The 461373-nt window shown below is 61.6% G+C and carries 409 protein-coding genes, 1 other RNA gene, 11 pseudogenes and 1 riboswitch (2 of these 422 only partly in view); of the genes and pseudogenes, 220 read left to right on the forward strand and 201 right to left on the reverse strand.

The window, feature by feature from the left end:
* The 6 genes from KI235_RS28040 to KI235_RS28065 form a co-directional block, all read left to right on the forward strand.
* A protein-coding gene (locus KI235_RS28040) for a choline ABC transporter substrate-binding protein (protein WP_212795389.1) crosses the window boundary here: on the forward strand, window positions 1–411 show its final stretch. Its footprint begins 534 nt before the window's first position; 411 of the gene's 945 nt are visible here — the last part of the coding sequence; its start codon lies off the left edge, out of view; its stop codon occupies window positions 409–411.
* Between the two features lie 71 nt (window positions 412–482).
* Window positions 483–1370 carry a 3-keto-5-aminohexanoate cleavage protein gene (locus KI235_RS28045; RefSeq protein WP_003206342.1) on the forward strand — a complete coding sequence of 296 codons (888 nt, stop codon included), beginning with the start codon at window positions 483–485 and terminating at the stop codon, window positions 1368–1370.
* 159 nt (window positions 1371–1529) lie between these two features.
* Complete coding sequence (locus tag KI235_RS28050) at window positions 1530–2495, forward strand: L-carnitine dehydrogenase (RefSeq protein ID WP_003206344.1); 966 nt, start codon at window positions 1530–1532, stop codon at window positions 2493–2495.
* 129 nt (window positions 2496–2624) lie between these two features.
* Window positions 2625–3101 (forward strand): thioesterase family protein, encoded by a 477-nt coding sequence (locus KI235_RS28055; protein ID WP_027912933.1) that lies wholly within the window; start codon window positions 2625–2627, stop codon window positions 3099–3101.
* A 20-nt stretch (window positions 3102–3121) separates the two neighbouring features.
* Window positions 3122–4285: a gamma-butyrobetaine dioxygenase gene (locus KI235_RS28060; RefSeq protein ID WP_212795390.1), complete on the forward strand. Its 1164-nt coding sequence runs from the start codon at window positions 3122–3124 to the stop codon at window positions 4283–4285.
* A 381-nt stretch (window positions 4286–4666) separates the two neighbouring features.
* Window positions 4667–4930, forward strand: coding sequence for a hypothetical protein (locus KI235_RS28065; RefSeq protein ID WP_003206350.1), 264 nt, complete (start codon window positions 4667–4669; stop codon window positions 4928–4930).
* A 420-nt stretch (window positions 4931–5350) separates the two neighbouring features.
* On the opposite strand, the gene KI235_RS28070 is transcribed toward KI235_RS28065, so the two are convergent.
* Both KI235_RS28070 and KI235_RS28075 read right to left on the reverse strand, forming a co-directional pair.
* Window positions 5351–6454, reverse strand: a complete 1104-nt coding sequence (locus KI235_RS28070; RefSeq protein WP_013694424.1) for a GlxA family transcriptional regulator — start codon at window positions 6452–6454, stop codon at window positions 5351–5353.
* Window positions 6455–7035: 581 nt separating this feature from the next.
* Entirely contained in the window at window positions 7036–8412 is a 1377-nt protein-coding gene (locus tag KI235_RS28075) for an L-serine ammonia-lyase (RefSeq protein WP_028237464.1), read from the reverse strand.
* 424 nt (window positions 8413–8836) lie between these two features.
* Between KI235_RS28075 and KI235_RS28080 the strand changes: the two genes are divergently transcribed.
* From KI235_RS28080 to yccS, 12 genes and pseudogenes are all read left to right on the forward strand, one after another.
* Window positions 8837–9784: a choline ABC transporter substrate-binding protein gene (locus tag KI235_RS28080; RefSeq protein ID WP_003206353.1), complete on the forward strand. Its 948-nt coding sequence runs from the start codon at window positions 8837–8839 to the stop codon at window positions 9782–9784.
* 71 nt (window positions 9785–9855) lie between these two features.
* On the forward strand, window positions 9856–10701 hold the full coding sequence (choW, locus tag KI235_RS28085; RefSeq protein ID WP_003206355.1) for a choline ABC transporter permease subunit: 846 nt from the start codon (window positions 9856–9858) through the stop codon (window positions 10699–10701).
* On the forward strand, window positions 10698–11876 hold the full coding sequence (gene choV, locus KI235_RS28090) for a choline ABC transporter ATP-binding protein (protein WP_003206357.1): 1179 nt from the start codon (window positions 10698–10700) through the stop codon (window positions 11874–11876). The genes choW and choV overlap by 4 nt, the downstream gene beginning before the upstream one ends.
* 312 nt (window positions 11877–12188) lie before the next feature.
* Window positions 12189–12808 (forward strand): annotated as a pseudogene (gene betI, locus KI235_RS28095) (transcriptional regulator BetI).
* A gap of 79 nt (window positions 12809–12887) precedes the next feature.
* Window positions 12888–14360, forward strand: a complete 1473-nt coding sequence (gene betB / locus KI235_RS28100) for a betaine-aldehyde dehydrogenase (RefSeq protein ID WP_003206360.1) — start codon at window positions 12888–12890, stop codon at window positions 14358–14360.
* A 147-nt stretch (window positions 14361–14507) separates the two neighbouring features.
* Window positions 14508–16211, forward strand: a complete 1704-nt coding sequence (gene betA / locus KI235_RS28105; protein WP_027912932.1) for a choline dehydrogenase — start codon at window positions 14508–14510, stop codon at window positions 16209–16211.
* Between the two features lie 231 nt (window positions 16212–16442).
* On the forward strand, window positions 16443–17885 hold the full coding sequence (locus tag KI235_RS28110) for a TldD/PmbA family protein (protein WP_003206365.1): 1443 nt from the start codon (window positions 16443–16445) through the stop codon (window positions 17883–17885).
* A 1-nt stretch (window position 17886) separates the two neighbouring features.
* Window positions 17887–19224 carry a TldD/PmbA family protein gene (locus KI235_RS28115; RefSeq protein WP_003206366.1) on the forward strand — a complete coding sequence of 446 codons (1338 nt, stop codon included), beginning with the start codon at window positions 17887–17889 and terminating at the stop codon, window positions 19222–19224.
* Window positions 19225–19333: 109 nt separating this feature from the next.
* On the forward strand, window positions 19334–20761 hold the full coding sequence (gene mdtD, locus KI235_RS28120) for a multidrug transporter subunit MdtD (RefSeq protein WP_003206367.1): 1428 nt from the start codon (window positions 19334–19336) through the stop codon (window positions 20759–20761).
* Between the two features lie 305 nt (window positions 20762–21066).
* On the forward strand, window positions 21067–22404 hold the full coding sequence (gene dbpA / locus KI235_RS28125; protein WP_230494465.1) for an ATP-dependent RNA helicase DbpA: 1338 nt from the start codon (window positions 21067–21069) through the stop codon (window positions 22402–22404).
* A 179-nt stretch (window positions 22405–22583) separates the two neighbouring features.
* Window positions 22584–23762, forward strand: a complete 1179-nt coding sequence (locus KI235_RS28130) for an NAD(P)/FAD-dependent oxidoreductase (RefSeq protein WP_027912930.1) — start codon at window positions 22584–22586, stop codon at window positions 23760–23762.
* Between the two features lie 173 nt (window positions 23763–23935).
* Complete coding sequence (gene yccS / locus KI235_RS28135; RefSeq protein ID WP_003206370.1) at window positions 23936–26119, forward strand: YccS family putative transporter; 2184 nt, start codon at window positions 23936–23938, stop codon at window positions 26117–26119.
* 63 nt (window positions 26120–26182) lie between these two features.
* On the opposite strand, the gene KI235_RS28140 is transcribed toward yccS, so the two are convergent.
* On the reverse strand, window positions 26183–26920 hold the full coding sequence (locus tag KI235_RS28140; RefSeq protein ID WP_003206372.1) for a transporter substrate-binding domain-containing protein: 738 nt from the start codon (window positions 26918–26920) through the stop codon (window positions 26183–26185).
* Between the two features lie 261 nt (window positions 26921–27181).
* Here KI235_RS28140 and KI235_RS28145 point away from each other — a divergent pair, with 261 nt between their 5' ends.
* On the forward strand, window positions 27182–27634 hold the full coding sequence (locus KI235_RS28145; RefSeq protein ID WP_027912929.1) for a GNAT family N-acetyltransferase: 453 nt from the start codon (window positions 27182–27184) through the stop codon (window positions 27632–27634).
* Between the two features lie 107 nt (window positions 27635–27741).
* Here the strand turns inward: KI235_RS28145 and KI235_RS28150 are convergent, their stop codons facing one another.
* Genes KI235_RS28150 through KI235_RS28160 form a run of 3 tightly spaced genes read right to left on the reverse strand, consistent with a single transcriptional unit; the run spans window position 27742 to window position 30712 of the window.
* Complete coding sequence (locus KI235_RS28150) at window positions 27742–28038, reverse strand: winged helix-turn-helix domain-containing protein (protein ID WP_003206375.1); 297 nt, start codon at window positions 28036–28038, stop codon at window positions 27742–27744.
* A 4-nt stretch (window positions 28039–28042) separates the two neighbouring features.
* The gene (locus KI235_RS28155; RefSeq protein ID WP_003206376.1) at window positions 28043–28546 is read right to left on the reverse strand and encodes a M48 family metallopeptidase; all 504 of its coding nucleotides are present in this window, start codon (window positions 28544–28546) and stop codon (window positions 28043–28045) included.
* A 42-nt stretch (window positions 28547–28588) separates the two neighbouring features.
* Complete coding sequence (locus KI235_RS28160) at window positions 28589–30712, reverse strand: EAL domain-containing protein (RefSeq protein WP_039013134.1); 2124 nt, start codon at window positions 30710–30712, stop codon at window positions 28589–28591.
* Window positions 30713–31036: 324 nt separating this feature from the next.
* Here KI235_RS28160 and KI235_RS28165 point away from each other — a divergent pair, with 324 nt between their 5' ends.
* The 4 genes from KI235_RS28165 to KI235_RS28180 all read left to right on the forward strand — a co-directional run bounded on the left by KI235_RS28165 (window position 31037) and on the right by KI235_RS28180 (window position 34399).
* Window positions 31037–31702, forward strand: coding sequence for a polysaccharide lyase family 7 protein (locus KI235_RS28165; protein WP_003206381.1), 666 nt, complete (start codon window positions 31037–31039; stop codon window positions 31700–31702).
* 282 nt (window positions 31703–31984) lie between these two features.
* Window positions 31985–32656 carry a polysaccharide lyase family 7 protein gene (locus KI235_RS28170; RefSeq protein ID WP_013694433.1) on the forward strand — a complete coding sequence of 224 codons (672 nt, stop codon included), beginning with the start codon at window positions 31985–31987 and terminating at the stop codon, window positions 32654–32656.
* A 329-nt stretch (window positions 32657–32985) separates the two neighbouring features.
* Entirely contained in the window at window positions 32986–33654 is a 669-nt protein-coding gene (locus tag KI235_RS28175; RefSeq protein ID WP_003206385.1) for a polysaccharide lyase family 7 protein, read from the forward strand.
* Window positions 33655–34114: 460 nt separating this feature from the next.
* Complete coding sequence (locus KI235_RS28180; RefSeq protein WP_013694435.1) at window positions 34115–34399, forward strand: hypothetical protein; 285 nt, start codon at window positions 34115–34117, stop codon at window positions 34397–34399.
* A 965-nt stretch (window positions 34400–35364) separates the two neighbouring features.
* Here the strand turns inward: KI235_RS28180 and fba are convergent.
* The 6 genes from fba to tkt all read right to left on the reverse strand — a co-directional run bounded on the left by fba (window position 35365) and on the right by tkt (window position 41756).
* Window positions 35365–36429 carry a class II fructose-bisphosphate aldolase gene (gene fba / locus KI235_RS28185; protein ID WP_003177554.1) on the reverse strand — a complete coding sequence of 355 codons (1065 nt, stop codon included), beginning with the start codon at window positions 36427–36429 and terminating at the stop codon, window positions 35365–35367.
* A 269-nt stretch (window positions 36430–36698) separates the two neighbouring features.
* Window positions 36699–37031: an MliC family protein gene (locus KI235_RS28190; RefSeq protein ID WP_003206388.1), complete on the reverse strand. Its 333-nt coding sequence runs from the start codon at window positions 37029–37031 to the stop codon at window positions 36699–36701.
* A 56-nt stretch (window positions 37032–37087) separates the two neighbouring features.
* Window positions 37088–37312, reverse strand: coding sequence for a hypothetical protein (locus KI235_RS28195; RefSeq protein ID WP_003206389.1), 225 nt, complete (start codon window positions 37310–37312; stop codon window positions 37088–37090).
* Window positions 37313–37343: 31 nt separating this feature from the next.
* Complete coding sequence (locus KI235_RS28200; RefSeq protein ID WP_003206391.1) at window positions 37344–38507, reverse strand: phosphoglycerate kinase; 1164 nt, start codon at window positions 38505–38507, stop codon at window positions 37344–37346.
* A 24-nt stretch (window positions 38508–38531) separates the two neighbouring features.
* Entirely contained in the window at window positions 38532–39587 is a 1056-nt protein-coding gene (gene epd / locus KI235_RS28205; protein ID WP_013694439.1) for an erythrose-4-phosphate dehydrogenase, read from the reverse strand.
* Window positions 39588–39758: 171 nt separating this feature from the next.
* Window positions 39759–41756: a transketolase gene (gene tkt / locus KI235_RS28210; protein WP_013694441.1), complete on the reverse strand. Its 1998-nt coding sequence runs from the start codon at window positions 41754–41756 to the stop codon at window positions 39759–39761.
* Between the two features lie 40 nt (window positions 41757–41796).
* Here tkt and KI235_RS28215 point away from each other — a divergent pair, with 40 nt between their 5' ends.
* The 3 genes from KI235_RS28215 to metK are packed head-to-tail and all read left to right on the forward strand — an operon-like array spanning window position 41797 to window position 44235.
* On the forward strand, window positions 41797–42018 hold the full coding sequence (locus KI235_RS28215; protein WP_013694442.1) for a hypothetical protein: 222 nt from the start codon (window positions 41797–41799) through the stop codon (window positions 42016–42018).
* 11 nt (window positions 42019–42029) lie between these two features.
* Window positions 42030–43025: a metalloregulator ArsR/SmtB family transcription factor gene (locus KI235_RS28220; protein ID WP_003206398.1), complete on the forward strand. Its 996-nt coding sequence runs from the start codon at window positions 42030–42032 to the stop codon at window positions 43023–43025.
* Window positions 43026–43044: 19 nt separating this feature from the next.
* Window positions 43045–44235 carry a methionine adenosyltransferase gene (metK, locus tag KI235_RS28225; RefSeq protein WP_013694443.1) on the forward strand — a complete coding sequence of 397 codons (1191 nt, stop codon included), beginning with the start codon at window positions 43045–43047 and terminating at the stop codon, window positions 44233–44235.
* Window positions 44236–44425: 190 nt separating this feature from the next.
* Here the strand turns inward: metK and KI235_RS28230 are convergent, their stop codons facing one another.
* Window positions 44426–45046, reverse strand: coding sequence for a LysE family translocator (locus tag KI235_RS28230; RefSeq protein ID WP_003206403.1), 621 nt, complete (start codon window positions 45044–45046; stop codon window positions 44426–44428).
* 206 nt (window positions 45047–45252) lie between these two features.
* Between KI235_RS28230 and ligB the strand changes: the two genes are divergently transcribed.
* Together ligB and KI235_RS28240 are read left to right on the forward strand one after the other, a co-directional pair.
* Window positions 45253–46926, forward strand: coding sequence for an NAD-dependent DNA ligase LigB (gene ligB, locus KI235_RS28235; protein WP_212795391.1), 1674 nt, complete (start codon window positions 45253–45255; stop codon window positions 46924–46926).
* 90 nt (window positions 46927–47016) lie between these two features.
* Entirely contained in the window at window positions 47017–47412 is a 396-nt protein-coding gene (locus KI235_RS28240; protein WP_003206407.1) for a DUF1090 domain-containing protein, read from the forward strand.
* 73 nt (window positions 47413–47485) lie between these two features.
* Here the strand turns inward: KI235_RS28240 and KI235_RS28245 are convergent, their stop codons facing one another.
* Window positions 47486–47935 (reverse strand): cytochrome c, encoded by a 450-nt coding sequence (locus KI235_RS28245; RefSeq protein ID WP_212795392.1) that lies wholly within the window; start codon window positions 47933–47935, stop codon window positions 47486–47488.
* Between the two features lie 125 nt (window positions 47936–48060).
* On the opposite strand from KI235_RS28245, the gene KI235_RS28250 reads away from it, so the two are divergent.
* The gene (locus tag KI235_RS28250) at window positions 48061–49248 is read left to right on the forward strand and encodes a murein transglycosylase A (protein WP_003206411.1); all 1188 of its coding nucleotides are present in this window, start codon (window positions 48061–48063) and stop codon (window positions 49246–49248) included.
* A 135-nt stretch (window positions 49249–49383) separates the two neighbouring features.
* On the opposite strand, the gene KI235_RS28255 is transcribed toward KI235_RS28250, so the two are convergent.
* Together KI235_RS28255 and KI235_RS28260 are read right to left on the reverse strand one after the other, a co-directional pair.
* Window positions 49384–49767, reverse strand: coding sequence for an MAPEG family protein (locus KI235_RS28255; protein WP_013694446.1), 384 nt, complete (start codon window positions 49765–49767; stop codon window positions 49384–49386).
* Window positions 49768–49818: 51 nt separating this feature from the next.
* Entirely contained in the window at window positions 49819–50652 is an 834-nt protein-coding gene (locus tag KI235_RS28260) for an EamA family transporter (RefSeq protein ID WP_039013145.1), read from the reverse strand.
* 300 nt (window positions 50653–50952) lie between these two features.
* On the opposite strand from KI235_RS28260, the gene KI235_RS28265 reads away from it, so the two are divergent.
* A complete protein-coding gene (locus KI235_RS28265) occupies window positions 50953–52122 on the forward strand; it encodes an MFS transporter (RefSeq protein ID WP_003206416.1) in 1170 nt (389 codons plus the stop codon).
* Here the strand turns inward: KI235_RS28265 and KI235_RS28270 are convergent.
* Window positions 52073–52957 carry a formate/nitrite transporter family protein gene (locus KI235_RS28270; RefSeq protein WP_013694448.1) on the reverse strand — a complete coding sequence of 295 codons (885 nt, stop codon included), beginning with the start codon at window positions 52955–52957 and terminating at the stop codon, window positions 52073–52075. The two genes, KI235_RS28265 and KI235_RS28270, sit on opposite strands and share 50 nt — an antisense overlap.
* Window positions 52958–53146: 189 nt before the next feature.
* The gene (locus tag KI235_RS28275; protein WP_013694449.1) at window positions 53147–53548 is read right to left on the reverse strand and encodes a hotdog domain-containing protein; all 402 of its coding nucleotides are present in this window, start codon (window positions 53546–53548) and stop codon (window positions 53147–53149) included.
* Between the two features lie 192 nt (window positions 53549–53740).
* Window positions 53741–53848: riboswitch (S-adenosyl-L-homocysteine riboswitch) on the forward strand.
* Between the two features lie 23 nt (window positions 53849–53871).
* Here KI235_RS28275 and ahcY point away from each other — a divergent pair.
* The 4 genes and pseudogenes from ahcY (at window position 53872) to KI235_RS28295 (ending at window position 59417) form a co-directional block, all read left to right on the forward strand.
* Window positions 53872–55281 (forward strand): adenosylhomocysteinase, encoded by a 1410-nt coding sequence (ahcY, locus tag KI235_RS28280; RefSeq protein ID WP_003206421.1) that lies wholly within the window; start codon window positions 53872–53874, stop codon window positions 55279–55281.
* A 180-nt stretch (window positions 55282–55461) separates the two neighbouring features.
* The gene (gene metF, locus KI235_RS28285; protein ID WP_003206422.1) at window positions 55462–56307 is read left to right on the forward strand and encodes a methylenetetrahydrofolate reductase [NAD(P)H]; all 846 of its coding nucleotides are present in this window, start codon (window positions 55462–55464) and stop codon (window positions 56305–56307) included.
* A 198-nt stretch (window positions 56308–56505) separates the two neighbouring features.
* Window positions 56506–57287: pseudogene (locus KI235_RS28290) on the forward strand (transporter substrate-binding domain-containing protein).
* A gap of 261 nt (window positions 57288–57548) precedes the next feature.
* Window positions 57549–59417, forward strand: a complete 1869-nt coding sequence (locus tag KI235_RS28295; RefSeq protein WP_003206426.1) for a DEAD/DEAH box helicase — start codon at window positions 57549–57551, stop codon at window positions 59415–59417.
* 245 nt (window positions 59418–59662) lie between these two features.
* Here the strand turns inward: KI235_RS28295 and KI235_RS28300 are convergent, their stop codons facing one another.
* From KI235_RS28300 to KI235_RS28310, 3 genes are all read right to left on the reverse strand, one after another.
* On the reverse strand, window positions 59663–60259 hold the full coding sequence (locus KI235_RS28300; RefSeq protein WP_003206427.1) for a YceI family protein: 597 nt from the start codon (window positions 60257–60259) through the stop codon (window positions 59663–59665).
* A gap of 32 nt (window positions 60260–60291) precedes the next feature.
* Window positions 60292–60843: a cytochrome b gene (locus KI235_RS28305; protein ID WP_003206429.1), complete on the reverse strand. Its 552-nt coding sequence runs from the start codon at window positions 60841–60843 to the stop codon at window positions 60292–60294.
* Between the two features lie 291 nt (window positions 60844–61134).
* Window positions 61135–62892 (reverse strand): flavin monoamine oxidase family protein, encoded by a 1758-nt coding sequence (locus KI235_RS28310; RefSeq protein WP_003206432.1) that lies wholly within the window; start codon window positions 62890–62892, stop codon window positions 61135–61137.
* A 247-nt stretch (window positions 62893–63139) separates the two neighbouring features.
* Between KI235_RS28310 and KI235_RS28315 the strand changes: the two genes are divergently transcribed.
* Both KI235_RS28315 and KI235_RS28320 read left to right on the forward strand, forming a co-directional pair.
* Complete coding sequence (locus KI235_RS28315; protein ID WP_003206433.1) at window positions 63140–64546, forward strand: adenosylmethionine--8-amino-7-oxononanoate transaminase; 1407 nt, start codon at window positions 63140–63142, stop codon at window positions 64544–64546.
* A gap of 133 nt (window positions 64547–64679) precedes the next feature.
* A complete protein-coding gene (locus tag KI235_RS28320) occupies window positions 64680–65399 on the forward strand; it encodes a 16S rRNA (uracil(1498)-N(3))-methyltransferase (RefSeq protein WP_003206435.1) in 720 nt (239 codons plus the stop codon).
* A 111-nt stretch (window positions 65400–65510) separates the two neighbouring features.
* Here KI235_RS28320 and KI235_RS28325 read toward each other — a convergent pair whose 3' ends face one another.
* Together KI235_RS28325 and KI235_RS28330 are read right to left on the reverse strand one after the other, a co-directional pair.
* The gene (locus tag KI235_RS28325; protein ID WP_003206437.1) at window positions 65511–66413 is read right to left on the reverse strand and encodes a transporter substrate-binding domain-containing protein; all 903 of its coding nucleotides are present in this window, start codon (window positions 66411–66413) and stop codon (window positions 65511–65513) included.
* Between the two features lie 21 nt (window positions 66414–66434).
* The gene (locus tag KI235_RS28330) at window positions 66435–67676 is read right to left on the reverse strand and encodes a D-amino acid dehydrogenase (RefSeq protein WP_028237458.1); all 1242 of its coding nucleotides are present in this window, start codon (window positions 67674–67676) and stop codon (window positions 66435–66437) included.
* A gap of 105 nt (window positions 67677–67781) precedes the next feature.
* Here KI235_RS28330 and KI235_RS28335 point away from each other — a divergent pair, with 105 nt between their 5' ends.
* Window positions 67782–68705 (forward strand): LysR substrate-binding domain-containing protein, encoded by a 924-nt coding sequence (locus KI235_RS28335; protein ID WP_038856106.1) that lies wholly within the window; start codon window positions 67782–67784, stop codon window positions 68703–68705.
* Here KI235_RS28335 and KI235_RS28340 read toward each other — a convergent pair.
* The gene (locus tag KI235_RS28340; RefSeq protein ID WP_003206441.1) at window positions 68702–69319 is read right to left on the reverse strand and encodes a hemolysin III family protein; all 618 of its coding nucleotides are present in this window, start codon (window positions 69317–69319) and stop codon (window positions 68702–68704) included. The two genes, KI235_RS28335 and KI235_RS28340, sit on opposite strands and share 4 nt — an antisense overlap.
* Before the next feature lie 254 nt (window positions 69320–69573).
* Between KI235_RS28340 and KI235_RS28345 the strand changes: the two genes are divergently transcribed.
* Window positions 69574–70488 carry a LysR substrate-binding domain-containing protein gene (locus KI235_RS28345; RefSeq protein ID WP_003206443.1) on the forward strand — a complete coding sequence of 305 codons (915 nt, stop codon included), beginning with the start codon at window positions 69574–69576 and terminating at the stop codon, window positions 70486–70488.
* A 119-nt stretch (window positions 70489–70607) separates the two neighbouring features.
* Here the strand turns inward: KI235_RS28345 and madM are convergent, their stop codons facing one another.
* The 15 genes from madM to KI235_RS28420 form a co-directional block, all read right to left on the reverse strand.
* A complete protein-coding gene (madM, locus tag KI235_RS28350) occupies window positions 70608–71372 on the reverse strand; it encodes a malonate transporter subunit MadM (RefSeq protein ID WP_003206444.1) in 765 nt (254 codons plus the stop codon).
* A gap of 5 nt (window positions 71373–71377) precedes the next feature.
* Entirely contained in the window at window positions 71378–71770 is a 393-nt protein-coding gene (gene madL / locus KI235_RS28355; protein ID WP_013694456.1) for a malonate transporter subunit MadL, read from the reverse strand.
* Between the two features lie 67 nt (window positions 71771–71837).
* The gene (gene mdcH, locus KI235_RS28360) at window positions 71838–72758 is read right to left on the reverse strand and encodes a malonate decarboxylase subunit epsilon (protein ID WP_003206448.1); all 921 of its coding nucleotides are present in this window, start codon (window positions 72756–72758) and stop codon (window positions 71838–71840) included.
* Window positions 72755–73378: a malonate decarboxylase holo-ACP synthase gene (locus tag KI235_RS28365; RefSeq protein ID WP_027912922.1), complete on the reverse strand. Its 624-nt coding sequence runs from the start codon at window positions 73376–73378 to the stop codon at window positions 72755–72757. The genes mdcH and KI235_RS28365 overlap by 4 nt, the downstream gene beginning before the upstream one ends.
* Window positions 73372–74175: a biotin-independent malonate decarboxylase subunit gamma gene (mdcE, locus tag KI235_RS28370; protein ID WP_013694458.1), complete on the reverse strand. Its 804-nt coding sequence runs from the start codon at window positions 74173–74175 to the stop codon at window positions 73372–73374. Before mdcE ends, KI235_RS28365 begins: the two co-directional genes overlap by 7 nt.
* Entirely contained in the window at window positions 74172–75023 is an 852-nt protein-coding gene (locus tag KI235_RS28375) for a biotin-independent malonate decarboxylase subunit beta (protein ID WP_003206452.1), read from the reverse strand. Before KI235_RS28375 ends, mdcE begins: the two co-directional genes overlap by 4 nt.
* A complete protein-coding gene (locus KI235_RS28380) occupies window positions 75016–75315 on the reverse strand; it encodes a malonate decarboxylase subunit delta (RefSeq protein WP_003206454.1) in 300 nt (99 codons plus the stop codon). The genes KI235_RS28375 and KI235_RS28380 overlap by 8 nt, the downstream gene beginning before the upstream one ends.
* Entirely contained in the window at window positions 75315–76190 is an 876-nt protein-coding gene (locus tag KI235_RS28385; protein ID WP_003206455.1) for a triphosphoribosyl-dephospho-CoA synthase, read from the reverse strand. The genes KI235_RS28380 and KI235_RS28385 overlap by 1 nt, the downstream gene beginning before the upstream one ends.
* A complete protein-coding gene (gene mdcA, locus KI235_RS28390) occupies window positions 76191–77861 on the reverse strand; it encodes a malonate decarboxylase subunit alpha (RefSeq protein WP_027912921.1) in 1671 nt (556 codons plus the stop codon).
* Window positions 77862–78504: 643 nt separating this feature from the next.
* Window positions 78505–78987 (reverse strand): chemotaxis protein CheW, encoded by a 483-nt coding sequence (locus KI235_RS28395; RefSeq protein ID WP_003206459.1) that lies wholly within the window; start codon window positions 78985–78987, stop codon window positions 78505–78507.
* Window positions 78980–84913 carry an Hpt domain-containing protein gene (locus KI235_RS28400; protein ID WP_212795393.1) on the reverse strand — a complete coding sequence of 1978 codons (5934 nt, stop codon included), beginning with the start codon at window positions 84911–84913 and terminating at the stop codon, window positions 78980–78982. The genes KI235_RS28395 and KI235_RS28400 overlap by 8 nt, the downstream gene beginning before the upstream one ends.
* A 186-nt stretch (window positions 84914–85099) precedes the next feature.
* Window positions 85100–87160 carry a methyl-accepting chemotaxis protein gene (locus KI235_RS28405; RefSeq protein ID WP_003206462.1) on the reverse strand — a complete coding sequence of 687 codons (2061 nt, stop codon included), beginning with the start codon at window positions 87158–87160 and terminating at the stop codon, window positions 85100–85102.
* Window positions 87161–87371: 211 nt separating this feature from the next.
* Entirely contained in the window at window positions 87372–87911 is a 540-nt protein-coding gene (locus tag KI235_RS28410; protein WP_003206464.1) for a chemotaxis protein CheW, read from the reverse strand.
* Between the two features lie 10 nt (window positions 87912–87921).
* Window positions 87922–88287, reverse strand: coding sequence for a twitching motility response regulator PilH (gene pilH, locus KI235_RS28415; protein ID WP_003206465.1), 366 nt, complete (start codon window positions 88285–88287; stop codon window positions 87922–87924).
* Between the two features lie 48 nt (window positions 88288–88335).
* Window positions 88336–88764: a response regulator gene (locus KI235_RS28420; protein WP_003206467.1), complete on the reverse strand. Its 429-nt coding sequence runs from the start codon at window positions 88762–88764 to the stop codon at window positions 88336–88338.
* A gap of 224 nt (window positions 88765–88988) precedes the next feature.
* Between KI235_RS28420 and gshB the strand changes: the two genes are divergently transcribed.
* The 7 genes from gshB (at window position 88989) to KI235_RS28455 (ending at window position 95033) form a co-directional block, all read left to right on the forward strand.
* On the forward strand, window positions 88989–89942 hold the full coding sequence (gene gshB / locus KI235_RS28425) for a glutathione synthase (protein ID WP_003206468.1): 954 nt from the start codon (window positions 88989–88991) through the stop codon (window positions 89940–89942).
* A gap of 76 nt (window positions 89943–90018) precedes the next feature.
* Entirely contained in the window at window positions 90019–90915 is an 897-nt protein-coding gene (locus KI235_RS28430) for an energy transducer TonB (protein WP_003206470.1), read from the forward strand.
* A gap of 223 nt (window positions 90916–91138) precedes the next feature.
* Entirely contained in the window at window positions 91139–91708 is a 570-nt protein-coding gene (locus KI235_RS28435) for a YqgE/AlgH family protein (RefSeq protein WP_003206472.1), read from the forward strand.
* Window positions 91708–92145 (forward strand): Holliday junction resolvase RuvX, encoded by a 438-nt coding sequence (gene ruvX / locus KI235_RS28440; protein WP_003177497.1) that lies wholly within the window; start codon window positions 91708–91710, stop codon window positions 92143–92145. Before KI235_RS28435 ends, ruvX begins: the two co-directional genes overlap by 1 nt.
* Window positions 92146–92229: 84 nt before the next feature.
* Window positions 92230–92736, forward strand: coding sequence for a bifunctional pyr operon transcriptional regulator/uracil phosphoribosyltransferase PyrR (gene pyrR, locus KI235_RS28445; RefSeq protein ID WP_003206474.1), 507 nt, complete (start codon window positions 92230–92232; stop codon window positions 92734–92736).
* A gap of 24 nt (window positions 92737–92760) precedes the next feature.
* Window positions 92761–93765: an aspartate carbamoyltransferase catalytic subunit gene (locus KI235_RS28450; RefSeq protein ID WP_003177495.1), complete on the forward strand. Its 1005-nt coding sequence runs from the start codon at window positions 92761–92763 to the stop codon at window positions 93763–93765.
* A complete protein-coding gene (locus tag KI235_RS28455) occupies window positions 93762–95033 on the forward strand; it encodes a dihydroorotase (protein ID WP_013694464.1) in 1272 nt (423 codons plus the stop codon). The genes KI235_RS28450 and KI235_RS28455 overlap by 4 nt, the downstream gene beginning before the upstream one ends.
* A 123-nt stretch (window positions 95034–95156) precedes the next feature.
* Here KI235_RS28455 and KI235_RS28460 read toward each other — a convergent pair whose 3' ends face one another.
* Complete coding sequence (locus KI235_RS28460; protein ID WP_003206477.1) at window positions 95157–95585, reverse strand: TM2 domain-containing protein; 429 nt, start codon at window positions 95583–95585, stop codon at window positions 95157–95159.
* Between the two features lie 249 nt (window positions 95586–95834).
* Between KI235_RS28460 and KI235_RS28465 the strand changes: the two genes are divergently transcribed.
* Complete coding sequence (locus tag KI235_RS28465) at window positions 95835–96446, forward strand: C40 family peptidase (protein WP_003206478.1); 612 nt, start codon at window positions 95835–95837, stop codon at window positions 96444–96446.
* 128 nt (window positions 96447–96574) lie between these two features.
* Here the strand turns inward: KI235_RS28465 and KI235_RS28470 are convergent, their stop codons facing one another.
* On the reverse strand, window positions 96575–97609 hold the full coding sequence (locus tag KI235_RS28470) for a type IV pilus twitching motility protein PilT (protein ID WP_003206482.1): 1035 nt from the start codon (window positions 97607–97609) through the stop codon (window positions 96575–96577).
* A gap of 53 nt (window positions 97610–97662) precedes the next feature.
* Between KI235_RS28470 and KI235_RS28475 the strand changes: the two genes are divergently transcribed.
* The 10 genes from KI235_RS28475 (at window position 97663) to KI235_RS28520 (ending at window position 104766) form a co-directional block, all read left to right on the forward strand.
* Window positions 97663–98349: a YggS family pyridoxal phosphate-dependent enzyme gene (locus KI235_RS28475; RefSeq protein WP_003206483.1), complete on the forward strand. Its 687-nt coding sequence runs from the start codon at window positions 97663–97665 to the stop codon at window positions 98347–98349.
* Between the two features lie 35 nt (window positions 98350–98384).
* Window positions 98385–99203 carry a pyrroline-5-carboxylate reductase gene (gene proC, locus KI235_RS28480; RefSeq protein ID WP_013694466.1) on the forward strand — a complete coding sequence of 273 codons (819 nt, stop codon included), beginning with the start codon at window positions 98385–98387 and terminating at the stop codon, window positions 99201–99203.
* 10 nt (window positions 99204–99213) lie between these two features.
* On the forward strand, window positions 99214–99804 hold the full coding sequence (locus tag KI235_RS28485; RefSeq protein ID WP_003206487.1) for a YggT family protein: 591 nt from the start codon (window positions 99214–99216) through the stop codon (window positions 99802–99804).
* Window positions 99805–99809: 5 nt separating this feature from the next.
* The gene (locus KI235_RS28490) at window positions 99810–100103 is read left to right on the forward strand and encodes a DUF167 domain-containing protein (protein ID WP_003206488.1); all 294 of its coding nucleotides are present in this window, start codon (window positions 99810–99812) and stop codon (window positions 100101–100103) included.
* Window positions 100104–100406: 303 nt separating this feature from the next.
* Window positions 100407–101546, forward strand: a complete 1140-nt coding sequence (locus KI235_RS28495; RefSeq protein WP_003206490.1) for a homoserine O-acetyltransferase — start codon at window positions 100407–100409, stop codon at window positions 101544–101546.
* Between the two features lie 7 nt (window positions 101547–101553).
* Window positions 101554–102174, forward strand: a complete 621-nt coding sequence (metW, locus tag KI235_RS28500) for a methionine biosynthesis protein MetW (RefSeq protein WP_003206492.1) — start codon at window positions 101554–101556, stop codon at window positions 102172–102174.
* 26 nt (window positions 102175–102200) lie between these two features.
* The gene (locus KI235_RS28505; RefSeq protein WP_053163545.1) at window positions 102201–102635 is read left to right on the forward strand and encodes a DUF4426 domain-containing protein; all 435 of its coding nucleotides are present in this window, start codon (window positions 102201–102203) and stop codon (window positions 102633–102635) included.
* Entirely contained in the window at window positions 102632–103228 is a 597-nt protein-coding gene (rdgB, locus tag KI235_RS28510) for an RdgB/HAM1 family non-canonical purine NTP pyrophosphatase (protein ID WP_013694468.1), read from the forward strand. Before KI235_RS28505 ends, rdgB begins: the two co-directional genes overlap by 4 nt.
* Window positions 103225–104424 carry a radical SAM family heme chaperone HemW gene (gene hemW, locus KI235_RS28515; protein WP_003206497.1) on the forward strand — a complete coding sequence of 400 codons (1200 nt, stop codon included), beginning with the start codon at window positions 103225–103227 and terminating at the stop codon, window positions 104422–104424. The genes rdgB and hemW overlap by 4 nt, the downstream gene beginning before the upstream one ends.
* An 18-nt stretch (window positions 104425–104442) precedes the next feature.
* Window positions 104443–104766 (forward strand): DUF3392 domain-containing protein, encoded by a 324-nt coding sequence (locus KI235_RS28520; RefSeq protein WP_003177482.1) that lies wholly within the window; start codon window positions 104443–104445, stop codon window positions 104764–104766.
* A gap of 179 nt (window positions 104767–104945) precedes the next feature.
* On the opposite strand, the gene trmB is transcribed toward KI235_RS28520, so the two are convergent.
* From trmB to KI235_RS28540, 4 genes are all read right to left on the reverse strand, one after another.
* Window positions 104946–105671, reverse strand: coding sequence for a tRNA (guanosine(46)-N7)-methyltransferase TrmB (gene trmB, locus KI235_RS28525; RefSeq protein WP_003206499.1), 726 nt, complete (start codon window positions 105669–105671; stop codon window positions 104946–104948).
* A 9-nt stretch (window positions 105672–105680) separates the two neighbouring features.
* Entirely contained in the window at window positions 105681–106475 is a 795-nt protein-coding gene (locus KI235_RS28530; RefSeq protein WP_003177480.1) for a thiazole synthase, read from the reverse strand.
* Between the two features lie 54 nt (window positions 106476–106529).
* Window positions 106530–106730, reverse strand: a complete 201-nt coding sequence (thiS, locus tag KI235_RS28535) for a sulfur carrier protein ThiS (RefSeq protein WP_018609493.1) — start codon at window positions 106728–106730, stop codon at window positions 106530–106532.
* 90 nt (window positions 106731–106820) lie between these two features.
* Window positions 106821–107192 (reverse strand): DUF423 domain-containing protein, encoded by a 372-nt coding sequence (locus KI235_RS28540; protein WP_003206503.1) that lies wholly within the window; start codon window positions 107190–107192, stop codon window positions 106821–106823.
* 73 nt (window positions 107193–107265) lie between these two features.
* Here KI235_RS28540 and mtgA point away from each other — a divergent pair, with 73 nt between their 5' ends.
* On the forward strand, window positions 107266–107988 hold the full coding sequence (gene mtgA / locus KI235_RS28545) for a monofunctional biosynthetic peptidoglycan transglycosylase (protein WP_003206505.1): 723 nt from the start codon (window positions 107266–107268) through the stop codon (window positions 107986–107988).
* A gap of 183 nt (window positions 107989–108171) precedes the next feature.
* On the opposite strand, the gene rpoH is transcribed toward mtgA, so the two are convergent.
* The 4 genes from rpoH to ftsY form a co-directional block, all read right to left on the reverse strand.
* Complete coding sequence (rpoH, locus tag KI235_RS28550) at window positions 108172–109026, reverse strand: RNA polymerase sigma factor RpoH (protein WP_003177476.1); 855 nt, start codon at window positions 109024–109026, stop codon at window positions 108172–108174.
* 114 nt (window positions 109027–109140) lie between these two features.
* Window positions 109141–110163 carry a permease-like cell division protein FtsX gene (gene ftsX, locus KI235_RS28555; RefSeq protein ID WP_003206508.1) on the reverse strand — a complete coding sequence of 341 codons (1023 nt, stop codon included), beginning with the start codon at window positions 110161–110163 and terminating at the stop codon, window positions 109141–109143.
* Window positions 110160–110831 (reverse strand): cell division ATP-binding protein FtsE, encoded by a 672-nt coding sequence (gene ftsE / locus KI235_RS28560; protein WP_003177474.1) that lies wholly within the window; start codon window positions 110829–110831, stop codon window positions 110160–110162. The genes ftsX and ftsE overlap by 4 nt, the downstream gene beginning before the upstream one ends.
* Window positions 110828–112261 (reverse strand): signal recognition particle-docking protein FtsY, encoded by a 1434-nt coding sequence (gene ftsY / locus KI235_RS28565; RefSeq protein ID WP_028237456.1) that lies wholly within the window; start codon window positions 112259–112261, stop codon window positions 110828–110830. The genes ftsE and ftsY overlap by 4 nt, the downstream gene beginning before the upstream one ends.
* A gap of 344 nt (window positions 112262–112605) precedes the next feature.
* Here ftsY and KI235_RS28570 point away from each other — a divergent pair, with 344 nt between their 5' ends.
* The 4 genes from KI235_RS28570 to KI235_RS28585 are packed head-to-tail and all read left to right on the forward strand — an operon-like array spanning window position 112606 to window position 117085.
* Window positions 112606–113961, forward strand: a complete 1356-nt coding sequence (locus KI235_RS28570; protein ID WP_003206513.1) for a pitrilysin family protein — start codon at window positions 112606–112608, stop codon at window positions 113959–113961.
* Window positions 113954–115444: a pitrilysin family protein gene (locus KI235_RS28575; RefSeq protein WP_003206515.1), complete on the forward strand. Its 1491-nt coding sequence runs from the start codon at window positions 113954–113956 to the stop codon at window positions 115442–115444. Before KI235_RS28570 ends, KI235_RS28575 begins: the two co-directional genes overlap by 8 nt.
* Window positions 115444–116055 (forward strand): 16S rRNA (guanine(966)-N(2))-methyltransferase RsmD, encoded by a 612-nt coding sequence (gene rsmD, locus KI235_RS28580; protein ID WP_003206517.1) that lies wholly within the window; start codon window positions 115444–115446, stop codon window positions 116053–116055. The genes KI235_RS28575 and rsmD overlap by 1 nt, the downstream gene beginning before the upstream one ends.
* A 31-nt stretch (window positions 116056–116086) precedes the next feature.
* Window positions 116087–117085, forward strand: coding sequence for a hydrolase (locus tag KI235_RS28585; protein WP_069971627.1), 999 nt, complete (start codon window positions 116087–116089; stop codon window positions 117083–117085).
* Between the two features lie 137 nt (window positions 117086–117222).
* Here KI235_RS28585 and KI235_RS28590 read toward each other — a convergent pair whose 3' ends face one another.
* Window positions 117223–118077, reverse strand: coding sequence for a sulfurtransferase (locus KI235_RS28590; protein ID WP_003206522.1), 855 nt, complete (start codon window positions 118075–118077; stop codon window positions 117223–117225).
* Window positions 118078–118110: 33 nt separating this feature from the next.
* Window positions 118111–118782 carry a TetR/AcrR family transcriptional regulator gene (locus KI235_RS28595; protein ID WP_003206524.1) on the reverse strand — a complete coding sequence of 224 codons (672 nt, stop codon included), beginning with the start codon at window positions 118780–118782 and terminating at the stop codon, window positions 118111–118113.
* 148 nt (window positions 118783–118930) lie between these two features.
* Between KI235_RS28595 and KI235_RS28600 the strand changes: the two genes are divergently transcribed.
* The 5 genes from KI235_RS28600 to KI235_RS28620 all read left to right on the forward strand — a co-directional run bounded on the left by KI235_RS28600 (window position 118931) and on the right by KI235_RS28620 (window position 123657).
* On the forward strand, window positions 118931–120361 hold the full coding sequence (locus KI235_RS28600) for a coniferyl aldehyde dehydrogenase (protein WP_003206528.1): 1431 nt from the start codon (window positions 118931–118933) through the stop codon (window positions 120359–120361).
* Window positions 120362–120388: 27 nt separating this feature from the next.
* Window positions 120389–120934, forward strand: coding sequence for a twin-arginine translocation pathway signal protein (locus KI235_RS28605; protein ID WP_212795394.1), 546 nt, complete (start codon window positions 120389–120391; stop codon window positions 120932–120934).
* Window positions 120935–121077: 143 nt separating this feature from the next.
* Window positions 121078–122673, forward strand: coding sequence for a GMC family oxidoreductase (locus tag KI235_RS28610; protein WP_027912911.1), 1596 nt, complete (start codon window positions 121078–121080; stop codon window positions 122671–122673).
* A gap of 115 nt (window positions 122674–122788) precedes the next feature.
* Window positions 122789–123268: a pantetheine-phosphate adenylyltransferase gene (gene coaD / locus KI235_RS28615; RefSeq protein ID WP_003177462.1), complete on the forward strand. Its 480-nt coding sequence runs from the start codon at window positions 122789–122791 to the stop codon at window positions 123266–123268.
* Between the two features lie 137 nt (window positions 123269–123405).
* On the forward strand, window positions 123406–123657 hold the full coding sequence (locus tag KI235_RS28620; RefSeq protein ID WP_003206534.1) for a YfhL family 4Fe-4S dicluster ferredoxin: 252 nt from the start codon (window positions 123406–123408) through the stop codon (window positions 123655–123657).
* Between the two features lie 164 nt (window positions 123658–123821).
* Here the strand turns inward: KI235_RS28620 and KI235_RS28625 are convergent, their stop codons facing one another.
* The 3 genes from KI235_RS28625 to KI235_RS28635 form a co-directional block, all read right to left on the reverse strand.
* Window positions 123822–124142 carry a hypothetical protein gene (locus KI235_RS28625; RefSeq protein ID WP_003206536.1) on the reverse strand — a complete coding sequence of 107 codons (321 nt, stop codon included), beginning with the start codon at window positions 124140–124142 and terminating at the stop codon, window positions 123822–123824.
* Between the two features lie 212 nt (window positions 124143–124354).
* Window positions 124355–125167: a bifunctional DNA-formamidopyrimidine glycosylase/DNA-(apurinic or apyrimidinic site) lyase gene (mutM, locus tag KI235_RS28630; RefSeq protein ID WP_003206537.1), complete on the reverse strand. Its 813-nt coding sequence runs from the start codon at window positions 125165–125167 to the stop codon at window positions 124355–124357.
* 30 nt (window positions 125168–125197) lie between these two features.
* Window positions 125198–126013 carry an HDOD domain-containing protein gene (locus tag KI235_RS28635; RefSeq protein ID WP_172681424.1) on the reverse strand — a complete coding sequence of 272 codons (816 nt, stop codon included), beginning with the start codon at window positions 126011–126013 and terminating at the stop codon, window positions 125198–125200.
* Between the two features lie 233 nt (window positions 126014–126246).
* Between KI235_RS28635 and KI235_RS28640 the strand changes: the two genes are divergently transcribed.
* The 4 genes from KI235_RS28640 to ilvD all read left to right on the forward strand — a co-directional run bounded on the left by KI235_RS28640 (window position 126247) and on the right by ilvD (window position 130657).
* Entirely contained in the window at window positions 126247–126786 is a 540-nt protein-coding gene (locus KI235_RS28640) for a type 1 glutamine amidotransferase domain-containing protein (protein WP_003206541.1), read from the forward strand.
* 111 nt (window positions 126787–126897) lie between these two features.
* On the forward strand, window positions 126898–128094 hold the full coding sequence (locus tag KI235_RS28645; protein WP_003206543.1) for a class I SAM-dependent rRNA methyltransferase: 1197 nt from the start codon (window positions 126898–126900) through the stop codon (window positions 128092–128094).
* Window positions 128095–128421: 327 nt separating this feature from the next.
* Window positions 128422–128547 carry a hypothetical protein gene (locus tag KI235_RS30660; protein WP_256365286.1) on the forward strand — a complete coding sequence of 42 codons (126 nt, stop codon included), beginning with the start codon at window positions 128422–128424 and terminating at the stop codon, window positions 128545–128547.
* A gap of 268 nt (window positions 128548–128815) precedes the next feature.
* A complete protein-coding gene (ilvD, locus tag KI235_RS28655) occupies window positions 128816–130657 on the forward strand; it encodes a dihydroxy-acid dehydratase (RefSeq protein ID WP_003206549.1) in 1842 nt (613 codons plus the stop codon).
* A 186-nt stretch (window positions 130658–130843) separates the two neighbouring features.
* On the opposite strand, the gene KI235_RS28660 is transcribed toward ilvD, so the two are convergent.
* Window positions 130844–131899 (reverse strand): phosphorylcholine phosphatase, encoded by a 1056-nt coding sequence (locus KI235_RS28660; protein WP_013694476.1) that lies wholly within the window; start codon window positions 131897–131899, stop codon window positions 130844–130846.
* Window positions 131900–132142: 243 nt separating this feature from the next.
* Between KI235_RS28660 and KI235_RS28665 the strand changes: the two genes are divergently transcribed.
* On the forward strand, window positions 132143–133534 hold the full coding sequence (locus KI235_RS28665) for an L-cystine transporter (protein WP_003206553.1): 1392 nt from the start codon (window positions 132143–132145) through the stop codon (window positions 133532–133534).
* A gap of 119 nt (window positions 133535–133653) precedes the next feature.
* Here KI235_RS28665 and KI235_RS28670 read toward each other — a convergent pair whose 3' ends face one another.
* Window positions 133654–134166: a dihydrofolate reductase gene (locus KI235_RS28670; protein WP_003206554.1), complete on the reverse strand. Its 513-nt coding sequence runs from the start codon at window positions 134164–134166 to the stop codon at window positions 133654–133656.
* An 86-nt stretch (window positions 134167–134252) separates the two neighbouring features.
* On the opposite strand from KI235_RS28670, the gene KI235_RS28675 reads away from it, so the two are divergent.
* Together KI235_RS28675 and KI235_RS28680 are read left to right on the forward strand one after the other, a co-directional pair.
* Complete coding sequence (locus tag KI235_RS28675; RefSeq protein WP_027912909.1) at window positions 134253–135620, forward strand: DUF2868 domain-containing protein; 1368 nt, start codon at window positions 134253–134255, stop codon at window positions 135618–135620.
* On the forward strand, window positions 135613–136986 hold the full coding sequence (locus KI235_RS28680) for a GTPase/DUF3482 domain-containing protein (RefSeq protein WP_003206558.1): 1374 nt from the start codon (window positions 135613–135615) through the stop codon (window positions 136984–136986). Before KI235_RS28675 ends, KI235_RS28680 begins: the two co-directional genes overlap by 8 nt.
* 142 nt (window positions 136987–137128) lie before the next feature.
* Here KI235_RS28680 and KI235_RS28685 read toward each other — a convergent pair whose 3' ends face one another.
* A complete protein-coding gene (locus KI235_RS28685) occupies window positions 137129–137620 on the reverse strand; it encodes a DUF523 domain-containing protein (RefSeq protein WP_003206561.1) in 492 nt (163 codons plus the stop codon).
* A gap of 1 nt (window position 137621) precedes the next feature.
* Window positions 137622–138254 (reverse strand): 2OG-Fe(II) oxygenase, encoded by a 633-nt coding sequence (locus tag KI235_RS28690; protein WP_003206563.1) that lies wholly within the window; start codon window positions 138252–138254, stop codon window positions 137622–137624.
* A 140-nt stretch (window positions 138255–138394) separates the two neighbouring features.
* Between KI235_RS28690 and KI235_RS28695 the strand changes: the two genes are divergently transcribed.
* Window positions 138395–139138, forward strand: coding sequence for a DUF2059 domain-containing protein (locus tag KI235_RS28695; protein ID WP_003206565.1), 744 nt, complete (start codon window positions 138395–138397; stop codon window positions 139136–139138).
* 96 nt (window positions 139139–139234) lie between these two features.
* Here the strand turns inward: KI235_RS28695 and KI235_RS28700 are convergent, their stop codons facing one another.
* Window positions 139235–140182: an alpha/beta hydrolase gene (locus KI235_RS28700; protein ID WP_027912908.1), complete on the reverse strand. Its 948-nt coding sequence runs from the start codon at window positions 140180–140182 to the stop codon at window positions 139235–139237.
* Between the two features lie 108 nt (window positions 140183–140290).
* Here KI235_RS28700 and KI235_RS28705 point away from each other — a divergent pair, with 108 nt between their 5' ends.
* The 14 genes from KI235_RS28705 to KI235_RS28770 all read left to right on the forward strand — a co-directional run bounded on the left by KI235_RS28705 (window position 140291) and on the right by KI235_RS28770 (window position 150428).
* Window positions 140291–140866 carry a DUF6436 domain-containing protein gene (locus KI235_RS28705; RefSeq protein WP_003206570.1) on the forward strand — a complete coding sequence of 192 codons (576 nt, stop codon included), beginning with the start codon at window positions 140291–140293 and terminating at the stop codon, window positions 140864–140866.
* A 404-nt stretch (window positions 140867–141270) separates the two neighbouring features.
* Complete coding sequence (locus tag KI235_RS28710; RefSeq protein WP_003206571.1) at window positions 141271–142194, forward strand: sigma 54-interacting transcriptional regulator; 924 nt, start codon at window positions 141271–141273, stop codon at window positions 142192–142194.
* Between the two features lie 93 nt (window positions 142195–142287).
* Complete coding sequence (locus tag KI235_RS28715; protein WP_003206573.1) at window positions 142288–142497, forward strand: hypothetical protein; 210 nt, start codon at window positions 142288–142290, stop codon at window positions 142495–142497.
* Between the two features lie 60 nt (window positions 142498–142557).
* On the forward strand, window positions 142558–143487 hold the full coding sequence (locus KI235_RS28720) for a type III secretion protein (RefSeq protein ID WP_013694481.1): 930 nt from the start codon (window positions 142558–142560) through the stop codon (window positions 143485–143487).
* A gap of 59 nt (window positions 143488–143546) precedes the next feature.
* Entirely contained in the window at window positions 143547–143921 is a 375-nt protein-coding gene (sctI, locus tag KI235_RS28725; RefSeq protein ID WP_003206577.1) for a type III secretion system inner rod subunit SctI, read from the forward strand.
* A 14-nt stretch (window positions 143922–143935) separates the two neighbouring features.
* Window positions 143936–144823, forward strand: coding sequence for a type III secretion inner membrane ring lipoprotein SctJ (gene sctJ, locus KI235_RS28730; RefSeq protein ID WP_013694482.1), 888 nt, complete (start codon window positions 143936–143938; stop codon window positions 144821–144823).
* Window positions 144820–145410 (forward strand): hypothetical protein, encoded by a 591-nt coding sequence (locus KI235_RS28735; protein WP_003206581.1) that lies wholly within the window; start codon window positions 144820–144822, stop codon window positions 145408–145410. The genes sctJ and KI235_RS28735 overlap by 4 nt, the downstream gene beginning before the upstream one ends.
* Window positions 145388–145981: a type III secretion system stator protein SctL gene (gene sctL, locus KI235_RS28740; RefSeq protein ID WP_003206583.1), complete on the forward strand. Its 594-nt coding sequence runs from the start codon at window positions 145388–145390 to the stop codon at window positions 145979–145981. Before KI235_RS28735 ends, sctL begins: the two co-directional genes overlap by 23 nt.
* 570 nt (window positions 145982–146551) lie before the next feature.
* Window positions 146552–146776: a type III secretion protein gene (locus tag KI235_RS28745; RefSeq protein WP_003206585.1), complete on the forward strand. Its 225-nt coding sequence runs from the start codon at window positions 146552–146554 to the stop codon at window positions 146774–146776.
* Window positions 146763–147200, forward strand: a complete 438-nt coding sequence (locus KI235_RS28750) for a type III secretion system chaperone (RefSeq protein WP_003206587.1) — start codon at window positions 146763–146765, stop codon at window positions 147198–147200. Before KI235_RS28745 ends, KI235_RS28750 begins: the two co-directional genes overlap by 14 nt.
* Entirely contained in the window at window positions 147193–149343 is a 2151-nt protein-coding gene (gene sctC / locus KI235_RS28755; RefSeq protein WP_003206589.1) for a type III secretion system outer membrane ring subunit SctC, read from the forward strand. The genes KI235_RS28750 and sctC overlap by 8 nt, the downstream gene beginning before the upstream one ends.
* A complete protein-coding gene (gene hrpT / locus KI235_RS28760) occupies window positions 149340–149549 on the forward strand; it encodes an HrpT family type III secretion system protein (protein ID WP_003206591.1) in 210 nt (69 codons plus the stop codon). Before sctC ends, hrpT begins: the two co-directional genes overlap by 4 nt.
* A gap of 6 nt (window positions 149550–149555) precedes the next feature.
* Window positions 149556–149933 (forward strand): hypothetical protein, encoded by a 378-nt coding sequence (locus KI235_RS28765; RefSeq protein WP_003206593.1) that lies wholly within the window; start codon window positions 149556–149558, stop codon window positions 149931–149933.
* A gap of 45 nt (window positions 149934–149978) precedes the next feature.
* Window positions 149979–150428 carry a type III secretion system chaperone gene (locus KI235_RS28770; RefSeq protein WP_003206595.1) on the forward strand — a complete coding sequence of 150 codons (450 nt, stop codon included), beginning with the start codon at window positions 149979–149981 and terminating at the stop codon, window positions 150426–150428.
* Window positions 150429–150583: 155 nt separating this feature from the next.
* Here the strand turns inward: KI235_RS28770 and KI235_RS28775 are convergent, their stop codons facing one another.
* The 12 genes from KI235_RS28775 to KI235_RS28830 form a co-directional block, all read right to left on the reverse strand.
* Window positions 150584–151087: a hypothetical protein gene (locus KI235_RS28775; protein ID WP_003206597.1), complete on the reverse strand. Its 504-nt coding sequence runs from the start codon at window positions 151085–151087 to the stop codon at window positions 150584–150586.
* Window positions 151088–151204: 117 nt separating this feature from the next.
* Window positions 151205–152305, reverse strand: coding sequence for a type III secretion system export apparatus subunit SctU (gene sctU / locus KI235_RS28780; RefSeq protein ID WP_003206599.1), 1101 nt, complete (start codon window positions 152303–152305; stop codon window positions 151205–151207).
* Window positions 152306–152320: 15 nt separating this feature from the next.
* Window positions 152321–153118 (reverse strand): type III secretion system export apparatus subunit SctT, encoded by a 798-nt coding sequence (sctT, locus tag KI235_RS28785; protein ID WP_003206600.1) that lies wholly within the window; start codon window positions 153116–153118, stop codon window positions 152321–152323.
* Window positions 153118–153372 carry a type III secretion system export apparatus subunit SctS gene (sctS, locus tag KI235_RS28790; protein ID WP_003206603.1) on the reverse strand — a complete coding sequence of 85 codons (255 nt, stop codon included), beginning with the start codon at window positions 153370–153372 and terminating at the stop codon, window positions 153118–153120. Before sctS ends, sctT begins: the two co-directional genes overlap by 1 nt.
* Before the next feature lie 9 nt (window positions 153373–153381).
* A complete protein-coding gene (sctR, locus tag KI235_RS28795) occupies window positions 153382–154035 on the reverse strand; it encodes a type III secretion system export apparatus subunit SctR (RefSeq protein ID WP_003206605.1) in 654 nt (217 codons plus the stop codon).
* Window positions 154032–155135, reverse strand: a complete 1104-nt coding sequence (gene sctQ, locus KI235_RS28800; protein ID WP_013694486.1) for a type III secretion system cytoplasmic ring protein SctQ — start codon at window positions 155133–155135, stop codon at window positions 154032–154034. Before sctQ ends, sctR begins: the two co-directional genes overlap by 4 nt.
* On the reverse strand, window positions 155132–155701 hold the full coding sequence (locus tag KI235_RS28805; RefSeq protein WP_148262355.1) for a type III secretion protein: 570 nt from the start codon (window positions 155699–155701) through the stop codon (window positions 155132–155134). Before KI235_RS28805 ends, sctQ begins: the two co-directional genes overlap by 4 nt.
* A complete protein-coding gene (locus KI235_RS28810; protein ID WP_013694488.1) occupies window positions 155694–156113 on the reverse strand; it encodes a YscO family type III secretion system apparatus protein in 420 nt (139 codons plus the stop codon). Before KI235_RS28810 ends, KI235_RS28805 begins: the two co-directional genes overlap by 8 nt.
* Entirely contained in the window at window positions 156100–157458 is a 1359-nt protein-coding gene (locus KI235_RS28815) for a FliI/YscN family ATPase (protein ID WP_013694489.1), read from the reverse strand. Before KI235_RS28815 ends, KI235_RS28810 begins: the two co-directional genes overlap by 14 nt.
* Complete coding sequence (locus tag KI235_RS28820) at window positions 157458–158351, reverse strand: FHA domain-containing protein (RefSeq protein WP_003206613.1); 894 nt, start codon at window positions 158349–158351, stop codon at window positions 157458–157460. Before KI235_RS28820 ends, KI235_RS28815 begins: the two co-directional genes overlap by 1 nt.
* Before the next feature lie 157 nt (window positions 158352–158508).
* A complete protein-coding gene (gene sctV / locus KI235_RS28825) occupies window positions 158509–160596 on the reverse strand; it encodes a type III secretion system export apparatus subunit SctV (protein ID WP_003206615.1) in 2088 nt (695 codons plus the stop codon).
* Window positions 160593–161720 (reverse strand): TyeA family type III secretion system gatekeeper subunit, encoded by a 1128-nt coding sequence (locus KI235_RS28830; protein ID WP_003206617.1) that lies wholly within the window; start codon window positions 161718–161720, stop codon window positions 160593–160595. Before KI235_RS28830 ends, sctV begins: the two co-directional genes overlap by 4 nt.
* 319 nt (window positions 161721–162039) lie before the next feature.
* Here KI235_RS28830 and KI235_RS28835 point away from each other — a divergent pair, with 319 nt between their 5' ends.
* Window positions 162040–162591: an RNA polymerase sigma factor gene (locus KI235_RS28835; RefSeq protein WP_003206618.1), complete on the forward strand. Its 552-nt coding sequence runs from the start codon at window positions 162040–162042 to the stop codon at window positions 162589–162591.
* On the forward strand, window positions 162588–163184 hold the full coding sequence (locus tag KI235_RS28840; RefSeq protein WP_003206619.1) for a GNAT family N-acetyltransferase: 597 nt from the start codon (window positions 162588–162590) through the stop codon (window positions 163182–163184). The genes KI235_RS28835 and KI235_RS28840 overlap by 4 nt, the downstream gene beginning before the upstream one ends.
* 184 nt (window positions 163185–163368) lie before the next feature.
* On the opposite strand, the gene KI235_RS28845 is transcribed toward KI235_RS28840, so the two are convergent.
* Window positions 163369–164583 carry a cytochrome P450 gene (locus KI235_RS28845; RefSeq protein ID WP_003206620.1) on the reverse strand — a complete coding sequence of 405 codons (1215 nt, stop codon included), beginning with the start codon at window positions 164581–164583 and terminating at the stop codon, window positions 163369–163371.
* Between the two features lie 228 nt (window positions 164584–164811).
* Here KI235_RS28845 and KI235_RS28850 point away from each other — a divergent pair, with 228 nt between their 5' ends.
* A complete protein-coding gene (locus KI235_RS28850) occupies window positions 164812–165969 on the forward strand; it encodes a serine hydrolase domain-containing protein (RefSeq protein ID WP_212795395.1) in 1158 nt (385 codons plus the stop codon).
* A 136-nt stretch (window positions 165970–166105) separates the two neighbouring features.
* On the opposite strand, the gene KI235_RS28855 is transcribed toward KI235_RS28850, so the two are convergent.
* Window positions 166106–166771 (reverse strand): transglycosylase SLT domain-containing protein, encoded by a 666-nt coding sequence (locus tag KI235_RS28855; protein ID WP_212795889.1) that lies wholly within the window; start codon window positions 166769–166771, stop codon window positions 166106–166108.
* Between KI235_RS28855 and KI235_RS28860 the strand changes: the two genes are divergently transcribed.
* The 6 genes from KI235_RS28860 (at window position 166741) to KI235_RS28880 (ending at window position 173247) form a co-directional block, all read left to right on the forward strand.
* The gene (locus KI235_RS28860) at window positions 166741–167028 is read left to right on the forward strand and encodes a hypothetical protein (RefSeq protein WP_212795396.1); all 288 of its coding nucleotides are present in this window, start codon (window positions 166741–166743) and stop codon (window positions 167026–167028) included. The genes KI235_RS28855 and KI235_RS28860 overlap by 31 nt on opposite strands.
* Before the next feature lie 391 nt (window positions 167029–167419).
* Entirely contained in the window at window positions 167420–167908 is a 489-nt protein-coding gene (locus KI235_RS28865; RefSeq protein WP_003206625.1) for a CesT family type III secretion system chaperone, read from the forward strand.
* A gap of 11 nt (window positions 167909–167919) precedes the next feature.
* The gene (locus KI235_RS30560; RefSeq protein ID WP_244864270.1) at window positions 167920–168540 is read left to right on the forward strand and encodes a hypothetical protein; all 621 of its coding nucleotides are present in this window, start codon (window positions 167920–167922) and stop codon (window positions 168538–168540) included.
* Window positions 168537–170042 carry a type III effector gene (locus tag KI235_RS28870; protein ID WP_244864271.1) on the forward strand — a complete coding sequence of 502 codons (1506 nt, stop codon included), beginning with the start codon at window positions 168537–168539 and terminating at the stop codon, window positions 170040–170042. Before KI235_RS30560 ends, KI235_RS28870 begins: the two co-directional genes overlap by 4 nt.
* A gap of 355 nt (window positions 170043–170397) precedes the next feature.
* On the forward strand, window positions 170398–172803 hold the full coding sequence (locus KI235_RS28875) for a penicillin acylase family protein (RefSeq protein WP_053163583.1): 2406 nt from the start codon (window positions 170398–170400) through the stop codon (window positions 172801–172803).
* Window positions 172804–172905: 102 nt separating this feature from the next.
* Window positions 172906–173247, forward strand: coding sequence for a carboxymuconolactone decarboxylase family protein (locus KI235_RS28880; protein ID WP_003206631.1), 342 nt, complete (start codon window positions 172906–172908; stop codon window positions 173245–173247).
* A gap of 1268 nt (window positions 173248–174515) precedes the next feature.
* On the opposite strand, the pseudogene KI235_RS28885 reads toward KI235_RS28880, so the two are convergent.
* From KI235_RS28885 to KI235_RS28920, 8 genes and pseudogenes are all read right to left on the reverse strand, one after another.
* A pseudogene (locus KI235_RS28885) lies at window positions 174516–175402 on the reverse strand (ABC transporter permease subunit).
* Window positions 175399–176319, reverse strand: a complete 921-nt coding sequence (locus tag KI235_RS28890; RefSeq protein WP_003206634.1) for an ABC transporter permease subunit — start codon at window positions 176317–176319, stop codon at window positions 175399–175401. Before KI235_RS28890 ends, KI235_RS28885 begins: the two are co-directional and overlap by 4 nt.
* Entirely contained in the window at window positions 176316–177458 is a 1143-nt protein-coding gene (gene potA / locus KI235_RS28895) for a polyamine ABC transporter ATP-binding protein (RefSeq protein ID WP_003206635.1), read from the reverse strand. Before potA ends, KI235_RS28890 begins: the two co-directional genes overlap by 4 nt.
* Before the next feature lie 61 nt (window positions 177459–177519).
* Window positions 177520–178617, reverse strand: a complete 1098-nt coding sequence (locus KI235_RS28900; RefSeq protein WP_003206636.1) for a polyamine ABC transporter substrate-binding protein — start codon at window positions 178615–178617, stop codon at window positions 177520–177522.
* 184 nt (window positions 178618–178801) lie between these two features.
* Window positions 178802–179899 carry a polyamine ABC transporter substrate-binding protein gene (locus KI235_RS28905; RefSeq protein WP_013694498.1) on the reverse strand — a complete coding sequence of 366 codons (1098 nt, stop codon included), beginning with the start codon at window positions 179897–179899 and terminating at the stop codon, window positions 178802–178804.
* A 182-nt stretch (window positions 179900–180081) separates the two neighbouring features.
* A complete protein-coding gene (locus KI235_RS28910) occupies window positions 180082–181446 on the reverse strand; it encodes an aspartate aminotransferase family protein (protein ID WP_013694499.1) in 1365 nt (454 codons plus the stop codon).
* Between the two features lie 58 nt (window positions 181447–181504).
* Window positions 181505–182863: a glutamine synthetase family protein gene (locus tag KI235_RS28915; RefSeq protein ID WP_003206640.1), complete on the reverse strand. Its 1359-nt coding sequence runs from the start codon at window positions 182861–182863 to the stop codon at window positions 181505–181507.
* A gap of 40 nt (window positions 182864–182903) precedes the next feature.
* Entirely contained in the window at window positions 182904–183680 is a 777-nt protein-coding gene (locus tag KI235_RS28920) for a gamma-glutamyl-gamma-aminobutyrate hydrolase family protein (protein WP_003206641.1), read from the reverse strand.
* A gap of 278 nt (window positions 183681–183958) precedes the next feature.
* Between KI235_RS28920 and KI235_RS28925 the strand changes: the two genes are divergently transcribed.
* A complete protein-coding gene (locus KI235_RS28925) occupies window positions 183959–185335 on the forward strand; it encodes a glutamine synthetase family protein (RefSeq protein WP_003177396.1) in 1377 nt (458 codons plus the stop codon).
* Between the two features lie 478 nt (window positions 185336–185813).
* The gene (locus tag KI235_RS28930) at window positions 185814–186446 is read left to right on the forward strand and encodes a TetR/AcrR family transcriptional regulator (protein ID WP_212795397.1); all 633 of its coding nucleotides are present in this window, start codon (window positions 185814–185816) and stop codon (window positions 186444–186446) included.
* A gap of 174 nt (window positions 186447–186620) precedes the next feature.
* On the opposite strand, the gene KI235_RS28935 is transcribed toward KI235_RS28930, so the two are convergent.
* The 7 genes from KI235_RS28935 to KI235_RS28965 form a co-directional block, all read right to left on the reverse strand.
* The gene (locus tag KI235_RS28935) at window positions 186621–186836 is read right to left on the reverse strand and encodes a TOBE domain-containing protein (protein WP_003177394.1); all 216 of its coding nucleotides are present in this window, start codon (window positions 186834–186836) and stop codon (window positions 186621–186623) included.
* Window positions 186837–186861: 25 nt separating this feature from the next.
* Window positions 186862–187668 carry an aliphatic sulfonates ABC transporter ATP-binding protein gene (ssuB, locus tag KI235_RS28940; RefSeq protein ID WP_212795398.1) on the reverse strand — a complete coding sequence of 269 codons (807 nt, stop codon included), beginning with the start codon at window positions 187666–187668 and terminating at the stop codon, window positions 186862–186864.
* A complete protein-coding gene (gene ssuC, locus KI235_RS28945; RefSeq protein WP_003206646.1) occupies window positions 187665–188447 on the reverse strand; it encodes an aliphatic sulfonate ABC transporter permease SsuC in 783 nt (260 codons plus the stop codon). The genes ssuB and ssuC overlap by 4 nt, the downstream gene beginning before the upstream one ends.
* Before the next feature lie 7 nt (window positions 188448–188454).
* Window positions 188455–189603, reverse strand: a complete 1149-nt coding sequence (ssuD, locus tag KI235_RS28950; RefSeq protein ID WP_003206647.1) for an FMNH2-dependent alkanesulfonate monooxygenase — start codon at window positions 189601–189603, stop codon at window positions 188455–188457.
* Between the two features lie 24 nt (window positions 189604–189627).
* On the reverse strand, window positions 189628–190593 hold the full coding sequence (locus tag KI235_RS28955; RefSeq protein ID WP_003206649.1) for a sulfonate ABC transporter substrate-binding protein: 966 nt from the start codon (window positions 190591–190593) through the stop codon (window positions 189628–189630).
* A 90-nt stretch (window positions 190594–190683) separates the two neighbouring features.
* Window positions 190684–191277, reverse strand: coding sequence for an NADPH-dependent FMN reductase (gene ssuE / locus KI235_RS28960; RefSeq protein ID WP_003206651.1), 594 nt, complete (start codon window positions 191275–191277; stop codon window positions 190684–190686).
* A 309-nt stretch (window positions 191278–191586) separates the two neighbouring features.
* A complete protein-coding gene (locus tag KI235_RS28965; RefSeq protein ID WP_003206652.1) occupies window positions 191587–192225 on the reverse strand; it encodes a peroxiredoxin in 639 nt (212 codons plus the stop codon).
* A 335-nt stretch (window positions 192226–192560) separates the two neighbouring features.
* Between KI235_RS28965 and KI235_RS28970 the strand changes: the two genes are divergently transcribed.
* Window positions 192561–192956, forward strand: a complete 396-nt coding sequence (locus KI235_RS28970; RefSeq protein ID WP_013694506.1) for a nucleotidyltransferase domain-containing protein — start codon at window positions 192561–192563, stop codon at window positions 192954–192956.
* 146 nt (window positions 192957–193102) lie between these two features.
* Here the strand turns inward: KI235_RS28970 and KI235_RS28975 are convergent.
* The 3 genes and pseudogenes from KI235_RS28975 to argE form a co-directional block, all read right to left on the reverse strand.
* Window positions 193103–194424 (reverse strand): annotated as a pseudogene (locus tag KI235_RS28975) (OprD family porin).
* Between the two features lie 473 nt (window positions 194425–194897).
* Window positions 194898–196196: an amino-acid N-acetyltransferase gene (gene argA / locus KI235_RS28980; protein WP_028237445.1), complete on the reverse strand. Its 1299-nt coding sequence runs from the start codon at window positions 196194–196196 to the stop codon at window positions 194898–194900.
* 137 nt (window positions 196197–196333) lie between these two features.
* The gene (gene argE, locus KI235_RS28985; RefSeq protein WP_003206658.1) at window positions 196334–197491 is read right to left on the reverse strand and encodes an acetylornithine deacetylase; all 1158 of its coding nucleotides are present in this window, start codon (window positions 197489–197491) and stop codon (window positions 196334–196336) included.
* Window positions 197492–197637: 146 nt separating this feature from the next.
* On the opposite strand from argE, the gene KI235_RS28990 reads away from it, so the two are divergent.
* Window positions 197638–199005, forward strand: coding sequence for a CYTH domain-containing protein (locus tag KI235_RS28990; protein ID WP_013694509.1), 1368 nt, complete (start codon window positions 197638–197640; stop codon window positions 199003–199005).
* Window positions 199006–199135: 130 nt separating this feature from the next.
* On the opposite strand, the gene KI235_RS28995 is transcribed toward KI235_RS28990, so the two are convergent.
* A complete protein-coding gene (locus KI235_RS28995; protein ID WP_003206662.1) occupies window positions 199136–199606 on the reverse strand; it encodes an Lrp/AsnC family transcriptional regulator in 471 nt (156 codons plus the stop codon).
* Window positions 199607–199732: 126 nt separating this feature from the next.
* Here KI235_RS28995 and KI235_RS29000 point away from each other — a divergent pair, with 126 nt between their 5' ends.
* The 5 genes from KI235_RS29000 (at window position 199733) to KI235_RS29020 (ending at window position 203952) form a co-directional block, all read left to right on the forward strand.
* Window positions 199733–200071, forward strand: a complete 339-nt coding sequence (locus KI235_RS29000) for a hypothetical protein (protein WP_028237444.1) — start codon at window positions 199733–199735, stop codon at window positions 200069–200071.
* A gap of 144 nt (window positions 200072–200215) precedes the next feature.
* On the forward strand, window positions 200216–202000 hold the full coding sequence (locus KI235_RS29005; RefSeq protein WP_003206666.1) for a GspE/PulE family protein: 1785 nt from the start codon (window positions 200216–200218) through the stop codon (window positions 201998–202000).
* A gap of 186 nt (window positions 202001–202186) precedes the next feature.
* Window positions 202187–203107: an SPFH domain-containing protein gene (locus KI235_RS29010; RefSeq protein ID WP_003206668.1), complete on the forward strand. Its 921-nt coding sequence runs from the start codon at window positions 202187–202189 to the stop codon at window positions 203105–203107.
* A 9-nt stretch (window positions 203108–203116) separates the two neighbouring features.
* Complete coding sequence (locus tag KI235_RS29015; RefSeq protein WP_003206671.1) at window positions 203117–203566, forward strand: NfeD family protein; 450 nt, start codon at window positions 203117–203119, stop codon at window positions 203564–203566.
* Between the two features lie 65 nt (window positions 203567–203631).
* Window positions 203632–203952: a DUF2388 domain-containing protein gene (locus KI235_RS29020; RefSeq protein ID WP_170846005.1), complete on the forward strand. Its 321-nt coding sequence runs from the start codon at window positions 203632–203634 to the stop codon at window positions 203950–203952.
* A gap of 120 nt (window positions 203953–204072) precedes the next feature.
* Here KI235_RS29020 and gcvH read toward each other — a convergent pair whose 3' ends face one another.
* The 8 genes from gcvH to KI235_RS29060 all read right to left on the reverse strand — a co-directional run bounded on the left by gcvH (window position 204073) and on the right by KI235_RS29060 (window position 213084).
* Window positions 204073–204456: a glycine cleavage system protein GcvH gene (gcvH, locus tag KI235_RS29025; RefSeq protein WP_003206674.1), complete on the reverse strand. Its 384-nt coding sequence runs from the start codon at window positions 204454–204456 to the stop codon at window positions 204073–204075.
* A 51-nt stretch (window positions 204457–204507) separates the two neighbouring features.
* A complete protein-coding gene (gene gcvT / locus KI235_RS29030; protein ID WP_003206676.1) occupies window positions 204508–205590 on the reverse strand; it encodes a glycine cleavage system aminomethyltransferase GcvT in 1083 nt (360 codons plus the stop codon).
* A 155-nt stretch (window positions 205591–205745) separates the two neighbouring features.
* Entirely contained in the window at window positions 205746–207362 is a 1617-nt protein-coding gene (locus KI235_RS29035) for an iron ABC transporter permease (RefSeq protein ID WP_028237443.1), read from the reverse strand.
* An 87-nt stretch (window positions 207363–207449) separates the two neighbouring features.
* Complete coding sequence (locus tag KI235_RS29040; RefSeq protein ID WP_028237442.1) at window positions 207450–208454, reverse strand: extracellular solute-binding protein; 1005 nt, start codon at window positions 208452–208454, stop codon at window positions 207450–207452.
* Window positions 208455–208700: 246 nt separating this feature from the next.
* Complete coding sequence (locus tag KI235_RS29045) at window positions 208701–209918, reverse strand: 2-octaprenyl-3-methyl-6-methoxy-1,4-benzoquinol hydroxylase (RefSeq protein WP_180988347.1); 1218 nt, start codon at window positions 209916–209918, stop codon at window positions 208701–208703.
* Between the two features lie 67 nt (window positions 209919–209985).
* Entirely contained in the window at window positions 209986–211173 is a 1188-nt protein-coding gene (gene ubiH, locus KI235_RS29050) for a 2-octaprenyl-6-methoxyphenyl hydroxylase (protein WP_003206682.1), read from the reverse strand.
* On the reverse strand, window positions 211170–212504 hold the full coding sequence (gene pepP / locus KI235_RS29055; RefSeq protein WP_013694516.1) for a Xaa-Pro aminopeptidase: 1335 nt from the start codon (window positions 212502–212504) through the stop codon (window positions 211170–211172). Before pepP ends, ubiH begins: the two co-directional genes overlap by 4 nt.
* Window positions 212505–212529: 25 nt before the next feature.
* The gene (locus tag KI235_RS29060) at window positions 212530–213084 is read right to left on the reverse strand and encodes a YecA family protein (RefSeq protein ID WP_003206685.1); all 555 of its coding nucleotides are present in this window, start codon (window positions 213082–213084) and stop codon (window positions 212530–212532) included.
* 129 nt (window positions 213085–213213) lie between these two features.
* On the opposite strand from KI235_RS29060, the gene KI235_RS29065 reads away from it, so the two are divergent.
* From KI235_RS29065 to KI235_RS29080, 4 genes are all read left to right on the forward strand, one after another.
* Complete coding sequence (locus KI235_RS29065; RefSeq protein ID WP_003177365.1) at window positions 213214–213423, forward strand: TIGR02449 family protein; 210 nt, start codon at window positions 213214–213216, stop codon at window positions 213421–213423.
* A complete protein-coding gene (locus tag KI235_RS29070; protein WP_003177364.1) occupies window positions 213420–213737 on the forward strand; it encodes a cell division protein ZapA in 318 nt (105 codons plus the stop codon). Before KI235_RS29065 ends, KI235_RS29070 begins: the two co-directional genes overlap by 4 nt.
* Window positions 213738–213767: 30 nt before the next feature.
* Window positions 213768–213947, forward strand: a non-coding RNA gene (gene ssrS / locus KI235_RS29075) — 6S RNA.
* A 114-nt stretch (window positions 213948–214061) separates the two neighbouring features.
* On the forward strand, window positions 214062–214667 hold the full coding sequence (locus tag KI235_RS29080; protein WP_013694517.1) for a 5-formyltetrahydrofolate cyclo-ligase: 606 nt from the start codon (window positions 214062–214064) through the stop codon (window positions 214665–214667).
* 35 nt (window positions 214668–214702) lie between these two features.
* Here the strand turns inward: KI235_RS29080 and KI235_RS29085 are convergent, their stop codons facing one another.
* A complete protein-coding gene (locus KI235_RS29085; RefSeq protein ID WP_003206689.1) occupies window positions 214703–214849 on the reverse strand; it encodes a hypothetical protein in 147 nt (48 codons plus the stop codon).
* A gap of 195 nt (window positions 214850–215044) precedes the next feature.
* Here KI235_RS29085 and KI235_RS29090 point away from each other — a divergent pair, with 195 nt between their 5' ends.
* From KI235_RS29090 to KI235_RS29105, 4 genes are all read left to right on the forward strand, one after another.
* The gene (locus KI235_RS29090; RefSeq protein ID WP_003206690.1) at window positions 215045–215494 is read left to right on the forward strand and encodes an EVE domain-containing protein; all 450 of its coding nucleotides are present in this window, start codon (window positions 215045–215047) and stop codon (window positions 215492–215494) included.
* Window positions 215495–215575: 81 nt separating this feature from the next.
* Window positions 215576–216541, forward strand: a complete 966-nt coding sequence (locus KI235_RS29095) for an efflux RND transporter periplasmic adaptor subunit (RefSeq protein WP_003206693.1) — start codon at window positions 215576–215578, stop codon at window positions 216539–216541.
* On the forward strand, window positions 216538–219261 hold the full coding sequence (gene rbbA / locus KI235_RS29100; protein ID WP_003206695.1) for a ribosome-associated ATPase/putative transporter RbbA: 2724 nt from the start codon (window positions 216538–216540) through the stop codon (window positions 219259–219261). The genes KI235_RS29095 and rbbA overlap by 4 nt, the downstream gene beginning before the upstream one ends.
* Entirely contained in the window at window positions 219261–220379 is a 1119-nt protein-coding gene (locus KI235_RS29105) for an ABC transporter permease (protein ID WP_013694520.1), read from the forward strand. Before rbbA ends, KI235_RS29105 begins: the two co-directional genes overlap by 1 nt.
* Before the next feature lie 67 nt (window positions 220380–220446).
* On the opposite strand, the gene KI235_RS29110 is transcribed toward KI235_RS29105, so the two are convergent.
* Entirely contained in the window at window positions 220447–220863 is a 417-nt protein-coding gene (locus tag KI235_RS29110) for a flagellar basal body-associated protein FliL (protein ID WP_003206698.1), read from the reverse strand.
* A 150-nt stretch (window positions 220864–221013) separates the two neighbouring features.
* On the opposite strand from KI235_RS29110, the gene KI235_RS29115 reads away from it, so the two are divergent.
* Both KI235_RS29115 and glpT read left to right on the forward strand, forming a co-directional pair.
* Window positions 221014–221991: an NADPH:quinone oxidoreductase family protein gene (locus tag KI235_RS29115; RefSeq protein WP_013694521.1), complete on the forward strand. Its 978-nt coding sequence runs from the start codon at window positions 221014–221016 to the stop codon at window positions 221989–221991.
* Between the two features lie 216 nt (window positions 221992–222207).
* Window positions 222208–223557: a glycerol-3-phosphate transporter gene (glpT, locus tag KI235_RS29120; RefSeq protein ID WP_003206703.1), complete on the forward strand. Its 1350-nt coding sequence runs from the start codon at window positions 222208–222210 to the stop codon at window positions 223555–223557.
* On the opposite strand, the gene KI235_RS29125 is transcribed toward glpT, so the two are convergent.
* The 7 genes from KI235_RS29125 to KI235_RS29155 all read right to left on the reverse strand — a co-directional run bounded on the left by KI235_RS29125 (window position 223533) and on the right by KI235_RS29155 (window position 231792).
* On the reverse strand, window positions 223533–224201 hold the full coding sequence (locus KI235_RS29125) for a gamma-glutamylcyclotransferase (RefSeq protein WP_003206704.1): 669 nt from the start codon (window positions 224199–224201) through the stop codon (window positions 223533–223535). The two genes, glpT and KI235_RS29125, sit on opposite strands and share 25 nt — an antisense overlap.
* 322 nt (window positions 224202–224523) lie before the next feature.
* Complete coding sequence (locus tag KI235_RS29130; protein WP_003206708.1) at window positions 224524–225492, reverse strand: CDP-6-deoxy-delta-3,4-glucoseen reductase; 969 nt, start codon at window positions 225490–225492, stop codon at window positions 224524–224526.
* Window positions 225492–226958, reverse strand: a complete 1467-nt coding sequence (gene ubiD / locus KI235_RS29135) for a 4-hydroxy-3-polyprenylbenzoate decarboxylase (protein ID WP_028237440.1) — start codon at window positions 226956–226958, stop codon at window positions 225492–225494. Before ubiD ends, KI235_RS29130 begins: the two co-directional genes overlap by 1 nt.
* Before the next feature lie 79 nt (window positions 226959–227037).
* Window positions 227038–228993 (reverse strand): acyltransferase family protein, encoded by a 1956-nt coding sequence (locus KI235_RS29140; protein WP_212795399.1) that lies wholly within the window; start codon window positions 228991–228993, stop codon window positions 227038–227040.
* A 139-nt stretch (window positions 228994–229132) separates the two neighbouring features.
* Window positions 229133–230392 (reverse strand): transcription termination factor Rho, encoded by a 1260-nt coding sequence (gene rho, locus KI235_RS29145; RefSeq protein ID WP_003206716.1) that lies wholly within the window; start codon window positions 230390–230392, stop codon window positions 229133–229135.
* 241 nt (window positions 230393–230633) lie between these two features.
* On the reverse strand, window positions 230634–230963 hold the full coding sequence (trxA, locus tag KI235_RS29150) for a thioredoxin TrxA (RefSeq protein ID WP_003206727.1): 330 nt from the start codon (window positions 230961–230963) through the stop codon (window positions 230634–230636).
* A 121-nt stretch (window positions 230964–231084) separates the two neighbouring features.
* A complete protein-coding gene (locus tag KI235_RS29155) occupies window positions 231085–231792 on the reverse strand; it encodes a FadR/GntR family transcriptional regulator (protein ID WP_003206729.1) in 708 nt (235 codons plus the stop codon).
* A gap of 254 nt (window positions 231793–232046) precedes the next feature.
* Between KI235_RS29155 and KI235_RS29160 the strand changes: the two genes are divergently transcribed.
* The 5 genes from KI235_RS29160 to ppx all read left to right on the forward strand — a co-directional run bounded on the left by KI235_RS29160 (window position 232047) and on the right by ppx (window position 236609).
* Complete coding sequence (locus KI235_RS29160) at window positions 232047–232832, forward strand: transporter substrate-binding domain-containing protein (protein ID WP_014340791.1); 786 nt, start codon at window positions 232047–232049, stop codon at window positions 232830–232832.
* 21 nt (window positions 232833–232853) lie between these two features.
* A complete protein-coding gene (locus KI235_RS29165) occupies window positions 232854–233534 on the forward strand; it encodes an amino acid ABC transporter permease (protein ID WP_027912770.1) in 681 nt (226 codons plus the stop codon).
* A complete protein-coding gene (locus KI235_RS29170) occupies window positions 233531–234181 on the forward strand; it encodes an amino acid ABC transporter permease (RefSeq protein ID WP_003206735.1) in 651 nt (216 codons plus the stop codon). The genes KI235_RS29165 and KI235_RS29170 overlap by 4 nt, the downstream gene beginning before the upstream one ends.
* Window positions 234168–234905, forward strand: a complete 738-nt coding sequence (locus KI235_RS29175; protein WP_003206736.1) for an amino acid ABC transporter ATP-binding protein — start codon at window positions 234168–234170, stop codon at window positions 234903–234905. The genes KI235_RS29170 and KI235_RS29175 overlap by 14 nt, the downstream gene beginning before the upstream one ends.
* A gap of 201 nt (window positions 234906–235106) precedes the next feature.
* Window positions 235107–236609, forward strand: coding sequence for an exopolyphosphatase (gene ppx, locus KI235_RS29180; RefSeq protein WP_003206738.1), 1503 nt, complete (start codon window positions 235107–235109; stop codon window positions 236607–236609).
* A 159-nt stretch (window positions 236610–236768) separates the two neighbouring features.
* Here the strand turns inward: ppx and ppk1 are convergent, their stop codons facing one another.
* Complete coding sequence (ppk1, locus tag KI235_RS29185) at window positions 236769–238985, reverse strand: polyphosphate kinase 1 (RefSeq protein ID WP_003206739.1); 2217 nt, start codon at window positions 238983–238985, stop codon at window positions 236769–236771.
* 17 nt (window positions 238986–239002) lie between these two features.
* Window positions 239003–240016 (reverse strand): porphobilinogen synthase, encoded by a 1014-nt coding sequence (gene hemB / locus KI235_RS29190; RefSeq protein ID WP_003206741.1) that lies wholly within the window; start codon window positions 240014–240016, stop codon window positions 239003–239005.
* Window positions 240017–240221: 205 nt separating this feature from the next.
* Between hemB and KI235_RS29195 the strand changes: the two genes are divergently transcribed.
* Entirely contained in the window at window positions 240222–240845 is a 624-nt protein-coding gene (locus KI235_RS29195; protein WP_003206742.1) for a DedA family protein, read from the forward strand.
* On the opposite strand, the gene KI235_RS29200 is transcribed toward KI235_RS29195, so the two are convergent.
* The gene (locus KI235_RS29200; protein ID WP_027912772.1) at window positions 240826–242073 is read right to left on the reverse strand and encodes a sterol desaturase family protein; all 1248 of its coding nucleotides are present in this window, start codon (window positions 242071–242073) and stop codon (window positions 240826–240828) included. The genes KI235_RS29195 and KI235_RS29200 overlap by 20 nt on opposite strands.
* A 123-nt stretch (window positions 242074–242196) precedes the next feature.
* On the opposite strand from KI235_RS29200, the gene elbB reads away from it, so the two are divergent.
* On the forward strand, window positions 242197–242865 hold the full coding sequence (gene elbB, locus KI235_RS29205) for an isoprenoid biosynthesis glyoxalase ElbB (protein WP_003206746.1): 669 nt from the start codon (window positions 242197–242199) through the stop codon (window positions 242863–242865).
* 122 nt (window positions 242866–242987) lie between these two features.
* On the opposite strand, the gene KI235_RS29210 is transcribed toward elbB, so the two are convergent.
* Both KI235_RS29210 and KI235_RS29215 read right to left on the reverse strand, forming a co-directional pair.
* The gene (locus KI235_RS29210; RefSeq protein WP_003206748.1) at window positions 242988–243443 is read right to left on the reverse strand and encodes a YaiI/YqxD family protein; all 456 of its coding nucleotides are present in this window, start codon (window positions 243441–243443) and stop codon (window positions 242988–242990) included.
* A gap of 111 nt (window positions 243444–243554) precedes the next feature.
* Window positions 243555–245453, reverse strand: coding sequence for an FTR1 family protein (locus KI235_RS29215; RefSeq protein WP_003206750.1), 1899 nt, complete (start codon window positions 245451–245453; stop codon window positions 243555–243557).
* A gap of 313 nt (window positions 245454–245766) precedes the next feature.
* On the opposite strand from KI235_RS29215, the gene KI235_RS29220 reads away from it, so the two are divergent.
* From KI235_RS29220 to KI235_RS29235, 4 genes are all read left to right on the forward strand, one after another.
* Window positions 245767–247161 carry a hypothetical protein gene (locus KI235_RS29220; RefSeq protein WP_027912773.1) on the forward strand — a complete coding sequence of 465 codons (1395 nt, stop codon included), beginning with the start codon at window positions 245767–245769 and terminating at the stop codon, window positions 247159–247161.
* A gap of 18 nt (window positions 247162–247179) precedes the next feature.
* Window positions 247180–247551, forward strand: coding sequence for a YcfL family protein (locus KI235_RS29225; protein ID WP_003206754.1), 372 nt, complete (start codon window positions 247180–247182; stop codon window positions 247549–247551).
* Window positions 247552–247747: 196 nt separating this feature from the next.
* A complete protein-coding gene (gene lpoB / locus KI235_RS29230; protein WP_003177333.1) occupies window positions 247748–248335 on the forward strand; it encodes a penicillin-binding protein activator LpoB in 588 nt (195 codons plus the stop codon).
* A 3-nt stretch (window positions 248336–248338) separates the two neighbouring features.
* Window positions 248339–249082: a hypothetical protein gene (locus KI235_RS29235; RefSeq protein ID WP_003206756.1), complete on the forward strand. Its 744-nt coding sequence runs from the start codon at window positions 248339–248341 to the stop codon at window positions 249080–249082.
* 100 nt (window positions 249083–249182) lie between these two features.
* On the opposite strand, the gene rhtB is transcribed toward KI235_RS29235, so the two are convergent.
* From rhtB to KI235_RS29250, 3 genes are all read right to left on the reverse strand, one after another.
* Complete coding sequence (rhtB, locus tag KI235_RS29240; protein ID WP_003206758.1) at window positions 249183–249815, reverse strand: homoserine/homoserine lactone efflux protein; 633 nt, start codon at window positions 249813–249815, stop codon at window positions 249183–249185.
* Window positions 249816–249957: 142 nt separating this feature from the next.
* Window positions 249958–250539, reverse strand: coding sequence for a mechanosensitive ion channel family protein (locus tag KI235_RS29245; protein WP_003206760.1), 582 nt, complete (start codon window positions 250537–250539; stop codon window positions 249958–249960).
* A complete protein-coding gene (locus KI235_RS29250) occupies window positions 250539–252449 on the reverse strand; it encodes an ATP-binding cassette domain-containing protein (protein ID WP_212795400.1) in 1911 nt (636 codons plus the stop codon). The genes KI235_RS29245 and KI235_RS29250 overlap by 1 nt, the downstream gene beginning before the upstream one ends.
* 50 nt (window positions 252450–252499) lie before the next feature.
* Between KI235_RS29250 and KI235_RS29255 the strand changes: the two genes are divergently transcribed.
* On the forward strand, window positions 252500–252964 hold the full coding sequence (locus tag KI235_RS29255) for a TIGR02444 family protein (protein WP_212795401.1): 465 nt from the start codon (window positions 252500–252502) through the stop codon (window positions 252962–252964).
* Here the strand turns inward: KI235_RS29255 and KI235_RS29260 are convergent.
* Window positions 252961–254139, reverse strand: coding sequence for an AlgP family protein (locus KI235_RS29260; protein ID WP_013694533.1), 1179 nt, complete (start codon window positions 254137–254139; stop codon window positions 252961–252963). The genes KI235_RS29255 and KI235_RS29260 overlap by 4 nt on opposite strands.
* Before the next feature lie 191 nt (window positions 254140–254330).
* Here KI235_RS29260 and KI235_RS29265 point away from each other — a divergent pair, with 191 nt between their 5' ends.
* A complete protein-coding gene (locus tag KI235_RS29265; protein ID WP_003206768.1) occupies window positions 254331–254996 on the forward strand; it encodes an FKBP-type peptidyl-prolyl cis-trans isomerase in 666 nt (221 codons plus the stop codon).
* Between the two features lie 59 nt (window positions 254997–255055).
* On the opposite strand, the gene KI235_RS29270 is transcribed toward KI235_RS29265, so the two are convergent.
* The 8 genes and pseudogenes from KI235_RS29270 to KI235_RS30575 all read right to left on the reverse strand — a co-directional run.
* Complete coding sequence (locus KI235_RS29270) at window positions 255056–255514, reverse strand: Rsd/AlgQ family anti-sigma factor (RefSeq protein ID WP_003206770.1); 459 nt, start codon at window positions 255512–255514, stop codon at window positions 255056–255058.
* Window positions 255515–255688: 174 nt separating this feature from the next.
* Window positions 255689–256231, reverse strand: a complete 543-nt coding sequence (locus tag KI235_RS29275; RefSeq protein ID WP_003206773.1) for a disulfide bond formation protein B — start codon at window positions 256229–256231, stop codon at window positions 255689–255691.
* 304 nt (window positions 256232–256535) lie between these two features.
* Entirely contained in the window at window positions 256536–257783 is a 1248-nt protein-coding gene (locus tag KI235_RS29280) for a heme biosynthesis protein HemY (protein ID WP_027912774.1), read from the reverse strand.
* Window positions 257780–258913, reverse strand: coding sequence for a uroporphyrinogen-III C-methyltransferase (locus KI235_RS30565; RefSeq protein WP_027912775.1), 1134 nt, complete (start codon window positions 258911–258913; stop codon window positions 257780–257782). Before KI235_RS30565 ends, KI235_RS29280 begins: the two co-directional genes overlap by 4 nt.
* A 36-nt stretch (window positions 258914–258949) precedes the next feature.
* Window positions 258950–259696, reverse strand: a pseudogene (locus KI235_RS30570) (uroporphyrinogen-III synthase); the annotation flags it as partial.
* The gene (gene hemC, locus KI235_RS29290) at window positions 259693–260634 is read right to left on the reverse strand and encodes a hydroxymethylbilane synthase (protein WP_003206778.1); all 942 of its coding nucleotides are present in this window, start codon (window positions 260632–260634) and stop codon (window positions 259693–259695) included. The pseudogene KI235_RS30570 and the gene hemC, both read right to left, overlap by 4 nt.
* Before the next feature lie 137 nt (window positions 260635–260771).
* Window positions 260772–261518: a LytTR family DNA-binding domain-containing protein gene (locus KI235_RS29295; RefSeq protein WP_003206780.1), complete on the reverse strand. Its 747-nt coding sequence runs from the start codon at window positions 261516–261518 to the stop codon at window positions 260772–260774.
* Window positions 261515–261715, reverse strand: a pseudogene (locus KI235_RS30575) (sensor histidine kinase); the annotation flags it as partial. The pseudogene KI235_RS30575 and the gene KI235_RS29295, both read right to left, overlap by 4 nt.
* A gap of 265 nt (window positions 261716–261980) precedes the next feature.
* Between KI235_RS30575 and argH the strand changes: the two are divergent.
* On the forward strand, window positions 261981–263375 hold the full coding sequence (gene argH / locus KI235_RS29300; protein WP_028237437.1) for an argininosuccinate lyase: 1395 nt from the start codon (window positions 261981–261983) through the stop codon (window positions 263373–263375).
* 123 nt (window positions 263376–263498) lie between these two features.
* Here argH and KI235_RS29305 read toward each other — a convergent pair whose 3' ends face one another.
* Window positions 263499–264158 (reverse strand): glutathione S-transferase, encoded by a 660-nt coding sequence (locus KI235_RS29305; RefSeq protein WP_003206785.1) that lies wholly within the window; start codon window positions 264156–264158, stop codon window positions 263499–263501.
* A 124-nt stretch (window positions 264159–264282) separates the two neighbouring features.
* Between KI235_RS29305 and KI235_RS29310 the strand changes: the two genes are divergently transcribed.
* From KI235_RS29310 to KI235_RS29320, 3 genes are all read left to right on the forward strand, one after another.
* Entirely contained in the window at window positions 264283–264567 is a 285-nt protein-coding gene (locus KI235_RS29310) for a hypothetical protein (RefSeq protein ID WP_003206787.1), read from the forward strand.
* Window positions 264568–264713: 146 nt separating this feature from the next.
* Entirely contained in the window at window positions 264714–264959 is a 246-nt protein-coding gene (locus KI235_RS29315) for a TIGR02647 family protein (RefSeq protein WP_003206789.1), read from the forward strand.
* A gap of 170 nt (window positions 264960–265129) precedes the next feature.
* Window positions 265130–267973, forward strand: coding sequence for a class I adenylate cyclase (locus KI235_RS29320; RefSeq protein ID WP_003206791.1), 2844 nt, complete (start codon window positions 265130–265132; stop codon window positions 267971–267973).
* 7 nt (window positions 267974–267980) lie between these two features.
* On the opposite strand, the gene rnk is transcribed toward KI235_RS29320, so the two are convergent.
* The 3 genes from rnk to cyaY all read right to left on the reverse strand — a co-directional run bounded on the left by rnk (window position 267981) and on the right by cyaY (window position 269251).
* Window positions 267981–268391, reverse strand: coding sequence for a nucleoside diphosphate kinase regulator (rnk, locus tag KI235_RS29325; protein ID WP_003206792.1), 411 nt, complete (start codon window positions 268389–268391; stop codon window positions 267981–267983).
* 304 nt (window positions 268392–268695) lie between these two features.
* Entirely contained in the window at window positions 268696–268914 is a 219-nt protein-coding gene (locus tag KI235_RS29330) for a DUF1289 domain-containing protein (RefSeq protein WP_013694541.1), read from the reverse strand.
* 4 nt (window positions 268915–268918) lie between these two features.
* Window positions 268919–269251, reverse strand: coding sequence for an iron donor protein CyaY (gene cyaY / locus KI235_RS29335; RefSeq protein ID WP_003206795.1), 333 nt, complete (start codon window positions 269249–269251; stop codon window positions 268919–268921).
* Window positions 269252–269436: 185 nt separating this feature from the next.
* On the opposite strand from cyaY, the gene KI235_RS29340 reads away from it, so the two are divergent.
* From KI235_RS29340 to KI235_RS29365, 6 genes are read left to right on the forward strand one after another with little or no spacing between them, the layout of a single operon-like run.
* Entirely contained in the window at window positions 269437–269610 is a 174-nt protein-coding gene (locus tag KI235_RS29340; RefSeq protein ID WP_013694543.1) for a lipoprotein, read from the forward strand.
* 9 nt (window positions 269611–269619) lie between these two features.
* Window positions 269620–270867 carry a diaminopimelate decarboxylase gene (lysA, locus tag KI235_RS29345; RefSeq protein ID WP_003206799.1) on the forward strand — a complete coding sequence of 416 codons (1248 nt, stop codon included), beginning with the start codon at window positions 269620–269622 and terminating at the stop codon, window positions 270865–270867.
* 4 nt (window positions 270868–270871) lie between these two features.
* The gene (dapF, locus tag KI235_RS29350) at window positions 270872–271702 is read left to right on the forward strand and encodes a diaminopimelate epimerase (protein WP_003206804.1); all 831 of its coding nucleotides are present in this window, start codon (window positions 270872–270874) and stop codon (window positions 271700–271702) included.
* A 13-nt stretch (window positions 271703–271715) separates the two neighbouring features.
* Entirely contained in the window at window positions 271716–272438 is a 723-nt protein-coding gene (locus KI235_RS29355) for a DUF484 family protein (RefSeq protein ID WP_003206807.1), read from the forward strand.
* Between the two features lie 2 nt (window positions 272439–272440).
* Entirely contained in the window at window positions 272441–273340 is a 900-nt protein-coding gene (gene xerC, locus KI235_RS29360; RefSeq protein WP_003206809.1) for a tyrosine recombinase XerC, read from the forward strand.
* Window positions 273337–274041, forward strand: a complete 705-nt coding sequence (locus KI235_RS29365; RefSeq protein ID WP_003206811.1) for an HAD family hydrolase — start codon at window positions 273337–273339, stop codon at window positions 274039–274041. Before xerC ends, KI235_RS29365 begins: the two co-directional genes overlap by 4 nt.
* 207 nt (window positions 274042–274248) lie before the next feature.
* Here the strand turns inward: KI235_RS29365 and sutA are convergent, their stop codons facing one another.
* The 4 genes from sutA to glnK all read right to left on the reverse strand — a co-directional run bounded on the left by sutA (window position 274249) and on the right by glnK (window position 277020).
* Window positions 274249–274572: a transcriptional regulator SutA gene (gene sutA, locus KI235_RS29370; RefSeq protein ID WP_003206813.1), complete on the reverse strand. Its 324-nt coding sequence runs from the start codon at window positions 274570–274572 to the stop codon at window positions 274249–274251.
* A 102-nt stretch (window positions 274573–274674) separates the two neighbouring features.
* A complete protein-coding gene (locus tag KI235_RS29375; protein WP_003206814.1) occupies window positions 274675–275100 on the reverse strand; it encodes a secondary thiamine-phosphate synthase enzyme YjbQ in 426 nt (141 codons plus the stop codon).
* Window positions 275101–275313: 213 nt separating this feature from the next.
* Window positions 275314–276648: an ammonium transporter gene (locus tag KI235_RS29380; protein ID WP_003206817.1), complete on the reverse strand. Its 1335-nt coding sequence runs from the start codon at window positions 276646–276648 to the stop codon at window positions 275314–275316.
* A 33-nt stretch (window positions 276649–276681) separates the two neighbouring features.
* Complete coding sequence (gene glnK / locus KI235_RS29385; protein ID WP_002555808.1) at window positions 276682–277020, reverse strand: P-II family nitrogen regulator; 339 nt, start codon at window positions 277018–277020, stop codon at window positions 276682–276684.
* A 413-nt stretch (window positions 277021–277433) separates the two neighbouring features.
* On the opposite strand from glnK, the gene KI235_RS29390 reads away from it, so the two are divergent.
* Together KI235_RS29390 and KI235_RS30580 are read left to right on the forward strand one after the other, a co-directional pair.
* Window positions 277434–277694, forward strand: coding sequence for an accessory factor UbiK family protein (locus KI235_RS29390; RefSeq protein ID WP_003206819.1), 261 nt, complete (start codon window positions 277434–277436; stop codon window positions 277692–277694).
* A 42-nt stretch (window positions 277695–277736) separates the two neighbouring features.
* Window positions 277737–277853 (forward strand): annotated as a pseudogene (locus KI235_RS30580) (EamA/RhaT family transporter); the annotation flags it as partial.
* 38 nt (window positions 277854–277891) lie between these two features.
* Here KI235_RS30580 and KI235_RS29395 read toward each other — a convergent pair.
* Together KI235_RS29395 and KI235_RS29400 are read right to left on the reverse strand one after the other, a co-directional pair.
* Window positions 277892–278473 (reverse strand): hypothetical protein, encoded by a 582-nt coding sequence (locus KI235_RS29395; protein WP_003206821.1) that lies wholly within the window; start codon window positions 278471–278473, stop codon window positions 277892–277894.
* Window positions 278474–278797: 324 nt separating this feature from the next.
* Complete coding sequence (locus KI235_RS29400) at window positions 278798–280072, reverse strand: HAMP domain-containing sensor histidine kinase (protein ID WP_003206822.1); 1275 nt, start codon at window positions 280070–280072, stop codon at window positions 278798–278800.
* Window positions 280073–280338: 266 nt separating this feature from the next.
* On the opposite strand from KI235_RS29400, the gene KI235_RS29405 reads away from it, so the two are divergent.
* Window positions 280339–281832: a YifB family Mg chelatase-like AAA ATPase gene (locus tag KI235_RS29405; RefSeq protein ID WP_003206823.1), complete on the forward strand. Its 1494-nt coding sequence runs from the start codon at window positions 280339–280341 to the stop codon at window positions 281830–281832.
* A 6-nt stretch (window positions 281833–281838) separates the two neighbouring features.
* Here the strand turns inward: KI235_RS29405 and KI235_RS29410 are convergent, their stop codons facing one another.
* The 3 genes and pseudogenes from KI235_RS29410 to KI235_RS29420 form a co-directional block, all read right to left on the reverse strand.
* A complete protein-coding gene (locus KI235_RS29410; RefSeq protein ID WP_003206824.1) occupies window positions 281839–283053 on the reverse strand; it encodes an aldose 1-epimerase family protein in 1215 nt (404 codons plus the stop codon).
* A 236-nt stretch (window positions 283054–283289) separates the two neighbouring features.
* Window positions 283290–285266 (reverse strand): methyl-accepting chemotaxis protein, encoded by a 1977-nt coding sequence (locus tag KI235_RS29415; RefSeq protein ID WP_027912805.1) that lies wholly within the window; start codon window positions 285264–285266, stop codon window positions 283290–283292.
* A gap of 186 nt (window positions 285267–285452) precedes the next feature.
* Window positions 285453–286372: pseudogene (locus tag KI235_RS29420) on the reverse strand (LysR substrate-binding domain-containing protein).
* A 158-nt stretch (window positions 286373–286530) separates the two neighbouring features.
* Here KI235_RS29420 and KI235_RS29425 point away from each other — a divergent pair.
* Window positions 286531–287925: a NorM family multidrug efflux MATE transporter gene (locus tag KI235_RS29425; RefSeq protein WP_038858199.1), complete on the forward strand. Its 1395-nt coding sequence runs from the start codon at window positions 286531–286533 to the stop codon at window positions 287923–287925.
* 111 nt (window positions 287926–288036) lie between these two features.
* Here the strand turns inward: KI235_RS29425 and KI235_RS29430 are convergent, their stop codons facing one another.
* Window positions 288037–289707 (reverse strand): bifunctional diguanylate cyclase/phosphodiesterase, encoded by a 1671-nt coding sequence (locus tag KI235_RS29430; RefSeq protein ID WP_003206833.1) that lies wholly within the window; start codon window positions 289705–289707, stop codon window positions 288037–288039.
* A gap of 272 nt (window positions 289708–289979) precedes the next feature.
* On the opposite strand from KI235_RS29430, the gene rep reads away from it, so the two are divergent.
* Together rep and KI235_RS29440 are read left to right on the forward strand one after the other, a co-directional pair.
* On the forward strand, window positions 289980–291989 hold the full coding sequence (rep, locus tag KI235_RS29435) for a DNA helicase Rep (RefSeq protein ID WP_013694550.1): 2010 nt from the start codon (window positions 289980–289982) through the stop codon (window positions 291987–291989).
* 70 nt (window positions 291990–292059) lie between these two features.
* The gene (locus KI235_RS29440; protein ID WP_003206836.1) at window positions 292060–292632 is read left to right on the forward strand and encodes a xanthine phosphoribosyltransferase; all 573 of its coding nucleotides are present in this window, start codon (window positions 292060–292062) and stop codon (window positions 292630–292632) included.
* 107 nt (window positions 292633–292739) lie between these two features.
* On the opposite strand, the gene KI235_RS29445 is transcribed toward KI235_RS29440, so the two are convergent.
* The 6 genes from KI235_RS29445 to dadA all read right to left on the reverse strand — a co-directional run bounded on the left by KI235_RS29445 (window position 292740) and on the right by dadA (window position 298885).
* Window positions 292740–294674, reverse strand: a complete 1935-nt coding sequence (locus KI235_RS29445; RefSeq protein ID WP_003206838.1) for an acetyl-CoA hydrolase/transferase C-terminal domain-containing protein — start codon at window positions 294672–294674, stop codon at window positions 292740–292742.
* Window positions 294675–294810: 136 nt separating this feature from the next.
* Window positions 294811–295224 carry a c-type cytochrome gene (locus KI235_RS29450; RefSeq protein WP_003206840.1) on the reverse strand — a complete coding sequence of 138 codons (414 nt, stop codon included), beginning with the start codon at window positions 295222–295224 and terminating at the stop codon, window positions 294811–294813.
* A 183-nt stretch (window positions 295225–295407) separates the two neighbouring features.
* Window positions 295408–295956, reverse strand: a complete 549-nt coding sequence (locus KI235_RS29455) for a cupin domain-containing protein (RefSeq protein ID WP_003206841.1) — start codon at window positions 295954–295956, stop codon at window positions 295408–295410.
* 128 nt (window positions 295957–296084) lie between these two features.
* Window positions 296085–297158 (reverse strand): alanine racemase, encoded by a 1074-nt coding sequence (alr, locus tag KI235_RS29460; RefSeq protein WP_003206843.1) that lies wholly within the window; start codon window positions 297156–297158, stop codon window positions 296085–296087.
* Window positions 297159–297255: 97 nt separating this feature from the next.
* Complete coding sequence (locus KI235_RS29465; protein ID WP_003206844.1) at window positions 297256–297609, reverse strand: RidA family protein; 354 nt, start codon at window positions 297607–297609, stop codon at window positions 297256–297258.
* Complete coding sequence (dadA, locus tag KI235_RS29470; protein ID WP_014340848.1) at window positions 297581–298885, reverse strand: D-amino acid dehydrogenase; 1305 nt, start codon at window positions 298883–298885, stop codon at window positions 297581–297583. Before dadA ends, KI235_RS29465 begins: the two co-directional genes overlap by 29 nt.
* Before the next feature lie 155 nt (window positions 298886–299040).
* Between dadA and KI235_RS29475 the strand changes: the two genes are divergently transcribed.
* Window positions 299041–299529, forward strand: a complete 489-nt coding sequence (locus tag KI235_RS29475; RefSeq protein WP_003206849.1) for an Lrp/AsnC ligand binding domain-containing protein — start codon at window positions 299041–299043, stop codon at window positions 299527–299529.
* Between the two features lie 83 nt (window positions 299530–299612).
* Here the strand turns inward: KI235_RS29475 and KI235_RS29480 are convergent, their stop codons facing one another.
* Entirely contained in the window at window positions 299613–299966 is a 354-nt protein-coding gene (locus KI235_RS29480) for a YkgJ family cysteine cluster protein (protein WP_003206850.1), read from the reverse strand.
* Window positions 299967–300111: 145 nt separating this feature from the next.
* On the opposite strand from KI235_RS29480, the gene KI235_RS29485 reads away from it, so the two are divergent.
* Entirely contained in the window at window positions 300112–301425 is a 1314-nt protein-coding gene (locus KI235_RS29485; protein WP_003206851.1) for an FAD-binding oxidoreductase, read from the forward strand.
* A 113-nt stretch (window positions 301426–301538) separates the two neighbouring features.
* Here KI235_RS29485 and KI235_RS29490 read toward each other — a convergent pair whose 3' ends face one another.
* The gene (locus KI235_RS29490; protein WP_003206853.1) at window positions 301539–301784 is read right to left on the reverse strand and encodes a DUF1127 domain-containing protein; all 246 of its coding nucleotides are present in this window, start codon (window positions 301782–301784) and stop codon (window positions 301539–301541) included.
* Window positions 301785–301963: 179 nt separating this feature from the next.
* Here KI235_RS29490 and KI235_RS29495 point away from each other — a divergent pair, with 179 nt between their 5' ends.
* Together KI235_RS29495 and KI235_RS29500 are read left to right on the forward strand one after the other, a co-directional pair.
* Window positions 301964–303397, forward strand: a complete 1434-nt coding sequence (locus KI235_RS29495; RefSeq protein WP_003206854.1) for a PLP-dependent aminotransferase family protein — start codon at window positions 301964–301966, stop codon at window positions 303395–303397.
* Window positions 303398–303458: 61 nt separating this feature from the next.
* Complete coding sequence (locus tag KI235_RS29500; protein WP_003206855.1) at window positions 303459–305024, forward strand: phospholipase D family protein; 1566 nt, start codon at window positions 303459–303461, stop codon at window positions 305022–305024.
* A 30-nt stretch (window positions 305025–305054) separates the two neighbouring features.
* Here KI235_RS29500 and KI235_RS29505 read toward each other — a convergent pair whose 3' ends face one another.
* Complete coding sequence (locus KI235_RS29505) at window positions 305055–306197, reverse strand: MFS transporter (RefSeq protein ID WP_003206857.1); 1143 nt, start codon at window positions 306195–306197, stop codon at window positions 305055–305057.
* Window positions 306198–306387: 190 nt separating this feature from the next.
* Window positions 306388–307881: an aldehyde dehydrogenase gene (locus KI235_RS29510; protein WP_003206859.1), complete on the reverse strand. Its 1494-nt coding sequence runs from the start codon at window positions 307879–307881 to the stop codon at window positions 306388–306390.
* A 234-nt stretch (window positions 307882–308115) separates the two neighbouring features.
* On the opposite strand from KI235_RS29510, the gene KI235_RS29515 reads away from it, so the two are divergent.
* Window positions 308116–308478: a cupin domain-containing protein gene (locus tag KI235_RS29515; RefSeq protein WP_013694552.1), complete on the forward strand. Its 363-nt coding sequence runs from the start codon at window positions 308116–308118 to the stop codon at window positions 308476–308478.
* A 90-nt stretch (window positions 308479–308568) separates the two neighbouring features.
* On the opposite strand, the gene rpmG is transcribed toward KI235_RS29515, so the two are convergent.
* A complete protein-coding gene (rpmG, locus tag KI235_RS29520; protein WP_003177274.1) occupies window positions 308569–308724 on the reverse strand; it encodes a 50S ribosomal protein L33 in 156 nt (51 codons plus the stop codon).
* An 11-nt stretch (window positions 308725–308735) separates the two neighbouring features.
* Window positions 308736–308969, reverse strand: coding sequence for a 50S ribosomal protein L28 (rpmB, locus tag KI235_RS29525; protein ID WP_003177273.1), 234 nt, complete (start codon window positions 308967–308969; stop codon window positions 308736–308738).
* Window positions 308970–309406: 437 nt separating this feature from the next.
* On the opposite strand from rpmB, the gene KI235_RS29530 reads away from it, so the two are divergent.
* Window positions 309407–310993 (forward strand): ABC transporter substrate-binding protein, encoded by a 1587-nt coding sequence (locus KI235_RS29530; protein WP_003206863.1) that lies wholly within the window; start codon window positions 309407–309409, stop codon window positions 310991–310993.
* Between the two features lie 68 nt (window positions 310994–311061).
* On the opposite strand, the gene radC is transcribed toward KI235_RS29530, so the two are convergent.
* Window positions 311062–311736 (reverse strand): DNA repair protein RadC, encoded by a 675-nt coding sequence (radC, locus tag KI235_RS29535; protein WP_013694555.1) that lies wholly within the window; start codon window positions 311734–311736, stop codon window positions 311062–311064.
* A 144-nt stretch (window positions 311737–311880) separates the two neighbouring features.
* Between radC and coaBC the strand changes: the two genes are divergently transcribed.
* The 4 genes and pseudogenes from coaBC (at window position 311881) to argB (ending at window position 316137) form a co-directional block, all read left to right on the forward strand.
* The gene (gene coaBC / locus KI235_RS29540) at window positions 311881–313089 is read left to right on the forward strand and encodes a bifunctional phosphopantothenoylcysteine decarboxylase/phosphopantothenate--cysteine ligase CoaBC (RefSeq protein ID WP_003206865.1); all 1209 of its coding nucleotides are present in this window, start codon (window positions 311881–311883) and stop codon (window positions 313087–313089) included.
* Between the two features lie 4 nt (window positions 313090–313093).
* On the forward strand, window positions 313094–313549 hold the full coding sequence (gene dut, locus KI235_RS29545; RefSeq protein WP_003206867.1) for a dUTP diphosphatase: 456 nt from the start codon (window positions 313094–313096) through the stop codon (window positions 313547–313549).
* Between the two features lie 251 nt (window positions 313550–313800).
* A pseudogene (locus KI235_RS29550) lies at window positions 313801–315204 on the forward strand (phosphomannomutase/phosphoglucomutase); the annotation flags it as partial.
* A 27-nt stretch (window positions 315205–315231) separates the two neighbouring features.
* Window positions 315232–316137: an acetylglutamate kinase gene (gene argB, locus KI235_RS29555; protein ID WP_003206871.1), complete on the forward strand. Its 906-nt coding sequence runs from the start codon at window positions 315232–315234 to the stop codon at window positions 316135–316137.
* 173 nt (window positions 316138–316310) lie between these two features.
* Here the strand turns inward: argB and pyrE are convergent, their stop codons facing one another.
* On the reverse strand, window positions 316311–316955 hold the full coding sequence (gene pyrE, locus KI235_RS29560; protein ID WP_003206873.1) for an orotate phosphoribosyltransferase: 645 nt from the start codon (window positions 316953–316955) through the stop codon (window positions 316311–316313).
* 83 nt (window positions 316956–317038) lie between these two features.
* Between pyrE and KI235_RS29565 the strand changes: the two genes are divergently transcribed.
* Window positions 317039–317818 (forward strand): exodeoxyribonuclease III, encoded by a 780-nt coding sequence (locus KI235_RS29565; protein WP_013694557.1) that lies wholly within the window; start codon window positions 317039–317041, stop codon window positions 317816–317818.
* A 176-nt stretch (window positions 317819–317994) separates the two neighbouring features.
* On the opposite strand, the gene KI235_RS29570 is transcribed toward KI235_RS29565, so the two are convergent.
* Window positions 317995–318363: a DUF4870 domain-containing protein gene (locus KI235_RS29570; RefSeq protein ID WP_013694558.1), complete on the reverse strand. Its 369-nt coding sequence runs from the start codon at window positions 318361–318363 to the stop codon at window positions 317995–317997.
* Window positions 318364–318394: 31 nt separating this feature from the next.
* Window positions 318395–319117 carry a ribonuclease PH gene (rph, locus tag KI235_RS29575; protein WP_003177262.1) on the reverse strand — a complete coding sequence of 241 codons (723 nt, stop codon included), beginning with the start codon at window positions 319115–319117 and terminating at the stop codon, window positions 318395–318397.
* A 273-nt stretch (window positions 319118–319390) separates the two neighbouring features.
* Between rph and KI235_RS29580 the strand changes: the two genes are divergently transcribed.
* The 6 genes from KI235_RS29580 (at window position 319391) to KI235_RS29605 (ending at window position 324684) form a co-directional block, all read left to right on the forward strand.
* Window positions 319391–320254: a YicC/YloC family endoribonuclease gene (locus KI235_RS29580; RefSeq protein WP_003206875.1), complete on the forward strand. Its 864-nt coding sequence runs from the start codon at window positions 319391–319393 to the stop codon at window positions 320252–320254.
* A gap of 10 nt (window positions 320255–320264) precedes the next feature.
* The gene (gmk, locus tag KI235_RS29585; RefSeq protein WP_003206877.1) at window positions 320265–320885 is read left to right on the forward strand and encodes a guanylate kinase; all 621 of its coding nucleotides are present in this window, start codon (window positions 320265–320267) and stop codon (window positions 320883–320885) included.
* Between the two features lie 167 nt (window positions 320886–321052).
* Window positions 321053–321316: a DNA-directed RNA polymerase subunit omega gene (rpoZ, locus tag KI235_RS29590; protein ID WP_003177259.1), complete on the forward strand. Its 264-nt coding sequence runs from the start codon at window positions 321053–321055 to the stop codon at window positions 321314–321316.
* A 60-nt stretch (window positions 321317–321376) separates the two neighbouring features.
* Window positions 321377–323482, forward strand: a complete 2106-nt coding sequence (gene spoT, locus KI235_RS29595) for a bifunctional GTP diphosphokinase/guanosine-3',5'-bis pyrophosphate 3'-pyrophosphohydrolase (protein WP_003206879.1) — start codon at window positions 321377–321379, stop codon at window positions 323480–323482.
* 24 nt (window positions 323483–323506) lie between these two features.
* On the forward strand, window positions 323507–323887 hold the full coding sequence (locus KI235_RS29600; RefSeq protein ID WP_003206880.1) for a RidA family protein: 381 nt from the start codon (window positions 323507–323509) through the stop codon (window positions 323885–323887).
* A gap of 56 nt (window positions 323888–323943) precedes the next feature.
* Window positions 323944–324684, forward strand: coding sequence for a hypothetical protein (locus KI235_RS29605; protein WP_013694559.1), 741 nt, complete (start codon window positions 323944–323946; stop codon window positions 324682–324684).
* Between the two features lie 51 nt (window positions 324685–324735).
* Here KI235_RS29605 and KI235_RS29610 read toward each other — a convergent pair whose 3' ends face one another.
* Together KI235_RS29610 and KI235_RS29615 are read right to left on the reverse strand one after the other, a co-directional pair.
* Window positions 324736–325635, reverse strand: a complete 900-nt coding sequence (locus KI235_RS29610; protein ID WP_003206882.1) for a DMT family transporter — start codon at window positions 325633–325635, stop codon at window positions 324736–324738.
* A 233-nt stretch (window positions 325636–325868) separates the two neighbouring features.
* Entirely contained in the window at window positions 325869–326726 is an 858-nt protein-coding gene (locus tag KI235_RS29615; protein ID WP_003206884.1) for an SDR family oxidoreductase, read from the reverse strand.
* 188 nt (window positions 326727–326914) lie between these two features.
* On the opposite strand from KI235_RS29615, the gene exbB reads away from it, so the two are divergent.
* The 6 genes from exbB to KI235_RS29645 all read left to right on the forward strand — a co-directional run bounded on the left by exbB (window position 326915) and on the right by KI235_RS29645 (window position 333880).
* On the forward strand, window positions 326915–327886 hold the full coding sequence (gene exbB / locus KI235_RS29620) for a tonB-system energizer ExbB (RefSeq protein WP_003206886.1): 972 nt from the start codon (window positions 326915–326917) through the stop codon (window positions 327884–327886).
* 6 nt (window positions 327887–327892) lie between these two features.
* Complete coding sequence (gene exbD / locus KI235_RS29625; RefSeq protein WP_003206888.1) at window positions 327893–328321, forward strand: TonB system transport protein ExbD; 429 nt, start codon at window positions 327893–327895, stop codon at window positions 328319–328321.
* Window positions 328318–329073, forward strand: coding sequence for an energy transducer TonB (locus tag KI235_RS29630; protein ID WP_003206889.1), 756 nt, complete (start codon window positions 328318–328320; stop codon window positions 329071–329073). Before exbD ends, KI235_RS29630 begins: the two co-directional genes overlap by 4 nt.
* Window positions 329074–329394: 321 nt before the next feature.
* Window positions 329395–330315: a hydrogen peroxide-inducible genes activator gene (locus KI235_RS29635; protein WP_003206891.1), complete on the forward strand. Its 921-nt coding sequence runs from the start codon at window positions 329395–329397 to the stop codon at window positions 330313–330315.
* Window positions 330316–330324: 9 nt separating this feature from the next.
* A complete protein-coding gene (recG, locus tag KI235_RS29640) occupies window positions 330325–332400 on the forward strand; it encodes an ATP-dependent DNA helicase RecG (protein WP_013694564.1) in 2076 nt (691 codons plus the stop codon).
* A 79-nt stretch (window positions 332401–332479) separates the two neighbouring features.
* Window positions 332480–333880 carry an aminoacyl-tRNA deacylase and HDOD domain-containing protein gene (locus tag KI235_RS29645; protein WP_003206896.1) on the forward strand — a complete coding sequence of 467 codons (1401 nt, stop codon included), beginning with the start codon at window positions 332480–332482 and terminating at the stop codon, window positions 333878–333880.
* 152 nt (window positions 333881–334032) lie between these two features.
* Here the strand turns inward: KI235_RS29645 and KI235_RS29650 are convergent, their stop codons facing one another.
* Complete coding sequence (locus KI235_RS29650; protein ID WP_003206897.1) at window positions 334033–334413, reverse strand: hypothetical protein; 381 nt, start codon at window positions 334411–334413, stop codon at window positions 334033–334035.
* A gap of 535 nt (window positions 334414–334948) precedes the next feature.
* Between KI235_RS29650 and KI235_RS29655 the strand changes: the two genes are divergently transcribed.
* On the forward strand, window positions 334949–335332 hold the full coding sequence (locus KI235_RS29655) for a DUF6124 family protein (RefSeq protein ID WP_003206899.1): 384 nt from the start codon (window positions 334949–334951) through the stop codon (window positions 335330–335332).
* Between the two features lie 97 nt (window positions 335333–335429).
* On the opposite strand, the pseudogene KI235_RS30585 reads toward KI235_RS29655, so the two are convergent.
* The 13 genes and pseudogenes from KI235_RS30585 to tagH all read right to left on the reverse strand — a co-directional run.
* Window positions 335430–335522, reverse strand: a pseudogene (locus tag KI235_RS30585) (DUF4381 domain-containing protein); the annotation flags it as partial.
* Window positions 335523–336097: 575 nt separating this feature from the next.
* Window positions 336098–337036 (reverse strand): type VI secretion system-associated lipoprotein TagQ, encoded by a 939-nt coding sequence (tagQ, locus tag KI235_RS29660; RefSeq protein ID WP_003206902.1) that lies wholly within the window; start codon window positions 337034–337036, stop codon window positions 336098–336100.
* A gap of 85 nt (window positions 337037–337121) precedes the next feature.
* Window positions 337122–338849, reverse strand: a complete 1728-nt coding sequence (locus KI235_RS29665; protein ID WP_003206903.1) for an SUMF1/EgtB/PvdO family nonheme iron enzyme — start codon at window positions 338847–338849, stop codon at window positions 337122–337124.
* The gene (locus tag KI235_RS29670; protein ID WP_027912812.1) at window positions 338842–340038 is read right to left on the reverse strand and encodes an ABC transporter permease; all 1197 of its coding nucleotides are present in this window, start codon (window positions 340036–340038) and stop codon (window positions 338842–338844) included. Before KI235_RS29670 ends, KI235_RS29665 begins: the two co-directional genes overlap by 8 nt.
* On the reverse strand, window positions 340038–340754 hold the full coding sequence (locus KI235_RS29675; protein ID WP_003206906.1) for an ABC transporter ATP-binding protein: 717 nt from the start codon (window positions 340752–340754) through the stop codon (window positions 340038–340040). Before KI235_RS29675 ends, KI235_RS29670 begins: the two co-directional genes overlap by 1 nt.
* The gene (locus KI235_RS29680; protein WP_013694568.1) at window positions 340754–343852 is read right to left on the reverse strand and encodes a serine/threonine-protein kinase; all 3099 of its coding nucleotides are present in this window, start codon (window positions 343850–343852) and stop codon (window positions 340754–340756) included. The genes KI235_RS29675 and KI235_RS29680 overlap by 1 nt, the downstream gene beginning before the upstream one ends.
* A complete protein-coding gene (locus KI235_RS29685) occupies window positions 343849–344580 on the reverse strand; it encodes a protein phosphatase 2C domain-containing protein (protein WP_003206909.1) in 732 nt (243 codons plus the stop codon). Before KI235_RS29685 ends, KI235_RS29680 begins: the two co-directional genes overlap by 4 nt.
* On the reverse strand, window positions 344581–345234 hold the full coding sequence (gene tagF, locus KI235_RS29690; protein ID WP_003206910.1) for a type VI secretion system-associated protein TagF: 654 nt from the start codon (window positions 345232–345234) through the stop codon (window positions 344581–344583).
* A complete protein-coding gene (gene tssM, locus KI235_RS29695; protein WP_013694570.1) occupies window positions 345231–348731 on the reverse strand; it encodes a type VI secretion system membrane subunit TssM in 3501 nt (1166 codons plus the stop codon). Before tssM ends, tagF begins: the two co-directional genes overlap by 4 nt.
* Window positions 348728–350038, reverse strand: coding sequence for a DotU family type VI secretion system protein (locus KI235_RS29700; protein WP_013694571.1), 1311 nt, complete (start codon window positions 350036–350038; stop codon window positions 348728–348730). Before KI235_RS29700 ends, tssM begins: the two co-directional genes overlap by 4 nt.
* 6 nt (window positions 350039–350044) lie before the next feature.
* Window positions 350045–351379, reverse strand: coding sequence for a type VI secretion system baseplate subunit TssK (gene tssK / locus KI235_RS29705; RefSeq protein ID WP_003206916.1), 1335 nt, complete (start codon window positions 351377–351379; stop codon window positions 350045–350047).
* A gap of 15 nt (window positions 351380–351394) precedes the next feature.
* Window positions 351395–351901: a type VI secretion system lipoprotein TssJ gene (tssJ, locus tag KI235_RS29710; RefSeq protein ID WP_003206918.1), complete on the reverse strand. Its 507-nt coding sequence runs from the start codon at window positions 351899–351901 to the stop codon at window positions 351395–351397.
* A 68-nt stretch (window positions 351902–351969) separates the two neighbouring features.
* Entirely contained in the window at window positions 351970–353502 is a 1533-nt protein-coding gene (tagH, locus tag KI235_RS29715; RefSeq protein WP_212795402.1) for a type VI secretion system-associated FHA domain protein TagH, read from the reverse strand.
* A gap of 414 nt (window positions 353503–353916) precedes the next feature.
* Between tagH and tssA the strand changes: the two genes are divergently transcribed.
* The 19 genes from tssA to KI235_RS29810 all read left to right on the forward strand — a co-directional run bounded on the left by tssA (window position 353917) and on the right by KI235_RS29810 (window position 381094).
* Window positions 353917–354954: a type VI secretion system protein TssA gene (gene tssA / locus KI235_RS29720; protein ID WP_003206922.1), complete on the forward strand. Its 1038-nt coding sequence runs from the start codon at window positions 353917–353919 to the stop codon at window positions 354952–354954.
* A gap of 81 nt (window positions 354955–355035) precedes the next feature.
* On the forward strand, window positions 355036–355542 hold the full coding sequence (gene tssB, locus KI235_RS29725) for a type VI secretion system contractile sheath small subunit (protein WP_003206923.1): 507 nt from the start codon (window positions 355036–355038) through the stop codon (window positions 355540–355542).
* A gap of 2 nt (window positions 355543–355544) precedes the next feature.
* Window positions 355545–357041, forward strand: a complete 1497-nt coding sequence (gene tssC, locus KI235_RS29730) for a type VI secretion system contractile sheath large subunit (protein WP_003206925.1) — start codon at window positions 355545–355547, stop codon at window positions 357039–357041.
* A 220-nt stretch (window positions 357042–357261) separates the two neighbouring features.
* The gene (locus KI235_RS29735) at window positions 357262–357750 is read left to right on the forward strand and encodes a type VI secretion system tube protein Hcp (RefSeq protein ID WP_003206927.1); all 489 of its coding nucleotides are present in this window, start codon (window positions 357262–357264) and stop codon (window positions 357748–357750) included.
* Window positions 357751–357831: 81 nt separating this feature from the next.
* Entirely contained in the window at window positions 357832–358287 is a 456-nt protein-coding gene (locus KI235_RS29740) for a type VI secretion system amidase effector protein Tae4 (protein ID WP_013694574.1), read from the forward strand.
* Entirely contained in the window at window positions 358284–358733 is a 450-nt protein-coding gene (locus KI235_RS29745; RefSeq protein ID WP_003206930.1) for a hypothetical protein, read from the forward strand. Before KI235_RS29740 ends, KI235_RS29745 begins: the two co-directional genes overlap by 4 nt.
* Window positions 358727–359239 carry a type VI secretion system baseplate subunit TssE gene (tssE, locus tag KI235_RS29750; protein ID WP_003206934.1) on the forward strand — a complete coding sequence of 171 codons (513 nt, stop codon included), beginning with the start codon at window positions 358727–358729 and terminating at the stop codon, window positions 359237–359239. Before KI235_RS29745 ends, tssE begins: the two co-directional genes overlap by 7 nt.
* On the forward strand, window positions 359236–361095 hold the full coding sequence (gene tssF, locus KI235_RS29755; protein ID WP_003206936.1) for a type VI secretion system baseplate subunit TssF: 1860 nt from the start codon (window positions 359236–359238) through the stop codon (window positions 361093–361095). The genes tssE and tssF overlap by 4 nt, the downstream gene beginning before the upstream one ends.
* The gene (gene tssG, locus KI235_RS29760; RefSeq protein ID WP_003206938.1) at window positions 361059–362111 is read left to right on the forward strand and encodes a type VI secretion system baseplate subunit TssG; all 1053 of its coding nucleotides are present in this window, start codon (window positions 361059–361061) and stop codon (window positions 362109–362111) included. Before tssF ends, tssG begins: the two co-directional genes overlap by 37 nt.
* Entirely contained in the window at window positions 362104–364794 is a 2691-nt protein-coding gene (gene tssH / locus KI235_RS29765; RefSeq protein WP_003206940.1) for a type VI secretion system ATPase TssH, read from the forward strand. Before tssG ends, tssH begins: the two co-directional genes overlap by 8 nt.
* Before the next feature lie 170 nt (window positions 364795–364964).
* The gene (locus KI235_RS29770) at window positions 364965–366902 is read left to right on the forward strand and encodes a type VI secretion system Vgr family protein (protein WP_003206941.1); all 1938 of its coding nucleotides are present in this window, start codon (window positions 364965–364967) and stop codon (window positions 366900–366902) included.
* 18 nt (window positions 366903–366920) lie between these two features.
* Window positions 366921–367355 (forward strand): DcrB-related protein, encoded by a 435-nt coding sequence (locus KI235_RS29775; RefSeq protein WP_003206943.1) that lies wholly within the window; start codon window positions 366921–366923, stop codon window positions 367353–367355.
* A 12-nt stretch (window positions 367356–367367) separates the two neighbouring features.
* Entirely contained in the window at window positions 367368–371807 is a 4440-nt protein-coding gene (locus tag KI235_RS29780; protein ID WP_014340893.1) for an RHS repeat-associated core domain-containing protein, read from the forward strand.
* A 1-nt stretch (window position 371808) separates the two neighbouring features.
* A complete protein-coding gene (locus tag KI235_RS29785) occupies window positions 371809–372087 on the forward strand; it encodes a hypothetical protein (protein ID WP_003206947.1) in 279 nt (92 codons plus the stop codon).
* Window positions 372088–372171: 84 nt separating this feature from the next.
* Window positions 372172–376590 carry an RHS repeat-associated core domain-containing protein gene (locus KI235_RS29790; protein ID WP_043042224.1) on the forward strand — a complete coding sequence of 1473 codons (4419 nt, stop codon included), beginning with the start codon at window positions 372172–372174 and terminating at the stop codon, window positions 376588–376590.
* Window positions 376581–376991 (forward strand): SMI1/KNR4 family protein, encoded by a 411-nt coding sequence (locus KI235_RS29795; protein WP_013694578.1) that lies wholly within the window; start codon window positions 376581–376583, stop codon window positions 376989–376991. Before KI235_RS29790 ends, KI235_RS29795 begins: the two co-directional genes overlap by 10 nt.
* A gap of 253 nt (window positions 376992–377244) precedes the next feature.
* Window positions 377245–377910: a hypothetical protein gene (locus KI235_RS29800; protein ID WP_060613128.1), complete on the forward strand. Its 666-nt coding sequence runs from the start codon at window positions 377245–377247 to the stop codon at window positions 377908–377910.
* Window positions 377911–378141: 231 nt separating this feature from the next.
* Window positions 378142–379050: a hypothetical protein gene (locus KI235_RS29805; protein WP_145902402.1), complete on the forward strand. Its 909-nt coding sequence runs from the start codon at window positions 378142–378144 to the stop codon at window positions 379048–379050.
* A 1684-nt stretch (window positions 379051–380734) separates the two neighbouring features.
* Window positions 380735–381094 carry a DUF6124 family protein gene (locus KI235_RS29810; RefSeq protein ID WP_060613130.1) on the forward strand — a complete coding sequence of 120 codons (360 nt, stop codon included), beginning with the start codon at window positions 380735–380737 and terminating at the stop codon, window positions 381092–381094.
* A gap of 413 nt (window positions 381095–381507) precedes the next feature.
* On the opposite strand, the gene KI235_RS29815 is transcribed toward KI235_RS29810, so the two are convergent.
* Both KI235_RS29815 and KI235_RS29820 read right to left on the reverse strand, forming a co-directional pair.
* A complete protein-coding gene (locus KI235_RS29815; protein WP_060613131.1) occupies window positions 381508–382371 on the reverse strand; it encodes a response regulator in 864 nt (287 codons plus the stop codon).
* 23 nt (window positions 382372–382394) lie between these two features.
* Window positions 382395–385430 (reverse strand): putative dsRNA-binding protein, encoded by a 3036-nt coding sequence (locus KI235_RS29820; RefSeq protein WP_081042374.1) that lies wholly within the window; start codon window positions 385428–385430, stop codon window positions 382395–382397.
* 551 nt (window positions 385431–385981) lie between these two features.
* On the opposite strand from KI235_RS29820, the gene KI235_RS29825 reads away from it, so the two are divergent.
* From KI235_RS29825 to KI235_RS29855, 7 genes are all read left to right on the forward strand, one after another.
* A complete protein-coding gene (locus tag KI235_RS29825; protein ID WP_060613132.1) occupies window positions 385982–386503 on the forward strand; it encodes a hypothetical protein in 522 nt (173 codons plus the stop codon).
* 353 nt (window positions 386504–386856) lie between these two features.
* Window positions 386857–387423, forward strand: a complete 567-nt coding sequence (locus KI235_RS29830; protein WP_013694586.1) for a hypothetical protein — start codon at window positions 386857–386859, stop codon at window positions 387421–387423.
* 121 nt (window positions 387424–387544) lie between these two features.
* Window positions 387545–388573, forward strand: coding sequence for a hypothetical protein (locus tag KI235_RS29835; protein WP_013694587.1), 1029 nt, complete (start codon window positions 387545–387547; stop codon window positions 388571–388573).
* A 63-nt stretch (window positions 388574–388636) separates the two neighbouring features.
* Window positions 388637–389233, forward strand: coding sequence for a hypothetical protein (locus KI235_RS29840; RefSeq protein ID WP_080587866.1), 597 nt, complete (start codon window positions 388637–388639; stop codon window positions 389231–389233).
* 165 nt (window positions 389234–389398) lie between these two features.
* Window positions 389399–390430: a histone deacetylase family protein gene (locus KI235_RS29845; protein ID WP_212795403.1), complete on the forward strand. Its 1032-nt coding sequence runs from the start codon at window positions 389399–389401 to the stop codon at window positions 390428–390430.
* Window positions 390431–390441: 11 nt separating this feature from the next.
* A complete protein-coding gene (locus KI235_RS29850; protein WP_013694590.1) occupies window positions 390442–391542 on the forward strand; it encodes a polyamine ABC transporter substrate-binding protein in 1101 nt (366 codons plus the stop codon).
* Between the two features lie 245 nt (window positions 391543–391787).
* Window positions 391788–396389: a DUF6543 domain-containing protein gene (locus KI235_RS29855; protein ID WP_212795404.1), complete on the forward strand. Its 4602-nt coding sequence runs from the start codon at window positions 391788–391790 to the stop codon at window positions 396387–396389.
* 36 nt (window positions 396390–396425) lie between these two features.
* Here KI235_RS29855 and KI235_RS29860 read toward each other — a convergent pair whose 3' ends face one another.
* Window positions 396426–397970, reverse strand: coding sequence for a PLP-dependent aminotransferase family protein (locus tag KI235_RS29860; RefSeq protein ID WP_003206962.1), 1545 nt, complete (start codon window positions 397968–397970; stop codon window positions 396426–396428).
* 100 nt (window positions 397971–398070) lie between these two features.
* Between KI235_RS29860 and KI235_RS29865 the strand changes: the two genes are divergently transcribed.
* Genes KI235_RS29865 through KI235_RS29875 form a run of 3 tightly spaced genes read left to right on the forward strand, consistent with a single transcriptional unit; the run spans window position 398071 to window position 399843 of the window.
* Window positions 398071–398712, forward strand: a complete 642-nt coding sequence (locus KI235_RS29865; protein WP_027912845.1) for an FMN-binding negative transcriptional regulator — start codon at window positions 398071–398073, stop codon at window positions 398710–398712.
* Between the two features lie 2 nt (window positions 398713–398714).
* Window positions 398715–399161 (forward strand): GNAT family N-acetyltransferase, encoded by a 447-nt coding sequence (locus tag KI235_RS29870; protein WP_038855965.1) that lies wholly within the window; start codon window positions 398715–398717, stop codon window positions 399159–399161.
* A gap of 10 nt (window positions 399162–399171) precedes the next feature.
* Window positions 399172–399843, forward strand: coding sequence for a GNAT family protein (locus KI235_RS29875; protein ID WP_003206968.1), 672 nt, complete (start codon window positions 399172–399174; stop codon window positions 399841–399843).
* Window positions 399844–399946: 103 nt separating this feature from the next.
* Here the strand turns inward: KI235_RS29875 and KI235_RS29880 are convergent, their stop codons facing one another.
* From KI235_RS29880 to KI235_RS29890, 3 genes are all read right to left on the reverse strand, one after another.
* The gene (locus tag KI235_RS29880; protein ID WP_003199432.1) at window positions 399947–400909 is read right to left on the reverse strand and encodes an IS110 family transposase; all 963 of its coding nucleotides are present in this window, start codon (window positions 400907–400909) and stop codon (window positions 399947–399949) included.
* Window positions 400910–401170: 261 nt separating this feature from the next.
* Window positions 401171–406486, reverse strand: coding sequence for an OTU domain-containing protein (locus KI235_RS29885; protein ID WP_212795405.1), 5316 nt, complete (start codon window positions 406484–406486; stop codon window positions 401171–401173).
* A 273-nt stretch (window positions 406487–406759) separates the two neighbouring features.
* Entirely contained in the window at window positions 406760–407659 is a 900-nt protein-coding gene (locus tag KI235_RS29890; RefSeq protein WP_003206973.1) for a homocysteine S-methyltransferase family protein, read from the reverse strand.
* A gap of 113 nt (window positions 407660–407772) precedes the next feature.
* Between KI235_RS29890 and KI235_RS29895 the strand changes: the two genes are divergently transcribed.
* From KI235_RS29895 to KI235_RS29905, 3 genes are all read left to right on the forward strand, one after another.
* Complete coding sequence (locus KI235_RS29895) at window positions 407773–408594, forward strand: ABC transporter substrate-binding protein (RefSeq protein ID WP_003206974.1); 822 nt, start codon at window positions 407773–407775, stop codon at window positions 408592–408594.
* Window positions 408591–409424, forward strand: a complete 834-nt coding sequence (locus tag KI235_RS29900) for an amino acid ABC transporter permease (RefSeq protein ID WP_003206976.1) — start codon at window positions 408591–408593, stop codon at window positions 409422–409424. The genes KI235_RS29895 and KI235_RS29900 overlap by 4 nt, the downstream gene beginning before the upstream one ends.
* A 282-nt stretch (window positions 409425–409706) precedes the next feature.
* A complete protein-coding gene (locus KI235_RS29905; protein ID WP_027912847.1) occupies window positions 409707–411731 on the forward strand; it encodes an autotransporter outer membrane beta-barrel domain-containing protein in 2025 nt (674 codons plus the stop codon).
* 63 nt (window positions 411732–411794) lie between these two features.
* On the opposite strand, the gene oadA is transcribed toward KI235_RS29905, so the two are convergent.
* Complete coding sequence (oadA, locus tag KI235_RS29910) at window positions 411795–413603, reverse strand: sodium-extruding oxaloacetate decarboxylase subunit alpha (RefSeq protein ID WP_003206980.1); 1809 nt, start codon at window positions 413601–413603, stop codon at window positions 411795–411797.
* 12 nt (window positions 413604–413615) lie between these two features.
* Window positions 413616–415031 carry an acetyl-CoA carboxylase biotin carboxylase subunit gene (locus KI235_RS29915; protein WP_003206982.1) on the reverse strand — a complete coding sequence of 472 codons (1416 nt, stop codon included), beginning with the start codon at window positions 415029–415031 and terminating at the stop codon, window positions 413616–413618.
* Window positions 415032–415218: 187 nt separating this feature from the next.
* Here KI235_RS29915 and KI235_RS29920 point away from each other — a divergent pair, with 187 nt between their 5' ends.
* On the forward strand, window positions 415219–416181 hold the full coding sequence (locus KI235_RS29920) for a LysR family transcriptional regulator (RefSeq protein WP_013694598.1): 963 nt from the start codon (window positions 415219–415221) through the stop codon (window positions 416179–416181).
* On the opposite strand, the gene KI235_RS29925 is transcribed toward KI235_RS29920, so the two are convergent.
* The 3 genes from KI235_RS29925 to KI235_RS29935 all read right to left on the reverse strand — a co-directional run bounded on the left by KI235_RS29925 (window position 416123) and on the right by KI235_RS29935 (window position 420558).
* Window positions 416123–416332 (reverse strand): hypothetical protein, encoded by a 210-nt coding sequence (locus KI235_RS29925; RefSeq protein ID WP_013694599.1) that lies wholly within the window; start codon window positions 416330–416332, stop codon window positions 416123–416125. The two genes, KI235_RS29920 and KI235_RS29925, sit on opposite strands and share 59 nt — an antisense overlap.
* A 162-nt stretch (window positions 416333–416494) precedes the next feature.
* Window positions 416495–417361, reverse strand: a complete 867-nt coding sequence (gene hexR, locus KI235_RS29930; protein WP_003187110.1) for a transcriptional regulator HexR — start codon at window positions 417359–417361, stop codon at window positions 416495–416497.
* Window positions 417362–417684: 323 nt separating this feature from the next.
* Complete coding sequence (locus tag KI235_RS29935) at window positions 417685–420558, reverse strand: EAL domain-containing protein (RefSeq protein ID WP_027912848.1); 2874 nt, start codon at window positions 420556–420558, stop codon at window positions 417685–417687.
* A 261-nt stretch (window positions 420559–420819) separates the two neighbouring features.
* On the opposite strand from KI235_RS29935, the gene uvrD reads away from it, so the two are divergent.
* From uvrD to KI235_RS29950, 3 genes are all read left to right on the forward strand, one after another.
* On the forward strand, window positions 420820–423003 hold the full coding sequence (uvrD, locus tag KI235_RS29940) for a DNA helicase II (protein ID WP_212795406.1): 2184 nt from the start codon (window positions 420820–420822) through the stop codon (window positions 423001–423003).
* 312 nt (window positions 423004–423315) lie between these two features.
* Window positions 423316–424191, forward strand: a complete 876-nt coding sequence (locus KI235_RS29945; protein WP_013694601.1) for a Tim44 domain-containing protein — start codon at window positions 423316–423318, stop codon at window positions 424189–424191.
* A gap of 140 nt (window positions 424192–424331) precedes the next feature.
* Window positions 424332–424739 (forward strand): SMI1/KNR4 family protein, encoded by a 408-nt coding sequence (locus tag KI235_RS29950; RefSeq protein WP_003187120.1) that lies wholly within the window; start codon window positions 424332–424334, stop codon window positions 424737–424739.
* Window positions 424740–424752: 13 nt separating this feature from the next.
* On the opposite strand, the gene KI235_RS29955 is transcribed toward KI235_RS29950, so the two are convergent.
* Entirely contained in the window at window positions 424753–426516 is a 1764-nt protein-coding gene (locus KI235_RS29955; RefSeq protein WP_003206991.1) for a cation:proton antiporter, read from the reverse strand.
* Between the two features lie 278 nt (window positions 426517–426794).
* Between KI235_RS29955 and KI235_RS29960 the strand changes: the two genes are divergently transcribed.
* Window positions 426795–427280, forward strand: a complete 486-nt coding sequence (locus KI235_RS29960; protein WP_003206993.1) for an acyl-CoA thioesterase — start codon at window positions 426795–426797, stop codon at window positions 427278–427280.
* 138 nt (window positions 427281–427418) lie between these two features.
* Here the strand turns inward: KI235_RS29960 and pdxY are convergent, their stop codons facing one another.
* A complete protein-coding gene (pdxY, locus tag KI235_RS29965; protein ID WP_027912849.1) occupies window positions 427419–428291 on the reverse strand; it encodes a pyridoxal kinase PdxY in 873 nt (290 codons plus the stop codon).
* A 119-nt stretch (window positions 428292–428410) separates the two neighbouring features.
* On the opposite strand from pdxY, the gene KI235_RS29970 reads away from it, so the two are divergent.
* Window positions 428411–428833 (forward strand): DUF3301 domain-containing protein, encoded by a 423-nt coding sequence (locus tag KI235_RS29970; RefSeq protein WP_013694603.1) that lies wholly within the window; start codon window positions 428411–428413, stop codon window positions 428831–428833.
* A gap of 12 nt (window positions 428834–428845) precedes the next feature.
* Here the strand turns inward: KI235_RS29970 and KI235_RS29975 are convergent, their stop codons facing one another.
* Window positions 428846–429811 (reverse strand): CobW-like GTP-binding protein, encoded by a 966-nt coding sequence (locus tag KI235_RS29975; RefSeq protein ID WP_013694604.1) that lies wholly within the window; start codon window positions 429809–429811, stop codon window positions 428846–428848.
* A 27-nt stretch (window positions 429812–429838) separates the two neighbouring features.
* Between KI235_RS29975 and KI235_RS29980 the strand changes: the two genes are divergently transcribed.
* Window positions 429839–430192 (forward strand): hypothetical protein, encoded by a 354-nt coding sequence (locus KI235_RS29980; RefSeq protein ID WP_003207001.1) that lies wholly within the window; start codon window positions 429839–429841, stop codon window positions 430190–430192.
* Here the strand turns inward: KI235_RS29980 and KI235_RS29985 are convergent.
* Together KI235_RS29985 and zigA are read right to left on the reverse strand one after the other, a co-directional pair.
* On the reverse strand, window positions 430189–430839 hold the full coding sequence (locus KI235_RS29985) for a DUF1826 domain-containing protein (protein WP_212795407.1): 651 nt from the start codon (window positions 430837–430839) through the stop codon (window positions 430189–430191). The genes KI235_RS29980 and KI235_RS29985 overlap by 4 nt on opposite strands.
* Window positions 430839–432047: a zinc metallochaperone GTPase ZigA gene (zigA, locus tag KI235_RS29990; protein WP_003207005.1), complete on the reverse strand. Its 1209-nt coding sequence runs from the start codon at window positions 432045–432047 to the stop codon at window positions 430839–430841. The genes KI235_RS29985 and zigA overlap by 1 nt, the downstream gene beginning before the upstream one ends.
* A 143-nt stretch (window positions 432048–432190) precedes the next feature.
* Here zigA and KI235_RS29995 point away from each other — a divergent pair, with 143 nt between their 5' ends.
* The 5 genes from KI235_RS29995 to KI235_RS30015 all read left to right on the forward strand — a co-directional run bounded on the left by KI235_RS29995 (window position 432191) and on the right by KI235_RS30015 (window position 436013).
* On the forward strand, window positions 432191–432583 hold the full coding sequence (locus tag KI235_RS29995) for a glutamine synthetase (protein WP_080684748.1): 393 nt from the start codon (window positions 432191–432193) through the stop codon (window positions 432581–432583).
* Between the two features lie 116 nt (window positions 432584–432699).
* Complete coding sequence (gene folE2, locus KI235_RS30000; protein WP_003207007.1) at window positions 432700–433596, forward strand: GTP cyclohydrolase FolE2; 897 nt, start codon at window positions 432700–432702, stop codon at window positions 433594–433596.
* Window positions 433593–434261, forward strand: coding sequence for an ATP-binding cassette domain-containing protein (locus KI235_RS30005; protein WP_003207009.1), 669 nt, complete (start codon window positions 433593–433595; stop codon window positions 434259–434261). The genes folE2 and KI235_RS30005 overlap by 4 nt, the downstream gene beginning before the upstream one ends.
* On the forward strand, window positions 434261–435127 hold the full coding sequence (locus KI235_RS30010) for a metal ABC transporter permease (RefSeq protein WP_003207012.1): 867 nt from the start codon (window positions 434261–434263) through the stop codon (window positions 435125–435127). The genes KI235_RS30005 and KI235_RS30010 overlap by 1 nt, the downstream gene beginning before the upstream one ends.
* Before the next feature lie 10 nt (window positions 435128–435137).
* On the forward strand, window positions 435138–436013 hold the full coding sequence (locus KI235_RS30015; RefSeq protein ID WP_003207014.1) for a metal ABC transporter substrate-binding protein: 876 nt from the start codon (window positions 435138–435140) through the stop codon (window positions 436011–436013).
* A 124-nt stretch (window positions 436014–436137) separates the two neighbouring features.
* On the opposite strand, the gene KI235_RS30020 is transcribed toward KI235_RS30015, so the two are convergent.
* Window positions 436138–436659, reverse strand: coding sequence for a DUF3617 domain-containing protein (locus KI235_RS30020; RefSeq protein ID WP_003207015.1), 522 nt, complete (start codon window positions 436657–436659; stop codon window positions 436138–436140).
* A 142-nt stretch (window positions 436660–436801) separates the two neighbouring features.
* On the opposite strand from KI235_RS30020, the gene cls reads away from it, so the two are divergent.
* Entirely contained in the window at window positions 436802–438241 is a 1440-nt protein-coding gene (cls, locus tag KI235_RS30025) for a cardiolipin synthase (protein ID WP_028237758.1), read from the forward strand.
* On the opposite strand, the gene cfaB is transcribed toward cls, so the two are convergent.
* From cfaB to KI235_RS30050, 5 genes are all read right to left on the reverse strand, one after another.
* Window positions 438238–439425 carry a C17 cyclopropane fatty acid synthase CfaB gene (gene cfaB, locus KI235_RS30030; RefSeq protein WP_212795408.1) on the reverse strand — a complete coding sequence of 396 codons (1188 nt, stop codon included), beginning with the start codon at window positions 439423–439425 and terminating at the stop codon, window positions 438238–438240. The two genes, cls and cfaB, sit on opposite strands and share 4 nt — an antisense overlap.
* A gap of 185 nt (window positions 439426–439610) precedes the next feature.
* Window positions 439611–441530, reverse strand: a complete 1920-nt coding sequence (locus KI235_RS30035) for a heavy metal translocating P-type ATPase (RefSeq protein ID WP_027912853.1) — start codon at window positions 441528–441530, stop codon at window positions 439611–439613.
* On the reverse strand, window positions 441527–442579 hold the full coding sequence (locus KI235_RS30040) for a protease modulator HflK (RefSeq protein WP_027912854.1): 1053 nt from the start codon (window positions 442577–442579) through the stop codon (window positions 441527–441529). Before KI235_RS30040 ends, KI235_RS30035 begins: the two co-directional genes overlap by 4 nt.
* Window positions 442576–443616: a protease modulator HflC gene (locus tag KI235_RS30045; protein ID WP_003207028.1), complete on the reverse strand. Its 1041-nt coding sequence runs from the start codon at window positions 443614–443616 to the stop codon at window positions 442576–442578. The genes KI235_RS30040 and KI235_RS30045 overlap by 4 nt, the downstream gene beginning before the upstream one ends.
* Entirely contained in the window at window positions 443613–445574 is a 1962-nt protein-coding gene (locus tag KI235_RS30050; protein ID WP_212795409.1) for a protease modulator HflK, read from the reverse strand. The genes KI235_RS30045 and KI235_RS30050 overlap by 4 nt, the downstream gene beginning before the upstream one ends.
* A gap of 221 nt (window positions 445575–445795) precedes the next feature.
* On the opposite strand from KI235_RS30050, the gene lpdA reads away from it, so the two are divergent.
* Entirely contained in the window at window positions 445796–447196 is a 1401-nt protein-coding gene (lpdA, locus tag KI235_RS30055; RefSeq protein WP_212795410.1) for a dihydrolipoyl dehydrogenase, read from the forward strand.
* A gap of 130 nt (window positions 447197–447326) precedes the next feature.
* On the opposite strand, the gene KI235_RS30060 is transcribed toward lpdA, so the two are convergent.
* From KI235_RS30060 to KI235_RS30090, 7 genes and pseudogenes are all read right to left on the reverse strand, one after another.
* Window positions 447327–449477, reverse strand: coding sequence for a hypothetical protein (locus KI235_RS30060; protein WP_028237755.1), 2151 nt, complete (start codon window positions 449475–449477; stop codon window positions 447327–447329).
* Window positions 449464–450656, reverse strand: a pseudogene (locus tag KI235_RS30065) (DUF3142 domain-containing protein). The gene KI235_RS30060 and the pseudogene KI235_RS30065 overlap by 14 nt, the downstream one beginning before the upstream one ends.
* Window positions 450657–450834: 178 nt before the next feature.
* Window positions 450835–451650, reverse strand: a complete 816-nt coding sequence (locus KI235_RS30070; RefSeq protein WP_003207038.1) for a class I SAM-dependent methyltransferase — start codon at window positions 451648–451650, stop codon at window positions 450835–450837.
* A complete protein-coding gene (locus tag KI235_RS30075; protein WP_003207041.1) occupies window positions 451644–452798 on the reverse strand; it encodes an acyltransferase in 1155 nt (384 codons plus the stop codon). Before KI235_RS30075 ends, KI235_RS30070 begins: the two co-directional genes overlap by 7 nt.
* Window positions 452795–453652 carry a class I SAM-dependent methyltransferase gene (locus KI235_RS30080; protein WP_162276487.1) on the reverse strand — a complete coding sequence of 286 codons (858 nt, stop codon included), beginning with the start codon at window positions 453650–453652 and terminating at the stop codon, window positions 452795–452797. Before KI235_RS30080 ends, KI235_RS30075 begins: the two co-directional genes overlap by 4 nt.
* 11 nt (window positions 453653–453663) lie before the next feature.
* The gene (locus KI235_RS30085; protein WP_013694620.1) at window positions 453664–454956 is read right to left on the reverse strand and encodes a glycosyltransferase; all 1293 of its coding nucleotides are present in this window, start codon (window positions 454954–454956) and stop codon (window positions 453664–453666) included.
* On the reverse strand, window positions 454950–456605 hold the full coding sequence (locus KI235_RS30090) for a glycosyltransferase (protein WP_114731283.1): 1656 nt from the start codon (window positions 456603–456605) through the stop codon (window positions 454950–454952). The genes KI235_RS30085 and KI235_RS30090 overlap by 7 nt, the downstream gene beginning before the upstream one ends.
* A 426-nt stretch (window positions 456606–457031) precedes the next feature.
* Between KI235_RS30090 and KI235_RS30095 the strand changes: the two genes are divergently transcribed.
* The 5 genes in view from KI235_RS30095 to KI235_RS30115 are tightly spaced (at most 3 nt apart) and all read left to right on the forward strand, a layout consistent with a single transcriptional unit that may run on beyond the window.
* Window positions 457032–457946: a GDP-mannose 4,6-dehydratase gene (locus KI235_RS30095; RefSeq protein ID WP_003207046.1), complete on the forward strand. Its 915-nt coding sequence runs from the start codon at window positions 457032–457034 to the stop codon at window positions 457944–457946.
* Window positions 457943–458911 (forward strand): GDP-mannose 4,6-dehydratase, encoded by a 969-nt coding sequence (gene gmd, locus KI235_RS30100; protein ID WP_027912861.1) that lies wholly within the window; start codon window positions 457943–457945, stop codon window positions 458909–458911. The genes KI235_RS30095 and gmd overlap by 4 nt, the downstream gene beginning before the upstream one ends.
* A gap of 3 nt (window positions 458912–458914) precedes the next feature.
* On the forward strand, window positions 458915–460357 hold the full coding sequence (locus tag KI235_RS30105) for a mannose-1-phosphate guanylyltransferase/mannose-6-phosphate isomerase (RefSeq protein WP_027912862.1): 1443 nt from the start codon (window positions 458915–458917) through the stop codon (window positions 460355–460357).
* Complete coding sequence (locus tag KI235_RS30110) at window positions 460357–461154, forward strand: ABC transporter permease (protein ID WP_003207049.1); 798 nt, start codon at window positions 460357–460359, stop codon at window positions 461152–461154. Before KI235_RS30105 ends, KI235_RS30110 begins: the two co-directional genes overlap by 1 nt.
* Window positions 461154–461373: the 5' portion of an ABC transporter ATP-binding protein gene (locus KI235_RS30115; RefSeq protein WP_003207050.1), read on the forward strand. 1046 nt of this gene lie beyond the right edge of the window; only the first 220 of its 1266 coding nucleotides appear in the window; its start codon is at window positions 461154–461156; the stop codon falls past the right edge of the window. Before KI235_RS30110 ends, KI235_RS30115 begins: the two co-directional genes overlap by 1 nt.

Consider the following 461373-nt stretch of genomic DNA (forward strand, 5'->3'; position numbering starts at 1 on the left):
TCCAGCGAAGCCGGCATGCTCGCCGCCGTGGACCGCGCCGTGCGCCGCAAGGAAGCCGTGGTGTTCTTCGGCTGGGCACCGCACCCGATGAACGTCAACGTGCAAATGACCTACCTCACCGGCAGCGACGACGCCCTCGGTCCGAACGAAGGCATGGCCACCGTGTGGACCGTCACCGCGCCGGACTACGCCCAACAATGCCCGAACGTCGGTCGCTTGCTGAGCAACCTGACGTTCAGCGCCGAAGATGAGAGCCGGATGATGCAGCCGTTGCTCGATCACAAGGACCCGCTCGAATCGGCCCGGCAATGGCTCAAGGATCATCCGCAAGACAAGCAGCGTTGGCTCGAAGGCGTCACCACCTTCGACGGCAAGCCCGCCGCCGACAACCTGAAACTGACCAGTAACTGAGCAACCGCTATCCATCTGCGCAGCACCAAAGGGCTGTGCAGTGACTCACCACGCCTGAAGGAATCCGCACCATGAACCACGACGTCATCATCACCTGCGCACTCACCGGTGCTGGCGACACGACCGCCAAGAGCCCTCACGTACCGGTCACCCCGAAACAGATCGCCGCCGCTGCCGTCGAGGCGGCGAAGGCCGGGGCCACGGTGGTCCATTGCCACGTCCGCGATCCGCAGACCGGCAAGTTCAGCCGCGACGTGGCGCTGTACCGCGAGGTGATGGAGCGCATCCGTGAAGCGGACGTGGACATCATCGTCAACCTCACCGCCGGCATGGGCGGCGACCTGGAGATCGGTGCGGGCGAACGGCCGATGGAGTTCGGTCCCAACACCGACCTGGTCGGTCCGCTGACCCGCCTGGCCCACGTCGAAGAGCTGTTGCCGGAAATCTGCACGCTGGATTGCGGCACCCTGAACTTCGGCGACGGCGACACCATTTACGTCTCCACCCCGGCGCAACTGCGGGCCGGCGCCAAGCGCATCACTGAGCTGGGGGTCAAGGCCGAGCTGGAGATCTTCGACACCGGTCATCTGTGGTTCGCCAAGCAACTGATCAAGGAAGGCCTGCTGGAAAACCCGCTGTTCCAACTCTGCCTGGGCATCCCGTGGGGCGCGCCGGCCGACACCACCACCATGAAAGCCATGGTCGACAACCTGCCGGCGGACGCGGTGTGGGCCGGCTTCGGCATCGGCCGCATGCAAATGCCGATGGCCGCCCAGGCGGTGCTGTTGGGCGGCAACGTGCGGGTTGGGCTGGAAGACAACCTCTGGCTGGACAAAGGCGTACTCGCTACCAACGGCCAACTGGTGGAGCGCGCTGGCGAGATCCTCAGCCGCCTCGGCGCCCGCGTGCTGACCCCGGCTGAAGGTCGCAAGAAAATGGGGCTGACCCAGCGCGGCTGAGCCGACACCAACTTCCCCTATTGGGGGCACAACCTGTGGGAGCAAGGCTTGCCCGCGATAACGGTATGTCAGTCGACATCCCCGTTGAACCTACTGCCGCCATCGCGGGCAAGCCCTGCTCCCACAGGAGATCACCGAACTATTTTTCAGGAAATCACCATGAGCTTTATCACCGACATCAAGACTTTCGCCGCCCTGGGCAGCGGTGTGATCGGCAGCGGCTGGGTCAGCCGGGCCCTGGCCCATGGCCTGGACGTTGTCGCCTGGGATCCGGCACCAGGTGCCGAAGCGGCGTTGCGCAAGCGCGTCGCCAACGCCTGGGGCGCCCTGGAAAAACAAGGCCTGGCACCCGGAGCTTCGCAAGATCGGCTGCGCTTTGTCGCAACCATCGAAGAATGCGTGCGCGACGCCGACTTCATTCAGGAAAGCGCCCCCGAGCGCCTGGAGTTGAAACTCGAATTGCACGGCCAGATCAGTGCCGCCGCCAAGCCGAACGCGTTGATCGGTTCCAGTACCTCGGGGCTGCTGCCGAGCGAATTCTACGAAGGCGCCACCCATCCGGAGCGCTGCGTGGTCGGGCACCCGTTCAACCCGGTCTACCTGTTGCCGCTGGTGGAAGTGGTCGGCGGCAAAAACACCGCGCCCGAAGCCGTGCAGGCGGCGATGCAGGTATACGAATCCCTCGGCATGCGGCCACTGCATGTGCGCAAGGAAGTGCCCGGTTTCATTGCCGACCGCCTGCTCGAAGCGCTGTGGCGCGAAGCCCTGCACCTGGTCAACGACGGGGTAGCGACCACCGGAGAAATCGACGATGCGATCCGTTTCGGTGCCGGCTTGCGCTGGTCGTTCATGGGCACGTTCCTGACCTACACCCTGGCCGGCGGCGATGCCGGCATGCGGCACTTCATGGCCCAGTTCGGCCCGGCGCTGCAACTGCCGTGGACTTACCTGCCAGCGCCTGAGTTGACCGAGAAGCTGATCGACGACGTGGTGGACGGCACGAGCGCGCAATTGGGCAGCCACAGCATCTCGGCCCTGGAGCGCTATCGTGATGATTGCCTGCTGGCGGTGCTGGAGGCGGTGAAGACCACCAAAGAAAAGCATGGGATGACCTTTGCCGAGTAACTGATCGTTCCCATGCTCTGCGTGGGAATGCAGCCCGGGACGCTCCGCGTTCCGAATGAAGCGTGACGCAGAGCGTCACAAGAGGCGTTCCCACGCAGAGCGTGGGAACGATCATGCTCGGAGACAGCCATGCCCACCCTCACCACCTACCAAACCCGCATCCTCCCCGAATGGGTCGATTACAACGGCCACCTGCGCGATGCCTTCTACCTGCTGATCTTCAGCTACGCCACCGACGCGCTGATGGACCGGCTCGGCCTGGACAGCCAGAACCGCGAAGCCAGCGGCCACTCGTTGTTCACCCTCGAACTGCACCTGAACTACCTGCACGAAGTGAAGCTCGACGCTCATGTCGAGGTGCATACGCACATCATCGGCCACGACGCCAAACGCCTGCACCTCTACCACAGCCTGCATCTGGTCGGCGGTGATAAAGAGCTGGCCGGCAATGAACAGATGCTGCTGCACGTCGACCTGGCCGGCCCGCGCTCGGCGCCTTTCACCGAACAGGCCCTGGGCCGGCTCAGCGCCCTGCTCGACGAACAATCCGACCTGCCGCCGCCGCTGTACATCGGCCGGATCATCGCCCTGCCTCTCCCCCGATAGGCCGCGAACAGGAGATCGCCATGAACACCGCCGCCGCCTTTGCCGACTTCCGCCGTTACCCCCTGATCTCCCCATTGACCGCCGCCACACCGTTGACCGACCGGGTGCAAGTGACGTGGGCCGATGGCCGGGCCAGCCCCTTTCATCACCAGTGGCTGCGGGACAACTGCCCTTGCCCTCAATGCGTCTACAGCGTCACCCGCGAGCAGGTGCTGGAAATCGTCGACGTCCCTGAAGACATCACCCCCCGCGCAACCTACCTCGATGACGAAGGCTGCCTGTGCGTGGACTGGCAGGACGGCCACCAGAGCCGTTTCGATCCGGGCTGGTTGCGCGCCCACGCCTACGATGATCAGTCCCGAGCCGAGCGCCTGGCGAACAAGCCCCGACGCCAACTGTGGCGGCACGACCTGCAATTGCCAGTGTTCGACTACCCGGCGCTGATGGACGACACCGATGCGTTGTTGCAATGGTTGCTGGCGGTGCGCGACATCGGCCTGACCCAGGTGCGCGGCGTACCCACCGAACCCGGCTCGCTGAAACGGATTGCCCAGCGCATTTCCTTTATTCGCGAGAGCAACTTCGGTGTGCTGTTCAATGTGCAGTCCAAGGCCGATGCCGACAGCAACGCCTACACCGCTTTCAACCTGCCGCTGCACAGTGATTTGCCGACCCGGGAATTGCAGCCGGGGCTGCAATTCCTGCATTGCCTGGTGAATGACGCCGACGGCGGCGAGAGCATTTTTGTCGACGGGTTTTCCATTGCTGAAGCGCTGCGCCAGGAAGACCCCGAGGCCTTCGACGCGCTGTGCCGGATCCCGGTGGAGTTTCGCAACAAGGACCGTCGCAGCGACTACCGCTGCCTGGCGCCCATCATCGCCCTGGACGCCCTCGGCCAGGTTTCGGAAATCCGCATGGCGAACTTCCTGCGTGGGCCGTTCGACACCACGGTCGAGCAGATGCCCAAGCTTTACCGCGCCTACCGCCGCCTCATTGCCCTGACCCGCGAGCCACAATTTCGCCTGATACAGCGTCTCGAGCCCGGCCAGCTCTGGTACTTCGACAACCGCCGCACGCTCCACGCCCGCAATGCCTTCGACCCGGCTTCCGGGGCCCGGCATTTCCAGGGGTGCTATGTGGATCGGGATGAGTTGTTGTCGCGGATTCTGGTGTTGCAGCGCTAGACCGCGTCATCGTTCATCGCGAGCAAGCTCGCTCCCACAGGGGTTCTGCGTCGTTCACAAAATCTAATGTGGGAGCGAGCTTGCTCGCGATGACAATCCACCAGACATCCAAGCTTTCCCTGATTCACAGGCAAAAAAATCCCCGATCAAGCCGTGACAGGATCGGGGCAGGTTGCGTTACTGGAGGAGCTGTCGCGCGAGGGTGACCAAACCATCGTGATTCAGCTTGAGGTCAGTGTGCCCAGTCCAGCCCCGTGCAAGTTAGCCGAAAACGACGCCTCCATAGTCATTCATGACATTGCGACCATTTGCCCTTGCCGCCGCTTCGGGTCGCTACCAGAATCGAGACACGACCCCAATCCCTGAACAAGGAAAAGCGTCATGATGTACGCCGATTTGATCGACCAGGAAGACCTGCTGGGCCATCTCAAGGCCCTGGGCCTGCAAATACCCAGTGGCTCCACCGCCGAGCAGGCATGCGAGTGCGCCGTGCGGGGGCTGGACACTGTCCGTGCCAATGAATTGCGGCGGATGGTCAAGGAGATGTACACCAGCAGCGCCACTATCCTGCCGGCGGTGCGCCAGGCGATCGATAAGCAGCTGTTGCCGGCTCTGACGGACTACCAGCAAAACCATAGCGCCTGACAAAACCTGTGGATTTTGTTGACCGGGTACATATCCATTGCTGCGGTAACGGCCACTTAGGGTTCCGCCCTGACGGCGGGTCACTTTCGAAAAGCCGGAATGCCGGCCCAGGCGAAAGTAACCAAAGCGCTTATGCCCCACCACTCGGTGCCTCGCCTAGGCTCGGCATGCCCGAACGCAAGCATTGCTCCGTGGGCCGCCGCAAGGCGGCCTAGTAGCCGACCTGGCTCTCCCCGTCGTACACCCATCAGATCTGTGGGAGCAAAGCTTGCTCGCGAGACGGCCTTACAGCCGGCCTGGCTCCCCGGTCGTACACCCATCAGATCTGTGGGAGCAAAGCTTGCTCGCGAGACGGCCTTACAGCCGGCCTATCTCTCCAGCCATACCCCCCAGCTTGCTCGCGATAAAGGCGCTGCGGTCTTAGAGCCTCACGCTGGCAAACGTCGATTCATTACGCGCCTGGCTCAGCGCCGACAGCGGGCCGGACAATGGCGACAGTACCAGCGCCTGCGGCAGCGGCATCATCGCCACCTGTTGCGTGGTGTTGGAACCGACACGCTCGTCCCGTGGCGGAATGCCGAAGTATTCGCGGTAGCACTTGGAGAAGTGCGGAGTGGAGACGAAGCCGCACACCGAGGCCACTTCGATGATCGACATCGGCGTCTGCTTGAGCAGTTGCCGTGCACGGATCAGCCGCAGCTTGAGGTAATAGCGCGATGGCGAGCAGTGCAGGTATTTCTGGAATAACCGCTCCAGCTGACGCCGGGACACGGCGACGTACACCGCCAGCTCGTCCAGGTCGATCGGCTCTTCGAGGTTGGCCTCCATCAGCGCGACGATTTCCTGCAACTTCGGCTGGTTGGTGCCGAGCATGTGCTTGAGCGGCACACGCTGGTGATCCTGTTCGTTGCGGATACGCTCGTAGACAAACATTTCCGAGATCGCTGCCGACAGTTCACGACCGTGATCGCGGCTGATCAGGTGCAGCATCATGTCCAGCGGCGCGGTGCCACCGGAGCTGGTGAAGCGGTTGCGATCAAGGGTGAACAAACGGGTGCTCATCGACACCCGTGGGAAAGCTTCCTGCATTGCCGCCAGGCATTCCCAGTGCACGCTGCAATCGAAGCCGTCCAGCAGGCCGGCGCAGGCCAGGGCCCAACTGCCGGTACAAACCGCGCCGAGGCGACGGGATTGGCGGGCCTGGCCCTGCAGCCACGACACGTGTTCGCGGGTCACGGTGCGCTGGATGCCGATGCCGCCACAGACGATGACAGTATCCAGGGCCGGCGCCTTGTGCATCGAGGCGTCGGGGGTGATCTGCAAGCCGTCGCTGGCCCAGACCTGGCCGCCATCGACCGTAAGGGTGGTCCAGCGATACAGCTCGCGACCGGACAGTTGGTTGGCCATGCGTAGCGGTTCTACCGCGGACGCCAGGGAAATCAGCGTGAAATTGTCCAGCAGCAAAAAGCCGATGGATTGAGGCGCACGGTTCTGGGGTTGGGCCCCGGAGTTGGACGTCGTCATCGCGGTATCTCCTCACACAAAGCGGGTGATGGCCTCAGGCGGAGGCTCTTTTTATTGGTTATTGCCCTCGTTCTCACAAAGGAGCTGGGCTTTACAGCAATAGAGCAATTGCCATGCCTAAAATTGAATACGCGTTCAATAAATCCTGAAAACGACATCACGACCTGTCTAAATAAGGCGTACATCGAGTACGGGTTATGAGCGCCATCAATGGCGGCAGGCACCTGCCACAGCGGACCGTGAGCAGTTCGGTAGCACTTGTGGGTACTGGGCTGCGCCGCTTGCGCAACGAGTATCACCACAGGTGCGGATGACGGACGGTCGAGCGCGATTCAGTGGCTGGCTCGACAACAGGGGGCTTGTCTGTTTGCGACGCGCTAAAAGGTGGCGCGTTTGCAGATTGGTGTTCATTTTGTGAGCGGTTTTCGCTCTTGTGGATAAAGGGAATCATCTGTGGGAGCAAAGCTTGCTCGCGATGGCGGTATGCCAGTCGACATCCATGTTGAATCTACTGCCGCCATCGCGGGCAAGCCTTGCTCCCACAGAGAATCCCCTTGCTACAGAGGATGCGAGAACGCGATTCAGCACTCCACCGCACTGACCGCCAAACCACCGCGCGAGGTCTCTTTGTATTTGTCATGCATGTCGGCACCGGTATCACGCATGGTGCGGATCACCCGGTCCAGGGAGATGAAATGCTGGCCATCCCCGCGCAGGGCCATTTGGGCGGCGTTGATGGCCTTGACCGCGGCGATCGCATTGCGCTCGATGCACGGCACCTGCACCAGGCCGCCCACTGGGTCGCACGTCAGGCCGAGGTTGTGTTCCAGGCCGATTTCCGCCGCGTTGCACAGTTGCTCCGGCGTGGCCCCGAGAATTTCCGCCAGGCCCGCCGCCGCCATGGCGCAGGCCGATCCTACTTCGCCCTGGCAACCGACTTCGGCGCCAGAAATCGATGCGTTCTTCTTGCACAGGATCCCGACCGCCGCCGCACCGAGGAAATAATCCACGACGTTGGCGTCGGTGACCGCTTCGCTGAACTTCATGAAGTAATGCAGCACCGCCGGAATGATCCCCGCCGCGCCATTGGTCGGCGCCGTGACCATGCGCCCACCGGCGGCGTTCTCTTCATTGACCGCCAGGGCGAACAGGTTGACCCACTCCATGGCGCTGAGGGTCGAGCCGATGACATTGGGTTTGTTCAGCTCTTGCAGGCTGCGATGCAACTTGGCCGCCCGCCGACGAACATTCAAACCGCCCGGCAGGATGCCTTCATGCTTGAGACCCTGCTCGACGCAATCCTGCATGGCCCGCCAGAGCTTCATCAGGCCGCTACGGATCTCGTCTTCCGAACGCCAGACCTTTTCGTTGGCCATCATCAAGTCGGCCACCCGCAGGTTGTGGCTGCGGCACAACTGGAGCAACTCTTCGGCGCTGGAAAAATCGTAAGGCAGTTCGGTGCGATCCAGGTCCACTACACCGCTGGCGGCCTGGGCCTGATCAACGACAAAACCACCGCCGACCGAGTAATAGGTGTCACGGTGCAGCTCGCCGTTGGCGGCCTCGGCCACCAGCGTCATGGCGTTGGGATGGAATGGCAGGTTTTCGTCGATCAGGCGCATGTCCCGGGACCAGATGAACGGCACCGACAGGCGACCGTCCAGCAGCAGGGTCTGGGTGTCGCGCAGTCGCTCGATGCGCACACCAATCTGCGACGGATCGATCGCGTCCGGCCACTCGCCCATCAAGCCCATGATCACCGCGTTATCGCTGCCATGGCCGATGCCTGTGGCTGAAAGCGAACCGTAGAGCTGAACTTCCACCCGCGCTACTTGTTCCAAAAGTCCTCGCTCACGCAAACCTTGCACGAACAAGGCGGCGGCCCGCATCGGGCCCACGGTGTGTGAGCTGGACGGGCCGATACCGATTTTGAACAGGTCGAACACGCTGATTGCCATTGCCGAAAACCTCCAGAACAGGCACATCCGGGCGCAGGAGCGTCCGGTGACGGAGCTGCTACGCTCAACGCCGGGATGGCCGCATCATCCGGTTTTTGCCTTGGGGTCCGACGTCTGACACCGACGCAATCATGCCCAGCAACGCCGCCCCGTCCTAGCCCCGGTTTTGCGCCGTTTTTCTGCGTATCAGGGCCCCGCCAGGGGCGGAAAAAATCTGTAAACGACGTCACCAACACTGGATGCGACCCTCCCTGTACTGGATACGACCCACCCTGTAGGCGTCAGATTTGCACTGGTACATGATCGGTTACGGCTCGTTTGCAAGGCCGCGTGTCAGAGAGTGCCCACGCGCCACCAACCGCAACATCCAATAAGCGCGGTTGTCCTGACCGGACACCGCCGATAAAACACCAGGAGTCCACCCATGAAAGGTTCCACATCGTTGTTGTTGGCCGCCATGCTGAGTCTTCCGATGCTGGCCAACGCTGCTGAACCCCAACAGTGCAGCACCGTCAACTTCTCCGACGTCGGCTGGACCGACATCACCGTGACCACCGCCACCACCAGCGTGGTGCTCGACGCCCTCGGCTACAAGACCAAGACCACCATGATTTCCGTGCCGGTGACCTATAAGTCCCTGGCCGACGGCAAGAACATGGACGTGTTCCTCGGCAACTGGATGCCGACCATGGAAAACGACATCAAGGCCTACCGCGAAGCCGGCACCGTGGAAACCGTGCGCACCAACCTCAAGGGCGCCAAGTACACCCTCGCCGTGCCTCAGGCTTTGTATGACAAAGGCCTGCACGACTTCGCCGACATCCCCAAATTCAAGAAAGAGCTGGACGGCAAGATCTACGGGATCGAACCCGGCAACGACGGCAACCGCCTGATCCAGAGCATGATCGAAAAGAACGCCTTCGGCCTGAAGGACGCGGGCTTCAAAGTCGTCGAGTCGAGTGAAGCCGGCATGCTTTCGCAGGTCGACCGCGCCGCCAAGCGTGGCACCGACGTGGTGTTCCTCGGCTGGGCGCCACACCCGATGAACACCCGCTTCAAGATCCAGTACCTGACCGGCGGCGACGACTTCTTCGGCCCCGACTTCGGTGCCGCAACCGTGGCGACCAACACCCGCAAGGGCTACAGCCAGGAATGCAGCAACGTTGGCCAGCTGTTGAAAAACCTGGAGTTCACCGTCGACATGGAAAGCACGCTGATGGGCAACGTGCTCGACGACAAGATGAAGCCGGAGGCTGCCGCCAAGGCCTGGCTGAAGAAAAACCCACAGGTACTCGATACCTGGTTGGCTGGCGTGACCACCATTGACGGTAAACCTGGCCTGGACGCCGTGAAAGCCAAGCTTGCGCAGTAACTGCTTATGTTATGCCGGGCGGGTTCGCTCGCCCGGGCTGTTTATTCCCTTGCATGCGGACGTTCACTACCATGCTCATTGATCAGAAAATACCCTTAGGCCAGTACATTGCCGGCTTCGTCGAATGGTTGACGCAACACGGCGCCAGCACCTTCGACGCAATCGCACTGTTCCTGGAAACGATGATTCACGGCGTGACGTTTGCGCTGACCTGGTTCAATCCCCTGGCCCTGATCGGCCTCATTGCGCTATTGGCGCACTTCATCCAGCGCAAATGGGGCCTGACCGTATTCGTCATCGCGTCCTTCCTGCTGATCCTCAACCTGGGTTACTGGCAAGAGACCATGGAGACCCTCGCCCAGGTGCTGTTCGCGACCCTGGTTTGCGTACTGATCGGCGTGCCGCTGGGCATTGTTGCCGCGCACAAGCCGATGTTCTACACCCTGATGCGTCCGGTGCTCGATCTGATGCAGACCGTACCGACCTTCGTTTACCTCATTCCTACCCTGACCCTCTTCGGGCTGGGTGTGGTCCCAGGCCTGATCTCCACGGTGGTGTTCGCGATTGCCGCGCCTATCCGCCTGACCTACCTGGGCATCCGCGACGTACCGGACGAACTGATGGACGCCGGCAAGGCCTTCGGCTGCTCCCGACGCCAGCTCCTGTCGCGCATTGAACTGCCCCATGCGATGCCAAGCATCGCGGCCGGTATCACCCAGTGCATCATGCTGTCGTTGTCGATGGTGGTGATCGCCGCACTGGTGGGCGCCGATGGCCTGGGCAAACCCGTGGTCAACGCACTGAACACCGCCGATATCGCCCTGGGCTTCGAAGCCGGCCTGGCGATCGTGCTGCTGGCGATCATGCTCGACCGAATCTGCAAACAACCCGACGCCAAAGTAGGGGGTGACGCATGAGCATAATCCGTTTTGAAGACGTTGACGTGATCTTCTCCAGGGATCCACGCGAAGCCCTCAAGCTGCTCGACCAGGGCATGACCCGCAACGAAATCCTGAAGAAAACCGGGCAAATCGTCGGCGTGGAAAAAGCCAGCCTGGACATCGAGAAAGGCGAAATCTGTGTCTTGATGGGCCTGTCCGGCTCCGGCAAATCCAGCCTGCTGCGCTGCATCAACGGCTTGAACACCGTCAGCCGCGGCAAGCTGTTCGTCGAACACGAAGGCCGGCAGATCGACATCGCCTCCTGCACCCCCGCTGAACTGAAGATGATGCGCACCAAGCGCATCGCCATGGTGTTCCAGAAGTTCGCCCTGATGCCTTGGCTGACGGTGCGCGAGAACATCAGCTTTGGTCTGGAAATGCAGGGCCGTCCTGAGAAAGAACGCCGCAAGCTGGTGGATGAGAAGCTCGAGCTGGTGGGCCTGACCCAATGGCGCAACAAGAAGCCCGACGAATTGTCCGGCGGCATGCAGCAACGGGTCGGCCTGGCCCGCGCCCTGGCGATGGACGCCGACATCCTGCTGATGGACGAACCCTTCTCGGCCCTCGACCCGCTGATCCGCCAGGGTCTGCAGGACGAACTGCTGGAGCTGCAACGCAAGCTGAGCAAGACCATCGTATTCGTCAGCCACGACCTCGACGAAGCCCTGAAGCTGGGCAGCCGTATCGCGATCATGAAAGACGGCCGGATCATCCAGTACAGCAAGCCGGAAGAAATCGTGCTGAACCCGGCGGACGACTACGTGCGCACTTTCGTCGCCCACACCAACCCGCTCAACGTCCTGTGCGGTCGCAGCCTGATGCGCACCCTGGACAACTGCAAGCGCATCAACGGTTCGGTGTGCCTGGACCCGGGCGGCGACTCCTGGCTCGACCTCGCCGAAGGCAACACCATCAAGGGCGCCCGGCAGAACGGCGCGGCACTGGACCTGCAAAACTGGGTACCGGGCCAAGCCGTCGAAGAGCTGGGTCGGCGTCCGACCCTGGTGGACTCCAACATCGGCATGCGCGACGCGTTGCAGATTCGCTACCAGACGGGCAACAAACTGGTGCTCCACGATAACCAGCAAGTCGTCGGGATCCTGGGCGACAGCGAGCTGTACCACGCGCTGCTGGGCAAGAACCTGGGCTGAGCCAACGCCAGCAAAAACGCCGCGAGATGAACGCGGCGTTTTTGTTTGGGTGGTTCTGAACTGCTGACTAGCTTGACCTGGAATGCAAATCTCCTCGCCACAACAGCATTCCAGCGATCAAGCGCATTTGGCCTACATGCCAACCGACGAGTGTTATAAAGACATCCCCAAAAGTCCTCGCCCCGGCAAATAGCGACGACTTGTCATAGAACTTATTTTTTGTTGATTGAACGTTCAATCAAAACAAAATAGACTGGCTTTCGTTCCGGCAGACGACATTCGTGCGCCGGATGGCCTAAGGAGATGTGCTAGATGCCCAAGGTCGGTATGCAACCCATCCGCCGCCAACAACTGATCGAAGCCACGTTGCAAGCGGTCGATCAAGTCGGCATGGGGGACGCCAGCATTGCGCTGATCGCCCGTTTGGCCGGTGTCTCCAACGGCATCATCAGTCACTACTTTCAGGACAAGAATGGCCTGATCGCGGCCACGGCCCAGTACCTGATGACTGTCCTGAGCGAGAACGTCACCGCACGCCGCCAGGCGCTGGAGGACACAAGCCCCGGGCTCACCTCAAGGTGATCATCGAAGGCAACTTCGACGCCAGCCAGGTCAATGGTCCGGCAATGAAAACCTGGCTGGCCTTCTGGGCCACCAGCATGCACCACCCGTCTTTGCACAGGTTGCAGCGGATCAACGATCACCGTCTGTATTCCAACCTGTGTAGCCAGTTCCGCCGCGTGTTGCCCGTCGATCAGGCGCGCAGCGCAGCAAGGGGCCTGGCCGCGCTGATTGACGGTTTGTGGCTGCGCGGAGCGCTGTCGGGAGACGCGTTCGATACCGCCCAGGCGCACCAGATCGCTTACGAATACATGGATTTCCAACTGGCCAAAGCAGGGGCACCAGAGCACACAGAACCGCTCGACTCCTGAACCGCCGCCGAACCGCGTAGTCAGCTATAAACGACACGCCCGGTGGTCAGCCAACCACTTATGCACTTGCGAGGACTTTATGGCCCGTTTCGAACTGCAAAAACTCTACATCGATGGCGCGTACAGCGATGCCAGCGGCGACGCCACTTTCGAAGCCATCAACCCTGCCAACGGTGAAGTCCTTGCCCAAGTGCAGCGTGCGACGTTCGAGGACGTCGAGCGCGCCGTGGTCAGCGCCGAAAAGGGCCAGAAAGTCTGGGCCGCCATGACCGCCATGCAGCGTTCGCGCATCCTGCGTCGCGCCGTCGACATCCTGCGCGAGCGCAACGATGAGTTGGCCGCCCTGGAAACCCTGGACACCGGCAAGGCCTACTCCGAAACCCGCTACGTCGACATCGTCACTGGCGCCGACGTGCTGGAATACTACGCCGGCCTGGTGCCTGCCATCGAAGGCGAGCAGGTTCCGCTGCGCACCACTTCATTCGTCTATACCCGTCGCGAGCCCCTGGGCGTAGTGGCCGGTATCGGCGCGTGGAACTACCCGATCCAGATCGCCCTGTGGAAATCCGCCCCGGCCCTGGCAGCCGGTAACGCGATGATCTTCAAACCGAGCGAAGTCACCTCGCTGACCACCCTGAAACTGGCCGAGATCTACACCGAAGCCGGCGTTCCAGCAGGTGTGTTCAACGTCCTGACCGGCAGCGGCCGTGAAGTCGGCACCTGGCTGACCGAGCACCCGCGCATCGAAAAAATCTCCTTCACCGGCGGCACCGACACCGGCAAGAAAGTCATGGCCAGCGCCTCGAGCTCTTCGCTCAAGGACGTGACCATGGAACTGGGCGGCAAGTCGCCGCTGATCATCTTCGACGACGCCGACCTGGATCGCGCCGCCGACACCGCGATGATGGCCAACTTTTACAGCTCCGGTCAGGTCTGCACCAACGGCACCCGCGTGTTCGTGCCGAGCCACCTCAAGGCCGCCTTCGAAGCCAAGATCGCCGAGCGCGTGGCACGCATCCGCATCGGTAATCCTGAGGACGAAAATACCAACTTCGGCCCACTGGTGAGCTTCGCCCACATGGAAAGCGTGCTGGGCTACATCGAGAAAGGCAAAGCCGAAGGCGCTCGCCTGCTGTGCGGCGGCAGTCGCCTGACCGACGGCGAATTGGCCAAGGGCGCGTTCGTCGCCCCGACCGTGTTCACCGATTGCACCGACGAGATGACCATTGTGCGTGAAGAAATCTTCGGCCCGGTGATGAGCATCCTCACCTATGACACCGAAGAAGAAGTGATCCGCCGCGCCAACGACACCGACTTCGGCCTGGCCGCTGGCGTCGTCACTCGCGACCTGAACCGCGCCCACCGTGTGATCCACCAGCTCGAAGCCGGTATCTGCTGGATCAACGCCTGGGGTGAGTCGGCCGCTGAAATGCCGGTCGGTGGCTACAAGCAATCGGGCGTGGGCCGGGAGAACGGCATCAGCTCGCTGAACAACTTCACACGCATCAAATCGGTACAGGTCGAGTTGGGCGATTACACGTCGGTGTTCTGATCTGGCATTGCTTCGCCGGCCAGGCCGCCATCGCGAGCAAGCTCGCTCCCACATTGGGATGAGATCTCCTGTGGGAGCGAGCTTGCTCGCGATCGAGTGCAAAGCACTCGCCAACCCTGAACCCAATTCCAGAAGAGGGTGCATTTCATGTCCCAAACATTCGATTACATCATCATCGGTGCCGGTTCGGCCGGTAACACCCTGGCTACCCGCCTGACCGAAGACGAAGGCGTCACCGTCCTGCTGCTCGAAGCCGGCGGCCCGGACTATCGCTTGGACTTCCGCACGCAAATGCCCGCCGCCCTGGCGTTCCCGCTGCAAGGCCGGCGCTACAACTGGGCCTACGAGACCGACCCGGAGCCACACATGGATGGCCGCCGCATGGAATGCGGTCGCGGCAAGGGCCTGGGCGGTTCTTCGCTGATCAACGGCATGTGCTACATCCGCGGCAACGCCCTGGACTATGACAACTGGGCCAAGCTGCCGGGCCTGGAAGACTGGACCTACCTCGATTGCCTGCCGTATTTCCGTAAAGCCGAAACCCGCGACATCGGCCCGAACGACTACCACGGAGGCGACGGCCCGGTCAGCGTGACCACACCCAAGGCCGGCAACAACCCGCTGTTCCACGCCATGGTCGAAGCCGGCGTACAGGCCGGTTACCCGCGTACCGAAGACCTCAATGGCTACCAGCAGGAAGGTTTCGGCCCGATGGACCGTACCGTCACGCCCAATGGCCGCCGGGCCAGTACCGCACGCGGTTACCTGGACATCGCCAAGAAGCGCTCGACCCTGACCATCGTCACTCACGCCCTGACCGACAAGATCATCTTCGAAGGCAAACGCGCGGTCGGCGTACGTTACCTGGTGGGCGCCGCCGAAGAGCGCGTCGAAGCCCGGGCGCGCAAGGAAGTGCTGCTGTGCTCCGGCGCCATCGCCTCGCCGCAGATCCTCCAGCGTTCCGGTGTCGGCCCAGCCAAGCTGCTGGAAAGCCTCGACATCCCGGTGGTTCACGATCTGCCAGGCGTCGGTGAAAACCTGCAGGATCACTTGGAGCTGTACCTGCAATACGCCTGCACCCAACCGGTTTCCCTGTATCCGTCGCTGCTCTGGTACAACCAGCCGGCCATCGGTGCCGAGTGGCTGTTCAACGGCACCGGGATTGGCGCCAGCAACCAGTTCGAGGCTGGCGGTTTCATCCGCACCCGTCCGGAATTCGATTGGCCGAACATCCAGTATCACTTCCTGCCGGTGGCGATTAACTACAACGGCAGCAACGGGGTGAAGGAACACGGTTTCCAGGCGCACATGGGTTCCATGCGCTCGCCAAGCCGCGGCCGGATCCAGGCCAAGTCCAAGGACCCACGCCAGTACCCGAGCATCCTGTTCAACTACATGGCGACCGAGCAGGACTGGCAGGAATTTCGCGATGGCATCCGCCTGACCCGCGAGATCATGCAGCAGCCGGCGCTCGATCCGTTCCGTGGCCGCGAGATCAGCCCGGGCATCGAGGTGCAGACGGACGAGCAGTTGGACCAGTTCATTCGCGAGCATGCCGAAACCGCGTTCCACCCGTCCTGCTCGTGCAAGATGGGCACCGACGACATGGCGGTGGTGGACGGCGAAGGCCGCGTGCATGGCATGCAAGGGTTGCGCGTGGTGGATGCCTCGATCATGCCGATCATCACCACCGGCAACCTGAACGCGCCGACGATCATGATCGCAGAGAAAATCGCCGACAAGATCCGCGGCCGCAAGCCTCTGCCACGCAGCACCGCACCGTACTTCGTGGCCGGCGATGCGCCGGTGCGTGGCAGGCCAATGCGTGAAGTGGGGCCTACCGCCCAGTAAGGCGCTGCACCGCAATCGCGAGCAAGCTCACCCCCACAGGGGATTGGCGGTGGACGCAGATTTTGTGCCCACCAAAGTTCCACTGTGGGAGCGAGCCTGCTCGCGATTGCGTCCACCCTGACACCCCAAATGCCTATCTGCCTTGATCCCTCCCCCGCCCAGGCCTAATCTAGAGCCGCCGCGTCAACGCGCCGCACCTCGCTGCACCGCCACTCCAGACAAGGAGGTTCCATGTTCGACTTCCACCCCCAGCTCAAGCAGCGTTTTGCTGCCTTGCGCACGGGCGCTGAATTCTTTTCCCTGCGTTACGTGCGCGAGTCCGGCCAGCACCTGTCGGTGCGCAAGAATGTCGCCGAACCGCCCAGTCTGGGCCGTGATGAAGGGGCGATGCTCACCGTGCGGGTCAACGGGGTCGAGGCGTATGCCGCTACCAACGACCTGTCCCAGGCCGGCCTGCAAGCGGCACTGGAACGCGCCGAGAAACATGCTCGCGGGCTCAAGCCCCATGCCCTGCTGGACCTGCGTGAGCAAGCGGTGTCCAGCGACCGCGCCGATTACTTCTCGCCGAATTTCGACCAGGCCTTCCCGCCACTGAGCGATTGTTACCAATTGCTCGGCGACGAGTCAGCCGCAGTGCCTCAGGACGAGCGCCTGGTGAACTGGCAAGCCAGCATCGGCCTGACCCAGGTCGAGCAGATCTACCTCAACAGTGCCGGCGCTGAACTGCGCCAGGCCCAACGCTTCATCTACCCGGCCCTGGAAGTCACCGCCTTCGACGGCAACGACAGCCAGACCCGCACCCTGGGCCGGGAAAACTTCGGCCAGCAAGGCGGCTTCGATGTGATCAGCCGCAGCGGCCTGATCGGCGCCGGGCTGAAAATCGCCGACCAGGCCCTGCAATTGCTGCTGGCACCGAACACCCCGCAAGGCCCCCGCGACCTGCTGCTGATGCCCGACCAGATGATGTTGCAGATCCACGAATCCATCGGTCACCCGCTGGAACTGGACCGCATCCTCGGGGACGAACGCAATTACGCCGGCACCAGCTTCGTCAAGGCCAGCGATTTCGGCCACCTGCAATACGGCTCCAGCCTGTTGAACGTGACCTTCGACCCGAACATTCCCGAGGAGCTGGCGAGCTACAGCCATGACGATGACGGCAGCGCCGCCAGCAAGCAGTTCCTGATTCGTGAAGGCCTGTTGCTGCGTCCACTGGGCGGCGCGCTGTCACAGTTCCGGGCTGGCCTGGACGGTGTCGCCAACAGCCGCGCCTGCGGCTGGAATCGTCCGCCCATCGACCGCATGGCGAACCTGAACATCGAACCCGGCGACCAGACGCTGGAACAACTGATCCAGGGCACCGAGCGCGGCGTGCTGATGCGCACCAACCGCTCCTGGTCCATCGACGACGCCCGCAACAAATTCCAGTTCGGCTGCGAGTGGGGCCAGTTGATCGAGAACGGCGAGCTCAAGGGCGTGGTGAAGAACCCCAATTACCGCGGCATTTCCGCACAATTCTGGAAGAGCCTGCGCGCCGTGGGCGATGCCAGTACCTCCCGGGTCCTGGGCACGCCGAACTGTGGCAAGGGCGAACCGAACCAGGTCATCCGTGTCGGCCATGCGTCGCCGGCCTGTGTGTTCAGCAACGTTGATGTGTTTGGAGGGGATGCCTGATATGAGCACCGTCAATAATCAGGCCGAGGCATTCAAGGTATTGGTCGACTGGCTGCGCGATGCCCTGCATGAGCAGGAACAGTTCACCTTGGGTTACGCCGCCGAGTCCTCGGCCTTCGTGCGTTTCAACCACGCCAAGGTGCGTCAGGCCGGGCAGGTGCAGCAGGCCAATGTCAGTTTCAAATTGATCGACGACGGGCGTCACGCCGACTTGCAGATCACCTTGTCCGGCGACACCGAGACCGATCTGCAACGCCTGTCCGATGGCCTGCAACAACTGCGCGAAACCTTGCCGCTGCTGCCCCGCGATCCATACCTGTTGCTCAACCACAACCACTGGCAGAGCCATAACGTGCAGGACCATCCGCTGCCGGACACCGAGCAGGTCGTGGCGCAAATCACCCGCGCCGCCGAAGGCCTGGACCTGGTGGGGTTCTATGCAGCCGGGCCCATCAGCCGCGGTTTCGCCAGTTCGTCGGGAGCGTTCGGCTGGCATCAGGCCAACAGCTTCAACTTCGATTTCAGCCTGTTCCATGAAAACGGCCAGGCGGTAAAAGCCAGCTATGCCGGGCATGCGTGGAGCAGCGAAGGGTTTGCCCGGCGCTTCGAGCAGGCCCGCGAGCAGCTGGCATTTCTCGGCCTGCCGCTGCGCACGTTGCCGCCCGGCGAATACCGCGCCTACCTGGCACCGGCCGCCCTGGAAGAGATCATGGGCATGCTCAGTTGGGGCGGGTTCTCGGCCCGGGCGATTGCCAGCAAGCAGAGCCCGTTACAGAAGTTCTACGCCAACGAAGCAAGCTTGAGCCCCAACGTGTGGCTGAGCGAGCAGGTCAGCGGTTCCTTGAGCCCGGCGTTTTCCGACGAAGGTTATCCCCGCGATGACCTGGGGCTGATCGCCAAGGGCACGGCCAATGCGCAGTTGGTCAACTCCCGCAGCGCCGCCGAATACGGCCTCACCGCCAACGGCGCCAGCAGCTACGAATACCCCACGGCGCTGGACATGCAGGGCGGGCAACTGGAGCACAAATACATCCTCGAACAACTTGGCACCGGGCTATACATCAGCAACCTCTGGTACCTGAACTACTCGGACCAACCGGCCGCCCGCCTGACCGGCATGACCCGCTTCGCCACGTTCTGGGTCGAGAACGGCCAGATCGTAGCGCCGGTCAGTACCATGCGCTTCGACGACAGCGTCTACAGCCTGCTCGGCTCGCAACTCGAAGGCTTGACCCGAGAGCGGGAACTGCTGCTCTCGGCCAGCACCTACAGCCAGCGGGCCACGGCCTCGATGTTGCTGCCGGGGGCGCTGGTCAAGCGGTTGACCTTGACGCTGTAAAAAAGCATCGCAGGCAAGCCTTGCTCCCACAGGATGTACGCCGTACATGTGGGAGCAAGGCTTGCCCGCGATGAAGCCAACAGACACCCGAACACAAACAAGAGGTCCCATGCCCAACCGTGCACCGCTCGACGCCGTCACCGCCCGCTGGCTTCCGTGGGTGGTGGCGATTGCCTTCTTCATGCAGTCCCTGGACGGGACCATCCTCAACACGGCCCTGCCCGCCATGGCCGGTGATCTGGCGGAAAACCCGCTGCGCATGCAGGGCGTGATCATTGCCTACATGCTCACCGTGGCGTTGCTGATCCCGGCCTCGGGCTGGATCGCCGACCGCTTCGGCACCAAGAAGATTTTCTTCGGGGCAATCCTGCTGTTCAGCTTCGGCTCGTTGCTGTGCGCCTTGTCCAGTTCGTTGAGCATGCTGATCGGCGCCCGGGTCATCCAGGGCCTCGGTGGAGCGCTGATGCTGCCGGTGGGCAGGCTGGTGGTGCTGCGGGCGTATCCGCGCTCGGAACTGGTGCGGATCATGGGCTTCATCACCATCCCAGGCCTGCTCGGCCCACTGATCGGGCCGACCATGGGCGGCTGGATGGTCGAGTACCTGACCTGGCACTGGATCTTCATCATCAACCTGCCGGTGGGCGTGCTCGGCTGTTATGCCGTGTGGAAGTTCATCCCCGACCTGCGGGGCAGCGAGCGCACGCGGTTCGATGGGTTGGGGTTCCTGCTGTTCGGCGCGGCGATGGTGCTGATCACCATCGCCATGGAAGGTCTGGGTGAACTGCACCTGCCGCACCTGCGCGTGATGTTGCTGCTGTTCGGCGGCATGGCCTGCCTGGCGGCCTATTGGCTGCGGGCCGGGCACGTCGAGAACGCGCTGTTCCCGCCGTCACTGTTCAAGACCCGGACCTTCGCCGTGGGCATTCTTGGCAACCTGTTCGCGCGCCTGGGCAGCGGTGCGCTGCCATTCCTGGTGCCGTTGCTGCTGCAAGTCGCCCTGGGCTATTCACCGTCCCAGGCCGGGATGAGCATGCTGCCCCTGGCGGCGGCGGCCATGGTCGCCAAGTCCGTGGCTCGGCCGCTGATCGAACGCCTGGGCTATCGCATCGTCCTGACCGGCAACACCCTGGCCCTGGGCCTGATGCTGGCGAGCATGGGCCTGGTCAGTGAACAGACGCCGTACTGGCTGCTGCTGGCGCAACTGGCGGTGCTGGGGGCGATCAACTCGCTGCAATTCACCGCGATGAACACCGTGACCCTGATCGACCTGGACGACGCCAGCGCCAGCAGCGGCAACAGCCTGCTGTCGGTGGTGGCGCAACTGTCCCTGAGCCTCGGCGTGGCCTGCGCCGGCGCCCTGCTCGGCGGCTTTACCGCCCAGGTGGGTAACGATGGGGTGGAGACCGTACTGGGGGCGTTCCAACTGACGTTCGTCACGGTGGGGATCATGGCGATGCTGGCGGCGACGATTTTTTCCCAGTTGTCACGCGAAGACGGGCGACGGGTGAAACGCCCGGATGAGCATATCGAACACTAAGTCGCTTCGTGGCTTGGAGATTTTGTGGGAGCAAGGCTTGCCCGCGATACAGGCGACTCGGTTTTCCTGGGGGAAATGCGTCGCCTGCATCGCGAGCAAGCTTTGCTCCCACAGTTTCACAGCTCCACAGCTCCCACAGTTTCTGGAATTGCCAGCCCCCCAGGGCAGGCCCTGCCCTCACAGCTCGTCCAGAACTTTCGAAGAAAGTGGCACGAGGCTGCTACACTGCGCGACATTTTGTTTTGCAGGCCAGTCCCGTGACCACCATTGCCACCGCTTTTAATACTTTGCCGCTGTCCGCCGCCATGCTGGCTAACCTCGAATCACTCGGTTATGCCCAGATGACGCCGATCCAGGCGCAAAGCTTGCCGGTGATCCTCAAGGGCATGGACCTGATCGCCCAGGCCAAGACCGGCAGTGGCAAGACCGCCGCCTTTGGCATCGGCCTGCTGAACCCGATCAACCCGCGTTTCTTCGGCTGCCAGGCCCTGGTGATGTGCCCGACCCGCGAGCTGGCCGACCAGGTCGCCAAGGAAATCCGTCGCCTGGCCCGCGCCGAAGACAACATCAAGGTCCTGACCCTGTGCGGCGGTGTGTCCTTCGGCCCGCAGATCGCCTCCCTGGAACACGGCGCCCACATCATCGTCGGCACGCCAGGACGCATCCAGCAGCACCTGCGCAAGGGTTCGCTGGTCCTGGACGGCCTCAACACGCTGATCCTCGACGAAGCCGACCGCATGCTCGACATGGGTTTCTACGACGCCATCGAAGACATCATCCAGCAGACCCCGGAACGCCGCCAGACGCTGCTGTTCTCCGCCACCTACCCGGTGGGCATCAAGCAACTGTCGTCCAAGTTCATGCGTAACCCGCAGCAAGTGAAGGCCGAGGCGTTCCACTCCGACGCGCAGATCGAGCAGCGCTTCTACGAGATCTCTCCCGAGGAACGCATGGACGCAGTGGTCAAGGTCCTGGCGCATTTCCGCCCGGCCTCCTGCGTGGCGTTCTGCTTCACCAAGCAGCAGGTCCAGGAAACCGTCGATCACCTGACGTCCAAGGGCATCTCGGCCGTCGGCCTGCACGGTGACCTGGAACAGCGCGACCGCGACCAGGTTCTGGCGATGTTCGCCAACCGCAGCACCTCGGTGCTGGTGGCCACCGACGTGGCGGCCCGCGGCCTGGACATCGATGCCCTGGACATGGTGATCAACGTCGAACTGGCCCGGGACTCTGAAATCCACATCCACCGCGTCGGCCGCACTGGCCGCGCCGGGGAGAAAGGCATCGCCATCAGCCTGGTGGCGCCATCCGAAGCCCACCGCGCCCAGGCCATCGAGCAACTGCAGAAGTCGCCGCTGAGCTGGGACCAACTGGACAACCTCAAGTCTCAAGGTGGTGGCCCGCTGTTGCCGGCCATGAGCACCCTGTGCATCGGTGCCGGGCGCAAGGACAAAGTCCGCCCCGGCGACATCCTCGGCGCCCTGACTGGCGAGGCCGGCATCCCCGGCACCCAGGTCGGCAAAATCGCGATCTTCGATTTCCAGGCCTACGTGGCAGTGGAACGCGGCATCGCCAAACAGGCCCTGCAACGCCTGAACGATGGCAAGATCAAGGGCCGCTCGTTGCGGGTGCGGATCCTGTAACCGATCGCCTGAAGAACAGAGATCAAACTGTGGGAGCGAGCTGTGTGGGAGCAAGGCTTGCCCGCGATGAAAACGCCGCGGCCTCTTGAGGACCGCAGCGCCTGGATCGCGAGCAAGCTTTGCTCCCACAAAGCTCGCTCCCACATTCAGTTATGTGGGAAAGCTGAGAGGACACCGTTTTGCGCTCTACCGAAGTCGTGATCATTGGCGCTGGCGCCGCGGGGTTGATGTGCGCGCTGACCGCGGCCGCGCGCGGACGGCAGGTGATGTTGCTGGACCACGCCAACAAGGCCGGCAAGAAAATCCTCATGTCGGGCGGTGGGCGCTGCAATTTCACCAACATGTACACCGAGCCAGGCAATTTCCTCTCGCAGAACCCGCACTTCTGCAAGTCGGCCCTGGCCCGCTACACCCAGTGGGATTTCATTGCCCTGGTGGCCAAGCACGGCGTGCCCTATCACGAGAAAAAGCTCGGCCAGTTGTTCTGCGATAACAAGTCCAGCGACATCCTCGGCCTGCTGTTGGATGAGTGCGACCAGGCCGGCGTCAGCCTGCACCTGGATACCTCGATCACGCAGATCGAAAGAACCGACAGCGGCTACCTGCTGCAAACCACCCTCGGCGCCCTCGCCTGCCAGTCCCTGGTGATCGCCACGGGCGGGCTGTCGATCCCGACCCTGGGGGCGACCGGTTTCGGCTATCAGGTGGCAAAACAGTTTGGCCATGAACTGCTGCCAACCCGCGCCGGCCTGGTGCCGTTCACCATCACCGATCAGCTCAAGACCCTCTGTACTGAACTCTCGGGCACGTCGGTGGATTGCCTGGTGAGCTGCAACGACCAGAGCTTTCGCGAGAACATCCTGTTCACCCACCGCGGCCTGAGCGGTCCGGCGATCCTGCAGATTTCCTCGTTCTGGGAATCGGGGGACACGGTGCAGATCAACCTGTTGCCCGACCACGACGTGCCGCAATGGCTGCAACAGCAGCAGGCCGAACGCCCCAACAGCGAACTCAAGACGTTGCTGGGCGAGTTGTTCACCAGGAAAATGGCCAACCTGTTGGCGGACACCTGGTTCGTGTCCAAACCCATGAAGCAATACACCCATGCGGAGCTGGCAGACATCGCCGAAAAACTGGCGAGCTGGAACGTCGTCCCCGCCGGCACCGAAGGCTACCGCACCGCTGAAGTCACCCTGGGCGGCGTCGACACTCGGGAAGTCTCGTCCAAGACCATGGAATCGCTGAAAAGCCCCGGGCTGTATTTCATCGGCGAAGTGCTGGACGTCACCGGGCACCTGGGCGGGTTCAACTTCCAGTGGGCGTGGGCGTCGGGGTATGCGGCGGCGCAATACGTCTGACCCGACACGACTCGAATGCGGGCAATAACCCTGTGGGAGCGAGCAAGCTCGCTCCCACAGGGGTTCGGGGTATACCCCGGAACACTTTTTGCTGTCAGATGTGATCGCCGCCATTGCGTCGGCGTCATTACTGCCTCAATTTAGCGTCATTGCCCGTCAGGCCCGTGCACTTCATGTCAGCGAATTCGTTTAGCCAGTCTTTGCGTCGCCTTTGGGCGTTGGATAAGTTCAGTTATAGCGTGCGGGTCTTCATCGCCCTGACCGGCAGCATGGGGCTGTGCTGGTACCTGGACGAAATGGTGCTGCTGATTCCCTTGTTCCTGGGCATCATCGCCAGCGCCCTGGCCGAGACGGACGACAGTTGGCAGGGCCGCCTCAACGCGCTGGCCGTGACCCTGGTGTGCTTCACCGTCGCGGCGTTGTCGGTGGAGTTGCTGTTCCCCTACCCCATCCTGTTCATCATCGCCCTGGCACTGGCGGCCTTTGGCCTGACCATGCTTGGCGCCCTGGGTGAGCGCTATGGCGCCATCGCCTCGGGCACGCTGATTCTTTCGGTCTACACCATGATCGGCGTGGACCAGCGCGGCGGCGCAGTCAACGATTTCTGGCATGAACCCCTGCTGCTGGTCGCCGGTGCCGCGTGGTACGGCTTGCTGTCGGTGTTGTGGCAGGCGTTGTTTTCCAACCAACCGGTGCAACAAAGCCTGGCGCGGCTGTTTCGCGAACTGGGGCGCTACCTGAAACTCAAATCGTCGCTCCTGGAGCCGATCCGCCAACTGGACGTCGAAGCCCGCCGCCTGGAACTGGCCCAGCAAAACGGCCGGGTGGTCGCTGCGCTCAACAGTGCCAAGGAAATCATCCTGCACCGCGTGGGCAATGGCCGCCCCGGCTCGAAAGTCAGCCGGTACCTGAAACTGTACTTCCTGGCCCAGGACATCCACGAACGCGCCAGCTCTTCTCACTATCCCTACAATGCCCTGGCCGAGGCCTTCTTCCACAGCGACGTGCTGTTCCGCTGCCAGCGCCTGCTGCGTCAACAAGGCAAGGCCTGCCAGGCACTGGCCGAGTCGATCCAACTGCGCCAGCCGTTCGTCTACGACGCCACCTTTGCCGAGGCCCTCAACGACCTGCACGCGTCCCTGGAACACCTGCGTATCCAGAGCAACCCGGCCTGGCGCGGCCTGCTGCGTTCGTTGCGGGCACTGTCGGTGAACCTTGCCACCATGGACCGCCTGCTCAGCGATGCCAGCAACCCCGACGCCCTGGCCGACGCCACCGACAGCAGCCTGCTCGACCGCTCGCCGCGCAACCTCAAGGATGTCTGGCTGCGCTTGCGCACGCAGCTGACGCCCACTTCGTTGCTGTTCCGGCATGCCCTGCGCTTGCCCCTGGCACTGAGCGTGGGCTACGCCATGGTGCATCTGATCCACCCGTCCCAGGGTTATTGGATCATCCTCACCACGCTGTTCGTCTGCCAACCCAACTACGGCGCCACCCGGCGCAAGCTCGGCCAGCGGATCATCGGCACCGCCATCGGCCTGACAGTGGCCTGGGCGCTGTTCGATCTGTTTCCCAACCCGCTGGTGCAATCGAGCTTCGCCATTGCCGCCGGGGTGGTGTTCTTTACCAACCGCACGACCCGCTACACCCTGGCGACGGCGGCGATCACCATCATGGTGCTGTTCTGCTTCAACCAGGTGGGCGACGGCTACGGGCTGCTGTTGCCGCGGCTGTTCGATACCTTGCTCGGCAGCCTGATTGCCGGGCTTGCGGTCTTCCTGTTCCTGCCCGACTGGCAGGGCCGACGGCTGAACAAGGTGCTGGCCAACACGCTGACCTGCAACAGCATCTACCTGCGGCAGATCATGCAGCAGTACGCCGCCGGCAAAAGCGACGACCTGGCCTATCGCCTGGCCCGACGCAACGCCCACAACGCCGATGCCGCGTTGTCCACCACGCTGGCCAACATGCTGATGGAGCCGGGGCATTTCCGTAAGGAAGCCGATGTTGGGTTCCGCTTCCTGGTGTTGTCCCACACCCTGCTCAGCTACCTGTCGGGCCTGGGCGCCCACCGGGGCACCGAACTGCCGGCGCAGGTACGCGAGCAACTGATCGATGGCGCGGGGGTGAAGCTGGCGACGAGCATCGACGAAATCGCCCAGGGCCTGGCGAGTAAAACGCCGATTGTGGTCCAAAGCGACGAGGAGGAGGCCCTGGCCAATGAGCTTGAGCAGATGCCCGATGAGATCGACGAAGGCCAGCGGTTGGTGCAGACACAGTTGGGGTTGATCTGCCGTCAGCTCGGTCCGTTGCGAACCTTGGCGGCGCATTTGGTCAAGGACACCAGCGAGGCTTGAGGGCTGTGGTGTTTACACTGTCGCCATCGCGAGCAAGCTCGCGATGAGGCCAGCCCGGGCACCCTACATCCCGTGAGCTTTCAATAACCGCGCGTAACTCCCATCCGCCTTCATCGCCGCGATCTCCCGGTCAAACCCCGCCACGATCTGCTCATGCTCCGGGTTCTTCAAGCTGACCAGGATGTGCAGGCTGTTTTCACTCAATGCCTTGGGCAAAAATTCCACGGCGTTACGCACCTTGGCGGATTCGCGGGCCAGGTAATAGCGGGCGACGTACTCGTCTTCCAGGGTCAACTTCACGCGATCGGCAGCCAGCATGCGCACCGCCATCGCGAAGTTATGCACCGGGACTTTTTGCATTTGCGGGTCTTCGTCGAAGTCCTTGGAATAGGCGTAGCCGCGAACCACGGCGATGGGATAGGCACGCAGCTGTTGCAGGCTGTCAAACTGGATCGCTTCGTCCTTGCGCTTGATGAAGCGCACACGGTTGAGCAGATACTCGGCCGAGAACTGGCCGATGTGAGTGCGCTCCTCGCTGTACCAGGCGTTGACCAGCACGTCATAGCGGCCCTCGCCGATGCCCAGCATCGCCCGGGCCCAGGGCACCTGTTCGAAGTCCGAGGCATAGCCGGCCCGTGCCAGGGCCGTGCTGACGATATCGGTCGCCAGGCCACCATTGATCAACGTGGAGTCGGTAAAGGGTGGCCAGCCATCGGCGACCAGACGCAGCTTTTGCGCGCAGGCCTCGTAGCTCAGTAACAACAACCCGATCAATGCAAGAGCTCGATGCAATCGCGGCATGCCAAACGTCCTTGACGGGTTCAAAGCCCGGTTTGTTTTTAGCCGAAACTCAACAGGCATCCTCAGACACCCGGTCCTAACATTAGCTCATTGGAACCGCTGCGCAGCGCTGTCACAAAGATTACACAAAGACGACAACGCCGCGACAGAGGAATGATGGCATTTTGGTATTTATCACAGATTTTCCGGTCGACCGAGAAAGAGACTTCCGGGCCAAGCACGCTTAATATCGGCATCAGGTTCTTCAGGAAATTCAAAAAAATGGATATCGAGTGGGTCTGTAAACATCACAGTGACCTGAGCAAGGAACAGCTGTATGCCATCCTCAAATTGCGTGCCGAAGTGTTCGTTGTCGAGCAGAACTGCGCCTACCCGGATGTTGACGGCCTGGACCTTGAAGGCGACACGTGCCATTTGATGGCCTGGCAGGACAACCACCTGATGGCCTACCTGCGCCTGCTCGACCCGCACTCGCAAAACAGTGACGTGGTGATCGGGCGCGTGATCATCGCGCCGCAAGCGCGCGGCCAGGGGCTGGGCCACACGTTGATGGAACAGGCGCTCAAGCAGGCCGAGAAATATTGGCCCGGTACGTCTATCTCATTGTCGGCCCAGGCGCATTTGCAGGGGTATTACGGGCGGTACGGGTTTGAAGTGGTGGGTGTGGAGTATATGGAGGATGGGATTCCGCACATCGGCATGCATCGGCCCTGAGGGCGCCATCGCGAGCAAGCTCGCTCCCACAGGGATCTTCAGTGAACAACGATCAAATGTAGGAGCGAGCTTGCTCGCGACAGCGTCAGCCCAGGCAAAGCCAATATTCAGGGATACTCAAGCACCGCCTTGATCCGCGGCAAATTCCCCTCGATCCACCCCCGATCGATCGCCCCCCAATCGCGAATCCGATACCGCCCGGCATGGTTGCGAGCGCCGTCCTCTTGCTCGAACTCACAAACGATATCCAGGTCAGCCAGCGCGGCGATGGTGTCCTGGGCAGTGCGCCGCGGCATGCCGGTGGCCTCGGTGAGGGCCGGGACGTTGCTGGCGACACCGCTGTCGATCAGGTAAGCCACGTACAAGCGACGGTAGAAGCTGGTCTTGGTCTTGCTGACATCCATTCGGTCATTCCTTGTGGGGTTGCAGGTCCCGCCAGGTCAGGTACACCCGCAGGTCGAATTCCAACTGGTGATACCCCGGCAGCATGTGCTCGCAGAGTTGGTAGAACGCCTTGTTGTGGTCCGACTCCTTGAAGTGCGCCAACTCGTGCACCACGATCATCTTCAGGAACTCGGGCGCCGCGTCCTTGAACAACGCAGCGATGCGGATTTCCTTCTTGGCCTTGAGCTTGCCGCCCTGCACCCGCGACACCGCGGTATGCAGGCCGAGGGCGCGGTGGGTCAGGTCCAGGCGACTGTCGAACAGCACCTTGTCGATGGCTGGCGCGTTACGCAGGTACTGCTGCTTGAGGTCCAGCGCATAACCGTACAGAGCCTTGTCGCTCTGGATCGGATGTCGGCCCGGATAGCGCTGTTGCAGGTAATCGCCCAGTCGGTCCTGGGCGATCAATTGCTGCACTTGGGCTTGCAGGGCGGCGGGGTAGGCCTGGAGGTATTTGAGCGCGGTCATCAAGGGGCAACACAATCACAAGAGGCCGCCAGTGTAGCGAATTCAAGCCTGCACCGCGCTCCAGTCGAACGGCGTGGCGAAGGCATCGGTGTCTTCGGCCATCAAGGGCCGCGCCACGAGGAACCCCTGCACGTACTCACAGCCATGGGCCTGCAGCCACTCATATTGCTCGCGGGTTTCCACCCCTTCGGCGATCACCCGCAAGCCCAATTGTCCACACAGGTCGATCACCGAGGCGGCCAACGCGGCATCCCGGGGCGATCCCGGTACGCGGGCGATCAAGTGCCGGTCGAGCTTGAGGGTATCGAGCTCAAGGTCACGCAGATGCGTCAGCGAACAGGGCCCCGAACCAAAGTCATCCAATGCAACCCGCACTCCGAGGTGACGCAGCAGTCGCAGTTGCTTGTGGGTTTCATCGGGATTGCGCATCAGCGCATCCTCGGTCACCTCCACCTCCAGTTGCCGGGGCTTCAAGGCATGGCGCTCCAAGACCTGGCGCAACTCGGTCACCAGGTTGGGCATGCCGAACTGGGTGCTACTCAGGCTCACCCCCAACACCAGGTCGTCAGCGAACAAGCGTTCCCAGACTTTGCGCTGGGCGGCGCTGCGATGATAAATCCAGCTGCCCAGCCGGCTGATCAACCGCGCCTCTTCCAGCAAGGGCAGGAACAGGCCCGGCGGAACATCACCGACGCTGGGGTGCTGCCAGCGCAACAGCGCCTCGAACCCGCGGATCCGCCCATCGATGATGCTTACCTGCGGCTGGTAGACCATATTGAAATCGCGGTTCTCGATGGCCGAGCGCACGCTCTCTTCCAGCATCAGCCGTGAACGGGCTCGACCGTTCATTTCATGATCGTAAAAACGGTATTGCTGGCGGCCGGCACGCTTGGCTTCGTACATGGCGATGTCGGACGCCCGCAGCAACCCATCGAGATTGGCGCCGCAATCCGGGTACGTCGCGATGCCGATGCTGGCCCCCAGTGCGACATCCATGCCTTCGATCTGCTGGCAGATTGCGACTCGCTCGATGAGTTTCTCGGCGATCTTGGCCGCTTGCTCGGGGAACTCCAGGTCCAGCAGCGCGGTGAACTCGTCCCCGCCCAGCCGCGCCAGGATATCGAACGGACGCAGGCACGCCTTCAACTGTTCCGACACCCAGCGCAATACCCGGTCCCCGGCATCGTGCCCCAGCGAGTCATTGACCCGCTTGAAGCCATCGAGGTCCAGGTACAGCAACACCCAGTTGCTTTCCAGGCGCTCGCTGCGCATCAACAGGTTTTCGGCGGTCTGGTAGAACCCCCGGCGGTTGAGCAAACCGGTCAGCGGGTCCGTGACAGCCTGGTATTCGAGTTGCTGATGCAAGTGGCGAACCACGGACATGTCCTGGAGTGTCACCACCATCGCCTTCTGCTCCGACGGCAACGGCGCACAGGACAAGGCCACCGACACCTGCTGGCCGGGCGCCGTGCGCAGGACCGCGTCATGCAATCGCCAGGTTTCACCCCGACGATAGACGTTGTGGATATCGGAATCGAGCCACTCGGGGATATGCGGTTTCTGCAGGAAATCCAGGAACGGCATGCCCTGCAATTGCTCGGCGGTGGCATTGAGCAAGCGGCAGGTAGAGGGGTTGGCGAAGCGGATACAGCCATTCTCGTCCACCACCAGGATGCCTTCGGCGGCGTTGTCCAGCACCGAGGCATTGAAGGCCCTGGCCGCTTCGAGATCCTGGCTCAGGCGCTGCAAGGCCCGGCGATTGCGCTGGTGCTCGAGCAGCGCCTGGACCTTGGGCTTGAGGATTTGCGGATCGAAGGGTTTGAACAGGTAATCCACGGCGCCACTGGCGTAGCCCTTGATGACCGCGTCCTGGGATTGCTCGTTGGCCGTCAGGAAAATGATCGGCGTGAGCCGCGTGCGCTGGCTACCGCGCATCAGGCGCGCCACTTCGAAACCGTCCATGTCCGGCATCTGCACATCCAGCAGAACCAGGTCGATGTCGTGTTCAAGCAGCAGGTTAAGCGCCTCGACCCCCGAGGACGCGGTCATGACTTGCCAATCCTGACGCTGCAACAAGGCTCGCATGCTGAGCAGGTTTTCAGGGTAATCATCAACAATCAAAAGGACAGAGCTGTCTTCGCCGAGCGGTGGTTGCGCGCATTCCATGCTGCTTCTCTTATCGGGCGCCACGTCCGTTTTTACGTAGCAAAGCGGACAAATACTGTCCCCTCACTCTAGACCGGGATTGTGAAAAGCAGTAGGTGTCAACGCGCCATCATCCAGGCAAAGCCCGAAATAGCCGACTAACGGTCACCCTCCTCGGGCACAAAAGCTGCACAGACAACTTCGACGGACAATTGACGTCAGCCATCCGCCGAAGGGTTGCCAGCCAGTTTCTTCCGTCGCTCACCCGTACGCCCCGAAAAGACCGGCCTAGAGCCTTGCTTTGTGGTGTGCAGCTTTTTCATCGAGTGACATAGGATCCCCGCCATGATCGATCTCTCAACCTGGAACCTGAGCATCCCCGAAGGCAGCCCTCCGGCCACCATCGAAACCTCTCAACTCGTGCAAGGGTTCCAGGACCAGTATTTCCACTCCGATTCCGGCACGGTTTTTTTCTGGGCACCGGTGACCGGCGCCACGACCACTAATGCTATTTATCCGCGCAGTGAACTTCGTGAAACCTATAGCAACGGCACCTTGCGCAATTGGCTGTACCCAGCGGCGGACAACAAGCTGGCTGCCACCCTGGCCGTCAGCCAGGTGCCCAGCACCGGCAAGGTCGTGATTGGTCAGATCCATGCCAAGGACAGCACCAGCCCCATGGTGAAGCTGGAATACCAATATAAAACCTACAGCTCCACCGGCAACATTGTCGCCAAGGTACGCATGCGCCCGGACGATGAAACAGGCCAGGTCATCACCATCGCCACGGGCATCAAACTGAATCAATCCTTCTCTTACCTGATCCATCTCAGCCCCGCAGGCGTCCTGACCATCAATGGCGCGGGTTACCAGTGGAGCTCCCCCATCAGCTCCACTTGGAGCGACAAGCCGCTGTACTTCAAGGCGGGCGTGTACGTGCAGGACAACACCGGTTATCCCACCGAAGGCGGAACCGTGACGTTCAGCCTGCTGGATATCGATCACATCTAGGCGCTTTGCGTGACGCCAGGGCAGCAACGGAATGCTGCCCGCCCAACGCGACACTATCGATGCGCCATAGTTCAGATCTAGCTCAAAACTGCCGACTAACGGTCACCCATCCAGGCATAGATGCTGCAATTGACATATTCGACGGACAATTGACGTCAAACATCCGCCGGATGGTTACTCAAAAAGACCCCTTCCTGCGTGATCAACACATTCCAAATGCTCGGAGTAGAGCCTCCCGCTTTGGTACTCAGCACTTTTACGCCCGTTACGCAGGATCCGACCATGATCGATCTCAACACTTGGAACTTGAGCATTCCCGAAGGCAGCCCCGCCACCACCATCGAAACGCCTCGGCTGGCCCAAGGGTTCAAGGATGAATATTTCCACTCCGACACCGGCACGCTGTTCTTCTGGGCGCCGGTGACCGGCACCAAGACCGCAAACGCGATCTACCCACGCAGCGAACTGCGCGAAACCTACAGCGACGGCACCCTGCGCAACTGGTTGTACCCGGCGGCGGACAACACCCTGCGTGCCGCCGTCAGCGTCAACCAGGTGCCCAGCTCCGGCAAGATCGTGATCGGTCAGATCCACACCAAAGACAGCACCAGCCCCATGGTGAAACTGGAGTACCAGTACAAAACCTACAGCTCCACCGGCAACATCGTCGCCAAGGTGCGCATCCGCCCCGACGACGAAACCGGTCAAGTCATCACCATCGCCACCGGCGTTAAGCTCAACCAGAGCTTTACCTACATGATCCACCTCAGCCCGAAGGGCGCACTGGGCATCAGTGCGGCAGGCTACAACTGGAGAACCACTGTCGACCCTACCTGGAAGGTCAAACCGCTGTATTTCAAAGCGGGCGTCTACGTTCAGGACAACACCGGCTACACCACCGAAGGCGGCAAAGTGACGTTCAGCCTGCTGGAAATCAAACACGCCACCCTTTGAGCGCTCCCCCGCCCGCATTAGCAGCATGGAACGCTGCTATCGACCCACCTTCGAAGCACCCATTCAGGGTGTTTTTTTGTCCGCGCGTGGCGAAAGAGTCAAATAGCCATCGCACAAGGTTCCGAAAAAAATCGGAATAGTCGACCAACGGTCGTTTGTCTCGGGCACAAAAGCGACAAACGCAACTCTGACGGACTGTTGACGCCAACCCTCCGCCAGACGAACGTGCCAAACATTCGCCTGCACCCCCTTCTGGCCTCAGCAAAAGCGCGTCTTAGAGCCTCCGGCTGTGGCGTAAATCATTTCTTCTTCTCAGAAAGGATCCGAACATGGTCGATCTTGCAACCTGGAACCTGAGCATCCCCGAAGGCAGTCCGCCGAAAACCATCGAAACCCCTCGGCTGGTGGATGGGTTCCAGGACAAATATTTCAACTCCGAAGGCAGCACGGTGTATTTCTGGTCACCGGTGACCGGCACCAAGACTGAAAACGCGATCTACCCGCGCAGCGAATTGCGTGAGACCTACAAAGACGGCACCTTGCGCAACTGGCTGTACCCCGATGCCGACAACCAATTGCGTGCAAAGCTGGTCGTCAGCCAGGTACCCAGTAGCGGCAAGATCGTGATCGGTCAGATTCATGCCAAGGACAGCAGCAAACCCTTGGTGAAGTTGGAATACCAATACAAGGATGCCACCAGCACCGGGGACATCGTCGCCAAGGTGCGCATGCGTCCCGATGACGACGAAGGCCGGGTCATCACCGTCGCCTCCGGCGTGAAACTCAATCAGTCCTTCAGTTACCGGATCCACCTTGATCGTACCGGCGACCTGGGCATTACTGCGGCGGGTCGCAGTTGGTACACCACCATCAGCTCCACCTGGCGGGTCAAGCCGTTGTACTTCAAGGCTGGGGTGTACGTGCAGGACAACACTGGCTACACCAGTGAAGGCGGGAAAGTGACGTTCAGCGTGCTGGATATCGATCACAACACCTGAAATTTCACTTCCGATAATCTCGTAGGAAACCCCCTCTTGTGGCGAGGGGGATTTATCCCCGTTGGGCGTGAAGCAGCCCCCTCTTTCCGTCAGTCCCACCGCATGTGCCGACTTTACGGCGGCTACGCCCCCGAGCGGGAGCAAGCTCCCTCGCCACAGGGGGTTGTGGGCGTCCTACAGGTCGATTTTGGCTTCGAAAATCTCCTCTATAGTTCGGCTTGTCTGCTGGCTTTGGTCAGTGGGCAAGGGTTTCGCAGCCCGACAGAGAACAATGACTTTGCACCGCAAAATGAAAACTCAGGCAAAATTGCCGACATTCATTTTATGGCGGTTGCGCGTGGGAGGCCTTTGGGTCTGCCGGGTTTGGTCATTCTCGGTCTGCGAACCCGCGCGTAGCTGCCACCCACTTTGTTTCGCAGCAAAAAAGGTGGCAATTCTTTTTCTATAGGGAATTTCATCTATGACCACGCATCAATCGATTAACCGCTTCACGCCCTTGACCCCGATCGCCACCACACAACCTGTGCTGTTCATTGACAAGACTGCCCCGCTAACAGAGCTTCACGCCTGCGCCAGCGAACGCCTGCATGCGACCCTCGATTACCTGACGCTCATGGCCTGCGCCACCCTGCGCGATTCGGCCGCCAGCGACTTCAATACCCTCACCAATGTTGCTCGGATCCTGGTTCAGGATGTCACCGACGTGTTCGGCGTCATTGAACAGCGTGGGCTCGAAGACCAATAAAGCCCTCCCGGTGGGAGATGATCCCCTGTGGGAGCGAGCTTGCTCGCGATAGCGCTGGGTCAGTGATAGGGATGTTGGCTGACACAGCGCTATCAGGATCTGTGTGTATATCCGTTTTCTTTGCAACGGCCGCTTATGGTTTCGCCCTTACGGCGAGTCACTTTCGAAAAGCCCGGAAGCCGGCCCAGTCGAAAGTAACCAAAGCGCTTCTGCCCCACCACTTGGTGCCTCGCCCAGGCTCGGCATGCCTGAACGAAGGCATTGCTCCGTGGGCCCGCCGCGAAGGGCCACCCATGGCCCAGCGCGGCTAACCCGGCATCCATGCCGGGTTGCCCACTCCACAATGCCTGCGTTCGGCCAGCGTGGTTAACGGGGCGCCGAGTTCAAGATCCTTTCCGAGGCGGCCTAGTAGCCGACCTGGCTCTCCCAGTCGTACACCCATCAGATCTGTTTGAGCAGGACCTGTGGGAGCAAAGCTTGCTCGCGAGGCGGCCTGACAGCCGACCTGGTTCTCCCGGTCGTACATCCATCAGATCTGTTTGAGCAGGACCTGTGGGAGCAAAGCTTGCTCGCGAGGCGGCCTCACAGCCGACCTGGCTCTCCCGGTCGTACACCCATCAGATCTGTTTGAGCAGGACCTGTGGGAGCAAAGCTTGCTCGCGATAGCGATCGATCAGCTTGCATCAGCGCTGGATGTGCCACTGTCTTCGCGAGCAAGCTTTGCTCCCACAGATCTGACAGGTGTACAACCGCAAGAGCCAGGTCGGCTGTCAGGCCGCCTCGCGATGGACGTTGATCTCAGGCGCCCCGTCAACCATGTGTCCGGTCCGTACAGCGCTCTTCCAAAAGTGAACCGCTGTAAGGGCGGAACCATAAGCCGCCGTCACCCAAAAAACGGATATACACCCAAATCCCAAACATAAAAAAACCCGCATCACTGCGGGTTTTCTCACAACGCTAAAGCCTCAGTTGACCTTGGCGTTCAACTCACCTTTCAGATACCGCTGATACATAGCCTCCAGAGAGATCGGCTTGATCTTGGAAGCATTACCCGCAGTACCAAACGCCTCATAACGCGCAATACACACATCACGCATCGCAGTCACGGTCGCACCGAAGAACTTACGCGGATCAAACTCGCTCGGATTGGTCGCCATCAAACGACGCATCGCACCAGTAGAAGCCAGGCGCAGATCGGTATCGATGTTGACCTTGCGCACGCCGTACTTGATACCTTCGACGATTTCTTCAACCGGCACGCCGTAGGTCTCTTTGATGTCGCCACCGTACTGGTTGATGATCGCCAGCCACTCTTGTGGAACCGAGGAAGAACCGTGCATCACCAAGTGGGTGTTGGGGATGCGCTTGTGGATTTCCTTGATGCGGTCGATCGCCAGCACGTCGCCGGTTGGCGGCTTGGTGAACTTGTAGGCGCCGTGGCTGGTGCCGATGGCGATGGCCAGGGCGTCGACCTGGGTCTTCTTGACGAAGTCCGCGGCTTCTTCCGGATCGGTCAGCATCTGGCTGTGGTCCAGCACGCCTTCGGCGCCGATACCGTCTTCTTCACCAGCCATGCCGGTTTCCAACGAACCCAGGCAACCCAGTTCGCCTTCCACCGACACGCCGCAGGCGTGGGCCATGGCGACGGTCTGTTGGGTGACGCGTACGTTGTATTCATAGTCGGTCGGGGTCTTGCCGTCTTCGCCGAGGGAACCGTCCATCATCACCGAGCTGAAACCCAGCTGGATGGAGCGCTGGCAGACGTCCGGGCTGGTGCCGTGGTCCTGGTGCATGCACACCGGGATGTGCGGAAACTCTTCGATCGCAGCCAGGATCAGGTGACGCAGGAACGGCGCGCCGGCGTATTTGCGGGCACCGGCCGAAGCCTGGACGATCACCGGAGAGTCAGTCTTGTCAGCGGCTTCCATGATGGCGCGCATCTGCTCAAGGTTGTTGACGTTAAAGGCTGGAACGCCGTAGCCGAACTCGGCTGCGTGGTCCAGCATCTGACGCATGCTGATAAGTGCCATTGTGTCTCTCTCCCGGTCGAGGGTCGTTAATCGTGCCAGCCTGCCGGAGCGGCGGCGGCTATTCAAGTCATTGCGGATCGGGGGTCGGCCCGAGCTGCGTGTTCGGTATCGCTAAACCCAGATACTGACGCAATCCCTGTGGGAGCGAGCTTGCTCGCGATGAGGGTGGCACATGCAACATCACTGTCGCCTGATACACCGCTATCGCGAGCAAGCTCGCTCCCACATTGGTTCTGTTCCAGCCTCTGGATCCGTGTGGATCAATCTTGTCACTCGGCCTTGCAGCCACGCCCAATCAAATCATTGGTGGCGACCCAATACACCAGGCCTTCCTCACCCTTGACGTGAAACGCCAGCATGTCATCGCTGTACAGTGAACCTTCAGCACCCGGCTCAAGCTTGAGGCGATAAACCTTATCGGCGCCGCCCAGGCGAACATCGACTTCCTTGTGGGCGGTGTCGGTGTAGCGCCAGAGCACTTTGGCCTCGCTGTCACAGGTCCAGGTCGTCCAACCTTCAACAGGTTCGGACGTGTGCAAAAAGTCCAACTGCGCACAACCGCCCAGCAATGCCAACGCCACGACGGCGATCAAGCCTTTCATCCGTGTTCCTCGACTGACGGCACACGCCGCCAGCCATGAGTTAAGAGTCAGACCCGTCAAGGACAACCATGTTCCTTGGTCGGGGTTTGCGTCTCGTATTTGTCCAGGCCGTCCGGTCCGGAACGCTTGTTCAGCACCGGGTTGGTCTCGGCCTGCCAGTCGGCCTGATAACAGCCGTCTTCAGGCGCCGACGTGCCGGGTTGCGGGGCCGGAGCCTGCGGGCCGCTTGAGCAGGCCACCAGCATCGTCGCCGCCAACAGCAACGGGATCGTCTTGACCATCAGAACACTCCTTTGCCTGGTCAATGCAGCTTCAGGCCTTGGCCCGGCTTTCCAGGACTTCCACGGCAGGCAACACCTTGCCTTCGACGAACTCGAGGAATGCGCCGCCACCGGTAGAAATGTAGGATATCTGCTCGGCCACGCCATATTTGTCGATCGCGGCCAGGGTGTCGCCACCACCGGCGATGGAGAACGCAGCGCTGTCGGCGATGGCCTGGGCCAGCACCTTGGTGCCGTTGCCGAACTGGTCGAACTCGAACACGCCGACCGGGCCATTCCACAGTATGGTCTTGGAAGATTTCAGCAGTTCGGCGAAGTTGGCTGCGGTTTGCGGGCCGATGTCGAGGATCATGTCGTCCTCGGCTACGTCATCGATCAGCTTGACGGTGGCGGTGGCGCTTTCAGCGAATTCCTTGGCCACGACCACGTCCACCGGCAACGGTACGCTGACCTTGGCGGCGATTTCCCGGGCGGTATCCAGCAGATCCGGTTCGTACAGGGATTTGCCGACCGGGTGACCCGCAGCGGCGAGGAACGTGTTGGCGATGCCGCCACCGACGATCAACTGGTTGCAGACCTGGCTCAGACTGTTGAGCACGTCCAGCTTGGTGGAGACCTTGGAGCCGGCGACGATGGCAGCCATCGGCTGGGCCGGGGAGCCCAGGGCCTTGCCCAGTGCGTCCAGCTCGGCAGCCAGCAACGGGCCTGCGGCAGCGACTTTGGCGAACTTCGCCACGCCATGGGTCGAACCCTCGGCGCGGTGGGCGGTGCCGAAAGCGTCCATCACGAACACGTCGCACAGGGCGGCGTATTGCTGGGCCAGTTCGTCAGCGTTCTTTTTCTCGCCCTTGTTGAAGCGCACGTTTTCGAACAGCACGACATCGCCGGCCTTCACGTCCACGCCGCCCAGGTAGTCAGCGACCAATGGCACTTCGCGGCCCAGGGCACGGCTCAGGTAATCGGCCACAGGCTTGAGGCTGTTTTCCGCCGAGAACTCGCCTTCGGTCGGACGGCCCAGGTGGGAGCAGACCATCACGGCCGCACCTTTTTCCAGGGCCAGCTTGATGGTCGGCAGCGAAGCCAGGATACGCGCGTCGCTGGTGACAACACCGTCCTTGACGGGGACGTTGAGGTCTTCGCGGATCAGTACGCGCTTACCTTGCAGATCGAGGTCGGACATCTTCAACACGGTCATGGGTCGCAATTCCTGGGTAACTGTTTAGAGAGCAGGTTTTTTAGAAGCGGTTTGCAGGTAATGCTCGGCAACGTCCAGCATTCGGTTGGCAAACCCCCATTCGTTGTCGAACCAGGCCAGGATGTTCACAAGCCGCGGCCCGGAAACACGGGTCTGGCTGGCATCGACGATGGCCGAATGTGGGTCATGGTTAAAATCACAACTGGCATGAGGCAACTCGGTGTAGGCCAGAAGGCCTTTGAGCGGACCGCTGGTGGCGGCTTCGCGCAGGATCCGGTTGACCTCGGTGGCGTCGGTATCGCTCACGGTCTGCATCGTAATGTCGAGACAGGACACGTTGACCGTCGGCACCCGCACGGCTTTGGCCTGAATTCGCCCCGCAAGTTCCGGCAACAGCCGTTCGATGCCGCGCGCCAGACCAGTGGACACCGGAATCACCGATTGGAACGCCGAACGGGTGCGGCGCAAGTCCTCATGATGGTAGGCGTCGATCACCGGCTGGTCGTTCATCGCCGAGTGAATGGTGGTGATCGACACATATTCCAGGCCAATGGCTTGGTCCAGCAGGCGCAACAGCGGCACGCCGCAGTTGGTGGTGCAGGACGCGTTGGACACCAGCAGCTCTTCGCCGGTCAGGCAATCCTGGTTCACGCCATAGACGATAGTGGCGTCCACGTCCACTTCACTGGCCATTGGCTGGGAGAACAGCACCCGTGGCGCGCCGGCAGCGAGAAAACGCTGGCCGTCTTCGCGGGTGTGGTAGGCGCCGGAGCATTCGAGCACCAGATCGACGTCCAGGGACGCCCAGTCGATGCCTTCGGGGGTGGCACTGCGCAGGACCTTCACGCAGTCGCCATTGATATGCAGACAATCGCCCTCGACCCGCACTTCGCCGGGGAACCGGCCGTGGGTGGAGTCAAAGCGTGTCAGGTATTCGATGCTGGCCATGTCGGCCAGATCATTGATCGCCACAATTTCGAAACCGGCCTTGGCCCCTCGCTCGAACAACGCACGCAAGACGCAACGACCTATCCGGCCGTAGCCGTTGAGTGCAACTTTGTAGGGACGCGGTTGGGGCATGGGGGGTTCTCTGACCAGAGTGAATCCATGGAGTACAGCGCTGAATGTTCCGCAGTCATCGCGGGCAAGCCTTGCTCCCACAGACTGGCACTTTCCCAGTGGGGGTATGCACATCCTGTGGGAGCAAGGCTTGCCCGCGATAGCGTCAGAACAGGCAATACATGCCTGGACTTAGTCTTCCAGCAGCTCTTCAGCCTGACCCAGGATGTTTTCCAGGGTGAAGCCGAATTCCTCGAACAGCGCCGGCGCAGGTGCCGATTCGCCGTAGGTGGTCATGCCGATCACGCGGCCTTCCAGGCCCACGTACTTGTACCAGTAATCAGCGTGAGCAGCCTCGATGGCGATCCGCGCACTGACCTGCAGCGGCAACACCGCTTGCTTGTAGCCAGCATCCTGGGCGTCGAACACGCTGGTGCAAGGCATGGACACTACGCGTACGTTGCGGCCCTGCTCGGTCAGCTTGTCGTAGGCCTGGACGGCCAGGCCGACTTCGGAACCGGTGGCGATCAGGATCAGTTCAGGCTCGCCGATGCAGTCCTTGAGCACGTAGCCGCCGCGAGTGATGTCACCGATCTGGTCGGCATCGCGGTTCTGGTGCTGCAGGTTCTGGCGGGAGAAGATCAGCGCCGACGGGCCGTCGTTACGCTCGATGGCGTACTTCCACGCCACTGCCGATTCCACGGCATCGCATGGGCGCCAGGTGTCCAGGTTCGGCGTGCAACGCAGGCTCGCCAGTTGCTCGATCGGCTGGTGAGTCGGGCCGTCTTCGCCCAGGCCGATGGAATCGTGGGTGAACACATACAGGATGCGTTTTTTCATCAGCGCCGACATGCGCACGGCATTGCGGGCGTATTCCATGAACATCAGGAAGGTCGCGCCGTAAGGCACCAGGCCGCCGTGCAGCGCCACGCCGTTCATGATCGCGCTCATGCCGAACTCGCGAACGCCGTAGTACATGTAGTTGCCGCTGGCATCTTCAGCGCTGACGCCTTTGCAGCCTTTCCACAGGGTCAGGTTGGAACCGGCCAGGTCGGCCGAACCGCCCAGCAGCTCCGGCAGCAATGGGCCGAAGGCGTTCAGGGTGTTCTGGCTGGCCTTGCGGCTGGCGATGGTTTCGCCCTTGGCGGCGACTTCAGCGATGTACGCCGAGGCTTTTTCGGCGAAGTCGGCCGGCAGCTCGCCGCTGAGGCGACGCACCAGCTCGTTTGCCAGTTCAGGGAATTCGGCGGAATACGCGGCGAAACGCTGGTCCCATTCGGCTTCGAGCGCGCGGCCTTTTTCCTTGGCATCCCACTCGGCATAAATGTCGGCCGGGATTTCGAACGGGCCATGGTTCCACTTCAACGCGGCGCGGGTCAGGGCGATTTCCTCGGCACCCAGCGGCGCGCCGTGGCAGTCTTCCTTGCCTTGCTTGTTCGGCGAGCCAAAACCGATGGTGGTCTTGCAGCAGATCAGGGTCGGCTGGGCGCTTTTGCGGGCGGTCTCGATGGCGGTCTTGATCTCTTCCGGATCGTGGCCGTCGACATTGCGGATCACCAGCCAGTTGTAGGCTTCGAAGCGCTTGGGGGTGTCGTCGGTGAACCAGCCTTCGACTTCGCCATCGATGGAGATGCCGTTGTCGTCATAGAAAGCGATCAGCTTGTCCAGGCCCAGGGTGCCGGCCAGGGAGGCGACTTCATGGGAAATGCCTTCCATCATGCAGCCATCACCCAGGAATACGTAGGTGTGGTGGTCGACGACGTTATGACCTGGGCGGTTGAATTGCGCTGCCAGGACTTTTTCCGCCAGGGCAAAACCCACGGCGTTGGCCAGGCCTTGGCCCAATGGACCGGTGGTGGTTTCCACGCCTGGGGTGTAGCCGTATTCCGGGTGGCCCGGGGTGCGGCTGTGCAGTTGGCGGAAGTTTTTCAGGTCATCGATCGACAGGTCGTAGCCGGTCAGGTGCAGCAGCGAGTAGATCAACATCGAGCCGTGACCGTTGGACAGTACGAAACGGTCACGGTCGGCGAAAGCTGGGTTGCTCGGGCTGTGCTTGAGGTAGTCGCGCCAAAGCACCTCGGCGATATCCGCCATACCCATGGGGGCACCGGGATGGCCGCTGTTGGCTTTCTGCACGGCATCCATGCTGAGGGCACGAATGGCATTGGCACGCTCACGACGGCTGGGCATCGCTGTTCTCCTGCGGGTATTGAATCGAGAATGAATAAAAATGGAACTGAAAAAAGGCGAGCATTTTCCCTCACCCACCCACCCCGGGGCAATGACAGATAGTCATCCTTGGGCGTTTTTCCGGTGGATAAAGTCGCATTCGCCAGGTGAAACCTTTCCGCTGATGGCTTGTAGAGTCAAGCACAGGTTGGGAAGTGCCATTTATCCAGCAATATCAAAACTTTTTGATATTGAACTTGCGATGATCGAAACCCCTCACTAGACTGCCGCACTATGAACTTACCTGCGCCTTCCATTCGCCATGACGACTGCGATGAGCTGGCGGCCCTTTGCAAGGCCGGCGGCGATCCGTTGCGGCTCAATGTATTGCGCGCCCTGGCCAACGACTCGTTCGGCGTGCTGGAGCTGGCGCAGATCTTCGGCATCGGCCAGTCCGGCATGAGCCACCACCTCAAGGTCCTGGCCCAGGCTGACCTGGTGGCGACCCGCCGCGAAGGCAACGCCATTTTCTATCGCCGCGCCCTGCCCCACACCGACCTGTTGGGCGGCAAGCTGCACACGGCGCTGCTGGACGAAGTGGACGCGCTGAACCTTCCGACGGACGTACAGGCTCGCATCGCCCAGGTACACGGGCAACGGGCCGCCGCCAGCCAGGATTTTTTCGCACGGGTCGCCGAGAAATTTCGCGCCCAGCAAGACCTGATCGCCGGGCTGCCGCAATACCGCGAAAGCGTCGTGGCGCTGCTCGACAAACTAAGCTTCGAAGCCACGGCCACGGCGATTGAAGTCGGCCCCGGTGATGGTGCTTTCCTGCCGGAGCTGGCGCGGCGTTTCAGCCAGGTGACGGCGCTGGACAACAGCCCGGCCATGCTCGAACTGGCGCGCCAGGTGTGTGAACGCGAGGCCCTGGCTAACGTCAGCCTGCAACTGGCCGATGCTCTGGATGGCATGAGCCTGCAGGCCGACTGCGTTGTCTTGAACATGGTGCTGCATCATTTCGCCGCGCCGGCCGATGCACTCAGACACATGGCCGGCATGCTGCAACCGGGCGGCAGCCTGCTGGTGACGGAGTTATGCAGCCACAACCAGAGCTGGGCCAGGGAGGCCTGCGGCGATCTCTGGCTCGGATTTGAACAGGACGACCTGGCCCGCTGGGCCACCGCTGCGGGTCTCGTGCCCGGGGAAAGCCTCTATGTAGGCTTACGTAATGGTTTCCAGATCCAGGTTCGCCACTTTCAGCGGCCGACTGGCGACACTCACCAACGGTAACTTGTAGGAAAACATCGAGATGAGCGAATACTCCCTTTTCACCTCCGAGTCCGTGTCTGAAGGGCATCCGGACAAAATCGCCGACCAGATTTCTGATGCGGTGCTGGACGCCATCATTGCTGAAGACAAGTTCGCCCGCGTGGCGTGCGAGACTCTGGTGAAAACGGGCGTGGCGATCATCGCCGGCGAAGTCACCACGTCGGCCTGGGTCGACCTGGAGCAGATCGTCCGCGACGTGATCCTGGGCATTGGCTACAACAGCTCCGACGTCGGCTTCGACGGCGCGACCTGTGGCGTGATGAACATCATTGGCAAGCAGTCCCCCGACATCAACCAAGGCGTTGATCGGGCCAAGCCTGAAGACCAGGGTGCCGGCGACCAGGGCCTGATGTTCGGCTACGCCAGCAACGAGACCGACGTGCTGATGCCGGCCCCGATCACCTTCTCGCACCAGTTGGTTCAACGCCAGGCCGAGGCCCGTAAATCCGGACTGCTGCCTTGGCTGCGCCCGGACGCCAAGTCCCAGGTGACCTGCCGTTACGAAGGCGGCAAGGTGGTGGGTATCGATGCCGTTGTCCTGTCGACCCAGCACAACCCAGAAGTGTCCTACAAAGACCTGCGCGAAGGCGTGATGGAACTGATCGTCAAGCACGTGCTGCCTGCCGAGCTGCTGTCCAAGGACACCCAGTTTCACATCAACCCGACTGGCCAATTCATCATCGGCGGCCCGGTGGGCGACTGCGGCCTGACCGGTCGCAAGATCATCGTCGACAGCTACGGCGGCATGGCTCGTCACGGCGGCGGCGCGTTCTCCGGCAAGGACCCATCGAAGGTTGACCGTTCGGCGGCCTACGCCGGCCGTTATGTCGCCAAGAACATCGTCGCCGCCGGCCTGGCCGAGCGCTGCGAGATCCAGGTTTCCTACGCCATTGGCGTGGCCCAGCCTACGTCGATCTCGCTGAATACCTTCGGCACCGGCAAGATCGGCGATGACAAGATCATCAACCTGGTCCGTGAAGTGTTCGACCTGCGTCCGTACGCCATCACTACCATGCTCGACCTGCTGCACCCGATGTACCAGGACACTGCAGCCTATGGCCACTTCGGTCGTACGCCGCAGACCAAGACCGTGGGTGACGATACCTTCACCACGTTCACCTGGGAAAAAACCGACCGCGCCGACTCCCTGCGCGCCGCTGCCGGCCTGTAATACCCGCGTGTAAAGAAAAGCCCCTGGCGACCGGGTCGCCAGGGGCTTTTTCATGCCAGGCTCTTGAGGCGAGAGAATTTATCTGTGGGAGCAAGGCTTGCCCGCGATGAGGACAACGCGGTCCCTGCGGTAACGAGGTGCCTGTATCGCGGGCAAGCCTTGCTCCCACAAAATCCCCTCGTCATGGCGCTCAAGTCCGCCGCGCCACCAGCAAAAACGAAGCCGCACTGGCCAGCAGTCCCGCACACATCCGATTGAACAGGCGCTTGCCACTAGGCCGGGCGAACAGCCGTCGCGCGTAAATGCCCATGTAGCAATACAGGCCGATGGCGATGCACTCCAGTGCCAGGAACAAACCTCCCAGCACGGCAAATTGTTGGGTGACGGTGCCTGTACGGTCGACAAATTGCGGCAGGAACGCGGTAAACAACAGGATCGCCTTCGGATTGCCGATCGCCACCAGGAACTCCTGACGCGCCAGGCCGGCCCGGCTCATCGACGCGACCGCGGCTTCACTGCCGGCCTCAGGCTGGGCCCGCCACAATTGCACGGCCAAATAGAACAGGTAGCCGGCACCGACGAGCTTGATCCCCAGGAACAGCAACTCCGAGGTGTGCAGCACGGCGGTGAGCCCCACCGCTGCCAGGGCGATCATGATCGCAAACGCCAGCAATCGACCAATGCCGCCACTGCACGCCCGGACGAAGCCATAACGCGAGGCGTTACTGATGGATAGCAGGTTGTTCGGCCCCGGCGCCATGTTCAGCGCAAAGCAGGCCGGGATGAAAACAGCGAGCGTCGACAGTTCCATCGGGAGCATTCCAGGCAGCGGCGAATCGAAAGCCCATTCTGCGCCGGCCGTTGATGAGGGCAAGACACAGTTGCACGGCTAAATCGCCTCGCACTGTACCGCCGCGATTTTGCCACCAGGCCCCGCAAAATCCGGTAACGCTCCGGGCCTCGCAACTTCCGGGACGGTGGCTAGCCTTCAGTACTCAACCAAGCAAGGATGCTTCGATGCCACCGTTTTTGTATGCACTCGCCTGTCTTGTCTTCATTGCCATTCCTGCGCTCGCCGCGCCCTGTCCCGACTGGCCCACTGAACGCGCCCGGGCCGAGATCGCCGCGCTGCAACAGCAAATCGACACCTGGGACGACGGCTATCACCGCCTCGGTCAATCGCCGGTGGCCGACGAACTGTATGACCAGTCCCGCGCACAGTTGGGCCAATGGCGCCGCTGCTTCAACCTCGCGGCACCCGACGATCCGCTGCGCTCAACGGGCGGAAAGGTTCCGCACCCCGTGGTCCATACCGGCCTGGAAAAGCTGAAGGACGCCGACGCCGTGGGGGCCTGGCTGCGCGGTCGGGAGGACGTCTGGGCCCAGCCGAAAGTCGACGGTGTGGCGGTAACCCTGGTCTATCGCAAGGGTCGCCTGCATCAGGCAATCAGCCGTGGCGATGGCGTCCAAGGACATGACTGGACCACGAATGCGCGCAAGATCGGCGCCATCCCCCAGCGACTGCACCAGTCCGTAGACCTGGTCGTCCAGGGCGAGTTGTACTGGCGCCTGGAGGCCCATGTCCAAGCCAGCAGCGGCAGCGTGAAGGCCCGCGGGACCATGGCAGGCTTGATGGCACGCAGCAATTTGACGGTACACGATGGGGTGTATATCGACCTGTTTGTCTGGGACTGGCCGGAAGGGCCGGACACCCTGCCCGAGCGAATGGCCGCGCTGAACGCCTTGGGCTTCGCTGACACCCTCGACTACAACCAACCTGTGCGGACATTGGCCGATGCCGAGCAGTGGCGCGATCACTGGTACCGCACGCCGCTGCCATTCGCCAGCGACGGAATCGTCCTGCACCAGAGCCGCCGCCCACCCGCCGACCGCTGGCAGGCCAGGGCGCCGTTCTGGAGCGTGGCCTGGAAATACCCGTATGCCCAGGCGCTGGCCGAAGTGCGCAAGGTGCACTTCAAGGTCGGTCGCACCGGACGCATCACCCCCGTACTGGAGCTTGAACGCATCCGACTCGACGACCGGTGGATTCGCCGGGTAAGTGTCAGTTCCCTCAAGCGTTGGGAAGAGATGGACATTCGCCCCGGCGACCGTGTCGCTATCAGCCTGGCCGGGCTGACCATCCCACGGCTCGACAGCGTCGTGCTGCGCAGCGTCGAGCGGCAGAACCTCAACGTCCCTGCGGAAACCGATCATCACTTCTTGAGTTGCTGGCAACCGACACCCGGCTGTGAAAGCCAGTTCCTCGCGCGACTGGGCTGGCTCAGCGGCAAACAAGGGCTTGCCCTGCCCCACGTCGGCCCCGGCACCTGGGAAAAGCTGCTGGCCGCCGGACGACTCGACGGATTGCTGGATTGGATGACCCTCGATGCCGCCGAGCTTGCTAACATTGCCGGCTTCGGCGAACACAGCAGCACCCGCCTGCTCGCCAGCCTGCACAGCGCCCGACAACGCCCGTTCGAGCAATGGCTCAAGGCCCTGGGCCTGCCGCCCGCTGGTGAGGCCCGGCTGGAGGGGCCGTGGCAGGCGCTGGCCGAGCGCAGCACCGAACAATGGCAAGCCGAGGCCGGCATCGGACCGGGACGCGCCGCGCAACTGAGCGCATTTTTTCGCGACCCGCAGGTGCTGGCCTTGAGTGACGTATTACGCACTGCCGGGGTCGACGGTTTTTAATCCGGGCCCTGTGCGGTTGAACCCAAGGGGCAAGCATGCGTTCCAACAGCGCATCTGTACCGACCGCTCGCGATTTTTTACGGAGTTGCTATGAATTTCCTGTCCCCCGTTGCCCTGCTGGTCTTATGCAGTGCCATGGCCGCCCCCTTGATGGCGGACGAGCAAGCCCCGGAGCTCACCGGTTGCGCGGCCAAGCGCCAGGGCATCATCAACCAGATCGAACTGGCCAAGTCCCGTGGCAACCAGGACCAGCAGGCAGGCCTGGAAACCGCGTTGGACGAAGTCACCAGCCATTGCACCGATGCGTCCTTGCGCAAGGAGCGTGAAAACAAGGTGCTCGATGCCAAGCACGAGGTCAGCCGGCGTCAGGCCGACCTGGAAAAGGCCATGAAAAAAGGCGACGCCGAGCGGATCAACAAACGCAAGGACAAGCTGGCAACCTCCCGCAAGGAACTGCAGGAAGCGGTGGACGAGCTGGACAAGTGAACATTGAAAAGATCGCAGGCTCCTGCAGGATGAATGCGATCCCCTGTAGGAGCCTGCGATCTTTCAAGATATGTCAATGATCCCGAAACTCCTTATGACAGGCACTGCACGCATCCTCGACCTTTTGCACCGCCGACCCCAAGTAACTGGCCTTGTAGGGTTGGACGTTGCTGGCGGTCACCAACTCACCGGTGGCGGCTTCAAGGTTGCGGGCCATTTCCTGGAAACGCGCCTGCTTTTGCCAGACCTCATCCCGGGCGCTGGTGTGGTCTTGCTCGCGCACTTGCGGGAAGTGCTTCCACGGCTCATGGGAGAGTTGATCCAGTTGCGCCGCGCCTTCGGCAAATCGTGGGCCATCGAACGGGACTCGTCCACGCAACATGCCGCCCAACTCTTCGTTGGTCTTGAGCATCTGCTTGAAGATCGCCTTGCGCTGGCCAAGGGGAGAATTGGGATCGACGCCGCCACAGGCGGATAACATCAGGCAGGCCAGTACGGCCATGGAAAATCGTTTTACAAACATCTTGGCCTCGGGGCAGGAAACGGCAGTTAGTATCCTCGGGTCATCGGTAAAGACCAATGGCCCTATCAACAATACGGGTTGTTCGAGCGCCTGACAGCGTTCGAATGACTGCAAAGGAAATCTTCATGAACAGCCGCATCAAGACCTGGCACAAAGGCCTGGCATTGACCCTACCGCTGATCGCACTGTTGGCCGGTTGTAATCGCGGCGAAAAGGTCGAAGAACCTCAGACCCACGCCCTCGCCACCTATGTCAGCGCACCGTGGGAGGCGTTGCCGTCGGTGTCCGATGCAGACCTGCTGGCCGGTTTCGGCTCCTGGCGCAGTGCCTGCACCCGACTCAAGGCCGATGCGACCTGGGGCCCGACCTGCGCGGCAGCGGCCAATGTGCCGCAAACCCCACAGGATGTACGCAATTTCCTGAAACAGAACCTGGACGTCTATGGCCTGCGCTCGGGAGACAACAGCCCCAACGGCCTGATTACCGGCTACTACGAGCCGGTCTACCCCGGCAGCCTCACCCAGACCGCTACGGCGAATATCCCGGTCTACGGTGTGCCGGAGGACATGATCATTGTGTCGCTGGACAGCATTTACCCTGAACTCAAGGGCAAACGCCTGCGTGGCCGCCTCGAAGGCCGCGTGCTCAAGCCATACGACGACGCGGCCACCATCGAAACCAACGGAGTAAAGGCGCCGGTCATCGCCTGGCTGACCGACCCCATGAACCTGCAATTCCTGCAAATCCAGGGTTCGGGACGCATTCGACTCGCCGATGGCCGCCAACTGCGCATCGGTTATGCCGACCAGAACGGCCATCCTTACCGCCCCATCGGGCGCTGGCTGGTTGAACAGGGCGAGCTGAAGAAAGAAGACGTGACCATGGGCGCCATCAGTGCCTGGGCCAAGGCCAACCCGAACCGTATTCCCGAATTGCTGGGCAGCAACCCCAGCTACGTGTTCTTCAACCGTAACCCCGACAGCAACGAAGGCCCGCGAGGCTCGCTGAATGTACCGCTGACAGCCGGCTACAGTGTGGCGGTGGACCGCAAGGTGATTCCGCTGGGCAGCCTGCTGTGGCTATCCACCACGCGCCCCGACGGCAGCACCTTGAACCGGCCCGTCGCCGCCCAGGACACTGGCGGTGCAATTGCCGGCGAAGTGCGGGCGGACCTGTTCTGGGGCACGGGCGAGGCGGCCGGACAACTGGCCGGGGACATGAAGCAACAGGGCCAGATCTGGATGCTCTGGCCCAAGGGCATGGCGTTGCCGCAAGTGCCGCAGGTGGCGAATGCGGTGACCGCCAATCCCTAGGGCCCCGATCGCGAGCAAGCTCGCTCCCACATTGGATCGGTTGTGTACACAAAATATGTATTCACCGAGATTAACTGTCGGAGCGAGCTTGCTCGCGAAGAGGCCAGCCAAAACGCCAAAAATCCGAAATCAGGCTCAGACCGAAACGAAGAAGAAACTCAAGACCAACCCCACCCCCACGAACCACATCAGCGAACGTAGAATCGCCCAGTCAGCCAGGTAGCAAATGATGTAGAGCAGGCGACTGGTGATGAACAGCACTGCCAGCACATTGATGGTCACCAGCTCGGCATTGCCGGCCAGGTGCGCGACAATCACGGCGGCGGCAAAAAAAGGGCTGATTTCAAAGCTGTTCAGTTGCGCGGCGTATGCCCGCCGAGGCGCACCTTCGAGTGAGTCCAGAAAGTCCCGAGGGTCGTGGTTATCTGCCAGCCTGTATCGTCCACCGATCTTGGCAATGGCGACACACAGGTAAGGCAGGAGAAAGGCAATCAAAATACACCACAGGGCAACCGTCATTGACGCAGTTCCTTCTTTGAGTTTTATAGAATATCGCAAGTCCAGCGCCGGTCAGGACTTCATCACCAGCATGCCAACCAACACCAGCCCGCAGGCTAAGAGCCGCGGCAAGCCGAAAGGTTCTTTCAAGTAACGCATGCTGAACAGCACCACCAGGATCACGCTGATCTCCCGCAGCGCCGCCGCTTCGGCGATCGAGCCCAGTTGCATGGCCCACAGCACCAGAGCGTAGCTGAACAATACGCAGAATCCGACTGCCAACCCCAACCGCCACTGCTCACGCCAGAACCGCATGAAGGCCGGCCGCTTGCTCACCAGCGCCAGCAACGGGAACGGCCAGGCACTGAACAGCGTGACCCAGACCAGGTAATCCAGCGGATGGGACCAGCGCCGCAAAGCGTGACCGTCGATAAAGGTGTAGCAACCGATGCACAGGCCGATCAGCGCCACCACCGGCAGCATCGACCAGGGCAGCCGCTCGCCACCACCGCCCTGCCACAACAGGCAAAGCATGCCGAACGGGATCAGCAAAATGCCGATGACCTGCTGGGTCGCCAGGGTTTCACCAGCGAACATAAATGTCAGGGCCAGCACCACCAGCGGCGACAGGCCGCGCATCAGCGGATAGACCAGCCCCAGGTCACCGACCCGATAAGCCTGGATCAGCAAATAGCGGTAGAGCAGCTCGAACGCCGCCGACGCCAGGATCCACGGCCAGATCTCCAACGGCGGCAAGGCCACGAAACCCAGTGCCAACGCGACGAACAGCAAGGCGACGCTGTCCATGCACGCCACCACCAGCAAACGCTCGCCACTGAACTTGATCAGCGTATTCCACGCCGCATGCAACAGCGCCGCGACCAACACCAAGGCCGTTGCAAGCACGGCACGCTCCTTGTCTTGTCCCCCGCCCGTAGGAGCTGCCGAAGGCAGCGATCTTTTGATCTTTCACTTCAGACTCAATTGTCAGTGGAAAGATCGCAGCCTCGTTGCACTCGACAGCTCCTACGATCATCGGGCTCATGAATTGATTCGCTATCGTTTATACTGCAAGCCGACCACGCCGCACTCAGTTGCGCATACACCTATTCCAATAATCTCGCTGTTGCCCCGCTCATTCGAATGGGGGCGCCGGCATGCGTATGCCTGATCAGAGCGTCAAGACTACAGACAGAGACCTTGCGCATGCCACTCGCCTTGCTTGCTTTGGCCGTCGCCGCTTTCGGCATCGGCACGACTGAATTCGTCATCATGGGCCTGTTGCCCGATGTCGCCCGGGACTTGGCCGTGAGCATTCCCCAGGCCGGACTACTGATTACGGGCTACGCCCTGGGCGTGGTGTTCGGCGCGCCGATCCTGGCGATTGGCACCGCCAACATGCCACGCAAGGCCACGCTGCTGGGCATGACCCTGATGTTCATCCTCGGCAACGTGCTCTGCGCCCTGGCGCCGAACTACGCCACGCTGATGGCCGCCCGGGTCATTACTGCGCTGTGCCACGGAGCGTTCTTTGGTATCGGTTCGGTAGTGGCGGCCGGGCTGGTGGCGCCGAACAAACGGGCCCAGGCAATTGCCATGATGTTCACCGGCCTGACCCTGGCTAACGTGCTGGGCGTGCCGTTGGGCACGGCTTTGGGGCAATACGCCGGTTGGCGTTCGACGTTCTGGGCGGTATCGGTGATCGGCGTGATCGCCGCCATCGCCCAATGGGTCTGGCTGCCCAGGGAAATCCCCATGGACAAAGCCAACCTGGCCAGCGAGTTCAAGGTGCTGGGCAAGGTCAACGTGTTGCTCGCCCTGGGCATGAGCGTGCTGGCCTCCACCAGTTTGTTCAGCGTGTTCACCTACATCGCGCCGATCCTGCAGGACATCACCGGTGTCAGCCCACACGGCATCACCATCATGTTGCTGTTGTTCGGTGTCGGCCTGACAGCGGGTAGCTTCCTCGGCGGGCGTCTGGCGGACCGGCGCCTGCTGCCTTCACTGGTGGCCATGGCCCTGGCCGTGGTGCTGGTGTTGGCCGCGTTCAGCCAGACCAGCCAATCGGTGATTCCGGCGGCGATCACCCTGGTGCTGTGGGGGATCTTCGCCTTCGCCCTGTGCCCGATCCTGCAACTGCTGATCATCGACCAGGCCTTTGAGGCGCCGAACCTCGGCTCGACCCTGAACCAGAGTGCCTTCAACCTCGGCAACGCGGCGGGAGCATGGATTGGTGGGTTGGTCGTCGCCAGTGGTGCCGACCTGGCGGACTTGCCGTGGACCGGGGCCCTGATGGGCGGGCTAACCGTACTGGCCGCGCTATATTTTATTTATCGCCAGCGTCATCTCGGCGCTGCGGCAGGCCTTGCCGACTGAGGGGCGTATTGGTCTCGCTGCGCACCTGTGCGTGGCTGATCAGCGCAAAGATGAAACTGCCGCCGATGATATTCCCCGCCAACGTCGGCCCGGCAAACACCATCCAGAAATCCGCCCATGACAACTGGCCGGCGAACACCAGGTACGACACTTCGGCCGAGCCGACGACGATGTGAGTGAAATCCCCGAGCGCCATGAGGTAGGTGATCAGGATGATGATCCACATCTTGGCGCTTTCCATGGACGGGATCATCCAGACCATGGTGGCGATCATCCAGCCGGAGATGATGCCCTTGGCGAACATCTGGCCAGTGTCGTTCTCCATGACCTTGCGCCCGATCTCCAGGAAAGCCTGGTCGGTGCGCTGATCGAAGATCGGCAAGTGCAGCATCACATACGCCACCAGCAAGGTGCCGCACAGGTTGCCCACCAGCACCACGCCCCAGAGCCGCAACAGCCGGCCGAAGTTGCCCAGCGTGGGTTTGCTCATGATCGGCAGCACGGCGGTCAGGGTATTTTCGGTGAACAGTTGCTGGCGGGCCAGGATCACCGCGAGAAAGCCGGCGCAGTAACCGAAACTGGCGATCACCTTGAAGCCTTCGTGGTCCGGCAGCCGGGAGTTGAGCAATCCCATTGCCATCAGCGACAGGCCCATGGTCAACCCCGCCGCCAGGGCCGACCACCAGAGCGCGGCGATACTGCGCTCCAGCTCCTGGTTGCCCTGGGTGCGGATGATTTCGTGCAGCACCGCAGCCCGCGGCGGCTGGTTGCGGTCGACTTCATGCTGCTCCTGAGCCGAAAGGTCAGGGGTCTTGCCTTCTTCATGGGTGTCCATACAGCTCCTGAACCGGTGGCGTGATGTACCTACGACACGTGGCGATCAGCGCTGTTCAGTTACCTCAGCCTGAAACCGCTATCGCGAGCAAGCTCGCTCCCACAGGGAGACGGCGGTGAGCACAAATCCCGTGAACACACCGAAATCAATGTGGGAGCGAGCTTGCTCGCGATAGCAGCGCCGTCGATCTCACTCGACGACAGCATCCTTGAACTGATCCTTGACGTACTTGATCTCGGTCCGCCCGTGAGGCGCGGGCAGGCCGTCTTCGCCGAGATTGACGAAGACCATCCTCTCCACGGTCAGGATGCTCTTGCGGGTGATTTTGTTGCGCACCTCGCAGGTCAGGGTGATGGAAGTACGGCCAAACTCGGTGGCGGTGATGCCCAGCTCGATGATGTCGCCCTGGCGCGAAGCGCTGACGAAATTGATTTCCGAGATGTACTTGGTGACCACGCGCTGGTTACCGAGCTGGACGATGGCGTAGATCGCCGCCTCCTCGTCGATCCAGCGCAACAGGCTGCCGCCGAACAGCGTTCCGTTGGGGTTGAGGTCTTCGGGCTTGACCCATTTGCGGGTGTGGAAATTCATGATCACTCCTGAGTGTCTGGCCGTTGGATTGCTGCATCATGGCAGACCGCACGGTCAGGCTCTACGTCGCGGGCCCTATGACAGTCATCGGCATTTTTGATTTGCCGACAGAAACCCTTTTGGAAGATCCGATTAGCCCGTTATAATCGCCACCGCTTTACCTCGGTCCACCCTTTGGACCGTTCCCGCCACCTGTCCGAGGGGCGCTGCAGCAGGCTCGACCTGTCAGGCTCGGATGGGGCGTTGTTTGTACGGGGGCTCCCCGCACGGACACTAAACGCACAACGGCGCCCATTCGCATACATTACGAATGGAGGCTCTTCATGAGCGCTGTTATCACGCCTGCCGATTTTACCGACTACAAAGTCGCCGACATGTCCCTGGCTGCCTGGGGCCGTCGCGAAATCATCATCGCCGAATCCGAAATGCCAGCCCTGATGGGCCTGCGCCGCAAGTACTCTGGCGAACAGCCATTGAAGGGCGCGAAGATCCTCGGCTGCATCCACATGACCATCCAGACCGCCGTGCTGATCGAAACCCTGGTTGCCCTGGGTGCCGAAGTGCGCTGGTCGTCCTGCAACATCTTCTCGACCCAGGACCAGGCCGCTGCCGCCATCGCCGCCGCCGGTATCCCGGTATTCGCCTGGAAAGGCGAGACCGAGCAAGAGTACGAGTGGTGCCTGGAGCAGACCATCCTCAAGGATGGCCAGCCGTGGGACACCAACATGATCCTCGACGACGGCGGCGACCTGACCGAACTGCTGCACAAGAAGTACGCAGCCGTGCTGGAAAACGTCCACGGCGTGACCGAAGAAACCACCACTGGCGTGCACCGCCTGCTGGACATGCTGGCCAAGGGCGAACTGAAGATCCCGGCCATCAACGTCAACGACTCGGTAACCAAGAGCAAGAACGACAACAAGTACGGCTGCCGTCACAGCCTCAACGACGCCATCAAGCGCGGCACCGACCACCTGTTATCGGGCAAGCAGGCGCTGGTGATCGGCTACGGTGACGTGGGCAAGGGTTCGGCCCAGTCCCTGCGTCAGGAAGGCATGATCGTCAAGGTGTCCGAAGTCGATCCGATCTGCGCCATGCAGGCCTGCATGGACGGTTTCGAGCTGGTTTCGCCGTTCATCGACGGGATCAACGACGGCACCGAAGCCAGCGTCGACAAGGCCCTGCTGGGCAAGATCGATCTGATCGTGACCACCACCGGCAACGTCAACGTCTGCGATGCCAACATGCTCAAGGCCCTGAAGAAGCGCGCCGTGGTCTGCAACATCGGTCACTTCGACAATGAAATCGACACCGCTTTCATGCGCAAGAACTGGGCATGGGAAGAAGTGAAGCCGCAGGTCCACAAGGTGCACCGCACTGGCACCGGCAGCTTCGACCCACAGAACGACGACTACCTGATCCTGCTGGCTGAAGGCCGCCTGGTTAACCTGGGCAACGCCACCGGCCACCCAAGCCGCATCATGGACGGCTCGTTCGCCAACCAGGTCCTGGCCCAGATCTTCCTGTTCGGCCAGAAATACGCCGACCTGTCGCCGGCCCAGAAAGCCGAGCGCCTGACCGTGGAAGTACTGCCCAAGAAACTCGACGAAGAAGTGGCCCTGGAAATGGTCCGCGGTTTCGGCGGCGTGGTCACCAAACTGACCAAGCAACAGGCTGACTACATCGGCGTCACCGTCGAAGGCCCGTTCAAGCCGCACGCTTACCGCTACTAATAGGCGCCCTTCCCTTTGGGGGCAGGCCTGTGGGAGCAAAGCTTGCTCGCGATGCAGACACCTCGATCCAGCTATCGGACCGAGGCGATGCCAATCGCGAGCAGGCTCGCTCCCACATAAACCCGCTCCCACAAGGGATGTGCGAGCCTCTCCGGCTTACGAGCTTCCAAGGATATGACCATGTCCCAAGACCGTCGCTACAGCTTCGAGTTCTTCCCGACGAAGACCGATGCTGGGCATGAAAAACTGATCGCCACTGCCCGTCAGCTGGCCAGCTACAACCCCGACTTCTTCTCCTGCACCTATGGCGCCGGCGGTTCGACCCGTGACCGCACCATGAACACCGTGTTGCAGCTCGAAAGCGAAGTCAAAGTCCCAGCCGCTCCTCACCTGTCTTGCGTGGGTGACAGCAAGGACGACCTGCGCAGCCTGCTGACCCAGTACAAGGCCGCTGGCATCAAGCGCATCGTTGCCCTGCGCGGCGACCTGCCGTCAGGCATGGGCATGGCCAGCGGCGAGCTGCGCCATGCCAACGAACTGGTGAGCTTCATTCGTGAAGAAACCGGCGATCACTTCCACATCGAAGTGGCTGCGTATCCGGAAATGCACCCCCAGGCGCGCAATTTCGAAGACGATCTGCGCAACTTCGTGCGCAAGGCCAATGCTGGCGCCAACAGCGCGATCACCCAGTACTTCTTCAACGCCGACAGTTACTTCTACTTCGTCGAGCGCATACGCAAGTTGGGCGTCGACATTCCTGTGGTGCCGGGAATCATGCCGATCACCAACTACAGCAAGCTGGCGCGCTTCTCCGACGCGTGCGGTGCAGAAATTCCACGCTGGATCCGTAAGCAGCTGGAAGCCTACGGCGACGACGCCTCCAGCATCCAAAGCTTTGGCGAGGAAGTCATCACGCAAATGTGTGAGCGTTTGCTGCAAGGCGGTGCACCGGGGCTGCATTTCTATACCCTTAACCAGGCCGAACCCAGCCTCGCGGTATGGAACAACCTCAAGCTGCCACGCTGAATGATGCATGTGGTGGCACAAAAAAAGGCCTTGGCAAACACCAAGGCCTTTTTCATTCAGTGATCGCAACGGCCCGCCCCCTGCAATGCGCCGCATCGGTGAGCGCGCCGAGCCATCCATGAACACTGGAGGCGGGCCACCAGGGCGCAGGCCAGAGCGCTCTAGCTATTTGATGAGCTCTCGTCGTAACCTCAGGCCATGCCCGTCATTGTCCAGCTGCTGACCACCCTTCTTCTCTTGTGCCTGAGCATGACTGCCCGGGCCGAGAAGTTGCGCATTGTCACCGAACCCTGGGCGCCGTATGTCTACGAAGAGAACGGCAAGATGCTGGGCCTGGACTACGAAACCACGGCCATCGTGTTCAAGCGCCTGGGTATCGACGTGGAATGGCAGTTCCTGCCGTGGAAGCGCTGCCTGGTGATGCTGGAGCAGGGGTTGGCGGACGGTGCGCTGGACATTTTCCACAGCGATGAGCGCGATGCCATGCTGCTTTACCCCAGCGAACCGCTGTCGGACGTGGAGTTTGTGATGTTCTACGCCAATGCCCGGCCCCATCCGTTTCGCACGCTCGATGACCTGGGCGGCCTGACCATCGGCACCTCACCCGGTTATCTCTACAGCCAGGCCTTCAGTGAGTCGACCCTGTTCACCCGGGAAACAGCGCCGACCCACGAAGCCAATTTCGGAAAGCTGCAGCTGGGACGCATCGACCTGCTCATCACCGACCGCAGGGTGGGCCGACATGTGCTCGAACAAATGCAGTTGGGCGACCAGATCACCGAAAACCCGATGGTCGTGAGCCGTCAAAGCCAATACCTGGCGGTGCGGCGCAACGCCGGGATGGATTTGCTGGTGCAACGCTTCAGTGCCGAACTCAAGCGTTTCAAGCGCGAACCCGCCTATGCCGAACTGAGCGCCCGCTACGGCGCCGGCCCAGTGGCCGAGGTCATCTCGCCCGGGCCGGGTCAACGTTGAAATAAACCGTTGAGCAGCAGGAAAGCGGCGCACGGCGTTTGCTCTGTTATACTCCGGCCTTCCCGCCAGGCTCACGCCCGGACGCCCGGCCTTGCAAAAGGCATCCCGACACCGCTACAGCGCCGCCTACGGCCCGCGCGAGCCTTGTCCGGATCCGCCTTCTTGGCCCGGCAGGACCGGACGGGATGACGTCTTCTTGTTGAACGTCATTCGCGCCAGGCAAGACTATCCCATTGGGCCAGGCCCTCACTAAAACAGGATTACTCATGTCCTTTGCTTCCCTCGGTCTCTCCGAGGCTTTAGTCGGCGCCATCGAAGCCGCCGGCTATACCCAGCCTACCCCGGTGCAACAGCGGGCCATTCCCGCCGTGTTGCAAGGTCGCGACCTGATGGTCGCGGCGCAGACAGGTACTGGTAAAACCGGCGGTTTCGCCCTTCCGATCCTGGAGCGGTTGTTCCCCAACGGTCACCCAGACAAATCCCAGCGTCATGGCCCGCGCCAACCGCGCGTACTGGTCCTGACCCCAACCCGCGAACTGGCAGCCCAGGTACACGAGAGCTTCAAGGTCTACGCTCGCGACCTGAAGTTCGTCAGCGCCTGCATTTTTGGCGGTGTCGGTATGAACCCCCAGGTCCAGGCCATGTCCCGTGGCGTCGATGTACTGGTTGCCTGCCCCGGTCGCCTGCTGGACCTGGCCGGCCAGGGCAGCGTCGATTTGTCCCACGTGGAAATCCTCGTGCTGGACGAAGCCGACCGCATGCTCGACATGGGCTTTGTCCATGACGTGAAGAAAGTCCTCGCTCGCCTGCCCGCCAAGCGTCAGAACCTGCTGTTTTCGGCGACGTTCTCCAAGGACATCACCGACCTGGCTGGCAAGCTGCTGCACAACCCGGAGCGCATCGAAGTCACGCCTCCGAACACCACGGTCGAGCGCATCGAGCAACGGGTTTTCCGCCTGCCGGCCAGCCACAAGCGTGCCCTGCTGGCGCACCTGATTACCGCCGGTGCCTGGGAACAGGTCCTGGTGTTCACCCGCACCAAGCACGGCGCCAACCGCCTGGCCGAGTACCTGGACAAGCACGGCCTGCCGGCTGTGGCAATCCACGGTAACAAGAGCCAGAACGCCCGCACCAAGGCCCTCGCCGACTTCAAGGCCGGCGAAGTGCGCATCCTGGTGGCCACCGACATCGCGGCCCGTGGCCTGGACATCGACCAGTTGCCTCACGTGGTCAACTTCGAGCTGCCAAACGTCGATGAAGACTACGTGCACCGTATCGGCCGTACCGGCCGGGCCGGTCGTTCGGGCGAAGCGATCTCGTTGGTCGCACCGGACGAAGAAAAGCTGCTCAAAAGCATCGAGCGCATGACCAAGCAGAAAATTGCCGACGGCGACCTGATGGGCTTCGATGCCAGCACCATCGAGGCCGAGAAGCCTGAAGTGCGCGAACGTCCGGACGTGCGCAATCCGCGCAATGCCCGTGGCCCACGCGGCGACGGTCCGAATGGCGGCGGTGGTGGCGGTGGCCGCAAGGACAAAGGCAAGGACAAGGGCAAGGAAAAACCGGCCAGCAATAGCAATGGCCGTGGCGAACGCCCAGCCCGCGAGCAGAAGCCTCGCGAAGGCACGCCAGCTCGTGAACAGCAGCGTCCAGCCCCACGCGCCGCAGCCGATCGTGCCCCGGACGAGTTCCTGGACGACGATATCGATAACTTCGGTAACCGCGTCGACTACGTGCCACAGCAGAAACCGGCCCAGGGCCGTGGTCGCCGCCCGGGTGCCCCGGCACAGGGTGCAGCTGCAGGCGCGCCGCGCAGCGGCCAGCCACAAGGTCGCCAGAATGGGCCGCGCAACAGCAACGGCTCGTCCACCGGTACGCCACCGGCCAAGCGCAGCGGCCCACGCAACGGTGCCCCGCGTGACGGTCAGGCCCGTCGCGACGACACCCGCCCGCGCCGTCCGGCCCGTGACGACCAGCCTCGCCAGGAACCCGCCGTGCAGAACCCGCGCAGCAACCAGCCGAAGATCGTGCACAAGGAATCGAAAGCCGATCGCTTCCCGACGCCTGAACAGCTGGATCAACTGCCAAGCCGCCCACGGGGCGAAAAACCGGCATTGCTGACACGCAATCGCTGAGTTTTTCCAAGCCTTGAAAAATGCCCCAGGTCTCGCGACCTGGGGCATTTTTTTGGCCCAACACAATTCCAAATGTGGGAGCGAGCTTGCTCGCGATAGCGGTATGTCAGTCAACATCAAGTCGACCGGTAAGACGCCATCGCGAGCAAGCTCGCTCCCACAGGGTTCTCCGTGTTGCCCGAATCCGGGTAATAAAAAACGCCCCTGATCGCAAGACCAGAGGCGTTTTTTGTCAGGCGCGAAGGTTACTTCGCTTTGACACCTTCAAACGAGATGTACAGCTCAACGGCGTCGGATTGTGGCCCCAGGTCCATCATCTTGCCGAAGTCGGAACGCTTGATGCTGGTGGTGCCCTCGAAGCCAGCACGGTAGCCGCCCCATGGATCCTTGCCTTCGCCCAGGAACGTGGCCTTGACCACGATTGGCTTGGTCACGCCGTGCAGCGTCAGGTCACCCGTCACGTCTGCAGTGTCTTTGCCATCAGCGTTCTTGCCGGTGGACTTGACGCTGGTGGACACGAACTTGGCATCGGCAAACTTGCCTACGTCCAGGAAGTCCTTGCTGGCGATGTGCTTGTCGCGCTCGGCGTGGTTGGTGAACACGCTGGCGGTACGTACGTTGAACTCGATCTTGCTGGCCTCAGGCTTGGCGGCGTCAAAGCTGAACTTGCCGTCGATGTCCTTGAAGGTACCGGTAATGTAGCTATAGCCCAGGTGGCTGATCTTGAAGTCGACGAAGGCGTGCTGGCCTTCCTTGTCAACTACGTAGTCAGCAGCCATGGCCTGGCCGGCCGACAGCAGGGCAGAACCGATTGCCAGGGCGGCGAGCGTCTTTTTCAACATGCTTTCTATTCCTTTGGAGTCGAGGTTGAACATCAGGCTTGGCGCCCCAGCATTCGCTTGAGGGTCGCGTCACGGTCGATAAAGTGGTGTTTCAATGCTGCCAACGCATGAAGGCCGGAGAAAATTACCAACGCCCACGCCAGGTAGAGGTGAATCTGGCCAGCGACGTCTGCCTGATCGGGCAGTCCGGACACCAGCGCGGGTACTTCAAACAAACCAAACACCGGGATCCCGACACCGTCTGCGGTGGAAATCAGGTAACCGGCAATCATCACGGCGAACAACCCGAGATACAGTGCGCTATGACCGAGCTTGGCACCGGCGCGGGTCAGGCGGCCATAGGTCGGCAGGGTCGGTGGCGGCGGGCTGACAACGCGCCAGATCACCCGCAGCAACATGACCGCCAGCAGCATCAGGCCAATGCTCTTGTGCAGGTCCGGTGCGTCTTTGCGCCAGGTGCTGTAGTAATCCAGGCCAACCATCCACAGGCCCAGGGCGAACAACCCGTACACCACCAGCGCAACGCCCCAGTGCACAGCGATACTGACCCAGCCATAGCGAGAAGAAGAGTTGCGTAGCTGCATTGCTCATTTCCTGTAAAAACTGCGATCAAGACTAGCGAGTTATCTATCGATTTAAAGCGGAAAATTTCGCTTTGAAATATCGAGAAATACGATCATCAGTCTGGAAGGGGTGGGTTAAGGAAAGATTAAAACCGATACAAGGCGTTATATCAGGAAGGGCCTCATCGCGAGCAAGCGCGCTCCCACACTGGCCGAGCGCAATCCCTGCGGGAGCGAGCTTGCTCGCGATAGCGGTTCTACAGGCAAAAAAAAGCGCGGCTGACACGCCGCGCTTTTTTCTATCACCAAGCCTTACTGAGCCTTGGTCTCAGTCGCCGCCGGTGTTGTCGCTGCCGGCTTGGCCGCCGGTTTCTTCGCCGGAGTGGCTTTCTTCACTGGCGCTTTTTTAGCCGGAGCCTTGGCGGCTGGTTTTTTCGCCGCTGGTTTGGCCGCTGCTTTCTTGGCTGGCTCAACCTTCGCCGGGGCTGGTGCAGGTGGTTCCACCGGTGCCGGCGCAGGAGCGGGTGCAGGCACTGGAGCAGGCGCTACCGGTTCCGGTGCCTTGACCGGCTCTGGCTTCTTGTCATCATCCGAGCCACCAAACAGGTTGGTGAAGAAGTTGCCCTTCTTCGCCGCTACCGCACCCGCCGCTGCTGCCGTTGCAACTGGTGCGACCTTGGCCGGCTCGAACGACTTGCCCGCCGCCAGGTCTTCAACCTGGCTGGCGGCCCGTTGACCGCTGCGCAGCGCGCCTTCAAGGGTGCCGGGATACAGGGTGTCGGTGTGTTCACCGGCAAAGGCTACGCGCTGCAATGGCTTTTCCCACAGGCGCCAGTACTTGCTGATCTGGCCCGGGCCAAAGGCCAGGTACGCACCGCCCATGGACGGGTCGGTGCTGTAGCGGCGGATTTCGTAGCCGGTGAACGCGCCACGGGCCTGTGGATAAAACGCGTGCAGACGGATCAGCACCTGATCGACCATCTGCTTGTCGCCGAAGGCCTGCATCACCCGGGCGTTGTCGCCGGACAGGTTGATGACTACGTTGGCACCGCCCTTCAAGGCCGGTTCGATCCACATCATGCCCAGGCCGGCATTGCTGTAGATCTCACCCGACATGCGCGCCTTGCTGTCCCAGACCGGGGTCTTGAACTTGAGCATGATCTGGTCGCGCCAGCCGTAGTTGGTGCCCTTGATCGCGCCTTGGTGCTGGGCGTCCAGGGCCGGGGTCAACTGGATCTTGTTCAGCGCCCGCAGCGGCACCGCCAGCACCACGTAGTCAGCCTGATAGCCAACGGCGCCAACCTTGACAGTCACCCCGTCCTTGTCCTGGGAGATGGCCGACACGGGCGAATTGGTCTTGATGGTTTTCAGTTGCTTGACGAACGCCTGGGCCAGGACCGGGCTACCGCCGAGCAGGCGCGAGGCCCGCAGGTCGCGGTCGGACACGCCGCGATAGACGCGATTCTGCTGGGCGAAATACAGCAGCGACAGACGCGAAGGTTCGTCATAACGGGTGCGAATCTCCTGGTTCACCAACTGCCGCGCCGTGGCCGGCAGTTGCAGACGGTCGAGCCAGTTGGACACAGTGATCTGGTCCAGCGCGTGCAGTGTGCTGGTCGCCGCCGGGTTCTGCGGGTCTTCGATGGAGCGCGCCAGGTCGTCCAGGGTGGTTTCGTAGCGCTTGAGGGCTTCGGCGGTGGCCGGCTGTTTGGTCGCCAGGTCCGCGGCGGTGAAGTAAGTGCCGTCGATCAGATAGCTGGGGGTACGCACGAACTCCGGCGCCGGCGTGGTGCTCAGCTTGAAGGTGGAGACGTACTTGTTCAGCACCGGCTGGGTCTTCTCGTTGCCGATCCACTCGCTGGTGGCCATGCCCGAACGACCGCCCAGGTCCGGCTTGGCTTCCAGCAACGTCACGAGCCAGCCTTTGTTCTGCAACTCATAGGCCGCCGTGAGCCCCGCCAGGCCGCCGCCGATGACGATGGCCGTCGGTTGTTTGTCCTTGGCCAGCGCCGAAACGCTGAACAGCCCTATCATCACCAGCGCACAGGCGCGCAGCCAACCAGCAGACATTCAACGAACTCCGGATTAAAACGTAGGAAATTTCAGTTTTCGAGCCAGGCGGCTCTCGGTTTTTCGAGCCAGTCGGCTCAGGGAACGGCGAAGAATACGTCAGCCATCAAAACGCCGCCAGCGACGTCTATCGCCTCGTTCAAAGTAGTGGGAATGACACAATGGGTTGTCCGCGGGGCCGCCATTGCATAGGCTTGCGCGATTGTTTTGCCCGCGCCCGCCGCGAGCCGCCTCGAGGAGACTGTAAATGGGCCTGAATAACCAGTGGATGCAACGCGACCTCGCGGTGCTATGGCATCCCTGCACCCAGATGAAAGACCACGAACAGCTGCCGCTGATCCCCATCAAGCGCGGTGAAGGCGTGTGGCTGGAAGATTTCGAAGGCAAGCGCTATCTCGATGCCGTCAGCTCCTGGTGGGTCAACGTGTTCGGCCACGCCAACCCGCGCATCAACCAGCGCATCAAGGACCAGGTCGATCAGTTGGAGCATGTGATTCTCGCCGGCTTCAGTCACCAGCCGGTGATCGAGCTGTCCGAGCGCCTGGTGAAGATGACGCCCGAAGGCCTGACCCGGTGCTTCTACGCCGATAACGGCTCGTCCTGCATCGAAGTGGCGATGAAGATGAGCTTCCATTACTGGATCAATCGCGGCCGGCCGGACAAGAAGCGCTTCGTCACCCTGAGCAACAGTTACCACGGCGAAACCATCGCGGCGATGTCGGTGGGCGATGTGCCGTTGTTCACTGAAACCTACAAGGCCTTGTTGCTGGACACGATCAAGGTGCCGAGCCCCGACTGCTACCACCGCCCCGAAGGCATGGGCTGGGAAGAACATTCACGCAACATGTTCGCAGCCATGGAACAGACCCTGGCCGAGCACCACGACACGGTGGCGGCAGTGATCGTCGAACCGCTGATCCAGGGCGCCGGCGGCATGCGCATGTACCATCCGGTGTACCTGAAGTTGTTGCGCGAGGCCTGCGACCGCTATGGCGTGCACCTGATCCACGACGAAATCGCCGTCGGCTTTGGCCGTACCGGGACGATGTTCGCCTGTGAGCAGGCCGGCATCACGCCGGATTTCCTCTGCCTGTCCAAGGCCCTGACCGGCGGTTACCTGCCGCTGGCCGCGTGCGTGACCACCGACGAGGTCTACAGCGCGTTCTACGACGACTACCCGACCCTGCGCGCCTTCCTGCATTCCCACAGCTACACCGGCAACCCACTGGCCTGCGCGGCGGCCCTGGCGACGCTGGACATCTTCGAAGAAGACAACGTCATCGAAAACAACAAGGCCCTGGCCCAACGCATGGCGAGCGCCACCGCGCACCTGGCCGACCACCCGAACGTCGCCGAAGTGCGCCAGACCGGCATGGTGCTGGCGATCGAGATGGTCAAGGACAAAGCCAGCAAAACCGCTTATCCGTGGCAGGAACGGCGCGGCCTGAGTGTGTTCCAGCATGCCTTGGAGCGTGGTGCCTTGCTGCGGCCGCTGGGCAGCGTGGTGTATTTCCTGCCGCCGTACGTCATCACCCCGGAGCAGATCGACTTCCTGGCCGAAGTGGCCAGCGAAGGCATCGACATCGCCACCCGGGACAAGGTCAGCGTGGCGGTGCCGAAGGACTTCCACCCGGGTTATCGCGACCCGGGCTGAGCCCTGAACTTCTCGTTCCCACACTCTGCGTGGGAATGCATCCCGTGACGCTCCGCGTCACATCCACAGCGGACGCAGAGCGTCCATGGCGGCATTCCCACGCAGAGCGTGGGAACGATCGAGAGAACAAAACATGAGACTGTCCCGCTTCTTCATCGACGCGCCCCTGAGCCTCGGCGACCACGAACTGCCTGAAGCCCAGGCCCACTACATCGGCCGTGTGCTGCGCATGGCCGAGGGCGATGCGGTGCAGGTGTTCGATGGCTCGGGCCAGGAGTTTCGCGGCACCCTGGCCGAGGTCGGCAAGAAACGCGTGCGGGTGCAATTGGACGAGCAGTTCGCCGGACAACCTGAATCACCACTGCGCATTCACCTCGGCCAAGGCCTGTCCCGAGGCGAGCGCATGGATTGGGCGATCCAGAAAGCCACGGAGCTGGGGGTCAGTGAGATCACGCCGATTTTCAGCGAGCGCTGCGAAGTGCGCCTCAAGGACGAGCGCGCCGACAAGCGCCTGCTGCACTGGCGCCAGGTGGCAATCAGCGCCTGCGAGCAATGCGGGCGCTCGAGCGTGCCGGTCATCCACCCGCCCCTGCTGCTGGCTGACTGGCTGAAACAGACCGAGGCCGAGCTGAGGCTGGTGCTGCATCCGGTGGCCGAGCCGCTGGTCAGCCATGACAAACCGTCGACATTGGCGTTCCTGATTGGTCCTGAAGGCGGTTTGTCGGACGCCGAAGTCGAACAGGCCAAGACCGCCGGCTACCACGCCGCCCGCCTCGGCCCTCGCGTGCTGCGCACTGAAACCGCGCCAGTAGTGGCGCTGGCAGTGGCGCAGCAGTTGTGGGGGGATTTCTAGAGTCGAATATAGAACCCATGTGGGAACGAGCTTGCTCGCGATAGCAGTGGGTCATTCAACATCGATGCTGACTGATCCGGCGCTATCGCGAGCACGCTCGCTCCCACAGGCCTACTGCACCGGCTCGCTGGTCGGCTTGGCAATGATCGCCTTCAACTCGCTGGTCATCGGGAATTCCAGGTTCAGGCCCTTGGGTGGAATCGGTTTCTGGAACCAACGGTCATAAATGTCGTTGATCTCCCCCGACTTGTACAAATCAGCCAGGGTCGCATTGACCAGCGCCAGGAATTGCGGGTCGTCCTTGCGCACCATGCAGCTGTAGATTTCCCGTGATTGCTCTTGCCCCACCACCACCCATTTGTGCGGGTCGCGGGCCTTGGCCCGTTCACCGTATAGCAACGCATCGTCCATGTAGAACGCCGCCGCCCGACCTGTCTCGAGCATCTGGAAGGATTCGCCGTGGTCCTTGGCGCTGATGATGAACATCTCGGCGTTGTTGTCCTGGTTGTAGCTTTTCAGGAAGCGTTCGTTGGTGGTGCCGGCGGTGGTGACCACGTTCTTGCCGCGCAGGTCGGCGAAGCTGTGGATGCCACTGTCCTTGGCCGTCAGCAACTGGCCCTTCACATAGATGAAACCGTAGGAAAACGCCACTTGCTTCTGCCGCTCGGCCGTCACCCCGGTAGAGCCGCACTCCAGGTCCACGGTGCCGTTCTGCACCAGTGGAATGCGGGTCTGGGACGTGACCAGGTTGTACTTCACGTCCAGTTGCGGCAACGCCAGCTGGGTCTTGATCCGCTCGACAATCTTGCCCGCCAGTTCCACCGAGTAACCCATCGGCTGGCCGCTGCTGTCACCGACGTAGGAAAACGGTACCGAAGCGTCGCGATAGCCCAGGGTAATGCTGCGGGTGCTGGCGATCTTGCCCAGTGTGCCGGCTGGGGGTGCTTCATTGGCATGGGCCTGGACGCTTAACAACAGGCTCAGGGTGCAGCCGATCAACGTGATTTTTTGCATTGTTATTCTCCGTTGGGTGGGTCAGGCGGCGCGGGGCGTCAGGCCCTGCAAGTCGATGGAAGGCGTGTGCTGGCCGATCAGCTCGCTGAGCAAGCGAGCGCTGCCACACGCCAGGGTAAAGCCCAAGGCCCCATGGCCGAGGTTGAGCCACAGGTTACGGTAGCCGGTGGCGCCGATCAGCGGCACGCCGCTGGGGGTCGCCGGGCGCATGCCGGCCCATTCGACGGCGCGCGAGTAATCCCCACCTTGGGGGAAGGTTTCCAGGGCCTGGCGCTTGATCAGGGCCAGGCGCTTGGGGTCCGGCGTCGGGTCGAAACCGACGATGTCCACCATCGCCGCAACGCGCAGCTGTTCGCCGATGCGCGCGTAGACGACCTTGCGGTCATAGTCGGTGATGCTCAACTGCGGTGCCCGATGCTGTGGGCCAATGGGCACGGTCAAGCTGTAGCCCTTGAGCGGATACAGCGGCATCCGCACCCCGGGCAATGCAAGCGCCGCGCTGCGATGGCCGGCGGCAATCACCAGTTGCTCCACCGGCAGCCGCTGACCGCCCAGCACAATGGCCTGCACCGCACCGTCGACGTGTTCGATGCCGCTGACCGGGTGCCCCAACAGGAACTCGCAGCGCCCCGAAGCTCGCAAACGTGCCGCCAATTGCTGGCAGAAGGCATGGCAATCGGCGACCTCCTCAGCCGGCGTGTAGACCCCGCCCACGTACGGCACGCCGGCCAGGGCCGGTTCCAGGTTCGCGCACTCGATGGGGCCAAGCACCTGCTGGTGGGCACTGTCCAGCAACCCCTGCCGCGCACGCTGGAAATGCCTCGCGTCGCGAAACGTCACTAGCTTGCCGTTGCGCCGCCAGTTGAAACCGTCGAGGCGGTCTTGCTCGCGCCAGTCCTGCAAAGTCGCCTGGCTCAACAGCGCCAGGCGCAACAGGTGGGCGCCGTTACGCCGGTTGACCGAGGTCCGGCAGGCGCCGATGAACGCGGCCATCCAGCGCCACTGCGCCGGGTCCAGGCGCGGTCGCAATTTGAGCGGCGAATCACCGCGCAGCATCCATCCCAGCGCCTGCCAGGGCACCCCGGCGTCCGCCAGCGGGGTGACGTAGCGATAGGACAACTGGCCACCGTTGGCGAAACTGGTCTCGCTGCCCAAGGTCTCCCGGGCCTCCACCAGCGTCACGTCGACGCCGTCGCGCACCAGCGCATAAGCCGTCGCCAGCCCGACCACGCCACCACCGATGATGCAAACCCGCTGTGCCATGTCCATCTCACATCCGTTTTCAGTGGCTTGAGGTTAGGGCCAGGTGACAGGCCTCGAACAATGAATAAAGATGGACTCCCTATAAACAAAGGTTATGGGCTCGCCATGCGTCTTCGCCATATCGAGATATTCCAGGCCATCCGCCAGGCCGGCTCCATCAGCGGTGCGGCCCAACTGCTGCATGTTTCGCAACCGGCGGTGACCAAAGTGTTGCAGCATGCCGAGCAGCAATTGGGGTTTGCGTTGTTTCTGCGGGTGCGTGGCAAGTTGCAGGCCACGCCTGAGGCGCTGGAGCTTGAGCGCGAAGTCGATAAGGTCAGCGAGAGCCTGCAAGGTGTCCGGCGCCTTGCCCAGAGCCTGCGGCGCGAGCCGGGCCACAGCCTGCGGATCGGCGCGACACCGGCCCTGGCCCTGTCGCTGCTGCCTGCGGCGGTTCATCAATGGACACAGCGTTATCCGGACATCGCCTGCGAATTGTCCAGCGCCCACAGCCGCGAACTGGTGCAGAACCTGTTGATGCGCGAAATCGACGTCGCCCTGACCCTGCAACCGCCCGATCATCCGGGACTCAAGGCCCAGGCCCTGGCCAGCGGTGTGCTGGTGGCCCTGGCGCCGAGCGGGCATTGGACCGACGCACAGGTGGGCCGGCCGATGCCCTTGCAGGCACTGGCCGGTGCACCGTTGATCGGCCTGTCCAGCGCCGACCCGCTGTCGGCCAGGCTGGACGGCTATCTCAAGGCCGTGGAACCGCCGCCGCGTATCAGCATCGCCGTACAGACGTATTCATTGGCCCGGGCCATGGTCGAGTCCGGTGCCGGGCTGGCGGTGATCGACCCGTTCACTGCCCTCGGTGCCTCGAACACCCGCACGGCCATCCGGCCGTTGTCGCCACCGCTGCCCATTTCCCTGTATGCCGTGACCCGGGCCAACGAGGCGCCGGTGCACACCCTCGGCGCGTTGCTGGACATTTTCGCCAGCCAGGCCCAGGCGCAACTGGATCACCTGTTCGCGGTGGCGGAACGTCGTTAGAGCACGTAGAGCAGGATCGCCACGAAGTGCAGCAAGCTGCCGGCGATCACAAACAGGTGCCAGATCCCGTGGGCGTGGCGCAGCCGGTGGTCGAGGGCGAAAAATATGATGCCCACGGTGTACAACACGCCGCCCGAGGCCAGCCAGGCAAATCCGGTGCTGCCCAGGGCCGCCAGCAGCGGCTTGACCGCCACCAGCACGATCCAGCCCATCACGGCGTAGATGACGATCGACAGGATCCGCGCTTCGGAACGCGGCTTGATCTCCTGCAGGATCCCGATCAGCGCCAGCCCCCAGACGATCCCGAACAAGGTCCAGCCCCACGGCCCGCGCAGGGTCACCAGGCAAAACGGCGTATAGCTGCCGGCGATCAGCAGGTAGATCGAAAAGTGATCGACCTTCTGCATGATGGCTTTTTTGCGACCGCGCACGCTGTGGTAAACCGTCGAAGCGCTGTACAGCACCAGCAGGGTGAACCCGTAGATCGCCACGCTGACGATCTTCCACGGATCGCCCGCCATCCCGGCAATCACCAGCAACCACACCGCCCCGATAAAAGCCGCCACCGCCCCGACCAAGTGCGTCCAGGCGTTGAGTCGTTCCCCGTGATACATCCAGTCCCACCTCACATTCCAGAACAGACGCCAAGGCTCAGGCCTGGCGCGTCAAAGTGCAATGCTTTGCTTGCTGTGGAAGCAAGGCTAATGATCGTTCCCACGCTCCGCGTGGGGAATGCAGCCGGGGACGCTCCGCGTCCCGAAGCGGACGCAGAGCGTCCCTTGAGGCATTTCCACGCAGAGCGTGGGAACGATCTACATCCCAAGACCGATTGGGGCACAATCGGGCAATACGAATAAGAGTCCGCCCCATGCTGATCGACGAAGAATTGACCCTGAAGAAACTCGAGGTGTTCCTGGCCTTCATGCGCACCGGCAACCTGGCGCGGGCGGCGGCCGAGTTGCAGACCAGCAACGTCAGTGTGCACCGGGCCATTCACTCGCTGGAGAGCGCCCTGCGCTGCCCGTTGTTCAAGCACGAAGGCCGCAACCTCACGCCGCTGGAAAGCGCTTATGTGCTGGAAGAACGGGCGCAGAAGCTGATCCAGGACGTGGTCGAAAGCGTACGCCTGACCCGCGAAGCCGCCGGCTTCTCCGCCGAACGCTTCAAGCTCGGCTCGCTGTATTCATTGACGGTCAAGACCGTGCCGCAACTGATCATGGGCCTGAAGATCCGTCGCAGCGAGCTCAATATCGACCTGATCCTGGGTTCTAACATCGACCTGCTGTACAAGCTCAAGAACATGGAGGTGGACGCGATCCTGATCTCCCTGGACGACAGCGTGAACGACCCCGACTGCGAGCATATCGAGCTGTTTTGCGACGACATCTTCCTCGCCACACCGGCCGACTCACCCTTTGCCCAACGCACTGAAGTCGATCTGGCCGAGGTGCGCGACGAGACGTTCATCACCCTGACCCAGGGTTTTGCCACGCACCAGGACGGTATCCGGGTGTTCAAGCAGGCGGGGTTCGAACCGAAGGTGGCGATGCAGGTCAACGACATCTTCACCCTGCTGAGCATGGTCAGCTCCGGGGTGGGCTATGCGTTGTTGCCGGGGCGAATTGCGGCGGTGTATGAAAACCGGGTGAAATTGATCCCGTTGCAGGAAAGGTATCGGCTACAACAGCGCATTGGCGTGGTGTTCCTGAAAGCCAAGGAGCGTGATCCGAATTTGCTGGCGCTGTTGGCCGAGTGTCGGATGTATGCCAATCGCCAGGTTTGACACCGTGTTGCCTTCATCGCGAGCAGGCTCGCTCCCACATTGGATCGGTGTTCACAAATCCCCTGTGGGAGCGAGCCTGCTCGCGATGAGGACAGCCCGTTCAGCGCAAATTCAAAGCCCTACCCCATCAACCCCCGCATGATCAGAAACAACAACGAAGGCCCCAACAAGCACCCAAGCGCCGTATAGAACGCCGCCGTCAGGCAGCCATACGGCACCAGCTTCGGATCGGTGGCCGCCAGCCCGCCGGCCACGCCGCTAGAGGTGCCCATCAAGCCACCGAAAATCACCGCACTGCGTGGATTATTCAGGCCAATCATCGGTGCCACGAACGGCGTCGCCACCATCACCAGGATCGCCTTGATCAACCCGGCGGCAATGGACAGCGCCATCACTTCGGAACTGGCACCAATCGCCGCCCCGGTCACCGGCCCGACGATGTAGGTCACCGCCCCGGCGCCAATGGTGGTCAGGCTCACCGCATCGGTGTAACCGAAAGCCATCGCGACCCCGACGCCAGCAATGAACGACGTACCGACTCCGACAAACAGCGCCAGCACCCCAACGAAACCGGCGCGCTTGAGTTCTTCGATACTCACGCCGAACGCCGTGGCGACGATGGCAAAGTCCCGCAGCATCGCGCCGCCGAGCAAACCAATCCCGGACAGCAGCGGAATGTCCACCACGCCCTTCTGCCCGCCGGTCATTGCCCCGCCAATGTAGGAAAGCACCAGCCCCAGGAGAATGGCGATGGCCGAACCATGCAGGCGACCTTTGGTGAACGTGTTGCTGATCCAGTAGGACACCCACATGGTGATGCCGACAATGGCGAAACCGCTGATCAGGCCGTAGCCGGTGATCACTTTCATCATGGATTCGTACATGGCAATCACCCGACCGTCTTAACGGAAACGTCGGCCTGAGGCCCTTTGTTGCCAATGCGCACCAGCACCGGCACCAACGCAAAGGCAATCACCACCGCCAGGGTTCCGGCCAGGATCGCCATCGGCCCGCCCTTGAGCGCGCCGTAGACGTTTTGCTGCGCCGCCATCGCGACCACAATGGGGATGTAGACCGCGCTCCAGAATTCCACGCCGGCCTCGGATTTGCCCTTGAACAGGCCGCGCTTGCTCAGGTAGCTGCCCAGGCCGATCAACAACAGCATCGCAATGCCGACGCCGCCGACGTTGGCCGGCACGCCGATCAATTTGCCCAGCAGCTCACCGATAAAAATACCCGCCAGGGTACAAAAGGCCAAAAATGCCACACCGTAGATAATCATTGTTGTAGTCCTCAAAGTGCATCGTCGAAGTTGTTGTTTTTGTGCTTCGCCAGCTTGAGTCGGTGGTTTAGGGTTGGCGGTTTCCCTCCTCACGCAACAGCGCCTGCAAGGTGTCGAGCCGGGCGCCGTCGAAAGCCATGACAGTGCCCTGCTCGAACACCCGGCGCGCCAGGGCGGTCAGCACCGCACCGGGCGGCAGTTCGATCTGTAGCCGCACACCGCGTTCGTAAGCGCTTTGCACGGTACCGCGCCAATCCACCACGCGGCACATGTTGAGCGCCAGGTCGTCGCGCAAGGCCTCGGTGTTGATCACCGGTCGCGCGCGGCTACCGCTGAGATAACCCAAGGCTGGTGCTTTCAACGGCACGTCGGCAAATGCCTGGGCCAATGCCCGGGCCGGTGCTTCCAGCAACGGGCAATGGGACGGCACGCTCACCGCCAGCCGACAGGCCTTCCCGGCACCCAGGCTTCGCGCCTGCCTGGCAACGTTATTCATGGCCTCGTCACTGCCGGCGATGACCACCTGATTATCCGCGTTGATGTTGGCCAGGTAGACCGGGGTGCGGTCGCTGTGCACCTGCGCCAGCAACGCTTCCACTGCCGCAAGGTCCAGGCCGATGATCGCGGTCATGCCATAGCCTTGCGGATACGCCCGCTGCATCAATTCGCCCCGCAGGCTGACCAGTCGCAACGCATCCTCGAACCCCAGCGCCCCGGCCACCACCGCCGCTGGATAAGCGCCGATGGACAGTCCCGCCACGTAGTCCGGCGCAGGCGCCTGTTCCAGCAATCGCCGCGACGCTGCCACGCCGGCAATCAACAGGCACAGTTGCACGGCGCGGGTCGATTGCAGCGCCTCGGCACTGTCCAACTGCAAGACGTCCTCACCAAGCACGTCACCCGCCTCGTCGAGGACTTGCGGCGCCAGGCCGTGGAGCATGCCCACGCGCTGCGCACCCTGGCCGGGAAAGACGAAGAGGCTGCTCACGCGACTTGCTCCAATGAAGGCTGCCAAGGATCGTTCACCAGCCGTGCCTGCACATCATCCTTGAGCAGGACACGCCGCGACGAACCCGCCCACTCGCGCAAGGCGACGGCACCGCAGGGCGTTTGCAATTGCATATCCACGGCGCAAACCGAGGCATCCAGTTGCGCCAGCAATTCCCTGGCGTGGAGACGATCGAGAAAATGCGGCACCCGCAGAATCAGATCCAGGTCGCTGCGTTCATGCAACGCCTCGATACTCGTGGCGAGCTCGAACCCGGCGCTGCCACTCACCCCCCAGGCCCAGCCACTGGCATCGAGCTGCGGACGCAGGCGGGACAGCGCTTGCAGGGCTGGCAAGTCGCGAGTCGACGCAACGTGACAAAGGTCTTCCGGCCTGACGCGACGGGAAATCGCAGCAATCGCCATCGACGTTGCATAACGCTGCTCGCGCGAACGCCCGCGCACGCCGACCGCGATTTGACCCGGGGCCGTCAGCGAGCGCCGGACCACCACCGGTTGACCGGCGGCAATCGATTCGAGCACCCATGCCGGCGCACCCGCAGGCACCTGTTCCGGGGTCATCCCCCAGAGCAGGTCATGGGCCAGATATGTATTCACCACTGTGCTCTCAGCAACTGGCGTACGGTGCTGGAAGCCGCGCGATGGGTCGCACCGAGGCGACTGCTCAAGTCGCGAGGCGCAGCGGCCACATCGTTGATCGCCTGTTGCAGGCAATCCGTCACCCGGGCCAGATCAGCCGCCGTCGGTTGCTCGATCTGCTCCGCCGACAAGGTTTCCCACAGCAGACCCAGGCTGGCAAAACTGTCGATGTCATAGGCCATCGGTGGCACGCTGGCGGCCAAGGCCTCAAGCTCTTCGACACTGCGCAGGGTGACTCGCGCCGCCGAGGCCTTGCCCATGGCGTGGACCATCACCCCCGGGTCGCGCAGCGCAATCAGGCGGTTGGCCTGGTAGCCGTGGGCCAGGAACGCCCCGGACATGGCCTTGCCCACCAGCAAACCGATCACCGGATGCCCGGCCAGTCGCGCACGGGCATAGCTGTCCGCCGCACCGGCCAAGGCCTGATGAATGCCCAGGGCTTCTTCACGCCGCCCATAGGCCTGGCTCGGTACATCGACAACGGCGATCAGCGGACGCTTGTTGACTGCATCGCGGTCGGCGTCGATGGCGTCATCCACCGCTTTAGCCAAACCCCAGCCCTCCAGCAAACCGACTTCGCCATTGCGAGCACGGGGAAAACGACTGTCGGGATCAGCCACCACCGCCAGCAGGCGCACGGTTTGCTCGCCCAGCCTGACGTCAGCGACTTTCAACGAAGCCGGCAGGCCTTCCAGCGGTTTGGCGTCGCCAGCCAAGGCCTCGAACCAGCGCAAGCCTCTCAATGAATAGGCACTCATGGGCGTTCTCCCTGATACAACTGGCGAACCGTGGCCGGTTCGATTTGCACTTCAGTGTCCAAGCGGGCCAGGCGTTGCAGGAACAGCTCGGCCTGGCCGCTGCGGTGTTGCGCGGGAACGCCCAGGTGCAGCAACTGGCCGACCTGTTGACGGATCTGCGCCACATCATCGGCGACGTAACGATCCACCAACCCACTGGCGAACCGTTGCTCGCCGCCGGTCAGGCTCCAGATGAACGGCCGGTCGCGGGAGTCGTATTCGTCGATCCCGGCCTCCTGTTCGATCACTTGTGGGCCGTTCAGGCCCAGCCGCGCTTCCTGGGTCACCAGCAGATAACTGCACAGCCCGGCGGCGATGGACATGCCACCAAAACAGCCGACGCTGCCGGCCACCACGCCGACCACCGGTTGGTATTGGCGCAGGTCGACAATCGCCGAATGAATCTCGGCGATCGCCGCCAACCCGAGATTGGCCTCCTGCAAACGCACGCCGCCGGTTTCCAGCAGCAATACGGCACGGGTCGGGATGCCCTTGCGGTTGTCCTCCGCGGCCAGTTCCAGCGCACCGGCAATCTTCGCCCCGCCGACTTCGCCGAGGCTGCCGCCCTGGAACGCGCCTTCGATGGCGGCGATCACCACGGGCAGGCCATCGAGCGTACCCTTGGCGATCATCACGCCGTCATCGCTTTGCGGCACCACGCCCTGGCGCAACAGCCATGGCGACATGATCCGCTGGAACGGGTCGAGCAATTCGCGAAAAGTGCCGTCATCGAGCAAGGCCTTGGCCCGTTGCCGGGCACCGAGTTCGACGAAGCTGTGCTTGTTGAGCAACGCTGCACTGTCAGTCATGGCCGATCTCCTCGAAACCTTGCTCCAGGCGCAAACGCACCACGCCGGGGGTGGCGCCGAAATCGTGGATGTCGATAGACAAGGCCGGCGGTGTCTGGCCGTCGAACATGCGGGCGAACAGGTGCTGCCAGCGTTGTTCACTGCCGTTGACCGAGGTCTGCACCTGGATGGTCAGCTTGCCTGCCAGGCCGGGTTCGATCAGCACTTCCAGGTCGCCCGAGCCGACGCAGCCCACCAGCGCCCGCCCCCGTGGCGGCTGCCCGGCAGGGAATTCAAAGGATAAGGTTTCCATCAGCACACTCCTGGGAAGAGGCCATCGCCGCGCTCGATACGATCGAGGAACAGGCAGGCGGCGAGCAGGTCGGCAGCGCCGCCAGGCGAGGCGTTCAAGGCAATCAGTTGTTGGTCCAGCGCGTGCAATTGGCGACGACCGCCCAGGCTCGCACTGCCACCGGCATCGAGCACCGCCTTGGCGCCCTGTTGCATGGCCTGCAAACCCGGCTCGCCGGCGCGATAGAGCACGCAGGTATCGGCCAGGGTGGTCATGATCGCCAGCAAGGCATCGAGCCGGGCGTTCTGCTCTCCCGCGCCCGCCGCGCGACTGCGCTTGAGTTGCGGCAGGCCCAGGCCAGTCACCGCCGGGAACGCCAGTTGCGCTTCTTCCCGGGCACCGCGTACGCCGTAGCGTTGGGCTACCTGGGCGCCGTGGCTCAAGGGTTGGGGCGCATAGCGGTCGTTGAGCAAGGCCAGGCGGGCAGCGCGTAGAGCGACGGCGCTGGCGGCACTGGATTCAGGTTCCAGCGCCGTTGCAGCGACCAACAGGCCCAAGGCCCAGATCGCACCCCGGTGTGTGTTGACGCCGCCAGTGGTAGCGAGCATCGAGGCTTCCCCCTCACGGCCGATGCGCCCGAGGGCTTCGCGTAGCGGCAAGCCGATCTCGCCACAGTCGAGGGCGGCTTCGGCCATTTCCCTGAACGCCGGCCACAGCGACAGTGCCGAGGCGTGCATCAGGCCCAGGTGCAGGTCGGTGTGGGCGCCATTGCCACGACGATCCACCAAGGCCGGTTTAGGCGAGAGGTCGGCTTCGTCGATCAGCGCGTCCACCGCCATATCCGCCAGGTGCTCGGTCAAGGACAGTTTTTTCGGTTGCAGGTTGAAGGCGTGCATTTACCAGCTCCTGAACTTGGCGGGCGGGTTGTAGAGGCCACCGGACCACTCCACCAGGTCGGCCACGCTCTTGGCCGCGAGCAACTCGCGGGTGGCGTCGGTGCGGCGAATACCGAGGTCTTCGGGCAAGGCGATCAGCCCTTCGCGGCGCATGCGCGCGGTGTCTTTCGGGTCATGGCGCAGGCCAATGGCAGTAACGCCGGCCACCGCAGCAATCATTGCCTGGCGCTCTTCCAGGGAGCGGGCCTTGTACAGGTAGGCGATGCCCTCTTCGGTGAGCAAATGGGTGACGTCGTCGCCGTAGATCATGATCGGCGCCAGGGGCATGCCGGCTTTCTTCGCCACGTCCACCGCGTCGAGGGTTTCGACGAAGGTCGGTTTACCGCCCTCCTGGAACGTCTCGACCATCTGCACCACCAGCTTCCTGCCGCGCTCGAGCAACGGCGCCTCGCCATCGCCGTGGCGCATATCGAGCCAGGCTGGCGTGCCGTGACGACGACCGCGCGGGTCATGGCCCATGTTCGGCGCACCGCCAAAGCCGGCCAAGCGGCCACGGGTCACGGTGGAGGAATGGCCGTCGCCGTCCACTTGCAGGGTGGCGCCGATGAACAGGTCCACCGCGTATTGCCCAGCCAGTTGGCAGACCATGCGGTTGGAGCGCAGCGAGCCGTCGTGGCCGGTGAAGAACACGTCCGGCCGGGCGGCAATATAGTTCTCCATGCCCAGCTCGGTGCCAAAGCAATGCACGCTTTCGACCCAGCCGCTTTCGATGGCCGGGATCAGGGTCGGGTGCGGATTAAGCGTCCAGTTGCGGCAGATCTTGCCCTTCAGGCCAAGGGATTCGCCGTAGGTCGGCAGGATCAATTCAATCGCGGCGGTGTTGAAACCGATGCCGTGATTGAGGGACTGGACGTTGTGTTTTTCGTAGATCCCGCGGATCGCCATCATCGCCATCAGCACATGCACAGGCTTGATATGGCGCGGGTCGCGGGTGAACAGCGGCTCGATGTAGAACGGCTTGTCGGCCACCACCACGAAATCGACCCAGGACGCCGGGATGTCGACTCGCGGCAGGTCGCTGACGTCATCCACCAACTGGTTGACCTGAACAATGACGATACCGTCGCTGAAGGCCGCCGGCTCGATCAGCGCCGGTGTGTCTTCGGTGCTGGGGCCGGTGTAGATATTGCCAGCGCGGTCGGCCATGAAACCGGCCGAGAGCACCACGTTGGGAATCAGGTCCACCACCAGCCGGGCATAGAGTTCGATGTAGGTATGGATCGCGCCGATTTCCAGCAGGCCATCTTCGAGCAACTGGCTGATGCGCAGGCTCTGGGTGCCAGCAAAGGAAAAATCGAGCTTACGGGCAATGCCGCGCTCGAACAGATCCAGGTGTTCGGACCGCCCGACGCTGGGCATGATCATGTGTAAATCGTGCAGCTTCGAAGGGTCGACTTTCGCCAGGGAGCGGGAAAGGAAGTCCGCCTGCTTCTGGTTATTGCCCTCCAGCACCACACGGTCGCCGGGCAGAATCAACGCCTCCAGCGCCGCGACGATCTTGTCGGTGGGCAGCACCACACCGTCGGCAAGCCCCTTCACCAGCCCGAGACGCCGCTGCTTTTCGCTGCGCCGCCGCGTCCAGCGCGAGTCGGGGGATATTGTTGTTGTCATGACCACTCCACGGGTTCGCTGTCGTGGGGCTCACCTTAGGAGTGTTGTGGCGCGGGCATCAATCAAGCTCGACGGCGGATCGTTACGGTTGGAGTAATGGTTGCCGGATTGGTACGAACCTTTGTGGTAGCGAGCAAGCCCGCACACAATTGGATTGGGGTACACCTGCAATCGCAGGTCGGCTGTCAGGCCGCCTCGCGAGCAAGCTTTGCTCCCACAGGTCCTGCTCACACAAATCTGGTTGGGGTACACCCGCAAGAGCCAGGCCGGCTGTCAGGCCGCCTCGCGATGGACGTTGATCTCGGCGCCCCGTTAACCACGCTGGCCGAACGCAGGCATTGTGGAGTGGGCATCCCGGCATGGATGCCGGGATAGCCGCGCTGGGCCATGGATGGCCCTTCGCGGCGGGCCCACGGAGCAATGCCTTCGTTCGGGCATGCCGAGCCTAGGCGAGGCACCGAGTGGTGGGGCAAAGCCTTTTTGGTTACTTTTTTGGCGTCTGAAAAAAGTGACCCGCCGTAAGGGCGGAACCCTAAGCAGCCGTTACCGCAGCAATGGATATGTACCCGATCAACAAAATTTTGGCCAGCTGTCAGGCCGCCATCGCGAGCAAGCTCGCTCCCACATTGGGAATTCGTATGCCTCAGGGTTTGTGGGGCTGAATCAGGCCCGCAGCCATCACCAACTCCTCCAGTGCCAACAAATCCGGCACTTTCGCCACGTGTTCCCCAACTTGCACCGCCGCCTGTTCCAACCCGCACAGCGGCACGTCGACGTAGCTCAACTGGCTGTCGAGCTTGTAGGAGCGTGGGATGCCTTGCACCAGCAGCGCTATGAAACGCAGCTCCGGCCGTCCGCCGAGGGCGTTGAGCACGACGATGCGCACTCGCTCGCCAATCACGGTCTTCTGGCCGCAGGCCGACTCGAAGCTCAGCAACGGGATTTGCCGTTCACGCCAGCTCACCCAGCCCAGGAACCACGGCGGGGTGTCCATATCGAATACGCTGCTCTGGTAGTCGATCAGTTCGGCCACGGCCACGTTGGGCAACACCAGATGCCGGTCAGCCAATGGCAACAACAGGCCGGTGAGTGGGCTGGTGCGCGAGTGAAGATGCAGGTCATGCATGGGTTTTGCTCCAGTACGCGATGCTGTCGAGCAGCACCGATTCCTGGTACGGCTTGCCCAGGTAGTCGTTGACGCCGATGGCCATGGCACGGTCGCGGTGTTTCTGGCCGGTGCGGGAGGTGATCATGATGATCGGCAAATGCGCCAGGCGCGGGTCGTTGCGCACTTGCGTGGCCACTTCGAAGCCGTCCATGCGCGGCATCTCGATGTCCAGCAGCATCAGGTCCGGGGCGTGCTCGGCCAGCAGCGCCATGGCATCCACGCCATCCTTGGCGGTCAGGACGTGCATGCCGTGGCGTTCCAGCAGGCGACTGGTGACCTTGCGCACGGTCACCGAGTCGTCCACCACCAGCACCAGCAGCGGCCGTTGCGATTCGCCCTCGCCTTCTATCGGCACTTGGCGGCGCGGGACCTGGTGGGGCAAGGCGCGGATCGGCGCGAGCAGGTCGAGAATCAACACCACCCGGCCGTCCCCCAGGATCGTCGCCCCGGACAGGCCCTGTACCGCCGAGAACTGCGGGCCGAGGCTCTTGACCACGATCTCCCGGGTCCCGGCGGTAGCGTCCACCTGCACGGCGACGTGCCGCTCGTTGCACTGCACCAGCAGCACCGGCAAGGGCTGGCTCTGGCCCAGCAGTTTCGGCCGGGCGCCGGTTTTCAATAGCTCACCGAGGTAGCACAACTCGTAACGCTGCCCGGCATAGGTGTAGGTCGGCGGGTCGAGCTGGTAATAGCCGTCCAGTTCGGCGGGCAACACCCGGACAATGCTCTCGATGGTGTTCAGCGGGATCGCGTATTGGTCTTCGTGACAGTGCACCATCAACGCCCGGTTCACCGCCACGGTAAACGGCAGGCGAATGCGGAAATTCACGCCCTGCCCCGGCGTGGAATCGATGACCATGCTGCCGCCCAGTTGCCGAACCTCTTCGTGGACCACGTCCATGCCGACACCGCGCCCGGATATCTGGGTGATTTTCTCGGCCGTGGAAAACCCTGGTTGCAAGATGAACTGCAGCACGTCGCGCTCGCTGATGTCGCTGTCCGGCGCCAGCAAGCCACGTTTGATCGCCTTGTTCCGCACAGCCTCCAGCGGCACCCCGGCACCGTCGTCGCGGATGTCGAAAATGATGTCGCCGCCTTCCCGGGACAGATCGAGGCTGATACGTCCTCGGGCCGGCTTGCCGGCGGCGATGCGCACGTCAGCCGGCTCCAGGCCGTGGTCGACGGCGTTGCGCAGCATATGTTCAAGAGGTGCAGCCATGCGCTCCAGCACGTTACGGTCCATCTCGCCGTCGGCGTTGCCGACCAGGAATTCCACGTCCTTGCCCAGCTCCTGCGCCACTTGCCGGACGATGCGCTTGAGCCGTGGCAGCATGCGCTCGAACGGCACCATGCGCGTACGCATCAGGCCTTCCTGGAGCTCGGTGTTGATACGCCCCTGCTGTTGCAGCAGGACCTCGGCATCGTGATTGCTGCGGTCGAGGGTTTCCTTGAGCTCAAGCAAGTCCGAGGCGGACTCGAACAGTGCCCGGGACAACTGCTGCAACTGGGAGTGGCGGTCCATCTCCAGCGGGTCGAACTCTTCATAGCCCAGGCGCTCGGCCTCCACCTGTTGCCGGCTGAGAATCCGCCCCTGGGTTTCGGTATCCAGGCGCCGCAACTGATCGCGCATGCGCTCGATGGTGGTTTCCATTTCGCCCAGGGCCACGCGCCCGTCGTTGACCTGCTGTTCGATACGCCCACGGAAGATCGACGTTTCGCCCGCCAGGTTCACCAGGTCGTCGAGCAGTTCGGCGGATACCTTGACCATGTCCGCACCGTCGCCCGCTGCGCTGGGGTCCGGTCTTGCAGGCGCCGCAGGCGGGCTGACGATGGGAGTGGGCACCGGTTCCGGCGCCGAGACAGCCTGCGGTGCAGCATTCTCCTGGGGATGATTCACCGCCTGGATCTGCGCGATCAGTCGGTCCGCCAACGGGCACGGGTGGCCTGCGCGTACTGCATCGAGCATCTGCGCCAATCGGTCATGACTGCTTTGCAACAAAGTGAACAGCGCCGGGGTCGGCTGAAGCAGGCCTGCCGACAGGCCTTCGTAGAGATTTTCCAACTCGTGGGCCAGGTCGCCGATGGGTCCGATTTCCACCATGCGCGCACCGCCCTTGAGGGTGTGCAAATCCCGCAGCAAGGTTTCCACGGCCTGGCGATTCGACGGTTCTTCCTGCCAGCGCAGCAGCGCCGCGCCCGAGCTGTCGAGGATGTCGAAGCCTTCTTCAAGGAAGATTTCCAGCAACTCGGGATCATGGCCGGCGCCGTCGGCCTGGGCCGCTGCGCTCGTCTCGATGGCGTTCGGCTTGTCCTGGCGGAACCGTCGAATGGCGTCGATCAGCGCAACGGGATCGCCCAACGGCTGGCCCTGTTGCAACTGCCCGAGCAACAGGTCGAGGCGTTCGTGGCTGCTGGCAAGCAGTTGCGCCAGTTCCTCGCTGTAGCTGTAGCGGCGGTCCACCAGTCCTTCGTAAAGGTTTTCCAACTCCTGGGCCAGGTCGCTCACCGGCCGGATGTCGGCCATTCGCGCACCGCCCTTGAGGGTGTGCAAGTCACGTTGCAGCGAGGACAGCGGTGCGCCGTTATCCGGATCGGCCAACCAGCGTTGCAAGGCCTGGGCGGCGCTTTCGAGGATGTCTTGGGCTTCTTCGAGGAAAATCGCCGCGAGGTCATCTTCCATCGAGGTATCGACGGGCGCGTCACGCTCCATTTCCGCCGTCGCGTGGCCCAGTTCGCGGATGCTCAGGGTGCGGCTGCCGTCGCTGCGGATCAGGCCGGTGGCCGATGGATCAAGGCTCTCCTGAAGCAAGCGACGCAGGGCCTGTACCCGCTCGGGCTGCGGATGCACATGCTGCCCGGCCGCCAGCTCATCGAGCATATCGATCAGCGCTTCATGGGCGCGCTGGGCTTCCTGGAAAAATTCATCGCTGACCGCCAGGCTGCTTTCCTCTACCGCACCGTAAAGGTCGAGCAAGGCTTCGCAGAGTTCGTCCACCGGGTGCAAGTCGGCCAGGTGCGCGCCTTCGCCGAGGGTGGTCAGCTCATCGAGCAGCGCACTCAGTTCCTGGCCTTCGCCGGGGTGCTGCTGCCAGCGCTGCAAGAGGCTTTCGGCGTCCAGCAGGATGTCCATGCCCTGGGCTAGGAAGTTGTTGATCAGTTGTGGGTCGCGCTTGGTCCGCAGCGCTTTGTCCGGCGCGCTGTTGGCGGCGTGCAGACGCTCGGCCAGCAGGGCCTGGGCGCGCTGGATCAGATCCTCGGCGCCAGGGATCGCTGCCAGCGGCTCGCTGTGCAACTGGCGCAGGCCCCGGCGCAGCAGCCCTTCGGCTTCCAGCAGCAATTCGACCTCATCCAGATCGAGGGCAATCAGATGCGCCCGGTATTCCCGGGCCAGCTCATCCATCGCCCCGGCCAGCTCGGCGATCGGCAGCACGCCGGCCATCGACGCGCTGCCCTTGAGCGTATGCAAGGCCCGCTGCAACTCATCACTGGCCTGCAGGGGCAGGTGGTCGGCCGACTGATCGAGAAAGCGATTGAGGCTGGCGAGGTGGCCCTGGGCTTCGCTGTCGAAGATCTTCAACAGCAGCGGATCGAGGGCGGCCACGTCCTGCTCGTCTTCATCCTTCTCATCGCCGCCCTTGGCCAGGACATGCGCGCGGGCGGCCAAGCGGTCGACGTCGTCGCGCTGGCGCTGGTGATTGGCGGCGAATTCGGCCACCAGGGCCGGCAACAACTGCACCGTGTCCTCAATCAACTGACGGACCGAGGCCTGCGGCTCGACGCTGCGCTCCAGGACCCGGTTGAGCAGGTTTTCCACGGCCCAGGCCAGTTCACCCAGCACCAGCGCCCGGACCATCCGGCCACTGCCCTTGAGGGTGTGGAAGGCCCGGCGCAGTTCGCTCAGGGCGCCGTGGTCGTCGGGATGCGCACTCCAGCGCGGCAGGTATTCACGCAGGACGTCCAGCACCTCGCCGGTTTCCTCGAGGAAGACCTCGCGCAACTCATCGTCCACCGGACTTTCATCCAACGGTGGCGGCAACAGGCTGCCCGGGGTGCTCTTGGCTGGCGGATTGACCGCCGAGATCGGGCTGGCCAGCACCTCGGCCAAGGATTGCACCGTCTGCGGGTCGTCCCATTCCTGCAAGTCCTGCATGACCTGGGCTTCGTTGGGGCTCAATACATCGTCGAGCACCGGCACCCGCGCTTCGTCAGGAAAATAACCGAGCGCAGCCAAGCTCCGCTCGACCCCGTCGAGCAACGGCTCGCCGGGGGTTTCCGGGTCCTCGCTCAAGCGCTCCAGGTAGTATTCGAGACCGGTGATCACGTCAGCCAGGTGGTCGAGTTCTTCCCAGCCCGGCTGGGCCTGATCCAGCAGCAGATGCTCGCGGATGAAACCGTTGCAAGCCTCCACCAGGCTGGCGGCACGACTCAGGGGAATCATCGCCAGCGCGCCACGCACCTGGGTCAGCAACGCCGGCAAGGGCTGCAGTTGCTCGCGGTTCCAGTCCGCGTCGATGTAGTCGACGATCATGTCCTTGGCCTGTTGCAGGCAGGTGTGGGCTTCCTTGATGACGATCTGGTGGATCTGGGTCAGGTCGGTGGTGGGCAGGTGGGTGTCTTCGCGGCTCTCGGGCTCGACGGTGCCGACCATGCCGGCCAGCGTCGCCTCGACGTAGAGCAAGGCCCCGGCGACGTCCATGAGGGTCGCGTCATCCGGCTTGCGCTGGCCCTGGGCGAGGCTCAGGACCACGGCCAGTTGATCGATGATGACCTTGCGTGGCTGGCCAAAACCGAGCACCGCCAGGGTGTCGGCGATCTGCCGCAGCGGCGCCAACAGGCTGTCCAGCTCCGAGGCGTGCTGGCGATCGCTGCGCACGAACAGGTCCAGGCGCTCCTTGACCCGCACCAGTTCCTCGCACAGCGCGGCAAGCACCGAGCGCATGGCATCGCGGTCGGGCCCGGCCAGGCGCGCGCGTTCTTCGTCGACCATGGCGCTGTCGGGCAGCGCGTCGTCCAGTGAGTAGCGTTCTTTCATGATCTGCATCTGCCCGCTGGGATGTTCGGCCTTGGCAATATAGAACAACAAACTCTTGAGCAGGTGGGGCGGTGCCGGCTGATTGATGCCTGGCATGCCTTGGTCCAGCAGGCGCTTGAGTTCCTTGTCGGCTTCCTTGAACAGGCTGCGCAGCGCCGGGCTGTTGGCGATACGTCCGTCACGCATGCCTTCGACCAGCGCCGAGGCCACCTGCCATAACGCATTGAGCGGCGCCCCAGTACACAAGGTTTCCAGGCGATGGAAGACCTTGGCCAGGTAACCGAGGTGGGTTGCGTCGTCCTGTTCGCGCAGCAGGCCCACCAGGGCCATTTGCAGGGTCTGGCGCAATTTGCGCAAGGTGTTTGGCAGGTCAGCGGGTTCGAGGCGCTGCAAGGCCTCGTCGCTGAGCGGCGCAATATCGGGCAACTCGGGGCTGAACAGACTGGTTTCCGACAACAGGCTTTCGCCCCGGGCACTGCGCAGGTCGTTGATCAAGGGCAGCACCACCAGCGGCAGATCGCGACGGGCACCTTGTACGCGGTCCAGGTAGATCGGCAACTGCCCCAGGGCCTGGCTCAACAGGCTGATGGCTTCGTCGCGATGGGTGACGCGGTTGTCCTGCAGGGCGGCGCACAGTTGCTCCATCTCCTCGGCCAGCAGCGCCGCGCCGTAGAATTCGACCATCTGCAGGCCGCCGTGGACCTGGTGAATGCAGGCCAGGCATTGCCCGAGGGCGTCCGACGCCTGCGGATCGTCCACCAGGCGGTTGAGGGCCAGATGAGCCTGCTTCAGCGTTTCGGCAATCTCGCCCTTGACCCATTCCAGGGCCACATAGTCGTGCCGATCACCCATAACCACTCCAATCAGGAGAACACAACACGCCCGCGGGGAAGGGATTTACCTGTGGGAGCAAAGCTTGCTCGCGATGCAAACACCTCGGTTCCCGAAGAACCGCGTTATCTTCATCGCGGGCAAGCCTTGCTCCCACAGAAACCTCCTCGCCACAAAAAGCCTTTTCCAACGGATGGATCCGGTTGGTCACCCCTTTTCCTCATCGCCAGCCGCTGCCGCCGGCAACGTGAACCCCGACACCGAACGACGCAGCTGGCTGGCCATTTTCGCCAGGTTGCCAATGCTCTCGGCAGTGGCGGTGGAACCGGATGAAGTCTGCGAAGTGATCTGCTGGATCACGTTCATGGTCAAGGAAATCTGCCCCGCCGAGGTGGTCTGTTGCTGCGCCGCATTGGAAATGCTCTGGATCAGCGCCGCCAGGGTCTTGGACACGCCTTCGATTTCTTCCAGGGCAACGCCGGCGTCCTGGGCCAGTCGCGCACCGCGCACCACTTCGGTGGTGGTCTGCTCCATGGAAATTACCGCCTCGTTGGTATCGGCCTGGATCGCCCGCACCAGGGTCTCGATTTGCCGGGTCGCCGCCGAAGAGCGCTCGGCCAGGCGCTGTACTTCATCGGCCACCACCGCGAACCCGCGCCCGGCATCACCGGCCATGGACGCCTGGATGGCGGCGTTGAGGGCCAGGATGTTGGTCTGGTCGGCGATGTCGTCGATCAGGCTGACAATGTCGCCGATTTCCTGGGATGACTCACCCAGGCGCTTGATGCGCTTGGCGGTGTCCTGGATCTGCTCGCGAATGTTGTCCATGCCATGAATGGTGTTGTGCACCACCTCGTTGCCCTTGTTGGCAATCTCCACCGACCGCTCGGCCACCGCCGACGACTCGGCGGCATTGGCCGATACCTGGTCGATGGACTGGGCCATTTCATTAATTGAAGTCGAAGCTTCGGAAATTTGCTGGGCCTGGTGCTCGGAGGCCTGGGCCAGGTGCATCGCCGTGGCCTGGGTTTCCTGCACCGCAGCGGCGACCTGGCCGGCGGTGAGGTTGATGGTCGCCACCAGGTCGCGCAGTTGGTCCACCGAGTAATTGATGGAGTCGGCGATGGTGCCGGTGAAGTCCTCGGTGACCGAAGCAGTGACGGTCAGGTCGCCATCGGCCAGGTCTTCGATTTCATCCAGCAACCGCATGATCGCGTTCTGGTTGCGCTCGTTCTTTTGTGCGGTTTCGTGCAACTGGCGGTTGGTTTCGCGGACCATCACCAGGCCAATCAGGATGATCGACATCAGCGCCAGCAAACCCAGCACATAGCCGCCGATGGTATTGACGGAACGCCCGCCGGCGAGGTTTTCGAAGGCCGTGGCCAGGTGCGAAGCCTCGTCGAGCAGGGTCTGCGACAGGTTGAAGATGTTGCCGGCCGATTCGCGGACCTTGAACAGCTCCGGGGAGGTCTCGAGGATTTCGTCCACCGAACCGGAGACGAACTCGAAGAGCTCGCTGATTTCGCTCAGGCGTGCCCGGGCATCGCGGTCCTGGACCTGGGATATCTTCAGGGCCGGGTCACCTTGCAACATGCCATTGAGCACCTGGCCAAAACGCGCGGCGTCGCGACCGAAGGTGTCGGCGGCCTGGCTGGCGTTTTCGTCCCCCGCCAGCACGGTATTCACCGCGCCGAGGATCCGCTCGGCCAGCAGCGACTGGCGCTGGGCCATGGCCACCTGGGCGGCCGGCGCGCCGCGTTGCAGCAGGATCTCGACGACTTTTTCGTACTCGACCTGCAACTGCGGCACGGTTTCGGCCAGGGTCGCCGCCACCTGGTGCAGCGACAGCACGGTCTGTTCGCTGGAGAGGATGGCATCGGTGTTCTTTAGCAGGCGCTCCCAATCCAGCTGCACGGCGCGCATCTGCGGACGCAGGGTGGCCGGCGCAGGGGGCAGGCCGGTGACCGGGTCGCCCTGTTTCAGGGAGCCCCAGCGCTGGGCGAAGTCATTGCGCGCATCGCTCAGCAGCTTGAACGCCGCGGGCTTGCCGGCGGCGGCCTCGGTGGCGTTCTTGGCGATGCGCTGGGACAGCACCCGCAGCTCGCCGGCATGGCCGATGTACTGTTTGTCATAGGTGGATTGGGTGTTGAGGTAAGCGAAGTTGGCGAACAGCAGCATGATGAAGACGATCAGCGCGACGAACAGCACGATGATCTGCGAACGACTGCGCGACGCTTCCAGTGGCTTGCCTGTTTTTGCTTTGATCATCGGTTCTCGCCTGTACTGCCCAATCCAACTTACAGCTATTGACTGTAAGCAAGCCTTTGTCGTGCAGCCTGCTCAACCAGTGCGGCTCTGTGGGAGCAAGGCTTGCCCGCGATGAGAACGACACAGTTTTCTCGCCAACCGAGGCACCGCCATCGCGAGCAAGCTGTGCTCCCACCGGCTCGCTCCCAGAGGGGGCCTGCGCTGCATCTCGTTAAATCGCCACATCCATGAACCCCGGCGACCGCGCCAGGGCAAACGGGCTGAACACTTGCCACTCGCGCTCACCGCCAAACCGGCCCTTGACGAAGGCCGCTTCCGGGCCGTCGAGGTCGTCCACCAGCGTCGGTTCCAGGCTGTCCTGGGCAAAATGCTGCAGCCCAAGGACCTCGTCCACCAACAACCCGGCGAACACCTCGTCGTGATCCACCACCAACACGCGCCGCTGCTTGCGCACGGTCGACAGCTCGTGGCCAAAGAACCCGCACAAGTCCATCAACGGCAACAAACGCCCGCGCAGGTTAGCCACTCCACGCACCCACGGCTTGACCCCGGGCAAATGCGTGTGACGTGGTTCGTGCAGCACTTCGCTGACTTCACCCATCGGCGCTACGTACCAGTGCTCGCCCAAGCGAAAGCCAATGCCGCTCCAACCGGCGCGATGGGTCGGCTGGGAGGGCAGGTCCGCCCCCAGCAACCGGCAACGCCGGTCGATCTGCAGCAGCAGTTCGAATGCGGTCAGGGATTGGCTCATGGCCGCACCGTCAGCCCGCCAGCACTTTGTTCAGGGTCGCGATCAGGGTTTCTTCGTCCACCGGTTTGGTCAGGTAGTCCTTCGCCCCTTGGCGCGTACCCCAGACCTTGTCGGTGTCCTGGTCCTTGGTGGTGATGATGATCACGGGGATGTGGCCGGTGTCCGGGTCCTTGGTCAGCTGGCGCGTTGCCTGGAAACCGTTGAGGCCGGGCATGACGATGTCCATCAGCACCGCATCGGGTTTTTCCTGGCGGGCCAGGGCCACACCATCGGCGCCATTCTCGGCTTTCAGGACCTGATGGCCGTGCTTTTCCAGCATGCCGGTCAATTTATACATTTCAGTCGGCGAATCATCGACGATCAGAACTCGTGCCATGGTGTTCCCCATTTTCTTGTTGACCCCAGGCCCGTTGGCCAAGTGTCATTAATGTGCCTGGTGCGGCTGGACAGCGGCAAAGCCCGGAACATGGGCCTGTATCGCGCCCAGCAGTTCTTCCTTGCTGAACGGCTTGGTCAAAAACTGATCGGAACCGACGATGCGTCCCTTGGCCTTGTCGAACAACCCGTCGCGAGACGACAGCATGATCACCGGCGTGGCCTTGAACGCGCTGTTGTTCTTGATCAGGGCACAGGTCTGGTAGCCATCAAGGCGCGGCATCATGATGTCGACAAAAATGATGCCCGGATGATGGTCGGCGATCTTGGCCAGGGCATCGAAGCCATCGACGGCCGTGATCACCTCGCAGCCCACGTTGCGCAGCAGGGTTTCGGCGGTGCGGCGGATGGTCTTCGAGTCGTCGATGACCATGACCTTCAAGGCGCTGGGTTGCTGCTGCGTGAGATGCTCTGCCATTGCCACTGCGAACCGGTTTTTAACGCGTAAGTGTGATCGACAGCGCAAACCCTTGATGTTCAAGGCCCGCACGTCACATGGCAGCCTTTTTAGCACAGTCTCCATCGCCGATCTATCGGCCGCTCGGCGCGGTGGTTTTTCCTTGACCGCCAATCTTCCGGGCGCCACTCTGACGCCACTTTTTCACGCCAATATGTGCCCATCACATTTCGAGGAACCAAGCCATGAGCGTACGCGTCGGCATTGTCATGGACCCTATCGCCAGCATTTCCTATAAAAAGGATAGCTCGCTGGCCATGCTGCTGGCCGCTCAGAAGCGCGGCTGGGAGCTGTTCTACATGGAACAGCGCGACCTCTACCAGGCCGAAGGCCAGGCTCGGGCGCGAATGAAACCGTTGAAAGTCTTCGCCAACCCCGAGAAGTGGTTTGAGCTGGGCACCGAGAGCGACGCGCTGCTGAGCGACCTGGACGTGATCCTGATGCGCAAGGATCCGCCGTTCGACATGGAGTTCGTGTACTCCACCTACCTGCTGGAACAGGCTGAAAACGCCGGCGTGCTGGTGGTCAACAAGCCCCAGAGCCTGCGCGACTGCAACGAAAAGCTGTTCGCCACGCTGTTCCCGCAATGCACGCCGCCGACCATCGTCAGCCGTCGCCCGGACGTGTTGCGCGAATTTGCCGACCATCACGGCGACGTGATCCTCAAGCCTCTGGACGGCATGGGCGGCTCCTCGATCTTCCGGCACACCGCTGGCCACCCGAACCTCTCGGTGATCCTGGAAACCCTGACCTTGCACGGCAAGCAGCAGATCATGATCCAGGGTTACCTGCCGGCCATCGTCGATGGCGACAAACGCATCCTGATGATCGACGGCGAACCGGTGGACTATTGCCTGGCGCGCATCCCGGCAGCCGGCGAAACCCGCGGCAACCTGGCGGCTGGCGGGCGTGGCGAGGCGCGTCCGTTGACCGACAAGGATCGCTGGATCGCCGCCCAGGTCGGCCCGACCCTGCGCGAAAAAGGCCTGCTGTTCGTGGGCCTGGACGTAATCGGCGAGCACCTGACGGAGATCAACGTCACCAGCCCGACCTGCATCCGCGAAATCGACAATGCCTTTGGCACCGACATCGGTGGCATGCTGATGGATGCCATCGATCAGAAGCTCAAGGCTCGTTGATCCAGATCTGCTGAAGGAAACCCACATTGCGTTATCATGCCCGGCCTGAAAAAAACGCGATGTTGGTTTCCTTGTCATGACACTCCCGTCCGATCTGCCCCAAGAGCTCGCCCATCGTAGCGTGCGCCCGGCTGATCGCCTCGGTTTTACCCTGTTCCTGGCGGCGTTGATCCACCTGGCCCTGCTGCTGGGCGTCGGTTTTGCCACGGTCGAGCCCAAGCAGATCAGCCAGACCCTGGAAATCACCCTGGCCACCTTCAAGAGCGAGACCAAGCCCAAGAAGGCCGACTTCCTCGCCCAGGAAAACCAGCAAGGCAGCGGCACCCTGGAAAAAAAGGCGATCCCCAAGACCACCGAGATCGCGCCGTTCCAGGACAATACGGTGCAGAAAGTCACCCCGCCGCCAGCGGCCAAGCCCGAAGTGCAGGAGACGGCGCCCAAGGCAGCCGTGACCACCGTGGCGCCGAAGCCGAAAAAGGCCCCGGTCAAGGAAGAGGTCAAGCCTGATCCCAAACCCAAGGCCCCCGAACCCACCTTCGACAGCTCACAGTTGTCCAGCGACATCGCCAGCCTGGAGGCCGAACTGGCCCAGGAGCAACAGCTCTACGCCAAGCGCCCGCGCATCCACCGCCTGAGCGCCGCCTCGACCATGCGCGACAAGGGCGCCTGGTACAAGGACGAGTGGCGCAAGAAGGTCGAGCGCATCGGCAACCTCAACTACCCCGACGAAGCCCGGCGCAAACAGATCTACGGCAACCTGCGGCTAATGGTCTCGATCAACCGTGACGGCTCGCTGTATGAAGTGCTGGTGCTCGAGTCTTCCGGCCAGCCGCTGCTGGACCAGGCGGCCCAACGGATCGTACGCCTGGCCGCACCGTTCGCGCCGTTTACCGGGGACTTGTCGGACATCGACCGGCTGGAAATCATCCGCACCTGGAAGTTCGCCCGCGGCGACAAGCTCTCCAGTAACTGAACCGCCGCCGAGCCCTGCAGGCTCACCCCAGATCGAATGTGGGAGCGAGCTGTCTGGGAGCAAGGCTTGCCCGCGATGAAAACGCCGCAGTCTCTTGAGGACCGCAGCGCCTGGATCGCGAGCAAGCTTTGCTCCCACACAGCTCGCTCCCACAGGGGATTGGTGACAGTCTCAGGCATTTCCCGGCTTGTCAGTTCGCCCCCGCCCCGCCACACTAGCGCCTATGAAAAACGTCAGCCCCACCTACCTCAAGCATCACTTCCTGATTGCCATGCCGCACATGGCCGATCCGAATTTTGCCCACACCTTGACCTACATCGTCGAGCACACGGCCAATGGGGCCATGGGGCTGGTAATCAATCGCCCGCAGGAATTGAACCTGGCGGACATCCTGGAGCAGTTGCGCCCCGAAGTGGAACCGCCACTCTTGTGCCAGCATGTGCCGATTTTCATCGGCGGCCCGGTGCAGACCGACCGCGGTTTCGTGCTCCATCCGTCGGGCCCCAAATATCAGGCCACCGTGGATCTGGACGGGGTGTCGCTGTCCACCTCCCAGGACGTGCTGTTCGCCATCGCCGACGGCGTCGGCCCTGAGAAAAGCCTGATCGCCCTCGGCTATGCCGGTTGGGAACCCGGGCAACTGGAAGCCGAACTGGCCGACAACGCCTGGCTGACCTGCCCGTTCGACGCCGACATCCTGTTCAACACCAGCAGCGAATTACGCCTGGAAGCGGCGGCCAGCCGGTTGGGGGTCAACCTCAGCCTGCTCACCAGCCAGGCAGGACACGCCTGATGGCCCTGCGCTTGCTGCTGGGCTTCGATTACGGCACCAAACAGATCGGCGTAGCGGTCGGCCAGGTCATTACCGGCCAGGCCCGCGAGTTGTGCACCTTGAAGGCGCAGAATGGCGTTCCGGACTGGAACCAGGTCGAAGCGCTGATCAAGGAGTGGAAACCCGATGCCGTGGTGGTCGGCCTGCCGCTGAACATGGACGGCACGCCCAGTGACATGTGCCTGCGCGCCGAGAAATTCGCCCGCCGGCTCAATGGCCGCTACAACCTGCCCTTCTATACCCATGACGAGCGCCTGACCACCTTCGAGGCCAAGGGCGAGCGCCTGGTGCGCGGCGGGCAGAAAGGCAGTTACCGCGACAACCCGGTGGACGCCATCGCCGCCGCCCTGCTGCTGCAAGGTTGGCTCGACGCCAACGCCGCCCTGTTCGAAACCTGATTTTTTGAAAGCGCCGCCAAGGCGCTTTCTCTTAGCGATAGACCGCGCCATTCACCACCGGCCCGGGAACCTGAAGGAGCCAGCATGAGCCTGCCCAATCCTGCCGAACTGATCAGCCAGATGGCGATTCGTCTCAAGGCACACCTGGAACACCGCGGCATCAGCGACCCGCGCTACATCGGTATTCGCACCGGTGGCGTCTGGGTCGCCCAGGCCTTGCTCGAAGCACTGGGCAGCCAATCGCCGTTGGGCACCCTGGACGTGTCCTTCTACCGCGACGATTTCAGCCAGAACGGCCTGCACCCACAAGTGCGCCCCTCAGCCCTGCCGTTCGAGATCGAAGGCCAGCACCTGGTGCTGATCGACGACGTGCTGATGAGCGGCCGGACCATCCGCGCCGCCATGAACGAACTGTTCGACTACGGCCGCCCGGCCAGCGTGACACTGGTGTGCCTGCTGGACCTGGACGCCGCCGAGCTGCCGATCCGGCCGAACGTGGTCGGTGCGACGCTGACGCTGGCCGCCCACGAGCGGGTCAAGCTCTCCGGCCCGTCGCCGCTGCAACTCGAACTGCAAGACCTTGCCCTTTAACTGCCCTTGTAAGAGTCCATCGCGATGACGCCTCTCGAAACCAAGCGCCCGCTGCAGCTCAACGATCAGGGCCAGCTGCGGCACTTCCTGTCCCTCGACGGCCTGCGCCGCGAGCTGCTGACGGAAATCCTCGACACTGCCGACTCGTTTCTCGAAGTCGGTGCCCGGGCGGTGAAGAAAGTTCCGTTGCTGCGCGGCAAGACCGTGTGCAACGTGTTCTTCGAAAACTCCACCCGCACCCGCACCACCTTCGAACTGGCGGCCCAACGGCTGTCGGCGGACGTGATCACCCTCAACGTGTCCACGTCCTCGGCGAGCAAGGGTGAAACCCTGCTCGACACCCTGCGCAACCTCGAAGCCATGGCCGCCGACATGTTCGTCGTGCGCCACGGCGACTCCGGCGCGGCGCACTTCATTGCCGAACACGTCTGCCCGCAAGTGGCGATCATCAACGGCGGCGACGGCCGTCACGCCCACCCGACCCAGGGCATGCTGGACATGCTGACCATCCGTCGGCACAAGGGCAGCTTCGAAAACCTGTCGGTGGCCATCGTCGGCGACATCCTGCACTCGCGGGTGGCCCGCTCGAACATGCTGGCCCTCAAGACCCTCGGCTGCCCGGACATCCGCGTGATCGCGCCGAAAACCCTGCTGCCCATCGGCGTCGAGCAATACGGCGTGAAGGTCTACACCGACATGACCGAAGGCCTCAAGGATGTGGACGTGGTGATCATGCTGCGCCTGCAACGCGAGCGCATGACCGGCGGCCTGCTGCCCAGCGAAGGCGAGTTCTACCGCCTGTTCGGCCTGACCACCGCACGCCTGGCCGGGGCCAAGCCGGACGCTATCGTCATGCACCCGGGGCCGATCAACCGCGGCGTGGAGATCGAGTCGGCGGTGGCCGACGGGCCGCACTCGGTGATTCTCAACCAGGTGACTTACGGCATCGCCATCCGCATGGCCGTGCTGTCCATGGCCATGAGCGGGCAAACGGCCCAGCGCCAATTCGACCAGGAGAACGCCCAGTGAAGCTCAGCATTCTCGGCGCACGCGTGATTGATCCAGCCAGTGGCCTGGATCAAGTGACTGATATCCATATCGATGCCTGCAAGATCGTCGCCCTTGGCGCGGCGCCGGCCGGTTTCGTCGCGGTCGAGACCCTCGACGCCCAAGGCCTGGTGGCCGCTCCCGGCCTGGTGGACCTGAACGTCGCCCTGCGCGAACCGGGCTACAGCCGCAAAGGCAGTATCGTCAGCGAAACCCGGGCCGCCGCTGCCGGTGGCGTGACCAGCCTGTGCTGCCCGCCGCAGACCAAACCGGTGCTGGACACCTCGGCCGTGGCCGAACTGATCCTCGACCGTGCCCGCGAGGCCGGCAACACCAAGGTCTTCCCGATTGGCGCACTGAGCAAGGGCCTGGACGGCGAGCAACTGGCCGAACTCATCGCCCTGCGTGACGCCGGTTGCGTGGCGTTCGGCAACGGCCTGAACAGTTTCCGCAACACCCGTACCCTGTGCCGCGCCCTGGAATACGCGGCGACCTTCGGGCTGACGGTGATCTTCAACTCCCAGGACCACGACCTGGCCGAAGGTGGCCTGGCCCACGAAGGTCCGACCGCCAGTTTCCTCGGCCTGCCGGGCATCCCGGAAACCGCCGAGACCGTGGCCCTGGCCCGGGACCTGCTGTTGGTCGAGCAAAGCGGCGTACGCGCCCACTTCAGCCAGTTGACCAGTGCTCGCGGTGCGGCACTGATCGCCCAGGCCCAGGCCCGCGGCCTGCCGGTGACCGCCGATGTGGCGCTGTACCAGTTGATCCTGACCGACGAAGCGCTGATCGATTTCAACAGCGTCTACCACGTCCAGCCGCCACTGCGCACCCGCGCCGACCGCGATGGCCTGCGTGAGGCGGTGAAGTCCGGGGTGATTTCGGCCATCTCCAGCCATCACCAACCCCATGAACGCGATGCCAAGCTGGCACCGTTCGGCGCCACCGAGCCGGGCATCAGCAGCGTCGAACTGCTGCTGCCGCTGGCCTTGACGCTGGTGGAAGACGGTCTGCTGGACCTGCCGACCCTGCTGGCGCGCCTGAGCGCCGGCCCGGCCCAGGCGCTGCAACTGCCGGCGGGGAAACTCGCGGTTGGCGCCGCGGCGGACCTGGTGCTGTTCGACCCCGCCGCCTCCACCGTGGCCGGTGAAGCCTGGCGTTCCAAGGGTGACAACTGCCCGTTCCTCGGCCATAGCCTGCCGGGGGTGGTGCGTTACACCCTGATGGATGGGCGGATCACACACCAGGCCTGAAAAACTGCGTCGCTCTCATCGCGAGTAAGCTCGCTCCCACAGGGATCTTTGGTGAACACATGCCCCGTGAACACCTCGATCCAGTGTGGGAGCGAGCTTGCTCGCGATGCAGGCGACCCGGTCTTACTGAAAAGCCCCACGCTTCTGCGCATTACGAATCGACACCTGATCATTCAGCGTCCAGAAGTCATACAGAACCCCCAGGAAAAACACCCCGCCGGTCAGCAGGTAGAGAATCCCGCTGAGCCATTTGCCCTGGTACATGCGGTGTACGCCCAGCACCCCGAGAAACGTCAACAGAATCCACGCCACGCTGTATTCGATAGGCCCCGGGGTGAAACGCAGGTCCGCTTCGCGATCCATGGCCGGAATCAGGAACAAGTCGATCAGCCAGCCAATGCCCAGCAGGCCGAAGGTGAAGAACCAGATCGTGCCCGTGACCGGCTTGCCGTAATAGAAACGATGGGCACCGGTGAAACCGAAAATCCACAGCAGATACCCAATGACCTTGCTGTGAGTATCGCGGATTGCATCCTGCTGATAGCTGTTCATGAATGGCCTCTTTTGCCTCGATAGATAAATTTTTTCGGAGTTTTTGTGACTTTTTCGTGTCCAGCCGACAAGCGGTCCTCGGCGACTCGAGCCGGCGAAAGCCCCGTGGTATAGGGGTTCTGTCAGACAATCAGGTCAATTTGTCGCATTTTGCTGGGTTTTGCGCTGCGTTTCGAATCGACAAACGGCCTCGGAAACGCAAAAAAAGCTGTTATAAAGTTGCGCGCCAACCTTTAAGAGCCTTGCCTAATGCGTCCATTTTTCAAGACATGGCTAACCATTTGCCTATTATTGCCACTGGCCGCCCACGCCACCAATCGTGAGCAACGTCTTCCCAACGTCAACGGCTATACCCCGAAATCCCATGTTTCTGCTTCCTTGAGCAAGAACAAGCCAGGCGCCCAGCGCGTGAGCACAGCCAACAGCAAGCTGGTCCCGCCGATGGCGACCAAAGCGAGCAGCAATGTGTTGAGCCGCGCCGTGAATGTACTCGGCACACCTTATCGTTGGGGCGGCAGTAGCCCAAGTAAAGGTTTCGATTGCAGCGGACTGGTGAAATACGCCTTCAACGACGCTACCTTCGACCTTCCGCGCACCTCCAACGCCATGGCCGCCGGTCATGGCGAGAAAGTCGATCGCAAGGACCTCAAGCCCGGCGACCTGATCTTCTTCAAGCTCAAGAGCCGCCGGGTCAACCACGTGGCCATCTACCTGGGCAACGACCGCTTCATCCACGCCCCGCGCCGTGGCAAGTCGGTGAGCATCGACACCTTGAACAAGCCGTACTGGGACACTCACTACGTGGTGGCCAAGCGCGTGCTGCCGAAAGAGCCGGGTGCGATGCGCGTGGTTCAGCGCTGATTCCGGCACTTTTGCTGTAGCTGATGACCTCATCGCGAGCAAGCTCGCTCCCACACTGGATTTCCATTCGCTGAAAGTCCTGTGGGAGCGAGCTTGCTCGCGATGAGGCCTGCAAAAGCAGCACCCCTCTAGAAGTTATCCGGCGTACGCGCCCGCTCCCGCGCATGTTCGCGGCTGATCAGTCCCTTGTTCACCAAGTCCTTCAGGCACATGTCCAGCGTCTGCATCCCCAGCGAACCGCCGGTCTGGATGGCCGAGTACATCTGCGCCACCTTGTCTTCGCGGATCAGGTTCCGGATGGCCGAGGTACCCAGCATGATTTCATGCGCCGCGATCCGGCCGCCGCCGATTTTCTTGACCAGCGTCTGGGAAATCACCGCCTGCAACGATTCCGACAACATCGAGCGAACCATGGACTTCTCGTCACCAGGGAACACGTCCACCACCCGGTCGATGGTCTTGGCCGCCGACGTGGTGTGCAGGGTGCCGAACACCAGGTGCCCGGTTTCCGCGGCGGTCAGCGCCAGGCGAATGGTTTCAAGGTCGCGCATCTCCCCCACCAGGATCACGTCCGGGTCCTCCCGCAGGGCCGAACGCAGGGCCGTGGAGAAACCCTGGGTGTCGCGGTGCACCTCACGCTGGTTGATCAGGCATTTGCGCGGTTCGTGAACGAATTCGATAGGGTCTTCGATGGTGAGGATGTGATGGTGCTTGTGGCTGTTCAAGTAATCGATCATGGCCGCCAGGGTGGTGGATTTGCCTGACCCGGTCGGCCCGGTCACCAACACCAGCCCACGAGGCGCCTCGGTCACTTTGCGAAACACCTCGCCCATCCCCAGGTCTTCCATGGTCAGGACTTTCGACGGAATGGTCCGAAACACCGCCCCCGCACCGCGATTCTGGTTGAAAGCGTTGACCCGGAACCGCGCGACGCCCGGTACCTCGAAAGAAAAGTCAGTCTCCAGAAACTTTTCGTAATCTACTCGCTGCCGGTCGTTCATGATGTCGTAGATCAGTTCATGAACCTGCTTGTGGTCCAGTGCCGGCAGGTTGATGCGCCTGACATCGCCATCGACGCGGATCATCGGTGGCAGCCCGGCGGACAGGTGCAGGTCCGACGCGCCCTGCTTGGCGCTGAACGCCAGTAACTCAGTGATATCCATAGCGCTCCTCAATTCCAGTAGAATGCCGCGAACCTCACCGCTGGCGCTTCTTTATGTCCACGATAGCAGACAACATCGCTCAGGTTAGTTCGCGCATCCGCGCTGCGGAGCAGGCCGCCCAGCGTGCCGAACACAGTGTCAAACTGCTGGCCGTGAGCAAGACCAAACCCGTCCAGGCCCTGCGCGAAGCCTATGCTGCCGGCCTGCGGGACTTCGGCGAGAACTACCTGCAAGAAGCCTTGGGCAAACAGCTCGAACTGACCGACCTGCCCTTGATCTGGCACTTCATCGGCCCCATTCAATCGAACAAGACGCGCGCTATCGCCGAACATTTCGACTGGGTGCATTCCGTGGATCGCTTGAAAATTGCACAGCGCCTGTCCGAGCAGCGCCCGGCCGACTTGCCACCGCTGAATATCTGCATTCAGGTCAACGTCAGCGGTGAAGCCAGCAAATCCGGCTGCACCCCGGCGGACCTGCCCGCCCTGGCCAACGCCATCAGCGCCCTGCCCCGCCTGAAACTGCGCGGGTTGATGGCGATTCCCGAACCCACCGAAGACCGCGCCGCCCAGGACGCCGCCTTCGCCGCCGTTGAACGCCTGCAAGCCAGCCTGGCGCTACCGCTGGACACCCTTTCCATGGGCATGAGCCACGACCTTGAGTCGGCCATTGCCCAGGGCGCCACCTGGGTGCGCATCGGTACTGCCCTGTTTGGTGCCCGCGACTACGGTCAATCCTGAAACATGGCCGACTCATCTCTTTATAAGGACCTGTCATGAGCAACACGCGTATTGCCTTCATCGGCGCCGGCAACATGGCCGCCAGCCTGATCGGCGGCCTGCGGGCCAAGGGCCTGGACGCTTCCCTGATCCGCGCCAGCGATCCGGGCGAAGAGACCCGCACCCGGGTGAGCGCCGAACACGGTATAGAAACCTTCGCCGACAACGCCCAGGCCATCGACGGCGCGGACGTCATCGTGCTGGCGGTCAAGCCGCAGGCGATGAAAACCGTCTGCGCGGCCCTGCGCCCAAGTCTCAAGCCTCATCAACTGGTGGTGTCGATTGCCGCCGGCATCACGTGCGCCAGCATGAACAACTGGCTCGGCGAGCAGCCGATCGTACGCTGCATGCCCAACACCCCGGCACTGCTGCGCCAGGGCGTCAGCGGCCTGTTCGCCACTTCCCAAGTGTCCGCTGCACAACGCCAGCAGGCCGAAGAACTGCTGTCGGCTGTCGGCCTGGCACTGTGGCTGGACACCGAACAGCAACTGGACGCCGTCACCGCCGTCTCCGGCTCGGGCCCGGCGTACTTCTTCCTGCTGATCGAAGCCATGACCGCCGCCGGCGAGAAACTCGGCCTGCCCCGGGAAACCGCCGCCAGGCTGACCTTGCAGACCGCCCTCGGTGCCGCGCACATGGCGGTGTCCAGCGACGTCGATGCCGCCGAGCTGCGCCGCCGCGTGACCTCGCCGGCCGGCACCACCGAAGCGGCCATCAAATCGTTCCAGGCCGGGGGCTTCGAAGCCCTGGTGGAAAAAGCACTCGGCGCTGCCGCGCACCGCTCGGCCGAAATGGCCGAACAACTGGGCCAATAAGGAGCCATTCATGATTGGATTGAACACTGCAGCGGTCTACGTGCTGCAAACCCTCGGCAGCCTGTACCTGCTGATCGTGCTGCTGCGCTTCGTGCTGCAACTGGTGCGCGCCAACTTCTACAACCCGCTGTGCCAGTTCATCGTCAAGGCCACCCAGCCACTGCTCAAGCCGCTGCGTCGGATCATCCCGAGCCTGTTCGGCCTGGACATGTCGTCGCTGGTCCTGGCGATCCTCGTGCAACTGGCGCTGATGGCCCTGACCCTGCTGCTGACCTACGGCACCACCGGCAACCCGCTGCAACTGCTGATCTGGTCGATCATTGGCGTGACCGCGCTGTTCCTGAAGATTTTCTTCTTCGCCCTGATCATCAGCGTGATCCTGTCGTGGGTCGCGCCGGGCAGCCATAACCCGGGCGCCGAACTGGTGAACCAGATCTGCGAGCCGGCCCTGGCGCCGTTCCGCCGCATCCTGCCGAACCTCGGTGGCCTGGATATCTCGCCGATCCTGGCGTTCATGGTGCTCAAGCTGATCGACATGCTGGTGATCAACAACCTGGCGGCGATAACCATGATGCCGGAAATCCTGCGCCTGCTGATCTGACCCACGTGAGCTACTTTCGCTGGGATGGCGACGACCTGATCCTGGAGTGTCACCTGCAACCGGCAGCCCGCAGCGATGATTTCGCCGGGCTGCACGGTGACCGCCTGAAGATCCGCCTCACCGCCCCGCCGGTCGAAGGCAAGGCCAATGCGTACCTGATGGCGTTCCTGGCCAAGGCGTTTGGCGTGTCCAAGAGCCAGGTCAGCCTGGTCAGTGGCGAATTGAACCGGCAGAAACGGGTGCGCATCCATTCACCGAAGAAACTGCCGGAGTTGCCGGGCCTCGTCCGGCCCACCTGATCCGGCTTGGATCGGGGGCATAGTTAACCCTGTGGCGAGGGAGCCTGCTTCCGCTGGGTGGCACCTGTAGGAGCTGCCGGAGGCTGCGATCTTTTGTTTTGATCTTTCGCTTTGGCCCCACGGTACACAGGGGAAAGATCGCAGCCTCGTTGCACTCGACAGCTCCTACAGGGCCGCTTCGCGCCCCAGCGGGAGCAAGCTCCCTCGCCACAAAAACAACGGCGGACAATCAGCCGCACCTTTGCTTGCCGCCTGCCACAGCGGTCTTTAGACTTACGCCTCATTTCAACGCGAGCAGGGTCGATGCCAGCTGCCTTTCCCCCCGATTCCGTTGGTCTGGTGACGCCGCAAATGGCGCATTTCAGCGAGCCCCTGGCCCTGGCCTGCGGCCGTTCGTTGCCAGCCTATGACCTGATCTACGAAACCTACGGCACCCTCAATGCCACGGCGAGCAATGCCGTGCTGATTTGCCATGCCTTGTCGGGGCACCACCACGCCGCCGGCTACCACAGCATCGACGACCGCAAGCCCGGTTGGTGGGACAGCTGCATCGGCCCGGGCAAGCCCATCGATACCAGCAAGTTCTTCGTGGTCAGCCTGAACAACCTGGGCGGCTGCAACGGTTCCACCGGCCCCAGCAGCCTCAACCCGGACACCGGCAAACCTTTCGGCGCCGATTTTCCGGTGCTGACCGTGGAAGACTGGGTCCACAGCCAGGCGCGCCTGGCCGACCGCCTCGGGATCGGCCAGTGGGCAGCCGTGATCGGTGGCAGCCTGGGAGGCATGCAGGCCCTGCAATGGACCATCACCTACCCGGACCGCGTGCGCCACTGCCTGGCAATCGCCTCGGCGCCCAAGCTGTCGGCACAGAACATCGCCTTCAACGAAGTGGCGCGCCAGGCGATCCTCACCGACCCGGAGTTCCATGGCGGCTCGTTCCAGGAACACGGCGTGATCCCCAAGCGCGGGCTGATGCTGGCGCGGATGGTCGGGCACATCACCTACCTGTCCGACGACTCCATGGGCGAGAAATTCGGCCGTGGCCTCAAGAGCGAAAAGCTCAACTACGACTTCCACAGCGTCGAGTTCCAGGTCGAAAGCTACCTGCGTTACCAGGGTGAAGAGTTCTCCGGGCGCTTTGACGCCAACACGTACCTGCTGATGACCAAGGCACTGGACTACTTCGATCCGGCGGCGAACTTCGACGATAACCTGGCGAAAACCTTCGCCAACGCCACCGCCAAGTTCTGCGTGATGTCGTTCACCACCGACTGGCGCTTCTCCCCGGCGCGCTCGCGGGAGCTGGTGGACGCGCTGATGGCCGCGCGCAAGGACGTCTGCTACCTGGAAATCGACGCGCCCCAGGGTCACGACGCCTTTTTGATCCCGATCCCGCGCTACCTGCAGGCGTTCGGCAACTACATGAACCGTATAACGCTGTGAGGACGCCATGAGAGCCGATCTGGAAATCATCCAGGAATGGATCCCCGCCGGCAGCCGCGTGCTCGACCTGGGCTGCGGCAACGGCGAACTGCTGACCTGGCTGCGGGACAACAAGCAAGTCAGCGGCTACGGCCTGGAAAACGACCCGGACAACATTGCCGAATGCGTCGCCAAGGGCATCAACGTCATCGAGCAGGACCTGGACAAGGGCCTGGGCAACTTTGCCAGCAACAGCTTCGACATCGTGGTCATGACCCAGGCGCTGCAAGCAGTGCACTACCCGGACAAGATCCTCGACGAAATGCTGCGGGTTGGACGCCAGTGCATCATCACCTTCCCCAACTTCGGCCACTGGCGTTGCCGCTGGTACCTGGCGAGCAAGGGCCGCATGCCGGTTTCGGAGTTCCTGCCCTACACCTGGTACAACACGCCGAACATCCATTTCTGCACCTTCGAGGATTTCGAGGCGCTGTGCCGCGAGCGTGAAGCCAAGGTCATCGATCGCCTGGCCGTGGACCAACAGCACCGCCACGGGTGGGCCAGCAAGCTATGGCCTAATCTGTTAGGTGAGATAGGCATCTATCGGGTCAGCAGCCCAGGCCTTACCGATTATCAGGTCGCGGTGTAAGCCCCCGGCCTTACCAGGAGCACGACATGAACCGTCTAGCGTTGTTTCTCATCACCGCTTGCCTGAGCGTTGGCGCCATGGCCGCCGACGTTATCAAGGGCGAGCGCAAGGAAGTGTTCGGTGATATCACCGTGCACTACAACACCTTCAACTCCACCTTCCTGACACCGGACATCGCCAAGGCCGCCGAGCTGATTCGCAGCAAGCAACAAGGCGTGATCAACATCTCGGTGCTCAAGGATGGCAAGCCCTTGATGGCCCAGGTCAGCGGCACGGTGAAAGACCTCACCAGCCAGAGCGTCCCGCTGCAATTCAAGCAGGTGAGCGAGCCAGGCGCGATCTACTACATCGCCCAGTATCCGGTGGATCAACAGGAAGTCCGGACCTTCGAAATCAAGGTGCAAACCGGCGACAAGATCAACACCATCAACTTCAACCAGGAACTGTTCCCGGGCCAATGATCAACTTCACCCAACTCGTACTGGCCAGCCACAACGCCGGCAAACTCAAGGAACTGCAAGCCATGCTCGGCGGGTCGGTGCAGTTGCGCTCGATTGGCGAGTTCAGCCAGGTGGAACCGGAAGAGACCGGCCTGTCGTTCGTCGAGAACGCCATCCTCAAGGCCCGCAATGCCGCACGCATCTCGGGCCTGCCAGCACTGGCCGACGATTCCGGGCTGGCCGTGGACTTCCTGGGCGGCGCGCCAGGCATTTACTCGGCCCGCTACGCCGACGGCAAAGGTGACGCGGCGAACAACGCCAAGCTGCTCGACGCCCTCAAGGACGTGCCCGAAGCCGAGCGCGGCGCTCAGTTCGTGTGTGTGCTGGCCCTGGTCCGCCATGCCGATGACCCATTGCCGATCCTCTGCGAAGGCCTGTGGCACGGGCGCATTCTCACCGAAGCCAGCGGCGAGCACGGTTTTGGCTATGACCCGTTGTTCTGGGTGCCGGAGCGCAATTGCTCCAGCGCCGAGCTGGGGCCGGTGGAAAAGAATCAACTGAGCCACCGCGCCCGCGCCATGGCCCTGCTGCGTCAACGCCTGGGCCTGCAATGATCGACGACACTCCCGCACCGCTGATCCATGGCGGTGTACAAACACCTCGGGCGCCACTGCCAGTGCTGCCGCCCCTGGCGTTGTACGTCCACATCCCGTGGTGCGTGCGCAAATGCCCGTATTGCGACTTCAACTCCCACACCGCCAGCCCGCAGTTGCCGGAAGAGGAATATGTCGACGCCTTGCTGGCCGACCTCGACCAGGATTTGCACGCGGTTCATGGTCGCCCGTTGAGCTCGATCTTTTTCGGCGGCGGCACCCCGAGCCTGTTCAGCGCCCAAGCCTTGGGGCGATTGCTCAAGGGTGTGGAAGCGCGGATACCGTTCGCCCAGGACATTGAAATCACCCTGGAAGCCAACCCCGGCACCTTCGAGCAGGAAAAATTCGTCGCTTACCGGGCCTTGGGCATCAATCGCCTGTCCATCGGTATCCAGAGTTTCCAGCAGGCCAAGCTCGAGGCCCTGGGCCGGATCCACAACGGCGACGAGGCGGTGCGCGCCGCCGGCATGGCTCGCCAGGCCGGTTTCGACAATTTCAACCTGGACCTGATGCATGGGCTGCCCGACCAGTCCCTGGAAGACGCCTTGAGCGACCTGCGCCAGGCCATCGCCTTGAAGCCGACGCATTTGTCCTGGTACCAGCTGACGCTGGAGCCGAACACGGTGTTCTGGAACCAGCCGCCGACATTGCCCGAAGACGACACGCTGTGGGACATTCAGGAAGCCGGGCAAGCCTTGCTGGCCGAACACGGCTACGCCCAATACGAAGTCTCGGCCTACGCCCAACCCGGCCGGGCGGCGCGGCATAACCTCAACTACTGGAGCTTCGGCGACTTCATCGGCATTGGTGCCGGCGCCCACGGCAAGCTCAGCCATCCGGACGGGCGCATCGTGCGCACCTGGAAGACCCGCCTGCCCAAGGACTACCTCAACCCGGCCAAGAGCTTCCAGGCCGGCGAGAAAACCCTGGCCAACGAAGAGCTGCCGTTCGAGTTCCTGATGAACGCCCTGCGCCTGACCGCGGGCGTGGAAGCGCGGCTGTACCCGGAGCGCACCGGGCTGCCCCTGCAAAGCCTGGCCGAAGGCCGGCGCGAGGCCGAACAAAGCGGGTTGTTGCAGGTCGAACCGACACGTCTGGCGGCCACCGAGCGCGGACAGCTGTTTCTCAACGACTTGCTGCAGACATTTCTGAGCTGATCAAAACAAGGAAATCGAATGGATCTGGTACTCGACCTGTTGGCCACCGTGTCCCGCTGGAGCCGCAGCAACCTGTCGGAAATCTCCCTGGCATTGGTAGGCTGCCTGTTGGTGCTGTTTGGTGCCGACATCAAGGGCTGGGTCGAACAACGCCTGGGCAGCATCGCTGGCGCCTTGCGCGTCCCGCTGATCGCCCTGCTGTGCATGATCGGCAGCGGCGCGGCACTGATCTACGCCACGCCGTGGGTCGTTCGGGGCTTGAGCCAGTTCAACAACTACAGCCTGGCGCCGGTGTTGTTGGTGGTACTGGTGTTGATAGGCGTAGTCGCGGATCGGCGCTGAGCCGAAACACACCGCCAAACACATGTGGGAGCAAAGCTTTGTGGGAGCAAGGCTTGCCCACGATAGCAGCGCCTCGGTACCCACTTGAAACCCGAATTGCCTGCATCGCGAGCAAGCTTTGCTCCCACAAAGCCTTGCTCCCACAGAAGCTCAGTCCCACATTGAGCATCGCGTGATGTTTAAGCCAACTTCTCGAACTTCAAATCCCAAACCCCGTGCCCAAGGCGTTCGCCTCGGCGCTCGAACTTGGTGATCGGCCGTTCAGCCGGGCGTGGCACGCACTTGCCGTCTTCGGCCAGGTTGCGATAGCCCGGGGCGACGTTCATCACTTCCAGCATGTATTCGGCGTAGGGTTCCCAGTCGGTAGCCATGTGCAACACACCGCCGACCTTCAACTTGCTGCGCACCAGTTCAGCGAACGACGCCTGGACGATACGGCGCTTGTGGTGGCGGCTTTTGTGCCAAGGGTCCGGGAAGAACAGCATCAGCCGGTCGAGGCTGTTATCGGCCACGCAGCGACTGAGCACTTCGATGGCGTCGCAATCGTAGACCCGCAGGTTGGTCAGCCCTTGGGTCAGCACGCCATTGAGCAGTGCACCGACGCCCGGACGATGGACTTCCACCCCGATGAAATCCTGCTCCGGCGAGGCGGCGGCCATTTCCAGCAACGAATGGCCCATGCCGAAGCCGATTTCCAGCGAGCGCGGGGCCGAGCGGCCGAAGACCTGGTCAAAATCCACCGGTGCATCGGCCAGCGGCAGGACAAACAGCGGCGCGCCCTGCTCCAGGCCGCGCTGCTGGCCTTCAGTCATGCGCCCGGCGCGCATCACGAAACTCTTGATGCGGCGGTGCTGGCGCTCTTCGCCTTCTTCCGGCAGGACCGGCGTGTCGTTCGATTCAGTCATCAATGGCTCTTACTTGATCAGACCATCCAGCGGCGAGGAGGCGCTGGCGTAAAGTTTTTTCGGCATGCGGCCAGCCAGGTACGCCAGGCGACCGGCGACGATGGCGTGCTTCATGGCTTCGGCCATGAGGATCGGCTGCTGGGCGTGGGCGATGGCCGAGTTCATCAGCACCGCTTCGCAACCCAGTTCCATGGCGATGGTGGCGTCGGAAGCGGTACCGACACCGGCATCCACCAACACCGGGATCTTGGCTTCTTCCAGGATGATCTGCAGGTTGTACGGGTTGCAGATCCCCAGGCCTGTGCCGATCAGGCCGGCCAGCGGCATGACCGCGATGCAGCCGATTTCCGCCAATTGACGGGCGATGATCGGGTCATCGCTGGTGTAGACCATCACGTCGAAGCCTTCCTTGACCAGGGTTTCAGCGGCCTTGAGGGTTTCGATCACGTTGGGGAACAGGGTTTTCTGGTCCGCCAGCACTTCCAGCTTCACCAGGTTGTGGCCGTCGAGCAGCTCACGGGCCAGGCGGCAGGTGCGCACGGCCTCGATAGCGTCGAAGCAACCGGCGGTGTTCGGCAGGATGGTGTAGCGGTCCGGCGGCAGGATATCCAGCAGGTTCGGTTCGCCCGGGTTCTGGCCGATGTTGGTCCGGCGCACGGCGACGGTCACGATTTCGGCGCCCGAGGCCTCGATGGCCAGGCGGGTTTCTTCCATGTCGCGATATTTGCCGGTGCCTACCAGCAAACGCGACTGGTAGGTACGACCGGCCAGGACGAAGGGCTTGTCGCTACGAACGATGCTCATGGGAAATCCTCTGTTGGGGTGAGGTTCTTGCGAAATGCTGCGAAACCGAGGCGACTAGCCGCCGCCAATGGCATGAACCACTTCGACGCTGTCGCCATCGTTCAACGTGGTTTCGGCGTGCTGGCTGCGCGGGACGATATCCAGATTGAGTTCCACCGCGACGCGGCGTCCGGTGAGTTCCAGACGGGTCAGCAGGGCCGCGACGGTTTCACCGTCGGGCAGATCAAGGGGTTCGCCGTTCAACTGAATGCGCATGCCGGATGCCGCCATCATTTTTAGGGGCTGGCATTCTAGCCCGATCAGTCTGGGCGACCCAAGCCATTCGTCATGAAATGGACCGCCCGGTCAGCCCAGCCGCCAGGCGGCAAGCCCCAGGCACACCCAGCCGATCAGGAACGCCACACCGCCCAACGGCGTGATGATGCCCAGCTTGCTGATGCCCGTGAGGGTCAGCAGGTACAGGCTGCCGGAGAACAACAGGATGCCGACCACAAATGAAACCCCGGCCCAGGTGACGATGCGGCCGGGAATGTGTGTGGCCAGCAGCGCAACGCCCAGCAACGCCAGGGTGTGCACCAGTTGGTAGGTGACGCCGGTGTGGAAAATCGCCAGGTATTCGGCGCTCAGGCGGCTTTTCAGGGCATGGGCGGCAAATGCCCCCAGCGCCACGCCTGTGAAGCCGAAAAAAGCGGCCAGCATCAGAAAGCTACGCAGCATGAGAACTCCAGTCAGACTCGATGGACAGGGTCTGTATAATGGCCCGCTCGACGGGTTCGGCCAAGCCATCTCTATGCTGCGTTTATTATTTCGACGATTCCTTAAAGCCCTGCTCTGGTTCGCCGTTGGCAGCGTTGTGCTCGTGCTGTTGTTTCGGGTGGTACCGCCGCCGTTCACGGCGCTGATGATCGAGCGCAAGGTTGAATCCTGGTTCGGCGGCGACCCCATCGACCTGCAACGCACCTGGCAGCCTTGGGACCAGATCTCCGATAGCCTGAAAGTGGCGGTGATTGCTGGCGAAGACCAGAAATTCCCCGAGCACTGGGGCTTCGACATCGGCGCGATCCAGGCCGCGTTCGCCCACAATGGGCGTGGCGGTTCGATTCGCGGCGCCAGTACCCTCAGCCAGCAAGTGTCCAAGAACCTGTTCCTGTGGTCGGGCCGCAGCTGGCTGCGCAAGGGGCTGGAGGCCTGGTTCACCGCACTGATCGAAGTGTTCTGGCCCAAGCAGCGGATCCTTGAGGTGTACCTCAACAGTGTCGAGTGGGATGACGGCGTGTTCGGGGCCGAAGCCGCAGCACGACATCATTTTCGCGTAGGCGCCGACGCCTTGTCCCGGCAACAGGCCAGCCTGCTGGCGGCGGTCTTGCCTAACCCGCGCAAATGGAGCGCCGGCCGGCCGAGCCCCTATGTGCTGCGGCGGGCTGGCTGGATTCGTCAGCAGATGAGCCAGTTGGGGGGCGACAGTTATTTGCTGGAACTCAACAATTCGCGGCGAGCGCCTTGGGCCCAGTAGCTGCAACACTGAAGCCCCACCTGTGGGAGCGAGCTTGCTCGCGATAGCGGCGGGTCAGCCACATTGAAGTTGACTGATCTACCGCTATCGCGAGCAAGCTCGCTCCCACAGGGGATTGCAGCGCACAAACAAAAACGCCCCGATCATCACTGATCGGGGCGTTTTTTATGGCCGCTATCGCAGTCAGGCGGCGATCGACACCTTGAGCTTGTTCATCGCGCTCTTCTCAAGCTGACGAATCCGCTCGGCCGACACGTTGTACTTCTGCGCCAGGTCGTGCAGCGTGGCTTTTTCCTCCGCCAGCCAGCGCTGGTAGAGGATGTCGCGGCTGCGCTCGTCCAGCACTTCCAGGGCTTCGTGCAGGTTGGTGTTGGAGTTGTCACTCCAGTCGGCGTCTTCCAGTTGACGCGCCGGGTCGTACCGGTGGTCTTCCAGGTAGTTGGCCGGCGATTGGAAAGCGCTGTCGTCGTCCGCTTCGGCGGCCGGGTCGAAGGCCATGTCATGGCCGGTCAGGCGACTTTCCATCTCGCGCACTTCCCGAGGCTCTACGCCCAGGCTTTCGGCGACACGGTGGACTTCTTCGTTGTTCAGCCAGGCCAGGCGCTTCTTCTGGCTGCGCAGGTTGAAGAACAGCTTGCGCTGGGCCTTGGTGGTCGCGACTTTCACGATGCGCCAGTTGCGCAGGATGAACTCGTGGATTTCCGCCTTGATCCAGTGCACCGCAAACGACACCAGGCGCACACCCATTTCCGGGTTGAAACGCTTGACCGCCTTCATCAGGCCGACGTTGCCTTCCTGGATCAGGTCGGCCTGGGCCAGCCCGTAGCCGGAATAGCTGCGGGCGATATGTACGACAAAACGCAGGTGGGCGAGCACCATCTGCCGAGCCGCCTCAAGATCCTGCTCATAATAGAGACTCTCGGCCAGTTCACGCTCCTGCTCGGGGGTCAGCAATGGAATGCTGTTGACCGTGTGCACATAGGCCTCCAGGTTCGCACCCGGGACCAGAGCATAAGCAGGTTGCAAAGAAGTGGTCATACGAAAAAACCTCCGACTCACATAACTCGTGCAGTTCAGCACTGCGAAAATTGACCGGGAACCCTAGGACAAGTTCCCACAAAAACTGAAAGGTCAATACACGCAAAAAAACACTTATTTTGGCGCAAGCTCACGCAAGTGGCGTGCGACCGCAATCCATGCACCGATATAACCCAACAGCACCGCGCCAAGCAAGAGCGACAGACCGTCGGCGACTGGCACGCCGGCCAGCGAGAAATCACTGCCGTACAAACCGGCCAACCCTGTTACCGCATCGTTCAGCCAGTCCAGGCCGAACGCCAATACACCCCAGGACAGAATCCCGGCACCGAAGCCATACAGCGCGCCCATATAAAGGAAGGGCCTGCGTACATAACTGTCCGTACCGCCGACGAGTTTAATCACTTCTATCTCGGTGCGGCGGTTTTCAATATGAAGACGAATGGTATTGCCTATCACCAAAAGTAATGCAGAAACCAGCAGCACCGTCAGACCGAAGACAAACCGGTCGCCGAGCTTGAGGATCGCCGCAAGACGCTCGACCCAGACTAGATCAAGTTGCGCCTGTTGTACCTTCGGCAACTCGGAAAGTCTTTGTCTTAATGCTTCAAGGGTCGGTTTGTCGACCTCATTCGGCGTCACCAGCACCACGCCCGGCAGCGGGTTCTCCGGCAGTTCCTTGAGGGCTTCGCCCAGGCCGGACTGCTGCTGGAATTCTTCAAGCGCCTGCTCGCGCCCGATGTATTCGGCATCGGCCACGCCCGGCATGGCCTTGATCTGCTCGCGCAACGCCTGGCCTTCGCCGGGGCTCGCGTCCATCTGCAGGTACAGGGAAATCTGCGCCGCGCGCTGCCAGGAGCCGCCCAGGCGCTCCACATTGCTTAGCAATAATGACAGGCCCATGGGCAGGCTCAGGGCAACCGCCATCACCATGCAGGTAAAGAAGCTGCCGATGGGTTGCTTGCCCAGGCGCCGCAGGCTGTCCAGCAGGCTGGCGCGATGGCTTTCGATCCAGGCGCGCAGCAGCGTGGAAAAGTCCGGGCCGTCATCATCGTCGCGTTTTTTCTTTTGCGGCTGCGGATCGGAGGCCTTCGGGGCCACGCGTTCGGCCACTTTCGGGCTGCGAGTAGCACTCATACACCCGCCTCCCCGTCACCAATCAGGCGTCCGCGCTGCAATGTGAGCATGCGGTGACGCATACGTGCGATCAATGCCAGGTCGTGACTGGCAATCAGCACACTGGTGCCCAGGCGATTGATGTCTTCGAATACGCCCATGATCTCCGCAGCCAGGCGCGGGTCGAGGTTACCGGTAGGTTCGTCCGCCAGCAGCAAGGCCGGGCGATGGACGATGGCGCGGGCGATGCCGACGCGCTGCTGTTGACCGGTGGACAGGTCGCCCGGGTACAGGTCGGTCTTGTCCGACAGGGCCACGCGCTCCAGGGCCGAGTCCACGCGCTTGATGATCTCGGCCTTGGACAACCCGAGGATCTGCAACGGCAACGCCACGTTGTTGAACACCGTGCGATCGAACAGCAATTGGTGATTCTGGAACACCACGCCGATCTGCCGTCGCAGGTAGGGAATCTGGGCATTGCTGATGGTGCTCAGGTCCTGGCCGGCCAGCAGCAGTTTGCCGGTGGAGGGCCGCTCCATCGCCAGCAGCAGGCGCAGCAAGGTACTTTTACCGGCGCCGGAATGGCCGGTGACAAACAGAAACTCGCCCCGACGGACCCGAAAGCTCAGCTCATGCAAGCCGACGTGACCGTTCGGATAGCGTTTACCGACCTGCTCGAAACGAATCATGAATGCTCCCGTTCGGCAAACAGTGCCTGGACAAAGGGCTCGGCTTCAAAGGTGCGCAAGTCGTCGATGCCTTCACCCACACCGATATAGCGAATGGGCAGACCGAACTGCTTGGCCAGGGCGAAAATGACCCCGCCCTTGGCGGTGCCGTCGAGCTTGGTCAAGGCCAGCCCGGTCAGTTCGACGGTCTGGTTGAATTGCTTGGCCTGGTTGATGGCGTTCTGGCCGGTACCGGCGTCCAGCACCAGCAGCACTTCGTGGGGTGCGTCGGCGTCGAGCTTGCCGATCACCCGGCGCACCTTCTTCAACTCTTCCATCAGGTTGTCTTTGGTGTGCAGGCGACCGGCCGTGTCGGCGATCAACACATCGATGCCACGGGCCTTGGCGGCCTGCACGGCGTCGAAGATCACCGAAGCGGAGTCGGCGCCGGTGTGCTGGGCAATCACCGGGATCTTGTTGCGCTCGCCCCACACTTGCAGCTGTTCGACCGCAGCCGCGCGGAAGGTGTCGCCCGCCGCCAGCATGACTTTCTTGCCTTCGAGCTGCAGCTTCTTGGCCAGCTTGCCGATGGTGGTGGTCTTGCCAGCACCGTTGACGCCGACGACCAGGATCACGAACGGCTTGTTCTGCGAGGCGATCACCAGCGGCTTTTCAACCGGCTTGAGCAGACTGGTCAGCTCGCCTTGCAGGGATTTGTACAGCGCATCGGCGTCGGTCAGTTGCTTGCGCGCGACCTTCTGGGTCAGGCTCTGGATGATCACCGAGGTGGCCTCGACACCGACGTCGGCGGTCAGCAGGCGGGTCTCGATATCTTCCAGCAATTCGTCGTCGATGACTTTCTTGCCCAGGAACAGGCTGGCCATGCCTTCGCCGATACTGGCGCTGGTCTTGGACAGGCCCTGCTTGAGGCGGGCGAAGAAGCCGACCTTGTTTTCCTCGGCGCTACGGACGGGCTCGACGGGGGCGACGGTTTCCAACAGGGCAGGTGCCGGCTCGGGCGCGGCTTGCGCAACCTGGGATGCGACAACGGCGACCGGCGGCTCAATGACAGCGTCGACGACTGGTGCCTCGACAATCTGCGGCGGCGCTGGAATCGGCGGGGTGATATGGGGCGTCGTTTCCTCGACCAGCGCGACCGGCTCTTCCGCCACCGGCAAGGTCAACCAGGGGGTTTGCTCGACGGGCGGGGTCAGCGGTTGCTCGGCCACCGGCTCAGCAACGGTCTCAGGCTCGACCGGTTGCAGCACCGGCTCGGCAATCGGCAGGACGATGGGCGCGGTTGCTTCGACCACTGCCTCGGCGGCGGGCTCAGGCAGCGGTTGTGGCTGTTCGACGACGGTTTCCTGCGGCTTCTTGCGCAGCCATCCGAACAGGCCTTTTTTCTCGCCAGCCGCAGCTGGGGTCTTCTTGTCGTCGTTGGAACCAAACATGGAGGACGGCTATCTCACGGTAGCGAAGCGCCACAAGGGCGCCTCGGTGATAAATATTCAATGCTGAACAGACTGCGTTTCATCCAGCTTGTTCACGCGCAACATTTTGTCGAGACGTCCCAAGGACACCCCAAAGTCGATTTTTTCGAAGGACTGGTACGGCATCATCGGCGAAAACGCTGGGATCAACGGGCAAACCCGACATTTCTCCGGGGAACCCAGACAACCCCGGGCCGATAAAAGGCCCGATAGGCGTGGCCGCCAGTAAAACGGACCGTTATCCTAGCACCCTCTCGCCCGCCGACGCTAAGACCTAGCGGGCAACCCAACAGGTTTAAACACGAATGAATGCTCTTGCCCGCCGCGCCGCAGGCCTGCTGCTCAGCACAGTTTGTCTGCCCTTTTCAGCCTTGGCTGCCGACCCACAACCCACCCACGAATTTACCCTCGACAACGGCCTGAAGGTCGTCGTGCGCGAAGACCATCGTGCGCCGGTGGTGGTCTCCCAGGTCTGGTACAAGGTTGGCTCCAGCTACGAAACGCCAGGCCAGACCGGTTTGTCCCACGCCCTTGAGCACATGATGTTCAAGGGCAGTGAAAAAGTCGGCCCCGGCGAAGCGTCGCTGATCCTGCGCGACCTCGGTGCCGAAGAGAACGCCTTCACCAGCGATGACTTCACCGCCTATTACCAGGTATTGGCCCGCGATCGCCTGGGCGTGGCTTTCGAACTGGAAGCCGACCGCATGGCCAGCCTGCGCCTGCCGCCGGAGGAGTTCAGCCGCGAGATCGAGGTGATCAAGGAAGAACGCCGCATGCGCACCGACGACAAGCCCATGTCCAAGGCCTATGAGCGCTTCAAGGCCATGGCTTACCCGGCCAGCGGCTACCACACGCCGACCATCGGCTGGATGGCCGACCTGGACCGGATGACCGTCGAGGAGCTGCGTCACTGGTACGAGTCCTGGTACACCCCGAACAACGCGACCCTGGTGGTGGTCGGCGACGTGACGCCGGACGAGGTCAAGTCCCTGGCCCAGCGATATTTCGGCCCGATTGCACGGCGCGCGGTGCCGGTCGCGAAAATCCCCCTGGAGCTCGGCGAACCCGGCGAGCGCCAGATCACCTTGCATGTGCAAACCCAACTGCCCAGCGTGATGCTGGCCTTCAATGTGCCCAGCATCGCCACCGCGACGGACAAGGGTTCAGTCAACGCGCTGCGGCTGATCTCGGCCCTGTTGGACGGTGGCTACAGCGGGCGGATCCCGACGCAGCTGGAGCGCGGCGAAGAGCTGGTGTCTGGTGGTTCGTCGAGCTACGACGCCTACACCCGTGGCGACACGCTGTTCACGTTGTCGGCGACGCCCAACACCCAGAAAAACAAAACCATCGCCCAAGCCGAAGCCGGCCTGTGGCGCTTGCTTGAACAGTTGAAAACCACCGCGCCGACTGCCGAAGAGCTGGAACGCGTGCGCGCCCAGGTCATCGCCGGCCTGGTCTATGAACGCGACTCGATCACCAGCCAGGCCACCGCCATCGGCCAGCTGGAGACCGTCGGTTTGTCCTGGAAGCTGATGGACACCGAACTCGCTGAACTGCAAAGCGTGACCCCGCAAGATATCCAGAAGGCAGCCCAACTGTATTTCACCCGCTCGCGCCTGAGCGTTGCGCATGTCCTGCCCGAGGAGAAAGCTCATGAGTGAGCGCAAATCACGGCGCCCGGTATTGATCGGCCTGGCGCTCATCGCCCTGGCCGGCTCCCTGGCGTTCTATCTGTCGCCGACCACCGACGTCACCGCCAGCCAGGCATTGGATAACGCCAAGTCCGGCAACAAGCTGCAATCATTGGCGGAACTGGACGGCAAGGCCCCCAGCCACCGCCAGCTCGACGTGCAAACCTGGAAAACCGCCGACGGCGCCAAGGTGCTGTTCGTCGAAGCCCGCGAATTGCCAATGTTCGACCTGCGCCTGACCTTCGCCGCCGGCAGCAGCCAGGACGGCGACGCTCCCGGCCTCGCACTGCTGACCAACGCCATGCTCAACGAGGGCGTGGCCGGCAAGGACGTCAGCGCCATTGCCCAAGGCTTCGAAAGCCTCGGTGCCGATTTCGGCAACGGCGCCTACCGGGACATGGCCGTGGCGTCCCTGCGCAGCCTCAGCGCAGCCGACAAGCGTGAGCCGGCATTGAAGCTGTTCGCCGAGGTCGTCGGCAAACCGACCTTCCCTGCCGACTCCTTCGCCCGCATCAAGAACCAGATGCTCGCCGGTTTCGAATACCAGAAACAGAACCCAGGCAAACTGGCCGGCCTGGAACTGATGAAGCGCTTGTACGGCGATCATCCTTATGCCCACTCCAGCGACGGCACCGCCGACAGCATTCCGCCAATCACCCTGGCCCAGGCCCGGGCGTTCCACGCCAAGGCCTATGCCGCCGGCAACGCAGTGATCGCGCTGGTGGGGGATTTGTCCCGCGCCGAAGCCGAAGCGGTTGCCAACCAAGTGTCCGCCGCGCTGCCCAAAGGCCCGGCGCTGGCGAAAACCCCGCCACCGGTGGAACCCAAGGCGAGCATTGGCCACATCGAATTCCCGTCCAAGCAGACCAACCTGATGCTCGCGCAACTGGGCATCGACCGCGACGATCCGGACTATGCCGCCGTGTCCCTGGGCAACCAGATCCTCGGCGGTGGCGGCTTCGGTACTCGGCTGATGACCGAGGTTCGGGAAAAGCGCGGCCTGACCTACGGCGTGTACTCCGGTTTCACGGCGATGCAAGCCCGCGGCCCGTTCATGATCAATCTGCAAACCCGTGCGGAAATGAGCGAAGGCACCTTGAAACTGGTGCAGGACGTGTTCGCCGACTACCTCAAGAATGGTCCCACCCAGAAAGAACTCGATGATGCCAAGCGTGAGTTGGCCGGCAGTTTCCCGCTGTCCACCGCCAGCAATGCCGACATCGTCAGCCAGCTCGGCGCCATGGGTTTCTATGACTTGCCGCTGAGCTACCTGGAGGACTTCATGCGTCAGTCCCAGGAACTGACCGTCGAGCAGGTCAAGGCCGCACTGAACAAGCACCTGAGCACCGACAAAATGGTCATCGTCACCGCCGGCCCGAGCGTGCCGCAAAAACCGCTGCCGCCCCCCACTGACAAACCTGCCGAGCAGCCGCTCGGGGTTCCGGAGCACTAATGGCCCGCCCATCGAATTCCAGCAAGAAACCCGTGCACAACGGTGTGAACCAGTTGCGCATCATCGGCGGCGAATGGCGTAGCCGGCGCTTGAGCTTCCCTGACGCCCCGGGCCTGCGCCCCACTCCCGACCGCGTGCGCGAAACCCTGTTCAACTGGCTCGCACCCTACGTAGCGGGTGCCCGGGTGCTCGACCCGTTCGCCGGCAGCGGCGCGCTGTTTCTCGAGGCCCTGTCCCGTGGCGCCGCCATGGGCCAGGCGCTGGACGCCAGCAACCTGGCGGTCTCCAGCCTGAAAGAACACTTGGGCACCCTGCGCTGCACCGTCGGCCAGGTGCAGACCGCCGACGCACTGCGCTACCTGGACAGCCAACCGGCGACACCTTTCGACCTGGTGTTCCTCGACCCACCTTTCAACCAGAACCTGTTGCCGACGGTCTGCGCCTTGCTCGAGGAACGTCAGTGGTTGTCCGAGGATGCCTGGGTCTACACTGAAAGCGAAACCGCCCCGTCCACCCTGGGCTTGCCGGGCAATTGGCGCTTGCATCGCGAGCAGAAATCCGGACGGGTGTATTACGCGTTGTGGCAGCGTTTGGCAAAGGACATTGACTGAACGGCTGACCAGTGCATCGAGAATAATAATGATGTCCGCCGCATCTGAGCGTTTCGTCCCTGCCCCGGGCCTTGGCAACCCGCACTTGCAAACCCTGTGGGGCCCGTTATGGCGCCAGACCACCCACATCGAGCGCCAACGCGAGCGCTTGTGGCTGGAGGACGGTGATTTCCTCGACCTTGACTGGCACGGCCCCCACAGCGCCGAGGCACCACTGGTGCTGGTGCTGCACGGGCTGACCGGTTCTTCCAACTCGCCTTACGTGGCCGGGCTGCAGCAAGCGCTCGGTCGCCAGGGCTGGGCCAGTGCGGCCTTGAACTGGCGTGGCTGCTCGGGTGAGCCGAACCTTCTGCCCCGCAGCTACCACTCGGGCGTCAGCGAAGACCTGGCCGCCGCCATCGCTCACTTGCGCGCCCGCCGGCCCTTGGCGCCGCTGTTTGCGGTGGGTTATTCACTGGGCGGCAATGTGCTGCTCAAGCACTTGGGGGAAACCGGCCGCGACAGCCAGTTGCAAGGGGCGGTGGCGGTCTCGGTGCCGTTTCGCCTCGACCAGTGTGCCGATCGCATCGGCCAGGGATTCTCCAGGTTCTACCAGGCGCATTTCATGCGCCAGCTCGTGGCCTATGTGCGCAACAAGCAACGCCAGTTCCAGCACGACGGACGCCACGAAGGCCTGGCGACTCTCGCGGCGCTTGGCCCGTTGGAAAACATGCGCACCTTCTGGGACTTTGACGGCCGGGTGACCGCGCCGCTGCACGGGTTCTCCGATGCAGCGGATTACTACCGCCGTGCCTCCAGCCGTTATTTCATGGCCGGTATCAGCACGCCGACCCTGGTTATCCAGGCCGCCGACGATCCTTTTGTGTTTCCTCACAGCCTGCCAGAGCCAGGCGAATTATCCGCCTCGACCCGGATTGAACTGCACGCCCAGGGCGGGCATGTGGGGTTTGTCGACGGAACCCTGCGGCGCCCGGGGTACTACCTGGAGCGGCGGATTCCCGATTGGCTGGCCAGCCTGGCGCACGACTGAGCGTGATGGTTCATGACCAATACACATCCCCTGTGGGAGCGAGCTTGCTCGCGATAGCGGTGGGTCAGCGACATTGAAGTTGACTGTCACACCGTCTTCGCGAGCAAGCCCGCTCCCACATTGGTTCCGGGTGTTTGTTATTCGCCCTTCGCCACGCCCCGCTGGGGGTCATTGATCCACTCACTCCACGAGCCAGCATACAGCCGCCCCAACGGGTAGCCTGCCAGGCACAAGGCAAACAGGTTATGACACGCCGTCACGCCGGAGCCGCAATAGGCCACCAGGTCAGTGGGCGAGCGCTCGCCCAGTTTTTCGGCGAAGCGCTGCTTGAGCTGATCGGCCGGCAAGAAGCGGCCATCGGCGCCCAGGTTGTCGGTGAACGCCGCGCACTGGGCGCCCGGGATATGCCCGGCTATCGGGTCGATGGGCTCGACTTCACCTTTGAAACGCGGCAACGCCCGGGCATCCAGCAGGGTCATGTCCGCTTGGCCAAGGCGTTGGTGCAGCGCTTGGGCGCTGAGCACCAAGCTCGCATCCGGTGCCCCGCTGAAGGTCCCGCGACTGTTCTGCGGCGGATCCAGGCTCAAAGGCAAGCCAGCGGCGTGCCAGGCCTTGAGCCCGCCGTCGAGGATGTACACGCCATCGCGCTTGCCCAGCCAGGCCAGCAACCACCAGGCCCGCGCGGCATAGGCGCCGGGGCCGTCGTCGTACAGCACGACATCGCTATCGTTATCGATCCCCCAGGCCTTGAGGCGCTCGATCAATGCCCCCGACTCCGGCAGCGGATGACGTCCGGTCACACCTTTGGTCACCGGCCCGCTCAGGTCGCGCTCAAGGTCCGCGAACGCTGCACCGGCGATGTGGCCCTCGGCATAACTGCGCTGACCGTAATCGGGGTCTTCCAGGGCAAAACGGCAATCGAGGATGACCAGCCCAGGCTGTGATCGCCGCTGTTCGAGGGCTTGAGGGCTGATGAGTCGCGCAATGGGCATGATGAGCTCCTGTGGCTAAGTCGGGGATCGGTCCTACTGCCCTTCCTCCAGGGTCTGGGCCAGGGGGACGTAATACTCTTTGAACAGTGCATCCACTTCTTCGCGGGCCTGATCGGTCACGAAACCGGCCTCCAACACCAGCACCTGATACACGCCACGCTTGATGGCCTGCTCGCTCAGGTGGCTGAAGTTTTCCCGCGTGGTGCACAGGAACCGCACCCAGGACGTGAGGATGATCCAGGCATTGAGGGTCAGGGACTCGATCTGCACCCGGTCCATCTTCAGGATGCCGGCGGCAACGAAGCCTTCATAAATAGCGGTGCCGTGGATCAGGCTGCGCTGGGAAAACCGTCGATAGCGCGCCGCAAGGTCCGGATCGCTGTCGAGCAGATGTTCCAGGTCCCGGTGCAGGAAACGGTAGCGCCACATGGCTGCCAGCAGCTCCTGCAAATAGAAGCGCTTGTCCTCCACCGTGGCCGCACGGCCCTGGGGCGGGCGCAAGAAGCTGTCCACCAGGTTCTCGTATTCACTGAACAACACGGCGATGATCGCCTGCTTGTTGGGGAAGTGGTAATAGAGGTTGCCTGGGGACATGTCCATGTGGGCGGCAATGTGGTTGGTGCTGACGCTGCGCTCGCCTTGCTGGTTGAACAGCTCGAGGCTGTTTTGCACGATGCGCTCGCTGGTTTTCATTCGTGGGGCCATGGTTTGGGCTTTAATTCGACGAAGGCATTGATCGGCATCTTACGACCTATCGGTCACAGGAAAAACCCATCGCCGTTACGGATGCCATTGACTTTCTAGAGTATAAGCTCTAGAAAACATCCACTCTAATAATATCCGGTGCCCGACGATGCCTGCCGACGTTGCCTACCTGCACGAGTCTCAACAACAACTGGACGAGCTGCGGTCGCTCTTCGATGCCCAGCGCCAGGCCTACGCCGCCCATCCAATGCCCCCGGCCGAACAGCGCCGACAATGGCTCAAGGCACTGCGCGAGGTATTGAGCAACGAACGACAAGCCTTGATCGACGCCATCAGCCAGGATTTCAGCCACCGCAGCGCCGACGAAACACTGCTGGCCGAGTTGATGCCGAGCCTGCACGGGATCCATTACGCCAGCCGACATCTCCAGGGTTGGATGAAACCCTCCCGGCGCAAGGTGGGCATGGCCTTCCAGCCGGCATCGGCCAAAGTGGTGTACCAGCCGCTGGGCGTGGTCGGGGTCATCGTTCCGTGGAACTACCCGCTGTTCCTGGCCATCGGGCCGCTGACGGGAGCGCTGGCGGCGGGCAACCGGGTGATGCTCAAGCTCAGCGAATCGACACCGGCGACCGGCTTGCTGCTCAAGCAACTGCTGGCCCGGGTCTTTCCCCAGGACCTGGTCTGCGTGGTGCTTGGCGAGGCTGAGGTCGGCATGGCGTTTTCCAAGCTGCCCTTCGATCACCTGCTGTTCACCGGCGCCACCAGCATCGGCAAGCATGTCATGCGCGCCGCTGCCGAAAACCTGACCCCGGTCACCCTCGAGCTGGGTGGAAAGTCGCCGGCCATCGTGTCGACCGATGTGCCGCTCAAGGACGCCGCCGAACGCATCGCTTTCGGCAAGACCCTGAATGCCGGGCAAACCTGTGTCGCCCCGGACTACGTGCTGGTGCCACAGAATCGCGTCGGCGAGTTCGTTGAGGCGTATCGCGAGGCGGTTCGCGGGTTTTATCCGACCCTGGCGAACAACCCGGACTACACCGCAATCATCAACGAACGACAGCTGGCGCGACTCAACGGCTACATCAGCGACGCCACCAGCAAGGGCGCGCTGCTGATCGAACTGTTCGACCAGGGCCAGGACCGCCGCATGGCCCACAGCCTGCTGCTCAACGTCAGCGATGAAATGACCGTCATGCAGGACGAGATCTTCGGCCCGTTGCTGCCCATCGTGCCCTACGAGCATCTGGACCAGGCGTTTGCCTACATCAATCAGCGACCCCGCCCGCTGGCGCTCTACTACTTCGGCTACAACAAGGCCGAACAGAATCGCGTGCTCCACGAAACCCATTCCGGAGGCGTCTGCTTGAACGACACGCTGCTGCATGTCGCCCAGGACGACTTGCCGTTTGGCGGCATCGGTCCCTCGGGAATGGGGCATTACCACGGGCATGAGGGCTTCCTGACCTTCAGCAAGGCCAAGGGCGTGCTGACCAAACAGCGATTCAACGCCGCGAAGCTGATTTATCCGCCCTACGGCAAGCCTTTGCAGAAACTGATCCAGAAACTGTTTGTCCGCTGACGCGTCTCTTCCCGGGTAATCAAAATAATGAACCCAAGCCTCACCGATACACCCGCGCTGTCACGGCGCGGCCTGCTGAAGTTCAGCCTCGGCGCCAGCGCCTTCCTGGCCACCGTCGGTGTGGGCGCCAGCCTGAGCGGTTGCTCGCCAAGCCAACCGGCCAATGGCCTGGCGGCCCTGCGCGACAGCGACCTGCAATTTTTACGCAGCGTCATCCCCGTGATGCTGGATGGCGCAGTGGCCGTCGGACAGATTACTGCCGCCACTGACGCGACCCTGCGAAGCCTGGACAGCAGCCTGGCCCACCTGTCCCCCGCCATGCTCAAGCTCACACGCCAGCTGTTCGACGTGCTCACGCTGGGCATTACCCGCGGGCCGCTGACCGGTGTCTGGGGCTCGTGGGAAAACGCCAGCGCCGATGACATCCGCCAGTTCCTTGCGCGGTGGGAAAACAGCTCGCTGGACCTGCTGCGACAGGGCCATAGCTCATTGCTGCAACTGGTGATGATGGCCTGGTACACCCAATCCGAAGCCTGGGCGCATTGCGGCTATCCAGGACCGCCCAAGATTTGAACGCCAGTGAGATCCTGTGGGAGCGAGCTTGCTCGCGATTGCGGTGTGTCAGTCAATACAGTTGCTGATGATCCGATGCCATCGCGAGCAAGCTCGCTCCCACAGGGGTACCGCAAACTCATAACAATAAGAGAGCCCTGAACATGCCCGTACCCGATCCCTTCCGCGAAGGCCTGGCCCGTGGCTGGACCACCTACAACGGCGCGCAGCTGACCCAGGACCTGACCCTGGAAGCGGACGTGGCCATCGTCGGCAGCGGTGCTGGCGGCGGCACCACTGCAGAAATTCTCAGCGCCGCAGGCTACCGCGTGTTGCTGATCGAGGAAGGTCCGCTCAAGACCAGTCATGACTTCACGCTGCTCGAAGACCAGGCCTACAGCAGCCTGTATCAGGAAGGCCTCGGGCGCATGAGCAAGGACGGCGCCATCACCATTCTCCAGGGCCGGGCCGTCGGTGGCACGACGCTGATCAATTGGACCTCCAGCTTCCGCACGCCCGACCAGACCCTCGACCACTGGGCCGCCGAGCACAACGTAAAAGGCCACGGCCGCGCTGAAATGCTGCCCTGGTTTGCGCAGATGGAACAACGCCTGGGCGTGGCGCCGTGGCTGATTCCGCCCAATGCCAACAACGACGTGATCCGCAAAGGTTGTGAACAATTGGGCTACGCCTGGCACGTCATCCCGCGCAACGTACGCGGCTGCTGGAACCTGGGCTATTGCGGCATGGGCTGCCCGACCAACGCCAAGCAGTCGATGCTGGTCACCACCATCCCGGCCACCCTGGACAAGGGCGGCGCGCTGCTTTACCTGGCGCGGGCCGAGCGTCTGACAATCAAAAACGATGCCGTCATAGGCCTCGAGTGCCAAGCCATGGACGAACGTTGCGTGGCACCGACCGGCCAGCGCATAACCGTCAAGGCGCGGCATTACGTGCTGGCGGGCGGCGGCATCAATACACCCGCGTTGCTGCTGCGCTCCGATGCGCCAGACCCGCACGAACGCGTGGGCAAGCGCACCTTCCTGCACTTGGTGAACATGTCCGCCGGGCAATTCGACGAGGTCATCAACCCGTTCTACGGCGCGCCGCAATCGATTTATTCGGATCATTTCCAATGGCAGGACGGCACCACCGGCAAAATGTCCTACAAGCTTGAAGTCCCGCCCTTGCACCCGGCCCTGGCCACCACGCTATTGGGCGGGTTCGGCCCCGAGAATGCCTTGCACATGTCCCGGCTGCCCCATACCCACGCCATGCTGGCGCTGTTGCGCGACGGTTTTCATCCGGACAGCCCCGGCGGCAGCGTCCAATTGCGCAACGACGGCACGCCCGTGCTCGATTATCCCGTTACGCCGTATGCCTGGGATGGCTTGCGCCGGGCCTTCCACAGCATGGCCGAGATCCAGTTTGCCGGCGGCGCCAAGGCGGTCATGCCTTTGCACAACGATGCCCGCTACGTAAAGACCCTGGCCGAAGCCCGCACACTGATCGACGGACTCGACCTGGCCTTGTACCGCACACGCCTGGGCAGCGCCCACGTGATGGGCGGTTGCGCCATGGGTGAAGATCCGAAAACCGCCGTCACCGACAGCCTTGGCCGCCATCACCAACTGGGCAATCTGTCGATCCATGACGGCTCGCTGTTCCCCACCAGTATCGGCGCCAACCCGCAATTATCGGTGTACGGGCTGACCGCGCAATTGGCGACGGCCCTGGCCGAACGCCTGAAAAATCCATGAATATCCGGATTATTCGCACCGTCTATAGTGCTTTCTTACGCAACAGCCGACTTGGCCGACCGAGAAGGCTGCGATACCATCCGACTCCCCAACGGACTCCCGCCAGGACGACGCGATGAACCGAGTGTTGTACCCAGGTACCTTCGACCCTATTACCAAGGGCCATGGCGATCTGGTCGAACGCGCCGCGCGCCTGTTCGACCATGTGATCATTGCCGTCGCCGCCAGCCCGAAGAAAAACCCGCTGTTCCCGCTGGAGCAACGTGTGGAACTGGCCCGCGAGGTCACCAAGCACCTGCCCAACGTGGAAGTGGTCGGCTTCTCGACGCTTTTGGCGCACTTTGCCAAGGAAAAGAACGCCAATGTGTTCCTGCGCGGCCTGCGTGCGGTCTCGGACTTCGAGTACGAGTTCCAACTGGCCAACATGAACCGCCAACTGGCACCGGACGTCGAGAGCCTGTTCCTGACGCCGTCGGAGCGCTATTCCTTCATTTCCTCGACCCTGGTCCGGGAAATCGCGGCGTTGGGCGGAGATATCACCAAGTTCGTCCACCCGGCCGTGGCCGATGCGCTGACCCTGCGCTTCAAGAAATAACCCGCGGGCTGCGACCCGCTTCGCAGCCCGGCACAGCGCAGTCCATCGCGCCCGCGTGCACTGCGCTCGCCAATGCGGCACAATTGCGCCCATACGTTTTTCATATGCCAGGGCCCAACGCCCCGGCAGGAGCCTGCATGTCCCTGATCATCACCGACGACTGCATCAATTGCGACGTCTGCGAACCTGAATGCCCGAACGAGGCCATTTCCCAAGGCGAAGAGATCTACGTCATCGACCCGAACTTGTGCACCCAGTGCGTCGGCCATTACGACGAACCCCAGTGCCAGCAGGTCTGCCCGGTGGATTGCATCCCTCTGGACGAGGCTCATCCGGAAACTGAAGAACAGTTGATGGCGAAGTATCGCAAGATTACTGGCAAGGCTTGAGCCAGGTAGTTCTTTAGCGTCTGTACCGGCCTTATCGCGAGCAGGCTCGCTCCCACAAGGGATTTGCTTAGGACACAGACCATGTGAACTCAGTAGATCCCTGTGGGAGCGAGCCTGCTCGCGATAGGGCCAGCAGCTACACCATAAATGCACATACCTGACGACTACTCCTGCCGCTCAAACCCCTCTCCAATACACCCCAGGCACCGCATAAACGTGGCCTTCGCCGGGTCCACCACCAGCGCCTTGCCCGCATCGCCGACCCCGCCGCCCAGCGCGGTAAAGGGCAACGACACCACGAATGCTCCGGCGCCAATCACTGTGGCGGCCAGCAGCAACGGACGGGCGATCAGCAGGTCGCCGATCATGGCGAAGGCCGGCGGGTTCTGGATGGTGTAGCGCGGGTCGCCGCTGCCGTCGCTTGCCAAGGCAGGCAAACCGACACTCAGCAGCAGCGCGAGAACAACAGGTCGAAACAGCTTCATCGGGCGATCCTTCGGCTAAATCAGTACGAAAGTGGCCTGTGTGGCTAGTTCTGTTAGTCAACTTCGGCGCCAGAAGTCCATATCCTGCGTTGCTGTTCCTCGCCATAGCGGGCTATGACTCGTCACAGCGCCTTGGCTATGGACTTCTGGCATCCGAATTTGAGCTAACGAACTAGCCACACAGGCCACTTGACTATAGACCGTAGGACAAATCAGCTCTGACAGCGTGGACACCAGACGCTCGCACGCTGGCCCAGGCGGATTTCCCGCAGCCCCGTGCCACAGACTTTGCACAGCTCCCCGCCCCGTCCGTAGACGAACAGTTCCTGCTGGAAATAGCCAGGTTGGCCGTCCCCGCCGATAAAGTCCCGCAGCGTGGTGCCACCGCGCTCGATGGCATGGGCGAGGATGCGCTTGATCTCGATCGCCAGCTTCAGGTAACGCGCCCGGGAAATGCCTCCGGCGGCCCGGCGTGGGTCGATCCCGGCGGCGAACAGGGCCTCGGTCGCGTAGATATTGCCCACCCCCACCACCACCGCGTTGTCCATGATGAACGGCTTGACCGCCATGGAACGCCCTCGCGAAAGCTGGAACAACCGTTCGCCATCGAACAGGTCGGTCAACGGCTCGGGACCCAGGCGAATCAACAGCTCGTGATTGAACGGGTCAAGGCTCCAGAGCATCGCGCCAAAACGCCGAGGGTCGGTGTAGCGCAAGGCCAGGCCGGACTCCAGCTCGATGTCCACGTGCTCGTGCTTGGCGGCCGGCATGCCGACCTCCACCAAGCGCAGATTGCCGGACATGCCCAGGTGGCTGATCAACGTGCCGACCTCGGCATTGATCAACAGGTACTTGGCCCGCCGCTCCACCTGCACGATGCGCTGGCCCGAAAGCCGCACGTCGAGATCTTCCGGGATCGGCCAGCGCAGGCGGCGGTCGCGGACCACCACGCGGCTGACCCGCTGGCCTTCAAGATGGGGCGCGATTCCGCGACGGGTGGTTTCGACTTCCGGCAGTTCTGGCATGAGGTTCTCGAGTCAGGCGAAGCCCCGCACTCAACGAGTGGCGAGGTCGCGAATTTCCTGTTTCTGGGTCTGGAAGTCGTATTCCGACAACCCGATGTAATCGAGCACAAGGCTCCCGACACTATCCCACTCGTGATCTTCGGCCTGATTGCCGAGCACCCGGTGGGACGCACAGATGTTCTCGGACATCTTCAGGATCGCCAGCAGGTTCTTCAACTGGCTGTTGTTGCGTGAAGACTCGTCGCTGAAGATCGCCAGGGCATTGTGGTGGTTGGCGATGGCCTGGCTGACGTGATCCGGCAGGCGCCAGGATTTGGAGGTGTAGTAACCGACCACGGCATGGTTGGTGTTGAACTCACGATTCTCGGTGTCCACCACCCGGCACTCGGCGCTGGCATTGGCGTAGGCCTCTTCCAGCACGCCCATGTAGTTGGGGAACTGCTTGAGCATCAACGGCACGCCGCAATCGTGGAACAGCCCCAGCGCATAGGCTTCGTCACCGTTCTCCAGGCCGACGCGCTTGGCCAGGGTCAGGCAAGTCATCGCCACATCCTGGGCGGTATCCCAGAAGCGGTTCAGGGTAACGATGGCGTCGTCGTGCAGTTCGCCCTTGATCGACTGCGCATTGATCAGGTTGATGATCGAACGGCTGCCCAACAGGTTCACCGCGCGCTGGATCGAGGTGATCTTGTTGCGCAGGCCGTAGTACGGCGAGTTGACGATCTTGAGCAAGGCCCCGGAAAGGCCCGGGTCGTGGGAAATCAGCTTGGCGATGGTCTCCAGGTCCGGGTCGGGCATGTACTGTTCCATCTGCAGATCCACCATGATCTGCGGTTGGGGCGGCACGCTGATGCCTTGCAAGGACTGTTGGATCTGTTCGGCGGAAAGTTCTTTGGACATGAGTACACACTCCGGTGTCAGGCGGGGATTCTAACCCTTAAAGATGGATCCGATACACCGCCGGGTAGATCGGCGGAACTTTCCTTCAGGCATCGGCTTCGGACTTTACAGGGCCGACAGCCAAGCCTGCATTAAGGCTTGAGTCGGCAACCCCGCCACTCAGCTTGAGGAGATTTTTCATGCCTGGCTCCCTGAACAACAAACGTGTCGCCATCCTCGTGACCGACGGTTTTGAACAGGCCGAACTGACCGGCCCCCAACAGGCGCTGGAACAGGCCGGCGTCAAGGTTGACATCGTTTCGGCCCGCGAAGGCCAGGTCAAAGGTTGGAACCATGACCAGCCAGCCGACGACTTCCGGATCGACCTGACCTTCAAGGCCGCCAATGTCGAACAGTACGACGCCGTGGTGCTGCCCGGTGGCGTGCAGAACTCCGACACCATCCGTATCGACGTCGATGCCCAGAAACTGGTCAAGGGCTTCGAGGCGGCGGGCAAGCCCATCGCGGTGATTTGCCATGGCGGCTGGCTGCTGGTGTCGAGCGGGTTGGTCAAGGGCAAGACCATGACCAGCTACAAGACCCTCAAGGATGACCTGGTCAACGCCGGCGCGAACTGGGTCGATAAGGAAGTGGTCAAGGACGGCACGTTGATCAGCAGCCGTCAGCCCGATGACATTCCGGCGTTCAACCGCGAGCTGATCAGCGCGTTGTCCGCCTGAAGCCTGCCCGATACCGTGGTGAGGGAGCACGCTCCCCCACCACATGTCCACCACAAGCCCCGCCAAGGTTGCAACACGGTATACTCCCGCTCTTTTTTCCGGAGCGACGTCATGTCCCTGCCTAGCCTGCGCCTCAAAGCCAACGCCGACCGTCGCCTGCGCGCCGGCCACCTGTGGGTCTACAGTAACGAAATCGATGTAGCCGCCACCCCGCTGCACGGCTTCAAGGCCGGCGACCAGGCCATCCTCGAAGCCGCCGGCGGCAAGCCGCTGGGCATCGTTGCGATGAGCCCCAACAACCTGATCTGCGCCCGGCTGCTGTCCCGTGACGTGAAGCTGCCGCTGGACAAGTCCCTGCTGGTGCATCGCCTCAACGTGGCGTTGTCCCTGCGCGAGCGACTGTTCGACAAACCGTTCTATCGCCTGGTCTACGGTGATTCCGACCTGTTGCCAGGCCTGGTGGTCGACCGTTTCGGCGACATCCTGGTGGTGCAGATCGCCTCTGCCACCATGGAAGCCCACAAGGACGACGTGATCGCCGCCCTGACCCAGGTGCTCAAGCCCAGCGGCATCCTGTTCAAGAACGACTCCGCGGCCCGTGACGCCGAAGGCCTGAACCGCTACGTCGAGACCGTGTTCGGCCTGGTGCCGGAATGGGTCGCCCTGGAAGAGAACGGCGTGAAGTTCGAAGCGCCGGTCATGGAAGGCCAGAAAACCGGCTGGTTCTACGACCACCGCATGAACCGCGCACGCCTGGCCCCGTACGCCAAGGGCAAGCGTGTACTGGACCTGTTCAGCTACATCGGCGGCTGGGGTGTGCAAGCCGCAGCGTTCGGCGCCAGCGAAGTGTTCTGCGTCGATGCCTCGGCCTTTGCCCTCGACGGTGTCGAGCGCAACGCGGCGTTGAACGGCTTCGCCGAGAAGCTGACCTGCATCGAAGGCGACGTGTTCGAAGCCCTGAAAGAGCTCAAGGCCAGCGAAGAACGTTTCGACGTGATCGTGGCCGACCCACCCGCTTTCATCAAGCGCAAGAAAGACCTGAAAAACGGTGAAGGCGCCTATCGCCGCCTCAACGAACAAGCCATGCGCCTGCTCAGCAAGGACGGCATCCTGGTCAGCGCGTCGTGCTCGATGCACCTGCCCGAAGACGACCTGCAAAACATCCTGCTGACCAGCGCTCGCCACCTGGACCGCAACATTCAACTGCTCGAACGCGGCGGCCAGGGCCCAGACCATCCGGTACACCCGGCCATTGCCGAAACCCGCTACATCAAGAGCATCACCTGCCGGTTGTTGCCCAACAGCTGAGGCCGGGCGGGGCCAGGGCCGTAGCGCTGTGCCCCGCAGACTCCAATTGCATCCTGATCGCAGCCTTGGCTGCGATTTTTTTTGCGCGTTTGAATAAGTCTGTAGGAGCTTCCCCACGCAATTACCAGAGCCTTCCTACTCCATCTCCCCCGCGCCTGGCCGGCATGACGCATTAGGATTGAAAGCGACCCTCAGGTACGTCTTGGAACTGTTCGATGACTGATCCGCAAAACCACCTGGCCGCCCGCAAACCTGCCACCGTCGGCCTATTGCTGACCCTGACATTGCTCGGCGTCTTTCTTTATTGTCGGCGGGCTAACCAGTGCCGTGATCAGCCTCACCCCGCTGGACTTACAGCTGGCCCTGGCCCTCTGCCTGATCCTGCTCAGCCTGCTGGGGCTGGCACTCAATGCCCTGGTCCGGCATCGCTACCGCGGGTTGTTGGCCGACTGAACCCTGCCAGTCGTCATCCCGCACACGACATTGGCGTCCGATCAGCGTTTTGCGTCATTTCATCCTGGCGCCAGCGGTGTAGAATCGCGTCATTCATCGCCATTCATCCCCGGCGGGTTTATGAGCTCATGCTGAGGCGCGCAGCGATCCTGCAAAGTCATCAGCCACTTCCGGACACACGGCCAAACCCGGGTGTTCCAGACGTCGACAGAAGCTCACTTCCCCATTGATACCTGATAAGTACCTGATTAGCCGCCCGGAGTGCTCCATGCCTGATTACCGCTCGAAAACATCCACCCATGGCCGCAACATGGCCGGCGCTCGTGCCTTGTGGCGCGCCACGGGGATGAAGGATGACGACTTCAAGAAGCCGATCATCGCCATTGCCAACTCCTTCACCCAGTTCGTACCGGGTCACGTCCACCTCAAGGACCTCGGCCAGCTGGTTGCCCGGGAAATCGAGCGCGCCGGCGGCGTTGCCAAGGAATTCAACACCATCGCCGTGGACGACGGCATCGCCATGGGTCACGACGGCATGCTCTATTCGCTGCCGAGCCGCGAGATCATCGCCGACTCCGTCGAATACATGGTCAACGCCCACTGCGCCGACGCCATCGTGTGCATTTCCAACTGCGACAAGATCACCCCGGGCATGCTCATGGCCGCCCTGCGCCTGAACATCCCGGTGATCTTCGTCTCCGGCGGCCCGATGGAAGCCGGCAAGACCAAGCTCGCCAGCCACGGCCTCGACCTGGTCGACGCCATGGTCATCGCCGCCGACTCCAGCGCCTCTGACGAGAAGGTTGCCGAGTACGAGCGCAGCGCCTGCCCGACCTGCGGTTCGTGCTCCGGCATGTTCACCGCCAACTCGATGAACTGCCTGACCGAAGCACTGGGCCTGGCCCTGCCGGGCAACGGTTCGACCCTCGCCACCCACAGCGATCGCGAACAGCTGTTCCTGCAGGCCGGCCGGACCATCGTTGAGCTGTGCAAGCGCTACTACTTTGATAACGACGAGTCGGTGTTGCCGCGTAACATCGCCAACTTCAAGGCGTTCGAAAACGCCATGACCCTGGACATCGCCATGGGCGGTTCCACCAACACCATCCTGCACTTGCTGGCCGCTGCCCAGGAAGCCGAGATCGATTTCGACCTGCGCGACATCGACCGCCTGTCCCGTCACGTGCCGCAACTGTGCAAGGTCGCGCCGAACATCCAGAAGTACCATATGGAAGACGTGCACCGTGCCGGCGGGATCTTCAGCATCCTCGGCTCCCTGGCCCGTGGCGGCCTGTTGCACACCGACCTGCCGACCGTGCACAGCAAGACCATGGCCGAAGGCATCGCCAAGTGGGACATCACCCAGACCACCGACGAGGCCGTGCATCACTTCTTCAAGGCCGGCCCGGCGGGCATTCCGACGCAAACCGCGTTCAGCCAGTCGACCCGTTGGGAAACCCTGGACGACGACCGTGAAAACGGCTGCATCCGCAGCGTCGAACACGCGTATTCCAAGGAAGGTGGCCTGGCCGTGCTGTACGGCAACATCGCCCTGGATGGCTGCGTGGTGAAAACCGCCGGCGTCGACGAGTCGATCCATGTGTTCGAAGGCAACGCGAAGATTTTCGAAAGCCAGGACAGCGCCGTGCGCGGCATCCTCGCTGACGAAGTGAAGGCCGGCGACATCGTGATCATTCGCTACGAAGGCCCGAAAGGCGGCCCGGGCATGCAGGAAATGCTCTACCCAACCTCCTACCTGAAGTCCAAGGGCCTGGGCAAAGCCTGCGCCTTGCTGACCGATGGCCGGTTCTCCGGCGGCACCTCGGGCCTGTCCATCGGCCACGCTTCTCCGGAGGCAGCCGCTGGCGGCGCCATCGGTCTGGTGCGGGACGGTGACAAGGTCCTGATCGACATTCCGAACCGCTCGATCAACCTGTTGATCAGCGACGAAGAACTGGCCGGGCGCCGCGTCGAACAGGACAACAAGGGCTGGAAACCGGTGGAAGTGCGTCCACGCAAAGTCACCACGGCCCTCAAGGCCTACGCCCTGCTCGCCACCAGCGCCGACAAGGGCGCGGTGCGTAACAAGGCAATGCTCGACGGCTTGTAAGCGTCTACAGCGACAATAAAAATGCCCCGCCAAGTGCGGGGCATTTTTATTACGGGAAACACAGAACACCAACCACCACATGTGGGAGCGAGCTTGCTCGCGATGGCGGCGTATCAATCAACAGTGAGGTTGAATGTGACGCCCTCATCGCGAGTTCAAGCTCGCTCCCACAGGGGGGTGTGGGTCTTACTGGATGTCTTCGGGCTTGACGATCACCCAGTTCTTGTCCGCGGTCACCGTCAGTCCTTCCTTGGCCTGGGCGGCAGCGTGCTTGGCCATCATGCCGTTAATCTGGGTCATGTATTTGTCCTTGCGGTTGACCCACAGGTGGATGCCGCCCTTGGCTACGTCCACATCGTGGAACAGCATGTAACCATCGCTGCTGGGTGTGTCGCCGCCCACCAGTACCGGTTTTTTCCATTCGTCGATGTACGTCAGGATCGCTGCGTGCTTGCCGGCCATCCAGGTCGCCGGGGTCCACAGGTAAGGCGTGTACTCCAGATCGAGGTTGGCCTTCTCGTCATATTTGCCGGCAGTGATCTGCTTGCGCGCGGTGGTCAGCTCGCCGGTCTTGCGGTCCTTGAGCAGGGTGGTCACGCCGATCACGTTCTGCGGCTTGAGGTTGTAGCCGTACTTCGGATCGGAGGCGACCATGCGCACCAGTTCTTCGGAAGCGGCGGTCATGACATAGACCTCGATGCCGTTTTCCATCAGCTTGTTGTACAGCTCGGCCTGGCCGGTAAAGACTTTCGGCGGGTTGACGTTGTACTGGACCACCTTGTCGCCGTCGTAATACGTGGTCGGCACTGGCTTGCCGGACGCCATCAACTCGTCGACATAGCCCTTGAGCTCCTTGAGGGTAAAGCCGGAAAACACCTGGGCCACCCATGGGTAGCAGACCATGTCATCGACTTCGCACAGGCGGTAGTAGTAGCTGAACAGGCTTTCCTTGTGGTCGGCGGTGTCCTTGAACGGCATCAGCTTCAAGGACGGGTCCAGGGTTTCCCGGGTGATGAGGCCCTTGTTTTCCATGAACGGCAGCAACGACTCCTCAAGGTCGTAGCGGTAACTGGTGTTGTCCATGTCGAACACCGCGTAGTTACCCTTGTTGGCGTTGGCCGCGATCATCGTCTCCAGGGCCTTGGCTTGTTCCGCCGGCCAGTGTTTGAGATCGGTGGCGAGTGCCTGGCCGGCGAGACCAAGGCTCAAGGCGACAGCGAGAAAACGAGGTGCGAGTTTCATCGGCATTTCTCCCGGGTTCAAAAGAACTCGACGCTAACAAATGCTTGTGACAGTCCTCGCCTACCCGCGACCGCTTGCGTCTTGATTGCGCCAGCGACATATCCGTAAACGTCGCTGCCTTATTCCATAAACGACAATCTACATGCGTTTTTAGTATTAATTCATTAGTTATCAGGCTGTTAGGCTTCCCGGCTCACAGTCGCGGCTTCGGGCGACTGGCACGTCTTATCGGAGTCTCTTTTGATGAATCTGCCTTTGATCCTCAATCTTCTGGTGTTCCTCGCCTTGCTGTTCGGCCTGGCACAAACCCGTCACCGCACCTGGAGCCTGGCGAAAAAAGTGCTGCTGGCACTGGTGCTGGGCGTGGTGTTCGGTCTCGCTCTGCACACGATTTATGGCGCCGGCAACCCGGTGCTCAAGGCCTCGATCGGTTGGTTCGACCTGGTGGGCAACGGCTACGTGCAGTTGCTGCAAATGATCGTGATCCCGCTGGTCTTTGCCTCGATCCTCAGCGCCGTGGCCCGCCTGCATAACGCCTCGTCCCTGGGCAAGATCAGCTTCCTGACCATCGGCACGCTGCTGTTCACCACCGCCATCGCCGCGCTGATCGGCATTGGCCTGACCAACCTGTTCGGCCTCACCGCCGAAGGCCTGGTGGCCGGCACCCAGGAACTGGCGCGCCTGCAAGTGATCCAGAGCGACTACGCCGGCAAGGTCGCCGACCTGAACATCCCGCAATTACTGCTTTCATTCATCCCACAGAACCCCTTTGCCGACCTGGCGCGGGCCAAGCCGACCTCGATCATCAGCGTGGTGATCTTCGCCGCGTTCCTCGGGGTCGCGGCGTTGCAGTTGCTCAAGGACGACGTGGAGAAAGGCCAGAAAGTGATCAACGCCATCGACACCCTGCAAAGCTGGGTGACGCGCCTGGTGCGCCTGGTGATGAAGCTGACGCCGTACGGTGTGCTGGCGCTGATGACCAAGGTGGTGGCCGGTTCCAACCTGCAGGACATCATCAAGCTCGGCAGTTTTGTCGTGGTGTCGTACCTGGGGCTGGGCCTGATGTTCGTGGTCCATGGCCTGCTGGTGTCCGCTGCCGGGATCAACCCGTTGCGCTTTTTCCGCAAGATCTGGCCGGTGCTGACCTTCGCCTTCACCAGCCGCTCCAGCGCGGCCACCATCCCGTTGAGCATCGAAGCCCAGACCAGCCGCCTCGGCATTCCACGGGCGATTGCCAGCTTCAGCGCCTCGTTCGGCGCCACCATCGGCCAGAACGGTTGTGCCGGCCTTTATCCGGCCATGCTGGCGGTGATGGTCGCGCCGACTGTGGGCATCAACCCGTTGGATCCGGTGTGGATCGCGACGCTGGTGGCGATCGTGACGTTGAGTTCGGCCGGGGTGGCCGGGGTCGGTGGCGGCGCGACATTCGCCGCGCTGATCGTGCTGCCGGCCATGGGCTTGCCGGTCTCGCTGGTCGCCTTGCTGATTTCCGTCGAACCGCTGATCGACATGGGCCGTACGGCGTTGAACGTCAGCGGCTCGATCACCGCCGGGGCGATTACCAGCCAGGTGATGCAGCAGACTGACAAGGCGTTGCTCGATGCCGAGGAGCATGGGGAGTTGGTGCACGCTTGATTGCCCTGATACCTGTGGGAGCAAGGCTTGCCCGCGATGAAAGCGACGCGGTATTCCATGGATCGAGGCGCCCGGATCGCGGGCAAGCCTTGCTCCCACAGGCATTGCTCACACAGGGCTTACAGCTTCTCCCACACCTCAAAGCTATAGGCCGGTTTGTCCCCTTCGGCCGGATTCGGCTGGTTCGAAACCAGCGTCCACTGGCTCGCATCAAATGCCGGAAACCACGCATCCCCTTCCGGGCTCAGCGCCACGCGGGTCAGGTACAGTCGATCCGCCTGTTCCAGGGCCTGGGCGTACAGTTGGGCACCGCCGATCAACATCAACTCGTCGACGCCTTGTTCCAGTGCCCACGCCTCGGCCCGCGCCACCGCAGCTTCCAGGGTGGAGAACACTTGCGCGCCCTCCAGCACCAGGCCCGACTGGCGGCTGACCACGATGTTCAGGCGTCCCGGCAGCGGTCGACCGAGGGAATCCCAGGTCTTGCGCCCCATGATGATCGGCTTGCCCAGAGTGGTGGCCTTGAAGTATTTGAAATCCCCCGGCAGGTGCCAGGGCATGCTGTTGTCGATGCCGATCACACGGTTTTCACCGAGGGCTGCGATCAGGCTTAAAGGGAGAGTTTTGTTCATGGCCGCGAGGATACCAGAGGCTCGGCGTACCCCGACAGGCATCACAGCGGTTATGCTCAACCCTCATTCGAGCAACGGAAGCACTCGTGACAGTACTGCAAAACCTCTGGTTGACCGAGACGATACGCCTGCGTGAAGAACACGCCGGCCCGCTCGAGGACCAGGAAGCCAATCGCCTGGCCCGTGCAGCCGGCGGCGACTTAGCCACTCGCATCCGCCACCGTGCCCGCTGGCTGGCCGAGCGCGATGGCCTCACCGAGGCCCTGCGCCATTGGCTGCAAGGGGCGCGCCTGGCGCTGATCGCATTGGCGCTGCTCGCCGTCATCAGCGGCGCCGGCCTGGGCTTTGCCGCACTTGGCAACGGGCAGGCAGCGGTCAATGTGTTCTGGGCCTTGGGCAGTCTGCTGGGGCTGAACCTGATCCTGCTCATCGGCTGGGCCCTGGGCCTGATATTCGCTGGCGAGCAAGGTGCCACGCTGGGACGCCTGTGGTTGTGGCTCAGCGAAAAACTCGCCCGCGACGCCAAGGCCGCCCAACTGGCGCCGGCCCTGCTGCTGTTGCTGCAACGGCACAAACTCAATCGCTGGGCCCTCGGCGTGCTGGTCAATGGCCTGTGGCTGCTGGCGATGCTCAGCGCGCTGGTCATCGTCCTGCTGCTGATGGCGACCCGGCGCTATGGCTTCGTCTGGGAAACCACCATCCTCGGCGGCGAGACCTTCGTCGCCATGACCCAGGCCCTCGGCGCGCTGCCCGCCCTGCTGGGCTTCAGCGTGCCGACGGTGGAAATGATCCGCGCCAGTGGCGATTCCGCCCTGAACATCGAGAGCGCGCGCCAGGCCTGGGCTGGCTGGCTGGTCGGTGTGCTGCTGGTCTATGGCCTGTTGCCGCGCCTGGGCCTGGCACTGCTGTGCCTGTGGCGCTGGCGTCGCGGCCGCGCCACCCTGCGCCTGGACCTGAACCTGCCGGGCTACGCCCAATTGCGTGAACGGCTGATGCCCAGCAGCGAGCGACTGGGCGTCAACGACACCGCCCCCGCGCAACTGCATCCCATCGAAAATGCTGTCAGTGCAATAAATAGCGACGGCGCACTGCTGGTGGCAATCGAGTTGGACGACCGGCCCTGGCCGCCCAAGCTGCCCGAAACCGTGAAAAGCGCCGGCATTCTCGACAGCCGCGAGTCGCGCCACAAACTCCTCGAACAGCTGTCGCGCTTTCCGCCGGCACGCCTGGCTATTGCCTGCGACCCACGCCGTTCGCCGGACCGCGGCAGCCTGGCGCTGATCGCCGAGCTGGCCCGCAGCGCCAGCGCCACCCGCGTCTGGCTGTTGCAGGCGCCGCCCGGCGAAGCGCTGGACGCCGAGCGCCTGGGCGACTGGCACACCGCACTGCAACAGTTGCAGTTGCCCTTCGCCGACTGCATGCCCTTGAACTGGCTGGAGACCGGCCATGACTGAGCCCATGAAGCCGCTGAAGCTGGCCGTGGTCGGCCACACCAATGTCGGCAAGACCTCGCTGCTGCGTACCTTGACCCGCGACGTCGGCTTCGGCGAAGTGTCCCATCGCCCGAGCACCACCCGGCATGTCGAAGGTGCGCGCCTGTCGGTGGACGGCGAAGCGCTGCTGGAGCTGTACGACACGCCGGGCCTGGAGGACGCCATCGCCCTGCTCGATTACCTCGAGCGCCTTGAGCGACCTGGCGAACGCCTCGACGGTCCGGCGCGCCTGGCCCGCTTCCTCGAGGGCAGCGAGGCGCGGCAACGCTTCGAACAGGAAGCCAAAGTGCTGCGGCAACTGCTCGCCAGCGACGCCGGGCTTTATGTGATCGACGCCCGGGAGCCGGTGCTGGCCAAGTACCGCGATGAATTGGAAGTCCTTGCCAGTTGTGGCAAGCCGCTGCTGCCGGTGTTGAATTTCGTCAGCAGCGCCCACCATCGCGAGCTCGACTGGCGCGAAGCCCTGGCACGACTGGGGCTGCACGCCCTGGTACGTTTTGACAGCGTCGCCCCGCCCGAGGACGGCGAGCGACGTCTGTATGAGAGCCTCGCGCTGTTGCTGGAAAGCGCCCGTGGGCAACTGGAACGCCTGGTCGCCGATCAACAGGCCCAACGCCTGGCCCGCCAGCAGAGCGCGGCGCGCTTGATCGCCGAACTGCTGATCGACTGCGCCGCCTGCCGACGCAGCGTCGCCAGCGACGCCGAACTGGAACGCGAGGCCATCAGTGAACTGCGCAACGCGGTGCGTCAGCGCGAGCAGCGCTGCGTCGAGGCTCTGCTCAAGCTTTACGCTTTTCGTCCCCAGGACGCCGCCGCCAGCGATCTGCCGCTGCTCGACGGGCGCTGGGGCGATGACCTGTTCAACCCCGAGACCCTCAAGCAACTGGGCGTACGCGTCGGTGGCGGGATCGCGGCGGGCGCAGCGGCCGGGGCCGGCGTCGATTTGCTGGTGGGCGGCCTGACCCTTGGCGCCGCTGCCCTGGCCGGGGCCATTGTCGGCGGCACCCTGCAAACGGCCCGCAGCTATGGCAACCGGCTGATGGGCAAGCTCAAGGGGCAACGGGAATTGACGGTGGACGACAGCGTGCTGCGCCTGTTGGCCCTGCGCCAACGCCAACTGCTGCAAGCCCTCAACCAGCGCGGCCATGCGGCAATGGACAGCATCCGCATCGCCACGCCCCAGGACAAGACCTGGCGCGAGGGCAAGCTACCCGAAACCTTGAACAAGGCGCGGGCGCATCCGCAATGGTCATCCCTGAATACTCAACCGCGATTGAGCCAGGCAGAGCGCCAGGAGCTGATTGAGCAGTTGGCTGAGCAGCTATAACCCAGTAGCAAGCGATTTTGTGGGAGCAAGGCTTGCCCGCGATGAAATCGATGCGGTCTTTCAGAGACCGAGGCGCCTGTATCGCGGGCAAGCCTTGCTCCCACAGAGAGTTCCTTGCCGCTGAGAACTGCGCGGCTCAAGGTTACTCGTTGTTCAGGGCCTTGAGGGCCGCCGCCGCTTCAGGCAACTCCAGCTCACTGAACACCTTCACGCCATGCCGCTTGAGCAACGCCGCCGTCACGCCTTCGCCGCTGACTTTCACACCGCTGAACGTTCCGTCATAGGTCAACAGGTTGCCGCACGACGGGCTGTTGGCCTTGAGCACGGCGATGCGGATGCCGTGTTCACGCACCCGTTCCAGCGCTTGATACGCGCCCGACAGGAACTGCGCACTCACATTCTCGCCGTCGGTAGTAATCACCGCCGCCTGACCGTCGAGCACTTGCCCGCCCTGCCCGCCAGGAATCTCCGCCGCCGCCCGAGGCGTAGGCAAGCCGCCGGCGACTTCCGGGCACAGCGGTACGATCCGGCCTTCGTCGAGCCATTGCTGAAGTTGATCGAACGGCCCGCTGGCGCCGCCGTCGTAGCGCACGCGATGCCCGAGCAGGCAGCGACTGACCAGGATCTTTTCCATCTCAGAACAACTCGTTGCCGCGACGGCGGAACCAACCGGTCAAGGACAGGCGATCGCGCGTGGCCGGCAGTACTTCATGGGGAATGTCCCCCGACAGGAACACCACCAGGCAACCGCCAATGGGCACCACGTCCTGTTCGAGGCTTTCGTCCAGGTACATGCGCAACTGGCCGCCGTGTTCCGGCAACCATTCGTCATTGAGGTAGAGCACCGCCGACACCATGCGCCGGTCGTCATCGCGGAAGCGGTCGACGTGCCTGAGGTAGAACGCGCCGGGTGGATAGAGGGCAAAGTGACTTTCGAAGTCTTCCAGGCCCAGGAACAACCCGCGATTCATCGCCTCGCGCAGGCTGTCCATCAGCGCCAGGTAATGGTCGCAGGCTTGCGCCTGGCCGGGTTCGATCCACTGGATGTGATCACCCCGGATCCCTTCGCGGATCTCCGAGAACGGCCCGCGCCCGACCGCTGCCGGGGCCAGTTCGCCCTCGGCGGCCCGCTGGCGGCATTCGGCCGCCAGGGCGCGGGTCAGCGCATCCGGCAGGAAGAGGTTCTGCTGCGACCAGCCGTGCTCGGCCAGATCGTCGACGATACGTAACAGCAGCGGGTGATCAGAAGGTATTTGCATGGCGCGCATAGTATGCCTGTGCCTGCAAAACCGACAGCGCCACGCAGCGGGTTCGCTGCGTCAAATAGCACCGCAGTACGAACTTGATACGAATTCTCGACAAGACCCCACACCCCACGGAGAATAGTCGGCTGCTGACAGGAGTCCCTATGCGCCGTTTGCTTTTCTCACTGTTGATGTTCTGCGTTTTGCCCGCCTGGGCAGACAGCTACGACCAGTTGTACAAGGTCGCCGGCTGGCCGGAACAGCGGGCGCATTTCAATGACGCCTTGAGCGCCGCCCAGCAGCGCTATCAGAGCAGCCTGCCGCCGGCGGTGTTCCAGGCCCTGGTGAACAACAGCAATCAACGTTTCGCCTCTCAGGCCATGGACCAGCGGGCCGAGGCGCAGATGCGCAAGAATCTGCGTGACCCCAGCCCGGCCCTGAGCTTTTTCCAATCACCCCTGGGTCGCAAGGTCGTGGCGGCCGAGTTGCTGGCGACCCGGCGTGATCAATTGGCGAAAAACGCCAAGGGCCTGCCGAAGATGCCAGCCAGCGACAACCGCCTGTTGATCATCGGCCACCTGGCCCAGGCCCTGCCCGCCCGCGAGGCCGGCGCCGAAGTCAGCCTGGCGATCGCCGGCGTGGCGGCCGACAGCCTGAGTTCGATGATCCCGGGACTCTTGGGCGGCGGCCAGGCCCAGGGCATGCTCAACGGCCAGCGCCAGCGGTTAATGGAACAGATCGGCGCGGACCTGAACAACACGCTGCTGTACGTCTACCGTGACCTGACGGATACCGAGCTGGAAGAGTTCGCCACCTTCGCCGAATCGACCGAGGGCCAGGCTTATTATCAGGCGGCTTTGGCGGCGATTCGGGCGGGGTTGGCGGTGGGGCAGAATCTCGGGCAGTAGTTCAGCGCCGCCATCGCGAGCAAGCTCGCTCCCACATTGGATCTAGCAGCTCAATACCCTGTGGGAGCGAGCTTGCTCGCGATAGCAATAACCCAGTCACCGCCGAACCCGGCTCATCCGCTTCGTCAGAAAACCAAACATCTCCTGCCGCAACGCCAGCGCCTCATTCGCCAAATGATGGCGTCCCTCGGGCAACATCAACACCTGCGGCCGATCGAACTTGCTGCGCAGCACTTGCAGGTTGTGCGCCCAATCCACCGTCATGTCCGCCTGGCCCTGCACGATCAATGGTTGGCGCGGGCTGCTCGGGGCGGCTTCGATACGCTTGATCCATTGCCCCAATGCACCCACCCAGGCGGTGGGCAGGCGCAGTGGTTGCAGCGGGTCGGCTTGCAGGAACGGCAGGAAGTCCGGGTCGGTGGAGTTCTCGCTGAAGCGTCGGGCAATCCCCTTCACGAAGGGCTTGAGCAGGTAATAACTCAGGCGCGACCATCCCCAGGCCCGCGGCCGCACCAGGGGCGACAGCAGGATGACCTGGCCCTGCGCCGGGCTCTGCGCACCCTGGTTGAGCACGTGATCGACGACGATGGCCCCGCCGGTGCTTTGCCCGCACAGATGCCAGGGTTGCGGCAGGTCCAGCGTCCCGGCCTCGGCCAACAGGCCCTGCAACGCGGCCTGGTATTCGGCAAAATCCCCGATGCTGGCGCGCTCGCCACTGGATAGCCCGTGGCCCGGCAGGTCCCAGGCGATCACCGCGAACTTCTGCTCCAGGGCCCACTCGATCAAATGGCGATACAGCCCCATGTGATCGTAGTAACCGTGGAACACAAACAAGGTCGCCACGGCCTTTTCCGGCCACCAGACCTGGCTGACCAGCTCATACCCACCCACCTCGAAACGCCCCAATCCCTTGCGCACGCTGCGCTGGGGAAAGTCCAGGCCATAGAACCGCTGGTAGGCCTGGGCTTGCTCGGACAGGGCTTGCCACTGGGCCAGCGGTTGCAGGCTGGCACGCAGGAGATCGGGGTCGAAAGTGGCAGGCATCAAGATTTCCAGGCATAGGCGCATCGCGCGAAACAGACTTTGTAAGCCTGCGATATTCATCTGTCGCGGCAGGCATGGCAAGCTACGCGGCTTCAGAGGATCGACTCCATGCGCCCGTCCCACCGCACGACCTTGCTCGCCAGCCTGCTCGCCCTCGGATGCGCCGTCGTATTGTGGATGGCCTACGACTGGTTCCAGGGCCGTTTCCTGCGGGCTTTCAGCCAACACACCGCGGTGTTTTCCGGCGACCCGCTGCGCCTGCCTGCCGATCTGGCCGGTCCCGGTGCGATACGTCTGGTACATTTCTGGGACCCGGCGTGCCCGTGCAACGTCGGCAACCAGCAACACCTTTCCGAGCTGGTCGATAAATATGTACCGCAAGGCGTCGAGTTTTATGCGGTACAAAAAGCCGGCAGCCAAGGTCAGTTGCCAGCCACATTGAGCCACTTCAAAACCCTCCCGACGCTCCCCGGTTCAAGCCAGATTCCTGCAAGCCCGGCCGTAGCGATCTGGGATCGCAGCGGCAAACTGGCGTACTTCGGCCCCTACAGCGAAGGCCTGACCTGCAACTCGAGCAACAGCTTCATCGAGCCGATTCTCGAGGCGTTGAGTGTCGGCCGGGAAGTTAGTGCGACTCACACGTTGGCGGTCGGCTGTTATTGCCCATGGTCGGTTTCGAACTGACGAATTAACTACAACACGTATTGTCAGCCGCCTCTAGGCTGACGCCACTAAGTTATGCCTAGTGTTTGCTTTTAGAGCTCTTGCTCAAAGTAAGGGTCTGGGCTGAACCGTTTGTCGGATCCAATTTTTCCAAACGGCGCCATTACCGATCCTTTTCGGCCTGTGCCCCATGCCAGACGGGTTGTGCAGGGCAATTGAGCTCCGTTGACCGTTTAGCTGAATCGATTAACAGCGGCCGTGCCAGCATGAACTTTTTTTTAATCTCTTCTCTAAACCTCGTGACCAGCAAAATGTTCATTACCAGTGCAGTCGCGCGGCGGCGCTAACTAGAGGAAGTTTCACACGCCTTTTCATCGTTCAACTTGTCGACCCTCCTAACCAAACAAGAAATGGAATCGTCAGTGATGCAAAAGCTGCTATGCGCTGCACTTTCCAATCCCTATAAAGAAGATGCCCTCAACCTTGAGGCGTTCGTCCAAAGCGTCGCTCCGCTCATGATCGACGTGTTGCTGCGCGGCGAGACGGGTACCGGTAAAGACACGCTGGCAGAAAAGATCCATCGCATGTCCGGCTGCTCCGGCAAGTTCGTTGCCATCAACTGCGCCGCCATTCCCGAAACCCTCGCCGAGAGCCAGCTTTTCGGGGCCAACACCGGCGCGTTTACCGGGGCCAACCAAAATCGCGCGGGGTTCGTCGAAGCCGCGCATAACGGCACGCTGTACCTGGACGAAATCGACAGCATGCCGTTGGGCCTGCAAGCCAAGCTGCTGCGAGTCCTGGAATCCAGGACGGTCCAGCGCCTGGGCTCGACCCAGAGCATCCCGGTGAACATGCGAGTGATCGCCTCCGCCCAGTGCCCGCTGGGAGAAATGGTCGAACGTGGTGAGTTTCGCAGGGACCTTTATTTTCGCCTGAACATCATCAGCCTCAAGCTGCCTCCACTGCGCAGCCGCAAGGAGCGCATCGTGCCGCTGTTCCAGTCGCTGGTGCGCCGGGAGGCCCAGGCACTTGACCGGCCCTACGTCGCACCGTCGCCAGCGCTGTTGCGCCAACTGCTCGGCTACGCCTGGCCTGGCAACATCCGCGAGCTGCAATCCGCCGCCAAACGATACGTGCTCGGCTTGCCGGCACTGCCCCGCGCCGAGCAACTGGAACACAACAGCTCGACGCTCAAGTTGAAAGAGCACCTGCAGCAGTTCGAAAAAATCCTCATCGAGGACTGCATGCGCCGCCACCATCATTGCATCGACAAGGTCATCGCCGAACTGGGTATCGCCCGGCGCACGCTGTATTACCGGATGAAGTGCCTGCAAATATCGACGAGTTGAGTGGGATCGGTGGAACCGTTTACACAACGGTCGCCACTTAACCATCGAGACGTTCACGATCGTCTTGCCATTCCACAACCCGGAGATACGACTATGAGTTTTGGTGGAGCTTCTCTCGCCGCTTCCACGGCTGCCATGCAGCAGATGGACGCGACCTCGGCTGCGATGACAACCATGAAATCCCAATTCGACCAGAAAAAACTGGTCGCCGACACCATGAACGCAATCGCGGCAGGGTCGATGGACACCGCAACCAAAGCCATCACCGCCATGGGGGAGGCCTCGAAAAACATACGATTCTGACCCTCTCGCTTCAGCCCCGCTCCGGCGGGGTAACTTCAAGCGCGATGCGAGGAGGCCCCTATGCACATCGACTTGCCAGACAGCCTTCGTGCCCAGAGAGACCTGCCCCATGACGAGTCCACGCGGCGCCCCGCCCCTACCCCGCCGGGCCTGGCGAACGTGGTCGCCGAGCATCTGGCACTGCACGGGACCGGCGACCGATTGAGGGAGTCGCTCGTCCAGTGGGGCGCCGAACACGGTTCGACGGGCGGACAGTCGCGGTTCGGCTGGCCCAGCCCCCAGGACAGATTGGCCGCAGAGACCGACGACCCTTTGCGACTGGTCCTGGAAGACATCCTGGAGGAGATCAACGGTGGCACCGGTTCCAATCTCGACGTCGACATCGATGATGCCTATTCCAATGAAGACCTGTTCAACGATCTGGCGCAGATGTTCGCCCATCGCCGGCAGCCCATCGGTGACAACGATGTCGACAGCCAAAGTGATTTCGGCAATGCCAACAACCCCTTCTGTGGCGCGCTGTTCGGCGCCTGGGAGATGGAGGGTGATCACGCCACGCGGCGCAGTCGTCATGACGCGAGCCTGTCGCTGCTGCTCAAGATCATCGCGGTCCTGGGCCGCAGGAAACTGCTGACGCTGCTGGACATCGAGGAAGGTGACGGCCAGGCGCGGTATGAACCAGACGACCAGGACCTGTTGTTCGAGATCGCCGCGTTCATGGACCAGCACCCGGCGCGCTATCCCCCACCGGCGACCCCCGACGCAGAACGCTGGACATGGACCGAACGCATTGCCCGCGGCACAGCGCTGGATGCTCGCGAAACCCGGTTGTTCCAGCTTGCCCTGGAAGAGCTGGACTTCGCCCTTGCCCGCCTGGCCGGCCAGCAGCCCCCGCTGCGCCAGCGTACCCGGCGCAACCGGGAGGAAATCGAGTTTCACCTGAGCGTCACCGGTAGCGCTCGCAACGTCTTGAGGCTGATGTGCGCCTGAAGGCACCCGCCCTTTGAAACTGACACTTTGAAGCAAGCCTTTGAAACAGGAGAAACGCCATGGACGTACAAGCCATCGACCCCAGCAACCTCGCCTCCACCGCTGCCAAAACCAGCGCCAAGCCACACGCGAGCGCCGAGACCAGCGATGTCAGTTGGTTCAACGCGCAAATGCGCGACAAAGCCCCCGCCCCGGACAGTGAAAACAATGTCGCCGCAAGAATCATCGATTCGTTGTCGAGCCGCTCCGGCGAATTGCAGCGACTGGACGATCGCGCCAACCGGGACATGCTCAAGGCCATCCGCACCGCCGACCCGAAAGACATGCTGCAGTCGAACCGCTCGTTGTCATCCTTCCACCTGGAAAGCCTGATGACCGCGAAAATCGTCAGCAAGGGCTCCCAGGCAATCGAGAAGCTCACCAATCTTCAGTAAAGGGAAAGCCGGTCATGTCCATGCGCGCATTCTCAACACTGTTGCTGTGTCTGCTGCTCACCGGTTGCGATGAACGGACGGCGCTGCACAGCCATCTTTCCGAGCAGGATGCCAACGAAGTGATCGCCGAATTGGCGAACAAGAACGTGGAAGCGAGCAAGCAGGTCGATAAAGACGGGCTGACCGTACTGGTCGAGCCTGCCGACATGAACAGCGCCGTCCAGGTACTCGAGGCCGCCGGCCTGCCGCGTCGCTCACGCTCCAGCCTGGGGGAGATCTTCCGCAAGGAAGGGGTCATTTCCACGCCGATGGAAGAACGTGCCCGCTACATCTATGCGCTGTCCCAGGAGCTCGAATCGACGCTTTCACAAATAGACGGCGTGGTGCTCGCCCGGGTCCATGTGGTCCTGCCGGAACGGGTGGCCCCGGGTGAGCCGGTCCAACCCGCATCGGCCTCGGTGTTTATCAAGCACACCAATGCCCTGGACCCCGACAGCATTACCCCGCGCGTGCGCAACCTGGTCGCCAGCGGGATCCCCGGCATGGCCGATGCTACCCAGAACCCGACCAAATTATCGGTGGTCTTCGTTCCCGCCGCACCGTATCAGGAGCGGCGCAAGATGGCGTATTTCGGCCCGTTCCTCATGCAGGCCGACGACATCGGCTATTGGCGGGCGGTGACCGTGACGGCAAGCATCACCTTGCTTGCCATCCTGATGGGCGTCTTGTATGGCCTCTACCGGCTATGGCGCCAAGGCGTGTTAGTGCTGCCACGACTTCTCGATCGCAAGTTCAGCAAACCAGCCAGGACGCCCGCCGCCCCCCAAAGCAGCGCGACACCTGGGCTGTTCGCCGTGAAAAACCCGGGGACCAAACCCGACAGTAACGGGACCGCCGCATGACGGCGGAAATTGCATGGGTTCGCTGGTGGAGCCTCGCGTGGCGCGAAGCAGACCGGGGCTGGTATTCGCCGGCGCTTGGCCTGCTGACCGCGCCACAGATCGACGTCCTCGCCCGAGGGCAACATGCCGCGCTTGCCCACAGCTTCGGTATGACGCCATGCACGCCACCACCACCCAGCCCGGCGCTGCAATCGCTGTTCTGCGGCACGCCCCGGACCTTGGCCCTTGCCTGCGAATTGGTGGCGAACACTTGCGCACCGTTAACGGCAACACAGGCACTTTCGGCGCAGGACCGGGCCTGGTGCGAGCGCACCGCCAGAGCCCTGCGCCCGGGGCACTGGCTCGAACAAGACCAGGATCCACTCGCCCTGCTGCGCGCATGGCTGGACGAACGGGCCTGGGAACGCGCGCGCCTGGCGTTCCCACGCGACAGAATCATCGCCATCGAATCGGCGCCAGCCCCTCAACCGCCAGCCGCCAAGCTGAACACGCTTTGGCAGTCCGCCTGCTGGAAAGCTGAGCAAAGCCTGGCACCCTCGGCCCCTATCCAAACGGAGAGACACGATGCTCGCTCGGCGTTCGCTTGAACTGCGCCCCGATGGCCAGGGCCTGTCGCAGCCCTACATCGCGCGCGAAACCCTGGTTGATTGTGCCCGCGCACAGGTCGTCCTCGAACAGGCCCAGGCGCAGGCGGGGCAATTGCTTGAACGCGCCAACGCAGAGGCGGACGCGACCGTGCTCGAGGCTCAAGCGCAATTCTGGGAAAAGGCCGAAACCTTGCTCGCCGCATGGGACACCCAGCGTCAAGCCATGTGGGAGCGGATCGAGAGCAGTGCTGCACATTTGGTCAACGAGGCCCTGGGGACGCTGTTGAACGAGGTCCCGCAGCAGGCACGCATCGATGCGCTCGTCCGCCAACTGGCGTCGCGTCAGGACGACCCGATCAGCGCCACCCTTCGCTGTCATCCTGAAGACCTGGCAAGCCTGACCCGGAGCCTGGGCACCGACAGCCGACGCCCCTGGACGCCAGTGGCCGATGCCGACATGGAACGACATCAACTGAAGCTGGAAACACCAGGCGGTACATACCAGCTCGACTGGCCCACCGCCGTCGAGGCCCTGCGTCTGCCCGAACCACAAAACATCACCGCAAGCTGACCCTCCGCCATCGCGAGCAAGCTCGCTCCCACAGGGGATTTGGGGTGACTGCGATGCCTGTGAACACCCCGGAAAAAACTGTGGGAGCGAGCTTGCTCGCTCCCACAAATGGATCGAAGTACGACCGGGAGAGCCAGGTCGGCTACTAGGCCGCCTCGCGGCGGACGTTGATCTCGGCGCCCGGTTAACCACGATGGCCGAACGCAGGCATTGCGTAGTGGGCACCTCGGCATGGATGCCGAGGTAGCCGCGCTGGGCCATGGATGGCCCTTCGCGGCGGGCCCACGGAGCAATGCCTTCGTTCGGGCATGCCGAGCCTAGGCGAGGCACCGAGTGGTGGGGCAAAGCCTTTTTGGTTACTTTTTTGGCGTCTGAAAAAAGTGACCCGCCGTAAGGGCGGAACCCTAAGCAGCCGTTACCGCAGCAAAGGATATGTACCCGGTCAAAGAAATCCTGTCCGGATACTAAGGCCACCATCACCCCGTCAGTTTTTTTCCTCATCCGCGCGGAACCGCCAACGGCATACCCACCACTCACACCGTGAACATGCCTAGCCCAGAGGAACCGCCCATGTCTTCCGCCGATGCCGTCCAGCGCCGCCTCGACACCTACTTCCAACGCGCGACCGACAACGTCAACAACGCTGCGATGAACGCAGCAGAAAGTCAGTCACTCGACGACATGCACTCATTCGTGACCAGCATGAACGGCATGTCCGTCGCGGTGAACGCAGCCACTCAACAGACCACGGCCCATCACAACCTCGCCAAGGCGATCATCGATGCAATGCCATGAGCTGCGCACACAGCTCACCCGCTGGAGCGCCAGCGTCGATGGCCCGGAGCACTTCACCGTTGTCATCGACGATGGCGACGCAACGTTCAGCAAGCTCGAAGAGGGCCTGCTGGTATCGGTCGAGCTGAGCGTCCCGGCGACACGCGAGGTGGCTCTGGAAGACCTGCTTCGGCTGGCGCACCCAAGCCTCTCGCGATTTCCCGGCGCGCTGGCCCGTTCGCCACAAGACGGCCGGTTGTGGCTACTGGCGCAACTGCCGCCGGACAGGCACATCGACGACTTGATCGAGGTGCTCGAAGCACTGCTCAACCAGCGTGACACCTGGCAATCGATTCTCAATAAAGACCAACGAGCCGTTGCCGCGCCAGTGGCGCGACGCCTCTCGCACTCTCACTTGCTCGGAACAGGAATCCGTCATGCCTAACAGGTGGCTTGCACCGTACCGCTTGATGACCGCAGGCAAAGTACACCTTCGCCAGTTGATCGCACACCGCTGGACGGGACCTTCGCTGATCGCGCTGGCGCTGACCGGTGCACTGGGTGCTAGCCTGCCGGCACAGGCGGCAGTCCCGACCGACTGGAAGAACACGCCTTACGCCTATGACGCCCAAAGCACGCCGCTGGCCAAGGTACTCGGCGACTTCGCCAATACCTTCGCGGTGCAGTTGGTGATCGATGGCACCGTGAAAGGCACCGTCGACGGCCGGATGCGCGCCGAAAGTCCCCAGGCGTTCCTCGACAGGCTCGGCCTGGAAAATCGCTTCCAGTGGTTCATGTACGGCAACACCTTGTACGTCAGCCCCTTGCAGAACCAAGACTCCACGCGCCTGGAAGTATCCGCCGATGCCGTCCCGGACATGAAGCAGGCCTTGACCGACATCGGCCTGCTGGATCCGCGTTTCGGCTGGGGTGAATTGCCCGACGAAGGCGTGGTCCTGGTCTCCGGCCCGGAGCGCTACGTGCGCCTGGTGGCGCAGTTTGCCGAAGTGCGCAAGACACCCGAAGAGAAGCAGGAAGTGATCAGTTTCCCGCTGCGCTATGCCACCGCCGCCGACCGCAACGTCAAGTACCGCGGCGAAACGCTGGTCATTCCCGGGGTCGCCAGCATCCTGAAAGGTTTGCTGGAAAGTCGCAGCGCCGTGTCGGGGGGCATGCAGACGGCCTCTCCACAGGCGTCGTTCCAGAACATGCAGAACCAGCAGTCCATGACCATGGGCAATATCGAACAGTTGGCAATGAACGGCATGGGTCGTCCGAACACCAGCCGCGTACCATCCGGCGCGAACAGCGGTGCAGGCGGCCGGGGCAAGATCCGCGTCGAAGCCGACGTGCGCAACAACGCGGTGCTCATCTACGACGCCCCCAAGCGACGGGAAATCTACACGCCGCTGATTCGCGATGTGGACGTGCCGCGCAAGCTGGTGGAAATCGACGCGATCATCCTCGACATCGACCGCACCCAACTGGCCGAGCTGGCCTCGAACTGGAACGTCGAGAGCGGCGACCTGATCGGCGGCGCCTCGATGATTCGACCTGGCGCCAGCTCGACGGTGTTCATTCAGGACTACGGCGATTTTTCCGCGCAACTGCGGGCCCTGGAGGGCCGTGGCCTGGCCTCGGTGGTGGCGAACCCGTCGGTACTGACCCTGGAGAACCAGCCGGCGGTCATCGACTTCAGCCGGACCGAGTACATCTCGGCCATCGGCGAGCGTGTAGCCACTGTCGAACCCATCACGGCAGGCACCAGCTTGCAGGTCGTGCCCCATGCCATCGAGACCGGGGGCCGCAACCAGATCCAGATGTCCCTGGAAATCGAGGACGGCCGTATCGAACCCTCGGAGGTCGGCCAGCAGACGCCCAGCGTGCGCCGGGGCGTAGTCAGCACTCAGGCTGTCATGGGGGAAAGCCGGTCATTGGTGGTAGGCGGTTTTCATACCGAAGAGACCGGCGACAACCTCGAACGGGTGCCATGGCTGGGTCGCATCCCGCTGATCGGGCCGCTGCTGTTTTCCTCGACCACCCGCGAAACCAGTCGCCGCGAGCGGGTGTTCATCCTGACGCCGCGCCTGATCGGTGACCAGGTCGACCCGGCCCGCTACATCTCCGCCCTTGACCGCGAACAGGTCGACAGCGCCATGGCCCGCCTGGAAGAGCGTCGCAACGGCACCCGCCCCGTCGGTCGTATCGAGGTCAGCGACGTGCTCGCCCAACTCGCCGACGGCAACATTCCGGCCACGTTCAAGCAAGCCCCATCGATTCCCTATTCGCCCGACACATTGTGCGCGTTGCAACCCGGGCTATCGCTGGACGCCGCCCGGGCCCAATGGTTCGCCGGCCCCGATTACGGCATCGCCGTGGGCGTGATACGCAACGACGATCAGCGGCGCTTGCGTTTCGACGAGGCAAGCTGCGGCAGTCGCTGGACCCTGGCCACCTCCGCCTGGCCGAAGGTGTGGCTTGAGCCCGGCGAGGAAACGGAAGTGTTCGTGGTCATGAAACAACCCACGCACACGCCAGGCGGCGAGCGCCCTTCTCTTCTGCAAACCAGCGCGAGGACCCTGCCATGAGTCGCACGCCACTGCTGCTCGTTTTATTGCTGAGCCTGCCGGTGTTCGCCGGCTGCGCGAACCGCTCGGGTTGCCAGGGCGATGCCTGCAGCCGCGCCGAACCGGACAACGGTCGGCTGGTGATCTGGTGGTCACCCGGTATGCGCGGCGGCCTTGGCTCCCCCGAACACCCACTGGACCATTCGGTCGTCCCATTGGAGAACTGAAACGCTATGTCTTTTTCGGTACACAGCGTAAGCACTCGCCAGGCCTTCCAGAAGAACATCATCGCCGGCATCGCAACGTATTGGGAAATAGCCCCAGGCATTGAGTTCTGTCTGCGACGCGAGCCTCACAGCGTGGGGCTTGCCTTACAAATACAAAGCCAGGCGCTGCGTGCAAACCAGATCCAGCATGCCCTCGAACGGCGTTTCGCCCACCCGACCGACTACGCGCAGTTGTTCGTATTTCTTGATCCGCAGCGAGCACTCGTGGTCTGGCAGGCGCTGCCGGACTCGTCGATATCCATTGAACTGCTCGATGAAATCCAGTCCCGGCAATTGTCACTGCTGGGCCTGGAAGACCTCGACGACTACTCAGCCACGTATTGAGGAAAACACAGTGATTCATACAGGCTTTATTCAGGGAGGTTTTCCATGACCGTCGCACCGCTTGCCCAGCGCTTGATCTCGGCCCTCGCGGAACATCTGCATGCGGACTTGCAGTTGGAAGGTGGCGTGTGCGCGCTGTATGACGCGAGCAACCGCGAAGCCGTGGTCATCGAGCTGCCCGGTCACGGCGATGTCGCCATCCTCCATAGCTCGATCGATGTACCTGCCCACGCGCCCGGTTTGCACAAGCGCTTGCTGGAACTCAACTTTCGCTTGGATCTGCTCGGCGGCAGTTGGCTGGCCCTGGATGACAAGAGCAGCGTTCGCTTGTGTGCCCATTGCCCACTGGCGATGCTCGATGAGGTGCAGTTCTGCCATTGGGTCGTGGGCTTCATCGCCCAGGTCGGCGACGTTCGGGCGCGCTTGGCGGTGCCTGCAACGCCGGGCGGTCCGCGTCCGGCGTCGCTCAACATGAGCCGCACCCGATTGGGATAGGCACCCGTGGCCTGGAATTACTACCGCGGGACTCTGTAGGAGCTGGCGAAGCCTGCGATCTTTTGATCTTTCGCTTGAGATTCAAGTGTCTTTGAAAAGATCGCAGCCTCGTTGCACTCGACAGCTCCTACACAGGGTTATGCAGGCTCATCGCTTTATCGAAGCTTCATCGCCTCGCCACCCTCCTGCATGACTTTCCTTGCGCTGTCCATGAAGCCCTTGGTGACCTCCGTCACCGTATCGCTCATCAGCTTGGCCATGTCGGCGGAGCTTTTAACGAGCAACATGGCGCTCTGGCGTTCCTCCATGCCCATTTGCAGCTGGAACTGCTTTTCCATCAACTGCTTCTGACGGGTTTCCATCTCGCTCATGAAAGAGTCCGGTGTGCGGCTGGGCGTTTGCGCGTCATCCAGCGGTTGCGTGTCATTCGGTGCCGCCGTGTGGTTGGTGTCTCGCGTTCGGGTGCGGCCGCGCTGATGCACCGCCGGTGGTGTCGAGGAAGAACGTCCCCGATCATGCAGGCTCTGGGTGCCTTCGCGCTGCTGCGCCTCACGGGGTCGTTGGCTCAGCGAGGGTGAGCGCGATGGCGATAAGCTGTCGGTGCCCCGCAGGGCACCTGTGCCCCCTAAGGGGCTCGTCAGGGGTCTGGGTTCGGGCATGGGAATCCTCCACGAGTCGATGTCTGTGTGGTGGGCACTGTCGGCAGGCCGGTATCCTCCGGACGAGCCTGGCTCATTCCCTGAGTGGCAAGCGCGTGCGCATCGGTTCCATCGACCTCAACGCTGGTTCAACTCCGGAATCTCGATGACCTCGCCCTTGGCCTCGTCATCCAGTTCGCGCAACACCCGATAAATGTGGGCAACCGCCTGGAGCGTTTCCCGAGGGATATAGGCGCCGACGTCTTCACGGTAGATCGTGCGCGCCAGCCAGATGCACTGGATAACCGGAACCCGCGCCACCTTGGCCCGCTCGATCAGCGCCCGGGCCTCGGCATCGACACCTTTGACGATCAACTGCGGCAGCGGCGTTTCCTCGGGGCGATACAACAGCGCGACGGCAAAGTGGGTGGGGTTGACCACCAGCATGTCGGCGTCTTCCACCGGTTTGGTCTCTTTGTTGACGGGCTGGTCGACCAATTGCCGGGCCAGGCTGCGGCGATGCATTTTTACGTGGGGGTCGCCTTCCATTTCCTTGAACTCTTTGCGCACCTCTTCCTCGCTCATGCGCAGGCGCTTGGCGAAGAAATATTTCTGCAGGCCGAAATCGAGAAGCGCCAGCACCAGCAACACGCCCAGGCAGATGTGCATGATGTGCCGAAACAGACTGGCCAGCCCGCGCCAATAGCTGTTCAGGTCGCCGTTGACCAGATTGATCAACGACCCGAGTGCAGGCAGGGTCACCAGATAAATCACGGTGCCGATAAACACGGCCTTGACCAGTCCCATGAACAGGTTGATCAGCGCCTGTCCGGAGAACATCTGCTTGGCCTGGTTCATCGGGTTCAAGCGGTTCGGGTCGGGCTGAAGGGCCTCGGGGGCAAACAGGAAACCGAACTGTATCCAACCGGCCACCAGGCGCGTGACGATCGCCAACCCCACGGTCATCAAGGTGAAATTGAGCAACACGCCACCGGCATGAGCCAAGGTCTCCTCGAAGGCACGCACGAAATCGACATCCAGCCGATGCAGCGGGAATGTCACCATGTCTCCCAAGGCCTGCATGCTGTCGTCGGCCTGGGTCAACGCCACTTCGGTGATCGCCGCAAGCACCAGCAGGCTGCTCAAGTCCTGGCTTTGGCCGACCTGGCCCTTGTTGCGCGCGTCGCGAATCTTCTTTGGCGTCGCCCGCTTGGTCTTTTCTCCACTGTCTTCGCTCATGCCCGAAGCCCTCCTTCAGGGTGACGGCAACAACAGGTGCAGCAGATGCCGGATTTCGCCATAGCGACCAAGACGGCCCGTCATCGCATCCCACAGCGTGGGCAGGTAGAACAGCAGGAAGCCCAGGCCGATCAGACTCTTGGCCGGCATGGCGAGGACGAACACCTGCAATTGCGGGCTATACAGGCTGAGCAACGCCAGGCTGAACTCCACCAGCAACAGCAAGCCGATAAAGGGCGCCGCATAGAGCATCATGTGCATGAACATTTCGCCGAGCAGCCCAAGAAACACGCCGAAGCCGTCCGCGCCAGGCAATGGAAACCAAACGGTTGGCGACCACACCAGGTAGCTGTCCCAGATCACCTGGGTCAACGTGCCAATGCCCAGGGTGGTGACCAGCAGCAAAATCGTCATCTCCTTGAACAGCAGGCCCAGGGGCGTGGTGTCGCTGCCGAGCGCCGGGTTCAACTGGCCACCAATGAGCGCACCGCGCTGGTTGTCCAGCAAGGCACCCACCGACTCGTACAACCAGAACGGCATCGCCAGCAGCACCCCGAGCAAGAAGCCCAGCACCAGCTCCTTGAACATCAACCCGGCCAGCGACAGCCAATTGACCTGGGCGTCGATCAGCGCCTGGCGAATACCCGGCGCCGGCAACATGCCCAGGGCAAACACAACGGCATGGCGCGGCAAGCCTCGCAGGTGTTGGAAGCAAAATACCGGGACCAGGTATGCGACCGGGTAAATGCGCGCCATGCCAAGCGCGATCGACAGCAGCAAGTCGAAATACGGGCCGAAAGCCTGGGCCGTCATCAGGTGTTGGCCATCATTTCGAATGCCCGGCGCAGCAGTCCCAGCAACTCCACGCCGATCCAGCGCCCCGTGACCAGCAAGGTCAACCCGACCGCCACCAGCTTGATGCCGAAGGGCAAGGTCTGGTCCTGGATCTGCATCAAGGCCTGCACCAGGGAGGTCAGCACACCGACAATCACCGCCACGATCAAGGGCGGCGCGGAGAGCAGGACCACCAGCAACATGCCTTCCTTAAACAACGTCAGCGCGTCCATCGCACATCCTCAAAGATAGGAATAGAAGAGGCTGTCGAGCAATTGCGTCCAGCCCTGCACGAGGACAAAAATCAGCAGCTTGAGCGGCAACGAAATGGTCATGGGCGCGACCATCTGCATGCCGAGCGCCAGCAGCAGGTTGGACACGATCAGGTCGATGACAATGAACGGGATATAGATCAGGAATCCCATCTGGAAACCGGCCTCGAGCTCCGACAACATGAAGGCCGGGATGAGCAGCATCAGGTCATCGCGGCTGGCCTGCTCGGCGCGTTCCTTGGGCCACATCCGCTGGGTGTTTTCCAGCAAGTGGGCGAGGATGTCCGGGTTGGTATTGCGCGACATGAAGGCCTGCAACGGTTTTATCGCGTTCAAGGCAGAGCCTTGCAACGCCTCGGTATTGCTGAAATCCAACGGCCGTTCTTTCACCTGTTCGGCGATGTTGTGGCCCACCGGCGCCATGATGAACAGCGTCGCGGCCAGGGCAATGGCATACAAGGCCATATTGGGTGGCACCTGCTGCACGCCGATGGCGTTACGGGTGATGGTCAACACAATGGCTATCTTGAGAAAGGCGCTGCAGATGATCAGCAGCAAGGGGACCAGCGAAATCCCACCAATGAACAGCGCCAACAGAAAGGGGTCGACCCCCTGGAAGCTCATCCAGCCACATCCACGTGAGCGATTTGCAGACCCAACCGGCCATCGACCTCGACCAGCTCACCATGGGCCAGGGCACGTTCGCCATAGAACAGCGCCGCTGTCCCCGGTGCCACGCCTTGCACTTGCAGCACCGCGCCGGGCGCCAGATTGCGCAGCTCGCCCAAGGTCAGCTGCAAATGACCGCAGCGTATCGTCAGCGCCAGCGGCAGGTCGTCGAAGCGCTCGGGGACTTCGGCCGCGACCGGCTCCGTCATCGGCGCTTCCTCGGTGTCAGCGGCGGCATAGGCCGACTCCGGGTGCTCGGCCGCCTCGGCGGCTTGGGCGTCAGGTTCGTAGCCGGTGCTATCGTCCCAGTCCGGCGTCAGGATGTCGGTGTCGGCGGTGGTGCTCATAACGGTCTCCTCCAGAGCGAGCAAGGTCAGGCGCAACGGCGCGGCACGGCTGTGAACCCGCACCTGCAAACAATGCCGGCCCAGGCGAATCAGCCCTTGGCCGGATGAATCGAACAGAGCGGTTTGCGGCACCAACACATCACCGGGGCGCAACGTCGCCAACTGCCCGGCGGCCAGCGCCAGGTGTCCCAGTTCCAACGGAACATGCAGCACGAAGCCCGCGATCCCTGGCGCTGCCGGCCGCTGCCAAGGCGTAGCGCGAAGCAGCCCCAGCAGGGTCGCACCGGTCATTTCCAGATGGCTCGTGACGCGGGCCGCGCCCACCCTCACGTCGAGCCGGCAGGCAATGCCCTGCACCGCGGGCCCGGCCGCTGGTTTGATAAAACCGAATGCCTGGCGCAGGGGCTCGCCCAGGGTTTGCTGGAACAGCGACCAGAACCACGCGTCATCCGGTCCGGGTTCGGCAGGCAGGACCACCGGGCATTCACCGAACAGACTGAGCACCGCGCCGGGCTCGTCCAGGGTAAAGACACCATGGGCACACGCCAGCACACACGGCGTCCCCCCAGCGGTGCCACCCGGGGTCAGTTCCAGCAGGCCCTCCTCGCCCGCCACCTCGAAGGGCAACCGGACGCCAATGCCTAATAGTCGCCGGGCGGTGGCGTCCTCGCTGCCTACAGTCGGCAGCGCCAATGCATGGACGGTCATGTCGCGCGAACCTCTTCTTCCCGCGCCACACGCACGCTCACCGGCTGGCCCAGGCTTTGGGTCAGTGCCTCTTCGAGACGCCCGGATCGACTCGACAGCCGCGCCTGTACGTCGACACTTTCGCTGCTCAGGCCGATGTCCCACCCGCACGCCTCGCCTAGCCGCCGGGCGGATACCTTTATGCGGCCCAGGTTGGGAAGATGCAGCAACAGGTCCAATTGCTGGTCGAGCGTGGCACGCAAGCGTGGCGTGAGCTGGTCGACAAACGCCTCCTCTTCACCGCCCGGAAGATTCACCAGGCCCGACAGCGAACCGGTGCCGGCGCTGTCATCCTGCGTGCCGCCCCGTGGCGCATCGACCCATTGGCGGAACCAGTAACCGTCACTGCTTCCTGCCGTCATGTCGGGGTCACGCCCGGTGGCAGGGGCGGACTCGCGTGCCGCCGGACGGCTTGCCCGGCTCACCTGGGCAGGCGGTTGCTCATACGCCCGCGGCGGATGCCGGACGGGGGTCGCCGAGGGATTGCCGTGCGGTGTCGGCGCACCGCGCACGCTGCGTTCATTCATCGCTGGGGGTCTCCACCAGGCACTCCATCATTGCGCTGAGCTTTTCCAGATCTCGCCGGCGCCCTTGTAGCTGCTGCTGGGCAGCGGCCGTGTGCTGTGCCTGTTGCGCCTGTTCATCGTCCAGTGCCTGCACTGCCCGCGCTTGCTCGGCCAGCTCGCCGATCAAACGACGTTCCTGGGTACTCCAGGCGTTCAGTTCGCACACGCTCAACGCCCGGCCACGGTGCTCGCCGTACAACGCCTCGCGCTGCACCACCTGCTGCTCACGAGTCGCCTGCATCTGCGCGCGCGCGGCGGCAACCGCGGCTTCGCGCTCACGCAAAAGCTCACGCTGCTGGCGCCACGCCCGCTCGGCTTGCGCTTCGCGGTGGCGGCGTATCGGCGCCAGGGCGTCCAGATCAGCCCGGGACATAAGCGGTCAACTGCTGCAGGTGGGCGAGCGTGGACGCAAACGGCTCCGGCTCACGCAGGTCCTGGCGCAGAAAGGCGTCCAGGGCCCCTCGCGACTCCACCGCCAGGTCGGTCAAGGGGTCGGCGCCGGCCTGGTATTCGCCCAGGCGCAACATCAATTCGATTTGCTCATAGGCCGACAGCAATCGACGCAGATTGATGCCCGCCCGCAGGTGCTCCGCCTCGGCCACGTTGGCCAGGGTTCGCGACAGGCTGGCCAGCACATCGATTGCCGGGTAGTGGCCGCGTTCCGCGAGCTTGCGTGACAGCACGATGTGACCGTCGAGCAGCGAACGCACTTCATCCGCCACGGGATCGTTCATGGAGTCCTGCTCGATGAGCACCGTATAAAAAGCGGTGATAGCGCCCTCGTTGGTCAGGCCGGCCCGCTCGACCAGACGCGGCAGCAAGCCGTAGACCGACGGCGGCAAGCCACCGCGCCCCAACGGCTCGCCAGCGGCCAGGCCGATCTCACGCTGGGCCCGGGCGAAGCGGGTCAGCGAATCGATGAGCAGCAGCACGCGTTGGCCCCGGGCCCGGAAACCCTCGGCCAATGCCGTGGCGGTGAATGCCGCGCGGGCGCGTTCCATGCTGGAGCGGTCAGAGGTGGCGCACACCAGCACCGCGCGGGCCCGCAGTTCATCATCCAGCTCATGATCGAGAAATTCGCGCAGTTCGCGCCCACGCTCGCCGATCAGGCCGAACACGATGACATCGCAGTCAACGTTCCGGGCAATCTCCGCCAACAGCGTGGTCTTGCCACAACCGGCGCCGGCGAACAGCCCCACACGCTGGCCTTCACCGAGCGTCAGCGGGCCGTCGATGGCCCGTACGCCGGTCATCAAGGGCCGTTGGATACGCGGTCGTGCGGTGGGTGCAGGCGCCTCGCCAATCACTTCCGAGGCATGCAGTACATGCGGGCCGGCGAACGCCCCCGTCCCGCCGTCCAACAGAGGCCGGCCGAAGCCATCCAGCACCTGACCCAGCAGCTCCGGTCCCACGCACACCCGATGCGGCATGCCCAGCGGCTCCACCGCCGCACCGACCCGGATCCCCTCCAGGCCGCCCAGGGCGCTGAGCAGGGCATCGTGCTGGTCGAAGCCGACAATCTCGGCGAGCAGCGGCTCGCGTGTGTCGCGCTCGACCCGGCAGAGGTCGCCGATCTGCGCCCCCGGCAGTCGGCACTGCAGCAAGATGCCGCTGACCCGCTGCACCCGCCCGCGCACCATGACCGGCGCGAAGCGACGCAAGTGCGCCAATTGCCCGGCCTCCCAGGCCTCCAGTCGCGCGATGGCCGCCTGCGTCATCACCAAGTGACCTCGTAGCGTTGGTCGCCCTCGAAGGTGACTTTGCCGCTGTCGATGGCAGTCAAGCGCAGGCCATCGATCTGGTCACCCAGGAACAACCGACGTCCATCGGCCGTGACCACATGACCATGCTTGCCGCCCACGATCTGGGCGATCTGAAACGGCAGCTTCGTCAGCCGTTCCTTGACGTTGGCCGTGATCCCGACCGGCGTTTCGTAGCGGTCGTGGAAGCGCTCGATCAGCCGTTCGACCATCGCCAGGCGTTGACGCGGCAACTCGCCCACCAGGACCAGCCGGTCGCCCTGGCTCTCGACCCGCACACCGGCGCCCAAATCACGTTCCTGGAGCATGCGATCAAGCTCCAGGCGGACCGCCTCGACATTGTCCAAGGCCACCTTGCTCTGCTTGAGCTGCTGGGCCGGGCTGCGCGCCACGGTTTGCGCCGGCTGGCTGGTAAAGGCCCAGGCGCTGGAGGCAACGGTGATCACCGCTGCGGCAATGGCCAGGCGCTTGGGCCACGACGGCCGTGTCGCGGGCTTTAGGGTTTCCCGTTCCGCCGCCAAGTGCGCGGCGTCATCCAGCGCCGCCTCTTCGGGCCAAGGCTGATCGGCCGGGGCCAGGCACAGCCAGACGCCTGCCACGGCAAATGGGGCATTGCTCTGCAAGGGCTCGGCCGCAGCCCAGGGCTGGCCTTGTCCATCGCAAACCGTGCCCTCCAGCAGTTCCAGCAGCCACTGGCCCTGCACCTGCCGCAGGCCCACGTGACGCCCACAGATGCCCGGATCGTAAAGCGCCAGGTCGGCATCCTCGGCCGCCCCGACCACCCATTGCTCGCCAACCAGCGGCAACGCCGCACCTCGGTGCAGACCACTCAAGACTCGCAGTTCGAACATGGTCAATTCCTCAAGGGGCGACAGATGCTCGCCCACGGTCCGGTTATACGACGGGGCACCGGCGGCCCCCGTCCTCTGTCACAGCCAGGCCATCGAACGCACCTGGATTTGCATCGTTACGTGGGGACACCGCTGCTGGCGTGCCAAGACAAGCCCCTCACGCGGCATCCTCCATCCGTAGTTTTTCCTGCTCGAGGTCAAAGCGCCCCAGCACGGTGACCTGGGCGTTGCTGTGCAGCTCGCTGAAGGCGAGTACAGGCACGTGATTGAACTCGTCGCGCAACAGATCGCGCAGCGGCGCCCGCAAGTCTTGCGCCACCAACAGCACGGCCACGCGCTTGGCGCGCAACGGGAAACCTTCGCGCAACTGCATCACCAGGGCGCGGGTATGCAGGCTTTCCAGGGCAAAGAAGGTTTCCGTCTGGGTCTGGCGCAACGCGTCGCGCAGCAGGCCTTCGGTTTCCGGCGTCAACAACCACACGTGCAGGCCGTTTTCGTCGCGGTACTGGTGATAGATCTGCGACTTCAGGGCGATGCGCGCGTAGTCGGTCAGCGCACCGACGTCACGCTCATGCTGCCCATGCTCGATCAACGACTCGGCGATCAGGCGCACTGCACGCAGCGGGACGCCTTCGCCGGCCAGGCGCTGGAGCACGGCGGCAAACCGCGCCAGTGGCATGGTCCGCTGCAGCTCCTGCACCAGCTCTGGCTGACCTGCTTCGAGCCAACTGAGAATCGACTTGCTTTCCTGAAGCCCCAAGAATTGCGGGCCCGTGGCGAACATGGCGCGGCTCATCCGCTCCACCAGCAACTCGGCAGCCGGCACCGCCTCCACGCGTTCGTCCGCCAGCAGCGGATCGTCAGGCGTCAGCCATAGCCACTGCTGCTCGTCACGCACCTCGTTGCCGACCAGCCCGTCGCGCGGTTCGAACGGCAGCGGCCCGCGCGCCACGGCAATACGCTCACCGAAGGTTGCCCGCAACATCGGCACCTCATGCACACAGAAGCGGAACTCGTCGTCTTCCAGCAGCACGCTGTATTCGATCTCAAAGGGCGGCAAGGTCAGGCCAAAGCCGGCCACCAGCGCGTTACGCTTCTTGCGGATCGCCTGGATGACTTCCTCGGCGGCCGCATTGCCTTCCATGGCTTTGGAAAACTGCAAAAGAAAGGCGCGGGTCGGGTCGAAGCTGCGCAGGTCTTCAGCACCATTGTGTGCGGGAGCCACGACCTCCGCTGGTTGTTTGCCCTGGCGTACCTGCCGTGCGCGCGAGTACAGCTGAACGATGCCGGCGGTGCCGGTGATCAAGGCGATGACGATGAACACCAGCGTGGGCATGCCGGGCAAGGCCGCAAAACCGAGCATCCCCACCGAAGCGATCACCCAGGCCTTGGGTTCGGCGGTCAATTGCTGGGCGATTTCCTTGCCGACGCTGCTACCCGCTGGCTGCCCTTCCGGCGACACCCGGGTGATGATCATGCCCGCAGTAAGGGAAATCAGCAGTGCCGGAATCTGCGCGATCAGACCGTCACCAATGGTCAACACGGCATACAAGTGCATCGATTCGGACGCGCCCATGTCGTGCTGCATCATGCCGACCGTAAAGCCGCCTATGAGGTTGATCACCACGATCACCAAGCCTGCGATGGCGTCGCCCTTGACGAATTTCATCGCCCCGTCCATCGCACCGAACAGCTGGCTTTCCTTGTTCAGCTCCTCGCGGCGCCGCCGAGCTTCAGTGACATCGATCAGGTTGGCGCGCAGGTCGCTGTCGATGGACATCTGCTTGCCCGGCAGCGCATCCAGCGTGAATCGCGCCGCCACTTCGGCGACCCGCTCCGAGCCTTTGGTGATCACCAGGAAGTTGACCACCGTCAGAATGAGGAAGATGACCAACCCGACCGCCAGGTTGCCTCCCACCACAAAATTGCCGAACGCCTGGACGATATGACCGGCGTCGCCCTGGAGCAGGATCAATCGGGTGGTCGCCACCGACAATGCCAACCGGAACAGCGTGGTCAGCAGCAGCACCGCGGGAAACGAGGAAAATGCCAACGGCCGCGGCAGGTACAGCGAGATCACGATCAGCAGGCAGGAGATACAGATGTTGATCGCGATCAGCGCATCGACCACCGGGGTCGGCAAGGGCAGGATCAGCATGAACACGATGCCGAGCACCACGAACGCCCCGACCACCTCGATGCGCCGCACCGCTTCGTTGGCGACTTTGTTCAACAGGGCGATCATGAGCGCGCTCCAATCACCGGGGCAGCGGTCTGGCATCGGGGCTCGCCACGGGAGCGCTCATCGAGCAGCACCAGCAGGTTCTTCAGCGCTGTCTGTCGGCTTTTGCTATCGCGCCAGAGGGGCAGCGGCAAACGCTTGAGCAAGGGGTACAGGCCGTTCAGGGAGACCAGTTGGTCCCGCTCCTCTTCTCCACCCAATTCACGCCCGATACGCCGTACTTCCGCCGCCGACAGGCCACTGCTGACAAACCCCAGCATGCGCTGGAGCAACAGCACGGCCGTGAGCTGGCTGGCCGGGCAACTGTAGGCCAGTTGCTCGAGCAAACGGCGGCAGCTGTGCAGGACACTGCCCAGTTGCGTCGAGGCGGCCAGGCCGATCAACAGCGTGCGCAACAAGGCGGTAGGACGTGATGGTGTGTGCGCAGCGATGTCGTCAGCCAGTGCCCGGCGCATCATGTCCAGCCCCGGCACGAATGCCGCCTCGCCGAACAGACCAAGCAACGCCTGCATCATGGTGGGCAACGACTGCTTGAGCACCACGGTGTCGTAATAGAGTCGCCGTACCGCCTGGCGCAGTTCAGGATCGCCCCCCGCAGCGCGCAAGGCCTCGGCGATGTTCATGCCCGCCTGGATCTGCGCGCCATAACGCTCGCGCAACAGCTGCAGGTAGTCGCGAGCACGCTTGGCCTCGACGAGACGACCTTGCACTTCGGCCTCGCGCAACGCTTGCTGCAGGATCAGGTCGGTACGGGCCGGGTCACCACCGGTGGACTGCACCACCTCTTCAAGCACTGGCTCGCCACGCAGCAACAAACCAGCCTGGGCGGCCATTGCCCCCAGGCTCTGCTTGCCTGGGTGGCCAAGTTGGTCGTACCACTCCTCCAATTGCTCACGCGTCTCGACCCGCGTCTGACCCACTTCGCTACGAGCATTGCGGATGCGCCGCTGGCTCAGCGCCTTGGTATTGCGCTCCACGTGATGGCTGAAGGTCATGCCGACCTCCTCCATCGAATTGGACTGCACGGCCTGGAACGACTCGACAGGCGTGCCTATGCCCACGACGGCCGAAACGGCCTGGGCAAGGTTGGCGGCAATATGCGCATTTGTCGGGGCTTCTACTTTCATGATGGCCGTGAGCGTGGTTTCGGACGCTCAGTGGGTGGCGGCGATTCAGCATTCAGTTCCATCACGGTGATGACCTTTTCTGGCCGATTCCAGTGGGTTGGCCACAGGCCTCTTCCCGAGCGTTTGCTCGGTGCAATTTCATGCAGTGGGACTTGGGACGCCTGTGCATGACCTTGCACAAATAGAGCAAAAGCACTAGATAAAAATGCTTGTTTATCAATTGGATAACTCGTTAAACGGGCTTGGCACAGGTCCTGCTGATGGGAGGAACGTCGACATGTGGATCGACGCTATGGAACCTACCCAGAGGGATTTATTGATGAACAGCCTGAATCTCATGGCCCCACCGCAAACCTCCCCGGCACCCACCGGTGCGCCAGGCATCTGCTTCGGCGAGGAACGCAAGCTGCGTCTGTTTGTGCAAAAACGTGTACTCAATCAAGACGACGCCGATGACATCATCCAGCTCACGTACCTGGAAGCCTGGCGCAACCAGCAGAAGTTCAAAGGGCTGGCAAAGCAGGACACCTGGTTGTGCGGCATCGCCCTCAACCTGATCCGCAACCATTTCCGCCGCTTCTACGCGCAGCCGCCGCTGACTACTTTCGACGAAAGCGAGTTCCACGAGTCCAGTGACGACATTGACCTGAGTGAACTGTGCGACAACCGTCGGCTGTTGGACCGTACGCTGTTAGCCATGGACGCGCTGTCCAAGGACATGCGCGATACTCTGTGGACCGCCGTCGATACCGAGAGCAGCTACCGCGATGCCGCCGAACGTCTGGGCGTCCCCATTGGCACCGTACGCTCAAGGTTGTTTCGTGCGCGTGAACAACTCAAACGAAGCGTCTATGGAGAAGCCCGGCCATGACCAATAATCGCTTGAACAGCCGGCCCGACCTGCCACGTGGCGTGCGCCGCTACACCCCCGACGACTTGCCGGTGATGACAGATATCTTCAACGAAAGCGCTCTGGGAGGTACCAGCTCCCCCGTGCTCAGAGCGTTTTCCCTGAAGGAAATGACGTTTTTCGTCGACTGCTTCGTCAAAGAGGGTGATCCGATCTACGTGCTCGAACGCGCTGGCGAAGTCGTTGCCTGGTTGATCGTCAACCGCTTCTGTTGGGGCGCCCAGGCCTGCCGATTGACCGGTGAAGTGTCGATCTACGTACGCGGCGACCACATTGGCAGCGGCGTCGGCATCCGCCTTGGCCAAGCTGCGGTGGTGTTGGCCAGGCAGTATGGTTTCGAGACGCTGGTGGCCTGGATCATCGAGCACAATGAGGCCAGCAAACGCGGCGTACAAGGGCTTGGCGCGACCCAATGGGGACGCTTTCCAGGGATTGCCCGGTTCGCTGATAACCGTGCGGACGTCGTGCTCTATGGACTGCACCTGACGCCAGGCGACACGGCATCCACCACCCTTTCAGCGCCAGCGCAAAACAAGGAGACCAGCCTGGTGTAAATCCACGGCTCGTCCGGCTGGACAGTCGGGCGAGCCGCCTCTTTTTTCGGCATGGGCCTGCGCTCATTCGAGCCGATGCCATTTTTTGCACAGCCCTCACAGCCCCCGCTGTTCAATCGATAAACCCGTGACGAGGGAGCTTGCTCCCGCCGGGCTGCGCAGCAGCCCCTTTTTCATGAACACCTCAGCCCACCGACCAACACACCGGCAACGCCTCCGGCCCCCTGAAGTTGGGCACATAGCGCCAGCGTACGGCGCCGGGATCGACCGCCAATTGCAGCCCAGGGCAGCACCGAAGAAGTGTGTTCAATGCAATTTCCAATTCCTGCCGGGCCAACGAGGCGCCCAGGCAATAGTGCGTGCCTTTACCGAACGACATGTGCGGGCAGGCCGGGCGAGTGATGTCGAGCGTGTCAGGATTTGCACACAGCGCTTCGTCACGATTGGCCGAACCCACCACCGCGATCAGCAGTTGCCCGCGCAGCAAACGTTGTCCCGCCAGTTCGGTGTCCCGGGTAACGAAGCGGACCATGGCCCGCTCCACCGAGGAGTCATAGCGCAGAAACTCCTCGACCGCGCCAGGCATCAACGCCGGCTCGTCACGCAATCGCGCCAGCGCCTTCGGATGCTGCACGAGCATGTGCACCGCATTGGCGATCATCGATGCCGACGTTTCGTGCCCGGCGATGATCAGCAGCGCGATCATGCTGCACAGCTCACTTTGGCTGAGCATGCTGCCCTCTTCCTCGACCTGCGCCAGCGCCGAAACCAGGTCATCGCCCGGCTGTGCTCGACGCCGGTCGATCAGCGCGAGCATGTAGCCCGCGAATTCGTTGTAGCAACGCTGCAACTCGCTCAGGTCGTGCCCCACCTGCTGGACGATCATGTGGGACCAACGGCGGAAATCGTCACGATCTTGTGCGGGGACGCCGAGCAGCTCAGCGATGACGGTGATCGATAAGGGGAATGCATATTGGCCCACCACGTCCATTTGCCCGCTCGACCGCACGGGCTCCAGCAAGGTCTCGGCGATCTGTTCGATACGCGGCCGCAGGGCGTTCACCGCCTTCAAGGTGAACGCCTTGTTGACCAGGCGACGCAAGCGGCGATGACTGTCGCCATCGCGGTTGAGCATGTGGTCGTTAAGAAATGCGATGGATTGCTCACCGCCGAGCATCGCAGCGAACTGCGCATCGATCCGCGACGGGTCACGGGCGAAGCGCTCGTTGTCCAGCAGCACCTCCTCGACTTCCCGAGCGCCGGTGACGTACCACATCGGTAGCTGCCCTTCGGCCTGGCTGAAGAACACCGGGGACGCTTGGCGCAGCGCCGCATAATGCCGGTAAGCCTCGCCGCGAAACGCGTCGCTATTCAAATCAAGGGTACGTTCGTAAGCCATGAACACTCTCCAGGGGCATCAATCATTGCTCCTGAGTGGCAGGGCTCGCCAAAAAAGATCCCTGTGGAAGCGAGCTTGCTCGCGATGGCGGTGTATCAGTCACTTCAATGTTGGCTGACGCACCGCTATCGCGAGCAAGCTCGCTCCCACATGGGGTCTACCTGTCGGTGAACCGTTTGCACGGCCACGGTCACTCAAAGGAAACACCAACCCGTATGTGGAGCTGACATGACGCGTGCACTTGCTATCCATGGCCAATGCGACACCCGTTTCGAACCGGTCAAAGCGGCGTTTATCCAGCTGATGCAAAGCCCCTTCGAACGCGGCGCCGCCCTTTGCATCCAGATTGACGGCGAAATCGTTATCGACCTGTGGGCCGGCATTGCCGGGCCGGAGCCGGACAGCCATTGGCAGCGCGACACGCTGCTCAATCTGTTTTCCTGCACCAAGCCCTTCACGGCGGTGGCGATCATGCAACTGGTCGGCGAAGGACGCCTGGACCTGGACACGCCGGTCTGCCAGTACTGGCCCGAATTCGCCAACGCCGGCAAAGCATCCATCACTGTGCGCCAGGTGCTTTGCCACCGCGCCGGGCTGCCGGCGCTGCGCACGCCCCTGGCACCGGAAACCCTCTACGACTGGCACACCATGACCGACCTGATCGCCGAGGAAACTCCCTGGGCCGCAGCCGGAGAACAGCAAACCTATTCACCCTTGCTGTTCGGCTGGATCCTCGGTGAACTGCTTCGCCGGGTGGATGGCCTGACGCCGGCGCAAAGCATTCACCAGCGAGTGGCGATGCCGCTCGGGCTGGACTTCCACCTCGGCCTGGACGACGCGACCATCGCACGCTGCGCCTACATGGCACGGACCAAAGACGAGATCGACGACGAAGCGTTTGGCCGGGTGCTGACGGACGTGCTCAACGAGCCGACCGCCATGAGCACACTGGCCTTCGCCAACCCACCCATGGTGCTGGGGCGCAGTAACGAGGCGGGCTGGAAACGCATGACCCAACCGGCGGCCAACGGGCACGGCAATGCTCGCAGCCTGGCGGCGTTCTACACCGGCCTGCTCGATGGGCAACTGCTGGAGTCACCGCTGCTCAACGAAATGTTGCGCGAGCACAGCGCCGAATACGACCCGACCATCCAGACCCGAACGCGTTTCGGCCTGGGCATCATGCTCAACCAGCCAGACGTGGCGAACGGCAGTTATGGCATGGGCAACGAGGCGTTCGGCCACATGGGCGCCGGTGGCACCATCGGGTTTGCCGACCCTGAACGCGGCGTGGCATTCGGCTTCGCCTGCAACACCATTGGCTCCTACGTCTTGATGGACCCACGCGCACGCGGCCTGGCCAATGTCGCGATGGGCTGCCTGTAGGCCCTGGATGATCAGCTCAATGCTATTCATTTAAGCGAAAGATCAGGTTGTGGGGAGTTGTGGAAGATCGTTCCTCACGCTCCGCGTGGGAATGCCGCCAGGGACGCTCCGCGTTCCGCTTCTGGAAGCAACCGGCTCACACCCCTGGCGGCACTACCACCTCCGCCACTTGCGGCTCGGCCGTATCGGTATCGGGTGAGGCAACCACTTGTTCTTCGCTACCGGCCACGCGGGGCAGCGCGGCCTTGGCGATCATGTCCGGCTGGGCCAGCAACCTGTGCGACGCATCCAGGGGCATCAGCAAGCGTCCCCTGGCCCGGCCACGCACGGCAGGGTTGAGCATGCGCAACTCTCGCTCATGAACACCGGACAACTGTGCCAGGTGCGCCAGGTCCACGGGCTGCGCCAAGGCGACCATCTGGAAATACGGCTGGTCGGCGATGGGCGCCAGGCTCACGCCATAGTCGGCGGGCGTATTCACCAACTGCGACAGCGCCAGCAGCCGCGGCACATAGTTCTGGGTCTCGCCGGGCAACGACAGGTTCCAATAGTTGGTCGCCAGGCCGCGGGCGCGATTGCGCGTGATCGCGTCGCGTACGCGCCCCTCCCCGGCGTTGTAGGCGGCCAGCGCCAGCAGCCAGTCGCCGTCGAAGTAATCGTGCAGGTAGGACAAATAATCCAGGGCGGCCCGCGTCGATGACGGAATGTCCCGGCGCTCGTCATAGTCCCCCGCTGCTGCAATTGATAACGGCGCCCCGTGGCGGGAATGAATTGCCAGAGGCCCAGGGCCTGGGCAGGCGATTGGGCGTTCGGATTGAACCCGCTCTCGATGGCTGGCAACAGCGCCAGTTCCAGCGGCATGTTGCGCTTGTTCAGTTCACCCACGATGAAGTGCAAGTAACGGCTGCCGGCGCGCCCGGTCTGGGTGAGAAAAGCCGGGCGATCCATCAGCCAGCGGCGCTGCTCATCGATGCGCGCCACACCCTGGGTCTTGGCCTGCAAGGAAAAACCCTGGCGCATGCGCGTCCACAGGCTGCCGCCACCGTTTTGCGGGGATGACTCGCTGATCTGGATGATCGTGTCCGTAGGCGCCGGTTCAAGCCAGCGCAGTTGCGAGCGGTAAGGCTCGTTGGCGAACGGATCGCCGATGGTCAACTGCGGTTCGAGGTGCTGGCAGCCATACAGCAAGGTCCCCATGGCCAGCATGGACAACCCTTTAGGGACGAATCGAAGGGCCGGCAAAGGTGCAAGTGATCGGGGCATGGGCGGTCAACCTTGAATGAGGTGGCGCCATTGGGTGGCAGATCACCGGACAGCGGTTCCACGCCGATCACCTCGATCATCGCCATCGGACGGCAGCGGCGTGCAGTTGGAACCGAAATGCCGCAGGTGTCACTCACCATGGGCAGCAGGCGCTCGTCGGCGCCTGGATGACAATGCGAGGTCACTCATGGCGTCACCCACCTATTGCAAGCTGATCGATCAGCTCTGCGAACTCACAATGATTCCTACCCCGTCAGCGTTCTACGAGCAGGCGAACCTGTCGGTCAAGGATGTGGACTTTTCCCTGAAGCACACCCCTGGCGTGGGTGAGGGAGACGTCTTTATCTACTGCAGCTTCGGGCCATTGCCGGTGGCGAATCGGGAAGCGGTCCTGCAACGGCTGCTGGAAACCAACCTGTACCTGCTGAGCGGCGCGTTCTGCCCTTCCCTGTCCTACAACCGCGACAGCGAACAGGTGATCCTGATCGGCCACGTCCCCCTGGAAACCCTCACGGCCGAGCGCCTGCTCGGGCTGATGGGCGGTGCCGCCGACATGGCGCTGATTTGGCGCGATGGCTACTTCTTCGACGGCGCCAACCCAAACGACACCGCCAAGACCGCCCAGCACAAACCCACCCCCCGTAGCACCGGGCTCAACAGTGCCCTGTCAATCTAGGAGAGCACGACATGCCAGATTTATCAGTAGGACGAAGCACCAGCTCGGCGGCGTTGCACCAGCAGGACGATCGGATCACGCCGGTGGGAACCAGCCTCTCGGGGCAGGTTCGGCCCTCCACGAATCCCCTGGTGCCTTATCACTTCGAAGGACAGGCGTCCGACAAGACCCAGCAAACACTCAGGACCAGGCAGCAGCGCCTGACAGGACTGGTCAACAGCCTCGGCAAGAAAAACCCTGAGAGCGACCCCATCGGCTATGCACGTGAGCATATGAGCCTGGAGGGCAAAGTATTGGGCTACGCGCCAGGCACAAGTTATCAAGATGTACAGAAGCATCTCGCCGAACTCGGCGGCACGCCGCACCCGATGCTGTCGGGCCACGAAGAAACCGAAGCATTCGTCAAGGACTTCAACGAGTACCTGGGCAAGAACGAGGATGACAGGAAAGAGGACGGCGGTTTCAAAGCCGTCTGGGACAAACACTGCGAGCGCATGGGTAATACCCTTGGTGCCTATCATTCGTTGTGCCAGGAAGTCATCGATAAAACCCGGAAGGGAACGATCGCCAACTGCTGCAAAATAGCCATGAAGCCTTCCGCGGTTATGCCAAAGGTGTCATGCAAGCCATGACGCAAGACATGCCCACGCGCTTGAACACCTTCATGGAAAGCCGAATCGAGCACGCGCAAAGTGCAGCGACCAACGAGAGCCTTTCCCAACCCGAACGAGACCAGGCGAAAGATCAACTGGGCCAGTTGCGCGAAGTCCAGGGGGAGCTTGGCGAGTTGCTCAAGACCGATGACGACAAGCCGAACACGCCAAGCGAACTGGCAACGGCGACGAAGAAAAACGAGGTGCTGGATACCGCGCTGAAGAACGTCGCACGCCAGGACTATGTCGCCGACCTCAAGACCAAGAGCGGCTTTGTAACCGGCCTGGCGGTGTTCGCCGGGGCTGGGATCCCGCAGGGAGTGGCGTCTGCGGGCCACTTTGGCGCAATCACTGCGTCGATTGATGAAAAAATGGCGGACGCCTCCTACGGCAAGCATGTCGCGGCGACCTCGACTGTCCTTGGCGCCGCTCACAAGGTGATCAGCGACGGCATCCGCCCATTCGTCCAGGTCGTCGTCGACAAGACCATCGGCGCCGGCCTGGAAAAAGTCGATCCGATGTCGGTCTATCCCAAGGCCTTGCAAGTCGTCACGCAGGACGGACGTCGGGTCGAGAACGCTGGACGCGATGCCCTCAACCTCACACAGGAGCAAAAGCGCAACGACTTCAAGCTCAAACAGAACGCGAACAACTTTGGCACCATGAGTGGTGACTTCACCGGCTACCTCGCCTTCGGTGCCGCCCATGCTGTGCGCGATACCATTGATCAATTCACTTCGGTAAACGCCGGCGGCATCGTCGCCCGCACGACGGCCTCCGCAGTGGGCGGCACCTTCATGGCGGGCGGCCAGGCAGTGGCGAAATATGCGCAAACCCACGGTGACGAGGAGATTCCCACCTACCGGGTGACAAAGGAAAACCGCAACTGGAGCGAACTGTTACCCAAGGCGTTTTCCGAAGCGACAGGAAAGCTCAACCCGATCAGCATGACCAACGTCAGCGACTACGCCAACCGGATCGTTGGCGTAGGCGAAGGTGTCGCCATGCGTACAGCCGTGGGGGACGCAGCCGCGGTGGGTGAAAACCCGGAAGTGCGGGAAAAAATGGAGCAAATTGTCACAACCTTCTTCTCCTCCGGCCTGACGCTGCTTCCGTTCTTTGCCAACAGTGTGGCGGCACCGCTCGAAAACAAGGCGCTGAGCGGCAAAGACGACCTGACCAAACGAGCAAACGTACCGCTGCAGAACGTGACAAGTCCAAACCGAGACGGCCTGCCCCACACCCAGCCGGAAGGCTGGCGGCGCGACCTCGAAAATACCTACCACGTGACCCGCGGCCTTACCCAGGTCGTTCCGCAAACCGCTATCGCGGGGCTTAACCTGGGTACCGAATGGGCCCAGAGCCTGGCACCGAGGCCCAAAAAAGCCTCTGGCGATGACATTCAACTGGCAGAGCGAGGCGAAGCGCGGCCCCAGGGCGGACCGTCCAACGAACCTGCACCCACTACCCGGCCAAGCTGATGAAACCGCCGGGCCATCGTTCGATGGCTTGACGATCACCGGTTGAAACGCCCTCCTACGCCGGTCGCAGGAACCTCCTGTGGCCGGCCCTCGCGACACACGCCGACTCATATCCCTTTGCGCTTCGACGACGGCCAACGTGATTGCCGTGCCGATCGACGATAGCCTTCCGATTCAAGGCGCCGGCCTCCAAAGCCCAGCCACTGCCCGAGATCGTCCACCGCCTATACTCCCGCCCGCGAAGCGACTTGGAGAAAATCCCTCCGACGGACGATGCACCGGGAAGCAGCCATATGCTAAACAGGGAATCAACAGCGGGACCATGGAGCCGCTGTCACCAGAATAAGGAATCACCATGAAACGCACCCTCATCGCCTTCCTGTCATTGATCGTCACCGCGATCATCGTCGCGGGCGGCTACCTCTACAGCAAGCAGCCCACCCGCCAGGGCACGGTGCAGCTGCAAGGGCTGCATGGCTCGGTGACGGTGCGCTACGACGAACGCGGTGTGCCGCATATCCGTGCCGAGAACGAAACCGACCTGTACCGCGCCCTCGGTTATGTCCATGCCCAGGATCGGCTATTCCAGATGGAGATCATGCGCCGCCTCGCCCGTGGTGAGCTGGCCGAGGTGCTGGGGCCGAAACTGCTCGACACCGACAAGCTGATGCGCAGCCTGCGGATCCGCGAGCGTGCCGCGGCCTATGTGACCGAGCAGGACCCACAATCCCCGGCCTGGATCGCCATGCAAGCCTACCTGGACGGCATCAACGCCTATCAGGACAGCCACACCCGGCCCGTGGAATTCGATGTGCTAGGCATTCCCAAGCGCCCCTTCACCGCCGAAGACACCGTGAGCATTACCGGCTACATGGCCTACAGCTTCGCCGCGGCCTTTCGCACCGAACCCCTGCTGACCTACGTGCGCGATGTCCTGGGTGCCAACTACCTGAACATTTTCGACCTCGACTGGCAGCCTCAGGGCGTGCTGGCCGAAGGTCGCAAGGGCGGCCTGCCGCTGGCGGCCGCCGACTGGAAAGACCTCAATGCCCTGGCCCGCCTGAGCGAGCAGGCCCTGGCTGATAACGGCCTGCCGCAGTTCGAGGGCAGCAATGCCTGGGCGGTTTCCGGCAGCCGCACCCACAGCGGCAAGCCGTTGCTGGCGGGTGACCCGCACATCCGTTTTTCCACACCTTCGGTGTGGTACGAGGCGCACTTGTCGGCCCCGGGGTTCGAACTCTACGGGCAGTACCAGGCGCTGCTGCCCTTCGCGACGCTGGGCATGAACCGCGATTTTGGCTGGAGCATCACCATGTTCCAGAACGACGACCTGGACCTGATCGCCGAGAAGGTCAACCCGGACAATCCCGAACAGGTCTGGTATCGCGACAAATGGGTGGACATGACCCGCAGCGAACAGCAGATCGCGGTCAAGGGCCAGGCGCCAGTGACGCTGGTGCTGCGCCAGTCGCCCCACGGTCCGATCGTCAACGACGCCCTCGGCGCGAATGCCGGCAAGACCCCGGTCGCCATGTGGTGGGGATTCCTGGAAAGCCGCAACCCGATCCTCGAGGCTTTTTACCAGCTCAACCGCGCCGACACCCTCGCCAAGGCCCGTGGCGCTTCGGCCAAGATCCACGCACCGGGGCTGAACGTAGTGTGGGCCAACGCCAAGGGGGACATCGGCTGGTGGGCCGCCGCGCAATTACCCAAGCGGCCGGCCGGCGTGAAGCCCGGCTTTATTCTCGATGGCAGCAGCCCGGAGGCGGAAAAGGAAGGCTTCTATCCGTTCACCAGCAACCCGCAGGAAGAGAACCCGGCGCGGGGCTACATCGTCTCGGCCAATTTCCAGCCGGTGCCGGCCAGCGGCATCGAGATCCCGGGTTACTACAACCTCGCCGACCGCGGCCAGCAACTCAACCACCAACTCAGCGACAAGCAGGCGAAGTGGGACATCGAAACCACCCAGAAACTGCAACTGGGCACCACCACCGCCTACGGCCCTCGCCTGCTCGCGCCTTTGCTGCCGGTGCTGCGTGAAGTGGTCAGCGACCCACAGGAACAAAAATGGGTGGAACAACTGGCTCAATGGCCGGGCGATTACCCCCTGGACTCCACCAGTGCCACGCTGTTCAACCAGTTCCTGTTCAATCTGGCCGACGCGGCCCTGCACGATGAACTGGGCGATGGCCTCTTCGAAACCGCGCTGTCGACCCGGGTGATCGACGCAGCCCTTCCACGCATGGCGGCTTCAAAGGATTCACCGTGGTGGGATGACCGCACAACCCTTGGCACGGAGACCCGTGCCGATACCGTGAAAAAGGCCTGGGACAAGAGCCTGGCGCACCTGAAGGTCACCTTCGGCGACGATGCCACGCAATGGCAATGGGGCAAGGCCCACACCCTGACCCACGGCCACCCGCTGGGCCTGCAAAAGCCGCTGGACCGGATCTTCAACGTCGGCCCGTTCGCCGCACCGGGTACCCACGAGGTGCCCAACAACCTCTCCGCCAAAATCGGTCCGGCGCCCTGGCCGGTGACCTACGGGCCTTCGACGCGGCGCATCATCGACTTCGCCGACCCGACCCACAGCGTCACCATCAACCCCGTCGGCCAGAGCGGCGTGCCGTTCGACAAGCATTACGAGGACCAGGCCGAGGCGTACATAGAAGGGCTATATCACCAGGCGCACCTGGCCGAGGAAGAAGTGACGGCCAATACCCATGGCACCTTGAAACTGTTGCCGGCACGGGCGCCCTGAAGCGGGCGCGCAAGTCTTTTTCATCGCCACCCGGGCTTGATCGTCATTGATGGTCAAGACTACAAGGGCGCAATCCCGCCTTTCCCACTAGGAGTCAACGCTATGTTCAATAACTGGTCCGAGCTGCTGCCTACCATCAAGAGCGCCTTTGGCGCCCTGGGCAAAAGCAATCCGAAGATGGTCAAGGCCTACATGGCCCTGGACGAAGCCGCGGCTGAAAACGACGTGCTCGACGCCAAGACCCGTGAGCTGATCTCCATCGCCGTCGCCATCACCACGCGCTGTGACGGTTGCATCGGCGTACACACCGACGCCGCCATCAAGGCCGGCGCCACCCGCGAAGAAATCGCCGCCACCCTCGCCACCGCGGTGTCCCTGAACGCGGGCGCGGCCTACATCTACTCCCTGCGCGCGCTGGAGGCCCATGACGCGTTGAAGAAGTGAAGGGCCAATACCTGCCCACCGCTATCGCGAGCGAGCTCGCTCCCACATTGGATCTGCGTTTGGCCGCGGATTTATAGGCAACCCAAAAACCTGTGGGAGCCGAGCTTGCTCGCGATGGCGGCCTGACATTCAACCTCTTCATCGACTACCACACCGCTTTCGCGAGCAAGCCCGCTCCCACATTGGATCTGCGTTTGGCCGCGGATTTATAGGCAACCCAAAAACCTGTGGGAGCCGAGCTTGCTCGCGATGGCGGCCTGACATTCAACACTTTCATTGACTGCCACACCGCTTTCGCGAGCAAGCCCGCTCCCACATTGGATCTGCGTTTGGCCGCGGATTTATAGGCAACCCAAAAACCCTGTGGGAGCCAAGCTTGCTCGCGATGGCGGCCTGACATTCAACACTTTCATTGACTGCCACACCGCTTTCGCGAGCAAGCCCGCTCCCACATTGGATCTGCGTTTGGCCGCGGATTTATAGGCAACCCAAAAACCTGTGGGAGCCGAGCTTGCTCGCGATGGCGGCCTGGCATTCAACATTTTCATTGACTGCCACACCGCTTTCGCGAGCAAGCCCGCTCCCACAATGGGATTTGCATTCGGCGCGGATTTATAGGCAACCCAAAAACCTGTGGGAGCCGAGCTTGCTCGCGATGGCGGCCTGACATTCAACACTTTCATTGACTGCCACACCGCTTTCGCGAGCAAGCCCGCTCCCACATTGGATCTGCGTTTGGCCGCGGATTTATAGGCAACCCAAAAACCTGTGGGAGCCGAGCTTGCTCGCGATGGCGGCCTGACATTCAACACTTTCATTGACTGCCACACCGCTTTCGCGAGCAAGCTCGCTCCCACAATGGGATTTGCATTCGGCGCGGATTTACAGGCAACCCAAAAACCCTGTGGGAGCCGAGCTTGCTCGCGATGGCGGCCTGACATTCAACCTCTTCATCGACTACCACACCGCTTTCGCGAGCAAGCCCGCTCCCACATTGGATCTGCGTTTGGCCGCGGATTTATAGGCAACCCAAAAACCTGTGGGAGCCGAGCTTGCTCGCGATGGCGGCCTGACATTCAACACTTTCATTGACTGCCACACCGCTTTCGCGAGCAAGCCCGCTCCCACATTGGATCTGCGTTTGGCCGCGGATTTATAGGCAACCCAAAAACCCTGTGGGAGCCAAGCTTGCTCGCGATGGCGGCCTGACATTCAACACTTTCATTGACTGCCACACCGCTTTCGCGAGCAAGCCCGCTCCCACAGGTTTAGACCGATGCGGTCTCTGCCCTGCGTACTTCCGGTTGTTTCCAGGAGTCGGCGGCGCTTTCTTCGATCGCTTGCTGGATCGCCCGCTTACGGCTTTCTTCGGCGCGGCGGCTGAAGTACCAGACCAGGAAAGTCACCAGCGACACCGCCAGCAGGATCAGGCTCGCCACGGCGTTGATTTCCGGTTTTACCCCCAGGCGTACCGCCGAGAACACTTCCATCGGCAAGGTCGTCGAGCCAGGGCCGGAGACGAAGCTCGCCAGTACCAGGTCATCCAGGGACAGCGCGAACGACATCATTCCCCCGCCGCCAGTGACGGTGCGATCATCGGGATGGTGATCAAAAAGAACACCTTCCAAGGCCGCGCACCGAGGTCCATCGCCGCTTCTTCGATGGACAGGTCCAGCTCACGCAAGCGCGCCGAGACCACCACCGCCACATAGGCCGCGCAGAACGTGGTGTGGGCGATCCAGATCGTGACGATGCCACGCTCCTGAGGCCAGCCAATCATCTGGGCCATGGCCACGAACAGCAGCAACAGCGACAGGCCAGTGATGACTTCCGGCATCACCAACGGCGCGGTGACCAGGCCGCCGAACAGCGTGCGGCCCTTGAAGTGGGTGATGCGAGTCAGCACGAAAGCCGCCAGCGTACCCAGGGCCACCGCGGCAATCGCCGTGTAGCAGGCGATTTCCAGCGAGCGCAACACCGAACCCATCAGCTGGCTGTTGTCCAGCAGGCCGACGTACCACTTGATCGACCAACCGCCCCACACCGTCACCAGCTTCGAGGCGTTGAACGAGTAGATCACCAGAATCAGCATCGGTGCGTAGATGAACAGCAAACCCAGCACCAGCATCAGGCTTGAAAAACTGAAGCGCTTCATTCCTTGCCCTCCATTTCTTTGGCCTGACTGCGGTTGAACAGGATGATGGGCACGATCAGGATCGCCAGCATCACCACCGCCAGGGCGGATGCCACCGGCCAGTCACGGTTGTTGAAGAATTCCTGCCACAGCACTTTGCCGATCATCAGGGTTTCGGGGCCGCCCAGCAGTTCCGGGATCACGAACTCACCCACCACGGGGATGAACACCAGCATGCAACCGGCGACGATGCCGTTCTTGGACAGCGGCACGGTGATTTTCCAGAAGCTGTTGAAGGTGCTCGAACCCAGGTCCGACGCGGCTTCCAACAGGCTGGGGTCATGCTTCACCAGGTTGGCGTACAACGGCAGGATCATGAACGGCAGATAGGAGTAGACGACCCCGATATAGACCGCCAGGTTGGTGTTGAGGATTTGCAGCGGTTCGCTGATCCAACCCATGCTCAGCAAAAAACCGTTGAGCAAACCGTTGTTGCTGAGGATGCCCATCCACGCGTAGACGCGGATCAGGATCGCGGTCCAGGTCGGCATCATGATCAGCAGCACCAGCACTGTCTGCATCTCTTTGCGGGCATTGGCGATGCCATAGGCCATCGGATAACCGATCAGCAGGCACAAGACGGTGCTGATCAGCGCCATCTTCAGCGAGCCAAGGTAGGCGGCAATGTACAGCTCGTCCTCGCTCAGCATCGCGTAGTTGGCGAGGTTGAGCAGCACCTGCAGCTTCTGGTCGACGTAGCTGTAGATCTCGGTGTACGGCGGGATGGCCACGTCGGCTTCGGCGAAGCTGATCTTCAGGACAATGAAGAACGGCAACATGAAGAACAGGAACAGCCAGATGAAGGGCACCCCGATGACCAGTTGGCGGCCACCGGGCGTTATTCGATCGAGTCGGCGTTTGAGTTTGCGCAGGTTCATGAGCGAAGCACCACGCCGCTGTCGTCTTCCCACCAGACGAATACCTGGTCGCCCCAAGTCGGACGCTGGCCGCGGCGTTCGGCGTTGGCGACGAAGGACTGCACCAGCTTGCCGCTCGGCAACTCGACGTAGAACACCGAGTGGCCACCCAGGTACGCGATGTCATGGACCTTGCCGCTGGACCAGTTGTTCTCGCAGGTCGGTTGTTCGGCGGTGACCAGCAGTTTTTCCGGGCGGATGGCGTAGGTCACCGACTTGTCCTGCACCGAGGTGCTGATGCCGTGGCCCACGTAGATGTTGCGGTCCAGGTCCTTGCAGGTCAGCACCGCGTGGCCTTCGGCGTCGTCCACCACTTCAGTCTCGAAGATGTTGACGTTGCCGATGAACTCGCAGACCAGCCGGCTGGTCGGGGTTTCGTAGATGTCGATCGGGCTGCCGATCTGGGCGATCCAGCCCAGGTGCATGATCGCGATGCGCTCGGCCATGGTCATGGCCTCTTCCTGATCGTGGGTCACCATGACGCAAGTCACGCCAACCCGCTCGATGATCTCCACCAGCTCAAGTTGCATTTGCGAGCGCAGCTTCTTGTCCAGGGCCCCCATCGGCTCGTCGAGCAACAACAGCTTCGGCCGCTTGGCCAGGGAACGGGCCAGGGCCACGCGCTGGCGCTGGCCGCCGGAGAGCTGGTGTGGCTTGCGCTTGGCGTACTGGCTCATCTGCACCAGCTTGAGCATTTCAGCCACGCGGGCATCGACCTCGGCTTTCGGGATCTTGTCCTGCTGCAAGCCGAAGGCGATGTTCTGCGCCACGGTCATGTGGGGGAACAAGGCGTAGGACTGGAACATCATGTTGATCGGCCGCTCGTAGGGCGGCATGTCGGTGATGTCCACACCGTCGAGGTAAATCCGCCCTTCGGTGGGCCGCTCGAAACCGGCCAGCATGCGCAGCAAGGTGGATTTGCCCGATCCCGAACCGCCGAGCAAGGCGAAGATCTCGCCTTTCTTGATTTCCAGGGACACATCGTCCACGGCAATCGTCTCGTCGAACTTCTTCGTGACCCGGTCGATTTTGACCAACACCTGCTTGGGTGTCTGGTCGCCCTCGAGGGCTTTCTTATAGGCGCCGGAGGCAACTGCCATTTACGAAACTCCCACAGAATTTGCAGTTCGCCCCACGCGGACGAACCTAAGAGTGTTGACGTTATTTACCCGACTTGACCTTGGTCCAGCTGCGGGTCATGAGTCGTTGGATCTTGGGGGGCAACTCGGAGTTGACGTAGAGCTTGTCGACGACCGCTTGCGGTGGGTACACCGCTTCATCGGTGCGCACTTTCTGGTCCATCAGTTCGCCAGCCTTCGGGTTCGGGTTGGCATAACCGACAACATCGCTGACCTGGGCGATGACCTCAGGCTTGAGCACATAGTTGATGAAGGCATGCGCTTGCTTGACGTTGGTGGCGTCACGCGGGATCGCCAGCATGTCGAACCAGAGATTGCCGCCTTCCTTGGGGATCACGTAGGCGATTTCGACGCCCTTGCCGGCTTCACTCGCACGGGCGCGGGCCTGGAAGATGTCGCCGGAGAAACCGGCGGCCACGCAGATCTCGCCGTTGGCCAGATCGGAGATGTACTTGGAGGAGTTGAAGTAAGTCACGTAAGGCCGGATCTTGAGGAGCTGGGCTTCGGCCTTCTTGTAGTCTTCAGGGTCTTCGCTGTTGGGGTTCAGGCCCAGGTAATTGAGCATCGCCGGGATCATCTCGTCGCCCGAGTCGAGGAACGAAACACCGCAGCTGGACAGCTTCTTGATGTTTTCCGGCTCGAACAGCATGGCCCACGAATCGATCTTCTCGACGCCCAGGACTGCCTTGATCTTCTCGACGTTGTAGCCGATGCCGTTGGTGCCCCACAGGTAAGGCACGGCGTACTGGTTGCCTGGGTCGTTCTTTTCCAGGCGCTTGAGCAGCGCAGGGTCGAGGTTGGCGTAGTTGGGCAACTGCGCCTTGTCGAGCTTCTGGAACGCCCCGGCCTTGATCTGCTTGCCCAGGAAGTGGTTGGACGGCACCACCACGTCGTAACCGGTACGCCCGGCCAGCAACTTGCCTTCCAGGGTTTCGTTGGAATCGAACACGTCATACACCGGCTTGATGCCAGTGGCTTTTTCGAAATCCGCCAGGGTGGTCTCGCCGATGTAGTCCGACCAATTATAAATATGCACGGTGGAGGCAGCCTGGACGCTGACGGCGAGCGTCAGACCGGCGCCGACCAGCAAGGCGTTACGTAACAAAGAAAAGACTGGCACGTGGAGGTCCTCTTAAATAGTTGGGCCCAAGTTGCCCCCGTTACTTGGCCAAGAGAGGCCCTGCAACAAAACCGGCGCGCAACTTACCCTCGATAAACCGATCCAGCAAAACTTTTAGTTATTTAATTGCTCCTGTTGCCGCCGCCGCGATGGCAGCGACAACAGGAAGATGCTTCAGGCCGGCTTATTTACCGGATTTGATCTTGGTCCAGCTGCGGGTCATGATCCGCTGGGTCGCGGCGGGCAGGTCGGCAATCGCGTAAAGCTTGGCTTGCACGTCTGCCGGCGGGTAGATGCCCGGGTCGCTGGTGATTTCCTTGTTGACCAGCGGCGTGGAGGCCGCGTTGCCGTTCGGGAAGCTCACGGTGTCGGTGATTTCAGCCATGATTTCCGGCTTCTGCAGGAAGGTCATGAACTTGTAGGCACCCTCGACGTTCTCGGCATCCTTGGGGATGGCGACCATGTCGAAGAAGCTGCCAGCACCTTCCTTCGGAATGTTGTAGCTGACTTTAACCTTGCCGCCGGCTTCGGCAGCACGGGACTTGGCCTGGTAGATGTCGCCCGAGTAGCCGACCGCTACGCAGATGTTGCCGTTGGCCAGGTCGGAGATGTACTTGGAGGAGTGGAAGTAGCCGATCGAAGGACGGATCTTGAGGAACAGCGCCTCGGCTTCAGCCAGTTGTTTCTTGTCCTGGCTGTCGGTCGGGTAGCCCAGGTAGTGCAGCGCCACCGGGATCATCTCGGTCGGCGAATCGAGGAAGCTGATGCCGCAGGATTTCAGCTTGGCCGCGTTTTCCGGCTTGAACAGCAGGTCCCACGAGTTGGTCGGCGCGTCGGCACCCAGGGCCGCCTTGACCTTCTCGGCGTTGAAACCAATGCCGATCGAACCCCACATGTACGGGAAGGCATGTTCGTTGCCCGGGTCGCTCACCGAAACGGCCTTGAGCAGGTCGGTGTTCAGGTTTTTCCAGTTGGGCAACTTGGACTTGTCGAGTTTCTGGTAGACCCCGGCCTTGATCTGCTTGGCCAGGAAGTTGTTCGACGGCACCACGATGTCATAACCGGACTTGCCGGCCAGCAACTTGGCTTCCAGGGTTTCGTTGCTGTCGAACACGTCGTAGACGACCTTGATCCCCGACTCTTTCTCGAACTTGGCGACGGTATCCGGCGCAATGTAGTCGGACCAGTTATAGACGTGCAGCACTTTGTCGTCCGCCTGAACAGCGCCCGCCATCACGCCCATCAGGGACATGGCGAGGAGGGTCTTGCCAGCTATCTTCATACCTAATGCCTTCATGAAAAAATGCTCCAGTTATTCTTCTTAGCCACAGTTCAGTAGCCGGCTCGCGGGCAACTTGAACAGCCGGTAGTCTGGCAAGTTACAGGCCAGGCTTTCAACACAAGCCCAGCCTTTTATTCTCGCTGGGCGAGGCCCTTGCAGGCACCTCGCTCAGAGCCTAGCACTTAGCCTTGCAACGCACTGAGCGTCAGGTCCAGGCACTGCCGCGCCTTGGTCACCAATTCATCAATCTCGGCCTTGCTGATCACCAGCGGCGGCGCAATGATCATGGTGTCGCCCACCGCGCGCATGATCAGCCCGTTATCGAAGCAGAACTGCCGGCAGATCATGCCCACGCCCTTGCCTTCGTAGCGCTTGCGCGTGGCCTTGTCCTGAACCAGCTCGATCGCCCCCAGCAAACCGACACCGCGCACTTCACCCACCAGCGGATGATCGTTCAGTTCCCGCAAACGCTTCTGCAAATAGGGTGCCGTTTCAGCATGGACGCGCTCGATGATCTTTTCGTCGCGCAGGATGCGGATGTTTTCCAGGGCCACTGCCGCGGCCACCGGGTGACCGGAATAGGTAAACCCGTGGTTGAAGTCGCCGCCTTCATTGAGCACCGCGACCACGTCGTCACGCACGATCAGCCCGCCCATGGGGATGTAGCCGGAGGTCAGGCCCTTGGCGATGGTCATCATGTGCGGTTTCAACCCGTAATAGTCGGTACCGAACCACTCACCGGTACGACCGAAGCCACAGATCACTTCGTCGGCCACGAACAGGATGTCGTACTTGGCGAGGATTTCCTTCATGCGCGGCCAGTAGCTGTCCGGCGGCACGATCACGCCGCCAGCGCCCTGGATCGGCTCGGCGATGAAGGCACCGACGTTGTCCACGCCGAGCTCCAGGATCTTTTCTTCCAACTGGTTGGCCGCCCACACGCCGAACTCTTCGGGGCTCATGTCGCCGCCTTCGCCGAACCAGTAAGGTTGGGCGATGTGGACAATGCCCGGGATCGGCAGGTCGCCCTGCTCGTGCATATAGGTCATGCCGCCCAGGCTCGCGCCGGCCACGGTCGAACCGTGATAACCGTTCTTGCGGCTGATGATGACTTTCTTGTTCGGCTGGCCCTTGATCGCCCAATAGTGGCGGACCATCCGCAGCATGGTGTCGTTGCCCTCGGAGCCGGAACCGGTGAAGAACACGTGGTTCATGCCTTCAGGGGCGATGTCGGCGATGGCTTTGGACAATTCCAGCACCGGCGGGTGGGCGGTCTGGAAGAACAGGTTGTAGTACGGCAGCTCGCGCATCTGTTGGCTGGCGGCATCGGCCAGTTCCTCGCGGCCATAACCGACGGCCACACACCAGAGGCCGGCCATGCCGTCGAGGATCTTGTTGCCTTCACTGTCCCAGAGGTAGACACCCTTGGCGTGGGTGATGATGCGCGGGCCTTTCTCTTTGAGCTGCTTGAAGTCACTGAACGGCGCCAGGTGGTGATCGTTGCTCAGGGCCTGCCATTCACGGGTTTGCGGGTTGTTGCGGGTCATGCCAATTCTCCTTTTATCGGTGAGGGCGAAGCTGCCTGAAGCAGCCTCGCCCGGCGCTTCAGACGGCGAAGAGCAGGAATTCCCGCTCCCACGAACTGATGACGCGCTTGAAGTTTTCATGCTCGGCCCGCTTGACCGCGACGTAGCCTGTGATGAATTTCTTGCCCAGGTATTTCTCGATGGTGGTGCTGTTTTCCATGCGTTCCAGGGCGTCTTCGATGGTCAGCGGCAAACGCAGGTTGCGGCGTTCGTAGCCTCGGCCCACCACCGGCGCGCTCGGGTTGATGCCTTCGACCATGCCGATGAAGCCACACAGCAGGCTGGCGGCAATCGCCAGGTACGGGTTGGCGTCGGCGCCCGGCAAGCGGTTTTCCACCCGCCGGTTCTGCGGCCCGGCATCCGGCACACGCAGGCCCACGGTGCGGTTCTCTTCGCCCCACTCCACGTTCACCGGCGCCGACGTGTCCGGCAGGAAGCGGCGGAACGAGTTGACGTTGGGGGCGAACAGCGGCAACAGCTCGGGGATGAATTTCTGCAGGCCACCGATGTGGTGCAGGAACAGATCGCTCATGGTCCCGTCTTCATTGGAGAAGACGTTCTTGCCGGTTTCCTTGTCGATGATGCTCTGGTGCAGGTGCATCGCACTGCCCGGCTCGCCGGTCATGGGCTTGGCCATGAAGGTGGCAGCCACGTCGTGCTTGAGTGCCGCTTCGCGCATGGTGCGCTTGAACACCAGGATCTGGTCGGCCAGGGACAGGGCATCGCCATGACGGAAATTGATTTCCATCTGCGCCGTGCCGTCCTCGTGGATCAGGGTATCGAGGTCCAGTTCCTGCAGTTCGCACCAGTCGTAGACGTCTTCGAACAGCGGGTCGAATTCGTTGGCCGCTTCGATCGAGAATGACTGGCGGCCGGTTTCCGGGCGCCCGGAGCGGCCAATGGGCGGTTGCAGCGGAAAGTCCGGGTCGTCGCTGCGCTTGGTCAGGTAGAACTCCATTTCCGGCGCGACGATCGGCTGCCAACCCTTGTCGGCGTAGAGCTTGAGTACTTTCTTGAGCACGTTGCGCGGCGACAGCTCGATGGGGTTGCCCTGCTTGTCGTAGGCGTCGTGGATGACCTGGGCAGTGGGCTCGATGGCCCAGGGCACAAGGAAGACTGCGTTCTCGTCCGGGCGACAGATCATGTCGATGTCGGCGGGGTCGAGCAGTTCGTAATAGATGTCGTCTTCGACATAGTCGCCCGTAACGGTCTGGAGCAGAACGCTCTCGGGCAGGCGCATGCCTTTCTCGGCAATGAACTTGTTGGTCGGCGAGATCTTGCCCCGGGTGATACCGGTGAGGTCGCCAATCATGCATTCGACTTCTGTGATCTTGTGGTCTTTCAACCAATCGGTGAGCTGGTCGAGGTTGTTACTCATAAATGCCTCTAGGCGTGAGTTTCCTGACTGCTATTAGTCGTCAGGCGTTGTTTGACGCATCGGCGTCGCGTTGTGTTGCCCTTGCTCGGCAGGCATCGCCAAATGCCTGGAAAATCGCAAGGTAGCGCGGGTTAGAGCTTACCTCCCATTCGGGGTGCCATTGCACACCTAAAGCAAAAGCCTTGCCTTCTGGCACTGAAATAGCCTCGATCAGCCCATCGGGGGCCACCGCTTCGGCCCGCAACCCAGGTGCCAGGCGCTCGATGCCTTGGCTGTGGATCGAATTGACCTCTATCAGCTGGGGCAGCCCCAGGCCTGCCAATACGCCGCCAGACTGGATATGCACGGCGTGGGCAGGGCCGTATTGAACATCCACCGCTTGAGTATCGTCTTCACGATGATCGATGAACGTTCCGACTTCATGAACTTTCTGATGCAGGCTGCCGCCAAAGGCTACGTTCATCTCCTGGAAACCTCGGCAAATGCCCAGCACCGGGATGCCCGCCTCGACAGCGGCGCGGATCAGCGGCAAGGTGGTGGCGTCCCGTGCAGGATCATGAGCAGTGCCTGGCGCACTGGGCGGGCCCTGGTAATGAAAAGGTTCTACATTGGAAGGAGAGCCGGTAAAGAGAATGCCGTCCAGAGCGTCCAGAATATCGGACGGTGGGAGCAGATCCGCCAGGGACGGGAGCAGCACGGGCAGGCCCTTGGCGGCTGTCGCGACAGCCCGGGAATATTTATCGCCACTGATGTGATAAGCATGCAGACCAATCTGCCTGGAGCAGGTGGTGACGCCGATTAACGGCAGGCGAGACATGAAGCACCCCGGTATTATTGCTGTTATGGGTTTGAATCGAGCTTAGCCTTGTTCATTTTTTTACACAACACCCCCGTAAAAAATACAACACGGCCCGCTCAAGCCCGCGGGCGCCAAGACCCTTAAAGGGAAAAAAACGCCCTAAATTGCCTCAAAAAAGCCCTGAAGGTGCTTTTTTAGGGCAAAAAAGGCCCTGCTTGACTTCGGCATGCCGTTCGGGTTGACTGGCTTTCGAAGAGATCAATGATTGATATTTTTAACAACAAAGGTGTTGCATCATGTCGGTACCCCCGCGTGCCGTTCAGCTTAACGAAGCGAACGCGTTCCTTAAGGAACATCCTGAGGTTCTGTACGTTGACCTTCTGATTGCGGATATGAATGGTGTGGTGCGCGGCAAGCGCATAGAACGCACCAGCCTCCACAAGGTTTACGAGAAAGGCATCAACCTGCCGGCCTCTTTATTTGCCCTGGATATCAATGGCTCTACGGTGGAAAGCACCGGCCTGGGTCTGGACATCGGCGATGCCGACCGGATCTGCTATCCAATCCCTGACACCCTGTGCAACGAGCCTTGGCAGAAGCGCCCCACTGCGCAACTGTTGATGACCATGCACGAACTCGAAGGCGAGCCTTTCTTCGCCGACCCGCGTGAAGTCCTGCGCCAAGTCGTGACCAAGTTCGATGAACTGGGCCTGACCATCTGCGCCGCATTCGAGCTGGAGTTCTACCTGATCGACCAGGAGAACGTGAATGGACGCCCACAACCGCCCCGCTCGCCGATCTCCGGCAAACGCCCGCACTCGACCCAGGTCTACCTGATCGATGACCTCGACGAATACGTCGATTGCCTCCAGGACATTCTGGAAGGGGCCAAGGAGCAAGGCATTCCCGCCGACGCCATCGTCAAGGAAAGTGCCCCGGCGCAGTTCGAAGTGAACCTGCACCACGTGGCCGACCCGATCAAGGCCTGCGACTATGCGGTCCTGCTCAAGCGTCTGATCAAGAACATCGCCTACGACCATGAAATGGACACCACCTTCATGGCCAAGCCTTATCCGGGCCAGGCGGGTAATGGTCTGCACGTCCACATCTCGATTCTTGATAAAGATGGCAAGAATATTTTTGCCAGCGAGGATCCCGAGCAGAACGCCGCACTGCGTCACGCGATCGGCGGTGTGCTCGAGACCCTGCCCGCGCAGATGGCTTTCCTCTGCCCGAACGTCAACTCCTACCGTCGTTTCGGCGCACAGTTCTACGTGCCGAACTCGCCGACCTGGGGCCTGGACAACCGCACCGTGGCCTTGCGCGTCCCTACCGGTTCGGCCGATGCCGTGCGCCTGGAACACCGCGTCGCCGGCGCCGATGCCAACCCCTATCTGCTGATGGCCGCCGTGCTGGCGGGCGTACACCATGGCCTGACCAACAAGATCGAGCCCGGTGCGCCGGTGGAAGGCAACAGCTACGAGCAGAACGAGCAAAGCCTGCCGAACAACTTGCGCGATGCCCTGCGCGAGCTGGACGACAGCGAAGTCATGGCCAAGTACATCGACCCGAAATACATCGATATCTTCGTAGCCTGCAAGGAGAGCGAGCTGGAGGAGTTCGAACACTCCATCTCCGACCTCGAGTACAACTGGTACCTGCATACCGTGTAAGCGGGTTGCAGTAAAAAAATAACGCCGCGGCCCTTAAAGGGGTGCGGCGTTTTTTATGGATGCTGGTTGGATGGCCGCCTTCGGCGGATCGCGAGCAAGCTCAGCTCCCACATTGGATCTGTGGTAACCACCTGAGCCAGGTTCATCACAGTTCCTATGGGAGTTTTGGTGAATCACCTGAGCCAGGTTCATCACAGTTCCTGTGGGAGTTTTGGTGAACCACCTGAGCCAGGTTCACCACAGTTCCTGTGGGAGTTTTGGTGAACCACCTGAGCCAGACTTATCACAGTTCCCTGTGGGAGTTTTGGTGAACCACCTGAGCCAGATTTATCACAGTTCCCTGTGGGAGTTTTGGTGAACCACCTGAGCCAGATTTATCACAGTTCCCTGTGGGAGCAAGGCTTGCCCGCGATGACGACCTGGCAGACAACACAGGACCCGACTCGTACAATGCCCGGCAGCCCCGCAGGAGACGTCCATGACGCGCATCGCCACCCCCCGCAAACCCCGCGCACGCAGCCAGGCCCGGATCGACACCATTCTTGATGCCGCCCGTACGCTGCTTACCGCCGAAGGCGTGGCCAGCCTGTCGATCTACAGCGTCGCCGAACGTGCCGGGATCCCGCCTTCTTCCGTGTACCACTTCTTCGCCAGTGTCCCGGCCCTGCTCGAAGCCCTGACCGCCGACGTCCACGCTGCCTTTCGCGCCTGCCTGCAAGCACCGATCGATCATGCGGCGTTGAACCACTGGCACGACCTGTCACGGCTGGTGGAGCAGCGCATGCTCACCATCTATAGCCAGGACGCCGCCGCCCGCCAACTGATCCTGGCCCAGCACGGCCTGACCGAAGTCACCCAGGCCGACCGCCAGCACGACCTCGAGCTGGGCGACCTGATGCATAAGGTGTTCAACCACCATTTCGAACTGCCGACCTTGCCCAGCGACGTCGACGTGTTCGCCCTGGCCATGGAACTGGGCGACCGCGTCTACGCCCGCTCGGTACAACAACACGGCCAGATCACCCCGCGCATGGCCGAGGAAGGCATGCGGGTGTTCGATGCGTACCTGGGGCTGTATCTGCCACCGTATCTGCCCAAGCGCTCCGCTTGATCGTTCCCACGCCTAGTGTTGATCGTTCCACGCTCTGCGTGGGCATGCAGCCAGGGACGCTCCGCGTCCCCAAGAGCCGAACGCGGTGCGTCCGTAGAGGCATTCCCACGCAGAGCGTGGGAACGATAAGCCCCGAAGGGCTCACGCCGTCCGGGGCTGTGGGTCAAGCATCGCTCACAACTTGGCGATAGACACCTCGGTGGATTTGACGAAGGCGATCACTTCGCTGCCGATCGCCAGTTCCAGCTCCTTGACCGAGCGGGTGGTGATGACCGAAGTGACGATGCCCGACGCGGTCTGCACGTCGATTTCCGACAACACGTCGCCTTCGACGATTTCCTTGATGGTGCCTTTGAACTGGTTGCGTACGTTGATGGCTTTGATAGTCATGGTGTCGATTCCTGTCTGGATGAGGTTATTGCGCCCAACGCAATTGCGTGGGCAAGGGTGAAACGGGTTCCGGTTCCGGCGGTTGGCCGGGCAAGGACAGCACACGGTTGAGGACTTCGGTTTCCAGGCTCGCCAGGCGATGAGAGCCGCGAACCCGTGGGCGTGGCAGGTCGATGGGCAGGTCGAGACCGATCTGGCCGTCCTCGATCAGGATCACCCGATCGGCAATCGCTACCGCCTCGCTGACGTCGTGGGTCACCAGCAACACCGTGAAGCCGTGCTGCTGCCAGAGGTTTTCGATCAGTTGCTGCATCTCGATGCGGGTCAGTGCGTCCAGCGCCCCCAAGGGTTCGTCGAGCAGCAGCAGGCGTGGCTGATGAATCAGCGCGCGGGCCAGGGCCACTCGTTGTTTCTGCCCGCCGGACAGCGCCGCCGGCCACTCATGGGCACGGTCGGCCAAGCCGACGGCTTCCAGTGCCTGCAGCGCCTGCGGGCGCCAGTTGCCCTTTAGTCCAAGGCCGACGTTGTCGATGACTTTTTTCCAAGGCAGCAAACGCGCTTCCTGGAACATCAACCGCGTGTCCTGTTGCGCGGCACTCAACGCTGCCGAGCCCGCCAACAGTTGCCCATCGGTAGGCTGATCGAGACCGGCCAGCAACCGCAGCAAGGTACTTTTGCCACAGCCACTGCGACCGACCACGGCTACGAACTGCCCGGCCGGGATATGCAGGTCAATGTCGCGCAACACCTGGCGCGTGCCGAAGGTTTTTTGCAGCTTGCGCACTGCCAGCGGGATGCCACACAGCAGGCGCGGAGGTTGTTGGGCGGTCATGCGGCACCTCCCTTGTTCACTTGGTAGGCCGGGTGCCAGCGCAGCCAGACCCGCTCAAGCCCACGGGCGGCAAGGTCGGCCAATTTGCCCAGCACGGCGTACAGGAGAATCGCCAGCACCACCACATCGGTCTGCAGGAACTCCCGGGCATTCATTGCCAGATAACCGATGCCGGCGCTGGCCGAGATGGTTTCCGCCACGATCAGCGTCAGCCACATGAACCCCAGGGCAAAGCGCACGCCCACCAGGATCGAAGGCAAGGCGCCCGGCAGGATCACCTGGCGAAACAGGCGCAAGCCAGACAAACCGTAGCTGCGGGACATTTCCACCAGCGCCGGGTCGACGTTGCGAATGCCGTGGTAGGTGTTGAGGTAGATCGGGAACAACGTGCCCAGCGCCACCAGGAAAATCTTCGCCGACTCATCGATGCCAAACCACAGGATCACCAACGGAATCAGCGCCAGGTGCGGGATGTTCCGGAGCATTTGCACGGAACTGTCCAACAGGCGTTCGCCCCATTTCGACAAGCCGGTGATGAAGCCCAGGGCCAGGCCGATGCCACCGCCGATCAGAAAACCCACCGCTGCGCGCCAACCGCTGATCGCCAGGTGCGTCCAGATCTCGCCGCTGCGCACCAGATTGACCCCGGCCTCGATCACGGCCACGGGTGCCGGCAGGATCCGCGTGGATAACCAACCGGCCGATACCGACAGTTGCCATACCGCCAGCAACAGCAGCGGCACCGCCCAGGGCGCGAGGGTATGGATGATTTTCTTCATGGCCGCCTCAGCTCTGGGACGCGGCTTTGGGAAGAATATCGTTGGCGACCATTTCACCGAACGGGCTCACATAGCCCTGGCTCTTGGGCAACTCCGGGCGCTCCACGTCCAGGTGGGGGAACAGCAGTTCCGCCACGCGGTAGGACTCTTCCAGGTGTGGATAACCGGAGAAGATAAAGGTGTCGATGCCAAGATCGGCGTATTCCTTGACCCGCGCCGCCACGGTCGGGCCATCGCCCACCAGCGCCGTACCGGCACCGCCACGAACCAGGCCGACGCCGGCCCAGAGGTTGGGGCTGACTTCCAGCTTGTCGCGACGGCCACCGTGCAGGGCGGCCATGCGTTGCTGACCCACCGAGTCAAAGCGCGCCAGGGACGCCTGGGCACGGGCAATGGTGTCGTCGTCCAGGTGGGAAATCAGCCGGTCGGCCGCTTGCCAGGCTTCGGCGTTGGTTTCCCGCACGATCACATGCAGGCGGATGCCGAAACGTACCGTGCGCCCCAATTTCGCAGCCTTGGCCCGTACTTGTTCGATCTTTTCCGCCACGGCTGCGGGCGGCTCGCCCCAGGTCAGCACCATTTCCACCTGCTCGGCTGCCAAGTCCTGGGCGGCTTCCGACGAGCCACCGAAATACAGCGGCGGACGCGGTTGCTGGATCGGTGGATAGAGCAGCTTGGCGCCCTTCACACTGATGTGCTCACCATCGTAATCCACGGTTTCGCCTTCCAGCACCCGGCGCCAGATGCGGGTGAATTCCACCGACGCCTGGTAGCGTTGCTCGTGGTCGAGGAACAGGCCATCGCCGGCCAACTCATCCGGGTCGCCACCGGTCACCAGGTTGAACAACGCACGTCCGCCGGACAACCGGTCGAGGGTCGCAGCCTGGCGCGCCGCCACCGTCGGAGAAATGATCCCGGGGCGCAGGGCAACGAGGAATTTCAGGCGCTGGGTCACCGGAATCAACGAAGCGGCCACCAGCCAGGAGTCTTCGCAAGAACGCCCGGTGGGGATCAGCACACCGCCGAAACCCAGTCGATCCGCCGCCTGGGCGACTTGTTGCAGGTAACCGTGATCGACGGCGCGGGCGCCTTCGGCAGTGCCTAGGTAATGGCCGTCGCCGTGGGTAGGCAGGAACCAGAAAATATTGAGGCTCATGGAGTGGTCTCCTAAGGGATCGAATTACTGCGCGTTCGCAACGGCCGCCGGCGGCGTCCAGATCACGTCCTTGATGCTCAAGGGTTTGGGAATCAATTTGAGCTGATAGAAGCTGTCGGCGATTTTCTGCTGCGCCGCCACCACCTCCGGCGTGAGGAACAACGCCCCGTAGCCTTGGCGCTTCACCGCCGTCAGGGTGATGTCCGCCGGTAGGCCAAGCAGAGGCGAGACTTGCTTGGTCACGTCGTCAGGATTGGCCTTGGACCACTCCCCCACTGCGCGCACTTCTTCCACCAGCGTCGCGATGACCTGGGGATTTTTTTGCGCATAGGGTTTGGTGGCGAGGTAGAACTGGTGGTTGTCGACGATGCCTTTGCCGTCACGCAGGGTGCGCGCCTGCAACTGCTGTTCGGCGGCAGCCTGGTACGGATCCCAGATCACCCAGGCGTCGACGCTGCCCCGCTCGAACGCGGCGCGGGCGTCGGCCGGAGGCAGGAAAACGGTCTGGATATCGGAATACTTCAGGCCAGCATCCTCCAGCGCCCGTACCAACAGGTAGTGGACATTGGAGCCTTTGTTCAGCACGACTTTCTTGCCCTTGAGGTCTTGCACCGACTGGATCGCCGAGCCTTTGGGCACCAGGATCGCCTCGCTGGTGGGCGCCGGTGGTTCGTAGGCGACATAAAGCAGGTCGGCGCCTGCAGCCTGGGCAAACACCGGTGGGGTTTCACCGGTCACGCCAAAGTCGATGGAGCCGACGTTCAAGCCTTCAAGCAGCTGCGGGCCGCCGGGGAACTCGGTCCATTGCACGTCCACGCCTTGGGCCGCGAGGCGTTTTTCCAATGTTCCCTTGGCCTTGAGCAGCACCAGGGTGCCGTATTTCTGATAACCGATCCGCAAGGTCTCGGCTTGAGCTTGAGTAATGACGCCGAGGGACACAGCCGCAGCAAACAGAGCGACCAGCCCGCGACGCAAAATGACAGTGCGCATGGCGCCTCTCCTTTTTGCTGTGGGGTTTTGGCTGCACCTGCTGGGCCGTTGGCGGCTGAGTAAGGTGAGTTGAATCAGGGTGTTCGGGGGTCAAATGCTCCAGCGAGCACTCAACAAACGTTCGTTCAATACACTGGGGTCCAGCGGCCTGGGCCGACGGGCCATGGCGCTGAGAAACTGTTCCAGCGCCTCGTCCAGACGCTGCTGCAGAGCCGGTGCCAATTGCGCCTGGGCGTTGCCTTCGCCATAAGCGATCTGGCTGTCTTCGGCAAAGATCCCGTGGAGCATTTCCTGGGCCTTGAGCGCCGACAACACTGGCTTGAGGGCGTAATCCACCGCCAGCATGTGGGCGATGCTGCCGCCGGTTGCCATCGGCAACACCACTTTATGAGCCAGGGCGCGTTCAGGCAGCAGGTCCAGCACGGTCTTCAGCGCACCGGAAAAAGACGCCTTGTACACCGGCGTGGCAATCAACAGGCCGTCGGCATTTTCGATCTGCTGGAGCAGGTCGATCACCTTCGGGCTGTCGAAACGGGCATGGAGCAGATCTTCGGCCGGAAAATCGCGCACCTGATAGCTCACCACTTCCACACCTTGCTGCTGCAACCAGCGTTGCGACCGCTCCAGCAGCACCCCGGAGCGGGAGCGTTGGCTGGGACTGCCACCGAGTGAGACGACCAACATGCCTGCTATTCCTTAACTGTCACGTGCGATTCGCGGTGGGCGATCTCGCTGTATGGGTCAAACCATAACAGGGGATCAATATATCTTTAAATCATATTTATTCATTTGGTTATGCAGTTTAGAGATATGAAGTTCACTCTCTTTAAGCAATAAAAAAAGGCCGTCGAAACGGCCAAAACCCTTGGTGCACAGAAATCCCCTGTGGGAGCGAGCTTGCTCGCGATAGCGGTGTATCAGTCGACATCGACGTTGGCAGATCCGACGCCATCGCGAGCAAGCTCGCTCCCACAGGTTCAGGTCGGGTGTGCGTCAGCGGTTGGGCTGCGGGGTCAGGCGCAGGTAAGGTTTCACAGCGCGATAGCCCTTGGGAAAACGCTGCTTGAGTTCCTCTTCATCCTTGAGCGACGGCACGATCACCACTTCATCACCGTCCTGCCAGTTGGCCGGGGTGGCGACTTTGTAGTTGTCGGTCAATTGGAGGGAGTCGATCACCCGCAGGATCTCATTGAAATTGCGCCCGGTGCTGGCTGGGTAGGTGATGGTCAGGCGGATCTTCTTGTTCGGGTCGATCACGAACAAGGAGCGTACAGTCAAAGTGTCGCTGGCGTTGGGATGGATCAGGTCGTACAGATCCGACACCTTACGATCGGCATCAGCCAGGATCGGAAAATTGACCACGGCGTTCTGGGTCTCGTTGATGTCCTCGATCCACTTGTGGTGCGAGTCCACCGGGTCGACCGAGAGGGCAATGGCCTTGACGCCGCGCTTTGCGAACTCGTCCTTGAGCTTGGCGGTCAGGCCCAACTCGGTGGTGCACACCGGGGTGAAGTCTGCCGGGTGGGAAAACAGCACGCCCCAGCTGTCGCCGAGCCATTCGTGGAAGCGAATCTTGCCGGCGCTGGAATCCTGTTCGAAGTCGGGGGCGATGTCGCCGAGTCTGAGGCTCATGGTGCGGCTCCTGGATGAGGTTGTTGTGAGCCCAACTTTGCACCGGTTTCGTTTGCTTTAAAAAGAATAAATATCCATTTATCTAGATCGATAGTGAATATAAAAAACTGTTCACTGGCGCGATTCCGCATACCGGCACAAGATCGCCAGCGAGGTTCGAGAAGGCCTCGAGTTGCTGAAAAGAGGAGAAGTTTCGAGGAGGGCTACAGGGGTGGGCCTGACTCGAAAACGCAAAAGCCCCACCCGGCGTGTAGCCGGGTGGGGCTTTTTTTGCTTTGTGTTCACATTACGGAATTATTGACGCGATTTCAGGACGAGCGGCTACGATAGGCAACATGAACACTAAAGCATTGTTGACTCATCTGCAAAACCAACTCTCTGGTCTGCTGGCGGTTTACCTGTTTGGTAGCCATGCACAGGAAACCGCCGGGCCTGGCAGTGATGTCGATATAGCTGTGCTCTGGACCGGTCAGGTCGACCCCGTGTTGTTATGGCAGCTTTCCGGGGACTTGGCGGATATAGCCGGATGCCCAGTGGATCTGCTTGATTTACGTGCGGCAACGACGGTGATGCAGTATCAGATCCTGACCCGTGGTCGGAGGCTCTGGGCTAGAGACGTACAGGCGGGGTTGTTCGAATGTTTTATCCTCAGCGAAAAAACCGCTCTCGACGAAGCTCGGGCAGGCCTGTTCAAGGACATTCACGAAAAAGGCATCGTGTACGGTCGATGATGTACTGATTCAATAAAGCGGCGTGTATTGAGCGTTGCATCCCCCGGATACGGGAGGAATACAAGACGGATCCCACTACCTGACCCAAAACGCAAAAGCCCCGCCCGGCGTGCTGCCGGGCGGGGCTTTTTTTACTTCGCTACGTCTTACATGAAGTTGTAAGTGTAGTTGAAGATCAGGCGGGTCTGATCCTGGCTGTCGCCTGCACCACTGCTGCGGTAAGTACCCTGACGCAGGGTAGTGCCGAAGCCTTTCAACGCACCTTGCTGGATTACGTAATCCACACGCATGTCGCGTTCCCACTCGGAGTAATCGCTTCCACCAGCAGTGGCGGATTTGACGTCGTCACCACGCAGGTAGGCAACCGAGGCTTTCAGGCCTGGAACGCCCAGGGAAGCGAAGTCGTAGGAGTATTGACCGAACGTGGTGTTTTCACCGGCACGGACAAACCCGTTGATCATGCTGTCGGTGAACAGGTAGAAACTCGCACCACCGGCACCTTCGGGACGACCGTTGCCGTTCACCACGTTGCCCTGGTTCAGGTATACGAAGCCACCGTCATCACCGACTTGCTGGTGACCCAGCAGGAAGGCGCTGCCGCCCAAGGTGTAAGTGAACATGGCGCTCCAGGTCTTGTTATCGACCTCGCCCGCATGCTTGGCATAACCGCCGTTGTTGTTGAACTGATAACCCGCGTCGCCGTTACGGCCGTCCGAGCTGCTGTCGAAGTAGCGCAGGTCGGTCTTGAAGGATTGACCTTCGCTGATCGGGAAAACGTGTACCGCACCCAGGAAGTGCTGCTTGTAGTAATCCTGCAGGTTGGCGTAGTAGTACTGCAGGGTCAGGTCTTTGGTGACCTTCCAGTCTGCACCGCCAAAACGGAACTGGTTGCTGTCCTGGGTACCGCCCGCCACTGCCAGGCCGGTGCTGTTGCTCGATGCACGGCCTGTTGCGTGTTCCAACTGACCAGCGTTGAAAGTGACGTTGTCGATTTCCTTGGAGGTGATGGTGCCACCTTCAAAGGTCTGTGGCAGCAGACGGCTGTCGTTGGCAACCAGGATCGGCAGGTTAGGCGCCAGGGCGCCACCCAGGTGGGCCTCGGTCTTGGAGAACAGCGCCTTTACGTTGCCGGACAAACGGCTCCAATCATGTACCGCCGAACCATCAGTATCGGCTGGCATATAGGAACCGTTGTTACGCCCGTCCCCCCATCGAGACGAATACCCACCAGCGCCTGAGCGTCGATACCGAAGCCAACAACACCTTGCGTGAAGCCGGACTTGTAGTCGAACTTGAGGCCGGTACCCGTTTCGCGCAGGTCCTCTTTGCCCGTCTCACGGTTATCGTTATTGAAATACAACGTACGAGAACTGACAGACGCCTTGCTGTCCTCGATAAAACCAGCGGCGCCTGCCTGCTGCGCCAGAACCCCAACAGCCACGGCCAGGGCCAAGGTGGACTTGTTCATGCTTCGCTCCTCTCGTTTTCTAATTCTTGTGTGTCTTTGGTTCCGGATCGAACGCCCGGATCCCGCGGATGCGCGATTAGCGCCAGACCGTGACTGACAAGTCAATCGTAACCATTTATGACTACGACTATGGTCTAACCCCTCTACACCGGACCGCAGGATAATGGATTCTTTATAATTCCAAAAAGAATTGTTTCAACAGTTTTCAGCTCGTTTCGACATATGAGTGCCATCACAGCACCATCAGGCCGTGACATGACTTATCGGCGACGCAGGAAATTACTGAACGATGATTCGTCGGGGATTTACGAGGCCCGCGAATTCTTGGTGACGAGCTGTGTTTGCGCGCCTCCTGCGCCTTCGATTCCTGTTCACGACCGCTCGCGCATGCCGCGATCTTGACGCGTTCCAGACTAGCTGCTCATTGTCTGAAATCAAGAAGATCGCGGCAGAGCAAGTTTTCCGACGGCGGCCTACAAGGATTTTTCGAAGATTTTCGAATTGCGCTGGTAGTTGTAGAGCGAAGCCCGCGCCGCCGGCAGGCGCTCGACACTGCTGGGTTCAAAGCCACGTTCACGGAACCAGTGGGCAGTCCGGGTCGTCAGCACGAACAGCGTCTTGAGCCCCTGGGCGCGGGCCCGGGTTTCGATCCGCTCCAGCAGTTCATCGCCACGGCCACCGTGGCGGTATTCCGGGTTCACGGCCAGGCAGGCCAGCTCCCCGGCGTCCGAATCGGCGATCTGGTACAACGCCGCGCAGGCGATGATCATGCCTTCGCGCTCGACCACGCTGAACTGCTCGATCTCGCGCTCCAGCACTTCGCGGGAGCGACGCACCAGGATCCCCTGCTCTTCCAGCGGGCTGATCAGGTCCAGCAGGCCGCCAACATCCTCAATGGCCGCTTCGCGTACCACCTCGAATTGCTCCTGGGCCACCAACGTACCGCTGCCATCGCGGGTGAACAGTTCGGTCAGCAGCGCACCGTTCTCGGCATAGCTGACGATATGGCTGCGCGCCACCCCGCCACGACAGGCCTGGGCCGCCGCGTCCAGCAGTTCGGCCTGATAGTCGCTGCCCAGGCGTTGCATATGGCCCGGAACCTGTTGCGGGCGCAATTCGCGAACCAGCCGCCCGTCCTCACCGATAAGCCCCTGCTCGGCACCGAACAGCAGCAGCTTGTCGGCTGCCAGGTCGATGGCTGCCCGGGTGGCAACGTCTTCGCAGGCGAGGTTGAAGATCTCGCCGGTGGGCGAATAACCCAACGGCGACAGCAGCACGATGGAGCGTTCGTCCAGCAGGCGATTGATACCCTTGCGATCGACCCGGCGCACTTCACCGGTGTGGTGATAATCCACGCCCTCGAGCACACCGATGGGACGCGCGGTGACCAGGTTGCCGCTGGCGACCCGCAGCCGCGAGCCCTGCATGGGCGAGGACGCCATGTCCATGGACAGGCGGGCCTCGATGGCGATGCGCAACTGGCCGACCGCATCGATCACACACTCCAGGGTCGCGGCATCGGTGATGCGCATGCCGTGGTGGTAATGGGGAGTGAGGCCCCGTGCAGCGAGGCGGGTCTCGATCTGCGGACGCGAACCATGGACCAGCACCAGGCGCACGCCGAGGCTGTGCAACAGCACCAGATCGTGGACGATGTTGCCGAAATTAGGGTGTTCCACCCCGTCGCCGGGCAGCATGACGATGAAGGTGCAATCGCGGTGGGCGTTGATGTAGGGCGAAGCGTGACGAAGCCAATTGACGTACTCGGGCATGAACCTGGACCTGTAATAAATAACAGCCAAAAAAAGACGAAACAGAACGCACAACGGGCTGGTGGTTATCGTCGGAACAGGCTTGGCGACACGCGCGCTCTCCTCATGTGATGAATACGGCCCCGCAAGGGGGCAATTTAACCGACCGTGGCCGGTGTCAGGCAGTAATGACCAATCAATTGTTGCAACAGCTGTACGGTAGGTTGCAAACGTGACATTTCAAGGTACTCGCCCGGCTGGTGAGCGCAGGCGATATCGCCAGGGCCGAGCACCAGGGTTTCACAGCCAAGGCGCTGAAGATAAGGCGCTTCGGTGCCAAACGCCACTGCTTCGGCACGATGGCCGGTGAGTCGCTCGGCCACCCGTACCAGCTCGCAGTCTTCGGCCTGCTCGAAGGGTGGCACTTCGGGGAACAGCGGTGCGTAGTCGATCTTGACTTTATGGCGTTCGGCGATAGGGTTCAGCTTCTGTTGGATCGCCGCCCGCAGCACTTGCGGGTCCATGCCCGGCAAGGGGCGCAGGTCGAATTCCATGGAGCATTGGCCACAGATGCGGTTGGGATTGTCGCCGCCATGGATGCAGCCGAAGTTCAGGGTCGGTTGTGGAACGGTGAACTGCGGGTTACGGAACTCACGTTGCCATTGCAGGCGCAGCCCGCGCAATTCGCCCATGGCATCGTGCATGGCTTCCAGCGCGCTGTGGCCCAGGCTCGGATCGGAGGAATGGCCGCTGCGCCCGAGAATGTCGATGCGCTCCATCATCACGCCCTTGTGCAGGCGAATCGGCCGCAGGCCGGTCGGCTCACCGATCACCGCCGCACGCCCCAATGGTCGCCCGGCATCGGCCAGGGCCCGGGCGCCGGCCATGGAGCTTTCCTCGTCGCAGGTCGCGAGGATCAGCAGCGGTTGCTTGAACGGTTGGTCCAGCAGCGGCTTGACCGCTTCAATGACCAGGGCGAAAAAGCCCTTCATGTCACAGCTGCCCAGGCCCACCCAGCGGCCATCGACCTCGGTGAGCTTCAGCGGATCGGTCTGCCACAACGCGCCGTCGAACGGCACCGTGTCGCTGTGACCAGCCAGCACCAGGCCGCCGGGGCCGCTGCCAAAACTGGCCAGCAGGTTGAATTTGCCAGGGCTGACCTGCTGGATATCACAGCAGAACCCCAGCTCAGTGAGCCAGCCTGCCAGCAGCTCGATCACGGCACTGTTGGACTGGTCCAGCCCAGGCTGGGTACAACTGACCGAAGGTGCGGCGATCAGGGCAGCGAATTGATCTTTCATGGACGGCAAAGGCATCGCTGACTCCGGGCTTACAGATTGACGTTCATCATAGAACCATCTGGACCCAGGAATAAACCTAGGGCGAGTGAGTCCTGTACACTGCACGGCCTTGGCAGCCACACCTTCCCCGGCTGCACACCCGATCCCTGGATTTTCCGGCCATGCAGAAAGAAACCGAAATCAAACTCCGCGTCAGCCGCGAGACCCTGGCAGCCTTGCGCGAGCATCCGCTGCTGAAAAAACGCAACAAGAGTGGCTGGGAACGCCACGAACTGATGAACCAGTATTTCGACACGCCGGAGCGTGACCTGGCCCAGGCCAAGGTCGCCCTGCGCCTGCGTCGCGACGGCGAAGAGGTGATCCAGACCCTCAAGACCCGCGGCCAGAGCGTCGCCGGCCTGTCCGAGCGCAACGAGTACGATTGGCACCTGCCCAAGGCCAAGCTCGACCTGAAGAAGCTCGACGGCGAGTGCTGGCCCGAGGCCTTGGCCGAACTGGACAAGAAAACCCTCAAGGCCATCTTCACCACCGACTTCGTTCGCGAACGCGCTGAAATCGCCTGGGGCCGTGGCAAAAGCAAGGTGGTCATCGAAGCCGCCCTGGACCTGGGCCATGTGGTGGTGGGCAAGCAGAAGGAAGAAATCTGCGAACTGGAGCTGGAACTGCGCGAAGGCGAACCCGCCGCCCTGCTGGAACTGGCCGCCGAGCTGGCCGCAACCCTGCCCTTGATGCCTTGCGACATCAGCAAGGCCGAGCGTGGCTATCGCCTGTATGACGCGGGCAGCTACGCCCTGAGCCTGCCGGCCCCGCAACTGACCGCCGAAACGCCGCTGGATGACGCCTTCGCCGCGCTGAGCTGGCATCTGCTCGGCAGCAGCCAACGCCTGGCCGAGCAATACCGTTTCAACGGCCACTGGCGCTTGCTGCAGGACTGGGTGGAAAACCTCGCCGAACTGCGCGCCCTGCTCAGCAGCCTCGGCCAGGCCGCGCCGCGCCAATCGACCCACGACTTGCGCCTGGCCCTGGACGCGTTGCTGGAAGACTGGCGCCCACTGGTCCAGGCCGGCCTGGATGACGAAGACGTGCGCAAGGCGGCACCGGAACAGTTCCTTGAAGAGCTGCAAGACCCGCGCTGGGGCCTGTTTTCCCTCAACACTTCCCGCTGGCTGCTGGCGCGCAGCTGGGCCGCCGAGCGCAACACCCGTGGCAATCGCCAGGGCGCGGCGCAACTGGGCAGCTGGCTGCCGCGCCTGCTGGGCGAAGAATCCTCGTCCCTGCAATTGCAACGCTATCAGCAACAGCCGGAAGACCTGGCCGAGCAACTGCCGCGCATCGAACGCATCCAGGCCTGGCTGCACCATGCCCGCCATGTACTGGAGATCCCGGAAATGGATCGCCTCTACGGCGAGCTGAACAAACTGGCGCAACTGGCCAACCAACCGATCACTGATGAAACGCTGGATGCGCGCAAGCAGCAGGCGATTGCGGTTTACCAGAATCGGGCCTGGAAGACTTTACTGCGTCTGTGATGCCGCCATCGCGAGCAAGCTCGCTCCCACAGAGGTTCAGTGTTGTACACACATGTTGTGGCCACTGAAGATCAACTGTGGGAGCGAGCTCGCTCGCGATGAGGCCAGCAAAAACACCGCAGAAACAAGCTCAACGCACCACAGGCAAACTCGTCGTCGACTTGATCTCCGACAGCGCCACGATCGAGTTCACTTCCTGGATCCCCGGCACCATCGACAGCTTTTCGAAAAAGAATCGCTCATACGCCTCGATATCGGCGGTGACGATGCGCAGCAGAAAATCCACCGACCCCATCAGCACGTAACACTCCAGCACTTCGGGGAAGCCGCGGATCGCCTCGGTGAATTCGGTGAAGTTCGAACGACCGTGGGCGTTGAGTTTGATTTCGGCGAAGATCTGCGTGTTAAGGCCGATTTTCTTGCGATCCAGCAGAGTCACCTGGCCGCGAATGATGCCCTCCTCCTTCATCCGCTGGATCCGCCGCCAGCACGGCGATTGAGACAAGCCGACCTGTTCGGCGATCTGCGCACTGGACAGCGAGGCATCCTCCTGCAGCAGCGCCAGTATCCTGCGGTCGTAGCTATCCAGTTCACTGTGCATGATCAAACCCGAAATGATTGATTTATAGAATCAAGCGATTCAAAACATCGCCATAATCACTCATCTTAGATAAGAAATACCCCAGCTCGCATGTAAATATTTCTCCCGCCACCAAGGAGACCGAACATGCCCCCACTCGAAGCCGTTGCCATAGCCCCGCCCCGCGCCGACGTCTGGCACGCCGCCAATACCCATTGCCGGGTGCAGTACCAGATAGTGGCCGAAGCCGAGCCGGACTTGCTGTGTCGGGCGTTGAACCTGTTTGCCTTGCAGGGCCTGACGCCGCAGCAGGTTCATGTCGAGCGCCTTGGCGATGTGCTGGCGCTGGACATCGTCATGGATGGGCTGAGCTTGCACCGTGCCCAGGTCATCGCTGAAAAATTACGTAACCTGATCAGCGTCTGTTCGGTGGACCTGCAAGACGCTGATATTGCGCACGTTGGGCCGGCCCAAGCCGTCTGTTGAACGCCCATGGGCAAGAACTGGTAACGCATTGGTCGGGTAGTGGCCCAACGGTCTACGGGGTCGGGACTATTCTTTTGCAGACCGAGCGAGGACGCCGAAGCGTCTGTATCGCGGCTTTGCTGCAATTGTCCAATAGGAACCCGCATGTCCACCAAACACGCCACTCAGGACCGCTGGCTGGACCTCAACGATCTGCTGCGCCAACTGGTCACCCAGGGCCTCATCAGCCAGGATTCAGCCGAAACCGCGCTGAACGCCCGCCGACGCCACAGCGCCAATAGCCAGTTGCATCCGCTGGAGTTCATCGCCAACCAGCATCTGGACGACCTCAGCCGGCCCGGCAAGCGCCTGGACCTGGAGAACCTGACCCTGTGGCTGTCCCAGCAGGCCGACCAGCCCTACATGCGCATCGACCCGTTGAAAATCAACGTCGCGGCCGTGACGCCCTTGATGTCCTATGCCTTTGCCCAGCGCCACAAGATCCTTGCGGTGGCGGTCGATCGTGACGCCGTCACCGTCGCCAGCGCACAGCCCTACGTCAACAGCTGGGAAGCCGACCTGACCCACGTGCTCAAGCTGCCGATCAAGCGGGTGATCGCCAACCCGGTGGACATCCAGCGCTTGAGCGTGGAGTTCTATCGCCTGGCCAAATCGGTCAGCGGCGCCACCGCGGTCGATCAGCAGCCGAGCAACCTGAGCAATTTCGAACAGTTGCTCAACCTGGGGGCCAGCGACCAGGAGCCGGACGCCAACGACGCCCACATCGTCAACATTGTCGACTGGCTGTTCCAGTACGCCTTCCAGCAGCGCGCCAGTGATATCCACATCGAACCGCGCCGCGAGCAGGGCACCGTGCGGTTTCGCATCGACGGGGTGCTGCACACCGTCTATCAGTTCCCGCCGCAGGTCACGATGGCAATCGTCAGCCGTCTCAAGAGCCTGGGGCGGATGAACGTCGCGGAAAAACGCAAACCCCAGGACGGCCGGGTCAAGACCAAGACCCCGGACGGTGGCGAAGTGGAGTTGCGCCTGTCGACCTTGCCCACCGCGTTCGGCGAAAAAATGGTCATGCGGATCTTCGACCCGGAAGTGTTGCTCAAGGACTTCGACCAACTCGGCTTCTCCGCCGACGACCTGCGTCGCTGGCAGGACATGACCCGCCAGCCCAACGGCATCATCCTGGTGACCGGGCCCACCGGTTCCGGCAAGACCACCACCCTCTACACCACCCTCAAGAAACTGGCGACGCCGGAAGTGAACCTCTGCACCATCGAGGACCCGATTGAAATGGTCGAGGCCTCCTTCAACCAGATGCAGGTCCAGCACAACATCGACCTGTCCTTCGCCGCCGGGGTGCGGGCGCTGATGCGACAAGACCCGGACATCATCATGATCGGTGAGATCCGCGACCTGGAGACTGCCGAGATGGCGATCCAGGCGGCGCTCACCGGGCACCTTGTGCTGTCGACGCTGCACACCAACGACGCGCCGAGCGCCATCAGTCGCCTGCTGGAGCTGGGTGTGCCCCATTACCTGATCAAGGCCACCGTGCTCGGGGTCATGGCCCAGCGGCTGGTGCGCACGCTGTGCCCTCAATGCAAGGCCCCGCTGACCCTGGATGAAGACGACTGGCAAACCCTGACGCGGCCCTGGCAGGCGCCGCTGCCGAGCAATGCCCAACAGGCCGTCGGTTGCCTGGAGTGCCGCGACACCGGTTACCGCGGCCGCGCCGGCGTCTACGAAATCATGCAACTGACCGACAGCGTCAAAGCCTTGATCCACCCCGACACCGACCTGCTGGCGGTACGCCGCCAGGCATTCAAGGAAGGCATGCGCAGCCTGCGACTGTCGGGGGCGCAAAAGGTGGCGGCGGGCTTGACCACGGTCGAGGAAGTGCTGCGGGTGACGCCGCAGAGCGAGCAGAAGTAGTTGTGGCGGCACCTGTGGCGAGAGGTTCTGGGAGCAAGGCTTGCCCGCGATGAAAATGACGCGGTCTCCCGGGGAAGCAAGGCGCCTGCATCGCGAGCAAGCTTTGCTCCCACATAGCGAAGATACTGGCCGCGTGCCCTACACTCAGGGCTCGCAGGTCCATCTCAATTCGCACAGGGAACCGTCATGCAGATCGGTAGTGTACTTTTACTTTTCATCGGCCTCGTGGTCGCCATCCTGTTCATGGGGTTCAAGGTCGTGCCCCAAGGCTACCAATGGACCGTCGAGCGGTTCGGCCGCTACACCAACACGCTCAAGCCCGGCCTGAATATCATCATCCCGGTGATGGATCGCATCGGGCGCAAGATCAATGTCATGGAAAGCGTACTGGACATCCCGCCCCAGGAAGTCATTACCGCCGACAACGCCACGGTGCAGATCGACGCCGTGTGCTTCTTCCAGGTGGTCAACACCGCCCAGGCTGCCTACGAGGTCAACAACCTCGAGCACGCCATTCGCAACCTGCTGCAAACCAATATCCGTACCGTGCTGGGGTCCATGGAGCTGGACGCGATGCTGAGCCAGCGCGACGGTATCAACGAAAAACTGCTGCGCACCGTCGATGAAGCCACAGCGCCGTGGGGCATCAAGATCACCCGGATCGAGATCAAGGACATCAGCCCGCCGGCCGACCTGATGGCCGCCATGTCGGGGCAGATGAAAGCCGAACGCATCAAGCGTGCCCAGATCCTCGAAGCCGAGGGCCTGCGAGCGTCGGCGATTCTCACCGCCGAAGGCAAGAAGCAGGCGCAAATCCTCGAGGCCGAGGGCAGCCGCCAGGCCGCGTTCCTGGAGTCCGAGGCCCGCGAGCGCCAGGCACAAGCCGAAGCGCTGGCCACCCAGGTGGTGTCCCAGGCGATTGCCGACGGTAACGTCCAGGCGGTGAACTACTTCGTCGCGCAGAAATACATCGATGCGCTGGGCAAACTGGCTTCGGCCAACAACAGCAAGGTAATCCTGATGCCACTGGAAGCCAGCCAGGTCATCGGTGCGGTCGGCGGCATTGGCGAGATCGTCAAGGCCACCTTCGACAGCAAGAAAGCCTGAGGCGCGCGTATGTGGATGTTCCTGCAACACATGTCGTACTGGGACTGGCTGGCGCTGGGCGTCATCCTGCTGATCCTCGAAGTGTTCGGCGCCGGCGGCTACTTGCTGTGGATCGGCATGGCCGCCGCGGCAGTCGGCGTGCTCACGTTCATCCTGCCGCAGATGCCGTGGGAGCTGCAGTTCCTGTTGTTCGGCCTGTTCGCCATCGCGACGGCACTGTACTGGTGGCGACGCCAGCGCAGCGCGGTGCGCCAAAGCGATCAACCGCACCTGAACCTGCGCGGGCAAGAGCTGATCGGCAAGGTCTTCCAGGTTCATGAAGCGATTGTCGATGGCCGCGGCAAGATCAAGGTGGCCGACAGCGTCTGGCTGGCCAAGGGCCCCGAGTCGTCCGTGGGCACGCGGGTCAGGGTGGTGGCGCAGGAAGGCGCGGTGCTGCAGGTGGAGCGGGCTGACTGAGAGGTCATGGAACTGAATAGAGGCGCAGGTAATCCAACGTCATAGTTAACCCAGTGGAGTCACCTATCATGCGTCTCAAACTTGCTGTCGCTACCCTAGCCTTGCTGTCTCTTCCTGTTGGCTCGGCAATGGCCGACACGTTTTGGCGTAACGTCATCTCATCCGGTGCGACCACCGGTTCCACCTACCTGACCTTCAAGGATCACAAGCTGATCGTCGCCGCCCAGGACGACGCCGGCAGCTTCGTCGCCAGTGATGGCGGTATTCGGGGCCCTTACCTGGAAGCGGCGATGCAGAAAGTGCGCGCCGACAACCCAGGCCTGCAAGCCACCGACATGGAACTGGCCAACGCTATCCTGGCGAAAAACGCCGTCGCCCAGGACTGATTCCCGGCCAATACAAAATGCCGCTCGATCGAGCGGCATTTTTTTTGCCCGGTGAACACCCCAAGGCTGTCCCAACCCTTGTGGGAGCGAGCTTGCTCGCTCCCACAAGTGCAGTCGTCCTTATTCGCCGATAGCGGACTTGTAGCCTGCCGCATCAAGCAACTTGCCCACCTCGGCCTTGTCGCTTGGCTTGAGCTTGAAGATCCAGGCGCCATACGGATCGGAGTTCAGCAGCTCCGGCGAACCGCTCAGCTCTTCATTGACCGCGATCACTTCACCTGCAATCGGGGAATAGATATCGGAAGCCGCTTTGACCGACTCGACCACACCGGCCTGGTCACCTGCGCCAAAGACCTTACCGACTTCAGTCAGCTCGACAAATACCACATCGCCCAAGGCTTCCTGCGCATGATCACTGATGCCCACGGTGACGGTACCGTCAGCTTCCAGGCGTGCCCACTCATGGCTTTCGGCAAAACGCAGTTCGGCAGGGATATCACTCATATTCTGTGTCCTCAAGAGAAGTGTCAGCGGCCAGCGGCCCGCCGCAAAAGGTTAGATCAGGGTTTTGCCATGGCGGACGAAGGTCGGTTTGACCACCCGTACCGGATACCACTTGCCGCGAATTTCTACCTCGGCACGGTCGGCGGTAGCCATCGGAACACGTGCCAGGGCAATCGACTTGCTAAGCGTAGGAGAAAAACTACCACTGGTGATCTCCCCTTCGCCAACATTGGCGATGCGGACCACCTGATGGGCGCGCAAGACACCCCGCTCTTCCAGCACCAGCCCGACCAATTTGTGCTGCACACCGCTGGCAAGCTCGGCTTGCAGCGCACTGCGCCCGATGAACTGACGGCTCGCCGGTTCCCAGGCGATGCTCCAGGCCATGTTCGAGGCCAGGGGCGAAACGTCCTGGTTGATGTCCTGGCCGTAGAGGTTCATGCCGGCCTCCAGGCGCAAGGTATCGCGGGCGCCGAGGCCAATGGGCGAAATACCGGCCCCTACCAGGTCGTTGAAGAAACTCGGGGCTTCCTGGGCGGGCAGGACGATTTCCAGGCCATCTTCGCCGGTATAACCGGTCCGGGCGATGAACCATTCGCCGTCGGCGCGACCTTCGAAAGGCTTGAGTTGCTGGATGATCTGCCCACGCGGTTGCGTCACCAGTTCGGCAATCTTCTGCCGGGCCTGGGGGCCCTGGATCGCCAGCATCGCCAGTTCGGGGCGCTCATGCAACTGCACGTCGTAGCCACCGAGCTGTGCCTGCATCCAGGCCAGATCCTGATCGCGGGTCGAGGCGTTGAAGACCAACCGATAACCGTCCTCGACACGATAGATGATCATGTCGTCGACGATGCCGCCGCGCTCATTGAGCATCGCGCTGTACAAGGCACTGCCTGTGTCCTGCAAACGATCGACGTCATTGGCCAGCAAACGCTGCAACCAAACCTTGGCCTGGGGGCCGGCGACATCGATCACGGTCATGTGGGATACATCGAACACTCCGCAGTCGCGACGCACCTGATGGTGTTCTTCGACTTGCGAGCCGTAGTGCAAAGGCATATCCCAACCGCCAAAATCGACCATCTTCGCGCCAAGGGCGAGATGAAGGTCATACAGAGGCGTACGCTGTCCCATGGGTTTCTCCTTCCGGGCTTGGCGAAGGTGCGGACGGGCACTGCATAACGCGAACGTCTGAAAAAAGGAGTTTTCTGACGTTCTCAGTTGCCCGGTCCGACAGACGGACCGCACCGAATGCCGCGCATTGTAGCCGCATGAGGTGGGACTGACACCTAGCTGTTTCGATGGGCCGAACGTCGTATCAATCCGATGACTGGCAACAACCCCACCAGTACCAACGTCAGCGCCGGCAGCGCGGCCCGGGCCCACTCCCCTTCGCTGGTCATCTCGAAGATCCGCACCGCCAGCGTATCCCAGCCGAACGGGCGCATCAGCAGGGTCGCGGGCATTTCCTTGAGCACGTCGACGAACACCAGCAACGCCGCGCTCAAGGTGCCGGGCAACAGCAACGGCAGATACACTTTGAAAAACAGTCGTGGCCCACTGACCCCTAGGCTGCGTGCAGCCTCGGGCAAGGACGGACGAATTCGCGCCAGGCTGCTCTCCAACGGACCGTAGGCCACGGCCAGGAAGCGCACCAGATATGCCAGCAACAGCGCCGACAGGCTACCCAGCAACAACGGCTTGCCTGCCCCACCGAGCCAGCTCGACAGCGGGATGACCAGCTCACGGTCCAGGTAGCTGAATGCAAGCATGATCGATACCGCGAGCACCGAACCGGGCAAGGCATAGCCCAGGTTCGCCAGGCCGACGCCGGCACGAATCGGACGGGTTGGCGCCAGCCGTCGGGCGAACGCCAGCAGCAAGGCCACGCAAACGGTGATCAGCGCGGCCAGGCCGCCCAGGTAGAGGGTGTGGACGATCAGCCCGGCATAACGTTCGTCCAGGTCGAAACGACCGCGTTGCCAGAACCACACCACCAACTGAAGCACCGGAATGACAAAGGCACAGGCGAACACCAGGAAACACCAACAGCTGGCTGCCACGGCCTTGAGACCGCGCAACGTATACAAAGCCTTGGCTCGGGGACGCTCGTTGCTGGCTCGGTGGGCACCGCGGGCCCGGCGTTCGCCGTAGAGCACCAGCATCACCGCCAGTAACAGCAGGCTGGCCAGTTGGGCTGCGCTGGAGAGACTGAAGAAGCCGTACCAGGTCTTGTAGATCGCGGTGGTAAAGGTGTCGAAGTTGAACACCGATACCGCGCCGAAATCCGCCAGTGTCTCCATCAGCGCCAACGCCACGCCCGCACCGATGGCCGGCCGGGCCATCGGCAGCGCCACGCGCCAGAACGCCTGCCACGGCGACTGCCCGAGCACCCGTGCGGCTTCCATCAAGCCCTTGCCCTGGGCCAGGAATGCACTGCGCGCCAGCAGATAGACGTAAGGGTAAAAGACCAGCACCAGCACCAGGATCACCCCACCGGTGGAACGGACCCGGGGCAGGCGCAGGCCGCTGCCGAACCATTCACGCATGAGTGTCTGCACGGGGCCTGCAAAGTCCAGCAGGCCAACGAAGACAAACGCCAACACGTAGGCCGGAATCGCAAACGGCAGCATCAACGCCCAGTCGAGCCAGCGTCGCCCGGGGAATTCACACAGGCTGGTGAGCCAGGCGAGACTGACACCCAGCAACGTCACCCCGACACCCACGCCAAGGATCAACGTGAGGGTGTTGCCCAGCAAGCGCGGCATTTGCGTGTCCCACAAGTGGGACCAGATCTGTTGGTCGATGCTCTGCCAGGACAGCAGCAAGACGCTCAAGGGCAACAGGACCAGCGCGGCAATGGCAAAGACCAGGGGGTACCAACGGCGTTGGGCGGGGTGGGCCAAGGGGTGCTCTCGTTTAAATGATGATGCCCGCGCATTCGCGCGGGCACCTATCTTACAACCGCCACAGGGAGCCGTGCCTGAGTTGGATTAATTCCAGCCAGCGCGATCCATCATGCGTATGGCTTCGGCCTGGCGTTTACCCGCGACTTCCACCGGCAGGGTATCGGCCTTGAACTTGCCCCAGGCCGCCACTTCCTTGGACGGCTCGACTTTCGGGTTGGCCGGGAATTCCTGGTTCACGTCGGCGAAGATGCTTTGCGCTTCTGGCGTGGTCATCCACTCCACCAGCTTCTTCGCAGCGTCCGGATGCGGTGCATGCTTGGTCAAGCCAATCCCCGAGAGGTTGATGTGCACGCCACGGTCGGCCTGGTTCGGCCAGAACAGCTTCACCTTCAGGTCCGGCTTCTGCTGGTGCAGGCGGCCGTAGTAGTAGGTATTGACGATGCCGACGTCGCACTGCCCGGCGTTGATCGCCTCAAGCAGCGCGGTGTCATCGGAGAAGACGTCGGTGGACAGGTTCCGGACCCAACCCTTGAGGATCTCCTCGGTTTTTTCCGCACCGTGGGTTTCGATCAGGGTGGCGGTCAGCGACTGGTTATAGACCTTCTTCGACGTGCGCAGGCACAGGCGGCCCTCCCACTCGTCACCCGCCAAGGCCTCGTAGGTGCTCAGCTCACTGGGTTTGACCCGATCAGTGGAGTAGACGATGGTCCGCGCCCGCAGGCTCAAGCCGGTCCAGGCGTGGGAAGAGGCGCGATATTGGGACGGGATGTTGGCGTCGATCACCGGCGAGGTGAACGGTTGGAGGATGCCCATCTGCTCGGCCTGCCAGAGGTTGCCGGCGTCGACGGTGAGCAGCAGGTCGGCGGTGGCGTTCTCACCCTCGGCCTTGATCCGCTGCATCAGCGGCGCTTCCTTGTCGGTGATGAACTTCACCGACACGCCGGTCTTCCTGGTGTAGGCATCGAAGACCGGTTTGATCAGTTCGTCTATGCGCGAAGAGTAGACCACCACCTCATCGGCGGCCTGGGCGGCAGTGGCACCGATCAGGGTCAAGGCGAGGGCGGACAGCAGGCGCTTGGGTGCCGACATGGTAGCGGTCTCTGGATTGTGAACGAAGCGCAAATGATAAGGACTCACATTTGGCATCTCAATCGAACAATGGCTGGACACATTTCCAAATGTTGCAACTTTGAGATGCGCAGTGTTTTTGCGTCTGCCATCGCGGGCAAGCCTTGCTCCCACAAAAGCTCGTCCCACATTGCACACCTGTGGGAGCAAGAGCTTGTGTGGGAGCAAGGCTTGCCCGCGATGAGGCCATAAGCCCCAACCCACCTCTCAGGCCTTGGCCAGATCCGGCAAATCCCCAATCAACCCCAGCGCCTCGCGCACAAACAACGCCTTGGCCTCGGGCATGCGGTCCACCAGCTTCAACCCGGTATTACGCAACCAGCGCACCGGCAATGGATCGGCCTGGAACAAGCGCTCGAAACCTTCCATCGCCGCCATCAACGCCAGGTTATGGGGCATGCGTCGCCGCTCGTAGCGGCTCAGCACCTTCACGTCCGCCAGTCGTTCGCCACGCCCGGCCGCCTGCAACAGCACTTCGGCCAGCACGGCGGCGTCGAGGAAGCCCAGGTTCACGCCCTGCCCGGCCAACGGATGAATGGTATGGGCCGCGTCGCCGATCAATGCCAGCCCTTCGGCCACATAGCGCTTGGCATGTCGTTGGCGCAGCGGCACGCACAGGCGTGGGTCGGCACTCAGTACCGTGCCGAGCTGGCCTTCAAAGGCCCGTTCCAGTTCGCTGCAGAATTGAGTTTCATCGAGCGCCATCAAGCGCTGCGCTTCACCGGGGGTGGTGGACCAGACGATCGAGCACCAGTCGTGCCGGCCGTCACGCTCAAGTGGCAGGAACGCCAGCGGACCGTTGTCGGTGAAACGCTGCCAGGCCGTCATTCGATGCGGCCGGGCGCTGCGCACGCTGGTGACGATGGCGTGGTGCAGGTAATCCCATTCCCGCGTGGCAACGCCGGTCAGGCGACGCACGGCGGAATTCGCGCCGTCAGCCGCGATGACCAGGGGCGCGCGCAACGTACGGCCATCGGCCAGGGTCAGCAGCCAGTCGTCACCGGAACGACGCATCTGTTCCAGCCGGGCATTGGCCAGCAGGCCCAGGTCGCAGTCATGCAGTCGATCCAGCAAGGCGTCCTGCACAACGCGGTTTTCAACGATGTGCCCAAGCGCCTCGGCGTGCAGGCTGGCGGCCGAGAAATGGATCTGCCCGGTGCCGCTGCCGTCCCAGACGTGCATGTCGGTATAGGGGCTGGCGCGCCGGGCGGTGATGCCGTCCCAGACGCCCAGGCGATCGAGGATCCGCTGGCTGGCCGTCGACAAGGCACTGACCCGGGGTTCGAACGCGGCCTGGGGGTCGAAGGGTTTGACACTCATCGGGCTGCCGTCGAGCAGCAGCACTTGCAGGCCACTGCCCTGCAACGCCAGCGCCAGGGCGCTGCCGACCATACCGGCGCCGACAATCAGCAGATCTGCACGCAATTCCATGCTCTAAGCCTGTTTTGCTGGCGACATCGGTCGCCCATGAAAAGAAATGACAGCCCCGGCCTCAAGCATCGGGACGCGTCCCCAGCCCCATGGCCTGACGGGCGAACCAGCGCTTGGCCGGCGGCAGCAAGTCGAGGCCCAACAGGCCGAGGTTACGGCCCAGGGACACCAATGGCAGGTTGCTGGCGAACAGGCGCGTGACCTGGTCGGAGAAGCCCACGGTCAGGACCTGATCCATTCGCTGGCGCTCGCGATAGGCTTGCAACACGGCAAAATCCCCAGGCTCGCTTTCGCTGTCGAGCAGGGCATCGGCCAGGGCCTGGGCGTCGCGCAGGGACAGATTGAACCCCTGCCCGGCAATCGGGTGCAGGCTGTGGGCGGCGTTGCCCAGGATCGCCAGGTGCGGACGGACCTGTTCTTCGGCCTCCACCAGCGCCAGCGGGTACAGATGTCGTACGCCCACCTGTTTCAGGGTGCCCAGGCGATAGCCGAACACGCCCTGCAATTCACTTAGAAAACTGCGCTCGTCGAGGGCCGCCAGCCGTTGTGCGTCCATGCCCTGACGGGTCCAGACCAGCGCGCAACGATTCTCCGGCAGTGGCAACAAGGCCATCGGGCCGTCATCGGTGAAACGTTCGAAGGCCATGCCGTTGTGGGCTTCGCTGGGGGTGATGTTGGCGATCAAGGCGCTCTGGTCGTAGGGTCGACTGCGCACGCCGATACCCAACTGCTCGCGCAGGCTGGAGCGGCCGCCATCAGCCAGTACGGCAAGGTCGCATTCCAGGGTGGTTTCGTCGTCCAGGGTCAAGCGATAACCGCCGACCAGCGGCTCCATGCGGGTGACCTGCGCCGGGCAGCGCCAACTCACCACCTCCGGGTCCAGGCCTTGCCACAGGCACTGGCCGAGCCAGGCGTTTTCCACCACGTAGCCCAGCGCCGGCACGCCCTCTTCCATGGCCGACAACCGCGCCGTGGAAAACCGCCCGCGGTCGGACACATGGATCTGTTTGATCGGTTCGGCGCGGCGGGAAATCTCCTGCCAGACACCCAGGCGTTGATAAATCTGCCGGGCACCGTAGGACAATGCCGAGGACCGGGCGTCGTAGCTTGGCTGCCAGGCATCGCCGGGGGCAAAGGGCTCGATCAGCATGATCTTCCAGCCCCGGGCCTTGGCACCGGCCTGCAGGGCCAGCGCCAGGCTCGCGCCGACCAGGCCGCCGCCGACGATCGCCAGATTGACCCGGCTCATGCCACTTGCGTCCGGGCAGCGGCCATCAGGGCCTCGATGTCGGCGACCGTCTTCGGTACGCCGTGGCTCAGGATTTCACAACCGGTTTTGGTCACTACCACGTCATCCTCGATGCGCACGCCAATGCCGCGCCATTTTTTCGCTACGCTGCGGTTGTTCGGGCCGATGTAGATGCCCGGCTCCACCGTCAGCGTCATGCCGACCTCAAGTACCCGCCACTCGCCGCCGACCCGATATTCGCCCACGTCATGCACGTCCATGCCCAGCCAGTGGCCAGCGCGGTGCATGTAGAACGCCCGGTAGGCCTCGCTGGCGATCAACGCGTCCACCTCACCCTCCAGCAGGCCAAGGCGCACCAATCCTTCGGTAATCACCCGCACCGTCGCTTCGTGAGCCTGGTTCCAGTGTTTGTCCGGCGCAATCTGGGCGAACGCGGCTTCCTGGGCAGCCAGCACCACTTCGTAGATCGCCTTCTGCTCGGGTGAGAACTTGCCACTGACCGGCCAGGTACGGGTGATATCGCTGGCGTAGCAGTCGATTTCACAGCCTGCGTCGATCAGTACCAGGTCGCCGTCCTTGAGCAGCGCGTCATTCTGCTGGTAGTGCAGGATGCAGCTATTGCGCCCCGCCGCGACGATCGAACCATAGGCCGGCATCTTCGCCCCGCCCTTGCGGAACTCATAGTCCAGCTCGGCTTCCAGGCTGAACTCATGCAGCCCCGGACGCGCCGCCTGCATCGCCCGAATGTGCGCCTGGGCGGAAATCCGCGCCGCTTCGCGCATCACTTTCACTTCTGCCGCCGATTTATACAGGCGCATGTCATGCAGCAGATGATCCAGGGCAACGAATTCGTTCGGCGGCTGGGCGCCGAGGTGGGCCTTGGAGCGAATCACGTTGATCCACTCCATCAGGTGCCGGTCGAATTCCGGGTTGCTGCCCATGGCCGAATACACCCGGTCGCGGCCTTCGATCAGGCCCGGCAGGATGTCGTCGATGTCGGTGATGGGAAACGCGTCGTCGGCGGCGTAGTCACGGATCGCCCCTTCCTGGCCGGCGCGCAGGCCATCCCACAACTCACGTTCGGCGTTGCGTTCGCGGCAAAAGAGGATGTATTCGCCATGGGCGCGGCCCGGCATCAGCACCAGCACCGCCTGCGGCTCGGGAAAGCCGCTGAGGTACTGGAAGTCGCTGTCCTGGCGGTAGACGTGCTCGACGTCGCGGTTGCGGATCGCAACGGCGGCGGCGGGCAGGATTGCGATGCTGTTGGGTTCCATCTGCGCCATCAGGGCCTTGCGGCGACGGCTGTATTCCGATTTCGGGATATGAATCATGGGCAGACGGTGTTCCCTCTAAAAATTAATGCAAGGACGGCTTGGGGGCCGCTGCATCGGTTTTCTTGGTCTCGGTGAACAGCAGCAATGGCGCGACCCGCAGGTACTCCATCACTTCCATGTAGTCGCTTTCGCCGTCATCGGACTCTTCCAGGGCATCCTGGACCTGGGAGATCGCGGCCAAGTCCTGCAACACTTCCTTGGCCTCTTCGCTCAAGGCGTATTCGCGACGGGTCAGGCCGAAGCCGGCGAGGAAGCCCTGGCACCATTGGCCCAGCGCAGCGGCGCGGTCGGCCAAGGGGGCGTCGTCAGTGGGCAGCAGCAGGACGACGGTCATGTCGTCGCTGGTCAGCTCACCCTTGACCATTTCCTGCAGGCCGATGAGCGCGTTGCGGACGTTGTCCGCCGGCTCGCCTTCCAGCAGTTCGGCGGCGTCGGCCAACCAGCCGTCGGCATCGAAGCCGGCACCGGCGCAGCTGCGACCGAGCAGCAGGCCATGCAGTTCAGCAGGCGAGACAGGATGACCGCTGGTGCTCAGCAGGGTGGCGAATGCTTGATACGGGGAATTCTGAATGGGCATGGGCAGCTAGGCGCCAGACGGCGCTATGTCTAGAATGGAGGCCTTGTATCCTACATCGACAGACTCGCCAAGACTATCAGAGGCTGTGCGACCCATACCCTCCATCAGACACAATCTTCAGTGGACACAATGGAAGACACCGACCTGCAAGCGCTGATGGCCAGACTCGAACTGCTAATTGACCGGGTCGAGCAACTTAAGAGCCAAAACGGACTCCTATTAGCTCAGGAAAAAACCTGGCGCGAGGAACGCGCGCACCTCATTGAAAAAAACGAAATCGCCCGGCGTAAGGTCGAATCGATGATTTCGCGCCTCAAGGCCCTGGAGCAAGACTCATGAGTTCAAGCAATAGCGTTACCGTGCAGATCCTCGACAAAGAATATTCGATCATCTGCCCCCAGGAAGAGCGTAGCAACCTGGTGAGCGCCGCCCGTTACCTGGATGGCAAGATGCGCGAGATCCGCAGCAGCGGCAAAGTCATCGGTGCCGACCGCATCGCCGTGATGGCCGCCTTGAACATCACCCACGACCTGCTGCATCGCCAGGATACACCGGACCTGCAGGTCAGCGGCTCGACCCGTGAACAGGTGCGCGACCTGCTCGATCGGGTGGATCTGGTGCTCGCCACCGATCCAGACGTCAGCAAGGGCTGATTCGCGAGGCTGCCTGGGGTATACTCGCATCACTCCCTGGGGTGCTTGCCAGTTGGTGATGTCCCTGAGCCGATACGCACAACCACGGGGGTTGCACGTTGGGGCCGGTGTGCATGTCCGCTTGACGGAAAGCCTTAACGCCCCCTGCAACTTCCACCTTGAACTTTCGGGTTCAAGGGCTAAGCCGACAGCGGTTCATCCGGGGAGCCTGACTCCAGACAATGCCAGTCCATGCGGACTGGCATTGTCGTTTCTGGCGCCGGCATTTCTGGGCAGCCTGTTTTGCGGTTACGCTGTGACATCGCCACTGCGTGAAGCACTGATATGACCGAACCTGCGCTGCTGCCCCGCCCGCAACTTCGACGCCTGCTGCGCCAGGCCCGTCGCGCCCTGACGCCCGCCCAGCAACGGCAAGCCGCCCGCGGGCTGTACAAGCAACTGGCCCAGCATCCGCTGTTTCGCCGTGCGCGGCACATCGCCCTGTACCTGCCCAACGACGGCGAGATCGATCCGCGCCTGCTGCTGCGCGCAGCCCAACGCCGGGGCAAGGCTACTTACCTGCCGGTGCTCAGCCCGTGGCCGCAGACCAAGATGGTGTTCCAGCGCATCCACCCCGGCGAAAAAATGCAGCCCAACCGGTTTCGTATTCCTGAACCGCGCAAGAACCTCGCCCGGCAACGCAAGGTCTGGACGCTGGACCTGGTGCTGTTGCCACTGGTGGGGTTTGACGATGCGGGAGGTCGATTGGGCATGGGCGGCGGCTTTTATGACCGCAGCCTGGCGTATCTGGCGCGACGCAAGCAGTGGCGCAAGCCGACGCTATTGGGGCTGGCCCATGAATGCCAGAAAGTCGAACGATTGGCGCAGGCAAGCTGGGACGTGCCGCTGCAGGGAACGGTCAGCGACAGGCAATGGTATATCGCGGGGTAGACGCCGCGGTCATCAGCGGCGCCAGGAAAGCGGGTTCAGCGTTTGAACGATGACGCGGGTTGGGTGATTTCCACCGGCGCGTCGGTCTTGTTGGCCCACAGGCTTTGAGCGTAACCCGTGGTCACGACACCTAGACCGAACAGAATGACCAAGATCCACAACAAATCCGGTTTGCGTTTCATCGATTGCCCCCCTCAAGGCATATCACACACGATGACAGCAGCGGTTTTCTTATTGGCCGTGCAGCAGCGTCAAGCTTGGAAGGCCGGCATTTTGCGGCAACCGGCCCCGACACGCAAACTCTGGCGTCAACCGACTGTCGGTTTGTCATAAAATCGCTGAACTATTTTTTTCAACACCGCCAAGGAGTAGCAATCATGGCCTATTGGCTGATGAAGTCCGAGCCCGACGAATTATCCATCCAAGGCTTGGAAAAGCTCGGCCAGGCACGCTGGGACGGGGTTCGCAACTACCAGGCGCGTAATTTCCTGCGGACCATGGCGGTGGGCGACGCGTTCTTTTTCTACCACTCCAGTTGCCCCGAGCCAGGCATTGCCGGGATCGGCCGGATCGTCCGCGCGGCCTACCCCGATCCGACAGCGCTGGAACCCGATAGCCATTACTTCGACCCCAAGGCCGGCCCGGACAAAAACCCCTGGACCGCGATCGACGTAGCCCACGTCGAAACGTTTCCCCACGTGCTGAAGCTCGACTACCTCAAGCAACAGACCGCGCTGGCTGAAATGCCACTGGTGCAGAAAGGCTCGCGACTGTCGGTGATGCCTGTCACGGCCGAACAGTGGGCAGCAGTGATTGCCCTGCGCTGATCGCCGATGAGTTGATGGATATCAAGCTGGATCGGTCATTGATCCCGCAGACTTCGATGCTATAGCCGCAGGATGCCGGACATGTCGACGAACCATCGTACCTCGCGTTTTTTTGCCTTTGCCTTGATGACCGTGTTGCTGGCCGCCGGCGGTTTCGGCTACTGGAAGTCACGCCACGATCGCCTGCCGGAAGGCTTGAGCATGGGCAACGGCCGCCTGGAGGCCACCGAGGTCCAGATCGCCAGCAAGACGCCCGGACGCCTGGCCGAAGTTCATGTCGACGAAGGCGACAACGTCATCAAGGGCCAAGTGCTGGCGCGCATGGACACCCGCACCCTGGAGGCCCAGCGCAATCAGGCCGAGGCCGAAGTCGTGCGTGCCCGACAGAACCTTGCCGCCACCGAAGCCAACGTACAGTTGCGCCAGAGCGAACAATTGCTCGCTCACCAGGAACTCAAGCGGACCCAGGAACTGTTCAAGCGCGGTTACGCCAGCGGCCAGGTCATCGACCAGCAACAAGCCCGCGTCGACACCGCCAACGCTGCGGTCAACGCCGCTCGGGCCCAGGTATCGGCGGCGAATGCGGCCATCGGCGCGACCCTGGCCCAAGTGGCGCAGCTCACCAGTGAAATAGATGACAGTACGTTGCGGGCGCCACTCGACGGCGTGATCCAGTTGCGCCTGGCCGAGCCGGGTGAAGTGCTGGGCGCCGGCGGCCGGGTGTTGCTGATGATCGATCCGAATGACCAATACATGAACCTCTACCTGCCGGCCTCGGTGGCCGGAAAACTGGCAGTGGGCAATGAAGCGCGCCTGCTGCTCGACGCCCTGCCCGAGCGACCGCTGCCGGCCAAGGTCAGCTTCGTCGCGGCCAAATCCCAGTTCACCCCGAAAGAAGTCGAGACCCGTGATGAACGCCAGAAACTGGTGTTCCGCGTCAAAGTACGCCTGACCCAACCCGGCGAAGTGCCCCAGGCCAAACCCGGCATGCCCGGTGCCGGCTATGTACGCACCGCCCCCATCGACTGGCCGGCCAACCTGCAATGAGCACCGCCCTCGACGAGGCATTGCACGCCTCGGGCATCGAGCATCGCTACGGCCAGCAGGTGGCGTTGAGCGATATCGCCTTCAGCCTGCCCGTCGGCACTCGCTGCGGCCTGATCGGCCCGGACGGCGCCGGCAAGTCGAGCCTGCTGGGGCTGATTGCCGGAGTGAAGAAACTCCAGCACGGCCAACTGGACGTGCTCGGCGCCTCGATCGACGACCGACGCCATCGCAACACCCTCTACCGACGCATTGCCTTCATGCCCCAAGGGCTTGGGGGCAACCTTTACCCGGACCTGTCGATACGCGAGAACATTCGCTTCTTCGGCACGCTGTTCGGGTTATCGCGGGCAGACTGCGAACAACGCATGGGCACTTTGCTGCTGGCCACCGATCTGCAGCGTTTTGCCGATCGTCCGGCGGGCAAGCTGTCCGGCGGCATGAAGCAGAAGCTCGGCCTGTGTTGCGCGCTGATCCATGAACCGGACCTGCTGATTCTCGACGAACCCACCACCGGCGTGGACCCGCTGTCCCGGCGGCGCTTCTGGGAACTGATAGAAGACGTGCGCCGACAACGCCCGCAACTGACCCTGCTGGTCGCCACCGCGTACATGGAAGAGGCCGAACAATTCGAGCATTGCCTGATGCTCGACAACGGTCGCTTGATCGCCAAGGGCCTGAGTGCGGAGCTGGCCAAGGTCACCCCGGACGGCAAGCTCGATTCGGCCTTCACCCATTTTCAGGGCGACAGCGGCCGCGATGCCGAGCCGCTGGTGATCCCCCCCAGGAGCGCCAACACCACCGACATTGCCATCGAAGCCCACGACCTCACTTTGCGCTTCGGTGATTTCACCGCCGTCGACAACGTCAGCTTCGCGATTGGTCGCGGCGAGATCTTTGGGTTCCTGGGTTCCAACGGTTGCGGCAAGACCACCACCATGAAGGTGCTGACCGGGCTGATCCCTGCCAGCGAAGGCAGTGCCCGGCTGCTGGGCAACCCGGTCAACGCCAAGGACCTCGCCACCCGCAAGCGGGTGGGTTTCATGTCCCAGAGTTTTTCGCTGTACGGCGAACTGAGCGTGCGCCAAAACCTGGAGCTGCACGCCAAGCTCTTCGACCTGCCCACGACGGACAGTCGCCAGCGCATCGACGAACTGATCCAGCGCTTCAATCTCCAGGCGCTGGCGGACCAGCCTTCCGGCTCGCTGCCACTGGGCCTGCGCCAACGTTTGTCCCTGGCGGTGGCAGTGTTGCATCGCCCGGAAGTGCTGATCCTCGATGAGCCGACCTCGGGTGTCGATCCGGCTGCGCGGGATGATTTCTGGCGGCTGTTGATCGAGTTGTCTCGCGAACAGGGCGTGACAATTTTCCTTTCCACCCATTTCATGAACGAGGCCCAGCGCTGCGATCGCATTTCGCTGATGCACGCCGGCAAGGTCCTGGCTTGTGACACGCCGGCGGCCTTGCAGGCGCAGTTCAACGGCCAGACGCTGGAAGCCGCGTTCGTCACCTGCCTGGAGAAAGCCCAGGGCGAGACGCAACAAGACGCCGCTCCCGTGACCCTCGACAGTGCCGACGCCCCCCGGGACCGGCGCGGCCTGAGCCTCGGTCGCCTGTGGGCCGTTGCCAGCCGGGAGGGCAAGGAGCTGCTGCGCGACAAGGTGCGGATGGCATTCGCCTTGCTGGGCGCCTTGTTCATGATGGTGGTCTTCGGCTTCGGTATTTCCCTCGATGTGGAGAAACTGGCCTTCGCCGTGTATGACCAGGATCAGAGCCCGCAAAGCCGTGCCTACCTGGAAGCGTTCCGCAGCTCGCGCTACTTCGAGGAGCAGCCGATCATCCGCGACGCGAAGGAGCTGCATCGACGTTTGCAGCGCTCGGAGATCAAGCTGGCCCTGGAAATCCCCCCTGGGTTTGGACGTGACCTTTACGCTGGCCGCCAGCCGACAGTGGGCGCCTGGCTGGACGGCGGCATACCGTTTCGGGCCGAGACCAGTCGCAACTACGTCCAGGCCGTGCACCAGGCCAACCTTGAGCAACTGGCCGAACTCAGCAGCCGCGCACCGAACCGGCAACCCGGCGCGACGCTGGAGACGCGCTTTCGCTACAACCAGGACGTGGTCAGCGTCAACGCCATCGGCCCTGGGGTCATGGCGCTGATCCTGGCGTTCATTCCGGCCATGTTGACGGCGCTGGGCATCGTGCGGGAGAAGGAGCTGGGTTCGATCACCAATTTCTACGCCACGCCGCTGACCCGCCTGGAGTTCCTGCTGGGCAAACAAGTGCCCTACCTGGCGGTCAGCCTGATCAACCTGGCCCTGCTGACAGCGATGAACCGCTGGCTGTTCGGTGTGCCGTTCAAGGGCAGCGGCCTGACGCTGGCGGTGGGCGGCCTCCTCTATGTACTGGCGACCACCAGCATGGGGCTGCTGATCTCGGCGTTCACCCGCACCCAGATCGCGGCGATCCTCGGCACCATGATCATCACCAGCCTGCCGACCATCCAGTTCTCGGGGCTGATCGTGCCGCGTTCGTCCCTGGACGGCGCGGCCTCGGTGATGGGCCAGTTGTTTCCCGCCGGTTATTTCCTCGATATCGCCGTCGGCACCTTCACCAAGGCCCTGGATCTGCGCCAGCTATGGCCGCAATGCCTGGCGCTGGGCGGGTTTTTCCTGGGTTTCACCGGGCTCAGCCTGATCATGCTGAAAAAGCAGGAGGCCTGATGCACACGCTTTCACATATCTGGCGTCTGGGGCTCAAGGAACTGACCAGCCTGCGGTACGACTCCGTTCTGCTGCTGTTTTTGGGCTACGCCTTCACGGTGGCGATCTACATGCCGGCCGCCGGTTCGGTAATCGGCGTCCACAACGCCAGTGTCGCAATAGTGGACGAAGACCAGAGCCATCTCTCGCGCCAATTGGCCCAGGTCCTGCAACCGCCGGAGTTCCAGAACCCGGTGGCCCTGCCCTATGCCGAACTGGACAAGGTCATGGACAGTGGCCGCTACACCTTTGTCATTAATGTGCCCGCCAACTTCCAGGCCGACCTGCTCGCAGGACGCGAACCGACGCTGCAACTCAACGTCGACGCCACGGCCATGAGCCAGGCGTTCATGGGCGCCGGCTATATAGGACGGATTTTCCAACAGGAACTGACGACCTACGCCGGCCAGGCACAAACGAGCGAAGCAACACCCGTGAGGCTGACCACGCGTTCGCTGTTCAATACCAACCTGGAAGGTGGCTGGTTCCTGGCAGTGATCCAGATCGTCAACAACATCACGATCCTGGCCATCATCCTGACGGGGACCGCGCTGCTGCGCGAGCGCGAGCACGGTACCCTCGACCACTTGCTGGTGCTGCCGCTGACGGCATTGGAAATCATGCTGGCGAAAATCTGGAGCAACCTGCTGGTAGTGGTGCTGTGCACCTGGGCGTCGCTGGAAATCATCGTCAAGTTTGCCCTGGGCGTACCTCTCGCCGGCTCCATGGTGCTCTTCCTGCTGGTGACCGCACTCTACCTGTTCGCCAGCACCTCACTGGGCATCTTCCTCGCCACCCTCGCTCGTTCGACGCCGCAGTTCGGTTTGCTGGCGATCCCGGTCATCATCCCGATGCTGCTGTTGTCGGGCGGCAGCACACCGCTGGACAGCATGCCGCAATGGTTGCAATGGGTGATGCAAGGCTCGCCCTCGACGCATTTCGTCAGCCTCAGCGCGGCGATCCTGTTCCGTGATGCCGGCCCTGGCGTGATCTGGCCGGACCTGCTGGCGCTGGCGGCCATAGGGCTTTTGTTCTTTGCAATCGCCCTGGCCCGGTTTCGGAAAAGCCTGGCGTCTTGACGAAAAAAAGCAGCCTTGGGCAGCGCCAGGAGATCCGGGCACTGCCAAAGGCTGCGATCGAGCCGGTTTACTGAATGATCAGGTTGTTGAACAACAGGTCATCGACCATCGGCTTGCCGGTTTCGTCGTTCATCACCTGCTGGGTCTGCTTCAACGCTTCCTGGCGCAGCTTTTCCTTGGCTTCCAGGTTATTCATGGCCTCGGTGGTCTGCTGGGCGAACAGCGCCACCAACTGGTTGCGAATCAACGGCTCATTGGCCTTGACCGCCGCCGCAGCAGCATCTCCCGTCACACGCAGGGCCACATCGGCCTTGTAGACCCTCAGCTTCGCCGAACCGTCGAGCCCATAGTTGCCAACAAAGGGTGGGCTGAGGGTGATGTAGCTGACCTTCGGCGCCTCACCTTCCTTCGCTTCCTTGCCCTCTTCGGCCATCGCTGCCACAGGCAGCGACAGGGCCAGCATCAACATGATCCACGCTTTCACAATTGATTCCTCATCCGGTTTGCGGCCCAGCATACCGCCCCGCCGTTCAAGCACAAGCTTATAGCCGGCTATCAGGGCAGGGCATGCTCGTTGACCCGTTGTCTCTCACACCTACACTTATCGGCCATCACTCCCAAAGGAATAGCCCTGATGAAAGCCGTGCTGTGCAAAGAATTCGGCCCCGCCGATTCGCTGGTGCTGGAAGACGTCGCCAGCCCCGTCGCCAAGAAGAACGAAGTGCTGCTGGAGGTGCATGCCGCCGGGGTGAACTTCCCTGACACGCTGATCATCGAGGGCAAATACCAATTCAAGCCACCCTTCCCGTTTTCCCCAGGTGGCGAAGCCGCCGGCGTGGTCAGCGAAGTGGGAGAGAAAGTCAGCCACTTGAAGGTTGGCGACCGGGTGATGGCGCTGACCGGCTGGGGCAGCTTTGCCGAACAGGTGGCGGTACCTGGCTACAACGTGTTGCCGATTCCTGCGTCCATGGATTTCAACACCGCCGCCGCCTTCAGCATGACGTACGGCACCTCGATGCACGCCCTCAAGCAACGGGCCAACCTGCAACCCGGCGAAACCCTGCTGGTGCTCGGCGCATCCGGTGGTGTCGGCCTGGCGGCGGTGGAGATCGGCAAAGCCATGGGCGCCCGGGTGATCGCTGCCGCCAGCAGCGCAGAGAAACTCGCCGTGGCGAAGGCTGCTGGCGCCGACGAATTGATCAACTACAACGAAACCAGCCTGAAGGATGAAATCAAGCGTCTCACCGACGGCCAGGGTGCCGATGTGATCTACGATCCGGTGGGTGGCGACCTGTTCGACCAGGCCATCCGCGCCATCGCCTGGAACGGCCGGTTGCTGGTGGTCGGCTTCGCCAGCGGACGCATCCCCGAACTGCCGGTGAACCTGGCCCTGCTCAAGGGCGCCGCCGTGGTGGGTGTGTTCTGGGGCTCCTTCGCCCAGCGCCAGCCTCAGGACAACGCCGCCAACTTCCAGCAATTGTTCGGCTGGTTTGCCGAGGGCAAGCTCAAGCCGCTGGTGTCGCAGGTGTACCCGCTGAGCAATGCGGCACAAGCCATCAATGATCTTGGCCAACGCAAGGCGGTCGGAAAAGTGGTGATTCAGGTTCGCTGATTGCTTACCTGAATTGTTTTATACCGGGCCGTAACCCTACGACCCGGTTTCGCCATTCCCACACCGCCCTTCAGTTATACCTGAGCGACATGTTCATAAAAGAACACAACATCTCCAACATTCCTGCTTTTTTGTTGATGCGAACCGATGCTATTTTCGGTAACGAAACTGTAACATTCGCATCCGCAGTCAAAACAAGAAATTTGGAGCTCTTGAATGTTTGCTTTCTTTCGCCCTGCCGCACATCAGGCTCCATTGCCTGAAGAAAAAATAGACAGCACCTATCGACGCCTTCGCTGGCAGATTTTCGCCGGGATTTTCATTGGGTATGCGGGTTACTACCTGCTACGCAAGAACTTCACCCTGGCATTTCCGGATCTGATCGCCCAAGGCTATACAAAAGGCCAACTGGGGGTGGCGATGTCGGCGATCGCGATCGCCTACGGCCTTTCCAAGTTTTTGATGGGCATCGTGTCCGACCGCTCCAACCCTCGTTACTTCCTGCCCTTTGGCCTGATCGTGTCCGCCGGCGTCATGTTCGTTTTCGGTTTCGCACCGTGGGCAACCTCCAGCGTGACCATGATGTTCATCCTGTTGTTCATCAACGGTTGGGCCCAAGGCATGGGTTGGCCACCTAGCGGGCGCACCATGGTCCACTGGTGGTCGCAGAAAGAACGCGGCGGTGTGGTTTCGGTATGGAACACCGCCCACAACGTCGGCGGCGGCCTGATCGGTCCACTGGCGATACTTGGCATGGGCTGGTTCAACGACTGGCACAGCAAGTTCTACGTACCGGCAGCGGTGGCGCTGCTGGTCGCTGTATTTGCCTTCATTGTCATGCGCGACACGCCGCAATCGACGGGCTTGCCACCCATCGAGAAGTACAAGAACGATTACCCGGAAGGCTACGATGCCAGCCACGAAGAAGAGTTCAGCGCCAAGGACATCTTCGTCAAATACGTGCTGCGCAACAAAATGCTCTGGTTCATCGCGCTGGCCAACGTCTTCGTCTACTTGTTGCGCTACGGCATCCTGGATTGGGCGCCGACCTACCTTAAAGAGGTCAAGCACTTCAACTTCGACAAGACGTCCTGGGCTTACTTCCTGTACGAGTGGGCCGGCATTCCCGGCACGCTGCTGTGCGGGTGGATGTCGGACAAGATCTTCCGGGGCAACCGTGGCCTGACGGGCATGGTGTTCATGGCATTGGTGACCGTTGCGACGATCGTTTACTGGCTGAATCCGCCGGGCAACCCGATGGTCGACATGATCTCGCTGTTCGCGATCGGCTTTCTGATCTACGGTCCGGTCATGCTTGTAGGCCTGCAGGCGCTGGAGCTGGTGCCCAAGAAAGCGGCGGGCACGGCTGCCGGCTTTACCGGTCTGTTTGGTTATCTCGGTGGTTCGGTCGCGGCCAGTGCCATGATGGGCTACACGGTGGACTATTTCGGCTGGGATGGCGGTTTCATCCTACTGGTTGTCGCCTGCCTGCTGGCGATGGCCTTCCTCGCGCCAACCCTGTGGCACAAGCAGATCGCCAGTCAGAGCCGCGAAGCGGTCGCCTGATCCAGCGCTGATTTGCAGCGCTTGAGCCGCGCCTCCAGATTCCGGTCTGGCATGGCGTGGCTGCGCAGGGCGTGGATGGTCTGCTCGACATAATCGCGAGTGGTGCCGTAACGCCCACAGGCGCTTTCAAATACCTGGCTCAGCACATGGTCCGGCAGGTTGCCGGCATAGCTGGGCAGGTGTCGCTCCAGCACGAACCCCAAGGCTTGCACCCGGCTGCCATCCTCGAGACGGCAACTGAGCCAGTGCGGGCGATAGGACGGGACCGGCATCTCGCGTTGCCACAAGGCAAACAGCGAGTCCTCGAGATTCTCCTCCGGCAATCGGTAGGCGAAACCGCTGCACGAGCCGCCGCGATCCAGCCCGAACACCAGCCCCGGCAACTCCGGTGTACCGCGATGCTCGTGGGACCACAGGTACAAACCGCGATGATAACCATGGACCCGGCCGCGCATCCGCTCCACCGCCGTGCATTCGGGCCGCCAGATCAATGAACCGTATGCGAACAGCCAGACCGGACCGCCCTGGTGGAGGCTCATGGTCAATTGCATCGAGGCGAGCAGTTGCTCACGGGTCAATTGCGGCCCCAGCTCGAGTCGTGGCGGGTACAAGGCACAGCTAATGGCGGATTCGATAGCGGTCATGGCCGGTAGCGTTTGGCTCCTCGCGGGTCAAAGAGTTCGGTCGCGCGCCGTCATGATGCTGGCGCACATAGAGATCAAGGCAAGTTGGATGCCACTCCTGCCTATGATGTTGGCATATACCTTAACGACATCTAGTGCGCACGCTAAATATCGAATAGATATATCGTCAGGCCTATAACCCTGTGGGATCAAGGCTTGCCCGCGATGAGAGCGATGCGGTCTTTCAGAGACCAAGTTGCCTGTTTCGCGGGCAAGCCTTGCTCCCGCAAAGCGGAAATTCCCTCGCCACAAAAGCAGACCTCAGGCAAATTTCAAGAGTGGCTCAAGCCCGCGGCGCATACGCAAACACGTCGGCGCGCATTTGATGGGCGTCCATGCCGGCTTCCACCAGCGCATCGAGCGTGGCGTAGATCATGGCCGGCGAGCCGCTGGCGTAGACGTGCACGCCGGAAAGATCGCTGATGTCCTCGCACACGGCTTCGTGGAGCATGCCGCAGCGCCCTTCCCAGCCGCACAAGTCGCTGACGACTTTATGCAGGAACAGGTTCGGCAGTTTTTTCCATTCGTCCCAATGCTCGATTTCATAGAAATCTTCCGGCCGCCGCACACCCCAATACAGATGCACCGGGTGCTTGAAACCCGCTGCCCGGCAATGCTCGATCAGGCTGTGCATCTGCGCCATGCCGGTTCCGGCGGCGATCAACACCAACGGTCCGTCCGGCAGTTCGGACAAATGCGTGTCGCCAAAAGGCATCTCGATACGCACGCTGGGGTTGCGTCGCAGTTGCTCCAGCAGGGCTTGTGCACTGCTTTCGCGCACCAATACGTGTAATTGCAGCTCGCGCCCCGAATGTGGTGCCGAGGCCAGGGAGAAGGCCGATTTTTCGCCGTTTTCCCGTTCGATCATCAGGTACTGCCCGGCGTGATAGCGCGGCGGCTTGCCGGCCGGCGCACGCAGGTGCACGCGCCAGACATCGCCCCCCACGTCGGCGCACTCGACCACCTGGCACGCCAGGTTGCGTACCGGTAGCTCACCCGGCGACAGCACGCCATCCCACAACACCACGCAGTCCTCCAGCGGCTCGGCGATGCACGTGAAGATCTCACCATGATCGCGCACCTCGCCCGCCTGCTCCACGCGGCCTTCCACCAACAACGCGCCACAGACATGGCAGTTGCCGTTACGGCAGCTTTGCGGGCATTCATAGCCCAGGCGCCGCGCGCCATCGAGAATCCGCTCGGCGGGCCGGATCTCCAGCACCGCCCCGGAAGGCTGCAAGGTTACACGCATCAATCTATTCCTAACTGATTCCAGATGGCATCGATCCGTTGGGTAACGGCCTCATCCTTGACGATAACCCGGCCCCACTCACGGGTGGTTTCACCGGGCCATTTATGCGTGGCATCGAGCCCCATCTTCGACCCCAGGCCGGACACCGGCGAGGCGAAGTCGAGGTAGTCGATCGGCGTATTCTCGATCATCACCGTGTCGCGCTTGGGGTCCATGCGCGTGGTGATGGCCCAGATCACGTCGTTCCAGTCCCGTGCGTTGATATCGTCGTCGGTGACGATAACGAACTTGGTGTACATGAACTGTCGCAAAAACGACCAGACACCGAGCATCACCCGCTTGGCATGCCCCGGATACGACTTCTTCATGGTCACCACGGCCATGCGATACGAACAGCCTTCCGGCGGCAAATAGAAATCGGTGATTTCCGGAAACTGCTTCTGCAGGATCGGCACGAACACTTCGTTCAACGCCACCCCCAGAATAGCCGGCTCATCGGGCGGACGACCGGTGTAGGTGCTGTGGTAAATCGGCTTGATCCGATGGGTGATGCGCTCGACGGTGAACACCGGGAAGCTGTCAACTTCGTTGTAGTAACCGGTGTGGTCGCCGTACGGACCTTCATCAGCCATTTCACCAGGATGGATCACCCCTTCGAGGATGATCTCGGCGGTGGCCGGCACTTGCAGGTCGTTGCCGCGGCATTTCACCAGCTCGGTGCGGTTGCCTCGCAACAGGCCGGCGAACGCATATTCGGAGAGGCTGTCGGGCACCGGCGTGACGGCGCCGAGGATAGTCGCCGGGTCCGCGCCCAGGGCCACCGACACCGGGAATGGCTGGCCGGGGTGTTTTTCACACCACTCACGGTAGTCCAGCGCACCGCCCCGATGGCTCAGCCAGCGCATGATGACCTTGTTGCGGCCAATCACCTGCTGACGATAGATGCCCAGGTTCTGGCGATCCTTGTTCGGGCCTTTGGTAACGGTCAGGCCCCAGGTGATCAGCGGCCCCACGTCGCCCGGCCAGCAGGTCTGCACCGGGAGCATGGCCAGGTCGACATCGTCGCCCTCGATCACCACTTCCTGGCAAACCGCGTCCTTGACGACTTTCGGCGCCATGGAAATGATCTTGCGGAAAATCGGCAGTTTGGACCAAGCGTCCTTCAGGCCTTTGGGCGGCTCGGGCTCCTTGAGGAACGCCAGTAGCTTGCCGATTTCGCGCAGTTCGCTGACGGCTTCGGCGCCCATGCCCATGGCCACGCGCTCCGGCGTGCCGAACAGGTTGCCCAAGACCGGAATGTCGTAGCCCGTCGGGTTTTCGAACAACAGCGCCGGGCCTTTGGCCCGAAGCGTGCGGTCGCAGACTTCCGTCATCTCCAGCACTGGAGAGATCGGAACCTGGATGCGTTTCAACTCGCCGCGCTGCTCAAGCTGCTGCACGAAATCCCGAAGATCCTTGAATTTCATTGAGATGCCACCCCGAAAATAGGCGTACATCCTACCTGCTCTAACGTCCAAACAGCAGCCCGAGCATGCATGGCCGCGATCAATTGTCAGTCGTACCCAGCAGCATTGGGGTAAACAATGGACTCAGCCGGGCGCTGCCAAGGTCAGATAGATGATCCTCGTCCCTGTACTGAGAATAGCCGTTGACCTCTATGCTGCAGATTTGACCCGAACACATCAGCGGGGTCGGGTCGATGACATGCACACCCGGATCGGCAGCGCTCATCGAATCGAACAAGGCACTTAGAAACCCCTGGCGTGCCAAGTGTTCCTGGAGTGGACGCCCCAACCCCTCGGCTGAACGCCCGACACGGGCCAGGCTGGTCAATCGACTGATAGCCCCCTTGCGCTGCAACGGGACTTCCTTGAACAACCACACTTGCACGCCCGCCTCCCTCAACATTGCCACCCGTGCCTTGAGCGCCGTAGCCATACGCGCCTCGGCCTCGACCCTGTTGTCACGAGGGTTGAGCAACACCTTCTTGTCGCCATCCTCGCGACCGTAGACGTAAAGACTCCAATTGGAAGCCAGCACCACATCCTTGATCTGCAGGCGGCGAACCTGCTCCATGGTGTTTTCGTTAAAATCCCTGCAACGCTGACGCAGATCGTCGCTCAGGATCGGCGGGCAGGCGCTCATGCTGTAGAGCCATACCGGGCGCCCCTCACGTGTGGCGTTATCTTCAATCGCCGGCAATAACGCCGCGGCATGGCTGTCACCCCAGAACAGTTGAGTCGCCGGGGTTTCTTTGTTCCCGCCAATCAGGCACGCCTTGTCCAGACTCTTGTCCGAGGTCACCAGCATGCATTCCATCTGCCCGGCCTTCCAATCCAGCGCCTGCGCATATTCCAGCGCCTTGCCGGTAAGGCGTTGTGGAAAGCCATCCGCCGAACGCACCACCGAGCCTGTCACCGCCAGGGCAACCATCGCCAGCAAGCCTCCTACCAACACAGGTTTGCGTCCGGGCAGCAAGCGTTTCTCACGAAACGGAAGTTCGACGAAGCGCCAGCTCAGCCAGGCAAGACTCAACGCCAGCAGCATCCAGCCCAGCGCCTCCAGATGCTCGATACCGTCGATGGAAACAGCATTGGCATAGACATAGACCGGCCAATGCCACAGGTAAAGGGAATAGGAAATCAAACCAATCCAGACGAGCACCCTGGCACCGAGCAGTTGAGCGACCCAGGTCGAACCCTGCGCCCCGGACCAGATCAGCGCGGTGGCGCCGAGAACAGGCAGTAGAACGGCCCAACCCGGGAACGTCGTGGTCCTGTCAAAGGTGAAAACAGCCAGCAGCACCGCCGCCAACCCGGCCACACCCGCCAACTGATAGAGCCACGGCCTCACAGCGTGTCTGGAGGTGGGCAATACCGCGAGCATCGCACCGCACAACAGCTCCCAGGCACGTGTCGGCAACGAGAAAAAAGTGACGTCAGGCTTGCGGTCGATGTAAGCGATGTTCAGCCCGAAGGAAATCAGCAAGACCGTAAACAGCATCCAGCGCCAATGACGGACATGACGCATCAACACCACCATCAGCAACGGAAAGAAAATGTAGTACTGCTCCTCGACAGCCAATGACCAGGTATGAAGCAGTGGCTTCAGGTCAGATGCCGGCTCGAAGTAGCCGTCTTCACGCATGAACAAGATGTTTGAAATGAACAGCGACTGATAACGAACCGTCCGGCCAAGTTCCGAAAAGTCCTTTGCCGTCAGCAGCGCCCAGCCCAATGCCAAGGTTACCAACAGCACCAGGCTCAAAGCCGGAAGGATACGTCGCGCACGTCGGGCCCAGAAATCGACGAAGCTGAAACGCTGCGCACTGATTTCACGGAACAGGATGCTGGTTATCAGGAACCCGGAAATGACAAAGAAGATATCGACGCCGACAAAGCCGCCGCTGAACGTGCTGAAGCCGAAATGAAACAACACCACCGGGATAACAGCCAAGGCCCTCAAGCCGTCGATATCACGGCGATTGCCAAACGTGTGCATAACGCTCCTTGCCTTGAAATATACAATGCCAACAGCAAGGACACTGCCGGCCTTTAAAAGTGTCGATTTTGATACAAACTTCAGCAAAAAAAAGAGCGCCCCTATTCAGGGCGCTCTTTTTTTGAAGCGTTGCTTCGTGTTACTTGCGTTTCATCGACAGGAAGAACTCGTCGTTGGTCTTGGTCGTCTTCAGCTTGTCGACCAGGAACTCGATGGCGGCGACTTCATCCATCGGATGCAGCAGCTTGCGCAGGATCCACATGCGCTGCAACTCGTCGTCGGCGGTCAGCAACTCTTCGCGGCGTGTGCCGGAACGGTTGATGTTGATGGCCGGGAATACACGCTTCTCGGCAATACGGCGATCCAGAGGCAGCTCCATGTTGCCGGTGCCCTTGAATTCCTCGTAGATCACTTCGTCCATCTTCGAACCGGTTTCAACCAGCGCGGTGGCGATGATGGTCAGCGAACCGCCTTCCTCGATGTTCCGCGCGGCGCCGAAGAAACGCTTCGGTTTTTCCAGCGCGTGGGCATCGACACCACCGGTCAGCACCTTGCCGGAGCTCGGGATCACGGTGTTGTAGGCACGGGCCAGACGGGTGATGGAGTCCAGCAGGATCACCACGTCCTTCTTGTGCTCGACCAGGCGCTTGGCCTTCTCAATCACCATTTCGGCAACCTGCACGTGGCGGGTCGGCGGCTCGTCGAACGTCGAGGCGACCACTTCGCCGCGCACGGTGCGCTGCATCTCGGTCACTTCTTCCGGACGTTCGTCGATCAGCAGCACGATCAGGTGAACTTCAGGGTTGTTACGGGCGATGTTGGCCGCGATGTTCTGCAGCATGATCGTCTTGCCCGCTTTCGGCGGCGCCACGATCAGGCCACGCTGACCTTTGCCGATGGGTGCGCACAGGTCGATGACACGACCGGTGAGGTCTTCGGTGGAACCGTTGCCGGCTTCCATCTTCATGCGCACGGTCGGAAACAGCGGGGTCAGGTTCTCGAAGAGAATCTTGTTTTTCGCGTTTTCCGGACGGTCGAAGTTGATCGTGTCGACCTTGAGCAGGGCGAAGTAACGCTCGCCTTCCTTCGGAGGGCGGATCTTGCCAACGATGGTGTCACCGGTGCGCAAGTTGAAGCGACGGATCTGGCTCGGCGAGACGTAGATATCGTCTGGGCCGGCGAGATAGGAAGCGTCTGCGGAGCGAAGGAAGCCGAAGCCGTCCTGGAGAATCTCCAGCACGCCATCACCGGAGATTTCCTCGCCGCTTTTCGCGTGCTTCTTGAGCAGGGAGAAAATCACGTCCTGCTTGCGCGAACGGGCCATATTTTCTATGCCCATCTGTTCGGCCAATTCGAGCAGTTCGGTAATCGGCTTTTGCTTGAGTTCAGTCAGATTCATATAGGAATGACGTAATCATTTATGGAGGGGGGAAATTAAGCTTTTGGCTTAATGAGGCCGCGCCGCGGAGAAGGCGACAGGATCGCGTACTTATTCGAAAGGAGAGCGTCGGCGACGGCTTGCAGGGGGCAATGGAGAAACCAGTGCGGGGCCGAATGTACCACCTGGGTTTGCAAGCGTCTAGCCCCGAATAACGAAAAAGCCCCGCGATTTGCGGGGCTTTTCCAGTGGCATTCGGCGCTTAGATGTTGGCGTCGAGGAAAGCAGCCAGTTGCGACTTCGACAGCGCACCCACTTTGGTGGCTTCGACGTTGCCGTTCTTGAACAGCATCAGGGTCGGGATACCACGTACGCCGTGCTTGGCCGGAGTCTCCTGGTTTTCGTCGATGTTCAGCTTGGCAACGGTCAGCTTGCCTTTGTAGGTCTCGGCAATCTCGTCCAGGACCGGGGCAATCATTTTGCAGGGACCGCACCACTCAGCCCAATAGTCGACCAGTACCGCGCCTTCGGCCTTGAGTACGTCAGCCTCGAAGCTAGCGTCGCTAACGTGTTTGATCAGATCGCTGCTCATGGAAATCTCCGGGGTTGTCAGCAAAAAAACGTGGCCCATCATAGCGGCCCTTCCCGGGTTCAGGAAGCCGCAGTTGATTGAGTCTCGCTATGGCGGTCGATGGCTTTGGGTATGGCCGAGGTCACGAAGCCGCGGGGGCGACGAAGGAAATCCCGGTACGCAGTGCAGCGTTACGTACATGTTCCTGCATGGCTTTTTGCGCAGCGCCTGAAGCCCGACGAGCCAGGGCGCGAAGGATCTTGCGATGCTCCTGCCAGGTTTCCATCGCACGCTCCGCCCTGATGAACGGTAGTTTCTGGCTTTCCAGGAAGATGTCGGCGCTGGCAGTAAGGATGCTCAGCATCGCCTGATTGCCGCTGGCCAACAGGATTCGCCGATGAAATTCGAAATCCAGCCGCGCGGCGGCGTCGAAATCGCCGATCTTCAGTTCACGGCGCATGGCTTCGACATTGTCTTGCAGCGTGTCCAGCTCATCGGCGCTGAGGGTCACCGCCGCCAACCCCGCCGCGAAACCCTCCAGGGCGTAGCGCAACTGGAAGATATCCACTGGCGAGGCCTGGGCCGCGAACGGCCAGCCCGGCGCCGATTCGCTGCGCGGGGCCTCTACCGGGGCCTGCACGAACACCCCCTTGCCCGGCTGCACGCTGATCATGCCCAGGGCACTGAGGGATGACAGCGCTTCGCGCAACGATGCCCGACTCACCCCCAATTGCAGCGCCAGGTCCCGTTGCGACGGCAACGCATCGCCCGGGCCGAAGCCTTCATCGACAATCAGTTTGCGGATGGCTTGCAGGGCCACTTCAGGAACGGCGCGAGCGATGGAATTCATGATTTTTAAGACGAACCGGGCCAGTGAGCGGCTAGTTGTAAAGCTATTCGCCGCGCCCGGCAAGTCGTGCCCCAGCAGGGTTCGGCGACAAATACCGACGCTCGATAACGGTGCGAAAAATGCCACGACTGTTCAGACCAGTAAGACCGCTCCCCACCAGCAAAACCGTGGCTTGGCCCGCTGAAAAGTCGCCTTGGCATGGCCTGTGCTCTGTCCGAACGCAGAAATCACATCACCGATTGCGGAGATTCGCCATGATTCAGCGTTGCAGCGCCCTGCTCACAGCCCTGTTTGCCAGCCTGATGCTCTGTCAGCTACCCGCCCACGCCGATGGCCTGGAAGACGTGGTCAAGCGTGGCACCCTCAAGGTTGCCGTGCCCCAGGACTTCCCTCCATTCGGTTCGGTAGGCCCGGACATGAAACCCCGCGGCCTGGACATCGACACTGCAAAACTGCTGGCCGACCAGCTCAAGGTCAAGCTTGAACTGACGCCGGTCAACAGCACCAACCGCATCCCCTTCCTGACCACCGGCAAGGTCGACCTGGTGATTTCCAGCCTGGGCAAGAACCCGGAGCGGGAAAAGGTCATCGACTTCTCCAGTGCCTACGCGCCGTTCTACCTGGCCGTGTTCGGTCCGCCTGACGCCGCCATCAACAACCTGGACGACCTCAAGGGCAAGACCATCAGCGTCACCCGTGGCGCCATCGAAGACATCGAGCTGACCAAGGTCGCCCCCGAAGGCACCACCATCAAGCGCTTCGAAGACAACAACTCGACCATCGCCGCCTACCTGGCCGGTCAAGTGGACTTGATCGCCAGCGGCAACGTGGTGATGGTCGCCATCAGCGAACGCAACCCCAAGCGTGTTCCAGCGCTGAAGGTAAAACTCAAAGACTCGCCGGTGTACGTAGGCGTGAACAAGAACGAGCCGGCGCTATTGGACAAGGTCAACCAGATCCTCGCCACCGCCAAGACCGATGGCAGCCTGGAGAAAAACTCCCAGACCTGGCTCAAGCAGCCGCTGCCGGCCGATCTCTGATCGTCGCTTGAGAGGCTGAGCATGGCTTATCAGTTCGATTTTCTGCCGGTGGTGCAAAACACCGAGCTGCTGTTGCGCGGCGCGCTGTTCACCCTGGAACTGACGGCCATCGGTACGTTGCTCGGGGTCGGCCTGGGCATCGTCGGGGCCGTGGTGCGGGCGTGGAACATTCGTCCGTTCGCGGTGATCTTCGGCGTGTACGTGGAGTTGATCCGCAACACACCGTTCCTGGTGCAGCTGTTTTTCATCTTCTTCGGCTTGCCGTCCCTGGGCCTGCAGATTTCCGAATGGCAGGCGGCGGTATTGGCGATGGTGATCAACCTCGGCGCCTACTCCACCGAGATCATTCGCGCCGGCATCCAGGCGATCCCGCGGGGGCAACTGGAAGCCGCCGCGGCCCTGGCGATGAGCCGTTTCGAGGCCTTCCGTCACGTGGTGCTGCTGCCGGCACTGGGCAAGGTCTGGCCGGCCCTGAGCAGCCAGATCATCATCGTGATGCTCGGCTCGGCGGTCTGCTCGCAGATCGCCACCGAAGAGTTGAGCTTTGCCGCCAACTTCATCCAGTCGCGCAACTTCCGCGCCTTCGAAACCTATGCGCTGACCACGCTCATCTACTTGTGCATGGCGCTGTTGATCCGCCAGTTCCTGAACTGGGTGGGTCGCCGCTGCCTGTACAAGAGCAGCAACGGGAGCGGCCGATGAGCGATTTCACTTTCTGGGACGTGGTGCGCAACCTGCTCACCGGCCTGCAATGGACCCTGGCGCTGTCGCTGGTGGCGTTTATCGGTGGCGGCGTGATCGGCTTGCTGATCATGGTGTTGCGCATCTCCAAGAGCGCCCTGCCCCGCAACATCGCCCGTACCTACATTGAGCTGTTCCAAGGCACACCGCTGTTGATGCAGCTGTTCCTGGTGTTCTTCGGCGTGGCCCTGGCCGGGGTGGAGATTTCCCCCTGGATGGCGGCGGCGATTGCCTTGACGCTGTTTACCAGCGCCTACCTGGCGGAGATCTGGCGCGGTTGTGTCGACTCGATTTCCCACGGCCAGTGGGAAGCCTCGGCGAGCCTGGCCCTCAACCCGCTGGAGCAGTTGCGCTACGTGATCCTGCCCCAGGCCCTGCGCATCGCCGTGGCGCCGACCGTGGGCTTTTCGGTGCAAGTGGTCAAGGGCACGGCCGTGACCTCGATCATTGGCTTTACCGAACTGACCAAGACCGGCGGCATGCTCGCCAACGCCACGTTCGAGCCGTTCATGGTCTATGGCCTGGTCGCCCTCGGCTATTTCCTGCTCTGCTACCCCTTGTCCCTCAGTGCGCGCTACCTGGAAAGGAGACTGCATGCCTCTGCTTAGAATTACCGCCCTGCATAAATACTACGGCGATCATCACGTGCTCAAAGGCATCGACCTGAGTGTCGAGGAAGGCCAGGTGGTGGCAATCATCGGCCGCAGCGGCTCGGGCAAATCCACCTTGCTGCGCACCCTCAATGGATTGGAATCGATCAACGACGGCGTGATCGAAGTCGACGGCGAATACCTCGATGCGGCCCGCGCCGACCTGCGCAGCCTGCGGCAGAAAGTCGGAATGGTGTTCCAGCAGTTCAACCTGTTCCCGCACCTGACGGTGGGCGAGAACGTCATGCTCGCACCGCAAGTTGTGCAAAAAGTGCCCAAGGCCAAGGCGGCCGTGCTGGCGCGGCAGATGCTGGAACGGGTCGGGCTTGGCGAGAAATTCGATGCCTTCCCGGACCGCTTGTCTGGTGGCCAGCAACAACGGGTCGCGATTGCCCGGGCGCTGGCGATGTCGCCGAAGGTGCTGCTGTGCGACGAAATCACCTCGGCCCTGGACCCGGAGCTGGTCAATGAAGTGCTCAGCGTGGTGCGCCAATTGGCCAAGGAAGGCATGACGCTGATCATGGTCACCCATGAAATGCGTTTTGCCCGGGAAGTCGGCGACAAGCTGGTATTCATGCACCAGGGCAAGGTGCATGAGGTGGGCGATCCCAAGGTGCTGTTCGCCAATCCGCAGACGGCGGAGCTGGCGAATTTTATCGGGATGGTCGAGCCGGCAGCCTGAGAATCTGCGTTACCGGCTCTGGCCTCATCGCGAGCAAGCTCGCTCCCACAGGATTATCGGTTGCCTGCGATTGTGCACACGACGCAGAACCCATGTGGGAGCGAGCTTGCTCGCGATTGACCGCAAAGCGGTCGCCTTTGCGTTGGCGTAAGCGGTCGATCGTGGCAGGATGGCGAGGTTATCGACCGAGACTTTTTGACCATGCCGCCATCCCAAGCCAAGAATCTGTCCCTGATCGCTGCCATAGACCTGGGCTCCAACAGCTTCCACATGGTCGTCGCCAAGGCCCAGAACGGGGAAATCCGCATTCTTGAGCGGCTCGGCGAGAAGGTCCAACTGGCCGCCGGTATCGACGAAGAGCGCAAGCTGAGCGAAGAATCCATCCAGCGCGGGCTCGATTGCCTCAAGCGGTTTGCCCAACTGATCAACGGCATGCCCCTGGGCGCGGTGCGGATCGTGGGCACCAACGCCCTGCGCGAGGCGCGCAACCGTGGCGAGTTCATCCGCCGCGCCGAAGAAATCCTCGGGCATCCGGTAGAAGTCATTTCCGGCCGTGAAGAAGCCCGCCTGATCTATCTGGGCGTCTCCCACACATTGGCCGACACCCCGGGCAAGCGCCTGGTGGCAGACATCGGTGGCGGCAGTACCGAATTCATCATCGGCCAGCGCTTCGAACCGCTGCTGCGCGAAAGCCTGCAGATGGGCTGCGTCAGCTACACCCAGCGCTATTTCCGCGACGGCAAGATCACCCCGGCCCGCTACGCCCAGGCCTACACGGCGGCGCGCCTGGAAATCATGAGCATCGAACACGCCCTGCACCGCCTGACCTGGGACGAAGCCATCGGCTCCTCAGGGACCATTCGGGCCATAGGCCTGGCTCTCAAGGCCGGCGGTCACGGCACTGGCGAGGTCAACGCCGAGGGCCTGGCCTGGCTCAAGCGCAGGGTGTTCAAGCTCGGCGAAGCGGACAAGATCGATTTCGAAGGCATCAAGCCTGATCGCCGGGCGATTTTCCCCGCGGGCCTGGCCATCCTCGAGGCGATTTTCGACGCCCTCGAACTGCAACGCATGGACCACTGTGAAGGCGCCCTGCGCGAAGGCGTGCTGTATGACCTGCTGGGGCGTCATCATCACGAAGACGTGCGCGAGCGCACCCTGGGCTCGCTCATGGAGCGTTATCACGTCGACCTGGAACAGGCCGTACGGGTCGAACGCAAGGCGCTGCACGCCTTCGACCAGGTGGCCGACGATTGGGACTTGAACGACGGGGTCTGGCGCGAGTTGCTGGGCTGGGCCGCCAAGGTCCATGAAGTAGGCCTGGACATCGCCCACTATCACTACCACAAGCATGGCGCCTACCTGATCGAGCATTCGGACCTGGCGGGGTTTTCCCGGGAAGACCAGCAAATGCTCGCGCTGTTGGTGCGCGGCCATCGGCGCAACATTCCCAAGGATAAATTTGCCGAGTTCGGCGATGACGGCATCAAGCTGATTCGCCTGTGCGTGCTGCTGCGCTTTGCGATCCTGTTCCATCACATCCGTGGCACCCAGGAAATGCCCCAGGTGGTCCTGCACGCCAATGGCGATCAGTTGGATGTGCTGTTCCCCGAAAATTGGCTGGAAGAGAACCAACTGACCCAGGCCGACTTCGCCCAGGAAGCGGAATGGCTGACCCGGGTCGGGATTGTGCTGAACATTCACTGATTATCGACTGCAACGCAGATCTCTTGTGGCGAGGGGATTTATCCCCGCTGGGCTGCGTAGCAGCCCTAAAACCTGCCTACCCGTTGGGGCCGCTTCGCGGCCCAACGGGGATAAATCCCCTCGCCACAAAAGCTAAGCCTGCCCCCAACCTTCGAGCGTTTAACGAACCGCCAACACCGGGCTGCTCAAGCGCTCGAGCAAGGTCGCCTGGGCGCTGCGCGGGTTCTGGTTGCCGGTCGGCGTGTTGCGGATGTAACGGCCATCCGACTGCAAGCTCCAGCTGTGGGTGTTGTCGGTAAGGTAGCTTTCCAGCTCTTTCTTGACCCGCAGGATCAGCTTCTTGCCTTCCACCGGGAAGCAGGTCTCGACCCGCTTGTCGAGGTTGCGCTCCATCCAGTCGGCGCTGGACAGGAACATCTGCTCCTCTCCGCCGTTGAGGAAGTAGAACACCCGCGTATGTTCCAGGAAGCGCCCGATGATCGAGCGTACGTGGATGTTGTGGGACACCCCCGGAATGCCCGGTCGCAGGCAGCACATGCCACGCACCACCAGGTCGATGCGCACGCCCGACTGGCTGGCCTTGTACAACGCACGAATGATCTTCGGGTCGGTCAGCGAGTTGAACTTGGCAATGATGTGGGCCGGCTTGCCGTCCAGGGCGAACTGCGTCTCCCGGGCGATCATGTCGAGCATGCCCTTTTTCAGGGTGAACGGCGCATGCAGCAGTTTCTTCATGCGCAGGGTCTTGCCCATGCCGATCAACTGGCTGAACAGCTTGCCGACGTCTTCGCACAAGGCATCGTCAGAGGTCAGCAGGCTGTAGTCGGTGTACAGGCGGGCGTTGGCAGCGTGGTAGTTGCCGGTGCCCAAGTGGGCGTAACGCACGATCTCACCGGCTTCACGGCGCAGGATGAGCATCATCTTGGCGTGGGTCTTGAAGCCGACCACGCCGTAGATCACCACCGCACCGGCCGCTTGCAGGCGGCTGGCCAGTTGCAGGTTGGATTCCTCGTCGAAGCGCGCACGCAATTCGATCACTGCCGTGACTTCCTTGCCGTTACGCGCCGCATCCACCAGGGCATCGACGATTTCCGAGTTGGCGCCGCTGCGGTACAGGGTCTGGCGCACCGCCAGGACGTGGGGGTCCTTGGCGGCCTGGCGCAGCAGGTCGACCACCGGCGTGAACGACTCGAACGGGTGCAGCAGCAGGATGTCCTGCTTGCTGACCACGCTGAAAATGTTCTCGCTGTTCTGCAGCAGTTTCGGGATCTGCGGCGTGAACGGCAGGTATTGCAGTTCCGGATGGCTGTCCAGGCCGGTGATGCTGAACAGTCGAGTCAGGTTGACCGGGCCGTTGACCTGATACAGCTCGGTCTCATGCAGGTTGAACTGCTTGAGCAGATAGTCGGACAGGTGTTTCGGACAGGTGTCGGCCACCTCCAGGCGCACCGCATCGCCGTAGCGACGGGAGAACAGCTCGCCGCGCAGGGCGCGGGCCAGGTCTTCGACGTCCTCGGTGTCCACCGACAGGTCGGCGTTACGCGTCAGGCGGAACTGGTAGCAACCCTTCACCTTCATGCCCTGGAACAGGTCATCGGCGTGAGCGTGGATCATCGACGACAGGAACACATAATTGTCGCCAGGGCCGCCAACGTCTTCCGGCACGCGGATGATACGCGGCAGCAGGCGTGGCGCCGGAATGATCGCCAGGCCGGAATCGCGACCGAAGGCGTCGATGCCTTCCAGTTCGACGATGAAGTTCAGGCTCTTGTTGACCAGCAGCGGGAACGGGTGCGTCGGATCGAGGCCGATCGGGGTGATGATCGGCGCGATCTCGTCGCGGAAATAGCGGCGCACCCAAGTCTTGAGCTTGGTGGTCCAGTAGCGGCGACGGATGAAGCGCACCTGGTGCTTTTCCAACTCCGGCAACAGGATGTCGTTGAGGATCGCGTATTGCCGGTCAACGTGGCCGTGGACCAGCTCGCTGATGCGCGCCAGGGCCTGGTGCGGTTGCAGGCCGTCGGCACCGGCCTGTTCACGGGCGAAGGTGATCTGCTTCTTCAGCCCGGCGACGCGGATCTCGAAAAACTCATCCAGGTTGCTGGAAAAGATCAGCAGGAACTTCAACCGCTCCAGCAGCGGGTAGGACTCGTCCAGCGCCTGCTCCAGCACGCGGATGTTGAACTGCAGTTGCGACAGCTCCCGATGGATGTACAGGCTGCTGTCATCCAGGTTGGGAATCACAATCGCCGGGGCCGGCGCGGGCTCGACGACCGCCGGGGCAGCAGGCTCCAGCGTCGGCGGTGTCTCGGCAATCTGCTCGACCACGGGCTGAGCATCTTTTACGGCAACTTCGGAGAGTCCTTCGGTATTCATCGCAAGTTCCTGGGAGGCTATTTCTGCTCTCGTAACAATTGGGCGGCGCGCACAGCAAAGTAAGTCAGGATGCCATCAGCACCTGCGCGCTTGAAAGCGGTCAAGGACTCCAGGATCACCCCTTCGCCCAACCAGCCGTTCTGGATCGCGGCCATGTGCATCGCGTACTCGCCGCTGACCTGATAAACAAAGGTCGGCACTTTGAATTCGTCTTTGACCCGGCAAAGAATGTCGAGGTAGGGCATGCCAGGCTTGACCATGACCATGTCTGCCCCTTCTGACAAGTCAGCCGCCACTTCGTGCAAGGCTTCCTGACTGTTGGCCGGGTCCATCTGATAAGAGGCCTTGTTGGCCTTGCCCAGGTTCAGGGCCGAGCCGACCGCATCGCGGAACGGGCCGTAATAGGCGCTGGCGTACTTGGCCGAGTAGGCCATGATCCGCACGTTGACGTGACCGGCCACCTCGAGGGCTTCGCGGATCGCCTGGATGCGCCCGTCCATCATGTCCGACGGCGCCACCACCTGGGCACCGGCCTCGGCGTGGGACAGGGCCTGCCTGACCAGTGCATCGACGGTAATGTCGTTCTGCACGTAGCCTTCTTCATCGAGGATACCGTCCTGCCCGTGGGTGGTGAACGGGTCCAGCGCCACGTCGGTGATCACCCCCAGCTCCGGGAAGCGCGCGCGCAGGGCACGGGTCGCGCGTTGGGCGATGCCTTGCGGGTTCCAGGCTTCAGCGGCGTCCAGGGACTTGAGGGTCGGCGGCGTGACCGGGAACAGCGCCAGCGCCGGAATGCCCAGCTCGACCCAGTGGGCGGCTTCTTCGAGCAGCAGGTCGATGGTCAGGCGTTCCACCCCGGGCATCGACGCCACCGCTTCGCGACGGTTCTCACCGTCCAGCACGAATACCGGCAGGATCAGGTCATTGGTGGTCAGCACGTTTTCACGCACCAGCCGACGAGAGAACTCATCACGACGGTTGCGACGCAGGCGGGTAGCAGGGAACAGACGATTGGCGGGGGTAAAGCTCACGGCAGACTCCTGAGCCCGTGCTGACGGGCGAGCGTGACAGTTATAAGCGCCCATTATGACGAAGACATTACAGTTGTGTGCACCTGCGTCCTGTCGTCGCAGTTATTGTCATTGTAGGAATTGTTCACGTCGAGACACATTTCGATACTTTCCTGAATGTGTCTGAAGGGTTAGGCTGCGCGTTCATTTCGCCAGCACCCAGACAATGCTCCAACAATTTCTGCATGACTTCGGCTACTTGGCCTTGTTTATCGGCACGTTCTTCGAAGGCGAAACTATCCTCGTGCTCGCAGGTTTCCTGGCGTTCCGCGGCTACATGGACATCAATCTGGTGGTCGTCGTGGCGTTCTGCGGCAGCTACGCGGGCGATCAGCTGTGGTATTTCCTGGGACGCAAGCACGGGCGCAAGCTCCTGGCGCGCAAGCCGCGCTGGCAGTTGATGGGGGATCGGGCGCTGGAGCACATTCGCCGGCATCCGGACATCTGGGTCCTGAGCTTCCGCTTCGTCTATGGCCTGCGCACGGTGATGCCAGTGGCGATCGGCCTGTCAGGCTATCCGCCGGGTCGTTACCTGTTGCTCAACGGCATCGGTGCGGCGATCTGGGCCACGGCGCTGGCCGCAGCCGCGTACCACTTTGGCGCGGTGCTCGAAGGCATGCTGGGCAGCATCAAGAAGTATGAGTTGTGGGTCCTCGGCGCATTGCTGGTGCTGGGCCTGGTCTTGTGGCTGCGCCGACGCATCAAGAATGCGCGCCTGGCCAGGAAAGTCCTCGAAGCCGAGCGCCTGGAGCAAGCCAGGTCCGGCGAGCCTACGACGCCAACCGAGTAAACCGGGTGCGGCAGCAATACAGCCCGATACCGCTGAGCAGGCTGTAGCTGAGCAGCCCGGCCCAGGCCCCATGGCTCATCACAGCGCTGGTCGGCCACAACCCGGCCAAGGGCGCCAGCCACACCAGCGGCAGGTTCGAGGCCAGCCGCAACAGCTCCAGCCGCAACGTCCACGGGCGATTCTCCAGGGCCACGCCCAACACGAACAGACCGAACGCCACCGCGCCCCAACCCAGCACCAGGGCGGCGACCGGCAGGCTGGCTTCAAGGTTCATCAGATAACTGCCCAAGGCAATGTAGGCGCAGAACTGCAGCCCCACGTACCACTGCTGACGTGCATCCAGCGGCACCTCGAATTTGCGGAACTGGCTCAAGTCCGGCTTATTCAGCGGGTACTTGGCCGAGACGTCCGCCGGTCGCCAACCGGTGGGCATGAACCAGATCCGCAGCTTGTCCCACCAACGCTCCGCCCGCCGCGCATCGGCCCATAGCTGCGCATAGAACTGCAGGTTGGCCCACAACGGATTCCAGCTCGCCAGCGGCGTGGTCACGCCGAAAATCACCGGTTCGTTAGCGTCTTCTTCCTGAAAGGTGCCAAACAGACGATCCCAAATAATGAACACCCCGCCGTAGTTGCGATCCATGTAGAGAGGGTTCTGTGCATGGTGGGCACGATGATTGGACGGCGTGACGAAGCACCACTCCAGCCAGCCGAGCTTGGGAATGTGCTGGGTGTGGACCCAGAACTGGTACAGCAGATTCAACGCCGCGACGCTGACGAAGACCGCCAGCGGCACGCCCAATACGGCGAGCGGGAGGTAGAAGATCCAGCTCAGCAGGAACCCGGTGCTGGTCTGGCGCAACGCCGTGGAAAGGTTGTAGTCCTCACTCTGGTGGTGCACCGAATGGGCAGCCCAGAGGACGTTGCGTTCATGGCCCATGCGGTGCAGCCAGTAATAACAGAAGTCGTAGAGCACAAAGGCAAACACCCAGCTCCAGGCCCGATCGGCCGGCAGCTCGATGACAGCCAGGTGTTTCAATGCAAAGGCGTAGGTCACCAGCCCCACGCCTTTGGTCAACAGGCCAGTTGTGGTCGACAGCACGCCGGTGCTCAAGCTGTTGATCGCGTCTGCCACACGATAGTGGCTCACACCCCGCCAGCGATCAGCCAGCAACTCGACGGCGATCAGCACGAAGAAGAACGGCACGGCATACAGGATGAAGTTCATGACGCAACCCGGGCATGCAAGGCAGGGAGATAGTCGGCAGATTAGGTGTAGCTGCCCGATCCCCCTATGGCAACGAGTGACAAATTAGTAGACATTTAACGCCATGAATCTGGAGAAAAGCCCATGAGCAAAAAAATTGCAGTGATCCTTTCCGGCTGTGGCGTGTATGACGGCGCCGAGATCCACGAAAGCGTGATCACCTTGCTGCGCCTCGATCAGCGTGGGGCTCACGTCCAGTGCTTCGCCCCCAACATTGCCCAGTTGCATGTGATCAATCACCTGACCGGCGAGGAAATGCCCGAGAGCCGCAATGTGTTGGTGGAATCGGCACGGATCGCCCGAGGCAACGTGAAGGACTTGCGTGAAGCCAGGGCCGAGGACTTCGACGCCCTGATCGTACCCGGCGGTTTTGGCTCGGCGAAAAACCTCTCCAACTTTGCCGTCGAAGGCGCTGGCTGCACGGTCCAACCAGAAGTCCTGGCGCTGACCGAGGCCTTTGCCGAGGCCGGCAAACCGGTCGGGCTGATCTGCATCTCACCGGCCCTGGCGGCGAAAATCTATGGCCCGGGTGTGGTCTGCACCATCGGCAACGACGTCGACACTGCCGCCGCCGTGACCAAAATGGGGGCTACTCACGAAGAGTGCGCCGTCACCGATATCGTTGAAGACCGCGCGCGCAAACTGGTCAGCACCCCGGCCTACATGCTGGCGCAGAACATCAGCGAAGCGGCTTCTGGCATCAACAAGCTGGTGGACCGGGTGTTGGAACTGACGCACGAGAACGACGCCTGACCCCACCACCACTACCCCTGTGGGAGCGAGCTTGCTCGCGATAGCGTCGGCTCAGCTACATTTGCATTGGCTGATACACCGCATCGCGAGCAAGCTCGCTCCCACAGGGGGTCGGGCAAGGCTTAAGCGATTCGGGTCAGGCGCGTCAGGATCCGATCCAGCGCATTGGCAAACCCCTGCTTGTCCCGCTCGCCATACGCCGCCGGGCCGCCGCCCATGTGGCCCTGTTCGCGCAAATCGGTGAACAGGTTGCGCACCGCCAGCCGATCGCCCATGTTCTGGGCATCGAACTCTTTGCCTCGTGGGTCCAGGGCGGCGACGCCCTTCTTCACCAACCGGTCGGCCAAGGGCACATCGCTGCAGATCACCAGCTCACCCGGCTCGGCGTGCTCCACCAGGTAATCGTCCGCCGCATCAGGGCCACTGGGCACCACGATCAGCTTCACACAAGCCAGGGCTGGCTTGATCTGCGGCTGACCAGCCACCAGCACCACCTGGAACCGGCGCTTCAAGGCGAACTTGACCACCAGGTCTTTCGCGGCCTTGGGACAGGCATCGGCGTCGATCCATACGCGCATTGAATGGTTTCCTCTAAATTAAAATGCATCGCGGGCAAGCCTTGCTCCCACAAGCGAGTGCCGACTGTGGGAGCAAGGCTTGCCCGCGATTATGAGCGCAGCGAATGGTTTTCAGGAAACCTGGAGCCGACGCTTCTCCACCACCCAACTGCGCCCATACAGCACCACGATCGCCAGGATCGCCACCACTTGAGCGGCCAGCGAATAGGCGTCGGCATGAATGCCCAGCCAGTCGAAGTCGAAGAACGCCACCGGATGGGTGCCGAAGATCCCGGCTTCCTGCAACGCCTTCACGCCGTGACCGGCGAATACCACCGACAGCGCGCACAGCAACGCGGCATTGATACTGAAGAACAGCGCCAGCGGCAGTTTCGCCGAGCCGCGCAGGATCACCCAGGCCAGCCCCACCAACAACACCAGCGCCGTCGCGCCACCGGCCAGCACCGCGTTGTGCCCGGCAGGGCCCGCTTGCAGCCACAGGGTTTCGTAGAACAGGATCACTTCGAACAGTTCGCGGTAGACCGAGAAGAACGCCAGGATCGCAAAACCAAAACGCCCACCGCCGCCCACCAGGCTGCTCTTGATGTAGTCCTGCCAGGCCGCTGCGTGGCGACGGTCGTGCATCCACACACCCAGCCACAGCACCATCACACTGGCGAACAACGCCGTCGCGCCTTCAAGCAGCTCACGCTGGGCACCGCTGACGTCGATCACATACGCCGCCAGCCCCCAGGTCGCCAGGCCGGCCAACAGCGCCAGGCCCCAACCGGCGTTGACGCTGCGCACGGCCGACTGCTGGCCGGTGTTGCGCAGGAACGCCAGGATCGCCGCCAGCACCAGGATCGCTTCCAGCCCTTCGCGCAGCAGAATCAGCAACCCGGAGATGTAGCTCAACGACCAGCTCAAGCCATCGCCGCCCAGCAAGCCGGCTGACTCCTTCAACTTGGCCTTGGCCGCGTCCAGGCGCTGTACCGCCTGCTCGATTGGCAAACCGTCCTGCAAAGACTGACGGTAGGCCATCAGGGACTTTTCGGTGTCCTTGCGCACATTGGCGTCGACGTTATCCAGCGAGCTTTCCACCAGCTCGAAACCTTCCAGGTAAGCGGCTACCGACAAATCGTAGGCCTGGTCGTGGTCACCGGCACGGTACGCCGCGATGCTTTTATCCAGGGTGGCCGCCGTGTAGTCGAGCAACTGCGCCGGGCCACGTTGCACCTGCGGCGGCTGGGCGCGCTGGGCACGGAACGTCGCCGCCGCTGCCGGGCCTTGCGCGGCGAGGACTTCGGCCGGGGTCTGGCGCGCCAGGTCAGCGAGGTTGAAGACCTGTTCACCTTTGGCAGCGGCCGGGTCGGCGCTGAAGCTGGCGATGTAGGTCGCCAGGTCCCAGCGCTGACGATCGTCGAGCTGATCGGCGAAGGCCGGCATGTCGGTGCCTTCGATACCCATGCCGACGGTGTTGTAGATCGCATAGAGACTCAGGCGATCCAGGCGCTGGGCGTCCCGCATGTTGGCGGGCGGCGGTTCCATGCCGACACCGGCAGGACCGTCGCCGGCACCGTTGGCCCCATGGCACACCGAGCAATTCTGGGCATACAGCGGCGCGCCGCGGGAGGGATCGGGGGTAATCACCGGCGCCTGGCTGACTTCATATGCCACCGCCAGCTTGGCCCCTAGTTGCCGCGCCAGGCGCGCGACGTCGCCACCGTCCTGGCGCTGGGTGATCGCGCTGCGCAAGGTGTCGATACCCTGGGTCAGTTCAGCCTTTTCCGGTTTGGCCGGCAGCCCGGCGATCAACCCTGCCAGCACCTGGGTGAATTCCAGCTGCTCGCGGTATTCCCCGTCCTCGATGACTTTGCCTGCCTCGACCGTCGCCGGGTAGTCCGCACCGATGTAATCCAGCAAATGCAGCGCCTGGGGGGCGCCCTCGACGGTGTCGGCCAGCAGCGAGGTGCTGCACAGCGCAAGCAATGGCAGTACAAGCCAGGCCAGGAAACGGAACGGCGCAGTCATGAATGACTCTCGATTGGTAATAAGAAGTAACACATTGTTCACTTCCAATGACTTTGGCTCAAGAGCCGATGTGCTTTGACGGCACATTTTCATCGGATTCCTGCTTTGGAGGTGATGTCACAAAAACAGCATTTCGAGATTGAAAAGCCATTACATAGCCAAGCGCCATGTTTATAATCGCGCCGCCTTCTTATTGTTCGATGGCATAAAAGCTCCTCTTCTTATGAGGAACCGACAGCGTCCCGACGTTTGTCCGTGGGATCGCTCCAGCCCGACCCGCAAACCCCGGCTGTTACTCAGGGAAGAAATGTTCATGGCATCCCGTGCCGTTTTTTCGGTCGCCCTCGGTGCGATCACCTTGTTGTCCGGCTGTTCAGCCTTTCGCAACTACGACAGCGAATTGGCCCAGACCAACCAGCAGTTGGCTTCCGGCAACGTCGACGGCGCATTGACGCTGCTGGAAAAGAACAACACCAGCCAGGACAAGGACCTGCTGTATTACTTCGAAAAAGGCGAGTTGCTGCGCGCCAAGGGCGACCTGTCTGGCAGCCAGACGGCCTGGACCAGCGCCGATCAACAGGTTGGCCAATGGGAGGACGCGGTCAAACTCGACACGGCCAAGTACCTGGCCCAGTTCGGCAGCTTCCTGGTCAACGATAAAGTGCGCCGCTACGAAGGCTACGATTACGAAAAGGTCATGCTGACCACGCAGATGGCGCTGAACCTGCTGGCCGTGAATGACTTCGACGGGGCGCGGACCCAGATCAAGAAGACCCACGAACGCGAAGCGGTGATCGCCGACCTGCGGGACAAGGAATACCTCAAGCGCGAGGAAGACGCCGAGAAACAAGGCGTCAAGACCGAATACAAGGACCTCAAGGGTTACCCGGTGGCCAGCCTCGACGCCCCGGAAGTGGTCAGCCTGAAAAACAGTTACCAGAGCGCGTTCAGCCATTACCTGGCCGGCTTCGTCTATGAAGCCCTGGGTGAAAAGGACCTGGCCGCACCGGGTTACCGCAAGGCCGCCGAACTGCGCCCCAACACGCCGCTGCTGGAGCAGGCCCTGCTCAACCTCGACAAGCCTGCCACCAAGAACGATGACAGCGACATCCTGATCGTAGTGCAGAGTGGCCTGGCACCGTCCCGGGACTCGATCCGCATTCCCCTGCCCTTGCCGATCAGCGGCAACGTGGTCATCACGCCGTTGTCGTTCCCGCTGATCAAGCCTGATACCTCCACGGCCACCTTCAGCCAGATCGGTGTCGACGGTCGTCAGTTGGACCTGACCCAGCTCAACAGCACCACCGCCATGTCCCGCCGCGCCCTGCGCGACGACATGCCGGGCATCATCCTGCGCACCACCGTGCGCGCCGTCACCCGTGGCGTGGCGCAAAAGCAGATCAACGACACCAATCCCTTGGCCGGCCTGGCCGTCGGCCTCACCTCGGCCGTACTCGAAGGTGCCGATACCCGAACCTGGCGCACCCTGCCCGACTACACCCAGGTGGTGCGCCTGCGCCTGAAGAAAGGCGAGCACCAGGTCACCTTGCCAAGCTCGGTGGGCGGCTCGGTGGTCAAGGTCACCGTCGACCAGCGCTATCAGGTCATCAGCCTGCGGGCGGTGGGTAACCAGGTGTTCGCCGGTGGCCTGGCTGCCCAAGTGATGCCAAGCGCCAACCCGACCGCCCTTGCCCTCAAGCAACCTTAAGAACGGAGTCTTGTTCACATGCGTTTAAAACTGATCGCCGTCGGTGCCCTGGCCTTGCTGGCCGGGTGCGCCACCCCACCGCCACCGGAGCCGGGCAGCGCCGCCAGCAAGGTCGTGGCGATGGGCAAGACCAAAAACATCGTGGTCGGCGCCATGCGCGTGGCCCGGGAAAACGGCTACATGACCGTCAACGTGCAGCTGAGCAACACCAGCTACAACAACAAGACGATGTATTACCGCTTTGCCTGGCTGGGGCCGGAAGGCTTTCCGATCGCCGAGGAAGAAACCTGGAAAAGCCTGACGCTGTACGGTGAACAGACCAGTTTCCTGCCGGCCATCGCACCGACACCCAAGGCGGTGGATTTCCGCTTGGAAATCAATACCCCTTGAGCCTGAGCCATAGGAGCTGATGTAGGCACTGTGTAGGAGCTGACGAGTGCAACGAGGTTGCGATCTTTCCCCAGACACTTGAGTCGCAAGCGAAAGATCAAAAGATCGCAGCCTTCGGCAGCTCCTACAGTGCGCAGCCAGCGGGGATAAATCCCCTCGCCACAAAACCTTTTATACAGTTATTGAGAGCACCCACATGTTCGTACGCATCTCCTCCCTCGCCCTTGCCGCCTTGCTGGTCAGCGGCTGTGCCAACAACTCGCCGGTCCTGGGCAACAAGAACATCAGCTACGGCGACACCAAGGCCGTGGAAACCGTGACCAACGAGTTCGGTTCCACCGACCTGCAAATGATCGCCGAGTCCATGACCCGCTCCCTGGCCCAGTCCGGCATCCTGCAGGGTCGCCCGGTTGTCCAGGTCTATGACGTGAAGAACAAGACCAGCGAATACATCGACACCCGTGAAATCACCACCAGCATCAAGACCCAGCTGATGAAGACCGGGGCTGCCCGTTTTGCCAGCGACAACACCGCCATGGACAGCCAGGTCGACCAGCTCAAGCTGCAGAACCAGAGCGGCCTGTACAAGAAAAGCACCGTGGCAAAGACCGGCAACATGATCGCTGCCAAGTACCGTCTCGAAGGCTCCATCAGCTCGATCGTCAAGCGCAGCAGCGACTACAAGGACGTCTTCTACAAATTCAGCCTGCAATTGATCGACGTCGAAAGCGGTCTGGCCGAGTGGATGGACGAAAAAGAAATCCGCAAGACCACGGAGCGTTAAGCCATGCGCACATGGATAGGCATCATGGCCCTGGCCTGCGCATTTGGCGCGCAGGCGGCCCCGAAAGTCGCAGTGACCGACCTTGCGTACCAGGAACGGGTGGAGGAATACATCCACACCGTTTCAGCGCAGAGCAACTTCCAGGCGAACCCTTACAGCGCCAGTGCTTCCTCGAGCTACGACGAGATGGAAGCCACCAGCAGCTACATCGAGCAGGGCGAACTGCGCAAGTTCACCGGCGACATCAAGGGCGAGATCCTGCGCAGCGGGATGTTCCAGCTGACCCAGGGCACGCCCCACACCGCGGCGTCCACGGGTGACGTCTATGACGTGATCAAACGCATCAAGGCCGGGAACTTCAAGGGCGCCGACTACGTGCTGTTCGGCACGGTGTCTGACATCGACTTCACCCGCGACATCAACGAGCTGGCCAATACCGACAGCTACTCGGCGGTGCTGGCGCTGACCCTGGTGGCAGACTTCAGCCTGATCAACACCAAGACCTACGAAATCACCTCGGCCTTTACGGCCATGGGCGAAGGCCAGGACACCAAGCTGTTGAACCACCGGGACGTGCACATCAGCCTCAACCGCCCGCGGGTGGTGCGCGATGTGTCCAAGGCCCTGGGGGAAGACGTGGCGCGGCAACTGAGCGAACAGCTCGGCGGCCCGAGCTACCAACAACCCAGCGAGCCGGTGCAGCGCAACAACCTGCCACGGGATACGGCGCCGGTGATTTTGCGCTGAATCACTGAGCGAATGCTCTGTGGCGCAGAGGTCTTGTGGGAGCAAGGCTATGTGGGAGCAAGGCTTGCTCCCACAAAGTAACCTCGCCACGGGTTTTGTTTTACGCCGCAGCCTTGCGAATCGTCGCCAGCAAACCCGCCGCGCCAATGAACATACCCGCGAAGGCACGGTTCATTCGCCGTTGCTGTTTCGGGGTGCGCAACAACCGCAGGACTTTGGACGCCAGCCCGGTGTACCCGGCCATGACGATGAGATCGACCACGACCATCGTTACACCCAGGATCAGGTATTGCTGGATCAACGGGGCATGGGGATTGATGAACTGCGGCAACACCGCCAGCATGAACACCAGCGCCTTGGGGTTGCTGATGTTGACCAGGAAGCCGCGAAAAACCAGCGCCAAGGGCTTGCCGATGGGCCGCGGGCCCGTATCGTCGGTCATTTCACCGGGAATGGCTCGCCACTGTTTGACCCCCAGGTAGACCAGGTAGGCCACGCCGAACCATTTGATTGCATAGAACGCAGTGGCCGACGCAGTGAGGATCGCGCCAACACCGGCGGCGACGATCACGATTTGCAACGCCAGGCCCAATTGCAGGCCCAAGGCGTTCCAGTAACCGCGCCAGAAGCCGTAGCGCAAGCCACTGGACATCGATGCAATGGCACCGGCACCAGGGGAAAGACTGATCACCCAACATGCGGCAAAAAACGCCAGCCATGTTTCCAGCAACATTGCACACCTCAGCTCGGATTCATCGAAACGACTAAGCTAATGCGCCGCCAGGCCGTTGACCACCGTTTTTTGCGCAAGCACTTAAGCCGGCTTGAACACCGTGGCAAGGGAGCTTGCCCCCGCTGGGCTGCGCAGCAGTCCCTTACTCGACGAAACCACCCACCGGAAACGCCTCGCTGCCGCGCCAGCGCCGCACCGAACGCTGGAAGAACAGGCTGTTGGGTACTTGCACCATGGCGCTGCCGGTGCCGAGTTCCTCGGGCTCGATCAGTGTGGTGTACAGCAGATTGATCGCCACCACGCGTCCCTTGATGCCGGGCTTGTCGGTGGTGTCCACCAACTCGACCACATCGCCCAGGCGAAACGGTCCGACGGTGTAGATCAAAACGGCGCAGAACAGGTTCGACAGCACGCTCCAGATGGCAAAGAACGCCACCGCTGCCACCGCGACGAAGCCCGACAATGCGGTCCATAGCACCGTGGCCGAGACGCCCAAGCGCTCGAGCACCACCAGCACCGCAGTGCCCATGATCAGCCAGCGCAGCACACCCCGCAGGATAATGACCAGTTGGGGTGGGAACGGGTAACGCTCACCCAGGCCGGTAAGGGCCCGCGCCACGACACGCTGCGCGACATAACCGGCCAGCAGGATCAGCAGGATTTGCACACCCAGCCAGATCGGCTCGATCCACATGACGGGTACAGGCAACGCCAACGCTTCCATCAGGACAACGCCTCCAGCTCCGCTTGCAGGTTTTCCAGCAGTTCCAGCGCTTGCATCCACGCCTCCTCGAGCTCCGCTTCCCGAACCTTCAGCTTGGCCTGCTCGGCCAGCAAGTCGCGCAACTCATCTTTGCGCGCCGCCTCGTAGAGACCACTGTCGCCAAGGCTGGTTTCGATCTTCTGCAGTTTTTCATGCAGCTTGCCCAGCTCGGTTTCGAGCTTGTCGGCCTCACGCTTGTGCGGCGCCAGTTGCTGGCGCAATGCGGCGGCGGCCTGCCGTTGGGCTTTCTTGTCGGTCTTGTCCGGGTTGACCGGCGTGCTGCTGACCGGCGCGTTGCGCTGACGGTATTCCACCAGCCAACGGGCGTAGTCTTCCAGGTCGCCGTCGAATTCCTCGACCTTGCCATCGGCCACCAGGAAGAAGTTATCCGTGGTGCTCTTGAGCAAATGCCGATCGTGGGACACCACCAGCACCGCGCCACTGAATTCCTGCAAGGCCATGGTCAAAGCCAGGCGCATCTCCAGGTCCAGGTGGTTGGTCGGTTCGTCGAGCAGCAACAGGTTTGGCCGGCCCCAAGCGATCAACGCCAGCGCCAGGCGCGCCTTTTCGCCACCGGAGAAATTCAGCACCGGCTCGTCGATGCGCGCCCCGCGGAAATCGAAACCGCCGAGGAAATCCCGCAGAACCTGCTCGCGCTCGGTCGGCGCCAGGCGTTGCAGGTGCAACAGCGGGCTGGCCTTGGAATCCAGGGAATCGAGCTGATGCTGGGCGAAGTAGCCGACCACCGTGTTCTCGCCCCGGGTGAGACGCCCGGCCAGTGGCTCGAGTTCACCGGAAAGGTTCTTGATCAGGGTCGACTTACCGGCACCGTTAGGGCCCAGCAGACCGATCCGCGCACCCGGGGTCAGTTGCAGCTTGACCTTCTCCAGCACGGTCTTGTCGCCGTAGCCCAGGCGCGCGTCGGACAGGTCGATCAACGGGCTGGAAATCTTGGTCGATTCGCGGAAGACAAAATCGAACGGCGAATCGACGTGGGCCGCCGACAACTCTTCCATCCGCTCCAGCGCCTTGATCCGGCTCTGGGCCTGGCGCGCCTTGGTGGCCTGGGCCTTGAAGCGGGCGATGTAGCTTTCCATGTGCGCACGTTGCGCCTGTTGCTTCTCGTAGGCCTGCTGTTGCTGGGCCAGGCGTTCGGCACGCGCACGCTCGAAGGCGCTGTAGCCGCCGCGGTACAAGGTGAGCTTGCGCTGATCGACATGGGCCACGTGATCCACCACCGCGTCGAGGAAATCACGGTCGTGGGAAATCAGCAGCAGCGTGCCCGGGTAACTCTTGAGCCAGTCTTCGAGCCAGATGATAGCGTCGAGGTCCAAGTGGTTGGTCGGCTCATCGAGCAACAGCAGATCCGAAGGACACATCAAGGCCTGGGCCAAGTTCAGGCGCATCCGCCAGCCACCGGAGAAGTCCCCGACCTGGCGATCCATCTGCTCATTGGTAAAGCCCAGGCCGGCGAGCAATTTGCGCGCACGGGCATCGGCGGTGTAGCCGTCGGCACTGTCGAGTTCCGCGTGCAGGCGGGCCTGTGCGGCACCGTCGTGGGCCGCTTCGGCCGCAGCCAGGTCACGTTGCACCTGGCGCAGGCGCAGGTCGCCATCGAGCACGTAGTCCACCGCCAGGCGCTCGAGGGTGTCGACCTCCTGGCGCATGTGGGCGATGCGCCAATCGGACGGCAACAGGCAATCACCCGAGTCCGGGTGTAGCTCGCCTCGCAGCAAGGCGAACAGGCTCGATTTGCCGGCGCCGTTGGCACCGATGAGGCCGGCTTTGTGGCCGGCGTGCAGGGTCAGCTCGGCGTCTTCTAGCAGACGTTGCGGGCCACGCTGTAAAGTCAGGTTCTGAAGTCGGATCATAATGGCGGCGGAGTCTACCAGCTTCGCTCGCAACTGGCGCGAGTAGCACGATGTCCCCAGACCTGTGGAGCTTTTCCCTCGACCTCTATGCCAAGCCTGGCGTAGAGCCCGCCTGCCTGGCGTCGCAAGACGCGGGCGCCAACGTCTGCCTGCTGCTTTGTGGCCTGTGGCTGGCGCAGCGCGGCGTGGCCTGCAATGAACACAGGCTGCAGCAGCTTCGACTATTGGCCGAGCCGTGGGATGCCGAGGTGGTGCAGCCACTGCGTACGCTTCGCAGCCAATGGAAAACCAGTGCCCTCCAGGACACGGCACTCAATGACCTGCGCGAGCAAGTCAAACAACTGGAGTTGGCAGCCGAACGGCAATTGCTGGAACGATTGGAAGCACTGGCCAAGGATTGGCCTGGGATACAACAGAACGATTCAGCGCAATGGCTGCAAGGGCTGGCGGCGAATGCCGGGCCAGCGAGCCGCGACGCGCTGCATCAGCTGCGCGTCGCGGTGTCCGGCACTTAGGAAGCGCTGGTTGGGGTGCTGCTGGTGCTCGGCGCAACGGCGGCGGATGGGCTGGTCGCCGCAGCCGGAGTGCTGGCGGTTGGAGCCGGTGCCGCGGTCGGAGCCGGAGCCGCTGGCTTGGCAGCTGGCGCAGTCGCAGGTTTTGCAGCGACTGGCTTTTTCACGGCCGGTTTCGCTGCGGGCTTGGCGGCTGGTTTGGCGGCAGCGGGCTTCGCGGCGGCTGGTTTGGCAGCCGTTGGCTTCGCAGCAGCAGGCTTGGCCGCAGCCGGTTTGGCGGCGGGTTTAGCGGCGGGTTTAGCCGCTACTTTGGCGGGTGCTTTGGCAGCGACTGGCTTGGCAGCCGTTTTCGCAGCAGGCTTGGCCGCAGCCGTTTTGGTTGCTGCTGGTTTGGCAGCAGGCTTGGCGGCAGCAGGTTTTGCAGTGGCTTTTACCGCCGCTTTGGCAGCAGGTTTAGCGGCAGCGGTTTTCGTCGCGGCAGGTTTGGCTGCAACTTTTGCCGCAGGTTTGGCGGCTGGTTTAGCAGCAGCTTTCACAGCAGGCTTGGCGGCAGCAGGTTTAGCGGCCGCCGTTTTTGCGGCAGGCTTGGCCGCAGCTTTGACGACTGGTTTTTTTGCCGCAGGTTTTGCAGCGCTGGCAGCGACCGGCTTGGCAGCAGGCTTGCTGGCAGCTTTGGCCGGTGCTTTGGCCGCAGGCTTGGCAGCGACTTTGGCCGGAGCTTTTGCCGCGACGGGTTTAGCCGCCGGCTTCTTGGCCGATACAGCGACAGGCTTGGCAGCACGAAGCGTCAGCGCCTTGCCTGCGGCCTCCTGCACGCGACCGACACCCTGGGCCAGTTTCAGGCTTTCCTGGGCATCACGCTTGAGTTGCAGAATGTAGGTGCGGGTCTCGGACTGACGATCCTTCAAGGCATCGAGCAGGTCTTCGAGTTCTTTCACGACATCTTTGGCCTTGGCTTGTGCCTTGGCCTTGCCAGCGGTGGCTGCGTCTTGCAATTTGGTGCGCGACTTGTGCAGTTTTTCCTGCGCTTTGCCGCGTTGTTTTTCAAGTTTGGCGAGCAGTTTTTCAGCATCAGCCAGGGCTTGGGAGCAGGCATTTTCCAGATGTTCGAGCAGGCTGCCCGAGAGTTGTTGGAGCAAGTGCAACGGAGTGTTTACAGGCTTCTTGGTGGCCGACATGGTTTACCTCCTGACTGACGTGAGTGCGGCTCATACTAGACCTCTGCTTCAACCGCCGCTAGGGCATGTTGACAGTACACAAGACGTTGCGTTGCAAGAGACGAAAAATCTTCTGCGCCAGTGCCTTGGCAATCCACCTCTATAGATATCGGCACTGGCATAATTCCTCGATTCGAGGCCGGAGAGCACACATGTCGCGTCACCTGTTTTTATTCCTGTGCATGGCTTGCTCCACGGTCCAGGCCGTTGAAAAAACCAACGCAAACGATGCCCACGATTTGGCTTACAGCCTGGGCGCAAGCCTTGGCGAACGCCTGCGTCAGGACGTGCCGGACCTGCAGATCAAAGCCTTGGTCGAAGGCTTGCAACAGGCCTACCTGGGCAAGCCGCTGGCCCTCAAGGATGAACGCATCGAACAGATCCTCGCCGAGCACCAGGCACAACTGAATTCGCAATCGACGACGCCGCAGATCGAAGCCGCGTTGAAAACGGAGCAGAAATTTCTCAACGAAGAAAAGAACCGTCCCGGCGTCCAGCAACTCGCAGACGGCATCCTGCTGACCGAGATCAAGCCAGGCCACGGCGCGAAAGCCGGCCCTCACGGCAAAGTCCAGGTGCTGTATACCGGTCGATTGCCGGACGGCACCGTATTCGATTCCAACCACCAGGCACAGTGGTTCAACCTCGACAGCGTGATTGACGGTTGGCGCAGTGCATTGCCGCAAATGCCGGTAGGCGCAAAATGGCGGCTGGTGATTCCGTCGACCCTGGCCTATGGCGCCGAAGGGGCGGGAGATGTGATCCCGCCGTACACGCCACTGGTGTTTGAAATCGAATTGCTGGGCGCGACGACCTGACGCGGGCCCAATAAAAAACGGTGCGCAATGCGCACCGTTTTTTCATGACCGCGAAACCCTCAGGCCTGGACCGCAGCTTCTTCCTTGTGAGCGTTGTGCAGCACTTCGATCAGGCAGTCTTCCAGTTCGAAACGTTCATGCAGCAAGCCGCCCAGCTCCTTGAATTTTTCCGCTACGCACTTGCCTTCATCGCAGAGGTCGTTGAACGCCAGCAGCTTTTCGGTGATGACATCGATGCGCGGGTAGATCTGCTCGGCCAGTTCCAGGCCGCGCTTGTCGTTGAAGGCCTTGGCCTCGCCCGTCAGTTGTTCGTAGATCTCGAAATGACCGGCAGACACATAGTCGACCAGCACACCGCAGAATTCCTGCAAGGGTTTGCGGCTTTCGCTCAGCGCTTCAGGCTTATCGCCGAGGGCATCGTAGGCCCGAACCAGTTCGTGACGCTCCTGCAACCAACGATCGATCAGCAGATGCACCCCACCCCAGCGTTCCTGAGCATTCTGACAACTTTCGAGCATGGTGATTTCTTCCCTTGTGAGTCATGCCACTCGCAGCCTGTGCACGCCTGATGATCAGGGACAAGCCAGACACAACATGATCGAGCGGCACAATTCCAATAACACGTGCGGGCCAGATTATGCCCGCACGACAATGGCTTCAAGGTACGCAGGAGATAAAGTTCATACAAGTGTTTAATCCACGGCCCTGAGCATCTGCGACGTATCGCCGCTGAGCGGTCGTACCAGAGCACTCCAGGCAAGGCGCAGCAGTAGATAGGCCATCGCGCTGGACACCGCGAGAAAAAACAACAGGCTCCATTCGGGGATACTCAGGTCGAACAGCGTCCAGGTGATGTTCGCGCAATCGACCGCGCCGTCGAGGACGCGATGCAACGCGCACCACCACGAATCCATCAGCTTGGGCTGGGCAATACAATCAGGAAACGGCTCGAACGAATGGCTTTGCATCAAGACCTGACGCCATGCCAGGGTCATTCCCCCCGTCGCAAAAACCAACCCTGCCGCGCCATAGAAGAGACTGCCTCTTTGGCCTGGACCGTGTACGCATGCCACAAGGCTGTTCACCAGGAGCAGCATCAGACACAACCGCTGCAAGACACACAGGCTGCAAGGCGTCAGGCCGACCGAATATTCCAGATAAGTGGCGATGCCCAAAGCCAGGGCTGCGGCGATGGAAGCCATGAAAAACAAGAAGCGTGAGCTGGCCAAAGACATGGCGGTTCCGTAACAGAAGAGACAAGCAGTTACGGTAGAGGAAAGCCCTCGGGCCTTTCAAGGCAGGCCCGCGCAGACACTTCACCAGGGATGTAGGGAATTCCCGACAGGCCAAAGAGGATTCAGCGCGATGGACTGTAGGACTTTACTGATGGCATGACCAAAGCCCCAAAAACAAACGGGTATCACCAGTGGGAGCAAGGCTTGCCCGCGATGAAGACGACGCGGTCCTTCAGAAACCGAGGCGCCTGTTTCGCGAGCAAGCTTTGCTCCCACCCGTACAGGCGCGCCACAATGACTCATCTCAAGTGGACAACACCTGGGCCGGAACCGGCAACGGCGCGGCCAGCAGGCGCTCGTCCAGCAGCCCCAACCCCTCCTGAAACAACTGGTTGCTGCGCTCGGCATCCCCCAGTTGCGCCAGCAATCGCGCCAGTTCAGCACAGGCTTCGGGATTGCGTTGGACGCGCAGGCTGCTTTCCAGATAGTCCCGCGCCTTGCCCCACAAACTGCTCTGCAGGCATAGGCGCCCCAAGGTCAGCAACAGGCTTGGATCGACCGGATGATCCTTGAGCCAGCCTTCGGCCGTTTGCAACTGGCGGACCGGATCATTGCCCCGGACCAACCCATACAAGCGCGCCAGATGGCTGTCATAGTGACGCTTGAGCGCACTTCGCAGTACTTCTTCGGCCTCGACCTGGGCCCCCAACTGGCGCAACTGCTCGGCATAGGCCAGCACCAGCGCCGACTCCTGGCGCTGCGCGGAGGTCAGTTGTTGCCAGGCGCGATTGAGCGACTGCAAACCGACGCTGCCATCCTCCTCACGGTGGGCTGCCAGGGTGAGATTTTCGCCCCAGGCACGACGCTCCAGTTCCGCCAGTTCAGCCGGTGGCAGGACCTTGTCCTTGCGCAGCTCCGGCAACAGTCGGATCAATGCCGACCAGTCGCCGCGCTGCTGATGCAGTCGTTGCAGTTGGCGCAGGACCTGGACGTTATGGGGATGACGCTCATGCATGGCCTGCAGCGTGGTCAATGCGCCGTCCGTGTCGCCTCGGTCCGTCTGCAGTTGTGCGTGCGTCAGGGCAATGGCCAACTCCGCCTGGGGCTGACGCTCCAGGGCGCGTTCGAGCAAACTGTCGCTCTGTTCGTAGAGACCTTGTTCGTTGGCCGCACGGGCGGCACCGAGGTAATACAGCAGCGGCTGGCGCTCGGCTTCGGCGGCACGATGCAGGTGTCTTTGGGCACTGGCCCAGCGACCTTCGGCCAGGTCCAACTGGCCGTGCTCGATCGCCACTTGCACCCGCCGGCTGCGGTTGCGCCGCGACCACGGGTTGACCACACCACTCGACGTAGTCACCAGCCCAATCAGCGCCCTCAGGCCTCGCCATAGCAGCCAGAGCACCGCCACCAGCGCCAGGGTGACCCACAGGCCGGCTTCATAACGGAAGTTCTTGTACGCCACCAGCACGTAACCCGAATGCTCGGCAATCGCCACGCCCAGCAAGGCAGCAGCAGCGATGACCACGAACAGAATCACGTAGAGACGCTTCATGGCGTGGCCTCCTGCGCGCCAGGCGCGGGCAGCGGCTTGACCGATTCCTGGGCATTGAGGTTGCGGCGCTCAAGGTAAGCCTGGACGCTGCTCAGCGTACCCGTCAGGTCCGGGGTGACCACCGTCACCGGCTGCTTGGACAGCTCGACCACGCGCTCGAGCATGATCTTGCTTTGCGGGTTGTCCTGGTTGAAGTTGTTCTTCAACACGTCCCGAGCCTCGGTCAGCGCCTGGGTGTAGACCGGCGCCTGACCATTGAGGGCGGCCCATTGCGCCTGCTCCAGCGCCAGGCTCAAGGCCAGGCGCACTTGCACCAGGCTTTGCCCGGCCAGCAGCGGACGGACATTCTCATCGGCGTTGAAGTCGATACGGATATAGCGCGAGATCTGGTCCCACCACTGCGCCCAACGACTTGCGCCATCGCCGTCGGCGGTCAGGCCCAGCAGGGATTCACCTCGGTCCTTGTACTCGGGCGCCAGCTCGGTCAGCTCCAGGACCTGGTCACGCAAGGCGCCCAGTTGCAGGAACAGCCCGGTGCGATCCGGTTGCTCGGTGCTGCGCAACGCGGCGAGGGTCTTGGCCAGTTGCTCGCGGGCGGCGAACGAACCGGGGTCGTTCTGCTCGCGCAGGATTTCGTCAGCCCCCTGGACCAGCGCCTGGGCACTGTTGATGTCTTGCAGGGCGGAAAGACGCAGGCTAGCCAGGCGCAACAAGTGCTCGGCCTCCGCCAGACGCCAATCCTTGCGGCTGGCACCGAGCACGGTTTCCAGGCGCTGGTTCAGGTGCTGCTGATCACTTTGCAACTGAGCCACCAGGCGCCGCCGATCCTCCAGCTCTTCGGCCGGGGGCAATTGCGCCAGGCGTTCGCTCAGGCGTTGCTCGTTGAGCTTGAGGCTCTGGGCCTGGTCATTCAGTGCCTGGACCTGGGCGGACTGCTGCTGGTTATTGGTTTGCAGGTGACGCACCTGCCACACGCCCCAACCGCCCACGGCCACGCCGGCGGCGCCGAGCAGCAATGCAACAATGGCCAACCCGTTGCCGCGACGCGGCGCCATCGGGGGCGGAGTTTCAACCGGCGCATCGATCGCTGGCTGGTCTAGATCTTCTTTTGGCAAGGCTGTTTCGCTCACGTATCCATCCTTTGCATTAGAAAACGGCACGGAGTGTTCCCGTAACGCCGCCAGCAAAGCCGCGGCATTGGCGCCACGACAATCCACAACTGTTCGGGCCCCGGCGGCACGCGCCATCTCGGCAACCCTTGGGCTTGGAACAAACAACGGTAACCGCGCCAGGGCCGGCCACGCATCGCCGGCCAGCCGCTGCAGATGCTCGAAGCCCTGCCCACTGCTGACCACCAGTGCGTTCAAGCGTTCCGCTTCGACTTTCGCCGGCAACGCCCCTTCGCCGTAATCGGGCAAGTGGCGGCGGTACAATTCCAGATAATCGACACTAGCACCTTGCTCGCGCAAACGCTCTGCCAGCAAGCCACGCCCGCCCTCACCCCGCACGATCAACACCTTGGGGTCGGGCCGCGCAACAGCCTGGCGCAAGACCAAGTGTTCCAGCAAGGCTTCGCTGTCATCGCCGTTATCGGGATAAAACACCGTGAGGCCGGCATCGACGAGAATCTGTCCGGTGGCCGCACCCACGCTGAACCATGGTTGGTCTGGAGGTTGGGGCCAGTATTGGTGCAGCAGCTCGACGCACAGGCGTGCGGCCGGTTTGCTGACGACGATCACGGCAGAGTATTGGTCCAGCGCCTGGAATATCGCCCGCCCGGCATCGGACAGCGGGACCGGCTCGATATCCAGCAAGGGCAGGCTGCTGCTGTAGACCCCCGCTTCGGCCAGGACAGCCGCCAGCGCCGACGACTCGTCCGCCGGCCGGGTGAGCAGCAGCCGCCAACCCGTCACGTGTGGCCGGCCTCGCCGTAGACCGCCTTGAGAATGTCGGCGGCGCCCTGGCTCAGCAGGTCTTCGGCCACCCGCACGCCCAACGCCTCGGCATCGTGGCGCGGCGCCCGGGCTTCGGCGCTGAGCAGCCGGCCACCGTTGGGATCCCCCACCAGCCCGCGCAACCAGACCTGTTCGCCTTCCAGCACGGCGTAACAGGCGATCGGCACTTGGCAACCGCCATTGAGGTGTTTGTTGAGAGCGCGTTCGGCGAATACCCGCGTGGCGGTGTCTTCATGGTGCAGCGGCGCCAGCAAGGCGTGGATGTCGCTGTCGGCGCTGCGACACTCGATGCCCACCGCCCCTTGCCCACCGGCCGGCAGGCTGTCGTCGACGCTGATGGCCGAGGTGATGCGATCTTCAAAGCCCAGGCGGATCAGGCCGGCGGCGGCGAGGATGATCGCGTCGTACTCACCGGCATCGAGCTTGGCCAGGCGCGTATTGACGTTACCGCGCAGGAAACGGATTTGCAGGTCCGGACGGCGAGTCAGCAACTGTGCCTGGCGACGCAGGCTGGAAGTGCCGACCACGCTCCCGGCAGGCAGAGCTTCAAGACTGGAGAACGTGTTGGAGACGAACGCGTCGCGTGGGTCTTCCCGCTCGCAGATGCAAAACAGGCCCAGGCCTTCGGGGAAGTCCATGGGCACGTCTTTCATCGAATGCACGGCGATGTCGGCTTCGTTGTCCAGCAACGCGGTTTCCAGTTCCTTGACGAACAGGCCCTTGCCGCCGATCTTCGACAGCGGCGAATCCAGCAGCTTGTCACCGCGACTGACCATGGGCACCAGGGTCACGATCAGGCCGGGATGGGCCGCTTCCAGGCGGGCTTTGACGTATTCGGCCTGCCAGAGGGCCAAGGCACTTTTACGGGTGGCGATGCGGATCTCGCGAGGGGACATGGATCAATCCGTACTTAAAAGATACGGCAGATAATAACAGCTCAGCCAAAACCGCTTTGATTTGAATCACGACCCCAAGGCCTCCCTGGCCGCCAAATCCTCGAAATGAAACGCATGGAACGCCTTGGACCGCTGCATTAAAGCTGCTGCATCATTTTGCGCACGCCGGCCACGTGCCGTCGGCTGACAATCAGCGCATCGCCATTGAGGCCCTTGAGGAACAGTTGGAAATGCCCAAGGGGGGTGCGTTGCAAACGCTCGATCCGCTCGCGGGCCACGAGGGCGTTGCGGTGGATGCGTACGAAACGTTCGCCGAACTCGTCTTCGAGGGCCTTGAGTGGCTCATCCAACAACACCTCGCCACTCTCATGACGCAAGGTCACGTATTTGTGGTCGGCGATGAAATAGACCACCTGGTTCAATGGGATCAGCTCGATGCCTTTGCGGGTGCGCGCACTGATATGGCTGCGCGGGCCGCTACCGCTTTCGGCGGCCGGACGGGTCAGCGCCGCCAGTTGCACGCGGTTGGGTCGCTCGGCCTTGCGCAAGGCTTCAAGCAACGCCTCGGCCGCCACCGGCTTGACCAGGTAGCCCACGGCACCGGCCTGCAACACCTCGGGTGGGAAATCGTCCCGGGTGGTACAGAACACCACCGCAGGCGGCGACTCTCGTTCGCACAACTTCGCCGCAACCTGCAGACCGTCCAGGCCAGGCATGCGAATGTCGAGCAGCACGATATCCGGCTTGTGGCTGTCAATAAGGGCCAATGCCTCTTCGCCATTGGTGGCGCTCGGCTCCAGGACACTGTAACCCTCGAGCTCGCCAACCATTCGGCTCAGGCGCTCGCGGGCCAGTGGTTCGTCATCAACGATCAGGACATTCATATTGCGCTGGATTCCTGCGTGAGTCTCGCACAAGGATAGCGTAGACAGGGGAAGTGACATCCGTCACGGCGATCCACGCTAAGACTCGTTCGAGGGCCAAAAAGTGCCGCGCGGCGGTTGCCTATCTTTACCAGCGCTTGCCGACCGATGCCCGAGGCCCGTTGTCGCACGGCGTCGCCGTAGGGATTGTTAACTGTCGATCTGACCAATATGAGCACCCCCTTCTTATCTATATCCGCTGCGCCATGGGTAAAAAAAGCAAAAGTCCTACAGTCCACTGTAGACGGTTGCCGCGACGATATTGCTCAATCGAAAAATATCGTTGCGGGAAAACCCGGTTGGATCCCAGGCTTGCATCGAAAAAACCTGCCGACCAGTGCCAGCGCCAGTCCCGGCAACCCTGCTATCATCCGCCGCAGCCTTTAACCGCTACTTTTTCCACAGCCGATCACGAGCGAATTCATGAGCACTGACAAGACCAATCAGTCCTGGGGCGGCCGCTTCAGTGAACCCGTCGACGCCTTCGTCGCCCGCTTCACCGCCTCCGTCAACTTTGACCAGCGCCTGTATCGCCACGACATCATGGGCTCGATCGCCCACGCCACCATGCTGGCCAAGGTCGGCGTGCTGACCGATGCCGAGCGCGACAGCATCATCGACGGCCTGAAGACCATCCAGGCTGAAATCGAGGCCGGCCAGTTCGACTGGCGCGTCGACCTTGAAGACGTGCACATGAACATCGAAGCGCGCCTGACCGACCGCATCGGCGTGACCGGCAAGAAACTGCATACCGGCCGCAGCCGCAACGACCAGGTCGCCACCGACATCCGCCTGTGGTTGCGCGATGAGATCGACCTGATCCTGGCCGAAATCACTCGCCTGCAAAAAGGCCTGCTGGAGCAAGCCGAGCGCGAAGCCGAGAGCATCATGCCGGGCTTCACGCACCTGCAAACCGCCCAACCTGTAACGTTTGGGCATCACATGCTGGCCTGGTTCGAAATGCTCAGCCGCGACTACGAGCGCCTGGTGGACTGCCGCAAGCGCACCAACCGCATGCCCCTGGGCAGCGCCGCGCTGGCCGGCACCACGTACCCGATCGACCGTGAATACACTGCGCAGTTGCTGGGCTTCGACGCCGTGGGCGGCAACTCGCTGGATAACGTCTCAGACCGCGATTTCGCCATCGAATTCTGCGCCGCCGCAAGCATCGCGATGATGCACCTGTCGCGCTTCTCCGAAGAGCTGGTGCTGTGGACCAGTGCGCAATTCCAGTTCATTGACCTGCCGGACCGCTTCTGCACCGGCAGCTCGATCATGCCGCAAAAGAAAAACCCAGACGTGCCGGAACTGGTGCGGGGCAAGAGTGGCCGGGTGTTCGGCGCATTGATGGGCCTGCTGACCCTGATGAAAGGCCAGCCGCTGGCCTACAACAAGGACAACCAGGAAGACAAGGAACCGCTGTTCGACGCCGCCGACACCTTGCGCGACTCGCTGCGGGCCTTCGCCGACATGATCCCGGCCATCAAGCCCAAGCATGCAGTGATGCGCGAAGCGGCCCTGCGCGGCTTTTCCACCGCCACGGACCTGGCCGATTATCTGGTGCGCCGTGGCCTGCCGTTCCGCGACTGCCATGAGATCGTCGGCCATGCCGTGAAGTACGGCGTGGACAGTGGCAAGGATCTGGCGGAAATGAGCCTGGACGAACTGCGCCGGTTCAGCGACCAGATCGAACAGGACGTGTTTGCCGTGCTGACCCTCGAAGGCTCGGTCAATGCCCGCGACCACATCGGCGGCACCGCGCCGGCGCAGGTCAAGGCAGCTGTGATACGCGGCCAGGCGTTGCTCGCCAGCCGCTAAAAGCATCGCGAGCAAGCTCGCTCCCACAGTGGCTCTTCAATGAACACATATTTTGTGAACATGTAGAGACTCATTGTGGGAGCGAGCCTGCTCGCGATGACTCACTTCAAAACACCACGAAACTCACTTCTTGGCGGCAATCATCGCCAAAAACGCCGGCATCGCCGCCTCTCTATCCGCCGCAATCCGCTGCACATGCGGATTTTGCTCCAAGCGCTCCATCAGCGCCTTGGCCGCCGGCATGTCTGCCAGCAGGTCGATATCGAACAACTTCCTGCCCACTTGGCAGGCCGGCGAGACACTGTAGAAAAAATACAGATCGGCAATGGTCAGACTATCGCCCGCCACGTAGGGTGCGAATTTGCCGTGCCGACCGAGCGAGGCGAACCCCTGCCGCAATTCGTCTTTGCTCTTTTCCTTGATGACATCGGGCACCGTCATGCCGAAAAATGCCTCGGCAAAGCAAGCCCGCGCCGGCAGCTCGATGTACAACTCGATCTCCCTGCACAAGGCCAATACCTGGGCCCGCTCGAACGGGTCACTGGGCAGCAGGGCCTTGCCTGGTTGGGTTTGTTCGATGTACTCAAGGATCACGCTGGTTTCGTTGATAAACCCCTGCTCGGTTTTCAACACCGGTACCTTCCCGCGCGGGCTGATGGCCCACGCTTCGGGGGTCTGGTTGGGGTAGAACGGCACTTCTTCGAAGGGCAGGCCCTTCTCCAACAGCGCCAGTTTGACCATGTTGTAATAGTTACTGACAGAGAAACCATAAAGCTCGAGCATTACAAAGCCTCCAGGCCGTGCGGGGTTGGCAGCCTTGGGTTATAGACCGCCGGGGCATTTCTTGCCAGGCGCATCACGCCGCTGAATGCAGGTAAACTGGCGACCTTTCTCCCAGGAGCCAGCCATGAGCGAGCCAACCGACATCGACAACGACGAAGAAGAATTCGTCGAGAGCACACTGATCCAGGCCATCGAAAACCAGATCGAAAGTGACAATCCGCCTGCGGCCAAGGCCACTTTCAACAAGTTGACCCTGGTCGGTTATGAGCGCGAAGAAATCCTCAACCTGATGGCCCACGTGCTGGCGGTGGAGATCGATGCGATCCTGGAAGAAGATCGCCCGTTCGATACCCAGTGGTACGAAGCCGCATTGCGCGCCTTGCCTGAGTTGCCGCCGGAAAAGAACTGAACGGCGCTTGTGGCGAGGGAGCAATCCCCTCGCCACAAAAAAATGCTTTAAACAAAAAAAGCATGACACTGAGACTGGACAGCCCGGCCGAGTGCGCTCACCTTAGTGACGCTGTCGACCAAATTCCTAGAAAGTCTGGAGTCCTTATGTCGCTTACCCCTGAGCTGGTTGCCGAACTGGAAATCCTTGCACTCTTCAACCTGGACAGTTCCCAGGAAGGCCTGAAAATTCATCAGACCGCTGCCCCTAAAGCGATTGCCGCTGCCCAACGCCTGTTCGAAAAAGAACTGATCACCCAGCCCGACGGTGGTTACCTGACAAGCCTGGGCCGAGATGCCGCCCAAAACGTACAAACCGTCCTGACGATACTCAGCGTGCAAGAAGCCGCCTGATCCCCCCTGCCGCCCACGGAAATCTCCTTTACGGGATTTCCGCAGGCGCACGGGTGCCCTGCGAAAAAAACTGGCACCCGAATTCTGCTTTCAGCTTAAGAATTCCCAAGATCGGGCGCTAACCTGCCATCACCCCCCACGTTCGACGCCGCGAGCCGGTTTGAGCTGACATGACCCGCAATCACGAAATACGCCCCGATCTGGACGAGGGAATCGACCGCAAGGTCTTGAGCCAGTTGCGCGCACGTTTTCTCAAGCTCAACTCCGTGCGGATGGAACGCGCCCTCGAAGGCCTGTCGCCGCGCCAGCAAGGCGTGCTGACGTTGCTGCCGCTGTTCTTCCACGTCAACCATCCGCTGCTGCCCGGCTACGTTTCCGGCAGCACGCCTGCCGGGCTGTCGAACTACGAGCCTGACGCCAATATCCTTGCCGAAGCCCAGCGGCTGACCCGGTCGTTTTCCTACAAGCCCCGGCACGGCAGCAACCCGCCACGACCGATCCTTGGTCTGTTCCTGATGGGCAGCCTCGGCACCCTGGCCCAGGCCGACCAGAGCGACATGGACGTTTGGGTGTGCCACGGGCCGGACCTGAGCGACGACGAACTGGCCGAGCTGCGCAAGAAATGCCAGTTGCTGGAGATCTGGGCCGCGACCCAGGGCGCCGAAGCCCACTTTTTCCTGATCGACCCGGCGCGTTTCGTACGGGGTGACCGGGACAACCAGCTCAGCTCCGACGATTGCGGCACGACCCAGCATTACCTGCTGCTGGACGAGTTCTACCGCACCGCGATCTGGCTGGCCGGGCGCACGCCGATCTGGTGGCTGGTGCCGGTCTATGAAGAAGAGAACTATGAACAGTACACCCATACACTGATGTCCAAGCGTTTCATCCGCGCCGACGAAACCCTGGACCTGGGGCACCTGGCCTACATTCCGCCGGGCGAATTCGTCGGGGCCGGGCTCTGGCAGTTGTTCAAAGGTATCGAGTCGCCCTACAAGTCCGTACTCAAGCTGCTGCTGACCGAGGTCTATGCCAGCGAACACCCGAATGTTCGCTGCCTGAGCCTGCGCTTCAAACAGGCCGTGTTTGCCAATCGCCTGGACCTCGAAGAGCTGGACCCGTACATGCTGGTCTACCGCCGTATCGAGGAATACCTCAATGCCCGCGGCGAATCCGAACGCCTGGAGTTGATCCGCCGCGCGCTGTACTTGAAGGTCAATCGCAAACTCACCGGCCAGGTACGCAGCAGCGGCTGGCAACGGGTACTGCTCGAACGACTGGCCCGGGAATGGGGCTGGGACCAGCGTCAACTGGCGCTGCTGGACAGCCGCAGCCAATGGAAAGTCCGCCAGGTCAGCCACGAGCGACGGGCCCTGGTCAACGAACTCACCCACAGCTACCGCTTCCTGACCCAGTTCGCCCGCACCGAGAAAACCGTCAGCCTGATCAACAAACGCGATCTCAACGTGCTTGGCCGGCGGCTGTACGCAGCCTTCGAACGCAAGGCCGACAAGGTCGAGTTCATCAACCCTGGCATTGCGCCGGACCTGGCCGAAGACACCCTGACGCTGGTCCAGTCACCCAACAAGAAAGAACCGGGGCAGAACCAGTGGGCGCTTTACAACGGCAGCCTCAACGCCCTGGAGTGGGAGAACTTCGCGCCGATCAAGCGCTGCCGCGAGCTGCTGGAACTGCTGACCTGGTGCCATCGCAACGGCGTGATCGACAGCAGCACGCGCCTGGCGCTGCACCCAGGCGACAGCGACCTGAGCGAGTTCGAACTGTTCAACCTGCTGGGCAGCCTGCAACAGTCCATCGCCCTGCCCCTGACCACGGTGGATGAAGCACAGTTGCTGCGCGCCAGCGTGCCCAGCGAAGTGCTGATCCTGGTGAACGTCGGCGTCGACCCGCTCAAGCACCACCGCGACCTGAATATCCTGATGACCACCGAGCGCACCGACTCGCTGAGCTATGCAGGGGTCCGGGAAAACCTGGTGCTGACCCTCGACCAGGTCACGCTCAACAGTTGGAATGAGGTGCTGGTCAACCGTTTTGACGGCGAACACGCCCTGCTCGACTGCCTGCGCGATTACCTCAACGACCTGCCCGTCACCCAGCACCAGCCACGCTTGCAGGTGCGCTGTTTCTGCCACAACCGCGCCCAATTCATTGCGCGGCGCGTCGAAGAAGTCATCGACACGGCGCAGACCCTGCTGCTGAGCAGGCTCAATCACCGCTATCTGCTTCAGGTCCAGCAGCACTATCACGTACTGGAACTGGTGCCCGGCCAGGTCAACCACGTGGCGCTGGGCAGCCTGTCGGCGCTGATGGATTACCTGGGCGAGGAACTGACGGCATACAGCCCCTTGCACCTGGACCCGATGGCCCTGGAGGACCACGACCTGGCGCTGATCCTGCCCATGGGCCAGCCCGAGTGCATCCAGGTGTTCTACCGCGTCGACGAAGACGAGGCCGATCTGTACGTGCTCGACGAGTTCAACGCACTGTGGCAACAACACGTGCCTTATCACGACGAACAAAGCCTGCTGGTGCCGCTGCAACGCTTTTTGCAATCGGTGCTGTACCGTCGCGACGCCCTGCTGCCGCTGGATGCCGCCCAGCCGCTGACCCTGGAAACCCTGTACTACCAGCTATTGCCCTCAGGCAGCGGCCGGGCGCGACGGATCGAAGCGCGGCAAGCCCCGCAGATGCTGGTCAACAAGCCGTTCTATGATGTGCAGGCGATCATCGGCAAAGCGGCGCACGGGCAGGTGCATGTCACCCTGTACTGCGATCAGCAGGAGTTTTCCGAACTGGAGCATGGCGACCAACTGTTCCGCGTGGTCGCCAGGGAGATCGTCGAACAGCGCCGCGAAGCCCAGCGCTATCGCTGCTACATCACCGACCTGGACCTCTCGGGCCTGGTGGGCGACGGCGCCTGTTCAAGCAATTTGTACCTGCGCTACAAGGCCGATCTGGAACGCGCCCTGAACGAGGCACTGAACCAGGTCTGAGACGGGTTCAGAACGCGCAGTCGCCGCCATTGACCGGCTGCGACTCGACCTCCAGCAGCGTCAGCTTCAGCGTCTTGCCGCCCGGGGCCGGCCAGTCGATGTGCTGGCCGACCTTCAGGCCCAGCAACGCACTGCCCACTGGCGCCAGGATCGAGATCCGGCCTTCGTCGGCATTTGCGTCCTGTGGATAAACCAGCGTCAGGTGATAGTCCTTGCCGCTGCTTTCTTCGCGACAGTGCACGCGCGAGTTCATGGTCACGACATCGGCGGGCACTTCTTCGTGGCCCACCACGTTCTCGGCGCGATCCAGTTCGGTTTGCAGCGCAATCACGCCCGGCAGCGTTTCATCAAGGCTGTCGATCAGGCGTTCCAGACGCTGTACGTCCAGACGGGTAAGGGTGATGGAAGGTGTGGTCATGATCCTGGCAGACTCCTTTCTTCTGCACAAAAAAAGCAAAACCCCGCCACAAAAAGGCGGGGTTTTCACGGACCTCGATGGATTGAGGCGTAACCGGACACTACCACAGCTCAATAAATAAACAACCCGGGCCAAATCTACCCACTGTCATGGGGAGCAGAATTACTGTGGCGGGGGATTGTGGGAGCAAGGCTTGCCCGCGATGAATACAGCGAGGTCTCTCTGGAACCGAGGCGCTTGTATCGCGAGCAAGCTTTACTCCCACAGGGTTGCTAGGCAAGCCTTGCTCCCACGCAGCGGGCGATCACACCAGAGATTTGCGTTTAGCCGCCTCGGCACAGATGACCCGCCGGCGCTCGTCGTCGGCCGAGCGCCATTCGCGGATATCTTCCACGTGGCGCAAACATCCGAGGCAGACCTTCTGTTCATCCAGCTTGCACACGCCCGTACACGGCGACGGCACGGCCGGGCTGACGTTGCTGTAGAGCGGTTTGGATGGCCGTTGCGGGGCGGTCTGGCTCACGCCGTCACAGGCCTTCGAAATCGAGTTCCACGCCCGCCTGCTGCTTGACGATGCGCTCGAGCATTTCGCCCAGTTGCTCTTCGCTCTTGTCGCACATCCAGCGTTCGCTTTCTTCGTCGTAGTCGAAGTGAAAGCCACCGGAGACCGCCGCCAGCCACAATTGCCGCAACGGCTCCTGGCGACTGAAAATCAGCTGGCTGCCGTTCTCGAACTTGACGGTGAGCACACCGGCAGAGACTTCCAGGTCAATGTCCAGGCCACTGTCATCGAACACATCCTCCAGCGTTTGCTGGGTCGCATCGACCAGATCGTGGAAACGGGCTTCAGTCAAACTCATTGCGGCAACCTCGAAAATGTCTGCTCATGCTCAAGCGCCGCAAGATACGGACGCTTCCCGGCGATTGCAAAGGATATACCCACTGACGACCACCAGCGCCGCCGGACGGGCGCCCCGTTGCATAGGCAAGCTGACGGGTGGCCGGTATACTCCGGCGCAATTAAAGCATTTTCAAGGATTTCGCCATGAAGCGCCTGATCTCTTCCCTTGCTGCGCTCGTCGCGGTTGCCTGCCTCGTGACAGCCTGTGGTCAAAAAGGTCCGCTGTACCTGCCTGATGACAGCAAGTCCCCTGAAGAACAGGCCAAGTCGTCGCAAGCCAAATCCCACTCGCACGACACCCACACCACCACTTACTAAGGGAACGCCATGGACGCTTTTAACTACCGTGGCGGGGAGCTGTTCGCGGAAGGGGTTGCCCTGTCCGCGATCGCCGAACGTTTCGGCACGCCGACCTATGTCTATTCCCGCGCCCACATCGAAGCCCAGTACCGGACGTTCGCCGATGCCCTCGAGGGCATGCCGCATCTGGTGTGTTTCGCTGTAAAAGCCAACTCCAACCTGGGTGTGCTCAATGTCCTGGCGCGTCTGGGCGCCGGTTTCGACATCGTCTCCGGTGGCGAGCTCGAACGTGTGCTGGCCGCTGGTGGCAGCGCCGACAAGATCGTGTTCTCCGGCGTCGGCAAGACCCGTGAAGACATGCGCCGTGCCCTGGAAGTTGGCGTGCACTGCTTCAACATCGAATCCACCGACGAGCTGGAGCGCCTGCAAATCGTCGCCGCCGAGCTGGGTGTCCGCGCGCCGATCTCCCTGCGCGTGAACCCGGATGTCGACGCTGGCACCCACCCGTACATTTCCACCGGTCTCAAGGAAAACAAGTTCGGCATCGCCATTGCCGACGCCGAAGACGTGTACGTTCGCGCCGCCCAGCTGCCGAACCTGGAAGTATTGGGTGTCGATTGCCACATCGGCTCGCAACTGACCACCCTGGAACCCTTCATCGATGCCCTCGACCGCCTGCTGGCGCTGGTCGATCGCCTCGGCGACTGTGGCATCTACCTGCGCCACATCGACCTCGGTGGCGGTGTCGGCGTGCGCTATCGCGATGAAGAGCCGCCACTGGTGGCCGACTACATCAAGGCCGTGCGTGAGCGCCTCGACGGGCGTGACCTGGCGCTGATGTTCGAACCGGGCCGCTACATCGTCGCCAACGCCGGCGTGCTGCTGACCCAGGTCGAGTACCTCAAGCACACCGAGCACAAGGATTTCGCCATCGTCGATGCGGCCATGAACGACCTGATCCGCCCGGCGCTGTACCAGGCCTGGATGGACGTCACCGCCGTGCGCCCTCGCGATACCGCTGCGCGCAGCTACGACATCGTCGGGCCGATCTGCGAAACCGGTGATTTCCTGGCCAAGGGTCGGGAGCTGGCGCTGGAAGAAGGTGATCTGCTGGCCGTGCATTCGGCCGGTGCCTACGGGTTTGTCATGAGTTCCAACTACAACACCCGCGGCCGCTGCGCCGAGGTGCTGGTGGACGGTGATCAGGCATTCGAAGTGCGTCGCCGCGAGACGGTAGCCGAGTTGTTTGCCGGCGAAAGCCTGCTGCCGGAGTAAGACCATGCTGCTGCGTTTTACCAAGATGCACGGCCTGGGCAATGACTTCATGGTCCTCGACCTGGTCAGCCAGCACGCGCACATCCTGCCCAAGCACGCCAAGCAATGGGGAGACCGGCACACCGGTATCGGTTTCGACCAGTTGCTGATCGTCGAGGCACCCAATAACCCGGACGTGGATTTCCGTTATCGGATCTTCAACGCCGACGGTTCGGAAGTGGAGCAATGCGGCAATGGCGCGCGCTGCTTCGCCCGCTTCGTGCTGGACAAGCGCCTGACCGCCAAGCGGCAGATCCGCGTCGAGACCAAGAGCGGCATCATCGAACTGGATGTGCGCAGCGACGGCCAGATCGGCGTCAACATGGGCGCTCCGCGCCTGGTACCGGCGGACATCCCCTTCCAGGCACCAGCCCAGGCCTTGAGCTATCAGGTGGACGTCGATGGCGCCACGGTGGAACTGGCAGCGGTTTCCATGGGCAACCCCCACGCCGTGCTGCGCGTGGCCGATATCAACAGTGCCCCGGTGCATGAGCTGGGGCCGAAAATCGAGCATCATCCGCGCTTCCCCGCGCGAGTGAACGTCGGTTTCCTGCAAGTCATCGACCGCCACCGCGCACAATTGCGCGTCTGGGAACGCGGTGCCGGGGAAACCCAGGCCTGCGGTACCGGCGCCTGTGCGGCCGCAGTCGCTGCGATCAGCCAGGGGTGGATGGATTCGCCGTTGTTGATCGACCTGCCCGGCGGGCGTCTGTCCATCGAATGGGCAGGCCCTGGCCAACCGGTGATGATGACCGGCCCGGCAGTGCGCGTATACGAAGGACAAGTTCGTCTTTGAGTGAGCCAAACCCATGACCGACCAGCCACAGGTTCCAGCCCCACAGCCCGACGAATCCCCCAGCCTGCCAGAAACCGCAGCCGTGGCGGCTTACCTGGAAGCTCATCCGGACTTCTTCGTCGAGCATGAAGAACTGCTTGCGACGATGCGCATCCCCCACCGGCGCGGCGATACCGTGTCGCTGGTGGAACACCAGATGAAAATCCTGCGCGAGCGCAACATCGAAATGCGCCATCGTCTTTCGCACCTGATGGACGTGGCCCGGGACAACGACCGACTGTTCGACAAGACCCGTCGGCTGATCCTGGCCCTGATGGACGCCAGCACCCTCGAAGACCTGGTCATGAGCGTCGAAGACAGCCTGCGCCAGGATTTCCAGGTGCCCTTTGTCAGCCTGATCCTGTTCGGCGACAACGCCATGCCGGTGGGCCGCTGGGTGACCCACGCCGAAGCGCAGACGGCCATCGGCGGCCTGCTCACGGAAGACAAAAGCGTCAGCGGCAGCCTGCGCGAGCATGAGCTGGACTTCCTGTTCGGCGAAGAACAGCGCAAGCAGATCGGCTCCACCGCCGTCGTTGCCATCGCCCATCAGGGCGTGCACGGCGTGCTGGCCATCGCCAGCCGCGATCCGCAGCACTACAAAAGCTCGGTGGGCACGCTGTTCTTGAGCTACATCGCCGAAGTCACCGGCCGGGTGCTGCCACGGGTTGCCGGCTCGCTGCGCTCGGTACGCTGATAATGGAACGACAGCTGGACGCCTACTGCGAACATCTGCGCAGTGAGCGCCAGGTGTCGCCCCACACGCTGTCGGCCTATCGCCGCGACCTGGAAAAAGTGCTGGGCTGGTGCCAGAAGCAGAACATCGGCAGCTGGGCGGCCCTGGACATCCAGCGCTTGCGCAGCCTGATCGCCCGCCTGCATCAACAAGGGCAATCCTCCCGCAGCCTGGCGCGCCTGTTGTCCGCAGTACGCGGCCTGTATCACTACCTCAACCGCGAAGGATTGTGCGATCACGACCCGGCCACCGGCCTGGCACCGCCCAAGGGCGAGCGCCGACTGCCAAAGACCCTCGACACCGACCGCGCCCTGCAACTGCTCGAAGGCGCCGTCGAGGATGACTTCCTGGCCCGGCGTGACCAGGCGATTCTCGAGCTGTTCTATTCTTCCGGCCTGCGGCTCTCCGAGCTGACGGGGCTTAACCTGGATCAACTGGACCTGGCCGATGGCATGGTCCAGGTGCTCGGCAAGGGCAGCAAGACTCGCCTGCTGCCCGTCGGCCGCAAGGCCCGTGAAGCCCTGGAGCAATGGCTGCCGCTGCGGGCGCTGACCAACCCCGCCGACGACGCGGTCTTCGTCAGCCAACAGGGGCGGCGCCTCGGCCCGCGGGCGATTCAGTTGCGGGTCAAGGCTGCCGGCGAACGGGAGCTGGGACAGAACCTGCACCCGCACATGCTCCGACACTCCTTCGCCAGCCATCTGCTGGAGTCCTCCCAGGACCTGCGCGCCGTTCAAGAGCTGCTGGGGCACTCGGACATCAAGACCACCCAGATCTACACCCACCTGGATTTCCAGCACCTGGCGACGGTCTATGACAGTGCCCATCCCAGGGCCAAACGCATCAAGGGCGACGAATCATGACCATCGAACTGATCACTTTCGACCTGGACGACACCCTGTGGGACACCGCCCCGGTGATCGCCAGCGCCGAAGCCATACTCCGCCAATGGCTGACCGATAACGCGCCGAACCTGGGCGGCGTGCCGGTGGAGCATCTTTTTTCGATTCGCGAGCAAGTATTGCGCGAAGAACCCGGCCTGAAGCATCGCATCAGTGCACTGCGCCGACGCGTGTTGTTCCGTGCCTTGCAGGAAGCCGGCTACGACCAGTGGCAAGCTTCGGAGCTGGCGGACCAGGCCTTCGAGACGTTCCTGCACGCCCGTCATCAACTGGAGGTTTTCCCCGAGGTGCAACCCACCCTGGAGATCCTGGCCAATCACTTCGCCCTCGGTGTGGTCACCAATGGCAACGCCGATGTGCGGCGCCTGGGGCTGGCGGACTATTTCAAGTTCGCCTTGTGCGCCGAAGACATCGGCATCGCCAAGCCTGACGCCCGACTGTTCCACGAAGCCCTGCAACGCGGCGGCGCCACGGCGCAAACCGCCGTGCACATTGGCGATCACCCGGGCGACGACATCGCCGGCGCCCAACAGGCCGGCCTGCGCGCTGTATGGTTCAACCCGACAGGCAAGCCCTGGAATGCCGACCATGCGCCGGACGCGGAGATCCGCAGCCTGACCGAACTGCCGGGGTTATTGGCAGGTTGGCATAGCCAACGCTGAACCCCGCCCGGTAGCCACTATAGCCCTCTGTGGGAGCGAGCTTGCTCGCGATGACGGCGGCATATCCAACATCAATGCCAACAGACCCACCGCTTTCGCGAGCAAGCCCGCTCCCACAGGGACTGCGCCTGGTCTGGGAATGGAATCGCACCCATGAAAAAGCCCGCAGCGACGGCGGGCTTTTTCAGCAAGCAATGAAGCCGATACTCAGATAGGGCGGCTGCCGTACTTGTTGTCAGGCTTCTTGGGCGGATCAGCGACCACGTTGGCCTCCACTTCCTGCACCTTACCGCCCCTGGCCAGGAATTCCTCCATGGCCTTGGCGAGCGCATCACGCTCCTTGTTCTTGGCCTCTACGCTCGGCAACTCGTCGACCGAAACGGCCGCCTTCGCCTTGCCTTTGGCGGTAGGAACCGGAACATCGGCCCCATCGTCGTCGGCAACGTCTTCCGCCGCCGCTTCAAGGCCTTCTTCGGTCTCGTCTTCGTCGCCTACTTCGAGGTCGTCGTTTTCCAGATCATCGTCGCTCATGTTCTACCTCATGACTTGCGAAAAGCAGATTAGTTATAGCCCAGCTTCGCCATCTGTTCGAAGGCTGCCAGAAAAAATTCAACATCCGCCGGCAATCAGCGGTTACGCCCCATCACCGTACAAGGTGGCGAGGACTTTACGAGCACCGCCGTGATCACGGTGCTCGCCCAGATAAACACCTTGCCAGGTACCCAATGCCAGCCGTCCCGCCGTGACCGGCAGGCTGATCTGGCAGCCGAGCACACTGGCCTTGAAGTGCGCCGGGAGGTCGTCCAGGCCTTCGTCGTTGTGCTCATAGTCGGCGGTTCCTTGTGGGATCAACCGATTGAAAAATCGTTCGAAGTCTCGACGTACCGCCGGATCGGCGTTCTCGTTGATGGTCAACGAGGCCGAGGTATGCTGCAGCCACAGATGCAACAGACCGACACGACACGCCTGGAGTTCAGGCAGGCCGGCAAGCAACTCGTCCGTCACCAGATGAAAGCCCCGGGGCCTTGCCCGCAGGGTTATCAGCGTCTGTTGCCACATACAGATCTCCGCACGTTCGGCGCGCATTCTAGCGCGCTCTGGGAAAAAACAAAGGGCCTAATATTCTTGCTTCGGTGTAAGCCTTTGGCGGTATAAAAACCTGTGTCGCATCCACAACAAAAGGCGTCGGAAAAACCGCTGCACCTTGTGAGCAATGACAAATTCCAGACAAAAAAATGCCCGGCGAACCGGGCATTTTTTTATTGCGTGCGCTTACAGGTTGTAGCCACGCTCGTTGTGCTGGGCCAGGTCCAGGCCCACGGCTTCTTCTTCCTCGGTGACACGCAGACCCATGACGGCGTCCAGGACCTTGAGGATGATGAAGGTGACGATCGCGGTGTAGACCACCGTGAAACCCACGCCCTTGAATTGAATCCACACTTGCGCACCGATATCGGTCACGGTGCCGAAGCCACCCAGGGCCGGTGCTGCAAACACACCGGTCAGGATCGCGCCGAGGATACCGCCGATGCCGTGTACGCCGAAGGCGTCCAGGGAGTCGTCGTAGCCGAGCTTGCGCTTGAGGGTAGTGGCGCAGAAGAAGCACACCACGCCTGCTGCCAGGCCGATGACCAGAGCGCCCATCGGGCCCACGGTGCCGGCAGCCGGGGTGATAGCAACCAGGCCCGCCACCACGCCCGAGGCGATGCCCAGTGCGCTTGGCTTGCCGTGGGTGATCCACTCGGCAAACATCCAGCCCAGCGCCGCCGCAGCGGTCGCGATCTGGGTTACCAGCATCGCCATGCCGGCGGTGCCGTTGGCCGCGACAGCGGAACCGGCGTTGAAGCCAAACCAGCCGACCCACAGCATGGCCGCGCCCATCAGGGTGTAACCCAGGTTATGCGGCGCCATTGGCGTGGTCGGGAAGCCTTTGCGCTTGCCCAATACCAGGCACGCCACCAGGCCTGCGATACCGGCGTTGATGTGCACCACGGTGCCGCCAGCGAAGTCCAGCACGCCCCAGTCCCACAGCAGGCCGCCGTTACCGGACCAGACCATGTGGGCAATCGGTGCATACACCAGGGTGAACCACACGCCCATGAAGACCAGCATGGCGGAGAACTTCATCCGCTCGGCAAATGCGCCGACGATCAGGGCCGGGGTGATGATGGCGAAGGTCATCTGGAAGGTGATGAACACTGCTTCAGGGAACAGCGCCGCCGGGCCGGTCAGGCTGGCTGGCGTGACGCCTGCCAGAAACGCTTTGCCGAAACCGCCGATGAAGGAATTGAAGTTGACGACGCCCTGCTCCATGCCGGTGGTGTCGAACGCAATGCTGTAGCCATAGATGACCCACAGGATGCTGATCAGACCGGTAATGGCAAAGCACTGCATCATCACGGAAAGAAGGTTTTTCGACCGAACCATGCCGCCGTAGAACAGCGCCAGGCCAGGGATGGTCATGAACAGTACAAGAATCGTGGCCGTGAGCATCCAGGCGGTGTCGCCGGAGTTCAGGACTGGGGCTGCCGCTTCTTCTGCCATGGCCAGGCCAGGCATTGCGAAGGACAACAGGGCTCCTAGCCCTGCGAATTTACGCAGAGTCATATTGTTTTCTCCTGGGGCGTTGGGTTTGGCGGCTTAGATGGCGTCGGTATCGGTTTCGCCGGTACGGATGCGGATAGCCTGTTCCAGATTGACCACAAAGATCTTCCCGTCACCGATCTTGCCGGTGTTGGCGGCCTTGGTGATTGCCTCGATCACCCGATCAAGATCCTTGTCGTCAATGGCGACATCGATCTTCACCTTGGGCAGGAAATCGACCACGTACTCCGCGCCGCGATACAGCTCGGTGTGACCTTTCTGCCGACCGAAGCCTTTGACCTCAGTAACGGTAATGCCCTGCACGCCGATCTCGGACAACGACTCGCGCACGTCGTCCAACTTGAACGGCTTGATGATGGCAGTGACTAGCTTCATGAAACTTTCTCCCGAATTGGTGGACTTGCCCCAGGAAAACAAACCCGACTCAAGTCTAAGCGCAGTGCCTGGCTTTGTAACGCGTCGTCGGCCCAAGTTGCCCGACAGGTGCCAGTTAACCGATCCTGACGAAACTCCCCGTTCCGCCTGCTGCACTGCATTCGTCACAGCGACTGCATCAGTGCATGGGTCATCAGCCTCTAAGCAGAAACCTTGCCATCTGCACCAAACCCTCTGATTTCAGTCTCTTGGCCACCTGCTCGACGTGCGTTGCGCCAAGAACCGCAGCGATACGCACAACAACAGTGCAGCCACGCCCGGGCCCATGCGCGAAAAGCGTGCATCCCTGGCTTGCGAATTGACTATAGACACTGCGTGATACACTGCCCGCCATTGTTTTCAGGACACCTGCCATGCTTGCGCCCAAAGACCTCCTCGACGCCCTGAGCGGCCACGCCTCCCGCATCTTGAGTGGCGACACGCCGCTGCCCAAAAGCGAAATCGAAAGCCAGTTCAAGGCCCTGCTGCAAAGCGGCTTCAGCAAACTGGACCTGGTAAGCCGGGAAGAATTCGACAGCCAGATGGTTGTGCTGGCCCGGACCCGGGCGCGGCTCGAAAGCCTGGAGGCCAAGGTTGCCGAGCTTGAGGCAAAGATGAGTCCACCTATCGAATAACGAGTGTCCCCGTAGAACTGCCGAGAGCAGCGATGTTTTAAGTTGCTGCAGCCGTTTTGGGGTCTGGCGCTGGTGACCACCTTACTTGACGAACACATCAGCCGCGGCATGCTCGGGATGGCTGTGACGATGATTGTTTACGTGGCCGGGGCGAAATAATTCTGCTGGTAACCACTGGTACGGCGCTTCGAGTTGGCTCAGTTGAAAACCGGAAACGCGCCACTCCTTGGGTCCACTCCAATCTGGTGCCGCTGCTCCCATTCCTTCCCCTTGTACCCAGTGATCAGGAAAACCTTGATGCCGGCGTAGTTGTGCCCGTAGTAACTCATGACGCATTGACGCACCATTGCAAAGCCGTCAGCCCTGTCGCGATGTACCGGCATGGTCACCATGTGAATTTCGGTGGGAATGGTATGAAAACTCTCGAGTAGCGTATCAACATCTTTCCTGACAAGCGGGCTGGGTGGGATGTGCGCCAGTCCTGCTTTTCCTGGCGACCATACAGAAAGCATCGTGCACCAGGAGGCCGAGTCCGACCATAGAACGTCGTTTTGCTCAACGCGCGAATACCCCGTATCGACGTACGTGTAGTGCAGATTGCGAATGGCGGGGACGCTGCTTTTCCAATAATTTCCGTCCAGCGCCCCGGGAGGCTCCAGCGGCCTATTGCTCCGCTCGCCATCGGGTATCAATCGGCTAATCGACCGTTCAGGCAAATCGCGTCTGACGCAGTTTGTCCATCCGCTTGTATCAGCAGTTGTCAAGGTTATTTCCGGCATGCGCCTCTCCTATTTCAGGGAGCAGAGAAATTTCGTCTGAGTTATTTTTAGCAGACAACTTCCTTACTCGCCTGGGGTTGGGGAGGCGCTTTGCACGCTGGGTAGGATTGGCGGAGGGCCCTATCGGTCTAACTATCTCGAAAAGGTCAACAAGTGGAGGTAGTCGCGATGTTAACTTCATAAATTGTGGCGCTGGTATTGATCTGCGACCTGTGCTCATCGGAGTTTCTCGACGACATCAAGCTTCTCCGCCTCGCTGATCGGACCTCGCTCTAGAGTCTGGTCGGTGTAAAACGAATGAATTGGACTTTCGTGAGAAAGACTTCATGCCGACTGCTCAACCACTCGGTCCGGAGTCGACGCCAGCGGCAGCACCAGAATAAACAGCGCGCCCCTGCCCGGCCCGGCGCTCTGCACGGTCAGATCGCCGCCCATCTCGTGCGCAGCCAGAATGCAGCTGTGCAGGCCAAAACCGTGGCCGTCGACACGCGTGGTGAAACCGTGCTCGAACACCCGCGCAAGATTGTCCTGCGATATCCCCTCGCCATTGTCCTCGACCTCAACTCGCACGCGCCCCTCGTCAACGACCTTCAGGCGCAGGATGATCTGCGGCGGCCGGTTCGCCCCGGCATCCAGCGCCTGCTTCGCGTTGTTGATCAGATTGACCAGGATCTGCAGCACTCGATGCTTGTCCAGGGGCATTTGCGGAACATCGCTGAACTCCTTGATCAGCGTGATGTGGTGGCGGGCCAGGGACACATCGCAAATGCGCACGACATCCTCGACCAGTTCTCGCAGCGAACCCGGCTCCAGCACGCTGGCGTTGCCGGCGTAGGATTGCTGGGTGGCGACGATTTCCTTGATGTGGTCGATTCTGCGGGTCAACTGCGCCAACTCGGCGATCATGCCCTGCTGCTCGACGGCCAGCGCGTCGGCCAGCTTGTCGAGATAGTCCGGTAGCGCGCGACCTTTCGGGTCGCTGCTGATGAAGTCACCGAGGTCATCGGGATGCTCCTTCATCAACTGGGCTACCTTGGCCACCCCTGGCCCCTTGGAGGTGTGCACCTTCTCGTACAGGACCTGGGCTGACACATTGACACTATTGAGCACATTGCCCACGTTGTGCAGCACATTGGTGGCGATCTCTGCCATGCCGGCGCGGCGCGCGGTGGTGACCAGTTCAGCCTGGGCCTCGCGTAACTCGTCGTTGACCTTGGCCAATTGCTGCGGGCTGGGGATCTTCAGGGCCGCCGGCACCAGCCGGACCAACAGGATGGCGGTAATCACCGAGGCAATCGCGGTGATCACCTTGACCAGCGCTGTCAGCCAGTAATAAGGCTGCCAGATGGTCAGGATCTCCATCACATGGCTGGTCCCGCAAGCCAGGATAAACACGCCAAAGGCCGCGAGCATCCAGTCAAACGGCACGTCCTTGCGCTTGTGGATAAAGTACAAAAGGGTGAAGGGGATGGTGACGTAGGACAGGGCGATCAAGCCATCGGCGATCACATTGGTCCACAGCAGATCCGGACGCCACATGTAGCAATGCCCGTGGGGCATGAAGCGCTTGTCGGTTAACAGAGCCAGCAGATCGTTCATGGCTACTTCCTCGCTGTGCCGTTGATACCGCCAAGTGCCGACTGGGCAAATCGCAGTCTAGCAGAGGGCCCTTTCCGGGCATTTTGCGTGGCCAGGTGAGGCGGTGATATCCGCTACCGCATCACGCCTGGCGCCCCTCGGCTGTCACTTGCCCTCGAAACATCCTGCCAAATTTTCTCCCTTCAATTTCCCCGCCCAAGTTCATCCCCACGACTAATCTTCCAGAGCCGCAGGACGCGGCGCCCTATTCACTCAAGGAACGATTCATGTCGCTTGCCATCGTCCACAGTCGCGCCCAAGTAGGGGTCGAGGCTCCTGCCGTTACCGTTGAAGTCCACCTGGCCAATGGCTTGCCGTCGCTGACGATGGTTGGCCTGCCGGAGGCGGCGGTGAAGGAAAGCAAGGATCGGGTGCGCAGCGCGATCATCAATTCGGGGCTGAATTTCCCGGCACGGCGCATCACCCTGAACCTGGCGCCGGCGGACCTGCCAAAGGACGGCGGGCGCTTCGACCTGGCCATCGCCTTGGGGATCCTGTCGGCCAGCGTGCAGGTGCCAACCCTGACGCTGGATGACGTGGAATGCCTGGGTGAACTGGCATTGTCCGGCGCGGTACGACCGGTGCGCGGGGTATTGCCCGCAGCGCTGGCGGCGCGCAAGGCCGGGCGCATCCTGGTGGTACCGCGGGCCAATGCCGAGGAGGCCTGCCTGGCCTCGGGGTTGAAGGTGATCGCCGTGGACCATCTGCTCGAAGCGGTGGCGCACTTCAATGGGCACACACCGGTCGAGCCTTTCGTTTCCAATGGGCTGCTTTCGGCCAGCAAGCCCTACCCCGACTTGAACGAAGTACAAGGCCAGGCCGGGGCCAAGCGGGCCTTGCTGATTGCCGCCGCGGGGGCTCATAACCTGTTGTTCAGCGGGCCACCGGGCACCGGCAAGACGCTGTTGGCGAGCCGCCTGCCGGGGCTGTTGCCACCGCTGGCCGAGAGTGAGGCGCTGGAGGTCGCGGCCATCCAGTCGGTGGCCAGTTGCGTGCCGTTGAGCCATTGGCCGCAGCGTCCATTTCGACAGCCGCACCATTCGGCTTCCGGGCCCGCGCTAGTGGGTGGCGGGTCAAAACCGCAACCGGGGGAGATCACCCTCGCCCACCATGGCGTGCTGTTTCTGGATGAACTGCCGGAATTCGACCGCAGGGTGCTGGAGGTCCTGAGAGAGCCGTTGGAATCTGGGCACATCGTGGTTTCTCGCGCCCGTGACCGAGTACGCTTCCCGGCGCGCTTCCAGTTGGTGGCGGCGATGAACCCCTGCCCCTGTGGATATCTTGGCGAACCCAGCGGCCGCTGCTGCTGTACACCGGACATGGTGCAGCGCTACCGCAACAAACTCTCCGGCCCGCTGCTGGACCGCATCGACCTGCACCTGACCGTCGCCCGGGAAGCAACGGCGTTGAACCCCAGGAGCGAATCCGGAGACGATACCGCCACGGTCGCCGAGCAGGTGGCCGAGGCCCGGGAGCGTCAGCATAGACGCCAGGGCTGCGCCAACGCCTTCCTCGATTTGCCGGGGTTGCGTCAGCATTGCAAGTTATCCACAACCGATGAAACCTGGCTGGAAACCGCCTGCGAACGGCTGACCCTGTCGTTGCGCGCCGCCCACCGCTTGCTCAAGGTCGCCCGGACGCTGGCAGACCTGGAGCAAGCGGCGTGTATCCGCCGCGAACATCTGGCCGAAGCACTGCAGTATCGGCCGACTAGCTCCTGAACCGCCTTATGGTTTGCTCAGGTCCACCAACGGCGTTTCCCGCACCTCGGTTTTCTGACCGTTCTGGATGGTATCGATGCGCTTGAGGGCCTTATCCACAGCGCCCTTGTCCGCCAACAGGCTGTAGTGGATCTGGAACTGCTTGTGTTCTTTCGGTGCGATGGTGGGGACCAGACCCAAGGGGCGCTGATACCGACGGTTATAGGAAAAACTGGTGCCTGGCTCCAGACCGGTCACGTAGCCCTGGCCTTGGGTGTCGGTGTTTTTCCACAGGGAGAACACCGGAAGCGTGCTGGTGTTGAATCCCACTGACACACCGAGGCTACCGGCCTTGTTGTGCAGCACGGTGAGTGTGTCGCCCTTGGCGTCGGCGTATGGCACGACGTTGTAGACGGTTTCGTCGTAATCCTTGGTGGGACCCCGGTAGGTTTGCCAATCGGACAAATCGCCCTTGGCCTTGTCGTTGAACGGCGAGACCTGCTTGACCGGTGCCACGAAACGGGCGCCCTGCTCCAGGAACGGCGTGCTGAAGTTGCTGTGGTAGAGCGCCTGGTACTCCTTCGGATAGTCACCGTTGTTGGTCAGCGTGTCGCTGAGCGCGAACGTCACGCTGCCGGGCTCGGTGACCAGTTCGGTCTGCACCGAGAAGTCGACCTTCTTGAACGCCTGCTCCTTCAACTCGCCGCGCAGGGTGATGGCGTAAGGCGGTTTTTCATCAATGTGCAACGTGACTTTGTTGGCTGGAATGTTGGCGGCGCGGCCATGCAGGGTCAGCAGCTCACCGTTGTCCATGCCGGGATGGCCGACCCACTCGTAGCCGCAACGGGTGACCAGCTCGTTGAAACCTTCGAGCCAGCCCAGCCCGCCTCGGCCGTTGAGTTCGATGAACGCCGGATTGACCACCTCCTTGACGGGCGAATCCCAACCCATGCGCACATTCCCGACCGAAGCCTGCAGCACGTTCATGCCACGGGTCGGTACGACTGACAGCTTCAGGGTGCCATTGTCGATGTCGACGATGCTGACGCCTTCCTGGCGGCCGCCGTGCAGGGTGCGCATCGTCACGGAAAAGGGTTTGCCGGTCTTCACGCCGAGTTGCTGGCTGGTGATTTGCCAGGGTTGAGCGGCTTTATCCGTATCCAGCAGGACGTAGTCCCAAGCCATCGCATGGGAGGCAGCGCCCAAGGCGCCAAGGGTGATGAGGAGTTTGAGCGGAGTCATGGTCACGACCTTTTATTGGAGTTGTGCGGTTTTTATAGACTTGAAGAAACGTTTCAGCAAGCTTAAAAACAGCAATATTCCTAAAAAAGAAACGACACCAGGGTGGTAGCTTTTGCGGGAGCGAGCTTGCTCGCGATAGCGGTGGGTCAGATTGAGATGATGTTGGCCGGGAAGCCGTCATCGCGAGCAAGCTCGCTCCACAGGGGTGTGGGGGAACTTGCTCGTGACGGGACGCCTCAGCGGAACCGATCAACCTCTTGGCGCAGGTCCTGGGCCAGCTTTTCCAGTTCCTTGGCGGTGAGTGCCAGGTTCGAGACCACTTGGCGCTGTTCGCTGTTGGCCATGGCGATGCTTTGCAGGTTGCTGCTGAGCAGGGTCGCGGTGCTGCTTTGTTCCTGGGTGGCGGTGGTGATCGCCGCAAATTGCTGACCGGCCGAGCGGCTTTGCTCGTCGATGCGGGCCAGGGCCGTGGCCACGTTGGCGTTGCGCGACAGGCCTTCCTGCATCAACAGGTTGCCCTGCTCCATCGTGCTGATGGCATTGCCGGTTTCCTGCTGGATGCTGTTGATCATGCTGGAAATTTCGTCAGTGGCCTGGCGGGTGCGAGAAGCCAGGCTGCGGACTTCATCGGCCACCACGGCGAAACCACGGCCCTGCTCGCCTGCGCGGGCAGCTTCGATGGCGGCGTTCAAGGCCAGCAGGTTGGTCTGCTCGGCGATCGAGGTGATCACACCCACGATGCCGCCGATTTCCTGGGAACGCTGGCCCAAGGTATTGATGACCGTGGCCGTGCTGTTCAGCGCACCGGCAATTTGTTCCAGGGATGACGATGCTTCGTCCATCGAGGTCCGGCCAATGCGGGTTTGCTGGGCGTTTTCCTGGGCCAGGCGCTCGGTGTTGCCCATGTTGTCGGCAATGTTCAACGAGGTTGCGCTGAACTCTTCCACTGCGCCGGCCATACTGGTGATTTCGCCGGATTGCTGTTCCATGCCTTCATACGCCCCGCTGGACAACCCGGACAGCGCCTGGGCACGGCTGTTGACCTCCTGGGAGGCCTTGCGGATGTGCTCGACCATGGTCGACAAGGCCTGGCTCATCTGGTTGAAGGCACGGGCCAACTGACCGATCTCATCATGGCTGGACACGTTCAGGCGCACGCTCAGGTCACCGGCGCCCAAGGCTTCGGCCTGGCGTACCAGATCGCCGAGCGGTGCGAGTTTGCTGCGCAGCAACCACATCGCCGAGCCGACCGCCAACAACATCGCCAGCAGGCTGCCAATGGCCAGTTGCGTACCGACGCTCCAGGTCACGGCGCGAATCTCGGTTTTGGGCATGCTCGCCACCACCGCCCACGGCCCACCTTCGAACGGTACGGCAACGCTGTAGAAGTCTTCGGCGGTATCGGTCCAGAACGCGCCCTTGCCCGGTTTCTTGACCAGGCCAACGATGGTCGTGCTCGCCTGGTCCAGCGCCTGGACGCCGGCCGGTGGCACCAGCCACTTGTTTTGTTCGTCCAACAGCGCCAGGGAACCGGTCTGGCCGATGCGGAAGCGTTTGAGGTTCTCGAACTGCGCGTTCTGCGCATCGGTGTAGTCGAAGCCTACGTACAGCACGGCAATGATCTTGCCGCTGCTGTCGCGTACAGGCGTGTACTGCGACATGTAGTAACGTCCGAACAGCAAGGCTCGACCAATGTAACTCTGCCCGCTGACCACCGGACCATAGGCAGGGCCGGCGCGGTCGAGCACGGTACCAATGGCCCGCGTACCGTCCTGCTTGGTCAATGACGTGCTGACGCGGATGAAGTCGTCGCCACTGCGCACGAAAACCGTGGCAACCCCGGCGGTCATCGTTTTGAAGTCATCCACTTCCTTGAAGTTGTTGTTCAACACTTCGCTGCCCAGGCTCAAGCCTGGGGTTTGTACGCCCGCCACCGTCACTGGCTGGTCCGGATGCACGCTCAGGCCCGCGCTGAAGCGTTTTTCGAACAGACCGGCCAACCGCTGGGTGCTCTCGCGCAGGGTGCTGTGAAAGGTATTGAGCTGATCGGCCATCAGGCGCGCTTCGCTGGCCAGGTGTTCTTCACGGGTGGCGAGGTTGGCAGCATCCAGCGAACGCAGGGCAAAGACGGTACTGCCGGAGATCACGACCGCCAATATCACAGCGAGGGCAAGGCCTAGCTGTGAGGCGATCCGGGCACGGGGTTGAGACATGACGGCTCCTGGCCGAGAGACCGGATCATCCTGATCACGCTCGCACGCTCGGCATTCTATTCGGGTGAGGTGTAAGTTGACCTTTCTGAACGAAGGTTCCATCCTCACAAATTCGGCGGCAAAGCCAAATACTTGAGCGGTTCGCAAGGATTAATGCCAAGTGGCTAGCACACCAACTGCAACGTTTCAGCCCAAACGCTGCACGTCGGGTAATTGCATGGCCTTCACCTCACCCTGGAGAAAGTCGCTAAGCCGGCGCAAACGTTCACCTCCCGGTCGGGTTTTCGGCCAGACCAGATAATAGTGTTCACCGCTGGCGACAGCCGTCGGCCATGGCAGGCTCAGGCGTCCCTGGGCGACATCCTCGGCCACCATCAACAGATCACCCATGGAGACCCCATAGCCACGTGCGGCCGCGATCATGCCCAGCTCCAGGGTATCGAACACCTGCCCCCCTTGAGCGAGACCTTGTCGGACAGGCCCATGCGTTGCAGCCAATTGCGCCAGTCCCGGCGATCGGGCGTGGGGTGCAGCAGTTCAGCGCTGGCCAACCGCGCCACATCCCAGGGCTGGTCGTTCAACAGGTTCGGCGCGCCCACCGGGATCAATTCCTCGGGAAACAGCAAACTGGCTTCCCAATCCGCCGGAAAATGCCCGTTGCCCAGCAATACGGCGCAATCGAAGGGCTCGACGTTGAAGTCCACTGAATCGATGTCCATCCAGGCACTGGTCAGTTGTACCTCGTTGCCAGGCTGCAAGTGCCGGAAGCGACTCAAGCGCGCCAACAACCAGCGCATGGTCAGCGTGGAAGGCGCCTTCATGCGCAGGATGCCATCCTCGCCATGCAAAGTGTGACAGGCCCGCTCCAGCGCCATGAAGCCCTCACGTACGCCCGGCAACAGCAACCGCGCCGCCTCGGTCAATTGCAGGTTGCGGCCGCTGCGCAGGAACAGCCGACAGGCAAAGTGATCTTCCAGCGTGCGAATGTGCCGGCTGACGGCGCTCTGGGTGATCGACAGCTCTTCAGCGGCGCGGGTGAACGAGCTGTAGCGCGCCGCGGCTTCGAATGCCCGCAGCGCATAAAGAGGAGGAAGACGACGAGACATCGCAAAAGCTCCATGGCGTTGTTTGCAAACCCTACCAGAAACGCCTCCAGCATGAGTTTTAATCATGCCAGCGATCTTTTTTATCCCTTTGTGCAATCCGCCGAGAGCGCCGAGAATCGTTGCTTTACTGCCTTGTTTGAACATGGAGCGTGATGATCATGCAGCATCCAGTGCGTACCGAACTCTGGGCCATCCTGCGGCTGGCGGGGCCGTTGATTGCCTCGCAGTTGGCGCACATGCTGATGGTGCTCACCGACACCGTGATGATGGCGCGCCTGAGCCCCGAAGCCCTGGCCGGCGGCGGGCTCGGGGCGGCCACCTATTCGTTCGTGTCGATCTTCTGCATTGGCGTGATCGCCGCGGTGGGCACCCTGGTCGCGATCCGCCAGGGCGCAGGCGATGTCGAAGGCGCCACCCGGCTGACTCAGGCCGGGTTATGGCTGGCCTGGCTGATGGCGCTTATGGCCGGGTTACTGTTGTGGAACCTCAAGCCAGTGCTGCTGATGTTCGGCCAGACCGAAACCAACGTGCTGTCCGCCGGACAGTTCCTGCTGGCGCTGCCGTTCGCCCTGCCTGGCTACTTGAGCTTCATGGCCCTGCGCGGCTTCACCAGCGCCATCGGCCGGGCCACACCGGTCATGGTGATCAGCCTTGGCGGCACCGTGGCCAACTTCCTGCTCAACTACGCGCTCATCACCGGTATGTTCGGCCTGCCGAAACTCGGCTTGATGGGGATCGGCCTGGTCACGGCCATCGTCGCCAACTGCATGGCCCTGGCACTGGCCTGGCATATCCATCGGCACCCGGCCTACCGTGCCTACCCATTGCTCGATGGCCTGTCGCGGCCCAATCGCCAATACCTCAAGGAACTGTGGCGCCTGGGCCTGCCGATTGGAGGCACCTACGCGGTGGAGGTCGGGCTGTTTGCGTTCGCCGCGCTGTGCATGGGCACCATGGGCAGCACGCCGTTGGCAGCCCACCAGATCGCGCTGCAAATCGTCTCGGTGGCGTTCATGGTGCCGGCCGGGATGTCCTACGCCATCACCATGCGCATCGGCCAGCACTACGGTGCCGGGCAACTGCTGATGGCACGCCTGGCCGGTCGGGTCGGGATTGGCTTTGGCGCGGCTGCCATGCTGGCGTTCGCCATGGTGTTCTGGCTGCTGCCCCATCAATTGATCGGCTTGTTCCTGGACCACGACGACCCGGCGTTCCGCGAGGTGATCAACCTGGCGGTGAGCCTGCTGGCCGTGGCGGCGTGGTTCGAGCTGTTCGATGGCACACAAACCATCGCCATGGGCTGCATTCGCGGGCTCAAGGACGCCAAGACCACCTTCCTGGTGGGCCTGGGTTGCTATTGGCTGATCGGCGCGCCGGCGGCGTGGTGGATGGCGTTTCACCTGAACTGGGGGCCGACTGGCGTCTGGTGGGGCCTGGCCCTGGGGCTGGCCTGCGCGGCCGTGAGCCTGACTGCGGCGTTTGAATGGAAGATGAAGCGGATGATTCGCAGTGAGCCCGGGCGGCGGCGTTTCGAGGCCATCCAGGCCGATTGAGATGTATCCCCCTGTGGGAGCGAGCTTGCTCACGATAGCGGTGTGTCCGTCAAAATAAATGGGACAGACCGATCGCCATCGCGAGCAAGCTCGCTCCCACAGGATTTTGTGTCAGCTGATTTCCAGCATCGATTGCTGATCACCTTCGAAGGTCAAGTACTCAACCAACTCCGGCAACGGCAACGGCTTGCTGATCAGGAAACCCTGCACCTGATCGCAACCGAAGCCGCGTAGCAGGTCCAGTTGCTCCTGGGTTTCCACACCTTCGGCCACCACTTCCAGGTTGAGGTTGTGCGCCAGGTTGATCATCGCGTGCACCAGTTTGCGGTTCTCTTCGCGCTGCTCCATGCCACCGACGAAGCTCTTGTCGATCTTGAGCAAGGCGATCGGCAGGCTGTTGAGGTGCACGAACGAGGAGAAGCCGGTGCCGAAGTCGTCCAGGGAGAAGCGCACTCCCAGGCGGCCCAGGGCATCCATGGTCTGCTTGACCAGCTCGCTGCGGCGCATGACGGCAGTTTCGGTGAGTTCGAACTCCAGCCATTGCGCCTCGACACCCCGCTCGGCAATCAGCCGGCTCAAGGTCGGCAGCAACTGGCTGTCCTGGAACTGTCGGAACGACAGGTTGACCGCCATGTGCAACGGCGCCAGCCCCCGCTCGCGCAGGGCCTGCATGTCCCGCAGCGCCCGGGAAATCACCCAATAGCCCAGCGGCACGATCAGGCCGCTCTGTTCGGCCAGCGGCACGAACTCACTCGGTGGCAGCAAGCCACGTTCGCCGTGACGCCAGCGTACCAGCGCTTCGAGGCCGACAATGTGGCCGCCATCGAGGTTCAGCCGTGGCTGGTAATGCAGTTCCAGCTCGTCACGGCGCAGTGCCCGGCGCAGTTCGCTTTCCAGGTCGGCGAGGCTGCGGGCATTGCGATTGATGCGCTCGTTGAAGATATGAAAGGTGCAGCCCTGGGTGCTCTTGGCCTGCTGCATGGCGATGTGGGCGTGCCACATCAGCGGATCGGCACCGGCCTGGGCGCGAGCGTGGGCAACGCCCAGGCTGCAGCCGATCAGCAGGCTTTCACCATCCACCCAATAGGGTTCGGCCAAGGCTTCGGTAATACGCTCGGCCATCCACTCGGCCCGCTGTGGTGCGCGGCGGGTGTCGATCAGCAGGGCGAATTCATCACTGCCCAACCGCGCCAATTGATCGCCGGCCTCGAGCGAGCCCTTGAGCCGCGACACCACTTGCAGGATCAAGCGGTCACCGGCCTGGTGGCCGAGGGCGTCGTTGGCGTGACGAAAGTTGTCCAGGTCCAGGTGACCGAGCGCCAGGCCACGGCCGTCGTTTTCCGCCAGGCGCGCCGCCAGCAGCGTCTGGAAACCCTGGCGATTGGCGATGCCCGTCAATGGGTCCTGTTCGGCGAGGCGCTGCAAGGTGTTTTCCAGCACGCCGCGTTCGCGCACATGGCGCAGGCAACGACGCAGGGTCGCGCTGTCGAGGACATCGCGCACCAACCAGTCGCTGACACCGTCGGGGGCAACCGCCGGCTCGTGCTCAAGCAACAGGATCGTCGGCAGGCTGCAACGGCCCGGCGCCGGCTGCAATGCCGCAACGGTCAGCAACACCGCGTTGCGATTATCTTCGAACAGGCTGCTGACTGACTCCCAGTTCGGGGCGCTGATCAACACGACCGAGGGCCCCAAGGGCGCCAGGCACTCGCGCAATATTGCTGACCACGCAGGCTCTTGGGCCAATAACAGCAAACGCAAGGGTTCGACAGGCGTTGACAAGCTGACTCCCTAGACTCTGCAAGGTGGTAGGCGCCGGGCATTATGACGCGCCGATGGGCAATGACCAATGCCAATGGTTCTCAAACACGCGGTTTTGGTGGTTTTTTTCCCCTCAAATCCTGCGCTGGACGCAATTGGCCCCACATCCTGCGTGAAAGTAGCAGAAGCGGCAAATGACAATGCGCTGTGCGTCACAAGTCGGACAGAGCAGCACAATTCTCTGAGCCTGTTAAAATGCCGGCCCATTTCGCAAACGACTCCCTGACTCTGTCATGTCCCGACTCAATCCCCGGCAGCAAGAAGCCGTGAACTATGTCGGCGGCCCTCTTTTGGTGCTCGCCGGTGCAGGCTCCGGCAAGACCAGCGTAATCACCCGAAAGATCGCGCACCTGATCCAGAATTGTGGCATCCGCGCCCAGTACATCGTCGCCATGACCTTCACCAACAAAGCCGCCCGGGAAATGAAGGAACGGGTCGGCGGCCTGCTGCGCGCTGGCGAAGGCCGCGGCCTGACGGTCTGCACCTTCCACAACCTGGGCCTGAACATCATCCGCAAGGAACACGCGCGGCTGGGCTATAAACCGGGCTTCTCGATTTTTGACGAGACCGACGTCAAGGCCCTGATGACCGACATCATGCAGAAGGAATACTCGGGCGACGACGGCGTGGATGAGATCAAGAACATGATCGGCGCCTGGAAAAACGACCTGATCCTGCCGCCCGAGGCTCTGGAAAACGCCCGCAACCCCAAGGAACAGACCGCCGCCATCGTCTACACCCACTACCAGCGCACGCTCAAGGCGTTCAACGCGGTGGACTTCGACGACCTGATCCTGTTGCCGGTCAAACTGTTCCAGGACCACGCCGACATTCTCGAAAAATGGCAGAACAAGGTCCGCTACCTGCTCGTGGACGAATACCAGGACACCAACGCCAGCCAGTACTTGCTGGTGAAGCTGCTGATCGGTACGCGCAACCAGTTCACCGTGGTAGGCGACGACGATCAGTCGATCTATGCCTGGCGCGGCGCGCGGCCGGAAAACCTGATGTTGCTCAAGGAAGACTATCCGTCGCTCAAAGTGGTGATGCTGGAGCAGAACTACCGCTCCACCAGCCGCATCCTGCGCTGTGCCAACGTGCTGATTTCCAACAACCCCCACGAGTTCGAGAAACAACTGTGGAGCGAGATGGGCCACGGCGACGAGATCCGCGTGATCCGTTGCCGCAACGAAGACGCCGAAGCCGAACGCGTCGCCATGGAAATCCTCAGCCTGCACCTGCGCACCGACCGGCCATACAGTGATTTTGCGATCCTGTACCGCGGCAACTACCAGGCCAAGCTGATCGAGCTGAAACTGCAGCATCACCAGATCCCTTATCGCCTGTCGGGGGGCAACAGCTTTTTCGGACGCCAGGAAGTGAAGGACCTGATGGCCTACTTCCGCCTGATCGTGAACCCGGACGACGACAACGCCTTCCTGCGGGTGATCAACGTGCCGCGCCGGGAAATCGGTTCGACCACCCTGGAAAAACTCGGCAACTACGCCACCGAACGCAAGATCTCGATGTACGCCGCCACCGACGAAATCGGCCTGGGCGAACATCTGGACAGCCGCTTCACCGACCGCCTGGCGCGCTTCAAGCGTTTCATGGACAAGGTTCGCGAACAGTGCGCCGGGGAAGATCCGATTTCGGCGCTGCGCAGCATGGTGATGGACATCGACTACGAGAACTGGCTGCGCACCAACAGCTCCAGCGACAAGGCTGCCGACTACCGCATGAGCAACGTCTGGTTCCTGATCGAGGCGTTGAAGAACACTCTGGAAAAAGACGAAGACGGCGACATGACGGTCGAGGACGCCATCGGCAAACTCGTGCTGCGCGACATGCTCGAGCGCCAGCAGGAAGAGGAAGACGGTGCCGAAGGTGTGCAGATGATGACGCTGCACGCCTCCAAGGGCCTGGAATTCCCCTACGTATTCATCATGGGCATGGAAGAAGAAATCCTGCCGCACCGCTCCAGCATCGAGGCCGACACCATCGAGGAAGAACGGCGCCTGGCCTATGTCGGGATTACCCGGGCCCGCCAGACGCTGGCCTTCACCTTCGCCGCCAAGCGCAAGCAATACGGCGAAGTGATCGACTGTGCCCCCAGCCGCTTTCTCGATGAACTGCCGCCGGATGACTTGGCCTGGGAAGGCAACGACGACACGCCGACGGAAGTCAAAGTCGTTCGCGGCAACAGTGCCCTGGCCGATATACGCGCGATGTTGAAGCGTTAGAATCGACTACTTTTTTTCACCAGGTTGTTTACCCAATCCAGACGCTGAAGGCGTCACCAGAGGAGGCTTCATGGAAGCCCTGCACCAGAAAATTCGCGAGCAAGGTATCGTGCTTTCCGATCAGGTCCTGAAAGTCGACGCGTTCCTGAACCATCAGATCGACCCGCAGTTGATGAAGCTGATCGGCGATGAATTTGCCGCGCTGTTCAAGGACTCGGGCATCACCAAGATCGTTACCATCGAAGCCTCAGGGATTGCCCCGGCAATCATGACCGGGCTGAACCTGGGCGTACCGGTGATCTTCGCCCGCAAGCAACAGTCCCTGACCCTGACGGAAAACCTGCTGTCGGCCACCGTGTATTCGTTCACCAAGAAAACCGAAAGTACCGTCGCCATCAGCCCGCGTCACCTGACCAGCAGCGACCGAGTGCTGATCATCGATGACTTCCTGGCCAACGGCAAAGCCTCCCAGGCGCTGATCTCTATCATCAAGCAGGCCGGCGCCACCGTCGCCGGGCTGGGGATCGTGATCGAGAAGTCATTCCAGGGCGGTCGTGCGGAACTGGATGCCCAGGGCTATCGGGTTGAATCCCTGGCGCGGGTGAAGTCGTTGGCCGGTGGGGTCGTGACCTTTATCGACTGACCCTGTGCCTCCTGTGGGAGCGAGCTTGCTCGCGATAGCGGTCTGTCAGACACATTTTGTGTACCAGATTCACCGCTATCGCGAGCAAGCTCGCTCCCACAGGGGTTTCAGGTGGGTCGCCAAGGCGCAGTCGCCTTGAGCCCCGCCAGCAACAACCGTTGAAACAACTCATCCTTCAGCCCTTCAGGGCTGGCCAGCTGCATCCGCTCCAGATGCCCGGCAAACTCCCATGGCTCCGGCGCATCGAGCGCGGCCTTGCCCAATTCCAGGATCTCGGTGAGTTTGAACTTGCTCTTGAGCCAGTTCAGCGCCCGCAACAGGTCCCGCTCGACCTCATCGAAATCACACCCCAGGGGGTATTCGGGAAACAGGTTCGGATGGCGTGCCTGGATCGCCTGCAAGCGTTCCGATGTGTTGTCGGCGAAGCGCGGATCGAGGCGGAAATCCTTCGGCAATTTGCCGGCGGTTTGCGCCTGCTCGATCAACCCGGGCTGGAAGCGTGAATCGCTGATGTTCAACAACGCCTCGATCACCGCGGCGTCGGTCTTGCCTCGCAGGTCGGCAATGCCGTACTCGGTCACCACGATGTCGCGCAAGTGCCGGGGAATCGTGCAATGGCCGTACTCCCAGACGATATTCGAGCTGATCTCGCCCCCGGCCTCACGCCAACTGCGCAGCAGCAGGATCGAACGCCCGCCCTCCAGCGCATGGCCCTGGGCAACGAAGTTGTACTGCCCGCCCACGCCGCTGAGCACCCGCCCGTCTTCCAGTTGATCGGCCACCCCGGCCCCCATCAGGGTCATGGTGAAGACCGTGTTGATGAAGCGGGCGTCGAGGCGCTGCAGGCGCTTGAGCTGTTCCTGGCCGTACAGCTCGTTGATGTAACTGATGCGCGTCATGTTGAATTCGAGAAGGCGGCTTTGCGGCAACTCGCGCAGGCGCTCATAAAAACTGCGCGGCCCGAGGAAGAATCCGCCGTGTATGCAGATGCCGTCGGGTTGCGCCGCCTCATCGAGGGTGCCGGCGTTGGCCCGCTCCTGGGTCGGAACGTCGGGGTAGACCTTGCGCCGGATGATTCCGGCCTCGGCCAGCACCAGCAAACCGTTGACGAACATCTCACTGCAACCGTACAGCCCTTTGGCAAACGGCTCGAGCCCACCTTCACGCTCGATCAGTTGCGCCCACTGGCTAAGGTTCAGGTCCGTCAGCAACGCCTGGTAACCGGCGTTATCGGCCTGGCGTGCGAGCAGCGCCGCCGTCAGCGCATCGCCCATGGCGCCGATGCCGATCTGCAGCGTCCCGCCGTCGCGCACCAGGGTACTGGCGTGCAGGCCGATCAGATGATCCTGGAAGCCCACCGGCATGTTCGGCGTGGAAAACAACGTGTGGCTGTCCTTCTCGTCGATCAACAGGTCGAAAGCGTCGATGCCGACTTCCGCGTCGCCGGGCATGTAGGGCAAATCGTTGTGCACCTGGCCGACCAGGAGGATGGTCTCCCCGGCCGCCCGCCGCTTGGCGATCATCGGCAGCAGGTCGAGGGTGATGTCCGGGTTGCAGCTCAGGCTCAGGCGATCCGGATGCTCAGGATCGCTCGCCACCAGTTGCGCCACCAGGTTCAAGCCGGCGGCGTTGATGTCCCGGGCGGCATGGCTGTAGTTGCTGCTGACATAGTTCTGCTGGGCCGAGGCACTGTGCAACAGGCTGCCGGGCTGCATGAAGAACTGCTCGACCCGAATGTTGGGCGGCAGGCTGTCCTGATGCAGGTCGGCCAGGTAATCCAGTTCGGGATAGTCGCCGAAGACCCGTTCGACAAAGGGCTCGAGGAAGCGCTTCTGCAGACCATCGCCCAGTTTAGGTCGGCCCAGGCTCAAGGCCGTGTAGATGGTCAACTGTCGCTCGGGCAGTTGTGCAATGCGCCGGTACAGCGCGTTGGCGAACAGGTTGGGTTTGCCCAGCCCCAGGGGCATGCCAAGGTGAATATGCGCGGGCAGGCGCTCGAGCACGTCATCCACCGCCTGTTCGATTGAACACAACTGCACCATCGGACCCTCCTGGACATTCCATGAATGTGGGTTGGACCGAGCTTGCCGCGTCTTGGTTGCGATGAACAGCCCTGGAAAAACCCCAGGCACAAAAAAGCCGCTCGTAAGCGGCTTTTTTGCGCAAGATATCGGCGTATTACAGGCCGGACATCTCTTTGATGGCGCCCTTGAGGTCGTCATCCGAGCAATCGGCGCAAGTACCTTTAGGCGGCATGGAATTGATGCCGGTAATAGCCTTGGCCAGGATGCCGTCGAGGCCGCCCTGGTGATCGGCGCGCTCTTTCCAAGCCGCCTTGTCACCGATTTTCGGCGCACCCAGCAGGCCTGTACCGTGGCAAGCGTTGCAATGCTTTGCAATCACGTCAGCCGGCTTCTTGGCACCACCCGCGCCGCCAGCGGCAGTGGCAACTTCCATGCCTTTGCATTCTTTCCCCTGGACGCAGACCTGGCCAACGGGTTCGAGGCGCTTGGCGATTTCGTCGGTGGTCGCCGCTTGGGCACTGACTGCCCATAGGGCCAATACGGTTGCTGGTGCAGCCAGCATTTTCATAATTAGGTTCACGCGTACACCCTCAATGGTGGCTAGTCACGCCTGCGGCCACGGTTTGCAGGCGGGCGCAAGTATAGCGGTAAGCCCGTCACACTGAAACAACCCCAAAGTCGCAAGGGTCTTGTTTGCAGTGACGACTCGTTCCCTGGGCGCCTTTGCCGTGCGGGGCCGGCGCCGCTTTTTCTAGAAATTGGCCGGTGTGGCTGCGCTGATCAGTCGCGCCGGCACGTCGAACGGATTACGGAAACGGTGGGGCTTGGTGCTTTCGAAATAGTAGCTGTCGCCGGCTTCGAGCACGAAGGTTTCGACACCGACCACCAGTTCCAGCCGCCCTTCCACCAGGATCCCGGTTTCCTCGCCCTCATGGGTGAGCATCTCTTCACCGGTGTCGGCGCCAGGCGGATAGATTTCGTTGAGGAAGGCAATCGCCCGGCTCGGGTGTGCCCTGCCCACCAGCTTCATGGTCACGGCGCCGTCGGAGATGTCGATCAGTTCGTTGGCTTTATAGACGATCTGAGTCGGTTTCTCCTGAAGGATTTCTTCGGAGAAAAACTCGACCATGGACATGGGAATCCCGCCAAGGACCTTACGCAGCGAGCTGATCGAGGGGCTGACGCTGTTCTTCTCGATCATCGAAATAGTGCTGTTGGTGACACCCGCGCGCTTGGCGAGCTCACGCTGGGAAAGGCCTTTGAGTTTACGAATGGATTGCAGTCGTTCACCGACGTCCAATGCTGGAGCCTCCAGGGAATCAGGTTGTGAGGAAAGTGAGCGTTATCATGGCGACAGCGTTCAGTATTTACAACACTTTGACCCGAATCCTGTTCGGTGAAGCGACTTTCGGTAGCTGACGCCGCGCGTCAATGCCCGGAATAGAGCCGTGGCACCCGCCGCAGGTTGCAGAAAATCTGATAAGGGATCGTGTCGGCGGCCTTGGCAACGTCGCTGGCAAGGATGTTCTTGCCCCACAACTCCACGGTCGAGCCGAGCCCGGCCTGGGGGACATTGGTCAAGTCGACACACAGCATGTCCATCGACACCCGTCCGACCAGTTGGCTGCGCTGCCCATCCACCAGCACCGGTGTACCGGTGGGCGCCTGGCGTGGGTAGCCGTCGGCATACCCCATGGCGACCACGCCGACCCGGGTCGGTTGCGTGGTCACAAAACGGGCACCGTAGCCCACCGGTTCGCCAGCGGGTAATTCACGCACGCAGATGATCTTCGACTCCAGGGTCATCACCGGTTGCAGGCGCGAGGCGACGGCGTTGGGCTCATCAAAGGGCGTGGCCCCGTAGAGCATGATGCCCGGGCGCACCCAGTCGCTGGGTATCTGCGGCCAACCCAGCACGGCCGGTGAGTTGCGCAGGCTGATCTGCGCCACCAGGCCCTGGCGGGCCTTGTCGAATATCGCCAGTTGCTCAGTGCTGCTGGGATCGTGCAGTTCATCGGCACGGGCGAAGTGGCTCATCAAGACAATCTTCGCCACCTTGCCGCTGGCGAGCAGGCGACGGTAGGCCGCCTGGTAATCCGCCGGATGCAGGCCGACCCGGTGCATACCGGAATCGAGCTTGAGCCAGACCGTGATCGGCTGGCTCAATGCGGCTTTTTCAATCGCTTCGAGCTGCCACAACGAATGCACCACGCACCAGAAATCGTGCTCGACGATCAACGGCAACTCACTGGCCTCGAAAAAACCCTCCAGCAGCAGGATCGGCCCTCGGATCCCACCAGCCCGCAGTTCCAGGGCTTCTTCGATGCAGGCCACGGCGAACCCGTCCGCCGTGTCCTGCAGCGCCTCGGCGCAACGCACCGCGCCGTGCCCGTAGGCATCGGCCTTGATCACCGCAAGGGCCTTGGCCCCCGTGATTTCGCGGGCCAATTGGTAGTTGTGACGCAGGGCTTGGAGATCGATCAGGGCACGGGCAGGACGCATGGCGGCAGGCTTCTAGGCGGTCATGAATAAAAAACCGGTGCTGGCTGACAGCATGAACCACCAACAGCACCGGGAGAGGGATCGTTTGGGCCGGTATTTAAGGCAACGCGGCCACGACGGACAGCTCCACCAGAATCTCCGGTTCGCACAGCTTGGCTTCCACCGTGGCACGGGCCGGGGCGACACCCTTGGGCAACCATTTGTCCCAGACGGCGTTCATGCCTTCGAAGTGGGCCTCGATGTCCTTCAAGTAGATCGTCACCGATAACAAACGATTCTTGTCGGTTCCGGCCAGGTCCAGCAAGCGCTCGATATTGGCCAGGCTTTCGCGGGTCTGCTGTTCAATACCGGCGTTCATGTCGTCGCCGACCTGTCCGGCCAGGTAAACGGTGCCGTTGTGCACGACAACCTGGCTCATGCGGTCATTGGTGAGCTGGCGCTGGATTGACATGTTTTGCAGACTCCTGGTGTTTGCTGCCATAACGGGAAATATCGAGGCCTTCGGCGCTGATCTGCGGCTTTTTCTTCGCCATCAGGTCGGCCAACAGGCGACCGGAACCGCAGGCCATGGTCCATCCGAGGGTGCCATGGCCGGTGTTCAGGAACAGATTCTTGAAGGGCGTGGCCCCCACGATTGGTGTGCCATCCGGGGTAGTCGGGCGCAAGCCGGTCCAGAAACTGGCCTGGGCCAGGTCGCCGCCCTGAGGATAAAGGTCGTTGACGATCATCTCCAGGGTTTCGCGCCGGCGTGGGTTGAGGGACAGGTCAAAACCGGCGATTTCCGCCATGCCGCCCACGCGAATGCGGTTGTCGAACCGGGTGATCGCGACCTTGTAGGTTTCGTCGAGAATGGTCGAAGTCGGCGCCATCGCCGGATTGGTGATCGGCACGGTCAGGGAGTAGCCCTTGAGCGGATACACCGGAGCACGGATCCCGAGAGGCTTGAGCAGTTGCGGTGAATAGCTGCCCAGGGCGAGGACGTAGCGGTCGGCGGTTTCCAGCTTGCCGTCGATCCAGACACCGTTGATGCGATCACCGGCGAAGTCCAGGCGCTGGATATCCTGGCCGAAGCGGAATTGCACACCGAGCTTCTCGGCCATTTCCGCCAGGCGCGTGGTAAACATCTGGCAGTCGCCGGTCTGGTCGTTCGGTAGGCGCAAGGCGCCGGCCAGAATATCGGTGACATTCGCCAGGGCCGGTTCAACCCGGGCAATGCCCGCGCGGTCGAGTACTTCGAACGGCACACCCGACTCTTTCAGCACGGCGATGTCTTTTGCCGCGCCATCGAGCTGGGCCTGGGTGCGGAACAGCTGGGTGGTCCCCAGGCTACGGCCCTCGTAGGCAATGCCGGTTTCGGCGCGCAGCTCGTCGAGGCAGTCACGGCTGTACTCGGACAGGCGCACCATGCGTTCCTTGTTGATGGCATAGCGGCTGGCGGTGCAGTTGCGCAGCATCTGTGCCATCCACAGGTATTGGTCAATATCGGCAGTGGCCTTGATCGCCAGCGGCGCGTGGCGCTGCAGCAGCCACTTGATGGCCTTGAGCGGTACGCCCGGCGCGGCCCACGGCGAGGCATAACCCGGCGACACCTGGCCGGCGTTGGCGAAACTGGTTTCCATGGCAGGCGCCGGCTGACGGTCGACCACCACCACTTCAAACCCGGCACGGGCCAGATAATAAGCACTGACGGTGCCGATGACGCCGCTACCCAAGACCAGAACGCGCATGTTGATGCCCTCATCGCGGATAACCGCTGACGTTTGTTGTACATAGCTTTGATGGTCGCAGTGTAAAAAAGATTAGCCAGTGCTTTTCACTATATAAACGCCTATATTTGGCGAGAATTCTCGGCAAAAACCCTTTTCACGGAGGCGCATCACCTGTGCGTACCAACACCCAGACCAAACGTGAGCTGGACAAGATCGACCGCAATATCCTGCGCATTCTCCAGGCGGACGGGCGCATCTCCTTCACTGAGCTGGGGGAAAAGGTCGGCCTCTCCACCACGCCCTGCACCGAGCGGGTACGGCGCCTGGAGCGCGAGGGCATCATCATGGGCTACAACGCCCGGCTCAATCCGCAGCACTTGAAGGGTAGCCTGCTGGTGTTTGTCGAGATCAGCCTCGACTACAAGTCCGGCGACACGTTCGAAGAGTTCCGACGCGCCGTGCTGAAACTGCCTCACGTGCTGGAATGTCACCTGGTGTCAGGGGACTTCGACTATCTGGTGAAAGCACGGATTTCCGAGATGGCTTCGTACCGCAAGCTGCTGGGGGACATCCTGCTCAAGCTGCCCCATGTGCGCGAATCCAAGAGCTACATCGTGATGGAAGAGGTGAAGGAGAGCTTGAACCTGCCGATTCCGGATTGATGACGGTTTCCAAGGCAAGGGTCGTCTGGACGGCCGCTTTCGCGAGCAGGCTCGCGAAAGCTGCGACTCGGTATTTCAGACCGCTAGACCAACACCTGACGAGTGCTGGCCATGTATTCATGAATCTGCTTCTCGACCCGCGGATGGATCAATTCCACCGGCCGCCGTCCATTGGGACACGGCAGGGTCGCCGTGGTGCCGAACAGCCGGCAGATCAGCGGGCGCTCGTCGTAGACGGTGCAACCGTTGGGCCCCAGGTGCACGCAGTCGAGCGCTTCCATGGCCGCGTCCTGTTCGGCCCGGGTCTTGCGGGGCAAACGGGCCATTTCCTCCGGCGAGGTGGTTACCGGACCACAGCAGTCATGGCAGCCCGGTACGCACTCGAACGAGGGAATCTGCTGGCGTAGCGTGCGGATTTTTTGACTGTTGCAGCTCATTGAGGCGATTACCGAGGGAGATGGTCCAGGATTCTGCCTTAAAAGTCGCGCACCAGACAGCGCCAGCCGACCGGTGTTGCCCAGTAAGGAATCGCCAGCTTATGCTCCGTAAAATTTCTCAAACACAAAAATCAGGATTACGCACATGAACGCCCGTGTTCAGCAACCTGTCCCGAGCCACGCGCACGCCGCCTCTTATTACGCCGCCAGCAGCCTGCCGCAACCGGACCATCCGCTGCTGCAGGGTGAATTGCGGGCGGATGTCTGCGTGGTCGGCGGCGGGTTCTCCGGGTTGAACACGGCGATCGAACTGGCCGAGCGCGGCATGAGCGTGGTGCTGCTGGAAGCGCACCGGATCGGCTGGGGCGCCAGCGGGCGCAACGGCGGCCAATTGATTCGTGGCGTCGGCCATGGCCTCGATCAGTTTGCGCCGATCATCGGCGCCGAGGGCGTGCGCCAGATGAAGCTCATGGGCCTTGAGGCCGTGGAGATCGTCCGACAGCGCGTCGAGCGTTTCCAGATCCCGTGCGACCTCACCTGGGGCTATTGCGACCTCGCCAACAAGCCCAGCGACCTGGAAGGCTTCGCCGAAGACGCCGAAGAACTGCGCAGCCTGGGTTATCGCCATCCGACCCGACTGCTGCAAGCCAACGAAATGCACAGCGTCGTGGGTTCGGATCGCTACGTCGGTGGGTTGATCGACATGGGCTCGGGGCATCTGCATCCGCTGAATCTGGCCCTGGGCGAAGCCGCCGCCGCGCAACAGCTGGGGGTCAGGCAGTTCGAGCAATCAGCGGTCACACGTATCGACTACGGCCCTGAAGTGAAGGTGCACACCCAACAGGGCTCGGTCCGCGCCAAGACGCTGGTGCTGGGCTGCAACGCTTACCTCAATGGACTCAATCCGCAACTGGGCGGCAAAGTGCTGCCCGCCGGCAGCTACATCATCGCCACCGAACCCTTGAGCCAGGCCCAGGCGCAGGCGTTGTTGCCACAGAACATGGCGGTCTGCGATCAACGTGTGGCGCTGGATTACTACCGGCTTTCGGCGGATCGACGCTTGCTGTTTGGCGGGGCCTGTCACTATTCCGGCCGCGACCCACAGGACATCGGCGCCTACATGCGCCCAAAGATGCTCAAGGTCTTCCCGCAACTGGCAGATGTGAAAATCGATTATCAATGGGGCGGGATGATTGGCATCGGCGCCAACCGTTTACCGCAGATCGGCCGGCTCAAGGATCAGCCTAATGTGTATTACGCCCAGGCCTATTCCGGCCATGGGGTGAATGCCACGCACCTGGCTGGCAAATTGTTGGCAGAAGCCATCAGCGGGCAGCACAGCAGCGGCTTCGATCTGTTCGCCCAGGTCCCGCACATGACCTTCCCTGGCGGCAAGCACCTGCGCTCGCCGCTGTTGGCGCTGGGGATGTTGTGGCATCGGTTGAAAGAGTTGGTTTAAAAGAATTCACCACGACTGACAACGCTATCGCGGGCAAGCCTTGCTCCCACAGGCCATTTCAATCTGTGGGAGCAAGGCTTGCCCGCGATAGCCGTCTCAGGGCCGGCACCACTTCAAAGCCGCCAGAACGGCCTGAGCCCCTCCTCCAACGCCTGCGCCCGAGTCAGCCCGATATCACGCAACTGTTCGGGTGTAAGTTCCAACAAGGCTTGGCGTGTATGCAGACGATGCCAGAACAGGGCCCAACGGCTCAGGCCGGACGGGGGATTGCGCAACATCGCACTACGCAGCCCCTTCTCCTGCCCTGCCGCCAGTTCCTGACTGTGTAACGTCAGCCGCACATCGCTCAAGCCGTTCATTTTGATCGCTCCTGTTTACTTGGGTAGCCAGAGGTTTCATGATGCGCGGACGGTCAAAAGCAATACAGATTCAACTCATTTTTTTTATAAGCATACAGATTCGGTATTTCCAGCACTGAATTGTCATTTTCCACCCCAACTGTATCGGTTGCAGTGATCCATCTCATCGGGAGCGCACCATGACCCTCTACGTGAACCTCGCCGAATTGCTCGGTACCCGCATCGAACAGGGCTTCTACCGCCCCGGCGACCGGCTGCCATCAGTGCGGGCATTGAGCACGGAACATGGTGTCAGCTTGAGTACGGTGCAGCAGGCCTATCGCGTGCTGGAGGACAGTGGGCTGGCGATGCCGAGACCCAAGTCCGGCTATTTCGTACCCGTGGGCCGCGAACTGCCGGACCTGCCGGTGGTAGGCCGTCCGGCTCAGCGCCCAGTGGATATTTCCCAGTGGGACCAGGTGCTGGAGCTGATCCGCGCCGTACCGCGCCCGGACGTGGTGCAACTGGGACGCGGCATGCCGGATATCAATTCGCCGACCATGAAACCGCTGCTGCGCAGCCTGGCGCAGATCAGCCGCCGACAAGACATGCCCGGCCTGTATTACGACAACATCTACGGCAACCTCGCGCTACGTGAGCAGATCGCCCGGCTGTCGCTGGACTCCGGCTGCCAGCTGGGGCCCAACGATTTTATCGTCACCACTGGCTGCCATGAGGCCCTGTCGGTCAGCATCCGCGCCACCTGCGAACAAGGCGATATCGTCGCGGTGGACTCACCCAGTTTTCACGGGGCCATGCAAACCCTCAAGGGCCTGGGCATGAAGGCTTTGGAAATCCCCACCGACCCGCTCACCGGCATCAGCCTGGATGCCCTGGAACTGGCGCTGGAGCAATGGCCGATCAAAGCCATACAGTTGACCCCCAGCTGCAATAACCCGCTGGGCTACATCATGCCCGACGCCAATAAACGCGCGCTGCTGACCCTGGCACAGCGCTTCGACGTGGCGATCATCGAAGATGATGTGTATGGCGAGTTGGCCTACACCTACCCTCGCCCGCGCACCATCAAGTCCTTCGATGAAGACGGCCGCGTCCTGCTCTGCAGTTCTTTTTCCAAGACCCTGGCGCCAGGGCTGCGTATTGGCTGGGTCGCGCCAGGCCGGTATCTGGAGCGGGCGCTGCACATGAAATACATCAGCACCGGCTCCACCGCGCCACAACCGCAGATCGCCATTGCCGAATTTCTCAAGGGTGGGCATTTCGAACCCCATTTGCGCCGGATGCGTACGCAATACCAGCGCAATCGCGACGTGATGATCGATTGGGTCAGCCGCTATTTTCCATCGGGCACCCGGGCCAGTCGCCCGCGGGGCAGCTTCATGTTATGGGTCGAATTGCCCGACGGTTTCGACACGCTGAAGCTCAATCGGGTCCTGCTCGACCAAGGCGTGCAGGTCGCTGTCGGCAGCATTTTTTCGGCATCGGGCAAGTACCGCAACTGCCTGCGGATGAACTACGCTGCCAAGCCAACGGCCCAGATCGAAGAAGCCGTGCGCAAGGTCGGAACCGCCGCTAGCGCGCTGTTGAACGAAACCCAGCGCGACGTCGTCTGAACTTTACCCAGGGAAGCAGCACTCAACAGCCGATCAACGTGAACAAGCGGAACGATCCTACGTGAGATCCAGACCGATCCTGCCTGCGCTGCTGTTAGTCGTCTCACTGCTGAGCGGCTGCGCCAGTCTTGATGTCACCCGCGAGCCCTCCCAGGCCTTACCAGCCGCCGAATCTTCGTTCGGCCGCTCGGTCCAGGCCCAGGCTGCCGCCCATGAAGGGCGCTCGGGCTTTCGGCTACTGTCGGACAGCACCGACGCGTTCATCGCCCGGGCCGAGTTGATTCGCCACGCCCAAGGCAGCCTGGATTTGCAGTACTACATCGTCCATGACGGCATCAGCACGCGGATGCTCGTGGATGAATTGCTCAAGGCCGCCGACCGGGGCGTGCGCGTACGGATCCTGCTGGACGACACCACCAGCGATGGCCAGGATCAGATCATCGCGACCCTCGCCGCTCATCCGCAGATCCAGATCCGCCTGTTCAACCCGCTGCACCTGGGACGCGCCACCGGCGTGACCCGCAGCCTTGGGCGCCTGCTCAACCTGTCGCAGCAACACCGCCGGATGCACAACAAACTGTGGCTGGCGGACAACAGCATGGCCATCGTCGGCGGTCGCAACCTGGGCGATGAGTATTTCGACGCCGAACCCAACCTGAACTTCACCGACATCGACCTGCTCAGTGTCGGGCCAGTGGCCGAACAATTGGGGCACAGCTTCGACCAGTACTGGAACAGCGCCCTGAGCAAACCCATCGAACAGTTCCTGTCCCATCGCCCCACGCCCAAGGACCTGGCCAACAGCCGCCTGCGCCTGCAAGAATCCATGGAGCAGACCCAAAAGGAAAATCACGCGCTCTACCAGCAATTGACCGCCTACAAGACCCAACCGCGCCTGGACACCTGGCGCGACCAGTTGATCTGGGCCTGGAACAAGGCGCTGTGGGACGCGCCCAGCAAGGTGCTGGCCAAGGACGAGCCGGATCCGCAGCTATTGCTGACCACGCAATTGGCGCCGGAACTGACCGGAGTCAGCAAAGAACTGATCATGATTTCCGCCTACTTCGTCCCCGGTCAGCCAGGTTTGGTCTATCTGACCAGTCGCGCCGATGCCGGCGTGTCGGTGAGCCTGCTGACCAACTCCCTGGAAGCCACCGACGTGCCCGCCGTGCACGGCGGCTATGCGCCGTACCGCAAAGCCCTGCTGCAACATGGTGTACGCCTGTTCGAGCTTCGCCGACAACCGGGCGACAAAGGCAGCAGCCCTCACCTGTTCTACAGCAAGTCCTACGGCCAATCGGACTCCAGCCTGCACAGCAAAGCGATCATCTTCGACCAGCAGAAATCGTTCATCGGCTCGTTCAATTTCGACCCGCGTTCGGTGCTGTGGAACACTGAAGTCGGCGTGCTGGTGGACAGCCCTGAACTCGCCGGCCAAGTGCGCGACCTGGCCTTGCAGGGCATGGCGCCGGCCCTGAGTTATCAGGCCAGGCTGGAGGATGGAAGGCTTGTATGGACCACCGAAGACAACGGCCAGACGCACGACCTGGACCGCGAACCGGGCAGCTGGTGGCGCCGGTTCAATGCCTGGTTCAGCACGACGGTCGGGTTGGAGCGGATGCTGTAGGTCTGCACAAACCTCTGTGGCGAGGGGTTTTCAAGCGGTTTGGGTGGTCCCGAATGCCCCTTGGCGCAACAACAGGATCACCAGGCCAAACGCCCCTGCCGCCATGAACAAAGGCAGCGCATGCCCGCTGATCCACTGGCTGCCCGCTCCTGCCGCCAGTGGGCCGATCAGGCAACCAAGGCCCCACAGTTGCGCGACGTGGGCGTTGGCCCGCACCAGCGCATCGTCGCGGTAACGCTCGCCGATCAGGATCAGCGACAACGTGAACAAACCGCCAGCACTGGCGCCGAACAGCACCCACAGCGGCCAGATCAACAAAGTATCGATCAAAAGTGGAACCGCCAGGCTCGACAACGTCAGCACCACCGCACAGCCCGTCAACAGCGCCCGGCGAGACACGCGATCGGCCAGCGCGCCGATGGGCAACTGCAACAGGGCATCACCGACCACCACGGTGCTGACCATCGCCAGCGCTATGTCGGCGGTGAAGCCCTGGCGCAGGCAATACACCGGCAGCAACGTGAGGATCATGGCCTCGAACGCGGCGAACAACGAGACCGCCCAGGCAATCGCCGGCAAGCCTCGGCAAAACGTCCACAAGTCGCCAAACGTCACGCTGCCAGCCTCGCTGCTCGGTGCACCGCTACGGCCCAGCAACAGCAAGGGTGCGCTCAGCAGCAAACCGACACCCACCCAGAACCCATAGTCATGATCGGTCCCCAGCGCACCCAGCAGCAGCGGGCCGGACAACTGGCTCAGGGCGTAGCTGCTGCCGTACAGCGCCACCAGTCGCCCACGCCATTTCTCAATGACCAGTTGATTGATCCAGCTTTCACCGAGAATGAACACCAGGGTCAGGACCACGCCAATCACCAGGCGCAGCAGCAACCAGACCGGATAGCTGGGCAACAGCGCCAGCAACCCGATGGAGACCGCGCCGCCCCACAGGCACAGGCGCATCAACGCCGCCGTGCCAAACCGCGCCGCCAGCCGGCTGGACATCTTGGCCCCGAGCAGCACCCCCACGGCCGGCATGGCGGCCATCACGCCAATGGCGAACGAGCCATAGCCCCAGCCCTCCAGGCGCAGCGACACCAGCGGCATGCTCACGCCCAAGGCCAGGCCGACACTCAGGACAGACGCCAACACGGCGAAATAGGTCGCCCAACGCATTTCCACGCTCCTGTGGAGGGTTATCAATCTCAACCATCCCCCAAAACACTGTGGGAGCGAGCTTGCTCGCGATGACGGCGCAACATTCAACAAAGTCGTCGACTGTCATACCGCTATCGCGAGCAAGCTCGCTCCCACAGGGGGGATCAGCGCTGCATGAGACCCCGGACAGGATCCGGGGCCCCCATTGTCAGAGCTTGATCCAGGTCGACTTCAGCTCGGTGTATTTGTCGAACGCATGCAGCGACTTGTCGCGACCGTTGCCCGATTGCTTGAAACCACCGAACGGCGCGGTCATGTCGCCGCCGTCGTACTGGTTGACCCATACGCTGCCGGCACGCAGGGCCTTGGCGGTCAGGTGGGCCTTGGAGATGTCCTTGGTCCATACCGCCGCGGCCAGGCCGTACGGCGTGTCGTTGGCGATCTCGATGGCCTGCTCGGCGGTGTCGAAAGCAATCACCGACAACACCGGGCCGAAAATCTCCTCCTGGGCGATTTTCATCGCGTTGCTCACGCCATCGAAAATCGTCGGCTCGACGTACGTACCGCCCGTTTCCTCAAGGATGCGCTTGCCGCCAGCCACCAGTTTGGCGCCGTCGCTGTGCCCGGCCTCGATGTAGGACAGCACGGTGTTCATCTGCTGGGTATCGACCAGGGCGCCCACATTGGTGGCCGGGTCCAGCGGGTTACCTGGCTTCCAGCCCTTGAGGGCTTCGATCACCAGTGGCAGGAACGTGTCCTTGATGGAACGCTCCACCAACAGCCGCGAGCCGGCGGTGCAGACTTCGCCCTGATTGAAGGCGATGGCGCTGGCGGCGGATTCGGCGGCGGCTTGCAGGTCCGGGGCATCGGCGAACACGATGTTCGGGCTCTTGCCGCCGGCTTCCAGCCAGATACGCTTCATGTTGGATTCGCCGGAGTAGATCATCAGTTGCTTGGCGATCTTGGTAGAGCCGGTGAATACCAGCGTATCGACGTCCATATGCAGGGCCAGGGCCTTGCCGACGGTATGGCCATAGCCTGGCAGCACGTTCAGCACGCCTTTCGGAATACCGGCCTCGATCGCCAATGCGGCGATGCGGATGGCGGTCAACGGGGATTTTTCCGACGGTTTGAGCACCACCGAGTTACCGGTGGACAGCGCTGGACCGAGTTTCCAGCAGGCCATCATCAACGGGAAGTTCCAGGGCACGATAGCGCCCACGACACCCACCGGCTCACGGGTTACCAGGCCCAACTGGTCGTGCGGCGTGGCCGCCACTTCGTCGTAGAGCTTGTCGATGGCTTCGCCGCTCCAGCTCAAGGCTTGGGCCGCGCCGGGAACGTCGATGTTCAGGGAGTCACTGATCGGCTTGCCCATGTCCAGGGTTTCGAGCAGCGCCAGTTCTTCGGCATGCTGCTTGAGCAGGCCGGCAAAACGAATCATGGTGGTTTTGCGCTTGCTGGGTGCCAGGCGCGACCAGACGCCGGAATTGAACGTGGCACGGGCGTTTTCGACCGCACGCTGGGCGTCGGCAACGTCACAGCTGGCGATCTTGCCCAGCAGGCGGCCATCGACCGGGCTGAGGCAATCGAAGGTTTCGCCGGACACCGCATCGGTGTACTCGCCGTTGATGAAGGCGCGGCCTTCGATCTTCAGGTCGCGGGCGCGTTGTTCCCAGTCGGCACGAGTCAGGGTGGTCATGCGTGTGTCCTCCTCTTATTGAGTACGAACGCCGCGCGGTGCGCAGCGCTCAAAAGAATTCTGCCCAACCAGCCTGGTTTCGGCGCCGTTTTCGGCATAGGGCACCCGCCACCCTAAACCAGCGGCTGGTCATGTTTCAATATATTTGACACAACGCTGGCAAACGACCTTGCGATGTTCGTTTTAATAAACATAGACTCGAGGCCTTCCAAGCGATCACTGGGGATCACCCGCATGAGCATTCAGGACATCGTTGATTTCAGCCAGGCCAATACCAACGCCGAACGTTATCGCCCGGACCCGGCCAAGGTGTTCAAGGGCGATCCCGAGCAAACCGTGTTCAACCACTACAGCAGCCCCTGCGGGCAAATGAACGCGGGCGTATGGGAAGGCGCCGTCGGCCAGTGGACGGTCAATTACACCGAGCATGAGTATTGCGAGATCGTCCAGGGCGTTTCCGTGCTTCGGGACGACGATGGCAATGCCAAGACCCTGCGGGCCGGTGACCGTTTCGTGATTCCAGCGGGGTTCAAGGGTACTTGGGAAGTGTTGGAGCCGTGCCGCAAGATTTATGTGGTGTTCGAACAGAAGGCTTGAGGATTTGTGAGGCCTGGCCGGGCCTCACGGGCAACAAAAAAGGCCCGTATCTCGCGATACGGGCCTTTTTCGTAAGAAGGAAAAAATCAATTACTTGATTTTGCCTTCCTTGTAGATCACGTGCTTGCGAACAACCGGATCATATTTCTTGATCTCGATTTTGTCCGGGGTAGTACGCTTGTTCTTGTCGGTAGTGTAGAAGTGACCAGTACCGGCGCTCGAGATCAAACGAATCAATTCACGCATGATTAGCTCCCTTAAACCTTGCCATCGCGACGAAGTTCGGCCAGCACGACACTGATGCCACGCTTGTCGATGATACGCATGCCCTTGGCAGATACGCGCAGACGCACAAAACGTTTCTCTTCTTCAACCCAGAAGCGGTGATGCTGCAGGTTCGGCAGGAAACGACGACGGGTTTTGTTGTTTGCGTGGGAAATGTTATTCCCAGTCACCGGACCCTTACCGGTAACTTGACAGACTCTCGACATGCCTCAGCCCTCTAAAACCACATGCCCAACCCGGCATGGGTTGGCCGCTTAATCTCTCAGTCATTTGGCGCCAGGCGCCGCGTTTCTTTAAGGGTCTTACCGGCTACACCTACAGTGAAGGAACCGGGCCCCTAGAAAAGAGCGCTGCTTTATACCAGAAAGACCACAGCGCAACAACAGCCGATGTGATTTGTCTTCATGGCGAATCATCGACCAACCGCCCCGGGCGGCGGGGGCAGAGGCTGGCAAAGCACCTTACCGCTCGTCGCTGCATGCAGGTTTTTTTCACCGGCGGCGTTTTTTAGTCCATCAACGCGCCGGCGCAGAGTGCCGGAAAATGCAAAAAGGGGATAGTCATTTAGCGGCGAGCCCACTAGGGTAGGCCTTTTCCAGACTGCACTCGCAGATGGGCCTTCGACTTGCACAGGAAACCGACCATGCGCCTCGCTGCCCTACCATTGTTGCTCGCCCCTCTGCTGATCACCCCGCAGGCCTTGGCCGCCGCCCTGAGCGTCTGTACCGAAGCCAGCCCGGAAGGGTTCGATGTCGTCCAGTACAACTCCCTGACGACCACCAACGCCTCCGCCGACGTGCTGATGAACCGCCTGGTGGACTTCGACACCGCCAGCGGCAAAGTGGTCCCGAGCCTGGCCGAGCGCTGGGAAGTCTCCACCGATGGCCTGGCCTATGTGTTCAAGCTGCGGCCACAGGTCAAGTTCCACCACACCGACTACTTCACGCCGCGCCGTGACCTGACCGCCGAGGACGTGAAGTTCAGCTTCGAGCGCATGCTCGACCCGGCGAATCCCTGGCACAAGGTGGCGCAAAGCGGCTTCCCCCACGCCCAGTCCATGCAACTGCCAGCGCTGATCAAGAAAGTCGACGCACTGGACCCGCTGACCGTGCGCTTCACCCTCGATCACGCCGACTCGACCTTCCTGGCGACGTTGAGCATGGGTTTTGCCTCCATTTATTCGGCCGAATACGCCGATCAGTTGATGAAGGCCGGTACACCGGAAAAACTCAACAGCCTGCCGGTCGGCACCGGCCCGTTCATTTTCAGCCGGTTCCAGAAGGACGCCTCGATTCGCTACAAGGCCAACGATGCCTATTTCGGCGGTAAACCCCAAGTGGACCCGCTGGTCTTCGCCATCACGCCGGATGCCAATGTGCGCCTGCAGAAATTACGCCGCAACGAATGCCAGATCGCCCTGTCGCCCAAGCCGCTGGACGTACAAGCCGCCAAGCAAGAACCTACGCTGAAGGTCGAGCAGACCGACGCTTTCATGACCGCGTTCGTGGCAATCAACAGCCAGCATCCACCGCTGGACAAGCCTGAGGTGCGCCAAGCCATCAACCTGGCCTTCGACAAGGCCAGCTACCTGAAGACCGTCTTCGAAGGCACCGCCGAAGCCGCCAATGGCCCCTACCCGCCCAACACCTGGAGCTACGCCAAAAACCTGCCCGGCTACGCCCATGACCTGGCCAAAGCCCGCGACCTGATGGCCAAGGCCGGATTGAAGGAAGGCTTCCAGACCACTATCTGGACCCGCCCTTCCGGCAGCTTGCTGAACCCCAATCCCAGCGCTGGCGCACAACTGCTGCAGTCCGACCTGGCGCAGATTGGCATCCAGGCCGAGATCCGGGTGATCGAATGGGGCGAACTGATCCGTCGCGCCAAGGCCGGCGAACATGATTTGCTGTTCATGGGTTGGGCCGGCGACAACGGCGACCCGGACAACTTCCTCACGCCACAGTTTTCCTGTGCGGCGGTCAAGTCCGGCACCAACTTCGCCCGCTACTGCAATCCCGACCTGGACAAACTTATCAGCGCCGGCAAGACCACCGGCGAACAGGGCGTGCGGGCCAAGCTCTACGAACAGGCCCAGGCCCAGATCCAGCAACAGGCCCTGTGGCTGCCCCTGGCGCACCCAACCGCGTTCGCCCTGACCCGCAAGGATGTGCAGGGTTATGCGGTGAGCCCGTTTGGGCGCCAGGATTACTCCAAGGTCAACATCAAATAACCCCAGCCCCACAGCCCCCTTCTGTGGGGGCCTGTGGGAGCAAAGGGATTTTTCAAGCCTGATCGGGCCTACATCCACCCACGCTCCGCCATCGACAACGGCTCCCCATCGCCAACGATGAAATGGTCGAGCACCCGCACATCGATCAGCTCCAGCGCCTCCTGAAGCCGCTCAGTGAGCACCCGGTCGGCCTGGCTGGGCTCGGTGTTGCCGGAGGGGTGGTTGTGGCACAGGATCAACGCGGCGGCGTTGTGGGCCAGGGCGCGCTTGACGACCTGCCGGGGATGGACACTGGCGCTGTCGATAGAGCCGCGAAACAGCGCCTCGAAGGTCAGCACCTGGTGCTTGGAATTGAGAAACAGGCAACCGAACACCTCGTGGGGTTCGTGACGCAGCATCGATTTCAGGTACTCACGCACCGCGAACGGGCTTTCCAGCGACGTTTTTTCCCGTGCCTGTTCAGCCAAATGCCGACGGCTCATTTCCTGAGCCGCTTGCAGCTGGGCAAACTTCGCCGGCCCGAGCCCCATATGATTACTGAATGTGATCTGATCGGCTTCAAGCAGCGCGCGCAGGCTGCCAAATTGAATCAATAGTTGTCGCGCCAGATCCACCGCGCTTTTGCCCGACACGCCGGTGCGTAAAAAAATCGCCAGCAGCTCGGCGTCCGACAGACTCCCCGCCCCTAGCGCCAATAACCGCTCCCGTGGCCGCTCGGCCGCGGGCCAATCGCGAATACTCATGGCATCTCCCTGATTGTGGGCGCCGCTGTTCCGTAGCGGTCGCTGTGATATCGTAGCCCATCTTTTTTGCAGGCGATTTGCACCCTGGCAGCTGCTGCCAAGGGGTTCGCCTTGCACTGACCACTGAAATCGAAAGGCAGGCCTATGCAGCGGCTGTATCGGAAACGCATCGTTCTGGGCGTCGGCGGCGGCATTGCCGCCTACAAGAGCGCCGAGCTGGTTCGCAGGCTTATCGACCAGGGCGCGGAAGTACGGGTCGTCATGACCCGCGGTGGCAGCGAGTTCATTACCCCGCTGACCATGCAGGCCCTGTCCGGGCACCCGGTCCACCTGGATTTGCTCGACCCGGCGGCCGAAGCCGCCATGGGTCATATCGAACTGGCCAAGTGGGCCGACCTGGTACTGATCGCCCCGGCCACGGCCGACCTCATCGCCCGTTTGGCCCAAGGCATCGCCGACGACCTGCTGACCACCCTGGTGCTCGCCACCGACGCGGTGGTCGCCGTGGCGCCGGCCATGAACCAGGCCATGTGGCGCGACCCAGCCACCCAGGCCAACCTGCAGTTGCTCGAAAGCCGCGCCCTGAAAGTCTTCGGCCCGGCCTCCGGGAGCCAGGCCTGCGGCGATGTCGGCATGGGCCGCATGCTCGAAGCAACCGACCTGGCCCAGTGCGCCGCCGACTGCTTCCAGCGCCAGGCCCTGACCGGCAAGCACGTGCTGATCACCGCCGGACCGACCCAGGAAAACATCGACCCGGTGCGCTACATCACCAACCACAGCTCCGGGAAAATGGGCTTCGCCCTGGCCGAAGCCGCCGTGGAAGCCGGTGCCCGGGTGACGCTGATCACCGGTCCCGTGCACCTGCCGACGCCGGACCGGGTCACGCGAATCGATGTGGTCAGCGCCCGGGACATGCTCGCGGCCTGTGAAGCAGCTATCCCCTGCGACCTGTTCATCGCCTCGGCGGCGGTGGCGGACTACCGCCCCGAAGTCGTTGCCCCGCAAAAATTGAAGAAAGACCCTACAAGCGGCGACGGCTTGCTACTGCAAATGGTGCGCAACCCGGACATCCTGGCCAGTATCGCCACCCGCCCCGACCGCCCGTTCAGTGTCGGCTTTGCCGCCGAGACCGAACACCTGCTCGATTACGCCGCACGCAAGCTCAAGGACAAGAACCTCGACTTGATCGTCGCCAACGACGTGGCCAACCCGAGCATCGGCTTCAACAGCGAAGAAAACGCCTGCAGCGTGATCGACCGCCAGTTGCACGCCACACTTTTCGCCCAGACCAGCAAGAGCAAGATTGCCCGCCAGCTGATCACTTTTATCGCCGAACGTCTGAACCAGGTTTAATGTCATGCACGCCCTACAAGCCAAGATCCTCGACCCACGCATCGGCAACGAATTCCCGCTGCCGCAATACGCCACACCAGGCTCCGCCGGCCTCGACCTGCGGGCGATGCTCAAGCAGGACACGATCCTGGAGCCGGGCCAGACCCTGCTGATTCCTACCGGCCTGTCGGTGTACATCGGCGATCCGGGCCTGGCCGCGCTGATCCTGCCGCGCTCGGGCTTGGGCCATAAGCACGGCATCGTGCTGGGCAACCTGGTGGGCCTGATCGACTCCGATTACCAGGGCGAACTGATGGTGTCATGCTGGAACCGCGGCCAAACGGCCTTCAACATTGCCGTGGGCGAACGCATCGCGCAGTTGGTGCTGGTGCCGGTGGTCCAGGCCCACTTCGAACTGGTCGAAGAATTCGACGAAAGCCAACGCGGCGCGGGTGGTTTCGGGCATTCCGGCAGCCATTGACCGGTGGTTACAGGCCGGGCGTCCTGCCCGGCCCGTTTGTGAAGCTTGTGTTTCAGGACAAAAAATGCGCAATGGCTTTCTGCTAGGTTTCCCACCCGGAATCAATGTATTAGGCGAGCGAGGCCGGGGTAACGCTGTCTCATGGCACTTTCCCACCACGAACTCTCTGTCAAAAACGCCGTCATACCCTTCAGCTTGAGCCTGCCGATGCTAACCGTCGGCCTGTCCAGTCACTTTCCTGATAGAGCGCCCCGCCCATGAACACCCCAGCCGCATTCGCCCCGATCTTCCCTGACAGCATCTTCCGCGCCTACGACATCCGTGGCGTGGTACCGGAAACCCTTACCGCCGAAACCGCCTACTGGATCGGCCGCGCTATCGGCTCCCAGAGCCTGGCCCAGGGCGAACCGAACGTGTGCGTCGGCCGTGATGGCCGCTTGTCGGGCCCCGAGCTGGTCGAACAACTGATCAAAGGCGTTGCCGACAGTGGCTGCCAAGTCAGCGACGTGGGCCTGGTGCCGACCCCGGCGCTGTACTACGCCGCCAACGTGTTGGCCGGCAAGTCCGGGGTGATGCTCACCGGCAGCCACAACCCATCGAACTACAACGGCTTCAAGATCGTCATCGCTGGCGACACCCTCGCCAACGAGCAGATCCAGGCCCTGCACACCCGCCTCAAGACCAATGACCTGAGCAGCGGCCAGGGCAGCGTGACCAAAGTCGATATCCTTGCGCGCTACAACGACGAAATCGTCAAGGACGTGAAACTCGCCCGTCGCCTGAAAGTGGTGGTCGATTGCGGCAACGGCGCGGCTGGCGTGATCGCCCCGCAACTGATCGAAGCCCTGAACTGCGAAGTCATCCCGCTGTTCTGCGACGTGGACGGCAACTTCCCTAACCACCACCCGGATCCGGGCAAGCTGGAAAACCTCGAGGACCTGATCGCCAAGGTCAAGGAAACCAACGCCGACCTGGGCCTGGCCTTCGACGGCGACGGCGACCGCGTGGGCGTGGTGACCAATACCGGCAGCGTGGTGTTCCCGGACCGCCTGCTGATGCTGTTTGCCAAGGACGTAGTGGCGCGCAACCCCGACGCCGAGATCATTTTCGACGTCAAATGCACCCGTCGCCTGGTGCCGCTGATCAAGGAATATGGCGGTCGCCCACTGATGTGGAAAACCGGTCACTCGTTGATCAAGAAAAAAATGAAACAGAGCGGCGCCCTGCTGGCCGGCGAAATGAGCGGCCACATCTTCTTCAAGGAACGCTGGTTCGGTTTTGACGACGGCATCTACAGCGCCGCGCGCCTGCTGGAAATCCTCAGCAAAGAGAAATCCACCGCCGAAGAGCTGTTCGCAACCTTCCCGAACGATATTTCTACGCCAGAAATCAATATCCATGTGACCGAAGAGAGCAAATTCAGCATCATTGATGCACTGCACGACGCTCAATGGGGCGAAGGCGCCGAACTGACCACCATCGATGGTGTGCGGGTCGACTATCCCCACGGCTGGGGCCTGGTTCGCGCATCCAACACCACACCGGTGCTGGTACTGCGTTTCGAGGCCGACAACGAGGCCGAACTGCAGCGCATCAAGGATGTGTTCCACACCCAACTCAAACGTGTTGCACCTGATCTCCAACTACCGTTTTGATTTTTTGAAGCACTACCGGAGCCCTGAATGACCCTCGAACGCGAAGCCGCCGCCAACACCGCCAAGGTCCTGTCCGAAGCGTTGCCTTATATCCGACGCTACGTCGGCAAGACCCTGGTGATCAAATACGGCGGCAACGCGATGGAAAGCGAGGAGCTCAAGACCGGCTTCGCCCGCGACATCGTGCTGATGAAGGCCGTGGGCATCAACCCGGTGGTCGTACACGGTGGTGGCCCGCAGATCGGTGACTTGCTCAAGCGCCTGTCGATCGAAAGCCACTTCATCGATGGCATGCGCGTGACCGACGCGCAGACCATGGATGTGGTGGAAATGGTCCTGGGCGGCCAGGTCAACAAGGACATCGTCAACCTGATCAACCGTCATGGCGGTAGCGCCATCGGCCTGACAGGCAAGGACGCCGAGCTGATCCGGGCGAAGAAACTCACCGTCACCCGCCAGACACCGGAGATGACCCAGCCGGAAATCATCGACATCGGTCATGTGGGCGAAGTGGTCGGTATCAACACCGACCTGCTGAACCTGCTGGTCAAGGGCGACTTCATCCCGGTGATCGCGCCCATCGGCGTGGGCGCCAACGGCGAGTCGTACAACATCAACGCCGACCTGGTGGCGGGCAAGGTTGCAGAGGCACTGAAAGCTGAAAAGCTGATGCTGCTGACCAACATCGCCGGCCTGATGGACAAGTCGGGCAAGGTCCTGACCGGACTGTCGACCCAACAGGTCGATGACCTGATCGCCGATGGCACCATCTACGGCGGCATGCTGCCGAAGATCCGTTGCGCACTGGAAGCGGTACAAGGCGGCGTCGGCAGCTCGTTGATCATCGACGGCCGGGTACCAAATGCGATCCTGCTGGAGATCTTCACCGACACCGGCGTAGGTACGTTGATCAGCAATCGCAAGCGTCCTTAAGCGATACCGGTAAAAAAAGACCCCGCTCAACCTGGTTGAGCGGGGTTTTTTTACCCACCGATTCCCTGTGGGAGCGAGCCTGCTCGCGATAGCGGTGGATCAGCCAACATGAATGTTGAATGGAAAATGGCTATCGCGAGCAGGCTCGCTCCCACAAGGGAATGTGCAAATCTTTAAACGCCGAACTGCGCCCGATAAGCCTCAACCGCCGGCAAATGCTGCTTGAGCTGCGGATCGTCGGCCAAAAACTCCAGCACCTGGTTCAGCGACACAATGCTGATCACCGGAATGCCAAAGTCGCGCTCCACTTCCTGGATCGCCGACAGCTCACCGTTGCCGCGCTCCTGACGGTTCAGGGCAATCAGCACGCCAGCGGCCTTGGCGCCTTCCTGGGAACCGATGATCTGCATCACTTCACGAATGGCAGTGCCGGCAGTGATGACGTCGTCGATGATCAACACGTCGCCGGTCAGCGGTGCACCCACCAGGCTGCCGCCTTCGCCGTGGGCCTTGGCTTCCTTGCGGTTGAAGCACCAAGGCAAGTCGCGCCCGTGGTGTTCGGCCAGGGCGACGGCAGTGGTGGCGGCCAGCGGGATGCCTTTGTAGGCCGGGCCGAACAGCACATCGAACGGGATACCGCTCTCGACGATGGCTGCCGCATAGAAACGACCCAGTTGCGCCAGGGCGGAACCGGTGTTGAACAGGCCGGCATTGAAGAAGTACGGGCTGGTGCGCCCGGACTTGAGGGTGAACTCACCGAAGCGCAAAACGCCGCGATCGATGGCAAAGCGAATGAAATCGCGCTGATACGCCTGCATGAAAAAAAGCCTCAAATACCGCGGATTTAGCTAAATAGGTACACGGCGTGTATCATACACGCACGTGATTTTTGGGGCCATTTATGCGGATCATCAGTGTGAACGTCAATGGTATTCAGGCTGCAGTCGAGCGTGGTTTGCTCAGTTGGCTGCAAGCACAGAATGCCGACGTCATCTGCCTGCAGGACACCCGCGCCTCCGCCTTTGAACTGGACGATGCAGCCTTCCAACTGGATGGTTACTTCCTTTATGCCTGCGATGCCGAAGTCCCCGCCCAGGGTGGCGTGGCTTTGTACTCGCGGCTGCAGCCGAAGGCTGTCATCAACGGTCTCGGTTTCGAGACGGCGGACCGCTACGGGCGCTACCTGCAAGCCGATTTCGACAAGGTCAGCATCGCGACCTTACTGCTCCCTTCGGGGCAGAACGGCGATGAAGATTTGAATCAGAAATTCAAGTTGATGGACGACTTCGCCCGTTATCTGGATAAACAGCGGCGCAAACGTCGCGAGTACATCTATTGTGGCTCGCTGTACGTGGCGCAACAGAAGCTGGATATCAAGAACTGGCGCGACAGCCAACAATCTCCTGGCTTCCTGGCGCCGGAACGGGCCTGGATGGACGAGATCATTGGCAACATGGGTTATGTCGACGCCCTGCGTGAAGTCAGCCGTGAAGGCGACCAGTACAGCTGGTGGCCTGACAACGAACAGGCCGAGATGCTCAACCTTGGCTGGCGCTTCGACTACCAGCTGCTGACGCCTGGGCTGCGCCGCTTCGTACGCAGCGCCCGCCTGCCGCGCCAGCCACGGTTCTCGCAGCATGCGCCGCTGATCGTGGATTACGACTGGACGCTGACTATCTAAGTGTCGTTTCGCAGCCACAAAAAAACCGACAGCCGTGTCGGTTTTTTTTGTGGACAACCATTTCCACTGTGGGAGTGAGCCTGCTCGCGATGGCGCAGTTACATTCAACATTGATGTTGACTGACACACAGCTATCGCGAGCAGGCTCGCTCCCACAGGGGGTTACTCATCGATCGTTATTTGACCAGGCGCCAAGTAAACGGATACCGATACGGCTGCCCTTCATTGGCCTTCACGCCACCAATGATGGTCAACACCAACGCACCAATGGCCACCAGGCCGAAGAGGAAGAAGCCGATCACCACGACCATCAGCAGCAAGCTGATCGCCGAGGCAATCGCCACGGTGATCTGGAAGTTCAGCGCTTCCTTGCCCTGGGCATCGATGAACGGGTCGGACTCACGCTTGAGCTGCCAGAGCACCAGCGGCCCGATCAGCGTGCCGAACGGAATCCAGATCCCCAACAAGGCGGACAGGTGACAAAACATTGCCCATTGACGCGCCTCTTTGCTCGGCTGGGGCAGCAGGATTTGCTCATCACTCATGACGCTCTCCTTGTCTTGAAGCGGGAATCGATCAGTCAGCCAAGGCGGCCTTTTGCAGTTCGAAGATTTCGTTCATGCCTTTCTTCGCCAACTCCAGCATAGCGTTCAATTCTTCCGGCTGGAACGGCGCGCCCTCGGCAGTGCCCTGGACTTCGATGAAACCGCCAGCACTGGTCATGACCACGTTCAGGTCAGTCTCGGCGGCGGAGTCTTCCAGGTAATCCAGGTCCAGTACCGGCTCGCCCTGGTACATGCCCACGGACACAGCAGCGATCATTTGCTTGAGCGGGTCGCCACCCTTGAGGCCACCGCGCTTCTTGATCACTTTCAAGGCATCGACCAGGGCGACCATGGCCCCAGTGATGGAGGCTGTACGCGTGCCGCCGTCGGCCTGGATCACGTCGCAATCGACATACAGTGTCACGTCGCCCAACTTGGACATGTCCAGAGCAGCACGCAGCGAACGGCCGATCAAGCGTTGGATTTCCAGGGTACGGCCGCCCTGCTTGCCACGGCTGGCCTCGCGCTGGTTCCGCTCACCGGTGGCGCGCGGCAGCATGCCGTATTCGGCCGTCAACCAACCCTGGCCCTGACCCTTGAGGAACCGTGGCACGCCGTTTTCGACACTGACGGTGCAGATGACCTTGGTATCACCGAATTCGACCAGTACAGATCCCTCGGCGTGTTTGGTGTAGTTGCGGGTAATGCGGATCGAGCGAAGCTGATCGGCAGCGCGACCACTTGGACGTTTCATAGGGAATACCTGTACGGAGGACGGAAAACTGCCGAGCATTATAGAGCCGTGAATCGTCATAGGGCAGTTAAACGTCGCGCGGCTCTAAAAAGCCGGCGCGAGCGAAGCCGCGCAGAGGTCCGCCCGACGGGCTGCCACGCTTTGTCGCAAGCGCGGTTGGGGCATACGCCTCACTGCGCTACAATCCTGCGCCTTTGCTGCCCTTGGGCTTTTAATTTACAGACTCCAGGCCCACGACCACCGTCGTGCCGGCCTGCATTGCGAGGAACCTCCATGGTGCACAGCATGACCGCCTTCGCCCGCGTCGAAAAAGCCGGGGCCCAAGGCACGCTGAGCTGGGAACTGCGCTCGGTCAACAGCCGCTACCTGGAGCCGCACCTGCGCCTGCCCGAGTCTTTCCGCGACCTGGAAGGGGGTGTACGCGAGGCACTGCGCCAGGGCCTGTCCCGGGGCAAGCTGGAATGCACCCTGCGCTTCACTGAAGAAAGCACTGGCAAAGCCTTGCAAGTGGACCGCGAGCGCGCCGCACAACTGGTCGCCGCTGCCGAAACCGTCGCCAGCCTGATCAAGAACCCTGCTGCCCTGAATCCACTGGAAGTCCTGGCTTGGCCCGGCGTGCTGGTGGGCGATGCGAGCGACCCACAGGCGCTGAACGCCGAGGCGATGGCACTGTTCAATGAAGGCCTCAAGGAACTCAAGGCCGGCCGCGAGCGCGAAGGCGCGGAGTTGGCCCGGCTGATCAACGAGCGCCTGACCTCCATTGAAGAAGACGTCAGCACCCTGCGCGAACTGGTCCCGCAGATGCTCGCCACCCAGCGCCAGAAAGTCCTCGACCGTTTCACCGACATGAAGGCCGAACTGGACCCGCAACGCCTGGAACAGGAAATGGTCATGCTCGCGCAAAAGAGCGACGTGGCCGAAGAACTGGATCGCCTGAGCACCCACATCATCGAAGTTCGCCGGGTGCTCAAGTCCGGCGGTGCGGCCGGTCGCCGCCTCGACTTCCTGATGCAGGAGCTCAACCGCGAAGCCAATACACTGGGCTCCAAAGCCTTCGACCCGCGCAGCACCCAGGCGGCGGTCAACCTCAAGGTGTTGATCGAACAAATGCGCGAACAAGTGCAGAACATTGAGTAAGGCTAACGACATGACCCACAGCACCGGCACCCTCTACATCATTTCCGCGCCCTCGGGCGCCGGCAAGACCAGCCTGGTCAAGGCACTGATCGACGCCGAACCGCAGATCCGCGTCTCGGTCTCGCACACCACCCGCGCCATGCGCCCGGGCGAAGTGAATGGTGTGAACTATCACTTCGTCGACCGCGAAGAGTTCGTGAAGATGGCCGAGCACGGCGACTTCCTGGAGCGCGCCGAAGTTTTCGGCAACCTTTATGGCACTTCGCAAAGCTACTTGCAGCAGACCCTGGACGAAGGTCACGACCTGATCCTGGAAATCGACTGGCAAGGCGCCGAGCAGGTGCGCAAGCTGATGCCCCAGGCCCGGTCGATCTTCATCCTACCGCCAAGCCAGCAAGCCTTGCGCCAGCGCCTGACCAACCGTGGCCAGGACAGCGACGACATCATCGAGGGCCGGATGCGCGAAGCGGTCAGCGAGATGAGTCACTACGTCGACTATGATTATCTGATCATCAACGACGATTTCGCCCACGCGCTGGACGACCTGAAGGCGATTTTCCGCGCCAGCCAGCTGCAGCAGAAACGCCAACAGCAACGTTTCGGCAAATTATTAGCCGAATTGTTGGGCTGAACAGCCCTTCCCAAAACCGCTGCGACGGCTTTACATTGGTAGTCGCAGCGCGCCGAGGGGTTTGGTTAAAAAATCAGCGCTTCCCTAAACGCTGGTGTTTTTTTAAACTGTCGAGTCCGCTCGCCCAACCGGGCAGCGCGCATATTGCATTCGCTCCGAGGAATACCATGGCCCGCGTAACCGTTGAAGACTGCCTAGAACACGTGGAAAACCGCTTTGAGCTGGTCATGCTCTCTACCAAGCGTGCCCGTCAACTGGCCACCGGTGGCAAAGAGCCGTTGGTCCAGTGGGAAAACGACAAGCCTACCGTAGTAGCGCTGCGTGAAATCGCCGAAGGCCTGATGAGCTACGAGTTCATCGCCAACGCTGAAATCGTCGAAGACGAACCGCTGTTCGCAGCGTTCGAGGACGAGTCCAACGAGGCGGTCTAAGCCTATGCCTGGTCGACGTAGCACGGCGCGGGGTCACAGCAAACGGCAGGAGTCATCATCATGCCGAGCATAGACGCCCTCGCCGATCGCTTATCGGCCTACCTCGGCACGGACCAGGTCAATCTGGTCCGCCGAGCCTATTTCTACGCCGAACAAGCCCACGACGGCCAGCGCCGCCGCAGCGGCGAGGCGTACGTCACGCATCCTCTTGCGGTGGCGAATATTCTTGCCGACATGCACATGGACCATCAGAGCCTGATGGCGGCGATGCTGCATGACGTGATCGAAGACACCGGCATTGCCAAGGAAGCGCTGCAGGCGCAGTTCGGCGAAACCGTGGCCGAACTGGTCGACGGGGTCAGCAAGCTGACCCAGATGAACTTCGAGACCAAGGCCGAGGCCCAGGCCGAAAACTTCCAGAAAATGGCCATGGCCATGGCCCGCGACATTCGCGTGATCCTGGTCAAGCTCGCCGACCGCCTGCACAACATGCGCACCCTGGAAGTGCTGTCCGGCGAAAAACGCCGGCGCATCGCCAAGGAAACCCTGGAAATCTACGCCCCCATCGCCAATCGCCTGGGCATGCACGCGATCCGCATCGAGTTCGAAGACCTCGGCTTCAAGGCCATGCACCCGATGCGTTCGGCGCGGATCAACCAGGCCGTCAAGCGCGCCCGGGGCAACCGCAAGGAAATCGTCAACAAGATCGAAGAGTCGCTGAGCCACTGCCTGGCCATCGACGGCATCGAAGGCGAAGTCAGCGGGCGGCAGAAACACCTCTACGGCATCTACAAGAAAATGCGCGGCAAGCGTCGGGCCTTCAACGAGATCATGGACGTCTACGCGTTCCGGATCATCGTCGACAAGGTCGATACCTGCTACCGCGTGCTGGGTGCTGTACATAATTTGTACAAACCGTTGCCGGGGCGCTTCAAGGATTACATCGCGATCCCCAAGGCCAACGGCTATCAGTCGCTGCACACCACGCTGTTCGGCATGCACGGCGTACCCATCGAAATCCAGATCCGCACCCGCGAAATGGAAGAAATGGCCAACAACGGCATCGCCGCCCATTGGCTGTACAAATCCAGCGGTGACGAACAACCCAAGAGCACTCACGCCCGCGCCCGGCAATGGGTCAAGGGTGTGCTGGAAATGCAGCAGCGCGCCGGCAACTCCCTGGAATTCATCGAGAGCGTGAAGATCGACCTGTTCCCGGACGAGGTCTACGTTTTCACGCCCAAGGGCCGGATCATGGAGCTGCCCAAAGGCTCCACGGCCGTGGACTTTGCCTATGCGGTGCACACCGACGTTGGCAACAGTTGCATCGCGTGCCGGATCAACCGCCGCCTGGCGCCGTTGTCCGAACCGCTGCAAAGCGGTTCCACGGTGGAAATCGTCAGCGCCCCCGGCGCACGACCCAACCCGGCGTGGCTCAATTTCGTGGTCACCGGCAAGGCCCGCACCCATATCCGTCACGCCCTCAAACTGCAACGTCGCTCCGAATCCATCAGCCTCGGCGAACGCCTGCTGAACAAGGTGCTGAACGGTTTCGACAGCTCGCTCGACAAGATCCCGGTCGAGCGCGTGCAACTGATGCTCCACGAATACCGTCTCGAATTGATCGAAGACCTGCTCGAAGACATCGGCCTGGGCAATCGCATGGCCTACGTCGTTGCCCGTCGCCTGCTCGGCGAAGGCGAACAGTTGCCAAGCCCCGAAGGCCCGCTGGCGATTCGCGGCACCGAGGGCCTGGTGCTCAGTTATGCCAAGTGTTGTACGCCGATTCCGGGCGACCCGATTGTCGGCCACTTGTCCGCCGGCAAAGGGATGGTCGTGCACCTGGACAACTGCCGCAACATCAGCGAAATCCGTCATAACCCGGAAAAATGCATCCAGCTCTCCTGGGCCAAGGATGTCACCGGCGAATTCAACGTCGAGCTGCGGGTCGAGCTGGAACACCAGCGCGGCCTGATCGCCCTGCTGGCCAGCAGCGTCAATGCCGCCGACGGCAATATCGAAAAAATCAGCATGGACGAACGCGATGGCCGCATCAGCGTCGTTCAATTGGTGGTCAGCGTGCACGACCGTGTGCACCTGGCCCGCGTGATCAAGAAACTGCGCGCCCTGACCGGCGTTATCCGCATCACCCGGATGCGCGCGTAGCCCATTCGTTATCAGGAGTCATTCATGACCAAGACCGTTATCACCAGCGACAAGGCCCCCGCCGCCATCGGTACTTATTCCCAGGCGATCAAGGCCGGCAACACCGTGTACATGTCGGGCCAGATTCCACTGGACCCGAAAACCATGGAACTGGTGGAAGGCTTCGAAGCCCAGACCGTGCAGGTGTTCGAAAACCTCAAGGCCGTGGCCGAGGCCGCCGGTGGTTCGTTCAAGGACATCGTCAAGCTGAACATCTTCCTCACCGACCTGAGCCATTTCGCCAAGGTCAACGAGGTGATGGGCAAGTACTTCGACCAGCCTTACCCTGCCCGCGCCGCCATCGGCGTGGCCGCCCTGCCCAAGGGCGCTCAGGTTGAGATGGATGCCATCCTGGTCATCGAGTAAATAAGGCCGGCGCAGCCTCCCCCGCTGCGCCGTTTTCGTCTTGAAAGGATTCCACCATGCGCAAAGCGCTTGCTCTCTCGCTGGCAGCCCTGCTTCTGGGCGGCTGCGCCAGCGACCCTGCCGACCGTGACATCAGCGGCACCTGGATCAACCAGGCAGCCATCGACGCTGCCGCCAAGGGCGGCCCGCTTCGCGAAGCGCTGCAGGGCTATGGCCCGAACCTGGAATGGGACGTCAACACCCGGGCCGGTCAGGCGCGCTACACCAACGGTTTTGAAAACGTCGAAGGCAAATTGCTGGGCGAAGAAGACGGCGCCTGGAAAGTCGATTTCTACGGCAGCTCCGCCAGCGAACTCAAGCGCGATGGCGACCAGTTGAGCCAGGCCGCCACCGAGAACGAACCGCAGCAGGTGTTCGATCGCGCACAAATCCAGGTACCGGAAGGCGCGCCCATCGGTGCCAGTTTCGAGCGTGCGCTGTATGCCGCCTACCTGGGCGGCACCTGGAACATCGCCAGCGGCCCCGGCCAGGGCGCCACCGTGCAGTTCCAGCCCGACGGCCAGGTCAGCGGCCTGCCGGGTGCCGATCGCTACGCCTTGTGCCTGGCCGGCGATTGCGCCTCCATGAGCGGTGGCAACGACAACATCTGGCTGCAACAGAACGGCCAGGGCAACACCTGGATCTTTGCCCGCGACGGCAAGAAGCTGGAGATCTTCCAGACCGTCAACGCCGCGCTGGCCGATGAAATGCCTTCGTTCACGCCGGGCACCCGGCGATGGTTGCTGGAAAAGCAGTAAAGGATAGGGCGCTTTGAAATAACTATACGAGCGCCCTCTCCCGGCAAAGGTTCACGCGCGAGACGGGACAGGCTTTTTTCTACCCAGGCGGATCAGCTCATTGGAGAAACACAGCCCAAGGATGATCAGTAGTGCGCCCGGGTACAGGCTTTCGCGCGGCACTTCATTGAGCACAACAAATGCCAGCAGTGCGGCGAACAGCGGCTCGGTCAGCTCCAAGGCTTGCACCTGGGATGGCTTGAGGTACTCGATTGCCTTGGTGGTGCAAAAAAAACCGAGGATGGTCGGCAGCGCGGCCAGCGCCAGCAGTGCGGCAATCGCCCAGGGCGACAGCTCACCGATCACGAAGCCGTCGGCAGAAGCCGGCATCAGCAAGTACAGGCTGCCGAAGAACAGCAACTGACGAGTGAAGTGCAGCCCACCGGACACGCCCATCCGTTTCATGGCCACCGAAAACGCCCCATAGCCGCAGCCCGCCATGGACGCGAGTGCAACGCCTTGGAGCGTGAAGCCTTGCTGTAGATCGGCGCCAAAGATCACCGCGATTCCGGCGATCGCCAAGGCGGCACCCACAGTGGCGTTCGCGGTGATCGCATCCTTGAGGATGATGCGTCCGAGCACAATCGAGGAAATGGAAGCACTGGCCATCAGCATCACCACCACACCCGCCGCAGCGTAATGCCGATAGGCAGCCGTTTCGAAGTGGAACAGCACGAAGATACCGAGAAACGCGCAGATCGCCGCCTGGGTCCATTTGGCCGTCGTCGCCGGACGCTTGATAAACAGCAGCAAGGCCGAGAGCAGCAGACAACCCAGGACAGTCTTTATGACGGCGACACTGCTGGCGGTGAAACCATTGCTCATGAGCACTTTGCTGAGCACGCCTATCGTGGCGTTAAGTGCGGCGGCGGAGAGTGCAAAGATAACGCCTTTGCTGAAACTGGCTTGCATTGATGACGGTCCTTGTCGCTGTTAGGTCATTCGACGGGATGTTGGCCCACATCGACGACGCAAAAGATGACTGAAACGGTTGCGGGTGGCCTGCAGATAACTCTTGGCTTCGGCAAGCAACGGATAATGCTCGGCGAGCTCGATGAACCAAGTCAAGACCTGGAAGGTAAGAACCCAAGGACTAGCCCTTGGCGCCGAACGACATCATCGAGCACACGCCGAGCGGACCCGTGTCAGCAGCGCCCTTCCAGAATCGCCGCATACCCCTCGCGAAAACTCGGATAACGCGGCGCCCAGCCCAAGGCCTTCGCCCGGGCATTGCTGCAGCGCTTGCTGCCGGCGCGACGCACACTGGCGTCTTCGGACCACTGGGTGACGCCCATGTATTCACGCAACCAGCCCACCACCTCGGCCAGCGGCGCAGGGGCGTCGTCGACGCCGATGTAGCAATCGTCCAGCACCTGGCCCTGGCGATCAGCCTCCAGCAGGAACGCCAGCAAGCCGGCGGCATCGTCGGCGTGGATGCGATTGGCGTAGAGCGGTGGGTCGATCACGACGCGATAGCCTTGGCGCACCTGACTCAACAACCATTCCCGCCCCGGCCCATAGATGCCGGTCAGGCGCACGCGGCTGGCCGGGATGCCACTGTCCAAGGCCACTTGCTCGGCTTCGAGCATCAGCCGACCGGAATACCCGCCGGCCACGGTTGGCGACGTTTCATCCACCCATTCGCCCTGCTGTTGCCCATAAACGCTGCTGCTGGACACAAACAGCAGACGCTTGGGCCGCTGCCCATGCTGCTTCAACCAGCTCAACACATTCTGCAACCCTTCGACATAAGCCGTGCGATAACCCGCTTCGTCATGGTCGGTGGCCGCGGCGCTGTACACCAGGTAATCCAGTGACCCGGTGGGCCAGTCGGCGGGGCATTGCTCGCTGAACAAATCCCCCGCCACCCCGATGACGCCCGCTGGCAGCTTCGAAACCGTGCGCCGCAGGCCATGGACTTGCCAATGCTCGGCCACTAACTGGCTGGCCAGGCGGCCGCCGATATCACCGCAGCCGGCGATCAAAACAGAAGGCGCGGACATCAAGAACTCCTCTGGCAAAGCCGCAGACTAGCCTTCGCAGGGGACGAGCGGCTAGCCATGCGACAAAAAAAGTAACTGTATTACTTTTGTTAACAAGAATTAATTGCAATAATGCCCACCACTTTTGTTCTCGGCCCACGAGGCCTGGAAGAACATCAACCTTCTTTTTCCTCTCAGGTCCGGCCAGCATGAAACGCTCTCTATCCCCCGCTTCGCCAACCAATCGACCTCGTGCCTGGAGCACGGTAGCCGCCCTGCTGTTCAGCCTGCTGCTGGCACCGGCCGCCGCATTCGCCGATGCACAGACGCCCGCCACGACCCCGGCCACCGTACCAGCTGCTGCCCAGGCACCGGCCGACCCGGCCGCTCCCGTTGCCACGCCTGTCGCCACCGAGCCGGCCCAAGCCGTCGAAGCCGACGCACCTCAAATGCTCGAAGCCGACAACTCCCTGGGCATGGCCCACGACCTGTCGCCATGGGGCATGTACAAGAACGCCGACATCATCGTGAAAATCGTGATGATCGGCCTGGCCATCGCCTCGATCATCACCTGGACCATCTGGATTGCCAAAGGCTTCGAGCTGCTGGGTGCCAAGCGTCGCTTGCGCGGTGAAATCGCCGCCCTGAAAAAAGCCACCACCCTCAAGGAAGCCAGCGTCACTGCCGCGAAGGCAGGCACTCTTGCCAACCTGCTGGTGCATGACGCACTCGAAGAGATGCGCCTGTCGGCCAACAGCCGCGAGAAAGAAGGCATCAAGGAACGCGTGAGCTTCCGTCTCGAGCGCCTGGTCGCCGCCTGTGGTCGCAATATGAGCAGCGGCACCGGCGTGCTCGCCACCATCGGCTCTACCGCGCCGTTCGTCGGCCTGTTCGGCACAGTGTGGGGCATCATGAACAGCTTCATCGGCATCGCCAAGACCCAGACCACCAACCTCGCCGTCGTCGCACCCGGCATCGCCGAAGCCTTGCTGGCAACGGCCTTGGGCCTGGTCGCGGCAATCCCGGCCGTGGTGATCTACAACGTCTTCGCCCGTTCCATTGCCGGCTACAAGGCCCAGGTCTCCGACGCTTCGGCCGAAGTCCTGCTGCTGGTCAGCCGCGACCTCGACCACCTGCCGCCCGAGCGTGGCTCGCAACCGCACATGGTGAAAGTGGGGTAATCGGCCATGGGCCTGCATTTGAAAGAAGGCGCAGACGACGATCTGGCCGAGAACCACGAAATCAACGTCACGCCGTTCATCGACGTGATGCTGGTGCTGTTGATCATCTTCATGGTGGCCGCCCCGCTCGCCACCGTGGACATCAAGGTTGACCTGCCGGCGTCGACGGCCAAGCCCTCGCCACGGCCGGAGAAACCGGTGTTCCTCAGCGTCAAGGCCGACCAGCGCCTGTTCCTGGGTGAAGACGAGGTCAAGGCCGAAACCCTCGGCGCTACCCTCGACGCCAAGACCCAGGGCAAGAAAGACACGACGATCTTCTTCCAGGCCGACAAAGGCGTGGACTACGGCGACCTGATGAGCGTGATGGACGCACTGCGAGGCGCCGGCTACCTGAAGGTCGGTCTGGTCGGACTCGAGACGGCGCCCAAGAAATGATCACGACGCGCCAAAAGCTGACGCGTTACAGCGGTAGCCTGGCAGTGGTGCTGGGCGTGCATGCGCTCGCCATCGCCCTGGCGCTGAACTGGACATCACGCGCGCCCATCGAATTGCCTCCCCAGGCAATGATGGTCGAGCTGGCGCCGGTACCCGCCCCACCGCCACCGGCACCGCCCAAAGTCGTCACACCGCCGCAACCTCCCGAGCCGGTCGAAGAACTGCCGCTGCCCAAGCTTGCCGAAGCGCCGAAGCCGGAGATTTCCGTGCCCAAGCCGGTCAAGCCCAAGCCAAAGCCGCAACCGCCCAAGCCCAAACCGGTGGAGAAAAAGCCCGAGCCGCCGAAGGAACAGCCGTCGGAGCAGAAGCCCAGCGACACCCCGCCAACCCAGTCAGTCGCCGAGAAGTCCGCGCAACCGGCGCCTGGCCCGTCGCCTGCGCAATCGGCTGCCAAGGCCAATTGGCAGGGCACGCTGTTGGCGCACCTGGGCAAGTACAAGGAGTACCCGCTCAGGGCCCGGCAGATGAACAAGGAAGGCACCAACCGCCTGCGCTTCGTGGTAGATGCCGAAGGTAACGTGTTGTCGTTCGAACTGGTGGGCAGCTCCGGCACGGACTCCCTGGACCGGGCCACCCTGGAAATGATCCGCAAAGCCCAACCGCTGCCCAAGCCGCCGGCCGAGCTGCTGACCAACGGCACCATCGAACTGACGGCACCGTTTGTGTACTCCATCGACAAGCGCCGGCGCTGACCTCAATTACCAGCCCCTGCAACAGGGGCTTGCTGTTCCTGGTAAGCGGTTTGGAGTGCAGGGCATTGGGAGCAAAGCCATCTGTGGAGCCAGGGCATCTGTGGGAGCAAAGCTTGCTCGCGATACAGGCACCTCGGTTCCAGCGAACACCGCGTTAACTTCATCGCGGGCAGGCCTTGCTCCCACAGACAATTCCACATTCTTGAATAAATCCCTGGCCACACAGACATTGGACAGTGTCACACCGCACCCCCAGTCTGATAACGTGCGTCTATCGATTGCAGCCGGTATGCTTGGCTCGCAACTTCACGGACGCTCGCCATGACCCTCACAGAATTACGCTACATCGTGACCCTCGCCCAAGAGCAGCATTTCGGCCATGCGGCCGAGCGTTGCCACGTCAGCCAGCCGACGCTCTCGGTGGGCGTGAAAAAGCTTGAAGACGAACTCGGTGTGCTGATTTTCGAGCGCAGCAAAAGCGCCGTGCGCCTGACTCCCGTAGGCGAAGGCATCGTGGCCCAGGCGCAAAAGGTCCTGGAGCAGGCCCAGGGCATTCGCGAACTGGCCCAGGCCGGCAAGAACCAGCTGACCGCCCCGCTGAAAGTCGGCGCGATCTACACCGTTGGCCCGTACCTGTTCCCGCACCTGATTCCGCAACTGCACCGGGTCGCCCCGCAGATGCCGCTGTACATCGAAGAAAACTTCACCCATGTGCTGCGCGACAAGCTGCGCAACGGCGAGCTGGACGCGATCATCATCGCCCTGCCGTTCAACGAAGCCGACGTCCTGACCCTGCCGCTCTACGACGAACCGTTCTACGTCCTGATGCCGGCCCAGCACCCCTGGACCCAGAAAAAAACCATCGACGCCGCCCTGCTCAACGACAAGAGCCTGCTGTTGCTTGGCGAAGGCCACTGCTTCCGCGACCAGGTGCTCGAAGCCTGCCCGACCCTGACCAAGGGCAGCGAAGGCGCCAAGCACACCACTGTGGAGTCCAGCTCCCTGGAAACCATCCGCCACATGGTCGCCTCAGGCCTGGGCATTTCGATCCTGCCGCTGTCGGCGGTGGACAGCCATCATTACGCCCCCGGCGTGATCGAAGTCCGCCCACTGACGCCGCCCGTGCCGTTCCGCACCGTTGCCATCGCCTGGCGCGCCAGTTTCCCGCGGCCCAAGGCCATCGAGATCCTCGCCGACTCGATCCGTCTGTGCTCCGTGGCCAAGCCGCCCGCTGGCAAGTAAGCCACGGCCATGACTGAGCTGTCGAAAGTGCCGGTCACGACACTCAAGGGTGTCGGTGAAGCCATGGCCGAGAAACTGGCCAAGGTCGGCCTGGAAAACCTCCAGGACGTGCTGTTCCACCTGCCGCTGCGTTACCAGGACCGCACCCGCGTGGTGCCCATCGGCCATTTGCGCCCGGGGCAGGATGCGGTGATCGAAGGCACCGTCAGCGGCGCCGACGTGGTCATGGGCCGTCGGCGCAGCCTGGTGGTGCGCTTGCAGGACGGCACCGGCGGGCTCAGCCTGCGCTTCTACCATTTCAGCAATGCACAAAAGGAAGGCCTCAAGCGCGGCACCCGCGTGCGCTGCTACGGCGAGGCGCGACCCGGGGCTTCGGGGTTGGAGATCTATCATCCGGAATACCGCGCCATCACCGGCGACGAACCGCCGCCCGTGGATGAAACCCTGACCCCGGTCTATCCGCTCACCGAAGGCCTGACCCAACAACGCTTGCGCCAGCTCTGCCAGCAAACCCTGACCCTGCTCGGCCCCAGCAGCCTGCCCGACTGGCTGCCCACGGAACTGGCCCGGGATTACCACCTGGCGCCCCTGGCCGATGCGATCCGCTACCTGCACCATCCGCCCGCCGATGCCGACGTCGACGAACTCGCCCTCGGCCATCACTGGGCCCAGCACCGCCTGGCGTTCGAAGAACTGCTGACTCATCAACTGTCCCAGCAACGCCTGCGCGAAAGCCTGCGTTCCCTGCGCGCCCCGGCCATGCCCAAGGCCAGGGATCTGCCGGCCCGCTACCTGGCCAACCTCGGTTTCACCCCCACGGGCGCCCAGCAACGGGTCGGCAACGAAATCGCCTACGACCTGAGCCAGCCCGAGCCGATGCTGCGGCTGATCCAGGGCGATGTCGGCGCTGGCAAGACCGTGGTCGCAGCCCTGGCAGCGCTGCAGGCCTTGGAGGCCGGTTATCAGGTGGCGCTGATGGCGCCCACCGAGATCCTGGCCGAACAACATTTCATCACCTTCCAGCGCTGGCTCGAACCGTTGGGCATCGAAGTCGCCTGGCTGGCCGGCAAGCTCAAGGGCAAGAACCGCACAACCGCCCTGGCACAGATCGCCGAAGGCGCGCCGATGGTGGTCGGCACCCATGCGCTGTTCCAGGACGAAGTGCAGTTCAAGAACCTGGCCCTGGTGATCATCGACGAACAGCACCGCTTCGGCGTGCAACAGCGCCTGGCCCTGCGGCAGAAAGGCGTGGGCGGACGGATGTGCCCTCATCAACTGATCATGACCGCGACGCCGATCCCGCGGACCCTGGCGATGAGCGCCTACGCCGACCTCGACACCTCGATCCTCGACGAACTGCCCCCTGGCCGTACACCGGTCAATACCGTGCTGGTCACCGACACCCGACGGGTGGAAGTGATCGAGCGCGTGCGCAGCGCCTGCGCCGAAGGGCGGCAGGCTTATTGGGTGTGCACCTTGATCGAGGAGTCGGAAGAATTGACCTGCCAGGCGGCCGAAACCACCTATGAAGACCTCACTGCCGCACTCGGCGAGTTGAAGGTCGGGCTGATCCACGGCCGCATGAAACCCGCCGAAAAAGCCGCCGTCATGGCTGAGTTCAAGGCCGGCGCCCTGCAGCTATTGGTCGCGACCACGGTGATCGAGGTGGGCGTCGACGTGCCCAATGCCAGCCTGATGATCATCGAAAACCCCGAACGGCTGGGCCTGGCGCAGCTGCACCAACTGCGCGGCCGCGTCGGCCGGGGCAGTGCCGCCAGCCATTGCGTCCTGCTGTACCACCCGCCGCTGTCGCAGATCGGGCGCCAGCGTCTGGGGATCATGCGCGAAACCAACGACGGTTTCGTCATCGCCGAAAAAGACCTCGAATTGCGCGGCCCCGGTGAAATGCTCGGCACGCGCCAGACCGGTCTGCTTCAATTCAAGGTGGCCGACCTGATGCGCGACGCCGACCTGCTTCCCGCCGTACGCGATGCCGCCCAGGCGCTGCTGGAACGCTGGCCCGACCACGTCAGCCCGCTGCTGGATCGCTGGCTGCGTCACGGGCAGCAATACGGCCAAGTGTGAGCACGCGCTCAGTTTTCCGGACGCGCGTACCGGACAAGCTGGTTATACTGACCAACTTGTAGGAAAACGGATACAGACCATGACAGAAGCTGCCCTCGTCCCCGAATCCCCGCACGCTCCGTCTGTTATTCGGCTGTTGCTCGAGAAATTGGGCATCGGCTTTGACGAAGTGCTCGAACGCCCCGGCCTGAACCCAGCCCGCAAAGTGCAGGCGGTGTTGCTGCACGATGCCGTTGGCGCGCTCATGGTGCTGTTTCCGCAAAGCCAGCTGCTGGACCTCAACCGCCTGGCCGAACTCACTGGTCGCAAACTCACGGCAGTGCCGACCGAACGTCTGGAGCGCATGCTCGGCAAGCACAGCTTGAGCCTGCTGCCCGGCCTGCCGGCGCTCACCAGCTCGCCCTGCCTGTACGAAGAAAGCCTGCTGCGCGAACCGAAGTTGCTGATCAACTCCGGTGAGCCGGGGCTGTTGCTGGAAGTCACCAGCGAAGCGTTCAAGACCATGCTCACCAAGGCCAGCGCCGCGACGTTCGGCGAAGCCGTGAGCAACATCACCCCCAACCTGGACCGCCCGCACGACGACCGCGCGGAAATCACCCAGGCTGTGCAGGCGTTCACCGCCCGGCGTATCCAGCAACGGCTGGAAGAAACCATCGAGATCCCGCCGTTGGCCGAGACCGCGCAGAAAATCATCAAGCTGCGGGTCGACCCGGACGCGACCATCGATGACATCACCGGCGTGGTGGAAACCGACCCGGCCCTGGCCGCGCAAGTGGTGAGCTGGGCGGCATCGCCCTACTACGCATCACCCGGCAAGATTCGTTCGGTGGAAGATGCCATCGTGCGGGTACTGGGCTTCGACCTGGTGATCAACCTGGCGCTGGGCCTGGCCTTGGGCAAGACCCTGAGCCTGCCCAAGGACCACCCGCAACACACCACGCCGTACTGGCACCAGTCGATCTACACCGCCGCCGTCATCGAAGGCCTGACCCGCGCCATGCCGCGTGCCCAGCGTCCCGAAGGTGGCCTGACATACCTGTCCGGCCTGCTGCACAACTTCGGTTATCTGCTGCTGGCCCACGTATTCCCGCCGCACTTCTCGTTGATCTGCCGGCACCTGGAGGTCAACCCGCACCTGTGCCACAGCTACGTGGAACAGCACCTGCTGGGCATCAGTCGCGAGCAGATCGGCGCCTGGTTGATGCGCTACTGGGACATGCCCGACGAACTGGCCACCGCCCTGCGCTTCCAGCACGACCCGCACTACGACGGCGAATACGCCGCCTACCCGAACCTGGTATGCCTGGCCGTACGCCTGCTGCGCTCGCGAGGGATCGGCTCCGGCCCGGACGAGGAAATTCCCGATGCATTGCTCGAGCGCGTAGGCCTGTCTCGGGACAAGGTCAACGACGTAGTCAGCAAAGTGCTCGAGGCGGAAGTGCTGCTGCGCGAACTGGCCTCGCAGTTCAGCCACGGCTGAATAGGCTCGCCCGGTCATTTGATCTTTCCCACGCTCTGCGTGGGAATGCATCCCGTGACGCTCTGCGTCACATCTCAGAAGCGGAACGCGGAGCGTCCCTGGCGACATTCCCACGCAGGAGCGTGGGAACGATCAAACATGGTCCGCTCGATTTAAGTCTTCTTAGACTTCTTCGGCTTCAGGTATTTGGTCAGCCCCTGGAACCAGATCACCAGCGCCGGGTTGCCCTTGATCTGGATCGACTTGTCCTGAATCCCCGTCATGAACGCCAGTTGCTTGTTCTTGGCCTGCATCGTGGCAAAGCCATAGGCGGCGTCCTTGAAGGCGATGGCGAACGCAGGCTCCGGGTAGGTGCCGGACTGGCTGGTGATGCGCTGGTTTTTCACGGTGAAATGCCGGGCGACCTTGCCGTCCAGGGTTTGCAGCTGAAACACCAATTCCTTGTCGCCCAACTGCTGCTGGAACGCCGGATTGGTCCGACTGGCCTTGCCCATCAACAACCCCAGCATCCACAGCAGAAAACGAAATTTCATGGGCACAGCCTCGTGATGAAAGATGAATGGCTGGCAGTTTAGCGATTCTTCGGCGTAACGCCATCATCGGATCGCTTTGGCGGAAGATAAGCTGGTTTTCGCGAAAGATGACTGCCAAGTCACGAAACCAAAAATCAAAAGATCGCAGCCTTCGGCAGCTCCTACATCGATTTCCGTAGGAGCTGCCGAAGGCTGCGATCTTTTGATCTTTTTGCCCTCCTGTTCCTCGGACATTTCCTTCAAAACGCCGGGCTGTTCATGAACTAGGCAGCGCTTACGAGCGCCGCTAACCTCTGTTCGTCATCGCAAAAAACGGTGACACGGACGTGCAAGTCCGGTACATATCGGCGCGCAACTGCTACACCAAACGGCTCATGCCCGTATTGGTGTGTTTATGGCGGCTGCGCGCGGGAGACTCTCGAGGTCTGCCGGGGTCCGATATGCCCGGTCTTGCACACCCGCGCGTAGCTGCCACCTCTTTCGGTGCAACGAAAGGTGGCAGCCTTCATTCAATTACATATCGGGTAATGCATTTATGTTCAAGGTCACTCCAAATCCGCCGCAAAGCGGCCACAAATCCCGCGTCCAAGCGCAGGAAGAAAAAAAGCTAGATGACGCCGCCACCCGCGCCCTCGACTACTACCTCAACCCCAAGCCCGACTCACCGCCCGAACCCGACAAAAACCAACTCTTCATTGTGTCCCCCCACATCGACACCGAAACCCTGCTGGCCAACGCCTCCGAAGACCTGCTCTCCATCAGCACCATCGCCGCCGACCTGGCTGACGACGTGGATGACTCACGCCGCTGCGTGGCCCTGGCGATCAGCCGCATGGCCGATGGGGTTCAGCTATTGGTTGAGCGGGCGTTGGATCATCTGGAAACCAAGGAGATGGCGACGCCTGGGGCCAAGGGGTAGCGTTCGTATTGATGCAGACTGGGCCGACGCCATCGCGAGCAAGCTCGCTCCCACAGGGGGGAGTTGGGTTGTCGCGGATACCACAGTCAACTCAAAACAACTGTGGGAGCGAGCTTGCTCGCGATAGCGGAGTGTCAGACAACATTGATACCGACTGAGCTGACGCCTTCGCGAGCAAGCTCGCTCCCACAGTTGGATCGGGGGTATGGCCGGAGAGCCAGGTCGGCTATAAGGCCGCCTCGCGAGCAAGTTTTGCTCCCACAGATCCTGCTGGAACAGATCTGACGGGTGTACGACCGGGAGAGCCAGGTCGGCTGTTAGGCCGCCTCGCGGTGGACGTTGATCTCGGCGCCCCGTTAACCACGATGGCCGAACGCAGGCATTGCGCAGTGGGCATCCCGGCATGGATGCCGGGATAGCCGCGCTGGGCCATGGATGGCCCTTCGCGGCGGGCCCACGGAGCAATACCTTCGTTCAGGCATGCCGAGCCTAAGCGAGGCACCAAGTGGTGGGGCATAAAGCGCTTTGGTTACTTTCGACTGGGCCGGCTTCCGGGCTTTTCGAAAGTGACCCGCCGTAAGGGCGGAACCCTAAGCCGCCGTTACCGCAACAACGGATATGCCCCCAAAAACAACAGTGGGAGCGAGCTTGCTCGCGATGGCGGCGGGTCAGTCGACATTAATGCCAACTGAACCGACGCCATCGCGAGCAAGCTCGCTCCCACAGGTTTTAGCTGCTGATCAGCGAGCAGCCGCCATCACTCAATCAAACATTCGGGCAAGGAACCGGTGCCCAGTCGCCCAGGTCCGGGTTTTTGCACATGCTGTTGACCTGAGTGGTACCGGCGCTAGCGACCTGCTTGCTTTCATCCTGCTTGGCCTTGGCGGTCTGCAGGGTTTTCTCGGTGGTCACCGCTTCTTTCGGCACGACTGGCAGTTCTTTCTTCTTCGCCGGCGTCACTTTCTTCTTGGTCTTGGTGCTGGTCTGCGCCACGACCGGCGTGGTATCGGCGGTAGCCACGGTCACCACGTCAGTACGCTGCACACCCACTTGCTGCAGGTCTTTCTCGTAAGCCTGGGTGTAGTTGTTCAGGTCTTCGGAAGCCTTGCCGTTGACCGCGACAATCAGGTCGTTCGACTCTTTCAGGCCGGCGACGATTTCTGCCAGGCGCTTGCGGCCTTCAGTGTCGTTGACGGTCTTGGCCTTGCGGTCGGCAACCAGTTTGCTGAACGCGTTCTGGTAGCACTGCTGCGAAGTCTTGGCGTAGGCGGTGCTGCGGTCGATGTCGGAGACGCTTTTGTTGACGTCGGCGGCGTAGGACGCGATGCGCTGGTTGTCATCGGCGATCTGCTTCTGGCGCTCGGTGTAGTAACCAGCTGCACCACCGGCCAGGGCGCCGCCCGCGGCACCGATGGCGGCGTTGCGGCCACGGTCTTCCTTATCCGCGGTCAGGGCACCCAGCAGTGCACCACCAACCGCGCCGACGGCAGCGCCGGTGACCACGGACTTGGTCATGTTGCCTTCGGTGGAGCGCAAGTGCTGCACCGGCTCGTAGCAGTTCGGGTAGTACTCGACCTTGGTGCTCGAGGCGACTTTGGAAGTCGGCGACGTGGCGCAGCCGGTCAGTACAGTGCTGAAGCCGACAGCGACCATCAGCAAGTGACGCTTGGAAACCGAAGCAAATGGTTTACGGGAGAAAAGCATAGTTGTGTTCTCGTTTAAGTGTTGACCAGCTCAGCGCGGCGCTATCGCCGCCTGAGTCCCTTCCAAGCTCGCTGACAACGAACACTCAAGACCGCTGAGCGTTCGATGCGAGCAATTCCTTCAATATCGCCGCCGGGTCGGCTCGTTTTTGCTGACGATAATCCCCGACATGACGAACGAATAACGTTGCACGCGCCACCAGGCTCTTGCCCAGTACCGGTTTGCGCTCCAATTCTTCCTTGATGCGCTGAAACTGCGCCTGGATCACGGCATCGGTGTAACGCGTGCCGGTGGCCAGGTTGTCGATATAAATCGCCACCGCGCCATCCAGCGCGCTGCGGCCGTTGTCGATGGCCGTGGCGAACAGCGTGGCGCTGGCCTCGTCCTTGGCATCCAGGGCGGCTTGCCGGCTGTTCTGCAGATTGGTCAGGCGAATGTTGTAGTTGTTGACGGTCTCGGCCACCAAGGCCGACGACTGAATCAGGTTGCCCGCCGCTTCCTCGCGCTGCTGGGCGATGAGCGAGACGTTGCGCTTGAGCTCTTCGTTGACCAGCCCCAATTCGGCTTGCAGACGCGGGTCGACGCTGGCGGCGATGATGCTGTCCAGGCGCTTGGTCGGATCGTCGGCATCGTCGATGGCATCAGTCAGCGACGCCAGCCGCCCTTCTTTCTGCCATTGGGCAAACAATTCCTTGTAGCGCGAACGCGGCGCCGACAACGCACCGACGGCCACGCGAAAACCGGTGGTTTCGTTGCTTTGCTCGGTGCCGTCGGCGGCGAACAACGGGTATTCGCGGCGCATGCCGGTGAACAGCGTGCCCTCGCCTTCCAGGTAGTTGCCGCCCTTGACCACGAAGCCGCCATAGGCGCCCTGACGGCGACCGGCGTGCACCAACTGGAAGGATTCCTGGACCATCTCGGCGGCGTTGCCGACCACGTCGAACAGGCCAATCGGGTTCGGCAGTTTGGTGCCGATGGGCATCAGCCGCGCCGCCTGGCCGGTACCACCAGCGACCTGGTTGAACACCGCCCAATCGGCCAACGGCCCGTCGCTTTCACTGCCTTCCAGGCGCCTTGGGAACAGGCGCCCTTCCAGGTCCTGACGGCTCACGGCTTGCCCACCACGAGCGGCGAATTCCCACTCGACTTCCGTCGGCAAGCGCACAAAACCCAGCCCGCCGTCTTCGGCGGAAGTACCGCGACCGCTCACCGGCAGAAGATCCTTGTGGTATTTCATCAGCCAGGCGCTGTACACCGCCGAGAAGCGCTCAGCCTCGAACTTCGACAGTTTCACCTTGGGCAAACGCCCGGCCACGCCTTGGGGCAAATCGGCTTGCAAGGTTTCGCAGGCCGGCGCCGCTTCGCCGCTGGCCAGTGACTGCGCCTGGGCCATGACCTGGGCGTATTGCCGGGCCGTGACCTCATACTTGCCGATGAAGTACAGCATCGGTTTGAGCGGCGTCTTGGCGTCGGTCTTGGGCATCAACGGCGTGATGGTCTTGTTCCAGTCCTTGGGCAGGTCCTTGAGGGTGAACTGACCGTTGATGAAGTCGCGCCGGTAGCCGGAAATGAACGACTGCTGATAGCCCGCCTCGTCTTCGCTGAACGGGTAACCGAGGCTGATCTCGCGGTCGTCCAGGGTGCCCTGGGCGAGGATGTAGACGTAGCGAAACACCATCTGGCCTTCGCACGGCAGCGGCAGGCTGACGTCGTCGGGCAACGGCTTGGGGTTGTCCAGCTTGTCCGTGCCTTCATCTGCCCAGACCAAACCGGCGAGGCTCAGCGCCACGGCGGCGCCCAATAACTTATACATCGCGAATTCCTTCACACGCCTGGATGCGCGCCACCCGCCAGCCACCACAAGCCGCCGCGACGGCACTGACGCCGAGCACGGCCACCAGGGCCAAGGTGTAGTGACGCACCAACAGATGACTGGCGTATTCACCGGGCATCTGCGCAAATAAATAATTCAGGCCCGACTGCGCGAGGCCATACAGGCCGGCACTCAACAGGGCCGCAAAGGTGGCGCTGTAGAGCGCCTGCAACACCACGAACAGCAACAGCGCCGCGGTGGAAACCCCCAGCAGGCGCAACACCGACAGCTCCCGGCGCTTACGCTCGACCGCCGCCAGGGCACCGGCAAAGATCGCCGCGAACGCGCCGGCCAAGGCCAACCCGGCGATGATCCAGAACACGATCGACAGATTGCGGCTCAGCGATTGCACTTGTGCGATGGTCTGGGCCTGGGTCGATACCAACAGGTTTTGCCCGGCGAAATACTGCCGCAGCGGCTCGACATCGCCGAGGCTGCGGGCATACAAACGAAACGCCGGGTAGACCCGTTGCCCGGCTACGCCCGCGACATCCCCCGGCCAGCCGAACGCGGGCACGGCACGGCCGTCACGGTAATCCTCCGCCGCCTCCAGCAACGCCAGCGGCGCAAACAAGCCGTCGCGGGCGAAGGCTTCCAATGGCAGCACGTGCAGCACCTGCACGCGGGTGCGCTGCGCCTCGCTGCGACCGGCCACCTGCCGGCCGAAACTGGCCTGCAACCAATCGCCGGCCTTGGCGCCGAGCTTTTCAGCGGCGGTCTGGCTGAGCACCACTTGATCCAGGCCTTGCGGCACCGGCAAATGATCGAACAAGGGATCGCTGGCCGCGGAGGGAATCATCTCGACCGTGACGACCGACGCATCGCCGCTCAAATCCGCCGTAGCGGCGATCTGCCGGGTGCGCGGCAAAGCAAAGGCCACGTCGCTGCGCTGGCTTAATTGTTCGACGAACTCGGCACTGAAGCGACCGCCGCCCAAGGGGATGATTTCCCGGGTGGCCGGGTCGTTCTGCAAGCGTTCGGTGAGGCTGCTGACCAAGCCGAACTTCAGGCCGAACAGCACCAGCAACGGCGCCACCACGGCCACCAAAGCCAACACCGAGCAGGCCGATAGCCAGGCATCGTTGCGGTAATCCTGCCAGGCCAGGGAAGCCACCAGCGCGCCGCGCATCAGCAAGCCTCCCCGAGGGTGGCGGTGACACCGCCGTCGACATCGCGACGGCAACTGATGCGCCGCACCTGCAAACCGCTGGCGCGGGCCAGCGCTTCATCGTGGGTCGCGACCACACAGCAGACGCCGTGCTCGCGCGCCTGGGCCACCAGCAACTGCATGACGCGCTCGGCGTTCAGCGGGTCGAGGGCGGCGGTCGGTTCATCGGCCAGCAGCAGGCGCGGCCCATGGGCCAACGCCCGGGCACAGCTGACCCGCTGACGTTGGCCGACGGACAAATCCGCCGGTTTCTTGTCCAGTTGATCGGCAATGTCCAACTGCCCAGCCAGGCGCGTCACGCTTGCGTCATCCTTCAAGCCCAGCAATTTTCGCGACAACGCGATGTTGCCGCGCACATCCAGGAAGCCCAACAGGCCGCCGGTTTGCAGAACATAACCCAGGTAACGACTGCGCAGCTCAGCCAAGGTGCCCTGTTGCGACGCACGCCACAATTTGGCGATGTCCAGCGGCTTGTCGGCCGGCGTGAAGTCGAACTGGCCGGCCTGATCCGGCGCCAACACCAGCGCCAGCAAGTCCAGCAACGTGCTCTTGCCGCAGCCGCTGGGGCCGACCACCGCCAGTTGTTCACCGCCGCGCAAATGCAGCCGTGGAATCACCAGGCTGTAGCGCTGGCTGCCGGCGCCCCGGCTTTTATGCACTGCGTTCAGGGTCAGCATCACGGCAGCGTCGACAATGGAACGCGGTACAAGGCGTCACCCGGCTCGGCATCGCCGAAGCGCACCCAGTTGGCGAGGTCGTTGTGGAAGGTTTCGTAGAGGCGGATTTTCGAATCCAGCTCGTCGATGAAATCTTCCTGCTCGGCCACGCTCAAGGACAGCCACAGATCCTGGGTCATGTTCAGCGACTTGCTGCGGTACGGCAGCCCTTCGAGGTACTCGCCGAGAATCCCGCCGTCGGCCAAGTTGCCGCCCTTGCGCAGGGCCGACGGGTCGCGGCTCATGTAGGCACTGGCGCTGGCGATTTCCTGGAAGAAATCCTTGGGCGAACTCTGGGTCTTGCGGGCCGCGTCGACGATCAGCTTCAGCGACTGCTGCAGGTCGTTGAGTTGCAGCTTGGTCAGCATCACGCAGACCTGGAACGCCGGCAGTGCCGGGTTGGTCAGGTCGCGGTCGGCGGTCCAGGCGCTGACCAGTTGCGGCGCCTGGCTGGCGGATTTACGCCCCAAAAAGTCCATGTGCATCGCGTAGCCGACCGCGGCCGACTTGTCGGCCAGGCTCGGCGCGGCACTCAACAGCGGCACGCTTTGCGCCTTGTTGCTGCGCACCTGATGCACCAGGTCGGCAAACACCGAACCGATCTCGTCGACGCGCTCGCCGAACTTGCGCACGTCGGCGCCCGGCACCGGAATGTACAGGTCACCGATCTGCGGGTTGGCGTCGGCGGTCAGGGTGCGGTACTGGCTCTGAGCGCCGGCATGGGTTTTCTTGCCGGCGTCGCTGAGCAGGTGCAAGGCGTAGATCTTGATCTGCTTGCCCAGTGCGGCCTGGCGCACTTCGGCCTCGTTCATTTGCGTGGCGGCAAATGGATCGTTCTTGCGCAGGGCCCCGGCGTCGGTGACCAACAGGATCAAACGCCCGCCGTAACCGGACCAGTCCATGCCTTCGACGGCTTCCATGACCCCGGCAAACGCATCTTCGTTGAACGAATGGCTCGACACCGTCGATGCCTTGACCTGACGCGCCAGCTCCATGAAGCGTTGCGGGTCGCGCCCCTGCTCCAGGGTGATCAAGGTCTTGGCGACGTATTCCAGGCCTGGAGTCTTCTTGATGCTGCTGCGGAAACCCACCATGCCGAAGCTGACACTATCCAACTCGCCGCGCTCGGCGATGCGGGTTTGCAGTTCGTGGACCACGTCGCGCACCTGGTCGATGTAGGGCTGCATCGACACGGTGGTGTCCACCACAAGCACCACGGCGGTACGGAACGCGTCGGCATTGGCGGTGGTGATCGGCGTGTTGCTCGACGCCTTCGGGGTATTGCCAGGATCGATCGACGCGACATTCAGCAACTGCACCGGCTGACCGTTTTCATCGAGGCTCTCGCGGGAATCGAAGATCGGCAACAGATAGAACTGGCTCTGCGGCACGGCGCTGGCGGCCGGCTCCAGGGCCAGCACTTGCTGGTCGTCCTGCGGGCTCTGCTGGGCCTTGAGCAACACGTTCTTGGCGGCCGATGGGTTAGCCAAGAGCTTTTCCACGTCGCCAGGCTGACGCAGGAACATCACCGGCGCACGGCCGGAACGTTCGGTGAACTTGAGCACCAGGCTCTGCTTCCAGTCGCTGACCTGGGCGGCGGGCAACCAGCCGTCGCTGCGCCCGTCAGTGGCGGCGCCGACCCGCACCCACGAACCGCCGTCGACGTCCTTGCGCTGATACACGTACAGCACGGAAAACGCCGGCAGCGCCTTGCCCGGTGCGGCGCCCGGCGCATCGGCGAGCTTCGCCCCCGGTTTGCTGAGCACGCGCTGGAACAGGGTTTTCTTGCCGGCCATCAACAGCGGACGCTGGCCACCATCGGCCTCGGTCGCCACGGGTGGCTGAGCCGGAGGGGCAACGGGTGGTTTGACCGCTGGCACTTCAGGGGTCTTCGGCGGCTTCACTTCCGGTGGCTTGACCGAGGTGGTCGTGGCCACTGGCGTCTTCACGTCTTTGCCGTCATCACCGGACAACCACCAATAACCCGCGCCACCCAACGCCAGCGCCACGGCGACCGCAACGGCAGCCAGGGCGAACACCGGCCCCTTGCGTTGCTCCGACACCGAGGATTGAACCGGCGGTTTTATCGGCGGCGCAACGGGCTTGGGCTGCGATTGTGGCGGCGGTGGTGAATAAGCCGGGCCGCTGGGAATGTCGATGGACATGGGCGTCAAACCCGCCAGGTCATCCACCGGTTTCGGCGTCTCCGGCAGTTGCAACGACAACGGTCGGATCAGCGTCGCTTCCGCCGACTCGTCTGGCAGGTTATCCAACGCCCGCAGCAACGCCGCCGCATCCGGGAAACGCTCCGCCGGATCCTTCGCCAGCAGCTTGCGCAACACGTCCTGGTAACGGCCATGGTGCACCGGCAGTTCCGGCAACGGTTCGGTCAGGTGTGCCAGGGCCGTGGACAGTGCGTCGTTGCCGGTATACGGCAGTTTGCCAACAAGGATTTCGTAGAGCACCACGCCCAGGGCATACAGGTCGGCGCGGCCGTCGATGTCTTGGCCACGGGCCTGTTCCGGGCTCATGTAGCTGGGCGTGCCGACGGCAAAGCCGGCCTGGGTGAACTGGGTGCGGTCGTCCAGGGACTTGGCGATGCCGAAGTCCGAGAGCACCGCCGTGCCATCGGCGCGGAACAGGATGTTGGCCGGCTTGACGTCACGGTGGACCAGGCCCAGCCCGTGGGCATAACCCAGGGCCGAGGCGATCTGGCGGATGTAGGTCAGGCCCTGCTCCGGCGTCAGGCCCGCGGCGATGCGTTCCTTGAGCGTGCCGTTGGGCAGGTACTCCATCGCCATGTAATACAGCTCACCGACGTTGCCGATGTCATGGATGGTGACGGTGTGCGGGTGCGACAGGCGCGCCAGCGTCTTGCCTTCGCGCAAAAAACGCTCGCAGAAGGTCGGGTCGGCCGCCAGTGCGGCGGCCATGACTTTCAACGCCACCTTGCGTTCCAGCGAACGCTGGGTCGCCAGGTACACGCTGGCCATCGCGCCTTCGCCGATCGGCCCTTCGATGTCGTAACCGGGGATGACAATGTTCAAGGTCAAGCTCATGACGGCACCTTCACAACCACCACGGTGATGTTGTCCGGCGCGCCGCGCATCAGGCCCAGGGACACCAGGCTGCTGGCGATTTCGCCGGGCTCGTCGTGGCTCAATACCTCGCGGATTTCATCGTCCTCGACGGTCTTGGTCAGCCCGTCGCTGCACAACAGGTAACTGTCGCCGGGCACCAGCAGCAGCTCGGTCAGCGCCAGGTTCAGTTGCGCCTCGACGCCAATCGCCCGGGTGACAATGTTGGCGCGTGGATGCACCCGCGCCTCGGCTTCGCTGAGCAGGCCGCTGTCCTGCAGATCCTGGACGTAGCTATGGTCGCGGGAGATGCCTTCGAGCACGCCGTCGCGCAGGCGATACAAACGGCTGTCACCGGCCCACAGGCACATGCCGCGCAGGTCGCGGGCGGCCAACACCACCACAGTGCTGCCCATCATCGTCACGCCACGGTTGGCGGTTTCTTCACGCACGGCGGCGTTGACCCGCAACAAGTCGCTTTGCAGCGCCGCGACGTATTCGTCCAGCGAACGACCCACGGCAATGCCGCGCAGGCTGTCGACGATCAGGCTGCTGACGTAGTCGCCCGCCGCGTGCCCGCCCATGCCGTCGGCCACGACCCAGAGGCCGTTTTCCGGCAGGTCCAGGCAGGCGTCTTCGTTGACCTGGCGGACCATCCCGACATGGCTCTTGCTTGCAGACTTGATTGCTTTTCCGGCACTTGGACGCATCTACACAACACCTTCTTGGCCGAGCAAAAATTGCGCAAAATCAGCCGCCGCCGGCAGTCCCTGGCAGCGCATCAACCCCGGGGCAATGCGCTCCGATCCCTGGCCCCACCACAGGCTCGCGCCTTCGCAGGCTGCCTCGGCGAGGGCGCTCATGCGCCGTTGCGGGTCAGTGGCATCGAAGCGATGCAGGCTGGCAAAGCGGCTGCTCGGCGTGCGCGGCAGGTACATCGGGCTGCCCAGGGTCTCCAGCTGTTCGTTGAACGCCTCGAAACTGGCCTCCACACTCAACGTGCTCAGCAACAGGTTCTCGACCCGCTCAAACCACTCGTCCGCACCGCCCACCACCGACGCCGGGTCCGCGTCGGGCTCCAGCAACATCGCGACAGTCAGCGGGAAATAACGGCCGACCCGGTCAATGCTCGGCATCACCACGCCGACCGCGGCGTCCGGGCCACACACACCCGGTGCGACCATGAAGCGCCACAGCGGGCTGACCAGATAGGCGTCCAGCCAGCGCTCGCCGAGGCTGGTCTGGCTGGCGAGCAAACCCGCCGCCAACCACGAATCCCACGGGCCGATAAAACTCTGAGGCAAGCCACGGCTGACGAAATCGCCGCGGCTGGCCAACTTTCCATAGAAGCCCGGTGTACTCATAGCCGCTCCGGCAGGCTGAAGCCGCTGAGCACCCGGCTCTTGAATGGGTTGAAGGCGCTGTTGGCCCGCAGCTCATAAGAGGCGCTGGCACCATCGACCCGCAGCCGCAGGTTGAAGCGATCCGGCGAGTTGCCGGCGGTCAGATCCGATTGTTCCAGCAGCCGGAACCAGGCCCACGGCCCATCCAGGGTGATGCCGGAGCGACCGCTGGACGACGGCGGCATGATCGAGATCCGCACCACGCCGATGCTGCCCGGGTTCGGCCACTGCATGGCGGTCGGCCGGCTTGGGCCGTGGTCGTAGCTCAGTTGCTGGCCGTCGAGGTCGAGCAGGAACTGGGTGATGGTCGAGTCCATCGCCACCGGCTTGAGTTCGAAACGCACCATCGGCTGCGTGCCACCGGAACGGAAGAACGCATCGCGGATGGTCGCCGCGCGCTGGAAGGTCTGCAGCACGCCAGGGGCGATGCCGAGCTTCTGCGCCGCGCCCGGCTGCCAGCGCCAGGTCGGGGTCGAGGTGTCGACGTAGGGTTGCAGGTACTTGCGGAAGTAGTTGTCCATCACCCCGCCGACGCCGAAGAACTGGCCGAAGTCATCCAGGGTCGCGTCCCGCGCACTGCCTGGCGACATCGGATAGCGCCCGGCCAGGGACTGGCGATAGATGTTCACCACTTCGCTGGTCCAAGCGGCGTTCAGTTGGTTGCGCACCCCGCCCATCATGCTGTTGGTGGTGGAGTTGACCACCGACTTGACCAGGCCCTGCACCAGCGGCGGCTGGCGTTCGGCATTAAGGCTGACGCGTGTAGCGGCGGCCGTGGCCTGGTTCTTGGCTTCGCCGAGCAAGGCGTCGCCGCTGGCACCGACCATGGCGCTGACCTGCACGTACAAAGCGTTCATGTCGGCCAGCAAACCGTCGATGGCCGCCGGCTCGCCTTCGCTTTTGCTGACGATGCTGTTGAGCTCGGCGAAGTGCGCGGTGATCGGATCATCGCTTTGCGCCGGTGCGTTTTGCGTCGCCTGCTCCTGGCCGAGCAAGCTGCCCAGGCGTTCCTTGAGCTTGTCTACACCGCCTTCTACCGGCGCACCTTGGGCAGCCAGCAGGCGTTCATCCTGTTGCAGGTCGGTTTCCTTCGCCACCGCCACCAGCAGTTTTTTCAACGGTGAGGTCGGGCCGGAAATCACCCGCAGCACATCGGCGGCCTGGGCCACGCTGGTGATCGGCACAAAGTCGATGTCGGCCAGCAAGGCGTCCCATTGGCGCAGGTAGTCCTGGAAGTACAGGCGACGCACATCGGCAGCCAGGCTGGCGACGTTCTGCTGATCGGCCTCTTCGTGGCCAAGCACCCATTGCTCTTCGGCCAGGGTGCCGGTCTGGCTCAGGCTGGTGAGCAAGAAGCCCTGGCGGTAACCCTTGACGGTGAAGAACCCGCTCAGCGGCTCGCCCAATGGCTTGCCGCTCTTGCGGCTGAACACCAGCGCCGCGTCACGCCCGGCGGCTTCGTTGATACGGAAGTCCGGGATGCCTTCGGGCAGCTTCTGGCGCTTGATCCGGTCATAGACCCGCTGGGCCACCGGCAATTGCTGCAACTGGCGGCGCAGGTCTTCGACCAGGCGAGGATCGAGGCGCGCGAGGGGCGGACGCCGCTCGAACAGCGCCTGCAAATGCGCGGTCAGGGCCTGGCGCTGCTCGGCCGGCAAATCCCGCGGCAGGCTGCGATCCCAATCCAGGGCGATCCAGGCCTTGATGAAGTCGGCATCGTAATGCTCGGTGTCGGCGAGCATCAGGTAGGCCTTCAAGCCTTCGTAGAGGAAATCCGAATTGCCGCCGCTGTGCAGCTGCTCTTCGATCCGCGTCAGCAGACGTGGCGCGAACACCGCGATCAGCAGCTTGCGGTAGACGCTGCCGGACTCGGCTTCGAGCATGTCGCCCTGGTACAAGCCCAGGCCTTCGGCCCAGCTCGGTGCGTCGTCAGCCAGGTGTTTCACGGCGTTGAGCAACGGCAACACGGCGAGGACGTCGCGTTGCGCCGGGCTGAGGTTCTGCACGGTTTGCCCCAACGGCGCGACCTTCTGGTCGACCTGGGCAATGTAGGCCTGGTTGGCGCGGTAGCTGACCCACCACAACGTGCTGACCACCAACACCAGCACCACGGTGGAGGCCAATACGCCGCGGGCGATCCACTTGCGCCGCCGCTCGACTTTCGGATCGACGCCCACCAGCCCGCGCTCGGCGAAGGCCACGGCGGTGAAGAGTTTTTCGATGAAATAACTGCGCCCGGTGCCGGTCTGGCGCGCCAGGTGCTGACGATCCAGGTTCATGCTCTGGGCCATGGAGCCGATCAGGCGGTCGATCGGGCTGCCTTCCTGGGTGCCACTGGTGAAATACACGCCACGCAGCAACACGCGCTCTTCGAAGGCGTTGGGTTTGAACACGCCTTCGAGGAAGCTTTGCAGGCAATCTTTCAAGGCGCCGAACTGCTGCGGGAAACCGTAGATCAGATCGCGCCGCGCCGGGTCGCGCTCTTGTTGCAGGCGTTCCACCAAGCGGTCGTTGAGCCGCTGCTCAAGGCCGGTGAATTCGCTTTGCAGGTGCGCCAGCGGGCTATCGCTGCTCTTGCCATCGTCCAGGGCGAAGGTCATGCCCCAGACCTGGGCGCGCTCTTCCTTGCTCAGGGTATCGAAATACTCCATGAACCCCGGCACGAGGTCGAGCTTGGTCAGCATCAGGTAGATCGGGAAGCGCACACCCAGTTGGGTGTACAGCTCCTGGATCCGCAGCCGGATTGCGGCGGCATGGGCGGCGCGCTCGGCGTCGCTGCCCAGCAGCAGGTCGGACAGGCTGATGGCGATGAACGCGCCATCAATCGGGCGCCGGGCCCGTTGTTTTTTCAACAGACCCAGGAAGCCCAGCCAGGCGGCCTTGTCGATGGTCGCGTCGCTGTCCTGGGTGGTGTAGCGGCCGGCGGTGTCGAGCAGGACCGCCTGGTCGGTGAACCACCAATCGCAATTGCGCGTGCCGCCGACACCGCGTACCGCGCCGGCGCCCAGTTGCGCGGCCAGTGGGAAATGCAGCCCGGAGTTGACCAGCGCGGTGGTCTTGCCCGAACCCGGCGGGCCGATGATCACGTACCACGGCAGCTCGTAGAGGTTGCGGCGCTCGTCACCGCCCAGCTTGGCTTTCTTGAGCAGGGCCAAGGCTTCGTCCATGCGCTGGCGCAGGGTTTCGAGCTCTTCGGCGGTGGCGATGCTGGTCGGGTCCGGTGGGGTTTGCGCGGCCAGGCTGCGCATCACTTCGGCGGCCTGACGGCGCGCCTGGATGATGCGCAGCACCCGGTAGGCGATCCATACCGCGAACACCAGGATGATCAAGGCCCAGCGGCGGCCTTCGGGCACCAGCCAATCGAGCAGCGGGCCAACGAACCAGATGATCAGGCTCAGGGCGATCAGCCCCAGCAATGGGATGACCCAGCGGGTCATAAAACTGAAAAACGCCTTCACTCGACCCCCTCCGCCAATACTGTGATTTCAACCCGACGGTTGCGCGCACGCCCCTCTGTGGTGGCGTTGGATGCCAACGGCTCGGTGTCGCTGCGGCCTTCGGCGCTGAAGCGCTCGGGCTGGCCAGTCTTGGCCGAGAGAATTTGCAGCACCGATTGCGCCCGCGCTTCGGACAACGCCCAGTTGGACGGGAACCGGAGGGTGGCGATCGGCCGATTGTCGCTGTGCCCGGTGACCAGGACCTGGCCCTTGACCTTGCGCACCGCATCGGCGATGCGCAGCATCAGCGGCTGGAAATCGTCCTTGATGCTGGCGCTGCCCGAGGCGAACAGCTCATCGCCGCGGATGGTCACCACCGAGCGGTCGACGGCGTCTTCCACGGCAATGCGGTTGGCGCGGATTTCATCGGCGAGGAAGCCGGCCAGGCGTGGGCGCTCGATCACCTTCGGTTGCACCACAGGGCGGTCGATGGTCTGCACCGGGATTTCACCGAGGAAATGAATGTTCTTGAACACCGGCTCGGCATCGGAGGCCAGCTTCATGCGCAGGCCGAACAGCAGCGCCAGCAACAGCGCCGCACCGATGGCCACGGCGATCCATGGCGGCATGAATTGCGCCAGTCGATCACGGGCCACAGTGACACCGCGCCAGTGCGGCGACAGCTCGCGCTCGTAGTCGCCACGGGCGCTGCGGATGACGGCGGCGGTGCGCTCACGCAACGCTTCCAGTTGGCTGCGACCGTCGTTCATCACCCGATAGCGCCCTTCGAAACCCAGGCACATGCACAGATACAAAAGCTCCAGCAGATACAGGCGCTCGCGCGGGCTTTGCAGGCAATGCTCCAGCAACTGGAACACCTTCTCGCCGCCCCAGGCTTCGTTGTGCACGGTGATCAACAGGCTCTGCTTGCCCCAATCGCTGGTGCCGCCCCACGGCGTGCTCAACACCGCTTCGTCCAGCGCGGTACACAAGGCGTAGCGGGCCAGCAACACATCGTTGCGTACCACACCGGCGGCCTCGGCACGCTCTTCGAACTGGCGCAGGTAGGCCAGCAGTTGTGCGCGCAGACTGGCCGGCGCCGGGTGGGCAATGGTGTTGCGCAGGCGCGTCAGCAGCGCCAGCAGCGGGCCGGCGGCGCTTTCCAGCGGGTTGAGCCCCTCGGCCTTGCCGGTCAGCACCGGCGCGGCCGGCATCGACAGCGGTGCAGGCGCAGGCGTCGGCTGTGGCCGGCCAGCGTCCGGGCGGAAGGGATCTCCACCACGGCCACCGGGCGTCGGCATGAACTGGGTACGATCGTCGTTACTCATCGCGGTTTATCCTCGGATCGCCCAGAAGGCCAGGTTCAGCCCTGGGAACTGGCCGGCGATGTGGAACGCAAAGCCGCCGGAGTTGCTCAGTTGCTGCCAGTGATCGCTGCCCCGGTCGAGCTCGTAGTAAGTGGAGCCGGCGTGGTACGGCAACTGCCGTGGCGCCACCGGCAACGGCAGCAGGCCGATGCCCGGCAGTTGCAGGTTGACCAGGTCGCGGATGTGCTCCACCGAACCGACCTTGCTCTGCTGGCCGAAGCGGCCACGCAGGGTCTCGGCCGGCACGTCGGCGCGCACCACCAGGATGAAACTGGCACTGTCGAGCAGGGTCTTGTCGGCCAGCATCGCCACGTGGATGCCGTAGGCTTTCTCGACAATCGGAATTGGCGTCGCCTTGCTGTCGATCAGCATCGACAGGGCTTCGCGCAGGGCCTGCATCACGGGCGCGTAGCTGAGCGCCAGGTCATCGTGCTGGTAAGGCGGGTATTGCTGCGGTCGGCGCCCGGACGCGGTGAACGTGGAGAACTCCCCGGCCAGGCTCACCAGCTCGCTGTAGAAACGCTCGGGATGCAGCGGGCTCAACTGGCTCAGGTGCTGGATCAGCGGCTGGGCGCGGTTGACCAGTTGCAACAGCATGAAATCGGCAATTTCCGAGGCGCCACCGGCGCCGGACGCCACTACCCGCCCGGCCAGGGCTTCGCCGCGTTGATGCAGCAGGCCCAGCAGTTCGCTGCGAAACGCCGCCAGTGGCTTGGAGGCGATCACATCCAGCAGCGGCGGGATGTAGGCGTCGTCGAGTACCAATGCACGGTCGGCGCGCTTTTCCTTGATGCGAACCACGCCGATGGCGGCGTAGTCGCCGATGCCATCCTGTTCGGTCAACAGCCGCAGCGCCCGCGAGCCGAGGGCCACCGGTGCGCGGTTTTCGAACGGTGCGTTGTCGTCACGCACTTCGCACACCTGGCTCACATAACGCGCAGCGCCGAGGTCTTCGCCTTCGTCCACGGTGTCCCGGGCGCCGGCGCGCTTGAGCGGCAAGGCCAGGTACACCAGGCCATCGCGCAGGTTGTCGTCGACGTTCAGCGGGGTTGGTGCCAGGTCATCCTGGGGAATGTTGAAGGGCGTACCGTCCGGCAACAGGCCGCGCGCCGAGATGATCGCCAGCTTGCCCTGGGCCAGCAGGCCCTGGTCGATCAGCAATTCGGAAAAACCCCAGGCGCCGGCCGACAACGGGCGGCTGCGTGCGTCGATGAGGTTTTCCAGGTAACGGTCATGCTGTTGGAAGTGCTGCGTTCCAATGAACATGCCTTCCGACCAGACCACGCGATTGTTCCAGGACATGGGGGCTCCGATTGCTTATTGGGCAGGGCTGGATGGGGGGACGACGACGGCGCTGCGCACGGCGCGCACATCGAGGCTGATCTGGTATTCGGTGTATTCGCGCGCCGGGACGTTCATCACCGTGCGCCACAGCGACTGGTCCAGCTCGCGATAGCCCACCAGTATTCCGATATGCCGCGTGGCCGGGTCGAGGTCGCGTTGCAGGCTCAGTTGCTGGCCGGGCTGGATCAGCACCTCGTCCTGGTCGATCAGGTCGGCGCCCAGCGTTGCCTGGGCCCGTTCGGCGAGGGCGAAATAATCGGCACGGCCGAAGGTCGCGGCATTTTTCAGTTCGAAAATGCGCACCCGGACCGGGGCCGGCTGGCCGGTGGCGCCGGGGTTGAGGCCGGCAATGGCGTGAAAGTGCAGCTCGATGGCGGCGGTGTCGGCCTCAGCTTCTTCGGGCTGGGGGTTGGCCGCATCCTTGGCGCACGCCGTCAGCAGAAGCACGGTGGCGACTGCGAGTAAAAACCTGGGAATCATCCTGCGTCCTCAATGACGTTTGAGCTATCCGTTGTGTGCCGATCAATCTTGTTATGGGACGACGCCGCTTAGCGGCGTCGCTGTCGCGTACTGTGTTCTTCGTAGGCGCGGCTGAACTCGCGACCGAACAGGTCCTGGAAATCCTCCTGGGCTTCCCGGGAAATGTTGCTGTAGAGCTCGGTAAACTGCTGCCAGTACTGGGCCTGTCGCGAGCCGCTGAAAATACCCGAGAGCCCACCGGGCTTGGCCATGCGCTCTTCCAGTTGCGCCGGCTCGAAACGCCCCAGCAAATGCTTGATGGCCGCTTCCACGCCGGCCATCACCGCCAGTTGGTGGGCCCGCAAGTCATCGAAACTGTCACGCACCGCCGCGTCCGGGGCCATGAACGCCTGGTTGCCGTGGCGCAACAGCAACAGCAAGGCTTCATCCACATTGGGGGCGAATTTCAGCGGGTTGTTTTCCACCGGCTGGATCATCGTCTGCTGGATGCGGAACTCACCCTTGAGGCTGCTGCGGGCGCGCAAGACATCGATCAGGCCTTCGACCATCAACCGGTAACTGCGCCCGATGCTTTCCATCTGTGCTTCGGCGTTGGCCTTGTCCAGGCGCAACTGATCGAGCCCGGCACCGCGCAGGAAGGCTTGCAGCAAATCGGGTTGGTTGGCCTCGATCGGGGTAACTGGAGCGACCGGAGCAACTGGAGCGACCGAAGCAACTGGAGCAACTGGAGGTGCGACCGGGGGCTCGACGCGGGTGACCGACGCTTCGGGCACGGGTGCCGGCGGCGGTGCGCTGATTTCAGCAAAAATGTCGACGAGCGGGGCCTGCGGGACAGGCGACGCGACCGGCTCAACCACAGGTGGTAGCGGCACCGGCTGCGGGGCCACGGGCTGCGGGGCTACCGCCACCGGAACCGGCTTATCGCTGAAGGGATCCCAGTCATCCGGAATCACCGAGGCAGACGGCGGTATCACCGGCTCCACCACGGGCGGTGGGCTCGGCCGGGGAATTGGCGTCGGCGGGCGGAAGTTGTGCTGCTCGGCCGGCACATGGTCAGGCTGGGTGGCCGGCGGGACACTGGCTGGGGTCAAGAAATCGAACAGGTCCGGCAGGGTATCCATGGCCGACCCGCCCTGGAAATGCGCAGGCGGAGCCGCTTGGATCGGCGATGGCGTATGAAGCGGCGACGGCGTATGCACCGCTGCGCCCTGGCGCCCCATCAAGGCCTCGAAACTGCTGGGCGATTCGGCAAACGGGTTGCTGTCGGTGACCGGCAGGCTGAAATCGACGCGCGCCTGGATCTCATAATCACCGATGCGGATCACTTCGCCGTCTTGCAGGGGTTCGCTGTTGCCCTTGCGCAGGCGAACACCGGCCTTGACCAATTCCACACCATTAGTACTGTTATCAGTTAAATAATAACGCCCGTCTTTGTATTGGATAACGCAATGTTTGCCGGAAACCAGGCGCTCAGGGTCCGGCAATACCCAGTCATTATCGGAATTACGGCCAATTGCCATCACCCCCTGATCCATGGACTTTTCAGAACACTGGCCTGGGGTGATCTTGTGATAACTAGTGATAGTCAAACACAGCGGCATCTTGCCTCCTTGCTGAATACTTCGCGCGCGGGCGGGAGTGAGGGTTCAGGCCCTGACTACCCGCCGGCAACCTTTGCCAACAGCCGTGAAACGGCTTTTTGCCAGCATGATTGCTGATCATAACCGGCTTGCGTGACAAAAACCCCACGTCAGTTGCCGCTTCGACCGATGGGTCGGGCAGGCTGTTAAGCCCATCACAACTGTTACAGAGGGGATACATTGGTGAAATAGCTTACCTTGACAAGCGATAAGTACTACACCAAAAATGCACAACTTCTTGAATATACATGATGGCACTTTAAGATCAGTGCAAGTCTAAAGAGCCATTACCGTCAAGGAACATGTGAGTTTCATCCGAAACTTGCGTGTGAACTGCCCGACTTTCTTCAGCGGGTGATAGGGAGATCGATCCAAGTGGATGTGCCTTTGTTGCTCGCCGCCGTTTCCGCGACTTCGCCGTGTGGTGAAGATTTGGAATATGACGCGGATTTCTTGCGCCTGGAACGCGACTCCCGGGGCCAGCCCGAACGCAGCATGGGCGATTCGATCCTGCCTGCCGAACCTCCTGAGTGGCGCAGCATCCAGCAGCAGAGCCTGGACTTGCTGCAACGCAGCAAAGACCTGCGCATCACCCATTTCCTGTTGCAAAGCTCCCTGGCCCTCGAAGGCCTGCCGGGCATGGCCCGTGTGCTGACGCTGATCAGCGAACTGCTCAAGCAGTACTGGGCCGAGTTGCATCCGCGCCTGGACGCCGAGGACGACAACGACCCCACCGTGCGCATCAATGCCCTCGCCGGCCTGACGTCCGACATCACCATTCGCTTGCTGCGCGAGAGCATCCTGGCCCGCTCGCGGACCTTCGGTGCCGTCAGCCTGCGCGCCGCCGCCAACGCCAGCGGCCTGCAAAGTTTCCCGGATGAAAACCTCGGCGCCGAACAGCTCGCCGGGGCCCTGCTCGACAGCGACCCCGAGCAGTTGGAAATCACCCGTGCCGCCCTGCTGGAAGCCCGCAGCGCCGCCGAAGCCATCGAGCAGCAAGTCAGCGACCAGGTCGGTTCCGCCCAAGGCGTGGACCTTGGCCCGCTGAAGCAACCGCTGAAGATGGCCCTGCAGATTCTCGGCCAGTTCGCCCCGCAGAGCGGCGACAGCGCCCTGTCCGATCCCGTCAGCGACGACAGCGCCGCGCCAACGGAATATGCCAGCGCGCCAAGCACGCCGCGCAACACCAGCACGAGCACCGTCAGCGGCGAAATCAACAACCGCGACGACGTGCTGCGCAGCCTGGACCGGATTCTCGCTTACTACACCCGTCATGAGCCCTCCAGCCCGCTGCCGGTGCTGTTGAACCGGGCCAAGAATCTGGTGCACGCCGACTTCGCGGCCATTGTGCGCAACCTGATTCCCGACGGCATGAGTCAATTTGAAAACCTGCGCGGCCCAGACAGCGAATAAAAAGCGAACGGATCACGCAGTCACGTCACCGGTACCCCCGATGACGCCAACACCGTCGCTCAAGCGACCAGGAGCAGCAACGTGGCGAAGCAAAGTTCTCAGAAATTCATCGCGCGCAACCGCGCGCCTCGAGTGCAGATCGAGTACGACGTCGAGCTCTACGGCGCCGAGAAGAAGGTCCAGTTGCCCTTCGTCATGGGCGTGATGGCCGACCTCGCCGGCAAGCCCGCCGAGCCTCTGGCAGCGGTGGCTGATCGCAAGTTCCTCGAGATCGACGTCGATAACTTCGACTCGCGCCTCAAGGCCATGCAGCCGCGCGTGGCGTTCCATGTGCCTAACGAACTGACCGGCGAAGGCAACCTGAGCCTGGACCTGACGTTCGAAAGCATGGACGACTTCAGCCCGGCGGCCGTGGCCCGCAAGGTCGACTCGCTGAACAAGCTGCTCGAAGCGCGCACCCAGTTGGCCAACCTGCTGACCTACATGGACGGCAAGACCGGCGCCGAAGAAATCATCATGAAGGCGATCAAGGACCCAGCGCTGTTGCAGGCCCTGGCGAGCGCGCCGAAGCCAGCACAGGACCAATGATCATGACTGACAATACAGCTCGCGAAGGCGTGCAAAACCTGGGCGCAACCGAAGAAACCAGCGAGTTCGCGTCCCTGCTGCTGCAAGAATTCAAACCCAAGACCGAGCGCGCCCGCGAAGCCGTCGAAACGGCCGTACGCACCCTGGCCGAACAGGCCCTGGCGCAGACCGACCTGGTGTCCAATGACGCCATCAAGTCGATCGAATCGATCATCGCCGCCATCGACGCCAAGCTCACCGCCCAGGTCAACCAGGTCATCCACCACCCCGACTTCCAGCAACTGGAAAGCGCCTGGCGTGGCCTGCACTACCTGGTCAACAACACCGAGTCCGATGAGCAGCTCAAGATCCGCGTGCTCAACATCTCCAAGACCGACCTGCACAAGACCCTGAAGAAATTCAAGGGCACCGCGTGGGACCAGAGCCCGATCTTCAAGAAGATGTACGAAGAAGAATACGGCCAGTTCGGCGGCGAGCCTTACGGCTGCCTGGTAGGCGACTACTACTTCGACCAGTCGCCACCGGATGTCGAGCTGCTGGGCGAACTGTCGAAAGTCTGCGCGGCCATGCACTCCCCGTTCATCGCTGCGGCATCGCCGACCGTGATGGGCATGGGCTCGTGGCAGGAACTGTCGAACCCGCGCGACCTGACCAAGATCTTCACCACCCCGGAATACGCCGGCTGGCGCTCGCTGCGTGAATCGGAAGACTCGCGCTACATCGGCCTGACCATGCCACGCTTCCTGGCGCGCCTGCCGTACGGCGCCAAGACCGACCCGGTGGAAGCCTTCGCCTTCGAAGAAAACACCGACGGTGCCGACAGCTCCAAGTACACCTGGGCCAACGCCGCCTACGCGATGGCGGTGAACATCAACCGTTCGTTCAAACACTTCGGCTGGTGCTCGCGCATCCGTGGCGTGGAGTCCGGCGGTGAAGTGGAAAACCTGCCAGCCCACACCTTCCCGACCGACGACGGTGGCGTGGACATGAAGTGCCCAACCGAAATCGCCATTTCGGACCGCCGTGAAGCGGAGCTGGCGAAGAACGGTTTCATGCCGCTGCTGCACAAGAAAAACACCGACTTCGCCGCGTTCATCGGCGCCCAGTCCCTGCAGAAACCGGCCGAATACGACGACCCGGACGCCACCGCCAACGCCAACCTGGCCGCGCGCCTGCCGTACCTGTTCGCCACTTGCCGTTTCGCCCATTACCTCAAGTGCATCGTGCGCGACAAGATCGGTTCCTTCAAAGAGAAGGACGAGATGCAGCGCTGGTTGCAGGACTGGATCCTCAACTACGTCGACGGTGACCCGGCGCACTCCACCGAGACCACCAAGGCCCAGCACCCGTTGGCTGCAGCCGAAGTGATCGTCGAAGAAGTCGAAGGCAACCCGGGGTACTACAACTCCAAGTTCTACCTGCGCCCGCACTACCAGCTCGAAGGGCTGACCGTGTCGTTGCGCCTGGTATCGAAACTGCCTTCGGCCAAGGGCGCATAAAGATTTACTGAACGGTGCAAGGCCAATGTGGGAGCGAGCTTGCTCGCGATGGCGGTGGATCAGTTGTCATGCGTATGTCTGACACTGCGCTATCGCGAGCAAGCTCGCTCCCACAGGCGATCTTCAGTGGCTTGGAGATCATCGGAACCGTTCGGCACGTGTAATTTCGCAAGGTCAGCGTCAACCAAACAATGTGGTAGAGACCACACAGGGAGAAAACATGGCTGTTGATATTTTCATCAAGATTGGCGACATCAAGGGCGAGTCCATGGACAAGGCCCACAAGGACGAGATCGATGTCCTGAACTGGAGCTGGGGCATGTCCCAGTCCGGCAACATGCACGTGGGCAGCGGCGGTGGTGCGGGCAAGGTCAACGTCCAGGACCTGTCCCTGACCAAGTACGTCGACAAGGCGTCGCCGAACCTGATGATGCACTGCGCCAGCGGCAAGCACATCGACAAGGTCAAGCTGACCGTGCGCAAGGCCGGCGGTGAAAGCCAGGTCGAGTACATGATCATCAACCTGGAAGAAGTGCTGGTCACTTCCCTGAGCACCGGCGGCTCGGGCGGCGATGATCGCCTGACTGAAAACGTCACCCTGAACTTCGCCAAGGTGCTGGTGGACTACCAGCCACAGAAAGCCGACGGCACCAAGGAAGGCGGTCCGGTCAAGTTCGGCTGGAACATCCGTCAGAACGTCAAGGTGTAATCGAACACGCCCCCGGTGCCACGCGCCGGGGGTGTTTGGTGCTTGCTCGAATCCAATTCTTTCCCACGTGGTATCTGAGTCATGGCCAAGCCTTCGTTTATCAATTTGTGGAAAGCCTATTCCGATTTGCTGGTGACCTATCCCGACGCGAAACCTTGCGACGGTCCTTGGGCAAACCAATGCGCGATTCGCATGAGCATCACGCTCAACACCGAGCTGACCGTCAAAGTCAACAAGTCCACCTATACCGAACCCAAGTGCGTCCATGGGCATGCACGAGGGGCCGAGTCATTGGCAAATTGGCTGTGGAAACATCATCTGGGTCGCCCGTTGATCCTCGGCGGAACTGCCGCGGACCGACGCAAGCTGCAAGACAAGACTGGCCTGATTTTCTTCAAGGATTGTTTCCAGCAAGTGGGAGAGGCCTCGGAAGGTCGCACCGGCGATCATATCGACCTCTGGAACCGTGGCCTAACCCTCGGGTATGACGATCCGGCCTATCGATCCCGAGCGATCTGGTTCTGGGAGCTCGTATGATCAAGACTCACTGCGCGATATGGGTGGTCTGCCTGTTGACCAGCCTGACCGCCTGTGCGCAACAGCAATCCCCGTCGACAACGGCCTCCGTAGCGGTGGAGCAGGTCGTCTCGATGGGCGGACAAACTTTGAGGCTGGAAAACGACCAGGCGCGCTGCGCGCTGCGCAAGCCCGACCAGACCCTGATGCCACTCGACTTGGCTTGGCCCTGCCAGTTCACGGTCGATCGACAGGGCAAACCTCACGTCGAGACCTTCGGTAAGGTGCCCATTGTCATCGTTGTCCATGTATCTGCTGGCCCCCATAACAATCAGGAATGTCGCTCCGAATACCGCGCCGTGCGCCAGATCAATGGGCAGCTCGAGCCCTCGGTTATCGCGCGCAACGCCAGTTGCATGCGCGGCACAGGTGACCAGAAGAATTACACGGGCCTTTTCACTTGGTAACCGAAATCGCCACCCGCGATCGCCTTCAACCGTCCCTGCTGGACCGGTTGACCGACGACGATCCGACCAACCCGAAGGAAAGCGCCGACAAGCGCGTGCTCTCCCTGACCCAATTAAAAGCCTCGGTGCTGCGTGACCTGGCGTGGCTGCTCAACACCACCTCATTGCTCAGCGCCGATGCCACGCTGCATACCCCGGCGGGCACGTCGGTGGTGAATTTCGGGCTGCCGGCACTGGCCGGCAACAGCGCGTCGAACGTCGATGTCTCGGCCCTGGAAACCTTGATCCACCAGGCCATTGCCACCTTCGAACCGCGAATCCTGCGCCACACCCTGCGAGTGCGCGCCCGAGCGACGGCCGAGATGAACCACAATGCGTTGAGTTTCGAGATCGAAGGCGATCTCTGGGCGCAGCCGGTGCCGCTGCGCCTGATGCTGCAAACCGACCTGGACCTGGAAACCGGCCATGTGCGCGTGGTCAACGCCGACCAGCGGAGACGCTCATGAATCCACGCCTGCTGGAACTGTACAACCAGGAACTGCACCACGTGCGCGAAAGCGCGGCGGAGTTCGCCAAGGAATACCCGAAGATCGCCAGTCGGCTGACGTTGTCCGGCATGGACTGCGCCGACCCGTATGTCGAGCGCCTGCTGGAAGGCTTCGCCTACCTGACGGCACGAGTGCAGCTCAAGCTCGACGCCGAGTACCCGACCTTCACCCACAACCTGCTGGAAATCGCCTACCCGCATTACCTGGCGCCGACGCCGTCGATGACGGTGGTGCAATTGCAGGCCGACCCGGACGAAGGCTCGCTGAGCAGTGGTTTCCCGCTGCCGCGCGATACGGTCCTGCGTGCCGCCCTGGGGCGTGAAACCCAGACCTGCTGCGAGTACCGCACCGCCCACGCGGTGACGTTGTGGCCGTTGCAGGTCAGCCAGGCCGAGTACTTCGGCAACCCGTCCGCCGTGCTCGGGCGCCTGGCCGCCAGCGAACCGAAAGCCAAGGCCGGCCTGCGCCTGACCCTGCGCACCGGCGCCGAACTGCCGTTCAACAGCCTGGCCCTGGACAACCTGCCGCTGTACTTGAGCGGTGCCGACGAACAGCCCTTCCGTCTCTACGAACAACTGCTGGGCAATGCCTGCGCGGTGTTCGCCCGCAAGCCCGGCGGCGACTGGGTGGAGCGGCTGCCGCAGGATGCGTTGCGCTCGCGCGGCTTCGACGATGCCGACGCCGCGCTGCCGGTGGTGCCGCGGGCCTTCCAGGGCTATCGCCTGTTGCAGGAATATTTCGCCCTGCCCCACCGTTTCCTGTTCGTCGACTTCACCCAGCTGAGCCGCGCGGTCAAGCGTTGCGACGGCCAGGAGCTGGAGCTGATCGTGCTGTTCGACCGTCACGATCCGAGCCTGGAAGGCAGCGTCGGCGCTTCGCAGTTCCTGCCGTTCTGCACCCCAGCCATCAACCTGTTTCCCAAGCGCCTGGACCGCATTCACTTGTCGGATCGGGTCAACGAACACCACGTGATCGCCGACCGTACCCGGCCGATGGATTTCGAAGTGCATTCGCTGAACGGCCTCACCGGCCACGGCACCGGGCCGGAGCAACCGTTCCTGCCGTTCTACGCCGTACGCGATCCGTCCCGTTATGGCCGCGACCAGGCCTATTACACCGTGCGGCGCGAACCGCGCGTGCTGTCCAGCGACCAGCGACGCAACGGCCCGCGCTCGACCTACATCGGCAGCGAGACCTTCGTCAGCCTGGTGGACAGCCAGCAAGCGCCCTATCGCCACGACCTGCGCCAACTGGGCGTGACCGCACTGTGCACCAACCGCGACCTGCCGCTGTTCATGAGCGTGGGCAACGGCAAGACCGACTTCACCCTCGCCGACAGTGCGCCGGTTGGCGCCGTGCGCTGCGTGGCCGGGCCCAGTCGCCCACGGGCCAGCCATGCCCACGACGCCAAGGCCTGGCGGCTGATCAGCCAGTTGTCGCTGAACTACTTGTCGTTGAGCGAACAAGGCCAAGGCGCAGCCGCCCTGCGTGAACTGCTGCGCCTGTACGGCGACAGCAACGACGCGGCGCTGCAGTTGCAGATCGAAGGCCTGCGCGAAGTCAGCAGCAAAGCCTGCACCCGGCGCTTGCCGATGCCTGGCCCGATCGTGTTTGGTCGCGGCCTGGAGATCACCCTGGAATTCGATGAAAACGCGTTTCGCGGCACCGGGGTGTTCCTGCTCGGCGCGGTGTTCGAGCGCTTCCTGGCACGCTACGTGTCGATCAACAGTTTTACCGAGACGGTGATCCGTACCACCGAACGCGGCGAGATCATGCGATGGAAAGCCAAGCCCGGACGTCGTCCGACCCTGTGAGTACCCTGGAAGCGATGCACCAGGAACCCTGGGAATACGATTTCTTCCAGGCGTTGCGGCGCATCGAGTGCGAATCCCCCGAGCTGCCGCGCCTGGGCCATTCCCTGCGCCTGGCCGACGACCCGCTGCGCCTCGGGCAACGGGCCGAATGCACCTTCGCCCCGGCCACCCTTGCCTCGGTGCAACCGGGCAGCGACGGTGCGCCGGCACGCCTGGAGCAATTTTTCTTCGGCCTCGGCGGACCCAACGGCCCGATGCCGCTGCACATCACCGAATACGTGCGCGAACGCCAGCGCAACAACGCCGACAGCACCAGCAAGCGCTTCCTCGATGTGTTTCACCATCGCCTGCTCAGCCTGTTTTATCGGGCCTGGGCCGAAGCGCGGCCGACGGTCAGCCACGATCGCCCGGACGATGACTATTGGTCGGCGCGCCTGGCGGCACTGAGCGGTCGGGGCATGCCCAGCCTGCTCAACCAGGGGTTGATTCCCGACACGGCGAAGCTGCACTACAGCGGCCACCTGGCAGCGCAAACCCGCTACCCGGACGGTTTGAAGGCAATCCTCGGCGAGTACTTCGGCCTTCCGGTGGAGATCGAAGAATACGTCGGCCAATGGCTGGAACTGCCCGAACGCAGCCGCGTCGGGGTCAGCGCTCATCAATTGGGCGTGGACTTCTGCCTGGGCCGCTTCGTGTGGGATCGCCAGCACAAATTCCGCATTCGCCTGGGGCCACTCAAGCTCGTTGACTACATGGGCATGCTGCCTGGCAGCCAACCGTTCAACGAGCTGGTGGCCTGGGTCGCCGAATACCTGGGCCATGAACTGGACTGGGACCTGAACCTGGTCCTGGAACAGCCCGAAGTCCCGGCATTGCAACTCAATGGGCGTTTCCGCCTGGGTTTCAATACCTGGCTGGGCCGCCCCGAAACAGATGCCAACGATTTAATACTGGCCCGGCATTACGCCGAACAGGCCAACACCTCACAGACCTCAAGGAGCCATGAGCATGGGTGAAATCAGTCGCGCCGCGTTGTTCGGCAAACTCAACAGCGTGGCCTACAAAGCCATCGAAGCCGCCACCGTGTTCTGCAAGTTGCGCGGTAACCCTTATGTGGAACTGGCCCACTGGTTTCACCAGTTGCTGCAACTGCAGGACTCGGACCTGCACCGCATCATCCGCCAGTTCAACATCGAACCGGCGCGCCTGGCCCGTGACCTGACCGAAGCCCTGGATCGCCTGCCACGGGGTTCGACGTCCATCACCGACCTGTCGTCCCACGTCGAAGAAGCCGTGGAACGCGGCTGGGTCTACGGCAGCCTGATGTTCGGCGAAAGCCAGGTTCGCACCGGTTACCTGGTGCTGGGCATTCTCAAGACCCCGAGCCTGCGCCACGCACTGCTGGGCTTGTCGTCGGAGTTCGATAAGGTCAAGGTCGAAGCCCTGAGCGAACGGTTTGACGAATACGTCGGCGACTCGCCGGAAAACGCCCTGACCGCCAGCGACGGCTTCAATGCCGGCGCGGTGCCGGGCGAAGCCAGCGGCGCCATGGCCCCTAGCGCCATGGGCAAGCAGGAAGCCCTCAAGCGCTTTACCGTCGACCTCACCGAGCAGGCCCGCAGCGGCAAGCTCGACCCGATCGTCGGCCGTGACGAAGAGATCCGCCAACTGGTGGACATCCTCATGCGCCGCCGGCAGAACAACCCGATCCTTACCGGTGAAGCCGGCGTGGGCAAGACCGCCGTGGTCGAAGGCTTCGCCCTGCGCATCGTCGCCGGCGACGTGCCGCCGGCCCTCAAGGACGTGGAACTGCGCAGCCTCGACGTGGGCCTGTTGCAGGCCGGCGCCAGCATGAAAGGCGAGTTCGAACAGCGCCTGCGCCAGGTCATCGAAGACGTCCAGGCCTCGCCCAAGCCGATCATCCTGTTCATCGACGAAGCCCACACCCTGGTCGGTGCCGGTGGCGCCGCCGGCACGGGCGACGCGGCCAACCTGCTCAAGCCGGCGTTGGCCCGTGGCACCTTGCGCACCGTGGCCGCCACGACCTGGGCCGAGTACAAGAAGCACATCGAAAAAGACCCGGCCCTGACCCGCCGTTTCCAAGTGGTGCAAGTGGCCGAGCCGTCGGAAGACAAGGCCCTGCTGATGATGCGCGGCGTGGCCTCGACCATGGAAAAACACCACCAGGTGCAGATCCTCGACGAAGCCCTGGAAGCTTCGGTCAAGCTGTCCCACCGCTACATTCCCGCGCGCCAGCTGCCGGACAAATCCGTGAGCCTGCTGGACACCGCCTGCGCCCGCGTCGCCATCAGCCTGCACGCCGTACCGGCCGAAGTGGACGACAGCCGTCGGCGCATCGAAGCGCTGGAAACCGAGTTGCAAATCATCGCCCGTGAACACGCGATTGGCGTGGTCATCGGCAACCGCCAGACCCAGAGCGAAACCCTGCTGAGCGCCGAGCGCGAACGCCTGGCCGAGCTGGAAGGCCGCTGGGCCGAAGAGAAAACCCTGGTGGACGAACTGCTCGCCACCCGCGCCACCTTGCGCGAACGCGTTGGCGTGGTGGACAGCGAAGACAACAGCGAAGCTTCTGACAACGAAAGCCACCAACTGCGCGAGAAGCTGGTGGACCTGCAACAGCGCCTGACCGCCCTGCAAGGCGAAACCCCGCTGATCCTGCCGACCGTGGATTACCAGGCCGTGGCCTCGGTGGTCGCCGACTGGACCGGTATCCCGGTGGGCCGCATGGCCCGCAACGAACTGGAAACCGTGCTCAACCTCGACCAGCACCTGAAGAAACGCATCATCGGCCAGGACCATGCCTTGCAGATGATTGCCAAGCGCATCCAGACCTCCCGCGCCGGCCTCGACAACCCGAGCAAGCCGATTGGTGTGTTCATGCTCGCCGGCACCTCCGGCGTGGGCAAGACCGAAACCGCCCTGGCCCTGGCCGAAGCCATGTACGGCGGCGAGCAGAACGTCATCACCATCAACATGAGCGAGTTCCAGGAAGCCCACACCGTATCGACCCTCAAGGGTGCGCCACCGGGCTACATCGGCTATGGCGAAGGCGGCGTGCTGACCGAAGCCGTGCGGCGCAAACCGTACAGTGTGGTGTTGCTGGACGAGGTCGAGAAGGCCCACCCGGACGTGCATGAGATCTTCTTCCAGGTGTTCGACAAAGGCGTGATGGAGGACGGTGAAGGCCGGGTGATCGACTTCAAGAACACCTTGATCCTGCTGACCACCAACGCCGGCACCGAGTTGATTGCCCAGGTCTGCAAAGACCCGCAGAACGTGCCCGAGCCGGAAGAAATCGCCAAGGCCCTGCGCCAACCGCTGCTGGAGATTTTCCCGCCAGCCTTGCTGGGCCGCCTGGTGACGATCCCGTACTACCCGCTCAGCGACGAGATGCTCAAGGCCATCACCCGCCTGCAACTCAACCGCATCAAGAAGCGCGTGGAAAGCACCCACAAAGTCGCCTTCGACTACGACGACGCGGTGATCGACCTGATCGTCTCGCGTTGCACCGAAACCGAAAGCGGCGGGCGCATGATCGACACCATCCTGACCAACAGCCTGCTGCCGGACATGAGCCGCGAGTTCCTGACCCGCATGCTCGAAGGCAAGGCTTTGGCCGGGGTGCGGATCAGCGCCGTGGACAATGAATTGCAGTACGATTTCAGCGACGCGGCCTGACCCGAAGGAGCACCGCATAACCCTGTGGGAGCGAGCTTGCTCGCGAATGCAATCTGTCAGTGCCATTGATGTTGCCTGACACACCGCCTTCGCGAGCAAGCTCGCTCCCACAGTTGTTCCGGTGTCGTCAGGCAATCAGCGGCGCAGCCATTACAACGATGAGATGACCGATGTTATTCAACCAAGCCTCACGCCTGGCCAAGATCACCAGCCCCCTGGGACCTGAGGTACTGCTGCTCAAGGACATGGGCGGCGGCGAAGAACTGGGGCGGCTGTTCAACTATGAGTTGCAGCTGCACTCGCTGGATAACGCCATCGACCTCAATCAGGTGCTCGGCAAGCCCATGTGCGTGAGCCTGCAACTCGATGGCGGTGGCGAGCGTTATTTCCATGGCATCGTGGCCCGTTTCAGCCAGAACGTCGACCAGGGCCAGTTCGCCAGTTACCAGGCCACCCTGCGCCCGTGGTTTTGGCTGCTGACCCGTACCTCCGATTGCCGGATTTTCCAGAACCTCACCATCCCGCAGATCATCAAGCAGGTGTTCCGCGACTTGGGCTTTTCCGATTTCGAAGACGCCCTGAGCCGGCCTTATCGCGAGTGGGAATACTGCGTGCAGTATCGCGAGACCAGTTTCGACTTCGTCAGCCGCTTGATGGAGCAGGAAGGGATCTACTACTTCTTCCGCCATGAGCAAGGTCGACATGTGCTGGTGCTGGCCGACGCTTATGGAGCCCACACCACGGCGCCCGGCTACGGCTCGGTGCCCTACTACCCCAAGAACGAGCAGCAGCGCGAGCGTGACCACATACACGACTGGCACCTGGCCCAGGAAGTCCAGCCCGGCTCGCTGGAGCTCAACGACTACGACTTCCAACGCCCCAGCGCACGCATCGACGTACGCTCGGCCATGCCCCGCCCACACACTGCCGGCGACTATCCCCTGTACGACTACCCTGGCACCTACGTGCAGAGCCAGGACGGCGAACACTACGCCCGCACCCGCATCGAAGCCTTGCAGACCCAGCACGAACAGGTCGAACTGGCCGGCAACGCCCGCGGCTTGGGTTCGGGGCACCTGTTCAGCCTCACCGGCTTCAGCCGCCAGGACCAGAACCGCGAATACCTGATCGTCGGCGCCCGCTACTACCTCTCCCAGGAAAGCGGCGAAACCGGCGGCGGCGCGCCGACAGCACAGTTCGAAAGCAGCCTGACCTGCATCGACGCCCAGCAAAGCTATCGGCCGCTGCCCATCACCCATCGCCCTATCGTCAAGGGCCCGCAGACTGCCTTAGTGGTGGGTCCCAAGGGCGAGGAAATCTGGACCGATCAGTTCGGCCGAGTGAAGGTGCACTTCTATTGGGATCGGCACGACCAGTCCAACGAAAACAGCTCGTGCTGGATTCGCGTGTCGCAGGCATGGGCCGGGAAAAACTGGGGCTCGATGCAGATCCCGCGCATTGGCCAGGAAGTGATCGTCAGTTTCCTCGAAGGCGACCCGGATCGGCCGATCATCACCGGTCGCGTCTACAATGCCGAACAGACCGTGCCCTATGACTTGCCCGCCAATGCCACCCAGAGCGGGATGAAAAGCCGTTCGAGCAAGGGCGGCACGCCGGCGAATTTCAACGAAATCCGCATGGAAGACAAGAAAGGCGCCGAGCAACTGTACATCCACGCCGAGCGTAACCAGGACATCGTGGTCGAGGTGGATGAAAGCCACTCGGTGGGCCACGACCGCAACAAGAGCATCGGCCACAACGAGACGGTGACCATCGGCAACAACCGCCTGCGCATCGTCAAGCAGGAGGACATCCTCTCCGTCGGCCAGCGCAAGACCGACAGCATCAGCCAGAGCTACGTGATTGAAGTGGGCGAAAACCTGCGCCTGGTGTGCGGCGAAAGCATCCTGGAGCTCAACGCCAGCGGCCAGATCAACCTGACCGGCGTACAGATCAGCTTCTACGCCAGCGGCGATGCCGAGTTCAACACCGGCGGCGTGCTGCACCTGAACAACGGCGGCGGCCCCGGAGCCACGCCGGACGGCCAGGGCGTCAAGGGCAGCATCGATGCCAACATCCAAGCCGCGTTCCCTGCACCCAAGGGCTAACCTCGAGATTTTTGCGCCATGACTTACCGCCTCAATGAATTCCAGTTCCAGCTGCCGCCCAGCGAATTGCTGGACGCGACAATCAACATCCTCAAGTTCCCCGAGCTGGGCACGTCCTTGATCGTCAGCCGCAGTTTGCTGACCGAGGGCGAGACCCTGCAAAGCAACCTCGACGACCAGCTCAAGCGCCTGGAAAAACAGGTCCAGGACCTGCGCTGCCAACCGGGCGCCACCGTGCGCGTGGGCGCCAACCAGGAAGTCGAAGCCATCGAATTGCGCAGCCAGTTCAACAAGGGCAACGAAAAGGTCTTCCAGTTCCAGTTGGCCCTGGTACTGCCCGGCACCCGCAAAATGCTTGCCCTGAGCTACGTGAAAGCCGAGAAACTGGGCGATGCCGAAGCGGCACATTGGGCAACGATCAAGGGTTCGCTGCTGTTCGACGTTCTGGCTTGATGAGCACCTTGCATGTCTGACGCACTCTGGGCCGCTCGGCTAGGCGACGCGCTGAACCACACCTCGATGATGGCCGATATCCTCGGCGGCGTCCTGGAAGTAGCCGCGAACATTGCGATCACCGCGGTAGCGACGGCTGCCGTGGTAGCGGCCACGGGCATTACCGTTGCCACTGGCGGCTTGGGTTGCTTCCTACTCGGCGCGGTGGTGGGCGCCGTGGTCGGCCTCGCCATGAGCAAGACCGGGGCCGACAAGGGGCTAAGCGACATATGCGAGGGCATCGGCAACGCCCTCTTCCCGCCCACGGTGCAGGCCAACATCCTCACCGGCTCCACCGACACCTTGACCAACAACATCCCTGCCGCCCGCGCCGCCGGAGCGATCGAGTCCCATGTCGCGCCGGCCGGCACCGAACTTGAAGCACCCGAAGCCGAACCCAGCTACCTGGACATGGCCGAGAATTTCTTCTCACAGATGTGGCGTCCCACCGTCGCCGTGCCCGCGCCCGGTGCCGTGCCCAAGCCGCTGGACATGATCATCTGCATGAAACACCCGCCGATGCCGCCGCAATTCCTGGCCGAAGGCTCGGACAAAGTCACCATCAACGGTCAGCCCGCGGTGCGCAGCGGCGACCGCAGCACCTGCGATGCGACCGTGGTGTCGGCCGGACTGATTTCCCCTGACGTGACCATTGGCGGCGGTTCGGTGGTGGTGCGCGAGATCCGCAGCGGCAAGACCCCGGGCGTCGGGCTGGCGGTCACGGCGCTGCTGATGCTAAAGGGCGGCAAGGGTAAATTCCTCAGTAACCTGCCGTGCATGTTGGTCGGCGGTGCGGCGTCGATGGCGGTCAGTAGCGCGATGGGTGCCGCGGCCAACGCCGCGATGGGCTCCTCGAACCCCGTGCACGCCGCCACCGGGGCGAAAGTGTTGGGCGATGTCGAGGAGATGGACTTCGTCCTGCCCGGCATCTTGCCGATCGACTGGCAACGCTTCTACAACAGCCGCGACGAACGCCGCGACGGGTTGTTCGGTGCCGGTTGGAGCGTGCCCTATGAGGTGCGCGTCGAAATCCTGCCCCATCCAGACGGCGGCGAAACCCTGGTTTATAGCGACGAACAGGGCCGACGCATCGACATGGGTTCCATCCCGTTGGGCGGCGCCGTGTTCAGTGCCGGTGAAGGCCTCAGCGTGCGACGGCATGCCAACGGCGAGCTGCTGATAGAGAGCGCGGACGGACTGTACCGCTTGTTCGAACCCACGCCAGCCAATGCAGCGCTGCTACGCCTGAACCAACTGGGTGACCGCAACGACAACCGTATCTACCTGGACTACGACGACAACGGACGCCTGGCGCAACTGCGTGACACCTTCGACCTGACCCGCATCGCACTGGCGTATGACGAGCGCTGGCCACAACGAGTCAGCCGGATCGACCGCCTCTATGCCGATCAACGCCGGGAAGTGCTGATGCACTATGGCTACGACGGCCAGGGCGATCTGGCGCAGGTCCGTCAGTCCAACGACCAGGTAAAACGTCGCTACGCCTACGACGCCGGGCGGCGAATGGTGGAACACCAACTGCCTACCGGGCTTCGCTGTTTCTATGAATGGGCGTTGGTTGAAAACCTGGAATGGCGCGTGGTTCGCCACTGGACCGACGCGGGCGACGCCTACACCTTCGATTACGACCTGGCCGCCGGGACCACGCGCATCACCGACGGCTTGCAGCGCATCAGCACCCGTCGCTGGGATACCCGCTATCAGATCACCGAAACCACCGACCCGTTGGATCGCACCTGGACCTTCCAGTGGAACGACGAAAGCCAGTTGCTGGGGGCGACCGATCCCAACGGCGGACAACATCAGTTCAGCTATGACGAAGCCGGGAACCTCTGCGAAACCCGCGACCCGCTGGGGCGCAGCGAGTCAACCCTGTGGCTCGAACACTGGGCCCTGCCCCTGGCTGAAACCGATGCCGCGGGAAATACCTGGCAGTACCGCTATGACGCGCGGGGCAACCGCATTCGCGAAACCGACCCGCTGGGCCACGTCACCCGCTATCGCCACGACGCCCACGGCCAAGTGGTGGAGGTCATCGACGCCACCGGCAAAAGCAAGACCATGCGCTGGACGGCCCTTGGGCAACTGAGCGAACACACCGATTGTTCCGGTTACACCACACGGTTGAGCTATTGCGAGCGCGGGCTGTTGCTCAGCAGCACCGACGCACTGGGAGAGCGGACGCTTTTCAGCTACGACGACCAGGGTCGGCTGCTGAGCAAGCAACTGCCGGACGGGCGCACCGAGCACTATCAGCGTGACGCTAGCGGACAGTTGATCGGCTATAGCGACCCGGCTGGACACACGACAAATTTCCAACACACCCTAAGCGGTCAACTGCGGGTGCGCACCGACGCCCATGGCCGCCGGGTTGAGCTGAGCTACGACAACTACGGGCGCCTGCTGGCCCTGACCAATGAAAACGGTGAGCGCTACCGGTTTGCCTGGGACGCCGCCGACCGCTTGACCGCCCAACACAGCCTGGACGGCAGCCTCAAGCGCTACGCCTACGACCCGCTGGACAACGTCACCCGCGTGGAAGCGCTCGCGGTGCCCGGCAGCACCGACCTGGACCTCTCGCCCCAAGCCCCCATCATTCATGAGCTGGAGCGCGATGCGATGGGGCGACTGGTGGCGAAAGTCACCGCAGACGGGCGCACCGAGTACCGCTATGACGCGCTCGACCAGGTCAACGCGATCACCTTCACCAGCCAGACCGGTGAAGTACAAAGCCTGGGCTTGCGTTACGACGCCCTGGGGCAATTGATTACCGAGCAAGGCTGGGCGGGGAACCTCGAACATCGCTATGACGAACTGGGCAACCTGACCCAGACGCTGCTTCCCGACGGTCGTTGGCTGAACCGCCTGCACTACGGCAGCGGTCACCTGCACCAGATCAACCTCGACGGCCAGGTCATCAGCGATTTCGAACGCGACCGCCTGCACCGCGAAGTGCTGCGCACCCAGGGGCGCCAGAGCACCCGCAGCGAATACGACCGCAGTGGCCGCCTGCGGGCCCGTCAGCGGCGGCAACAGGGTCAGTCCACGCTGCTGCCGCCCGTGGCGCAATCACTGTTTGGTTATGACGCCAGCGATCAGCGAGTGGAGCGCTTCGACAGCCAGCCCGAAGCGTCCCATCGCCAATTGCTGCACTATGACGCCACCGGCCGCATTCTCGCCAGCCAGGACAACCTTCAAGGCCAGCGTGAAAGCTTCGCCTATGACCCGGCCGCCAACCTGCTGGACGGTCTGGGCACAGGCCAGGTCGCGCATAACCGCTTGTTGACCTACCAGGACAAGCGCTACCGCTATGACGGTTTCGGTCGCATGGTGGAAAAACGCAGCGCCCGCCGTGGCGTCCAGCGTTTTCGCTACGATGCTGAACAACGCCTGGTGGAAGTGCGCAACGATAACGGCTCGGTCGTAAAAATGACCTATGACCCGTTGGGTCGACGCATCGAAAAAGCCGAGTACGACCGCCACGCCACGCTGCTCAACCGCACCCGTTTCACCTGGGATGCGCTGCAACTTTTGCAGGAACACCGCGACAGCCAGACCAGCCTCTACATCTACGCCGACGACAGCCACGAACCCCTGGCGAGGGTCGACGGCCTGGGCGAGCAACAGAAGGTCCGTTATTACCACAACGACCTCAACGGCCTGCCCGAACAGCTCTCGGAAGCCGACGGCCACACACTCTGGCGAGCCCGTTACCAAGTGTGGGGCAACACCGCCGAAGAGCTGCGCGAACCGTATTACATCGAAGAGCAGAACCTGCGCTTCCAGGGCCAATACCTGGACCGCGAAACCGGGCTGCACTACAACACCCTGCGTTTCTACGACCCGGACATCGGCCGCTTCACCACACCGGACCCGATCGGCTTAGCCGGTGGGCTGAACCTCTACCAGTACGCGCCGAACCCGGTGAGTTGGATCGACCCCTTCGGGCTGATGAAATGCTCGACGCCGCCCAAGGGTCGCAAGGTCAACCGAACGGTGTATCGCTTTGAAGAGCCGGGGCGGATCAGCACGACTTGGACCGCGCACAAGTGGAACGTCGCCTCCAGGCACCGTTACACCGCCCCCGGCCTGGGCGGTGTCTATGGCGCCAACTCACGCAAGACAGCCATGGGCGAAGTCAATCACTGGGGCGTGGACCTGTCCACACGGGTACTGGTCAGCAAGAAAGTGCAGCTCAACAACGTCCTGGACCTGACCCGGGCCGATGTGCGCAAACAATTGGGGGTCTCCCTCAAGAGCATTACCGGCGACAAGTACACCCAGACCCATCAAATCGGCGCCTGGGCCAAGGCTAATGGTTATGATGGGATCCTGGCGCCGTCGGCGCGAAACCCGACCGGCAGCAACTTGATTTCCTTTGCAGGTTTTTAAAATGGGACTGGAAGACGAATACGTCGGCGATGCCGATTGGCAGCATTTCGTGCGGTTGTACGAAGAGGACTACCTCGACGACAACGCACGCGCGCTGGCCAAGGCCATGGATGACAACCTCGACATGGCCGTCGTGCTCTACGGAAAAAGAGGGCTCAAGGAAGGGTTCTGGTGGCTGGAACAGACCGTGCCCGCCCTGGGCAACAAACGCCCGGCCGATTGCCTCAAGACCCCGAAACTGATCAAGCGCCTGAGAATGGCCCTGATGAGCATGCCGTAACCCACAAGGACACAGATGCAATGGAAGGCATCAAATTGCTTGAACCCACATTCCCCAGCCCCCCTACCCGCCTGAGCAACGTGCATGTCTGACGCGCTCTGGGCCGCCCGCCTGGGCGATGCACTCAACCACACCTCAATGATGGCCGACATCCTTGGCGGCGTATTGGAGGTGGCGGCCAACATCGCGATCACCGCCCTGGCGACCGCCGCCGTGGTCGCGGCCACGGGCATCACCGTGGTTACCGGCGGCCTGGGTTGCTTCGTCCTGGGCCTGGTGGTGGGCACCATCGTCGGCCTGGCCATGAGCAAGACCGGGGCCGACAAAGGCCTGAGCAATTTATGCGAGGGCATCGGCAACGCGCTCTTTCCGCCCACGGTGCAGGCCAACATCCTCACCGGCTCCAAGGACACCTTCACCAACAACATCCCCTCGGCCCGCGCCGCCGGCGCTGTTGTTTCCCATGTCGCACCGGCCGGCACCGAACTGGAAATGCCCGAGCCGGAAGAAGAACCCAGTTACCTGGACATGGCCGGGAATTTCTTCTCGCAGATGTGGCGCCCCACTGTCGCCTCGCCCGCCCCCGGTACGGAGACCCGGCCGGAAGACCTGGTGATCTGCACCAAGCACCCACCCATGCCACCGCAGTTCATGGCCGAAGGTTCGGACAAGGTCACCATCAACGGCCAGCCCGCCGTGCGCAGCGGCGACCGCAGCACCTGCGATGCGACCGTGGTGTCGGCCGGGCTGATTTCCCCTGACGTGACCATTGGCGGCGGTTCGGTGGTGGTGCGCGAGATCCGCAGCGGCAAGACCCCGGGCGTAGGCCTGGCGGTCACCGCGCTGCTGATGCTCAAGGGCGGCAAGGGCAAATTTTTCAGCAAACTGCCGTGCATGCTGGTGGGCGGCGCGGTGTCCATGGCCGTCAGCAGCGCGGCGAACGCGGCCGCCAACGCCGCCCTGGGTTCGTCGAACCCGGTGCATGCCGCTACCGGGGCCAAGGTGCTAGGCGGTGACGAGGACCTGGATTTCGTCTTGCCCGGCATCCTGCCGATTGACTGGCAACGCGTGTACAACAGCCGCGACGAACGCCAAGACAGCCTGTTCGGCGCCGGCTGGAGCGTCGCCTACGAAGTCCAGGTAGAAATCCTGCCCCACCCCGAGGGCGGCGAAACCCTGGTCTACACCGACGAACAAGGCCGGCCCATCGACATGGGTTCCATCCCGTTGGGCGGCGCGGTGTTCAGCGCCGGCGAAGGCCTGGCCGTGCGCCGCCATGTGAACGGGCAATTGCTGATCGAAAGCGACGACGGCCTGTACCGTTTGTTCGAACCTTCGCCAGCCAACCCTTCGCACCTGCGCCTGAGCCAATTGGGCGACCGCAACGACAACCGCATCCACCTCGACTACGACGATGCCGGACGCCTGGTGCGACTGCGCGACACCTTCGACCTGGTGCAAGTCGAGCTGATCCGCGAAGGCGAACGCGTCACCCACATCGAACGCCTCTACCCCGACCAATCGCGGGAAGTGCTGGTCAGCTACGCCTACGACGCGGCCAACACCCTCGCCGAAGTGCGCGACGCCACCGGCCAGGTGCAACGGCGCTTCAGCTACGACGCCGGGCAGCGGATGGTCGAGCACCAGTTGCCCAGCGGCCTGCACTGCTTCTACGAATGGGCCCTGATCGACGACCAGGAATGGCGCGTGGTCCGGCACTGGACCGACGAAGGCGACGCCTACCAGTTCGACTATGACCTCAAGGCGGGCATCACCCGCATCAGCGACAGCCTGCAACGCGTCAGCACCCGACACTGGAACAGCCAGCACCAGATCACCCGGTTCACTGACAACCTCGGCCAGACCTGGCTGTTCGAATGGAACGATGAGCGCCAGTTGCTCAGCGCTACCGATCCACAGGGCGGCCAGTACCAATTCAGCTACGACGACGCCGGCAACCTGCTAAGCGAAACCGACCCGTTGGGCCGCAGCGAATCCACCCTCTGGCTCGAACACTGGGCCCTGCCGCTGGTGGACACCGACGCCGCCGGCCACAGCTGGAAATACCGCTACGATCAACGCGGCAACTGCACGGAGGAAACCGACCCACTGGGCCACATCACCCGCTACCGCTACGACACCCACGGCCAGGTCGTGGAGATCATCGACGCCACCGGCAAAAGCAAAAAGCTGCGCTGGAACCCGTTCGGCCAATTGGTGGAGCACGTCGATTGCTCGGGTTACCCGACGCGCTTCAGCTACGACGCGCGCGGTTACCTGCAAATCATCACCGACGCCCTCGGCGAGCGCACCCAATTCCGCTACGACGCCCAGGGGCGTCTGCTCAGCAGCCAATTGCCGGACGGCCGCACCGAACACTACCAGCGCGACACCGCCGGCCAACTCACCGGCTACACCGACCCGGCCGGGCATACCACGCTCTACCAACACAACCGCCGCGGCCAGGTCCGCCAACGCACAGACGCCCAAGGCCGGCAGGTGCAGTTCGCCTACGACAGCTTCGGCCGGCTGCAAGCGCTGACCAACGAGAATGGCGAGAGCTACCGGTTTGCCTGGGATATCGGGGATCGGTTGATCGAGCAGCAGGACCTGGACGGCAGCGCCAAGCGCTACGACTACGACCGCCTCGACAACGTCGCGGCAGTGACGGCGATGCCCGCGCCCTACGGCACCGGCCTGGCGCTCGTTCCCGAAGCCCCACCGCCCCCCACCGTCCATCGCCTGGAACGCGACGCCGTGGGCCGGCTGATCGCCAAAGTCACCGACGATGGCCGTACCGAATACAGCTACGACCCGCTGGACCAACTCACCGCCGTCACCTTCACCGACCTGCAAGGCAACGCCCAGACCCTGAGCTTCGCCTACGATGCCCTCGGCCAGTTACTCGCCGAAAACAGCGCCGCCGGAAGCCTGCAACACCACTACGACGAACTCGGCAACCTGATCCAGACCCAACTGCCCGATGGCCGCTGGGTCAACCGCCTGTACTACGGCAGCGGCCACCTGCACCAGATCAACCTCGACGGCCAGGTCATCAGCGACTTCGAACGCGACCGCCTGCACCGCGAAGTGCTGCGCACCCAAGGGCAGATCAACACCCGCAGCGAATACGACCGCAGCGGCCGCCTGCGCGCACGGCAACGCCGTCACAGCAGCCAACCCTCGCTGCTGCCAGCGGCGGTGCAAAAACACTTCGAGTACGACCCCGCCGACAACCTCATCGGCAAACTCGACCAGCAACCCGCCGCGCAACAGCGCCAGCTCCTGCACTACGACGCCACCGGCCGCATCGTCGCCAGCCAGGACAGCCTGCACGGCCAGCGCGAAACCTTCACCTACGACGCCGCCGCCAACCTGCTGGACGGCCCGGCCCCCGGCGCCGGATTGGTGGTGCACAACAAGCTGCTGACCTACCAGGACAAACGCTACCGCTACGACGCCTTCGGCCGGATGATCGAAAAGCGCAGCGCCAAACGCGGCGTGCAGCACTTTGCCTATGACGCTGAAAGCCGCTTGATCGAGGTGCGCAACGGCGACGGCAGCGTGGTCAAAATGGCCTACGACCCGCTGGGCCGGCGCATCGAAAAAACCGAACACGACAGCAATGGTTACCCGCTGGGCGAAACTCGCTTCACCTGGGATGGCATGCGCCTATTGCAGGAAAGTCGGTACAACCAGACCAGCCTTTATCTTTATACGGATAACACCTACGAACCCCTTGCGCGGATCGATGGATACGGCGCGCATCAGAAAGTCCGTTACTACCACAACGACCTGAACGGCCTGCCAGAACAACTCACAGAAGCCGACGGCCATAGCGTCTGGCAAGCTCGCTTTGAGGTGTGGGGTAACCCCCTTCAGGAAATTCGTGAACCCTACTTCATCGAAGAGCAAAACCTGAGGTTCCAAGGACAGTACCTCGATCGAGAAATTGGGCTGCACTACAACGTTCTCAGGTTTTACGATCCCGACGTGGGTCGCTTCACTACGCCCGACCCAATAGGCTTGGCCGGGGGCCTTAATTTTTATGCCTATGCGCCCAACCCTATCGGCTATGCAGACCCTCTAGGCCTAGCAGTCGACCCGCTGATAAAACTGAAAGACCGTGGGTACACAGGCGTCACGAAGACACCCGGTGGAGGTCTCGACTATTCTGAAAGTAACGCGCTTTACAACAAAAAACCCGGCGTGAACCCAATCGTTAGAATTGAATACACCGGGGACTACGGGAAAGACTTCGAGGCCGCAAACAAGGCGGCCAACTTGAGTCAAAAAACGACGCCGTCCGGTCATGTATGGCACCACCTGGATGATTACGATCCCAAGACCAACACAGGCACGATGCAGCTCATCAAGCAAAACGCCCACAATGGCATAAGCCATAACGGCGGCGTAGCTCAATACAAAGCAGCTACAGGCAAGGCCTATACCCACCCAGCTCGTTTCAAGAGCAGAACAAAAGGAGCATCCAAATGCGGCTGACCCTCGAAGAATCCGAACGCGCCCTCTCTGTGCAAGAGTTGAATGAGTTCCAAGAAAAATTCAATGTGGAATTACCGACAGCCTTTAGGCAATTTTATCTAAAGCACAACGGCGGCGATTTGTCTGAGAGCAGTAGCGAGAATGATTTCTTGCTGGGTGGGTTCACTCCGATCAAATACGGACAAGCCCCTATCGAAACGGTCTATCGCGACTTGACGGACGACGTTCCGTTGCTAAAACAAATGATCCCCTTTGCGTACGATCACGGTGGCAATTCCTTCCTCTTATCCGTTAAGGAAGCTGACTTCGGGAATATTTACCTGTACTTGATGGATGAAGAGGATCTGGCGTTCGTATGCGAATCATTTGAGGAGTTCCTTGCTGAACTCACAGGCCAATAGAGCCGGTGGCGTCATCGCTGGACAGGCTTACCATGCTGCCTGGAAATAACCTACCCACGAGCCTGTGAAGCGATTGCCTCACGAGGCTCGCTCAGGTCTACGTATGAGTATTGGATTTCAAGAGGACGTTACGAATCCAGAGTCATCAAAAAAGAGCCGGCCGGCCCAGTTGCTCGTTGGAAAGTCGAGATTTTGAGCGAAGAAACGCGAATCGACGCAGGCGGGAACCAGACCCAGCGAGGCATTCAAGACCATGATCTTAAAAGAAATCTACCTATACCCCGACCTGGGCGAATTCAGCGACGAAATTATTCATCCGTTTCGCGACCAAAGCCGATCGATCTGCAACTTTCTTGAGCGCCACCTGAGTGCAGAAAAATTCGAAACGCCGAACTTCAAGAAAATCTGCTTTGTCGGCACCCGCCAAGCCGTCAATGAGCCCTATGTAAACTCCAGCGGCGCGCTCATCGTCAATGTCGGTCTGGACACCGAACTGTATAAAAAATGCACATCGGTCAACGAGCTCAATGAGTTCTTTATACAACTGTTGCTGGAAGGCTTGGAAAAATGCCGCCCACACATGGCCTTGCCCCTTGATCTGCTGAAAAACGCAATGGATGAGTTCCGCCGCAACCACTATAAAAACGAGTGGACCTTCAAGCAGAAAAAAATAAAAGGGTCGGACTATGTCTGCGCCCTGGAGTGCCAGTTAACCATCGACTGCTTCCTCATGAACCTTAAGGTCTTGAGGAAAGACACACCGGTACTCGACAAAGAAATTCTGCGAACCGCGCCCGACGAAATAGCGTTCGGTCCGTACCTCAAAGATCTCAAGGAAGAAGGCGGCAGAATAAAGGTCATCGACAAGTCGGGCGTGGCCTTCTACGCCACCACGGTTTCTAGCCTGGACAAGCTTTGACCGCGACCCGAGGAAGCGCCACGAAAGCTGCATCGCATCAATCATGTCACCCATAACAAACGGGCGAAATGCGTCGTTGGTGCCACGTGGAAGCGTGAGTTACCACAAAAAACTCTATTTGATATTAAGGTTTTCTTATTTAATGCAGATACATTAATGACCTCAATTAAAATTCACTCTAAATTAAAGGAATAAATCTTGGGAAATAGAAAAAAACAGCCTAGACCTATCGTGAACACTAAGAGCCCCGCTCGAACAGAGGTGCCAAAGCTATCAAAAACCGAAAGATTTTTTGCCTATGTAAAAGCTCATAAGATAGCCACCGTTGTGGTGCTGGCAATGCCCGCCACTCCATTTATCTATCAGGTGGCAGGTGATTTATCCGATGGTAAATGGTCTGGTGAGACGACGCTCTATCTGCACAGTGAACCGCTTGAAAGTGATTCGCCAGTTTATATGTTTTACGCAAGCCCTCGAATTTCAGAGTCAGAGCGCATCATAGTCCCCGTGGAAGTATCGGTATTCAATGACTCACGAAAGGCAGCGAAAAGCGTCAATCTGTCACTTAAATATGACAAAGCCACCGATCGCGACAAGCTACCTGAAAGCGCTCAGACGCACTCTGGCTCACTTGTCGAGGCAGACATATCACATGGTACAAATATAAAAGACAACTACGCATACTCAAACTATCGAATCGCACTGATGCCACCCGCAGATAAAATTTCTTTTATGGACGGTGCGTTTGCCATACCTAACTATTTAGGAAAAGACATGCCAGTCCATAGGTCGCCTGGTTCGGGGCTGGATGTCAAAATATCTCTATCTAGTGAAACTCAGTCAAAAGGCGAGTGGGACATTAGATACAGAGGGGTTATTGCTACAGACAATAAAGGAATAGAAGACTGGATCAAGCAGGACTATGGTGACTATATCGCCACTGAACTTAGGCAGAAAGAAGGATTTTGGCGTTATCTGTGGAGATGGGTCACGGCAACAAAGGTTACCGTATTTAGCTTTTCTCCTAAATATCGATATCATGAAAGTCAGAAAATTTATGTACCTCGCAAAGACCCTGAGGAATACAAAGGATATCGCTTTAGCCCTTACGCAAAAGAGTTAATTTTTGGCGTTAACTGAGCAATGCGCTTCCGAATTAGTTTTCGTCATTTTTCATTCGAACAAAGGATGTGAAATGAAACTGAATGGCCTCTAATCTTGTAGAGGTCATTTACTGCTGGTATGGGCCAATTGCTGACCTTTGTGATAGGGCAGCAACCGGCCAAAGCCGCTATACGAAAAGGGGTCAAAAAATGCTAAGGATGGGCATTACGAAGGCTTGTTTATTCTCCCTCCGCAACGCTTCCACCAAGCTACGAATCCTTGCGCCATTGCCTACAACTACGCCAGAATCCGCCCGCTTGTACGCCTTGCCCATGGCTTCTATCGTTTCCCTGCCACTGCCCTTCAATGGTCGGCTTGGCGGCCCGGTACACGAAAGGCGCAACAGCCCCCAATATGATTGCAAAGCCTCTGGCATTAGCATTCCTATGTTATGGCGGGTTGTGCAAGGATCCCTTCGGGATGCCGGGTTCCTTTCATTCCGGTCTGCCAACCTTTTGATTGACGGTACGCTTAAAGGCGAACAGTCTATCCCTGAGCGCGAAACCAGTTGCCTCTCAGCGGCGATAACTGGCGTAGGAACCCCGTCGGTCGATGGTTGGGACATCAGCGTAGGGTGAGACCTCTACACCCCTGCTTGAGGGTGTGTATATGAATATCAAGCTTAAAAATCGAGGGCTACTGTCACCAGTAGCCCTTTTCTTTGCCCGCCACAAAAGCGTGTAGCGCTTGTACAGCAGCTCGCCATGGCGGTCCCACAAAAGATTGGCGGCAGGCTCCCCATCCTTTGAGGTCCAGCCTGAACACCTTAAGGTGTATCGCGAGATAAGAAAAAACCCGCAAAACCGGCTCAAATGAAGATTTTCTTGGCGCACTGAAGAAAAACTGCGCCGAGGGCAGAAAATTAAAAGTTTTACCATGGGCTCCGCTGGTACGTGCGAGTCGAGGAGTCCTTCCGAAGATCCCTACTAAAATACGAACTGGTTCAGAGACGGCAGCAAAACTCCTATACGTGCAATACCTTAGTTCTAATGGCATGTTTAGCTGGACAGCTAAACATGCCATTAGAACTTATAATCGATCAATTTTTGATCTACCAAGACTCAGGAACAAGCTAGGATGGGCTTGAAGAACATCAAGGATTTTTACCGTACGGTTCCCCGCCCGACGCCCAATGACTGCTCAAACTCATTCATTGCTAACGAGCCGAATGCCGGAGAATGTCGCCTTCCTCTAGCCGCAGCACCACATCCCGCTGGGCGGCAAAACCGTCCAAAAAAAGCCGGAGTCTTCCTACAGAAAAACCGCTGCGCCAGCGAGCGAGAGCACGCTTCCTCGCCCCAAATCCTGGGCATTACGAAGGCTTGTTTACTCTCCCTCCGCAACGCCTCCACCAAGCTACGAATCCTTGCGCCATTGCCTACAACTACGCCAGAATCCGCCCGCTTGTGCGCCTTGCCCATGGGTTCTATCGTTTCCCTGCCACTGCCCATCAGTGGTCGGGTTTAGTAGCCCGGAAGTAGTAACGGTTGCATGAGTCTCATCAGTCAGGCATTGCCTGCACTCGATGGTGGCTGTGCGCATGGCGCCTTCGGGCGCGCCGGGATCCGTTACCTCTACCGGTCTACTAACTTGCGCACAGCTGCCTCCTTTCGTTTAGTAGCGAGATGGTTGCGGCCTACTCATTAGAGGTAACGCAACGATGTTCAAAATTACTCCAAATCCTCCTGAAACTGACTCGACGTCTACCCATTCCAGTCGCAAAAACAAAAAGCACGACGAAACCACCAAACGCGTCTTGGATCACTACCTGCTACCGAAACCGGAAAAATCCGAAGATGCATCCAAACCCGACCAGCTCTTCACCGTGGCAAAAAACGCCGACAACGAATGCCTGCTCGCCAACCTCAGCGAAAACCTCGCGTCAGCCGACGCGATGATCAGCAACCTAGCCTTCGACCTAGAAGGCCCCCGCCGCCACATCGCCCTCGGCATCCAGCAACTGATCGAACTGAGTTCTATGCTGGCGAACCGAGTGCTGGATAACGTCGATCCGCGCTAGCCGCGACACCACCACCTGTGGCGAGGGAACTTGCTCCCGCTGGATGGCGAAGCCGTCCCAAAAAAGGCTGACGCATTTCTCTGGATGAACCGGAGGAACCGCATCAACCGGTTTACGACGGCTGCGCCGCCGAGTGGGAGCAAGCTCCCTCGCCACGGATCGCCTACACCTCAAAAGCAGGCATGTAACTCGTTGCCGGCTTCGCGAGCAGGCTCGCTCTATAGGCGAAATCGTAAATGTATGCGCTTTAATGACGCAGATCTTGGGGATGCGTCATACCGGATCTTGCGCCAGTCATCGAATTCGAGGAGGATTGGTATTGATATCTCTTGGAAAATATCAGGGATACAAAAACAACAAATTTTAATAAATGGGGAGATATTAGACTGAGGCATAAATACCTCCCATTTTTTTCAAAAGTGATCTTCAATATAAGCTATTGCTTGCCTTATACCGAGCAGTTCGGTTTGAGGGCCTATCCTCACATAAAATAGCTCGTCACTCTTGCTTTGCCCCGCGACTTTCCACTTCAGAAACACGGGTCTATTACTGCGAAGACAGTTCACAGAAAACACAAACCTATCATTAATTTCTATTACCTCCGACCTGACAAACTCAGAAAACTCTGCGCCAATCGCCTCTCTGAAAACATTCCAAAAATGAAGTTGGAACTTATCATTATTAGGAAACAAATCGCCATCAATACCCAAAACATGCCCTTCATCGTTAATGCCGACTAGCAGCAGTCCACCTGAAGAGTTAAAAAATCCGGTTATTGTTTTAAGTACCGATAGCTCCATATCTCGATCTTTAGCACCAGTTCGCAGATTTACTCTCAAGGTCGATTTAAATTCGACAACATCTGTTTCACCACCTTTAATTATAGATAACAAGCTTGGGAGCCGTTGTCGTTTACTATCAAGGGCACGCTTCAGCTGCTGTGGAAGTTCAGTAATCAGATTCTCTTTGGTGACATAGTCGATAGCTCCTAATCGGAGTGCCTTGATTGTCTCTGTTTGACTACCCTCCCCAGAGACAACTATTGAAGCAAGGTTGAGATTTAATTTATTAATTTCTTGCAGAAGCCACAACCCGCCCCATCGACCTGGAGGCATTGCCAAGTCAATAAGAACAAAATCAAAAGTTTCTTTTTGTATTTTGAGTAGTGCATCCTCTCCATTAATTGCAAATTCAAAATTAAAATCGACCAACCCTAAAATTCGCACTATGCTAGAAATTACTTCCTGTTGATCGTCAGCCCAAAGAATATTTATCATAAATAGTTACCGCCACTCAGCTCTTAATTTTTGTGTACTGATGGGATCCAGACTTTAACAGTGGCCCCCGCATTTTCACCATTTGAAAAAGCTATGCTCCCACCGAGTTCCTTGGCAGTTAACATTACGGCCATGAGACCTATACCATGACCAATTTTTTTTGATGTTTTCAATGGAATGCCATTTTCCAATGCGACTAGTTGTTCTTCTTTAAATCCAGGGCCTACATCAGATATAACAAACTCCATACCCTCTAACTCTTTCTCTATGCTGTATGAGATGTAAATGTTCCCGCTACCGGTCATCGCTTCTACAGAGTTTTTAACAAGATTATTTATTAGTGCTCGTAAGCGAAGCTCGTCAGTACAGATCTCAACTTCCGAATCGCAAGGTGAAAAAATTAAATTAACCGAGCTCGGCACCCATGACCACAACTCGCTTATCAATGTTTTAATGAACATATTTATTTTTACGGGAGAAACAGTTGCTGAACCAGTTTCTGTGGATATATTCTTTACTACATTTAGTGCTGCTTTAGCTTTGTCCAAGTGGCCGCTGGCATCAGCAGCAAGCAAGTATCGTTCTCGCCCCATGCTTTTATTTTTTGCGTACTCAGAAGTAAAGCAATAGCCCAAGATGCTATTTTTTACATCGTGCAGTATAGAAGCTATTCGGTCATTTGCGGCCGTTTCATAAGGATCTTTAAAATAGTATTGCCACCAGAGCTCCAAGGATGCCTTTCTAGCGGCGCTTGTTGCAATCGAACCTATAGCGATTTTCAGAGAGCCCTCAGATGAAACTATTCTAGTTGTACCAAGTACGATCTTTAAGTCAGACAAAATTGGCGATAAAAGCACCGCCTCTTGCTCTCTTCTTGCAAGGCCTTTAATTGCTATACATAGTTCGTCATGCGCAATATCAAATTCAACGTTGATCGCACCATCCTTGGTATCCACAGCTTTGAAAATGTCGAGTAAACATAGATGCGCGCCATCGACCTCAAGGACTTCAGCAAGGGGATCTGCCTGACATGTTATGTTCGCTTCGCCTCGCCGGAGAAGTTTGAATTTCTCAACAATTTCCCCGACGCTGGTTACGACTACATCTCCGCCTTTTAAGCGAGAAATGGTTGCTTCAGAAATCAAATTTTTAAAAGCGTTTGTATTCCGTATATCGTGAGACTCTTGCAGGGGATCCGCTTCAGACAACTCCAATTCAAGATCAGCAATAGTTTTCGACAAACTACTATTTTTGTTTGAGTCTAGGCTCCTGCCAGCATGGCCGAAATACTTTACAAGACGCGATTTATTTGACTCAGACTCTAGCTCAACAAATTTATTTATTAACCCAATGAAGCGTTCGAATTCTGTAAAGGCCATACGCTTAACAAAATTTACACCTAAAAAATTTTTATTTATAAGTTTTGAAACCCTCAACGATTCATTCTTTCCTCCAGCATTGCTTGCCAAGCTAATGGAGTGTTCCACAACCCACTTTACAAAATGATACTGGCCAAGTTCAAATGCTGTAGCGGTTTCATTAGGCAAAACCGAATCAAATATATTTTTATTTTTTCGTGCGAGTTCCGACTCTAGTACAACGTTTGGCTTTCCCTCGTTGTTTTTAGAAAACTGTGTGTCCCCTTGGATATTTAGCAGGCCATCAAGATAGGCTGACTCAATTGTGATATTTGGCGTTGCGCTCCGCTGTTGATTACAAACTAACACATCAGTTTGAAACCTAACTTTCAAGCCAAGAAGTTGGCATTTCTCTTGGAATACTGACTTTACCGGGACGACCTCATCACGAGACAAGTTCATGCTTTTAGGTATAGTTACAAAGTGGTCTAAGAATATCGGCACATCACTAATCAACGTTTCTGCACACTCTAAATCTCGCCCTTTAACTAAGAACATCACGCCGAATAGCGCCTGAATAAATTCACACTTAGTCGCTTGAGTTAAATTTTTTTCTCCGTACCCTAATAAAAGTACATCACGCGTTAGCAGCTCTTCATACATCGTACTAATGCTACGCTCATTAACTAGCACCCTAACTACTTCTCGAATTCCTCCGGCTTTTGAAAGATCATCCAAACTAAAGTTTCTAATTATTGTATCGAACGCTATCCATTCAATGACAGCAGCTCCCAAAAAGGCCAAAACAGTATTGTTTTTACCTAAGATGGAGCTTCCCTTTGCTAAACTGTAGCTTCGATGAGTTAGAGCCAAGCTAACCAGAGGGGCAGACCAACTGGGCAGCTTCAGCTTTTCTACAATCACATTAATTCTACGAAAATTGATCGGTGGCGGCATTAATTTAGTTACTGAAATATAATCAATTTGGTTTTTTGCGTTTACCGACTTCTTTTTGCGTTGCCCTGGTATGGAGTATTTTTCAATAAACTGTTCTGCAGCCTGAAGTTCCGCCAAACGTTTAGATGGCCCGAAACCTTCATATTGGACGTCTAGAGCTTCGACCTTGACTTTAAAAAGCCTTGAATGTGCAGGCCCTGTTTCTTCAAGTAAAATATAACTGGGTAACTTCTTGCCAATACGTTGACAATATTCTTGAAGCTTTGTCTTGCTATCTTTTTCTGGGGCTATATCCATTGACTCTAGCGATAACAGCTTATCAACAAATTCGTTGTTTAGTCTTGTATAGCCGAAATTGTATTGAATTGATCCGATCAGCTGATTGGTAAGGGAATTATTTACTTCGACTGAGTTCTTTTCTTGCGTTGCAGCTCCGCGACCAAATCTTCCCTTGTTGGTCAACCTAATTTTTTTGCCAAGCTGCTCATAAACGCAAGCTTTTATTTTTCTTTCAGCTAAAGAGCAAGCACCAGGTTTTTTTTCAGAAACGTCTACAGCTCGACAAGCGGAGTATAAATTTATTACAGATTTTCCAAGCGATTCCCATGCATCAATTATTCGATCGTCAAGATTGTATTCTTTTAATTTTTCCGAGGCGTATTTCCTAGCCGATTTATGATGAAGCGCGGCCAACATAAAATTATTTTGTTCAATTTCGGCGGCTAGTTTTCTGATGTCATCCATGTCTACCCCAACCCTTGTAATAAATGCTGCGGATATCTTCTATTTAACTCTAAGGGCGCCCTTAATCAAAGTCTAAGCATTAAGTTGGCCAGTACCATTTTTTTCCGCATTTGGGCCCAACGATTTGCCCTTCCGAGCCAATGATGACAAGGCAACGTAGGGAGAAAAAAATCGCCTCGTAAGGAAGGCTACGGATGGACCGAGTCATTATTCTCGCCGTAATACTCTATGCACCATTGTCCTATTTTGGCCGATTCTGTTGAAAAAGTCGGCCATGGTTTCCACGGTAAAAAAGGACGCGCGTGAGATTAAAATCTTTGCATTGAGCAGAGGATTCCAGGCTCAGATCTCGCGTAGCGGCGCGCAAAAAAGGCATTTTCAGCGGTCAGTATGCAAGCGGTCTGGAAGAACCGACTTTTTCAACAGAATCGGCCGTTAGCGGTCAGATTGTTTGTCCAACCGGGCGACGTCCACTGGTCGACACCATCACCCAACACGCCGCCTGCGAGGTGGCCCTTGAGCATAAATATGGACTGCCGGACCGCCCGGCATTGCTGGCCCAACTCATCCAGACCGGTGATCACTTCATGGTCCCCAGCTACATTCCCGCTTGCTGGGCGACCTTGCGTCGCTGGCAGGAAGCGCAAATCGACGGAAGCCCGCTGGCGACAAAACGCGAATATGAGTGGATCGATCATGCACTGACGCGGATTACTCAACAGTTGCGCGCTGAAGAACGCTACCTGGCGGGACGGGGCGCGCCCAATGGGCGTAGCGAGAGCTCCATCAACATCGCGCTCATCCGTGAGGTCGACAAGATGCACAACACCCGCGCTCGCCTGGCCACGCTGCGCACCGTGTCGGTGAGCGAAAAAGACGTCTATGGGAGCTTGGCGGAACAACCCGAGCAACTGGCACACAACCTGGCCCGCTGGCAGGCACACCCGGAGAACAGGGTGGCTGAGCAACTGGCGATGGCGCCGGCCATGGATGACGATAGTGAGTTGATCCGTGGTGCTCATGGGTATGCCATTGGTAAACCCTACACGCTGGATCTTGATTCCATCATCTGATCGGCAGTTGCTCCGCCGAGCGCGAGCAAGCTTCCTTGTCATGGACTGCGTACGCCTTCAGGCCGGGGATGTACGTGCTGCCGCCTTCGCGAGCAAGCTCGCTCCCACAGAGGTTGGCGGTGGGTGTCCATTCTGTGCTCTCCTCGGGATGGTTAGCGATTGGTCTTTTGCGCTGGGTGGCTTCGTACAGACCTGCGTGCCTGGGGATAGGGCATGTCCCAAACGCGTGAGATTCGCCAGCGCACAAAAAGAACCATATAAAATAATCTGAACCACTGTTGACGATTTGGTTTCTTTAGGCGAGTATGGTTTTGCCTCCTCGACTTCCGAGGAGCGTTACCGGAGTCATTCCCATGACTGATGCTGAAAAGGCCGAAACGGTCTCCTACACGCTGCGCAATTTGAGCAGCAGCTTGGACAAGACCATCGCCGCCGTCGCCAATACGCTTGGCAAATCGAAAAACACCTTGATCCTGGAGACCTTGGAGCGGGAGTTTTACAACTACATCTCCACCTATGCCCGGTCGAATTTGCTGGTTTCGGCGATGGATGCCGAGCTGGCAAAAAAATTCGGAATCGAGATTCTTTCGGAGTGGTATGAAAGCGAGCACACCATCCAGTACGACCGCTACCTCAGCACCAAACTGAAGCTGGATAGCATCGATAAAGTGGATGCCGTATTTAAAGGGAACCTCCCATTGCTTGAACTGCGCGCCCAGCAGCTTGTAAATAAGGGTTACATGCGACTGCCACGGGGCATCTCCTTGACGTTTGCCCTGTTCATTGAGATCGCCAAGCAAAAGGACGAGGCTCTGATTCACGAGATTCGCAAAGGGCTGTTCGGAATCTCCAAGGACTTCTACGAGTCCTTGAACGAAATTCGTGCAGCCCTCTCGCTTCCTGCTATCAAGCCTGAATAGCCAGTGCCGGGACTACACCTAGGGACAGGATAAGTATTTGGTTTCAAGAAGATATTTATCCTCCACTTCATTCACCCTGCTGATTTCGTTCACCTAATGGATGAACAAGGAAATATGACGCATGCTACTCAATCACCTTAGTGAAATTACTGACAGCCAACACTACCTTGTAAAAACAAGCATTCATTACGACGAATACCTGCACTCGCTAAATAAAATCCTTAACGCTCTTCAGGCTAAAATAGGCGAGAAAAAAACCAACCGCCTCATCCGAGAAAAGTTGCAAGTTCGCGCAGGAGTATTTAACGAGAGTCAATATATACAGGCTGCTTGCGAGCTAACAGCCATGAGTGAGTTTATCGATTATCCAGATACGGCATTCGTCTACGAAGATAAAGTCACGCCGCCTAAAGACGTTGATTTCAGTGTAACTGTCAAAGGGAAAAAATATAATCTCGAAGTAAAATGCGCCTCTTACAAAGACGAAATACGCCCCGCTGACGAAGTGACTCTTACCTTTTCAAACAGAATGCCCGACAGCGCAATCCGCGAGCAGGCGCTTAGAGAAACGCGTGAGCGCTTGATGCCGCAGGGCATTACTGTTAAAGAAGGAAAAAATCTAGATAACGTGATGAAGGATTTTCTTGAGTCCACCCAAGAAAAAGTCAAACATCGCAGAACCGAAGACACCAATATATTAATTGTCTGCTGTCACGGCGAAATTGACATGCAACTGTGGCGAGGATACCTATTTGGGGAAGGTGGATTTTTTACTGAAGACAGTCCAATCGGACATGAACGGTTCGATCAAGTAGATTTCGTCCTGCTCACCAACATTTACAACAGACATTTCCAGTACTTCAATGACCCGAGGGTATCAAATCATTGGAGTCTCTCTGCTTCATTCAACCTACTGTACCCAAACAGATACTCAAAAAAAAGCATGTCCACAACGCCTGAAGGCGGGAAAAGAATTTTAGCTGAGTTAAATACAGTATTCCCCAACCACAACATAAAATTTGAAGACTACTTAAAAAACAAAAAAGATGTTCCTTCCGGAGAAAAAGAAGCGATGAAGAACATCCTCGGCGTTGCTTGGTACGCCGACAAATTCAAGACCAACAGCGTTTTTTATTTTCGACAGAGCTGAATCACGTGGCCTTACTGACCAAGATATTATCATTAACAAGCAAAACCACTTGAGCACCTATAAATGGCCACTGTCCCTGACGTTTTCATCATTGAAACACTCGCCCCTGACGATGAAGGCAACGGTCGCTTCGAAGGCAGCGTTATTTCTTCAGTCTTGAGGCTACACGAAAAAAAACCAATATACCGCTATGTCAGGACACGAGATCAGTTCGTCGAAACCGTTACAGAGTTCGGGAAGTCGGGATATCGGTACCTGCACATCTCAGCTCACGGAAACAAACATGGATTATTTACTACCAATCAGGATGAGATAAGTTATACAGATCTCGCAAAGATCCTCGCACCGCACCTGAAGAAACGTCGCCTATTTTTATCTGCTTGTTCCATGGTCCATGAAAAATTTTTATCCGCACTTTTCTCTACTACAAAGTGCATCTCAATTGTGGGCCCTCGCAAGACAATATATTTTTCGGACGCTGCAGTAACTTGGCCCGCAATTTACCATCTCATGTTTTCTGAAAATACTGAACGCATGACACGAGCGCACCTTAAAGAACAGCTAGCCCACGTCTGCGCTCTTTTTAAAATAGACCTGGCCTATTACTCCAAATCAAAAAATAAAAAACGCGGCTATACCCATAATCTCTTGCCTGACTAGCACCACCCTTCTGCCCAACCCCGCGCACACCCGCGCCAACAAGGGGCGATTTACGGTCAAACTTATTGGCCATTTCGATCCCCTTTTGGCCTCTCCTGCCGTTCTCCAAAACCCCTCACACCGCAAGACTGTGTTCCAACCGATCAGCCTTGCGGAGAACAAAAAATGCTGACGATCTATTCGGACGATCACCACCTGCACCACGGGCGCTGCGAGTTGATGGACGGGCAGTTGATGCCCTGCTTCGAGATGCCGTCCCGGGCCGATCATGTGTTGGAGCGGGTCAAGGCGCGGGCGCTGGGGCCGGTGGAGGCGCCGCAGGATTTTGGCCAGGGGCCGATCCAGCGTATCCACAGCGCGGCGTACCTGGAGTTTTTCAAAGGCGCCTGGGACCGCTGGGCCAAGTACAACCGCGACGGCGATTTGCTGCCCTTCACTTGGCCGGCGCGGACCTTTCGCACGGTCATCCCCACCAGCCTGCACGGCCAGTTGGGTTATTACAGTTTCGACGCCGGCGCGCCGATTACCGCCGGCACTTGGCAGGCGGCCTACAGCGCCGCGCAAGTGGCCCTCACCGCCCAGGCGGACATCCAGCGTGGCGCGCGCAGTGCCTTTGCCTTGTGCCGCCCACCGGGGCACCACGCCGCTGGCGATTTGATGGGCGGTTATTGCTACCTCAACAACGCTGCCATCGCCGCCCAGGCCTTTCTCGACCAGGGTCATAAGAAGGTCGCGATCCTGGATGTGGATTACCACCACGGCAACGGCACCCAATCGATTTTCTACGAGCGCAGCGACGTGTTGTTCGCGTCGATCCACGGCCATCCGGAGGCGGAGTTTCCGTTCTTCCTGGGTTATGCCGACGAGCGTGGCGAGGGCGCCGGTGAGGGCTTCAACTTCAACTACCCTTTGCCGGCCGGCTCAGGCTGGGACACCTGGAGCGCGGCGCTGGAGCAGGCCTGCGGGCAGATTCGGGGTTACGACGCCGATGTCATCGTCGTGTCCCTGGGCGTGGACACTTTCAAGGACGACCCCATCTCGCAATTCAAGCTCGACAGCCCGGATTACCTGGCGATGGGCAAGCGCATCGCGGCGCTCGGCAAGCCAACGCTGTTCGTGATGGAAGGCGGCTACGCGGTGGCAGAAATCGGCATCAATGCCGTGAACGTTCTTGAAGGTTTCCAAAGCGCCCCATGAGGAATAACAGCATGAACAGACTCAAGCGTTTAATGGCTCCAGCCGTGTGCGCCGCGCTGCTTTGCGGCGCGGTACAGGCCGAGGAGCGCACCTTGCGCGTCTACAACTGGTTCGACTACATCACGCCCAAGGCCCTGGAGGACTTCAAGGCGCAGAACAGCCAGGTCAAGCTGGTCTACGACATCTTCGACACCAACGAGGCCCTGGAGGCCAAGCTGCTGACGGGCAACTCCGGCTATGACGTGGTGGTGCCGTCCAACGTGTTCCTGGCCAAGCAGATCGAAGCCGGGGTGTTCCAGCCGCTGGACCGCAGCAAGCTGCCGAACTGGAACCACCTCGATCCCAAGCTGATGAAGCTGATCGAAGCCAACGATCCGGGCAACAAGTTCGCCGTGCCCTACATGTACGGCACCATCCTGATCGGTTTCAACCCGGACAAGATCAAGGCCGCCCTCGGCGACAACGCACCAGTGGACAGCTGGGACCTGATCTTCAAGGAAGAGAACATCAGCAAGCTCAAGCAGTGCGGCGTGGCGCTGCTCGATTCGCCGTCGGAGATCCTGCCCCTGGCCTTGCAGCACCTGGGCCTGGACCCCAACAGCAAGAAGCCGGCGGACTATGCCAAGGCTGAAGCGCTGATGATGAAGGTGCGCCCGTACATCACTTACTTCCACTCGTCCAAGTACATGGCCGACATCGCCAACGGTGAGATCTGCGTGGCGGTGGGCTACTCCGGCAGCTTTTCCCAGGCGGCCAACCGGGCCAAGGAAGCCAAGAACGGCGTGACGGTGGACATGCGCCTGCCCAAGGAAGGCGCGCCGATCTGGTTCGACATGCTCGCCATCCCCAAAGGCGCGAAAAACCCGGACGACGCCTACACCTTCATCAACTACTTGCTGCAACCGCAGGTGATTGCACCGGTCAGCGATTTTGTCGGCTACCCGAACCCGAACAAGGACGCCACCGAGATGGTCGACCCGGCGATCCGCGGCAACCCCAACCTGTACCCGACCGCCGCGGCCATGACCACGCTCTACACCCTGCAACCCTTGCCCCGGGACGCCGAGCGCGCGCGCACGCGGGCCTGGACCCGGATCAAATCCGGCCAATAAAGGCCGTTGGGGGATAAAGGCCATGGCGGGAGCAAGACCATTGTGGGAGCAAGGCTTGCCCGCGATGAAGGCCCTGCTATCTGCCAAGGACCGAGGCGCTTGTTTCGCGAGCAAGCTTTGCTCCCACCCGGTGTTGGCTGCGTATACATAGTTACCACCTGCCCCGTCCCTTGCCTCTCTAGCATGGAAACCCCGAAGCGTTCGGCTTCGGGGTTTTCATCCATCTCGAGACAGGGACAACTCAGATGACATCAGACCCTACCGGCACCGCCCCGGCGTTCAACGCGAGTATCAGGAGCACGCTGGTCAACCAACTGCTCGCAGGCCCCACCTACCCGGAAGTGGCGGCCATGCTGCTGCGCAACGCACTCAAGAAGCTCTACCCGTCACTGGATCTAGACCCGCATACCACCGTCATCGGCGAACCGGCCTGGGACATTGTTGGTGGCGAGATCGTGGCGCGCCCCACCCGCTATGAATCGCTCAGCGATTTGCTGGCCTCGCGGGTGGACCAGAGCAAACCCACGTTGTTGATCGAAGGGCTGCACTTCCTGACCCAACTGCCGATCACCGCGCCCGAGGTGCATTTGCCGGTGCGCATCGACCAGATCGGCCGTTTGATCAACGAGCTGGTGCCGGCCATGGTGCCGGCCAGCCAGGAGCAGCAACTGGCGTACTGGAACATGCCGTTCGGCAATTACGGCCCACGCTGGCATGAACTCTCCCACACGCTGCGCAAGCTCTGGGACGTCAAGCAGATCGAGGGCTGGACGGCGACTGAATGCGACATGGCCCGGCAACTGTTCCTGTACCCCGACCCACAAGACCGTAACGACAGCTACGACAGCCACGCGTATCTGGTCGACATCGAGGAGGTCGACGGCGACGAGATCAACCGCGTGAATGAAAACTCGCTGGTGGTGCTGATCGGCCTGATCGACAACAAGGAGGTCATCCTTGTGCACTCGTTGCTCAACGGTTATGAGAAGTTCGCTTCACGGCACGCGTTGGGACAAGCCCTTCCAGAACACCTGGGCACCTTGGTCCACCCGACGAAAATTCGCTGGCGGCTCTATGAACCCAGCGGCAATATTTTCGACAGCAAGGCCTGCGGGATCATCGCCGTGCAGGTCAAGATCCTTGGCATCCCCAGCATCAGTCTGAATCCGGGCTATGCAGAAGACGAACCACCGGCCCCCAGCGGAGTGGACGTAGGGCCTGGCGAAAGCTGGTTCCAAAAACAGTTACCCGAATGGCTGCAGGCCGCGTCGATTTCCGACCAGATCCTGTTCGCCCAATACATGAAGAATCTTTCGGCGATGAGCAGCTCCCACGCCGGCAAAACCTACCTGGACGACATTCCCCCCCTCAAAACGTATGCGGCGCAGGCGCTGAAAACGCAGATGCAATCCGACCACGACGACGCTTCGACGCTGGACCCGGAAAAAATCGAGATCGAGATAAAAAGCCCGGTTGTCTGGGGTACCTTCGTAGTGCCCTTCAAATTCGATACCACGCGGTTCAACCTCGTCGACCTGGCCTTGCAAAACCTGATTGCCCTGCCCCCGGGCAACAAGACGGTGAGGTCTCTCGACACGACCGTGTTGCCCGCGTGGTTGACGGTGGACTACGTCGAGAAGCTCATCACACAAGTCGATGTCGGTCGTGTTTATCCCGACCTGATCAAGCGCAAACTGCTGAATGATCCGGCGGAGTCGTTCCGCCGCGAAAACCTGTACACCTCACAGTTGCGCATACAGCTGCCCATGCTTGCGCTGGAGGGCAAACTGCGTGGGCGGGGCAACATCGATGAGCGCGGTTGTCGTTATGTCGCGGCGCTGATGGAGCCCCAGGAAGACGACCGCAAGGTAGACGGGCAAACCATCGTCCTGCGCAAACTGGCTTTCGTGCCCGAGCTGCAGTTGGGGCTTTCGGAGGACATAGTCGCCAACATGTTCGTGATCGGCCCGCAGACGCCAAGTGCCGGCCCCTGCCTGCTTTATCGACCGTTGCTTGAACCGCAGCTGTGGCAGTTCCCGTCGTTCAGCAACTTGCTGTACACCATCAGGCAAAACGCTCCCTTGCGCCAATCGGTACTGGCGTGGCTGCCCGATGGGGTACGCGAAACCTATGGCCGCGATGTCTTTCCAGGCGCCCTGCCCTCGCCCTGGACCATCGTGGAGTTCGTGGCAGCCCCGCTGGAGACCTTGTCCAATAATGGTCCTGTCAGCCTTGGCGACGAGACCCTGGGCGACGACTTCCTGCCACTGTTGTTCCGGGCCAACGCCAATGCCTTGGTCACGCTCGCCGATCATCAGTCGGTCTCCAATCGCGAAAGCCGTTGGGAGTCTTTCAAGCAGGCCGGTTGGCTGATTTTCAATTTGGCGCTGCCCTACCTCGGCACCACGGTGGCCACCACGACCTGGCTCTGGCAGATTCTGAACGACCTTGAACAGCTGACGCAGAGTGACGAAGAAACCAGTAGCCAGGCCAAGTGGGCGCTCTTTGTCGATGTGTTGTTGAACGTCTCCTTGGGGATCATCCATTACGTGATTGACCGCACCAGGGCGAGCAAAGGTAGTCGTCCGACAGAGGCCCCGGAGATTGCCCCACCACAAATCCCGCCAGTGCTCAAACCCAAGCTCATTATCGAAACGCTCGCGCCGCTCACCAAGACAGAGCTGCCGCAAGAGCACTACGAGGTCGTTCATACCAGCGGTGCGTTGATGGGCAGGTCGAGCAAGCGCGCCAATCTGCTCGATAGCTTCAGCATCGCGGCTCCCGATTCCCCTGGACAACCCAGGACCGAAGGCGCGCTCAGGGGCCTCTATGCGAAGGGTGGGAAGTGGTACGCAAAGATGTCGGGAAAATGGTTCGAGGTCACCGTAGAGGGCGACCAGATCTGCATCATCGACGGAGCCCGTTCCGGCCCTCCGGTGATCCATGATGCGCGCGGCCAGTGGCAGATCGATACCCGCTTGCGCTTACGCGGCGGCGGCTCAAAAGGTGCCCGGCAGAGGGTCGTCGCCGAGGCACGACGCCGCAGCGTGGAGCTGCTGGCCGAACTCAACCAGTTTGAAGAACAGAAACCGGCGAACCAGACGTTGCTGACCATGGACGCGCAGGAAATGAACCAGGCATCCGGCGCAGCGCGGGAAACCAAGCGTGTGGCGTATCTGACGACCCTGGAAGCCCAGCGGGAGAACTATGAAAAAGCGCTGAAGACCCTGATTGAATGGCCGGTCTTTCAGTCACGCCCCGATTACCCTCGCGTCAGCCTTGGTTACCTGAATGCGCAAGTGAATTTCACCTTCGCGGAAATGGATGTATTGCGAGAGCGCTTTACGCCTGCCCTGACCGATGCCATGGGCATGATCACGTCCGAGGTCAAGGTGCTGGAGCAACAACACATCGATGCTGCCAACACCATGATCAACGCCGGTCACGACATGATCGAGCGCCTGGACTACATGGAGACACGTTTTTCCAGGCTCAAGGAGATGGGGCGCGAAGGCTTTGAGTTTGTCCGTCAGTACCGCGCAAAGATGCCGGTCTACAAAAGTGACGATCTGCGACTTATCCAGGTGGATATGTACCGCCACCTCTGCCTGTCTCTTGAAAGCGTCGAGACGATGCCTGAAGGCTGGGTGGAAATTAACCGTATTGTCGACAACGCCACGGTGGCCTTCCAAAGCCTGCGCGACGCCATGGATGAGCGAAGCATGATCCGGCTGGATGAACAAATCGATGCGCTCGGCAGCCTGACGGAACAGTTCGCCGCCATCGAAGAACATCTCGAGTACATGGGTAGCGAATACCGAGGCAGCACCAACCCTGTACAACTCACTCGACTGGTCAAACAGATGGGCGAATGTAAAAGACGAGCGTTGGAGCAGTTGGCGCAAGCCCTTGATGAGCGAAGCAACCGGCGCAGGTCAGGCAGCCCTCATGAGCCACGTCCGCGGGCCAGGAAAAAATTCATCAGGGCACGCTTCTGGGGCGTCATCAGTGGCGAGCCTCGCTTATCGCAGCTGCACGAGGAAACGGATTGGGTCGATGTGAAGAATCCGTTCTCGGAGGAAATCATCGTCTCGTTCCACCGCAAGGAAACCGGCGAATGGGCGCCCCACGTGATGTCCGACCCGCCTCCCCTGGCAGTCCCTTCACTGGACACGAGCGTTCGCAAAGGCCAAACCCTGATTGACGGACTGACCGCGTTCAAGGCGCAAATCGAACAAGACTTGAAAAAGCCAGGCCGGACACCGGCCGGTGTGGCAATGATCCTCAATGCCCACGCCAGCAGGATGGAGAAGGTCGGCATCGCGATCAGGAAGGCACTCGACCAGGCACAAGGCGTTGCCACCAACGAAACGATTGAAATATCAGAGGCGCAGCAGCGCTCGGCCGAATCCTTGCGATTGCGCCTCAAAAGAGAATCGAAGTCGCTCTATGAACAGGAATTCGAAACCGTATTGAACATCATCAAGCAGAGCCCTCCGACCATGAGCGGCGTGATCTGGCTGAAAGACCGAAACCGTATTTCCATCACCAAACGGATAAACCGCCAACGCATCAAGGGCCGCACACATGGTTACCTCGACAGGTATGAAATCAAGGACAGGAAGACCAACAAGACGCTCTGGTTCGCCGACTTTCACTACTCCACGAACTGGGTGCCTGCCCGTACGTTCCTTTCGGCACGCCTGAAAACAGTGGAGCAGGTGGTTCTGGGGATAGCTGATGTCTCTACAAAAGGCTTTAGCCAGCGTCAGTTGATCAATCATTACCGTAGCGAAATTGCCATGGACCACGCCCAGCAGGTTTTTTTTCCAAAGGAACGGCCATAAAACCAGGGCCGCTGCCGATGCCCCGACGGCGCGCCCTCAGGGTTTCCAGGCCTTCGACAGGTTCGCCAGCGCGGTGCCAATCGCCGCTGGCGGGACCGCCGCAAACCCGAGCACCAGCCCGGCGCGCACTTGCGACGGGGTGGTGGGCAACCAATAACTGCTCAGGCCATTGATTTCCACACCCACATTCGTCGCTTGGGCGATCAGTTCGCGCTCGCGCTCGATGCTCTCCACCGGGACCGTGAGATGCAGCCCGGCCACGACAGTGGGCAGGGCTCCGACACCCGCAACCGCCGTGGGCCAGCCCGCCAGCAACGCATCACGCCGAACCAGGGCGGCCCTGCGCATACGCCGGATATGCCGCTGGAAATGCCCGGCGGCCATGAACTCGGCCATCACCGCCTGGGTGCTGACTTCGGAGTGGCGCACGTCCACGGCGCGCCGTCGGGCGAAGGCGTTGACCAAGCCCGGCGGCAGCACCAGGTAGCCCAGGCGCAGGGCCGGGAACGCCACTTTGCCGAACGTGCCGACGTAAAGCACCCGCCCCTGGCGATCCAGTGCCGCCAAGGGCGCCAGTGGCGCGCCGCTGTAGCGGTACTCGCCATCGTAGTCATCCTCGACGATCCAGCCGTCGTTGCGTTCGGCCCAGGCCAGCAGTTCCAACCGCCGTGGCAGGCTCATGACCACCCCGGTCGGGTATTGATGGGACGGTGTGACATAGGTCAGCCGACAGTGGCTCAACGCGCCCAGCGCGGCGCAATCCAAGCCATCGCCATCCACTGGCACGCCCCTGACGTCGGCACCGGCAACGGCGAACGCGTGCCCGGCCGCGCGATAGCCGGGATTTTCCACCGCCACGACGTCGCCCGGGTCGACCAACAGCTGTGCACAAAGGCTGATGCCCTGCTGTGCGCCACTGGTGATCACAATTTGTTCAGCCGTGCAGTGCAGCCCCCGGGAGCTGCGCAAGTACGCGGCGATCAGCCCGCGCAAGCGCGCATCGCCCTGGGAATCGCCATAACACAGCTGCTGCAGATCCGGCTTGCGCCAGAAAGCCGCATTCAGCTTGGCCCAGACGTCGAAAGGGAACAGATCGAAAGCCGGTACACCGACCCGAAACGCTCGCGGCGGGCCGCTGGGCGGTTGGGCCAAATGATGTTTTTCGACGCGGTTCAGCGCGTCGCTGTGGATAACTTTACTGGATGGACCTACAGGCAAATCGAGCCAATCTGTGGATAAGGCTGTGGGTAAGCCTGTTGAAAACCCTGTGGATACTTTTGTGGATATGTTTTTCAGCGGCAACGTCGTCGAGGACAGTTTCGCCACATATGTACCGTCACCGACCCGCCCTTCGATGAAACCCTCGGCGTAGAGCTGGTCATAGGCCCGCACCACGCTGTTACGCGAAATCGACAAGGCCGCCGCCAGGTCACGGCTGGCCGGCAGGCGCGTGCCGCTGGCCAGGCGCCCATCGAGCACCCGGGTACGCAATGCCTGGTAAAGCTGGCGGCTGAGCCCCTGGCGGCGGTCCAGCTCAATGCCTGCGGGGTTGAATGACAATGGCGGCGCGGCGTTGTGCATGACAGCCCTCACGAATGGACCTATCGAATTGGCCAGAAGTGGCTCTTACAACAGACCAATAGCCTGCCTAGGATGCTCGCATTCGCCAAGGAAAATCATCATGTACAACCCCAAAGCCTTTGCCGTCGAAGACCTGCCCGAACTGCACCAGATGATCGGCGATTGCCGCCTGGCCGTATTGGTCACCCAGGGTGAACACGGTTTGCAGGCCAGTCATTTGCCGCTGTTGCTGGACACGCAACAAGGGCCGAACGGAAGCCTCTACGGCCACATGGCCCGGGCCAATCCACAATGGCGCGACCTGGAAGCCGGCGCCGAAGCCCTGGTGATATTCGCCGGGGCCGATGCCTACGTCAGCCCAGGGTTGTACGCCAGCAAGGCCGAACACGGCAAGGTCGTGCCGACCTGGAACTACGTGGCCGTACACGCCTACGGCAGCGCCGAGGTGTTCAGCGACGCTCATCGCCTGCGCAACCTGGTGGGCGCCCTCACCGACCGCCACGAAACCGGTCGCGAGCAGTCGTGGAAGATCGATGATGCGCCGCCCGAGTACATCGACAGCATGCTCAAGGCCATCGTCGGCTTCGCCCTGCCCATCCAGCGCCTGGAAGGCAAGCGCAAGCTCAGCCAGAACCGTAGCCCCGCGGATGCCGCCGGCGTACGCAACGGCCTCGCCGCCAGCCCCGACCCGCAGGACCGGGCGCTCGCCCACCTGATGCCTGAACAATCGTCCAAGGAGTGAACATGAGCCAACCTGAAATCCGCCTCGTCAACGCCGACGATCACGCCGCCTGGCTGCCGCTGTGGCAGGCCTACCTGCGGTTCTATAAGACCGAATTGCCGGACGCCGTCAGCCAAAGCACCTGGCAGCGCTTGCTCGATGAGCGTGAACCAACCCATGCTGCCCTCGCCTGGGATGGCGACACGGCGGTAGGCCTGGTGCACTTCATCTATCACCGTTCGAACTGGAGCATCGAGAACTCCTGCTACTTGCAAGACCTGCTGGTAACGGAACAGAGCCGTGGCACAGGGGTGGGCCGCCAGCTCATCGAATTCGTCTATGCCACCGCCAAGGCCGATGGTTGCTGCAAGGTGCACTGGTTGACCCACGAAACCAACGCCACGGCGATCCAGCTGTACGAGCGCATCGCCGAGCGCCCAGGCTTCATTCAATTTCGCAAAGCCCTTTAAGGAGCGCAGCATGTCGACTTCACTCGCCGATTGGAAAGGTGTCCCGGCGCCCTCTGCACAGGTGCTCGAAGGGCGTTTCATCCGCCTGGAAAAACTCGATCCGGCGCGGCATGCCGATGGCCTCTGGCAAGCCCTCGAAGGCCCCGGTGCCGACCCTAAACTCTGGGATTACTTGCCCTATGGCCCGTTCACGGATCGCGTCGCGTTCGATGCCTGGTTGAACAACCATGCGGCCAATACCGACCCGTATTTCTTCAGCGTGATCGACCGCGCCAGTGGCGAGGTGCAGGGCATTCTCAGCCTGATGTCCATCGTCCCGGCCCAGGGCCGCATCGAGATCGGCCACGTGACCTTCGGCGCGCCGATGCAGCGTTCGCCGAAAAGCACTGAGGCGGTCTATCTGCTGGCCAAGGAGTCTTTCGCCCTGGGTTATCGCCGGCTGGAGTGGAAATGCAACAACGGCAATGCCCGCTCCAAATATGCGGCCGAACGGCTGGGGTTCACGTTTGAAGGGGTGTTTCGCCAGCACATGGTGGTCAAGGGCCAGAACCGCGACACCGCGTGGTACTCGATACTGGACTCGGAATGGCCGGCGATAGCCGCGGGCTTCGAGCGCTGGTTGAGTGAGGACAATCAGCGCGAGGGTGGGCAGGTGCGTGGGTTGGTGGAGTGTCGGGCATAGCTATCGGTGCCTGACGCTCCGCCATCGCGAGCAAGCTCGCTCCCACAGTGGATCTGTTGTGGACCTGGATTAAGTGATCATCACAGATTGACTGTGGGAGATTCTATGTTGCAGGGCAACCCTGCAACATAGGCTTCGGCTGGTATTCGCTCTGATTTTTCATCAAGGCAAATGCCACCCGGCAGAGCTTGCGAGCAAGCACCACCAATGCCTGGGTTTTTGAGAAGCCTCTGACCAGGTACGACTCATAAAACGGTTTCCATCTAGGCGAGCGACATGCCGTCATTGCAGCGATATGAGCTAATCGGCGTATTTCTGGATCCCCCTTTTTGCTCAGGTATCGGGGACCGTTCTTTTTTCCAGAATCATCGACCCGCAGGTCCATCCCTAAAAACGCGATAAATGCATCACTGTCCGCAAAATCACCTCGCATAAAACTCGTCGCCAACCCAGTTGCGACCAGTTCACCAACGCCTTCGATGGCTTTGCAGCGGTCGATATTCGCCTCAATTCCCGACTCTTTGCTAACTTTTTGTAGCAACTTCTGGATGGCCTGAATCGCCTCTTTGAACGCTTTTTGCTGAGCAATCAGCGCTTTTTTTAACAAGGGTTCGTCGGCCCAGCTCAACATAAGACCGGCGTGATTCTTGACCAGCGTCGCGCGCCGATGAAGCAGGCTTTTTAATGTCGTGTAAGCCTTCGGTGGCGGGTTCCAGAGCCGCAGCTCGTGCTGTTCATTGGTCAAATACCGCGCCAGAAGACGGGCATCACAAGGATCGTTCTTAGCTCTTTGGCCGATGCCGCGACGATAGTTGCTCACCCGGTAAGCATCCACGACATAGACCTGATGACCCATCGCGTGAGCCAGCTCGACGGTATCCAGGTGATAGATATTGGTGGCTTCAACGGCAAGAGCGCTTTGGGTGGGCAACGTTTTTAGCCAGCGCTTGAGGGCTGTTCGATCATTCTTGATAGTGTCGATGGCTTGCAGATCAGAGCGATAAACAACAATTTCGGCCTTGGCTATATCGATACCAACAACCGTCTGCGAGGTAAGGATTGTCATGACGAATCCTCGGAGCTAGGGTTTAGGTGCTTGTCGGGGTCTACCTTTGCGCTGGCTTGTCTCTATCGTCGGTTTACCGATGAATTCCTTATTGGCGCTTTGGGTAGAAAGGGCGGGACGAGAAGTCTCCCACGGTCCGTACTGGCTAGAGTCGGAATCGAGCTTTTAGTCCCGCCCACCCCTTCAAGTCTAAACATACAAGCGAGCTTGCTCGCGATGGCGATTAATAGGCAATGAACTCATTGGCTGCCAACCGCCCGATCACTCCGGTTTCGGTTTCATCTCTCCAAAAGTCTTGAGCGATTCGGGTGTCACCCCTCTCTTCAGGTACTGCCAGGCCCAGTCCGGCACGGCCATGTGGCTTTCCAGATACGTCACGAAGTCCAAAAGGCTGTGCCCCAAGCGATTGACCGGGAAATCAAAATTGTACAGATACTGTTGGGCGCGGTTTTGGTCAACGCTGAACAGCTCCCTGACAATCCGGTTCGCACGAAGATTGCCTCTTAATGCGAGCACAAAATCCAGCGCGGAACGAAGCACGCCGGGGCGCTCGAGCGTGAATTGAATCACGGAATCGCTAAATTGAGATCCAGTCAGATCGTCCCAGATCTGCACGGCGTGATGCCTGGGGAGACGCTGCAGCGAGCTCCATAGATTTGGGGTATTGAACAAAATGTTCACTCGGGTATTGGAGGGCAATTGCCCCGGTGCGCTGAATAACCGGATGACAGGCGCCTGGTCGACCTCGCCAGCCTTCACCGGCGGCCTTTCCAGGTAATCCCAAAACGCCGTCAGTACCCGTTGATGGGTGACGATATTCTGCAGATTGCTGTCATCGAACAATCGCATCCAGTGGATAACGATATCGCCGTGCCTCACCACTTCTTTGTAACGCGTATCGGCATATTCAGAGATGACTCGCAGTCGCCGCTCGGAGAGCGCCGGATTACGCAGCCATCTTGCAACTACGTTCACAGGCAACATGCCGTCCAGGTTGGATGAAATAACCGCAGACCTCAGGAGGAGATTCGCCCGCCTCAACAAATCGGGGAAACGTTCGAGGGACGCGATGAGCAGATCACGGGTGCTTTCAGCCCGATCGTAATAAATGTACTGCTCCATCAGTTCTGAGTCGTCATCGATTACCCGGCCCGTTTCACGCTCGAATCTCAATTTCACCTGAGCCAGGTCGTCGCGGTCCACCAGGTAGGCACCGTCGAGCAATTGTTCAAGCTGGTTATCATCAAGATGACCATGCCTGGCCTGGTCGAACTTGACGTAGGCCAATTGATTCCTGGGGTGATGGTCGGTCAGTTGCCGGGCCCTGACTCCGTATTCCAGCATGATATGGATCACGCCTTGGGACAGCCGGAGGAATTCATTATTGAGCAGTTCGGTGAGGTGCAAATCCTCGACAGGACCCAGCAGGGTATCTTGGAAAAACTGCCGCAGGGTCTGGTTCTCCCGGGTGTAATACGGTGCGCTGCTGGGCATCAGTTGCTCTGGGGAACGGGGCGATAAGTAACGCCCGATTTGCTGCAGCACCTCCGGTGGCAGGTCGGCCTCTCGCGCCGCAAACAGCGTCCGGCGACCTACGCTGTTTGCGTATAGCCGCAGGTAATCCTGAGTCGGTTGAAACAAGCGATACGGGTTGGGGGCCCCGTAGATGATCCGGCTGAGATCGGACAATGCCTCCTCGTCCAGCAGGTTTTCCAGCCAGGGGGCATTTTCAAAGAGCGCTTGTCGGACCCCGGAGGCTCGCGACACCATGTACTGATTCAATTCCGGATGTTGATCGACATAGTCGGCCGCTGCATTACGCAGCCCCTGCATCGAGAAAGTCTCCTGCGCTTGCCCTTCATTCAGCCCACGGGCAACGGCATCGAAAAAACAATCACCGTCGCCAGGGATCTCCTCGACACGGTCTCCCAGCACCAGGCTGTAATGGTTCTGGGCCGTTCGTCTCAAGACAATATCGGTGCTCGACTGTCCTGGGTGGTTGCTCATCGGATAGACACTTTCCACCTCGCCCGGGGTAAAGCGCACAGACCAACTACGCTCTGCCGTGATCTCATCGATGATCAGCAAGCTGCGGTTTTGCGGCCAGCTCGCAAGGCGCGTGATGATGGCCGGGACCAGCTCCATGACTTGAGTATTCCAGACGCCTGGTGTGCGGATCAAACCGGAAACAGACGCCGGCGACGGAGCAGGCACCTTGGGTTTCGAGGGACCCGGTTCAGCCGGTGCCGGACGCTTCCCACCACCCCGACCAAACCCTATAGCGCGCCACTCGCCATTGGGCATCCGCGCCACGGTACTTCTCATCACGCCACTGGAACGGATACTCAACCCGGTAGCAGGGTCGACAAGGGTGGCCTCGGTCGCCGTCAACTTCGTATGGTCGTGCACCCGGAACACCGTCCCATCGGGTTGTCGCACGTACACGGGACGCGTGACGCTGTTATTGAGCGCGGGGCGATAAAAGCCCTGGGAATCGGCGACCAGCCCTTGTAGCAACGAGGTATCCGCCACGGCATAACGGCGGTAAAGCGCGTCTTCCAAAGGCAGGCCTGCCAATGTTTCGCCCCGGCTCTGGCGCGCCGTCACGGCCAGGAAAGAGGACTGTCCCCGTACTGGAACACTCACGCCACCCGCCAACCCTCGTCCGCCATAATTGGCCACTCTGTGGACAAAGACCAAGGTGGTCAGGTTCGCTGGAACAGCGCCGGTCCTGACCATCAACCAGCCGGTCTTGATGGCGCTCTTGAGCAGTTGCAAACCAGGAACCAGGAGGATACCGGCCAGGTCCATGAACGTTTCCATCGACATCATCACCAGCCTGGCAGCCGTCTGGCGATGAACATCCCGGTTGCTGTTGGAGCGGTGATCGCCATAAGCGCTATGGAAATTGACGTGCGCGCGGTGGAGGGTCTCGAGAAGATTGCCAGGGATCAACGCGCCGCGGATCAACGGTCGGCCACGTTGTTGCCCCAACGTGCGCTTTATCTCTTCGGGATCAAGGGTGCAAATGCGTGAGCGGAAATATCCCTGCCATTGCTCTTGCTGCAACAGCCCCGCCACCCCCTCGCCCAGACTGGAAAACTCATGGAAGTCATCACCCTCGGGGCTGTCCGGAAAATAGACCCCCACGGTTCCCTTGATGTCCGGCCCGTCCTGATCGGAAAAAACCAGCACGCCATCAATGCTGCTCGCATTGCCCATCGTCCCATGCTGCCCACCAGCCCCGACACTTCCACCCAGCACAAGCCCATAGACCTGCACCCTTCGTCCCTGGACCAGCGCACGTGTCTCGGCAACGGACGATTGCAGAACAGCCTGCAGCCAGAGAGCAATCAACTTCTTGGGCTTCGGTGGATGGAAGGCCCTATCGAGCACGGTGGTCTTGAAGACTTCATCGCCCCTGAGCCCGGCCTCATGGCCTTTGAATTTCATATTGGCCAGGTAGGCCGCCTGCCAGGCTGCTTTGTAGTCAGGTTTATTCATTTCCTTCCGGAGCAGGGTTTCATAACGGCCGCCGGCATCAATGTGCGTCGCCATCCTGGCAAGCTCACCGCCCGTCAACGTGATCAGGAAGCCGTTGGCCGGATGCCGGATACGCTGGCCATCTTGATCGGCAAGGTAGACGGCCAGCACTTCTCTCATCGCGTTCGGGTATTGAGTCGGGCGCAGGTTATCGAGCATCAACTCGGTCAGGCTGGCGATACGTGACTGCCTTGGGTTGGCGCCTTTGCCATAGGAGAGCGTGACCAGGGTCTTGTCCGGGTCGGGATCGACGCCGGGATGCACCGTGTGTTGCAGGTACTGCTTGATCTTCTGGCGGGTGAACTGCAACAACGTCGGGATATCGCTACCCGCCAGTGTGTAGGCGGCTTCCAATACCTGCGTCTCCAGGCTGCGGTAGTTCGATTTTTCCGCACGTGTTGCGGTTGTATAAAAATCGGCGCGGTTGTTTTCAACCAGGGTTTCCCGGCGTACCGCCAGCGGCCCGGCCAGCGACAACATGGGCAACCCCAGTGCATCTTCAGCCTTCAGCGCATAAGCCGCCAAAGTAAGTGTCTCGTTGCCCGAGGCATTCAGGACCGCCTCCAGCGCGGCGCCTTGGTGCCGCAGCAGGTCGTCCGCCGCCACGGCAAAAACAGACTCGGACAGTTCAGAAGCAATATCCCGGATCCCACGCTTCTGTCCCGCGTAGGTCGGGCTGACGTGATTGACCAGGTCCTGGAAAGAGCGAAAGCGCTGTATTCCCCCTTCCAGGGAGTACAGGAACAGCGAAGACTGATCCGTGCGCTTGATCACCATCGCAGCGGGCCATTTCTGTGGCTTCGCAGCGCCCATGTCGAGCATGACGGCATAGACATGGGGAATGGGCGCACGCAGCAAACGGCTTCTGTCCGCCATCGAAGGGTGAGTGGTGATGAGGTCCAGCAGGCGATCCTCTTCATCCTGCAGGGTTCGCGCGCTTTGGGTTAACGGGGTGGTCGGATCCCGGTCGACTTTGTACAAGTCGAAAAGATGCAGGAATCGTCGGGACAGCAGATGAGCAAGCGCCGCTTCAGTGGTCGACGTATCGAGCACATCTGCACCGTTTCTGTCGTGGCGAAAGGCGCTGAGATCGTCACGGAACTGCTGCTTCAAGCTGTCATTGGTTACGGGGTCGGCGATATAGAACGCGGACTCCATGATCGCTGGAATTTTCGCGTCCAGCGGGCTGACGAATACGCTGTCGACCTCTTCCACCGAATCCGGACGGGTGTAGAAGCCCACGCCACCGCGCGAGTAAGTGGGCGGTGTATCCGTCGCTAAACAGCCCAACATCACGTCGGTAAAGCACTGTGAGGCGGTCAATGAACGACCACCGAGCGAGTCCACATCAAAGTGGTTCACATACCAGTGATCCGGGTCGATGCCCTGGAGCAGTGAGGCGCGGAATTTCCGCTCAGGGATCTTTGCCTTGATGCGGCTGACCAGCAGACGCTTGAGCACGGTGTCGAACGTTGGCAAAGCGGCGAACAGACGCGCCAGTTTCACCTGATTGGCATCCAGGTGCCCCAGTTGCCTGATCTGTTCTTTTTCACGGGGGCTGAGCAGATTGCCTTGGGCGTCCACCTCAGTAATGACGGGCTGCCCAATGCCCTGGTAGCCGGGCGCAATGCCGGCGTGCAATTGCTGCAAAACGTCTGCTGAAAGGCCTTTACCGTTGACCCGCAGTGAGGGGAAGCCCAGGGACATATGACTTCGGTGGGGATAAACCCAACCCTCGCGCGCAGAAGGCTCAGCGGTCGCCCTGCTTTGATGGGCAATCAAAAAACCTCGTGTCACAGCGTCACGCAGAGGCACCCATGAGGTTTTTCTTTGAGCGGCCGAATCGACTGTCTCGACCTCTTGATAAGTGACCTGTACCCGCGTATCGCCAATAAGGCCCCATTGATTTAGCCATTGATCGGCGAATTCATGGGGTTGAAATCGAATACCGTGGGGTAACAGGCTGATGGGTCTGAGCAGTACGCCGGCAGCATGCGGCGTTACGCCAGGTGCATTTTCAGGGAAGACAGTCATTCAGGTGTCCCGGTGATGAGTAGGGCTGGGACCCTATCGCGCCGTTTCAGCGGGAATGACGTACATATGTATAGGTGTGGGGACGGGCTGTGGAGAAAAGCGTAAGCCGATGTTTGCGGCGGCGGGATTGCACGCTTGAAAGGATGCGGCGGCTGAGCGTTAGCCATCGCGAGCAAGCTCGCTCCCACAGGTTCTGCATTATTGTGGGAGCGAGCTTGCTCGCGATGGCGGTCGAACAGCCAATGTATTTATTACCCTCCGACCGCCAACCCCTTAGACCAGCTTTTGCGCCAACACCGCAATATGCTCCGGCCCGATCCCGCAGCAGCCGCCCAGGTGGCTGGCCCCGCGTTTTTGCCAGTCCGCCGCCCACTGGAGATAGCCTGGCGGATCAAGGTCTTCGCGCAGCGGATCGAGCCCATCGTTGGCCGTCGCTTCCTTCGGTTGCGGCGGGAAGGCGTTGGCGTAGGCACCGATGTGGATCTTCACACCCAGGCGCGCGAAGGTGTCCCGCGCGGCATCGATGGCCGCGCCGATCACTTCTGGCTGGCTGCAGTTGAACAACAGCACCTCGACGCCCAGCTCAGCCGCCACCGCAGCGGCGTCCGCCACCGGTTCGCCGGAACGCAGGCGTGGCACTTCATCAGTGTCTTCGTCTTTGAGGGTGAACGACAGCCAGAACGGCTTGCCGTCCTTCGGCAACCCGGCGTGAATCGCCCGCGCTTCGACCGTGGAGCTTTGGGTCTCGGCCAGCCACAAGTCGACATGGGGCGCCAGGCCGTTCACCAGGGGCGCGAGCAATTCACTGGCGCGGGAAGCGTCGAACAGATCCGGCCGATAGGAGCCGAACAAGGGCGGCAGCGACCCGGCCACTTGCACCGCTTTACCCGAAGCGCGCACTGCCCGCTGCGCCAACTCGCCCGCGAGCGCGGCCAGGGCCTGGCCTTCTTCGGCGAAACGCGCCTCGCCAATATGAAACGGCACCACCGCATAGCTGTTGCTGGTGATCACGTTGGCGCCGCTGGCAATGTAGGCCGCGTGCACGGCTTCTACCGCCTGGGGCGCTTCGCTCAAGGCCAGCGCCGACCACTCGGGCTGTCGGAACGGCGCGCCCCGGCGTTGCAGTTCGCGGCCCATGCCGCCATCGAGAATGACTGTCGTTGCTGAGCCCATATGCGATTCACTCATAAGCTTATGAAAAATACTCACTACCGGAGTTGTTCTTATAACTATTTAATACGCACCATTCGGTGAACTACAACTTATTTTTCTATCAGGGCCCTCACATGAAATTACAACCACTGCTGGCCCTGGGCCTGACTCTGCTGGCTGCCTCTTCGCAAGCGTTCGCCGGCGCCACGCTGGATCGCGTCGAACAGAAAAAAGAACTGGTCGGCGTGCTGATGGAAAGCTATCCGCCCTTCTCGTTCCTTAACGATCAGAACCAGCTCGACGGTTTTGACGTGGACGTCGCCAAGGCGGTGGCGCAGAAACTGGGCGTGAAGCTGCGCCTGGAAACCCCTTCCTGGGACGTGATCGCGGCCGGTCACTGGAGCGGGCGCTATGACATCTGCATCTGCTCCATGACGCCGAGCAAGGCACGCGCCGAAGTGTTCGATTTCCCGGTGCAGTACTACGCTTCGCCAGCGGTGATCGTGGTCAACGCCAAGGACGACCGTATCCACGGCGCCAAAGACCTGAGCGGCAAGAAGGTCGGCCTGACCAGCGCTTCCAGCTACGAGAGCTACCTGAACAAGAACCTGGTGATCGAAGGCGCCGAGGATACTCAACTGAGCTATCCGTTCGAGGACGTGCAGATTGCCCCGTACGACACCGACAACGTGGCTTTCCAGGATCTGGGCCTGGGCGCCGGGGTGCGACTGGACGCGGTGCTGACCAACCTGGTGACCGCACAGCCGCGCCTGACCGAAGACAAGCGCTTCAAGCTGGCCGGCGAGGTGCTCTACTCCGAGCCGAACTCGGTGGCCATCGAAAAGGGCGACGCCCAGTGGGACAACAAGGTGCGTGAAGTCTTTGCCCAGTTGAAACAGGACGGCACCTTGAGCAAACTCTCGCAAAAATGGATCGGCGCCGACATTACCCAATGACTTCTTTTCCACCCCCTCAGCCACCGCCACCGGTGGCTGAGTCACGCTTGCAGAAAATCTTCGGTTTTCGCACCCGGCTGTACCTGACCTGGGCGGCCATGCTGGTGCTGTTCGCGAGTTTCTTCCTGAGCTTCGACCTGAAGTTCTCCATCATCCTCGACAAACTGCCGAACCTGCTGGGCATGCATCTGGCGCCCAATGGCTTTTTGCAAGGCGCGGTGCTGACGTTGTTCCTGTGTCTGTGCTCGATCGTCGCTTCGTCATTGCTGGGCTTCATCACCGCCCTGGCGCGGCTGTCCAGCAGTGCGGTGGCGTTCGGTATCGCCAGTTTCTATGCGTCGTTCTTTCGCGGCACGCCGCTGCTGATCCAAATCCTGCTGATCTACCTGGGCCTGCCCCAGCTGGGCGTAGTCCCGGGCGCCATCGCCGCCGGGATCATCGCCCTGTCGCTGAACTACGGCGCCTACCTGAGCGAAATCTTCCGCGCCGGTATCCTCGGCGTCCCCAATGGCCAACGTGAAGCTTCCCTCGCCCTGGGCCTGAGCGAAACCGTGATCTTCTGGCGCGTCACCCTGCCCCAGGCGATGCGCACCATCATCCCGCCGACCACCAACCAATTCATCTCCATGCTCAAGGACTCTTCGCTGATCTCGGTGATGGGGGTTTGGGAGGTGATGTTTTTGGCGCAGTCTTATGGTCGTTCCAGTTATCGCTATATCGAGATGCTGACTACGGCGGCGATTATTTACTGGTTGATGTCCATTGCGTTGGAGCTGATTCAGGCGCGGATGGAGCGGCATTATGGGAAGGCTTATCTGAATAATCGCTGAGCTGTTCCGAGGTGCCTTTGAGGACAGTGCGTATATCCATTGCTGCGGTAACGGATATACACACCAGCCAATCCGCCTCCCACAAACGGCGCTTACCATTTCTGAAAGGGTTGTAGGGCAAAGCTTCGAACCATGAGTGCCAACGAGACAACACACTGATCGCAGCACGAGCAGCCTACAAATTTCATCCGCCGAATCTTTCCAATGGCGAGGAGATAGCTGGCATCGCCGCCCAGGGTGAAATTTTTAAAGTTCGACCTCCTTCATGAGAGGCCGCACTCAATGCCGACCCAACACTTATACCTGCCCCAACATCTTGCTCTGGCAATCGCCTTGGCCCTTGGCTGCGTGGATGTTTCGATGGCTCAACAACCTGCCGATATCCCCACGACTGCCGAGCTGCAGGAGCGTCTCAAGGCGCTCGCAGAAGCTCCAGATACCAAACATCACAATGTCGACAAACCTCGAAAAACCGGCATGAAACTGACCAAGGCCAACGACTTGGTCAACATCAGCGCAAATGGTGCGTTCGGCGGAATGGTTGATGGCGGTGGCGGAGCCAACGTGTTGCGATTGGACGACGCCGCGCACTCTAAATTGGCTAAAACCCGTAATTTCCTGGCCTTGCACGTCACGAAAGGCGAATGGGAGCACACCGGGAGCTTCACTGGCTGGGGAGTGATCGAGCCAGAAACCAAATTGATCAACACCGGCCTTATCGACGGACAGATCGGAGTTCTCGGTGAGTTTGACAACAAGGGAGATGTTGCAAATAACGCGATTGTCGAGCCAGGTGCTCGCATGACGAACGCTGGAACAGTGACCGGTCGTGTGGATGTGCGAGAAGGCGCAACATTCAGCGGTACCGGGACAGTGGGCTTCCTGAACGTCGAGGGGCAATTGGAGGTAGGTCCTGAAATAGGTGCACCCTTTGCCAAGGACTTATCGTTTTCCCCAACCGCCGTAGTGACCTACGGCGTCGATGCTGATGGCCATAGCTCAACGATCAACGTTGAAAATACCGCAACCTTGAACAACGCAACGCTAAGGATCGTCGGTGTATCCGGCGAGTACATTGAGGCAAAAGAGCATACCGTCATCAAAGCAGGGCAGATCGTCGGGGAGTTCGGGTCGGTAGTCAGCGAGCTGGAATTCATGACGGCGACATTGCACCCCACCGAGACGCAGGTCAGCCTAACCTACGCGCGCAACGATGTTCCGCTCAAGACGGCAGCAACTTCTGATCCTGCTCGCGCAGTTGCAGACAGCATTGAAAAACCGCAACCGGCCAAACCTACTCCCAAACCCAACGCCGCCATCAACGCCCTACTCGGCAGCAACCTGATCACCGCCGCCAACGCCCTCGACCAATTGAGCGGCTACAACACCGCCGACCTGGGCAACGCCACCCTAAGCAGCGTCGCGCCGATCAGCACTGGAATACTCTCGGCCATGGACTCGACAAAGCCCGGGGGCGCACGGGGCGACGGCCAAGTCTGGGTCCAGGCCATCGGTAACAGCGGCAGCATCGGTAGGCAATTGGGAAGTTATTCCCTGAAACATTCAACCAAGGGTTTGATGCTAGGCACCGACTGGGCTGTCAGCCCTGCTTGGCGCTTGGGAATACTCGGCAGCAAAACGCAAACCCGGTTGGACAGCCGTCAATTCGACGGCCAGCTCGACAGCTGGCTGGTAGGTGCCTATGCCTTGCGCCAGGACGGGCCGCTGGCGCTGCGCCTGGGCGCCGTTTATGGCCGTCATGACGGCAGCACCAAGCGCCACGTGGCGTACAACGGTTTCAGCGATCGCCTCAAGGGTCGTTACGATGCCAACACGCAACAGGTCTTTGGGCAAATCGGCTACAACCTGGACGCCGGTCATTTCGCTATCGAGCCCTATGTCCAACTGGGCTATCAACACTATCAGCGTGATCGGTACACCGAGAAAGGAGGAGATGCCGCGTTGCAGTTCGATGCTCGCACTCAGGATCATTACCACAGTGACCTGGGCCTGCGCCTCGCCCGCCCCTTCCCGCTTGACCAAGGCATGCGCCTGACACCCCGCTTGAATCTGGGCTGGAAACACCTGTACGGCGAGGTCAGGGGCCGCGCCCATCAACGCCTGGTCAGCGCCGGCACGACCTATACCGTCGAAGGTATCGAGTTGGACCGTGACAGCCTGCTCCTGGAAGCCGGGCTGGACCTGGCCGTTTCACCACGGCACACGCTAGGGCTGAACTATCGCGGTGAAACGGGGCAGGACAACCGCAACGGTGCACTGATGGGCCAGTGGCGAATGATGTTCTGACGGGCAAAAAAAAGGGGAGCACATGCCCCCCCGAGGTTAAAACGTTGTATCGAGGCTGTTTATTCAGCCTTCGATCTCGATCAGGATCTCGCCCGGGTTGACCCGGTCGCCCTTGGCTACATGAATCGCGGTGACCTTGCCGGCGATGGCCGCCTGCACTTCGGTTTCCATTTTCATGGCTTCGGTAATCAGCACTGCTTGACCGGCCTTCACTACGTCGCCTTCCTTGACCAGCACATCAACGATGTTGCCCGGCATGGTGGTGCTGACATGGCCTGGTGCAGTGGCTTGCTTGCGCTTGCTGCTGCCACCGCCGACAAATTCATTGAGCGGTTCGAACACGACCTCTTCCGGCATGCCATCGATGGACAGGTAGAAGTGACGCTTGCCTTCGGCCTTGACGCCCACACCGGTGATATCGACGCGATAGGTTTCGCCGTGGACGTCGATGACGAACTCGGTCGGCACGCCTTCGCCGCCCGCCGAGCTCACGCTGCCCGCCTCAGGGATTGGCAGCAGCACTTCCGGGGTCAGGGTACCGGCTTCGCGTTCTTCGAGGAATTTGCGACCGATGTCCGGGAACATGGCGTAGGTCAGTACGTCCTCTTCGGACTTGGCCAGCGCACCGATTTCACCGCGCAGCTTGGTCATTTCCGGCTTGAGCAAATCGGCCGGACGCACGTCGATCACCTCTTCGCTGCCGATGGCCTGGCGACGCAGCTTCTCGTTCACCGAACCTGGCGCCTTGCCGTAACCGCCCTGCAGATAGAGCTTCACTTCGTTGGTGATGGTCTTGTAGCGCTCACCGGCCAACACGTTGAAGAACGCCTGGGTACCGACGATCTGCGAAGTCGGGGTCACCAGCGGCGGGAAGCCGAGGTCTTCGCGCACGCGCGGGATCTCCGCCAACACTTCGTTCATGCGGTTCAGTGCGCCCTGCTCTTTCAACTGGTTGGCGAGGTTGGAGATCATCCCGCCCGGCACCTGGTTGACCTGGACGCGGGTGTCCACGGCGGTGAACTCGCTTTCGAACTGGTGGTATTTCTTGCGCACGGCGTAGAAGTACAGGCCGATTTCCTGGAGCAGTTCCAGGCTCAGGCCGGTGTCGAACTCACTGCCCTTGAGGGCCGCGACCATCGACTCGGTGCCCGGATGGCTGGTGCCCCAGGCGAAGCTGGAGATCGCGGTGTCGATGTGATCGGCACCGTTTTCGATGGCCTTGAGTTGGCACATCGCGGCCAGGCCGGCGGTGTCGTGGGAGTGGATGAACACCGGCAACGATTGCTCGGCTTTCAGCGCTTTCACCAGCTCGCCAGTGGCGTATGGGGTCAGCAGGCCGGCCATGTCCTTGATCGCCACAGAGTCGCAACCCATGGCTTCCATTTGCTTGGCCTGGGCCACGAACGCGTCGATGGTGTGCACCGGGCTGGTGGTGTAGGCGATGGTGCCCTGGGCGTGCTTGCCGGCGGCCTTCACCGCTTCGATGGCGACTTTCAGGTTACGCACGTCGTTCATTGCATCGAAAATACGGAACACGTCGATGCCGTTGACCGCAGCCTTGGCCACGAACGCCTTGACCACGTCATCGCTGTAATGGCGGTAGCCCAGCAGGTTCTGGCCGCGCAGGAGCATTTGCAGACGGGTGTTGGGCAGCGCAGCGCGCAGTTGGCGCAGGCGTTCCCACGGGTCTTCTTTCAGGAAGCGCACGCAGGCGTCGAATGTCGCGCCGCCCCACACTTCCAGCGACCAATAGCCGACTTTGTCGAGCTTGTCGCAGATCGGCAGCATGTCTTCGGTGCGCATGCGGGTGGCGAGCAGCGATTGGTGGGCGTCGCGCAGGATTGTGTCGGTAACAAAGATCTTCTTGGACATGGTCATACTTCCTTACAGGCCTGCGTGGGCGGCAATGGCGGCGGCGATGGCCAGGGCCAGCTCTTCGGGTTTGCGCTTGATCGAGTAGTTGGTCAGTTCAGGGTGGCTTTCAACGAAGCTGGTATTGAACTGGCCGCTGCGGAATTCCGGATTGCGCAGAATCTCCTGGTAATACGCGGCGGTGGTCTTGACCCCCTGCAGGCGCATGTCATCCAGGGCCCGCAGGCCACGGTCCATTGCTTCTTCCCAGGTCAATGCCCAGACCACCAGTTTCAGGCACATCGAATCGTAGAACGGCGGAATGGTGTAGCCGGTGTAGATCGCCGTGTCGGTGCGCACACCCGGGCCGCCAGGGGCGTAATAGCGGGTGATCTTGCCGAAGCTGGGCAGGAAGTTGTTTTTCGGGTCCTCGGCGTTGATGCGGAACTGCAACGCAAAACCACGGTGCTGGATGTCTTCCTGCTTGACCGACAGCGGCAGCCCGGAGGCGATGCGGATCTGTTCGCGAACGATGTCGATACCGGTGATTTCTTCGGTGATGGTGTGTTCCACCTGCACCCGGGTGTTCATCTCCATGAAGTACACCTCGCCTTCGGCGAGCAGGAACTCCACGGTGCCGGCATTTTCGTAGCCCACGGCCTTGGCGGCACGCACCGACAGATCACCGATGTAGGCACGCTGCTCGGGGGTCAGCTGCGGGCTCGGGGCAATTTCGATCAACTTCTGGTTGCGGCGCTGGATCGAGCAGTCACGTTCGAACAGGTGCACCACGTTGCCGAAACTGTCGCCCAGGATCTGCGCTTCGATGTGCTTGGGATTGACGATGCATTTTTCCAGGAACACTTCCGCCGAACCGAATGCCTTGGTGGCTTCGGAAATGACCCGCGGGAAGGCCTGTTCGAGTTCTTCGCGGCTGTTGCAGCGACGGATACCACGACCGCCGCCACCGGACGTGGCCTTGAGCATCACCGGGTAACCGATCCGATCACCTTCGGTCAGCGCTTCTTCAATGCCCGATACGTTGCCTTCGGTGCCCGGCGTGACCGGCACACCGGCCTTGATCATGCTGCGGCGCGCTTCGGTCTTGTCGCCCATGCGGCGAATGACTTCTGCCGAAGGGCCAATGAATTTGATTCCGCGTTCAGCGCAGATGTCTGCCAGTTCGGCGTTTTCCGAGAGAAAACCGTAGCCGGGGTGCAAGGCATCACAGCCGGTTTCCACCGCCAGGTTCACCAGTTTGCGCGGGTTCAGATAGCCGGCCAGCGGATCGGCGCCAATGCTGTGGGCCTCGTCCGCACGTTTGACATGCAACGCATGGCGATCCGCGTCGGAGTAGACCGCGACCGAGCGAATGCCCATTTCGGCGCAAGCGCGCACGATGCGGACGGCAATCTCACCACGGTTGGCGATCAGGATCTTTGTTATCAATTGGAGGTTCCCTTGAGCCGGTGATACCACGGCCTGGGATCCAGGCCGACGCGTGACCAGATGTAACAATTGGTCGCAGCCCCACACTAGTCCTGGCTGTTGATTAACAAAAATGAATATTTATTGGGTCGTGCATAAGCAAAGACTTATAGTTGAGCTATTCGTCTCGGCCCAGGGTGCTTAGAAAATGCGTAAGTCATTGATGCGTATGACATTGCGTCAATTGCAGATTTTCAACGAGGTGTGCGACCTGAGGTCCTACAGCCGTGCAGCTGATGAAATGTCTCTCACACAACCGGCCGTTAGCCTACAGATTCGTTCCCTGGAAGAGCTGATTGGCCAACCGTTATTTGAGTATGTCGGCAAAAAACTCTACATGACCGAAGCCGCCGAAGCCCTGCAACGTGCCAGCCGGGACATCTTCGGACGCCTGGAAAACCTCGATATGCAGCTCTCGGACATGCAGGGTTCGCTGCAAGGCCAATTGAAGCTGGCGGTGGAGTCCAGCGCCAAGTACTTCGTCCCGCACCTGTTCGCCGCGTTCAAGCGCCAGCATCCGGAGGTCAACCTGAACCTCACGGTGGTCAATCGCGGCCAGGTCATCCGCCGGCTCTCGGACAACCGTGACGACTTGGTGATCATGTCCATGGTTCCCCAGGACATGGGCCTGGAATTCCTGCCATTTCTCAACAATCCAATCGTCGCCGTGGCGCCGCCCGATCATCCGTTGTGCCACATGGGCCCGCTGCGCTTGCAGGACCTGGAGCCCTATACGCTACTGTTGCGCGAACCGGGGTCCGGCACGCGACTGGCCTGCGAGGAGTACTTCAAGGAGAAACGGGTGCATTTCACCCAGACACTGGAGGTGGCGTCGGCGGAGGCCCAGCGCGAGTGCGTGGTGGCCGGGCTGGGCGTGGCACTGTTGACGCGCCACGCCGTGAGCCGGGAATTGTCGTCCGGCGCACTCATCGAGCTGCCGGTGGAGGAGTTACCGCTGTACCGCAGCTGGTGCCTGGTTCAGGCCCGAGCCAAACGCCTGTCACCGGTGGCTCATGCCTTCCTGGCATTCGTTCGCGGTGAGCGCGCCCAGATCATTGGCCTGGTTGAGCGTTTCGACGGGAAGCCGCCGGCGCTGCCTGCCAGTAACTGAACTCTGCCGCGTCAGGAAATTCGCTGATTTCGGCCAGGAGCTGGCGCTGTTCATAGCGGTCTTCGATGGCACGACGAAACGCCATGCGGCGCTGGTCTTCCTGCTGACGACGGGTTTTGACGGCGCTGCGTTCTTCGTAGGACTGGGTCATGTCGAGACTCCCAAGACGTATACGGGAGCTTTACGATGACGGAGCGGGATGACGGTTTGGCGGCGCGAAGATTACAAGACGATGAATTTGGGCAGACGCCACCTGTGGTGAGGGAGCAAGCTCCCTTGCACAAAAGCCCCCCTCGACCTCTGGGATTGGGACTCAGTCGTCCAGCGCCTTCACCGACTTGGGCGACAGCCGCAAGCTGCGAAGGCTGCGCTTCACGCTCTTGAGGTGGTTGACCAGGCTTGGACCACGGGCCATGGCGACCCCCATTGCCAGCACGTCGATCACCACCAGGTGGGCGATGCGCGAGGTCAGCGGCGTGTAGATCTCGGTGTCTTCATGCACGTCGATGGCCAGGTTCACCGTGGACAGTTCCGCCAATGGCGTCTGGCTCGGGCACAAGGTAATCAGCGAGGCACCGCTTTCGCGCACCAGGTTCGCGGTGATCAGCAAGTCCTTGGAACGCCCCGACTGGGAAATGCAGATCGCCACATCGGTAGGTTTCAAGGTCACCGCTGACATGGCCTGCATGTGCGGGTCGGAATAGGCCGCTGCCGTCAGCAGCAACCGGAAGAACTTGTGCTGGGCATCGGCTGCCACCGCGCCCGAGGCGCCGAAGCCATAAAACTCGACACGCTGGGCCTGGGACATGGCCGTGACGGCTTTTTGCAACGCCACCGGGTCGAGCTTCTCGCGAACCTCCATCAGCGTATGCAGGGTCGTGTCGAAGATTTTCAGGCTGTAGTCAGCAACGGAATCGTCTTCATGGATCGCAAACTGACCGAAGCTCGCGCCGGCGGCCAGGCTTTGCGCCAGTTTGAGTTTCAGGTCCTGGAAACCCGAGCAACCGATGGCCCGGCAGAAACGCACGATGGTCGGTTCGCTGATGCCGACGCTGTGGGCAAGATCGGCCATGGAGCTATGCATCACGGCCGCAGGATCAAGCAGTACGTGATCGGCGACTTTCAGCTCCGACTTGCGTAGCAAGTGGCGTGACTGGGCGATGTGTTGCAACAGGTTCAAGGGGCTGGACTCTTGTTATGGGCAGATGCCGGGATGTAGCAAGCTTGTAGTTATACTACAAGAATTGGCTTTTTGCCCGTCCAAAACGTAACTGGATTGCCTCGCAGCCCCTTTGTTTTGGCCGAGGATCCGCCGATGTAGCAGCTTGTGCCGTAGCGCAAACCTTCAACGCTGCCGATCCGCTGATTTCCAGGCCAGTCCTGAGCTTCCAACCCGGGGGAAATCGTCTATTGGTCATTAGCCAATCACCCAATAATTTGCTCCCATGACTTCCCGTGAGACGAATTCGTTGCCTGAGGGGAAGTTATCGTCGTGGCCCAGGCTCATTCAACCAGGTGTTGCGCCCGCAACAACCCCGCCAGCCCCTCAGCCTCCACCGGCCGGCTGATCAGATACCCTTGAACCTCATCGCAACGTTCATTCCTGAGGAATTCGAGCTGCTCCTGCCGCTCAACGCCTTCGGCCACGACCTTGAGCGACAACCCATGGGCCATTGCAATGATTGCCCGGGTAATTGCCGCATCCACGCTGCCCTCACCCAACCCGCGAATGAACGCCTGGTCGATCTTCACGTAATCCACCGGGATGCGTTTGAGGTAACTCAGGGATGAGTAGCCGGTGCCGAAATCGTCGATCGCCAGCTTGACTCCAAGGTCACGCAATTGCTGGAACGTGGCGATGATGTGTTCGACGCTGTCGAGCAACTGGCTCTCGGTCAACTCCAGCTCCAGATACTGGGGCGCCAGGCCGGTTTCCTCCAACACCTGCCGCACCAGGCTGACCAGCTTGCCCTGGCGCAATTGATGCACCGACAGATTGACGGACACCCTGATCGGCGCGAGCCCCTGGCGCTGCCATTCGCATGCCTGCCAACAAGCCTGGCGCAATACGAATTCACCAATCGGCCCAATCAACCCGGTCTCTTCGGCCAGGCCAATGAAATCCCCAGGTGGAACACGGCCCATGGCCGGATGATCCCAACGCACCAACGCCTCGGCGGCGTTCAGGCGACCGGTCGCCAGGCACAGTTTTGGCTGATAAAAAACCTTCAGTTGTTGCTCTTCCAAGGCCTTGCGCAACTGATTCTCCAGTTGCAGGCGCTCCAGCGTGCTGGCCTGGAGGCTGTCGGTGTAGAACTGGAAATTGTTGCCCCCCAAATGCTTGGCATGTTGCATAGCCATGTTCGCCTGGCTGACCAGCATGGCAACTTCCCGCGTGTTGTCGGGCAACAGGCTGATGCCGATCGAGGCACTGAGCACCAGTTCATGGCCTTCTATGGTCAGTGGCACACGCAGCTTGGCGGCCAACCGAGTCGCCACCCGCGCCAGGCTCGAAAGGTTGCCATAGGCATCGAACAACACCGCAAACTCATCGCCCGATAGCCGCGCGATGGTATCCGCCTCGGGCAGCGCATTGATCAGACGTCGTGCCATTTTCTGCAACAACTGGTCGGCGATGTCATGGCCGAGGCTGTCGTTGAGCAACTTGAAACGGTCCAGGTTGATATGCAGCAACGCCAGGCTGCGCCGTCCGCCTTGGCGCACACGCTGATGAGCTTCGTGCAGGCGTTCGCGAAACAGCGAGCGATTGGCCAGCCCGGTCAATTCGTCGTAATGGGTCAGGTAGCGCATCCGCTCTTCGGATTCGCGTCGCGCCGAAAGATCGGCGAAGAAGCCCACGATATGGCTGACATTTCCCCGAGCATTGCGCACGACGTTCAGTTGCAGCCATTGCGGATACAACTCGCCGTTGGCCCGCGCCTCCACCAACTCACCCTGCCAGGTGCCGTGTTGCTTGAGCGCTTGGCGAATGATGGGGTAATGCCGGCGTGCATCGCGACTGCACGGTAGGTCCACCACATTGCGCCCGAGCATCTCATCGATATTGAAACCGGTGACCCGCGTGAACGCCTGATTGGCAGCGAGTAGCACGTAGTGGGGGTCGAAAATCACGATACCTTCGCTGGCGGCTTCGAACACCGTGGCCGCCAGTTGCCGTTGCTGCTCGAGTTCCTTGCTGGCGCTGATGTCTCGCCGGGTGCCGACCATACGCAGCACCCGTCCGCTCACGCTGCGCTCCACGGCCCGGCCGCGGTCTTCGATCCAGACCCAGTGGCCATCGCCGTGGCGCACACGGTATTCGATCTGGTAATCCTCGCTGCGGCCCTTGAGGTGTTCGACCAAGGCCCGCTTGAGCGCCGGCAGGTCCTGCGGATGCAGACGCGGGGTGAGATGAGTGAGCATCGCCGTGATGTATTCGGGTTCCAGGCCGAAGAGTTCCTTGAGCTGAGTGTGATGGACTTCGTCAGTCTGTAGATTCCAGTCCCACAACCCCAGCTCGCTGGCTTTGAGCGCCAGGGCCAGACGCGCCTCACTCTTGCTCAACGCCTGGCTGGCGACCTCCAGTTCAAGACTGCGCTGCGCTACCCGCGCTTCCAGGCCAACCTGGGCCGCCCGTAGTTTTTCCTCCGCAGAACGGCGTTGTTCGACCTCCCGGGCCAGCGCGTCGTTGAGCTGGGCGCCGCGGGTTTGTGCTTGCTGCAGATGCTCGATCAGTGCCTGGTTCTGGAAGCGTCGCAACAGGCCGCTTTGGATCAAGCGGTTGACTTGCCAGGCGACCACGCTCAGCGAGACCAGCACGATCAGCCCAAGCCAGCCCCACCCGCGTTGCTGCTCGTCGCCGCCCCAGAAGAGGTAGCCGATGGCCGGTAACAGGCACGGCAAGGTAAAGGACAGGAATGCGGGAAGGCTCACCGCGTAGGCCACGCTGGCCGACAGGGCCGCCGCGCCAATCAGGCCGAATACCCAGGCCTGTTGCTGGAAACTGTCAGCCGGGACCAGCGCGATACCGGCCCCAGCCAGCGTCAGGCCGGTCATCGCCGAGCCGAGCAAAAACATACGCAACCAGATCGGGTGTGCCTGGCGGCTCGGCATCGCCGAATCGAAGGCCGCCACCTGGATCACCCGCAAGGCCACCAGCGACAACAACCAGACGAGCCAGACGCTGACCAGGAAATAGCGCCGCGGCTCCCATAACAGGGCGGCGCAGACCAGACCATTGAGCAACATGAACAACGTAGGCAGCAGCGAGCCTTGATACAGCAGACGTGTGCGCTCGACCGCCATCTCCATGGCGTACTGCTTGCAGATGACCCGCGGCTCCACACAGGGGCCCGCCGGATCGGAATTGAGGGTCATTGGCACTGTTTTTGTTCTTATTCAGTGGAGCGTGGAGAACCCGAAACAAACACCGAGCATACACAAGCCACGGGGCATCCCACACTGCCCCAGCTCATAAAAACACGGAAAAAAGTCGCTGTTTCATTGGGTGGCGACCCTTTCGAGCGAGTCCCGCCAACGCCTGTAGCCTGTGACCCGCCGGTCATCATCAAGCGGTCTTTTATCGGCTGATGCAAAGCTCGGTTTGCCCGGGGTGACGCCGCACCCTAGAATGCCCCGATGCGCGATGATCTCTCCCTTCTGCTGAACTCCCTCAACGATGCCCAACGTCAGGCCGTAGCAGCCTCCGTGGGTCGTCAGTTGGTCCTGGCCGGTGCCGGCTCCGGTAAAACCCGAGTGCTGGTGCACCGTATCGCCTGGTTGATCCAGGTCGAGAACGCCTCGCCCCATTCGATCCTGTCGGTGACGTTCACCAACAAGGCCGCGGCCGAGATGCGCCATCGCATCGAACAACTGATGGGCATCAACCCTGCCGGCATGTGGGTCGGCACCTTCCACGGCCTGGCGCACCGCTTGTTGCGTGCGCATTGGCAAGAGGCCGGGCTGAGCCAGACCTTCCAGATCCTGGACAGCGACGACCAGCAACGCCTGGTCAAGCGGGTGATCCGCGAGCTGGGCCTGGACGAGCAGCGCTGGCCGGCCCGCCAGGCCCAATGGTTCATCAACGGCCAGAAAGACGAAGGCCTGCGCCCGCAGCACATCCAGGCCAGCGGCGACCTGTTCCTGGCGACCATGCGCAGCATCTACGAAGCCTACGAGGCGGCGTGCCAGCGCGCCGGGGTCATCGACTTCTCCGAGCTGCTGCTGCGGGCGCTGGACCTGTGGCGCGACAACCCAGGCCTGCTGGCCCATTACCAGAAGCGCTTCCGGCATGTACTGGTGGACGAATTCCAGGACACCAACGCCGTGCAATACGCCTGGTTGCGCCTGCTCGCCAAGGGCGGTGACAGCCTGATGGTGGTGGGTGACGATGACCAGTCAATCTACGGCTGGCGCGGCGCCAAGATCGAGAACATTCACCAGTATTCGGCGGATTTTCCCGACGCCGAAGTCATCCGCCTGGAACAGAACTACCGCTCCACCGCCGGCATCCTCAAGGCCGCCAACGCCCTGATCGCCAACAATACCGGACGCCTGGGCAAGGAATTGTGGACCGACGGCGGCGAAGGCGAAGCGATCAATCTCTACGCCGCCTTCAACGAACACGATGAAGCCCGCTACGTGGTGGAAACCATCGAAAGCGCGCTGAAAACCGGCCTGGCCCGCAGCGATATCGCCATCCTGTACCGTTCCAACGCCCAGTCGCGGGTGCTGGAAGAGGCCTTGCTGCGCGAGCGAATCCCCTACCGCATCTACGGCGGCCAGCGCTTCTTCGAGCGTGCTGAAATCAAGAATGCCATGGCCTACCTGCGCCTGATCGAAGGACGCGGCAACGACGCCGCCCTGGAACGGGTGATCAACGTGCCAACGCGGGGCATCGGTGAGAAAACCGTCGAAGCGATTCGCGATCACGCGCGCCACTGCCATGTGTCCATGTGGGAAGCCATGCACCAACTGGTCGCCAACAAAGGCATGACCGGTCGCGCCGCTGGCGCCCTGAAGGCCTTCATGGACCTGATCGAAGACCTGGCCGCCAAGTGCGGGGAAATGCCTCTGCACTTGATGACCCAGACCGTCATCGAGCAGTCCGGCCTGATCGCCTACCACGAAGCGGAAAAAGGCGAGAAAGGCCAGGCTCGGGTGGAAAACCTTGAGGAACTGGTCAGCGCTGCGCGCAACTTCGAAAGTACCGAAGAAGACGAAGACCTGACGCCGCTGTCGGCCTTCCTCGGTCACGCCTCCCTGGAGGCCGGTGACACCCAGGCCGACGAACACGAAGACAGCATCCAGCTGATGACCCTGCACAGCGCCAAGGGCCTGGAATTCCCCTACGTGTTCCTCGTGGGCATGGAAGAAGGCCTGTTCCCCCACAAGATGAGCCTGGAAGAACCGGGACGCCTGGAAGAGGAACGGCGCCTGGCCTACGTTGGTATCACCCGTGCCATGCAGAATCTGGTGCTGACCTACGCCGAAACCCGACGTTTGTATGGCAGCGAGACCTACAACAAGGTGTCGCGCTTCGTACGCGAAGTACCGAAAGGCCTGATCCAGGAAGTGCGGCTGTCCAACAGTGTCAGCCGTCCGTTCGGTGGCGGCCAGCAGCAAAGCACCAGCAGCCTGTTCGGCGGCAGCGACATCCCGGAAACCGGCTTCAGCCTCGGCCAGACCGTACGGCATTCGGTATTCGGCGACGGCGTGATCCTCAACTTCGAGGGCGCTGGCGCCCAGGCGCGGGTGCAGGTGAACTTCAGCGAAGGCAGCAAGTGGCTGATGCTGGGGTATGCCAAGCTGGAAGCGATCTAAAAATTTCGTAAGAAGCACCTTGCTGTGGGAGCAAGGCTTGCCCGCGAGGCGGTGGCACATTTGACACAGGTGCGTCAGACAGATCGCTATCGCGGGCAAGCCTTGCTCCCACAGGTATCTCTCCCTATCCCACATTAGTTTCCGACCGAACTTATTTACTTTTCCTACAGCCCAAAGCGAACAAGCCTTCTTGCACAGCCCAAGCTGAACCTAAGCTGTCACGCAAAAGCCCGAAACACTCTGTCGCTAGCCAGCAACAGTTCAGCTGTGCAACATGGCGCGCGTGCTATCCACAAATGGGAATGCCTTTATATGAAACGTTTTCTTAGCATCGCCATGGCGCTGTGCATTGGCCTGACGATGGCCATCGACGCCAATGCCGCCAAGCGCTTTGGCGGTGGTAAAAGCTCGGGCGCTGCCCCGACTCACCAAACCAGCCAGATGGCACCGTCCTCTGCCGCCGGTTCTACCGCTGCCACCGCAGGCGCTGCCGGTGCCGCGGGCGCTGCCACCAAGGCCAGCGGTGCTTCGCGCTGGCTCGGCCCCCTGGCCGGCATCGCCGCCGGTGGCTTGCTTGCCTCCATGTTCATGGGCGACGGCTTCCAGGGCATGCAGATCTTCGACATCCTGATCATGGCGGTCATCGCCTTCCTGGTCTTCCGCTTCATTGCCGCCCGTCGTCGCAAGCAGCAGGAGCAATTCGCTCCAGCCGGCCACGCGCCGATGCAGCGTGAAGTGTTCAACCAGCAGCCTGCCAGCGGTTCGATCTTCGGTGGTTCGGCAGCGCCTGTGGCCGCCCGTCCGGTCATCAATGCGCCGGCCTGGTTCAACGAACAACGCTTCATCGAAGCCGCGCGCAGCCACTTCATGTCCCTGCAGCAGCATTGGGACGCGAACGAAATGGACAAGATCGCCGAATTCGTGACCCCGCAACTGCTGGAGTTCCTCAAGCGCGAGCGGGCCGAACTGGGTGATGGCTTCCAGTCCACCTACATCGATAACCTGCACGTGCAGCTGGACGGCGTCGACGATCGCGCCGACAAGACCATCGCCACCCTGACCTTCAGCGGTGTGTCGAAGGATTCTCGCTTCGACAAGGGCGAAGCGTTCAGCGAAAGCTGGAACATGGAACGTGCCCAGGGCGATGACCAGCCTTGGCTGGTGGCCGGTATTCGCCAGAACGGTTGAACCTTTGCCCGTTTTGCATGTTGAAATAAAAGAACCCCGGCTCAGGCCGGGGTTTTCTATTTCGCGGTTGCATCTATAGCGAGCTACTGTATAAACCGCTCCATATAAAACCGCGCCATCGAGAAAGAGGATCCCCGGACGTGGAAGAAATCATCGAACAATTGCGTGAAGCCAACGAGCCCGTACCGGTCCCGCTGGAGTTGCCCGACGAAGACTTGCTGGTAGAGATCGAAGAGCAGCTGTTCATCGATATCCCATTCGTCTTCAGGGAGTTTTTGCTGACCGTCAGCGATGTCGTCTATGGCAGCCTGGAACCGGTGACCGTCACCGATCCACAATCCCACACCTACCTGCCGGATGTGGCCGCCAATGCCTGGGATGCCGGTGTCGACCGCAGCCTGATCCCGATCTGCCAGGACGGCGACGATTATTATTGCGTCGAAGAAGACGGCACTGTGGTGCTGTGGCAGGCCGAAGAAGAACTGATCGCCGAAGAAACCTGGGAATCAGTCTGGCACTGGGCGCGGGACGTCTGGCTGGAAAGCTGAGCCCCACGGCCGGTCAATGCCCGGACGACTCCTTGTGATTGTCCAGGGTTTCAAGCAAGGCCACCTGCATGCGCGTATGCAGGCGGATGAACCAGCGCCAGAGCAATGCCGCCACGGCAGTCGCCACCACGGCGATCAGTACGAGCAACTTGTTGGTCGGCAGAATGCTGGCCGACAAGGCTGCCAATAGCAGGAAAATCACCAGCAACGAGAGAATCGGGATCACTTCGGCGATCACCCGACGCACGCGCTGGGTGTGGCGGCCAGCCATCTCCGGCTTCACGCCCATCTCCGCCAGCAGCATCGACAGCGCCTTGAGCTTGCGATAGGCGGCGATCAGGAACGGTAGCGACAGCAGCAACGCCCCGCCCCAGATCAATGCCTTCTGCCAGCTCGGGTCGCTGATCCACGCTTGCAGGTACGCCGACATCCGCTCGGCGAAAAAACCACCCGAAACAAAAATCGCGATGACCAGCGCCAGGTTGACCCCGACCTGCAGCAAAATCCGCCTGATCATCGAGGCCACCACCGCCCCCTCTCCGTGGGGCTGGATGCTGCGCAGCCATTCGCCATACATCCCCAGCACCCGCGTCAACCGTTGCGGCATGACCGTCGCCAACTTGACGGACAGCGGGTCGGCGGCCCGGATCAGGTACGGCGTCAGCAGAGTAGTCAACACCGAGACGGCGACCGCAACCGGATAGAGGAAATCGCTGGTGACCTGCAGGGTCATCCCCAACGACGCGATGATGAAAGAGAATTCGCCGATCTGCGAAAGGCCCATCCCAACGCGCAGCGAGGTGCGTCCGTCGTTGCCGGCGATAAAGGCACCGAGGCCGCAGGACAACATCTTGCCGAGCACCACTGCGCCCGTGATCACCGCAATCGGCCAGGCGTATTGCAGCAAGATCGCCGGGTCGAGCATCAGCCCGATGGCGACAAAGAAGATCGCGCTGAACAGATCGCGCACCGGCTCCACCAGCCGCTCGATTTTCAGCAGTTGCCGGGACTCAGCCATGATCGCACCGATCAGAAACGCCCCGAGCACCATGCTGTATTCCAGCTTCACCACCAGCAGGCAGAAGCCGAAACACAAGCCCAACACGGTAATCAGCAGCATTTCGTTGCTGTCGAACTTCGCGACGTAGGCCAGTACCCTCGGCACCAACAGAATGCCGACGACCAACGCGACGATCATGAACAACGACAACTTGCCCACCGTGGAAAATACCTCGCCGGAGCTCACGGTGCCGCTGACAGCAATGCTCGACAGCAAGGCGATGATGCCAATGCCCAGAATGTCCTCGACGATCAACACCCCGAAAATCAGCTGCGCGAAGCGCTCGTTCTTCATCTTCAGGTCGTTGAGGGCCTTGACGATGATGGTGGTGGAGGAAATGGCCAGGATCGCGCCGAGGAACAGCGAGTCCATGGTGCTCCACTCGAACCAGCGGCCGATTTCATAGCCGATCCAGATCATCAGCACGATTTCGAGGAACGCCGCGATGAAGGCCGTGGCCCCAACCTTGAACAGTTTGCGCAGGCTGAACTCCAGGCCCAGGCAAAACATCAGGAAGATCACCCCAAGCTCGGCCAGGGTCTTGATCGTGTCTTCGTCGTGGATAAAACCGAACGGTGGCGTATGCGGGCCAATGATGAAGCCCGCCACGATGTAGCCCAATACCACCGGTTGCTTGAAACGATGAAAGAGCACGGTCACCAGCCCCGCTGCCATCATGATGATTGCCAAGTCTTGAATGAAACTGATGGCATGCATGTCGGAGCTCCCTGTTCAAATGACTCATCGCAGAGCTGGAGAAATCCATTTCCTCTGTAGGAATTGCCCTCACAACAGGCTTTTGAAGGGTAACACCGCGACTTCCGACAAAAAGACGGTGCAATATATGGAAACAGATCCATCGGCGCGTGACGGCAACCACAGGCGCAGCGTCCCGATATCGGTGGTTTTTAAAACCTGGTGACCTGTTTGCAGGCCACCCACCAGCACCCGCAGAGGTGCACTCCCGAATTGCTGCCTTGAACCGTGAGTACGTTATGGAACCCGGAAACGCCCAGCTGTCGATGACGGTGTTAATGACCCCCGATATGGCCAACTTCTCTGGCAATGTCCATGGCGGCACCTTGCTCAAATACCTCGACGAAGTCGCCTACGCCTGCGCCAGCCGCTACGCCGGGCGCTACGTGGTGACCCTGTCGGTTGACCAGGTCATCTTTCGCGAGCCGATTCATGTCGGCGAACTGGTGACCTTCCTGGCATCGGTGAACTACACCGGCAACACGTCGATGGAAGTGGGCATCAAAGTCGTGACTGAAAATATTCGCGAACGCTCGGTGCGCCACACCAACAGTTGCTTCTTCACCATGGTTGCGGTGGATGACCTGCGTAAACCCGCAGCCGTGCCGCCCTTGCAGCCGCAAAACAGCGAAGAAAAACGCCGCTACGAACAAGCCCAGCAACGTCGGCAGATTCGCCAGGAGCTGGAAAAGCGTTATCAGGACATCAAGGCAGACGGGCCTTGACCGACCGCCGAAGATTCAACTGTGGGAGCGAGCTTGCTCGCGATGGCGATCGATCAGCCAATATTGATGCTGACTGACACACCGCTATCGCGAGCAAGCTCGCTCCCACAGGGATTTTACAGCATTTCCACGGTGCGATCAGAGGCTGATCGGCACAGCCTCGAACCGCACCCGTGGATGGGCGATCCGGTCTTGGGCGCGGACCAGTTCCAGTTCATAGCTGGTGCAAGCCTGGGTTTCCAGTAGTACTTCATGCACCGCCGCGGCGGTGAATTCGAGCGCCGCCACCAGGCTGTCCCCCAACAGTATCCGTGCCAGGAACAACCCCGAGGTCAGGTCACCCACGCCCACCGGTTGGCGCGGGAAAGCCAGCAGTGGACGGCGCAGGTGCCAACTGCCATCGGCGGTCACCAACAGCATTTCGAAGCTGTCATCCGGCTTGCCAGGGTAGGCCAGGTGCTTGACCAGCACCGCCTTCGGTCCACGAGCCAGCAACGCCCGGGCCATGGCCAGGCAGTCGAGCAAAGACTGCGCCTTGCGTCCCGAAAAACTGTCCAGTTCCAGTTGGTTCGGGCACATGAGGTCCGCCACGGCGGCGGCTTCTTCCAGGAGAAACTCACTCACCTCGGGCGCCACGATGCAGCCTTTCTCTGGATGTCCCATGACCGGATCACACAGGTACAGCGCCTTCGGATTGGCGGCCTTGATCCGCGCCACGCCCGTCAGAATCGCCCGCCCCTGGGCCGCGCTACCCAGGTAACCGGACAGCACCGCATCGCAGTTACCCAGCTCACCGATGGCCGCAATGCCTTCTACCAATATCGGTATCTGCTCTGGGGCCAGCACTTCACCGGCCCATTGGCCGTACTGGGTGTGATTGGAAAACTGCACGGTGTTGAGCGGCCAAACGTTCACGCCAATCCGCTGCATCGGAAACACTGCGGCGCTATTGCCGGCGTGTCCGAATACCACGTGGGACTGAATGGCAAGCAGATGAGGCGTACGTTTCATGCGGGAAGTTTCCGTAAAACGATTGAAATTCAAGCCGCGCAGTATGCGACTAAACGCAGCCTATACGACAGACCGGCGAGACAGTTAAGCTGGCAGCAACTTGTTGGAGCACTTCGTTCATGCTGACCCTTGGAAACATTTTCGTGCTGATGCTGCTGGCTACCGGCGGCGCCTGGCTGTGGCACAACCATGGCTTGCGCGAACGGGCGTTGGCGAGGGTCATGCAGCACTGCGCCAACCTCAAGATCGAGCTGCTGGACGGCAACGTGGCGCTGAAAAAAATCGGTTTCGTGAAGGACGCCAGCGGACGACGACGCCTGGCACGCGTCTACACCTTCGAATTCACCGTCACCGGTGAAAGCCGCCATTCAGGCACCATCACCCAGTTTGGCGCCCACAGCGCACACATCGAACTGGCGCCCTACCCGATGCCCTTCGAAGAAACACCGCCACCCCCCATTGAACCGATCCACACCAGGCCCAGGGCTGAAGTCATCGAGTTGAGCCAGTGGCGCCAGGAACACAACAAGTGGAAGCCTTGAAACAGGGCTGACTCAGCGACACCGACAATTCGCCAGCCCGGCTTGCAGACCATCAACGTCTTGCGCCTGATCGAAAATCAGCTCGATCCGAGAATCCTGGCGCCACTCACTGGCTTGCCAGCCCAGCGCCGCCCCCTCCAGCGCATTGGCTGAAACCCAGCCGTCGACGCTGTGGATAACCATCTTCGCCCGTCTCCAGTCTTGGCCTTGTAGCCATCGCTCCAGTGCCGCTGCGTCGAATTGCTGGCTGGGGTGCCAGCGCCAACCAATACTCCAGCCACCTTCCTGCTGCTGATGCAGGCAGATCGGCAGCGTCGGGTCGGACCAGATGGCCGGTATCTGGCCCAAGCTCCTCGGTAGATTCAAGTTATCCACAACCCCACTGCCCCGAGCCGCAAGGCCTGGTAATCGATCGATCGGCAGCGCAGCCTGCTGCGTCCAGTACAACGCACGCCCTGAGAGTTGCGCCTCCAGCCGTTGGCGATCGGCTTGTGTGAGGGTCTCGGACTTGTTCAGCACCAGCAGTCCGGCATCCGCCAGGGTTTGTTGCTGCGCGTCGGGCAAAGGCTTGCCGTCCACCATCGCCCGGGCATCCAACACCAGCACACAGGGTTGCACCGCCAGCACGCCGAGCCATGGCGCTTCGCTCAGCTGGCGCATCAACTGCGCCGGATGCCCCAGGCCCGAGGGCTCGATGAATAGCCGATCCGGCCTGGCCTTGCGCAGCAAACGCCCAAGACCGATCTGAAACGGCGCGCCGTTGACGCAGCACAAGCAGCCACCGGCCACTTCGCCCAGTGCGATACCATCGCCAGCCTGGGTCAGCAACGCGGCATCCAGGCCGATCTGACCGAACTCATTGATCAGCACCGCCCAGCGTTCATTGGCCGGTCGCTGCGCCAGCAGATGCCTGATCAGGCTGGTCTTGCCGGCGCCCAAGGGACCGGCGATGACATGGGTGGGAATGTGCTGCAACATAATCGACGGCTTTCGATGGAGGTGAATATGCGAATGATCGGTTGGTTGTTACTGGCACTGACTTCGAACCAGGCATTGGCCCAGGCTTGTGTGGTCCACAGCCAGGCGGAACGGCTGGATGTGAAAGTCTGCCAGCAGAACCGCAACATCCCGCAGAAGCTGTTTGCCGACGGTTTCTGCCAGCCAAACCTTGCCGGTCAGAAAGTCGAGGTGCAATACGTCGATCAATGCCCTGGCGGCGCGTTCGGCATCTGCAGCAACGCCCAAGTCGCCAATATGCCTTACCGCCAGGATATTCACTATTACGGCGTGGCGACCGATACCGCTTATCTGCAGCCATTTTGCGAAGGAAAAAGCCAGGGTACCTGGCTTAAGCCTTAAGCCAGCCAATCCAGCGTGAGAATCAGTCGACGCTCTCCCGGCGCGGGTTCCGGCGAGCGATGGATCAGGCCAAGGCCTTCGTTACCGTGCCATTTTTCGCCTTTAAGCAAACCCACATCACCGCAACGAAACTGCTGGATCACGCACGGATCACTGGGCTCAGCCTCAGGCTCGGCAAGTCGTCGACGGTCCATGACACCTTCCTCGAGCCACTGGCTGCCGACGCCTGCATAGGTGGTCAGCAACCGCACCGGCACGTGGTCGACGTGAAAGCGCGGGCACATCGCCTTGTCCAGCGTGCGCAGGCGCAGACCGACACGTTGGGCACCCAATAGGCAGGCAAATGCACTGACGAGCCAGGAGACATCGGCGATAAAGCCTTCATAGCCTTGCAGGTCGCTGAAACCTGCAGCCAGGCCTTGCAACGCCGGCTGCGTGTCATCGTCCGGCAACTCAAGCACACGTGATTCGGCCAGCGACTGGTCCATCGCCAGCACCATGGTCGCAAAATCGCTGATGTGTGCAGGAAGCCGGCGCTGCCAGACCGCCAGGTTAGTGCCGTCGTCCAGGATCTGCATGAATACTCCTGGCGTATCACCTTTGACCTGTCGTGCCTGCGCTGCCCTTTTCAGATTGGGCGCCAGCATCACGCCGCGACCTCTTCATGCCATGGACCGAACGGATCCGGCAACAGGCGCCAACTTTCAACACCGAGGGCCATTTCCGCGTCGGTGAGCAAGCAAGCGTCCAGTTCGGCGGTGAGCTGGCTGAAGTCGATGTCTTGACCAATGAAGACCAGCTCCTGGCGGCAATCGCCTGTGGCAGCAAGCCAGTTCTTCATGATCGCCGCTGTACTTTCCTCATCTTGCGGCCATTGGTTTTTCGGCACGAACCGCCACCAGCGCCCGGCGAAGCCATGCCGCATCAAGCCTCCGGCCTGGGACCAACTGCCCGCTTCCTCAGGTTTGCTGGCCAGCCAGAAGAAACCCTTGGAGCGCAGGAGTTTGCCATTAGGCCAGGGACGGTCGATGAAATTGAAGAAGCGCTCGGGATGAAACGGCCGGCGTGCTCGGTAGGCGGTCGAGGCGATGCCATATTCCTCGGTTTCTGGCACGTGCTCGCCACGCAGTTCCTGTAGCCAGCCAGGGGCCTGGGCGGCGCGTTCGAAGTCGAAAAGGCCCGTGTCGAGGATTCTGCCCAGCGGCACCTGCCCCATGACCATGGGGAGGATCTGCGCCTGGGCGTTGAGACGTTGCACAATTGCGATCAATTCTTCCCGATCATGCTGGCTGATCAGGTCAATTTTGCTGATCAGAATCACGTCGGCAAACTCGATCTGTTCGATCAGCAGGTCAGTGATCGAGCGTTCATCGTCCTCACCCAGGGTTTCACCCCGTGACGCAAGACTTTCAGCGGCCTGGTAATCCAGCAGGAAATTCACCCCATCGACCACCGTCACCATGGTGTCGAGCCGCGCAACATCGGCAAGGCTTCGACCTTCTTCGTCACGAAAAGTGAACGTTTCTGCCACTGGCAACGGTTCGGAGATGCCTGTGGATTCGATCAACAGATAATCGAAACGCCCTTCCCTGGCGAGTTGCCCGACTTCTTCGAGCAAGTCCTCGCGCAACGTGCAGCAGATGCAGCCGTTGCTCATTTCCACTAGCTTTTCTTCGGAACGACTCAGGGTGACATCTCGCTGGACTTCGCTGCCATCAATGTTGATCTCGCTCATATCGTTGACGATCACCGCAACCCGCAGATTGTCGCGATTACGCAAAACGTGGTTGAGCAGCGTACTTTTACCGGCACCGAGGAATCCGGAAAGCACGGTTACGGGAAGACGATTGGGCATCAGGTATATCCTCATCGGGCGGCCGCTTCGACTACGGCTCGTTTCCAGGTTTGGCTGGGGTCAGGGTCACGGTGTTTTATGTTATAGTATAACAACACAATTCAACCAGCCCCCGCCATCCCTCATTGGCCTGAGATCACTCCATGCGCAACCATCTGAAATTCGTATTAGCGAGCCTGTTGTTGCTGTGGGGGTTAAGCGCTTCGGCCCAAACCCCTCTCCTGGCGAACTGCACCCGTAGTGCAAATCTGCTGGCGTGCGTGGACATTCAGGGCAATGCCTACAGCGTCGCAACGGCGGGAAACACCATTTATTTACGAGGTTTTGAAACGGCCAGTCGTCGTTATTGGGCGCAAACCAATAGCCGTTACGGTCAGCTCACCTTCTTTACTGGTTTGGCATCGGATGGAGAAAGTTGGGTCGGATACAGCCGGCGTGTGGGCTGGACGACCCTCAATCGTTTCTCGAGTTCTGGTGGTAGTGCGGGTGCATTTGTATGCGGACGCATGAACGGTTGCCAGGATTCATCGCGCTGATGTTTCACGTGGAACGTAAACGTTTAGGGAGATGAAACTCCTTTCATGGAAAAGGTTTCTCTAAATTAGTTGTTATACTATAACATCTAATTCTGAACCTTCGATGGACCTTGACCATGAACGCGTTAACCCTGCCCGACATCGCAGCGCAGGCTTCACGTCAAACCCTGCCCCTTGATTGGGTGGGTATGTGCGGCATCGCAACACCGGTGTTGATTGACGGCCAACGTCTCAGTGCAATGGCCGACGCAGGTGTCAGCCTTGATGACGGTGAGGCGCGCGGCATTCACATGTCACGCTTATACCTGGCGCTAGAGCTGCTCGAAGAGACGACGCTTTCGCCGGCGTTATTGCGTCGAATCCTTCAGCAATTTCTCGATAGCCATGAAGGTTTGTCCCACGCGGCATCGCTCAGTGTGTATACCGATCTGCTGCTCAAGCGTCCGGCACTCATCAGCCCGCTTGAGGGTTGGAAACGCTACCCGGTGAGCATCGAAGCCCACTTGAAAAACGCAGTGTTCCACGTGGAACTGAAAATCCAGATTCCCTATTCCTCCACCTGCCCTTGTTCGGCCGCACTTGCCCGGCAATTGATCCAACAGCAATTCGTCGATGACTTCGCTAACAAGAAACTTGAGCACGCCGAGATCCTGGCCTGGCTAGGTTCATCGAATGGCATTGTCGCCACCCCTCATAGCCAACGCAGTACGGCGAGCCTGACCCTACACCTGAATGCCGATGCCGACGATTTACCGCTGCAGTCTTTCATCAACGAAGCCGAAGCAGCCCTCGGCACCGCTGTGCAAACCGCCGTCAAGCGCGCCGATGAACAGGCCTTCGCCCTGGCCAACGGCCAAAACCTGATGTTCTGCGAAGACGCTGCGCGGCGATTAAGCACGGTCCTGAGGCGGTCACCCGACATCGTTGCGTTGAATGTGCGCGTCGTTCACGCCGAAAGCCTGCACGCCCATGACGCCGTGGCGCAAAGCAGCTGGACGCGGGAGGCATCATGATCAACTGCCAAGCACTGCGCTGGGGCGCACCCGGACAACCCCTCACACCGCCGCTCGCGATGCAGCGATCGGCCGGCAGTCTTACCGCCATCATCGGTGCCAACGGCTCGGGCAAAAGTAGCCTATTGAAAGTGCTCGCGGGGCTGCAAAAACCGCTCTCCGGCAAAGTCACCTTGGATGTTCCACGCCGTGGTGGGGTTTCGTTCATGCCGCAGCAGCAACATCTGGATCGGCAATTTCCCATCAGTTTGCAAGAGTTGGTGGCCGCCGGTTCCTGGGGTAATCGACATACGCCAGCCATGCGAAGGCAGTTGCTCCAGACCGTACTGGCCGACTGGGCGCTGACCGGCCTCGAACATCGTCCGCTAATGGCGCTGTCTGGGGGCGAGCTGCAACGCGCCCTGCTCGCTCGCCTGAGCCTGGCCGAAGCGCCACTGCTGTTGCTCGACGAACCCCACGCCGCCCTCGACGAACAGGGCCAGGCGCTGCTGTGGAAACACCTCCATCACTGGCACGCCCAGGGCCGAACCGTCGTGGTGGTATGCCATGATCTGGCAGCGGTCCGCCAACATATCCCCCATACGCTGCTGATCAGCAACACCGGCTGCGTGCTGGGCCGCAGCGTCGACTTGATCGCTCAACAACCCCACACGTGGGTGGCCTGATGCTTGCGGCCACTCATCTCTGGCAACCGTTTCAAGAGTTTGTCTTCATGCGCAGGGCCTTGCTCGGCGGCCTGGTGCTGGCGTGCAGTACGGCACCGTTGGGCGTGTTCCTGATTCTTCGGCGCATGAGCTTGATTGGTGACGCCGTAGCGCACGGCATTCTGCCTGGCGCCGCCCTGGGTTTCTGGTTCGCCGGGCTGAGCCTGCCAGCCCTGACCATTGGCGGCCTGGGCGCGGGCCTGAGCATGGCCGGACTCGCCGCCTGGATTACCCGGCGCACCGGCCTACGGGAAGACGCCAGCCTCGCGGCGATTTATCCCATTTCCCTGGCGGCCGGCGTGTTGATCCTCGGCATGGCCGGTAAACGCCTGGACTTGCTTCACTTGCTGTTCGGCTCGGCGCTGGCGGTAGACGGCCCGACACTTACCGGCATGCTCTGGGTATCCGGTGCCAGCCTGTTGGCGATGGCGTTGATTTACCGACCGTTGCTGCTCGATACGCTGGACCCACTGTTCCTGCAAACCGTCAGTCGTCTCGGCCCGTTGGCCCATGGTGTGTTCCTGACCCTGGTGGTGTTGAACCTGGTGATTGGCTTCCAGGCCATCGGTGCGCTGATGGTGGTCGGCCTGATGATGTTGCCTGCCGCCGCATCGCGATTCTGGAGCCGTCGCCTGCCACTGCTGATGCTGATCGCGGCGCTGCTTGGCTGCCTCTCGGTGTGGCTTGGCCTGTTGCTGTCTTTCTATTACTCACTGCCCAGCGGGCCGTCCATCGTACTGGTGGCGGGCGCGTTGTATCTGTTGTCGGTGGTATTCGGTCCGGTGCACGGTTTGCTGCGCCGCCCGCCTTTGCTCACATCCCAATGAGGTGTTTCCGATGCGCGTTCTGCTCGTGCTATTCAGTCTGATGCTGTCCATGTCCCTGTCCGCCGCCGAAAAGCTCCAGGTGGTGACGAGCTTCAGCATCCTCGCCGACATGACCCGACAGGTCGGCGGTGAGCATATCCACATCACCAATATGGTCGGCCCGGACGCTGATGCACACACCTACGAACCCACGCCAGACGACGCCAAGGCACTGCTCAAGGCAAAACTGATCATCAAGAATGGACTGGGCTTCGAGCCATGGTTGGATCGCCTGGTGACCAGCACTGAAACCACTGCTCCGGTGATCAGCGCCAGCCGCGGCGTCATCCCCCGCTCACTGGATGAGGATGGCGAGACCATCCCCGACCCGCACGCATGGCACAACCTGGCGAATGCCGAGCTGTATGTCAGCAACATCACCAAGGCATTGGAAGCTGCCGACCCGGCCAACAAGGCCGATTACGAACGCAACAGCCAGGCGTACCTGAAGAAAATCTACGCCCTGCTCGCCGTAGCCAAGGCCAAGCTCGGTGCATTGCCACCAGGCAATCGCAAGATCGTGACCTCCCACGATGCATTCGGTTACCTGGGCCAAGCCTATGGCATCGAGTTCATGGCGCCCCAGGGTTTATCCACAGAGCGTGAACCGTCGGCAGCAGAAGTCGCGGCACTGATTACCCAGATCCGTCAGGCGAAGGTCAAAGCGGTGTTCATGGAAAACATCAAGGACGCACGCCTGCTCAAGCAGATCGCCGACGAGAGCGGCGCGCACATCGGCGGCACGCTGTATTCCGATGCACTCGCGGCCAGCGGACCGGCCAGCACCTTTACTGGTCTGTTCGAATACAACCTCAATACGTTGTATGAGGCGCTGAGTCGGCCTTGAGAGCATTTGTCGGAGCAAGGCTTGCTGCGATGAACGGTGACGCCCCTGGCGATGTACCGAGTTGTTTGCGTCGCGAGCAAGCTTTGCTCCCACAGATTCTCCAAACGATTACTTCATACCCGCTTCAAGCCCTCGGCTTGACCGTCCCGCAATCCTGCCCCAGCCACACCGCGCGAGTGTCGAGACTGCCGTTCTGCTGGATGCCGGTGGCATTGAACGTGCCGTTGACCTTGGTGGTGAATTCACGATCGCTCTGGAACGTCGCAACGCCATTACCCTGGGCTTTCGGGCAACTGAAGCGAAACTTCCACTGATTGCCGGTGCGCTCGGTGATCTGCTGCTTGCAACCCGATTGCGGGTCTTGCAGCGGAATGTCATTGGTTTGCACCTGCGCCGGGGTCAGGCAGACACGGATGCCTTTACCGCCCATGGTGATGCCCTGCTTTTCCAGCATCGCCCGTTGTTCCGGAGTCATCTGGTTCTGCACCTGGCCCAGGATCAGTTGCAGGTCTGGCAGGTTCTGGTTATCGACCTTCATGTTGCTGGTGGTCAGCTCCCACAAACCCGGCTGGAGCATCTGCGCCTGAGCCGCCATCGGAACCGACAACCCCATTGCCAAGGCCACACCCAGCAGACGAACATTCATTGCATAAACTCCAGAGGACAAGTGGCCGTTAGACGCCGCCCACAGGCTTCGGTTCAAGCCCGGGACAAGTGAATTAAATAGCGACATTCGCCATGGAACATGGTCTGTTAAGCATTGAAACTTCCGGAGCAAGAATGCCCCCATGGATTATTTCGGCCCGCATGTTTTCGGTTACCTGATCGCGCTGCTCCACACCCTGGGTTCCATTGCCGCCGTCCACGCCGTATTGACGGTGCGCACGGCCCAAGGCTCGATTGCCTGGGCCCTGTCGCTGCTGTTTATTCCCTACCTGACATTGATCCCTTACCTGGTTTTCGGGCGCAGCACTTTTGATGGCTACATCAAGGCGCGCCGACAAGCCAACGAAGAGATGCGCAAGGCGATCTCCGAGTTGAACTGGCGGCCGTGGGTCGAAGAGGCTTTGACCGCTCGCGCGTCCCAGGCCTACGACTCGCTGCGGGCCATGCCCAAGCTGGGGCGCACACCCTGCCTGGCGAACAATCAGGTGCGCTTGCTCGTCGATGGGCAGGCCACGTTCGAGGCAATCTTCCAGGCCATCGATAACGCGCGGCAGGCCGTGCTGATTCAATTTTTCATCATCCACGATGACCGCCTCGGCCTACGCCTGCAGACACTGCTCCTGAAAAAAGCCGCCGAAGGCGTGGCGGTGTATCTGCTTTATGACCGCATTGGTAGCCACTCCCTGCCCCACCGCTACGTCCAGGCGCTGCGCGACGGTGGTGTCCACGTGAAAGCCTTCGCCACCCGCAGCGGCTGGCTCAATCGGTTCCAGGTCAACTTTCGCAACCACCGCAAGATCGTGGCGGTGGATGGCGTTCTAGGCTTCGTTGGCGGACACAACGTGGGCGATGAGTACATGGGCGAAAAGCCGCCCCTGGCGCCGTGGCGCGACACTCATGTCGAAGTCTGCGGCCCGGTGGTGGGGAGTATGCAAGAGTCGTTTGCCGAGGACTGGTTCTGGGCGGCCCGTTCGCTGCCACCGCTGATCCTGCCAGACACCTACCCGGACGACGGTGTGCTCTGCCAATTGCTGACCAGCGGCCCGGCCGATGCCTACGAAACCTGTTCGCTGTTTTTCGTCGAGGCTATCCATGCGGCCAGCGAGCGAGTCTGGATCACAACGCCTTACTTCATCCCTGACGAAGCGGTGTTCGCCGCCTTGCGCCTGGCGGTGCTGCGCGGGGTGGATGTGCGCATCCTGCTGCCCTCGCGGCCGGACCACAAGATTGTCTATGCCGCGTCCAGCCTTTATGCGTTTGAAGCGGTGCGGGCCGGTGTGCGGATGTTCCGCTATACGCCGGGTTTCCTGCATCAGAAAGTGGTGCTGATCGACCGGGAAATCAGCGCAATCGGCAGTGCGAACCTGGACAACCGTTCGTTCCGCCTGAATTTCGAAGTCATGCTGCTCACGGTGGATATCCCTTTCGCCACCGAGGTCGAGCAGATGCTTGAGCAGGACTTCGCCCAAGCCGTGGAAATCGACAAACAGGAAAGCCGGGAGACCCACCGCCTGCAGAAGATCGGCATGCGGGTCGCCCGGCTCATTTCCCCGATTCTCTAAGGGGTGTAAATGTCGTCGCGGGTCCAGGGCAACTCATGGCTACCGTCGGCGTGGGCCTTCACCGCCAGGATCTGGTGCAGATTGATCCAGCCCTTGGCGAACGCGTAGGCACAGCCGGCCAGGTACAGACGCCAGATCCGCAACGCCTGTTCCGGCACTTCCTTCGCGGCGGCCTCGAGATTGTCCTCCAGGCGTTCACTCCAGTGATCGAGCGTGCGCGCGTAATGCAGGCGCAGGCTTTCCACGTCGACGATTTCCAGCCCCGCTTCGCTGATCTCGGCAGAGATCATCGACAGGTGCGGCAGCTCGCCGTTGGGGAATACATACTTCTCGATGAATTCACCGGCGCCGCGACCGACTGGACGACCGTCGGTGTGCTTGGCGGTGATGCCATGGTTCATCACCAACCCGCCCTCACGCACCGCGCCGAACAGCGTCTTGCAGTACTGCTCGAGGTTGGCGTGGCCAACATGCTCGAACATGCCAACGCTGACCACTTTGTCGAAACGACCGTCCTGGGGCAGGTCGCGGTAGTCCAGCAATTGCAACTCGACCAGATCCTCCAGGCCCTCTGCCTTGACCCGTTCCCTAGCCAGTGTCAGCTGCGCCTTGCTCAGGGTAATCCCGAAGACTTTGGCACCGAACTCGCGCGCAGCGTAACGGGCCAGGCCGCCCCACCCACATCCGACATCCAGCAGGTAGTCACCCGGCTGTAATCGCAGCTTGCGGCACAAGTGGCGGAATTTGGCTTGCTGGGCCTGTTCGAGGGTTTCACTGCCCGTCTCGAAATAGGCACAGGAATAGGCCATGTCACTGTCGAGCCACAGCTGATAGAACGCGTTGGAAAGATCGTAGTGATAGGAGATCGCCTTGGCGTCGGTTTCCTTGTCGTGGAGTGATCTAACCGGCGGGTTGTCGGCGTCATCCTTGACCAAGGCCTGGCTCCATTCATCGCAGACACGAATGACTTCGTGAATCGAACCTTCGAGTTCCAGTTTGCCTTCGACGAATGCCGCTCCTAGCGCATCCAGGCTGGGATGGGTGAATTGCGCGACCATTTGTGGGTCCTTGACCACGATCGTGACACTGGGGTCGTCACCCAGTGAAAACTCATGGCCATCCCAGAGCCGCAACCGAAGCGGTAGGTGCAGATTCTGTAAGGCCGGTGGAAGTTGCGCGAGCATGAAAAATCCCCCCTTGTTTCAGACGTCTGAAAATGAGGGTAGACCATCATAGAAAAATAGCAGGCTATCGAATTTATAGCCTTTTTCTATCACCGTCCCAAATTCACTCCTTGTGCCGGGTACTGCCAGTATGGGTGCGCCCTCTCCAACAGAGACTGCAAGGGTGACGCACAGTTCGCCAAGGGTTATCCAACGGCTCCCTTCGCTTGAATTTTCAGGAGTGGCTCCTGGAACCGCAGCAATCGCCCCGCATTACCTAACACTAGCAGGGTACTGAGATTATGCAGCAGCGCAGCGATCATCGCCCCTGCCGCGCCGAGCCAACCGAAGGCGGCAAAGGCGACGATTGCCAGCGTCCAGCCCAGGCCAATGATCACGTTGACCTGCAACGTGCGCCTGCATTGGCGGCTCAATCGCACGCAAGTGCCCAGGCGACGCAGATCGCTGCCGATCAGCACGATGTCTGCCGACGCCAGGGCGATATCTGCGCCGCCGGCGCCCATTGCAACGCCGACCACCCCGGCCTTGAGCGCCAGGGAATCGTTGATGCCATCGCCCACCACCATGGGGCGGAATCCATGGTCGATTTCGGCCATGACTCGCTTGAGTTTGTCTTCCGGTAGGGCCTGGGCTTGCAGGTCGCCGATGCCGACATCCCGGGCCAGGGTCGTGGCCACGCTCTGGCGGTCGCCGGTCAACAGCAACTGCCGCCCCAGGCCCAGCTCGCGCAGCTCGGCCATGGCCATCCGTGCCTCCGGCTTGACGCTGTCGGCCAACAACAGCCAGGCGAGGAACTGCCCGTCCAGGGCCAGGCCGGCAATCGGGCCGTCGTGCTCCGGGACCGCAGACGTTTGAATGCCCAGCTGTGCAAACAACTCCGGCCGGCCGAGCGCCGCTTCGCCCTGGGCGGTCATCGCGACCACCCCCAGGCCCTGGCGCTCATGGATGTCCGTCAGCGCCAGGCAGTCTTCCTGCTCCACCAACCCCGCCAACGCACGACTGACCGGATGGCTGCTGGCCGAACCGAGGCTGGCAGCCAAAGGTAGCAGCAACGATGAGGGAGCATCCTGGGCATATTCGATGGATTGCAGGCGCAGGACGCCGTAGGTCAGGGTGCCGGTCTTGTCGACAACCAACGACGTCAGGTCCGCCAGTTCTTCCAGGAAGGCCGAGCTGCGGATCAGGATCCCATGGCGCGCCGCCACCGCGATCCCGGCAATGGCGGTGGCCGGCGCCGACAGCACCAACGCACAAGGGCAAGCGGCGACCAATACTGCCAGCATCGCCTGGGCATCGTTGGTCACGAACCAGGTCACCGCCGCCAGCAACAACACCAGTACCAGGTAACTGCCGGCGTAGCGTTCCAGCAAGCGAGTGATGGGCGGCTTGGAGCGTTCGGCGTTTTGCATCAGGGCAATGACCTTGCCCAAGGTGGATTCTTCGCCGGTCCGGGTCACTTCCAGGCGCAGCAGACCATCCAGGTTGATCGCGCCACCAAAGACCTCAGTGCCGACCACAGCCTCCAACGGCACCGACTCACCCGTGATGGGCGCGGTGTCGAGGCTGGCTTGGCCGGACAACACACGACCATCGGCCGGCACCCGATCGCCCGCGCGCACCTCCACGACATCGCCAGGCTGGAGCGTCGCGTTGTCGACATCGATGATCGATCCGTCGGCCTGCACCTTGCGACCTTGGCTGCGGGTCAGTTGGCCAAGGGCATGGATCGCCTCCTGGGAGCCAATGACGCTGCGCTCTTCCAGCACATGCCCGAAGATCATGATGATCGGCAACAACGCCGCCGTCAGCAGATCGCCGGTGGCCCAGGCACCGAGCATCGCCAGGGCGATAAGTTGGTCGGTAATCCCGTGCAGGCTTGGGTAACGCAAGCTGTACCAGGCCGAACGCATCACCGGCACTGCCACCAACAGCGAGGCGAACCCCAACAGCAGTTGGCTGACACCGCTCTGCTCTGGCGACCAACCGCGCCATGCCAGGCCCAATGCGAGCAAGCCGAGGGCGAGCATCGCCAAGGTCAGTTGTCGGGCGGCGATGCGTTGTTCCGTCGAGGACAACATCGGTGCAGCGCTGGTTTGGGCGGTCATTGTCCGGCTCCCTGGATGATCAGGCGGGAATCGTCTTTCGGATCGACCGTGGTCACTGAACCGGCCTGGCGAAGGATGGTAGGCATGCGTTCGCGATACAGGCGCAGCAGCATTTGCGGATCGCTAACTTGGGTCTTCGCCAGGCCCAGCACCGTCGCCGTGTCGGCCGAAGCCTTGGCGAGCCGTTCGCTGGCCTGGGCATGGGCGACCTGCACGGCACGGTCGGCGTCTTGGCGGGCGGCCTGGGTGAGCTTTTCGGCTTCGGTGCGCGCGTTGGCCACGGCTTTATCGGCCTGCTGACTGGCCGTCAGCACCGCGTTGAAGGCACTCACCGCCGGCCCCGGCAGACTCGATTGCACATCGACCCGCACCACTTCGATACCCAACCCCTGCCCTGTCGCCGCCAGGTCAGCCAGGCGTCGGTTAAGCCCCTGCACCAGATCGCCACGCAAGCGTTCGCGGCGCTCGGCCGCCTGGTTGTCGCTACCCATCAGTTCGGGGCGAGCCACCAGAATGGTGTCCAGATCCCGGGCTGCAGTCAGGGCCACGGCACTGCGGGTCGCCAACCGGTCCAGTGCCGGCAGGACATGTTCACCTTGCAAGACGAAGGAATAAGGGTCGGTGACTTTGTAGAACACCCGCACATCCAGTTGCACCACGCCGGCATCACCGGTCAATAAATAACCAGAACCGGCCAGCGCATCGCTGACTGGCGTGGCGAAACTGGCGACACGATCGGCTTGCAGGGCCTCATCCGAACGCAGCAGATTTTCCACCCGCCGCTCAAGCACCCGATCCGCAGCGGGCAGCAAGACCACTTGTTCCACAGGACGAGGCCACGCCAACAAGAGGCCGGCATTCTGGATGCGATCCAAGGCACCAAAGTGCAGCACCACCGCACGATTCTGCGGATCGATCTGCCGCACGTTGGAAAAGACCCAGGCCAACGCCGCCAGCACCGTGACGGCGTAAAGCGCAAGAAATGCCAGGCGTCCGGCCTGGATCCACGGGCTGGATAACTCGTTTGTTCCACGTGGAACCAAACTCATGGTTGTGTTCCACCTTTGCCTTCCACGGAAACAGGACCGTCCACCAGAACACGAAATGGCGCCGCATCGGTGCGCAAAATCAGCTTCGTGCCTGGGCTGACAATGGTACCCAAGGTGTCCAACGAACGGAGCAGGTTGTAGAGCTGCGGGGAGCCGGCGTATGCCCGACCATAGATCTCAGCCGCTTCTACCCGCGACTGCGCTTCGATATCTGCGGCCTTCACTGTGGCATCGGCTTGCATGACTCGTGCATCACGTTCCGCGGCGGAGCGAATCTGCGCCGCTTCGCGCTTGCCGACGGCGGTGCGTTCGGTGGCGATGGTTTCACGCTCGGCGCGCATGCGATCCACCGTCGCCGTCAGTGTCACCGAGGGCAAGGTCAGGCGTTCGACACCGACTTGCAACACGCGCACGCCGTAAGTGGTGAGCAACTGTTGATCGATCTGCTGACGCAGCTGAGCTTCGAAATCGGCGATGCGCACCTGGCTGGCATCGGTATTGACCAGATTCGCCAGGTCAAAACTGGCGGCGGTGGTTTCCAGCGCCGAGCCGACGAAGGTGCGGATCTGCCGTGCGGCTTCGTCCGGTTGGTTCTGCACCGCGCGCATGAAACGCTGCACGTTTTCCGGATCACCTTGCACCTGCCACGCCACGTAGGCCTGGACGATGATCCGCAGCCCATCACGGGTGCCGACATCCTGCAAACCGCTGGAGGTGGTGCGTAACCGCAGGTCCACCGGAATCGCCGCCTCGAACGGCGCCGGCCAGCGCCAACTCAAGCCAGGTTGCAGCAGTACCCGCGCCGGATTACCGAAACGAGTGATGACCGTGGCCTCCCCCGAGCGCACTTGCACCAGGCTTGCGGCCGCAACGGCAAACGCCACCAGCAACGCCGCCCAACCCATCCGCCGCCACGGGAACGGACCGGCCTGTTGCGGATCGCCATGATGGTGGTGATGATGGCCATGGTGATGACCGGCATGGCCGTGATCGTGACCAGCGTGGTCGTGGTGATCGTGTGAAGAGGACTGGCTCAATGGGCAGCTCCTGGCGGGACAGGGTTACGCGGCGACGCGGGGTCTGCCGGCAGCGTGAAGGTACGCAAGTCGATGGTCGGCGCGTTGCCGCTGCCGCCCAGGCGATGGTCGAGAATCAGCAACCGGGCATTGGCCAGGCCCTGGCTGAGTTGGCTCAGGTAATGCTCCAGCACAAAAGCGTGCCCCGCCGTGGCGTAGGCTTTGCGGTCGGCATTGAAGCGCAGGTCGGCGGCCTGGGCAGTCGCGTTGATTTCCCGGGCGGTGGCCGTGGCTTGGTCATGGGCGACGCTGGCTTGCAATTGTGCCTGGTTGGTCTGTTCCGCCGCCGCGCCGCGCTCTCGGGCGATCAATGCCTGCGCGCCGATCTGCGCCGCCTGTACGCCGTGGTAGGCATTGGCCGCACCGGCCGGCGGATGAATCGCCTCCACCACCGTCGCCAGGATTTCCACACCGCTATCGAGCGATTGCAAATCAGCCTGGACGGCGCGACCGATTTCGTCGGCGAGGCTGATACGGTCCGCACCCAGCAAACCGTCCAGCGTGCGCGATGCAAATTCATGCACCAGGATGCGGCTGGCGGTGCTGCGGATCAGCGTCGGCACATCGGCGCTGTTGTAGGTCGCCGCCAATGCCGCGGCGTCCGTCAGGCCGATGCGATAGACAAAGCGCACGTCCATGTTGACGATCTGGAAGCTCTGCTGGTCGGCACGACGACTGGCAATGACCTGGGACTTGTCGTTCACATGGCTGGCGTCCCACAACCGATTGGCGATTGCCGGCGCCGGTCCCTCCGCCGGTTCAGCCTCGACCACTGCCCGACTCTCCGCGACGCTGGTCGCCAATTCATGCACAACGCCATTCTCGACGTTGAGCATCCTGCCCCACGGCCAAGGCAACGCGACATGCAAGCCAGGGCCGAACACCTCCACCGGTTTGCCAAAACGCTCATAGATGCCACGTCCCTGCAGCGGCACTTCGTGCACGCCCGTCAACAACCAGCCCACCAGCGACACCAGCGCCAACACCGGTAAAAAAGCCCGGCGCATGTAGCTGAAGGCCCAGATCTGCCGCAAGTCGATGCCAAAACGGTTGTGCAGTTCGTGCTGCAAGGCCAGCAACGGTTGCGGCGGCCAGCGCAGCAGATCGGCGATGACACTCCGGCCCAGCAGCGGCGGTTCCAGAGCGTTCCGGCGCGGGATGAACAACGACAACACGGCGCGCAGCAAAAACTCCGCCGCCACCACGCCCGGCAACAGCCCCATCAGCACCGCCAGGCGCAACGGCCAGATGGACGTTTCTGCGGCGAACAACAAGCACAAAGCGCCAAGCACCAGCACGATGATCGCCACCCGCGTCAGCTGCGCCAGCGTCGGCGCTTCCGGCCATTCCACGGGAGATTGCTGGGCCAACTGCCGCTCGAACACCAATAGCCCGAACGCCAACAACAACGACAACACCGCCCCCACACTGGCCGAGACACCGAGGGCGGCAGCCGGCAGTTGCAAGTTCCAGGCTTGCTCCAGGCCCAGCAATACCAGCACGGACCAACCGGCCAGCCACAACGCAGGCGCACCGATCTGTTTCAGCAGGCCGATCCCGCGAGCGCCAATTCGCTCCAGCAGCCGCTCATACCAACCCAGGTTATCAACAGGCTCGTTTTCCGCCGGCAGGTTATCCACAGCTGGCAGCAGCGCCTTGCTACGCCATTGCGTGACCCACCAGGCCGATTGCAAACCTGCCACCAGCACCAGCAGTCCCGCACCTTGGCTGACCAGCAGCGCCGGCCAAAGCGATTGCGGCGAAAATACCCCGATAAAAAACGCCAGTACCAGGCTCACGCCCGCCACGCTTCCCAGGGCGAAAGCAATCTGCTTCAAACGGCGCCCTTGAAACGACGCGCGCTGAAAACGTGGCCATTCGGCCACCTGTGCCCCCTCGACATCAAGATCGACTTGCATACCACCCCAGCACTCGTGGCGATCAAAATCCGGGCCCGTGGACAAACGCCACCGACGCTCCGTTATATGCCGTTACCTTATAACGATTCCTGTGAAATTTCCGTTTTGAATTCTTCATGACAAGGCCTGCGCCGACCTCTTGACTTAAGCCTTGACCGAAATCTCTGGAAACGCTCATATTACGACCATAATTTTTAATCAGGCCAAGCGGGAGAACAACGATGAGCAACTACGACGTGATCATTCTGGGCGGCGGACCCGGCGGGTATAACGCGGCGATTCGGGCCGGGCAATTGGGCTTGAAAGCCGCCTGTGTCGAAGGCCGAGCCACCCTGGGCGGCACCTGCCTGAACGTCGGCTGCATGCCCTCCAAGGCCTTGCTGCATGCCTCTGAACTGTACGAAGCCGCCACGGGAACGGAATTCGCCAACCTGGGCATTGAAGTCAGCCCCACCCTCAACCTTGCGCAGATGATGAAGCAGAAGGACGAAAGCGTGGCCGGCCTGACCAAGGGCATCGAGTTTCTGTTTCGCAAGAACAAGGTCGACTGGATCAAAGGCTGGGGCCACATCGACGGGCCGGGCAAGGTGACCGTTACAGGCGACGATGGCACCAAGACCGAACTCAGCGCCAAGGACATCGTCATCGCCACCGGCTCGGAACCCACGCCCCTGCCAGGCGTGACCATCGATAACCAGCGTATCCTCGACTCCACCGGCGCCTTGTCCCTGAGTGAGGTGCCCCGACATCTGGTGGTGATCGGCGCCGGCGTCATCGGCCTCGAACTGGGTTCGGTCTGGCGGCGCCTGGGTGCCCAGGTGACCGTGGTCGAATACCTCGATCGCATCTGCCCGGGGGTAGATGGCGAGGCCGGCAAGACCCTGCAACGAGCCTTGGGCAAACAGGGCATCCAGTTCAAGTTGAGTTCGAAGGTCACCGGAGCCATTCCCTCGGCCAGCGGCGTGCAACTGCAGATCGAACCGGCGGCGGGCGGCGAAGCACAGACCCTGGACGCCGATTACGTGCTGGTCGCCATCGGTCGTTGGCCTTACACGCAAGGACTGGGGCTGGAGAACGTCGGACTGAGCCCTGATAAGCGCGGCATGCTCGCCAACCAGCATCACCGGACCGAAGCGCCCGGCGTCTGGGTCATCGGTGATGTGACGTCCGGACCGATGCTGGCCCACAAGGCCGAGGACGAAGCCATGGTCTGCATCGAACAGATCGCCGGCAAGGCCGCCGAGGTCAACTATGCGCTGATTCCCAGCGTCATCTACACCCGTCCGGAACTGGCCAGCGTCGGCAAGACCGAGGAACAGCTCAAGGCCGAAGGCCGTGCCTACAAGGTCGGCAAGTTCCCCTTCACCGCCAACAGCCGGGCCAAGATCAACCATGAGACCGAAGGGTTCGCCAAGGTCCTGGCCGATGAACGCACCGATGAGATCCTTGGCGTGCACCTGGTCGGCCCGAGCGTCAGTGAGATGATCAGTGAATACTGCGTGGCCATGGAGTTCAGCGCCTCAGCCGAGGACATCGCCCTGACCTGCCACCCACACCCTACCCGCTCGGAGGCGTTGCGCCAGGCGGCCATGAATGTGGAGGGGATGGCGACGCAGATGTAGGGGCACGCCCCATTGGCGATACCCCCCTGTGGGAGCGAGCTTGCTCGCGATGGGGCAATCACATACGCCTTTGTAGCGTCTGTTATGCCGTCATCGCGAGCAAGCTCGCTCCCACAATGGGTTATTCAGCTTAGGAGGCCGACATCCGCGCCTTGCGCCGGCGGCGGCTGATCAGCCCCAACGCCACCGCCACTACCAGCACCACACCGCCCATTTGCAGCCACCCCTTGTAAGGTCGCAACATCGAACGAATCGGGTCCAGGGCCTGGGTGACGTAGCGTTTATCGGCCTTGTTGAACTCTGGATAAGGGCACTGGTAACCAAAGTTCCATGCCCAATCCACATACGGGCCTTCCTTCACGTACCGTTGATACAACGCGCTCTGCTCTTCAAGGCTGGAGTTGTACCCCACCGCGTTACACAACACCGCCGCAAACGCCTGGCTGGTATGCGGCAAATGATCCGCCGCCTGACTCGCCAACGCCGTGGCAACAAACCGATAGTGATAACGCATGTCCGGCTGCGCCGCGCTGGCCTGCTGGCGTTGCACTTCGCCTTCGGCCACCAGCGGCCCAACCTTCAGTTCAACCGGTTCCAGGCTGTAGTTGCCTCCCAGGCTGGCGTAATCCGGCGCCATCTCATAGCCGAGCAACTCCATGCCCCATTTGCGCGCCATCCAGGACGCATTGAAATACGCCTCGGCCCGTCGGGTTGGCCACCATTTGGACTCCGCGTCCTGGCGCAATTGCCCATAGGCGCGGGCCTTGTTCTGCAAGTCTGCGTTATCGAAATAAGCCGGTGCCTCATCAAAGCGCCCTTCCCTCAGCAAGCGACGACCCAGCAGATTGCGCAGGCTCGCAGCCACGGGCAGCGGCACATAGTTGTCCCGATCCTCCTGGCTCAACGCCGGTGGCGCCGGGACTTGGGCGTCAACGTACTGCTTGAGCTCATCCACCGTCAGCACACGCTCGGCGACTGCGGCAGCGTCGTACCAATAGTTGCTCTGGCCGCGATAGAGCTGATCGAAGGCTTGCAGGTAATCGCCGCGCTGCAAGGCCAAGATCGCGCTTTCACCTTCGACCCGGCACTTGGGCTGCACCGACTCGAAGTTCCAATCCGGTGTCCGCCGGCCGCCCCATGACTCATCGTTCGGGAAAGCCTGGGCGGCCTTGGCATAAGCCGCCGCTGCGGCCACTTTGTCGCCGTCGCGCAAGGCCAGCTTGGCACGCACCCACCAGGCCAGGCCGGTGTCGGAAGCCTTCTGCACAAAAGCCTGGGCGCTGGCGTAATCGCCGTGCTGGTAACTCACCGCCGCCAAACGATCGGCATCGTCCAGGTTGTCCCGGGCGTTGGCTCGCAACAGTTCGAACAGCCTTTTATCGCCAGAGGGTTCTTCACCGTCCCACCAGCCGACGCGGCTGAGCAGGTAGGCAGTGACCAATCGCTGCACCGCCTTGGACTTGAGCAATTCGCTCAAGCGCTCATCCGGTTGGGCGCTCAAATCACCGGCCAATTGCAGCAACGAGCTGTAGCCCACCGGGGAGCCTTGCAGGTTCTGGATCGCATACAGGCCGATGGCACTGTCCCAATCGTCAGCGGTGTAGGCCACCCGGGCTTCTTCGCCAAGGCTGGCGATGCCCAGTTCCAGCGGATCGCTGAAGCCGGAAATGCTCAACTCGCGGGCCTGGCGAAACGCCGCTCGCGCCTGGTCCTGCAAAACCACAGGGTCGCCGCTGCCGGCCTCGGTGCTCACGGCGAACAAGGCCCGTCCGAGGGAGTACGCGGCCCAGGTGCTGCGCAACCGACGTTGGTCGGCCGGTAACGCCAGCAACTGCTGGAACGCTTCCACGGCGCGCTGATGCTCACCGACGTTGAAAGCCGCCGCGCCAATCGCATACAGGCGCAGTTCATCAGGCAGGTTGGCCGCTTCGGCTGCCACCTGGTCGACATCGGTCAGGGCTCGCAGGCGCTCCACCACCGCTTGCTGCGGTGGGGTCAGGCCGATCTGCTCGGCCTGGTTGCGTTGCTCAACGTAGGAAGACGGGGCGTCATAGCTGTAGTCCGGGTTGCGCGTCGCCTCGGTGGCCGGCTTGAGCCCGGCAATCGGCTGGCCGAGGCGGCTGACCTCGAAGCGAAAGCTGCCTTCGGGCAATTCGGCCAGCGACTGGGCGCGGTTATCCAGCAGGCGCATCGGGAAATCCGGCCCGCAGGCCAGCGCCGGGCCCAGCGGCAGACAAAGGCTCAGACACAGTAGGTGACGAGGCCACTTACGGGTAAACATTGAAACCTCCTTGGTCAATTTTCGTACAGCGCGCCCAGCCGATTGCCCGTTGGCTGCCAGCAGCCAAGCGGCCTTCCTGAATGCGGGTGAAGGTAAGCAGTCCGGGGGTTTGTTGCAACGTATAACCGGCCAAGGCATCGACGCCGTCACACGCGCCAACAGCCAGCGTCAGGCGCTGGGGCCAGGGGCTGTCGAGATTGCCCTGGTTAACCAGGCGGATATCGTACAAACCACCCTGCTCCTCCCACTGCAACGCCAGCCGACTGTCCAGGTTGTCCCCCCGGGCGACGGCACCGAGCGTGGTCAGGCTCCACGCCCGTCGGTCGCCGGCCAGCGGCAGGCGAAACCAGATCAGCCCAGCGAGATGTTTCGGCGGATCGGCACGCAAATCTACCGCAAGCCCGGCCACTTGTTGCGGATCGGCCAGCAATTCCCGCCGCTCGCCAGCGCGATCGATCGGCACTTCGCTTTCCACCACAGGAGCGCCATTTTCCTGGGTCAGCAGCGCGACACCGTAGGCCGGCAGGGCCAGATAAAACGGCTTCTTGGTGACCTCGTTCCAGCGTTGTGCCCAGCGCCGGGCCTGTTTCGGATCGAACAATCCCTGCCGTGGATCGCTCACCGCGTGGACCTGCAGCACGCTGCTGTCCGCCGTTTCCAACAATCCCGGCAAGGCAGGGCTGTCGAGCCAGGCCGGTAGCGCGGTAATACTCAGCCGCACGTTGGCCGGCAGGACTTGCCGCAGTTGGCCGAGGAATTTTCCATAGGCCGGCAACCGTGCGTTGCCGGCATCGTGGTCGATTTCTACCCCCACAGGGGTCAGACCTTGGGCTTGCCAATCGCCCAGCACCTGCTGGATCTGGGCGATCACCTCATCCTGGTCCAGGGCCTTGAGCTGGCCGTCCAGGCGAATCACGGCGATCAGCGGGCGGCCGTCAGCCTTGAGCAGGGCCGGATCGATCCGCGCACGGCTCCAGCCCGCCCGGGAAAAGCCTGCAACGCCAGCACCCGCAGGCTGGAGAAATCGCCACGGCTCTGGCGCAGCGCCGGCTCGTGGGCCTTGGTCCATTGGCGCTGCCAGATATACAGCTGTTGATCGAGAGCCGGAGCCGGGGGTTGTTCGCAGCCCCCCAAAAGCAACACGGCGAGGGCCAAAGAGAGCCGGAAAAAAACAGTCATGAAGCCTTAACCACCCATTAAAGGCCAGCAGATTACCGCCACTCGGGTCGAAGCGAAAATGGTGCAGAGGAGATTTGATCCTGCTGTGGGAGCAAAGCTTGCTCGCGAAGCAGGCACCTCGATTCCCGGAGGACCGCGTCGCATTTATCGCGGGCAAGCCTTGCTCCCACAGAGGGCATCACTCAGGCTTGCGCGCAATAATCACCTGACTCTTGGCCACCACCGCATCCAGCGCCTGCTTGATCTGCGCGCCGCGCGGCGAATTCAGCACGGCTTGCCAGGTGTCGGCCCAATGATTGAGCAACGGGTGGTCGGCGTTGCTGAAATCGACCTTGGCCTCCCAGAACAACAGCATCCACATCGACCAGTAGAAACCGTATTGGCTGTGGCTCAACACCGTAAGCCCCGCCTCGCTGACCATCGCCTTGAACTGCTCTTCGCTGATGATGCGAATGTGGTTGGGCTTGCGGAAGTACTCCGGCGCGGCGATGTCCTTTTGCAGGTCTTCGGAGCTGGGATGCGGCACGCTCAACAGGTACAGCGCACCGGGCTGGCCGACCCGTACCAGTTCGGCAAGGAACTGCGCCGGGTCGTCGACATGTTCGATGACTTCCGTGGACACCACTCGCGTGGCCGTGGCGTCGGCAATGGGCAGCGGGTTGCAGTCGGTCACGTGGCACTCGACGCCGCGCGCGGGGGTGTCGCTCAAGCGCTGGCGAGTGGCCTCGACCTTGGCCGCGTCGATGTCGGCGATGATGATCTTCGCCCCGCGCATCGCACAAAAATGCACGTTGCCGCCATCGCCGCACCCCACGTCCAGCAGCGTGTCCTCAGGGGTCACCGGGAAACCGGTGAACAGTTCGCCGGTTTGCTGGTTGAACCAGCCGCTGAGCATCGCATCGTGCAGCCCGAGCATATACGGGTCGACCTTGTCGGCGACCGGCTCAGCGGGCGCGGGCGTGCCCGTGGTGAGTTTCTTCAAAAGGCTCAGCATGACGGGGCTCCAGAGACAGGAAGGACGGTTCGGGCGGCGGCCAGGCGCTCAACCAGTTGAGCGCCACGATTGCGCATGGGCATTTCGACCCAGCGGTAGTTGAGTTCGCTCAACAGTCCGATCAGCGACAAGGCACAGGCCAGGGCCAGCCAGGGATGGCTTGCCGGATCCGGCGAGCCCAAGGGTGCGAAACGAAACCACAACTCGCGCAACAGGAAAAACACCGGGATGTGGATCAGGTAGATCCCATAGGAACGACTGCCCACCCAGGTCAGCGCCGTTTTAAAACGGCTGCGGGGCAACAGGTAATCCCGATCATAGGAGGCCACCCAGACCAGCACGGCACTGAGCACTGCAATGACCCCGAGGCGGTAGAACGACAAATTGAAGTGCTCGGTCGCGATCCAGGCCATCACGCTGCCCAGGCCCAGCACCAACAGCATCCCCAAGGGCGGGTGGCGCAACCACGTGGGCTCGAAGCGCCAGTAGCTGGGCCGCAGGCTCCAGATCGACAGCAACACACCCAGCGCCAGGGCATCGGTACGGATCACCGACAGCCACAGCGCCCGCCAGGTGAAAAACTGCACCAGCACCACCGCCAACAGCACCCACACCAGATAGCGGCGCGAGACAAACACCAGCAACGGCAGGATCAAATAGAACTGCTCCTCCAGGGAAAGCGTCCAGTACACGAAACTTGCGCCGTATTCATAGTGCATGAACGCATCGGCAAAACGCAGGTTGGCGAACTGCAGGAAACCGGCCAGGGTCGCCTGCAGGTTGGCCTGCACGCTGCCGAACGCGCCGGAACGGTTCAGGAAGAACACCGCGAACAGCACCAGCAGCAGCCAGAGCCAGGCCGACGGCAACAGGCGAAACGCCCGGCGAATCCAGAAATCCCGGGTGACGATCCAGAATTGCCGAGGGCTGTCGCAGCGACGCAATTGCGGGATCAGGCTGCGTCCGATGACGAACCCGGATATCGCGAAGAACAGATCCACGCCCCACCACAGTTGGAAGCTGTCGGCCAAGGCGGCCAGGCCCGGCCATCCGCCAGGAAACGGCATGCCTTGCAGGTGATGGAACAACACGCCCATCACCGCAACGGCGCGCAGCAACTCGATGTCCATGATCCGCTTGCTGCTCATGAAGTGCTCCCGGAGAAAGGATCGGGTTTACGCGCGATGATGACCTGGCTCTTGGGCATGAACCGGTCGAGCACCTGCTTGATCGCCAAACCGTCAGGTTGCATCAGCAAGTCCTGCCAGAGGCTCGCCCAGCGCTCCATCAACGCTGGATACGGCGCCTGGATACGGTCACGCACCGCACCTTCGAGGTCCCGGCCAGCCGCCTGTTCGCTGGCCCAGAAGAAAATCATGCCCATGACCCAGAAAAATCCGCTGGCCTGGCGATGCTCGATTACCAGCCCGGCCTCCTCCACCAGCGCGGCAAATCGTTCGGCACTGAAAATCTGCACATGGTTGGGCGCTTGAAAGTAGCCCGGCGGCGCGATGCCTTGTTGCAAATGCTCGCCCACCGATGCCGGTACGCTGAGCAAGTACTGCGCCCCTGGCCGGCCCATGCGCACCAGTTCAGCCATGAACGGCTCCGGCTCATGGATATGCTCGAGCACCTCCATGCAGACGATCTTGTTCGCACAGCCATCGGCCAGGGGCAGCGGCAGGCTGTTGCTGACCAGGCCCAGGAAAGGCGCACCGGCCTGGGCCTCGACCTGGCGGGCCAGGTCGCGCACCTTGTCTTGTTCGCTGTCGGTAAAGATCACGGAGGCACCCTGGCGCATTGCAAACAGGGTCGCCACGCCTTCGCCGCAGCCGACATCCAGCAAGGTGTCGTCGGCAGTGATGGCAAAGCCTTTGAGCAATTCGCCGGTTTCACTGCGAAACCAGCCGTCGAGCATCGCGTCGTAGAGGCCGGCATTCCGGGGCGAAACGGCGGTCGCCGGCGGTGGCGAAGGTTCCACCGCAGGCCTGAGCCCGGCCAGCCATCGGCGGATCACGACTCCTGCGCGTTCCGGCGCCGCTCAGGTATGGCTTCGAAGAAAACCCGCAAACGCTGCTCGGCGTTGGCCTGGCTGCAGAACTTCTCCAGGCTGCGCACGGCGTGGGCCGACATGCGGCGGTAACGCTCAGGGTCGTTTTTGGCCACGTCATAACTGGCGCGGTAGGCCGAACACAGCGAGTCCCAATCAGTGACATAACGCAGGGTCCGGTACGCGGCCCGGGGGTCGTGGGGCCAGGCGGTCAACTCCTCGGTCGACTCCACCACAAACGCATTGTCGTGGTCGATGTAGTCGGCCATCGCCGTGTTCAGCGGCGCAATCGCCGGGCGGCCGCAGGACATGAACTCCATCAACGGCAGGCACTGCCCTTCGCCATAGGAACTGTTGACCACATATCGGGTGGCTTCCACCAGCCGCTCGTAATCCGCGTCCGCCAGGTAGCCATGTATCAGCACGATGCGGCAGCGGTACGCCTGGTTCTTGTAGACGTGATGGAGCATGTCGGTGAGCGCGGCAGTGACGTCGTGATGCGTCAGCTTGAGCACTAGAGTCGCATCGGAAACGTCGCGGAACGTCGCGCAAAATGCGCTGATCATGTCCTTCCAGTTCTTGCGGCCGTCATAAGGATTGAACACGGAGGTATAGATCACACCGTCCAGGAGCAACTCGCAATCCTGCGCCGGGCCGTCCAGCACCAGCGGCGTACCAGCCTGATGCGCCGGCGGACCATAAGGCCGCAGGTCGGTGGTGCGGCTGTCGATCAACAGGCCACGCAATTGCAGGCGCATGTGATCCACTGTCGGCCGCTGGGCCAGCACCGCGCCGCGCGCCGCAAAGCGGTCCCACACCGGCGCCGCGATGGCAGTGATGGGGAAGTCCTCTCCCATCACTTCACGAACGGTTTTAACGGTGAAGCTGGAGTGGGTAATCGCCATGCCGGTTGCGCCCAGGACCACTCGCCAGTCGTGCCGGGGTTCGCCCTGCCAGCTTTCGGTAGGAATGGTGCTGAACTCCCAGGCGAACACCGCAATTGTCGGGCAAGCGTAGTGGGCAGCGGTACGATGAGGGGGGGAGAACGACAGGAATACGCAATCCTCGCCACGTGCCAGGCAATCGGCGTAAAACTGATCGACCTCATCATCAGGCCGAGTCACTTCGACGACCCGTCCCAACCGCTCCAACACCGGGCGAAACTCCTTGAGCACGAAGTAATAGCTGTACTCGGGCTTGCCGAGGTTTTCCAGAATGTTGCTCTGGTTGGTTTCCGAATAAATGATGATCAACATGAGGCGGTACCTGCCTGGAGCACCAACGGCAGCCCTTCGTCACAACCGGGCACAGCCAGGAAATCCACCAGGCGCTGCTGCACCGGGGTGAACGCGCAATAGCGGCGCATCCGCTCGTTCGCGGCAACGGCCATGGCCTGGTAGGCCTGCGGCTGGTGCTTCGCCATGGCGTAGCTCTGCTGGTAGGCGAGTTTCAATGAGCCCCAGTCGGGCCGATGGCGCAGGGTGCGGTACAAGATGCGCGAGTCTTCCGGCCAGATGGTCGGTTCGCGGCTGGACTTGACGATGAAGGCCACCTCGTCGTCGATGTAGTCGCGCATCGCCGTGTGGTCCGGTGCGATGACCGGGCGGGCGCAGGACATGAACTCCATCAATGGCAGGCACAGGCCTTCGCAGCGGGACGCATTGACGTAGAAACTCGCCGCGCCATACAGCCGGGCGAATTGTTCGTCCTCCAGGTAACCGTGCATCACCACCACCCGGCAACTGAACGGCGACAGCTGGGACAGCAGCGTCAACAGCTCGACGTAGTAGGTCGACAGGTCGTTCTGAGTCATTTTCAGTACCAGCGTGGCGTCCTCGACGTCGCGCAGGGCCCAACAGAATGCGGTGATCAAATGATGCCAGTTCTTGCGACCGTCATCGGGGTTGAACACGCTGACGTACACCACCCCGCTGACGTCGGTCTCCACCACCTGGCTGGTGTCCGGCAGGACGGCTTGGGGATGTTCCGATGAGGCGGGCTCTGGAATGGGTTCTGGAATGGGTTCTGGAACAGGCTCTGGAGCGGTCTCGACGATCACCGGCGGCGGTGCCGGCCCCCTCAGGATCCTGCTGACCGCAACGCGTATCGGCACCGGTATCAAGTCGCGGACCGCTTCTCGATACCAGCACAACAGGCTGTGCTTGAACAGCCACACAGGGCCCTGCTCGGTCTTGCCGGTAAAGGCACGAATCATTTCACGCAGGTAATGGCGGGAAATGAATGCCCGCCGCCGCCAAGTCAGGGGTGGTGGCTCGATGACTGGCTCGATGATCGGTTCTGGTTCCGGTTCTGGCTCCGGCGCCTCTTCGAAGATCGGCGCGATCAAGCCGTCCGCCGAAAGCCCGAGGGGCCGGCTGTCGATGATGCAGCCCTTGATCTGCAAGGTCGTACCCGGGTTCACCGGCAAGCTTGGGTGTTGCTCACGAACCGCCGCGAAACGCTCCCACAGCGGCGTGGGCAATACCAACACCGGGAAGTCCTCGCCCAAAGTTCGACGGATCGCCTCGGCCGTGTGGCTGGACAGCGTAATCACCCGACCATGACGGGCCAGCGTGCGGCTCCAGTCATGGCGCAGGTCGTCGTCCCAGTGCTCGGCCGGGATCGAATCGAACTCCCAGGCCACCACGCAGACCATCGGACAAAGCAGGTCGAGCGGCGTCTTGTGCGGAGGTGAGAACGAAAGGAACAAGCAGTCCTGCCCGGCCGCCTGCAACGTTTGGTAAAGCGGATCGACCTCGGCGACCGACGACACCACATGCACCGGCCCCAGGCTTTCCAGTACGGGACGATAGGCCTTGAGCACGAAGTAATAGCTGTACTCAGGGCGGCCGAGGCTCTGGCTGATGGAGTGATCGTTTACGTCCGAGTAAAGAATGAAATTCATGGGATCCCATCATGGCGCCGCCATCCCGGCAGCCCCACTTCATGACGGTCGAGTCACGCATCGAGCCGGCCCGGGGCCGCCACGTGTCGTTCGTCTTGCTACCCGTCTCGTTCTTGTTTTTTTGTGGTCCGGCCCCAGCGATCCGACTTGAAGATCAGCACCAGGAGCAACGTGACGAGGGGCATTCTAAACACATCCACCAAGGGTTCGTGAACCGCTCGGCGAGAATAAACCCGCTATAAATATGAGAACTGACCGGTCACGGTTTGCGCTGTTGAAATTGCGTCGAAATTGGCACAGATTGGCAACCAAACAACTACAACAAACGCTTCTCCAGGCTGATCGTTGAGTGATTTTTCCCCGATCTTACGGAAATTTCCCACTCGGTTCGCACTAGACGAAGCAACCGTCGAAGGAGGCTGGTGCTTGAAAAAACGTCTGTTCGTTACGGGCCTCAGCGGTTTCGTTGGACGTCACCTCAAATCTCGACTGAACGGTCATGATTTGGCGTGGCAGGTGATGCCTGTCGCTGCCCGCTACGACCTGATGGATGCCAAGACCCTGGAAGGCCTCTGGCCCGAGATTCCCGACGCCGTGATCCACCTGGCGGGCCAGACGTTTGTTCCTGAAGCCTTCCGCGATCCGGCGCGCACCCTGCACATCAACCTGCTGGGCACCTTGAACCTGCTCCAGGCCCTCAAGACCCGGGGTTTCACCGGGACGTTCCTGTACGTCAGCTCCGGTGATGTCTATGGTCAAGTCAGCGAAGACCACCTGCCGATTACCGAACTGCAACTGCCCTCCCCGCGCAACCCGTATGCCGTGAGCAAGCTGTCGGCCGAACTGCTGAGCCTGCAATGGGGCATGAGCGAAGGTTGGCCGGTGCTGGTGGCCCGCCCGTTCAATCACATCGGTCCCGGGCAGAAGGACAGCTTCGTCATTGCCAGCGCCGCCCGGCAAATCAGCCGGATCAAGCTGGGCCTGCAACCGGCTCGGCTGCAAGTGGGCGATATCGACGTAACCCGCGACTTCCTTGATGTCGGCGATGTGATTTCGGCCTACGTGGCCCTGCTGGACAAAGGCGCCCCGGGGCAGGTCTACAACATCTGCTCGGGCCGCGAGCAGAGCATTCGCAGCCTGATCGAACAACTGGGCGATATCGCCCAGATCGACGTGCAACTGATCCAGGACCCTGCGCGTCTTCGCCGCGCAGAACAGCGTCGCGTCTGTGGTAGCCCAGCCAAGCTACGACAGGCCACCGGATGGACGCCTGAAACAACAACACAACAATCCTTGCGGGCGATCCTGTCCGACTGGGAGATACGGGTACAACAAGAATGAAAAGTGCATTGATCACAGGGATCACCGGTCAAGACGGCGCGTATCTGGCCAAGTTGCTGCTCGACAAGGGTTACAAGGTCCACGGCCTGGTGGCACGACGAAGCAGCGACTCGCGCTGGCGGCTGCGAGAGATGGGCATCGAACAGGACATCGTTTACCTGGACGGTGACATGGCCGATGCCTGCTCGGTGCAACGGGCCGTGATCAAGTCGGCACCGGACGAGGTGTACAACCTGGCCGCGCAAAGTTTCGTCGCGGCCTCCTGGGACCAACCCGTGACCACCGGCATTGTCGATGGACTGGGGGTCACCCACCTGCTCGAAGCCATTCGCCAGTTCAGCGTGCATACGCGCTTCTACCAGGCGTCCACCAGCGAAATGTTCGGCCTGATCCAGGCCGAACAGCAGGACGAGCACACCCCGTTTTACCCACGCAGCCCCTATGGCGTGGCGAAACTGTACGGTCACTGGATCACCGTCAACTACCGGGAAAGCTTCGGCCTGCATGCCAGCAGCGGCATCCTGTTCAACCACGAGTCACCGCTGCGTGGCATCGAGTTCGTCACCCGCAAGGTCACCGACGCTGCAGCACGCATCAAGCAGGGCAAGCAGCAGGAGTTGCGCCTGGGCAATATCGACGCCAAGCGCGACTGGGGCTTTGCCGGCGATTACGTCGAGGCCATGTGGCTGATGTTGCAACAGGACACTCCCGACGATTACGTAGTGGCCACGGGCGTCACCACCACTGTGCGCGAGATGTGCAGGATTGCCTTCGAACACGTGGGCCTGGACTACCGTGACTTCATCAAGATCGACCCGGCGTTTTTCCGCCCGGCCGAAGTCGAAGTGCTACTCGGCAACCCGGCCAAGGCACAACGCGTCCTGGGCTGGAAGCCCAGGACCGACCTCGACACCCTGATCCGCATGATGATGGATGCGGACATGAAACGCGTCGCCAAGGAGTAGGCCATGCTCATTCCCGTGATTCTTTCCGGAGGGGCCGGGACGAGGTTGTGGCCGGTGTCCCGCGAGGGCCATCCCAAGCCCTTCATGCTCTTGCCCGACGGCCAGTCGCTGCTGGGCAAGACCTATCGACGTGCCGCGGGATTGTTCGACGGCCGGGGCGACATCGTCACCGTCACCAATCGCGAGTACTACTTCCAGAGCCGCGACCACTATCAAAGCGCCCACCTGGAGCGTCATCGCGGTCACTTCGTGCTCGAACCAACGGGCCGCAACACCGCGCCGGCCATTGCTACGGCCGCCCTTGCGGTGCAGGCCCTGCACGGTGACGATGCGATCCTGGTGGTCATGCCTGCCGATCACCTGATCCAGGATGAGGCAGCCTTCCAGACCTCCGTGGCGCACGCCGTGGAACTGGCCAAAAACGGCCACCTGGTGACCTTCGGTGTACTGCCCTCGGCGCCGGAAACCGGCTTCGGCTATATCGAACGGGGCAAGCCCCTGGATACCAAGGGCGCGGCCAAGGTCGTGCGCTTCGTCGAAAAACCCGACCTGCAGACCGCCACGCAATATCTGGAAAGCGGCCGTTTCCTGTGGAACTCGGGGATGTTCTGCTTCTCGGTCAAGACCCTGCTGACGGAGCTGCAAGCCCATGCCCCCGAGCTGTTGGAACAGGCGCGAACCTGTGTCACGGCCAGCACGGCGGTGGAAACCTCAGGGTGTGTGCAGCAGGAATTGTCCGCAGCGCATTTCGCCGAAATGCCGGACATCTCCATCGACTACGCCTTGATGGAACGCTCCGCCAACGTCGTGGTGATCCCGGCCGCCTTCGATTGGAGCGATATCGGCTCCTGGAGCGCCGTCGCCAGCCTGGTGCCCGCCGACGGGCAAAACAACCGCACCACCGGCGACGCCCTGTTTATCGACAGCCAGAACAACTTCGTCCAGAGCGACGGCCGCCTGGTGGCCGCCCTGGGCGTGGAAAACCTGATCATCATCGATACCGCCGACGCCGTGCTGGTGGCCCATGCCGACCGTGCCCAGGATGTGCGCCGCGTTGCCCGGCAACTCAAGGACAAGGACCACGAAGCCTATCGCCTGCACCGCACGGTCAGCCGTCCATGGGGCAGTTATACCGTGCTCGAAGAGGGCCCACGCTTCAAGATCAAGCGCATCGTGGTCAAGCCTGGCGCGTCGCTGTCGCTGCAAATGCACCACCATCGCAACGAACACTGGGTGGTGGTCGAAGGCATGGCCAAGGTCACCAACAACGGCTCGGGTTCGCACCTGGTCGCCAAGAACGAATCGACTTTCATCCCCGCCGGCCACAAGCATCGCCTGGAGAATCCCGGCGTGATCGACCTGGTCATCATCGAGGTCCAGAGCGGCGAATACCTGGGGGAAGACGACATCGTCCGCTTCGAAGATCACTATGGCAGGGCCGTCTGATGCTGCTGGCCTTGCAACGCACATTGTGGAGCTATCGCGGCTTCGTCCTTGGCAGCGTCAAGCGCGAGTTCCAGGCGCGGTATCGCAACTCGTTGTTCGGCGCGTTGTGGACGGTGCTCAACCCGTTGTCGATGATCCTCGTCTACACAGTAATTTTTTCCCACATCATGCGTGCCCGCCTGCCCGGGGTGGAAGACGGCATGGCCTACAGTGTCTACCTCTGCGCCGGGCTGCTGACCTGGGGGTTGTTCGCGGAAATCACCACCCGCAGCCAGGGCATGTTCCTGGAAAACGCCAACCTGCTGAAGAAGATCAGCTTCCCCCGGATCTGCCTGCCGGTGATCGTGCTGTTCAACGCCGGAATCAACTTCGCAATCATCCTCGGGCTGTTTCTCGGTTTCCTGTTGATCACCGGGCGCTGGCCGGGCATTACCTTGCTGGCCTTGGTACCGCTGCTGGCCCTGCAAGTGATGTTCGCCGCGGGGTTGGGCATGCTGCTGGGGATCCTCAACGTATTTTTCCGTGATGTCGGGCAGTTGTTCGGCATTTGCCTGCAATTCTGGTTCTGGCTCACGCCGATCGTTTACCCGATGACGATCCTGCCGCCGCCGATCCAGCAATTGCTCGCTTTCAATCCCATGACCGCCCTGATGCAGAGCTACCAGAACCTGTTTCTCTACAACCAATGGCCGGTCTGGAGCTCGCTGGTGCCGTTGCTGGTGGTCGGCCTGCTGTTATGCGCCTTGGGCTTGCGCATGTTTCGTCGACGCGGCGGTGAAATGGTGGACGAACTCTGATGGGACATTTGCGCGTTAGTGGCCTGGGCAAGGCCTACAAGCAGTATCCGAACCGCTGGAGCCGGCTGTTCGAATGGTTGATCCCCTTTTCCCGCCAGCGTCATCAGTTGCACTGGATCCTGCAAGGCGTGGATTTCGAGATCCAGCCCGGGGAAGCCGTCGGCATCGTCGGGGTCAACGGTGCCGGCAAAAGCACGTTGCTCAAGATGATCACCGGTA

It is taken from the genome of Pseudomonas sp. St386 (assembly GCF_018325865.1).
GTDB lineage: Bacteria > Pseudomonadota > Gammaproteobacteria > Pseudomonadales > Pseudomonadaceae > Aquipseudomonas > Aquipseudomonas brassicacearum.

What these genes read in the sequence shown, in the direction of transcription:
- KI235_RS28045 (WP_003206342.1), top strand. Translation starts at nt 483, where the DNA reads ATGAACCACGACGTCATCATCACCTGCGCACTCACCGGTGCTGGCGAC.
- KI235_RS29040 (WP_028237442.1), bottom strand. Translation starts at nt 208,454, where the DNA reads ATGTCGGCACCCAAGCGCCTGCTGTCCGCCCTCGCCTTGACCCTGATC.
- KI235_RS29225 (WP_003206754.1), top strand. Translation starts at nt 247,180, where the DNA reads ATGCGTTTAAAACTGATCGCCGTCGGTGCCCTGGCCTTGCTGGCCGGG.
- KI235_RS29480 (WP_003206850.1), bottom strand. Translation starts at nt 299,966, where the DNA reads ATGAGCTGCAACAGTCAAAAAATCCGCACGCTACGCCAGCAGATTCCC.
- KI235_RS29235 (WP_003206756.1), top strand. Translation starts at nt 248,339, where the DNA reads ATGCGCACATGGATAGGCATCATGGCCCTGGCCTGCGCATTTGGCGCG.
- KI235_RS28465 (WP_003206478.1), top strand. Translation starts at nt 95,835, where the DNA reads ATGCGTCCATTTTTCAAGACATGGCTAACCATTTGCCTATTATTGCCA.
- mdtD (WP_003206367.1), top strand. Translation starts at nt 19,334, where the DNA reads ATGCCCAACCGTGCACCGCTCGACGCCGTCACCGCCCGCTGGCTTCCG.
- KI235_RS29320 (WP_003206791.1), top strand. Translation starts at nt 265,130, where the DNA reads ATGACCCGCAATCACGAAATACGCCCCGATCTGGACGAGGGAATCGAC.
- ssuE (WP_003206651.1), bottom strand. Translation starts at nt 191,277, where the DNA reads ATGTTGGTCGTCTCACTCGGTGGCAGTCCCAGCCAACGCTCCCGCTCC.
- KI235_RS29610 (WP_003206882.1), bottom strand. Translation starts at nt 325,635, where the DNA reads ATGCAAGCCAGTTTCAGCAAAGGCGTTATCTTTGCACTCTCCGCCGCC.
- KI235_RS28295 (WP_003206426.1), top strand. Translation starts at nt 57,549, where the DNA reads ATGTCCTTTGCTTCCCTCGGTCTCTCCGAGGCTTTAGTCGGCGCCATC.
- KI235_RS29140 (WP_212795399.1), bottom strand. Translation starts at nt 228,993, where the DNA reads ATGCACACGTTTGGCAATCGCCGTGATATCGACGGCTTGAGGGCCTTG.
- KI235_RS29115 (WP_013694521.1), top strand. Translation starts at nt 221,014, where the DNA reads ATGAAAGCCGTGCTGTGCAAAGAATTCGGCCCCGCCGATTCGCTGGTG.
- madL (WP_013694456.1), bottom strand. Translation starts at nt 71,770, where the DNA reads ATGATTATCTACGGTGTGGCATTTTTGGCCTTTTGTACCCTGGCGGGT.
- KI235_RS29170 (WP_003206735.1), top strand. Translation starts at nt 233,531, where the DNA reads ATGAGCGATTTCACTTTCTGGGACGTGGTGCGCAACCTGCTCACCGGC.
- KI235_RS29000 (WP_028237444.1), top strand. Translation starts at nt 199,733, where the DNA reads ATGCCCCCACTCGAAGCCGTTGCCATAGCCCCGCCCCGCGCCGACGTC.
- KI235_RS29995 (WP_080684748.1), top strand. Translation starts at nt 432,191, where the DNA reads ATGCGCAACCATCTGAAATTCGTATTAGCGAGCCTGTTGTTGCTGTGG.
- KI235_RS28320 (WP_003206435.1), top strand. Translation starts at nt 64,680, where the DNA reads ATGAGACTGTCCCGCTTCTTCATCGACGCGCCCCTGAGCCTCGGCGAC.
- KI235_RS29980 (WP_003207001.1), top strand. Translation starts at nt 429,839, where the DNA reads ATGCGAATGATCGGTTGGTTGTTACTGGCACTGACTTCGAACCAGGCA.
- ruvX (WP_003177497.1), top strand. Translation starts at nt 91,708, where the DNA reads ATGGCCCTGCGCTTGCTGCTGGGCTTCGATTACGGCACCAAACAGATC.
- KI235_RS28715 (WP_003206573.1), top strand. Translation starts at nt 142,288, where the DNA reads ATGAGTTTTGGTGGAGCTTCTCTCGCCGCTTCCACGGCTGCCATGCAG.
- cfaB (WP_212795408.1), bottom strand. Translation starts at nt 439,425, where the DNA reads ATGCTCGCGCAACTTCCACCGGCCTTACAGAATCTGCACCTACCGCTT.
- KI235_RS29850 (WP_013694590.1), top strand. Translation starts at nt 390,442, where the DNA reads ATGAACAGACTCAAGCGTTTAATGGCTCCAGCCGTGTGCGCCGCGCTG.
- KI235_RS28745 (WP_003206585.1), top strand. Translation starts at nt 146,552, where the DNA reads ATGTCTTCCGCCGATGCCGTCCAGCGCCGCCTCGACACCTACTTCCAA.
- KI235_RS29790 (WP_043042224.1), top strand. Translation starts at nt 372,172, where the DNA reads ATGTCTGACGCGCTCTGGGCCGCCCGCCTGGGCGATGCACTCAACCAC.
- KI235_RS29465 (WP_003206844.1), bottom strand. Translation starts at nt 297,609, where the DNA reads ATGTCAATCCAGCGCCAGCTCACCAATGACCGCATGAGCCAGGTTGTC.
- KI235_RS28145 (WP_027912929.1), top strand. Translation starts at nt 27,182, where the DNA reads ATGGATATCGAGTGGGTCTGTAAACATCACAGTGACCTGAGCAAGGAA.
- ssuC (WP_003206646.1), bottom strand. Translation starts at nt 188,447, where the DNA reads ATGAAGAAAATCATCCATACCCTCGCGCCCTGGGCGGTGCCGCTGCTG.
- rpoH (WP_003177476.1), bottom strand. Translation starts at nt 109,026, where the DNA reads ATGACCACTTCTTTGCAACCTGCTTATGCTCTGGTCCCGGGTGCGAAC.
- rsmD (WP_003206517.1), top strand. Translation starts at nt 115,444, where the DNA reads ATGGCCCGCCCATCGAATTCCAGCAAGAAACCCGTGCACAACGGTGTG.
- KI235_RS29670 (WP_027912812.1), bottom strand. Translation starts at nt 340,038, where the DNA reads ATGCGCGGCGCGCTGGTGGCTTCCCTGGCCTGGCAGGATTACCGCAAC.
- KI235_RS28990 (WP_013694509.1), top strand. Translation starts at nt 197,638, where the DNA reads ATGCAGAAAGAAACCGAAATCAAACTCCGCGTCAGCCGCGAGACCCTG.
- KI235_RS29815 (WP_060613131.1), bottom strand. Translation starts at nt 382,371, where the DNA reads ATGATAAATATTCTTTGGGCTGACGATCAACAGGAAGTAATTTCTAGC.
- KI235_RS28520 (WP_003177482.1), top strand. Translation starts at nt 104,443, where the DNA reads ATGGATCTGGTACTCGACCTGTTGGCCACCGTGTCCCGCTGGAGCCGC.
- KI235_RS29685 (WP_003206909.1), bottom strand. Translation starts at nt 344,580, where the DNA reads ATGCGTCCAAGTGCCGGAAAAGCAATCAAGTCTGCAAGCAAGAGCCAT.
- KI235_RS29485 (WP_003206851.1), top strand. Translation starts at nt 300,112, where the DNA reads ATGAACGCCCGTGTTCAGCAACCTGTCCCGAGCCACGCGCACGCCGCC.
- KI235_RS29855 (WP_212795404.1), top strand. Translation starts at nt 391,788, where the DNA reads ATGACATCAGACCCTACCGGCACCGCCCCGGCGTTCAACGCGAGTATC.
- tagF (WP_003206910.1), bottom strand. Translation starts at nt 345,234, where the DNA reads ATGAGTACACCGGGCTTCTATGGAAAGTTGGCCAGCCGCGGCGATTTC.
- mutM (WP_003206537.1), bottom strand. Translation starts at nt 125,167, where the DNA reads ATGCCAGAACTGCCGGAAGTCGAAACCACCCGTCGCGGAATCGCGCCC.
- KI235_RS28890 (WP_003206634.1), bottom strand. Translation starts at nt 176,319, where the DNA reads ATGAACCTGCGCAAACTCAAACGCCGACTCGATCGAATAACGCCCGGT.
- KI235_RS28840 (WP_003206619.1), top strand. Translation starts at nt 162,588, where the DNA reads ATGACCAATAATCGCTTGAACAGCCGGCCCGACCTGCCACGTGGCGTG.
- KI235_RS28080 (WP_003206353.1), top strand. Translation starts at nt 8,837, where the DNA reads ATGAAAGGTTCCACATCGTTGTTGTTGGCCGCCATGCTGAGTCTTCCG.
- KI235_RS28670 (WP_003206554.1), bottom strand. Translation starts at nt 134,166, where the DNA reads ATGAACAAAACTCTCCCTTTAAGCCTGATCGCAGCCCTCGGTGAAAAC.
- KI235_RS28485 (WP_003206487.1), top strand. Translation starts at nt 99,214, where the DNA reads ATGATTGGATTGAACACTGCAGCGGTCTACGTGCTGCAAACCCTCGGC.
- KI235_RS28110 (WP_003206365.1), top strand. Translation starts at nt 16,443, where the DNA reads ATGTTCGACTTCCACCCCCAGCTCAAGCAGCGTTTTGCTGCCTTGCGC.
- gmd (WP_027912861.1), top strand. Translation starts at nt 457,943, where the DNA reads ATGAAAAGTGCATTGATCACAGGGATCACCGGTCAAGACGGCGCGTAT.
- KI235_RS29830 (WP_013694586.1), top strand. Translation starts at nt 386,857, where the DNA reads ATGACTGATGCTGAAAAGGCCGAAACGGTCTCCTACACGCTGCGCAAT.
- KI235_RS28845 (WP_003206620.1), bottom strand. Translation starts at nt 164,583, where the DNA reads ATGGCTTACGAACGTACCCTTGATTTGAATAGCGACGCGTTTCGCGGC.
- KI235_RS29650 (WP_003206897.1), bottom strand. Translation starts at nt 334,413, where the DNA reads ATGAAATTTCGTTTTCTGCTGTGGATGCTGGGGTTGTTGATGGGCAAG.
- KI235_RS28690 (WP_003206563.1), bottom strand. Translation starts at nt 138,254, where the DNA reads ATGCGCGCCATGCAAATACCTTCTGATCACCCGCTGCTGTTACGTATC.
- KI235_RS28190 (WP_003206388.1), bottom strand. Translation starts at nt 37,031, where the DNA reads ATGAAAGGCTTGATCGCCGTCGTGGCGTTGGCATTGCTGGGCGGTTGT.
- KI235_RS29310 (WP_003206787.1), top strand. Translation starts at nt 264,283, where the DNA reads ATGAGCGAGCCAACCGACATCGACAACGACGAAGAAGAATTCGTCGAG.
- KI235_RS28345 (WP_003206443.1), top strand. Translation starts at nt 69,574, where the DNA reads ATGCTGATCGACGAAGAATTGACCCTGAAGAAACTCGAGGTGTTCCTG.
- KI235_RS28835 (WP_003206618.1), top strand. Translation starts at nt 162,040, where the DNA reads ATGAACAGCCTGAATCTCATGGCCCCACCGCAAACCTCCCCGGCACCC.
- KI235_RS28775 (WP_003206597.1), bottom strand. Translation starts at nt 151,087, where the DNA reads ATGCCCGAACCCAGACCCCTGACGAGCCCCTTAGGGGGCACAGGTGCC.
- ilvD (WP_003206549.1), top strand. Translation starts at nt 128,816, where the DNA reads ATGCCTGATTACCGCTCGAAAACATCCACCCATGGCCGCAACATGGCC.
- madM (WP_003206444.1), bottom strand. Translation starts at nt 71,372, where the DNA reads ATGTACGAATCCATGATGAAAGTGATCACCGGCTACGGCCTGATCAGC.
- alr (WP_003206843.1), bottom strand. Translation starts at nt 297,158, where the DNA reads ATGCGTCCTGCCCGTGCCCTGATCGATCTCCAAGCCCTGCGTCACAAC.
- rep (WP_013694550.1), top strand. Translation starts at nt 289,980, where the DNA reads ATGTCCCGACTCAATCCCCGGCAGCAAGAAGCCGTGAACTATGTCGGC.
- ubiH (WP_003206682.1), bottom strand. Translation starts at nt 211,173, where the DNA reads ATGAGCCGGGTCAATCTGGCGATCGTCGGCGGCGGCCTGGTCGGCGCG.
- KI235_RS29820 (WP_081042374.1), bottom strand. Translation starts at nt 385,430, where the DNA reads ATGGATGACATCAGAAAACTAGCCGCCGAAATTGAACAAAATAATTTT.
- mdcA (WP_027912921.1), bottom strand. Translation starts at nt 77,861, where the DNA reads ATGACAACAACAATATCCCCCGACTCGCGCTGGACGCGGCGGCGCAGC.
- KI235_RS28055 (WP_027912933.1), top strand. Translation starts at nt 2,625, where the DNA reads ATGCCCACCCTCACCACCTACCAAACCCGCATCCTCCCCGAATGGGTC.
- KI235_RS28470 (WP_003206482.1), bottom strand. Translation starts at nt 97,609, where the DNA reads ATGGATATCACTGAGTTACTGGCGTTCAGCGCCAAGCAGGGCGCGTCG.
- KI235_RS28305 (WP_003206429.1), bottom strand. Translation starts at nt 60,843, where the DNA reads ATGCAGCTACGCAACTCTTCTTCTCGCTATGGCTGGGTCAGTATCGCT.
- KI235_RS29870 (WP_038855965.1), top strand. Translation starts at nt 398,715, where the DNA reads ATGAGCCAACCTGAAATCCGCCTCGTCAACGCCGACGATCACGCCGCC.
- xerC (WP_003206809.1), top strand. Translation starts at nt 272,441, where the DNA reads ATGGAACGACAGCTGGACGCCTACTGCGAACATCTGCGCAGTGAGCGC.
- yccS (WP_003206370.1), top strand. Translation starts at nt 23,936, where the DNA reads ATGTCAGCGAATTCGTTTAGCCAGTCTTTGCGTCGCCTTTGGGCGTTG.
- sctJ (WP_013694482.1), top strand. Translation starts at nt 143,936, where the DNA reads ATGTCCATGCGCGCATTCTCAACACTGTTGCTGTGTCTGCTGCTCACC.
- KI235_RS29970 (WP_013694603.1), top strand. Translation starts at nt 428,411, where the DNA reads ATGCTGACCCTTGGAAACATTTTCGTGCTGATGCTGCTGGCTACCGGC.
- KI235_RS29365 (WP_003206811.1), top strand. Translation starts at nt 273,337, where the DNA reads ATGACCATCGAACTGATCACTTTCGACCTGGACGACACCCTGTGGGAC.
- spoT (WP_003206879.1), top strand. Translation starts at nt 321,377, where the DNA reads ATGCCGAGCATAGACGCCCTCGCCGATCGCTTATCGGCCTACCTCGGC.
- gmk (WP_003206877.1), top strand. Translation starts at nt 320,265, where the DNA reads ATGACCCACAGCACCGGCACCCTCTACATCATTTCCGCGCCCTCGGGC.
- KI235_RS29275 (WP_003206773.1), bottom strand. Translation starts at nt 256,231, where the DNA reads ATGTCTTTGGCCAGCTCACGCTTCTTGTTTTTCATGGCTTCCATCGCC.
- KI235_RS29700 (WP_013694571.1), bottom strand. Translation starts at nt 350,038, where the DNA reads ATGAGTAACGACGATCGTACCCAGTTCATGCCGACGCCCGGTGGCCGT.
- KI235_RS28340 (WP_003206441.1), bottom strand. Translation starts at nt 69,319, where the DNA reads ATGTATCACGGGGAACGACTCAACGCCTGGACGCACTTGGTCGGGGCG.
- KI235_RS29375 (WP_003206814.1), bottom strand. Translation starts at nt 275,100, where the DNA reads ATGTGGCAACAGACGCTGATAACCCTGCGGGCAAGGCCCCGGGGCTTT.
- KI235_RS29985 (WP_212795407.1), bottom strand. Translation starts at nt 430,839, where the DNA reads ATGCTGGCGCCCAATCTGAAAAGGGCAGCGCAGGCACGACAGGTCAAA.
- mdcE (WP_013694458.1), bottom strand. Translation starts at nt 74,175, where the DNA reads ATGAGTGCCTATTCATTGAGAGGCTTGCGCTGGTTCGAGGCCTTGGCT.
- KI235_RS29220 (WP_027912773.1), top strand. Translation starts at nt 245,767, where the DNA reads ATGGCATCCCGTGCCGTTTTTTCGGTCGCCCTCGGTGCGATCACCTTG.
- KI235_RS28450 (WP_003177495.1), top strand. Translation starts at nt 92,761, where the DNA reads ATGACGCCTCTCGAAACCAAGCGCCCGCTGCAGCTCAACGATCAGGGC.
- KI235_RS29740 (WP_013694574.1), top strand. Translation starts at nt 357,832, where the DNA reads ATGGCCAAGCCTTCGTTTATCAATTTGTGGAAAGCCTATTCCGATTTG.
- KI235_RS28430 (WP_003206470.1), top strand. Translation starts at nt 90,019, where the DNA reads ATGACACTCCCGTCCGATCTGCCCCAAGAGCTCGCCCATCGTAGCGTG.
- KI235_RS28115 (WP_003206366.1), top strand. Translation starts at nt 17,887, where the DNA reads ATGAGCACCGTCAATAATCAGGCCGAGGCATTCAAGGTATTGGTCGAC.
- gshB (WP_003206468.1), top strand. Translation starts at nt 88,989, where the DNA reads ATGAGCGTACGCGTCGGCATTGTCATGGACCCTATCGCCAGCATTTCC.
- KI235_RS28965 (WP_003206652.1), bottom strand. Translation starts at nt 192,225, where the DNA reads ATGAGCCTCAGACTCGGCGACATCGCCCCCGACTTCGAACAGGATTCC.
- ftsE (WP_003177474.1), bottom strand. Translation starts at nt 110,831, where the DNA reads ATGATTCGTTTCGAGCAGGTCGGTAAACGCTATCCGAACGGTCACGTC.
- ftsY (WP_028237456.1), bottom strand. Translation starts at nt 112,261, where the DNA reads ATGTTTGGTTCCAACGACGACAAGAAGACCCCAGCTGCGGCTGGCGAG.
- KI235_RS28460 (WP_003206477.1), bottom strand. Translation starts at nt 95,585, where the DNA reads ATGAACAGCTATCAGCAGGATGCAATCCGCGATACTCACAGCAAGGTC.
- KI235_RS29960 (WP_003206993.1), top strand. Translation starts at nt 426,795, where the DNA reads ATGGAACCCGGAAACGCCCAGCTGTCGATGACGGTGTTAATGACCCCC.
- sctR (WP_003206605.1), bottom strand. Translation starts at nt 154,035, where the DNA reads ATGAGCTTCCAGGGGGTCGACCCCTTTCTGTTGGCGCTGTTCATTGGT.
- KI235_RS29580 (WP_003206875.1), top strand. Translation starts at nt 319,391, where the DNA reads ATGGTGCACAGCATGACCGCCTTCGCCCGCGTCGAAAAAGCCGGGGCC.
- ahcY (WP_003206421.1), top strand. Translation starts at nt 53,872, where the DNA reads ATGAGCGCTGTTATCACGCCTGCCGATTTTACCGACTACAAAGTCGCC.
- rnk (WP_003206792.1), bottom strand. Translation starts at nt 268,391, where the DNA reads ATGACCACACCTTCCATCACCCTTACCCGTCTGGACGTACAGCGTCTG.
- KI235_RS28575 (WP_003206515.1), top strand. Translation starts at nt 113,954, where the DNA reads ATGAGTGAGCGCAAATCACGGCGCCCGGTATTGATCGGCCTGGCGCTC.
- KI235_RS29130 (WP_003206708.1), bottom strand. Translation starts at nt 225,492, where the DNA reads ATGCGTGTAACCTTGCAGCCTTCCGGGGCGGTGCTGGAGATCCGGCCC.
- KI235_RS28625 (WP_003206536.1), bottom strand. Translation starts at nt 124,142, where the DNA reads ATGAAGCTGTTTCGACCTGTTGTTCTCGCGCTGCTGCTGAGTGTCGGT.
- KI235_RS28605 (WP_212795394.1), top strand. Translation starts at nt 120,389, where the DNA reads ATGAACCCAAGCCTCACCGATACACCCGCGCTGTCACGGCGCGGCCTG.
- KI235_RS29900 (WP_003206976.1), top strand. Translation starts at nt 408,591, where the DNA reads ATGACTTCTTTTCCACCCCCTCAGCCACCGCCACCGGTGGCTGAGTCA.
- betB (WP_003206360.1), top strand. Translation starts at nt 12,888, where the DNA reads ATGGCCCGTTTCGAACTGCAAAAACTCTACATCGATGGCGCGTACAGC.
- KI235_RS28680 (WP_003206558.1), top strand. Translation starts at nt 135,613, where the DNA reads ATGACTGAGCCCATGAAGCCGCTGAAGCTGGCCGTGGTCGGCCACACC.
- KI235_RS29565 (WP_013694557.1), top strand. Translation starts at nt 317,039, where the DNA reads ATGCGGATCATCAGTGTGAACGTCAATGGTATTCAGGCTGCAGTCGAG.
- KI235_RS28735 (WP_003206581.1), top strand. Translation starts at nt 144,820, where the DNA reads ATGACGGCGGAAATTGCATGGGTTCGCTGGTGGAGCCTCGCGTGGCGC.
- KI235_RS30110 (WP_003207049.1), top strand. Translation starts at nt 460,357, where the DNA reads ATGCTGCTGGCCTTGCAACGCACATTGTGGAGCTATCGCGGCTTCGTC.
- argB (WP_003206871.1), top strand. Translation starts at nt 315,232, where the DNA reads ATGACCCTCGAACGCGAAGCCGCCGCCAACACCGCCAAGGTCCTGTCC.
- tssC (WP_003206925.1), top strand. Translation starts at nt 355,545, where the DNA reads ATGACTGACAATACAGCTCGCGAAGGCGTGCAAAACCTGGGCGCAACC.
- KI235_RS29800 (WP_060613128.1), top strand. Translation starts at nt 377,245, where the DNA reads ATGATCTTAAAAGAAATCTACCTATACCCCGACCTGGGCGAATTCAGC.
- KI235_RS29920 (WP_013694598.1), top strand. Translation starts at nt 415,219, where the DNA reads ATGCGTAAGTCATTGATGCGTATGACATTGCGTCAATTGCAGATTTTC.
- KI235_RS29880 (WP_003199432.1), bottom strand. Translation starts at nt 400,909, where the DNA reads ATGACAATCCTTACCTCGCAGACGGTTGTTGGTATCGATATAGCCAAG.
- KI235_RS29060 (WP_003206685.1), bottom strand. Translation starts at nt 213,084, where the DNA reads ATGCCCATTCAGAATTCCCCGTATCAAGCATTCGCCACCCTGCTGAGC.
- KI235_RS28705 (WP_003206570.1), top strand. Translation starts at nt 140,291, where the DNA reads ATGCGCCCGTCCCACCGCACGACCTTGCTCGCCAGCCTGCTCGCCCTC.
- tagH (WP_212795402.1), bottom strand. Translation starts at nt 353,502, where the DNA reads ATGCCGCTGTGTTTGACTATCACTAGTTATCACAAGATCACCCCAGGC.
- KI235_RS29630 (WP_003206889.1), top strand. Translation starts at nt 328,318, where the DNA reads ATGATCACGACGCGCCAAAAGCTGACGCGTTACAGCGGTAGCCTGGCA.
- metF (WP_003206422.1), top strand. Translation starts at nt 55,462, where the DNA reads ATGTCCCAAGACCGTCGCTACAGCTTCGAGTTCTTCCCGACGAAGACC.
- KI235_RS30020 (WP_003207015.1), bottom strand. Translation starts at nt 436,659, where the DNA reads ATGAATGTTCGTCTGCTGGGTGTGGCCTTGGCAATGGGGTTGTCGGTT.
- KI235_RS28310 (WP_003206432.1), bottom strand. Translation starts at nt 62,892, where the DNA reads ATGTCTGCTGGTTGGCTGCGCGCCTGTGCGCTGGTGATGATAGGGCTG.
- glnK (WP_002555808.1), bottom strand. Translation starts at nt 277,020, where the DNA reads ATGAAGCTAGTCACTGCCATCATCAAGCCGTTCAAGTTGGACGACGTG.
- KI235_RS28995 (WP_003206662.1), bottom strand. Translation starts at nt 199,606, where the DNA reads ATGCACAGTGAACTGGATAGCTACGACCGCAGGATACTGGCGCTGCTG.
- KI235_RS28240 (WP_003206407.1), top strand. Translation starts at nt 47,017, where the DNA reads ATGAATTTCCTGTCCCCCGTTGCCCTGCTGGTCTTATGCAGTGCCATG.
- tssG (WP_003206938.1), top strand. Translation starts at nt 361,059, where the DNA reads ATGGAAAGCCAAGCCCGGACGTCGTCCGACCCTGTGAGTACCCTGGAA.
- KI235_RS28850 (WP_212795395.1), top strand. Translation starts at nt 164,812, where the DNA reads ATGACGCGTGCACTTGCTATCCATGGCCAATGCGACACCCGTTTCGAA.
- KI235_RS29860 (WP_003206962.1), bottom strand. Translation starts at nt 397,970, where the DNA reads ATGCACAACGCCGCGCCGCCATTGTCATTCAACCCCGCAGGCATTGAG.
- KI235_RS29400 (WP_003206822.1), bottom strand. Translation starts at nt 280,072, where the DNA reads ATGAACGATCTGCTGGCTCTGTTAACCGACAAGCGCTTCATGCCCCAC.
- KI235_RS28970 (WP_013694506.1), top strand. Translation starts at nt 192,561, where the DNA reads ATGAACACTAAAGCATTGTTGACTCATCTGCAAAACCAACTCTCTGGT.
- mtgA (WP_003206505.1), top strand. Translation starts at nt 107,266, where the DNA reads ATGCTGCGTTTATTATTTCGACGATTCCTTAAAGCCCTGCTCTGGTTC.
- KI235_RS29925 (WP_013694599.1), bottom strand. Translation starts at nt 416,332, where the DNA reads ATGACCCAGTCCTACGAAGAACGCAGCGCCGTCAAAACCCGTCGTCAG.
- ssuB (WP_212795398.1), bottom strand. Translation starts at nt 187,668, where the DNA reads ATGACCGCCCAACAACCTCCGCGCCTGCTGTGTGGCATCCCGCTGGCA.
- rpoZ (WP_003177259.1), top strand. Translation starts at nt 321,053, where the DNA reads ATGGCCCGCGTAACCGTTGAAGACTGCCTAGAACACGTGGAAAACCGC.
- KI235_RS28435 (WP_003206472.1), top strand. Translation starts at nt 91,139, where the DNA reads ATGAAAAACGTCAGCCCCACCTACCTCAAGCATCACTTCCTGATTGCC.
- KI235_RS29835 (WP_013694587.1), top strand. Translation starts at nt 387,545, where the DNA reads ATGCTACTCAATCACCTTAGTGAAATTACTGACAGCCAACACTACCTT.
- sctC (WP_003206589.1), top strand. Translation starts at nt 147,193, where the DNA reads ATGCCTAACAGGTGGCTTGCACCGTACCGCTTGATGACCGCAGGCAAA.
- KI235_RS30075 (WP_003207041.1), bottom strand. Translation starts at nt 452,798, where the DNA reads ATGAGCAGCAAGCGGATCATGGACATCGAGTTGCTGCGCGCCGTTGCG.
- KI235_RS29675 (WP_003206906.1), bottom strand. Translation starts at nt 340,754, where the DNA reads ATGCTGACCCTGAACGCAGTGCATAAAAGCCGGGGCGCCGGCAGCCAG.
- KI235_RS28160 (WP_039013134.1), bottom strand. Translation starts at nt 30,712, where the DNA reads ATGGAATGCGCGCAACCACCGCTCGGCGAAGACAGCTCTGTCCTTTTG.
- KI235_RS30560 (WP_244864270.1), top strand. Translation starts at nt 167,920, where the DNA reads ATGCCAGATTTATCAGTAGGACGAAGCACCAGCTCGGCGGCGTTGCAC.
- ubiD (WP_028237440.1), bottom strand. Translation starts at nt 226,958, where the DNA reads ATGAAATTCAAGGATCTTCGGGATTTCGTGCAGCAGCTTGAGCAGCGC.
- tagQ (WP_003206902.1), bottom strand. Translation starts at nt 337,036, where the DNA reads ATGCTTTTCTCCCGTAAACCATTTGCTTCGGTTTCCAAGCGTCACTTG.
- KI235_RS28870 (WP_244864271.1), top strand. Translation starts at nt 168,537, where the DNA reads ATGACGCAAGACATGCCCACGCGCTTGAACACCTTCATGGAAAGCCGA.
- coaD (WP_003177462.1), top strand. Translation starts at nt 122,789, where the DNA reads ATGAACCGAGTGTTGTACCCAGGTACCTTCGACCCTATTACCAAGGGC.
- KI235_RS28600 (WP_003206528.1), top strand. Translation starts at nt 118,931, where the DNA reads ATGCCTGCCGACGTTGCCTACCTGCACGAGTCTCAACAACAACTGGAC.
- KI235_RS28645 (WP_003206543.1), top strand. Translation starts at nt 126,898, where the DNA reads ATGTCCCTGCCTAGCCTGCGCCTCAAAGCCAACGCCGACCGTCGCCTG.
- KI235_RS29770 (WP_003206941.1), top strand. Translation starts at nt 364,965, where the DNA reads ATGTTATTCAACCAAGCCTCACGCCTGGCCAAGATCACCAGCCCCCTG.
- KI235_RS28325 (WP_003206437.1), bottom strand. Translation starts at nt 66,413, where the DNA reads ATGCAAAAAATCACGTTGATCGGCTGCACCCTGAGCCTGTTGTTAAGC.
- KI235_RS29315 (WP_003206789.1), top strand. Translation starts at nt 264,714, where the DNA reads ATGTCGCTTACCCCTGAGCTGGTTGCCGAACTGGAAATCCTTGCACTC.
- KI235_RS28170 (WP_013694433.1), top strand. Translation starts at nt 31,985, where the DNA reads ATGATCGATCTCAACACTTGGAACTTGAGCATTCCCGAAGGCAGCCCC.
- rdgB (WP_013694468.1), top strand. Translation starts at nt 102,632, where the DNA reads ATGATCAACTTCACCCAACTCGTACTGGCCAGCCACAACGCCGGCAAA.
- KI235_RS29295 (WP_003206780.1), bottom strand. Translation starts at nt 261,518, where the DNA reads ATGAATGTCCTGATCGTTGATGACGAACCACTGGCCCGCGAGCGCCTG.
- KI235_RS29255 (WP_212795401.1), top strand. Translation starts at nt 252,500, where the DNA reads ATGTCCCCAGACCTGTGGAGCTTTTCCCTCGACCTCTATGCCAAGCCT.
- KI235_RS29495 (WP_003206854.1), top strand. Translation starts at nt 301,964, where the DNA reads ATGACCCTCTACGTGAACCTCGCCGAATTGCTCGGTACCCGCATCGAA.
- KI235_RS28665 (WP_003206553.1), top strand. Translation starts at nt 132,143, where the DNA reads ATGAATCTGCCTTTGATCCTCAATCTTCTGGTGTTCCTCGCCTTGCTG.
- KI235_RS28410 (WP_003206464.1), bottom strand. Translation starts at nt 87,911, where the DNA reads ATGAGCCAATCCCTGACCGCATTCGAACTGCTGCTGCAGATCGACCGG.
- tssK (WP_003206916.1), bottom strand. Translation starts at nt 351,379, where the DNA reads ATGTCCTGGAACAATCGCGTGGTCTGGTCGGAAGGCATGTTCATTGGA.
- KI235_RS28930 (WP_212795397.1), top strand. Translation starts at nt 185,814, where the DNA reads ATGACGCGCATCGCCACCCCCCGCAAACCCCGCGCACGCAGCCAGGCC.
- sctS (WP_003206603.1), bottom strand. Translation starts at nt 153,372, where the DNA reads ATGGACGCGCTGACGTTGTTTAAGGAAGGCATGTTGCTGGTGGTCCTG.
- KI235_RS28910 (WP_013694499.1), bottom strand. Translation starts at nt 181,446, where the DNA reads ATGACCCGCAACAACCCGCAAACCCGTGAATGGCAGGCCCTGAGCAAC.
- trmB (WP_003206499.1), bottom strand. Translation starts at nt 105,671, where the DNA reads ATGACTGAATCGAACGACACGCCGGTCCTGCCGGAAGAAGGCGAAGAG.
- KI235_RS29080 (WP_013694517.1), top strand. Translation starts at nt 214,062, where the DNA reads ATGACCGAACCTGCGCTGCTGCCCCGCCCGCAACTTCGACGCCTGCTG.
- KI235_RS28700 (WP_027912908.1), bottom strand. Translation starts at nt 140,182, where the DNA reads ATGCCTGCCACTTTCGACCCCGATCTCCTGCGTGCCAGCCTGCAACCG.
- KI235_RS29890 (WP_003206973.1), bottom strand. Translation starts at nt 407,659, where the DNA reads ATGGGCTCAGCAACGACAGTCATTCTCGATGGCGGCATGGGCCGCGAA.
- KI235_RS28230 (WP_003206403.1), bottom strand. Translation starts at nt 45,046, where the DNA reads ATGGAACTGTCGACGCTCGCTGTTTTCATCCCGGCCTGCTTTGCGCTG.
- rpmG (WP_003177274.1), bottom strand. Translation starts at nt 308,724, where the DNA reads ATGCGTGAATTGATTCGTTTGATCTCGAGCGCCGGTACTGGTCACTTC.
- KI235_RS28395 (WP_003206459.1), bottom strand. Translation starts at nt 78,987, where the DNA reads ATGCATGACCTGCATCTTCACTCGCGCACCAGCCCACTCACCGGCCTG.
- KI235_RS29955 (WP_003206991.1), bottom strand. Translation starts at nt 426,516, where the DNA reads ATGCATGCCATCAGTTTCATTCAAGACTTGGCAATCATCATGATGGCA.
- dut (WP_003206867.1), top strand. Translation starts at nt 313,094, where the DNA reads ATGCACGCCCTACAAGCCAAGATCCTCGACCCACGCATCGGCAACGAA.
- KI235_RS28140 (WP_003206372.1), bottom strand. Translation starts at nt 26,920, where the DNA reads ATGCCGCGATTGCATCGAGCTCTTGCATTGATCGGGTTGTTGTTACTG.
- KI235_RS29390 (WP_003206819.1), top strand. Translation starts at nt 277,434, where the DNA reads ATGCTTGCGCCCAAAGACCTCCTCGACGCCCTGAGCGGCCACGCCTCC.
- KI235_RS28475 (WP_003206483.1), top strand. Translation starts at nt 97,663, where the DNA reads ATGTCCACGATAGCAGACAACATCGCTCAGGTTAGTTCGCGCATCCGC.
- zigA (WP_003207005.1), bottom strand. Translation starts at nt 432,047, where the DNA reads ATGCCCAATCGTCTTCCCGTAACCGTGCTTTCCGGATTCCTCGGTGCC.
- KI235_RS29840 (WP_080587866.1), top strand. Translation starts at nt 388,637, where the DNA reads ATGGCCACTGTCCCTGACGTTTTCATCATTGAAACACTCGCCCCTGAC.
- KI235_RS30035 (WP_027912853.1), bottom strand. Translation starts at nt 441,530, where the DNA reads ATGACCGCCCAAACCAGCGCTGCACCGATGTTGTCCTCGACGGAACAA.
- KI235_RS28925 (WP_003177396.1), top strand. Translation starts at nt 183,959, where the DNA reads ATGTCGGTACCCCCGCGTGCCGTTCAGCTTAACGAAGCGAACGCGTTC.
- KI235_RS29165 (WP_027912770.1), top strand. Translation starts at nt 232,854, where the DNA reads ATGGCTTATCAGTTCGATTTTCTGCCGGTGGTGCAAAACACCGAGCTG.
- KI235_RS28660 (WP_013694476.1), bottom strand. Translation starts at nt 131,899, where the DNA reads ATGAAACTCGCACCTCGTTTTCTCGCTGTCGCCTTGAGCCTTGGTCTC.
- sctL (WP_003206583.1), top strand. Translation starts at nt 145,388, where the DNA reads ATGCTCGCTCGGCGTTCGCTTGAACTGCGCCCCGATGGCCAGGGCCTG.
- dadA (WP_014340848.1), bottom strand. Translation starts at nt 298,885, where the DNA reads ATGCGCGTTCTGGTCTTGGGTAGCGGCGTCATCGGCACCGTCAGTGCT.
- tssF (WP_003206936.1), top strand. Translation starts at nt 359,236, where the DNA reads ATGAATCCACGCCTGCTGGAACTGTACAACCAGGAACTGCACCACGTG.
- pepP (WP_013694516.1), bottom strand. Translation starts at nt 212,504, where the DNA reads ATGATTCATATCCCGAAATCGGAATACAGCCGTCGCCGCAAGGCCCTG.
- KI235_RS29615 (WP_003206884.1), bottom strand. Translation starts at nt 326,726, where the DNA reads ATGTCCGCGCCTTCTGTTTTGATCGCCGGCTGCGGTGATATCGGCGGC.
- rbbA (WP_003206695.1), top strand. Translation starts at nt 216,538, where the DNA reads ATGAGCACCGCCCTCGACGAGGCATTGCACGCCTCGGGCATCGAGCAT.
- hemC (WP_003206778.1), bottom strand. Translation starts at nt 260,634, where the DNA reads ATGTCCCCTCGCGAGATCCGCATCGCCACCCGTAAAAGTGCCTTGGCC.
- KI235_RS28220 (WP_003206398.1), top strand. Translation starts at nt 42,030, where the DNA reads ATGAACTTACCTGCGCCTTCCATTCGCCATGACGACTGCGATGAGCTG.
- tssJ (WP_003206918.1), bottom strand. Translation starts at nt 351,901, where the DNA reads ATGATTCCCAGGTTTTTACTCGCAGTCGCCACCGTGCTTCTGCTGACG.
- KI235_RS28250 (WP_003206411.1), top strand. Translation starts at nt 48,061, where the DNA reads ATGAACAGCCGCATCAAGACCTGGCACAAAGGCCTGGCATTGACCCTA.
- KI235_RS28165 (WP_003206381.1), top strand. Translation starts at nt 31,037, where the DNA reads ATGATCGATCTCTCAACCTGGAACCTGAGCATCCCCGAAGGCAGCCCT.
- KI235_RS28400 (WP_212795393.1), bottom strand. Translation starts at nt 84,913, where the DNA reads ATGGGTGATCGGCACGACTATGTGGCCCTGGAATGGGTCAAGGGCGAG.
- KI235_RS29395 (WP_003206821.1), bottom strand. Translation starts at nt 278,473, where the DNA reads ATGCCGGAAATAACCTTGACAACTGCTGATACAAGCGGATGGACAAAC.
- KI235_RS28420 (WP_003206467.1), bottom strand. Translation starts at nt 88,764, where the DNA reads ATGGCAGAGCATCTCACGCAGCAGCAACCCAGCGCCTTGAAGGTCATG.
- KI235_RS28195 (WP_003206389.1), bottom strand. Translation starts at nt 37,312, where the DNA reads ATGGTCAAGACGATCCCGTTGCTGTTGGCGGCGACGATGCTGGTGGCC.
- KI235_RS29200 (WP_027912772.1), bottom strand. Translation starts at nt 242,073, where the DNA reads ATGAACTTCATCCTGTATGCCGTGCCGTTCTTCTTCGTGCTGATCGCC.
- KI235_RS28060 (WP_212795390.1), top strand. Translation starts at nt 3,122, where the DNA reads ATGAACACCGCCGCCGCCTTTGCCGACTTCCGCCGTTACCCCCTGATC.
- sctT (WP_003206600.1), bottom strand. Translation starts at nt 153,118, where the DNA reads ATGACGGCCCAGGCTTTCGGCCCGTATTTCGACTTGCTGCTGTCGATC.
- KI235_RS28905 (WP_013694498.1), bottom strand. Translation starts at nt 179,899, where the DNA reads ATGAAGATAGCTGGCAAGACCCTCCTCGCCATGTCCCTGATGGGCGTG.
- KI235_RS29415 (WP_027912805.1), bottom strand. Translation starts at nt 285,266, where the DNA reads ATGTCTCAACCCCGTGCCCGGATCGCCTCACAGCTAGGCCTTGCCCTC.
- KI235_RS29665 (WP_003206903.1), bottom strand. Translation starts at nt 338,849, where the DNA reads ATGTATAAGTTATTGGGCGCCGCCGTGGCGCTGAGCCTCGCCGGTTTG.
- KI235_RS30105 (WP_027912862.1), top strand. Translation starts at nt 458,915, where the DNA reads ATGCTCATTCCCGTGATTCTTTCCGGAGGGGCCGGGACGAGGTTGTGG.
- KI235_RS29885 (WP_212795405.1), bottom strand. Translation starts at nt 406,486, where the DNA reads ATGACTGTCTTCCCTGAAAATGCACCTGGCGTAACGCCGCATGCTGCC.
- KI235_RS28505 (WP_053163545.1), top strand. Translation starts at nt 102,201, where the DNA reads ATGAACCGTCTAGCGTTGTTTCTCATCACCGCTTGCCTGAGCGTTGGC.
- rhtB (WP_003206758.1), bottom strand. Translation starts at nt 249,815, where the DNA reads ATGTTGCTGGAAACATGGCTGGCGTTTTTTGCCGCATGTTGGGTGATC.
- KI235_RS28880 (WP_003206631.1), top strand. Translation starts at nt 172,906, where the DNA reads ATGTTCAATAACTGGTCCGAGCTGCTGCCTACCATCAAGAGCGCCTTT.
- ssuD (WP_003206647.1), bottom strand. Translation starts at nt 189,603, where the DNA reads ATGAGCCTCAATATTTTCTGGTTCCTGCCTACCCACGGCGACGGCCAT.
- trxA (WP_003206727.1), bottom strand. Translation starts at nt 230,963, where the DNA reads ATGAGCAGCGATCTGATCAAACACGTTAGCGACGCTAGCTTCGAGGCT.
- KI235_RS28150 (WP_003206375.1), bottom strand. Translation starts at nt 28,038, where the DNA reads ATGGATGTCAGCAAGACCAAGACCAGCTTCTACCGTCGCTTGTACGTG.
- KI235_RS29515 (WP_013694552.1), top strand. Translation starts at nt 308,116, where the DNA reads ATGAGCATTCAGGACATCGTTGATTTCAGCCAGGCCAATACCAACGCC.
- KI235_RS30060 (WP_028237755.1), bottom strand. Translation starts at nt 449,477, where the DNA reads ATGTTTACCCGTAAGTGGCCTCGTCACCTACTGTGTCTGAGCCTTTGT.
- KI235_RS29210 (WP_003206748.1), bottom strand. Translation starts at nt 243,443, where the DNA reads ATGCGCGTATGGATCGACGCCGATGCCTGTCCCAAGGCCGCGAAAGAC.
- KI235_RS28935 (WP_003177394.1), bottom strand. Translation starts at nt 186,836, where the DNA reads ATGACTATCAAAGCCATCAACGTACGCAACCAGTTCAAAGGCACCATC.
- KI235_RS28955 (WP_003206649.1), bottom strand. Translation starts at nt 190,593, where the DNA reads ATGCGCACTGTCATTTTGCGTCGCGGGCTGGTCGCTCTGTTTGCTGCG.
- KI235_RS29975 (WP_013694604.1), bottom strand. Translation starts at nt 429,811, where the DNA reads ATGTTGCAGCACATTCCCACCCATGTCATCGCCGGTCCCTTGGGCGCC.
- KI235_RS29410 (WP_003206824.1), bottom strand. Translation starts at nt 283,053, where the DNA reads ATGACTCCGCTCAAACTCCTCATCACCCTTGGCGCCTTGGGCGCTGCC.
- cls (WP_028237758.1), top strand. Translation starts at nt 436,802, where the DNA reads ATGGATTATTTCGGCCCGCATGTTTTCGGTTACCTGATCGCGCTGCTC.
- KI235_RS28620 (WP_003206534.1), top strand. Translation starts at nt 123,406, where the DNA reads ATGTCCCTGATCATCACCGACGACTGCATCAATTGCGACGTCTGCGAA.
- KI235_RS28915 (WP_003206640.1), bottom strand. Translation starts at nt 182,863, where the DNA reads ATGAGTAACAACCTCGACCAGCTCACCGATTGGTTGAAAGACCACAAG.
- KI235_RS29570 (WP_013694558.1), bottom strand. Translation starts at nt 318,363, where the DNA reads ATGAGTGATGAGCAAATCCTGCTGCCCCAGCCGAGCAAAGAGGCGCGT.
- KI235_RS28065 (WP_003206350.1), top strand. Translation starts at nt 4,667, where the DNA reads ATGATGTACGCCGATTTGATCGACCAGGAAGACCTGCTGGGCCATCTC.
- KI235_RS29195 (WP_003206742.1), top strand. Translation starts at nt 240,222, where the DNA reads ATGCTCCAACAATTTCTGCATGACTTCGGCTACTTGGCCTTGTTTATC.
- glpT (WP_003206703.1), top strand. Translation starts at nt 222,208, where the DNA reads ATGTTTGCTTTCTTTCGCCCTGCCGCACATCAGGCTCCATTGCCTGAA.
- rpmB (WP_003177273.1), bottom strand. Translation starts at nt 308,969, where the DNA reads ATGTCGAGAGTCTGTCAAGTTACCGGTAAGGGTCCGGTGACTGGGAAT.
- KI235_RS28405 (WP_003206462.1), bottom strand. Translation starts at nt 87,160, where the DNA reads ATGATCAAAGCAAAAACAGGCAAGCCACTGGAAGCGTCGCGCAGTCGT.
- KI235_RS29505 (WP_003206857.1), bottom strand. Translation starts at nt 306,197, where the DNA reads ATGCGTTGGGCGACCTATTTCGCCGTGTTGGCGTCTGTCCTGAGTGTC.
- lysA (WP_003206799.1), top strand. Translation starts at nt 269,620, where the DNA reads ATGGACGCTTTTAACTACCGTGGCGGGGAGCTGTTCGCGGAAGGGGTT.
- potA (WP_003206635.1), bottom strand. Translation starts at nt 177,458, where the DNA reads ATGGCAGTTGCCTCCGGCGCCTATAAGAAAGCCCTCGAGGGCGACCAG.
- metK (WP_013694443.1), top strand. Translation starts at nt 43,045, where the DNA reads ATGAGCGAATACTCCCTTTTCACCTCCGAGTCCGTGTCTGAAGGGCAT.
- KI235_RS29530 (WP_003206863.1), top strand. Translation starts at nt 309,407, where the DNA reads ATGCGCCTCGCTGCCCTACCATTGTTGCTCGCCCCTCTGCTGATCACC.
- KI235_RS28805 (WP_148262355.1), bottom strand. Translation starts at nt 155,701, where the DNA reads ATGAATGAACGCAGCGTGCGCGGTGCGCCGACACCGCACGGCAATCCC.
- KI235_RS28610 (WP_027912911.1), top strand. Translation starts at nt 121,078, where the DNA reads ATGCCCGTACCCGATCCCTTCCGCGAAGGCCTGGCCCGTGGCTGGACC.
- KI235_RS30005 (WP_003207009.1), top strand. Translation starts at nt 433,593, where the DNA reads ATGATCAACTGCCAAGCACTGCGCTGGGGCGCACCCGGACAACCCCTC.
- KI235_RS28300 (WP_003206427.1), bottom strand. Translation starts at nt 60,259, where the DNA reads ATGTTGAAAAAGACGCTCGCCGCCCTGGCAATCGGTTCTGCCCTGCTG.
- epd (WP_013694439.1), bottom strand. Translation starts at nt 39,587, where the DNA reads ATGCCCCAACCGCGTCCCTACAAAGTTGCACTCAACGGCTACGGCCGG.
- KI235_RS28265 (WP_003206416.1), top strand. Translation starts at nt 50,953, where the DNA reads ATGCCACTCGCCTTGCTTGCTTTGGCCGTCGCCGCTTTCGGCATCGGC.
- KI235_RS29845 (WP_212795403.1), top strand. Translation starts at nt 389,399, where the DNA reads ATGCTGACGATCTATTCGGACGATCACCACCTGCACCACGGGCGCTGC.
- KI235_RS29160 (WP_014340791.1), top strand. Translation starts at nt 232,047, where the DNA reads ATGATTCAGCGTTGCAGCGCCCTGCTCACAGCCCTGTTTGCCAGCCTG.
- KI235_RS29380 (WP_003206817.1), bottom strand. Translation starts at nt 276,648, where the DNA reads ATGACTCTGCGTAAATTCGCAGGGCTAGGAGCCCTGTTGTCCTTCGCA.
- KI235_RS28920 (WP_003206641.1), bottom strand. Translation starts at nt 183,680, where the DNA reads ATGTCTCGCCTGCCGTTAATCGGCGTCACCACCTGCTCCAGGCAGATT.
- KI235_RS28180 (WP_013694435.1), top strand. Translation starts at nt 34,115, where the DNA reads ATGACCACGCATCAATCGATTAACCGCTTCACGCCCTTGACCCCGATC.
- KI235_RS29105 (WP_013694520.1), top strand. Translation starts at nt 219,261, where the DNA reads ATGCACACGCTTTCACATATCTGGCGTCTGGGGCTCAAGGAACTGACC.
- argE (WP_003206658.1), bottom strand. Translation starts at nt 197,491, where the DNA reads ATGCCTTTGCCGTCCATGAAAGATCAATTCGCTGCCCTGATCGCCGCA.
- coaBC (WP_003206865.1), top strand. Translation starts at nt 311,881, where the DNA reads ATGCAGCGGCTGTATCGGAAACGCATCGTTCTGGGCGTCGGCGGCGGC.
- tssH (WP_003206940.1), top strand. Translation starts at nt 362,104, where the DNA reads ATGGGTGAAATCAGTCGCGCCGCGTTGTTCGGCAAACTCAACAGCGTG.
- KI235_RS29780 (WP_014340893.1), top strand. Translation starts at nt 367,368, where the DNA reads ATGTCTGACGCACTCTGGGCCGCTCGGCTAGGCGACGCGCTGAACCAC.
- proC (WP_013694466.1), top strand. Translation starts at nt 98,385, where the DNA reads ATGAGCAACACGCGTATTGCCTTCATCGGCGCCGGCAACATGGCCGCC.
- choV (WP_003206357.1), top strand. Translation starts at nt 10,698, where the DNA reads ATGAGCATAATCCGTTTTGAAGACGTTGACGTGATCTTCTCCAGGGAT.
- KI235_RS28720 (WP_013694481.1), top strand. Translation starts at nt 142,558, where the DNA reads ATGCACATCGACTTGCCAGACAGCCTTCGTGCCCAGAGAGACCTGCCC.
- KI235_RS30070 (WP_003207038.1), bottom strand. Translation starts at nt 451,650, where the DNA reads ATGCTGAGCCTTTTGAAGAAACTCACCACGGGCACGCCCGCGCCCGCT.
- KI235_RS29635 (WP_003206891.1), top strand. Translation starts at nt 329,395, where the DNA reads ATGACCCTCACAGAATTACGCTACATCGTGACCCTCGCCCAAGAGCAG.
- radC (WP_013694555.1), bottom strand. Translation starts at nt 311,736, where the DNA reads ATGAGTATTCGCGATTGGCCCGCGGCCGAGCGGCCACGGGAGCGGTTA.
- hrpT (WP_003206591.1), top strand. Translation starts at nt 149,340, where the DNA reads ATGAGTCGCACGCCACTGCTGCTCGTTTTATTGCTGAGCCTGCCGGTG.
- rho (WP_003206716.1), bottom strand. Translation starts at nt 230,392, where the DNA reads ATGAATCTGACTGAACTCAAGCAAAAGCCGATTACCGAACTGCTCGAA.
- KI235_RS29355 (WP_003206807.1), top strand. Translation starts at nt 271,716, where the DNA reads ATGACCGACCAGCCACAGGTTCCAGCCCCACAGCCCGACGAATCCCCC.
- KI235_RS29655 (WP_003206899.1), top strand. Translation starts at nt 334,949, where the DNA reads ATGTTCAAGGTCACTCCAAATCCGCCGCAAAGCGGCCACAAATCCCGC.
- KI235_RS30010 (WP_003207012.1), top strand. Translation starts at nt 434,261, where the DNA reads ATGCTTGCGGCCACTCATCTCTGGCAACCGTTTCAAGAGTTTGTCTTC.
- uvrD (WP_212795406.1), top strand. Translation starts at nt 420,820, where the DNA reads ATGCGCGATGATCTCTCCCTTCTGCTGAACTCCCTCAACGATGCCCAA.
- KI235_RS29745 (WP_003206930.1), top strand. Translation starts at nt 358,284, where the DNA reads ATGATCAAGACTCACTGCGCGATATGGGTGGTCTGCCTGTTGACCAGC.
- cyaY (WP_003206795.1), bottom strand. Translation starts at nt 269,251, where the DNA reads ATGAGTTTGACTGAAGCCCGTTTCCACGATCTGGTCGATGCGACCCAG.
- KI235_RS29810 (WP_060613130.1), top strand. Translation starts at nt 380,735, where the DNA reads ATGTTCAAAATTACTCCAAATCCTCCTGAAACTGACTCGACGTCTACC.
- KI235_RS29280 (WP_027912774.1), bottom strand. Translation starts at nt 257,783, where the DNA reads ATGAAGCGTCTCTACGTGATTCTGTTCGTGGTCATCGCTGCTGCTGCC.
- KI235_RS29095 (WP_003206693.1), top strand. Translation starts at nt 215,576, where the DNA reads ATGTCGACGAACCATCGTACCTCGCGTTTTTTTGCCTTTGCCTTGATG.
- KI235_RS29785 (WP_003206947.1), top strand. Translation starts at nt 371,809, where the DNA reads ATGGGACTGGAAGACGAATACGTCGGCGATGCCGATTGGCAGCATTTC.
- gcvT (WP_003206676.1), bottom strand. Translation starts at nt 205,590, where the DNA reads ATGGGACAGCGTACGCCTCTGTATGACCTTCATCTCGCCCTTGGCGCG.
- fba (WP_003177554.1), bottom strand. Translation starts at nt 36,429, where the DNA reads ATGGCACTTATCAGCATGCGTCAGATGCTGGACCACGCAGCCGAGTTC.
- KI235_RS28770 (WP_003206595.1), top strand. Translation starts at nt 149,979, where the DNA reads ATGACCGTCGCACCGCTTGCCCAGCGCTTGATCTCGGCCCTCGCGGAA.
- KI235_RS29605 (WP_013694559.1), top strand. Translation starts at nt 323,944, where the DNA reads ATGCGCAAAGCGCTTGCTCTCTCGCTGGCAGCCCTGCTTCTGGGCGGC.
- ppx (WP_003206738.1), top strand. Translation starts at nt 235,107, where the DNA reads ATGCCGCCATCCCAAGCCAAGAATCTGTCCCTGATCGCTGCCATAGAC.
- KI235_RS30085 (WP_013694620.1), bottom strand. Translation starts at nt 454,956, where the DNA reads ATGTTGATCATCATTTATTCGGAAACCAACCAGAGCAACATTCTGGAA.
- sutA (WP_003206813.1), bottom strand. Translation starts at nt 274,572, where the DNA reads ATGAGCGACGATGATCTGGAAAACGACGACCTCGAAGTAGGCGACGAA.
- dbpA (WP_230494465.1), top strand. Translation starts at nt 21,067, where the DNA reads ATGCTGGCTAACCTCGAATCACTCGGTTATGCCCAGATGACGCCGATC.
- sctI (WP_003206577.1), top strand. Translation starts at nt 143,547, where the DNA reads ATGGACGTACAAGCCATCGACCCCAGCAACCTCGCCTCCACCGCTGCC.
- KI235_RS29905 (WP_027912847.1), top strand. Translation starts at nt 409,707, where the DNA reads ATGCCGACCCAACACTTATACCTGCCCCAACATCTTGCTCTGGCAATC.
- KI235_RS28275 (WP_013694449.1), bottom strand. Translation starts at nt 53,548, where the DNA reads ATGAATTTCCACACCCGCAAATGGGTCAAGCCCGAAGACCTCAACCCC.
- rph (WP_003177262.1), bottom strand. Translation starts at nt 319,117, where the DNA reads ATGAAACGTCCAAGTGGTCGCGCTGCCGATCAGCTTCGCTCGATCCGC.
- KI235_RS28810 (WP_013694488.1), bottom strand. Translation starts at nt 156,113, where the DNA reads ATGTCCCGGGCTGATCTGGACGCCCTGGCGCCGATACGCCGCCACCGC.
- KI235_RS28215 (WP_013694442.1), top strand. Translation starts at nt 41,797, where the DNA reads ATGGAACTGAAAAAAGGCGAGCATTTTCCCTCACCCACCCACCCCGGG.
- KI235_RS29600 (WP_003206880.1), top strand. Translation starts at nt 323,507, where the DNA reads ATGACCAAGACCGTTATCACCAGCGACAAGGCCCCCGCCGCCATCGGT.
- KI235_RS28640 (WP_003206541.1), top strand. Translation starts at nt 126,247, where the DNA reads ATGCCTGGCTCCCTGAACAACAAACGTGTCGCCATCCTCGTGACCGAC.
- KI235_RS29795 (WP_013694578.1), top strand. Translation starts at nt 376,581, where the DNA reads ATGCGGCTGACCCTCGAAGAATCCGAACGCGCCCTCTCTGTGCAAGAG.
- KI235_RS28820 (WP_003206613.1), bottom strand. Translation starts at nt 158,351, where the DNA reads ATGTTCGAACTGCGAGTCTTGAGTGGTCTGCACCGAGGTGCGGCGTTG.
- KI235_RS29735 (WP_003206927.1), top strand. Translation starts at nt 357,262, where the DNA reads ATGGCTGTTGATATTTTCATCAAGATTGGCGACATCAAGGGCGAGTCC.
- sctU (WP_003206599.1), bottom strand. Translation starts at nt 152,305, where the DNA reads ATGAGCGAAGACAGTGGAGAAAAGACCAAGCGGGCGACGCCAAAGAAG.
- sctV (WP_003206615.1), bottom strand. Translation starts at nt 160,596, where the DNA reads ATGATCGCCCTGTTGAACAAAGTCGCCAACGAAGCGGTGCGGCGCATC.
- KI235_RS29085 (WP_003206689.1), bottom strand. Translation starts at nt 214,849, where the DNA reads ATGAAACGCAAACCGGATTTGTTGTGGATCTTGGTCATTCTGTTCGGT.
- KI235_RS29250 (WP_212795400.1), bottom strand. Translation starts at nt 252,449, where the DNA reads ATGATCCGACTTCAGAACCTGACTTTACAGCGTGGCCCGCAACGTCTG.
- KI235_RS28585 (WP_069971627.1), top strand. Translation starts at nt 116,087, where the DNA reads ATGTCCGCCGCATCTGAGCGTTTCGTCCCTGCCCCGGGCCTTGGCAAC.
- KI235_RS29070 (WP_003177364.1), top strand. Translation starts at nt 213,420, where the DNA reads ATGAGTTCAAGCAATAGCGTTACCGTGCAGATCCTCGACAAAGAATAT.
- lpoB (WP_003177333.1), top strand. Translation starts at nt 247,748, where the DNA reads ATGTTCGTACGCATCTCCTCCCTCGCCCTTGCCGCCTTGCTGGTCAGC.
- recG (WP_013694564.1), top strand. Translation starts at nt 330,325, where the DNA reads ATGACTGAGCTGTCGAAAGTGCCGGTCACGACACTCAAGGGTGTCGGT.
- KI235_RS29945 (WP_013694601.1), top strand. Translation starts at nt 423,316, where the DNA reads ATGAAACGTTTTCTTAGCATCGCCATGGCGCTGTGCATTGGCCTGACG.
- KI235_RS30050 (WP_212795409.1), bottom strand. Translation starts at nt 445,574, where the DNA reads ATGCAAGTCGATCTTGATGTCGAGGGGGCACAGGTGGCCGAATGGCCA.
- KI235_RS28540 (WP_003206503.1), bottom strand. Translation starts at nt 107,192, where the DNA reads ATGCTGCGTAGCTTTCTGATGCTGGCCGCTTTTTTCGGCTTCACAGGC.
- pdxY (WP_027912849.1), bottom strand. Translation starts at nt 428,291, where the DNA reads ATGAAACGTACGCCTCATCTGCTTGCCATTCAGTCCCACGTGGTATTC.
- KI235_RS29245 (WP_003206760.1), bottom strand. Translation starts at nt 250,539, where the DNA reads ATGGAAGCGTTGGCGTTGCCTGTACCCGTCATGTGGATCGAGCCGATC.
- KI235_RS28815 (WP_013694489.1), bottom strand. Translation starts at nt 157,458, where the DNA reads ATGACGCAGGCGGCCATCGCGCGACTGGAGGCCTGGGAGGCCGGGCAA.
- KI235_RS28875 (WP_053163583.1), top strand. Translation starts at nt 170,398, where the DNA reads ATGAAACGCACCCTCATCGCCTTCCTGTCATTGATCGTCACCGCGATC.
- KI235_RS29015 (WP_003206671.1), top strand. Translation starts at nt 203,117, where the DNA reads ATGTGGATGTTCCTGCAACACATGTCGTACTGGGACTGGCTGGCGCTG.
- thiS (WP_018609493.1), bottom strand. Translation starts at nt 106,730, where the DNA reads ATGCGCATTCAGTTGAACGGCGAACCCCTTGATCTGCCCGACGGTGAA.
- KI235_RS28695 (WP_003206565.1), top strand. Translation starts at nt 138,395, where the DNA reads ATGCGCCGTTTGCTTTTCTCACTGTTGATGTTCTGCGTTTTGCCCGCC.
- KI235_RS28375 (WP_003206452.1), bottom strand. Translation starts at nt 75,023, where the DNA reads ATGACTGACAGTGCAGCGTTGCTCAACAAGCACAGCTTCGTCGAACTC.
- KI235_RS29270 (WP_003206770.1), bottom strand. Translation starts at nt 255,514, where the DNA reads ATGCTCGAAAGTTGTCAGAATGCTCAGGAACGCTGGGGTGGGGTGCAT.
- betA (WP_027912932.1), top strand. Translation starts at nt 14,508, where the DNA reads ATGTCCCAAACATTCGATTACATCATCATCGGTGCCGGTTCGGCCGGT.
- KI235_RS28315 (WP_003206433.1), top strand. Translation starts at nt 63,140, where the DNA reads ATGGGCCTGAATAACCAGTGGATGCAACGCGACCTCGCGGTGCTATGG.
- ppk1 (WP_003206739.1), bottom strand. Translation starts at nt 238,985, where the DNA reads ATGAATACCGAAGGACTCTCCGAAGTTGCCGTAAAAGATGCTCAGCCC.
- KI235_RS29010 (WP_003206668.1), top strand. Translation starts at nt 202,187, where the DNA reads ATGCAGATCGGTAGTGTACTTTTACTTTTCATCGGCCTCGTGGTCGCC.
- argA (WP_028237445.1), bottom strand. Translation starts at nt 196,196, where the DNA reads ATGCCCGAGTACGTCAATTGGCTTCGTCACGCTTCGCCCTACATCAAC.
- KI235_RS29680 (WP_013694568.1), bottom strand. Translation starts at nt 343,852, where the DNA reads ATGAGCTTGACCTTGAACATTGTCATCCCCGGTTACGACATCGAAGGG.
- KI235_RS29090 (WP_003206690.1), top strand. Translation starts at nt 215,045, where the DNA reads ATGGCCTATTGGCTGATGAAGTCCGAGCCCGACGAATTATCCATCCAA.
- ftsX (WP_003206508.1), bottom strand. Translation starts at nt 110,163, where the DNA reads ATGAGTGCTACTCGCAGCCCGAAAGTGGCCGAACGCGTGGCCCCGAAG.
- KI235_RS29875 (WP_003206968.1), top strand. Translation starts at nt 399,172, where the DNA reads ATGTCGACTTCACTCGCCGATTGGAAAGGTGTCCCGGCGCCCTCTGCA.
- KI235_RS29265 (WP_003206768.1), top strand. Translation starts at nt 254,331, where the DNA reads ATGTCGCGTCACCTGTTTTTATTCCTGTGCATGGCTTGCTCCACGGTC.
- sctQ (WP_013694486.1), bottom strand. Translation starts at nt 155,135, where the DNA reads ATGACCGTCCATGCATTGGCGCTGCCGACTGTAGGCAGCGAGGACGCC.
- KI235_RS28595 (WP_003206524.1), bottom strand. Translation starts at nt 118,782, where the DNA reads ATGGCCCCACGAATGAAAACCAGCGAGCGCATCGTGCAAAACAGCCTC.
- gcvH (WP_003206674.1), bottom strand. Translation starts at nt 204,456, where the DNA reads ATGAGTGATATCCCTGCCGAACTGCGTTTTGCCGAAAGCCATGAGTGG.
- exbB (WP_003206886.1), top strand. Translation starts at nt 326,915, where the DNA reads ATGAAACGCTCTCTATCCCCCGCTTCGCCAACCAATCGACCTCGTGCC.
- KI235_RS30040 (WP_027912854.1), bottom strand. Translation starts at nt 442,579, where the DNA reads ATGAGTTTGGTTCCACGTGGAACAAACGAGTTATCCAGCCCGTGGATC.
- KI235_RS28530 (WP_003177480.1), bottom strand. Translation starts at nt 106,475, where the DNA reads ATGAGCATCGTTCGTAGCGACAAGCCCTTCGTCCTGGCCGGTCGTACC.
- KI235_RS28380 (WP_003206454.1), bottom strand. Translation starts at nt 75,315, where the DNA reads ATGGAAACCTTATCCTTTGAATTCCCTGCCGGGCAGCCGCCACGGGGG.
- exbD (WP_003206888.1), top strand. Translation starts at nt 327,893, where the DNA reads ATGGGCCTGCATTTGAAAGAAGGCGCAGACGACGATCTGGCCGAGAAC.
- pyrE (WP_003206873.1), bottom strand. Translation starts at nt 316,955, where the DNA reads ATGCAGGCGTATCAGCGCGATTTCATTCGCTTTGCCATCGATCGCGGC.
- KI235_RS28200 (WP_003206391.1), bottom strand. Translation starts at nt 38,507, where the DNA reads ATGACCGTGTTGAAGATGTCCGACCTCGATCTGCAAGGTAAGCGCGTA.
- KI235_RS28685 (WP_003206561.1), bottom strand. Translation starts at nt 137,620, where the DNA reads ATGGAAAAGATCCTGGTCAGTCGCTGCCTGCTCGGGCATCGCGTGCGC.
- KI235_RS29340 (WP_013694543.1), top strand. Translation starts at nt 269,437, where the DNA reads ATGAAGCGCCTGATCTCTTCCCTTGCTGCGCTCGTCGCGGTTGCCTGC.
- KI235_RS29175 (WP_003206736.1), top strand. Translation starts at nt 234,168, where the DNA reads ATGCCTCTGCTTAGAATTACCGCCCTGCATAAATACTACGGCGATCAT.
- KI235_RS29645 (WP_003206896.1), top strand. Translation starts at nt 332,480, where the DNA reads ATGACAGAAGCTGCCCTCGTCCCCGAATCCCCGCACGCTCCGTCTGTT.
- KI235_RS29155 (WP_003206729.1), bottom strand. Translation starts at nt 231,792, where the DNA reads ATGAATTCCATCGCTCGCGCCGTTCCTGAAGTGGCCCTGCAAGCCATC.
- KI235_RS29425 (WP_038858199.1), top strand. Translation starts at nt 286,531, where the DNA reads ATGCAGCATCCAGTGCGTACCGAACTCTGGGCCATCCTGCGGCTGGCG.
- KI235_RS29125 (WP_003206704.1), bottom strand. Translation starts at nt 224,201, where the DNA reads ATGACCGCTATCGAATCCGCCATTAGCTGTGCCTTGTACCCGCCACGA.
- folE2 (WP_003207007.1), top strand. Translation starts at nt 432,700, where the DNA reads ATGAACGCGTTAACCCTGCCCGACATCGCAGCGCAGGCTTCACGTCAA.
- KI235_RS29445 (WP_003206838.1), bottom strand. Translation starts at nt 294,674, where the DNA reads ATGGTGCAGTTGTGTTCAATCGAACAGGCGGTGGATGACGTGCTCGAG.
- KI235_RS29005 (WP_003206666.1), top strand. Translation starts at nt 200,216, where the DNA reads ATGTCCACCAAACACGCCACTCAGGACCGCTGGCTGGACCTCAACGAT.
- KI235_RS28765 (WP_003206593.1), top strand. Translation starts at nt 149,556, where the DNA reads ATGTCTTTTTCGGTACACAGCGTAAGCACTCGCCAGGCCTTCCAGAAG.
- elbB (WP_003206746.1), top strand. Translation starts at nt 242,197, where the DNA reads ATGAGCAAAAAAATTGCAGTGATCCTTTCCGGCTGTGGCGTGTATGAC.
- KI235_RS28175 (WP_003206385.1), top strand. Translation starts at nt 32,986, where the DNA reads ATGGTCGATCTTGCAACCTGGAACCTGAGCATCCCCGAAGGCAGTCCG.
- KI235_RS28495 (WP_003206490.1), top strand. Translation starts at nt 100,407, where the DNA reads ATGCCAGCTGCCTTTCCCCCCGATTCCGTTGGTCTGGTGACGCCGCAA.
- KI235_RS29405 (WP_003206823.1), top strand. Translation starts at nt 280,339, where the DNA reads ATGTCGCTTGCCATCGTCCACAGTCGCGCCCAAGTAGGGGTCGAGGCT.
- KI235_RS28245 (WP_212795392.1), bottom strand. Translation starts at nt 47,935, where the DNA reads ATGTTTGTAAAACGATTTTCCATGGCCGTACTGGCCTGCCTGATGTTA.
- KI235_RS28590 (WP_003206522.1), bottom strand. Translation starts at nt 118,077, where the DNA reads ATGCCCATTGCGCGACTCATCAGCCCTCAAGCCCTCGAACAGCGGCGA.
- KI235_RS29865 (WP_027912845.1), top strand. Translation starts at nt 398,071, where the DNA reads ATGTACAACCCCAAAGCCTTTGCCGTCGAAGACCTGCCCGAACTGCAC.
- KI235_RS29775 (WP_003206943.1), top strand. Translation starts at nt 366,921, where the DNA reads ATGACTTACCGCCTCAATGAATTCCAGTTCCAGCTGCCGCCCAGCGAA.
- KI235_RS28865 (WP_003206625.1), top strand. Translation starts at nt 167,420, where the DNA reads ATGGCGTCACCCACCTATTGCAAGCTGATCGATCAGCTCTGCGAACTC.
- KI235_RS28255 (WP_013694446.1), bottom strand. Translation starts at nt 49,767, where the DNA reads ATGACGGTTGCCCTGTGGTGTATTTTGATTGCCTTTCTCCTGCCTTAC.
- KI235_RS29450 (WP_003206840.1), bottom strand. Translation starts at nt 295,224, where the DNA reads ATGAAAATGCTGGCTGCACCAGCAACCGTATTGGCCCTATGGGCAGTC.
- KI235_RS29260 (WP_013694533.1), bottom strand. Translation starts at nt 254,139, where the DNA reads ATGTCGGCCACCAAGAAGCCTGTAAACACTCCGTTGCACTTGCTCCAA.
- tkt (WP_013694441.1), bottom strand. Translation starts at nt 41,756, where the DNA reads ATGCCCAGCCGTCGTGAGCGTGCCAATGCCATTCGTGCCCTCAGCATG.
- KI235_RS30090 (WP_114731283.1), bottom strand. Translation starts at nt 456,605, where the DNA reads ATGAATTTCATTCTTTACTCGGACGTAAACGATCACTCCATCAGCCAG.
- KI235_RS29440 (WP_003206836.1), top strand. Translation starts at nt 292,060, where the DNA reads ATGGAAGCCCTGCACCAGAAAATTCGCGAGCAAGGTATCGTGCTTTCC.
- KI235_RS28070 (WP_013694424.1), bottom strand. Translation starts at nt 6,454, where the DNA reads ATGACGACGTCCAACTCCGGGGCCCAACCCCAGAACCGTGCGCCTCAA.
- pyrR (WP_003206474.1), top strand. Translation starts at nt 92,230, where the DNA reads ATGAGCCTGCCCAATCCTGCCGAACTGATCAGCCAGATGGCGATTCGT.
- lpdA (WP_212795410.1), top strand. Translation starts at nt 445,796, where the DNA reads ATGAGCAACTACGACGTGATCATTCTGGGCGGCGGACCCGGCGGGTAT.
- KI235_RS28710 (WP_003206571.1), top strand. Translation starts at nt 141,271, where the DNA reads ATGCAAAAGCTGCTATGCGCTGCACTTTCCAATCCCTATAAAGAAGAT.
- KI235_RS29305 (WP_003206785.1), bottom strand. Translation starts at nt 264,158, where the DNA reads ATGCTCGAGCTTTATGGTTTCTCTGTCAGTAACTATTACAACATGGTC.
- KI235_RS28335 (WP_038856106.1), top strand. Translation starts at nt 67,782, where the DNA reads ATGCGTCTTCGCCATATCGAGATATTCCAGGCCATCCGCCAGGCCGGC.
- hemW (WP_003206497.1), top strand. Translation starts at nt 103,225, where the DNA reads ATGATCGACGACACTCCCGCACCGCTGATCCATGGCGGTGTACAAACA.
- ligB (WP_212795391.1), top strand. Translation starts at nt 45,253, where the DNA reads ATGCCACCGTTTTTGTATGCACTCGCCTGTCTTGTCTTCATTGCCATT.
- dapF (WP_003206804.1), top strand. Translation starts at nt 270,872, where the DNA reads ATGCTGCTGCGTTTTACCAAGATGCACGGCCTGGGCAATGACTTCATG.
- KI235_RS28050 (WP_003206344.1), top strand. Translation starts at nt 1,530, where the DNA reads ATGAGCTTTATCACCGACATCAAGACTTTCGCCGCCCTGGGCAGCGGT.
- KI235_RS28385 (WP_003206455.1), bottom strand. Translation starts at nt 76,190, where the DNA reads ATGCACGCCTTCAACCTGCAACCGAAAAAACTGTCCTTGACCGAGCAC.
- choW (WP_003206355.1), top strand. Translation starts at nt 9,856, where the DNA reads ATGCTCATTGATCAGAAAATACCCTTAGGCCAGTACATTGCCGGCTTC.
- KI235_RS28075 (WP_028237464.1), bottom strand. Translation starts at nt 8,412, where the DNA reads ATGGCAATCAGCGTGTTCGACCTGTTCAAAATCGGTATCGGCCCGTCC.
- KI235_RS29215 (WP_003206750.1), bottom strand. Translation starts at nt 245,453, where the DNA reads ATGACTGCGCCGTTCCGTTTCCTGGCCTGGCTTGTACTGCCATTGCTT.
- KI235_RS29065 (WP_003177365.1), top strand. Translation starts at nt 213,214, where the DNA reads ATGGAAGACACCGACCTGCAAGCGCTGATGGCCAGACTCGAACTGCTA.
- KI235_RS29935 (WP_027912848.1), bottom strand. Translation starts at nt 420,558, where the DNA reads ATGACCCTCAATTCCGATCCGGCGGGCCCCTGTGTGGAGCCGCGGGTC.
- argH (WP_028237437.1), top strand. Translation starts at nt 261,981, where the DNA reads ATGAGCACTGACAAGACCAATCAGTCCTGGGGCGGCCGCTTCAGTGAA.
- KI235_RS28750 (WP_003206587.1), top strand. Translation starts at nt 146,763, where the DNA reads ATGCAATGCCATGAGCTGCGCACACAGCTCACCCGCTGGAGCGCCAGC.
- oadA (WP_003206980.1), bottom strand. Translation starts at nt 413,603, where the DNA reads ATGTCCAAGAAGATCTTTGTTACCGACACAATCCTGCGCGACGCCCAC.
- KI235_RS28330 (WP_028237458.1), bottom strand. Translation starts at nt 67,676, where the DNA reads ATGGCACAGCGGGTTTGCATCATCGGTGGTGGCGTGGTCGGGCTGGCG.
- metW (WP_003206492.1), top strand. Translation starts at nt 101,554, where the DNA reads ATGAGAGCCGATCTGGAAATCATCCAGGAATGGATCCCCGCCGGCAGC.
- KI235_RS29490 (WP_003206853.1), bottom strand. Translation starts at nt 301,784, where the DNA reads ATGAACGGCTTGAGCGATGTGCGGCTGACGTTACACAGTCAGGAACTG.
- KI235_RS29510 (WP_003206859.1), bottom strand. Translation starts at nt 307,881, where the DNA reads ATGACCACCCTGACTCGTGCCGACTGGGAACAACGCGCCCGCGACCTG.
- KI235_RS28155 (WP_003206376.1), bottom strand. Translation starts at nt 28,546, where the DNA reads ATGACCGCGCTCAAATACCTCCAGGCCTACCCCGCCGCCCTGCAAGCC.
- KI235_RS30015 (WP_003207014.1), top strand. Translation starts at nt 435,138, where the DNA reads ATGCGCGTTCTGCTCGTGCTATTCAGTCTGATGCTGTCCATGTCCCTG.
- pilH (WP_003206465.1), bottom strand. Translation starts at nt 88,287, where the DNA reads ATGGCACGAGTTCTGATCGTCGATGATTCGCCGACTGAAATGTATAAA.
- KI235_RS28270 (WP_013694448.1), bottom strand. Translation starts at nt 52,957, where the DNA reads ATGGACACCCATGAAGAAGGCAAGACCCCTGACCTTTCGGCTCAGGAG.
- KI235_RS29895 (WP_003206974.1), top strand. Translation starts at nt 407,773, where the DNA reads ATGAAATTACAACCACTGCTGGCCCTGGGCCTGACTCTGCTGGCTGCC.
- KI235_RS28830 (WP_003206617.1), bottom strand. Translation starts at nt 161,720, where the DNA reads ATGAAAGTAGAAGCCCCGACAAATGCGCATATTGCCGCCAACCTTGCC.
- KI235_RS28570 (WP_003206513.1), top strand. Translation starts at nt 112,606, where the DNA reads ATGAATGCTCTTGCCCGCCGCGCCGCAGGCCTGCTGCTCAGCACAGTT.